The 461373-nt window shown below is 56.9% G+C and carries 420 protein-coding genes, 4 tRNA genes, 9 pseudogenes and 1 riboswitch (2 of these 434 only partly in view); of the genes and pseudogenes, 150 read left to right on the top strand and 283 right to left on the bottom strand.

All coding sequences use genetic code 11. The annotated features are described in order from the left end of the window. The 16 genes from SIC19_RS01920 to SIC19_RS01995 all read right to left on the bottom strand — a co-directional run. Nucleotides 1–236, bottom strand: the 5' portion of a protein-coding gene (locus SIC19_RS01920; RefSeq protein ID WP_127400916.1) for a cobyric acid synthase. It extends 1231 nt beyond the left edge of the window; only the first 236 of its 1467 coding nucleotides appear in the window; it begins with the start codon at nt 234–236; the stop codon falls past the left edge of the window. A gap of 15 nt (nt 237–251) precedes the next feature. Beyond that, the gene (cobO, locus tag SIC19_RS01925; RefSeq protein WP_007154796.1) at nt 252–863 is read right to left on the bottom strand and encodes a cob(I)yrinic acid a,c-diamide adenosyltransferase; all 612 of its coding nucleotides are present in this window, start codon (nt 861–863) and stop codon (nt 252–254) included. After that, complete coding sequence (locus SIC19_RS01930) at nt 856–2184, bottom strand: cobyrinate a,c-diamide synthase (protein WP_127400915.1); 1329 nt, start codon at nt 2182–2184, stop codon at nt 856–858. Before SIC19_RS01930 ends, cobO begins: the two co-directional genes overlap by 8 nt. A 13-nt stretch (nt 2185–2197) precedes the next feature. After that, nucleotides 2198–2968 carry an ABC transporter ATP-binding protein gene (locus SIC19_RS01935; protein WP_127400913.1) on the bottom strand — a complete coding sequence of 257 codons (771 nt, stop codon included), beginning with the start codon at nt 2966–2968 and terminating at the stop codon, nt 2198–2200. After that, entirely contained in the window at nt 2968–3921 is a 954-nt protein-coding gene (locus SIC19_RS01940) for a FecCD family ABC transporter permease (protein ID WP_036206521.1), read from the bottom strand. The genes SIC19_RS01935 and SIC19_RS01940 overlap by 1 nt, the downstream gene beginning before the upstream one ends. Nucleotides 3922–3954: 33 nt before the next feature. Further along, entirely contained in the window at nt 3955–4851 is an 897-nt protein-coding gene (locus SIC19_RS01945; RefSeq protein ID WP_126810327.1) for a cobalamin-binding protein, read from the bottom strand. Then, on the bottom strand, nt 4845–9056 hold the full coding sequence (locus SIC19_RS01950; RefSeq protein WP_127400911.1) for a cobaltochelatase subunit CobN: 4212 nt from the start codon (nt 9054–9056) through the stop codon (nt 4845–4847). The genes SIC19_RS01945 and SIC19_RS01950 overlap by 7 nt, the downstream gene beginning before the upstream one ends. A 22-nt stretch (nt 9057–9078) precedes the next feature. Next, nucleotides 9079–10800 (bottom strand): TonB-dependent receptor plug domain-containing protein, encoded by a 1722-nt coding sequence (locus tag SIC19_RS01955; protein ID WP_226909885.1) that lies wholly within the window; start codon nt 10798–10800, stop codon nt 9079–9081. A gap of 234 nt (nt 10801–11034) precedes the next feature. Then, nucleotides 11035–11242, bottom strand: a riboswitch (cobalamin riboswitch). A gap of 52 nt (nt 11243–11294) precedes the next feature. Then, entirely contained in the window at nt 11295–12314 is a 1020-nt protein-coding gene (gene cobD / locus SIC19_RS01960; protein ID WP_127400907.1) for a threonine-phosphate decarboxylase CobD, read from the bottom strand. Between the two features lie 28 nt (nt 12315–12342). Further along, nucleotides 12343–12900, bottom strand: coding sequence for a cob(I)yrinic acid a,c-diamide adenosyltransferase (locus SIC19_RS01965; protein ID WP_127400905.1), 558 nt, complete (start codon nt 12898–12900; stop codon nt 12343–12345). Nucleotides 12901–12942: 42 nt separating this feature from the next. Then, nucleotides 12943–14640 (bottom strand): methylmalonyl-CoA mutase family protein, encoded by a 1698-nt coding sequence (locus SIC19_RS01970; RefSeq protein WP_127400903.1) that lies wholly within the window; start codon nt 14638–14640, stop codon nt 12943–12945. After that, the gene (gene meaB / locus SIC19_RS01975) at nt 14627–15607 is read right to left on the bottom strand and encodes a methylmalonyl Co-A mutase-associated GTPase MeaB (RefSeq protein ID WP_082040558.1); all 981 of its coding nucleotides are present in this window, start codon (nt 15605–15607) and stop codon (nt 14627–14629) included. Before meaB ends, SIC19_RS01970 begins: the two co-directional genes overlap by 14 nt. After that, complete coding sequence (locus tag SIC19_RS01980; RefSeq protein ID WP_041334660.1) at nt 15608–17029, bottom strand: phenylacetate--CoA ligase family protein; 1422 nt, start codon at nt 17027–17029, stop codon at nt 15608–15610. It lies immediately after the preceding gene. 60 nt (nt 17030–17089) lie between these two features. Next, nucleotides 17090–17515, bottom strand: a complete 426-nt coding sequence (locus SIC19_RS01985) for a cobalamin B12-binding domain-containing protein (RefSeq protein WP_127400901.1) — start codon at nt 17513–17515, stop codon at nt 17090–17092. A gap of 15 nt (nt 17516–17530) precedes the next feature. Then, nucleotides 17531–18223 carry a GntR family transcriptional regulator gene (locus SIC19_RS01990; protein ID WP_036206493.1) on the bottom strand — a complete coding sequence of 231 codons (693 nt, stop codon included), beginning with the start codon at nt 18221–18223 and terminating at the stop codon, nt 17531–17533. Nucleotides 18224–18419: 196 nt separating this feature from the next. Next, entirely contained in the window at nt 18420–19007 is a 588-nt protein-coding gene (locus SIC19_RS01995; protein ID WP_041334654.1) for an NUDIX hydrolase, read from the bottom strand. Between the two features lie 102 nt (nt 19008–19109). On the opposite strand from SIC19_RS01995, the gene SIC19_RS02000 reads away from it, so the two are divergent. Further along, on the top strand, nt 19110–19658 hold the full coding sequence (locus tag SIC19_RS02000) for an NUDIX hydrolase (protein ID WP_036206490.1): 549 nt from the start codon (nt 19110–19112) through the stop codon (nt 19656–19658). 20 nt (nt 19659–19678) lie between these two features. Here SIC19_RS02000 and SIC19_RS02005 read toward each other — a convergent pair whose 3' ends face one another. Together SIC19_RS02005 and purL are read right to left on the bottom strand one after the other, a co-directional pair. Next, complete coding sequence (locus SIC19_RS02005; protein WP_127400899.1) at nt 19679–19990, bottom strand: YqfO family protein; 312 nt, start codon at nt 19988–19990, stop codon at nt 19679–19681. Between the two features lie 466 nt (nt 19991–20456). Next, a complete protein-coding gene (gene purL, locus SIC19_RS02010) occupies nt 20457–24362 on the bottom strand; it encodes a phosphoribosylformylglycinamidine synthase (protein ID WP_127400898.1) in 3906 nt (1301 codons plus the stop codon). A 535-nt stretch (nt 24363–24897) separates the two neighbouring features. On the opposite strand from purL, the gene mltF reads away from it, so the two are divergent. After that, nucleotides 24898–26292, top strand: coding sequence for a membrane-bound lytic murein transglycosylase MltF (gene mltF / locus SIC19_RS02015; RefSeq protein ID WP_319830334.1), 1395 nt, complete (start codon nt 24898–24900; stop codon nt 26290–26292). Here the strand turns inward: mltF and SIC19_RS02020 are convergent. Then, a complete protein-coding gene (locus SIC19_RS02020) occupies nt 26287–26754 on the bottom strand; it encodes a regulatory protein RecX (RefSeq protein ID WP_085681149.1) in 468 nt (155 codons plus the stop codon). The two genes, mltF and SIC19_RS02020, sit on opposite strands and share 6 nt — an antisense overlap. Before the next feature lie 185 nt (nt 26755–26939). Between SIC19_RS02020 and SIC19_RS02025 the strand changes: the two genes are divergently transcribed. Further along, the gene (locus tag SIC19_RS02025; RefSeq protein ID WP_127400896.1) at nt 26940–29405 is read left to right on the top strand and encodes a DUF349 domain-containing protein; all 2466 of its coding nucleotides are present in this window, start codon (nt 26940–26942) and stop codon (nt 29403–29405) included. 39 nt (nt 29406–29444) lie between these two features. Here the strand turns inward: SIC19_RS02025 and SIC19_RS02030 are convergent, their stop codons facing one another. Continuing rightward, on the bottom strand, nt 29445–29708 hold the full coding sequence (locus SIC19_RS02030) for a late competence development ComFB family protein (RefSeq protein ID WP_126810335.1): 264 nt from the start codon (nt 29706–29708) through the stop codon (nt 29445–29447). A 186-nt stretch (nt 29709–29894) separates the two neighbouring features. Here SIC19_RS02030 and SIC19_RS02035 point away from each other — a divergent pair, with 186 nt between their 5' ends. The 3 genes from SIC19_RS02035 (at nt 29895) to SIC19_RS02045 (ending at nt 35772) form a co-directional block, all read left to right on the top strand. Then, nucleotides 29895–31103, top strand: coding sequence for an acetyl-CoA C-acetyltransferase (locus SIC19_RS02035; protein ID WP_075194607.1), 1209 nt, complete (start codon nt 29895–29897; stop codon nt 31101–31103). 32 nt (nt 31104–31135) lie between these two features. Continuing rightward, complete coding sequence (locus SIC19_RS02040; RefSeq protein ID WP_075194584.1) at nt 31136–33286, top strand: 3-hydroxyacyl-CoA dehydrogenase NAD-binding domain-containing protein; 2151 nt, start codon at nt 31136–31138, stop codon at nt 33284–33286. A 293-nt stretch (nt 33287–33579) separates the two neighbouring features. Next, nucleotides 33580–35772 (top strand): carboxy terminal-processing peptidase, encoded by a 2193-nt coding sequence (locus SIC19_RS02045; RefSeq protein WP_075194583.1) that lies wholly within the window; start codon nt 33580–33582, stop codon nt 35770–35772. A 6-nt stretch (nt 35773–35778) separates the two neighbouring features. On the opposite strand, the gene mtnA is transcribed toward SIC19_RS02045, so the two are convergent. Beyond that, the gene (gene mtnA / locus SIC19_RS02050) at nt 35779–36843 is read right to left on the bottom strand and encodes an S-methyl-5-thioribose-1-phosphate isomerase (RefSeq protein ID WP_075194582.1); all 1065 of its coding nucleotides are present in this window, start codon (nt 36841–36843) and stop codon (nt 35779–35781) included. Between the two features lie 159 nt (nt 36844–37002). On the opposite strand from mtnA, the gene SIC19_RS02055 reads away from it, so the two are divergent. The 8 genes from SIC19_RS02055 (at nt 37003) to rdgC (ending at nt 42873) form a co-directional block, all read left to right on the top strand. Next, nucleotides 37003–38343 carry a TRZ/ATZ family hydrolase gene (locus SIC19_RS02055; RefSeq protein ID WP_036206461.1) on the top strand — a complete coding sequence of 447 codons (1341 nt, stop codon included), beginning with the start codon at nt 37003–37005 and terminating at the stop codon, nt 38341–38343. Between the two features lie 34 nt (nt 38344–38377). Beyond that, nucleotides 38378–39106 (top strand): bifunctional 2-polyprenyl-6-hydroxyphenol methylase/3-demethylubiquinol 3-O-methyltransferase UbiG, encoded by a 729-nt coding sequence (gene ubiG, locus SIC19_RS02060; RefSeq protein ID WP_041334640.1) that lies wholly within the window; start codon nt 38378–38380, stop codon nt 39104–39106. A gap of 23 nt (nt 39107–39129) precedes the next feature. Beyond that, the gene (locus tag SIC19_RS02065; RefSeq protein ID WP_127400894.1) at nt 39130–39789 is read left to right on the top strand and encodes an HAD-IA family hydrolase; all 660 of its coding nucleotides are present in this window, start codon (nt 39130–39132) and stop codon (nt 39787–39789) included. A 46-nt stretch (nt 39790–39835) separates the two neighbouring features. Next, nucleotides 39836–40585, top strand: a complete 750-nt coding sequence (locus SIC19_RS02070; RefSeq protein ID WP_036206452.1) for a YciK family oxidoreductase — start codon at nt 39836–39838, stop codon at nt 40583–40585. Continuing rightward, entirely contained in the window at nt 40585–40818 is a 234-nt protein-coding gene (locus SIC19_RS02075; protein ID WP_007151668.1) for a glutaredoxin family protein, read from the top strand. Before SIC19_RS02070 ends, SIC19_RS02075 begins: the two co-directional genes overlap by 1 nt. A gap of 12 nt (nt 40819–40830) precedes the next feature. After that, the gene (gene yaaA, locus SIC19_RS02080) at nt 40831–41601 is read left to right on the top strand and encodes a peroxide stress protein YaaA (RefSeq protein WP_041334634.1); all 771 of its coding nucleotides are present in this window, start codon (nt 40831–40833) and stop codon (nt 41599–41601) included. A gap of 26 nt (nt 41602–41627) precedes the next feature. Further along, the gene (locus SIC19_RS02085; RefSeq protein ID WP_036206443.1) at nt 41628–41828 is read left to right on the top strand and encodes a DUF2788 domain-containing protein; all 201 of its coding nucleotides are present in this window, start codon (nt 41628–41630) and stop codon (nt 41826–41828) included. A 115-nt stretch (nt 41829–41943) separates the two neighbouring features. Next, nucleotides 41944–42873: a recombination-associated protein RdgC gene (rdgC, locus tag SIC19_RS02090; RefSeq protein WP_075194581.1), complete on the top strand. Its 930-nt coding sequence runs from the start codon at nt 41944–41946 to the stop codon at nt 42871–42873. 10 nt (nt 42874–42883) lie between these two features. Here rdgC and SIC19_RS02095 read toward each other — a convergent pair whose 3' ends face one another. After that, nucleotides 42884–45628 (bottom strand): GNAT family N-acetyltransferase, encoded by a 2745-nt coding sequence (locus SIC19_RS02095; protein ID WP_036206438.1) that lies wholly within the window; start codon nt 45626–45628, stop codon nt 42884–42886. Nucleotides 45629–45800: 172 nt separating this feature from the next. On the opposite strand from SIC19_RS02095, the gene SIC19_RS02100 reads away from it, so the two are divergent. Beyond that, on the top strand, nt 45801–46727 hold the full coding sequence (locus SIC19_RS02100) for a histone deacetylase family protein (RefSeq protein ID WP_075194580.1): 927 nt from the start codon (nt 45801–45803) through the stop codon (nt 46725–46727). Between the two features lie 17 nt (nt 46728–46744). On the opposite strand, the gene SIC19_RS02105 is transcribed toward SIC19_RS02100, so the two are convergent. Beyond that, nucleotides 46745–47668 (bottom strand): flagellar protein MotY, encoded by a 924-nt coding sequence (locus tag SIC19_RS02105; protein ID WP_075194579.1) that lies wholly within the window; start codon nt 47666–47668, stop codon nt 46745–46747. A 166-nt stretch (nt 47669–47834) separates the two neighbouring features. Here SIC19_RS02105 and pyrC point away from each other — a divergent pair, with 166 nt between their 5' ends. Both pyrC and rnt read left to right on the top strand, forming a co-directional pair. After that, complete coding sequence (pyrC, locus tag SIC19_RS02110) at nt 47835–48866, top strand: dihydroorotase (protein WP_075194578.1); 1032 nt, start codon at nt 47835–47837, stop codon at nt 48864–48866. A gap of 123 nt (nt 48867–48989) precedes the next feature. Then, a complete protein-coding gene (rnt, locus tag SIC19_RS02115; protein ID WP_036206941.1) occupies nt 48990–49625 on the top strand; it encodes a ribonuclease T in 636 nt (211 codons plus the stop codon). A 58-nt stretch (nt 49626–49683) separates the two neighbouring features. Here rnt and SIC19_RS02120 read toward each other — a convergent pair whose 3' ends face one another. Then, on the bottom strand, nt 49684–51669 hold the full coding sequence (locus SIC19_RS02120) for an SDR family oxidoreductase (protein ID WP_075194576.1): 1986 nt from the start codon (nt 51667–51669) through the stop codon (nt 49684–49686). A 401-nt stretch (nt 51670–52070) separates the two neighbouring features. On the opposite strand from SIC19_RS02120, the gene SIC19_RS02125 reads away from it, so the two are divergent. Both SIC19_RS02125 and SIC19_RS02130 read left to right on the top strand, forming a co-directional pair. Then, nucleotides 52071–52370 carry a hypothetical protein gene (locus SIC19_RS02125; RefSeq protein WP_007151678.1) on the top strand — a complete coding sequence of 100 codons (300 nt, stop codon included), beginning with the start codon at nt 52071–52073 and terminating at the stop codon, nt 52368–52370. A 24-nt stretch (nt 52371–52394) separates the two neighbouring features. Continuing rightward, nucleotides 52395–55247 (top strand): insulinase family protein, encoded by a 2853-nt coding sequence (locus tag SIC19_RS02130; protein ID WP_075194575.1) that lies wholly within the window; start codon nt 52395–52397, stop codon nt 55245–55247. Nucleotides 55248–55254: 7 nt separating this feature from the next. On the opposite strand, the gene SIC19_RS02135 is transcribed toward SIC19_RS02130, so the two are convergent. The 3 genes from SIC19_RS02135 to SIC19_RS02145 are packed head-to-tail and all read right to left on the bottom strand — an operon-like array spanning nt 55255 to nt 57014. After that, a complete protein-coding gene (locus SIC19_RS02135) occupies nt 55255–55893 on the bottom strand; it encodes a TIGR04282 family arsenosugar biosynthesis glycosyltransferase (RefSeq protein ID WP_075194574.1) in 639 nt (212 codons plus the stop codon). Beyond that, nucleotides 55877–56620: a TIGR04283 family arsenosugar biosynthesis glycosyltransferase gene (locus SIC19_RS02140; protein ID WP_228712231.1), complete on the bottom strand. Its 744-nt coding sequence runs from the start codon at nt 56618–56620 to the stop codon at nt 55877–55879. Before SIC19_RS02140 ends, SIC19_RS02135 begins: the two co-directional genes overlap by 17 nt. A gap of 25 nt (nt 56621–56645) precedes the next feature. Then, entirely contained in the window at nt 56646–57014 is a 369-nt protein-coding gene (locus SIC19_RS02145) for a DUF488 domain-containing protein (protein ID WP_127400892.1), read from the bottom strand. A gap of 87 nt (nt 57015–57101) precedes the next feature. Between SIC19_RS02145 and SIC19_RS02150 the strand changes: the two genes are divergently transcribed. Beyond that, nucleotides 57102–57178, top strand: a tRNA-Arg gene (locus SIC19_RS02150). 22 nt (nt 57179–57200) lie between these two features. Here SIC19_RS02150 and merR read toward each other — a convergent pair. The 4 genes from merR to merT form a co-directional block, all read right to left on the bottom strand. Beyond that, the gene (gene merR / locus SIC19_RS02155; RefSeq protein WP_036206363.1) at nt 57201–57635 is read right to left on the bottom strand and encodes an Hg(II)-responsive transcriptional regulator; all 435 of its coding nucleotides are present in this window, start codon (nt 57633–57635) and stop codon (nt 57201–57203) included. A gap of 97 nt (nt 57636–57732) precedes the next feature. Further along, entirely contained in the window at nt 57733–59136 is a 1404-nt protein-coding gene (merA, locus tag SIC19_RS02160; RefSeq protein WP_127400890.1) for a mercury(II) reductase, read from the bottom strand. Between the two features lie 5 nt (nt 59137–59141). Then, a complete protein-coding gene (gene merP / locus SIC19_RS02165; protein WP_127400888.1) occupies nt 59142–59438 on the bottom strand; it encodes a mercury resistance system periplasmic binding protein MerP in 297 nt (98 codons plus the stop codon). Nucleotides 59439–59451: 13 nt separating this feature from the next. Further along, the gene (gene merT, locus SIC19_RS02170; RefSeq protein ID WP_127400886.1) at nt 59452–59814 is read right to left on the bottom strand and encodes a mercuric ion transporter MerT; all 363 of its coding nucleotides are present in this window, start codon (nt 59812–59814) and stop codon (nt 59452–59454) included. Nucleotides 59815–59977: 163 nt separating this feature from the next. On the opposite strand from merT, the gene SIC19_RS02175 reads away from it, so the two are divergent. From SIC19_RS02175 to SIC19_RS02225, 11 genes are all read left to right on the top strand, one after another. Next, nucleotides 59978–60652, top strand: a complete 675-nt coding sequence (locus SIC19_RS02175; protein ID WP_221886044.1) for a MerR family transcriptional regulator — start codon at nt 59978–59980, stop codon at nt 60650–60652. Between the two features lie 227 nt (nt 60653–60879). Continuing rightward, nucleotides 60880–62334: a cytochrome D1 domain-containing protein gene (locus SIC19_RS02180; RefSeq protein WP_185906433.1), complete on the top strand. Its 1455-nt coding sequence runs from the start codon at nt 60880–60882 to the stop codon at nt 62332–62334. Nucleotides 62335–62407: 73 nt separating this feature from the next. Then, entirely contained in the window at nt 62408–62992 is a 585-nt protein-coding gene (locus SIC19_RS02185) for an RNA polymerase sigma factor (protein ID WP_127400882.1), read from the top strand. Then, nucleotides 62985–63800 (top strand): anti-sigma factor family protein, encoded by an 816-nt coding sequence (locus SIC19_RS02190; protein ID WP_127400880.1) that lies wholly within the window; start codon nt 62985–62987, stop codon nt 63798–63800. Before SIC19_RS02185 ends, SIC19_RS02190 begins: the two co-directional genes overlap by 8 nt. 125 nt (nt 63801–63925) lie before the next feature. Then, on the top strand, nt 63926–65155 hold the full coding sequence (locus SIC19_RS02195; RefSeq protein WP_127400878.1) for a sulfite oxidase: 1230 nt from the start codon (nt 63926–63928) through the stop codon (nt 65153–65155). A 66-nt stretch (nt 65156–65221) separates the two neighbouring features. Continuing rightward, nucleotides 65222–65536 (top strand): c-type cytochrome, encoded by a 315-nt coding sequence (locus tag SIC19_RS02200; RefSeq protein WP_127400877.1) that lies wholly within the window; start codon nt 65222–65224, stop codon nt 65534–65536. 133 nt (nt 65537–65669) lie between these two features. Beyond that, nucleotides 65670–66320 carry a cytochrome c biogenesis protein CcdA gene (locus SIC19_RS02205; RefSeq protein ID WP_127400876.1) on the top strand — a complete coding sequence of 217 codons (651 nt, stop codon included), beginning with the start codon at nt 65670–65672 and terminating at the stop codon, nt 66318–66320. Between the two features lie 140 nt (nt 66321–66460). After that, nucleotides 66461–68887 carry a heavy metal translocating P-type ATPase gene (locus SIC19_RS02210; protein ID WP_127400875.1) on the top strand — a complete coding sequence of 809 codons (2427 nt, stop codon included), beginning with the start codon at nt 66461–66463 and terminating at the stop codon, nt 68885–68887. A gap of 41 nt (nt 68888–68928) precedes the next feature. Then, on the top strand, nt 68929–69246 hold the full coding sequence (locus SIC19_RS02215; RefSeq protein ID WP_127400874.1) for a heavy-metal-associated domain-containing protein: 318 nt from the start codon (nt 68929–68931) through the stop codon (nt 69244–69246). After that, entirely contained in the window at nt 69236–70153 is a 918-nt protein-coding gene (locus SIC19_RS02220; RefSeq protein WP_085681265.1) for a hypothetical protein, read from the top strand. Before SIC19_RS02215 ends, SIC19_RS02220 begins: the two co-directional genes overlap by 11 nt. A 14-nt stretch (nt 70154–70167) precedes the next feature. Further along, nucleotides 70168–71139, top strand: a complete 972-nt coding sequence (locus tag SIC19_RS02225) for an NHL repeat-containing protein (RefSeq protein WP_127400873.1) — start codon at nt 70168–70170, stop codon at nt 71137–71139. Here SIC19_RS02225 and SIC19_RS02230 read toward each other — a convergent pair. The 17 genes and pseudogenes from SIC19_RS02230 to SIC19_RS02310 form a co-directional block, all read right to left on the bottom strand. Continuing rightward, entirely contained in the window at nt 71136–71975 is an 840-nt protein-coding gene (locus SIC19_RS02230; protein WP_228712230.1) for an ABC transporter ATP-binding protein, read from the bottom strand. The genes SIC19_RS02225 and SIC19_RS02230 overlap by 4 nt on opposite strands. Nucleotides 71976–71989: 14 nt before the next feature. Then, the gene (locus tag SIC19_RS02235) at nt 71990–73066 is read right to left on the bottom strand and encodes a FecCD family ABC transporter permease (protein WP_127400872.1); all 1077 of its coding nucleotides are present in this window, start codon (nt 73064–73066) and stop codon (nt 71990–71992) included. Nucleotide 73067: 1 nt separating this feature from the next. Then, a complete protein-coding gene (locus tag SIC19_RS02240) occupies nt 73068–74072 on the bottom strand; it encodes a FecCD family ABC transporter permease (protein ID WP_127400871.1) in 1005 nt (334 codons plus the stop codon). Continuing rightward, complete coding sequence (locus SIC19_RS02245) at nt 74069–74992, bottom strand: ABC transporter substrate-binding protein (RefSeq protein WP_228712229.1); 924 nt, start codon at nt 74990–74992, stop codon at nt 74069–74071. Before SIC19_RS02245 ends, SIC19_RS02240 begins: the two co-directional genes overlap by 4 nt. Beyond that, nucleotides 74992–77100, bottom strand: coding sequence for a TonB-dependent receptor family protein (locus SIC19_RS02250; protein WP_127400870.1), 2109 nt, complete (start codon nt 77098–77100; stop codon nt 74992–74994). The genes SIC19_RS02245 and SIC19_RS02250 overlap by 1 nt, the downstream gene beginning before the upstream one ends. A gap of 105 nt (nt 77101–77205) precedes the next feature. Beyond that, complete coding sequence (locus SIC19_RS02255; RefSeq protein WP_041334594.1) at nt 77206–78402, bottom strand: type III PLP-dependent enzyme; 1197 nt, start codon at nt 78400–78402, stop codon at nt 77206–77208. After that, the gene (locus SIC19_RS02260) at nt 78395–80245 is read right to left on the bottom strand and encodes an IucA/IucC family protein (protein WP_127400869.1); all 1851 of its coding nucleotides are present in this window, start codon (nt 80243–80245) and stop codon (nt 78395–78397) included. Before SIC19_RS02260 ends, SIC19_RS02255 begins: the two co-directional genes overlap by 8 nt. A gap of 4 nt (nt 80246–80249) precedes the next feature. Next, nucleotides 80250–81431: an MFS transporter gene (locus SIC19_RS02265; RefSeq protein WP_075194562.1), complete on the bottom strand. Its 1182-nt coding sequence runs from the start codon at nt 81429–81431 to the stop codon at nt 80250–80252. Beyond that, entirely contained in the window at nt 81428–83224 is a 1797-nt protein-coding gene (locus SIC19_RS02270; protein ID WP_075194561.1) for an IucA/IucC family protein, read from the bottom strand. The genes SIC19_RS02265 and SIC19_RS02270 overlap by 4 nt, the downstream gene beginning before the upstream one ends. After that, nucleotides 83224–84435: an ATP-grasp domain-containing protein gene (locus SIC19_RS02275; protein ID WP_091642387.1), complete on the bottom strand. Its 1212-nt coding sequence runs from the start codon at nt 84433–84435 to the stop codon at nt 83224–83226. The genes SIC19_RS02270 and SIC19_RS02275 overlap by 1 nt, the downstream gene beginning before the upstream one ends. 38 nt (nt 84436–84473) lie before the next feature. Continuing rightward, on the bottom strand, nt 84474–85259 hold the full coding sequence (locus SIC19_RS02280; protein ID WP_177190615.1) for an HpcH/HpaI aldolase family protein: 786 nt from the start codon (nt 85257–85259) through the stop codon (nt 84474–84476). A 202-nt stretch (nt 85260–85461) separates the two neighbouring features. Beyond that, nucleotides 85462–85629, bottom strand: a pseudogene (locus tag SIC19_RS02285) (ISNCY family transposase); the annotation flags it as partial. A gap of 73 nt (nt 85630–85702) precedes the next feature. Continuing rightward, nucleotides 85703–86101 (bottom strand): heavy metal-responsive transcriptional regulator, encoded by a 399-nt coding sequence (locus tag SIC19_RS02290; RefSeq protein ID WP_052479502.1) that lies wholly within the window; start codon nt 86099–86101, stop codon nt 85703–85705. 159 nt (nt 86102–86260) lie between these two features. After that, on the bottom strand, nt 86261–87373 hold the full coding sequence (locus SIC19_RS02295; RefSeq protein WP_075194558.1) for a permease: 1113 nt from the start codon (nt 87371–87373) through the stop codon (nt 86261–86263). 203 nt (nt 87374–87576) lie between these two features. Next, nucleotides 87577–88797, bottom strand: a complete 1221-nt coding sequence (locus tag SIC19_RS02300; protein WP_075194557.1) for an MFS transporter — start codon at nt 88795–88797, stop codon at nt 87577–87579. 49 nt (nt 88798–88846) lie between these two features. After that, entirely contained in the window at nt 88847–89533 is a 687-nt protein-coding gene (locus tag SIC19_RS02305; RefSeq protein WP_228301257.1) for a DUF4396 domain-containing protein, read from the bottom strand. A gap of 92 nt (nt 89534–89625) precedes the next feature. Continuing rightward, nucleotides 89626–90204 (bottom strand): hypothetical protein, encoded by a 579-nt coding sequence (locus SIC19_RS02310; protein ID WP_075194555.1) that lies wholly within the window; start codon nt 90202–90204, stop codon nt 89626–89628. Nucleotides 90205–90244: 40 nt separating this feature from the next. Between SIC19_RS02310 and SIC19_RS02315 the strand changes: the two genes are divergently transcribed. Together SIC19_RS02315 and SIC19_RS02320 are read left to right on the top strand one after the other, a co-directional pair. Beyond that, nucleotides 90245–90445, top strand: a complete 201-nt coding sequence (locus SIC19_RS02315; RefSeq protein ID WP_075194554.1) for an MBL fold metallo-hydrolase — start codon at nt 90245–90247, stop codon at nt 90443–90445. Between the two features lie 79 nt (nt 90446–90524). After that, nucleotides 90525–90659 (top strand): hypothetical protein, encoded by a 135-nt coding sequence (locus tag SIC19_RS02320; RefSeq protein ID WP_256713513.1) that lies wholly within the window; start codon nt 90525–90527, stop codon nt 90657–90659. A 180-nt stretch (nt 90660–90839) separates the two neighbouring features. Here SIC19_RS02320 and SIC19_RS02325 read toward each other — a convergent pair whose 3' ends face one another. The 14 genes and pseudogenes from SIC19_RS02325 to SIC19_RS02390 form a co-directional block, all read right to left on the bottom strand. Then, nucleotides 90840–92072: a TolC family protein gene (locus SIC19_RS02325; protein ID WP_075194553.1), complete on the bottom strand. Its 1233-nt coding sequence runs from the start codon at nt 92070–92072 to the stop codon at nt 90840–90842. Further along, nucleotides 92069–95215, bottom strand: coding sequence for an efflux RND transporter permease subunit (locus SIC19_RS02330; RefSeq protein WP_075194552.1), 3147 nt, complete (start codon nt 95213–95215; stop codon nt 92069–92071). Before SIC19_RS02330 ends, SIC19_RS02325 begins: the two co-directional genes overlap by 4 nt. Nucleotides 95216–95275: 60 nt before the next feature. Continuing rightward, nucleotides 95276–95617 carry a copper-binding protein gene (locus SIC19_RS02335; protein WP_052479501.1) on the bottom strand — a complete coding sequence of 114 codons (342 nt, stop codon included), beginning with the start codon at nt 95615–95617 and terminating at the stop codon, nt 95276–95278. A gap of 15 nt (nt 95618–95632) precedes the next feature. Further along, nucleotides 95633–97129 carry an efflux RND transporter periplasmic adaptor subunit gene (locus SIC19_RS02340; protein ID WP_041334556.1) on the bottom strand — a complete coding sequence of 499 codons (1497 nt, stop codon included), beginning with the start codon at nt 97127–97129 and terminating at the stop codon, nt 95633–95635. Between the two features lie 89 nt (nt 97130–97218). Further along, nucleotides 97219–97635 (bottom strand): hypothetical protein, encoded by a 417-nt coding sequence (locus tag SIC19_RS02345; protein WP_127400868.1) that lies wholly within the window; start codon nt 97633–97635, stop codon nt 97219–97221. 64 nt (nt 97636–97699) lie between these two features. Further along, nucleotides 97700–98137, bottom strand: a complete 438-nt coding sequence (locus SIC19_RS02350; protein WP_127400867.1) for a MerR family transcriptional regulator — start codon at nt 98135–98137, stop codon at nt 97700–97702. Between the two features lie 196 nt (nt 98138–98333). Continuing rightward, on the bottom strand, nt 98334–99068 hold the full coding sequence (locus SIC19_RS02355; protein WP_127400866.1) for a class I SAM-dependent methyltransferase: 735 nt from the start codon (nt 99066–99068) through the stop codon (nt 98334–98336). A gap of 48 nt (nt 99069–99116) precedes the next feature. Then, the gene (locus SIC19_RS02360; RefSeq protein ID WP_127400865.1) at nt 99117–99773 is read right to left on the bottom strand and encodes a methyltransferase family protein; all 657 of its coding nucleotides are present in this window, start codon (nt 99771–99773) and stop codon (nt 99117–99119) included. 47 nt (nt 99774–99820) lie between these two features. After that, nucleotides 99821–100624: a prolipoprotein diacylglyceryl transferase gene (gene lgt, locus SIC19_RS02365; protein WP_127400864.1), complete on the bottom strand. Its 804-nt coding sequence runs from the start codon at nt 100622–100624 to the stop codon at nt 99821–99823. Between the two features lie 39 nt (nt 100625–100663). Further along, a complete protein-coding gene (gene ccmI / locus SIC19_RS02370) occupies nt 100664–101548 on the bottom strand; it encodes a c-type cytochrome biogenesis protein CcmI (protein WP_228712227.1) in 885 nt (294 codons plus the stop codon). Nucleotides 101549–101550: 2 nt separating this feature from the next. Further along, a complete protein-coding gene (locus SIC19_RS02375; protein ID WP_041334546.1) occupies nt 101551–102039 on the bottom strand; it encodes a cytochrome c-type biogenesis protein in 489 nt (162 codons plus the stop codon). Next, nucleotides 102030–102551, bottom strand: coding sequence for a DsbE family thiol:disulfide interchange protein (locus SIC19_RS02380; RefSeq protein ID WP_371915651.1), 522 nt, complete (start codon nt 102549–102551; stop codon nt 102030–102032). The genes SIC19_RS02375 and SIC19_RS02380 overlap by 10 nt, the downstream gene beginning before the upstream one ends. After that, nucleotides 102551–104548 carry a heme lyase CcmF/NrfE family subunit gene (locus tag SIC19_RS02385; protein ID WP_127402369.1) on the bottom strand — a complete coding sequence of 666 codons (1998 nt, stop codon included), beginning with the start codon at nt 104546–104548 and terminating at the stop codon, nt 102551–102553. The genes SIC19_RS02380 and SIC19_RS02385 overlap by 1 nt, the downstream gene beginning before the upstream one ends. Before the next feature lie 108 nt (nt 104549–104656). Then, nucleotides 104657–105022 (bottom strand): annotated as a pseudogene (locus SIC19_RS02390) (redoxin domain-containing protein); the annotation flags it as partial. Between the two features lie 100 nt (nt 105023–105122). Between SIC19_RS02390 and SIC19_RS02395 the strand changes: the two are divergent. Beyond that, nucleotides 105123–106328 (top strand): ISL3 family transposase, encoded by a 1206-nt coding sequence (locus tag SIC19_RS02395; RefSeq protein WP_213480225.1) that lies wholly within the window; start codon nt 105123–105125, stop codon nt 106326–106328. Between the two features lie 3 nt (nt 106329–106331). On the opposite strand, the pseudogene SIC19_RS02400 reads toward SIC19_RS02395, so the two are convergent. The 3 genes and pseudogenes from SIC19_RS02400 to SIC19_RS02410 all read right to left on the bottom strand — a co-directional run. After that, nucleotides 106332–106613 (bottom strand): annotated as a pseudogene (locus SIC19_RS02400) (redoxin domain-containing protein); the annotation flags it as partial. Nucleotides 106614–106712: 99 nt separating this feature from the next. Then, nucleotides 106713–107225: a signal peptidase II gene (gene lspA, locus SIC19_RS02405; RefSeq protein WP_036206313.1), complete on the bottom strand. Its 513-nt coding sequence runs from the start codon at nt 107223–107225 to the stop codon at nt 106713–106715. Between the two features lie 3 nt (nt 107226–107228). Beyond that, complete coding sequence (locus tag SIC19_RS02410; RefSeq protein ID WP_036206310.1) at nt 107229–108125, bottom strand: cation transporter; 897 nt, start codon at nt 108123–108125, stop codon at nt 107229–107231. Nucleotides 108126–108222: 97 nt separating this feature from the next. Here SIC19_RS02410 and cadR point away from each other — a divergent pair, with 97 nt between their 5' ends. Beyond that, the gene (gene cadR, locus SIC19_RS02415; RefSeq protein ID WP_075194546.1) at nt 108223–108627 is read left to right on the top strand and encodes a Cd(II)/Pb(II)-responsive transcriptional regulator; all 405 of its coding nucleotides are present in this window, start codon (nt 108223–108225) and stop codon (nt 108625–108627) included. A 225-nt stretch (nt 108628–108852) separates the two neighbouring features. Here cadR and SIC19_RS02420 read toward each other — a convergent pair whose 3' ends face one another. The 10 genes from SIC19_RS02420 to SIC19_RS02465 form a co-directional block, all read right to left on the bottom strand. Next, nucleotides 108853–109806 (bottom strand): bile acid:sodium symporter family protein, encoded by a 954-nt coding sequence (locus SIC19_RS02420; RefSeq protein ID WP_075194545.1) that lies wholly within the window; start codon nt 109804–109806, stop codon nt 108853–108855. Between the two features lie 298 nt (nt 109807–110104). Then, on the bottom strand, nt 110105–110680 hold the full coding sequence (locus SIC19_RS02425) for a TlpA family protein disulfide reductase (RefSeq protein ID WP_127400863.1): 576 nt from the start codon (nt 110678–110680) through the stop codon (nt 110105–110107). 56 nt (nt 110681–110736) lie between these two features. Next, complete coding sequence (locus SIC19_RS02430) at nt 110737–111441, bottom strand: SCO family protein (protein ID WP_127400862.1); 705 nt, start codon at nt 111439–111441, stop codon at nt 110737–110739. 42 nt (nt 111442–111483) lie between these two features. Further along, nucleotides 111484–112074 (bottom strand): protein-disulfide reductase DsbD domain-containing protein, encoded by a 591-nt coding sequence (locus tag SIC19_RS02435; RefSeq protein WP_127400861.1) that lies wholly within the window; start codon nt 112072–112074, stop codon nt 111484–111486. A 16-nt stretch (nt 112075–112090) separates the two neighbouring features. Then, a complete protein-coding gene (locus SIC19_RS02440) occupies nt 112091–113281 on the bottom strand; it encodes a protein-disulfide reductase DsbD family protein (RefSeq protein WP_127400860.1) in 1191 nt (396 codons plus the stop codon). Then, nucleotides 113281–114066, bottom strand: a complete 786-nt coding sequence (dsbG, locus tag SIC19_RS02445) for a thiol:disulfide interchange protein DsbG (protein WP_227716685.1) — start codon at nt 114064–114066, stop codon at nt 113281–113283. The genes SIC19_RS02440 and dsbG overlap by 1 nt, the downstream gene beginning before the upstream one ends. 669 nt (nt 114067–114735) lie before the next feature. Then, on the bottom strand, nt 114736–115485 hold the full coding sequence (locus SIC19_RS02450) for a TVP38/TMEM64 family protein (protein ID WP_083637138.1): 750 nt from the start codon (nt 115483–115485) through the stop codon (nt 114736–114738). Continuing rightward, the gene (locus SIC19_RS02455) at nt 115463–115648 is read right to left on the bottom strand and encodes a hypothetical protein (RefSeq protein ID WP_075194539.1); all 186 of its coding nucleotides are present in this window, start codon (nt 115646–115648) and stop codon (nt 115463–115465) included. Before SIC19_RS02455 ends, SIC19_RS02450 begins: the two co-directional genes overlap by 23 nt. 31 nt (nt 115649–115679) lie before the next feature. Continuing rightward, on the bottom strand, nt 115680–118166 hold the full coding sequence (locus SIC19_RS02460; RefSeq protein ID WP_075194538.1) for a heavy metal translocating P-type ATPase: 2487 nt from the start codon (nt 118164–118166) through the stop codon (nt 115680–115682). 69 nt (nt 118167–118235) lie between these two features. Continuing rightward, a complete protein-coding gene (locus SIC19_RS02465) occupies nt 118236–118637 on the bottom strand; it encodes a MerR family transcriptional regulator (protein ID WP_036206275.1) in 402 nt (133 codons plus the stop codon). 165 nt (nt 118638–118802) lie between these two features. Here SIC19_RS02465 and SIC19_RS02470 point away from each other — a divergent pair, with 165 nt between their 5' ends. Both SIC19_RS02470 and SIC19_RS02475 read left to right on the top strand, forming a co-directional pair. After that, nucleotides 118803–119024, top strand: a complete 222-nt coding sequence (locus tag SIC19_RS02470) for a hypothetical protein (protein WP_036206272.1) — start codon at nt 118803–118805, stop codon at nt 119022–119024. Continuing rightward, nucleotides 119024–120583 carry a multicopper oxidase family protein gene (locus SIC19_RS02475; protein ID WP_075194537.1) on the top strand — a complete coding sequence of 520 codons (1560 nt, stop codon included), beginning with the start codon at nt 119024–119026 and terminating at the stop codon, nt 120581–120583. Before SIC19_RS02470 ends, SIC19_RS02475 begins: the two co-directional genes overlap by 1 nt. Nucleotides 120584–120617: 34 nt before the next feature. Here SIC19_RS02475 and SIC19_RS02480 read toward each other — a convergent pair whose 3' ends face one another. Continuing rightward, nucleotides 120618–121244: a hypothetical protein gene (locus SIC19_RS02480; RefSeq protein ID WP_218618563.1), complete on the bottom strand. Its 627-nt coding sequence runs from the start codon at nt 121242–121244 to the stop codon at nt 120618–120620. A 3-nt stretch (nt 121245–121247) separates the two neighbouring features. On the opposite strand from SIC19_RS02480, the gene SIC19_RS02485 reads away from it, so the two are divergent. The 5 genes from SIC19_RS02485 to SIC19_RS02505 all read left to right on the top strand — a co-directional run bounded on the left by SIC19_RS02485 (nt 121248) and on the right by SIC19_RS02505 (nt 123983). Further along, nucleotides 121248–121625, top strand: a complete 378-nt coding sequence (locus SIC19_RS02485; RefSeq protein ID WP_127400859.1) for a hypothetical protein — start codon at nt 121248–121250, stop codon at nt 121623–121625. Nucleotides 121626–121735: 110 nt separating this feature from the next. Continuing rightward, nucleotides 121736–122101, top strand: coding sequence for a hypothetical protein (locus SIC19_RS02490; RefSeq protein WP_127400858.1), 366 nt, complete (start codon nt 121736–121738; stop codon nt 122099–122101). Nucleotides 122102–122184: 83 nt separating this feature from the next. Further along, nucleotides 122185–122697, top strand: coding sequence for a DUF411 domain-containing protein (locus tag SIC19_RS02495; RefSeq protein WP_083637137.1), 513 nt, complete (start codon nt 122185–122187; stop codon nt 122695–122697). 10 nt (nt 122698–122707) lie between these two features. After that, entirely contained in the window at nt 122708–123562 is an 855-nt protein-coding gene (locus SIC19_RS02500; protein ID WP_075194533.1) for a WD40/YVTN/BNR-like repeat-containing protein, read from the top strand. Next, complete coding sequence (locus SIC19_RS02505; protein WP_075194532.1) at nt 123555–123983, top strand: c-type cytochrome; 429 nt, start codon at nt 123555–123557, stop codon at nt 123981–123983. The genes SIC19_RS02500 and SIC19_RS02505 overlap by 8 nt, the downstream gene beginning before the upstream one ends. A 64-nt stretch (nt 123984–124047) precedes the next feature. On the opposite strand, the gene SIC19_RS02510 is transcribed toward SIC19_RS02505, so the two are convergent. Further along, nucleotides 124048–125760 carry a SulP family inorganic anion transporter gene (locus SIC19_RS02510; protein ID WP_371915650.1) on the bottom strand — a complete coding sequence of 571 codons (1713 nt, stop codon included), beginning with the start codon at nt 125758–125760 and terminating at the stop codon, nt 124048–124050. Between the two features lie 75 nt (nt 125761–125835). Continuing rightward, nucleotides 125836–126702 (bottom strand): MBL fold metallo-hydrolase, encoded by an 867-nt coding sequence (locus SIC19_RS02515; RefSeq protein WP_075194530.1) that lies wholly within the window; start codon nt 126700–126702, stop codon nt 125836–125838. Between the two features lie 294 nt (nt 126703–126996). Here SIC19_RS02515 and SIC19_RS02520 point away from each other — a divergent pair, with 294 nt between their 5' ends. Both SIC19_RS02520 and SIC19_RS02525 read left to right on the top strand, forming a co-directional pair. Beyond that, nucleotides 126997–127353: a YeeE/YedE family protein gene (locus SIC19_RS02520; RefSeq protein ID WP_323808209.1), complete on the top strand. Its 357-nt coding sequence runs from the start codon at nt 126997–126999 to the stop codon at nt 127351–127353. Next, the gene (locus SIC19_RS02525) at nt 127350–127751 is read left to right on the top strand and encodes a DUF6691 family protein (protein ID WP_062372443.1); all 402 of its coding nucleotides are present in this window, start codon (nt 127350–127352) and stop codon (nt 127749–127751) included. Before SIC19_RS02520 ends, SIC19_RS02525 begins: the two co-directional genes overlap by 4 nt. A gap of 104 nt (nt 127752–127855) precedes the next feature. Here SIC19_RS02525 and SIC19_RS02530 read toward each other — a convergent pair whose 3' ends face one another. From SIC19_RS02530 to SIC19_RS02590, 13 genes are all read right to left on the bottom strand, one after another. Further along, the gene (locus SIC19_RS02530; RefSeq protein WP_036206245.1) at nt 127856–129220 is read right to left on the bottom strand and encodes an NADH-quinone oxidoreductase subunit N; all 1365 of its coding nucleotides are present in this window, start codon (nt 129218–129220) and stop codon (nt 127856–127858) included. Further along, nucleotides 129220–130689 carry a complex I subunit 4 family protein gene (locus SIC19_RS02535; RefSeq protein ID WP_127400857.1) on the bottom strand — a complete coding sequence of 490 codons (1470 nt, stop codon included), beginning with the start codon at nt 130687–130689 and terminating at the stop codon, nt 129220–129222. The genes SIC19_RS02530 and SIC19_RS02535 overlap by 1 nt, the downstream gene beginning before the upstream one ends. 15 nt (nt 130690–130704) lie before the next feature. Continuing rightward, on the bottom strand, nt 130705–132603 hold the full coding sequence (locus SIC19_RS02540) for an NADH-quinone oxidoreductase subunit L (RefSeq protein ID WP_062372457.1): 1899 nt from the start codon (nt 132601–132603) through the stop codon (nt 130705–130707). Then, on the bottom strand, nt 132600–132911 hold the full coding sequence (gene nuoK / locus SIC19_RS02545) for an NADH-quinone oxidoreductase subunit NuoK (RefSeq protein ID WP_036206236.1): 312 nt from the start codon (nt 132909–132911) through the stop codon (nt 132600–132602). The genes SIC19_RS02540 and nuoK (SIC19_RS02545) overlap by 4 nt, the downstream gene beginning before the upstream one ends. After that, nucleotides 132908–133444, bottom strand: coding sequence for an NADH-quinone oxidoreductase subunit J (locus SIC19_RS02550; RefSeq protein WP_036206233.1), 537 nt, complete (start codon nt 133442–133444; stop codon nt 132908–132910). The genes nuoK (SIC19_RS02545) and SIC19_RS02550 overlap by 4 nt, the downstream gene beginning before the upstream one ends. Beyond that, the gene (locus SIC19_RS02555; RefSeq protein ID WP_036206231.1) at nt 133444–134340 is read right to left on the bottom strand and encodes a complex I subunit 1/NuoH family protein; all 897 of its coding nucleotides are present in this window, start codon (nt 134338–134340) and stop codon (nt 133444–133446) included. Before SIC19_RS02555 ends, SIC19_RS02550 begins: the two co-directional genes overlap by 1 nt. Continuing rightward, nucleotides 134337–136202 (bottom strand): heavy metal-binding domain-containing protein, encoded by a 1866-nt coding sequence (locus tag SIC19_RS02560; RefSeq protein WP_221886043.1) that lies wholly within the window; start codon nt 136200–136202, stop codon nt 134337–134339. Before SIC19_RS02560 ends, SIC19_RS02555 begins: the two co-directional genes overlap by 4 nt. Further along, complete coding sequence (locus SIC19_RS02565; protein WP_036206228.1) at nt 136199–136561, bottom strand: NADH-quinone oxidoreductase subunit A; 363 nt, start codon at nt 136559–136561, stop codon at nt 136199–136201. The genes SIC19_RS02560 and SIC19_RS02565 overlap by 4 nt, the downstream gene beginning before the upstream one ends. Before the next feature lie 80 nt (nt 136562–136641). Continuing rightward, complete coding sequence (locus tag SIC19_RS02570; protein WP_036206225.1) at nt 136642–137058, bottom strand: hypothetical protein; 417 nt, start codon at nt 137056–137058, stop codon at nt 136642–136644. A gap of 102 nt (nt 137059–137160) precedes the next feature. Beyond that, on the bottom strand, nt 137161–138507 hold the full coding sequence (locus tag SIC19_RS02575) for an APC family permease (protein WP_036206222.1): 1347 nt from the start codon (nt 138505–138507) through the stop codon (nt 137161–137163). 129 nt (nt 138508–138636) lie between these two features. Then, nucleotides 138637–139386: a copper resistance protein B gene (locus SIC19_RS02580; RefSeq protein ID WP_127400856.1), complete on the bottom strand. Its 750-nt coding sequence runs from the start codon at nt 139384–139386 to the stop codon at nt 138637–138639. Then, complete coding sequence (locus tag SIC19_RS02585; protein ID WP_127400855.1) at nt 139383–141206, bottom strand: copper resistance system multicopper oxidase; 1824 nt, start codon at nt 141204–141206, stop codon at nt 139383–139385. The genes SIC19_RS02580 and SIC19_RS02585 overlap by 4 nt, the downstream gene beginning before the upstream one ends. A gap of 87 nt (nt 141207–141293) precedes the next feature. Continuing rightward, nucleotides 141294–141821: a cupredoxin domain-containing protein gene (locus tag SIC19_RS02590; protein WP_041335181.1), complete on the bottom strand. Its 528-nt coding sequence runs from the start codon at nt 141819–141821 to the stop codon at nt 141294–141296. 201 nt (nt 141822–142022) lie between these two features. Here SIC19_RS02590 and SIC19_RS02595 point away from each other — a divergent pair, with 201 nt between their 5' ends. The 5 genes and pseudogenes from SIC19_RS02595 to SIC19_RS02615 all read left to right on the top strand — a co-directional run bounded on the left by SIC19_RS02595 (nt 142023) and on the right by SIC19_RS02615 (nt 146311). Further along, nucleotides 142023–142688 (top strand): response regulator transcription factor, encoded by a 666-nt coding sequence (locus SIC19_RS02595; RefSeq protein WP_036206201.1) that lies wholly within the window; start codon nt 142023–142025, stop codon nt 142686–142688. Next, on the top strand, nt 142675–144027 hold the full coding sequence (locus tag SIC19_RS02600; RefSeq protein ID WP_036206199.1) for a sensor histidine kinase: 1353 nt from the start codon (nt 142675–142677) through the stop codon (nt 144025–144027). Before SIC19_RS02595 ends, SIC19_RS02600 begins: the two co-directional genes overlap by 14 nt. Before the next feature lie 519 nt (nt 144028–144546). Continuing rightward, nucleotides 144547–144627, top strand: a pseudogene (locus SIC19_RS02605) (signal peptidase II); the annotation flags it as partial. Between the two features lie 25 nt (nt 144628–144652). After that, a complete protein-coding gene (locus SIC19_RS02610; RefSeq protein ID WP_036206197.1) occupies nt 144653–145561 on the top strand; it encodes a cation diffusion facilitator family transporter in 909 nt (302 codons plus the stop codon). 219 nt (nt 145562–145780) lie between these two features. Further along, nucleotides 145781–146311 carry a hypothetical protein gene (locus SIC19_RS02615; RefSeq protein ID WP_412535570.1) on the top strand — a complete coding sequence of 177 codons (531 nt, stop codon included), beginning with the start codon at nt 145781–145783 and terminating at the stop codon, nt 146309–146311. A gap of 331 nt (nt 146312–146642) precedes the next feature. Here SIC19_RS02615 and SIC19_RS02620 read toward each other — a convergent pair whose 3' ends face one another. From SIC19_RS02620 to SIC19_RS02640, 5 genes are all read right to left on the bottom strand, one after another. Then, a complete protein-coding gene (locus tag SIC19_RS02620) occupies nt 146643–147947 on the bottom strand; it encodes an MFS transporter (protein ID WP_127400853.1) in 1305 nt (434 codons plus the stop codon). Between the two features lie 61 nt (nt 147948–148008). Continuing rightward, on the bottom strand, nt 148009–148356 hold the full coding sequence (locus tag SIC19_RS02625) for a DUF6488 family protein (RefSeq protein ID WP_036206192.1): 348 nt from the start codon (nt 148354–148356) through the stop codon (nt 148009–148011). A 29-nt stretch (nt 148357–148385) separates the two neighbouring features. Next, on the bottom strand, nt 148386–148985 hold the full coding sequence (locus SIC19_RS02630) for a hypothetical protein (RefSeq protein ID WP_036206189.1): 600 nt from the start codon (nt 148983–148985) through the stop codon (nt 148386–148388). Nucleotides 148986–148996: 11 nt separating this feature from the next. Then, nucleotides 148997–149728, bottom strand: coding sequence for a HupE/UreJ family protein (locus tag SIC19_RS02635; protein ID WP_036206186.1), 732 nt, complete (start codon nt 149726–149728; stop codon nt 148997–148999). A 69-nt stretch (nt 149729–149797) separates the two neighbouring features. Beyond that, the gene (locus SIC19_RS02640) at nt 149798–150178 is read right to left on the bottom strand and encodes a hypothetical protein (protein WP_036206183.1); all 381 of its coding nucleotides are present in this window, start codon (nt 150176–150178) and stop codon (nt 149798–149800) included. 141 nt (nt 150179–150319) lie between these two features. Here SIC19_RS02640 and dmeF point away from each other — a divergent pair, with 141 nt between their 5' ends. Both dmeF and SIC19_RS02650 read left to right on the top strand, forming a co-directional pair. Continuing rightward, nucleotides 150320–151273, top strand: coding sequence for a CDF family Co(II)/Ni(II) efflux transporter DmeF (gene dmeF / locus SIC19_RS02645; RefSeq protein WP_075194525.1), 954 nt, complete (start codon nt 150320–150322; stop codon nt 151271–151273). 155 nt (nt 151274–151428) lie between these two features. Continuing rightward, complete coding sequence (locus SIC19_RS02650; protein ID WP_075194524.1) at nt 151429–152082, top strand: hypothetical protein; 654 nt, start codon at nt 151429–151431, stop codon at nt 152080–152082. A 5-nt stretch (nt 152083–152087) separates the two neighbouring features. Here SIC19_RS02650 and SIC19_RS02655 read toward each other — a convergent pair whose 3' ends face one another. Next, on the bottom strand, nt 152088–152711 hold the full coding sequence (locus tag SIC19_RS02655; RefSeq protein ID WP_007151771.1) for an L-threonylcarbamoyladenylate synthase: 624 nt from the start codon (nt 152709–152711) through the stop codon (nt 152088–152090). Next, a complete protein-coding gene (locus SIC19_RS02660; protein WP_075194523.1) occupies nt 152708–153052 on the bottom strand; it encodes a BolA family protein in 345 nt (114 codons plus the stop codon). Before SIC19_RS02660 ends, SIC19_RS02655 begins: the two co-directional genes overlap by 4 nt. 123 nt (nt 153053–153175) lie before the next feature. Between SIC19_RS02660 and SIC19_RS02665 the strand changes: the two genes are divergently transcribed. The 4 genes from SIC19_RS02665 (at nt 153176) to SIC19_RS02680 (ending at nt 160421) form a co-directional block, all read left to right on the top strand. Further along, nucleotides 153176–155341 carry a DNA topoisomerase 3 gene (locus tag SIC19_RS02665; protein WP_075194522.1) on the top strand — a complete coding sequence of 722 codons (2166 nt, stop codon included), beginning with the start codon at nt 153176–153178 and terminating at the stop codon, nt 155339–155341. Between the two features lie 114 nt (nt 155342–155455). Then, on the top strand, nt 155456–156181 hold the full coding sequence (locus SIC19_RS02670; protein WP_075194521.1) for a response regulator transcription factor: 726 nt from the start codon (nt 155456–155458) through the stop codon (nt 156179–156181). A gap of 1 nt (nt 156182) precedes the next feature. Further along, nucleotides 156183–157820, top strand: coding sequence for a FecR domain-containing protein (locus SIC19_RS02675; RefSeq protein WP_075194520.1), 1638 nt, complete (start codon nt 156183–156185; stop codon nt 157818–157820). Nucleotides 157821–157853: 33 nt separating this feature from the next. After that, a complete protein-coding gene (locus tag SIC19_RS02680) occupies nt 157854–160421 on the top strand; it encodes a CHASE2 domain-containing protein (RefSeq protein WP_075194519.1) in 2568 nt (855 codons plus the stop codon). A 46-nt stretch (nt 160422–160467) separates the two neighbouring features. Here SIC19_RS02680 and SIC19_RS02685 read toward each other — a convergent pair whose 3' ends face one another. Continuing rightward, the gene (locus SIC19_RS02685) at nt 160468–160929 is read right to left on the bottom strand and encodes a fibronectin type III domain-containing protein (protein WP_227517763.1); all 462 of its coding nucleotides are present in this window, start codon (nt 160927–160929) and stop codon (nt 160468–160470) included. Between the two features lie 297 nt (nt 160930–161226). Between SIC19_RS02685 and SIC19_RS02690 the strand changes: the two are divergent. Together SIC19_RS02690 and SIC19_RS02695 are read left to right on the top strand one after the other, a co-directional pair. Beyond that, nucleotides 161227–162081 (top strand): annotated as a pseudogene (locus SIC19_RS02690) (transposase); the annotation flags it as partial. Between the two features lie 233 nt (nt 162082–162314). Beyond that, entirely contained in the window at nt 162315–167801 is a 5487-nt protein-coding gene (locus SIC19_RS02695; RefSeq protein ID WP_219496095.1) for a hypothetical protein, read from the top strand. Here SIC19_RS02695 and SIC19_RS02700 read toward each other — a convergent pair. Further along, entirely contained in the window at nt 167783–168640 is an 858-nt protein-coding gene (locus SIC19_RS02700; RefSeq protein WP_219496097.1) for a hypothetical protein, read from the bottom strand. The two genes, SIC19_RS02695 and SIC19_RS02700, sit on opposite strands and share 19 nt — an antisense overlap. Nucleotides 168641–169001: 361 nt before the next feature. Continuing rightward, nucleotides 169002–169259, bottom strand: a complete 258-nt coding sequence (locus SIC19_RS02705; protein ID WP_273623705.1) for an MbcA/ParS/Xre antitoxin family protein — start codon at nt 169257–169259, stop codon at nt 169002–169004. A 285-nt stretch (nt 169260–169544) separates the two neighbouring features. Between SIC19_RS02705 and SIC19_RS02710 the strand changes: the two genes are divergently transcribed. The 4 genes from SIC19_RS02710 (at nt 169545) to SIC19_RS02725 (ending at nt 170908) form a co-directional block, all read left to right on the top strand. Then, nucleotides 169545–169670 carry a hypothetical protein gene (locus SIC19_RS02710; protein WP_257903138.1) on the top strand — a complete coding sequence of 42 codons (126 nt, stop codon included), beginning with the start codon at nt 169545–169547 and terminating at the stop codon, nt 169668–169670. 22 nt (nt 169671–169692) lie between these two features. Beyond that, complete coding sequence (locus tag SIC19_RS02715) at nt 169693–169938, top strand: hypothetical protein (RefSeq protein ID WP_219496101.1); 246 nt, start codon at nt 169693–169695, stop codon at nt 169936–169938. A 183-nt stretch (nt 169939–170121) separates the two neighbouring features. After that, nucleotides 170122–170748 (top strand): hypothetical protein, encoded by a 627-nt coding sequence (locus SIC19_RS02720; RefSeq protein ID WP_219496104.1) that lies wholly within the window; start codon nt 170122–170124, stop codon nt 170746–170748. Nucleotides 170749–170782: 34 nt separating this feature from the next. Continuing rightward, complete coding sequence (locus tag SIC19_RS02725) at nt 170783–170908, top strand: hypothetical protein (protein WP_257903139.1); 126 nt, start codon at nt 170783–170785, stop codon at nt 170906–170908. Nucleotides 170909–171122: 214 nt separating this feature from the next. On the opposite strand, the pseudogene SIC19_RS02730 reads toward SIC19_RS02725, so the two are convergent. Then, a pseudogene (locus tag SIC19_RS02730) lies at nt 171123–171240 on the bottom strand (IS66 family transposase); the annotation flags it as partial. 89 nt (nt 171241–171329) lie between these two features. Between SIC19_RS02730 and SIC19_RS02735 the strand changes: the two are divergent. After that, nucleotides 171330–172475, top strand: coding sequence for a hypothetical protein (locus SIC19_RS02735; RefSeq protein WP_219496105.1), 1146 nt, complete (start codon nt 171330–171332; stop codon nt 172473–172475). An 84-nt stretch (nt 172476–172559) separates the two neighbouring features. On the opposite strand, the gene SIC19_RS02740 is transcribed toward SIC19_RS02735, so the two are convergent. Both SIC19_RS02740 and SIC19_RS02745 read right to left on the bottom strand, forming a co-directional pair. Next, the gene (locus SIC19_RS02740; RefSeq protein ID WP_373274852.1) at nt 172560–174893 is read right to left on the bottom strand and encodes a TOTE conflict system archaeo-eukaryotic primase domain-containing protein; all 2334 of its coding nucleotides are present in this window, start codon (nt 174891–174893) and stop codon (nt 172560–172562) included. A gap of 85 nt (nt 174894–174978) precedes the next feature. Further along, nucleotides 174979–175413 (bottom strand): antitoxin Xre/MbcA/ParS toxin-binding domain-containing protein, encoded by a 435-nt coding sequence (locus SIC19_RS02745; protein WP_219496107.1) that lies wholly within the window; start codon nt 175411–175413, stop codon nt 174979–174981. 501 nt (nt 175414–175914) lie between these two features. On the opposite strand from SIC19_RS02745, the gene SIC19_RS02750 reads away from it, so the two are divergent. The 3 genes from SIC19_RS02750 to SIC19_RS02760 all read left to right on the top strand — a co-directional run bounded on the left by SIC19_RS02750 (nt 175915) and on the right by SIC19_RS02760 (nt 177326). Next, nucleotides 175915–176538, top strand: coding sequence for a hypothetical protein (locus tag SIC19_RS02750; RefSeq protein WP_219496117.1), 624 nt, complete (start codon nt 175915–175917; stop codon nt 176536–176538). Between the two features lie 208 nt (nt 176539–176746). Further along, nucleotides 176747–176890 carry a hypothetical protein gene (locus tag SIC19_RS02755; RefSeq protein WP_219496119.1) on the top strand — a complete coding sequence of 48 codons (144 nt, stop codon included), beginning with the start codon at nt 176747–176749 and terminating at the stop codon, nt 176888–176890. Next, nucleotides 176883–177326, top strand: a complete 444-nt coding sequence (locus tag SIC19_RS02760; RefSeq protein WP_219496121.1) for a hypothetical protein — start codon at nt 176883–176885, stop codon at nt 177324–177326. Before SIC19_RS02755 ends, SIC19_RS02760 begins: the two co-directional genes overlap by 8 nt. 210 nt (nt 177327–177536) lie before the next feature. Here SIC19_RS02760 and SIC19_RS02765 read toward each other — a convergent pair whose 3' ends face one another. From SIC19_RS02765 to SIC19_RS02785, 5 genes are all read right to left on the bottom strand, one after another. After that, on the bottom strand, nt 177537–177779 hold the full coding sequence (locus SIC19_RS02765) for a hypothetical protein (protein WP_228744613.1): 243 nt from the start codon (nt 177777–177779) through the stop codon (nt 177537–177539). A 184-nt stretch (nt 177780–177963) separates the two neighbouring features. Next, on the bottom strand, nt 177964–178647 hold the full coding sequence (locus tag SIC19_RS02770) for a hypothetical protein (protein WP_219496123.1): 684 nt from the start codon (nt 178645–178647) through the stop codon (nt 177964–177966). A 99-nt stretch (nt 178648–178746) separates the two neighbouring features. Continuing rightward, entirely contained in the window at nt 178747–179013 is a 267-nt protein-coding gene (locus tag SIC19_RS02775) for a hypothetical protein (RefSeq protein WP_092034143.1), read from the bottom strand. Next, complete coding sequence (locus SIC19_RS02780) at nt 179006–180235, bottom strand: site-specific integrase (protein ID WP_219496125.1); 1230 nt, start codon at nt 180233–180235, stop codon at nt 179006–179008. The genes SIC19_RS02775 and SIC19_RS02780 overlap by 8 nt, the downstream gene beginning before the upstream one ends. Further along, nucleotides 180228–180473 carry a hypothetical protein gene (locus tag SIC19_RS02785; RefSeq protein WP_219496126.1) on the bottom strand — a complete coding sequence of 82 codons (246 nt, stop codon included), beginning with the start codon at nt 180471–180473 and terminating at the stop codon, nt 180228–180230. Before SIC19_RS02785 ends, SIC19_RS02780 begins: the two co-directional genes overlap by 8 nt. A 152-nt stretch (nt 180474–180625) precedes the next feature. Here SIC19_RS02785 and SIC19_RS02790 point away from each other — a divergent pair, with 152 nt between their 5' ends. Next, the gene (locus SIC19_RS02790; protein WP_219496133.1) at nt 180626–180832 is read left to right on the top strand and encodes a helix-turn-helix domain-containing protein; all 207 of its coding nucleotides are present in this window, start codon (nt 180626–180628) and stop codon (nt 180830–180832) included. 144 nt (nt 180833–180976) lie between these two features. On the opposite strand, the gene SIC19_RS02795 is transcribed toward SIC19_RS02790, so the two are convergent. From SIC19_RS02795 to SIC19_RS02810, 4 genes are all read right to left on the bottom strand, one after another. Then, the gene (locus tag SIC19_RS02795) at nt 180977–183067 is read right to left on the bottom strand and encodes a 3-hydroxyacyl-CoA dehydrogenase NAD-binding domain-containing protein (RefSeq protein WP_219496142.1); all 2091 of its coding nucleotides are present in this window, start codon (nt 183065–183067) and stop codon (nt 180977–180979) included. 81 nt (nt 183068–183148) lie between these two features. Further along, nucleotides 183149–184372, bottom strand: a complete 1224-nt coding sequence (locus SIC19_RS02800) for a CaiB/BaiF CoA transferase family protein (RefSeq protein ID WP_219496144.1) — start codon at nt 184370–184372, stop codon at nt 183149–183151. Nucleotides 184373–184386: 14 nt separating this feature from the next. Continuing rightward, nucleotides 184387–185547: an acyl-CoA dehydrogenase family protein gene (locus SIC19_RS02805; protein ID WP_219496146.1), complete on the bottom strand. Its 1161-nt coding sequence runs from the start codon at nt 185545–185547 to the stop codon at nt 184387–184389. A gap of 294 nt (nt 185548–185841) precedes the next feature. Next, nucleotides 185842–186924 carry an alcohol dehydrogenase gene (locus tag SIC19_RS02810; protein WP_273623708.1) on the bottom strand — a complete coding sequence of 361 codons (1083 nt, stop codon included), beginning with the start codon at nt 186922–186924 and terminating at the stop codon, nt 185842–185844. 425 nt (nt 186925–187349) lie between these two features. Between SIC19_RS02810 and SIC19_RS02815 the strand changes: the two genes are divergently transcribed. From SIC19_RS02815 to SIC19_RS02825, 3 genes are all read left to right on the top strand, one after another. Continuing rightward, the gene (locus SIC19_RS02815; RefSeq protein ID WP_273623710.1) at nt 187350–188252 is read left to right on the top strand and encodes an alpha/beta hydrolase; all 903 of its coding nucleotides are present in this window, start codon (nt 187350–187352) and stop codon (nt 188250–188252) included. Nucleotides 188253–188368: 116 nt separating this feature from the next. Then, nucleotides 188369–189991, top strand: a complete 1623-nt coding sequence (locus SIC19_RS02820) for a flavin-containing monooxygenase (RefSeq protein ID WP_273623712.1) — start codon at nt 188369–188371, stop codon at nt 189989–189991. A gap of 78 nt (nt 189992–190069) precedes the next feature. Further along, nucleotides 190070–190828: a glucose 1-dehydrogenase gene (locus tag SIC19_RS02825; RefSeq protein ID WP_412535571.1), complete on the top strand. Its 759-nt coding sequence runs from the start codon at nt 190070–190072 to the stop codon at nt 190826–190828. A 1410-nt stretch (nt 190829–192238) separates the two neighbouring features. Here SIC19_RS02825 and SIC19_RS02830 read toward each other — a convergent pair. The 3 genes from SIC19_RS02830 to SIC19_RS02840 form a co-directional block, all read right to left on the bottom strand. Beyond that, the gene (locus SIC19_RS02830; protein WP_219496153.1) at nt 192239–193426 is read right to left on the bottom strand and encodes a DcaP family trimeric outer membrane transporter; all 1188 of its coding nucleotides are present in this window, start codon (nt 193424–193426) and stop codon (nt 192239–192241) included. A 346-nt stretch (nt 193427–193772) separates the two neighbouring features. Continuing rightward, nucleotides 193773–194684, bottom strand: a complete 912-nt coding sequence (locus SIC19_RS02835; RefSeq protein ID WP_219496157.1) for a helix-turn-helix transcriptional regulator — start codon at nt 194682–194684, stop codon at nt 193773–193775. Between the two features lie 102 nt (nt 194685–194786). Further along, nucleotides 194787–196217 carry an NAD-dependent succinate-semialdehyde dehydrogenase gene (locus tag SIC19_RS02840; protein ID WP_219496158.1) on the bottom strand — a complete coding sequence of 477 codons (1431 nt, stop codon included), beginning with the start codon at nt 196215–196217 and terminating at the stop codon, nt 194787–194789. Between the two features lie 496 nt (nt 196218–196713). Between SIC19_RS02840 and SIC19_RS02845 the strand changes: the two genes are divergently transcribed. Together SIC19_RS02845 and pcaF are read left to right on the top strand one after the other, a co-directional pair. Further along, nucleotides 196714–197670 (top strand): LysR family transcriptional regulator, encoded by a 957-nt coding sequence (locus tag SIC19_RS02845; protein ID WP_219496160.1) that lies wholly within the window; start codon nt 196714–196716, stop codon nt 197668–197670. Between the two features lie 161 nt (nt 197671–197831). Beyond that, nucleotides 197832–199031, top strand: a complete 1200-nt coding sequence (pcaF, locus tag SIC19_RS02850; RefSeq protein WP_273623715.1) for a 3-oxoadipyl-CoA thiolase — start codon at nt 197832–197834, stop codon at nt 199029–199031. A 99-nt stretch (nt 199032–199130) separates the two neighbouring features. On the opposite strand, the pseudogene SIC19_RS02855 reads toward pcaF, so the two are convergent. The 8 genes and pseudogenes from SIC19_RS02855 to SIC19_RS02890 all read right to left on the bottom strand — a co-directional run. Further along, a pseudogene (locus SIC19_RS02855) lies at nt 199131–199277 on the bottom strand (acyl-CoA dehydrogenase); the annotation flags it as partial. A gap of 206 nt (nt 199278–199483) precedes the next feature. Next, the gene (locus SIC19_RS02860; protein ID WP_228744612.1) at nt 199484–200011 is read right to left on the bottom strand and encodes a hypothetical protein; all 528 of its coding nucleotides are present in this window, start codon (nt 200009–200011) and stop codon (nt 199484–199486) included. A 93-nt stretch (nt 200012–200104) separates the two neighbouring features. Continuing rightward, nucleotides 200105–200311 carry a DUF1780 domain-containing protein gene (locus SIC19_RS02865; RefSeq protein ID WP_219496164.1) on the bottom strand — a complete coding sequence of 69 codons (207 nt, stop codon included), beginning with the start codon at nt 200309–200311 and terminating at the stop codon, nt 200105–200107. 87 nt (nt 200312–200398) lie between these two features. Further along, nucleotides 200399–200977, bottom strand: coding sequence for a hypothetical protein (locus SIC19_RS02870; RefSeq protein WP_219496166.1), 579 nt, complete (start codon nt 200975–200977; stop codon nt 200399–200401). Nucleotides 200978–201140: 163 nt separating this feature from the next. Next, nucleotides 201141–202967, bottom strand: a complete 1827-nt coding sequence (locus tag SIC19_RS02875) for an AAA family ATPase (RefSeq protein ID WP_219496168.1) — start codon at nt 202965–202967, stop codon at nt 201141–201143. Then, nucleotides 202964–203455 carry an ABC-three component system middle component 2 gene (locus tag SIC19_RS02880; protein ID WP_219496171.1) on the bottom strand — a complete coding sequence of 164 codons (492 nt, stop codon included), beginning with the start codon at nt 203453–203455 and terminating at the stop codon, nt 202964–202966. Before SIC19_RS02880 ends, SIC19_RS02875 begins: the two co-directional genes overlap by 4 nt. Continuing rightward, on the bottom strand, nt 203448–204545 hold the full coding sequence (locus SIC19_RS02885) for an ABC-three component system protein (RefSeq protein WP_219496173.1): 1098 nt from the start codon (nt 204543–204545) through the stop codon (nt 203448–203450). The genes SIC19_RS02880 and SIC19_RS02885 overlap by 8 nt, the downstream gene beginning before the upstream one ends. Before the next feature lie 169 nt (nt 204546–204714). Then, the gene (locus SIC19_RS02890) at nt 204715–205341 is read right to left on the bottom strand and encodes a hypothetical protein (protein WP_219496175.1); all 627 of its coding nucleotides are present in this window, start codon (nt 205339–205341) and stop codon (nt 204715–204717) included. A gap of 579 nt (nt 205342–205920) precedes the next feature. Between SIC19_RS02890 and SIC19_RS02895 the strand changes: the two genes are divergently transcribed. After that, entirely contained in the window at nt 205921–206112 is a 192-nt protein-coding gene (locus SIC19_RS02895) for a hypothetical protein (protein WP_219496177.1), read from the top strand. Between the two features lie 73 nt (nt 206113–206185). Here SIC19_RS02895 and SIC19_RS02900 read toward each other — a convergent pair whose 3' ends face one another. The 17 genes from SIC19_RS02900 to rpsB form a co-directional block, all read right to left on the bottom strand. Continuing rightward, on the bottom strand, nt 206186–207037 hold the full coding sequence (locus SIC19_RS02900) for a hypothetical protein (protein WP_219496179.1): 852 nt from the start codon (nt 207035–207037) through the stop codon (nt 206186–206188). A gap of 644 nt (nt 207038–207681) precedes the next feature. Continuing rightward, a tRNA-Met gene (locus tag SIC19_RS02905) sits at nt 207682–207758 on the bottom strand. Nucleotides 207759–207828: 70 nt separating this feature from the next. Beyond that, nucleotides 207829–208506 (bottom strand): ribonuclease HII, encoded by a 678-nt coding sequence (gene rnhB, locus SIC19_RS02910; RefSeq protein ID WP_041335156.1) that lies wholly within the window; start codon nt 208504–208506, stop codon nt 207829–207831. After that, nucleotides 208503–209687, bottom strand: coding sequence for a lipid-A-disaccharide synthase (lpxB, locus tag SIC19_RS02915; RefSeq protein ID WP_052479682.1), 1185 nt, complete (start codon nt 209685–209687; stop codon nt 208503–208505). The genes rnhB and lpxB overlap by 4 nt, the downstream gene beginning before the upstream one ends. A 19-nt stretch (nt 209688–209706) precedes the next feature. Beyond that, entirely contained in the window at nt 209707–210498 is a 792-nt protein-coding gene (lpxA, locus tag SIC19_RS02920; RefSeq protein ID WP_036206145.1) for an acyl-ACP--UDP-N-acetylglucosamine O-acyltransferase, read from the bottom strand. Further along, nucleotides 210498–210935 (bottom strand): 3-hydroxyacyl-ACP dehydratase FabZ, encoded by a 438-nt coding sequence (gene fabZ / locus SIC19_RS02925; RefSeq protein ID WP_036206143.1) that lies wholly within the window; start codon nt 210933–210935, stop codon nt 210498–210500. The genes lpxA and fabZ overlap by 1 nt, the downstream gene beginning before the upstream one ends. 11 nt (nt 210936–210946) lie before the next feature. Further along, nucleotides 210947–211972 (bottom strand): UDP-3-O-(3-hydroxymyristoyl)glucosamine N-acyltransferase, encoded by a 1026-nt coding sequence (gene lpxD / locus SIC19_RS02930; RefSeq protein WP_036206901.1) that lies wholly within the window; start codon nt 211970–211972, stop codon nt 210947–210949. Between the two features lie 50 nt (nt 211973–212022). Further along, a complete protein-coding gene (locus SIC19_RS02935) occupies nt 212023–212520 on the bottom strand; it encodes an OmpH family outer membrane protein (RefSeq protein ID WP_041335153.1) in 498 nt (165 codons plus the stop codon). A gap of 51 nt (nt 212521–212571) precedes the next feature. After that, on the bottom strand, nt 212572–214890 hold the full coding sequence (gene bamA / locus SIC19_RS02940) for an outer membrane protein assembly factor BamA (RefSeq protein WP_036206138.1): 2319 nt from the start codon (nt 214888–214890) through the stop codon (nt 212572–212574). Between the two features lie 43 nt (nt 214891–214933). Continuing rightward, entirely contained in the window at nt 214934–216283 is a 1350-nt protein-coding gene (gene rseP, locus SIC19_RS02945) for an RIP metalloprotease RseP (RefSeq protein ID WP_075194518.1), read from the bottom strand. 49 nt (nt 216284–216332) lie between these two features. Then, the gene (gene ispC / locus SIC19_RS02950; protein WP_174447637.1) at nt 216333–217526 is read right to left on the bottom strand and encodes a 1-deoxy-D-xylulose-5-phosphate reductoisomerase; all 1194 of its coding nucleotides are present in this window, start codon (nt 217524–217526) and stop codon (nt 216333–216335) included. Then, nucleotides 217520–218359, bottom strand: a complete 840-nt coding sequence (locus SIC19_RS02955; RefSeq protein WP_075194517.1) for a phosphatidate cytidylyltransferase — start codon at nt 218357–218359, stop codon at nt 217520–217522. The genes ispC and SIC19_RS02955 overlap by 7 nt, the downstream gene beginning before the upstream one ends. 22 nt (nt 218360–218381) lie before the next feature. Then, complete coding sequence (uppS, locus tag SIC19_RS02960; protein WP_036206128.1) at nt 218382–219152, bottom strand: polyprenyl diphosphate synthase; 771 nt, start codon at nt 219150–219152, stop codon at nt 218382–218384. Between the two features lie 75 nt (nt 219153–219227). After that, entirely contained in the window at nt 219228–219785 is a 558-nt protein-coding gene (gene frr / locus SIC19_RS02965; protein WP_036206897.1) for a ribosome recycling factor, read from the bottom strand. A gap of 42 nt (nt 219786–219827) precedes the next feature. Further along, entirely contained in the window at nt 219828–220556 is a 729-nt protein-coding gene (pyrH, locus tag SIC19_RS02970; RefSeq protein ID WP_007151790.1) for a UMP kinase, read from the bottom strand. 186 nt (nt 220557–220742) lie between these two features. Continuing rightward, complete coding sequence (gene tsf / locus SIC19_RS02975) at nt 220743–221612, bottom strand: translation elongation factor Ts (RefSeq protein WP_036206125.1); 870 nt, start codon at nt 221610–221612, stop codon at nt 220743–220745. Between the two features lie 90 nt (nt 221613–221702). After that, nucleotides 221703–222455 (bottom strand): 30S ribosomal protein S2, encoded by a 753-nt coding sequence (rpsB, locus tag SIC19_RS02980; protein ID WP_036206122.1) that lies wholly within the window; start codon nt 222453–222455, stop codon nt 221703–221705. 285 nt (nt 222456–222740) lie between these two features. Between rpsB and map the strand changes: the two genes are divergently transcribed. From map to dapE, 6 genes are read left to right on the top strand one after another with little or no spacing between them, the layout of a single operon-like run. Then, nucleotides 222741–223511: a type I methionyl aminopeptidase gene (gene map, locus SIC19_RS02985; protein ID WP_041335145.1), complete on the top strand. Its 771-nt coding sequence runs from the start codon at nt 222741–222743 to the stop codon at nt 223509–223511. After that, nucleotides 223512–226157, top strand: coding sequence for a [protein-PII] uridylyltransferase (locus tag SIC19_RS02990; protein ID WP_075194516.1), 2646 nt, complete (start codon nt 223512–223514; stop codon nt 226155–226157). Next, entirely contained in the window at nt 226154–227356 is a 1203-nt protein-coding gene (dapC, locus tag SIC19_RS02995; RefSeq protein ID WP_036206113.1) for a succinyldiaminopimelate transaminase, read from the top strand. The genes SIC19_RS02990 and dapC overlap by 4 nt, the downstream gene beginning before the upstream one ends. Then, nucleotides 227353–227697 (top strand): ArsC family reductase, encoded by a 345-nt coding sequence (locus SIC19_RS03000; protein ID WP_036206111.1) that lies wholly within the window; start codon nt 227353–227355, stop codon nt 227695–227697. The genes dapC and SIC19_RS03000 overlap by 4 nt, the downstream gene beginning before the upstream one ends. Before the next feature lie 17 nt (nt 227698–227714). Continuing rightward, nucleotides 227715–228743: a 2,3,4,5-tetrahydropyridine-2,6-dicarboxylate N-succinyltransferase gene (dapD, locus tag SIC19_RS03005; protein WP_075194515.1), complete on the top strand. Its 1029-nt coding sequence runs from the start codon at nt 227715–227717 to the stop codon at nt 228741–228743. Beyond that, nucleotides 228730–229878 (top strand): succinyl-diaminopimelate desuccinylase, encoded by a 1149-nt coding sequence (gene dapE, locus SIC19_RS03010; protein ID WP_075194514.1) that lies wholly within the window; start codon nt 228730–228732, stop codon nt 229876–229878. Before dapD ends, dapE begins: the two co-directional genes overlap by 14 nt. On the opposite strand, the gene SIC19_RS03015 is transcribed toward dapE, so the two are convergent. Next, nucleotides 229879–230097 (bottom strand): SlyX family protein, encoded by a 219-nt coding sequence (locus SIC19_RS03015; RefSeq protein ID WP_075194513.1) that lies wholly within the window; start codon nt 230095–230097, stop codon nt 229879–229881. A 244-nt stretch (nt 230098–230341) separates the two neighbouring features. Between SIC19_RS03015 and SIC19_RS03020 the strand changes: the two genes are divergently transcribed. Continuing rightward, complete coding sequence (locus SIC19_RS03020; protein WP_036206100.1) at nt 230342–230923, top strand: cold shock domain-containing protein; 582 nt, start codon at nt 230342–230344, stop codon at nt 230921–230923. Nucleotides 230924–230994: 71 nt separating this feature from the next. Here the strand turns inward: SIC19_RS03020 and SIC19_RS03025 are convergent, their stop codons facing one another. The 4 genes from SIC19_RS03025 to SIC19_RS03040 form a co-directional block, all read right to left on the bottom strand. Then, nucleotides 230995–231372: a hypothetical protein gene (locus SIC19_RS03025; RefSeq protein ID WP_036206097.1), complete on the bottom strand. Its 378-nt coding sequence runs from the start codon at nt 231370–231372 to the stop codon at nt 230995–230997. Further along, nucleotides 231344–232750 (bottom strand): hypothetical protein, encoded by a 1407-nt coding sequence (locus SIC19_RS03030; RefSeq protein ID WP_075194512.1) that lies wholly within the window; start codon nt 232748–232750, stop codon nt 231344–231346. Before SIC19_RS03030 ends, SIC19_RS03025 begins: the two co-directional genes overlap by 29 nt. A 54-nt stretch (nt 232751–232804) precedes the next feature. After that, nucleotides 232805–234211: a mannose-1-phosphate guanylyltransferase/mannose-6-phosphate isomerase gene (locus tag SIC19_RS03035; RefSeq protein WP_075194511.1), complete on the bottom strand. Its 1407-nt coding sequence runs from the start codon at nt 234209–234211 to the stop codon at nt 232805–232807. 120 nt (nt 234212–234331) lie between these two features. Beyond that, nucleotides 234332–234772, bottom strand: a complete 441-nt coding sequence (locus SIC19_RS03040; protein WP_075194510.1) for a VOC family protein — start codon at nt 234770–234772, stop codon at nt 234332–234334. Nucleotides 234773–234951: 179 nt separating this feature from the next. On the opposite strand from SIC19_RS03040, the gene SIC19_RS03045 reads away from it, so the two are divergent. The 3 genes from SIC19_RS03045 to SIC19_RS03055 all read left to right on the top strand — a co-directional run bounded on the left by SIC19_RS03045 (nt 234952) and on the right by SIC19_RS03055 (nt 238817). Continuing rightward, nucleotides 234952–235782 (top strand): DUF1853 family protein, encoded by an 831-nt coding sequence (locus tag SIC19_RS03045; RefSeq protein ID WP_412535572.1) that lies wholly within the window; start codon nt 234952–234954, stop codon nt 235780–235782. Between the two features lie 149 nt (nt 235783–235931). After that, a complete protein-coding gene (locus SIC19_RS03050; protein WP_127400851.1) occupies nt 235932–237809 on the top strand; it encodes an MFS transporter in 1878 nt (625 codons plus the stop codon). A 141-nt stretch (nt 237810–237950) separates the two neighbouring features. Then, a complete protein-coding gene (locus tag SIC19_RS03055; protein WP_127400850.1) occupies nt 237951–238817 on the top strand; it encodes a substrate-binding periplasmic protein in 867 nt (288 codons plus the stop codon). An 836-nt stretch (nt 238818–239653) separates the two neighbouring features. On the opposite strand, the gene SIC19_RS03060 is transcribed toward SIC19_RS03055, so the two are convergent. From SIC19_RS03060 to SIC19_RS03120, 13 genes and pseudogenes are all read right to left on the bottom strand, one after another. After that, nucleotides 239654–240013, bottom strand: coding sequence for a hypothetical protein (locus SIC19_RS03060; RefSeq protein WP_199448325.1), 360 nt, complete (start codon nt 240011–240013; stop codon nt 239654–239656). A 240-nt stretch (nt 240014–240253) separates the two neighbouring features. Beyond that, nucleotides 240254–240559 carry a hypothetical protein gene (locus SIC19_RS03065; protein WP_127400848.1) on the bottom strand — a complete coding sequence of 102 codons (306 nt, stop codon included), beginning with the start codon at nt 240557–240559 and terminating at the stop codon, nt 240254–240256. A gap of 151 nt (nt 240560–240710) precedes the next feature. Continuing rightward, complete coding sequence (locus SIC19_RS03070; protein ID WP_127400847.1) at nt 240711–241037, bottom strand: hypothetical protein; 327 nt, start codon at nt 241035–241037, stop codon at nt 240711–240713. A gap of 14 nt (nt 241038–241051) precedes the next feature. After that, nucleotides 241052–241272 (bottom strand): annotated as a pseudogene (locus tag SIC19_RS03075) (RHS repeat-associated core domain-containing protein); the annotation flags it as partial. Nucleotides 241273–241353: 81 nt separating this feature from the next. Continuing rightward, on the bottom strand, nt 241354–241632 hold the full coding sequence (locus SIC19_RS03080; protein ID WP_127400846.1) for an immunity protein Tsi6 family protein: 279 nt from the start codon (nt 241630–241632) through the stop codon (nt 241354–241356). 50 nt (nt 241633–241682) lie between these two features. Continuing rightward, on the bottom strand, nt 241683–242150 hold the full coding sequence (locus SIC19_RS03085) for a hypothetical protein (RefSeq protein ID WP_127400845.1): 468 nt from the start codon (nt 242148–242150) through the stop codon (nt 241683–241685). After that, nucleotides 242147–242620 carry an RES family NAD+ phosphorylase gene (locus SIC19_RS03090; RefSeq protein WP_228712289.1) on the bottom strand — a complete coding sequence of 158 codons (474 nt, stop codon included), beginning with the start codon at nt 242618–242620 and terminating at the stop codon, nt 242147–242149. Before SIC19_RS03090 ends, SIC19_RS03085 begins: the two co-directional genes overlap by 4 nt. Then, nucleotides 242594–243040: pseudogene (locus tag SIC19_RS03095) on the bottom strand (RHS repeat-associated core domain-containing protein); the annotation flags it as partial. The pseudogene SIC19_RS03095 and the gene SIC19_RS03090, both read right to left, overlap by 27 nt. A 22-nt stretch (nt 243041–243062) precedes the next feature. Then, a complete protein-coding gene (locus tag SIC19_RS03100; protein WP_127400844.1) occupies nt 243063–244187 on the bottom strand; it encodes a hypothetical protein in 1125 nt (374 codons plus the stop codon). 85 nt (nt 244188–244272) lie between these two features. Continuing rightward, a complete protein-coding gene (locus tag SIC19_RS03105) occupies nt 244273–245400 on the bottom strand; it encodes a hypothetical protein (protein WP_127400843.1) in 1128 nt (375 codons plus the stop codon). Beyond that, nucleotides 245400–248870: a toxin VasX gene (locus SIC19_RS03110; RefSeq protein WP_227664018.1), complete on the bottom strand. Its 3471-nt coding sequence runs from the start codon at nt 248868–248870 to the stop codon at nt 245400–245402. Before SIC19_RS03110 ends, SIC19_RS03105 begins: the two co-directional genes overlap by 1 nt. Nucleotides 248871–248873: 3 nt before the next feature. Then, nucleotides 248874–249698: a DUF4123 domain-containing protein gene (locus SIC19_RS03115; protein WP_127400842.1), complete on the bottom strand. Its 825-nt coding sequence runs from the start codon at nt 249696–249698 to the stop codon at nt 248874–248876. After that, nucleotides 249695–251770, bottom strand: a complete 2076-nt coding sequence (locus SIC19_RS03120; RefSeq protein WP_412535573.1) for a type VI secretion system Vgr family protein — start codon at nt 251768–251770, stop codon at nt 249695–249697. Before SIC19_RS03120 ends, SIC19_RS03115 begins: the two co-directional genes overlap by 4 nt. A gap of 181 nt (nt 251771–251951) precedes the next feature. Between SIC19_RS03120 and SIC19_RS03125 the strand changes: the two genes are divergently transcribed. Beyond that, entirely contained in the window at nt 251952–252977 is a 1026-nt protein-coding gene (locus SIC19_RS03125; protein ID WP_127400841.1) for an NADP-dependent oxidoreductase, read from the top strand. A 26-nt stretch (nt 252978–253003) separates the two neighbouring features. Here the strand turns inward: SIC19_RS03125 and SIC19_RS03130 are convergent, their stop codons facing one another. From SIC19_RS03130 to SIC19_RS03155, 6 genes are read right to left on the bottom strand one after another with little or no spacing between them, the layout of a single operon-like run. After that, entirely contained in the window at nt 253004–253969 is a 966-nt protein-coding gene (locus SIC19_RS03130) for an NAD(P)H-quinone oxidoreductase (protein WP_036206891.1), read from the bottom strand. A 32-nt stretch (nt 253970–254001) separates the two neighbouring features. After that, nucleotides 254002–255114, bottom strand: coding sequence for a DUF3524 domain-containing protein (locus tag SIC19_RS03135; RefSeq protein ID WP_127400840.1), 1113 nt, complete (start codon nt 255112–255114; stop codon nt 254002–254004). A 15-nt stretch (nt 255115–255129) separates the two neighbouring features. After that, nucleotides 255130–256860, bottom strand: coding sequence for a sugar phosphorylase (locus SIC19_RS03140; RefSeq protein ID WP_127400839.1), 1731 nt, complete (start codon nt 256858–256860; stop codon nt 255130–255132). A 1-nt stretch (nt 256861) separates the two neighbouring features. Further along, nucleotides 256862–258082, bottom strand: coding sequence for a glycosyl transferase (locus SIC19_RS03145; RefSeq protein WP_127400838.1), 1221 nt, complete (start codon nt 258080–258082; stop codon nt 256862–256864). Nucleotides 258083–258111: 29 nt separating this feature from the next. Continuing rightward, nucleotides 258112–258915, bottom strand: a complete 804-nt coding sequence (locus tag SIC19_RS03150) for an HAD-IIB family hydrolase (RefSeq protein ID WP_127400837.1) — start codon at nt 258913–258915, stop codon at nt 258112–258114. Between the two features lie 11 nt (nt 258916–258926). Beyond that, nucleotides 258927–259874, bottom strand: a complete 948-nt coding sequence (locus SIC19_RS03155) for a hypothetical protein (protein WP_228712224.1) — start codon at nt 259872–259874, stop codon at nt 258927–258929. A gap of 115 nt (nt 259875–259989) precedes the next feature. Here SIC19_RS03155 and SIC19_RS03160 point away from each other — a divergent pair, with 115 nt between their 5' ends. Further along, the gene (locus SIC19_RS03160) at nt 259990–261444 is read left to right on the top strand and encodes a protein adenylyltransferase SelO (RefSeq protein WP_127400836.1); all 1455 of its coding nucleotides are present in this window, start codon (nt 259990–259992) and stop codon (nt 261442–261444) included. Nucleotides 261445–261457: 13 nt separating this feature from the next. On the opposite strand, the gene SIC19_RS03165 is transcribed toward SIC19_RS03160, so the two are convergent. Further along, nucleotides 261458–262972: a fumarate hydratase gene (locus tag SIC19_RS03165; protein WP_036206052.1), complete on the bottom strand. Its 1515-nt coding sequence runs from the start codon at nt 262970–262972 to the stop codon at nt 261458–261460. A gap of 195 nt (nt 262973–263167) precedes the next feature. Here SIC19_RS03165 and SIC19_RS03170 point away from each other — a divergent pair, with 195 nt between their 5' ends. Both SIC19_RS03170 and SIC19_RS03175 read left to right on the top strand, forming a co-directional pair. After that, complete coding sequence (locus tag SIC19_RS03170; RefSeq protein WP_127400835.1) at nt 263168–263941, top strand: enoyl-CoA hydratase; 774 nt, start codon at nt 263168–263170, stop codon at nt 263939–263941. Between the two features lie 295 nt (nt 263942–264236). Further along, on the top strand, nt 264237–267086 hold the full coding sequence (locus SIC19_RS03175) for an MECDP-synthase (RefSeq protein ID WP_127400834.1): 2850 nt from the start codon (nt 264237–264239) through the stop codon (nt 267084–267086). Nucleotides 267087–267228: 142 nt separating this feature from the next. On the opposite strand, the gene SIC19_RS03180 is transcribed toward SIC19_RS03175, so the two are convergent. Both SIC19_RS03180 and SIC19_RS03185 read right to left on the bottom strand, forming a co-directional pair. Further along, on the bottom strand, nt 267229–269907 hold the full coding sequence (locus tag SIC19_RS03180) for a penicillin acylase family protein (protein ID WP_127400833.1): 2679 nt from the start codon (nt 269905–269907) through the stop codon (nt 267229–267231). A gap of 119 nt (nt 269908–270026) precedes the next feature. Further along, a complete protein-coding gene (locus tag SIC19_RS03185; RefSeq protein WP_127400832.1) occupies nt 270027–271145 on the bottom strand; it encodes a CaiB/BaiF CoA transferase family protein in 1119 nt (372 codons plus the stop codon). Between the two features lie 177 nt (nt 271146–271322). Between SIC19_RS03185 and SIC19_RS03190 the strand changes: the two genes are divergently transcribed. After that, nucleotides 271323–272342, top strand: a complete 1020-nt coding sequence (locus tag SIC19_RS03190; protein WP_127400831.1) for an AraC family transcriptional regulator — start codon at nt 271323–271325, stop codon at nt 272340–272342. On the opposite strand, the gene SIC19_RS03195 is transcribed toward SIC19_RS03190, so the two are convergent. Both SIC19_RS03195 and rmuC read right to left on the bottom strand, forming a co-directional pair. After that, complete coding sequence (locus tag SIC19_RS03195) at nt 272333–273193, bottom strand: hypothetical protein (protein WP_127400830.1); 861 nt, start codon at nt 273191–273193, stop codon at nt 272333–272335. The genes SIC19_RS03190 and SIC19_RS03195 overlap by 10 nt on opposite strands. Nucleotides 273194–273198: 5 nt before the next feature. Beyond that, on the bottom strand, nt 273199–274674 hold the full coding sequence (gene rmuC / locus SIC19_RS03200) for a DNA recombination protein RmuC (RefSeq protein WP_228712288.1): 1476 nt from the start codon (nt 274672–274674) through the stop codon (nt 273199–273201). 367 nt (nt 274675–275041) lie between these two features. On the opposite strand from rmuC, the gene SIC19_RS03205 reads away from it, so the two are divergent. The 4 genes from SIC19_RS03205 to SIC19_RS03220 all read left to right on the top strand — a co-directional run bounded on the left by SIC19_RS03205 (nt 275042) and on the right by SIC19_RS03220 (nt 278844). After that, entirely contained in the window at nt 275042–275428 is a 387-nt protein-coding gene (locus SIC19_RS03205) for a hypothetical protein (RefSeq protein WP_036206881.1), read from the top strand. A gap of 154 nt (nt 275429–275582) precedes the next feature. Continuing rightward, nucleotides 275583–276380, top strand: a complete 798-nt coding sequence (locus SIC19_RS03210; RefSeq protein ID WP_126810392.1) for an ATP-dependent zinc protease — start codon at nt 275583–275585, stop codon at nt 276378–276380. Then, nucleotides 276377–277894 carry an inactive transglutaminase family protein gene (locus tag SIC19_RS03215; RefSeq protein WP_091644480.1) on the top strand — a complete coding sequence of 506 codons (1518 nt, stop codon included), beginning with the start codon at nt 276377–276379 and terminating at the stop codon, nt 277892–277894. The genes SIC19_RS03210 and SIC19_RS03215 overlap by 4 nt, the downstream gene beginning before the upstream one ends. Then, nucleotides 277894–278844 carry an alpha-L-glutamate ligase-like protein gene (locus SIC19_RS03220; RefSeq protein WP_036206034.1) on the top strand — a complete coding sequence of 317 codons (951 nt, stop codon included), beginning with the start codon at nt 277894–277896 and terminating at the stop codon, nt 278842–278844. The genes SIC19_RS03215 and SIC19_RS03220 overlap by 1 nt, the downstream gene beginning before the upstream one ends. Nucleotides 278845–278907: 63 nt before the next feature. On the opposite strand, the gene SIC19_RS03225 is transcribed toward SIC19_RS03220, so the two are convergent. Next, entirely contained in the window at nt 278908–280497 is a 1590-nt protein-coding gene (locus SIC19_RS03225) for a BCCT family transporter (protein WP_075195576.1), read from the bottom strand. Nucleotides 280498–280745: 248 nt separating this feature from the next. Between SIC19_RS03225 and SIC19_RS03230 the strand changes: the two genes are divergently transcribed. Both SIC19_RS03230 and SIC19_RS03235 read left to right on the top strand, forming a co-directional pair. Next, nucleotides 280746–282392, top strand: coding sequence for an FMN-binding glutamate synthase family protein (locus tag SIC19_RS03230; protein ID WP_127400829.1), 1647 nt, complete (start codon nt 280746–280748; stop codon nt 282390–282392). Between the two features lie 116 nt (nt 282393–282508). After that, nucleotides 282509–282585, top strand: a tRNA-Pro gene (locus SIC19_RS03235). A gap of 60 nt (nt 282586–282645) precedes the next feature. On the opposite strand, the gene SIC19_RS03240 is transcribed toward SIC19_RS03235, so the two are convergent. The 22 genes from SIC19_RS03240 to SIC19_RS03345 form a co-directional block, all read right to left on the bottom strand. Then, on the bottom strand, nt 282646–283017 hold the full coding sequence (locus SIC19_RS03240; protein ID WP_041334744.1) for a VOC family protein: 372 nt from the start codon (nt 283015–283017) through the stop codon (nt 282646–282648). A 115-nt stretch (nt 283018–283132) separates the two neighbouring features. After that, complete coding sequence (locus SIC19_RS03245) at nt 283133–283498, bottom strand: MerR family transcriptional regulator (RefSeq protein WP_036204624.1); 366 nt, start codon at nt 283496–283498, stop codon at nt 283133–283135. Beyond that, on the bottom strand, nt 283479–283781 hold the full coding sequence (ihfA, locus tag SIC19_RS03250) for an integration host factor subunit alpha (RefSeq protein WP_007151838.1): 303 nt from the start codon (nt 283779–283781) through the stop codon (nt 283479–283481). Before ihfA ends, SIC19_RS03245 begins: the two co-directional genes overlap by 20 nt. Before the next feature lie 3 nt (nt 283782–283784). Beyond that, nucleotides 283785–286157 (bottom strand): phenylalanine--tRNA ligase subunit beta, encoded by a 2373-nt coding sequence (gene pheT / locus SIC19_RS03255; protein ID WP_412535576.1) that lies wholly within the window; start codon nt 286155–286157, stop codon nt 283785–283787. 59 nt (nt 286158–286216) lie between these two features. Continuing rightward, nucleotides 286217–287215 (bottom strand): phenylalanine--tRNA ligase subunit alpha, encoded by a 999-nt coding sequence (gene pheS / locus SIC19_RS03260; RefSeq protein ID WP_036204614.1) that lies wholly within the window; start codon nt 287213–287215, stop codon nt 286217–286219. 139 nt (nt 287216–287354) lie between these two features. Next, nucleotides 287355–287708, bottom strand: coding sequence for a 50S ribosomal protein L20 (gene rplT / locus SIC19_RS03265; RefSeq protein WP_007151841.1), 354 nt, complete (start codon nt 287706–287708; stop codon nt 287355–287357). Nucleotides 287709–287758: 50 nt separating this feature from the next. Next, a complete protein-coding gene (gene rpmI, locus SIC19_RS03270) occupies nt 287759–287950 on the bottom strand; it encodes a 50S ribosomal protein L35 (RefSeq protein ID WP_007151842.1) in 192 nt (63 codons plus the stop codon). Nucleotides 287951–288043: 93 nt separating this feature from the next. Next, nucleotides 288044–288586, bottom strand: a complete 543-nt coding sequence (gene infC / locus SIC19_RS03275; RefSeq protein ID WP_075195579.1) for a translation initiation factor IF-3 — start codon at nt 288584–288586, stop codon at nt 288044–288046. After that, nucleotides 288583–290508 (bottom strand): threonine--tRNA ligase, encoded by a 1926-nt coding sequence (thrS, locus tag SIC19_RS03280; RefSeq protein ID WP_075195580.1) that lies wholly within the window; start codon nt 290506–290508, stop codon nt 288583–288585. Before thrS ends, infC begins: the two co-directional genes overlap by 4 nt. 146 nt (nt 290509–290654) lie before the next feature. Beyond that, nucleotides 290655–293252, bottom strand: a complete 2598-nt coding sequence (locus SIC19_RS03285) for a TRAP transporter permease (protein ID WP_127400828.1) — start codon at nt 293250–293252, stop codon at nt 290655–290657. A gap of 86 nt (nt 293253–293338) precedes the next feature. Then, nucleotides 293339–294322, bottom strand: coding sequence for a TAXI family TRAP transporter solute-binding subunit (locus tag SIC19_RS03290; RefSeq protein WP_036204607.1), 984 nt, complete (start codon nt 294320–294322; stop codon nt 293339–293341). Between the two features lie 188 nt (nt 294323–294510). After that, on the bottom strand, nt 294511–296895 hold the full coding sequence (locus tag SIC19_RS03295; protein WP_036204606.1) for an efflux RND transporter permease subunit: 2385 nt from the start codon (nt 296893–296895) through the stop codon (nt 294511–294513). A 46-nt stretch (nt 296896–296941) separates the two neighbouring features. Continuing rightward, nucleotides 296942–298090: a YCF48-related protein gene (locus SIC19_RS03300; protein WP_228712223.1), complete on the bottom strand. Its 1149-nt coding sequence runs from the start codon at nt 298088–298090 to the stop codon at nt 296942–296944. Nucleotides 298091–298244: 154 nt separating this feature from the next. Further along, nucleotides 298245–299633 (bottom strand): DUF1329 domain-containing protein, encoded by a 1389-nt coding sequence (locus tag SIC19_RS03305; protein WP_036204601.1) that lies wholly within the window; start codon nt 299631–299633, stop codon nt 298245–298247. Between the two features lie 185 nt (nt 299634–299818). Beyond that, a complete protein-coding gene (gene pepN / locus SIC19_RS03310; RefSeq protein ID WP_126810397.1) occupies nt 299819–302464 on the bottom strand; it encodes an aminopeptidase N in 2646 nt (881 codons plus the stop codon). 30 nt (nt 302465–302494) lie between these two features. Further along, nucleotides 302495–303298 carry a DUF2797 domain-containing protein gene (locus SIC19_RS03315; protein WP_412535603.1) on the bottom strand — a complete coding sequence of 268 codons (804 nt, stop codon included), beginning with the start codon at nt 303296–303298 and terminating at the stop codon, nt 302495–302497. A 35-nt stretch (nt 303299–303333) separates the two neighbouring features. After that, on the bottom strand, nt 303334–303633 hold the full coding sequence (locus SIC19_RS03320) for a YeaC family protein (protein WP_036204593.1): 300 nt from the start codon (nt 303631–303633) through the stop codon (nt 303334–303336). A gap of 138 nt (nt 303634–303771) precedes the next feature. Next, nucleotides 303772–304647, bottom strand: a complete 876-nt coding sequence (locus tag SIC19_RS03325; protein WP_075195586.1) for a rhomboid family intramembrane serine protease — start codon at nt 304645–304647, stop codon at nt 303772–303774. A 3-nt stretch (nt 304648–304650) separates the two neighbouring features. After that, the gene (locus SIC19_RS03330; protein ID WP_036204586.1) at nt 304651–305664 is read right to left on the bottom strand and encodes a metallophosphoesterase; all 1014 of its coding nucleotides are present in this window, start codon (nt 305662–305664) and stop codon (nt 304651–304653) included. A gap of 4 nt (nt 305665–305668) precedes the next feature. Continuing rightward, a complete protein-coding gene (locus SIC19_RS03335) occupies nt 305669–306553 on the bottom strand; it encodes an NAD(+) kinase (RefSeq protein ID WP_007151855.1) in 885 nt (294 codons plus the stop codon). A 132-nt stretch (nt 306554–306685) separates the two neighbouring features. Continuing rightward, nucleotides 306686–307936, bottom strand: a complete 1251-nt coding sequence (locus SIC19_RS03340; protein WP_041334726.1) for a DNA repair protein — start codon at nt 307934–307936, stop codon at nt 306686–306688. A 214-nt stretch (nt 307937–308150) separates the two neighbouring features. Beyond that, on the bottom strand, nt 308151–310217 hold the full coding sequence (locus SIC19_RS03345; RefSeq protein ID WP_127400826.1) for an FAD-dependent oxidoreductase: 2067 nt from the start codon (nt 310215–310217) through the stop codon (nt 308151–308153). 131 nt (nt 310218–310348) lie between these two features. Between SIC19_RS03345 and SIC19_RS03350 the strand changes: the two genes are divergently transcribed. Then, nucleotides 310349–311407 (top strand): AraC family transcriptional regulator, encoded by a 1059-nt coding sequence (locus SIC19_RS03350; protein WP_126810399.1) that lies wholly within the window; start codon nt 310349–310351, stop codon nt 311405–311407. Between the two features lie 206 nt (nt 311408–311613). On the opposite strand, the gene SIC19_RS03355 is transcribed toward SIC19_RS03350, so the two are convergent. Together SIC19_RS03355 and SIC19_RS03360 are read right to left on the bottom strand one after the other, a co-directional pair. Beyond that, nucleotides 311614–311690, bottom strand: a tRNA-Asp gene (locus SIC19_RS03355). Between the two features lie 125 nt (nt 311691–311815). Next, entirely contained in the window at nt 311816–312847 is a 1032-nt protein-coding gene (locus SIC19_RS03360) for an AraC family transcriptional regulator (protein WP_127400825.1), read from the bottom strand. A gap of 169 nt (nt 312848–313016) precedes the next feature. Between SIC19_RS03360 and SIC19_RS03365 the strand changes: the two genes are divergently transcribed. Next, entirely contained in the window at nt 313017–313892 is an 876-nt protein-coding gene (locus tag SIC19_RS03365; RefSeq protein WP_127400824.1) for a MaoC family dehydratase, read from the top strand. Nucleotides 313893–313905: 13 nt separating this feature from the next. Here the strand turns inward: SIC19_RS03365 and SIC19_RS03370 are convergent, their stop codons facing one another. The 3 genes from SIC19_RS03370 to SIC19_RS03380 are packed head-to-tail and all read right to left on the bottom strand — an operon-like array spanning nt 313906 to nt 318635. Further along, on the bottom strand, nt 313906–315495 hold the full coding sequence (locus SIC19_RS03370) for a response regulator (protein WP_126810400.1): 1590 nt from the start codon (nt 315493–315495) through the stop codon (nt 313906–313908). A gap of 45 nt (nt 315496–315540) precedes the next feature. After that, nucleotides 315541–316167, bottom strand: a complete 627-nt coding sequence (gene fixJ / locus SIC19_RS03375) for a response regulator FixJ (protein WP_007151863.1) — start codon at nt 316165–316167, stop codon at nt 315541–315543. Between the two features lie 59 nt (nt 316168–316226). After that, nucleotides 316227–318635 carry a Lon protease family protein gene (locus tag SIC19_RS03380; protein WP_126810401.1) on the bottom strand — a complete coding sequence of 803 codons (2409 nt, stop codon included), beginning with the start codon at nt 318633–318635 and terminating at the stop codon, nt 316227–316229. Between the two features lie 167 nt (nt 318636–318802). Here SIC19_RS03380 and SIC19_RS03385 point away from each other — a divergent pair, with 167 nt between their 5' ends. Together SIC19_RS03385 and SIC19_RS03390 are read left to right on the top strand one after the other, a co-directional pair. Continuing rightward, nucleotides 318803–319087, top strand: coding sequence for a hypothetical protein (locus SIC19_RS03385; RefSeq protein WP_036204572.1), 285 nt, complete (start codon nt 318803–318805; stop codon nt 319085–319087). Nucleotides 319088–319264: 177 nt separating this feature from the next. Next, nucleotides 319265–319642, top strand: coding sequence for a PilZ domain-containing protein (locus SIC19_RS03390; protein ID WP_036204571.1), 378 nt, complete (start codon nt 319265–319267; stop codon nt 319640–319642). 6 nt (nt 319643–319648) lie between these two features. Here the strand turns inward: SIC19_RS03390 and SIC19_RS03395 are convergent, their stop codons facing one another. The 3 genes from SIC19_RS03395 to SIC19_RS03405 all read right to left on the bottom strand — a co-directional run bounded on the left by SIC19_RS03395 (nt 319649) and on the right by SIC19_RS03405 (nt 321855). Beyond that, complete coding sequence (locus SIC19_RS03395) at nt 319649–320119, bottom strand: flavodoxin family protein (protein ID WP_126810402.1); 471 nt, start codon at nt 320117–320119, stop codon at nt 319649–319651. A gap of 37 nt (nt 320120–320156) precedes the next feature. Next, the gene (recA, locus tag SIC19_RS03400) at nt 320157–321209 is read right to left on the bottom strand and encodes a recombinase RecA (protein ID WP_036204567.1); all 1053 of its coding nucleotides are present in this window, start codon (nt 321207–321209) and stop codon (nt 320157–320159) included. A 145-nt stretch (nt 321210–321354) separates the two neighbouring features. Then, nucleotides 321355–321855 (bottom strand): CinA family protein, encoded by a 501-nt coding sequence (locus SIC19_RS03405; RefSeq protein ID WP_036204565.1) that lies wholly within the window; start codon nt 321853–321855, stop codon nt 321355–321357. An 82-nt stretch (nt 321856–321937) separates the two neighbouring features. Here SIC19_RS03405 and mutS point away from each other — a divergent pair, with 82 nt between their 5' ends. Together mutS and fdxA are read left to right on the top strand one after the other, a co-directional pair. Further along, nucleotides 321938–324571, top strand: coding sequence for a DNA mismatch repair protein MutS (gene mutS / locus SIC19_RS03410; protein ID WP_075195839.1), 2634 nt, complete (start codon nt 321938–321940; stop codon nt 324569–324571). A gap of 137 nt (nt 324572–324708) precedes the next feature. Next, complete coding sequence (gene fdxA, locus SIC19_RS03415; protein ID WP_007151871.1) at nt 324709–325032, top strand: ferredoxin FdxA; 324 nt, start codon at nt 324709–324711, stop codon at nt 325030–325032. Nucleotides 325033–325099: 67 nt separating this feature from the next. Here fdxA and SIC19_RS03420 read toward each other — a convergent pair whose 3' ends face one another. From SIC19_RS03420 to SIC19_RS03450, 7 genes are all read right to left on the bottom strand, one after another. Beyond that, a complete protein-coding gene (locus tag SIC19_RS03420; protein WP_036204562.1) occupies nt 325100–325765 on the bottom strand; it encodes a LysE family translocator in 666 nt (221 codons plus the stop codon). 31 nt (nt 325766–325796) lie between these two features. Beyond that, a complete protein-coding gene (locus SIC19_RS03425) occupies nt 325797–326831 on the bottom strand; it encodes a hypothetical protein (protein WP_036204560.1) in 1035 nt (344 codons plus the stop codon). A 157-nt stretch (nt 326832–326988) separates the two neighbouring features. Continuing rightward, complete coding sequence (locus SIC19_RS03430) at nt 326989–327939, bottom strand: DegV family protein (RefSeq protein WP_036204559.1); 951 nt, start codon at nt 327937–327939, stop codon at nt 326989–326991. A 106-nt stretch (nt 327940–328045) separates the two neighbouring features. Further along, on the bottom strand, nt 328046–328879 hold the full coding sequence (locus SIC19_RS03435) for a metal-dependent hydrolase (RefSeq protein WP_075195840.1): 834 nt from the start codon (nt 328877–328879) through the stop codon (nt 328046–328048). Nucleotides 328880–329114: 235 nt separating this feature from the next. Then, nucleotides 329115–330506 (bottom strand): group II intron reverse transcriptase/maturase, encoded by a 1392-nt coding sequence (ltrA, locus tag SIC19_RS03440; protein ID WP_412535514.1) that lies wholly within the window; start codon nt 330504–330506, stop codon nt 329115–329117. Nucleotides 330507–331055: 549 nt separating this feature from the next. After that, nucleotides 331056–332432, bottom strand: coding sequence for a solute carrier family 23 protein (locus SIC19_RS03445; RefSeq protein ID WP_041334715.1), 1377 nt, complete (start codon nt 332430–332432; stop codon nt 331056–331058). A gap of 92 nt (nt 332433–332524) precedes the next feature. Continuing rightward, the gene (locus tag SIC19_RS03450) at nt 332525–334153 is read right to left on the bottom strand and encodes an acyl-CoA synthetase (RefSeq protein WP_041334713.1); all 1629 of its coding nucleotides are present in this window, start codon (nt 334151–334153) and stop codon (nt 332525–332527) included. 145 nt (nt 334154–334298) lie between these two features. On the opposite strand from SIC19_RS03450, the gene SIC19_RS03455 reads away from it, so the two are divergent. Then, nucleotides 334299–335804, top strand: a complete 1506-nt coding sequence (locus SIC19_RS03455; RefSeq protein ID WP_036204553.1) for a sensor histidine kinase — start codon at nt 334299–334301, stop codon at nt 335802–335804. Further along, a complete protein-coding gene (locus SIC19_RS03460; protein WP_075195841.1) occupies nt 335797–336435 on the top strand; it encodes a response regulator transcription factor in 639 nt (212 codons plus the stop codon). The genes SIC19_RS03455 and SIC19_RS03460 overlap by 8 nt, the downstream gene beginning before the upstream one ends. Nucleotides 336436–336442: 7 nt before the next feature. On the opposite strand, the gene SIC19_RS03465 is transcribed toward SIC19_RS03460, so the two are convergent. Next, complete coding sequence (locus SIC19_RS03465) at nt 336443–337861, bottom strand: PLP-dependent aminotransferase family protein (RefSeq protein WP_075195842.1); 1419 nt, start codon at nt 337859–337861, stop codon at nt 336443–336445. A 190-nt stretch (nt 337862–338051) separates the two neighbouring features. Between SIC19_RS03465 and SIC19_RS03470 the strand changes: the two genes are divergently transcribed. Both SIC19_RS03470 and SIC19_RS03475 read left to right on the top strand, forming a co-directional pair. After that, entirely contained in the window at nt 338052–338861 is an 810-nt protein-coding gene (locus tag SIC19_RS03470) for a PhzF family phenazine biosynthesis protein (RefSeq protein WP_075195843.1), read from the top strand. Nucleotides 338862–339069: 208 nt separating this feature from the next. Beyond that, a complete protein-coding gene (locus tag SIC19_RS03475; protein ID WP_075195844.1) occupies nt 339070–340254 on the top strand; it encodes an NAD(P)/FAD-dependent oxidoreductase in 1185 nt (394 codons plus the stop codon). 20 nt (nt 340255–340274) lie between these two features. Here SIC19_RS03475 and SIC19_RS03480 read toward each other — a convergent pair whose 3' ends face one another. The 4 genes from SIC19_RS03480 to SIC19_RS03495 all read right to left on the bottom strand — a co-directional run bounded on the left by SIC19_RS03480 (nt 340275) and on the right by SIC19_RS03495 (nt 345146). After that, a complete protein-coding gene (locus SIC19_RS03480; RefSeq protein ID WP_226909901.1) occupies nt 340275–341864 on the bottom strand; it encodes a phospholipase D family protein in 1590 nt (529 codons plus the stop codon). Further along, a complete protein-coding gene (locus SIC19_RS03485) occupies nt 341864–342790 on the bottom strand; it encodes a universal stress protein (RefSeq protein ID WP_075195845.1) in 927 nt (308 codons plus the stop codon). Before SIC19_RS03485 ends, SIC19_RS03480 begins: the two co-directional genes overlap by 1 nt. A gap of 1 nt (nt 342791) precedes the next feature. Continuing rightward, nucleotides 342792–344279, bottom strand: a complete 1488-nt coding sequence (locus SIC19_RS03490; protein WP_036204539.1) for a SulP family inorganic anion transporter — start codon at nt 344277–344279, stop codon at nt 342792–342794. Nucleotides 344280–344525: 246 nt separating this feature from the next. Next, nucleotides 344526–345146 (bottom strand): LysE/ArgO family amino acid transporter, encoded by a 621-nt coding sequence (locus tag SIC19_RS03495; protein WP_007151886.1) that lies wholly within the window; start codon nt 345144–345146, stop codon nt 344526–344528. 83 nt (nt 345147–345229) lie between these two features. On the opposite strand from SIC19_RS03495, the gene SIC19_RS03500 reads away from it, so the two are divergent. Continuing rightward, on the top strand, nt 345230–346129 hold the full coding sequence (locus SIC19_RS03500; protein ID WP_075195846.1) for a LysR family transcriptional regulator ArgP: 900 nt from the start codon (nt 345230–345232) through the stop codon (nt 346127–346129). On the opposite strand, the gene alkB is transcribed toward SIC19_RS03500, so the two are convergent. Then, on the bottom strand, nt 346099–346749 hold the full coding sequence (alkB, locus tag SIC19_RS03505) for a DNA oxidative demethylase AlkB (RefSeq protein ID WP_075195847.1): 651 nt from the start codon (nt 346747–346749) through the stop codon (nt 346099–346101). The genes SIC19_RS03500 and alkB overlap by 31 nt on opposite strands. 106 nt (nt 346750–346855) lie before the next feature. Between alkB and SIC19_RS03510 the strand changes: the two genes are divergently transcribed. The 3 genes from SIC19_RS03510 to SIC19_RS03520 all read left to right on the top strand — a co-directional run bounded on the left by SIC19_RS03510 (nt 346856) and on the right by SIC19_RS03520 (nt 352191). After that, nucleotides 346856–349723: an HD domain-containing phosphohydrolase gene (locus tag SIC19_RS03510; protein ID WP_075195848.1), complete on the top strand. Its 2868-nt coding sequence runs from the start codon at nt 346856–346858 to the stop codon at nt 349721–349723. A 90-nt stretch (nt 349724–349813) separates the two neighbouring features. Continuing rightward, complete coding sequence (djlA, locus tag SIC19_RS03515; protein ID WP_036204533.1) at nt 349814–350584, top strand: co-chaperone DjlA; 771 nt, start codon at nt 349814–349816, stop codon at nt 350582–350584. Between the two features lie 140 nt (nt 350585–350724). Next, the gene (locus SIC19_RS03520; protein WP_227662311.1) at nt 350725–352191 is read left to right on the top strand and encodes an amidase; all 1467 of its coding nucleotides are present in this window, start codon (nt 350725–350727) and stop codon (nt 352189–352191) included. On the opposite strand, the gene SIC19_RS03525 is transcribed toward SIC19_RS03520, so the two are convergent. Continuing rightward, a complete protein-coding gene (locus SIC19_RS03525; RefSeq protein ID WP_226909902.1) occupies nt 352181–354064 on the bottom strand; it encodes a diguanylate cyclase in 1884 nt (627 codons plus the stop codon). The genes SIC19_RS03520 and SIC19_RS03525 overlap by 11 nt on opposite strands. 306 nt (nt 354065–354370) lie before the next feature. Between SIC19_RS03525 and SIC19_RS03530 the strand changes: the two genes are divergently transcribed. After that, complete coding sequence (locus tag SIC19_RS03530; RefSeq protein ID WP_075195850.1) at nt 354371–356206, top strand: putative bifunctional diguanylate cyclase/phosphodiesterase; 1836 nt, start codon at nt 354371–354373, stop codon at nt 356204–356206. Nucleotides 356207–356338: 132 nt separating this feature from the next. Beyond that, nucleotides 356339–357964: a methyl-accepting chemotaxis protein gene (locus SIC19_RS03535; RefSeq protein ID WP_075195851.1), complete on the top strand. Its 1626-nt coding sequence runs from the start codon at nt 356339–356341 to the stop codon at nt 357962–357964. A 49-nt stretch (nt 357965–358013) separates the two neighbouring features. Here the strand turns inward: SIC19_RS03535 and SIC19_RS03540 are convergent, their stop codons facing one another. Both SIC19_RS03540 and SIC19_RS03545 read right to left on the bottom strand, forming a co-directional pair. Next, a complete protein-coding gene (locus SIC19_RS03540) occupies nt 358014–361085 on the bottom strand; it encodes an efflux RND transporter permease subunit (protein ID WP_075195852.1) in 3072 nt (1023 codons plus the stop codon). 5 nt (nt 361086–361090) lie between these two features. Further along, entirely contained in the window at nt 361091–362173 is a 1083-nt protein-coding gene (locus SIC19_RS03545; protein ID WP_075195853.1) for an efflux RND transporter periplasmic adaptor subunit, read from the bottom strand. Nucleotides 362174–362500: 327 nt separating this feature from the next. On the opposite strand from SIC19_RS03545, the gene ilvG reads away from it, so the two are divergent. Both ilvG and SIC19_RS03555 read left to right on the top strand, forming a co-directional pair. Then, on the top strand, nt 362501–364195 hold the full coding sequence (ilvG, locus tag SIC19_RS03550) for an acetolactate synthase 2 catalytic subunit (protein WP_041334682.1): 1695 nt from the start codon (nt 362501–362503) through the stop codon (nt 364193–364195). Next, on the top strand, nt 364192–364470 hold the full coding sequence (locus SIC19_RS03555) for an ACT domain-containing protein (RefSeq protein ID WP_127400822.1): 279 nt from the start codon (nt 364192–364194) through the stop codon (nt 364468–364470). The genes ilvG and SIC19_RS03555 overlap by 4 nt, the downstream gene beginning before the upstream one ends. A gap of 318 nt (nt 364471–364788) precedes the next feature. Here the strand turns inward: SIC19_RS03555 and SIC19_RS03560 are convergent, their stop codons facing one another. The 3 genes from SIC19_RS03560 to SIC19_RS03570 form a co-directional block, all read right to left on the bottom strand. Next, complete coding sequence (locus SIC19_RS03560) at nt 364789–365817, bottom strand: proline racemase family protein (protein ID WP_127400821.1); 1029 nt, start codon at nt 365815–365817, stop codon at nt 364789–364791. Then, complete coding sequence (locus SIC19_RS03565; RefSeq protein ID WP_075195856.1) at nt 365817–366965, bottom strand: zinc-binding dehydrogenase; 1149 nt, start codon at nt 366963–366965, stop codon at nt 365817–365819. Before SIC19_RS03565 ends, SIC19_RS03560 begins: the two co-directional genes overlap by 1 nt. An 80-nt stretch (nt 366966–367045) precedes the next feature. Next, nucleotides 367046–368119 (bottom strand): AI-2E family transporter, encoded by a 1074-nt coding sequence (locus SIC19_RS03570; protein WP_075195857.1) that lies wholly within the window; start codon nt 368117–368119, stop codon nt 367046–367048. Between the two features lie 188 nt (nt 368120–368307). Between SIC19_RS03570 and SIC19_RS03575 the strand changes: the two genes are divergently transcribed. After that, nucleotides 368308–368736, top strand: a complete 429-nt coding sequence (locus SIC19_RS03575; RefSeq protein WP_075195858.1) for an SRPBCC family protein — start codon at nt 368308–368310, stop codon at nt 368734–368736. Between the two features lie 52 nt (nt 368737–368788). On the opposite strand, the gene SIC19_RS03580 is transcribed toward SIC19_RS03575, so the two are convergent. After that, the gene (locus tag SIC19_RS03580) at nt 368789–369211 is read right to left on the bottom strand and encodes a tetratricopeptide repeat protein (protein ID WP_036204511.1); all 423 of its coding nucleotides are present in this window, start codon (nt 369209–369211) and stop codon (nt 368789–368791) included. A 200-nt stretch (nt 369212–369411) separates the two neighbouring features. Here SIC19_RS03580 and SIC19_RS03585 point away from each other — a divergent pair, with 200 nt between their 5' ends. Beyond that, nucleotides 369412–370134 carry a YebC/PmpR family DNA-binding transcriptional regulator gene (locus SIC19_RS03585; RefSeq protein ID WP_036204509.1) on the top strand — a complete coding sequence of 241 codons (723 nt, stop codon included), beginning with the start codon at nt 369412–369414 and terminating at the stop codon, nt 370132–370134. Between the two features lie 13 nt (nt 370135–370147). Next, a complete protein-coding gene (locus tag SIC19_RS03590; RefSeq protein WP_226909880.1) occupies nt 370148–370876 on the top strand; it encodes a glutamine amidotransferase in 729 nt (242 codons plus the stop codon). Here the strand turns inward: SIC19_RS03590 and SIC19_RS03595 are convergent. From SIC19_RS03595 to SIC19_RS03605, 3 genes are read right to left on the bottom strand one after another with little or no spacing between them, the layout of a single operon-like run. Then, the gene (locus tag SIC19_RS03595; protein ID WP_075195860.1) at nt 370873–371223 is read right to left on the bottom strand and encodes an FHA domain-containing protein; all 351 of its coding nucleotides are present in this window, start codon (nt 371221–371223) and stop codon (nt 370873–370875) included. The two genes, SIC19_RS03590 and SIC19_RS03595, sit on opposite strands and share 4 nt — an antisense overlap. Before the next feature lie 14 nt (nt 371224–371237). Beyond that, nucleotides 371238–371981, bottom strand: a complete 744-nt coding sequence (locus SIC19_RS03600; protein WP_075195861.1) for a PP2C family protein-serine/threonine phosphatase — start codon at nt 371979–371981, stop codon at nt 371238–371240. Further along, the gene (locus SIC19_RS03605) at nt 371981–373639 is read right to left on the bottom strand and encodes a serine/threonine-protein kinase (RefSeq protein WP_036204500.1); all 1659 of its coding nucleotides are present in this window, start codon (nt 373637–373639) and stop codon (nt 371981–371983) included. Before SIC19_RS03605 ends, SIC19_RS03600 begins: the two co-directional genes overlap by 1 nt. A 216-nt stretch (nt 373640–373855) precedes the next feature. On the opposite strand from SIC19_RS03605, the gene SIC19_RS03610 reads away from it, so the two are divergent. The 3 genes from SIC19_RS03610 to SIC19_RS03620 all read left to right on the top strand — a co-directional run bounded on the left by SIC19_RS03610 (nt 373856) and on the right by SIC19_RS03620 (nt 376847). Continuing rightward, complete coding sequence (locus tag SIC19_RS03610) at nt 373856–375298, top strand: phospholipase D-like domain-containing protein (RefSeq protein ID WP_075195862.1); 1443 nt, start codon at nt 373856–373858, stop codon at nt 375296–375298. A gap of 142 nt (nt 375299–375440) precedes the next feature. After that, the gene (locus SIC19_RS03615) at nt 375441–375842 is read left to right on the top strand and encodes a PA2779 family protein (RefSeq protein ID WP_075195863.1); all 402 of its coding nucleotides are present in this window, start codon (nt 375441–375443) and stop codon (nt 375840–375842) included. Nucleotides 375843–375854: 12 nt separating this feature from the next. Continuing rightward, nucleotides 375855–376847 carry a PA2778 family cysteine peptidase gene (locus SIC19_RS03620; RefSeq protein ID WP_075195864.1) on the top strand — a complete coding sequence of 331 codons (993 nt, stop codon included), beginning with the start codon at nt 375855–375857 and terminating at the stop codon, nt 376845–376847. Here SIC19_RS03620 and SIC19_RS03625 read toward each other — a convergent pair. Continuing rightward, nucleotides 376841–377518, bottom strand: coding sequence for a class I SAM-dependent methyltransferase (locus tag SIC19_RS03625; protein ID WP_075195865.1), 678 nt, complete (start codon nt 377516–377518; stop codon nt 376841–376843). The genes SIC19_RS03620 and SIC19_RS03625 overlap by 7 nt on opposite strands. A gap of 137 nt (nt 377519–377655) precedes the next feature. Here SIC19_RS03625 and SIC19_RS03630 point away from each other — a divergent pair, with 137 nt between their 5' ends. From SIC19_RS03630 to SIC19_RS03640, 3 genes are all read left to right on the top strand, one after another. Continuing rightward, nucleotides 377656–378690 (top strand): AraC family transcriptional regulator, encoded by a 1035-nt coding sequence (locus SIC19_RS03630; protein ID WP_174447640.1) that lies wholly within the window; start codon nt 377656–377658, stop codon nt 378688–378690. A gap of 289 nt (nt 378691–378979) precedes the next feature. Next, nucleotides 378980–380791: a choice-of-anchor D domain-containing protein gene (locus SIC19_RS03635; protein WP_127400820.1), complete on the top strand. Its 1812-nt coding sequence runs from the start codon at nt 378980–378982 to the stop codon at nt 380789–380791. 99 nt (nt 380792–380890) lie between these two features. Further along, nucleotides 380891–381715 (top strand): DUF6160 family protein, encoded by an 825-nt coding sequence (locus SIC19_RS03640; RefSeq protein WP_007151916.1) that lies wholly within the window; start codon nt 380891–380893, stop codon nt 381713–381715. Nucleotides 381716–381772: 57 nt separating this feature from the next. Here SIC19_RS03640 and SIC19_RS03645 read toward each other — a convergent pair whose 3' ends face one another. Both SIC19_RS03645 and SIC19_RS03650 read right to left on the bottom strand, forming a co-directional pair. Continuing rightward, nucleotides 381773–382090 (bottom strand): DUF2007 domain-containing protein, encoded by a 318-nt coding sequence (locus SIC19_RS03645; protein ID WP_036204490.1) that lies wholly within the window; start codon nt 382088–382090, stop codon nt 381773–381775. Between the two features lie 77 nt (nt 382091–382167). Next, nucleotides 382168–382545 carry a thiol-disulfide oxidoreductase DCC family protein gene (locus tag SIC19_RS03650; RefSeq protein WP_075195868.1) on the bottom strand — a complete coding sequence of 126 codons (378 nt, stop codon included), beginning with the start codon at nt 382543–382545 and terminating at the stop codon, nt 382168–382170. A gap of 107 nt (nt 382546–382652) precedes the next feature. Between SIC19_RS03650 and SIC19_RS03655 the strand changes: the two genes are divergently transcribed. From SIC19_RS03655 to soxR, 4 genes are all read left to right on the top strand, one after another. Continuing rightward, nucleotides 382653–383879 carry an RNA polymerase sigma factor gene (locus tag SIC19_RS03655; protein WP_127400819.1) on the top strand — a complete coding sequence of 409 codons (1227 nt, stop codon included), beginning with the start codon at nt 382653–382655 and terminating at the stop codon, nt 383877–383879. 79 nt (nt 383880–383958) lie between these two features. Beyond that, on the top strand, nt 383959–384318 hold the full coding sequence (locus tag SIC19_RS03660) for a YciI family protein (protein WP_007151921.1): 360 nt from the start codon (nt 383959–383961) through the stop codon (nt 384316–384318). A gap of 16 nt (nt 384319–384334) precedes the next feature. Further along, nucleotides 384335–384688, top strand: coding sequence for a DUF1428 domain-containing protein (locus SIC19_RS03665; protein WP_036204482.1), 354 nt, complete (start codon nt 384335–384337; stop codon nt 384686–384688). A 116-nt stretch (nt 384689–384804) separates the two neighbouring features. Next, nucleotides 384805–385278, top strand: coding sequence for a redox-sensitive transcriptional activator SoxR (gene soxR, locus SIC19_RS03670; protein ID WP_051946623.1), 474 nt, complete (start codon nt 384805–384807; stop codon nt 385276–385278). A 6-nt stretch (nt 385279–385284) separates the two neighbouring features. Here soxR and SIC19_RS03675 read toward each other — a convergent pair whose 3' ends face one another. Then, nucleotides 385285–385611 carry an ArsR/SmtB family transcription factor gene (locus SIC19_RS03675; RefSeq protein ID WP_036204480.1) on the bottom strand — a complete coding sequence of 109 codons (327 nt, stop codon included), beginning with the start codon at nt 385609–385611 and terminating at the stop codon, nt 385285–385287. Between the two features lie 102 nt (nt 385612–385713). Here SIC19_RS03675 and SIC19_RS03680 point away from each other — a divergent pair, with 102 nt between their 5' ends. Beyond that, a complete protein-coding gene (locus SIC19_RS03680) occupies nt 385714–386730 on the top strand; it encodes a permease (RefSeq protein ID WP_126810421.1) in 1017 nt (338 codons plus the stop codon). 13 nt (nt 386731–386743) lie between these two features. On the opposite strand, the gene arfB is transcribed toward SIC19_RS03680, so the two are convergent. Together arfB and SIC19_RS03690 are read right to left on the bottom strand one after the other, a co-directional pair. After that, nucleotides 386744–387157 carry an alternative ribosome rescue aminoacyl-tRNA hydrolase ArfB gene (arfB, locus tag SIC19_RS03685; RefSeq protein ID WP_075195873.1) on the bottom strand — a complete coding sequence of 138 codons (414 nt, stop codon included), beginning with the start codon at nt 387155–387157 and terminating at the stop codon, nt 386744–386746. After that, on the bottom strand, nt 387151–388143 hold the full coding sequence (locus SIC19_RS03690; RefSeq protein WP_127400818.1) for a CobW family GTP-binding protein: 993 nt from the start codon (nt 388141–388143) through the stop codon (nt 387151–387153). Before SIC19_RS03690 ends, arfB begins: the two co-directional genes overlap by 7 nt. A 140-nt stretch (nt 388144–388283) precedes the next feature. On the opposite strand from SIC19_RS03690, the gene SIC19_RS03695 reads away from it, so the two are divergent. The 3 genes from SIC19_RS03695 (at nt 388284) to SIC19_RS03705 (ending at nt 390237) form a co-directional block, all read left to right on the top strand. Continuing rightward, complete coding sequence (locus SIC19_RS03695) at nt 388284–388853, top strand: DJ-1/PfpI family protein (RefSeq protein WP_041335849.1); 570 nt, start codon at nt 388284–388286, stop codon at nt 388851–388853. 47 nt (nt 388854–388900) lie between these two features. Beyond that, the gene (locus tag SIC19_RS03700; protein ID WP_036205757.1) at nt 388901–389269 is read left to right on the top strand and encodes a ribbon-helix-helix domain-containing protein; all 369 of its coding nucleotides are present in this window, start codon (nt 388901–388903) and stop codon (nt 389267–389269) included. Between the two features lie 107 nt (nt 389270–389376). After that, nucleotides 389377–390237: a PA4780 family RIO1-like protein kinase gene (locus SIC19_RS03705; protein WP_036204471.1), complete on the top strand. Its 861-nt coding sequence runs from the start codon at nt 389377–389379 to the stop codon at nt 390235–390237. Here SIC19_RS03705 and SIC19_RS03710 read toward each other — a convergent pair. From SIC19_RS03710 to SIC19_RS03740, 7 genes are all read right to left on the bottom strand, one after another. Next, entirely contained in the window at nt 390234–390629 is a 396-nt protein-coding gene (locus tag SIC19_RS03710; protein ID WP_085681383.1) for a hypothetical protein, read from the bottom strand. The two genes, SIC19_RS03705 and SIC19_RS03710, sit on opposite strands and share 4 nt — an antisense overlap. 23 nt (nt 390630–390652) lie before the next feature. Beyond that, on the bottom strand, nt 390653–391186 hold the full coding sequence (locus tag SIC19_RS03715; RefSeq protein ID WP_041335843.1) for a hypothetical protein: 534 nt from the start codon (nt 391184–391186) through the stop codon (nt 390653–390655). A gap of 136 nt (nt 391187–391322) precedes the next feature. Beyond that, complete coding sequence (locus tag SIC19_RS03720) at nt 391323–391997, bottom strand: hypothetical protein (protein ID WP_075195877.1); 675 nt, start codon at nt 391995–391997, stop codon at nt 391323–391325. Next, nucleotides 391998–392342: a YdbL family protein gene (locus SIC19_RS03725; protein WP_091641902.1), complete on the bottom strand. Its 345-nt coding sequence runs from the start codon at nt 392340–392342 to the stop codon at nt 391998–392000. It lies immediately after the preceding gene. Nucleotides 392343–392371: 29 nt separating this feature from the next. Continuing rightward, on the bottom strand, nt 392372–392590 hold the full coding sequence (locus tag SIC19_RS03730) for a YnbE family lipoprotein (RefSeq protein ID WP_075195878.1): 219 nt from the start codon (nt 392588–392590) through the stop codon (nt 392372–392374). Between the two features lie 5 nt (nt 392591–392595). Continuing rightward, complete coding sequence (locus tag SIC19_RS03735; protein ID WP_185906432.1) at nt 392596–394395, bottom strand: YdbH domain-containing protein; 1800 nt, start codon at nt 394393–394395, stop codon at nt 392596–392598. Between the two features lie 19 nt (nt 394396–394414). Next, entirely contained in the window at nt 394415–395983 is a 1569-nt protein-coding gene (locus SIC19_RS03740; RefSeq protein WP_036204463.1) for a bifunctional GNAT family N-acetyltransferase/carbon-nitrogen hydrolase family protein, read from the bottom strand. A gap of 159 nt (nt 395984–396142) precedes the next feature. On the opposite strand from SIC19_RS03740, the gene SIC19_RS03745 reads away from it, so the two are divergent. Further along, on the top strand, nt 396143–396646 hold the full coding sequence (locus SIC19_RS03745; RefSeq protein ID WP_036204461.1) for a C40 family peptidase: 504 nt from the start codon (nt 396143–396145) through the stop codon (nt 396644–396646). On the opposite strand, the gene SIC19_RS03750 is transcribed toward SIC19_RS03745, so the two are convergent. Both SIC19_RS03750 and SIC19_RS03755 read right to left on the bottom strand, forming a co-directional pair. Then, complete coding sequence (locus SIC19_RS03750) at nt 396643–397680, bottom strand: sodium:calcium antiporter (protein ID WP_036204460.1); 1038 nt, start codon at nt 397678–397680, stop codon at nt 396643–396645. The genes SIC19_RS03745 and SIC19_RS03750 overlap by 4 nt on opposite strands. A 34-nt stretch (nt 397681–397714) precedes the next feature. Continuing rightward, complete coding sequence (locus SIC19_RS03755; RefSeq protein ID WP_036204458.1) at nt 397715–398110, bottom strand: DUF2784 domain-containing protein; 396 nt, start codon at nt 398108–398110, stop codon at nt 397715–397717. A 176-nt stretch (nt 398111–398286) separates the two neighbouring features. Between SIC19_RS03755 and SIC19_RS03760 the strand changes: the two genes are divergently transcribed. After that, nucleotides 398287–399405, top strand: a complete 1119-nt coding sequence (locus tag SIC19_RS03760; protein ID WP_051946617.1) for a sensor domain-containing diguanylate cyclase — start codon at nt 398287–398289, stop codon at nt 399403–399405. Between the two features lie 131 nt (nt 399406–399536). Continuing rightward, the gene (locus tag SIC19_RS03765) at nt 399537–402107 is read left to right on the top strand and encodes a GcvT family protein (protein ID WP_127400816.1); all 2571 of its coding nucleotides are present in this window, start codon (nt 399537–399539) and stop codon (nt 402105–402107) included. 27 nt (nt 402108–402134) lie between these two features. Here the strand turns inward: SIC19_RS03765 and SIC19_RS03770 are convergent, their stop codons facing one another. Continuing rightward, the gene (locus SIC19_RS03770; RefSeq protein ID WP_127400815.1) at nt 402135–403517 is read right to left on the bottom strand and encodes an L-serine ammonia-lyase; all 1383 of its coding nucleotides are present in this window, start codon (nt 403515–403517) and stop codon (nt 402135–402137) included. Between the two features lie 329 nt (nt 403518–403846). On the opposite strand from SIC19_RS03770, the gene SIC19_RS03775 reads away from it, so the two are divergent. Beyond that, nucleotides 403847–404959: a GlxA family transcriptional regulator gene (locus SIC19_RS03775; protein WP_036204452.1), complete on the top strand. Its 1113-nt coding sequence runs from the start codon at nt 403847–403849 to the stop codon at nt 404957–404959. On the opposite strand, the gene SIC19_RS03780 is transcribed toward SIC19_RS03775, so the two are convergent. The 3 genes from SIC19_RS03780 to SIC19_RS03790 all read right to left on the bottom strand — a co-directional run bounded on the left by SIC19_RS03780 (nt 404951) and on the right by SIC19_RS03790 (nt 409031). Continuing rightward, on the bottom strand, nt 404951–406687 hold the full coding sequence (locus tag SIC19_RS03780; protein ID WP_127400814.1) for a formate--tetrahydrofolate ligase: 1737 nt from the start codon (nt 406685–406687) through the stop codon (nt 404951–404953). The two genes, SIC19_RS03775 and SIC19_RS03780, sit on opposite strands and share 9 nt — an antisense overlap. Then, nucleotides 406668–407597 (bottom strand): methylenetetrahydrofolate reductase, encoded by a 930-nt coding sequence (locus tag SIC19_RS03785; protein ID WP_075195883.1) that lies wholly within the window; start codon nt 407595–407597, stop codon nt 406668–406670. Before SIC19_RS03785 ends, SIC19_RS03780 begins: the two co-directional genes overlap by 20 nt. A gap of 72 nt (nt 407598–407669) precedes the next feature. Then, complete coding sequence (locus tag SIC19_RS03790) at nt 407670–409031, bottom strand: glycine cleavage T C-terminal barrel domain-containing protein (RefSeq protein WP_036204446.1); 1362 nt, start codon at nt 409029–409031, stop codon at nt 407670–407672. 217 nt (nt 409032–409248) lie between these two features. Here SIC19_RS03790 and SIC19_RS03795 point away from each other — a divergent pair, with 217 nt between their 5' ends. Then, on the top strand, nt 409249–409650 hold the full coding sequence (locus SIC19_RS03795; protein WP_036205745.1) for a DUF2721 domain-containing protein: 402 nt from the start codon (nt 409249–409251) through the stop codon (nt 409648–409650). Nucleotides 409651–409661: 11 nt separating this feature from the next. Here SIC19_RS03795 and SIC19_RS03800 read toward each other — a convergent pair whose 3' ends face one another. Genes SIC19_RS03800 through SIC19_RS03830 form a run of 7 tightly spaced genes read right to left on the bottom strand, consistent with a single transcriptional unit; the run spans nt 409662 to nt 413658 of the window. Next, entirely contained in the window at nt 409662–411005 is a 1344-nt protein-coding gene (locus SIC19_RS03800; protein WP_036204444.1) for a diguanylate cyclase domain-containing protein, read from the bottom strand. Nucleotides 411006–411008: 3 nt separating this feature from the next. Then, a complete protein-coding gene (locus SIC19_RS03805; RefSeq protein WP_075195884.1) occupies nt 411009–411287 on the bottom strand; it encodes a hypothetical protein in 279 nt (92 codons plus the stop codon). An 11-nt stretch (nt 411288–411298) separates the two neighbouring features. Continuing rightward, nucleotides 411299–411727, bottom strand: a complete 429-nt coding sequence (locus tag SIC19_RS03810) for a PaaI family thioesterase (protein ID WP_041335346.1) — start codon at nt 411725–411727, stop codon at nt 411299–411301. A gap of 35 nt (nt 411728–411762) precedes the next feature. Continuing rightward, nucleotides 411763–412158 (bottom strand): acyl-CoA thioesterase, encoded by a 396-nt coding sequence (locus SIC19_RS03815; protein WP_036204438.1) that lies wholly within the window; start codon nt 412156–412158, stop codon nt 411763–411765. Between the two features lie 20 nt (nt 412159–412178). After that, nucleotides 412179–412697, bottom strand: coding sequence for an RNA 2',3'-cyclic phosphodiesterase (gene thpR, locus SIC19_RS03820; protein WP_305956646.1), 519 nt, complete (start codon nt 412695–412697; stop codon nt 412179–412181). Nucleotides 412698–412743: 46 nt separating this feature from the next. Continuing rightward, complete coding sequence (locus tag SIC19_RS03825) at nt 412744–413328, bottom strand: CPBP family intramembrane glutamic endopeptidase (RefSeq protein WP_177190601.1); 585 nt, start codon at nt 413326–413328, stop codon at nt 412744–412746. A gap of 6 nt (nt 413329–413334) precedes the next feature. Next, nucleotides 413335–413658, bottom strand: coding sequence for an antibiotic biosynthesis monooxygenase family protein (locus SIC19_RS03830; RefSeq protein ID WP_036204434.1), 324 nt, complete (start codon nt 413656–413658; stop codon nt 413335–413337). A 312-nt stretch (nt 413659–413970) separates the two neighbouring features. Between SIC19_RS03830 and SIC19_RS03835 the strand changes: the two genes are divergently transcribed. The 6 genes from SIC19_RS03835 (at nt 413971) to SIC19_RS03860 (ending at nt 418773) form a co-directional block, all read left to right on the top strand. Further along, nucleotides 413971–414177, top strand: a complete 207-nt coding sequence (locus tag SIC19_RS03835; protein WP_007151952.1) for a cold-shock protein — start codon at nt 413971–413973, stop codon at nt 414175–414177. A 171-nt stretch (nt 414178–414348) separates the two neighbouring features. Beyond that, the gene (gene phnC / locus SIC19_RS03840; RefSeq protein ID WP_075195886.1) at nt 414349–415200 is read left to right on the top strand and encodes a phosphonate ABC transporter ATP-binding protein; all 852 of its coding nucleotides are present in this window, start codon (nt 414349–414351) and stop codon (nt 415198–415200) included. Beyond that, on the top strand, nt 415197–416060 hold the full coding sequence (gene phnD / locus SIC19_RS03845; RefSeq protein ID WP_036204430.1) for a phosphate/phosphite/phosphonate ABC transporter substrate-binding protein: 864 nt from the start codon (nt 415197–415199) through the stop codon (nt 416058–416060). Before phnC ends, phnD begins: the two co-directional genes overlap by 4 nt. 8 nt (nt 416061–416068) lie before the next feature. Next, the gene (gene phnE, locus SIC19_RS03850; RefSeq protein WP_075195887.1) at nt 416069–416899 is read left to right on the top strand and encodes a phosphonate ABC transporter, permease protein PhnE; all 831 of its coding nucleotides are present in this window, start codon (nt 416069–416071) and stop codon (nt 416897–416899) included. Between the two features lie 9 nt (nt 416900–416908). Beyond that, nucleotides 416909–417919, top strand: coding sequence for a phosphonate dehydrogenase (locus tag SIC19_RS03855; RefSeq protein WP_075195888.1), 1011 nt, complete (start codon nt 416909–416911; stop codon nt 417917–417919). After that, entirely contained in the window at nt 417913–418773 is an 861-nt protein-coding gene (locus SIC19_RS03860; protein ID WP_075195889.1) for a LysR family transcriptional regulator, read from the top strand. Before SIC19_RS03855 ends, SIC19_RS03860 begins: the two co-directional genes overlap by 7 nt. A 21-nt stretch (nt 418774–418794) precedes the next feature. Here the strand turns inward: SIC19_RS03860 and SIC19_RS03865 are convergent, their stop codons facing one another. Next, on the bottom strand, nt 418795–419466 hold the full coding sequence (locus SIC19_RS03865; RefSeq protein WP_075195890.1) for an SDR family oxidoreductase: 672 nt from the start codon (nt 419464–419466) through the stop codon (nt 418795–418797). Nucleotides 419467–419658: 192 nt separating this feature from the next. Between SIC19_RS03865 and SIC19_RS03870 the strand changes: the two genes are divergently transcribed. The 3 genes from SIC19_RS03870 to SIC19_RS03880 all read left to right on the top strand — a co-directional run bounded on the left by SIC19_RS03870 (nt 419659) and on the right by SIC19_RS03880 (nt 422560). Next, nucleotides 419659–420684 (top strand): 2-dehydropantoate 2-reductase, encoded by a 1026-nt coding sequence (locus SIC19_RS03870; RefSeq protein WP_075195891.1) that lies wholly within the window; start codon nt 419659–419661, stop codon nt 420682–420684. A gap of 178 nt (nt 420685–420862) precedes the next feature. Beyond that, nucleotides 420863–421642, top strand: coding sequence for an SGNH/GDSL hydrolase family protein (locus tag SIC19_RS03875; RefSeq protein ID WP_036204420.1), 780 nt, complete (start codon nt 420863–420865; stop codon nt 421640–421642). A 66-nt stretch (nt 421643–421708) separates the two neighbouring features. After that, nucleotides 421709–422560 carry a lipase secretion chaperone gene (locus SIC19_RS03880; RefSeq protein ID WP_075195892.1) on the top strand — a complete coding sequence of 284 codons (852 nt, stop codon included), beginning with the start codon at nt 421709–421711 and terminating at the stop codon, nt 422558–422560. 9 nt (nt 422561–422569) lie between these two features. On the opposite strand, the gene SIC19_RS03885 is transcribed toward SIC19_RS03880, so the two are convergent. Further along, entirely contained in the window at nt 422570–423649 is a 1080-nt protein-coding gene (locus SIC19_RS03885) for an alpha/beta hydrolase (protein ID WP_036204418.1), read from the bottom strand. A 215-nt stretch (nt 423650–423864) separates the two neighbouring features. On the opposite strand from SIC19_RS03885, the gene SIC19_RS03890 reads away from it, so the two are divergent. The 3 genes from SIC19_RS03890 to SIC19_RS03900 are packed head-to-tail and all read left to right on the top strand — an operon-like array spanning nt 423865 to nt 426347. Beyond that, nucleotides 423865–424692, top strand: a complete 828-nt coding sequence (locus SIC19_RS03890) for a zinc-dependent peptidase (RefSeq protein WP_075195893.1) — start codon at nt 423865–423867, stop codon at nt 424690–424692. Further along, nucleotides 424676–425842: an AI-2E family transporter gene (locus tag SIC19_RS03895; RefSeq protein ID WP_036204413.1), complete on the top strand. Its 1167-nt coding sequence runs from the start codon at nt 424676–424678 to the stop codon at nt 425840–425842. Before SIC19_RS03890 ends, SIC19_RS03895 begins: the two co-directional genes overlap by 17 nt. A gap of 49 nt (nt 425843–425891) precedes the next feature. Then, on the top strand, nt 425892–426347 hold the full coding sequence (locus SIC19_RS03900) for an MgtC/SapB family protein (protein ID WP_075195894.1): 456 nt from the start codon (nt 425892–425894) through the stop codon (nt 426345–426347). Nucleotides 426348–426401: 54 nt separating this feature from the next. Here the strand turns inward: SIC19_RS03900 and nuoN are convergent, their stop codons facing one another. The 14 genes from nuoN to SIC19_RS03970 form a co-directional block, all read right to left on the bottom strand. Continuing rightward, entirely contained in the window at nt 426402–427841 is a 1440-nt protein-coding gene (nuoN, locus tag SIC19_RS03905) for an NADH-quinone oxidoreductase subunit NuoN (protein WP_075195895.1), read from the bottom strand. After that, nucleotides 427841–429376 carry an NADH-quinone oxidoreductase subunit M gene (gene nuoM, locus SIC19_RS03910; protein ID WP_075195896.1) on the bottom strand — a complete coding sequence of 512 codons (1536 nt, stop codon included), beginning with the start codon at nt 429374–429376 and terminating at the stop codon, nt 427841–427843. Before nuoM ends, nuoN begins: the two co-directional genes overlap by 1 nt. After that, nucleotides 429373–431241 carry an NADH-quinone oxidoreductase subunit L gene (nuoL, locus tag SIC19_RS03915; RefSeq protein ID WP_075195897.1) on the bottom strand — a complete coding sequence of 623 codons (1869 nt, stop codon included), beginning with the start codon at nt 431239–431241 and terminating at the stop codon, nt 429373–429375. The genes nuoM and nuoL overlap by 4 nt, the downstream gene beginning before the upstream one ends. Further along, nucleotides 431238–431546, bottom strand: a complete 309-nt coding sequence (gene nuoK, locus SIC19_RS03920) for an NADH-quinone oxidoreductase subunit NuoK (RefSeq protein ID WP_075195898.1) — start codon at nt 431544–431546, stop codon at nt 431238–431240. Before nuoK (SIC19_RS03920) ends, nuoL begins: the two co-directional genes overlap by 4 nt. Then, nucleotides 431543–432085, bottom strand: coding sequence for an NADH-quinone oxidoreductase subunit J (gene nuoJ, locus SIC19_RS03925; protein WP_075195899.1), 543 nt, complete (start codon nt 432083–432085; stop codon nt 431543–431545). The genes nuoK (SIC19_RS03920) and nuoJ overlap by 4 nt, the downstream gene beginning before the upstream one ends. A gap of 42 nt (nt 432086–432127) precedes the next feature. Continuing rightward, on the bottom strand, nt 432128–432676 hold the full coding sequence (gene nuoI, locus SIC19_RS03930) for an NADH-quinone oxidoreductase subunit NuoI (RefSeq protein WP_036205735.1): 549 nt from the start codon (nt 432674–432676) through the stop codon (nt 432128–432130). A gap of 31 nt (nt 432677–432707) precedes the next feature. Beyond that, complete coding sequence (nuoH, locus tag SIC19_RS03935) at nt 432708–433685, bottom strand: NADH-quinone oxidoreductase subunit NuoH (protein ID WP_075195900.1); 978 nt, start codon at nt 433683–433685, stop codon at nt 432708–432710. After that, nucleotides 433682–436423, bottom strand: coding sequence for an NADH-quinone oxidoreductase subunit NuoG (nuoG, locus tag SIC19_RS03940; protein WP_412535578.1), 2742 nt, complete (start codon nt 436421–436423; stop codon nt 433682–433684). Before nuoG ends, nuoH begins: the two co-directional genes overlap by 4 nt. A 30-nt stretch (nt 436424–436453) precedes the next feature. Then, nucleotides 436454–437836 (bottom strand): NADH-quinone oxidoreductase subunit NuoF, encoded by a 1383-nt coding sequence (nuoF, locus tag SIC19_RS03945; RefSeq protein WP_052479554.1) that lies wholly within the window; start codon nt 437834–437836, stop codon nt 436454–436456. Beyond that, nucleotides 437833–438348, bottom strand: coding sequence for an NADH-quinone oxidoreductase subunit NuoE (gene nuoE / locus SIC19_RS03950; protein ID WP_036204399.1), 516 nt, complete (start codon nt 438346–438348; stop codon nt 437833–437835). The genes nuoF and nuoE overlap by 4 nt, the downstream gene beginning before the upstream one ends. Next, nucleotides 438348–440093 carry an NADH-quinone oxidoreductase subunit C/D gene (gene nuoC / locus SIC19_RS03955; protein ID WP_041336806.1) on the bottom strand — a complete coding sequence of 582 codons (1746 nt, stop codon included), beginning with the start codon at nt 440091–440093 and terminating at the stop codon, nt 438348–438350. Before nuoC ends, nuoE begins: the two co-directional genes overlap by 1 nt. Nucleotides 440094–440104: 11 nt before the next feature. Then, complete coding sequence (locus tag SIC19_RS03960) at nt 440105–440782, bottom strand: NuoB/complex I 20 kDa subunit family protein (RefSeq protein ID WP_085681405.1); 678 nt, start codon at nt 440780–440782, stop codon at nt 440105–440107. A gap of 72 nt (nt 440783–440854) precedes the next feature. Beyond that, complete coding sequence (gene ndhC / locus SIC19_RS03965; protein WP_041335332.1) at nt 440855–441271, bottom strand: NADH-quinone oxidoreductase subunit A; 417 nt, start codon at nt 441269–441271, stop codon at nt 440855–440857. Nucleotides 441272–441374: 103 nt separating this feature from the next. Beyond that, on the bottom strand, nt 441375–441602 hold the full coding sequence (locus SIC19_RS03970) for a hypothetical protein (protein WP_051946607.1): 228 nt from the start codon (nt 441600–441602) through the stop codon (nt 441375–441377). 174 nt (nt 441603–441776) lie between these two features. Between SIC19_RS03970 and SIC19_RS03975 the strand changes: the two genes are divergently transcribed. Beyond that, entirely contained in the window at nt 441777–443021 is a 1245-nt protein-coding gene (locus SIC19_RS03975; RefSeq protein WP_278368224.1) for an MFS transporter, read from the top strand. Between the two features lie 62 nt (nt 443022–443083). Here SIC19_RS03975 and SIC19_RS03980 read toward each other — a convergent pair whose 3' ends face one another. The 11 genes from SIC19_RS03980 to SIC19_RS04030 form a co-directional block, all read right to left on the bottom strand. Next, nucleotides 443084–443710, bottom strand: a complete 627-nt coding sequence (locus SIC19_RS03980; protein ID WP_041335330.1) for a PQQ-binding-like beta-propeller repeat protein — start codon at nt 443708–443710, stop codon at nt 443084–443086. A gap of 35 nt (nt 443711–443745) precedes the next feature. Then, nucleotides 443746–444966 (bottom strand): helix-turn-helix domain-containing protein, encoded by a 1221-nt coding sequence (locus tag SIC19_RS03985; RefSeq protein ID WP_269399902.1) that lies wholly within the window; start codon nt 444964–444966, stop codon nt 443746–443748. A gap of 28 nt (nt 444967–444994) precedes the next feature. Next, the gene (locus SIC19_RS03990) at nt 444995–446383 is read right to left on the bottom strand and encodes a C13 family peptidase (protein WP_269399903.1); all 1389 of its coding nucleotides are present in this window, start codon (nt 446381–446383) and stop codon (nt 444995–444997) included. Continuing rightward, nucleotides 446380–446946 (bottom strand): YdeI/OmpD-associated family protein, encoded by a 567-nt coding sequence (locus SIC19_RS03995; RefSeq protein WP_085681410.1) that lies wholly within the window; start codon nt 446944–446946, stop codon nt 446380–446382. The genes SIC19_RS03990 and SIC19_RS03995 overlap by 4 nt, the downstream gene beginning before the upstream one ends. A gap of 153 nt (nt 446947–447099) precedes the next feature. After that, nucleotides 447100–447711, bottom strand: coding sequence for a LysE family translocator (locus tag SIC19_RS04000; protein WP_085681411.1), 612 nt, complete (start codon nt 447709–447711; stop codon nt 447100–447102). Then, nucleotides 447712–448452 carry an ABC transporter permease gene (locus tag SIC19_RS04005; protein ID WP_085681412.1) on the bottom strand — a complete coding sequence of 247 codons (741 nt, stop codon included), beginning with the start codon at nt 448450–448452 and terminating at the stop codon, nt 447712–447714. It lies immediately after the preceding gene. Continuing rightward, a complete protein-coding gene (locus SIC19_RS04010) occupies nt 448452–449399 on the bottom strand; it encodes an ABC transporter ATP-binding protein (protein ID WP_085681413.1) in 948 nt (315 codons plus the stop codon). Before SIC19_RS04010 ends, SIC19_RS04005 begins: the two co-directional genes overlap by 1 nt. A gap of 20 nt (nt 449400–449419) precedes the next feature. Further along, the gene (locus tag SIC19_RS04015) at nt 449420–450595 is read right to left on the bottom strand and encodes an ABC transporter permease (RefSeq protein ID WP_278368229.1); all 1176 of its coding nucleotides are present in this window, start codon (nt 450593–450595) and stop codon (nt 449420–449422) included. A gap of 3 nt (nt 450596–450598) precedes the next feature. Beyond that, nucleotides 450599–451516, bottom strand: a complete 918-nt coding sequence (locus tag SIC19_RS04020; RefSeq protein WP_412535579.1) for an ABC transporter substrate-binding protein — start codon at nt 451514–451516, stop codon at nt 450599–450601. Nucleotides 451517–451700: 184 nt separating this feature from the next. After that, complete coding sequence (locus SIC19_RS04025) at nt 451701–452741, bottom strand: NAD(P)H-dependent flavin oxidoreductase (RefSeq protein ID WP_269399905.1); 1041 nt, start codon at nt 452739–452741, stop codon at nt 451701–451703. 16 nt (nt 452742–452757) lie between these two features. After that, complete coding sequence (locus SIC19_RS04030) at nt 452758–453633, bottom strand: LysR family transcriptional regulator (RefSeq protein WP_278368233.1); 876 nt, start codon at nt 453631–453633, stop codon at nt 452758–452760. A gap of 142 nt (nt 453634–453775) precedes the next feature. Between SIC19_RS04030 and gstA the strand changes: the two genes are divergently transcribed. The 3 genes from gstA to SIC19_RS04045 are packed head-to-tail and all read left to right on the top strand — an operon-like array spanning nt 453776 to nt 455012. Continuing rightward, nucleotides 453776–454378 carry a glutathione transferase GstA gene (gstA, locus tag SIC19_RS04035; protein WP_041335317.1) on the top strand — a complete coding sequence of 201 codons (603 nt, stop codon included), beginning with the start codon at nt 453776–453778 and terminating at the stop codon, nt 454376–454378. Further along, on the top strand, nt 454375–454764 hold the full coding sequence (locus SIC19_RS04040) for a nuclear transport factor 2 family protein (RefSeq protein WP_091641741.1): 390 nt from the start codon (nt 454375–454377) through the stop codon (nt 454762–454764). Before gstA ends, SIC19_RS04040 begins: the two co-directional genes overlap by 4 nt. A 2-nt stretch (nt 454765–454766) precedes the next feature. Further along, nucleotides 454767–455012: a tautomerase family protein gene (locus SIC19_RS04045; RefSeq protein ID WP_036204364.1), complete on the top strand. Its 246-nt coding sequence runs from the start codon at nt 454767–454769 to the stop codon at nt 455010–455012. A 1-nt stretch (nt 455013) separates the two neighbouring features. Here the strand turns inward: SIC19_RS04045 and SIC19_RS04050 are convergent, their stop codons facing one another. Genes SIC19_RS04050 through SIC19_RS04065 form a run of 4 tightly spaced genes read right to left on the bottom strand, consistent with a single transcriptional unit; the run spans nt 455014 to nt 458707 of the window. Next, nucleotides 455014–455805: a DUF4239 domain-containing protein gene (locus SIC19_RS04050; protein ID WP_041335313.1), complete on the bottom strand. Its 792-nt coding sequence runs from the start codon at nt 455803–455805 to the stop codon at nt 455014–455016. A gap of 42 nt (nt 455806–455847) precedes the next feature. Then, nucleotides 455848–457152, bottom strand: a complete 1305-nt coding sequence (locus SIC19_RS04055; protein ID WP_075195919.1) for a TRAP transporter large permease — start codon at nt 457150–457152, stop codon at nt 455848–455850. Continuing rightward, entirely contained in the window at nt 457142–457636 is a 495-nt protein-coding gene (locus SIC19_RS04060) for a TRAP transporter small permease (protein WP_075195920.1), read from the bottom strand. The genes SIC19_RS04055 and SIC19_RS04060 overlap by 11 nt, the downstream gene beginning before the upstream one ends. Before the next feature lie 60 nt (nt 457637–457696). Beyond that, nucleotides 457697–458707, bottom strand: a complete 1011-nt coding sequence (locus SIC19_RS04065) for a DctP family TRAP transporter solute-binding subunit (RefSeq protein WP_075195921.1) — start codon at nt 458705–458707, stop codon at nt 457697–457699. Between the two features lie 231 nt (nt 458708–458938). Here SIC19_RS04065 and SIC19_RS04070 point away from each other — a divergent pair, with 231 nt between their 5' ends. After that, nucleotides 458939–460246, top strand: a complete 1308-nt coding sequence (locus tag SIC19_RS04070) for a short-chain fatty acid transporter (RefSeq protein ID WP_075196020.1) — start codon at nt 458939–458941, stop codon at nt 460244–460246. Nucleotides 460247–460378: 132 nt separating this feature from the next. Here SIC19_RS04070 and SIC19_RS04075 read toward each other — a convergent pair whose 3' ends face one another. After that, nucleotides 460379–460633, bottom strand: a complete 255-nt coding sequence (locus SIC19_RS04075; protein ID WP_075195922.1) for a hypothetical protein — start codon at nt 460631–460633, stop codon at nt 460379–460381. 200 nt (nt 460634–460833) lie between these two features. Further along, nucleotides 460834–461373, bottom strand: the 3' portion of a protein-coding gene (locus tag SIC19_RS04080) for a M14 family metallocarboxypeptidase (RefSeq protein WP_075195923.1). 384 nt of this gene lie beyond the right edge of the window; only the last 540 of its 924 coding nucleotides appear in the window; the start codon falls outside the window, past its right edge; it ends in the stop codon at nt 460834–460836.

Genomic DNA, 461373 nt, shown 5'->3' on the forward strand with positions numbered 1-461373 from the left:
TTGAGCAACACCGGATTCATATCGCTATGCGGGGCGAGCCCGCAGGCCAGTGCCTGAAGTGCCGTGGAACGGCCTATTTCACCGCCGTCTACGGTAACCGCACTGTTCAGGGCCATGTTCTGAGGTTTGAAAGGCGCCACGGAAACACCCTGCCGCGCCAGCCACCGACACAGGGCGGCGACGACCGTCGTTTTGCCGGCATCGGAAGTCGTTCCCTGTATCATCAACGTGGTCATGGGTAGCAGCCTCTGTTACAGCTCGACACCTTTCTGGGCTTTCACACCCTGGTCCTTGAAGGCATGCTTCACCACGCCCATTTCCGTGACAGTGTCCGCCAGGTCCACCAGCTCCTGTGGTGCCGACCGACCGGTCACTACCACATGCTGCATCTCCGGGCGGCCCTGGAGGTCGTCCAGAACACGGTCGAGATCAATATAGTCGTACTTCAGGGCGATGTTGAGTTCGTCCAGCAGGACCAGGTCGTAGCTGTCGTCTTTCAACATGTTGGCGGCCACATCCCAGGCGGCATTGGCTGCCTCCACGTCCTGCTCCCGGTTCTTGGTATCCCAGGTATAGCCCTGGCCCATCACGTGATAACTCACGTTGGGCAATTCGCGGAAGAACGCTTCTTCACCGGTGCTGAATGCGCCTTTGATGAACTGGACAATACCCACTTTCATGCCATGGCCGAGCGCCCGGGCCACCATGCCAAAACCGGAACTGCTCTTGCCTTTACCCGGGCCGGTCAGCACCAGCAGCACACCCTGTTCTTTCTGGGCACGGGCGATGCGCTCCTGCATGATCTTCTGCTTTGCGTCCATGCGGCGGGCATGGCGTTCGGGGTCTTTGGCGCGTTCACGCATAGTCAGGCTCCTTATCGATAAGCGGGCGAATGGCCTGCCCGCGAAAAATTCCGGCCACCAGTTCTGGGGCGGAGGGAAAATAGCCGTGGAAATAGCTGGCCACCAGCCCCTTCCGGCAATACACCGGTTCAGCCTCGGTGCCCGCAACCTTGCGGGTTCGGGCCAGGGGTTGCCAGTCAGTTTCCAGTCGCGAGTGATGATAGGTATGCCCCCGCAACTGCCCCTTCTCGGTATTCAGGCTCTGCAGACCCAGCGCCTGCAGGCGGCCGGCCATACTGGCTCGACCCGGGATAATTCCGAGCAGGTTGTGGATCTCTCCGTCGTGGTCCGCCAGTTCCTCCACACAGGCCATTAACCCGCCACACTCGGCCAGCATGGGTTTACCGGCGCTGTAGTGGTTGCGAATCGCCTCCAACATCGGACGGTTACCGGCCAGAGTGGCACCATGAAGTTCCGGGTACCCGCCTGGTAACCAGAGGGCGTCGGCGTCTGGCAATGCTGAATCTATCAGCGGGGAGAAAAAAGACAGTTCTGCCCCCATCGCCTGCAACAGGTCCAGATTGGCGCGGTAAATAAAACTCAGCGCTGCGTCCCGGGCAATGGCGATGCGAACGCCCTCAAGCAACGGTGGCGGGGACTCCGGGGGTTCAGCTTCCAACGTCACGGGAAGCGGCAGGCCATCCAGCCCTGCTTCCGCAAGAACGTCAGCGGCGGCGTCCAGACGCTGCTCCAGATCGCCCAACTCGCCGGCCTGAACCAGCCCAAGATGCCGGTTTGGAAGACTCATGGCCTCGTTTCGGGGAATGGTCCCTAGCAGACTGATGCCCTCAGGCAGGCTCTCCCGCAGCATAGCCCCATGTCGGGGACTGCCGATGCGGTTGGCAATCACCTGATAAACCGGAAGCGCGGAGTCGAATTTTGATAACCCCAGAGCCACCGCTCCAAAGGTCTGAGCCATGCCGCGGGCATCAATGACCGGCAGAGCGGGAATACCCATCAGCTTGGCGAGGTCCGCACTGGAAGGGTCACCGTCAAACAATCCCATTGATCCTTCCACCAGAATAAGGTCGGCATCCTGCGCGGCTTCCGCCAGACGCCAGCGACACTCGTCCTCGCCCGTCATCCACGGATGCAACTGGTACACCGGCTGTCCGGATGCGACTTCCAGCACCATCGGGTCCAGGTAATCCGGGCCGTGCTTGAACACCCGTACCTTTCGTCCGGCATTCCTATGCAATCTCGCCAGTGCTGCGGTCACCATGGACTTCCCCTGGCCAGAACCTGGTGCGGTAATCATTGCGGCTGGTACGGTTGCTTTCATATAGCTCCTACGTTCAATACTTAACAGGGACAAATAGCGGCGCACCATCCACGTCCACTGTCAGAAGTTCCTGATCATAAAGCCGTTCAAGCGCAGCCGGCACGAGCATTCGTTCTGCAGGCCCCCAGCACGCTTCGCCGTTGGGGTACAGCAACAACAGATGGTCACACCATCGTGCCGCGAGATTCAGATCGTGCAAACACATGAAGACGGAACGCCCACTACGCGCCTGCTCGGTCAGTAACTGGAGTACCGACACCTGATGGTGCAGATCAAGGTGGTTGGTGGGTTCATCCAGAAGCCAGTTATCAGGCGCCTGGGTCAGCACTGTGGCAATGGCTACTCTCTGGCGTTCACCGCCGGAAAGTGTGTTCACCAGCCGATCACTGAGATGGCCCACATCCAGCTGTTCCAGAGCGCCTCTCGCAAGACGTTCATCGGCGCCGGACTCCATCTGCCAGGGTGACAACCAGGGGTGGCGCCCGATCAGCGCCGTTTCCAGTACCGTCGCGGGAAAACCGTCCTGCCGTTCCTGGAAAACCATCCCCAGTTGTTGCGATATTGTCCTGCGCTTCAGGTCTGCCAAAGGATGCTCTCCCAGGCAAACCGATCCGTGACGTGGTGCTCGCAACCCCGCCAGTGTGTGCAAGAGCGTCGTCTTGCCGGCACCATTTGGCCCCAAAACGCCCCAGATCTGCCCGGGTTCCACGGCAAAGTTCAGCGCTTCCCCATCGCCCCGCCCGGGAATGTCGATGACCAACTGTCTAGCCTGCAACGGATTCATCAGCGGCTCCGATACAACAGGTAAAGGAAGGTGGGTACACCCAGCAAGGCCGTAATCACACCTACCGGCAACTGCTCGGGCGCAATCACCACCCGTGCCAGGGTATCCGCCAGCACCAGCAGCGTGCCGCCAGCCAGTGCACAGGCAGGGAGGATCAGGCGCTGGTCGTTACCAAGCACCAGCCGCAACATGTGGGGCACCACCAAGCCGACAAAACCAATACTGCCAGCCATGGTGACCGCGGTGGCCGTGAGCAGGCTGGCAAGGATATAGATCGTCCATTCCAGCGGTCGCACCGCCACTCCAAGGGCTGCCGCCTGCATGGGACCGCGTGCCAGTACGTTAAGACTCCGCCCCAGGGGTACCACCAAAAGACACACCAGCACCAGGAAAGCCAGGGCGGGCCAGGGCGTTCTAGCGTAGGACACATCGCCCATCAACCAGTACAACATTCCCGGTAAGCGCTGGGCCGGGCTGATCGCTAACATCAGGGTAATCACCGCGCCCCAGCCTGCGGCGACCACCACACCGGTGAGCAACAAACGCGACGGCGTCCAGCTTCCGGTGCCATGGGCCAGACCGAACACCATCAGTGTGGCCAACAACGCACCGGCAAAAGCCGATCCCGAAATCATCAAACCACCCAGGCCCGCCAGCATCGCAAACAAGGCCCCGACGGCAGCACCGCCAGACAGCCCCAGAACGTAGGGGTCCGCCAACGGATTGCGTAACAGCACCTGCATCAGAGCCCCGGCCACGGCCAGCAAACCGCCCGTTGCGAAAGCAGACAGTGTCCGTGGCAGGCGCAATTCCAGCACCAGGGTTTGCTGCAGGTTGCTGCCCTCACCCAGAATGACGGCGACAACATCTCCCGGTGCCACGCTGACACTGCCCACACCCACCGACAACATCATGGCGACGAGGCTGGCCAGAGCCAACAACACAAGTGGCATGGTCAGAGGCCTGCTCAAAAGGTCTGTCTCCCACTAACGTTTGGCACGGGCATCATCCAGTTTCTCGCAAAACAGTTGTGAACCTTTCAGAATACGCGGCGTCGGGCGCTGGATCAGCGACGGTGGAACGAAGTACAGGTTCTCCTTCGCGGTGGCATCGATACTCTGGAAAGCCTCCCAGCGGGTCAGCCAGTGCCGGTTCTCTTCACCCATGCCACCGGCCAGAATGGCCTCAGGGTTGGCGCCGATAACCGCCTCGGCACTGATCCTCGGCACCAGGCGATCAAGATCACCGAATACGTTCACGCCTCCGCATAGCGTGATCACCTTACCAATCAGGTGCTCGTCGTTCACGGTCATCAGAGGCTCATCCCACACCTGATAGAACACCGAGACCGGCTCCGCACCCTGATATTGTTTTTCCAGTGAAGCCATTCCCTTGCGGAAACGATCTGCTTCGGCAAAGCCTTCATCTTCGGTACCCGCCAGAATCGACAGCCGTTCGATGGTGCTTGAAACGCCCTCAAAACTCCGGGGCTCAATGGAAAACACCGGCAACCCCAGGTCCTTCAGGGCCGCAATCTGTTCCGGCGGGTTGCCCGTCACCCAACCAATGACCAGGTCAGGTTTCAGTGCCATCAGGCGCTCAAGGTCCATTCGAGTGTGGCTACCCACAGAGGTGACCTGCTTCGCCTGCTCGGGGTAATCACTGTACGAAACCACCGCGATGACCTGATCACCGGCGCCTGCAGCCCAGACAAGTTCGGTTGCTCCGGGAGACAAGGCCGCGATCCGGCTGGCCGGTTGTTCAAGGCAGACTTCCTGGCCGGTATCGTCGGTTGCACATCGCTCAGTACCGGCCACAGCCCCCGGTGACATGGCCAGAGCTAACGACATCAACGCAGCGGTATGCCGGAACGATTTCAACATGAGGCCCTCTGGTTTCCGGGAGTCTGACAATCATCGTTGGCAGCGCCTAACGGGGGAAAGTCGGCCGACCCACCTTTTCGCGCGGACTCGAAGGCTTCCCGCTGCCGGGGGTCCAACTGGTCCGCGACCCAATCCATCAGGGGGTGATCCGGACGGGTGTGGCCACTGCCGGGAAGGCCATGGTCGATGATGTTTCCGGCGAAGTCACGTGCCAGGGCCTGACGGGTGAAGACGTCCGCCTCCCAGAAGCCCCGTTTCGCGGCCAGGAGCGCAATCGCCTGCATGTGGGTTTTGACATACACGTTGTGGCCCTCTGCCAGGAAGTCATCCAGGCCAAGGCCGTGGCGATCCTGAAAGTACACTTCATTGACCTCGTCCCACACACTGGAACGAAGCACTTGTGGGCTTGTGATTTGCCAGCCCCATAGGTTGTCGAGAAAATCACTGCCCATGGTGCGGGCACCGGCATAGCCGTGCTCCATCAGTGGGGCCAACCATTGCGGATTCAGATTACGGGCTCTCAGCTCTACCTGCAGCGCTCGCTGAAGCGAATCCACCCGGGGATTTCGCGGGTCTGCGTACTGGAGCACCCGGTTCTGCGGTGGCTCGCCGCGCAAGTGCTCCACGGCGTTGGACAGCCCGCCCTGGAAATCAAAACCGTCATCGTTGTCCAGCAGGCCATAGAGGTGGCTGGCCCGCCCAAGATAGGTATGGTTCACCGACCGCAATTGTCGGTCGAAAGCATCGTGAGCCGGTTCACCCTGGCTGCCCTTGCCATAGACGTGCCCCATGCGCCGGCGATAAGCGTCACCCAGTTGCTCCCGGTCCTGCCAGGCGCCCGTGCGGGTAGCAAGCCGGTTAACCCCCGCACCGTATGCGCCCGGAGCCGTACCGAAGACCCGGTATGCGGCCTTTGCCCCCGCATCCCGAGCCGACGAACCTGCGGCCAGCAGTACTCGTGTATCAGCAACCCAGTGGGCGGCAACACCGTTGGTGGACAGGGATTCCTCACCCGGCTTACGCATGTCGACCGGCAGAACCGATAGCGCCTGATCCAGTGCCTCTTCTAGCTCGGGGTGCTCGGCCCTGATGGATCCCGCCGCGCCTGCCAAGGCGTAACGCGATGCCATATCCAGCCATTCCAGTTGGCTTTCATAGAGATCCCGGAACAAGCCGGACGTGGTGAAAACCACATTGCGGCGAATGGGTGTATCGGTTCCCGGGCCGGCGGGCAAACGCTCCAGGCCTTTCACGATGCCCCGACTGTTCCACACCGGGCGCACACCCAATAGCTTCATGCCAAACGCAATCATGACCCCTTCGTCTCGCACCGTATCCGAGGCCCAGAGCACCAGTGCATCGCTTTGTTCTGAGGTGCTGTCTTTTGTGGCCCTGGCCTCCTCGGCCAGTTCTTCAGCCAGCGACCAGGCCACACGGGTTGGAATCAGGTCATCCGACAAGGCATGAAAATTGCGCCCCGTTGGCAATACCGCCGGCGTTCGCAATGGATCGTTGCCCTGCCCCGGAGCAACAAACCGGCCATTCAACGCGTTGAGAAAGCTGGTGCGCTCAGAAGCAGGAGACGCTTCAAGATCAATGCGCCAGGCCGGTTCTGGCTTGCCGGCCTTACCCGCCATGGAGTCGAGCATGGTGTCCACCATGTCTGTGCTCCAGTCCCGGCCAAACACGTGCAGGCCCAAGGGCATAAAGTGTTCCTGCATATCAGTGACATAGTGGCCGGCTTCATGAACCAGCAGGTCGGGTGAAAGTTCATCGAGGGAAACCTCTTCCACCGACAAACCCATCTCGCCAGCGATTTCCTGTTCGAGATCGTCGGAGATATCCAGCACCTGGATTTTCTCCCGCAGCATCTTCAGCGCCCGCTCCCTGGTAGGGCTGTCGGGCTCATTGGCGGACTCCCAGGTTTCCACGAGCTGTCGGAGCTCCAGCAGTTCGTCATAAAGCTCCGTTGCGGCCAGCGGCGGCGTCAAGTGACTGATCATGACTCCCAGCGCCCGGCGCTTGGCCTGGATGCCCTCGCCCACACCGTCGACGATGTAAGGGTAGATCAATGGCAGGTCGCCCCCCAGCAGGTCCGGGTAGTCATCCCCCGTCAAACCAGCACGGCGGCGTGGCAGGAACTCCCTGGTTGAGTGTCGCCCAACGTAGACCAGCGCATCAGCCTGGTAGTGATGCCGTAACCAGTGGTAGAAACCCACGTATTGATGGGTCGGGGGGAAGGTGGTGTTGGCGTGCAACAATTCCTCGTCCACTTCCCAGCCCCGGGGCGGTTGCGGACCGATGTAAATATTGCCGAATCGAAGCCCAGGGAAAATCAGCCTGTCATCCACCACCATGGACTGGCCCGGCGCTTCTCCCCACCCCTTGAGTCCGGGAATGCCCGTATCGGCCAGCGCAACCCGGCTGTCATCCAGTTCCCCACTGTGACCACCTTCATCGAGACGTGCTTGCCAGAGCGCTTCGTACTCGTCCAGTCGGCTCAGGGCCGCCTTTCGGTTCGGGTGCTGGAGGTGTTCAATCAGGTGCCGCAAGTCACGAATGCCCCGACTCAACAGACCGGTTGCCAATTCTTTCTCGCCCAACCTATGTGCCTGCTCAAGTCGCTCATGCAAATAACCCAGGGGGCCATGGACCATTTCCTGCTGGACAACCCTGGGCAAGGTTTCGAGATACTGACGATAGGTACTGCCCGCCATTGAGGCAACGTCACCGGCCATTTCCCTCAGCGCGCGAGGATCATCCGGCAGGCTCACGCCTCGTTGCTGGAGGAGGTCGGTGAGGGCTTCCGGACTCTCCGGCAGTGGGCCGGTTTCGTAGCCCTCGGCTTTAAGCCAGTGCAGCATTTCATATAGGGAAGCTGGCACATCGAGATTGTCCGCCCCAATATTCTGCCGGCCCGGTGGATGATTGTAGTAGATGATGGCCACGCGCTTGTCGGCGTTGCCCTTGGCTTGCAGCGTCTGCCAGCGTTTCAGGCGGTCCGCAACGGCGTCCACCCGCTCCGGCACCGGCTGGGTAAGCGTCAGAGCCACACCGGTGTTTTCGTCAATCACTTCCGGCTCCGCCGTAGCCAGCACCATAGGCTGACTGACCCCCTGGAGCTCGGGCATCGCCAATTTGTAGTGCACCTTGTCAGACGGAATACCATCGATCGACAATTGCCATTGGTTGGTGGTGCGGGAGGCCAGGCGCAAGCCCTTGATCACCGGCACATTCAACCGGACCAACGCTTCCGTGACCTGACGCCGACCCTCGCCGCCTCCAATAATAAAGTCCTGAAGACTGACAATACCGGACAGGGTCGCCGGGCCTACCGTTTCATTCAGGGCACGGACAGCCTCCAGGCTGGCACCACCCCATCGGGACAGGATTGCAAAGCATTGCATTCCTCTGGATTCCAGGGCTGCACAGGTTGCGTCCAGCAGCGCCCGATCGCCGGGGCGATCACCGCTATCCAGGTCCAGAAGCGCGACCACAGGGCCAGATTGCAGGTTAAGGTTCGCCGCGCTATCTGTGGATTCACCATTACGGTAATAGCGGATCAGCGACCGGGGCGGCAGATCCGGCACGTCAAGCTCTTCGCCCGCCTGAACAAGCAACCAACGCAATAAGGCATCCAGGTGTTGCGGGGTGCGTCCCTGGTATAGGGCCCGGCCTTCAAGCCAGGGTTCCTGTTCGGGGAAACGGGCCTTAAGCTCTGCCAGATGGGCTTTCAAGTCCGTGCCGGGGTCCGGCGCTTTCATCAGGTTGTTCAGGGTCGTGGCATCCAGCCCTTCCAGGGGCTTGCGCCCCTGTAACCGTGACAGCACAGTCAGCGCCCTGTCGCCATTCACCCCCAGAATCGGAAACTCGCGAACGGCGGCCTGCTCGCCCACAGCACGCTCAATCCGGCCCACCTGCTCTCCGAAAACCGCCGCCATCAACAAGGCATCGGCCTGGCTCACCAGATCGTCGAGAGCGCTGTTGTCCAGGTTTGCCAATTGCTCCGGTGTTCGCAGAATAATGCGGTGATCTGGCTGGGCTGCTAGAAAGCGTTCCGCACCAGCAGCCATCTCCGCAGCGGAACGCTCAGACACTACCCCAAATACCGTGGCGCCGGACACTGGTTGGGACAGCATCAACAGAAGCCCGGAAAGGCAGCCGAACAACGGGCGTCTCAGAGTCCTATACAGGCGCTCAATCATGCCCTTACCTCTCCATGGTTGATCATAGGTCGTAGCGAATCGTCAGCATTGCGGTGCGGCCAGCGGCTATGTAAGCACTTCCATCAAAGCGCTGCGCCGTGGCGTATTCTCTGTCCAGCACGTTGTCGACCGTCAGATTGGTGGTCCAATGGCTGTCGATTTCCCACTTTGCCCGCAGGTCCCAAGTGACAAAGCCGGCAATGCGCTCTTCATTCTCTGCGTCGTCGTAGCGATACCCCTGGCCCTTAACGGTGGTTCCCAACGACACTCGGCCGAAGTCCCGATCCAGATCCACCCGGAACTGTTTCGCGCTACGGCGACGAATTCGATTGTCGGTCTCACGGTCGCGGGGGTCGGTTACCGAGGCCCCAGCCTGCACGGTCCATTCGTCCAATTCCAGGCCAGCACTCAGCTCAACCCCCCTGATGCGTGCTTCGTTAACATTGAATGGTGCGAACCGACCGTCCCTAAAGACAAATACAATCAGATCATCAGCGTCTGTCTGATAGATCGCGGCATCCCAGAACCAACGGGCGTAATTTCCGCCAATACCAAGCTCCACGCTACCTGCGGTTTCCGGTTGAAGATCCGCATTGCCGAAGTTCGGGAAGTAGAGGTCATTGAACGTGGGCGCCCGGAAAGATGTGCTGTAGCTCACCCTTACTCTATGGTTGCGATCCATATCGACACCCATGGCGATCGCACCGGTTTCCTCACGACCAAAAGCCTCGTTATCGTCGGCGCGCAAACTCAACTGAAAGTCCGTCGGACCAAAATTCAAAAGGGCCTGACCAAAAACAGCGGCGTTGGTGCGGCTGGTTTCGTCAAAGTCGGTGGTGCTGTCTACCTCATCCATCAAGAGTTCACCGCCCAAGATGTACTCATGGCGGCCGATGCTGATCTGGTTCTCCCAACGGGCACTGCGGGTTTTGGTGTCGAAGGTGCTGTCACCAAATTCGTCCCGTGTATCCTGCTCATCAATGGATTCGGCTAACAGGATACGGCTCCGCCAATAGTCGCTGATCGGCGCGTCCAGACGAACACCAACGGTTTGGATAGCAAAATCTGTATCACCGCCCTCGAACTCGGTATTGCCCTGGGCACGCATGAGGACAACGCCGGCTTCCCCACCGGAGTCGAACTGGTGAGCAACGGACGCCAGGGCTGAGGTGTTACGAAAGCCCTTGTCTTCGCCCCCTTCAACAATGGCCGTGCCGTCAGTTTCCAGATGGCTTGCGCTCAGGCTGTATGTCATCCGGCCTTCAGTACCGGCCGTCCCGGCCACATACTCCTGGGTATTGAAGTTGCCACCGCCGGCCTGAACCCATCCCTCGCGGCCCTTTTCGGCGCTGTGGGTAAAGGCCTGGATAACGCCGCCCACGGCATCGGCTCCGTACAGGTTACTGCGGGAACCCCGAACAATTTCTACCCTTTCCACCATTTGCGGCGGGAAATACTGCCAGGCAGCACTACCACTGGTGGCCGAGCGCAAACGAATGCCGTCCACCAGGAAAACCGTGGATTCGCTGCCGGTACCCCGGGTGTAGACACTGGTGTTCTTACCGAACGAGCCGTTGCTGGTGATATCAATGCCGGGTTGGCCCATCAGCAGCTCGTCGAACGTTTGAGGTTGCAAGCGTTCAATCGCCTCTTCATCGATCACCGTGACCGATGAGTCACTTTCGCCCCGGGTCTTCGGACCAAGCGTGGCCGTCACGACAATGGGGTCAAGTGCCGAGACCATTACCTCTTCGTCGGCTAGCGCACTGGAAACTGGGAGGAACACAAGGGGGAGGCCGGAAAACAGGACCGGCAAAGACTTCGGACAACTCATAATCAACACTCGCTGGCAAACCACGCGCACCCGCGTGATGGTTATTGTGTTGCGGAGTTTGAGTATGAGATTGGGGAGGCAGGATACGAGTCAAAGTACGGGTGTGAGACCGACGCAACTCTCCCACCGCCGTCGCCCTCCGCAACTTCCGGTGTGCATTCAGGCCGGTCTCCGGGCTTGCGAGTGGATCAGCCTGTTGGACTGGTCCGGGGCAATCACCTTCCCATGCATGATGCACAGTGGCTTTTTCGATTGCCTTTAGCTCGCTTACCGTTGCGGGGGCAGCGTCGGACTTTAACCGACTTCCCGTTTTACGCTTTCCGGCGGGGATACCGCAAAAAAGCGTTACCTGAACACGGTGTTCATCGAATCGGGCGCCAAACTAGCAGCCCTTATGTGCTAAATCAATACAGACGGCTTAAATACAGTGCCTGCTCTAACCGCGTCCATTCCGGTTCTGAGCCGGGCAATCCAAACCGCAGTGCAGCAGGATTCTCGAACCCCCGCACGAGGATTCCCCGCCGTGCGAGTTCGCCTGCAATGTCCGCCGCCCGGCCATGCCGAACGTATCTAAAAAGCGCCGTTCCAGTAGCGCCTTCAAAGCCGTGCCGCGACAAGCAGTCCGCCAACCGCTGGCTTTCACTGTGCAGCCGCTCCATCGTCGCCGCCTGCCACTGGGTGTCCGCCAGCGCCTGGCCCATGATAAATCGCGCAGGGCCACTGATTGACCAGGGCCCGATCACTGCGCTCAATCGGCGAACAATATCCGGGTCTCCCACCGCAGCTCCGGCCCGCAGGCCCGCCAGGCCGAAAAACTTACCCAGGGATCTCATGACGATAAGACCGGGTCTGTCGGTCGCATACCCGACACTGAGTTCCGGAGTGGCATCGACGAACGCCTCGTCTACAATCAGCCACCCACCACGACGTTGAAGCCGCTGATGCCAGTTCAGCAACCGGTCCGGATCAACAACCTGGCCAGTGGGATTATTTGGATTGATCCACACCAGCACGTCCAGCTCGTCCAGCCAGCTTTCATTATCATCCTCTAGCTGATCATTGCCAATCTCGATCACCCGATGACCGGCAGCAGCCCAGTTATGACCATGCTCCTGGTACCCCGGAGAGGGCACACCTACCCGGCACGGCTTTCGTAAACGGGGCAAGTGCATGATTGCCGCCTGGCTACCAGCCAGGGCCATACATGCGGCGCCATCCGGTGCACCTACCCATTGCCTGATGAGTTGCTCCAGGCCATCGTCAGGGTCCGGCAGGCGGCGCCAGACCTCTTCCGGGATCGCCGGAACCGGCCACCCACTCGGATTGATACCGGTGGACAGGTCCAGCCATTGATCCAGAGGGATGCCCCACGTCTTCGCGGCGGCCCGTAGCCGGCCACCATGTTCCAGCGGCGACAAATTCACGCTTCAATACCCTGGTCTCGGGCCAGCATTATTTTCCCGGCACCCAAAGCACATCGTCCTTACCCTGGTTGTTGGCGTGTCTGGCAAGGACGAACAGCAAATCAGACAGCCGATTCATGTATTCCAGAACCAACGGGCTGATGTCCTGCTCTTCCTGTAGCTGAGCAATGATGCGCTCAGCACGCCGCGTTACCGTGCGGGCATGGTGGAGATGCGTAGCCGCAGCATTGCCTGCGGGCAGGATAAAGGAGCGAAGCGACGGAATATCCGCGTTGAACCGGTCGATCTCCTGCTCAAGCTCAACGGTCTTGCCCTCGGCGAGCCTCAGTGGCGGGTACTTCGGGTTCTCCACGATCGGGGTACACAGATCCGCCCCGACATCAAACAGGTCGTTCTGGATGCGTGCCAGTATCACGTCCAGTTCGTCGTCCACATGCAGCCGCGCGAGACCAATCACTGCGTTGGCCTCATCCACCGTACCGTAGGCTTCCACACGCAGGTCATGCTTGGCGACGCGGCTGCCGTCGCCAAGACCGGTATCGCCCTTGTCTCCGGTTTTCGTATAGATCTTGGTGAGCCTGACCATTCATGTCTCCCGTGAACCGGTTCTGTCAGTATTCAAAGCCGGTCAGATTACAGGTTTTTCGCGATAGGTTCCCCATATCCCTTTCAGGGTTTCAACAATATCGCCCATCGAGGCGCCCTCTTTCACCAGTTCGATGGTGATGGGCATGAGATTGGCCGATTCGTCCTCGGCCTGCTCTTTCAGTTGCTTGAGCATGCCTTGAACTTTCTCCTCGTCGCGATTGTCCTTGACCCTATTCAGGCGTTCAATCTGCCGGCGTTCGGTTTCCGGATCGTGGGGATGGGTTTCGATTTCAACATCCTCTTCGTCCTGCACGAACATGTTGACGCCGATAACCGGACGCTCACCGCTGGCCTTGCGCAGCGCGAAATCGTAGGCGGAATCGGAGATGCCCCTCTGGAAGTAGCCGTCGTCGATGCACTGCAGCGTGCCACCGAGCTCTTCCACTTCGTCGAGAATCTTCCAGACTTCCTTCTCGATCTCATCGGTAAGATTCTCGACATAGTAGGAACCGCCCAATGGGTCCACCACCTGGGTGATGTTGGTCTCGTAGGCGATGATCTGCTGGGTTCGCAGGGCAATACGCATCGCCTCTTCCGTTGGAATGGCGAACGCTTCATCCATGCCGTTGGTGTGCAGGGATTGGGCGCCACCCAGTACCGCAGACAGTGCCTGAAGCGCGGTACGGATCGGGTTGATGGTGTATTGCGGCTTGGTCAGGGTGGCCGCGGCAGTCTGGGCGTGAAAACGAAGCCGGCTGGCCTCGGGTTTGGTGGCGTTGAATTTTTCGCGCATGATCTTGGCATAGACCCGCCGGGCTGCGCGGAACTTGGCAATTTCCTCGAAGAAGTCGGCCTGGCTGACGAAGAAAAAGGACAGGCGCGGCCCGAACTCATTCACATCCACACCCGCATCGATGGCGGTCCTGACATACTCCATGGTGGTTGCCATGGTGTACGCCACTTCCTGGACCGCTGTCGAACCGGCTTCAGAAATGTGATACCCGGAGATATTGATAGGGTTGTACCGCCTCATGTTTTCGGAGCCGTACTGGATGCAGTCCCGCACCAGGCGAACCGACGGCCGAACCGGAAATATCCACTCTTTCTGGGCAATGTATTCCTTGAGAATGTCGTTCTGGATGGTGCCCGACAGGTCATTGAGATCGTATCCCCGTTTCTGCGCCAGGGCGATGTACATGGCGTAGAGAATCCAGGCTGACGGATTGATGGTCATGGATACCGAGATCTTGGTCAGATCAATATCGTCGAACAACTCCTCCATGTCGGCAAGGGTGTCGATGGCAACGCCTTCGCGGCCTACCTCACCCTGGCTCATGGCATGGCTGGAGTCGTAACCCATCAGCGTCGGCATATCGAAGTCGATGGACAGACCGGTCTGGCCCTGGGCGATCAGGTACTTGAAGCGACCATTGGTTTCCCTCGCTGTACCAAAGCCGGCAATCTGGCGCATGGTCCAGTTCCTGCCCCGGTACATGGTGGGGTATGGCCCCCGCGTAAACGGATATTGCCCAGGAAAACCAATATCCTCAAAGGGCGTATTCTTCAGGTCCAGTGGCGTGTAGGTACGTTTCGTCGGCATTCCCGAGGCGGTGGTGTATTCCGTCTTGCTCTCCGGCGCCCGCTTGATAAAGGACGACACCTCGTTCTGTTCCCACTGGTCGAACTCTTTTTCCATGTGCTTGAGTGCAGCGGGGTCATACTGGTCAGTGCGCTTCATGAATGGTCTCCTTCATGGCTTTTAACAAGGTTACTGCGGCTCCATGGGGGTCCAGTTCGCGCTGGGTAACCTTCTTGAGCAGCTCTTCGGTCTGCGACCTGCTGTCACGTGCAAAATTATCCCGGACAATCTCTTCAGCAACCTTTACCACCCGGGTTAATGCAATCTGGTGCCGCCGCTGGGTGATTTCGCCGCTTTTTTCCAGGTGCTCAGCGTGACGATCAATGGCGGCCATCAGGTCGTCAAAACCGGTATGCTTTTCGGAACTGGTAGGCACCACGGGCACCCGCCAGATTCCCTCGCCCGGCTCCAGGCTCATCATCAGCATGGCCTTGAGTTCCTGAATGGTTTTGTTGGAGTCCGGCCGGTCCGCCTTGCTCACCACATGGACATCGGCGATCTCCAGAACGCCGGCCTTGATGGCCTGGATGTCGTCGCCCAGGCCGGGCGCGTTGACGACCACGGTCGTGTGGGCGGCACGGACAATATCGACCTCGTCCTGCCCCACCCCGACCGTCTCGATCAGGACCACGTCGAAGCCGCCTGCATCCAGAAGATCAACCGCATCCAGGGCTGGCCTGGCGAGGCCGCCCAGGGTTCCCCGGGTGGCCATGCTGCGGATGAAAACGCCGGGGTCGGACACCAGGTCGCCCATGCGGATACGGTCACCGAGGATCGCACCGCCGGAGTACGGGCTGGAGGGATCAATTGCAACAACGCCGACCTTGCGACCGCTGGCCCGGTACTCATGGACCAGTTGCGTGACAAGGGTGGACTTCCCGGCTCCTGGCACACCGGTAATACCCACCACATGGGCGTTGCCGGTCGCTTTGTAAAGCTCGGCCAGGGCTTCGCGCACCTCAGCATCACCGCCGCTTTCAACGCGGGTAATAAGTCTGGCGATGGCGCGAAGATGCCCTTCCCGCACACGTTCAGCGAGCTTCATCGAGGGTATGCGGTTAATCATTTAACCTCCTCGCTTCTGGTTGAGGCTCTGGTAAAGGTCCCGGTCATCAACGACACGCTGGGCTTTGAAGTCCGTGCGAGGAAAGGTATCCGGGTCAACCATGACAACCCGTGCCCGCACGCCCAGAACCCGGCTCAGTTCAGCCTCTGCCTTCTCACCGAGGGATCTGACCGCATCCGGCCCCTTGCCTGCGACCTCCTGGTTAAACTCCGCTTTTACCGCCAGCTCGTCCATAGAGCCACCGCGCGAAATGATGATCCGGTGCTCGCCGCCATAACCAGCCAGGCCTTCCAGAACTTCCGCAATGGCGCTGGGATACACGTTTTCACCCCGGATCTGGAACATGTCATCAATCCGGCCGTAGATGCCTTTTGGCAGCCTGGGATAGGTGCGACCACAGGGATTGTCTTCCATCACCCAATGGGTCAGATCGCCGGAAACCATCCGGATCATCGGCTGGGACGTTCTCTCGAGGTGCGTGTAGATAGGCGTTCCCTGTTCGCCGTATGGCACCCGGCGATTGGTTTTTGGGTCTGCCACTTCGGTGTAGACAATGTCCTGCCAAAGCAGCATGCCCTCGGTGTCTGCGCTGCCGGAGGCATGCATCCAGGGGGTCAACTCTGCCATCGTTCCGCAGTCAACTACCTTGGCACCGTAGATCTCCTGGATCTTGTCGCGGATGGACGGAATCGAGCCTCCCGGTTCGCCGGAGAAGAACAGCACTTTGATGCCGAATTCTCTCGGGTCTACCCCTTCCTCGCGGGCCACTTCCGCCAGTCTTAACGCGTAAGACGGCGTTGAATAGAGCCCGGCTGGCTTCATCATTCCGAGCCAGGTTACCGCTCGCGCAGTCATCCCGGGCGCACCAGCGCCGAAGGGGAAGGCTTTGCAACCCAGTCTTTCAGCTCCGATCAACGCCCCCCATGACCCCATGTAGAGGCTCAGGATCGCCGCCACAAATACCGTATCACCGGGGCGCAACCCCATACCCCACATGATCCGGGCATGGTTGTTGGCAATGGTTTCCCAGTCACGCCTGGAAATGCCAAATGCGGTCGGCCGGCCGGTGGTACCAGAAGTGCCGTGAATATGATGGATGTCGCTTTCGGGGCAGCAGAGGTAATCCCCGAAAGGTGGATTTTTCGCCTGGGAATCGCGCAGCTCCTGCTTGGTGACGACGGGCACTTCCTCGAAGTCTGCGAGGGTACGGATGTCATTGGCCTTTATACCGGCCTCATCCCATTTGCGCTGGTAAAATGGCGAGTGGTCGTAGGCATAGGCCATCACCTCGCGGATGCGCGCAACAATCAACTCATCGCGTTTTTCCGGGTCCATCGTCTCCCGGTCCCGGAACCAGTAGGGACTGTTCGCGTCCGGAAAATAGTCGTTGCGATAACTGGGGGGAAAATTCCACTCTTCCATCGGAGACTCCTGATATTGTTATTGGTTGTCGTCTGAGGAAATCTGCGGCCAGGGCCCTGACTAACGGGCACCTCGATCTGCGACCATCTGCCGGAACGAATCAATGATTTCTTGTGGCGGAGTGTCCTGAAGAAGAATCTTGTGGACGCCCATCTTGTAGAGTTCTTTGACATCGTCGTCGGGGATAACACCGCCACCGGCAACGATCATGTCTTCGGCTTCCTTGTCTTTCAGGAGCTCCAGTACCTTGGGGAAAATGTGCATGTGCGCGCCGGACAGCAGGCTGATGCCGAGGATGTCCACGTCTTCCTGAATGGCAGCGTCCACGACTTCCTCAGGCGTGCGATGCAGTCCGGTATAGACCACATCCATGCCGGCATCACGCAGTGCACGAGCGACCACTTTAATGCCGCGATCGTGACCGTCCAGACCGATTTTTGCCAACATTACCCGAATCACAGCTGCATTTTTGTCATTGTTTTGCATCGCGTTCTCCTTGGATTAACTAATCGTGCTCCCGCTTCTTTTCAGGGGTTCACGGCAGACTTGAATCTCTTTCTGAAGCCATTTTGATGCGGTTTCCACATGCTCTCTGGCAAGTGTTTCAGCTGTCCGTGCATCACCGGCCAATACCGCGTTCAGTATTGCCTCGTGCTCTTCCCAGATCTGTTTCTGGTTTTTCTCGACAATGAGAATGTCACTCATGACGCGCCTTACGTGGTTCCAGTGCGCCTCCATTGAATCAAGGATAAAGGTGTTACCCGCCAGCTCGTAGATGAAGCCATGAAAGCGCATGTCAGCATCGATCAGAGCGGGGAGATCATGCGCTTTCCCTGCCGCGAAACCTTCGGCAATGATGTCCTCACCTCGTTTTCGCGCCCCGGCATCCACTCGCTGGGCGGCAAGCCCGGCACTCACCAGATCGATCCCACACCGGAATTCGTACAGCTGCGCCACAAAACTCTCATCAAGCACCGACACCATCAGGCCCCGACGCCCTACCGCTGACAGAAACCCGTCATCACGCAGACGCTGCATAGCCTGGCTTACCGGCAACCGCGACACATCAAGCCTCTCGGCCAGCGTCTCCTGTGTGACCCGCTCACCCGGCTTAAGCAAACCTTCAACGATCGCATTGACCACAGAGTCGTAGATCAACTCCGGCAAGTTTTTTTCGGTCTGAATTTTTTTCATTGATCGCACCCCACGACGCAACTCCTTTTTGTCGTTTGCATACAGTATTCAACATGTAATACCTGATCGATTTATAATCATATTAGACCTTTGTCTAATGCTTGATCATTCAGGGGGCACATAAAACGTCAGCGGGCCCAAGAAATGGGCCCGCTGATAAAAGGAGAACTCGAAAGGAGGGATCAGGAGACGCTGTTCAGCGTTTCGGCGGTGGCTCCAGCAAATCAATACCGGCGTCGTAAACCGCATTGAGAAAATCCACCAGAACGACCGCAGACAGGCCCCATATCTGATAGCGTTCCCAGCGATAACAGGGCACATAGAAGGTATTGTTGAGGAAGTTGAGCGGATCTGTGCGCTCTCGATTATCGTCCAGGAAAAACTCAATGGGCACCCGGAAAATACTATCGATTTCCGCCGGATTGGCTTGAAGAGGGTGATCGCCGGGTATCACCCCTACGTAAGGCGTTACGAGAATCTGATGCAGCGACATGACCTGGCTCAGCGGCGCAATCAGTTCCACCTGGTCGGGTGGCAGCCCGATTTCTTCGTGGGTCTCGCGCAGCGCGGTATCGGCCAGGGAATGGTCTTCCGGATCGCGCCGGCCGCCTGGGAAAGACACCTGCCCCCGGTGGGTACTCAGGTTTTCCGACCTCAGGGTAAACACGATTTCAGGGTTTCCATGGTCATTAGTGACCGGGACGAGTACGGCTGCTTCGGGGTAATCCAATGTCAACAAACGGGGTACATAGCCTGACAGGCGTTTGGTGAGAAGGTCGCGCAAAACACGGCTCCGTTAAGACTTCTGACTGTTGAATGAGACACCGGCAGCGCAGATAGTTACACTTGCTACCAACACACATTTGTCCAGTATATGGTGAAACAGATGAAATACTGCAGCACATGCGGCCACCCTGTCGAACAGCGCATCCCCCAAGGCGACAATCGCCACCGCTACGTGTGCATCAGTTGTGAAACCATACACTACCAGAATCCCCGCATCGTCGCCGGTACGGTTCCCGTCTGGAAAGGGCGGGTTCTGCTATGCCGCCGTGCTATCGAGCCCCGCTATGGTTACTGGACACTGCCTGCAGGGTTTATGGAAAACTCGGAAACCACCCTCGAAGCGGCCACCCGGGAAACCCGGGAAGAGGCGCTTGCCGAAGTGACAGTGGACAACCTCTACACCATCATTCATGTGCCACACATTGATCAGGTGCACATGTTCTATCGCGCCACCCTCACCAGCGAAGATTTTGGCGCCGGCGAAGAGTCGCTGGAAACCCAGCTGTTTGCGCTGGAAGACATTCCCTGGGATGAACTGTCGTTCCCCACTGTCCGTCGCACCCTTGAGCTTTATGTGGAAGACGTTCGCAATGAGCACTTCCCAGTGCATGTGGACGACATTCGGTACCGGATGGGGCCTCGTGCCTAAATATCCACGCCCGGCCGCCGCTACAGCGCTTCCATCCGAAACACCTCGTAGGCGGGCTCTTCGTATGGATGCGCCTGTTTCAACGCTCGAACTGCCGCCTCAATAAGGTCGTCCTTGCACACCAACTCAACGCGGAATTCGTCCACCCGCTCAATTTCCCCTGCCTGGCCCAAAAAAGGCTGGCTGCCATCAAGCGGACGAAACTGCCCCTGACCTTTACATTGCCAGGCACAGCAATCGTAATCTCCAATACGCCCGGCACCCACTTCAAAAAGGGCGCTTTTGGTCGTTTCAAGATGACTCTCAGGCACGAAATAACACATCTTGTACATTCGTCAGATCCTCCCTTGAACACCGTTGTGTCAGAACAGAATCGGGCCATTCCGACACCCTTCCAACGGATAATTTTTGTACAGATTAAGCATTTAGCCACTTACCCACAGAATCTGTGGATAACTCTGGGGAAAGTTTTGGGGAACATGCCCCCATCCCCCGGAATTACTGCACTTTTGTTAAATTGGCGACAAATTCACCTACTTAATTAAGTTCTTATATTTCATATAGTTATAGTTGTCGAACAAAAAATGAACCTAAACCCAGTGCTTTGTGCACATTGCACACAGCATGGCACCGGGAATGTGCATAAACCGTTTGAGTCAAGGGGATTTTCGCACTTATAAACAAAAATTTCCCTTGAAAATTCTTGAAACTCCCGTCGCCAGAAACAAAAAAGCCGGCCCTGGAGGAGTCACCTTTATGGTGCGTCCGGGGCCGGCTTTTTTAGCTCAGGCTATGGCTTTAGCTGAACCAACGCCTCGCATTACGGAACATTCGGATCCATGGCGCGTCTTCACCCCAATCGGCAGGGTGCCACGAAAGCTGGGAGGTTCTGAATACCCGTTCGGGATGGGGCATCAAGATGGTGACCCGTCCATCCCTTGTGGTCACACCGGTTATGCCCGCCTCAGATCCGTTAGGGTTCCATGGGTAACGTGTGGTGACCTCGCCGCGGTTATCCACGTAGCGCAGCGCAATCAGCTCGCTATCACTCAATTGGCCTGCAGACGTTCCAGCCGGGAACTCAACCCTGCCCTCACCATGGGCAACCGCTATCGGCATCCTGGAGCCGGCCATGCCTTCCATGAACGCCGACGGAGAAGCGGGCACCTCCGCCATCACCAACCGGGCTTCGAACTGCTCCGACTGGTTACGTACGAAACGCGGCCAGCCTTCACTGCCGGGAATCAGTTCGTGCAGGTTGGACAGCATCTGACAACCGTTACAAACGCCAAGTGCCAAGGTGTCCTGGCGGTTGAAGAATGCGGCAAACTGATCACGAACCCGATCATTGAACAGGATGGACTTGGCCCAGCCCTCACCTGCACCCAGAACATCCCCATAAGAGAAGCCACCACAGGCTACCATGCTGTTAAACCCTTCCAGGGAAACACGGCCGGAGAGCAGGTCACTCATGTGAACATCCACGGACTCGAACCCGGCACGGTCAAAGGCGGCGGCCATTTCAACCTGTCCATTAACACCCTGCTCCCGCAGCACCGCCACCCGAGGCCTGGCCCCTGTGTTGATGTATGGCGCGGAAACATCGTCGCTGAGGTCGAACGTCAGTTCCGCGTGAAGCCCCGGGTCACTGCTGTCCAGCAGGTTGTCGAACTCCTCCTGAGCGCAATCGGCGTTGTCACGGAGCGACTGCACGCGATAGCTGGTTTCCGCCCAAAGACGCTGCAGGTCCGCCCGCGGTCGGGATATGACCGACTGTCCCTCAAAGGTATAGCGGATGTGGTCGTCCTGATTGACGGTACCGATCACTGAGGTGTGGTCACCAAGACCCGCTGCCGAAAACTGCTGTAGTACAAACCCGGTATCCTCCCGACGAACCTGGATCACGGCGCCAAGTTCCTCATTGAAGAGCTCACGAGCGAACTGGGACGCATCCTCCGCAAGACCATCGAGTTTGATGTCGATACCGGTGTGCCCGGCAAAGCTCATCTCAGCCAGGGTGACGAACAGGCCACCATCCGAACGGTCATGATACGCCAGCAGCTTGCTGTCTGCGTTCAGGCCCTGGATAACCGCGAAAAACGCCTTGATGTCTTCCGGGTCGTCCAGATCCGGTGCTACCGCACCCACCTGCCGGTAGACCTGCGCCAGTGCCGAGCCACCGAGGCGGTTCTGTCCCGCCGCAAGATCAACCAGAATCAGATCCGTATCCCCCGCATCTGTCGCCAGCTGAGGGGTCAATGTTCTGTCCACATCCGTCACCGGTGCGAAACCGCTGGTGATCAGCGACAACGGTGCCGTAACACTTTTTTGCTCGCCGCCATCCTCTTCCCAGACCGTTTTCATGGACATGGAATCCTTGCCCACCGGAATGGTGATACCCAGTGCAGGACAAAGCTCCATACCAACCGCACGAACGGTTTCATAGAGGTTTTCATCCTCACCCGGGTGCCCTGCCGCGGCCATCCAGTTGGCGGACAGCCGAATATCTGACAGTTTGGCGACAGGGGCGGCCGCCAGGTTGGTAATCACTTCGCCCACTGCCATGCGCCCGGATGCGGGCGCATCGATAACCGCAACCGGTGTGCGCTCACCCATGGCCATGGCTTCGCCTGTTTTCACATCAAAAGACGACGAGGTAACTGCCACATCACTGACAGGCACCTGCCAGGGGCCCACCATCTGGTCCCGCGCGACAAGCCCGGTGATGGTCCGGTCACCAATGGTGATCAGAAAACTCTTGGAACCCACGGACGGCAGCCTCAGAACACGGCTTACCGCATCCTTCAGATCAATCTTTGTGGAATCAAAAATAGGCTTGGTGAATGAGGAGCGTGACACGCTGCGGTGCATGCGGGGCGGCTTTCCGAACAGCACGTCCATCGGCAAATCAACAGGGCGATCGTCGAAATAGGAATCCCCGAGTTCCAGATGGTGCGCCTCGGTGGCTTCGCCGATCACCGCATAGGGGCAACGCTCACGGCGGCAAAGGGCATCAAACTGTTCAAGGTTCTCCGGCGCCACCGCCATCACGTAACGTTCCTGGGATTCGTTACACCAGATCTCCAGGGGCGACATGCCCGGCTCGTCGCTGGGAATGTCACGCAGTTCGAAACGGCCACCGCGACCACCGTCCTTGACCAGTTCCGGCATGGCGTTGGACAGGCCGCCGGCCCCTACGTCATGAATAAAGCATATGGGATTGTCGTCGCCCATTTGCCAGCAACGATCAATCACTTCCTGGCAGCGACGTTCCATTTCCGGGTTATCCCGCTGGACCGACGCAAAGTCCAGGTTCTCGTTGCTGGATCCGGAATCCATGGACGATGCAGCGCCGCCGCCCAGACCAATCAGCATGGACGGGCCCCCGAGGACGATCAACTTGGCCCCCACAGGAATATTGCCTTTCTCCACATGGTTCGCCCGGATATTACCCAGGCCGCCAGCGATCATGATGGGCTTGTGATAACCGCGTACCTCTTCGCCACCGGCACCGGGCGCCACTTCCTCAAAGGTCCGGAAATACCCGGCGAGATTGGGACGGCCGAACTCGTTGTTGAAGGCAGCACCGCCAATGGGACCTTCAATCATGATATCCAGAGGCGAGGCAATTCGTTCCGGCTTCCCGTAACCAAGTTCCCAGGGCTGCGGGTCATTCGGGATGTTAAGGTTGGATACCGTGAACCCGCTGAGGCCCGCCTTCGGCTTGGAACCACGCCCGGTTGCCCCTTCATCACGGATCTCACCACCAGAACCGGTTGCAGCACCAGCCGCCGGCGCTATCGCGGTCGGATGGTTGTGGGTTTCCACTTTCATCAGGATATGGATATCTTCCTCATGATAGCGATACACACCGGTTTCGGGCTCCGGGAAGAAACGCCCCCCACGGCTGCCGGCGATGACCGACGCGTTGTCCTTATAAGCGGAAAGTACGCCCTCGCTGTTCATCTCAAAGGTATTGCGAATCATCGCAAACAGGGATTTCTCCTGCCCTTCGCCGTCGATATCCCAGGAGGCGTTGAAAATTTTGTGGCGGCAATGTTCCGAGTTGGCCTGCGCGAACATCATCAACTCAACATCGGTGGGATCACGTTCCAGGTCCGAGAAGGCCTTCACCAGGTAATCGATCTCGTCTTCCGCCAGCGCCAGGCCCAGTGAGCGATTGGCATCTACCAGTGCCTGACGCCCGCCAGAAAGCACCGGAACACGGTTAAGGGTGCGCGGCTCGTCGGTATGGAACAACAATTCCGCACCGCCCATCTCGTGGAAGACTTTCTGGGTCATGCGGTCGTGAAGCAACGCCGCAATCTTCTCCCGCTGCTCGAGGCTCAGCTTGCGATTGGCTTTCACGTAATAGGCGATACCCCGCTCAATCCGCCGAATCTGCCGCAGGCCACAGTTGCGGGCGATGTCCGTCGCTTTGCTTGACCAGGGTGAAAGGGTGCCCGGACGCGGAACCACCAGGAAAAGTACGCCATCAGGCTCTTCGGCGGAAACACTGGGACCGTATGTCAGCAGGCGATCAAGTACCGCCTGATCGGATTCGGACAGCGGGAATTCAAGATCCGTGAAGTGCATGAACTCGGCATACACATGTTCCACCGCAGGCACGATGTCCTGGAGGCGAGTATGCAGCTTGCGGGAACGAAAGGGCGAGAGCGCGGGAGCGCCGCGAAGTTCAAGCATGATCAAAACCTGTACGCGCGAGACTGGGAGCCGGTGCAGCATCCTGTGTTCCGTATCGACGGAGTACAAGGCAAACAGGAAAAGGCCGGCCATCTGAAAGGCCGCAATGATACTTGAAACACGCACCGGGATACAGCGTCAAAAGGTTATAAACCGGCCGCTATAATTTACATTGTTTTGCACATTAACTGAGCAGATTCATTGACCACCCCAGTACGACCGGGGATCATTACAGATGAGCCAGGGAGGCTCCGTATTGAGTGAACATCGGTTAAACTCCCCAAAGCTGTGCTGGCATGCCACTTGCTGCTTTTTAGTAACGCAAGAAGTGCGAGCGAGGTAGCAGGGAGTGATCGGACATCAGGGGAAACACCGTAACACTCAGCGTCCTGCATCAAGGGAGTTCAGGAATTTGCCTAAGAACCGTCGTCAGCCGTACACGGCCATCGCGAAATACACCTGCCTACTGTCAATAATCCTGACAGTTGCAGGATGCTCAAGGCCAAGCACTCTTCAGGAGATCCGTTCCGAGGGTGTGCTCCACGTTATCACCCGGAATGCGCCATCGGTTTATTTTGAAGGCCGTGATGGCCCCACTGGTTATGACTACGAACTGGCGCGCCTGTTCGCAGAGGACCTGGGCGTTGAGCTCAAGGTTCGCGTTGCGAAGGACAACACCAGCGTGCTGTCGATACTCGATCAGGACTACGCCCACATCGGTCTGGCAGGACTGTCCTCGCGCCCCGATTTTCAGCAGCGCTACCAGAAGGTTGCCAACGGCATCGAAGCCGAATCCGTGGTGGTCTATAACCGCGAAGTTGACCGCCCGGAATCCCTGGAGGATCTTGAGGGGCAGACTATTCATCTGGTGGCGGACAGCAATCACGAACACCAACTGGAACAGTTCAGCGCCAACAACAGCGGCCTGCAGTGGACCATGCACGCCGGCCTGGACGCGGCTGGCATCCTCTCACGCGTGGAGTCCGGCGAGTTCCCGCTGGCCATCGTATCCTCCAACGAACTCGAGCTGAACCATGTGTTCTTCCCGAAGGTCAAGAGCGCGTTCAGCCTCGGAGAGCCCGAACCATTACTGTGGCTCTTTCCCAGCGAGCAGGACCAGAGTCTGGCCAATGCCGCAGAACAGTTTATTCAGGAGCTGCGGGACGACGGCACACTGGCGCATATTTCCGAGCGATTCTACGGTCATCTCGACCGCCTGGACTATGTTGGCGCGCGGACCTTTGTTCATCACGTGGAAAACCGCCTGCCCAAGTACGAAAGCCTGTTTCGCGATTACGCCAAGACCTACGAACTGGACTGGCGACTGCTGGCCGCCATGGGCTACCAGGAGTCCCACTGGCGCCCTAATGCAGTCTCGCCGACCGGTGTTCGCGGCCTGATGATGTTAACGCGGAACACAGCCAGCCATATCGGCATCAATAATCGTCTCGATGCCGAGGAAAGCATCCAGGGTGGCGCAAAGTATTTCACCATCGTGCATAGCCGGGTCCCCGATCGCATTCCCGAACCGGACCGGACCTGGTTTGCCCTCGCCTCCTATAACGTTGGCTGGGGGCACGTGGAGGATGCCCGCAGACTGACCGAGGGGGCCGGCAGAAACCCTGACCGCTGGATGGACGTCAAGGAATTCCTGCCTCTGCTGGCCCAGAAGGAATGGTATTCCAAAACGCGGTTTGGCTACGCCAGGGGGCATGAACCGGTGATTTACGTTCAGAACATACGCCGCTACTACGATTTCCTGGCCTGGCTGACGGAGCCAACAAAGGTAGCGGAAACTGAGGAAAAGCCCTGGTTCAAAGAGCTGGAGGGTATGGAAAAGATTGTCGGGCCCGTCGATGGCAAGGAAAACAACAGCGACATCAGGGCGTCGCTGCCAGAGGAATTCGGTTTCGTCCCACCAACGCTATAGCCGTTGCTCAAGCGCGTTTTCCACGTGCTCGGAGGAAAACCCCCGACGGGCAAGAAAGCGGGCCTGGCGAGCTTTTTCATCCCAGTCATCGCGGATATCGCTGAGCCCGAACCGCTTCTCCCGAAGCAGCGTCGCCCGGTCGGACCAGTCCGTGTCGTTCATTTCCCGGACGCAGGACGGCGTCTCCTGGATACCCCTTTGCTGGAGTTCAGCCTGGATTCTCAGCGGCCCGTAGCCCAGATCCATCCGCTGCCGGGCATAGACCTCCGCGAATCGCTCATCACTCAACCAACCTTCGGTTTCATAGTCGTCCAGAACCTGCTCAATAACATCCGATTCGATCTTCCTCTGCTTGAGCTTAAGCGCGAGTTCCAAACGGCTGTGCTCCCGTCTGGCGAGCAGTCGCAACGCGGCGGAACGCGCCTTGTGGTCCTGATCTTCCGGATTTGATGCTTTTCCCATTCAGACTCTTCCCGCAAATGCCGACAAAACGCTAGACTAGCCCCCACCTGATACAGCTGACCGTTCAATTCCATGGATCGATCAGCTGACGTACCCGGCACCCGGAACTCCGGACAACGCCGATGGCTGGTGCCTGCTTACTTTGCCGGCACCGGGAACTGGTTTCAATATCAAAGGATAACCCCATGGCCGCATTCATCCAGAAACTGTTTGGAAATCGCAAAGCAACCGCGACTGCCGTTACCCCTCGCAAGGAAGCTACGAAGGAAGAGGCCGACAAGACAAGCAGGCAGGATGACCAACGAGAGCTGCAGGCAGAAGCACTGAAAGCCAACCCGTCCGAAGGCGAACTCGAGGAACTGGCCATTGGCGGCCTGACAGCTGGTATACGCAGCGAGGCGGCGGAAGCACTGACAGAAAAAGCCACCCTGCAGCGCGTCCAGAAGCTTGCCAAAGGCAAGGACAAAGGGGTCTATCAAATCGTTCGCCAGAAGCTGCAACGTATTCGCGACGACGAAGATCGACAACGAAAACTGGCCGAAACCATTCAAACCATCGTGCGTCATGCGGTTGAGCAGGCCCGCAGCGACGACACGAAGTTATTTGAGGCGCGTCTGGACGCACTCCTCCAAAAGTGGGCTGATGTTGAAGCTCAGGCCTCACAGGAACAAACCACGGAGTTCCTGCAGGCTGTTCACCAATGCCGCGAACGGCTGCGCGAGATGCAGGCCGAAAAGGATCAGCTGAGGCATCAGCAAGAGCAAAAGAGCCAACGGGCGGAAACGTTGTCCTTACTGGAAGACACCCTTGACGAACTGAAACATCAGGATCCGGACCTGGAACCCTCCCTGGCCTCCCTGGATGCCTTGCAGAAAACCCAGGAGAACCGCTGGCTGGAAGCCACCCGGGACACCCAGGTGGAGAAACAGGAACAGAAAACCTACGAGAACCTGATGCAGTCGCTGCGGAGTTATATATCCGCAGTCAAGCGCCTCGGCCAGCACCGCGACGAGATCATGGCGTTGCAAGCCACCGACAGCAGTGACACCGATGATAGCAAGCAGACCGATCAAGCCAGGGTGATACTGGAAACCGTCGACTGGCCCCGCGATTTCAGGCGCCCCACCTTGCTGGACGCTCTGAATCGCCTTGCGGGAAAACCCCGCCCTGCAAAAACCAACAAGCCAGACTCGGAAGAACAGAAGGCCTTGGCTGATTCGCTTCGGCAGGTGTTGGATAAGCTGGAGGAAGCTCTCGAAGCCAAGCAGTTGAAGGAGTCCCGCCAGCACTTCAAGGCCGCACAACAACTCGCAAAAGGCCTTGATCATCGCCACGGCAAATCACTGCAACCACGAATGCACCTGCTCGGAGGCCAGCTTCGCGAACTGACAGACTGGCAGGGCTTTGCAACGCGCCCGAAACAGGAGTCGCTCTGCGAACAGATGGAATACCTGGCAAACCAGCCCATGGAACCGGAAGCCAAGGCTGAGCGAATCAAGGAACTGCAGAATGAGTGGCGGGGTTTGGGAGGTTCTTCCGATCGCGACTTGTGGTCACGGTTCAAGCAGGCCTCGGATCAGGCTTATGAGCCCTGCAAGGCCTATTTCTCTGCCAAGTCCGGGCTGAAACAGGCAAACCTGGAAACCCGCAAGACGATTTGCGATCAGCTGGGCACATTCCTCGACAACGCCGACTGGAATAACATTGACTGGAAAGCGGCCGAACGCATACACCAGACCGCACGTGAAGAGTGGAAAGCGGCCTGGCCCGTGGAATTTCGCGACAATCGCCCGGTTCAGAAACGGTTCGACGACCTGCTGAAACAGCTCGAGGCGCCGCTGGATACCGAGCGTAAGAAGAACGAAGCTCTTAAACAGGGCATTGTTGAGCGAGCGGAAGCCCTGATTGAACACGAGCCCCTGGGCGATGCCATGAGCCAGGCGAAAGCCCTGCAAACAGAGTGGATGAGCATTGGCATTACCCGACACCGCGAAGACCGAAAACTGTGGCAAGCGTTCCGCAAAGCCTGCGACCAGATCTTCGCGCGAAGGGATGCCCGCAAGAATGAGCAGGAACAGCTTTCCCGTGAGGCGGATGAAAAAGCGGGGCCGGTGCTTGAAGCCTGCCAATCGGCGGGCTCCGATAGCAGCCTTGATGTGCTCAAAGCGACACTGGCTGAACTTGACTCGCTCAGAAACGAGCCATTGTCTGCGGGCAGCAAAGAGCGAGTCAGCCAGGAACGCAGTCGCCTTTCAGGGCTGGTTTCGACCCGCCAGCTGCAGGATCAGATAGATACCTGGAAAACTTGGATCAACGCCCGGAGTTCAAGCACCCTGGACAGCGAGGCACTGCCACAGCATTGGGCCGGTCTGGCTGCCGATGTGGGCCAGCCAGACCCGGTAGAACTGGTGATTCGGGCGGAGATACTGGCGGAAGTGCCGTCACCGGCGGAAGACCAGGGCCGTCGCATGGAAATTCAGGTACAGCGACTTGCCAAAGGCATGGGCAACGCTTCTTCGGACAGCGACAAATCAAGGCAACTGGAAATGCTGGTTGCCAACTGGTGTGTGGTTCAACCAGTGGATGTTGTCAGTGAGCCCCTGGCTGAACGGCTTGGCAAGGCGTTGGAGGCTGTACTGCGCGAGAGTTAATCGTCCCGCTGATGGCTCTTTATTCGCGCTGATGGCTCTCTATTCACGCTGATGGCTCCTCACAAACTCCCTGGCCTCCCGAACGGCGGTCAGGGCCTGTTTTTTCATGGTCTCGAGTTCGCCGTCGGCGAGGTAGAACATCATATCGATGCTGTGGCGGTAGTATTTGGCTGGTAGCCGATTCAGCGCCACACACATCACGTCGGTCAGGTAGTCCTGGCTGTCACCATCCCCTCTCGTTTCATCAATGGCTTCCGCAACCAGCGGCTCGTAAAAGTTATCGATGGCATCTCTCAGGGACATCGCCTTGCTCCTGCTTGTTGGGTACCTGTCTACACCATAGAACCCTACCCTGAAATTGTCATGACCGGAGTGAGCAGTTTCGCCAATTCGATTGGCAGTGCTCGTCATTACGCTTACCCGTCAGGACCCGCTATGGTTAACCTTCGCGATGCTATTACTGAGTCAACGACCAACAGAGGACAGGAAATGACCACCGAAGCCTATATCTTCGATGCGGTTCGTACGCCCCGGGGGCGCGGCAAGAAAGACGGTGCCCTGCACAGCGTTAAACCCATTACCCTGCTGACCACCGTTCTCAAGGCGCTACAGGAGAGAAACAGCCTGGACACCGCCCAGGTGGACGACATCGTTATGGGCTGCGTGACCGCGGTTGGCGACCAGGGTGCGGATATTGCCAAAACCGCCGCCCTGGCCGCGGACTGGGACGAAGTTGTAGCCGGTGTCACCCTGAACCGATTCTGTGCATCCGGCCTTGAGGCCGTCAACCTGGCGGCGATGAAGGTTCGTTCCGGGTGGGAAGACCTGGTGGTTGCCGGCGGTGTTGAAGGCATGTCTCGCGTTCCCATGGGTTCCGATGGCGGTGCCTGGGCCACGGACCCGGCCACCAACCTGCACACTGGCTTCATGCCACAGGGCATCGGCGCGGACCTGATTGCAACACTGGAAGGCTTTAGCCGGGAGGATGTAGACGGGTTTGCGGTGAAGTCACAACAAAAGGCCGCCAACGCCTGGGAAAAAGGCTATTTTTCAAAGTCCATCGTTCCGGTTACCGACCAGAATGGCGTGATGATCCTGGATCGTGACGAGCATGTACGCGGCAACACCACGGTGGAATCCCTGTCCAGCCTCAAGCCCTCGTTCCAGATGATGGGTGAAATGGGCTTCGACGGCGTCGCCCGGGAAAAATACCACTACGTGGAGAAAATCAATCACGTACATCATGCCGGCAACTCCTCCGGCATTGTGGATGGCGCCACGGCGCTCCTTATTGGCAGCGAAGCCAAGGGCAAGGCCATGGGGCTCAAACCCCGAGCACGTATCCTGGCCACAGCGGTCACCAGCACCGACCCCACTATCATGCTGACCGGCCCTGCCCCGGCGGCTCGCAAGGCGCTGGAAAAAGCTGGCATGACAGTCGACCAGATCGACTTGTTCGAAGTAAACGAAGCGTTTGCCTCCGTGGTGATGCGCTTCCAGAAGGAGTTGTCGGTTCCGGACGAAAAAGTGAACGTGAACGGCGGTGCTATCGCCATGGGCCACCCACTGGGGGCCACTGGCGCTATGATCCTGGGCACCCTGCTCGACGAACTGGAGCGGAGAGAACTGCGCTACGGCCTGGCCACCCTGTGTGTGGGTGGTGGAATGGGTATTGCCACCATCATTGAGCGCGTCTGAGCCGACGACTGATTCTGAGAGGAGAACCAACTATGAGCGCCATTCACTACGACCTGGGTTCAGACCAGATCCTGACCCTGACCATCGACATGCCCGGCCAGTCCGCCAACACCATGAACGCCGATTTTCGAGCGGCACTGACGGAGACAGTGGGCAAGGTTAAAAGCGATCTCGACAATATCCGCGGCATTATTGTCACCTCCGCCAAGAAAACCTTCTTTGCCGGCGGTGACCTGAAAGAGCTGTACAAAGTAACCCGGGAAGACGCCGGTGCCTTTGAAGACATGGTCAACGGCATGAAAGCCGAGATGCGCGTCCTCGAAACCAGCGGCAAACCCATCGTGGCAGCCATCAATGGCTCTGCCCTCGGTGGTGGTCTGGAAATCTGCCTGGCGTGCCATCACCGGGTTGTTCTGGACGAAGACAAGATTCAACTGGGCCTTCCGGAAGTCACCCTTGGACTGTTGCCCGGTGGCGGCGGCACTCAACGCCTGCCCCGTATGATCGGTTTGGAAGCGGCCTTCCCCTTCCTGATGGAAGGCAAAAAGGTAAACCCAAAAGCGGCGCTTAAGGCCGGCATTGTTAATGAACTGGCCTCGTCCACCGACGACATGATGGCCAAGGCACGGGCCTTTATCGACGCCAATCCAAAGAGCCAGCAGCCTTGGGACCAGAAAGGCTTCAAGTTTCCTGGCGGCGCGCCTCACCACCCCGCCATGGCCCAGAAACTGGCTATTGCGCCGGCAATGCTCAAGCAGAAAACCAAAGGCTGCTACCCCGCCCCGGAGCGTATCCTGTCCGCCGCCGTGGAAGGTGCCCAAGTGGACTTCGACAATGGCAGCCTGATCGAAACCCGCTATTTCGCGGAACTGGTTATTGGTCAGGTCGCCAAGAACATGACCGGCACTTTCTGGTTTCAGCTTAACGCGGTCAACGCCGGCGAAAGCCGCCCGCAGGGTGTTGAGAAGGAAACCTTCCGCAAAGTGGGCGTCCTTGGCGCCGGCATGATGGGCGCGGGCATCGCCTACTCCACCGCAACCCGAGGCCTGGATGTGGTCCTCAAGGACGTTTCCACGGAAAACGCGGAAAAAGGCAAGGCCTATTCCGAGAAACTGCTGGCGAAAAAAGTCAGCCGTGGGCGCATGACGGAAGAACAGAAAGCCGAGATATTGAACCGCATTAAGGCCACTGGTTCCGCGGACGACCTGGAAGGATGCGATCTGGTCATCGAGGCCGTTTTTGAAGACAGCAACCTGAAAGCAAAAGTCACCCAGGAAGCGGAAGCGAAACTGGCCGGGAACGGTCTCTTTGCGTCCAACACCTCCACCATTCCCATTACCCAATTGGCCAAGGCCTCGGCTCGGCCCGAAAAATTCATTGGGCTGCACTTCTTTTCGCCGGTGGACAAGATGCAACTGGTGGAAATCATCGTGGGTGAGAAAACATCTGACGACACCCTCGCCCGCGCCTTTGATTACGTCCAGCAGATCGGCAAGATCCCCATTGTGGTCAACGACAGCCGCGGGTTCTTCACCTCACGGGTGTTTGGCACCTTCGTCAATGAAGGCATCGCCATGCTGGGTGAAGGTATCCATCCGTCCAGCATCGAAAACGCAGGCGTATTGGCCGGCATGCCGGTCGGCCCGCTGGCGATTTCTGATGAAGTCAGCATGACCCTTATGCAACATATCCGCGACCAGAGCAAAAAAGACACGGAAGCGGCCGGTCAAACCTGGAACGCGCACCCGGCGGAAGCCGTCATCGACCAGATGGTCGGCAGCCACGACCGCAAGGGCAAGGCCGCCGGTGCCGGCTTCTACGAGTATCCGCAATCCGGGAAAAAGCACCTCTGGCCGGAACTGGACACACTGTTTGTCGATCGGGAAAAAGCCCGGAACACGGACCTCCAGGAGCTGAAAGACCGCATCCTGTTCATCCAGGCCATCGAAACCGTACGCTGCCTGGAAGAAGGCGTACTCCGGACCGTTGAAGACGCCAACATCGGCAGTATATTCGGTATTGGCTTTGCCCCCTGGACCGGCGGTGCCATCCAGTTCATCAACCAATACGGTGTCAGAGCCTTTGCAGAACGGGCAAAAGTCCTGGCCAAGCGCTTTGGTGAGCGATTCAACCCACCCCGTCTGTTGCTGGACAAGGCAGAACGCAACGCGGTCTTCGAGTAATCAACCCCTTCCCTTGCCGGAGCTGCACCTGCGCGCTCCGGCAAGGGGGTCACCAAAGGTTTCTCGCTGGCTTTCCGCCGGCCCCCGCGTTCACAAATCTGACGACTTCATGGACAGATTGTCACGTATCGAAACTTCCCCACTATGGCAACCGGTTCTGTGCTTGCCTACAATAAAACCATGAGCCAATCCAGCGATACCCAAAAAGCGCTTAATCAACTGCCAGCGGCCGCTCATCATGGGTCCCTCTCCGCAGCGCAGGGTATCGTCCACACCGTCAGGTAACAAAGCTTATGAGCATCGCGGAACGATTTGTCACCCGTTACAGCACGACCATGGGTGGAGTCATGCCCGGCAAAAAAACCTTTGCCCTGGCTCTCACGCTCGCACTCGCTGTGCCTGTATCGGCCAATCTGGATACCGACAAGGTCTACCAGCCGGTGTCTCCAACGGTGGAGCAGGCTCGCGCCAACATATTGATTGCCCGCCAATTGCAGTTCACCCACTTCCGCGATTTGAGCATTAACGACTCGCTGTCTGGGGATGTGTTTGACGCTTATCTTGACTACCTGGATGGCCAGCGCGTCTACCTGACACAGAAAGACATCGACAAGCTCAGTGCGATTCGGCTTGGGCTCGGATCGGCGCTCAAAACCGGTCAACTGCAACCGGGTTTTGATATCTACAACCTGGTTCAGCAACGCATCATTGAACGCCTCGAGTTCGCTCTCGACCTGATCGACAACGGCATCGACAAGCTCGACTTCAGTGCCGACGAACGCATCCTGCTGGACCGCTCCGACGCCGATTGGGCCGCCGACAGGGAAGCACTGGACGACCTGTGGGTAAAAAGGATCAAGAACGCCGTCCTGGCACAACGCCTCAACGATTCCGATGACGAATCCATCAAGGAGGCTCTGCAGCGGCGCTATGAAGGCCAGTTGAAGCGCGCCTACCAGGCACGTAGCGAGGACGCGTTCCAGGCTTACATGAACGCCTTCGCGGGCATGTGGGACCCGCATACCTCCTACTTTTCACCGCGCACGTCCGAGAATTTCAATATCAACATGAGCCTGTCCCTCGAGGGCATCGGCGCAGTGCTGCAATCAGACAACGAATACACCAAGGTGGTTCGCCTGGTACCGGGTGGGCCTGCCTCAAAGCAAGGCCAGCTTGAGCCGGCAGACCGTATCGTGTCGGTCAAACAGGACGACGAGGAAAAGCCCGTCAACGTCATCGGCTGGCGCCTCGACGAGGTTGTGGATCTGATTCGCGGCCCCCGCGAATCCACGGTGACCCTGGAAGTCATCCCCGCCGATGCCCCGGATGAAACCGTCACTGAAACCATCGCCATTGAGCGGGACAAAGTGAAGCTGGAGGAACAAAGCGCCAGCAAGGAAGTCATCGAGTTCGAACGCGGCAATACCACTTACAGCATCGGCGTCATTAACATTCCCACCTTCTACGCCGACTTCAAGGCGATGCAGGATGGCGATCCCAACTACAAAAGCACCACCCGGGATGTTCGCAAACTGATCGACGAGTTGAAGGCAGATGGCGTCGATGGCGTGGTGATGGACCTCCGCAATAACGGCGGCGGCGCACTTCATGAAGCCAACGACCTGGTCGGCCTGTTCATCGAGGAAGGCCCAACGGTACAGATTCGCAACTCCAACAACGACGTACAGGTACTCAACGACGAGGACCCATCCGTTGCCTATGACGGGCCGCTGGTGGTGCTGGTCAACCGAATGAGTGCCTCCGCCTCGGAGATTTTTGCCGGTGCCATCCAGGATTACGGCCGGGGCCTTGTGGTTGGCTCCCAGACCTTCGGAAAAGGCACGGTACAGGCTGTTCGGCCGCTGAATCACGGCCAGCTGAAAATCACCCAGAGCAAGTTCTACCGCGTGTCCGGCGGCTCGACCCAGCACAAAGGCGTGATTCCGGACATAGAAATTCCGTCGCGCGTGGACAAGACCCGTATCGGCGAGGATGCGCTGGACCACGCCCTGCCCTGGGACCAGATTGAAGCCGTGCCACATGCGCGCTACTTCGACTTCAGCGGTGTTATCGATGAACTCCGGAAGCGCCACGATACCCGGTTTGAGGAAAACCCGGAGTTCAGCTTGCTGCAGAAGGAAATCGAATTCCTGAAGCAACAACGCGAACAGGAATACGTCAGCCTGAACCTTGAAAAGCGCAAGGAATATCAGTCACAGATTGAGAGCACCCGGTTGACCATCGCCAACGCACGCCGCGCCATACACGGTGAAGAAGCCTTCGAAAGCCTGGACGCGCTGGACGACTGGCAGGACGAGCAGGCGGCGGAACCAGACGGCGCAGACGACGAACTGGATTTCATTATCCGCGAAGGCGGTAACATCATGGCGGATATGCTTGAGCTGGATCAGCGCATGGCGTCCATCCTGGCTCCCAAGCAGATCACCGCCCAGGCGAACACGCTGAGCGGCAAGTCAGGCCAGTAAAGGGTTTCAGCTAAACAATCCCGCCATACCGGTCAGGTTCGGGGTGCTGACCACACCCTTCTCAGTGACGATGACGTCGATCAGACTGGCCGGCGTCACATCGAACACCGGGTTAAACGCCTTCACGCCGGCGGGGGCGATCTGAACGCCCCGAACCTGCCTGAGCTCCTCCCCCTCGCGTTCTTCAATCGGGATGTCCTTCCCCGATGCGAGGGCCATATCCACCGTACTGGACGGTGCCACCACCATAAAACCGACTTTATGATGCCGGGCCAGGACCGCCAGGCTATAGGTGCCAATCTTGTTGGCCACATCACCGTTGGCCGTAATTCGGTCCGCGCCGACAATCACCCAACGCACATGACCCGCCGCTAGTATCGACGCCGCCGCCCCATCTGCGTTGAGCGTCACCGGAATTCCATCCCTTGCCAGTTCCCAGGCGGTCAATCGGCTACCCTGAAGCCAAGGCCGGGTCTCATCGGCAAACACATCCTTCAACAGCTTTTTCTCATGCAGACGCCGGATCACTCCCAGCGCTGTGCCGTAGCCGCCGGTGGCAAGCGCCCCGGTATTGCAGTGGGTCAGAACCGAAAACGGTTTGCTGGCATCCATGTGGGCCAGTGCATAATCCGCCATTGCCAGATTGGCAGACAGGTCGTCCTTATGGATTTGAACCGCCGTTTCGGAGAGGCGCTTTACCGCCTCCTCCAGGGAGTGACATTCTGAGAACACCTGCTCCATTTTCTGCAGCGCCCAGAACAGGTTCACCGCCGTTGGCCGGGAGGCCGCCAGTTCGCGAATGGCCTGCTTGATCTCCGCTTTCCAGTCACCGCCACCAGCGTGCCGGGCTGCAAGAGCAACACCGTACGCGGCGCTGATTCCGATCGCCGGCGCCCCACGCACCACCATATTGCGGATACTCTGAGCCACCCCGGCGGAGCCCTCCAGCGTAATCCAGTGTTCCTGGTCCGGCAGCAGCCGCTGATCCAGCAATTCAAGACTTCCGCCATGCCAGCGAATGGCTACGGTGCCGATAGCACGGTCACCAGATGAAACAGGGGCGCGACTCATTCATTAACTCCTGAGGGTTACAAAACGGCAGTATACCTGTGTTAATACGGTAAACTCAGCCCCCAGGGTAGTTCTCAACCGGGCCGGTCGCTATACTTTCGGGCTACATTTCAAGACAGCGTGGCTCCGTTCCAGGCTGCACGCACAAAGGTAGGGTTAATGACGGCAGACACCATTACCGCAGCGGACATTCGCATCAACGCACGCTGGCTGATTCCCATCGAGCCCGCCGATGTGGTTCTGGAACATCAGGCGGTTCTCGTCCAGGGTGACAGGATTGCCGCCATCGTATCGCAGGACGAAGCGGATGCCCGCTTCCGTGCCAAGGAAGTGATCGACCTTCCCAGCCATGTGGTGCTGCCCGGCCTCATCAATATGCACGGCCACGCCGCCATGTCACTGTTCCGTGGCTTGGCCGATGACCTACCCCTGATGACCTGGCTTAACGACCATATCTGGCCCGCCGAAGGCGCGTTTGTCAGCGAAGCATTCATTGCCGATGGCACCCAGCTTGCCATGGCGGAAATGCTGCGCACCGGCACCACCACGTTTTCCGATATGTACTTCTTCCCGGAAATCGTTGCCCAGCTTGCGCATGACGCCGGCATGCGCGCGCAGATCTGCTTTCCGCTGCTGGACTTCCCCACACCCTGGGGGAGCGGGCCGGATGAATACCTGTCCAAAGGCGAAGCGTTCATAAAACAGTGGCAGGACAACGCCTTCATCATGCCGGCCATTGGCCCCCATGCGCCCTACACCGTATCCGACGAGCCACTGAGAAAAGCCGTAGCGCTATCGGAGGCGACGGGTGCCCCGATCCAGATTCACCTGCATGAAACCGCCTTCGAAGTTGCGGACGCCATGGAAAAGTCCGGCAAGCGCCCTACTGCCCGCCTGGCGGAGCTGAAAGTACTCGGGACCAACACCCAGTGCGTGCACATGACGCAGATTGATGAGTCAGACATAGCGCTGCTCCAGGCGACCGGTGCCCACGTTATCCACTGCCCGGAATCCAACCTGAAACTGGCCAGCGGCCTGAGCCCGGTGCAAACATTCCGCAAGGCCGGCGTCAATGTCGCCATTGGCACGGATGGCGCGGCCAGTAACAATGACCTGGACCTGTTCGGCGAGCTTAACACCGCCGCCATGCTGGCCAAGGTGGTCGCAGACGACGCCTCGGCACTGTCCGCCCACGAGGCACTGGCTATGGCGACCATCCAGGGCGCCAGAGCTCTTGGGCGCGATCATGAGCTGGGATCGTTGGCCGCTGGCAAACTGGCGGACATTATCGCCGTGGATCTCGGCGACCCGTTCCTGCAGCCAGTGTATGATCCCGCCTCCCATCTGGTTTACAGCAACCATGGCCGCCAGGTAAGCCATAGCTGGATCAACGGCGTACCCCAGGTGCAGGAAGGCAAACTCACCCGCATTGACGTCCCGGACCTGATGCTACGCGTCCAGGGCTGGGCCGACCGTATTCGCGAACAGCAAACCAGTTGACGCTCACTCTCTCAGCGACCAGGCAGAACGGCACATGAGTAACCACAACGTAGACCAGAACGAAATCGCCAAGTTCGAGGCACTGGCCAGCCGCTGGTGGGACCCCACCAGCGAATTCCGGCCTCTGCACGACATCAACCCCCTGCGACTCAACTACATCGATGAACGCGCGCCCCTGGCCGGTAAGCGCGCGCTGGATGTCGGTTGCGGTGGTGGCCTGCTCTCCGAGGGCATGGCATTGCGTGGCGCCCATGTCACCGGCATTGATATGGGAGAAGCACCGCTATCCGTCGCCAGACTCCATGGTATGGAAAGCGGCATTGAGGTGGACTACCGTCAGATCACTGTGGAAGAGCTGGCGCAAGACCCGGAACACGCGGGCCAATACGATGTGGTGACTTGCCTGGAGATGCTTGAGCATGTACCCGACCCGGCGTCGGTGATCAGCGCCTGCGCCACCATGCTCAAACCGGGCGGGCATCTGTTCGTGTCTACCATCAACCGCAATCCAAAATCGTTCCTGTTCGCCATCGTCGGCGCGGAATATATGCTCCGCCTGTTGCCCAAGGGCACCCATGAGTGGCGCAAGTTTATCCGGCCGTCCGAGATGTCCGACCATCTCCGCCACGCTGGCCTGGACATCCGCGACCTGACCGGCATGACCTATAATCCGATTACCAAAGCCTACCGCCTGGGGCGGGATGTGGACGTGAACTACATGATGCACGCCATGGACACACGAGAGGACGGTACGCCGTCGTGAACGCCACACCCCCAGAGTCAGCCATGCCAGCAACCCCGTCGACCGTCCTGTTTGACCTGGACGGTACGTTGATCGATACCGCACCGGACTTTATTCGTTGCCTGAATGAGCTGCGACTCTCTCACGGTTTACCAGGCCTGCCCGCACCGCATATCCGGCGCTCTGTCTCCAACGGGGCCCGGGCCATGATCAAGATTGGCTTCGGGCTCGACCCGGACCATCCCGACTACCTGGAAAAACACACCGCGTTTCTCGACCTTTACGAGGCCGGCGTCGCCGTGGAAACCACTCTGTTCGAGGGCATGGACAACGTGCTGAAAAGCCTCGAAGCACGGGGTATCCCCTGGGGCATTGTCACCAACAAGCCGGTTCGCTTCGCCGTTCCGCTGGTGGAAGCCCTGGGACTTGCAAACCGCTGTGCAGCAGTGGTCTGCCCCGACCATGTCACCCACCGCAAGCCGCATCCAGAAGCTCTGTTTCTTGCCTGCAAGGAAGTGGGCGTCGAACCGACAACGGGCGTATACGTGGGCGACCATGAGCGCGATATCGAGGCCGGGCGCAACGCCGGGATGACAACCATTGCGGTTCGGTACGGTTATATCGAGCAGCCGGAAACCGTTGACCTGTGGCAAGCCGACCTTATTGCGGACACCGTCAGCAACCTGGCAAAACTGTTACAATAGCGCCGATGGCAGCACTATTTCAGCATTTCCCAAATGGAGACTCAGAATGCAGGACTATCAAGCACCGGCCGACCTACTGAAAGAACGCATCATCATGGTGACCGGTGCCGGCAGCGGGATAGGAAGGGCTGCAGCAAAGGCCTATGCGGCTCACGGCGCTACCGTCATTCTCGTCGGCCGCACCGTCTCCAAACTGGAATCCGTCTACGATGAGATCGAAGCGGCCGGTCATCCCAAACCAGCCATCGTACCGCTGAATTTTGAAGGCGCCGCGGTGAAGGAGTATGAAGAGCTGGCCATGACCATTGAAGACAACTTCGACCGGATCGACGGGCTTCTCCACAACGCAGCCATTCTGGGCACTCGCAGCCCGATCGAACTGTACGATCCGGAAATCTGGAACAAGGTCATGCATGTCAATGCCACCGCGCCTTTCCTGCTGAGCCGGGCAATGATTCCGTTACTGCGCAAATCCGACGATGCGTCGGTGATTTTCACCGCCTCCGGCGTCGGACGCCGGGCCAAACCCTACTGGGGCGCCTACGCCGTTTCCAAATTCGCCATCGAAGGCCTGAGCCAGATGCTGGCAGAGGAGCTGGATGACGACCGCCACAACGTCCGCGTGAACAGTCTTAACCCCGGCGCCACCCGTACCAATATGAGAGCCACCGCGTACCCGGCTGAGAACCCGGACCAGAATCCAGCACCGGAGGAATTGATGCCGGTGTATCTGTACCTGATGGGTAAGGACAGCCACGACGTGAATGGCCAACAAATAGACGCACAGCCGAAATAATGGAACTGATTTTCTACACCACGTCCCAATGCCACTTGTGCGAACTGGCGGAAGCCCTATTGGTCAGAACGCCCATGCCGGAGCCGGTGCCCGTGGACGCCGTGGACATTGCCCAGTCCGAAAAACTGGTTGAACGCTATGGCACCCGGATTCCGGTGTTGCGCCGTAACGATACCGGTGAAGAACTGGACTGGCCGTTCACCAGTGACCAGTTAATGAATTTTCTTCGATGAGGACAGCCCGACATGTTGATGGTGATATCCCCCGCCAAGACACTGGACTACGAGAGCCCGCTGGCGACCCAAAAGACAACCCAGCCGGACTTTCTCGAGGATGCCTGTGAACTGATAGACCAGCTTAAAGACCTGGAACCCCATGACATCAGTAACCTGATGGGGATCAGCGACAAGCTCGGCCAGCTCAATGCTGAACGCTTTCGCACCTGGCACACCCCCTTCACACCGGATAACGCCCGCCAGGCGGTGCTTGCCTTCAAGGGTGATGTATACACCGGCCTGGATGCGGAACGCTTCAGCGAGAAAGAATTCGAGATTGCCCAGAAGCGGCTGAGAATTCTGTCCGGCCTCTACGGTGTGCTCAAGCCGCTGGACCTGATGCAACCCTATCGTCTGGAGATGGGCACCAAGTTCGAGAACCGCCGGGGCAAGGATCTGTACGCATTCTGGGGCAGCAAGGTCACCGATGAGCTTAACCGCTTGTTGAAGGCTGATGATGGCGTGCTGGTAAACCTGGCCTCTAACGAATACTTCAAGAGCGTTCGCAAAAAGGACCTTGAAGGTCGCCTGGTTACACCGCAGTTCAAGGACTGGAAAAACGGCCAGTACAAGATGATCAGTTTTTACGCCAAAAAGGCCCGGGGCCTGATGTGTCGCTACGCCATCCAGAACAACATCACCCAGGCCAGTGACCTGAAAGGCTTTGACCTGGAAGGTTACCGGTTCAGCGAAGAGCAGTCCGATGCGGACAGCTGGGTATTCCTACGGGATAAGCCGTAAACCGTTCACTGAATCCGGAGACATTAATGAGTGAAGCCGTTTTTTCCCAGCTCGCCATGCTGGTCTTTCTCACAGGCCTGATCGTCTGGATGGGATTCATCGTGTGGGATCTGGCCAAAAAGTCCCAGGCCGGGCGGTTTGGCACCATCATTTTGTTCACCATACTCGGTGCTGGCGTGGTGGGGTTCATCATCAAGACCGTGATGGTGGAGATTATGAATCTCTAACTGCCCAAGATGAGGTTTTCAGCATTGTCACTTTACGGCCACGGACCCGTGGCCGTATCATCCCCACCCTTTTCAGACTCTCACCATCATCGAATAACCAACAAGGATCCGGACCATGTGGTTTCGTAATGCCCGCGTATTCCGTTTTACCAAGCCATTCGAAATAACCGCCGAAGCCCTGGAAGAAAAACTCCAGGAAGACGCCTTCAAACCCTGTGGTCCCCAGGAAACCTCACGCCAGGGCTGGGTATCGCCCATGGGTAAGCACAGCGATCTGCTGGTTCATAGCGCCGGCGGCTATCACCTGATTGCCCTGCGCAAGGAAGAGAAGCTGCTGCCCGCCTCCGTCATCAAGGAACTGGTGGACGAGAAGGCTGAAATGATTGAAGCGGAACAACACCGAAAGGTGCGACGCAAGGAAAAGGACGAACTGAAAGAAGAAGTGACGCTGGAAATGCTGCCCCGGGCATTTTCCAAGAACCGTCGCTGCTACGCCTATCTGGCACCGGCAGACGGTGTACTGGTTGTTGACGCGGGCTCCTCCAAACAGGCGGAAGATCTCGCCTCAACACTTCGCAAAAGCCTGGGTTCCCTGCCCGTTCGCCCGCCAGCCGTGGAGCAGGCACCCGCCTTCACCTTCACCGGCTGGTTGAACGAGTCCATTGATCTACCCGTGAGCATCGAGCTGGGCACCGAGTGCGAACTGAAAGACACATCCGAAGACGGTGGCGTGGTGCGCTGCAAAGGCCTGGATCTTCAGGGTGATGAAATCCGCAGTCATCTGGACGCCGGCATGCAGGTGACCAAGCTGTCTGTCACCTGGGACGACAACCTGTCATTCGTGCTGGACGAGGAACTGGGCATCCGTCGCCTGAAATTCGGCGACACCCTGCAGGAAAAGCTGGACGATGTGGATGCGGATGACGCCGCAGCACGCTTCGACGCCGCATTTTCACTGATGACCCTGGAGTTGGCCAGGCTGATTCCTGGCCTGCTGGAAGCCCTGGGCGGCGAAGACCGTTCCGCGATTGTGGAAGAAAGCTGAACCTGGATATTCAGTGGGACGTCTGTTCCAGGCGTTCCCGCTGCCAATCCTTCTCCGGCTCGTTCAGTACCAGCGTCAGGTCCATTACTTCCTCTTCCGTGTTGTAGTGGATCTCGAAGCCCAGATGCTCAGCCAGTTGCAGCATCGGACGATTGTCCGGTAACACATCACCCACCATCTCCACCGTGCCCTTGGCACGGCAATAGTCGATCATCTTCTGCATCAGGGCCACACCCAGTCCCTCGCCTTTCATCCTGTCGTGCACCATCACCGCGAACTCACAGCGCAGGTTGTCGGCATCGGTCCAGGTTCGCACCGTTCCCAGGGTCTCCTCCCCCTCGCCGTCCTCCCTTGGCGCATTGGCAATAAAGACCATTTCCCGGTCGTAGTCGATTTGCACCATTTGGGCCACGTCTTCACGGGAGAAGTGCTTGCGGTACTGGAAAAAACGGTAACGGATGGACTCCGGGGACTGGAGTTCATGAAACGCACGGTGCGCCGGTTCGTCTTCCGCCAGCACCGGGCGAATGATGACACGGCGCCCGGACTTCGGCAGCACGATCCACTCCTCCAGCTCCCTTGGGTACGGCTGGATAATCGGCCGCCCCGGCTTGTCCGCCAGGTCGATCGCCACGTTCACCGCAACCGTGCCCTGGTCGTTGAACAACAGCGGTGAGATCTCCAGCCCGCGAATCTCCGGAATATCGATCACAATCTGGGACAGAGTCACCAGGGTTTCCGAGACCGCGCGAATGTCCTCCTCGGGCTTCAGGCTGTGTTCTTTCAGCAACTTGTACATGTAGGTACGCCGCAATAGCTCCCTGGCCAGCACCATATTCAACGGCGGCAACGCAATCTGTCGATCCGTCATTACGTTGATATGCGCCCCCGAGGCGCCGCAGACTACCAGCGGCCCAAACAACTTGTCCCGGGTGATCCCCACACTGAACTCGATGCCACCGACGTGCTGGTAGGAACGTTGCACCGCAAAACCCAGAAAACCGCTGTCAGGGTAATGTTTCTGGTATTCGTCCATCAGGAAGCGACAGGAATCCATAATCGCCCCCTCACTGTTCAGTTTCTGAACCGTGCCCTTGTAACGGCGCTGTCCGGGGCTGAGCTCCACAAGCGGATGACAGGCCTGTTCATGGATCAGCGTGATGTCCACCGGACGACGTTCCACGGCGAAGACCTCCAGCACTTCCTCCATATCGTCGCAATACATGGTCTCGACGGCATTAATGCCGTAATTCCGGATCACGTCGCGGGCTTCCTGGTTGGACAGATGCGCCCGACCAGAGCGAATGGCATTCACGACGATACGCCGTGTTTGGGTATGGTCGGCCAGGTGGTCGGTAAAGGACTCCGGCGTTTCGGTCAGCAACCGTTGCACACGTTGGTGTCGCACGTGCTGCATGAACGCCATAACGGCCTTCTCAGGGTTGAAGAACGACGGTAAGCCCGCCCGATAAAACTCATCGCGGGCATCCAGCACCGTACTTTGCCCCAACCAGCAGGTGAAGACGTTCAAGCGCGTGCCCTTGGTAGCCTGCACCACCGCATCGGCAATCCGCAGGCTGTCCTCGGTCAGGCTGGGCGCGTACATCACGAGAACATTGGCCACTTCCGGGTCTTTGGCAAGAATCTTGATTGCTTTGGCGTAGAGCTCCGGTGAGGCGGCGTAACCGAGGTCGATAGGATTCTTTCGGGTCCAGTACGGTGGCAGCAGTTCCGCCAGTGAATCAATCGACTTGCCCGACAGCTTTGCCAGTTCACCACCCAGATACGCCAACCGGTCTACCGCCAGTACGCCAGGGCCAACGCCGTTGGCCATAATGGCCAGTGTTTCCCGCCGCAGGGGACGCATTCGTGTCAGCGTTTCCAGCGCATCAAACATCTGCCCCAACCCATCCACTCGCAGCACACCGGCACGCTGCAACATAGCATCGTATATGGGGTCACTCTGGGTCAGCCCGGCGGGCAGCTCGTGGGGGAACCATTCCGATTCCGGCACACGGCCGCTTTTCACGGCAATCACCGGCTTGGTGCGGGAAGCCACACGTACGGCGGACATGAAGCGGCGTGGATTGGGAATATTCTCAATGTGCAGCAATATTGCTCGGGTCTGGCTGTCCTGGGCCAGATAATCAATCAGGTCGTCGTGATCGATATCCATCCCATCGCCCAGTGTCAGGAAGTATGAGAAACCCACACCCCGGGCGAACGCCCAGTCGATTACCGAACTGGCGATGGTGCCGGACTGGCCCACGAACGCCACCTTGCCGGGAATGGCGCCCATGTGGGCGTAGGTGGCGTTCAGGCTGCGGGCTGGCACCATCAGCCCAATAGTATTGGGGCCAAGCACGCGTATGCCGGTCTCCCGCGCAGCATCGCGAACCGAATACATTAATGGCTGACCGGTTTTACTGTGGCTCCTGGACATGCCGCCGGTCATCACAATAGCCGTGCGGACGCCTGCCTCGCCCAGTCGCTTGATCATCTTCGGCACGGTATCCGGAGGGGTACAGATAATCGCCAGATCGGGGCTGAACCCCATGCGGGATACTTTCTTGACGCAGGGTACGCCGTGGACGTTGTCGTAATCGTTCTGGTTAACCACCATCAACTGGCCGGGATAACCACCACCGAGTAGGTTCCGCAGAACCATGCCACCGAGGTTGTCTGCCCGTTCCGAGGCGCCGATCACCACAATAGAAGACGGGTTGAAAAGGCTTTCCAGATAACGGGTGCTCAAGTTTCACTCCTTGATTCGAGTCGACCGGGCGTGTGTACACCTTATCTTAGGCGCTTGCCTGACGATGTAAAACGGCTATCTCCGCCATAAGACCAAAGAAACGCAGAAAGCCCGGTCTATCCCTGATAATATCGGACAAAATACAAGCACAACCAGAGTGTTCGGGACCAGTATGACAACGGGATTCTTCTCTCACGACGACTGCATGAAACACAATATGGGGGCGGAGCACCCTGAGTGCCCCGAGCGACTGGCAGCCATCACCAGTTACCTGGCCGACACCGGCCTGGGGCAAGATCTCGACTGGGTGCGACCTGACGAAGCCACCCGGGACCAGTTGCAGACCGTGCACCCCGAACGCTATCTGAACCAACTTGATCTGATGCAGCCCACCAGGGGACGGGTGTATACCGACCCCGATACCGCCATGATGCCGGACACCCTGAGAGCCGCCCGACTTGCCGCTGGCGCCAGCATTGAAGCGGTCGATATGGTGCTCAGCAGCCAGCTCACCAACGCGTTTGTGTGCGCCAGGCCACCCGGGCACCATGCCGAACGCAGTAAATCCATGGGCTTCTGCTTCTACAACAACATCGCGCTGGCCGCCATGCGGGCGTTGAACTTTCACCAGTTGGAGCGGGTAGCGATTATTGATTTTGACGTACACCAGGGCAACGGCACGGTGGATATCGTGGGCGGTGATGAACGCATCCTGATGTGTTCCAGTTTCCAGCATCCGTTCTACCCACATTCCCACGTGCATCGCCAGGCGGAAAACATCATCAATACGCCCATCCAGGCAGGCACTCCGGCAGACGAGTACCGGAAGATCGTGGAAGCAGCGTGGCTGAAACGGCTGCAGGACTTCCGCCCGCAACTGGTGCTAGTCTCCGCCGGCTTTGACGGCCACCGACTGGACCCGATGGCGGAGCTGAACCTGGAAGTAGAGGATTACCGCTGGTTGACGGAAATGATCACCAGCGTGGCCAGCGACCATGCCAACGACCGTATTGTCTCAACCCTGGAGGGTGGCTATCATTTGAGGGCGCTGGCCGAGAGTGTCAACGCTCACCTTGAGGTGCTCAACGCCATCCACTGAGATTGCCGCGCGCAATGTCAGGTATTTGGCGTTGCGGCCTCGTAGCCATTGGCTTGCTGCAGGTCCGGCCGTTCGCCTTCCCGCTGAAGGCGAATTGTGGTGCGCCGGTTGTCTGCCGCGCGGCGTGATACCGGGTATTGGTCCGCATGGGCCCTGGTGGTCACGAGATCAGCATCAATGCCCTGCCCGATCAGGTAATCCGCCACCGCATTGGCCCGCTCTTCGGACAACGCGCGATTGTCGATACGGCTACCGCTGCTGTCGGTATGCCCATCCACGAACACCCTTTCCACCGTGGAATCTGCCTGGATGTACATCACAATGTTGTCGAGAAACCGACGGTCAGCTTCAGACAGGCTGGTGCTGCCTGACGCAAAGGAAATGCGGGACCGCTTGATCTGATCGTAGTTGACCGGCAACAGGCCGGCGGTGCAGCTTCGATAACCAGAGAACTGGCCCGCAAAGTTAATGTTGGACACTTTCACCCGAACCAGGCTGCCGTCGTACCAGGACTCACGCGTAACCGTTGGGTCCATCCCCTCCAGCAGGCTCTGGACAAGCACCATGGCGAGGCGTGACTCGAGCATCAGCGGCCGACGACTGTCGTCCACGTTAACCCGACCAAGGGGACGGGGGGCGGTTCCCGGGCGCCATGACGGCGCTTCCATCACCAACTGAGCCTGACCAGGACGCATGAGCGGCGTTTCCGACTCCAGAAAGAAGGACAGCGACTCACCCGCCTTGTGGCGGAATACGGCACGGCCGTAGCCCGGAACCTGATGCACTAAAGTACACTCGAATACGGACTCCGACAGGTACCACTGGCTGTTCTCGATACCCGCGCCAAAGGTGGCGGCCTGCACCGCAACAGAGCCTGCCGTCAGTGCACCAATCGCACTGGAAACCACTGCACCACGCAGGAAGGCGGAAATTCGTGCCATACCATCCATCCGTCAGAAAAGATTCACTACCCTCGTAACGGCCGAAGTCAGTCTTTCTTTAGGACGCCCGCCAAAACAATCGCTGTCGGCTTCTGATATAATTTCGCCAGATTTTTTCTTTCAGGGGTTCACGTTTGACGGGCCCCAGCAGATCCCGGAACCGTAAATGACCGAACAACTGATCATCACCCGTCCTGACGACTGGCACCTCCACGTGCGGGACGGCGACATTCTCAAGGACGTCGTACCCGCCACCGCCCGTTGCTTTGGCCGCGCCATCATCATGCCAAACCTGGCGCCACCGGTGACGGAAGCCGAACAGGCCATGGCTTACCGTAGCAGGATACTGGCCGCAGCCGGCGACACCGGGTTCGACCCGCTGATGACGCTGTACCTCACAGAAACCACTACGCCTGCGCAAATCAGGGATGCCAAGGCTGCGGGCGTGATTGCCGCCAAACTGTACCCGGCTGGCGCCACCACCAACTCCGCATCCGGTGTGACCGACATCCGCAACATTTATCCGGTACTGGAGGCCATGAGTGACTGCGGCATGCTGTTGCTGGTCCACGGCGAAGTCACCGACGCAGAGATCGACATCTTCGACCGGGAAAAGATCTTCCTCAAGCGCGTACTGGCGCCGACCATGGAGGCGTTTCCGGATTTGCGGGTGGTTCTGGAGCACATCACCACCGCCGATTCAGCCGAATTCGTGCGTGACCATGACGGTGACAATCTGGGTGCCACCATCACGCCGCAACATCTGATGTACAACCGCAACCACATGCTGGTCGGCGGCATTCGCCCTCACCTGTATTGTCTGCCCATCCTCAAACGCAACCGGCACCAACAGGCGTTAAGGGATGCAGTGGTCAGCGGAGACCGCCGCTTCTTCCTGGGAACGGATTCTGCGCCGCACTCGAAAGACAAGAAAGAAACCGCCTGTGGCTGCGCCGGCTGCTATTCAGCGTTCAGCGCCATGCCCCTGTATGCGGAGATTTTCGAAGACCTGGGTGTGCTGGACAAACTGGAGGCCTTTGCCAGCTTTAATGGCGCCGATTTCTATGGCCTGCCCAGAAACAGCGATACCATCACGCTAGTGAAAGAATCCTGGGAGATGCCCGACGAACTGCCCCTGGCTGACGGTACCATCGTGCCTTTGAAGGCCGGCGAAAGCCTGAGATGGCGGCTTGTCTGAACATCAGCCGACCAACCGTTCCCTGTTAATCGTTCCTTATCAATCATTTGTGTACCAGGCCGGCAACCCTGGCCAGAGACTCCAGGAGTTTAAGTGACTGAAGAACATAAAGAACCGCATCCCATGTCCCGCCGCTTCCGTGGTTTCCTGCCGGTTGTGGTGGATGTGGAAACCGGCGGCTTCAATCCTGAGAAGGACGCCCTGCTGGAGATCGCTGCGGTCATACTGACAATGGATGAGGACGGCTGGTTGAAGCGGGCTGAAACCCACGTTCAGCAGATCGACCCCTTCGAGGGCGCCAACCTGGAGCAGTCTGCGCTGGACTTCACCGGTATCGACCCGTGGAACCCGGAGCGGGAAGCCGTTCCGGAACGAGAAGGCATGAGCGAGATTTTCGGGCCCATCCGCAAGGCGGTCAAAGCCCACGATTGCAAACGAGCCGTGCTCGTTGGCCACAACGCAACCTTCGACCACAACTTTGTGTTCGCCGCTGCCCTGCGTTCAGACATCCGCCGCAACCCGTTTCATCCGTTTTCCACCTTCGACACGGCAACGCTAGCTGGCCTGGCCTACGGCCATACCGTACTGGCGCAAGCCTGCAAGCTGGCGGGCATTCCGTTCAGCAACAAGGAAGCGCACTCGGCCGCCTATGACGCAGAGAAAACCGCAGATCTGTTCTGTGGCATCGTCAACCGCTGGCGCGAAATCGGTGGCTTCCCACCGCCGCCCATACCGGACGACACAGAAGAGGCACCTTGATAGACAGCCACAAAAAACCCCGCGCGAAGCGGGGTTTTTTTGATCTCCAAGGGCAATACTACCAGTAAATACCCCGCATGATCGCCGCAAAGGCCACCTGCTCGGAGGACACCTTCGGCTTCTCGCCGGAACGGCTGCCGGCAGCGGCCGGAGAGTCCGGGAACATGCGGTAACCCGTGTTCATCACGATCTCGCCCATCTTCGGCGCCAGCGCCTGCATGACCTGGGCAAAAATGCCCAGACGCGTGGCGATGCGCTTGGGACGGTACACGATGGCGTCTGCCACCATTTCCGCCGCTTCGTCCGGTGTCAGCGTGGGCACCGAGTCGTAGATTTTGGTGGGCGCGATCATCGGCGTTTTCACCAACGGCATGTTGATGGTGGTGAAGGTCACGTTGCGATCCGACCACTCCGCCGCCGCACAACGGCTGAAGGTATCCAGCGCTGACTTGGACGCGACATAGGCCGAGAAACGGGGCGCGTTGGTCAACACACCGATGGATGAGATATTGACCACGTGCCCGCGACGACGCTCCAACATAGCCGGAGCAAAACCCATGATCAGGCGAACGGAGCCGAAGTAGTTCAGCTGCATGGTACGCTCGAAATCGTGGAAACGGTCGAACGAGAGCGCCAGTGAGCGACGGATGGAACGGCCTGCGTTATTGACCAATACGTCCACATGGCCGTGATTGTCCAGCACCGTTTTCACGAACCGGTCGCAGTCATCCATGTCGGCAAAGTCACATTGGTAGGCATGAACGTTGCCGCCTCGGGCTTCCAGTTCAGCAGCCACCTCCATCAGGCGTTCTTTCTTGCGCGCGCCAATCACCAGGATAGCGCCGGCATCCGCCAGTTTTTCGGCTGTCGCCAGACCGATACCGGAGGTACCACCGGTGATCACACAGACCTTTCCTTCCACGGTGCCACGTAGGGTGCGGTCCTTGAACAGGTCAGGGTCCAGGTTACGCTCCCAGAAGTCCCACAGAACCGCTGCATAGCTTTCCAGGCGCGGCACGACGATACCGGTGTCCTTGAGGACTCTCTCTGTCTCACGGGCGTCAAACCGTGTGGGATAATTGATAAACGACAACACCGAAGGCGGAATGCCCATGTCGTCCAGCAATGCGGTAGTCAGACGCTTAACGGGCGGCAGATTCTTCAGGCTCTGGCGGATAAACGGCGGCACAAACCCGAACATGCGCGAGTCGATCCGCATCGCCATACGGGGAGCATGACCGGCTTCGGAGAAAATATTGAGAATCTCGCCCACTTTGTACGGATCGGAATCCACCAGATGGAAGCAGTTACCGTCCTCCCCTTTCAGGTGCGCGATGTGGTCCATGGCGTTCACCACGAAATCCACCGGCACGATGTTCAGGCGCCCGCCCTCGATGCCGATCGTCGGCACCCACTGGGGCAGTGCGTGGCGGATTTTCTGGATCATCTTGAAGAAGTAATAGGGCCCGTCGACCTTGTCCATCTCACCGGTCTTTGAGTGACCAACCACCATACCAGGGCGGTAAATCCGGAACGGAACGGTGCAACTCTCGCGAACCACCTTTTCAGATTCGTGCTTGGTCAGCAGGTAGGGATGGTCGAGCTTTTCCGCCTCCTCGAACATATCCTCGCGGAAGGTGCCCTTGAACAGGCCAGCCGCCGCGATGGAGGAAACATGATGGAAGCAACCGGCTTCCATAGCGGCTGCCGCATTGACGGCACTGTGGGTGCCCTCGATGTTCGTGGCCTGCTGGGACTTTTCGTCCGCCCCCATGTCATACACCGCAGCAAGGTGGAAGAAATGATCAACGTTACCCTTGAGCGATTTCATCGTCTTGGCATCGATGCCCAGGTTCGGGCTGGTAAGGTCGCCGATCACTGCTTTCACCCTGGACTCATCCGCGCCCCAGCGCTCCCTCAACGTGTCCAGTTTTTCCTGTGATTGCTCGCGCACCAGAACATGCACTGTGCCACCGCGAGCCAGCAGTTTTTCAACGAGAAAACGGCCGATAAATCCGGTGCCACCCGTCAGAAAGTAATTCATTGATAGTCCACCCTGCTTGTTGCTCAGTTGTTGTCTTTTTCCTTTGTTGTCATCGAGAGTATTAGACCAAAGTCTTATACCGCCGATGCACGCCGGCATTGTACTTAATTGCAACACTCATGTATCGATTTTTTTTAGAGTATTTACTCTGTAAGTTCTTGTTTTAATTAGAGCGTTTACTCTAGTTCATGCATGCAATACACGCCGGAACCTGTTCGGTTAACCGACACGCTGAAATTGAGACTAGCACAAGGTGGGCAGGCTGCCCGCAAATCCTTACCATTACCGGAAGGAAATGAAACCTGACGGTGGCGGTGACATAATCGGAACCTTCAACGGCAGTTTCTGTCTCTATACTCTTTACACACTTTCTACATTTCCCGCACTTCGGAATCCGGAACATGCACAAAGACGATCCCAACGCTGAACGCTACATTGCCATTGCACGTGCCTGTCTGAAGGCCATCAACGACACAGCCGCCGACGCCGGCACCCGGGAACAGAAAATCCAGGCGGTGTATCAGGCCATTGATCACGCCTTTCAGGCCGAATTTGCGGATTATCGCCAGTCCGTTGCGGTGATGGGGACAGTTCTTGAGCGCATCGCCTCTGGCCAACTCGATGCCGATGCAGCCGCCAGCCTGGCGAAGAAAACCCTGGATCAACAACCGGAAAGTACCCGTAACGCCCTGATTCATTAACGTTTCAACGTAAAGAGAGACTGTATGCACCCTGGCATCCATGGATTTGCCCAAGGTTTCCTTGGCCTGAAGCAAGGATTTCTCCTGGCGCTGGTACTGGCCTTCAGTTCGGTTGCCCTGGCGAGCCAGTCGCCCGTAAAAAGCCCGAACGACGACAACCTGTACCGTTATGTGCAGTTGGACAACCAACTGCGGGTGCTTCTGATTTCCGCGCCGGGCTCCGACAAAGCCGCAGCATCCATGAACGTTGCCGTCGGCAGTGGCGATGACCCCGCCAACCGCGAAGGCCTCTCTCACTTCCTTGAACACATGTTGTTCCTGGGCACGGAAAAATACCCTGACCCTGGCGAGTACCAGAAGTTCATCAAAAGCCATGGTGGCAGTCACAACGCATTCACCGCATTCCAGGACACCAACTACTTCTTCGACGTACAGGCCGAGCATCTGAAGGAAGCCCTGGATCGCTTCGCCGAGCAATTTTCAGCGCCACTGTTCACGCCAGAACTGGTGGATCGCGAACGCCGCGCCGTGCACTCGGAGTACAGCTCGAAACAGAAAGACGACAGCCGTCGCTTCTACTCCGTTAAAAAGGCCGTCAGCAATCCCGACCACGCGTTCCATCAGTTTGCCGTCGGTAACCTGACTACCCTGGAAAACACCGAAGAGCGCCCCCTGCGCCCGGACCTGATCGACTTCTGGAAAGCCCATTACTCGTCCAACCTGATGACGCTTGCCGTCTACGGCCCGCAATCGCTGGATCAGCTCGAGGCCATGGTACGAGGCCGCTTCGACCGCATCGAAAACCGCAACCTGAACGCGAAGGTCCACGACGAGCCACTGTTCAGCCCAGGCACCCTACCCGCCCGCGTGCATGCGGATGCGCTGAAGGATATCCGCAACCTGACGCTCACCTTCCCCATCCCGTCTCAGGAAGACCACTACCGCGACAAGCCGGCCAACTACGTTGCCAGCCTGCTTGGCCACGAAGGCCCGGGCAGCCTGTTTGACGTGCTGAAGAAGGCTGGCCTGGTGGAAAGCCTGTCCGCAGGTAGCGGCATGGATACCGGCCAGGAAGCCACCCTGGAACTGAACATGGCGCTGACCCCGGAGGGCCTTGATAATCAGGAAACCATTCTGGAACTGACCTTTGCCTACATCGACAAGGTGCGCGAGGAAGGCATTTCCCGCTCTCGTTTCGAAGAAATGAAACAACTGGCACAGATCGATTTCCGTTTCCGTGAGAAGAGCCAGCCAGTGCAGGAAGTGATGCATCTGTCGCGACAGATGCGGCATGTGGCGCCAGAGGACGTACTCCAGGCGCCATGGATGATGGAAAGCTATGCACCCGATAAATACCGGAACATTCTGAACCGGCTTACTCCGGATAACGTGCTGGTGTCCGTCCTGGAAACAGAACCGAACCTTGAAGACCCCAACCTGACCCAGTGGTACGACGCCGCCTGGAAACTGAAGCCCCTCGCCATCCGGGACATTCGGCAACGGGACGACAACCCCATGGTGTCCAGGCTGGCCCTGCCGCTCGACAACCCTTTTATTCCCGAAGAACTCGACATGATCGACGGCGCAACCATGGAGCAGCCCGTTTCCATGGGGACCGTCAGTGGCATGGAGGTCTGGTACGCCCGGGACACCCGGTTCGAGACGCCGAAGGCCAATGTGTACCTAAGCCTGCGAACCCCGGCGACACGGGCATCCGCTCGCAGCAATGTGCTGTCGTCGCTGTTGGTGGATGCCATCAACACCAACGTGAACGCATGGGCCTATCCCGCCCAGCTGGCGGGACTCGACTACAGCATCTACCCCCACCTTCGGGGCATAACCGTCCGCGTCGGCGGTTACAGTGACAAACTCCACACCCTGATGGCCCGCATCCTGACCCAGGTAGCGGACCCCACACTCACCGAGCAACGCTTCCGCATTGCCCGGCAAAACATGATCGATGGACTGCTAAACAAGGCCAAGGAACGGCCTGTGCAGCAGACCTCTGAACGCATTCAGAGCCTGCTGATCGAGGGCGCCTGGAGTACAGAAGAGAAGCTTAAGGCCGCCCGGGAAGTCACGCTGGATGAACTCAAATCCTTCGCCGAGGCGTTCCTGGCCCAGGTCGACCCGGTGATGCTGGCACACGGCAATATGACACAAGCGTCCGCCCTTAACCTCACCAATCGTATCCATGCCATGGTGCTGGACGACAGTGAGCTGACAACGGTCGAGCGCAGCCGCGTTCGGGCCTTACCGGAAGGTGAAACCCTGTTACCGCTGGAGGTAGACCATCCGGACACCGGCTATACCCTCTATGTACAGGGCGATAACACCGGCTTTGAGGAACGCGCCGTATTCCGCCTGCTGGGGCAGATTATCAGCAGCCCGTTCTATGAAGAGCTCCGCACCAATCGCCAGCTTGGCTATATCGTTTACGCTACCCCGTTCGAAATGCTGGAAACCCCGGCGCTGGGCTTCGTGGTGCAATCCCCGGAAGCCAGTGGCGACCAGATCGACCAAGCGGTGCGGGAATTTTCCAAGGCTTTCAAGGACACGTTATCCAACCTCTCGGAGCAGGACCTGGCGCGAGAGAAACAGGCTGTCATCAGCCAACTGATGGAACAGGATCGGCAACTTGGTGAGATTTCGGAGCGTTACTGGCGTGAAATCGACCGCGGCGCGACCGACTTCAAATCAAGGGAGAAACTGGCCAAGGCGATACAACGCGTGAGCCGGGAAGCCCTGGTTAATACTTTGCAAAAGCAGGTCATTGACCGTAAACAGGCACTGCAGGTGTTCACTACAGCCGAGGCAAAAAACAACGCCAGCGCGGTTGAGCTGTTGCTGCAACGCAGCGCTGTTCCCGACGCCTGATCAGCTCTCAACCTGAGGACTGGCCCGTGAACCGGTGCCAGTCTTCGGGTTCATCCACGTCCCATCGTTGCGGAAGCAACCTGAATGACAAACCCGCTTGCGTAAGGCGGTCACAGGTTTGCGACAACGCCTTTTCCGTTCCCCAGGCCACGTCGGCCAGCATGCCCGGGAGGACCCGGCGAGCACCGATGAGTACATAGCCGCCGTCCTCCGACGGCCCCAGTACCACGTCCACCTCGTCCAGCGCAGCCACGGCTGTTCGCACGTAGTCCGCATCCACGGAGGGGCAATCACTGCCCACAATCATCGCCTTGCCAAAGCCACGCAACCCTGCGTCCAGTGCCTGTGACATGCGTTCCCCAAGGATGTCGCCCTCCTGTACAGCCTGAGCAACGCCGTGAACGTCAAGCCGTTCCAGTACAGGAGCAGCACCCGTGGGCGCATTCTCCAGCGCCCGGTCCCACAGGAACTGGACGGTATAACCACTGGCCACCAGATTATCGAGCACGGCCAGACTGAGCCTGACGTGTGCCGCCATAGCGCCCTCGGCGCCCAGTGCCGGCATCAGACGGGTTTTCACCCTGCCCGCCTCCGGCCACTTGGAAAACTGCATAACCAGCACTGAAGCATCAGGATTGACGGGCATTACGAACATCCGACCGGTAGAGGGTAACAAGGGTTTCCGGCGAGTCGCCGCGCCAATAGCGCCAGCGCAATCGCCACATCAGCAGGATGGTACGCCAGGCACCTTGCTGTTCCCAGCGCCGGCTATCCGTGACCACGGGATCGGTAATACGGAAAGGTCGTGACACCAGTCTCAGACGAGACGATAGTTCCACATCCTCCATCAACGGCATCTCTTCAAAGCCACGCAAGGCCTCGAACACCGGCCGACGCACGAACAGAGCCTGGTCGCCAGTGGCGATACCCGTCAGCCAGGAGCGTTGATTCATGAACCAGGCGATCACCCGGTACAGCACTCTCTTGCCGCTGAGACGCACATCAAACCGCCCCCATGCCTTACGGCTGGCATTAAATTGCTCCAGTGCCGCCAGCGTAGAATCCGGTAAACGGGTATCAGCGTGCAGGAACAGAAGGACATCGCCACGGGCTGCTTGTGCGCCGGCGTTCATTTGCGGCGCCCTTCCACGGCCACACTGGATGACACGGTCACAATGACCCTGCGCCAGCCTGGCTGTTCCATCATCACTGCCACCGTCCACCACAATGACTTCATGGCCCGCCGCTCTGAGCGGCTGCAGATGATCCAGGGTGTCGCGAATGGTGGCGGCTTCCTGCCAAACAGGCACAATAACGCTTAAACGCAACGGCTGGGGCGGTGTCTTGGAAGTGTGCTGTGCTGCTGTCTTCAATGCGCCTGGTATCCCCTGTGCCCGATCAAACCGGTAGCTCGCTCGCCTCAATAAACTGTTTCAACGCTACCGCATTATTATGATCTGTATCTTTGGCTGCAAATACCAGCGTGATTCGTTCGTGCTTATCAACGTAGGATGCCAGAGTGCGCAGGTCCGCACGATCGGACGATGCCAGTTCCTGCAGGTACTTTTCACGAAACCCGTCCCATCGGGCCGGGTCATGGCCAAACCACTTACGCAATTCAGTGGATGGGGCCAAATCCTTCAACCACTCGGCCAGACTGCCCTTTTCCTTGGCAACGCCTCTCGGCCAAACCCGGTCAACCAACAGCCTCGGACCATCAGAACCGGCCGGTTCATCATAGGCACGCTTCAACCGAATTTCTGTCATAGCGATCTCCTTCTATTCCGGAAGTATTCCCGCAAGCCCTTGAGACACATCACTCAGCCCGCTATCATACCCGCCTTCTGACGATCAGCCCCCGTAGCTCATCTGGATAGAGCGTCCCCCTCCTAAGGGGAAGGTAGCAGGTTCGAGTCCTGCCGGGGGTACCATGCCAGCAATAAAATCATATGGTTAGAGATCTGCCTCTGGGACTTTGCTGATTCCGGTGTGCAATGACGCAATGAGAGGGCACGCGATGTCCCCTTTTTGCTCATGACATCGAGCGACCATATCGCTCAGAACACTCTCAATCCTCACCAGCTTTTTGATCTTTCCACGCACAGACTGCAGTTTGTGCTCGGCCAGGACACTGGCCTCCTGGCAGTGTGCACCATCTTCCAGCCGAAGCAGGTCGATAATCTCATCGAGACTGAAGCCCAGGTTCTGCGCCGATTTCACGAACGTCAATCGATCGATATCGGCAGAACCATAGCGTCTGATCCCACCGGGAGGACGCTGGGGTTCCGACAACAGGCCCCGCCGCTGGTAATAGCGAATGGTCTCGACATGGACACCGGCCGCCTTGGCCAGCCCACCGATGGTCAGTGGATTTACTTTATTCACCATGCGGGCTTACTCCGTAGTTGACTACGGCATCAGTTTACGTCATCAAACAAGGTCACTAATAGAGCATTTGCCCATGCTATCCAAGAGTTGCCTTGCCTTATCCCGCGCAGCAGGATAGTTGCTTGACATCCTTGGTAAACGTTTGAGCGCACAGCTTCAAACCTTCTACCATCGTCAGGTACGGGAACAGCTCATCGGCAATCTCGTTGACGGTCATGCGCGCACGAAGCGCCATCACCGCGGTCTGGATCAGTTCGCCGGCCTCACCCGCCACGGACTGCACACCCAGTAACCGCCCGCTTTCACGTTCCGCGACCATTTTGATGAAGCCCCCGGTATCAAAGTTGACCAGTGCCCTTGGCACGTTGTCGAGGGTCAGGGTGCGGTTGTCAGTGACGAAGCCTCTTGCCTCAGCGTCGGCTTCAGACAAACCGACGGTCGCAATCTGCGGATCGGTAAAGACCACTTCGGGCATGGCGCTGAGATCGAGCCGTGCATCACCACCGGTCATATTGACTGCTGCCCGACTGCCGCCCGCGGCCGCCACATAGACAAACTGCGGCTGGTCGGTGCAGTCCCCAGCAGCATAGATGTCGGGCACGGTGGTACGCAGACAGTCATCGACTAAAATCGCCCTGCGGGCAGTCTCGACGCCGATAGCCTCCAGGTTCAGCCTGTCTGTGTTCGGTGTACGTCCCACGGCCACCAGCAGTTGATCGGCCAGCAGTTCCCCAGCATTCGTGTCGAGCACGAACTCCTCGTTGGTATAACGGATCTGGCTCGCCTGTGTGTCATTCAGAACCTTGATACCCTCGGCTTTGAACGCGGTTTCGATGGCCTCGCCCACGGCCGGGTCCTCCCGGGAAAACAGCCGGCTGCGCGCCAGAATGGTCACTTCGCTGCCCAGCCGGGAAAACGCCTGCGCCAATTCCACCGCCACGACGGACGCCCCGATGACTACCAGTCGGTCCGGAATGGTGTTGCTGTCCAGTGCCGTGATGGACGTCCAGTACGGCGTATCGGACAGGCCCGGAACCGGGGGAATGGTAGGCCCCGCACCGGTACCAATGAACGCTCTGTCAAAGCGTACCTCGCGTTCCGTGCCGTCGGTTCCAGTCACTGTCAGCGTATTGGCGTCGGTAAAACGGGCCTCACCCTGCAGGACAGTGATCGCCGGATTGTCTTCGAGAATCCCCTCATATTTCGCGTGACGAAGCTCATCGACCCGGGCCTGTTGCTGGGCCAGTAACCGGGGCCGGTGAATAGAAGGCTCGACCGCGGCAATGCCCTCGTCGAACGGACTGGCGCGACGCATGTGGGCCACGTGAGCGGCGCGGATCATGATCTTCGAGGGCACGCAGCCGACATTGACGCAAGTGCCACCGATGGTGCCACGCTCGATCAGCGTGACCCGGGCTCCGCGTTCCGCCGACTTCAAGGCGGCGGCCATGGCAGCGCCGCCACTGCCAATCACGGCAATGTGCAGATCGTTATCACTCATAAACACTACTCCTGTTTCGCCCCGGACTGTTTCAGTGTGGACGGGTAGCCCGCGTTGGTCGTGGCTTGAGTTATTGCGTCGACAGAGGTTTTGTCATCGTCGAAAGTAACCGTCGCATCACGCTCCTCATAACGGACCTGCACAGAACTCACCCCATCGACCCTCTTGAGAGCGGCTTTGACGGTGATCGGGCAAGCCGAACAAGTCATTCCGGGAACCGACAAGGTCACCGTCTTTTGCGACGCCAAGGCAGGCATGCTGAACAGCGTGAACAGTACGGCAGTGATCAGGGACTTTTTCATGATGTATGGCCTCTCAGTAAAATAGCGGTAAGACGAAAGGGAATGCCAACGCGATCAGTACGAGCAACGCGACGATCCAGAAGGTGATCTTGTAAGCGGAGCGCACTTGCGGTACTGCGCAGACCTCGCCCGGCTCGCAATCCTGTGCAGGCCGGTATATCCGACGCCAGGCAAAGACCATCGCCACCAGAGCAGCACCAATGAACCACGGCCGGTAAGGCTCCAGAGCGGCCAGGTTGCCGATCCAGGCACCGGAAACACCAAGGGCGATCAGGACCAGGGGGCCAAGACAGCAGGCCGATGCGAGCACTGCTGCGACCCCGCCTGCGACTAAAGACCCGCGACCGGTTCTGGACTCTGATTTCAACTCTGACATTACGACGGTTCCTTTCATGACTTTGCTGGCTATCTTCAAAATACTTCCGTAGTCGGCTACGGAGTCAAGCCCTGCACTCCTATGGAATGTTCAGCACTCTTGACCCCGTACCGTGGTACGGGCACTAATGTGAGCTGAGAATTCGCGAGGTGAGGATGCCGTCATGACTGACATGACCATTGGCAAAGTGGCTAACGTGGTGGGTGTCGGTGTCGAGACAGTTCGTTTTTACGAGCGACGCAAGCTCATCAAACAGCCGCCACGCCCCAGAGAGGGTGGTTACCGTATCTACTCGGACACCACGGTAAAGCGATTGCATTTTATTCGTCGAGCGCAAGAGCTGGGCTTCTCACTGCGTGAGATCGCTGAGCTGCTCGCGCTGCGTGATGCCGAAAGCAACCAGGCAGACGCAAGTGATGTACGCCAGCGGGCGATGGCAAAGCTGCACGACGTAGACCAGAAAATTGACCAGTTACGGCGAATCCGCCAGGGGCTGGCGGCACTTGTGGACTGTTGTCCCGGACAGGGGCCGTTGCAGTGTTGTTCCATATTTGACGCCCTGGAGCAGAATGCGGGGCCTACAGGCGGGCCGATCATAAGTGAGGAGACAGACATGCAGACAATCAGGCTTTCAATCGGCGGCATGCACTGCGGTGGGTGCGAGGAAATTGTTCGTCATGTTCTCGAACAGCAAACCGGCGTCAAGGGGTGTTCCGTCTCCCATGAAAGCGGTGAAGCCCGGGTGGCAGTTGACGAATCAAGGATTTCGGACGAACAACTTGCGGAGGCTGTGCGTGGTGCGGGGTACTCCGCAAACATCATGAACACGACAGAATAACCCCTTGGAATTCTCGGCGGCCTTGCCTCTGGCCGCCGGCCTCGGGTTACTGGCCTTCGTTGAGCCTTGGTCTGCGGGTAGGGGCCGGGCCGAAAGTTTCGGGAATAAATCCCGGCCCGGTGACGCCTTTGGCTTCAGAGATCGTTTTCGACCGGTGCTTTGTTGGCAAGAGGTCTTGCCAGCACATGAGTCCGGCCGAACTTCTTTTAGCCTTTGGAGTTTGTAATATGCGTCCACCGATCCCCCATGCCATCACATCATTCGTCGCCGCAACCCTGCTCAGTGTCAGTGTGCCCGTGAGCGCGGCGGAAAACACCCGCTTTGAGCGCGGCAGCGAGGTGTACAACCAGCAGTGCGCTGCCTGCCATCAGGCTCAGGGTCAAGGCATACCGGGGTCGTTTCCCCCGCAAAAAAACCACACCGCTCAAATGTACAATGCCACTGACGGTATCGGTGGCCGCCGCTATCTGGGGCATGTGCTGCAGTACGGCCTGACCGGCCCCATCAAAGTCGACGGCACAAGCTACAACGGCAACATGCCGGCCTGGGGCGGTGCGCTCACTAGCCAGCAAATGGCGGATGTGCTGAATTACGTGCTGACGGCGTTCGGCAATGAAAAGCGGATTGCTGGTGAGTTTCAGCCCTACACTCCTGAAGACATCGAAGCGATTGCGGGTAAGGACCTGTCCGGCAAGGATGTTTACCAGCTGCGGCAGACCCTGCTGGGCCAATCGCCTGAGCAGTCGCGGAACAAAGCCACTCCCGTGCGGTCGGCGCCCGAACTAAGCCTGGAAAAGTCCATTCGCGACCCTCTGTATGTGGCGGTCCAGAACAGCGGCATCGTGAAAGTCCTACCCTCAAAACAGGCCTGGCCCGGCGTCGCGGGCGCTCACTACGATGCCCTGAGTCCTGATGGTTCCCGGCTGATGGTGTCCGGCTTCAAAACCGGCAATGTCTACGTTTTGAATACCGCCAGCGGTGAGGTGATGGCCAGCGTGCCGATCGGTGAGGTGGCCCAGGGCGTAAAAATCTCACCGGATGGCCGTTACGGCCTCGCCGTGGCGCCGACCCAGGGCGACGTTGCGGTGATCGATATGAATACCCTTGAACTGGTCAGGAAAATTCCAGTGGGCAAGGTACCCCACAACCTCGTTTACAGCGCCGACGGCACACTCGCCTACGTCACGCTGCAGGGCGAAGGCGCGCTGGCGGTAGTGGATATGCGGGCTCTGGAAAAACAGCGTCAGATCCCCACTCCGGGTCTCAAGACGCCTCACAACATTGACATCAGCGCCAACGGTCAACGGCTATGGCTGCGCGACTTTACCGGCAACGTGGGGGTACTGGACCTGGCTAGCGAAACCATGCTGAAAACTTTTAAAGTGGGTAGTGGCCATGGCGGCATCGACGTGGTGCCTGGCGAGCAATACGTCGCAACCGGTGCGATTTCTGCGTCCGTGGTCACTATAATCGACTCCGAGAGCCTTAAAATTGTCAAAAATGTCGACGTGGGCGTTGGCCCCCACGGCGTTCGGGCAAGCCGCGATGGCCAGTTCATTTACGCGTCGGTCACGGCGGATAACCACATTGCCGTTATTGATACCCAGTCCCTCGAGGTGGTCCGCCGGGAGCCAGTTGGAGGCCAGTTCCCCTTCTGGCTCGCAGTACCGGGCAATCCATAAAAAAGTCGGGAATAAAAGGCGATCCGGTGACGCCCTCCAGTAAAGTAACCATAAATAGGTAGCGGGCAGCCCCATGCGCAGCACTGGAAGCAGGCAGCAATTCGACACCCTGGTACGGCCCTGGCGCTACCGCCTGTACGGTGTTGCGCAACGCCAGGCCCCCTCACAGGAAATGGCGGAGGACTGGACCCAGGAGACCTTGCTCCGGGCCTGGCGGGACTTTGACCAACTGGACGATCACGTGGCGGCCTACGCCTGGCTGCTAAGGATTCTCAACCGGGTGGTCGCCGATGACTATCGGCGGGATGGGCGCCGGCAGCAACTGGCTCCGGTGCTGACCACCGGTGACGCGGTGTTGAATGGGTATCCCTGCAGTGCCCCAGGCCCCTTCGATCAGGTCCTGAAAAACCAGAGCGATGCGCAGGTCATGGCTGCGGTTCACGCCCTGCCGGACAGCTTTCGGCAGGTCATTCTGTTGCGGGACTTTGAGGAGCTGAGCTATCAGGACATCGCACAAATTTTGGATCTGGCACCGGGGACGGTCATGAGTCGCCTGTCACGCGCGCGGCGCCTGCTCGCTAAGCGACTGATCAAGGCAAACCCGAGCGCCTTGGCTACCAGCCACACAAAATACACATCGGTGAATCCTCATGAGTGATCTCAAAAACACAAACACCCACGAATGGTCCGACCTGCACGCCGAAATCCAGGATTGGCTGGCGGGCTATGCGGATGGTGAGTTGGATGAGCATCACACCGCCCTGGTCGAGGCCCATCTTGCTGGATGCAAGACCTGCCAACACGATGTCGAACGTCAGCGGATTCTTTCCGAACGACTGCAGATGATACCCACTCCGGGACTGTCCGCCGATTTTGACGGGCGGCTCGATATCGCCCTTGCGAACGCCCCCGCTGGTGGCAAGCGCCCATCCGGTCGTCGCCGCATGACGAATCTGAAACGCTGGCTGAGCAGCCTTCGCCCGTCGGTTGTAATTGGCAGTGGCGGTTGGGCCGTTGCCCTGGTACTGGCAGCGGTACTGCTGATGCCCAGCGTGACGCCGGATAATATCAACAGGATTCCCATGGTCAGTGACGTGCTGAACGATTATCAGCGTGTCGCCCTTGAGGAGCTGCCTACCCAGGCCGGCAACTCGGAAGTGTCTCCGCCATTGCCGTGGGCAAACAGCCGGGTGCTGGCAACCTGGATGACCCGAGTGGGGGGCGAGCCTGCCCAGGCGTACGCCATACGCCAGGGCAACAGCCTAGTCATCCAGTATCGTATCTCGGAGCGCGTGTTCTTCCGGAATCCGGATGTGCGACAGGCGGTGGCCCGAGCCGGCGACTTTCGTACCCGGGCCGATCAGTTGGAGGTGCTCGGGCTACCCATGGAGGACTCGGGATTGCTGGTGGTTGCGCCAGCCGGGAATATGCCGGCGGTGAGCGAATCCACGACGGGGGCCTCCTGACACGCTGTCAACGGCGATTATTTGACCATGAAATACACTGAATCAAAATCAGGTTTGTCACGAATTCACGGCACCGATGACCACCGTCGGCAAGTGTTCTGAACAAACATCAACGAGGGAAAACCATGTCTGTTTTCGATGCGTCTTCAACGTCCCGCCGTGCACCCGAAAGTTCTTTACCGATAAGTCGCCGGCGCCTGCTGCTGGGCTCTGCCGGCGCCATGGCCTCCGTCAGTCTGCTGGGGCTAAGCCCCCTTGCCAGGTCGGAGGAACCCAAAACGCTGCCCGATTACGTGCGCTGGAAAAACGCCAATGACGTGATCGTGCACAGCGCCAACACCATCGAAACCGAGCGCGGCGCCATTGGCAGTGGTGTGGTGACGAACAGTGACAAACTGTATGTCCGTAACAACCTGCCAGCCCCCAATGCTGATATTGTGGCGGACCGGAACGCTTGGAAAATCACGTTGGAAGGCGTCAATTCGCCCCAGACCCTGACCCTGGGTGAGCTGAAAAAAATGGGTGTTGAGACGGTAACCACCGTTCTGCAATGCTCGGGCAACGGGCGAGCCTACTTTGAGCACGGCCCGGGCGGTACCCAATGGGGCACCGGCGCGGCAGGCTGCCTGGTGTGGACCGGCGTACCGCTGCGTGACGTTGTGGCCCGGCTCGGCGGAGTAAAGCCGGACATGAACTACATCACCAGCACCGGCGGCGAGACCCTGCCTGCAGGGTTGGACCCGAAAACCATTATGGTGGAGCGCTCCGTTCCGGTGAGGGCGCTGGATCAGGCGCTGCTGGCCTGGCAAATGAATGATGAGCCCGTGCCGCTGGCTCATGGCGGCCCACTGCGCATGGTCTTTCCGGGTTATTTCGGGGTCAATAACGTGAAATACGTGGACCGAGTCGCGTTTACCGAGGGGCAGTCAGACGCCAAGATCCAGGCCTCAGGCTACCGCATTCGTCCCATTGGCGAAAAAGGCGCGCCCGGTCAGCCGTCGATGTGGGAGATGCCGGTCAAATCCTGGGTCACCGCCCCGCTGACAACGGCCAGCAAGGGCAGGAATCTGATTTACGGCGTCGCATTCGGCGGCATCAATGCCGTTAACCAGGTGGAGGTGTCGGCCGACGGTGGCGAGACCTGGAAGAGTGCCCGTTTCCTGGGTCCGGACATGGGGCGCTACGCCTGGCGGCCGTTTGTGGTGGCGATGGATCTGAGCGCCGGCGACCATCGGATCGTTAGCCGCGCGACGGACACCGAGGGCAACACCCAGCCGCCCACCCGCACCGAGAATGAGCGCGGTTACGGCAACGCCAGTTGGAAAGACCATGGCGTGACCGTCACCGTTTCCTGAGTGTATTAACCCTGTGGTGGTCCGTTGGTCGGGCCGCCTGTTCCCTTGACTGAATCAGGATTTTCCATGTTATTACGCACACTGTTGTTGACGATCTTTGCCCTCGCCACTGGCCCTGTATTGGCGGATGAGCAGCTCGAACTGGGTAAGAAAGTGTTCCTGGAGCAGGCACAACCATCCTGCACGGTTTGCCATACGCTGAACGATGCCGGTTCCGCCGGTGAGATCGGCCCCAATCTTGACCAGCTCAAGCCCTCGGCGGAGCAGGTCAGCAACGCGGTGAAGAGTGGTGTTGGCATCATGCCGGCCTTCGGTGACTCACTGTCAGAGCGGCAGATCAGTGCCGTGGCGAAGTACATTGAATCGGTCACCCGAAAATAGTCCTCCCGCATGCCGGATGACTCACCGCTATGGGTCAGGGTTCATTCTGTGCCACTCAGCTGAGAACCCTTGACCCTGTATCGGGGTACGGGTGTTAATCTGTGGCTTAATTCACGGACGACAGAGTAGTTCCTTGGAATTTTCAGTTGCTTTGCCTCTGGCCGCCGGCCTCGGGCTACTGGCCTTTATTGAGCCCTGCTCCGTAGGCAGTCACTTATTGTTCATCCGTTACCTCAAGGGGTTATCACAGCGGATGAAGATTGCCCACACACTGCTTTTTGCCCTGACGCGGGCCTCTTTGATGGCCGTGCTTGGCGTGATTGCCGTCTTCGTTGGAACCGCCTTCACCGGGCTGCAGCAGGGCCTCTGGGCTGTGCTCGGGAGTCTTTATGTGGTGGTTGGGCTGCTTTACCTGAGTGGTGGCACCTCGTGGTTTATTGCGCTGGTGAACCGGTTTCTGCCACGCATTACCCGCATCCCTGGGGGGCCCGCATTAGGCGTGGTGTTTGGCTTGAACGTGCCGGCCTGCGCGGCCCCCTTGCTTGCGGTGCTGCTCGGCGACGCCGCTACCCGGGGTGCAACGGATGGCGCTGTTATCTTCGGCGCTTCGACCCTGATGGTGTTTGGACTGGCGTTTTCAGCCCCACTGCTATTCATTGTTTTTACCGCCCGCGGCCGTCGCTGGCTTGAACACCTCACGCGGCTCGCGGGACGCATGCCACGATGGACCGGTGCCATAATGGTCGTGCTGGGCCTCTGGACCTTTTGGCTGGCGCTGGCTTAGGCCTTAAGACCAAGTACATCCTCCCTGTTTTGACAGCTTTCCCTGTTTGACCTGTTTGATATTCCTCAATCACTTGACTCCGTATCTTGGTACGGGGCCTACCCTTGAAACATGACCTCATTTCATCAAGGGGACGCATCATGAACACGGCAGTGACAACCGCTGACGACGATACCCAGCCCTGGAGTCTGGAATCCACGGCGGACCCCGACATTCAACGGGTCAAGGCCCATATCGGTGGACTGCACTGCTCGCTGTGTACCGGCACGATTGAAAGCGCGCTGGGCAAGAAATCCGGCGTGCGTCGGGTTGCGGTGAGTCTGACTCACGAGCAGGCGCTGGTGGAGTTCGACTCTCGGGAGAACAGCGCCGAGGTTCTGATGGGTACCTTGCAGCAGATCGGCTACACCCTGAGCGACCCGCGCAAGGTGGAACCGTTCGAACGCCAGGAGCAAGCGCTGGCGATTGAACGCAATCGGTTTGTCGTCGCCCTGGCCATGAGCCTGGCAGCGGTCGGACTGATCGTGGATTTTACCTCGGCCTGGACCTTCGGGCTTTCCGCGCTGGTGTACGTCAGCCTGGTTCTGTTCGGCTTCGCGGTGCTGCGCGGCCAGGGTAGGTCAGCCGCGCTCACGGGCACGGCCTTGTTGGCGGCTGGCGGACTGGCCTTCCTTGCGCTACGCACCGCCGGCGTTTTGGGCGGCCATGAGCCATTGGCCGTCGGTGCGCTGGCACTGGGTATGGTGTTTGGCGTGGCACGGCAAATGTTGAACATGGCCTTTCAGGCGTTACGCCGTGGCATCCTCAACCAGCACGTACTGGTGGAAATCGGTGCCTTCGCAGGGCTGACCGGGGGCGCCATCGGCCTGATCGTATCGCCCGAAGGTTATCCCACGGCGGCGTTTTTCGCCGTCTCCGTCATGGTACTGACCTATCATCTGTTCTCCGAATGGCTGTCGCTGATCGTCAAGACCCGCAGCTCGCAATCGGTCAAGCGGTTGCTGGACCTGCAGCCGGAGACGGCGCGCGTCGTCACCGAGGACGGTGAGCGTGACATGCTCGCAGACCAGGTTGAGGTTGGTATGCGGGTACGTATTAGGCCCGGAGAACGCATTCCCCTGGACGGCGAGGTGGTTGAAGGCGGTTCGGCCGTGGACGAGTCCCTGATCACGGGCGAGCCGCTACCGGTGGAGAAAACCACTGGCGATACCGTCGTGGGCGGCGCCATCAACGGCTCCGGCACCCTTCTTCTGCAGGTAACGGCCATCGGCAGCGAAAGCTTTCTCCAGCAAGTGATCAGCAGCATTGAGGATGCGCGTGCACTCAAGCCGGGATTGCTGCACCTGGTGGATCGCGTGCTGCGGATCTATACGCCGGCCGTGCTGATCATATCGGCGCTCGCCTTTGGCTTCTGGTCGGTCGGCCCTGTACTGATTGGCGGCGAGCCGGCCCTCGAACGAGCCGTTTTTGCCGCCCTGACAGTGCTGGTCATGGGTTATCCCTGCGCCGTGGGCATCTCAGCACCCCTATCCATCGTACGTGGCGCAGGAGAAGCTGCGGACAAGGGCGTACTGATGCGCACCGGCGAGGCTTTTCAGGCCCTGCGCAAAGTGAACAAGGTGGTGTTCGACAAGACCGGCACTCTCACCGAGGGCCGTCCCGCTGTACGCTCTCTGTACAGTGTGGATGGCAACGACGATGCGCTGCTGGCGCTGGCTGCAGCCGTGGAGGCGGTCTCGGAGCACCCGCTGGGGCGGGCCGTCGTTGAAGCGGCACTTGAAAGAAATGTGGACTTCCCCGAGATCGCCGATTTTCAGGCCGAATCCGGTCGTGGTGTCACCGCGCAGGTGAATGGCAAGCAGGTACTGGTGGGCAGCCCGCGTTTTGCCGAAGCGGCTGGCGTGGAAATGACATCCGTTGCCGATGCAGTGGAAGCGGACGAGGCCCAGGGCCGTACGGTAATCGTGGTGGCCCGCGATGGCACTTTGTTGGGCACCATCGCACTCGGTGACGCTCTGCGACCCGATGCCGCCGGCACCATAGCCAGCTTGCAGTCGATGGGCATCCGCACCGCCCTGTTGACGGGCGATAACGAACGCACTGCCCGCCACATCGCGCAACAGGCCGGTATTGATGAGGTGCATGCTGGCGTGCTGCCTGAACAGAAAGCGGACCGGCTGCGAACCATGCAGCAAAGCCAGCGGGTCGCCATGGTCGGCGACGGCATCAATGACGCCCCCGCCCTGATGCAGGCGGATGTGGGTATTGCCATGGGTAGCGGCACGGACATCGCCATTGACGCCGCCGACATTATCATCCTCAACAGCCGGGTGGACGCCGTGGTGACGGCAATAGACATCAGCCGTTGGGGCTATCGCAAAATGCTCCAGAACGTCAGCCTGGCCTTTTTGTTCAACGGTATCGGCATTCCGCTGGCCAGTACGGGGCTGATTTACCCGGTCTGGGCGATGGTGGCCATGGCAGCCAGCGTGACAGCCATTTTCATTAATTCATTGTGGCAACGCCCGGCATTGTTTTTCGATACGGTCGCGAGCGTGAATAATTGACCAACTCGTTTGTAAGCTACCCCCTGAAAAGAGGATTCGTCATGTTTAAAAAATGGTTCCTGATGTTAGCGGCGTTGGTGTTCAGCGTTGCCGCGCTGGCCGCCGACAAAAGCTACGTATTGGGCGTGGACGGCCTGGCCTGCCCCTTCTGTGCCTATGGCATCGAGAAACGTCTGAATAAAGTCGATGGCGTCACCGATGTGCAGGTCGATGTGGGTGAGAGCCTGGTGCGTGTCACCCTTGAAGAGGGCAAGACGCTCTCGGAGGAGCGGGCGCGTCAGGCCGTTGATGAGGCCGGTTTCACGCTGCGCTCCTACTCAGAAACCGAAGGTGAAACAGGAGACAGCGATGCGAAATAACAACCAGTCAATAGGCTTGCCCCTGCTGGTCGGTGCCCTGGTACTGACCGGTGTGCCTTCGGCGCAAGCCGCACCCAACACCTTCAACACGGCTCTGCCCGTGCCGCAGGGTGAAACCATCTGGCGGGAGCAACTGGTCTTAAGAGAGCGTTCCGATGGTGGGCCCATGGATCGCGAGGTCTCGGTCCAGGCTCTGGGCAGCGTGTTGGGTTATGGCATTACTCCGAAACTCGCGGTGTTCGGCGTTGTCCCTTACTTTTTCAACAAGGCACTGGACGTCACCACGCCCATGGGCCGGATTGAGCGCGATACCGGCGGCATAGGCGACGTCTCGCTGTTCGGGCGTTACACGGTTTACCAGGACGACTTCACCGGTGGCACCTTCCGAGTCGCGCCGATTTTCGGGCTCACTGCACCAACCGGGGACAGTGACGACCGCGATCGTTTCGGCGAACTGCCACGCCCATTGCAGGTTGGTGACGGAGCCTGGGATGGGTTTGGCGGCGTGGTGGCCACCTATCAGACTTTGCAGTACCAAATGGACGCGCAGTTACTATATCGCGAAAACGGGCGCCACGACGGTTTCGCCCACGGCGACGAGACCCGTCTCGACGCCTCAATGCAATACCGGATCTGGCCGCCTAGCCTTGAAGGCATTTCCGGCACACCAGGCTTTACCTATGCACTACTCGAATCCAGTTTCGTTCACCGCGAACGCAACGAGATTGGCAGTGGTACCGATGCCAATTCCGGCGGTACCCAATGGCTGCTGGCGCCGGGCGTGCAATACATCACCCGGCGTTGGGTCGTCGAGGGCACGGTACAACTGCCGGTGGCCGAAGATCCCAATGGTGATGCCATTCAGGACGATTACATTGTACGCGTTGGCTTTCGCCGCAATTTCTAGGGGTTGAGGGCATCATGAGAAACGTTGGTAAATGGCTCACCTACAGTACGCTCGGGCTGGTGGCAGCACTCACCCTGCTTGGCTGCGCGGGCGGAGCCATCAACTGGAACCAGGAACCGCCCTACTCGCTGACGCTTGCCTGGGGCGAAAAAGGCAGTGCCCCGGGGCAATTTAATGACCCCACTGGGATTGCGGTCACAGACACCGAAGTGTTCATCTCCGATGCCCGTAACGGACGCATCCAGGTTTTCGATCACCAGGGGCACTTCAAGCGTGAATTCGGTGCACCCGGCGACGGGATCGGTGAGCTCGGGCGACCCATGAACCTGACCATTCACAACGACAAACTTTACGTGCCGGAGTACATGAACGACCGGATTCAGGTGTTCAGCCTGACTGGCGAGCCGCTGAGGATCATTGGCAGCCCCGGCAAGGGGCCTGGCCAGTTTAACGCGCCCGCAGGTGTTGCAGTGGCCAATGACGGTGATCTGTTTGTGGCGGACTTTTACAATCACCGTGTGCAACATTTAAACGCGGATGGCTCATTCGTCAAACAGTGGGGAACAACCGGGAAGACTGGCAGGAGTGCCGGCGAGTTTACCTATCCCACCGACGTGGCGCTGGGAAAGGATGGGGCTCTCTACGTGGCCGATGGCTACGGAAATCGTGTCCAGGTTTTTGACGCCGGCGGCGATTTCCTGCACAAGTGGGGAGGGCCGTTTGCCCTGGGCCTTTACGGGCCTTTCAAGGGCTGGTTCACCACCGCGACGTCCATCGCGATTGGCCCCGAAGACAATGCCTTTGTGGCGGATTTCTATAATGATCGTATACAGAAGTTCGCGGCGGATGGGGGTTACCTCACCGCATTTGGCAGCGAGCCGGAGAACCCCGGCCACACGGCGATGGCGGTTGCCGTTGGCAATGATGGAGCGGTGTGGAGCGTGAATTTTACCGACAACCGGGTCGGGAGGTGGCAGCCGGATTAAGTGGTCTGATGCTCAGCCATCCCGTGGATCAGACCGTGATGGTTCGGTGTCCCGCTGTCCCGGAAAGACTCGGCAAATCCGGAACAGAATGGTCGGCCGTCCCGCCCCGTTGTGACGTGTGTATGCACCCGAAAGACCCGGTTGATCAGGGGCTCGGTAATAACCTCTCCGGGGCTGCCGATGGTTTCGAGCCGGCCGTCCGCCAGAACTGCAATCCGGTCGGCAAATTGTGCGGCCTGGTTCAGGTCATGCAATGACATCACCACCGTCAGCCCGTGTTCACGATTCAGCTTGGACAGCAATTCCAGTACTTCCAGCTGGTAGCCCCAGTCCAGAAACGTGGTGGGTTCGTCCAGCAGCAGAATGTCGGTTTCCTGGGCCAGGGCCATGGCGATCCATACCCGCTGCTGTTGCCCTCCGGACAGCGCTTCCACCGGCCGCTCCGCCAAATCCGAAACCCCCGTCATTGCCATGGCATCGAGGGTAGCGTTGTCGTCGGTGGTGAGGTTGCGCTGCCACCATTTGCGGTGTGGGAAACGCCCCAACGCCACCAGATCCTGAACCCGAATGCCATCGGGAACGATCGGTTTCTGGGGCAGCATGGCGAGCCTGAGGGCCAGTTTGCCCCGGTGCCATTGGTCAACCGGCTGGTCGTCCAGGTAGACCTGACCGGTCCGGGCCGGCAGCAGGCCCGCGAAGCTTTTCAGCAAGGTACTTTTACCAGAACCGTTGGGGCCCAGCAGGCAGGTAATCCCACCCTCGGGAATGGCCAGCGAGACGTTGTCCACGACCGGCTTGGAGCCATAGGCAAGAGAGAGCTGCTCGGTTCGTAGCATGGAGAATCCCGGCCTCAGGGTTGACGCGATAACAGATAAAGAAAGAACGGTACACCAATGACGGCGGAAACCACACCCACGGGCACTTCGTAGGGCGTAAACAGCGTCCGGCCGAGTAAATCCGCCAATACCGCCAGCACCGCTCCCAATAGTACACACAACACCAGTTGGACCGGAAGGTTGGCCCCCGCCAGCCGTCGGCTGATGTGTGGAATCAGCAAACCAATGAAGCCAACCGGCCCCACCACTCCCACGGCACTGGCCGCCAGCAAGGTGGCAATCAGCAGCGCAAAGGCGCGCCAGCGGTTCAGGCCCAGGCCCAGAGTGCGAACGTGTTGATCGTCAAGCTGCATGACTTCCAGGGGACGCACTAGCACGCCGACACCGACCAGACCAATAACCGTCCATGGCAGCAACGTGCGGAGGTGCTGCCATTCGGCGCCGTACAGTGAGCCAGCCAGCCACTGGGCCACCAGTTCAGTATGGGCGTGGCCCCAGAACGCCAGCGCACCGGTGGTCAGTGCATGCAACATACCGGCAATGACCGCACCGGTCAGCGTCATTTTGACCGGCGACAGCTGGCCATGCCGCATGCCCAGGAAGTACACCGCAAGCGCCGTTACCAGCCCGCCTGCCATGGCAAACAGGGGCAAATATTGAAGGGCAAACGACGTATTGTTGTAAGGATCGGCACTGGACACCAACCAGTCTCCGATAATAAAAGCGACGACCGCCACCAGGCTGGCGCCGGCGGAGATGCCGAGAATGCCGGCTTCTGCCAACGGATTGCGGCTAAGCAACTGTAACAGCCACCCTGACAGGGCAAAGTGAATACCAATGAGGGCGCCGGTCAGCGTGCGGGGCAACCGTAATTCGAAGACCACTCGCTGCACGTGTTGAGTGCTGTCACCGGTCAGCCCGGCCCACACCTGGGACCACGTCAGGTCCACCGCCCCCAGTTGGACGCCCGCGACGATGACAACAACCAGGCTGAGCCCGCCAGCCAGAAGCAGCCGGGCAACGGGGCCGGCGCCTGGAATCTGCATTCCACGGCGGTCTGCCCGAGGCGTTGTCGTAGCCGGATGGTTCACGTTATGCGCTCCGGGGTGAGGTTCGCGAGTTAAGCAGATAGATCAGCCAAGGGGCCCCAATAAGGGCCGTCAGCATACCGACGGGTAGCTCCTGGGGAAAGGCCAGTTGCCGAGCCAGGATATCCGCTGCCAGCAACAACAACCCTCCAAACAGAGCGCTCAGGGGCAGCCAGTGCTGGATCTGGTTGCCGGCCAGCCGCCTGGCAATGTGCGGCGCTACTAGTCCAATAAACACGATCGGGCCGGTGAAGGCGACCAGCGCGGCGGCAAGCAGCAAAGCCAGCAGCAGAAAAATCAGTCGCCAGCGGCCGACCGACAGTCCCATGGCAAGCGCCAGATCATCATCAAGTTGCAGTAGGCGGAGGGGTCTCTGCATCGCAATCAGGGCACCGAGCGGAAGCAGCAGCCAGGGCAGCACCATCTGGAGCTGAAGCCAGCCCCGCCCCATCAGGCTACCCGCCAGCCAGTAATACAGTTCCGCCGCCTCCGCCCCGGAAACCAGTAAAAGGCCCGTGGTCAGTGCCGTGGCCAGCGACGTGACGGCGATGCCGGCGAGTACCACACGCTCGGGCTGAAGCTGACGGCGGCCAGCAATGGCAAACGTCAGAGCACCACCGAGCAGCCCCCCGGCAAGAGCCATCAGCGGCAGCCACAGTGCGCCCGGCGAACTCAGGGTTCGAAGCGACACCACCGCCAGGGCAGCAGAGGCAATCACGCCGGTGAGGCCGGGGGATGCCAGCGAATTCCGGGTAACGCCCTGCATGACAGCACCCGCAACCCCGAGGGCCGCCCCACCGAGAATACCGAGCAGATTGCGCGGCAGCCGCAGCTCCAGCACGGTGATGCGCGTCAGCAAGTCGCTGCTGCCGTCGATGGCTGACAGCAACAAGGTCGGCGACACCCATCGGGAGCCCGCCATCAGGCCAGCGAAGAACAGCAGCACGAGGAGAAATACCGTTGCCCCGTAGAGGCCCATCGGGCGTATGGCTGAATCGGAACCCGTCATTTGTCGGGTTCCGATGTCAGCAGCAGGCGCTGTATGTCATCCAGGATACGCTCACGGGCAATCGGACCGGCCCCTTCTTTCCAATAGTGCGGTACTTCGTAGACCTGGCCCGTGCGCACGGCCTTGAGATAGGGCCAGATGGGGTTCATCGTGAACGCGCGCTGACGGCTGGTGGGCAACAGCAGAATGGTATCCGGGTTAAGTTCCAGCAAGGCTTCAAGACTGATCCGGTAGCCCAGTGGGATGCCGCTGTCAGGATTCGGCGGCTGGCCCCCGACATTGTCGAAGCCCAGACGCTCCAGCAGCGCCGTCGGCAGAAAATGGTCGTAATAGACGAAGGGAGTTTCACTACCGCTGGTCAGCAGCGCCACTGTCTCGGCAGGCTTTGGTTTGTTGCGGTCCGCGAGTAATTGAACGCGATCAAGAAAGCGGGTGTTGAGTGCACTGGCTTTCGCCGGTGCACCCAGTGCCTGCCCCGCCAACTCAACCCCCCGCAGGCTGTCCTGGACGGTGATCAGGTCCAGGGCCAGCATCGGGGCGATGGCTTCGATCTGGTCACCGTCTTTCTCGGTATAACGGCGAATGGCGATGACAAGATCCGGCCGGACCGACGACAGTACCTCCAGGTTAGGCTGATGTCGGGGGCCGAGCCCCGTAACACCGTCTAACCGTGACGCCAGGTAGTCGGGCACGCCCTGAAGTCCGTAATCGGTGACGGCAACCGGCGGTATTTCCAGTGCCAGTGCGACATCGGCCCCAAAGGTCGAAATCGCAGCGGGCCGGGCCGCCGGTTCGGACAACCGCAGGGTTTCCCCGCGGTCATCCGTCAACCGGATAGTCTCATCCTGCGCCCATCCTGACGCAGGCGACAGCAAAACAACGAGCAGGATCGTTGCGATCCGGTTACGTAAGCAGGCCATCAGAAGTCGAGCTGTGCCTCAAGGATAAAGCTTCGACCCGGCTGGGGCACACGGCCGACCGGGCTGACGTCCACGCCCCGGAAGTAGTAATCTTCATCCAGCAGGTTGTTGACCGCCAGGCCAAGGTTCAGCACACGATCACCGCCAACCGCGAAATCGCGACCGACCCGGGCCGTAACCAGATGGTAATCCGGCAACTCACCGGCACTGCCATTGCTGGTTTCTTCTTCGGTGTTGTCCGCATCGCTGTAGCTTTCGCTGACGTACACCCAGTTCAGGCTGGTGTCCCAGGCCTGGTAGCTGTATGTCGCGTCAGCACTGACCTTATGGGTGGGCGCGTTGGGCAGCTCGTTGCCTTCGTTGTCACCGGACAGCTGTTCGGTGTCGAGGAAGGTATAGCCAAGGCCCAGTTCCCACTGGCTGTTGAGGTTCCAGCGGTTTGCCAGCTCGATACCCTGGTGGCGGGTTTCTCCCAGGTTCTCGAAACGACTGGTCGAACGGTTAAACTGAATCTGATCCTCGTAATCGATGCGGAACAGGGTTGCTGAAGACAGCAGGTCGGGTGTGACTTGCAGGCGGGCGCCCAGCTCGTGGTTCCACGAGGTTTCATTGGCAACCGCACCCTCTCGGGTGGTCTGGGCAATCTGTACCGGCACCAGAGAGCGCTGGCTGTTGGCAAAGACAAACAGATCATCAGACGCCTGGTAGCCTACGGTCAGGCCCGGCAACAACTCCTCAGCGCTGTTTTCCTCGGTGTTGCCACTGAGGTTGTCACGAAAGTCCATGTCGACATCTTCATAGCGCAGGCCCGGTGTCACCGTCAGGCGGTCATCCAGGAATGACACGGTATCACTGATGTAAAATGCCATGGCCCGGGTGTCCAGGTGCCAGTCGCGCGCCACGGAACGGTTACCGGAGGAAAATTCCAGGCGATTAACGTCGAACTCCACATCCTCGCTGACAAATCGTGCACCCAGGGTAATGTCGTGGCGGCCATGGCGAATAGCAAGTCGGGGCTCCGTGCCCAATACCGTGAACAAACGCGGTGAATCCGCAACATGGGTCGAATCCAGCCCCGGGTCCGCCCAGTGGCCAGTGCCGCTGAGGTTCTGGCCGAAGAAGAAGGTGCGGTCGGCATCGTGCACAAAGTTGCGCCACTGGAATTCCATGTTGTCGGCCGGCGTGTACGTCCAGGTGAAGGTGGCGCGGCTCATGTCCGCTTCGTAGCCGTCATGTGGGCGCTGGCTCTGGGTACGGTCCTGCTCATAGGCTTGCGGTGTCAGGGCGCCAGGCAGTTCGGCATCGACGCGGTAGTATTGCAATTGCGTGGCCAGTTCATGCTGGTCGTTCAGGTAATAGCGGGCGTCCAGAATCAGGTTATCCACTTCGGTATCGGAGTGATCGCGAAATCCGTCGCCACGCTGGACGTTGGCCTGGAACTGCAGGTCGAGCTTGTCGGTCGCCCGGCCGCCGACACGGTAATAGGTATCGGTAAAGACATTGCCGGTCTCTTCCGCAATGGTCACCCGCTCACGAAGGGTCTGGGAGGTTTCCGCCGGAATCGGTTTGGTGACGAAATTCACCACGCCGCCCACGTTGTTGGGGCCGTAATGAACGGAGGCGCCGCCCCGGACAATATCCACGACTTCCAGGCTCGGAAGTGTAACCGGGAAAAGCGACACGCCGACGTTGCTGTAGGGGCCGATGGCAATCGGGTAACCGTCCAGCAGAATCTGAAGCCGTTCACTGCGCAGCGGGTTCAGACCACGCACACCGATGTTGGGAAGGATGCCCGTGCCAGTTTCATCAAGCACCGTGAGCCCCGGAACCGGGCGCAAGGCGTCGTTCAGATTCAGCGCTCCGGTCGCCTGGAGCTGATCTTCCTCCACCACCGTTCGGGCCCCGGTATAGGTCTTCTCGGACTCTTCGGTCGGTGGACCAAGCCAGTCAGCGGTAACATTGAGGCCGGGTAGCTGAGTGGGCGCATCAGCCTGCTCCTGTGCCAAAGCGGACGCCGAGCCAGCCGCCAGAAACGACACGGGGAGCGTGGCTATAGCAACAGACAGTCGATGGCGGCGCAGTGGCGTTGAAACTTCGGACTTCGACATTGGATTCTCCAGCACGTATTATTAAATTTGATTGCGCATTTTACTGATAATAATTCGCATTTCAATTAAATTAGAATATTCCTTCCTCAAAATCTGCTTCCCGGACTACTCGATGAAATGTTCTTTTGGGTGGGGATGCATCAGAAACGCCTGATGGGAAATATTCCAGGCGTAGGCACCGGCGTAACGGAATACCACCAGATCGCCAACCCCGAGCGACTCGACATCAACCCGGCGGGCGAACACATCCTTGGGAGTACAAAGCTGGCCGACCAGGGTAACGGAATGATTGGCAACGACTGGGGCTGCAGCCTCCCTGTCGTGGGTGGGCAAAATGTCAAACGGATGATCGTGGGCCTGGGCCGCCGGAGTCCGGAAGTGGTGGGTGCCGCCCCTGCAGATGGCAAACCATTCCTCGCCGCATCGCTTAACGTCCAGAACTTCGCCAACATAAAAACCACAGGGAGCGGTTATGAAACGACCACACTCGAACCGGATTTTCCAGGCACGATCCGAGTAAGCCTGAAGCAATTCATCAAGGCCGGAACAAAACCCCGACCAGTCAAACTGCTGGTCGGGCCGGGTGTAATTTATCCCGATTCCGCCCCCGACATTTATCTCGGTAATGGTCAGGCCGTACCTGGCTTCCCACGCACGGACGGTTTCCAGATAGTGTGTTATTAACCCGAGGTGGCGTTTTTCATCCAGTTGATGCGACATCAGATGAAAGTGAAAGCCGCGCAGCCTGACTCTGTCCTGCCGCCCGAGCAACGCAAGTGCGTCTGGTATACAGGCTTCTTCCATGCCAAATGGAGTAGGCACACCGCCCATGGTAAGACGTGTAGAGGGTGTGTCTGCCAGTTCGAGATTGATCCTCAGAAGAATGTCCTGGTTAGCCTGCCTGCGGCCGGCAATGTCGCACAGACGCTGCAGTTCCAGCAGGCTTTCCACATGGATCAGTTCAACGTTCTGATCGATGGCCTTTTCCAGATCAGATGCCAGTTTGCCGGGACCACCATAAATCACAGGCGTGTCTGGAAAATGTCGGCGCACCCAGTCCAGCTCACCGCCAGACGCCACTTCGAAGCCATGTACAAAGGGCGCCAAAGCGCCGAGCACCGGTAAGGCGGGGTTCGCTTTGGCGGCATAGAACATCTCACAACCGGGCGGCAAACACTCGACGATGCCCTGCGCCCGGTGACGGAGCTCAGGCAGGTCATACACGTAGGCGCACAGCGGGTCACTGTCCTGGCCTTTCAGTTCCTTGATGGCTCGCTGAACGGAAACAGGTACTTCAGGCATTGCACTGCCCTCCCCTGCCGTCTACGGCTCGGGGCAGAGTCATCGCCAGCGGGTTTGGTACCCAGGTGTACTGCGACTCACGATCCGGACGCTTGAAAAGGCGGGTCATCAGGTTGCTTTTGTTCGGAATGGGCTCGCCGGCCAACAGCCTGCCCAGAACATCGGCCGCCCAGGGATCGTCGGTGCCTGCGAGCCAGTTGCGCACTTCACTGGCAAGCGCGTTCCACAACCGGAGTTCGATGTGGTTCTCCCCCCGGGAGAGGCAGGCCACGGCCTGGAACAGGTGGTTCACCAACAGACAGTACGCGATCCGCTTCCAGGCCTTGTCCTGGCTGTAATGAACGGACGCCAGCGTTTGTTCATCAAGGGTATCAGGCAGCCCTCCTGACCAGCGGCCCGGTACCAGTTTTGTTCCCTCCAGGTCACGAACAAAGACCTGAACGGGGTATCCCTCCCGAATACCAACCACCACGTTCTGAAGGTGTGGTTCGAAAACCACACCATGATGGAACAGCGACTCAAAGAGCGGAGGGATGAGTAAGGCGAGATACTGTTCAAACCATCGTATTCTGGCGTCCTGTTCGTTGACGCCGGTGGCGGCAGCCAGTGTTCCGGCGGCCTCCGTGGCCGGGCAGCGACCGAAGCGGTCGTCGCTGAACAGCGCGGCGGCCAGCACGGGTGTTACACCTGCGTCCAGATACTGTTCGAGGTTGTCCCGTAGAATAACGCCAAAACCCTCCGCGATGCTCCGGCGGTCAGGCTCGGGGTGATCGGCAAAATCAAGGGTCTGGTAGGCTGGCTCATACAGTAGACGGAATCCGCGCCACCGCGCCAGTGAAGGCGCAAGGTGAGCCTTGAGGGCTGCAGAGAGGGCAACGGCGCTTTCCAGTTCATAGACGGCATTTTTCCGAATGCAGTTGGTCAGCCGGACATGGGTTGAGAATTTCAGGAAATAGGGGCTGCCCGGTTGGTAAAGCGTTCGAACCGACGCTGTTGGGTAGAACCGTGGGCCGGCCTGCCCCAGTGGTAAGATCCGCCCTGAGCGGATAGCGCTGCAGACGATGGGCAGGCGCATGAGGTAGCGTGCCTGCCAGGGGTGCACAGGAATCGTGACCCATCCGTCGGGCAGGTCAAGCCCTACGCTCGCGTCTGACCCGAAGGCCGGCCCGGCAATGTCACCGCGGGTGCGAAGATCGCCCGGATGAACCGCGAAGTAACAGAGGGCAAACCCCGCGCCCATTTCCGGGGAGTATTGCAGGATATCCTCCGGGTCGAACCCTTCCCTGGATTTTGGTGCCGGGTGGTAACGGTGCCCGAAACTCAGGGATTGCTCAGACCAGCGGAAGGCGTCCAGCCCCTGCCCCCAATCGGCGGGAACGCGGGTGTATTCGAGAATGCTCCGCATGACGTTCCGGCTGAGAAGAATCTGCCGGTAGAGCTCGCTGTTGAAAGGCTCTTCGAAACGCTGCGACATTTTATGAAGCAGTATCCGGCCCAGTTCCTCGAGCCCCAGCACCCGCCATCCCCTGAGCGCAGACTTGTAGTATGGCGCAGACAGGTAGCGGTAGTTGCACGTTCGTGAGCCTCCTGCAACCAGAACCAGCAGGGAATCTTCGGAATCAGGGAAGCCGATGTGCAGCACACTGGCAGGCTCCAGCGCCAGGCGAACCCGAAGCCCCTGTGGCCAGGACCGGCTCCTTTCGCCGCCCTGAACAGACAGCTCCCCGGAGGGCTCGGCAATATCCCGGCAATAACAATTCAGCAGGGCCTCCATGCTGGCCTGATCCGCCTGATAGTCGCAGTGCTGATCCCTGAAATAATGATGTGAAGCTGTCAATGACATGACTCTATTCCTCCTTCAAGCGTTCATGATGGTCGATGGCGGGGGTGTTGGCCCGGTAGGAGCTCAGGGTGATGGTAAGAAGGGTCACCGCGGCGCCCAGCCAGAGTGGCGCGGTCTGGTTGCTCATACCCGCGGCGACACCCGCGAGTACACCGGCCGCGACACCGGCCCATTTACCGGCGCTGTCAAGGGCGCCAAAGCTTTGGCCCGCGTTTTCCGTTCGTGTGAGACGTGCGGTTTCGGCGTTGAGGGCAAAAAGACAGGTCGTCATGCCCAGCCCCATGACCAATCGTCCGGCGAGAATGGCGGCCGTTGTTCCGGCCGTCGCCTGAATAACGTAGGACAGTGCGAACAGTGTCAGGCCCGCGGGCAAGGTCCACGGGTTACCGAAAAACACGCTTCGTCGCAGCGGGCTGACCAGAATAATCAGGTAGATGGCATGAGGGAGGCTGTAGAGAACTCCGGCCATAGCGGCGGTACTACCCGTTCGTTCCTGGGTCCAGGGAATGAAGTAGGGAAAACTGGCCACCAGCGCGAAATTGAAACCGAAGTAAAGCAATCTCAACCGCAGCCAACTGGCGGATGCCGAAACCCTTTCACGGGAATGTTTCTGGTCACGAGGCCCACCCGAAACCGGGTCCGGGGGAGCGAGTTTCCATACCAGTAGTGCCGACAGAAGAGGCAGGATGGCCATATAGAGGTACAGACGCTGGGCTGGGACCCAGGTCATGAAGAAACCGAAAAGGATGGGCGCCAGTATCATGGCCGACCTGGCCGAGCCCTGCATCCAGTTCAGTGACTGGGTCAGGTTTTGACCGCGAGCAACGGTGGAAAGGTATGCGCTCGATGCGGCAAAGGTTCCACCCAGAAAGCCCTGAACCATCAGTGCCATGGCAAAGGTGACCACGCCCGGCGCCAATCCGGCGATTACGAAGGCCACGGCCAGACCAATCTGGGCCCGCAGCAGCGACCAGCGGCGGCCGAAACGGTCCGCTATTCTTCCCCAGAACGGCGCCGCCAACGCCGTGCAAACCGTCGGGATAATATAGAACCAGCCCACCCAAACGGTGTGTTCAACCGCAAATGTGTCGGTCAGGATCAGCCCAAAAAATGGTGGCATCCCCAGCGCCACCAAGGCCGCGGTAAAGTGGCTGAGCAGGATCACCGGCAGAACAGACTGGCTCATGACTCCTGCCCGAGAAAGTTTGGAGCCAGCTTGCCATAGAATTTATTGATGTCAGCGGCGCCGGTGCGGGACTTGCTTTCCAGGCTGCCTGCCCTGAGAAGATACTTGGTATAAAGCTGGCGATCCTCCAGCAGCACCTTGCGCGCTGGCTGAGTATTGACGCCCTCTTCGTCAAGCTGATCGAGGACGCTGATCACCTCCTCACGAAGCACCTTATACCAGTGGCCCCTTGATCCGAGCCCCCGTGCGGCCAGACCCTCAAGGATAACCGCCAGGTTCAGTTGCAGGGTTATGGTGGTAAACATCTGCGCCAGAGGTGTTTCATTATTGACCAGGATGCGTTGATCCCGGAGTTGCGCGACTTTTGACTCCATCGACGGCATCTGGCCGCATAGCCTGTCTGGCCACAGCCTGGGGGCGTCGTTGTCCTTGAAAAGCAGCTGCGGTGGCCGCCCCGGCGTGAGCAGCACCATGGAGTTCTGCTGGTTGGATTCCAGTGCAACGCCGTAGACAAGCCACAGTCGCAGGTGCACCGTCAGCGTTAAGGCAACGTACTGACGCACCCACTCCGTCAGGTTGCCACTATTGAACTCGTCCGCCATCATCTGTGCAACGCAGCGACCGTCCGGGCTGTCGGCTAACAGGGAGGCAACGGGCACAATCTGCTGCTGGTCAGAAAACCCGCAAAACCGGCGTACAATGCAGCCCAGCCAGGGCAGATCGCCAACGTGCAGGCCTGAGGATTCGTCGGTTACAGAAAAGGTCCCTTTAAGGACCGGGTCCTTGCCGGCTATCTCCTGCAGGATTTGCTGAACCGTATGACCATCATAAAGCGTGCTCGGTTTGACCGTTCGAATGTTCCGGTTGCCCAGTGTGCGAATGGTCAAAGGGACTTTCACGTGGACCTCCGGCGCTGCCTCAAGCTGGAGGGTTCGTACCGACAGTGTTGGCTGAACCCAAAGCGCAGGCGTTGGCGCACGGAGGACGCTGGCACCGATTTCTGTGTTCGACAGATAGTCACTCAGCGCGGTGTCCCAGAGATGAGGGTGCACCGGCAACAAGTGGTGGCTGTCAGCAAGCCGGTTATCCAGCCCTACCTCGCTGAAATCCGGCCAGCAACCCGGGAGCTCGCCCACCGCAGTGACTTCCGAGCCGGGGACGGCAAGCCACCGTAACCGGAAACGCGGGGCAAATTCAGGCGCGTACGCCGCCAGTGCCGCCTCATCAAAACCACTCTTGGCGCGGGCACTGGGGTAAAACGGATGATCGAGAAAAGCCGCGAGGCGATCGAAGTGGAGCAAGCGTTCGGATAGCCGGGGAAAATCCTTCCAGCTTTGCCCCTGATGGCGGATTTCGTCAAACCACCTGGACCGCTCCTCGTGGCAGAAGGAGGCGTGAGACTCCGCCGTTCTGCACTCATCGGCATAGACCTCCAACTGCCCCCCGGAGTCATCGTGTTCGTCCGCAGTGAGGCACGCCAAAACCTGTTCGTAGTGATTCACTTCTGACACGCTTCCGGCCTGGTCTGCGGACTGCCAGATGAGCGGGTCGCCACTCCACTGCCAACGCTGCATGAAGGTTGCGGGATTGACCGGCAACCACAGGATGCCCTGCGCCAGCGTCCACCGTAACCAGGTCGCCGGCGCTCCCGGTGAGCCAGGCACGCTGTCCACCCCAACTGCCTGAGAATCACTCTGGCAGCCGGCCACGTCCTCGCGGATCAGCGCATCGACCAGCCTCTGGGTCAGATACTGCCCGGGGTCTGTTGAAGACAGAGCGGTGTTCCTGGTCATCAGCCTATCTCCCACTCTGCTTCAAGGTCGGTGGCCCATTCGGCCAACGTATTCTTCACCCGGGAGGGATCGCTCGAAAACAACCGCAACACACCCAGGTAGTCCTTGTTTGAGTGGGTCAACCGGACGTCATCACCCACTTCCCTCAACGGCTCAAACTCGGCAATGCCGTCACCGCACGGCTCCCTGCGCTCAGGAGCTGAACGGCGAACCCGCCCGCTGGTAGAAGCACTGAGGTAGCGTATCTGCGCCGCCTGCGTGGGCGGGGATAATTCAAGAGGGTTGCCAACATGGGCCTGAAGGATGGCATGGAACAGTCCATGATTCGTCATGCGGTCAAGCAGGAATTCGCGGCCATCCCCCACCGTTCGGTAATTGATCTCGATAAGTCTTGGCCCATTGTCTGTTATCACAAATTCGGAATGGCAGGAGCCAAGGCCCACACCGAAGCGCCGTACCTGCCTGAACATCTCCTGAAGGTGAGGCCTTTCAGGCTGGTAAGGCACCCACGCCGCTTCAAGTTCGACAAAATGGGGAGGCTCGGAAAGCCGCACTTCAAATCCTCCGAGCGCAATCAGGCTGTTTCCGTCCCCAATGGTTTCCAGAGTGTGAACAGGGCCTGACAGAAACTCTTCCAGCAGCAGGGGTTGCCCGGGTTGTTCCTGCCAGAACTGATCACAGAACGATTGCAGTTGCGCAGCATTGTCCAGGCGCCTGACGTTGAGGCTGGCAACCCCCTCCCGGGGCTTGGCAATACACGGGAATGGAACGTCGTCGATCACCTTCCCCAGGGAGGTCTGATCATTCACAGCCCTGAACCAGCATGCGCCATCATCGAGCGCTTTCAGGTACTGGCGCATGGCTGCCTTGTTTTTTGCCCGGTAACAGGTTTGCCAGTCTTTGCCCGGCAGATTCAGGTAGGCTGCGGCCAGGGCAGTCACCGTCTGCAGGTGATCGCTGTTGGAAAACACGCCCACGGGGGCCGGGAGTTCTGAGAGAAGATCGAGAACAGACAGCGGATTAAATACATCACACTGGAGAATCTGTTCCGGATAGGCGGGAAGGCCCGGTTGACTGAAATAGTGGTGGTGAGTCGCCGCCTGGTCTGTCAGCAGGATCACTTTCAGCCCCATCGACCGGGCAGCTGGCAGGAATCCCCGATTCAGGGCTTCCGTTGGAACATGAGCAAGAAAAAGTACGGTATCGCGCATAGGAAAACTCTTGTCAGGCTTGAAGGAGAATGGTTGCCTCAGGGAGACGGCGGGCTCGACTCGGCACGGCAGGTCGCGAGGTGGGACTTGAGGTATTTAAAGAGCAGACTGCGGTCTTCTCCCAGGAGAAAGGCTCTTGCTCCCCACTCCTGCCATTCCGTTAATTGGTCAGGACTTCGGGGCAAAGCGCAAAATTCCACTGGACGCCCGCGGCAACTCGCTGCCAGTTCCGCGATGGCGTGATTGACAGACGAATGGAACGGATCACCCGGGCAGCCCAGTGATTGCGACAGATCGACCGCTCCCGGAAGCACCCAGTCAACACCGGGAACACCCAGGATGGCTTCGCGGTTGTCGATGCCTTCCTGATCCTCAATCATGAGCACAATGAGGACTTCCTGGTTGGCCTGCCTGAGGTAGTCTTTCAGCGGGAGGGTTCCGAAACCTGTTGTCCGGCCGCCGGTAATACCACGTTGCCCTGCCGGCGCGTAACGTGCCATCTGAACAACGTCACGCGCATCTTCGGCATTGCGGATACGGGGAACAACGATCCCCTGTGCACCACTGTCCAGAGCCCGGGCAATCGCAGCACGATCAACCCCCGGCACGCGCACCAGAGGTGTGACGGAGGCACACTCGGCGGCGCGAATCATGTGTTCGAGGGACTCCGGGTTCGTGGACATGTGCTCGGTGTCCAGTACGACAAAGTCATAGCCGGCATGGCCGATCATCTCTACCATCCATGGTGTTGGCACAGCGTTAAGTAGTCCATACGCCGAGCGGCCCTGGGCGACCTTCTGGCGCGTCTGGTTAACTGTCAGCACATAAACTCCGCAATCAATATAATTTAAATGTTAATCATTTTCATTCGTATTTAAAGATATATCGATTCTAAAATCAAGCGCTACGCGGATGACATCGGGGTAATGTGAAGGACTGCCATGTCGCCCAGAACCTGGCCTCAGGGGCCGCTAGCCCAACTCCGGGTAACAGGATCAGTGAATAGCATTGCCAGTAATCGTTTCATGGTGACCCCCTAAAGGTTCTATAGGTCACTGAATCCGACAAGTGAAAGGCCAGTTGTTCATAGCTGAAACCCAATTTCTGCCTTAATACCAGGCAGCACAGAACACTCCCTACGTTCAGACCGGTTCGCCCTGCGACCGATACCGAGGAATCGATCAGATCCGCTGCTGGGAATCGTCACAAGATTAACCGCAAGAGCGTGATCGTGCTGGGTGAGGATGGCAGGAGGAGCGCTTACGTATCAGGAGCCATATGCCCGTTCAAACGATTCGAGTATTGGGCAACCATCAGTACTTGCTCCACAAAGGTTGGTCAGCAAACGCAACTCATCTCGCAATGCTTCCAGCTCGGACAGGTGATGTTCAATCTCGGCCAACTTAAGACGAGCCAGTTTCTGTACATTGGGTCTCGCATTTTTGGAATTGTCCCGAAAGCTGAGAAGGCCAGCGATCTCATCCAGGCTGAAACCCATCTTTTGTGCCCGCTTAATAAATCGCAAACGGGAAAGATCCTTGTCGCTGTATAAGCGCGCACCACCGTTGTTGCGGTGAACCCCGGGCATCAGCCCGATTTTTTCATAGTAACGCAGGGTATCGGCGCTTATGGCCAACGCCTGCACGACCTGGCCAATTTTCATCATCTTTCAAATCCGGACTTAATCTTCGTTGAGTAAACAGAAGCGTACCACTATCAAGGGGTTCCCCCGCAGCGCTTCAATATTGAGGATGCTTGAATGACCATACTGCTTCAAATGCATTCGTGAGTGTCACTCTCACTACGAGGGTAAAAGCCAGCCCAACTAGCGGTTCGACGTTGGATACCTCAGCATCTGTAGAATAAAGGTACCAAGCAGTAAAAGCACTGTCATCACCAAGGTCAGGTCAAATTTAACCTCCAGAAAACTCATGAGCCCTTCGGCGCTGAGGCGTGGTGGAATCCAGCCAAGTTTGCTGAACAAAAGCTCCATGAGTACCGCGCTGCTTACCATCGTTACGAAAAAGACGATAAAGATGTAGATGGCGGCTTTCCAGCCAAAGAACTTCCTCCACAGATTCATGATCGGCACGGTGATCAGATCCGCGTAGATACAGGCGATCACCCCGGCGAACGACACCCCCGAGGCCCACAGGGCGGCGGCGAAGGGCACGTTGCCAATCGAGCCTATGAAGCTTGCCACGCCTGCCAGCACACCCATGACGGCGTTCTCACCGATGCCGACCAACCCGGTTGGTTCCAGGAACAATGTGGTCCAAAACGCCGGCGGTACGAGCGCGACGATGAACCCCGCGATCAGGAAACCGAACAGAGCGCTCTTGTAAATTTTGCCCAGAGTATGGAAATAATTGTGGGCGATGCGTCGCCAGCCATCGGTTGTCGTCAATTGCTTGCGCCAGTCGCCCTTCGCCGTGACATTCCGGGTGAAGGCCACCGGCGCTGGGTCTTCCCGGAATTGTTCACGAAGGCGGGTGCGTGCCTCTTCAAATAGCTGCTCGGGCAAGGTCAGTCGTACCAATACGTACATGATGCTGATCAGTAGAAAGCCACCCAGCAGCTCGGCCACCAAAAACGGCCAGCCCAATATGGCATAGATCAGAATGCCCAACTCGATGACCAGGTTGGTTGAAGCAAAGCTGAAGGCGAACGAGGCCTCTGCGGAGGCGCCCTTTTTGAACAGCGTCTGTGTGATGCTCAGAGCCCCGAAAGTGCAGGCGGAACTGGCCACACCGGCGGCCGTGGCCTTCCCCGTGCTCAACAGGTCGCGACCGCCCAGAATGCCCGCCAGTCGCTCCTGATCAATCAGAGTCTCAATCAGGGCGGTTATCAGTACGCCCAGCAGGATCGGCCACAGCGCCTTATAGAACAGGCCCAGACCAATCAATAAACCTTGCGTTAGTGAATCCAGTATAGACATTGCTCCTCCCTGGTCGCTGTCGGAACAGTTGAAGTGCGTTGAATTTCAAATCAGTAGCTGAATTTCACAAAAAATAGCTATCGGTGCGCTGCCACATGAGGTGTATAACAAGCCAGAATAGCCGCATGGAACATGGCGCTAAAATCCTGGAGCCTGGAGTCCGCTCAAGGTCAATGCCCGATCTATGCCAGCGAGCTATTTAGTCAGCGCCGTATTTTTGCTTCGCCCGGCATTTCGGAACGAAACAACCGGATCGAACCCAGGGCGAGTATCAATTCAATCGCCGCAAACAGCGCCAATGCGGTCCCGAAGCCAAAGCGCAGAACTTCGCCGAAAATCAGGCTGCCCAGGCCAAAACCCACGAACAGGGTAAACACGTTCAAACCCATCGCCTGGCCGGGCCGTTTGCCGCCGAGCGAGGTGACGATGCCGGCAAACAACGGCTGTGTCGCGTCATAGCCCAGCGATAGCAGCATCGCGATGATCGGCGCGAGAATCACCGGAAAATCGAACAGCAGGCCCGCTGCGGCCAACGCACTCAAGCCGAGCCCGATTGGCAACAATCGCGCGCGACCCCATCGGTCTGCAGCGCGGCCAATCAGCGGGCCAAACAACAAACCGGGCACCCCGTAGCCAAGCAATGCCAGACCGATGCCGACCGGCCCGAGACTGTAGCGTTGTTCAAGGTAAACACCCAGCCAGGTGAACACGCCGGAATGAAACATCGAGTTCACAAAAACATAGCCATAGGTGCGCTGGCCGCGTGCGGTGCTCAAAAGGCCCAAATAGCCGCGCATCAGGTCACCGAGTGTGCCGCCTACCGGCTGCATTGCGCCGGCGATCAGGCGCCGATAGGGTAAAAGCAGGAGCAGAACTATCCCCCCGGTTGCGCCGACAGCCAGGAAAAGCCCTCGCCAGCCGATAATGGGCACCAATATCGAGCCAAGCGGTGAGCCAAACGCCATACCGCCGGCCATAGCCGCAAATAACCAGCCTAGTGGCCGCCCGCGCTGCTCGTAAGGAAACAGCTGTCCGACAAGCACGAGCGCAAGCGGTACCACGCCGCTGGCCCCCAGTCCGGTCAGCACGCGCCATAGCGCCATCTGTTCGACGGATACGGCAGTGGCCGTGAGCGCTGTGAGGAGCGAGAACATCGCCAGGGACGCGAACATGACGCGCTGAACACCGAGCCGATCGGCCAGCAGGCCGAACACCAGGGTGGCGATGCCATAAGGAATCAAATACGCCGGCACTACAAAGCCCACGGTGTGTGCCGAAGTTGCGAATGCATCCGCGAGCGCCGGTATGATCGGCGCCACCATGTATGCCTGGAAAAAAATGAAGAATGTGGCGAGCGCGAGCATCCGCAGCAAACGCTCCCGTTCGTGATGAATGGTTACGCTCGCGAGGGAGTCATGTGACATGTAATTTCCTTTGAGAGTTCGATTGACGCTAGCGGACCAGGCCGGAAACCTATACCGACTCCGCCGGCGTCGTGACACCTCGCCCGAGCAGCCAGCGCACCATCGGGTAGGCGGTCATGAAACCCAGAAGCAACCCACCCCACATGACGAACCAGAACGCGATGGTGGTGGGCGGATAGCCCAGCACAAAGGCCACAATCAGCATCGTGACACCCATGCCGATATCGAACGCAATGATCGCTAGCGCGGATATTTTCAGCGCCACCCGCAGCCGCAGGCCAGCCGAACGGATCTGGCCCATCCGCGTCAGCGACCGGTATTCGAAGGCAATCAGCAACGGCAGTGCGAACGCGGCGATAAGCAGAATCATCGGCCAAACGCCTTTGCCAGCGATCGTGATTCCGGTACCCACCACGATCGGCACGGCGATCAGATGGCCGATGAACGATGCCGCGCCTCCGGGGATGGTTTCCAGGGCGGCCATCACGGCCAAGCCCTGGTCGGGCGCGGCGCCATGACGGTTTTGCCATCGCGCCGTGGCCGGGCGGCCCCAACGGTAATAGGCGACAAGCGCCAGCGGACCGGCGTAGATCGCAGTAATGGGCCACACCGCTTCCCAGCTGGTCATCGGCTGCCGGTAGCCGCCAAGATAAATGTCGGCGAGAATTATCAGCGCGCATAGCAACCCGATGCCGGTAACCGACCAGGCGAGTATCGTCAACCATAGGGGTATCATCACTGGAATCTCCTTTGTAACCGGTTCATTTGCCCAATTTGAGATGGTTCGCAGCCGCGACTGTCCATGCCGCGCTAGCGTTCATATCAAGGTCATTGGCCCGATGGCTGGGGGATTGCGCCCATCGACAGCCCACCAACCGGTATGATCAGATGTGCGTACGGGGTATTCGCCTTCATGACCCAGGGCGCTCCACTTTGCGGCGCAGTGGGAAATTGCTTTAGATCGGTCGGGTCGGGAACGATCACCATGACGTGCGGGGGCATCTGCATGCCGGTGTCTGTCGTCATGCCATGCAGCATGTAGGTGAGGCCGATACGATCAACCTGTGGTGTTTTACCCTGGAAGCGGGCTTTGAAATAGGCTCGGGACTGCGAATCCAGACAGGTTGGTGTGTCACCGGCCAGGCCTGCGAAGCGGCACACCCACTCGCCGCTGCCCTGTTGTAGAACCTTGCCCGCCCGGGAAAGCACGGTGGCATGTTTGGTAACCGATTCGGGGCCGGCGCTTAAAAGCGTCTGGATGACGGCTTCATCCGAATCTGCCTTGGGCTTTTTTTTGGGCTGGTCAGCCTCGTTCTGATTGGCAAGCGCGGGGGCTACAAGGCCCAGTCCTGAAAAGATGGCCACGGCAGCCACCAATAAACTTTGGTTTACAATATTGCGTTTCATAGCGCCTCTCCTGACCTGATCCGGACGGATCCTTTGCTGGTTGGATATCAACAATGTCACAGAAGCGTATTACTTGGAGCCAGCTCCAGGTCAAGCCTTTGTTTATTCGCGGGAACAGCAGGCCGTATTCACCGGCGATGTGTTGTTGATCCGCGGCAGCGGCCGGACTGACTTTCAGGGCGGCGACCCGCACAAAAGTTACGATTCGATCGTCAACAAACTGTTCCGTTTGCCTGACTAGACGCTGGTATATCCGGCCCATGAAAAACAACCGTGACACGGGCCCGCCCCAAGGCGGGCTGCATTAGAGGAGAATTTAAATGGATATCAAACAGCTTGATCAGAACTACAGCGTGACGGCGCAACCTGCCATTGCTGACATCGAAGAACTGGCAAGCGCGCCGTTCACTTATGGGCCCTTGCCAATGCAACTTTCTACCCTATCCCGGACCTGATCGGTAAAGCCGGGGCTGCAGGTTTTGATCTGGAACCCATGCGAAACAGTCTCGAAACCCTCAGGAATCGCAGTGATCGGCAATGACGACAAATACGCCGGGGATACGGGCACATGGCAGTTGATCTACTTTTTCTGTGCGGATAGCAACGCCCACAATACTTTCATGGTGAATCCCCTTCTAGTTTGAAAGGCCGGTGGCTTGCGTTGTTTGCAAGGCTTCGTATCGCGCCCTGGCACTGAACAGGTCGCGGATGACCGTTTCCCGGGTGAGTTTTACGCCAGTAAGCTTCCGTGCACTGTCTATGGCATCTTCCAGTGCACCGGTACCGCTGGCCAATTCATTCAGGCTGGCTTCCCAGTGAGCGCGTTGATTCGGAAGATGGCGTTCGTCAAGGATTTCAAGGCGGCTGTAGCCTGCCTGAATGGCTGCCTTTACGTCGCCGATTGACGCTCGCAGATCGCGATGGGCCTGAGTGGTCTGCCACTGTCGTTGGGATACTTCCGCAGTCGCCCTGCGAACGGCACTGTTCTGTCGCTGTCCCGTAAACGGAATCTGAATCCCAACGCCTACCGTCCAGCGCTTTTTTTCGTCAGCCAACAAGCTATTGTAGCCCGCATTGGCCGTAAACACGGGCCTTCGGTTGGCTTCCGCGACGTCCAGTCGGGCCCGGGCCTCCGCGGTCCGCGCCTCTGCGGCCTGAACCAACGGGTGCTCGGTTCCGGTCAGGGTGTCCGCTGCCATTGGCATACGAGGAGGCAGGGATAGCATCAATTCGGAGGGTTGCGGACGGCGCCCCAATAATGGGATCAGGTTGGCGGAGAGCTTGGCCTGGTCCGCCCGCAGCTCAACCAGTTGCGCGTCCAGCGTATCCAGTTCCGTCTCTACCCTGAACAATTCACTCTGTGTGGCCTCGCCGTATTCCAGTCGTTGCCGGGTAATCTCGGCTAGCTGTTCCACCAGCGCACGAGTCTCGTAGTGCAACTCGATGGCCCGGTGCGAATACCACAAACGGGCATAGGCCTCCTTGACCGAGGCCGTCAGTTTTCTGGTCTGCCAGAGGGTGTCCTGGGTTGCGGCACGCACACCCGCCTCCTCGGCTCCGCGGGACGCGGATAACTGGTCCGGCCAGGGCAGCTTCTGACTGACCTCAAACCGGTGCCCGACCACATTAGGGCCCTCCAGAGTTTCGGGTGCAATACCGTACTTTACGACAGGATCCGCCCAGGCATCCGAGCCTTCCACTTCGGCCCTTGCTGCCTCGATGGCGGCTCGCTGCGCACTCAGGGTGGCGTTGCTATCCAGGGCCTCCGCAATCCACTGGTCCACCGTTTCCAGCGATTCAGCCATTGCGGGGGCAGAAAGGGAAACGAATACCGCCAGAACGGCGTAAATTCCACTGCGTCGAATCATTGGTTCGCTCCTTTTTGGGCGAGCTTCTTCAACCGCGCACGCTGCCAGAGGTAGAAAATCACCGGAATCAGCAGCAGCGTCAGCACTAGAGTAGTAACCATGCCGCCAATCATCGGCCCGGCGATCCGCTGCATCACTTCCGAACCAGTGCCGCCGCCCAGCATGATGGGTACAAGGCCAGCCACGATGGCGGCAAAGGTCATCATGATCGGGCGCACCCGCTGCGCAGCCCCGTGGCTGATCGCCTGGCGCAGGGCATCCGCCGACAGTTTCCCGGGCTGATGATCGACGGCCTCCAGGGCGTTGTGCAGGGACTGGTTGAGGTACACCAGCATCAGCACACCGATTTCCACGGCGACTCCGGCCAGGGCGATAAAACCAACGGCAACAGCCACGGACAGATTGTAGCCCAGCAGGTACATCAGCCAGATGCCGCCAATCATACCGAACGGCAGGGTGCCCATTATAATACCCACCTCGGTCATGTTGCGGAAATTCAGGTACAGCAGGATCACGATAATCGCCAGCGTCAGCGGTACCACCAGTGTCAGGCGCTCCTTGGCACGCTGCATGTACTCATACTGGCCGGACCAGGTCAGGGAGTAGCCGGCAGGCAGGTCCACCTGCTCCCGCACCACCGACTGAGCCTCTTTGACCCAACTACCAAGATCCCGGCCTGCAATGTCCACCAGGGTCCAGCCATTGAGGCGGGCATTTTCCGATTTGATCATGGGCGGCCCCCTGTCGACCCGGATATCCGCCACGTCGGCCAGCGCGATACGCTGTCCACCGGGCGTCACTATGGGCAGTAAGCGCATCTGCTCCACCGAATCCCGGTAGCCCTGGGGATAACGCAGATTGATGGGATAGCGCTCCAGGCCCTCCACCGTACTGGCCACGTTCATGCCGCCAATCGCAGTGCGTACCACGGATTGAATATCTGCGATATTCAATCCGAAACGGGCGGCAGCCTCCCGCTGGATATCCACCTTGATGTAACGTCCGCCGGCCACCCTCTCGGAAAACGCAGAGGCTGTGCCCGGTATGTCAGTCAACACCCGCTCTAGCTTTTCCCCTATGCCCTGGATCACTTTCAGGTCCGGGCCGGCCACCTTGATGCCCACCGGGGTCTTAATGCCCGTTGAGAGCATGTCAATACGGGTTTTGATCGGCATGACCCAGGCGTTAGTGAGACCGGGAAGCCTGACGGTCCTGTCCAGCTCGCGGCGCAGGGATTCCGGCGTTACGCCGGGGCGCCACTGGTCCCGGGGTTTAAACTGGATAAAGGTTTCAATCATGGTCAGCGGGGCCGGATCGGTGGCCGTGTCAGCGCGGCCGATTTTGCCGAACACAGTTTTAACCTCTGGAATACTGGCAATCAGCTTATCGGTCTGTTGCAGGATCTGCCGGGCCTTGCCAATGGAGATGCCGGGATAGGTGGTGGGCATGTACATCAGGTCCCCCTCATCCAGGGGGGGCATGAACTCACTGCCCAGCTTGTTGGCGGGCCAGAAGCCGATGATCAGCACAATCAGGCCACCGGCAAGCATCAGGGCGGGCCGCCGCAAAGCCCAGTCAATGGCTGGGCTGTACAGGAAGATCAGCAGCCGGTTAATGGGATTGCGGTGCTCCGGCAATACCTTGCCACGAATGAAGTAGCCCATCAGCACCGGTACCAGTGTAATGGCAAGCCCGGCAGCCGCAGCCATGGCATAGGTTTTGGTGAACGCCAGGGGTGCGAAGAGCTTGCCCTCCTGAGCCTCCAGCGTGAACACCGGCAGAAAGCTCACGGTGATGATCATCAACGAGAAAAACAGCGCGGGCCCCACTTCACCGGCGGCCCTATACATCACGGCCCATCGGTTTTCCGGTGTCAACGGGGTCCGCTCCATGTGTTTATGGACATTTTCAATCATCACAATGGCACCGTCGACCATCGCACCGATGGCGATGGCAATGCCGCCGAGGGACATAATGTTGGCGTTGATACCCTGAGCGTGCATCACCACGAACGCAGCAAGAATGCCCACCGGCAGGCTCACGATCACCACCAGGGAAGAGCGCAGGTGAAACAGGAATACCGCGCAGATCAGGATCACCACCAGAAACTCTTTCAGCAGCTTGCTGTAGAGATTGTCCACCGCATTGTTGATCAGTGTGGAACGATCATAGGTGGGCACCATTTCAACGCCATCCGGCAGGCTGCCCTTGATCTCCTCCAGGCGTTGTTTAACACCCTCGATGGTAGCCAGAGCGTTTTCGCCAAAACGCATCACCACGATACCGCCGGCCACTTCGCCTTCTCCATTCAGTTCAGCGATACCCCGGCGCATTTGTGGCCCCAGCCGGATATCCGCCACATCCTTGAGCAACAAGGGCTTGCCATTATCGTTGACACCCAGCGGCACCTGGCGCAGGTCGTCCTCGTTCTGCAGGTAACCGGTGACCCGCACCATGTATTCCGCCTCGGCCATTTCCACGACGGATGCCCCGGTTTCCTGGTTGGCGCTGTTGATGGCGGCATGAATACGCTGCAGCGTGATGTTATGGGCGCGCAGCCGGTCCGGGTCCACCACCACCTGATACTGCTTGACCATGCCGCCAACACTGGCGACCTCGGATACCCCGGACACGGTTTGCAGTTCAAACTTCAGGAACCAGTCCTGAATGGCCCGAAGCTCCGAAAGGTCATGCTGGCCGGTGCGGTCCACCAGGGCGTAGGAGTATACCCAGCCAACGCCGGTGGCATCCGGCCCCAGCTCTGGTTTGGCGGCATCGGGCAATTGCCCGGCTACCTGGCTCAGGTATTCCAGTACCCGGGAACGAGCCCAGTACAGGTCGGTGTCGTCATCGAAGATCACATACACATAGGAGTCGCCAAAGAAGGAATACCCCCGAACCGTTTTGGCGCCCGGCACCGACAGCATGGCGGTGGTGAGCGGGTAGGTCACCTGGTCTTCCACCACCTGGGGCGCCTGGCCAGGATACGGGGTCTTGACGATCACCTGTACATCCGACAGGTCCGGTATGGCGTCAATGGGCGTTTCCCTGACGGAATAGAATCCCCACCCAATCAGTATGAGGGTGGCGAGCAATACAAAAAATCGGTTATGAAGCGACCACTGGATAATGCGGTTAATCATGAGCTGAGTCCGGTCTGGTGATGGCCGGGGGCAGCCCGATGGCGCACCCCCGGGCTATCACTACTGTTTCCTGATAGAGGTCACCTGCTGGCCCTTGCCAGCGGGTGCCAGAGTGAAGACAACCTTGTCACCCTTATCCAGGGCATCCAGGTCCACCTCCGGGGCTACGGGAAATCCCATGGTCATGCCCGGCCAGTTCAGCGCCGGAATAGGCTCATGCTTCAGCGTTACTTTGCGATTTTCGGTGTTGATCATGGTGATTACGCCCCGGCTCTGGACCGGGCCAGCGGACTCTTTGGTGTCCATGCCGGACATCGAGCCCATGTTGTTATCGGCCGCTGCCAGAACAGGTCCCAGGGATAATCCGAACACAACAGCCGTCATCAGGTTTTTCAGTTTCATGGTTTTCTCCAGTGGTTACTGCGCGTCTTGCGCGGGCTCAATACGTTCAACAAGATAGCCGTCCGGCGTCTCCCGGAACCCGAAATTGACGGTCTCACCCGGGGCCAGTTCCACCAGATCGACGGATTCGGCAATACCAAAGGTCATGGTCATGGCCGGCCAGCCAAGACCGGGTACCGGGCCATGGTCGAGCGTGACTGAAGAACTCTCAGCATCAAGCTCCGTAATCCGGCCAGCGGCTTCAAACAGTTCGGGCGCAGAGCTGTCTGCACCGGCCATGCCGGCGCTGTTCTGCTCCTCGGGCTCCAGGCGCAGCATGGCGGCCTCGAGGCTGGTTTCTGAATCAATCAGGAACTGGGCGGACACCACCACCTGCTGCCCTTCTTTCAGACCTTCGTGAATGACCACCCTGTCGCCGGCTTCCCGGCCCGTCTTGACGGGCACCGGACGAAAATAGCCGTCATCCTCAGCCAGCAGCACATGCTGGCTGTCGCTTCGCCGGATCAGCGCCGGGCGCGGGATAGTGAGCAGGTCCTCACCGATGGGGGCATCCATGGTGAGATTGACGAACATTCCGGGGCGCAACCGGCCATCCGGGTTCGGAACGCGTACCCGGGCCCGAAGAGTCCGCATTTTGGGATCCAGTTCCGGGTAAACGTAGTCAATGTCACCATTCCAGTTTGTATCCGGCATGGACGGCGTGGTGAATTCAACGGCCTGACCCGCTTCAACCAGCCCGGCCTGACGTTCAAAAAACTCGGCGATCACCCACACCGAATCGCGACTGCCAATGGCCATGATTTCAGTATCCGGGCGCACGTACATGCCGGCACGAACAGGCAATGCGGCCACATAGCCGGAGCCAGGGGCAAATACGGTGATGCGTTCTCGGATTTTTCCTGTTTTTTTCAGGTTGGCAATCTGTCTATCCGTCATGCCCAGCGCGCGCAGCTTTCCGCCGGTCGCTGTTGCCTCTGAGCCCCGCCCAAGGCGCTCGGACATCAGAAACTCCTGCTGGGCATTCACCAACTCCGGTGAATAGATCTCATACAGTGGTTCACCACGGTCAACGATTTCTCCTTCTGACCGAACATGCAACACCTCGACCCATCCGGCAATGCGGCTGTGCACCTGAATCAGTTGATCTTCATTGTCAGTGACATAACCCACGGTTCGGACCGGAACAGACACTGCCCCACGGGAAACTGCCCGGGTTTTAACCCCCAGATTGTTTCTGACTGCAGGATTGATCTGAACCCCGCCGTCGTCCCGGCCGCTACTGCTTTCTTCGTACACCGGCACCAGGTCCATTCCCATGGGGGACTTGCCAGGCTTGTCACGGCGGTAGTTGGCATCCATGGGAGCAACCCAGTACAAGGGCTTTTCATCCGCCGATTCACCGGCAGGATTACCAGAACCGGCGGATTCTGACATCGGCATGATTTGCAGGCTGGCCAGCCAGCCCAGACCAAAAGCGACAGCGATCACCATCGCCATCAGGGAAATGCGCATTGATGTTTCCTTATTTGAAGCTTATAGACGCTCGCCCGAGTGGCCTATCGGCCCAGGTGTAAACGTGCGAACTTAGATAAAGACTAAGATCAGACTACTGAGAAATCAGGGGGAGGTGTAAGGGTATCAAGGATAACGCTGAGATAGACTTCTCGGGGACGAAGAGAGGTAGGGTCGGAAGAACATTGCACTGGCAAAACCGCCTTCTCAGAAACCAGTGCGGATAGCATCGCACCGCAACTGCCCTGGTTGGCGGCGATAGCACAATCGGTAGACGCCATATCACCACAGGCCATATCCTGTTCCGAATGCCCGTCAGTGCTGGCACTCCAACAGTCCACCATGGCCATGTGGCCGAAACGGGCAGGAGGTTCTGCTGTGTCTGCCGTGAATTGCCCGAACGCCAGCACCGGCTGTATTGCCATGATCAGCAACAGCAGGTTAAGAAGGGCTTTAGGCGTTATCAAGCGTGGCAAATGGAGCGACCCAGGTAATTGAGTTTTCACGAATTCTCGTAATATTACGGCTTGCACGCCACAGGCGTCAAGCGATTAATTATCCCGGCTGGCATCAGCTCCACTGCCGTATTAGCTGCTGGACAGAATACCCATCAGGAGCGGCTTCAGGCAGGCGTTTCCACACGTCAACGCTTGTTCTCATATCGTCACGAAGCCGCTCCAGCTCACTTAAGTGCTGTTCGAGCCGGAAAAGACGATCTGTAAACAGTTTCTTCAGTTCGTTGCTGGACAAACCATCTTCCGTCGTTTGGGTGAGTATGGTTTTGACTTCCTCCAGCCCCAGGCCCAGTTTATGGGCTTCGCGAATAAAACGTAGTCGTCTCAGGTCTTCCGAACCATACACGTAGTAGCCATTTCGCGGGTTTTGCCGTGGACGGAGCAAACCTTCGCGACTATAAAAACGAACAGTATCAGCGGAGACGTTCGCACATCTCGCAATTTCTTTAACTCGCATAGTAACCGCCTTCCCAACAAATCGGCGCTTGGCCATTTATGCTCTGAGCCACATCTTGGGGAAAAGTTCCTTCCCATCAAATCCGAGCCTGCGATCAGATTGTTGTCGCCTTTAGCGCCTGGCAACCATGGTTCGCAAATGCCACAAGTGCCAGACGGCAAACGCGATAATTAACAGCGTTGCCACGGTGCGTGGCCGGATTCTCAGTTCAGGCAAGCACTCCCCAGTATGATTATGCCAACTCGTGCCCAACCACCACGAAGAATAAACGATCAATAAATCGAATCTGATTCCCGTCCAACTGATCATCGATTTCCAGAATACCTTTCTCAATTTCATCAGAAGTAAAACCTGCCAGATTTGACATAAAACGCGCCCGCAGCATCGCATACCAGCGATCCTTCGGGATTTCGACGCGGTACTCTTCCCTGCTTGTCACCGCACCAAGGCCGGAGGCGGCAATTTCACCGAGAAGAATGTCAAGCTCCGGTTGACTCTCTGAAAAGGCAGTCATCGCCCGGCTGAAAAGGGGAAACTCGGGCAAACTGGGCCGGGTGACCACCAGAACACGACCATTCGGTCGCAAACATGAGCGCATTTTCTTCCAGAATCTCTCACGATTGCGGATGTGATGAATGGACTCCTTGATGAGCACCCGGTCCAGTTGCACCCCGCTGTCAATGAACGCTTCAGCGGATGCACAACGGGTCTGGATGCCGCTGTATTGTTCAGCATTCAGGAGCATGGCGCCTGAGGGGTCCACGCATATCGCTTCAGATTCCAGCGGCACAGCCTGGCTGAGCAGATGTGTGAAGATACCGGTCCCACCACCAAGGTCTGCAAACCGGCTGTCAGCCTGCATATTTAAATGATTAAGAAGCTTTTTCAGCATCCAGCCCCGGTAATCCCTGGTCAAAAGCCACAGATCATCATAGTCCCGGGAGACTTCGGTAAAAGCCGTCGTCATTGCGTGTGCCCCATAAAACGCTGGTAACGCTCTGCGTTACCCTGTGTGTCAACCCAACCCCGAGCGGGACTTGCCAACGAGTTTTGCAAGCCGGCCCATTCGTGGAACAAACCTTGGCACTTCCTGCTGATAGGTCCGGTACTCCTCACCGAACCGCTCAATGACCTGTCGCTCTTCATGCCGTGCGAGCAAGCTGTAGGCAAGGACAATGATGGGGAACAGACTAACGGAGAACAGCGTCGGCCAGTGCACAATCCCCTCCCCGAACAGGATGAGAAAAAGGCCCGTATACTGCGGGTGCCTCACCAAACCGTAGAGCCCATCCGTTGCAAGACGCCCTTGTTGGTGTGCACGATGAAGTTCGCGCCATCCCTGCAGAAAAATACCGATGCCAGTCACAGCCAGAGTATAACCAAGCAACATTGAGATAAGCATGCCCACCTCGCCGACACCAAGCAGCGAGGACCAGAGATTCGCGCTGAGGTCGCTACCGTCCAGATCAAAGAACCGCACGAGCAAATAGACAGTGAGAGGGAAGCCGTACATCTCCGCATACAATGCGATTATAAACGCCTGCACCACCCCGGCACTGCCCCACTCCCGCCATGTTCTGGGAGCGAGCCAACGATACATGACCCAGGAGATCAGCACGATCATGATCGCCGCTATACCCCAGGCTCCCGAATGACCAATAGTTTCTGTCATGTTAAGTTTTCCTCGTAAGTCAACGAACAAACAAGCTAAGACAGCTTTTATCTGGCTGTCGCCGCCTCCGTTTTATTGATCGGTTGACGTCTTGACCAGGCAATTAATGCAAGGCCGCCAAGGATCATCGGCAGGGTCAGCAGTTGCCCCATGGTCACCCAGCCGAGGGCGATGAACCCCAGTTGCGGGTCGGGGAGGCGAACAAACTCGACCGCAAAACGGAAAATTCCGTAGAGCAACAGGAACAGGCCGGACGTTGCGCCCATCCGACGTGGGTTGCGTGAGAACCACCACAGCACCACAAACAGCACAACACCTTCCAGGGCAAACTCATACAGTGACGACGGGTGACGTGGCGCCGACCCCATATTCGGGAACACCATGGCCCAGGGCACGTCGCTGACCCGCCCCGGGAGCTCGTAGTTAATAAAGTTGCCAAGGCGCCCAGCCCCCAGGCCAATTGGCACCAATGGCGCTATAAAATCCGTGAGTTGGAAAAACCGCAGGTTCTGCTTGCGGGCGAAGACCAAGGCTGCAATCAGGACGCCGGTCAAGCCGCCGTGAAAACTCATACCCCCTTCCCAGATCTTGAGCAGCCAGAGCGGGTTGTCTGCCAGCTTGTCAAAACCGTAGAAGAGCGCGTAACCGACGCGGCCACCCAGAATGACGCCCATCGCACAGTAGAAAATCAATGTTTCAACAGCGTCTGCATTCAACCCGAGTCGATGAGCCCGACGACGCCCCAGCCACCAGGCCGCAAGAAAACCGACAAGGTACATCAGGCCGTACCAATGAATTTTTAGCGGGCCCAGTGCAATGACTACCGGGTCTATTTGAGGATACTGGAGCATAAGCTTTCCTGATTTCGTGATTGAAAGTGCGTTAGGGTTTTAATCAGTAACACGTTCCGCTCCATTGGCTGTCTCCTCCAATCTTTGCCTGGCAACAGCGATACCGTTGCGAATGGCCTGTGCGGAGTCGTTATCGCCGAAGCCCGCCAATGCCCGGCGCCAGTAATTGATCGCCTGTTCATAGCGGCCGTCGTCAAAGGCCTCGACCCCCAGTATGCCCAGCACCGTTGGCTCACGTGGATCCTTGTCAAGTATTTCGTCGATCAGCGCCTGCACTTCAGTGGTCAGGCTGCGCCCGGCCACAAAGAATTTGATCTGGGCCAGTTGGGCCAGTAGGTCAACTCTGCGGCCTTCCAGTTCGATCAGTCGTTCCAGGGCGCCAATCGCTTGCCCCGGTTGGCCGATCTTCTGGTAAAGCGGAAACAGCAACGACCAGACCTTGGGATTATCCGGCTGAGTCCCGGCCTCCTCTTCGAGCCGGCCAACCAGGGTTTTCATTGAGGCGCCGGGCGTATTGAGCGCATTCTGTTGGGCGGCATACAGGGCCAGATCGCCATCGGCACCCTGCCATCGATAGCCGATGATGCTGGCACCTATTACTGCCGTTATCACCAACGGAATCATCAAACGTCCTGACACGGGGCGCCTGAGAGGCATTCGGCGGCGGGCCTCGGTGTCCTCCAGCAGATTGCGGTCCAGCTCGTGACGGCTTTCTTCAAAACGGGCGACGTCAATCTCGCCGCGATCGCGGGCTCTTTCCAGTGCTGAAAGCCGGCGCTCATAGACGGCCAGGTTTTGCGCCTCTGCATGATCATCGGCCTCAAACCGCTGCTGCCAGTCATGGATCGCCCTTGCTCTCCGCAACGGTAGACTCAGGAACCACAGCGCAAGAAGCAGCAGTGTACCAATACTTAACCAGAGCATAGTCATTCCGATCCCTCACGGTGACGATGAATCAGGGAGGACAGGCGGGTACGTTCCTCCTCGGAGAGCGGCCGCACTCGCCGGTGTCTGCGTGCCCGGACAAACGCAATCACAATCATGGCGCCCCCTGCCACCAGCGCTGCCGGCAACGCCCAAAGCAACCACGTGCGCCCGTCAAGGCGCGGGTTGTAAAGAACGAACTCGCCAAAACGATTAGCCATGAAATCAAGAATTTCCTTATCCGCACGCCCATCACGAAGCATCATTGCTACCCGCTCCCGCATGTCCGCCGCCACCGGCGAATCGGAACTGTCGATGGCTTGAGCATCACATTTAGGGCACCGCAACGACGCCGTAAGGTCGCGATAACGCTCCGCCATCACCGGATCCTCGAAATGACGCGCATCGATTGCCGTGTCCGCCACCGACTGGAACGAAGCCAGCAAAAACACGATGACCACACAGCAACGGCTCTTTCGGTTTAGCGCCATTTCTCTACCTCCGCCATGACTTCATCCACCTGAGCTGGCGTTATGTACCCGACGTGCTTATATCGAACGATACCGTTTGCGTCGACCAGGAAGGTTTCGGGCACGCCATACACGCCGAGCTCGAAACCCAGGTCACCGGCAGGATCAAAGATGTTGACCTCGAAAGGTTTTCCAAACTCTTCAAGAAACTGTCGCCCCAGGTCACGTGTGTCTTTGTAGTTGATGCCCACCATCTGAATGCCGCGTTCGGAGAGCGCCAGTAGCTGGGGCATTTCCTCCTTGCAGGTCGGGCACCAGGACGCCCAGACATTGACCAGAGACATCTGCCCGCGAAGCAGGGATTCATCCACCTCGGTGTCAGGGTCCTCTAGCGTCGGAAGCGTGAACGCGGGAAACGCCTGGCCTATCAGGGCCGACTCGCGAGCACTGGGGTCCAGCGAAAGCCCCCGGTACAAAAAGAAGGCCAGGCCAAGGAACACCACAAAAGGAAGCATCAGCAACAGGCGGCGCATCATGCGCGAACCTCGCGCGCCGGCCTCATCGATTCCCGGTCAGCTGCAGCGGCACGGCGGCGACGATAGCGACGATCCGCCACAGCCAGCACGCCCCCGGAGGCCATCAGCAGCGCACCCAGCCAAAGCCAGCGTACAAATGGCTTGACCTGTAGGCGCATTGCCCAGCTGCCGTCGTCCAGTTCCTCCCCCATGGCCACGTAAAGGTCCCGCAACAGGCCGGGGTCGAGTGCGACATCGGTCATCGGCTGCCCACGGGCAATGTACAGGCGCTTCTCCGGGTACAGGGTGGTGACAATCCGGCCTTCACGGGCAACCTCGATGGTCGCCGTATCGGCGAGGAAGTTGGGCCCCCGACGCTCGCCCAGTTCGGTCAGCGTAAAATCGTACCCGCCCAGATCCACCTGCTCACCGATATCAAGCCGCACATTACGCTCCATGGCGTAGTTCGACACCATCACCACGCCCACGATGGTGACGGCCAGGCCCACGTGGCCGACCACCATGCCCCAGTATGAAGGGGTCAACTTACGCAATCCGGCCAGCGCAGAGGACGCATTGCGGACTTTATCAAACAGGTCGCGCACCAACGCCAGTACTACCCACAGGGCCGCCACCATCCCCAGCGCCACGGCGACATTCCACTGGCCGTTGTAAAGAAACGGTATCGATACCGCAATCGCCAGTGCGGCCAGACCCGCCCCCAGTAGTCGCCGGAACAGCTCGCGACCGGGCATCTGCTTCCAGCGTGCGACCGGCCCCAGCCCCATAAAGGCACAAAGCATGACGGTCAGTGGCACGAACAGGCTATTAAAGTAAGGCGCGCCGATACTGATTTTGCCCAGCCCGAGTGCATCCAGGATCAAGGGGTACAGGGTGCCCATCAGGACCGTGATCGTCATGATGACCAGCAAAATATTGTTGATCAGTAACAGTGCATCCCTGGAAAGCCAGCTAAAGCCCGCATTGGCGCTCATTCGCGGCGCCCGTAGCGCAAAGATCAACAGCGAGACGCCGACCGTTATTCCCAGCAACGCCAGAATGAAGAGCCCCCGTGACGGATCATTGGCAAAGGCATGAACCGAGGTCAGTACCCCTGAGCGCACCAGGAAGGTGCCCAGCAACGAGAGTGAGAACGTGAAAATCGCCAGCAGCGCCGTCCAACTCTTGAACGTGCCACGCTTTTCCGTGACCGCCAGTGAATGTATCAGCGCTGTCCCGCTCAGCCAGGGCAGGAGCGATGCATTTTCCACCGGATCCCAGAACCACCAGCCTCCCCAGCCCAGCTCATAGTAGGCCCACCAGCTACCCAGAGCGATGCCGAGGGTCAGAAAGGCCCAGGCAATGTTGGTCCACGGCCGAACCCAGCGCGTCCAGGCCGCATCCAGACGCCCTTCGATCAGCGCAGCGATGGCAAAAGCAAAGACCACTGAAAAACCCACATAGCCCATGTAAAGCATCGGCGGATGGATGATCAGGCCAACATCCTGCAACAACGGATTCAGATCGGCACCGTCGGCTGGCATGCCCGGCAACAGGCGATCAAAGGGACTGGACGTAACGACGATGAAAAGCAGGAACCCTGCGCTGACGACACCCAGAACTCCCAGAACCCGTGCCAGCATATCCTGTGGCAACTGGCGGGAAAACAGACTGACGGCAAAGCCCCAGCCACTGAGAATCAGACTCCATAACAGCACCGAGCCTTCATGAGAGCCCCAGACGGCGGTGAACTTGTAGTACCAGGGCAGCATCGAGTTCGAATTACGGGCCACATAGTCCACGCTGAAATCATCCAGAAGAAAACTGGCGGTCAGGCTGGCATAAGAAACCAGTAGAAAGGCAAATTGCCCCCATGCCATGGGCTCAGCAAATGCCATCCACAACGGGCGCCGGGTGGCGGCTCCCAGCAAGGGCACGGTCGCCTGAAGCAGCGACAGGCAAAGTGCAATCAATAACGCGAAGAGACCAACTTCGGGAACTGTCAGCGTAAGCATTTCGAGGCCGTGTTCGGTTAAGGGTTCGGCGATGACCGAACCTATCGGTAAGGGGTTCTCAGGTATTGCTTCGTCAGCCAGCCGCATGGCCGGCTGACGAATTCCCTATTACTTCCGACCAGGTTGGCGGGTAACGCGCAGATACGGTGTCTGCTCATCCCATCCGTCGGGGAAACGCTCTTTGGCCTCTTCGTTGGAGAGCGACGGAACGATGATCACATCCTCGCCATTCTTCCAGTCCACCGGCGTGGCCACTTTGTGGTTGTCGGTCAGCTGGAGCGAATCAATGACGCGCAGGATCTCGTCCAGATTGCGCCCGGTGCTGGGGGGATACGTCAGCATCAGACGGATTTTCTTCGCGGAATCGATAATGAATACCGTTCGAACAGTCACCTTGGGGTCGGCTTTTGGATGGATCATTCCGTACAGGTCGGCAACCACCTGATCCTTGTCTGCCAGCAGGGGAAAATTGAGGTTCATCGCGGGTTAGCGTGAAAAAGTAGGAGACGGCGGTAAAACCGGTTAGTTTTGAGTTCGCCAAAACAACAAAATTAGCCAATCCACCGCCGCCTCTATGAATGCTAATCTTCTTGATCTGTTCTGGGAAGGATTCACGATGGAATCCTACGTCCAGATTGACGCCCACTCCGTGCTCATCCGACTGCAACCTGCCGCTGATCATCTACCCTGCTGCAGTGGTTGTAACCAGCACACGCTTGCCATCCACGACACTAGTACCCGACGAGTTCGAGAGCGCGACCTGTTTCATTATCGAGTTTGGCTGGATGTGCCTGTCCGTCGAGTTCGCTGTGTATCCTGTGGTCCCAGACTTGAACAGATTCGCTGGTTACCAGGGCGACAGCGCCTGACAGCGGGCATGATCAATTGGATTGAGTCCTTGGTGCGCCTGATGCCAGTTCAGCATGTAGCAACCCTGTTGGGGTTGCACTGGCATACGGTCAAAGCCGTCGACCATCAACGTCTCAAGCGGGAAGTGACTGAGCCTGACAGGCATCGAATTCGCCGATTGATCATGGATGAGTTCGCCTTGTTCAAGGGGCACCGGTACGCCACCGTGGCGATTGATGCAGACACGCAGCAAGTGCTCTGGGTTGGAGAGGGGCGTAGCCGAGCCGCTGTGCGTCCCTTCTTTGAATGGTTAGGAGCTGAGGCGTGCACGCGGATCGAAGCTGTGGCGATGGACATGAATACCGCCATGGATCTGGAAGTTCAGCATCATTGCCCTAACGCTCGCGTGGTTTACGACCTGTTCCATGTTGTCGCCAAGTTCGGACGGGAAGTGATTGATCGGGTTCGGGTCGACCAGGCCAATCAGCTTCGACACGACAAGCCCGCTCGAAAGGTAGTGAAGCGAAGTCGCTGGCTATTGCTCAGAAATCGGACCAACCTCAAAGATGATCAAGCTCTGAAGCTCGAAGAGTTGCTGCAGGCTAACCAGCCTCTGATGACAGTGTATGTGCTGAAAGACCAGCTCAAAGAGCTCTGGTACGCCCCTTCAGAGGACGAAGCCAAGCAACGCTGGCAGGACTGGTTGAATCTGGCAATGAGCAGTGGGCTGGCACCAGTTCAGCAATTTGCCAGACGCCTCAAAGGCTATGTCGAAGGTATTATCGCCAGTGCTGTCTACCGGATGAATACCAGCGTCCTGGAAGGGATGAACAACAAGATTAAGGTCATCAAACGGATGGCCTATGGCTACCGGGACAACGACTACTTCTTCCTTAAGATAAAAGCAGCGTTTCCCGGTAAAGTGCGATGAACCAAAATTGAGCCCCGTGCCCTGGGTTTTCTCGATATCCTTCGCCCAGTCGTTATGGGAGTCGAGCGGGTCGACGGAGACCCCGATCAGCTTCACACCGCGACTGGCGAACTCGTCCTTACGCTTCGCGAAGGCACCGAGCTCTGTGGTACAGACGGGGGTGTAGTCGGCGGGGTGTGAAAACAGCACGGCCCAGTCGTCTCCCAGCCACTCATGAAACTGAATGTTTCCCTCGGTGGATGCGACGGTGAAATCGGGAGCGGTTTCTCCAAGTTGCAATGTCATCGTTTCATTCTCCTTTGCTTTGGCTGTCGTTCTTGGTTCGTCAGAATAGACGGTATCCTTAAAGTCAACTTTAAGGTCAAGACGTTTGTCAGATGTTTTTTAGCCTGATCCATCGAGCTCGACGTTCGTGCCCGATTTTTCGGGTATGAAACTGACATAGAGGAAAAGCACAGTGCCCAGCACAATGGCGATATCGGCAAGGTTAAAGGCCGGCCAGTGCCAGGATTGCCAATAGACATCAAAGGAATCCACAACATAGCCACGAAATATCCGGTCAATCAGGTTGCCCACGGCACCGCCAAGAATAAGGCTGTACGCGATGGCTTCTCCCCTGCGGCGGCACTGAAGAATCAGCCCGATCAGTACAATCGAGACAACTACCGCGACTGTGATAAGAAAGTATCGCTGCCAACCTCCGCCATCGGCAAACAGGCTGAATGCGGCGCCGGTGTTCCAGACATGCACCCAGTTAAAGAACGGGGTCACCGGAATCGACTCGCCATACGCCATTGACTGCTGGACCGACCATTTTACAACCTGATCAGACGCCGCAATCAGGCCCGAAATCGCCAGCAGGCCATACGGCAAGTGTTTTTTGGCAACGATGGACATTATTTAACCCTTAAGCGCAAGGATGCGCCTGGCCCCGTTGAGTACGATAATCCCCGCAATGCTGCCGATGATCAGGTCCGGGTAATTGGAGCCAGTCCATGCCACCAGGGCGCCAGCGGTAATGACCCCCAGATTGATGACCACATCGTTGGCTGAGAAAATCCAGCTCGCCTTCATGTGGGCACCGCCCTCCCGATGTTTGGATATCAGCAGCAGACACGTGGTGTTAGCGATCAATGCGATGAACGCAATCCCCATCATTACCAGCGACTCCGGCTCACTGCCGAAGACAAAGCGCCTCACCACCTCTGCAAGTACGCCCACAGCCAGTATCAGTTGGAGTACGCCCGCGAGATGCGCAGCACGCACCTGCATTTTTACGCTGTGCCCAACCGCATACAGGGCGAGCCCGTACACGGCCGCGTCGGCGAAATTGTCCAGGGATTCTGCAATCAAACCGGTGGAGTGCGCGATCAGGCCGGCCGTCATTTCCACCACAAACAGGACAGCATTGATACCGAGCAACCAACGCAGGGTGCCGGACTCCTGCTCGGCAGAGATAGCCGTATCCCCGACCGCCTTGATTGACTCAGGGTCGGCAGCGGCCGTTTCCTGAAGCGAAGCGCCCAGCCCGAGGGTCGCCAGCTTCGCGGTGATAGGCTCAGCCTCGCCATCGTGCACAACCTTCAACCGCCGATCAGACAGGTCGAAGGACAGCCCGCGAATGTCTTCAAAACCGTTCAGGGCCAGTCGAATCATCCGTTCCTCCGAAGGACAATCCATCTTCGGTACGGTATACACACTGATCCAGTTGCCGGACGCTTCAGAGGCCTCCGACCCGGTATTACCCTCGGCGGGTGTTGCGTCGCAGCCACAGGCGTCTTCACAGGATTTACTCATGATACGGCTCCACTTGAGTATTGTCGGATTATGATTTAAAACCATATAGTCACTATAAGGTCAATAGAACAGATACCATCTGTTGAGGAGAAACCCGATGCGCATTGGTCAGTTGGCACGGTCCGTAGGAGTCGATACTCAAACTGTCCGCTTCTATGAACGGGAGGGCTTGTTACCACCGCCGGATCGGCAGGACAACGGTTACCGTGTTTACACCGAACGGCATGTTGAGCGGCTGGCCTTTATCAGGCGCTGCAGAATACTCGAGCTGTCACTCGCTGAAATCCACGAGTTACAGAGGTATCAGACCGCCCCCCATCAGCCTTGCAGGGCCATCAACACCTTGCTTGATGATCACATCACTCATGTGCGGTCTCGGATAACCGATCTGCAGGTACTGGAGCAACAACTCACGTCGTTAAGAGCGAGTTGCAACGATGATCGGGAAATTAAGGCCTGTGGGGTTCTCGAAGGGCTCAGTGAAGAAAGCATGCGGCAGTAGCCTGAAGCATTTATGCCAAGTATTGGGGTAACCATTGTGGGCGAATCAATATACTTGCGCAGATGTTGAAAATCCGCTTCCTGGCAGATCTTTTCGACAACACGGAGCCTGAGTAGCCGGCAGATGGAGCAAGCACCTCATCATCTCCTGTTTCGTTAAAAAGGCTGCATCAACTTTTGCCAGTAGTTCGTTGGGTAATTCGGCTCTGAAGCAATACCGAGATCCTTAGTGCCGATCGTTCGCTCGGAATCGAAGTAAGCCGTGCCGTGCAAGGATCTTAGCGGCAATGGGTGAAGTGATCATTTGTATCACTGCAAAGAATGCGGCAGGAATCGCAATTTCTGAAGGTAAGCCAGATGCGGCGACAAAAGCAGCAGCAATGCTAAATTCTTTTTTGCTCACGGTGAAGAGATAGGTAATCACTTCTTTCCGGTCAGAGGTTAGCAACCGTGAGGACATTCCTATCAGGTAGCCAATCAGATTAAGACTCAGGGCTGCTCCAGCAATCAAAAAAGCGTACCAGCCATAACCAATGATAGTTTCTGCGTTTGGGCCTACTACAGCCAGTAGTATCAGAAGATATATGATTGATCCAATTCCCGCGTACGTTGAATCATGGCGTGCAAAAAAATCTGGAAATCCTGTGCGTAAGCTCACTCCAACAACAGTGGGAACGAGAACGATCAAGGCTAATTCAAAGATGATTGCCCCGAGAGGAACTTCCAGTTGTATTCCAGTCAGCCATAAAAAAAGGAATGGAACAATGAATGGCGATAGTGCTGTATTGACCGCATTAAAAACGGCTGCTAAGGCAACATTCCCCCGCGCCATTAATACCAGCAGCGGAGACGAAACATCTGTCGGCAATGTGCCAAGCAACGTTTGACCTGCTGCAAGAGGTCCGTTCCCGAAAAATAAACGGCCAGTCAGAAAACCGGCAATCGACATCGGACCATAGACCAGACCTAGTGCTAAAAGTTGCCTTGAAGGTTTGCGAAAGACCACTCCAACGGCATGTGCGTCGAAGGTAAGACTGATGACAAGCATCAGCAGCGCGAGCAGTGGACCGATAAAGGGCTCTAGGTGCGTTCCTAACCCTGGGAATACTAAGACCAAACCAGCTAAAGTGATAACAAACCAAACAAGATTAGACTCCACAAAATAGATGAATCTGATCATATCTTGGAGTCCACCGTGCCCGGTGAGGTTGGGCGACCTTCACACTGCGCGAACAACTCGATGGCTTTGTTGCAATAAGCACAGTGCCCATCGCAGCAGTCGTGCATCAGAAACGCTACGAGATCAGCAAGTACAGGAAAAATAGCACTGTAAACTATTGAACGACCCTGGCGTCGTGTTTCTTGAGACATCGCCCCAAACGCCCTAACAGCTTCTGCTTCTTTCATTTCAATATCTCAATACCTATTGCTATATTGAAAAATTAGGTGACCCCTGGTCCAGTCGGCGTGGCCCGCGGTCAGTCCGGAACCTCGGAGATCGCACGGGTCATCAAATCCGCCATGGCCGGGCTGTCCCATTCCGCGGCACCGACCAGGCGGCCAATTTCGCGACCGTCATGATCAATCAGCAGCGTTGTAGGAACACCTTCTATGCCTAGCGTTGAGGTCGCCAGTGTGGACGGATCAATATACTGGCGAAGATGCTGAATGCTTGTTTCCTGATAGAATTTTTCAACAACGCTGATGCCTGCGTGGTCAACGGACAGCGCGACCACTTCAAATTGCTCGCCGCCCAGTTGAGCCTGGAGTGAGTCAAGCGTCGGCATTTCCTCACGGCAAGGCAGGCACCAGGTGGCCCAGATATTGAGCAAAATCGCCTTACCCTTAAAGTCAGCCAGTGTCAGCGGCCTGCCGTCTTCGTCTTCAAAAGCCAGCTCGGGCAGAGTGCGAGGGGACTCCCAGATCAGGAAACCCTGGGGCCCCACCGACTTCGGAACCTTCCCTGCAGCCATAACTGGGGCGGTCATGGAAATAGCAAGCGCGAAAAGGACTACGGCGATTCCCCGGGCGGCGGATATGCGCTGTTGACTCATTGGACATTTCTCCTGATTAAAGTGGTCGGCTTTCTGCCCGCATGGCGCCCCACGCGTTACTCGCTCTGTAGCAACGCTTCAATGCGCCCATGCAGCCGGCCCCAGAACCCATCATCAGCTGCCGCGTTGGGGCCTTTGGCAATGGCCGTCAGGTAGGTCACCAGATGTTCAGGCTTGAATTTCAATCCATGGAACCGGGCCCGCATCTGCCCTTCCGGGTCAATCACGTGGGTTACCACACCATGGACCTGTACACCCTCACCTGTATCCCTGAACTGAACGCCGTACGCTTTGGCAAGTTCGGGCGTCAGTTCAGGTGGTTCCGTCCTGGCTCGGTAGAGGAAGTGCCAGTTGCGGGGATTCAGATCGAAATTCTCGCCGTAGGCACGCATGTTTCTCCGGGTGCCTGCAACATCTTCCCGGTCCGTGGCAATGGTGATGAACACCACCTCTTCACTCAGTCCTTCTTCTTCAACCCCGGTTTGCAACTGCCGGATCAGGTTCATATGCAAAGGGCAGGCCTCGGTACAGCGCGTGTAGAGAAAGTTAAGCACAACGGTTTTGCCGTTTAAGTCGGCAAGGGAAAGGGTATTGCCATCAACGCCTGTAAGATCAAATTCAGGGGCCGGCTGATCCACAAACTGGGCATACCGCTCTTTCTCGTTCAACGAGGCCTCCACATCCTCCATGGAATGGGCCATGGCATTGGTGCTGACCTGGGCAACCATGGCAATCAGCAATACTCTGAATACACTGTTCACAGTCATTCTCCATTTGAGTTGTTTTCCGAAGGGCGTCCCGGTTTATTGTGGCTTGGTATCGTCCAGATTCAGCGCAACGGGCAGGTCAGCTGGTGCCAGGCAAACGCCCTCGTCACTGCAGGCCTGTACCCGTACCGTCATGTCTAGCTTGCCTGCCTCTTTCAGCGCGGCGGTCTGTTTTTCATCTGGCAGCAGCCGGATACTCGCACCGTCGTCATACACCTCCAGGGCGGTGTCACCCAGTGTGATGTCACTGACCCTGCCGCGGGGGTACTGGGTCGGGATGTCAAGCGACTGGCCGCCAGCCGAAGACTTGGCGACGGTGGGGATCAGAAACTCCATGGAGGCTGGATTCGCATTCACGTGCCAGCCCGGTTCAATGTCCAGTGTCAGAACGATTTCACCGGTCTCCCCTATCAGGGCTTTGCCGCCTTCCGCAAGATTGAGGCGGACCTTATCGGAAGAATCTGCCAACCCCGTGCGGGCAACTGGTGCCTGAGGGTCAGAACTGGCTTGTTCAGTCTGGGCTGAGCCAGGAGCCTTTCCGGAATTGGTGCCGATCAACATGAACGCCGCGATCGCGATCAGAAAAACCGCTACGCCGGTCAGCAATACCTTGGTTCGGGTTGTCATGGTTCATCTCCAGTATCTAGCGTTGTGAATTCTCGGTACGGTTGATCGCCTCGACCAGGCTGTCGGTATCAAAGAGCCCCGTGAAACGGGCGACAGCGGTGCCGTCAGCGTCAAAAATCGCCGCAAAAGGTAAAGCCTGCCCTCCCGTTGCGGTTAACAATGCGTCTTTTTCGGGATCGCTTGCTGTCACATCAACCTGAATCGGCACCATGCCGGCCCGCGCTACGGCTTCAGCCACAGCGGGCTCTTTATACACGGTGCGCTCCAGGACCTTGCAGTTGATGCACCAATCGGCAGTGAACTCCAGCAAATACGGTGTGTCCCGGGCTTTTGTGTCCGCCAGGAGTTCTGCGGAGTAGGGCTGCCAGACAAGTTCGTCTTCGCCGCTGCCCAACGGAGATGCGAATACCACTGTCACCGCAAGGGCAAGGCCTGTCGCCGTTGCAGTGATCACGCGAACGGCACCGCTCCCCTGAACGAAACGACGGAGACCCCAGACCAGCACCAGCGCCAGCCAGGCCCACCACAGCAAGGGGTATACCGCTTTGGGCACCAGGCTCGCGCTGAAAAACACGGCGGCGGCCAGCAATATCAGCGCGAGCACTTCACGAATGGCTACGCTCCAGGGGCCCGCCTTGGGCAAACGGCTCAGCCACTCGGGCCTGAGCATCAGTACCGCGTAGGGTAGTGACAGCCCCAGCCCGATACTGCCGAATATCCCCATGATGACCGGCGCCGGCTGGGTAACGGCAAAGGCCAGTACGCCCCCCAGGAAAGGGCCTGCGCAGGGCGCGGCCAGGATCGCACTCAACAGCCCGGATACATAGGCTTCAAAGTAACGCCGGCCATGCGCCGAGGCGGCGAATGTCGGGACGGGGATGGGCAGATCGAGCCAGGTAATCACCGCAAACCCGACCATTAACGCAACCAGGACGGCCACGAATAGCGTTGACTGGAACAACGTGCCCCAGTTCCACTGCAGCAGTGCGGTCAGGCCGCCCAGCGTCAGGAAAAAGGTGAGTGTTCCGGCCGTGAATGCCAGCGCGGCCAGCACCCGATGGGACCTCTGGCCGCCCGCCTCCCGAAGGATGGTCCGGACCTTGATGGGGATGGCGGGCAGCACGCAGGGCGTCAGGTTCAGCAGTAGACCTGCCATAACCGCCATCATGATCTGGCCGGCAATGAGCAAAGAAGGCAACTGATCCATCACTCAGCTATCCCCAGCGCCCTTCCCAGCGCTTCCTGCCCAGGCACGCCGGTCTGGCCTTGCCATTGACCACTCGTGTCTTTGAACAGCAGCCCTGGCGTTCCACTGAAACCCAGTTCGGCCATCCACTTGCTGTGCTGCTCAAGCGCCGCCTTGAGGTTCGCCGGTACGGGCGTGAGCTCGGAAATGCCCTCCCCGCTACCATTGTTACCAAAGTTCTCCTCGAACGCCTGGAGCGCTCCGGCCCGATCCTCTGCATTCATGATTGCGGCGGAGAAGCCCAGGCTGGAGGGCTTGAGAAAACCAACCATGACCCAGTGCAACCTGACTTTCCCCTGCGCTACCCAATCTCGGGTTTGCTGCCAGAATTTGTGACAAAAGATGCAATTGGGATCCGCGAACACATAGATTTCCGGGGCATTCTTTCCGCCCTCGCTGACTAAGTGAGTATCCCGGGAAAGCTTCTCGGCAACGGAGGCATACATTGGCTCTGATATATAGCGTGTCGTGTACTGACGAGTCAGATCGGTGCCGTCGCTCTCCAGAAGCGCACCGGAAAAAGTGTAGTCACCGACACCATAGATGATTCCGGCTTTTCCATCCCCGGTCTTTACAACATAACCGGTCACGCCCCCAACTGGTGTGGAGAAGCGTTCAATTACCGTAAAACCGACTTTTTTCTGAAGCGCCTCGATTCCCGGGTCCATCGTTGGTGACGCATACGCGAGAGCCGCAAACAAACTCAAAAAAAGTGCTATCGAAAGCTTACGGAATAGCACGGTCATACCCCGCGCCGGGTGTTCCATACAGAGTGACATCACAGGGACGCTCCCATCTTTATGTATTCATCATTCAACAAGAAGCCACCAGGTGTAGCTGACTACGTGGTGGCATACCGCTAGATCGAACGGCAGGCGCTCGAAGCGAGCCCCCCATGCGATCAAAGGTTCAGGAAATTGCTGAATATTTGGGAGGAAAGGGGTCTGGCCCTGAAAGTACACGGCCAGAATGTGAAGAATGGTCCCAGGGAAAAAGAGAGGACGATAATATCGGCAAATCCAGAATTGCAGATTTGCCGACATGGGAAGAGATACACGTGCTGCTACAGCTACCCTGAGCCAGGAGCCTCGAGCAGTCAGGCATTTCCTGAGCATCCGGCAAAAGGACACAAGCTTCACCCATGGGCTCCACTCCATGAGAAGTCGCAGCACCCACCTGTGAAACAAGGAAATAAGCTGCGAGCAGCATGGCTGTCAGTCCCAAAAGCCGCTTGGTCATTGCATCGAAATCCCGATTACAGAACAGTTACTGCCTTTCACGTGTGGAAAAGCAAGATCCACTGTAACCCACATTGATGGAGGCGCCAAGCACACAGAAACTACTCATCCTCGCGCCTCCATTCTCTTCCATTGACAAAATATGACTAAGCCTACACTCACAAGCTCCTCCGGATTTTACTGCTGGAACACGCTCTTTCGCCCCCGACGTCGGGCCAAAAGCAGCTTGGCAACAATCGGTAACAGGGTAATGCCACTGACCAGGATCAGAAGCCCGGTCACCACCCCGGACTCAGATGCCATGAGCAAGCCACCAAACGCTGTGATCAAATACGCTGTCGGAATAACACCGGCCAGAGTTGCGACCACGAATCGCCAGAACGCGATCGGTGTCAGGCCGGCTGCATAGCTGACGGCATCGAAGGAGATAAAGGGCACCAATCGCGACGCAAAAATGACAAGCATCAACCCGCCCTGGGAGCGGTCCTTGCCCAGCCAATTCAATACCGGACGTACCCGCCTCCAGCGATGGATAACGTCGTACCCCAAGGATCGAGCAATGGCGAAAGCGATCAGTGCGCCGGCCTCAGCACCGATAACCACGATCACTGTTCCCCATAGCGATCCATACACCGCACCGGCAACCATGGCGATCGGGGCGCTGGGGATCGGGCTCAGGACAATGGCCGTGATCATCAGGCCAATGATACCCACCGGCCCCCAATACCCCAGTTGGTCAATCCATTCCGACAAGGCCGCCTTGTTGGTCACGGCGGTCAATGCTCCGGTCTCCAGCATGACCCAATAGATCGCAGCCAGTGCAGCCAGCAAGAGCAGAACCCCGGCTACTTTTGCTTTTGCGTTCGGTCTAACTCCCATGCCTGCCATGGGTACCCGATGAAATTCATGCTTCAGGGTGGTAGTCATAATCTCCTCTGGCGTTCTTACTCGCGCGTCCAGAATCGTCCCTGTTTGTCGAAAACAGGTACTTGCCGAGGGCTGCGACGCCAAGTACCAGGGCGACGATGAGCAAAAGGGATATCAACCCCATTCCCGCCATTCCAAACATGCATGCCTCATTTGTCATCATGTCAATCTCCTGATTCTGTGTGCCAGGCCTCTTAGGAGACGCTGGCCTGTGCGGCTCCGCTTTCGCTGATATTGCTCGCCGCGGAGCCTCCGCTATTGGATTTGAACCGGCCCAGCCGGAGGGAATTGGTCACCACAAATACACTGGAAAGGCTCATAGCACCCGCAGCCAGCATGGGGTTGAGCAGGTAACCGGTAAACGGGAACAGAACACCTGCGGCTACGGGGATCAGTGCCAGATTGTATCCGTAGGCCCAGACAAAATTGCCGAGGATCGTTTTGCGGGTGCGCCGGGAGAGCGCTGCAGCATCCACGATGCCCCGGAGGTCGCCGCGCATCAGAACCACGTCGCCGGCCTCGATGGCAATGTCGGTACCGGTGCCGATGGCGATACCCACATCGGCTTGCGCCAGGGCCGGTGCGTCATTGATACCGTCACCCACAAAAGCAACCCGGGCACCTTCCTCTTGCAGGCGCTTCACTTCGGCCGCTTTCTGGTCCGGCAATACCTCCGCAAGTACCCGTTCGATGCCGGCTTGCCGCGCAATCGCCTCGGCGGTGGCGCGATTGTCACCGGTGAGCATGGCCACGCTGAGCCCTGATGACTTGAGCGCAGCAATCGCTTCCACCGAGCCGTTCTTGAGCGGATCGGCCACGGCAATCAGCGCGGCGAGGCGTCCGTCGACGGCAACATACAGCGGGGATTTGGCTTTTTCAGCAAGTGACACCGCATCGTCGGCGACGCTGGCCAGGTCGATACCGAGGCGGCGCATATAACGGTCCGCGCCCACATTGATCCGGCGTCCGGCCACCTGTGCCTGGATGCCGTAGCCCGGCTCCGCCTGGAATTCACTGATCGCGGGTAACGTGAGGCCCCGATCCCTTGCGCCCTTGACGATGGCTTCCCCGATGGGATGTTCACTTTCGGTCTCTACAGCCGCAACCCAGGCCAGGACCTCATCCTCGCGGCCTTCCACCAGTATGAAATCTGTCAGCTCAGGCTGGCCCCGAGTCAGGGTGCCGGTTTTATCGAGGACGATGGTGTCCATCCGAGACAGTGTCTCCAGGGCCGCGCCTTTGCGGAACAGCACGCCCATTTCGGCGCCCTTACCGGTTCCGACCATAATAGCTGTTGGCGTGGCCAGGCCCATCGCGCAGGGACAAGCAATCAGCAGCACACTGACCGTTGTCACGAAGGCAAAAGACAGTGCCGGGGCAGGCCCGAAGCTGAACCAGGTGATGAACGTCAGAATCGCGAGCACAATCACAATGGGAACGAAAATTCCCGCTATCTTGTCGGCCAGCGCCTGAATCGGGGGTTTATCAGCCTGAGCCGATTCCACCATTCTGATGATCTGTGCCAGAACGGTGTCCGCACCCACCCGGGTCGCCCGGAACGTCAGGGAACCGTTCTTGTTAATGGTTCCACCCACCAGCTCGGCGTCTTTCTGCTTGGCCACGGGAACGGGCTCGCCGCTGATCATGGACTCGTCCACGTAGGATTGGCCTTCTTCCACCACGCCATCAACAGGAACCCGTTCTCCCGGGCGCACCTGGATACGGTCACCAGGTACTACGGCTTCGATGGGCACTTCGACGACGTCCCCGTCCCGAATGACACGGGCGGTCTTCGCCTGCAGTTGCAGAAGTTTTTTGATTGCCTCCGACGTCCGGCCTTTGGCGACGTGCTCGAAGTAGCGTCCCAGCAGAATGAGCGTCACGATCACCGCCGCCGCCTCAAAATAGCTCTGAGCCGTGCCTGCAGGAAAGAAACCCGGAACGAATAATGCCGCCACCGAGTAGAAATACGCGGCACTGGTTCCGATCATGACCAGGCTGTTCATGCCGGGGCTGGCATGACGCAGTTCAACGTAACCGGAGCGGAAAAATCTAGCCCCAGCGTAAAACATTACGGGCGTGGTCAGCAGCCATTCCACGGCCATCCAACCGCGATGGGGCAGGAGGCTTGCATATAGAGCCTCCAGAGCAGGAATTATCTTGCCCATGGCAATCAGAACTACCGGGATAGTCAGAGCTGCAGCGAAGAGCACTTTCCGGCGGAGGTCGATGCCCTCCCTGTCCTGCTCTTCCGTTTCGCTACTGGCGTCCGGCTCCTGAGGCTCATATCCCGCATCGCGGATCGCCTGATGAATTTGCGGCACTGACAGGGTGTCAGACAGGAACTCCACAAACGCTTTCCGGGTAGTCAGATTGACACTGGCCTTAACCATGCCGGGTTGCTTGTTCAATGACTGCTCAATCCGGGATACGCAGGAGCCGCAGCTCATGCCGACGACCGGAATCTCAGCCGACTGTAGCCGTGGCTGGTAACCCGCCTCCTTAATCGAGTCGATTAGCATGGCCGGCGTGGTAGGCTGGTCAAATTCCACGGTGGCTTTTCCGGTCGCCAGATTCACCTGGGCTTCCGCAACGCCGGGCTCACCCATGAGCGCCTTTTCAATCCGCCCGACGCACGAAGCGCAAGACATTCCATCAACACGAATCTCTATTCGTTGCATACCCGTTTGGCTCCTCGGCACAGCTAACTCCGTGCCTTTAATCAGTTCATTCGCAGGCAACTGGCAGCGTCACCCTCGCTGGGCTATGGCTTCGACAATCGGGCAGCCGTCCATGGGTCCTTCACCGGAGCATTCCTCCAGGGTTTCCGACAGGACGGCCTCAATGCGGGACAGGCTCTGAATCTGATGCCGGATTTTTTCCAGTTGCTTCTTTGCAATTCGCTTGGCCTCGGCGCGGTCGCCATTGGCGTCCTGAAGCATCAGGAGTTCGCGAATCTCATCAAGGGTGAAACCCCATTGCTTGGCGTGGATGATGAATTGCAGCCTGGCGATCGCATCCTCGGGGTAACGACGATAATTCGATTGGGTTCGGGCAGGCTCTGGCATGAGATTTTCCCGCTCGTAAAAGCGAATGGCATGGCTGGCCACGCCGCTTTTTTCAGAGAGTTCGCCGATATTGAACGTTTTCATTCCTGCACCTCAAAACGAGTGGTCAATGACTTATCCTAACCATAACCTTAAAGTAAACTTTAAGGTCAAGGTATTTTTCATGCATTGTCAGATCGGGGGCGATGCACCAAACTGGGCCAAGGCCCCGCTTTAAATCAAGTGGGGCAAAAAGACGGAGACACTGTAATGAAGGTTTTTGAAAGGCTGGTTACGCTGATGATAGGACTTTTCCTGCCCCTTTTCGCATTCGCTGATGGGCCCGGGCGCATGGGAGAAGGCATGATGGGTGGCAACATGATGCAGGGCATGGGCGGTATGGGGCTATTCATGATGATGATAATGATTCTTCTGGTTGTGCTATTGATACTGGCGATTCTGGCACTGATCAAATACCTGAGGAACAAGTGATGAGCAGGGAAAAAAGTGTCCATAGGCGCACGGTCCTTCGGGCTGCGGCGGGCACCGGCGTCCTTCTCACGTTGTCGCCGGGACTTCTGCTTACCGGGTGTGATGGAGGGGTAAAAGCGGTTGAATCGGAAACGCTCGGCCTTGATTCCGATGAATACGATGTTGAACTGAATCTTCACGCCATGCCCGATTCGGTGCCCATTCTTCCGGGCGCCCCCAGTGAAGTGTGGCGCTATAGGGCGGAATTGCTGAAAGGCCCGCAAAACACAGTCACCGAAAACCCGGACAGTTACCTCGGCCCAACGATCCGGCTGCGCCACGGCCAGACCGTCAAAATCCATATTCACAATGAGCTGCCAGAGGACACCACCGTCCACTGGCACGGGCTTCATGTGCCTTCCGACGTAGACGGACAACCAAGACTTCCGATCCGCCCAGGCGAGACAATGACTGTAGGCTTTGAGGTACTGGACCGGGCCGGACTGTTCTGGTACCACTCCCATGCCCATGGCAAGCAGGGCGGTCGCGTGGGATTTCAGAGTTACGCGGGCCTGGCCGGGCTCCTGATCGTTGAAGATGAAGAGGAAGCGGGCCTCAAATTGCCGTCGGGCGATAACGAGCTGTTACTGGTGCTTCAGGACCGCACCTTTGCTGGTAACAATGAACTGGTTTACATGGGCGGTGGCATGGGGTCCATGATGGATCGTATGCACGGTTTTATCGGGGATAGAGTGCTGGCTAACGGGGCACCTCCAACCACCCGTAAGGTTGCCACCCGCCCATACAGAATTCGGGTTCTCAATGGGTCCAACGCCCGCATCTACAAACTGGCCTGGAGCGACGGGCGACCTGTCACCGTTATCGGTGCAGACGGCGGCCTTCTTCAGGAACCGGAAGACAGGCCTTACGCCGTGCTGGCTCCGGCTCAGCGGCTTGATATCTGGGTCGACCTTTCCGAGTTCCAGCCGGGTGATGCGCTGGAGCTTATCAGTGACCGTTTCCGGGCAGGCATGATGGGCGGAATGGGAATGATGGGCAGCAACGCCCTGCCCCTCGGCAGCCGATTCCCCCTGGCCAGGCTGGAGGTGGCCGAGTCAGTAGAGGCCAGCGAACCTTTACCGGCACAGCTAGGTGTGCAGCGGCAAAAAATACCGGTAAACCGCAATACGCGAATCCGGTCGTTCGAGTTAAGCCCGGTGATGATGCGGGGATTTGCCATAAATGGCCGGCGGTTTGACGGAACGAATGTCGCGGATGACGAAAAAGTCCGCCTTGGTGACACGGAAATCTGGGAATTCCACAACAGCACACCGATGCCTCACCCGATGCATATTCATGGCTTGCAGTTCAACGTTGTAGGGCGACGAGGCGGCAACTCGGACAGTCTACAGCAGGGCCTGGTAGACAGTGGCTGGCACGACACGGTTCTGGTCATGCCCCGTGAAACGGTTCAGGTGGCGATGAAATTCGAGCGCTTTGACGGCCTTTACATCTACCACTGTCATAACATGGAACATGAAGATGCAGGAATGATGCGCTATTTTCAGGTGCAAGGCTAAACGCCACGACATCCCTCTTAGCGCACACTCATTGTCAGAATGCTTTCGTCGAGCGTGAAGCATCCGAGACCCTGGACTGAGAAGCCACCGACTGGACATCACCAGCCTCGCCCGCCTGTTCAACTGCGGTCACCGAGCCTTTCTTGTCCTTGGATTTGTTCATGCACAACCCCAGGCCACACATGATCAGACATGGCAGGAGGAAGATCAATATAGGCGCGACCCCGAGCAGCACAAGCGTATCCCAGCCAAAAACCAGTCCGGCGGTGACACCAATGGCACCTAACACCCACCAGCGCCGTGGCCCTGTCAGCAATCCCATAAGCCCTCGTGAGCCGGTATCCTGGTTCGTCTTGCCCTTTTCGTCACAGTTCGATTTGTTACAGCAACTCATTGTAATTCCTCCCATTTTCCAGAACCGATCTCTGTCACTTAGGTTCACCGCTGTAGCGGCGAACAGCCTTGCAACCAGCGATTTCAAAAATAACGTTGAAGTAAAGTTTAAGGTCAAGCGTTTTGTAAAAAAACGGATAGGCCTTACTACGCGACTTTGAATTTCCAGAAAGTAATGGCATTGGCATAAAAAACTGCTAGGATCTGGTGAACGATGTGGCGAAGATTGTGTCACAGCGTTCAAGATCGATAACTTGGTGCCCGACATTAAATGACCATAACGACACGCCAGATTTTCTCGTTGTTGCTATCACTCATAATGGTGACAAGCACTCCGGCGTTGGCTGTTTCTGAAATGGCCGACGGTCAGATGGATGCGTCCATGATGAACTGCGGTTCCATGATGGCCGATGTGACCGGAACCAACGGATCTGCTTCTGATGACGTGGCCAGTTGTTTCACAGGTTCAGATATGGCCTGTGCGGCCGCCAGCGGGCTGAACAGCTGTGGCGTCAGTATCGGTCTTTTGCCAACAGGCCTTAGCGGCCTGATCGATACCGGCTCCCAGCCGGTATTCAGTGCCCGTGAGGGCAGCTACCAATCCCCTTACCTGGCCTTTATCACCCCCCCTCCAGAACCCCGCTCCTGAGTCTTAACCCGAATTTTTGCCCATTGCGGCAATGTCATTAATGTTAATTCTTACAAGTAAGCCTCGTGTTCACCGCTATTCGTCACGAGTCTTTAACTGGAGCAAATCAAATGCGCAATTCAAATATCAAGCTTTCGATTACAGCCGCCATTTTCGCCGGCAGTGTCGCGTTCTTCTCTGTTTTCGCCCACGCCGAAGGTAAAGTTGACAGCATAATGAACTCTGATTCCGGCGACAGCGGAATGATGTCCTCGAAAGATATGAAGGGAATGGATGGCATGAAGGGAATGAAGGGAATGAAGGGCATGGAAGGCATGGAAGGCATGGAAGGCATGGAAGGCATGGAAGGCATGATGTCCAACATGTCTGAAGAAGAACGCAAAGCCATGAAAAACATGAAAAAGGCCTGTATGAAGATGATGCAGAGCCATGGCAGCGATCACATGGACCGTGGCGAGAAGGATAAGGACGCTTAAGCCAACCAACACCCATTGCCCGGGGCAGCCAAGGCGACCCCGGGCCTTGCGCTGCCTGCTACCGAATCAAACCGAGGATTACCATGAAGATGAAAAAATCCGCCCTGTATACGGGTGTCGCCGCCATCGTTCTCGTTGCCGGCGCAACCACGCTGGCAATGCTGGCCGATGAGTCTGCCGAGCCGTCAGCCGCAGTCGCGTCCACTGCAGAGGCTGGCACAGACATCACCGTCTACAAGAGCCCCAATTGCAGTTGCTGTCAGTCCTGGGCTGAGCATCTTGCGGCCAATGGCTTTGACACCAACATTGTTGAAACCGACAACCTTAGTGAGGTCAAACAAAAGTATGGGGTGCCCCGTGAAATGGCGTCCTGCCACACCGCGTTGATCGGTGATGTGGTGATCGAGGGGCATGTACCGGCGGATGATATTGTCGCCTACCTTGAAAAACCACAGTTCAATACCGTAGGACTTTCTGTGCCCGGGATGGTCCAGGGCAGTCCCGGTATGGAAACTGGCCGCAAGCAGGACTACAAGGTCATAGCCTTCAGTGCCAACGGACAGCAGAGTGTGTTCCGCGAATATACGGATTACTGAGGTTAGCGCCATGAATGCGTTCATTTATCGCCTGAAGTCCGCGCTCTCGTGTTTTGTCCTGGTCGCTCTGGCTGCTGTCATACCGGCACTGGCTCAAGCCCAGCCTGAGCTTGGTGGCCAGCCAGTGAAGGCATTGACGAGCAACTCATCAGGCGCCCTTCTCGTACTGCGGGATAGCGGCCTGTTCGCCATTGATGGCCACGCTGCCACCGAGATTCCCCTGCCGCCATCTGATTCGGGTGCTCAGCCCACGTCTCTGGCAAAGGGAGCGGACGGCACCACCTACCTCGCCGGTCCGGGCCTGGGCGTATGGCGTTACAACAGCGCCAATGAAAGCTGGCAATCCCTCAACAACACATTGCCAGATCTCGAAGTTACTGCCATTGCGGCTCACGCCACCCAGCCGGAAACCGTTTACGCCTACCTTGGCGAGAAGGGTATGTTCCGGTCCAGGGACGGCGGCGCCGAATGGGCCAAAGTCGATGCGGGTCCGCAAGAGCCGGTGCAGGCATTCCTGCACTCGGACATGCCCGGCAGCATGGAGAGTGGCTGGCTTTTCGCCGGCACGACGCGCGGCGTTGCCCGCTCCATGGACTGTTTCTGCTTCTGGGGCGATGCGGGAGATCTGCGAGGTACCGTGTCTGCCATCAGCTATGATCCCGCCGCTCCGGAAAACGTCTATGCAGTCGTCGAGGGACAACTCCATCACAGTACTGATGGCGGCGAAACCTGGGCAAGCGTCAAGACACCCGGAACCGTGACGGCGCTGACTTTCTCACCAGCTCATGGTTTCTTAACAGCCGTTGGGGGCGGCAACCTGTTTGCCTATGACGACGGCGGCGAATGGACGCCGGTGTATGAATAAGTGGATCGGCTTGCTGATTCTGCTCGTTGTGCCGACCGTTGCGATTGCTTCCGGCCAACCGGCGAGTACCGACCCTGCGCCCGCGAATGTGGCGCAGGGTCAACAAATTTATCAACAATACTGCGCCGCCTGCCATGGGCAGCAGGCTGAGGGCGCTGCCAACTGGAAAAAGCCGGATGAGAAGGGCGAAATGCCGGCACCGCCTCACGATGAAACCGGCCATACCTGGCGCCACAGCGACGCCATGCTGTTCAAGATGATCGCGAAGGGCTGGCGGCACCCCTTCAACAAAACCGATCGGCTGACCATGCCAGCGTTCGAAGACGCTCTCACTGAACAGGAAATTCAGTCAGTCATTGAGTACCTGAAAACGCTCTGGACCGATGAACAAAGAACGTACCAGGCGACAGAGAGCCAATAGCAGGAAAACTGGCCTCCATGCGTTAACAAGAGGCTCCTTCGTTCTGCACCATTTTGAACTTGCTTCAGGATAGACAGAGTGTTTTCCAGGCGTCATACGTGCTCAGGAAAACCTGCCCCGTGAGTTCCTCACAGAAATGAGTCCGCCGCAGACCGTCCATCACAGGGCCTTTCACCTCACACATGTGCAGGCGTATATCCATAGCCTTGAGCCGGCCATTTATTGCCTCCAGGCTCTCAAGTGCTGAAGCGTCAATGGCATTTACCGCCTGACAAGCCAGAACCAGATTCTTCATCTTCGGTTGTTGAGACGTCAGCGCCATGACGGTCTCTTCCAGATAGCGTGCGTTGGCGAAATAAAGACTTTCATCAACTCGCAGGACGACGGATTTCTCATCCGTTTCAACCGTGTGGCGCTCTACGTTTCTGAAATGCTCGGTACCCGGCACCCGGCCAACAATTGCACTGTGTGGACGACTGGTGCGATACAGATAAATCCCTATCGATAGACCCACACCGACCAGGATTCCGGCTTCGACGCCCTGAATCAGCGTAAGCACAATGGTTGCCAGCATCGCGGCGAAGTCCGCTTTTGAGTAATGAAAGGTGCGGCCAATGGCTTTTACGTCAATCAGAGTGCTCACTGCGATCATGATTGTGGCGGCCAGTGTCGCCTTTGGAAGAAAGGCGAGTATGCCGGTGAGTGAGAGCGTGGCAAGTGCAATCCCGACTGCGGTAAACATACCCGCAAGTGGCGTCCGGGCTCCGGCTTCAAAATTCACAACAGAGCGCGAAAAACCACCTGAGACCGGAGAGCCCCCGCTTACGCCTGAACCTATGTTCGCCAACCCCATCGCTATTAATTCAGAATTGGGGTCAATCCTCTGGCGCCTTTTAGCTGCAAGGGTCTGGGCAACGGACACTGATTCTACAAATCCAACCAAGCTGATCAGAACGGCTGCGGGGACCAGAGCTGCCCATATGCCGGGGTCCATGGAAGGTAAACGGATCTCCGGAAGCCCGCCTGGAACTTGCCCCACCAGATTGACTCCGGCACTCCCCAAGTTAAAGTGCCAGGCCGCTGCTGTTGTCACAATAACCGCTGACACGGGGGCGGCTTTCGCAACGATATCTGCCCCCCGGGGCGCCAGACCGAGCCCGACCAGTGCATTTTTCAGATATTGGCGACACAGAAACAGGTACAGGAGAGTGCCGGCTCCAATAGCAAACGTGATCAGGTTGAAAGAGCCAAACTGGCTGATCAGGTTTGCGCCCATTTCGATCAAATTGTGACCACCACCCTGTATACCGAGAATATGGCCAAGCTGACTGCCCGCAATAAGAATTCCGGAAGCGGTGACAAACCCAGAGATCACGGGGTGGCTCAGAAAATTTGCGATAAAACCAAGCCGCAAGACGCCCATGGCGAACAGAATCAGCCCCGACAGCGTAGCCAGTACAAGAGCGGCACCAACGTATTCGGGCGATCCTGTAACAGCAACGCCTCCTAACGCAGAGGCTGTCATCAGTGACGCCACTGCGACAGGACCAACAGCCAGCGTCGCACTGGTGCCGAATAAAGCGTAGACCACCAGCGGGATCATACTTGCATACAACCCAACTTCAGGCGGAAGCCCTGCCAACAGGGCGTAGGCCAGGGCCTGAGGAACAAGCATGAGTGTGACGATAACCGCCGCAAGGCCATCGCTTAGCAATGTATCTCCACGATAACCTTTCAGCCAATCAACAATTGGCAAATACGCCGCGATTCGCTTCACCGTCAACCTTCCACGGTCGTCAGAGTCTTCGCTCTAGTGGTTTCTCCAAACATTTGCGCCCTTCCAGACCTTTGTTTAAAACCGGTTTAGCGGAATTTTCAGGTACACCTGTCCGTTATCCTCGGAGGGGGGAAGGTGCCCCGCCCTCATGTTGACCTGAACGGCCGGTAGTATCAGTCGGGGCATTCCGAGCTTGGCGTCACGCTCTGAGCGAAAAACAACAAACTCGTCTTCACTGATATCGTTGCCCACATGGATGTTGCTGGAACGTTGCTCGGCGACGGTCGTCTCATGAATAAACTCATCGCGCCCCGCCGCTTTGTAGTCATGGCATAGGAAAACGCGGGTTTCTCCGGGAAGCGCCAGGACTTTCTGAATGGAGTGGTAAAGGGTATGGGCGTCGCCCCCTGGAAAATCGCAACGGGCGGTCCCGGCATCCGGCGCAAAGAGTGTGTCGCCGACGAAGGCTGCATCTCCGATGACGTACGTCAGGCAAGCCGGAGTATGTCCCGGCGTGTGAAGAACGCTCGCCTCAAGATTTCCGATCATGAACGTGTCGCCCTCCTTGAACAGACGGTCGAACTGGCTGCCATCCCGAGCGAAATCTGTTCCGGCATTGAAAGCTTTGCCAAACACCTCCTGAACGACAGCGATCTTTTCACCAATGCCTGTTTTTCCGCCGAGACGCTCATGGAGGTAGGGTGCAGCAGAGAGGTGGTCAGCGTGCACGTGGGTTTCCAAAACCCATTCCACACTCAGGTCATTGCTTTGAACGTACTCAATAATCTTGTCAGCGGAACGGACATCGGTCCGGCCCGCGGCATAGTCGAAATCCAGCACAGAATCGATGATCGCGCAGACCGAGCTATCAGGATCCTGAACGATGTAGCTGAATGTGTTTGTAGGCTCGTCAAAGAAATGCGTGACCAGCGGATGTTGCATGGCGTCACCCTCGTCGCAAAGAGAATTGATCAGATTTCAACGTATCAGGTTTTATGTTATAACGATAGCGTTAACAGCTATATTAAATAACTGAGATTATAGGTTGCAACAATCTCGTGGTATGTCTCCGTTAGGTGGAGACGACACACTGTCCACCGGGCAAATCGTGGCATTTGAAGAGGTATAGAAATGGACTGGAGCTCTTTTACTCAAGGTGCCTTCGGAGGTCTTTTAATAGGCTTGTCCGCAGTGATGCTTATGGTCACGTTGGGACGTATTGCAGGCATCAGTGGGATGGTATCAGGTCTGATCTTTGATCGGTTTACTGCGGAGTCTGCCTGGCGACTGGCGTTTGTGCTGGGCCTTGTCAGCGGGCCTCTGTTGTTGGTTGTCCTGAATGGCTCGCTTGGAAACGTGGCGGGCAATCCTGAGGCCGTGGTCGGCAACCCCATCGGTGGCGTGCCGCTGATGGTCTTGGCTGGCTTACTGGTGGGCGTGGGGTCTGGTATCGGCAACGGTTGCACCAGCGGACATGGTGTTTGTGGTATCGCCAGGCTATCCCCGAGATCCATACTGGCAACGTTGGTTTTCCTTTTAACGGGTGTTGTAACCGTTTACGTCGTCAGACTCATGACAGGACACTCTTTATGAAACTGATTTTTGGTTACCTGGCTGGTTTGTTGTTTGGCCTGGGTCTGGCTATTGGCGGTATGACTGACCCCCATCGTGTTCAGGGCTTTCTCGACGTCTTCGGTAACTGGGACCCAACGCTCATATTTGTGATGGGCGGAGCCGTGGTAACAACGTTTGTCGGCTACCAATTGGTGTTCCGTCGCCAGGGCCCTCTGTTCGCGGAAACGTTTATCGTGCCCACACGTCGTGATATTGATACCCGTTTATTGATTGGTGCGGCTGTGTTTGGGATAGGCTGGGGTCTATCAGGTTATTGTCCGGGCCCGGCCTTTGCGTCAATAAGTGGTATAACCTGGCCTCTCGTGGCGTTGTTGCTGTCGATGGTCGCTGGTTGGTGGCTGGCTCGCCGGGTCTGAGGTAGCGCAGCATAGTTTGTCTGCTGGGGTAAGATGGCGATTTCTTGACCACGTCAGCGTTCGGCGGCTTTCTCGCATGGATGCCGAACACAACACTAGGCACATCATACGATGTCGCGAACAATCATAAACTGGGCACCCAGTCCGATGATGAATGTGGCTGCAACCGTCGCAAACACCACGAATCCCAGCCATGCATCAAGCTCAACGGATGCAGAATCCCCTCCCCTGTACATCGGCACAACAATGCGCAGATACACTGCCAGCGACAGTGCACTATTGATGATCGCCACCACCGCCAGCCATGTGAACTGGACGTCAATGGCTGCCGCAAACAGAAGGAACTTGCCGACGAAACCTGCCAGTGGCGGAATGCCCACCAATGACAGCAGGAAGACTACCATTGCGATGGCAATCAAAGGCCGCGACCGGCCCAGCCCGCTAAAATCGTTCAGAGTGCGCCCGGCTATGGCGGCAACCGCGAAAGCGCCCAGGTTCATAGCCGCATAGGCGGCGGCGAACAGAATGATCGATGGTAAGGCCAGCTCACTGGAGCCCACCGCGAGGATGCCCAGCAGGAAATAGCCGGACTGGGCAATCGACGAATAGGCCAGCAGCCGGATGACGTTATCCTGCACCAGTGCCGCAAGATAGCCATAGGTCATGCTCAGCACGGCCAGCCCCGCCATGACCGCAGCCCAGCCGGTTTCCGGTGGCAGGTGACGAACCACCTGAGTGAGCGCAAACAGGGCGCCAATCTTGGGCACGACGGATAGGTAGGCGGCAATCGACAGTGGCGCGCCCTCGTAGGCGTCGGGTGCCCAGAAGTGGAACGGAACCAGTGATGCCTTGTAGCCCAGGCCCACTACCACAGCCACGAACCCGAGAATAACGGCCAGCGGCATGGTATCCATGGACGGCAGATCGGCGATCAGCGTAGAGCCGGAGGCACCGAACCAGTAGCTCAAACCGAAAATCATGATGGCAGTGGTGACGGAAGCGAACACAAAGAATTTCATCGCCGCTTCGGTCGCCGGGTCCGTATCCGGGTAGGCAACCAGGGCGAAGGTGGCCAGGCCAGTCAGCAACGCACCCAGCACCAGAAACATGGTGTCCCCTGCCCCCGCCAGTACCAGGGCACCCAGCGTTGAAAAAATCAGCAGACTGTAAACCGTACCCTCGCGGGCGCTGCCCCGGACATCCACCCGCGCCAACAGCATCGAGAGCACCGTAGCTGGTAGCAGGATAAGCTTGGCCCAGATGCTTAACGTATCGATGCGGAAACTGCCGCCAAATACCGTTGTGTCTGTGCCGAGCAGGCGCAGGGTCAGCCCGGTGCCAACGACCAGGCCGATGACGGCAATGATCAGCGAAATCCGGGGCTGTCGCAGCATTTCCGCAATCAGGGCACCAACAGCCGTCAGCAGAACGGCAATTTCTGGAATGATTAATGCGAGATCTCGACCCATTACAGCACCAGTGCCGAAGTAGTCCGGTGAATGACGTCCAACACCCAGGACGGCGCCACGCCGGTAGCGACGGTCAGCGCCAGCAAGGGCGCAACCGCGAGAATTTCCCTTGGGCTCAAGTCCGGCATTCTATTCCAGCGATCCCGGGGTTCACCCAGAAAGATTTCGCGCAGGGCCTTGAGAAAGGTCCCGGCGATAATGGCAATCCCCAGAATCACCACAACCGCGACAGGAGTGGTGCCCAGAGTCGCGAGGAATATCTGGAACTCCGCCGGGAAGTGCGCGAGGCCTGGAAGCCCCAGAGACGCAAAAGCCGCCAGCACAAAGAACCAGCCAAGCAGTGGAACCGTTTTGAGCAGGCCGCCAAACTCGTTCATTTCCCGGGTATGGGCGCGCTCCTGAATCATGCCTACCAGCAGGAACAGGGCCCCCGTGACCAGGCCGTGGCTGAACATCTGCAGCACGGCTCCATCCAGCGCGACGGCACGCACCGACGGGTCCAGAGTCAGTGCGGCAACGGCGACGCCGACAATGACGTAGCCCATGTGGTTGATTGAGGTATAGGCCACCAGGCGCTTGAGATCAGTTTGTGCCAGGGCGGCAAAGGCACCGTAGATTGCGCTGACGACACCGAAAAACAAAACAACGATGCCGGCATCGCGGAGGGCGTCAGGGGTCATTTGCAGGGCGAACCGCACCAGCCCGTATGTGCCGAACTTCAGCATGATACCCGCCAGGATGACGCTACCAACGGTCGGTGCCTGAACGTGGGCCGCAGGCAACCAGGTATGCAACGGTATCGCAGGAATCTTGACCGCGAAGGTAATCAGCATGGCGATCAACGCCCACATGGCCGCCGCCCCCTCCAGAGGAGGATTGGCAATCCACGCCCGCATATCGAAGGTGGGGTCGGGACTGCCGAGGTAAAGCCCCAGAATTGCGAGCAACAGTGGCAGGCTGCCCAGCAGGGTGTAGATAAAGAACATCAGGGCGGCCCGCTGCCGGTCTTCATGTCCCCATCCGGCAATCATGAAATACATCGACACCAGGGAAACTTCGAAGAAGACGTAGAACAGAATGCCGTCCAGGGCGGTAAAGGTACCGATTGCCGCGGTTTCCAGAAGCAGGATCAGAGCTACGTAGGCACGCGGACGGTCGCGAAGCGACGACGCATAGATCAGAGAAACCAGGAAAAGCACGGCACTCAGCAGCACCAGCGGCAGGCTGATGCCATCAACCCCGACCCGGTAGGCGGCGCCAATGGCCGGCATCCATACCAGCTCTTCGACCTGGGAAAAGCCGTCACCACTCACGCCCTGAAGCCACATGGCCAGAGCGCCGACCAGGGTCAGGGCGGCACTGGCGATCGCTATGCTGTGCACCGTCCGTGCCGTCGGCTTCGGCAAACACAGAATCAGCACAGCGCCGACGAGTGGCAAAAACAGGGTCAGGGATACAAGTGGTAACATGAGTACAGGGTTCCTTTAGACACTCAGTGAAGCTGAAAACAGGATGGCCAGGAGCACAGCGGTGGCTACGGCGCTGATCGCCAGGCTGTGATGGATCAGGCCGCTTTGCAGGGTTCTCGCCCGCGCGCCGAGGTCCCGCACACCGGCCACGAGGGCAAAGATCAGGCCGTCGATACCACGCTCATCCCCGCTGCGAACCCAGCGACCCACCGCCAGATTGGCGCGGCCGACGCCAAGTACGGCCAGATACAAACGTTGTTCCAGTCGCTCGCCCCCACGGGCAATGCTGAGAGCTGTATGACCAATGGCAAGCGCGGCCGCGTACAGATGATCCTCCAGACGGTCACAGCCCCGGGCAACAGCCATTGCGGGCCGGCCTATCCAGGCGGTAAGCCCGCCCGCGACCTCCAAACCCGATTCTGCCCATTGATGGGCAGGTCCAAGCAGGCGCTGGACCGGCACCAGCCAGCCCAAGGCCAGCCCGACCAATGCGGCGACGAGCCCCAGCACTATGGCGACGGTACCTGCGGTTTCCGGAGCGGGCAGATCAAGTATTGTTTCCAGGGGACCAAAGGCCAGACCCAGGCCAGCGGCGGGGATCGCCAGACCCCAGATGCCAGCGCGCATCCAGCCAGTACCTTCTACCGGCCGGCTGTCGCCCGAGCCCTGCCAGAGCACCCGTAAAGCCCGGCCCATATAGGCGCCGGTAAGCAGAGTGCCCGCCAGAGCCAGGGGGCCGAGCCAGGCGGCGCCTTGCCCCGACAGCGCGGCAGCAATTACCGCATCCTTGGAAAAGAACCCGCTCAGCGGTGGAATGCCCGCCAGTGCCAGCGCTGCCAGCGCAAAGCCGGCAAAGGCCCAGGGCCTGGCGCGGCCAACGCCTTTCAACTGATCAAAAGCGGTACCCTCGCGGGCATGTTGAAAGTCACCGGCAGCAAGAAACAGGGTGCTTTTAATGGCAGCATGGGCGAGAAGGTGCAACAGCGCGGCTGTCGGAACCCCGGCGCCCACTGCAATCAGCATCAGGCCGTACTGACTGGCCGTGGAAGCCGCCAGCAGGCGTTTGAGATCACGTTCGGCAAGCGCAATCACCCCGGCCGCCACCGTGGTGATACCACCCACAAGCCCTATAGCGAAAAGCGCTTCAGGACTCAGCAGCGTCGCAGACCGGATCAGCAGAATGGCGCCCGCCGCCACCAGCGTGGCCGAGTGCAGCAGCGCCGAGACCGGTGTCGGGCCGGCCATGGCGCGCATCAGCCAGTCCTGCAGGGGAACCTGGGCCGACTTACCCATGGCCGCCAGCAATAACAGCAGGCCGGCGGCGGTCGAGGCACTACCGCCAACTTCCAGAGAGGCGGCGATCTCACTGGTACCTGACGACCCGATGAGTATGAATATCGCCACATAAAGCCCGAGATCGGCGCTGCGGGTATAGAGAAAAGCACGGCTGGCTGCGTTTGCGGCTTCCGGCCGCTGGAACCAGAAGCCGATCAGCAGGTAACTGCAGAGGCCGATGAGTTCCCAGGCCGCCAACAACAGAACCCAGTCGCCAGCCAGCACCAACGCCTGCATCGCCGCCAGGAACAGCGACATTACGGCATAAAAGCGCGCCTGGCCGGACTCCCGCTTCATATAGCCGATGGCATAAACCAGAACGAAGGTTCCGACCGTGGCCACTGCCACACTCAGCAGTGCCGTCATCGGACCCGAAACCAGGCGCAAGGGCATGTCCGGCAGCCCGGGTAGAAGCAGGGTTTCGGCCTGGCCGTCAAGGGCTCCGGCCAGCAGCCGGACACCGCCTGCCAGGCTGAGCGTCGCGCCAGCCAGGGCCAGCGCAGCGCTGCCACGGCGCAGTATCAACACCGCCAGGGCGGCTATCAGCGGTGGCAATATCGGCAGAAGCACTGCACTCATCCTTTCAGGTCCTCCGCTTCTTCCATCTCGACTGAGCCCTTGGCCCGGAAGCGCGCAATAGCAACGCCAAAGCCGACCGCCATCTCCAGTGCCATAACCGTCATCACCACCAGCACAAACATCTGGCCGGAATAGGCTTCCGGATGCAGAAAGCGCCAGAAAGCCACCAGATTCACCATGGCGCCTGCCAGCATCAGCTCCACGCCCATCATGATCATCACCAGATTGGTCTGTGACAGAGCTCCATAGACTCCGATACCGAACAGGATGGCGCCGGTCACAAGCGCCAATATCAGAATCATGGTCATTCCGATGCCTCCTTGCCGTCTTTACTCGCCAGCTTTTTCACCGGTATTGACACCGCAGTGGCCGCGATCATTGCGGTCAGGATGGTGATGCCGGCGGTTTCGAAGATCATCATTGAGCGTCCCAGCAGTTCCATGCCCAACGCCCGTGTCTGCGCTTGCGCGTCCACCACCTGCTCCGCTGCGGGGCCCCAGTCGGACAGCAGCGCAACGGCGATGGCGACAACGGCGGCACTCACCCCGGCACCTATCGAGAAGCGCTTCTGGTGGCTCATATCCATACCGCCAAGCCCGCCGGGATCCATCATGAACATCACCATGAAGATGGCCATGATGCTCATCTCGGTGGCCATCATCATGATCTGCAGCACGCCCAGGAATTCGGTTTGCATCGCCAGGAACAGGCAGCCGACGGCGGTCATCGAAAACAGCAGTGCCAGTGCGGAACGCATCATGGACGAGGTGCGAAACACCACCACGCCGAAGCCAATGGCAGCCAGCCCGAAAACGGCAACGAAAAAAGCCTGTGCATACATCAGGGAACCACCAGAATCAGTAAGCCGACAATAATGATATTGAGCAGTGCGAGGGGAATACCCAGGACCCAGCACCACCGCATCAGATTCGCCTCGCGGATGCGTGGCAGATAGTGGCCGACGAGCAGCATCGACACGGCCACGGCCAGGGTCTTGATCAGGCTCCAGGCCGAGGGCGGCAGCAGCGGCCCATGCCAGCCGCCGAGATAGAACACCGTGGTCGCGGAGGCCAGCGTAACCACCAGCGTCAGCCGGGCAAGGCGAAGCACCGCCAGGCGTACCCCGGTATACTCAGCGTCGACACCGCCGCCAAGCTCCCCCTCTGCAGAAGGCAGGTCGAAAGGGGCGCGGAATGCCAGTGCCATGGCCGCAATATAAAACAGCACGAAGCCCAGGGGCTGGTAGACGATGTTCCATAGACCCGCTTGGGAGCCAACGATCGCAGTGTTTACCAGGGATTCGGCACGCATGGCCACGGCCGTGATCGGCATGACAATCAGCATGGAATAGGCAATAAGCTGGCCCAGAAAGCGCCAGCCACCGATCATCGCGTAGGCTCCATCCGGCCCCCAACCCGCCATGATCACCGCGACGAGCACGTAGGCCAGGGCCGCGTTCACAAACAGTGCGCCAGTGCCAAGGTCCGCAATGATCAGGTCCGGCGCCAGCGGCAGGACTGCCATACCGAGCACGGCGACAACCAAAAGAAGCACGGGCGCGGCCTCGAAGAAGACCCGGTCTGGTGAGCGCGGTACTATGGACTCACGGCCGAGGTGAGCCAGGCCGCGAAACAGAGGCGCGGCCGGGCTCAGGCGACCAGTCGCCATCCAGCCCTCAACCACAGCCAGCAGCCAGGCGCTGCCAAGCAGCGCGAGCAAAACAATAGCGACGGTCACGAAGTCACCTCCCAGGGCGAAAGGTCCAGTGACCCGACTGCCAGCAGCGCATCGCCCAGTTCCTGGCCCTCGACAAGCTTAGGGACCAGGCCGATATGCTGACTACAGGCGGTGTCCAGCTTGTATGACTTAACATGGCCGCGCTCCAGTTTCAGACTTAGCCGGGCCTCGCCGCGCGGAGTGTCAACGGTGGCCTCACCGGTTCCTGACACATCGCCAACGTCGCGCAGAACCGGCAGCGCCGGTTCCCCGCCCGACTTTATAAGGCCAAGGCTGGCGGAAATTTCGGCCAGGCGTTGCCTCAGGCGCGCCCAGGCATCTCCACCTTCATCCGCAGCACGCGCTACGGGCCCGCGCAGGTCAGAAGATTCCGTTGGCAGCAGGCCGATACCCTTAAGCCGTGATTTGAGTAAAGGCGTTCGCTCAAGGCGGGTTCCCAATGTGCGCAGCGCTGGCTCCAGGGCAGCAAGACTGTCCCTGTTAGCCTCTCTGACTTGCAGTTGCAGAGTTGCGGCCCGTTGCGTCAGCCAGGCAAAGCCGAGCTGGCGCCCTAACTGAGCCAGCCAGCCAAGGTGACTGGCGATGCGCTCACGCTCAAGGGCGCCGGTGCGAGCACCGGCGTTTGCCGAATCGCCCTCCAGCCCTGCCGCTTGCTCTATTGCCAGACAGACTAAAAGACGGTAGCTCACCGGTGCCAGTGGAATTGCGGCTGACAGATACCCAATGAAGGTCTCAGCATCCATCTCTTCACTTTCTTCAATATTCTCACCTTCGTTGGTCACCCCCACCAGGGAGGTCGCCTGCCCTTCGGTCACACCGTCGCCGTCGAGCGTGAGCGTCAACTTCAGTCCGCCGGGCAAGCCGGGGAAGACCGGACCGAACGGCACCTCAAGCCAGTCCATCTGCAGGCCATCGGCACTGCGTGGCAGATCCTTGGTGACTTCAATCATCGACATGAATCCCGAGGCGCCATGATCGTGGCCACCGTGATCGTGGCCACCGTGATCGTGCCCTCCATGCTCATGCCCACTGTGATCATGCTCACCGTGATCATGGCTGGAATGTTCATGTTCTGAGTGTGCCTCATCTTCCCCGTCCTCGCGGACTACCAGGTCCATACCGCACTTGGGGCAACTGCCAGGCTCGTCCCGAACAATTTCGGGGTGCATGGGGCAGGTATATTCGGTCGCGGCATTTTCGTGAGCGTGTTCCTGTTGGTGTTCGTTACTGTCGTCGTGGTCGTGGTCTTGGCACTGCTGTTCGTGATCATGGCGATGTTCATGATCGTGGCCGCCTTCAGGAGTCTGCTCCCCCGCTTCGCGTGCTACCAGATCCATGCCACATTTGGGGCAACTGCCCGGCTCGTCTTCGACAACTTCCGGGTGCATAGGGCAGACGTACTCGATTTTGACGTGCAGGACGGAGGCATCAAAATCCTCCGCTGAAGTAGCGAAGGCACCTTCCGCCAGTGCCCGCTTCAGCCGCCCAACCGCGTCGGCCAGTGCCTTTTGCGACAGACCCGCTGATACATCAGCATCCGGAAAAGACGATGGCGTCTTGCCGCCAAGCATGAGAATAGTGCGGGGCCGGGGCATCTGCGCATAAAGCACCGTTGCAACCTCGCCCATTTTTTCTGAAAGCCCGCCGACGATCAGAAGCACATTCGCATCACGGGGTGAGGCGCTGACACGCATGCCGGTGGCACTCACATTCAAGCCATGCGCCAGAGCGACATCCTGTCCCGGGACGATGAGACAACTCAGGTCACGCGCAAATGCACGGGAAACCCACTTCTGAAGAGCGGCAAACCGTGTCTGCCTCTGACGCGAACCTGTGGTGTTAATGGGATGATCAGAAGTCATTGACGCCTCAATGCCCCCTGACTCCAGCCATAAAGCAGGCCCAGAAAGAGGATGGCAAGAAATACGCCCATATCATACAAAGCAACCAGCCCTACTTCTTTGTACACGACGGCCCATGGGTACATGAACGCCATTTCCATATCGAAGGCCAGGAACAACAATGCGTAACCGTAGTAACGCGCGTGATAGCGCCCCCACACCGGATCCCGCGACAGCACACCGGAGCTTGCCGGCACATCCTTGCCCGGCTCCCCGCGCGCAGAGCCCATCACGCGCACAAACCCGTAAAGGCCCAGGATGGTAGCCACGATGCCGACCACCAGGGCAAGTAAAAGACTATACAGTTCCAAAAAACTCATTATCCAATCCTCGGATCGAGCAACCAAATAGCCCCTCACTCTCTTGCCAGGATGCCCGATGAAAATAATTCCCGGGTACCCTACTCCAGTCCGTGATGCTTCCCTTCGTATAATTTAACATTCCTGATCTCGCCTCCCTCATTGACCAATTCGAAATTATTGCCAGACAAAGGCTTTATCTTGTTACAGGAATAGTTGCGACCGTAGACAGATGTGCAAAATTTACCGTCTTTCACCTCCCATCTTCCAATATAATGGGTAAGGTTTCCCTGTTGTTCACGATACTTGGTCATTCCATAGATCGACCCATCGGGATCATAGTACTCATGAAAGGTTCGAGTGCGAAAATTGTCTTGGGCATCCCGAAATACCATTTGCACCGTGTTTCCGACGACGACATTGGCAACATCTTCGCCCGAGAGAATCTCATCAGCCTGTAAATATGGCGCTTGTAAAAACAACAAAAACACGAATAGTCTAAAGCTATTTGCTTTCATCCTGATCCCTCCCGCTTTCGTTCAACAATTGGTGTCACATCAACGCTGGCGTCTAGTCCTATCACAGGGTTACAAAAAGCTCAACGATCCAGTTATCGCCGATTAGTGGTGATCACGGACATGCGATTCTTCATGTTCCGAGCGCAGAAACTTCTTCAGAAAAATATGCTCTGCTGCGACGATAACAATCATCGTAATTACCGCCACGCCAATAACAAACGGATCACTATTCAGTTTGACCCAGACGAAACCCACGAGTACGAGCAAATCCAGGACGATAGCAATCGCTGGCACCCACGCCTTTGCCTTCACATCGTCGCGCAAATGACAAAGAACTCCCCAGTGAATGGCAATATCCATTACCAAATAGAACACAATGCCCAGAGCGGCAATCCGTGAGAGGTCAAAAAACGCCGTCAGAACGAGCCCGAGAACCACCGTGTAAACCAACGTGTGCTTCTGGATACTGCCAGGCATACCGAAATGACGGTGAGGAACCAGCTTCATTTCAGTCAGCATGGCCAACATACGCGAGACGGCGAAAATGCTGGCCAGAATGCCACCGGCGGTGGCCGTCATAGCAATCGCCACCGTGAACCAGACCGCATACTCGCCCAACGCCGGACGCGCTGCGGCCGCAAGCGAATAGTTCTGCGTTTCAATGATTTCACCCAGCGACAGATTGCTGGCAACCGCAAAACCCACCAGGGTATAAATCACTACGCAGGCCGCGATGGAAATAATGATCGCCCGCCCCACATTCCGTTTGGGGTCGATTACCTCGGAGCCACTGTTGGTAATCGTGGTAAAACCCTTGAAGGCCAGTATTCCCAGCGCCGTCGCACCCAGAAAATTACCCGTTGCTCCGGCTTCGCCCGTGCCTGAAAAGTCTACTGCGAGGTTATCAGTAATCCAGATACCCACAATTCCGAAAATCAGTATGCCTCCAATCTTTAACACGCCTATGAAAGACGCTACGCTCTGAATCATCCGGTTGCCGAGTAGATTGATCAGAAACGCTGCCATAATGAGGGCTACGCCAAGAATCGGCACCATTCGGCCGCTTTCATCGCCACCGAACAGTTGCATGGTGTAAGATCCAAAGGTTCGGGCCAGGAAGCTCTGGGCAATTACCATCGAGAAGTACATCAGCAACGCGTTGAAAGCCGTCGGCAACCGATCACCGTATGCTTTGTGCAAGTACATACCGATACCGCCGGCGGAGGGGTATGCATTTGAAATCTTGATGTAGGAATAGGAGCTGAAACTGACGATTATCGCCGCGGCCAGAAACGCCAATGGAAACAGAGTGCCCGTCATCTGTGCCATCTGCCCGGTCAAAGCGAAGATACCGGCACCAATCATCACCCCGGTACCCAGCATAACGGTTCCCGTGAGTGTGAGACTCCCCTCCTGATAGCGAGTGGTTCGGTCCTGCTCCCTGCTCATTCGCTCTCCTGATACTCTTATTCAAAAACCTGACATGCCACCGAAATCTGACGGGGCATTTCGAACATTTGACCTACATCAAATCCTGAAAAAAAAGCCAGGGGAAGACCCTGGCCCAAGACACCACGGTCAGAACACGATACGAGCACCAATCACGGCAAACCAGTCTTCTCTACCACCGCCGTCTGCCTGCGCAAAGTCCGCCGTATCACCATACTTACGCTCATGCACCACGCCCAAGTATGGCGAGAATGCCCGGTCAACCAGATCATAACGCACCCTGAGGCCGGTTTCCGTGGAAACCAGCCCTTTACCAACGCCAATTTCACGATCCTCACTGAATGCGACCGTCGCATCCAGTGTCGCCCCGAGGATCCAATAATTGGTGAGTAATAATTCATACTCCGCATCCAGCTCAGCGGACGTCTCACCTTCATTGCTCACATACAGATTTGCATCGATCTCAAACCATTGGGGTGCCAGCCCGGCGACACCGAGAACGGCATACGTACGGTCCGGCCCTTCGGGCGTATCGAAACGCACACCCGCTTTGGCGTCGAAAAACCTGGAGATGGGGATCTGGCCGACCAACTGGTTTTCCAGTGTTTCGTAGGCCTGCTCCTCGATCTCGTACTCCCCGGTTGTGAGCAAGCGGACTTTAAACTCGTCGGTGCCATAAAAAGCATCCGCGTTCCAGACGCCCAGTTCCTCGTTATCGTCGCTGTAGCGGTATTCAAACTCCTCGAATTGAACACCCCAGGTTGTGAGCGGCTGTTTACGAGCGGTGGTGTCGGAGATCATTTCCTGAGCTGTCACCGCCGTTGAGAATCCGATAGAGGCAAAGAAACTGACCGCAACAAGTGATCGAATACAACTCATGCCTCACCTCCTTCTTCAGCAGCCGCGTCTGTTTTGGCCTGCGTCGACTCTGGCCCACCTTCAACAATCACCTTACGGAACATACCAGCGGCCGCGTGGTAAGAGAGGTGGCAGTGGAACGCCCATTGGCCTGGCTCGTCGACTTCGGTTTCCATGTAAACGGTGGTGCCGGGCTGCACACTGACCGTGTGCTTGATCGGATTCCACTGGCCTGCGCCAACATCAAGGATGGACCACATACCGTGCAGGTGCATGGGGTGAGTCATCATGGTTTCGTTGACAAATTTGAAGCGGACCCGCTCACCGTATTTGAGACGAATCGGATCGGCGTCTTCATACTTGACGCCATTAATGCTCCAGGTGTAACGCTCCATATTGCCGGTCAGGCGAAGCTCGATCTCCCGGGTCGGTTCGCGGTCTTCATACAAAGGATCCTGAGCCTTGAGGTCAGCGTAAGACAGGAATTTACCGCCATTAGCAGCTTTGGGCATGAGGCCACTGCCCTTGGCGTAGAAAGGATCGTTTGCTTCTTCTTTCCCCATCGCCATGGAACCATGGTCCATGCCAGACATGCCGGACATGCCAGACATGCCCGAATGATCCATATCTTTCATGCTGGAATGATCCATACCTTCCATATTGGAATGATCCATGCTGTCCATGTTGGAGTGGTCCATCCCCTCCATCGAGGAATGATCCATCCCGGACATGTCACCCGAGTCACCCATATCCATGTTTCCGTGATCCATGCCTGCCATGCTGCCATGGTCCATGCCAGGCATGCCCCCCATATCAGCCATGGTCAGGCGCGCTGGTTCACGCATTGGTGGCACGGACCCTTCCATACCCATTTCGGGGGCCAGCGTAGCCCTTGCATAGCCTGACCGTCCCATGGATTCAGCAAAAATGGTATAAGCCTGCTCATCTTTCGGGCGCACGATCACATCGTAGGTTTCCGCTACACCGATCCGGAACTCGTCCACACTGACCGGCTGAACATTGTTGCCGTCAGCCTGGACAACCGTCATGTCCAGACCGGGAATCCGGATGTCGAAGTAGGTCATCGCAGAGGAGTTGATGAATCGCAGCCGGATCCGCTCACCCGGCTCAAAGAGTCCGGTCCAGTTCTGGTCCGGCCCTTTGCCATTGATCAGGCCCGTAAAGCCATGCACGTCTTCGACGTCTGCTTTCATCATGCGCATGCCACCCCAGGCCATGCGATCCCGAACTGTGTTCATAAAACCGTTCTCGGACACATCCGAGAAAAACTCGCCCACGGTCTGCTGATCGCGGTTGTAATAATCAGTCATCATTTTCAGGTTGCGCATGATGCGATCACCGGAATGCGGGTGTTTGTCGGTCAATTGGACGACGTATTCGCGGTCGTAACGGAACGGTTCACGCCCCTCGGGTTCGATAACGATGGAACCGTAGGCGCCATCCGGCTCCTGAAAACCAGAGTGGCTGTGGAACCAGTAGGTGCCCGCTTGCTGGATGGGAAATTCGTAAGTAAAGGTTTCACCCGGCTTGATGCCCGGGAAACTGATACCTGGTACTCCGTCCTGATCGAAAGGAAGGATCAGACCGTGCCAGTGAATGGACGTCATCTCATCCAGATTGTTGGTCACGTTGATCCTGACGTTTTCGCCTTCCTTGAAGCGCATCACCGGTCCCGGAGATGCGCCGTTGTATCCAATACCTTCCTTCACGAAATCGCCGGTATCAATTTTTACCCGGTCGACCGTAAGGTCGTACTCACCGGCCAAAACCATGGCTGGCATCAGCAGGCTCAAAAATCCTGTCAAAAAGCGTGTTTTCATCTGTTTTGCTCCAAACTGCATTTCGTTGGAGCTGGGCTGGGAAGCCATCACCAGCCCCTGCATTCGTTCGGTACTCAGCGCACTGTATTATTCGAAATTTACGTCACCGTACATTCCTGACTCGTAATGGCCTGGCACGTTACAGGCAAACTCAATGTCACCTTTTTCCGTAAACTTCCACACAACTTCCTTGCTCTGCCCGGGCTCAAGCAACACGCTGTTGGGGTCATCATGCTTCATGGTCTTACCATTGCCCATGTCCATGCTCATCATGTCCTGGTTGAGCTTGCCGCCCTGAATCACACCATGCTCGACCATCATCATCATTTCTTTCTGATGGCCTTCGTGCATGGAGGGGGTGCCAATATTGAACTCGTGAACGAGACTACCTTCGTTCTTCACCACAAAGCGCACGGTTTCGCCGGGCTCAACAGTGATTTCTTCCGGCTCGTAGTAATTATCGTACATTTCCACCGTGATAGTGCGACTGGCTTCGGAGGCTTTACCCAGTTCGCCGCTGCTGGCGCCATGGCCACCGCCATGAGCACCACCGGCGAGGGTCACTGCCGACATCGACATGGCGGCGGCTGCAACAATCAACTTGGATGCGTTCATCTTGTCTTCTCCTTTGTCATACTGACCGGCAAAGCCGGCGCTGGTTAGCCCTGAACATAGAGCAATGCCAAAATAGGAAGAACACCATCGCGCACTAACCTGAATTCTTACTGAAAATATCCAACTATTTTGTCGTTCAGGATGAATTCAGGTTGATCGGCGACACTCGATACACTCTTGACTCAGAGAAAGGGCACCGCGATGCGATTACTACTCGTTGAAGACGACCGATTGCTGGCAGACGGTTTAGGTCGTCAGCTTGAAAAGGCGGGATTCAGCGTTGATACAACCCATACGGCCAGAGAAGCCGCGATTCTGGGCGAGCAGGAAGATTATCGCGCGGTTGTTCTTGATCTTGGTCTGCCAGACGGCAATGGGTTGAACGTTTTAAGGACGTGGAGAAAACACCAGATCGGCTTTCCGGTGCTAATCCTTACGGCAAGGGGCGACTGGCACGACAAAGTAGAAGGACTGAAAGCGGGAGCAGACGATTACCTGGCAAAACCTTTCCAGACTGAGGAGTTGATCGCCCGGCTTAACGCCATTGTGCGTCGAAGCGAAGGGCGCATTCATTCCGTGGTAAAAGCCGGACGCTACGAACTGGATGAGAATCGCCAGAGCCTGAAATCCGACGATGGCAAAGAATACAGCCTCACGGGTACGGAATTCCGCCTGCTGCGCTGTCTGATGAGCCGTCCCGGTCATGTATTTTCAAAAGAGCAGTTAATGGACCAGCTATACAACCTGAACGACACCCCGAATGAGAACGTAATCGAAGCCTACATCCGCAGATTGCGAAAACTGGTAGGCAACGACACCATTTCTACCCGTCGCGGCCAGGGGTATCTGTTCAATGACACTGTTTAGCAAGCCCAAATCCGTCAAAGGAACTTTGCTTTTATTACTACTGCCTGCCGGCATTGCGTTAATGGGGCTTGCATGGCTGGTTCACGGCTTGTTACTGGACCGGATGTCCCGGGAATTCGTTGCGACACGACTTAAGGATGAGGTCGCCTTTCTGGAACACCAGATTCGCGACTCTGGCGGTCAATTGGATGATCTCCAGACCGGCGACTACTTTCAGGAGGTGTTTCACCACGCCTTTGCCATACATTCTCCTTCTTCAACCGTTATTTCCCCGGATTCCTGGGCGCCGGTGTTAACGTCCTTAATTGAATCAGCAGAAGATGGAACCCGTCGTGTGCAGGATGCGGATACCGTCGATGGGCCAAAGGACATTCTCGCGTATCGAAAGTCGTTCCTGGTGGGCGACACCCCTATTATAGTAATCGTGTCCGAGGATCTAGGCGCCCTGAAACGCAGCCAGGCAGAATTGCACGCGTGGACAGCCATCGTCTCTATTCTGCTGATTCTGCTTTTGGTCGTTGTAATCTGGTTCGGTATCAATCTGTCCATGCGCCCCGTTGTCGAGCTAAGAGCCACGCTTAAGCGACTTCAGGATGGCAAGGTCTCGCGGATTCATGTTCAGGCGCCTGAGGAGTTTCGACCGCTGGTCCAGCAGCTCAACCAGTTGCTCGACTCGCTGGATCAACGCCTGGAACGCTCAAGGGATGCGCTGGCAAACCTCTCTCACAGCGTGAAAACACCCATTGCGGCCGTCCGGCAGATTCTTGAGGACACCAGTCGTCCGCTCTCCAACGATCTCCGCCTTCAAATGACCGCGAGACTCAATGACATCGACAAACAGCTTGAAGCCGAGATGCGCCGAAGTCGCTTTGCAGGGCCGCAAGTTGGAAAAAGCGCTTACCCGCTGAAACAGGCGCGGGACCTACTCTGGATGCTGGGGCGGCTATACCCGGAAAAGTCTTTTGAACTGTCGAGCTCCCTGCCGGAGGACGCTCGCTGGCCGATTGAGGAACACGACCTGAATGAAATCATGGGCAATCTCCTGGACAACGCAGGCAAATGGTCAGAACGATGCGTGGAACTGTCACTCGTTCAACACTCCGGAAATCTGCAGATCGGCGTTTCAGACGATGGGCCAGGCGTCATTGAGACTGAAATCGGCAAGCTGGGTCAACGGGGATTGCGGCTGGATGAGCAAACGCCCGGCCATGGCCTTGGGCTGGCGATTGTTCGGGAAATTGTGGAACGTTATGGTGGAAGCCTCCATTTCTCACGCGCCAAAGAACACGGACTTTGCGTGACAGTCGACGTCCCCAGGGCTTCGAGTACGATCAGCTAAAACCGAATATCTGCACCGGAGCCCCCGTTCCGCCAGGCCCGTACAGTACTTCTGATCCCAGAATCCGTCCTCGCGGAGCTTACTGAGGAATCTCTGATCCTGGCTGGCCCACTCACCCAGATATCCAAAGCCCGGAGGTGTGCCAGAATCTTTCACAAGAGACTCACAAGTAATCGCCGCAGGAATTGCCGTTGCCCGATAAAGATCCCGGCGGCCAATTGATACCGAAAGCTTCGGCCCAGCAGCTAATACAGGGTCAAGTGGTGACACTTGAACGTGCGCTGGTTAAGGGGCCCATATCCAAGCATAGGCTAAACATTGACTCTATAGTTACTACAGAGTTTTAAATAGCGTTATTCGAACGAGCACCAGAAACGTGAATATGAGTATCGACCGGAATGAATAGTGTGGCAAATCACCCTATTTTTTAACAGGGTGCATCTTTGAAATAGGGCCGCGGCCTTCAGTCTCTTTGCCGATGGCGGGGGCTGGCACTGGCCGGCGTTCAATCTTGCCGACGTCTTCATAGTCCTGGGTGTGACCATGATTTTTGTCACGGGCTTCAGGGCCGAAAAAAGTGCCGGAAACAACACGAAATGAACAACTACCGAACAAGGAGAAAATAATGGGCCACGAGCATGCTCACATGTCACCGGATACCAAGGACAAGCGAGTTGCAGTAGCCATCTGGGCGAATGGCATCCTGACTGTCGCCCAGATCGCGGGCGGGATCTTCGCCGGTAGCCTGGCGTTGATCGCCGACGCTATACATAACTTTTCAGACATGGCATCGCTGGTTATCGCTTTTGCTGCCCGGAAAATTGCACGCCGCCCGGCCGACTCAAAGATGACCTTTGGCTATGGGAGAATTGAGATCGTTGCGGCACTCATAAACTACACCACCCTGATCATGATAGGCCTCTACCTGATCTACGAAGGTACCATGCGATTCATTGAGCCGACGGAAATCAAGGGATGGTGGGTAATCTGGCTTGGCATTGTCGCACTGGTGGTGGACGCGCTGACCGCGCTGCTGACCTACTCTATGCAGAAGGGCAGCGTTAATATTCGTGCGTTGTTTTTACACAACTTGTCTGATGCGTTTGCATCAATCGCAGTCGTTGTAGGCGGTGCCCTGATTCTCCTGTACGACATGCGCTGGGTTGATCCCGCAATCACAATTGGTATCGCCAGCTACATTCTCTACCTGGGCCTGACGGAAATCGGCGGAACCATCCGAACACTCATGCTGGGAAGTCCTGTGGATATTGACACAGATTCGGTCATTGAGGCTGTATCAAACGTAGAAGGCGTTATCGACCTTCACCACGTACATTTCTGGCAGATGGGTGAGCATGATGCCTCCCTCGACGCCCATGTGGTGGTCGAGATAAGTGCCTGGAATGAACTTGAGAAAGTCAAGGACGGGATAAAACGAACTTTGGAAAACGAATTCAGCATCACTCATTCAACATTGGAGTTTGAGCACCCTGATCACAGTCACAAAGATGCCCATACTTATGGCCATGGCTAGCAGGGCTGCTGAAAAGGGTGCCGTGTGGCAGATCGGCTGCGAATGGCCGACATGCCACACGGTTACGAACACCTTATGCGAGACGTAATTGAACGCCATCAGGTCTGGGCCTACCTCATCGCTGTTTTTTCCGGCCTCATTGCCGGATAGACCTCTTCCCTCGGCGACAGGGTGGAGGAGTGCCAGAGCACCCGAGCCATTGCGGCAACGCCGGTTCTGTTGATTGCTCAACTGTCTCTTCTGCCACTCTACCTCTGGCTTTTTGTGGGCAGTCAATTCGATTTAAATCTGGAGCTTGGGCGACACCTCCTGCCGGCCTTTGTCGGGCTGATTGTTGTCCCGATTATCTTGGCATTTCTGACTGAAAAATGGGCCGAAAACTCCAGAAAAGCCACCGGGTTCATTCGCTTCATGGGCCTGATGCCGGTCCCTCTGCTTACAGTCGTACTTTTTATCATCACGATGACACAGGTCAGCCAGATCGACAGTACCGGCCCTCTCATATGGCCCTTGATGATACTGTTCCCGGCTTATCTGCTAGCGGCGGCTCTGGTCGGAAAAGCTCTGCGCCGGGTCTTCCGATTACCGGCAGCAACCGGCCGTACCGTCATCTTCAGCCTTGGAACACGCAACTCCTTCGTGGTTTTACCTTTGGCACTTTCAATACCAGAAGCCTGGGCTGCGGCCGTCGTGGTGATTGTCGTCCAGTCTTTGGTGGAACTGTTTGGAATGATGCTTTATCTGCGGTAGGTGCCTGGTCGGCTGCTACCGGACACCTGAAAAATCTGACACCCATTGAGCTCATCTAAAAATAGATCTTATGTGCGTACCCGAACAAAGTGCGCCTGATCCTGCGCTAACTATTGTTTCACGAAAGCTCGGAAGGGACCGTCAAGAACTGGCAACGCTATGTCACTGCTTGACCACCTTCTACCCTACGATTTCTCGCCGCTGACCGTGCTGAGCGCTGAAGAGATTCGACGTAACCTCGTTACTCTTATCCAGGAGGATTCCTGAATCGAGTTGGAGTTGATCTTAGGGCACATTTCATCAGCTTGACGTCGAAAGGCGACGAAGTCATTTAACCCGGCCACCGCGGATGCAGCTCATCAATCACATACCGGTGGGAATGCTCCGCTCCCGATTCCGTTCTGTGCGGGTGGTCGCGTGGCAGGTCATGATGGCTATGGGCAATCACCAATGGATCATCGGCGGGCCACAGTCGGCTGGCAACAACCAGGAAGACTAGCCCAAGAACCGCCAACACAATCAGCGTTGGCTGAATGCCGACAGATGAACCAAGCCATCCCGCCAGCGGATAGGCTATCAGCCAGCCGGCGTGAGACAGCGAAAACTGGGCTGCAAACAGTGCTGAGCGGTCTTCGCCATGAGAAGACTGTGTGAGCAAACGACCTATGGGTGTCTGAACCGTTGAGAATCCGACACCAAGCAGCGCCCAGACTGGCATCAGCATGTAGATGCTGTCGGCAAACCAAGCCGCGCCCAAACCGCCGAGCAACACCCAAGCCCCTGCCAGCATCACCGGACGGTCCTTCCAGCTTCTGAGCAGCGCGGGCAGCGCCAGTGCCGCCAGTATGGAACCCGCGCCGAATGCCACAAAGGCCATGGCCGTGTGCTGATCGGTCAGGCCAAAACTACCCTGCACGATCACTACGGTGTTCACGATCACCATGGAGCCGGCCATGCTGACCACCACATTCAGCGCGATCAGCCCCCGAAGGCGCGGTGTGGCCATAAAAATACGAAACCCACGGCGGGCACGCTCGTAGATACCCCGATGCTTCTGCGGTGCAGAGCCAGAAGGCAGAGCCACCGATACGACGAGCAACGCGGATGCGATGAAGCCAACCACCGTGCCCGAAAACAGCCCCTGCCAACTGGTAACCAACAACAGCATGCCGGCCAGAGCCGGGCTGATCAGGTTTTCAAGATCGTAAGCCAGACGGGAAAGGGACAGTGCCCGCGTATAGTCGTCCTCGTTGGGTAAGGTGTCCGGGATGGTGGACTGGAACGTCGGCGTAAAGGCCGCAGATGCCGATTGCAGCACGGCGATCAGTACATACACCTCCCAGACCTCAGTCACAAAAGGCAAGGCAAGTGCAACGGCAGCTCGCACCAGATCCAGAGAAACCAGCATCACACGACGAGGTATGTTCTCCGCCAGTGCTGCAGCAATGGGGGCAATGAAGACATAGGCGACCATTTTGATTGCCATGGCTGTGCCAACCACCTGCCCCGCCTTATCACCAGCAAGATCAAAGGCCAGAAGGCTCAGGGCAACCGTTGCCAACCCCGTTCCCAGCAGGGCAACGACCTGGGCTAAAAACAGATGCCGGTAGGTGCGATTTTTCAGAATCTCAAGCATGGTTCTCCTGACTAAAGACCCGCAACCGGGCGGTTAGCGGGCCTTTGCTCCATCTCCAGCTTTACATTTTGCCGGAGTGGTTAGCTCCAACGGGGTTGCCGTACTCATCCACAAAGACATACAGGTTCGCTTTGTCTTCGCTGGCAGAGTCAGGATTAGCAAACTGGACGACCCATAGTTTACCCGCCGAGGTAGACCGCTGCTCGGCCTTGCCTCTGGAGGCTTCCGCCCAGCTAGAAGCAATCTGTTCTGAATTGACGAGTTGCTGCTTGACGGCGGCTGCTCGCTCGGTCACCTGTTCTTTCGAAACAGGCTCCGAAGCACCATGGCTATGGCCAGCCCCGGCAAATGCGTAGCCGGAAACCGACAAAACAATGACCGCTGCAAATACGTGAATCATTTTTTTCATGAGATAACTCCTAAGGATCAATAATTGAATTACTTCTTGCTAATGCCGCTGTAAAACCCGCTGGTGTCAAGAACCACAGTGACAGCTGTTTCTCCGCGATTTTCCCAGTACCATCCATGCGTACCGTCAAACGGTGCCTCAAATGCTCCGCTCGCAGACGGCTGGTCGCGCCCCTGCCAGTAGCTGGTGAAATTGTCGCCGTCATTGAACCGTTCACCGTGCATATCGAAGTTCACCGAACCTCCCTCCGTGGTCCAGTTAAAGACCATTCGATCACCCTCGGCCATTGTGGCTTTGACTTCCAGACCCTCGTTTGGTCCCAAAGTGACGGTTGTGGAATCAGAACTCAACCCTTCTGGCGTTTTCCAGACCGGGCCAGCCGACAATGCCAGCAGGTTACCTGACGAGGCCGGTGCTGACTCAGGCTGCGCGGACTCAGCGGCGTTAGCCTGACTGAGTACAGTCAACCCCATGGTCTGGCCGAGTCCCGTGGGATCGATGCCATATTCGGCCGGGAGGATGGTTGTGACCAGAACCACTCCGCCGATAACAGCAGCCACTCCGGTCGCCTTGAACAAGCTTTTTGAGGAAGGAAGTCCCTCACGATTCATATTGGAAATGTCTTGCATGGTCTAGCTCCTCAGGAAACGGTGTACAGGCCAGTCAACTGATAACCCATCAGCATAAAACCGGCACTCATCAACAGAACGTTGGCTGCAAGTGCTTGCCGGGGGAAAACATCCGTCCGGCGCCAGAAGTTCATCGCAATCAGAATGATGCCCAGAGCCATCAACTGGCCAATCTCAACTCCAACATTAAACGCCAGAATGTTCGCCACCAGGCCATCCTCTGCAAGCGTGAAATCCTGGAGCTTTGTGGCCAGGCCGAACCCATGGAAAAACCCGAAAATCAGGACAGCGGCCTTGGTATTGGGCTGAAATCCAAACCAACGGCGAAACGCGCCAAGGTTATCCAGAGCCTTGTAAACCACGGAAAAGCCAATAATGGCATCCACCATATAGGCGTTGACGTTGGTCTCGCTGAGCACGCCGTAAAGAAGCGTGACGCTGTGTCCAACTGCAAAAAGCGTGACGTAGATACCCACGTCTTTCATGCGGTAAAGAAAGAAGATGACACCTGCCAGGAACAGGAGGTGGTCATAGCCGGTGACCATGTGTTTGGCCCCCAGATAGATAAAGGGCAGCAATTGTGCCCCGCTGGCCTGCTCAATGAACGTGGCATCGCCTGCTTCAACACCATGGGCAAATAGCAGAGGAGAAAACATCAGGCCTACGAGCGCTGCCCCTAAAAGGTACAGCCAACGCACGCCAACGCCCACGCCTGTTCGGCGCGGAAACGGCATATGATTCATTCGGTGATCTCCGAAATATCGACAGAAATTTAGATAAAGACGCTGACGCGTCAGTTCTTAATGACGTTTTCAGGCTTTCGGAGGCCGATAAAGTGCGGATGTCTGCTCCGGCAGAGGAGACGGCGTTCTTTGAAGCACAGGCTTGTCCTGCCTGTGGAAAAGCGGCACTGCATCCAGCTTCAGGGGCACGTGCTTTTCGACTGCGCCAATCGCATGGAGTAGCAGGTGGTCCTGGTCCGTCATTTCAACTGTCGAAACATGGAGATGATCGAGAGAGGACGGATGGATATGCCCATGGTTCTGGACAAATTCTGCAAGAGATAGACTCTGTGATGCATCGTGAACGTTCTGATCTGAAGCCCAGGCAAGACGAAAAAGCATCATGAGTGACAGCATGGTCACCACAAAAATACGTCTGCCGGTGGAAAATTGGGCCTGGTTAATGAACACTTCGTATCTCGTTAGCGTCGATCTTTGGACAGGAAGACTATCCAAGTACGATCTGCTTTGCAAAGGTGCGCATTTAAAGCGCCTGGTTCCAGGCAGGGGGCAACCTCTAACCATCCACTACTCAATTTCAGGAGCGCGTCTATGCATCACGAACGACTGGACCAATGGCAACACGATCACGTCTTCGGGCAGAACCACAAGCGCTCCGGCGAAACTCGCACGCTCATCGTTGTGGCCTTGACCCTGGCGATGATGGGTTGGGAAATTTTCGCAGGGATCATTTATGGCTCAATGGCGTTGCTTGCCGACGGCCTGCATATGGGATCACACGCCGTAGCTCTTGGCATTGCCGCTTTTGCCTATACGTACGCACGCAAAAACGCAGGTAGCGCACGGTTTTCTTTTGGCACAGGGAAAGTCAACGCCTTGGGAGGCTTTACCGGGGCGATTCTATTGGCTGTCTTTGCCCTCTACATGGTCATCGAAAGTGTTGGGCGCTTTATCCAGCCGGTCGGAATTTCATTTGATGGCGCAATATTTGTGGCCTTTATCGGCCTGGTGGTCAATGGGATTTCCGCCTGGATACTGGGTGAGAAAGGACATGACCATGGCCATGATCACAGCCACGGGCACGACCATCACAGCCATCACAGCCATCACAGCCATCACAGCCACGATGATCATAACCGCAGGGCGGCATATCTTCATGTGCTCGCCGATGCCCTGACGTCGGTATTGGCAATCGTCGCCCTTCTGGCCGGGAAATACGCAGGATGGAACTGGATGGACCCGATGATGGGCATTATCGGTGCCACGCTGGTGACGCGCTGGTCCTGGCTTCTGGTCAAAGACACCTCAAGGGTCCTCCTCGACGAGCAGCATCAGGACATGGAGGAAGCGGTAAAACAGGCAATAGAGGACGGCGATGCCAAAGTCAGTGATCTGCATGTTTGGGCGATTGGGCCAAACATTCATGCGGCCATTGTCTCGGTTGTTTCCCACCAGCCTGAGTCAGCCACCGCTTACAAAAACCGCATTCAGAACCAGTGCCGGTCACTGGTACATGTAACAGTTGAACCGCTAAGGTGTGACTGAATCCGGGGGCTGACTACTGACAGGCGGCGCAGTCATCCTGGCCACTCAAGGTGCCCCTCAACAATAAGTCGCGATGGCCCGCTTTGTGCATCCACCTCCCCTAGACACCAAAACCGTCAACATTTCCCCAGTGACCATAGGAGGGGACCAATGCCATGTCGCTGCTCACATCGCTGATCAAAGCCAGCACCCAGTTCCAGCAAGCCATGGAAAAGAAACAGCCGGCGGGGTCGGGCAATGCGTTGCCAAAGCCCGCTGCACCAGAGGCACCGGTCTCCGCAACCGATGACCGGTTTACCCTGTCGGAACGAGCGGGCTTCGATACCGGCCACCCCAAATCCACCCGCTTGCAGATGGCGGAGTACAAGCAAACCGTCGGGCAGGACCTTGCCTATATGCGGGAAACGCTGCGGCATAAACTTGCCGAATACAAACTGAGCCCCGCAACCAGCGTGGAAGTGTCAAAGAGCGACGAAGGCAAGATCAGCATTGGCGGTGGTATACCGGAGGAAACCCGCAGCCGCATCGAACACGACCTGAACAATAGCAAACCCTTCCGGGAGGCATTCAGCCGGCTCAGCGCCAGCGAACCCACCCTGCATTTTGTGGACAACGCGCTCAAGTTGAACAAGGCATACGGCGTGAACAATTCACTGCTGGACACCCTGGTCAGCGACAACCAGCAATTCAACGGCCTGCAGGACCTTGCGCACCGCTACGACAGCCTGCGCAGGACTATCAGTACCGATCAGGCCACCAACTACGCAGACCGCAAAAATTTCGCCCTGAGCCTGAACACCCGGGCCTGACTCCGTTAAATCCGGAAGGGCTCTGGGTCCCCTTTGCCGACGCGAGTCACCTCCGGCGCATCCCCGGTCATATTCACCACGGTGGTCGCCTCCAGGCCGCAAAAACCGCCATCGATGATCAGGTCCAGCTCGTGTTCCAGAGTTTCCCGGATGTCATATGGGTCGGTCATCGGGTCCTCGTCGCCCGGCAATATCAACGTACTGCTCATGATAGGTTCGCCCAGTTCCGCCAACAGCGCCTGCACAATTGCATTGTCCGGCACCCGCATGCCAATGGTTTTACGCTTGGGGTGTAACAGACGGCGTGGTACTTCACTGGTGGCGTCCAGAATGAATGTGTAAGCCCCCGGCGTGAAGTTCTTGAGCAGCCGATACTGGGTGTTGTCGACCTTCGCGAACACACCGATGTCCGAAAGGTCCCGGCACATCAGGGTGAAGTTGTGCTTGTCATCCAGGCGGCGAATGCGCTTTATCCGGTCCGCTGCCTGCTTGTCACCGAGGTGGCAGCCAATGGCGTAGGCGGAATCCGTCGGATACACAATAACGCCTCCCTTGCGGAGAATATCCACGGCCTGGTTGATCAGCCGCTTCTGGGGCGTTTCCGGGTGAATCTGGAAGAACTGGCTCACTGGCCACCTCCGGATGCAAAGGCCGGATCATTCTTGGAGCCGCCCATGCAATTAGGAGAATCAGGCGCAGCCTGGCCGGAACTCTCCCACTCCTGTGGTGAATACACATGCAGCGCCAGGGCGTGGACGCCACCGGCCATTTCGTCCGCCAGTATTTTGTAGATGGCTTGGTGCCGCTTGACCTTACCCTGCCCCTCGAACTCTGAAGACACCAGAGTCACCTTGAAATGGGTTTCAGAGTTCGGCGGTACGTTATGTTTGTGGCTCTCGTTTTCAACCATGAGGTGTTGGCTGTCGAAAGCGCTTGTCAGCTTTTGCTCAATGGCTTGTTGTGTGGACATAAACAGGCCTGCTCCTGATTGAATGTGTTACGGAACAGTCTACTACACCAAACGCTATGTTACCTTGACAGGATACAGACAAAGCGCCATCTTCCATCCCCACCCGAAAACTGCTTCCGACTTATGCGCCTGTACATTGCTGAAAAACCAAGCCTGGGCCGGGCAATTGCTGCTGCCCTCCCCGCTCCCCATCAGAAGGGGAACGGATGGATTCGTTGCGGCGAAGGAAGCAACGCCAGCACCGTTAGCTGGTGTATCGGCCATCTATTGGAACCGGCGGAACCCGGCCAGTACGACCCGCGCTGGAAAAAATGGCGACAGGAAGATCTGCCTCTATTTCCCGGGCGCTGGGAGGTGATGCCTAAAGACAGCGTACGCCAGCAGCTCAAGGTATTGGAGTCTCTGGTCCGCAGGGCGGAGACCATTGTCCATGCCGGCGATCCGGACCGGGAAGGCCAACTGCTGGTGGACGAAGTCATCCGCTACACCGGTGCCACCTGTCCGGTGCAGAGAATCCTGATCAACGACCTGACTCCGGCGGCCGTGGCAAAGGCCATCCAGGCTCCCAAGGACAATCGTGAGTTTCGCCGCCTGTCGCATTCCGCCCTCGCCCGCCAGCGGGCGGACTGGCTCTACGGCATTAATCTTACCCGTTTTTATACCCTGTCCTACCAGCAGCAGGGCCAGCAGGGCGTGTATTCCGTCGGCCGTGTACAAACCCCGGTGCTGGGGTTGGTGGTGGAGCGGGACAACACCATTGAGAACTTCCAGCCGAAACCTTTTTTCCGCGTTCAGGCGACGTGCCACGCGGTGGATGAGGAATCGGACCAGCAATCGTTTACGGCACGCTGGCAGCCCTCGGAAGCCTACCGGGAATACCTGGATGAAGAAGACCGTTTGTTGGACAGCGATGTCGCCAGGCAGATTGCCGAGGCCGTAGAAGGACGGCCCGGCAAAGTTACGGAATCCCGTTTCCGCGACAGGAACGAAACGCCGCCCCTGCCATTCTCACTTTCTGCCCTGCAGATCGAGGCGGGGCGACTGTTCCGCATGGGCGCGAAAGACGTATTGGACACCGCCCAAAACCTGTACGAACGCCACCAGTTGATTACCTATCCCCGTTCGGACTGCCGTTATCTGCCGGAAGGTCATTTTGACCAGCGTCAGAGTGTGGTGCAGGCCATTGGCAATGTCGCCGGCGAACTGGCGACAGCCTGCGAGGCAACGGACCTCAACCGCCGCACCGAAGCCTGGAACGACAAGAAGGTAGATGCCCACCACGCTATCATCCCTACGGCCAGAAAGGCGCCCAATGGACGTCTGAGCGAAGCTGAGAGGAACATTTACGAACTGATCAGCCGGTATTACCTGATGCAGTTCAGCGCCGACGCCATTCACCGGGAAGGCAAGTTAACTGTCGGGATTGGCGAACACGCGTTCAGGGCGACAGAAACCGCTGTTCTTCAGCCGGGTTGGAAAACCCTGGAAATTCGCCAGCGGGAAAGCCGACAGGAGGCCGCCAAAGCGCCCCTCCCCCGCCTGGAGAACGGTGACCCCATACTCTGTGACTCAGTGGACATCGCCGAGCGTAAAACCCAGCCACCCCAATATTTCACCGACGCCACGCTGCTGTCAGCGATGACCAACATCGCTCGCTTTGTCAGCGATCCAGAACTTCGCAAAACTCTGCGTGAGACCGATGGGCTGGGTACTGAGGCCACACGAGCGGCGATTATTGATACCCTGTTCCGGCGCGACTATCTATACCGGGACAAGCGCCACATCCGGTCAACGCCGAAGGGAAAGGCGTTGATCGATTCATTGCCGGAATCCGTCAGCAAGCCGGATATGACGGCCATTTGGGAAGCCACCCTGGAAAGTATTCGCCGCGGCGAAGGCAATCCCAAGCAGTTTATTGCAGACCTGAAAGAACAGATACGCGGGTTCATCAACACCCCCGAGCAGGAAGCCACGACTTCTCCACCAGGCGAGGGACAGCCGCACTGCCCCAAGTGCCGCGCTCCCATGCGCCAGCGCGAGGGCAAGTTTGGTGCCTTCCACGCCTGCACCCGCTTTCCGGACTGCAAAGGCACGCGGCCCATTGAGGACCAGTCGCCGGCGGATGGCACGGGAGAAAAACCCATTCCCTGCCCGCACTGCTTTTCGCCCCTGGTGCGCAGAAAAGGTAAAAAAGGCTGGTTCTGGGGTTGCAGTAGTTTCCCCGGCTGCCGACAAACACTGGATGACGACAACGGAAAGCCTGCGATCCGTTTACGCAACACTACATAACGACACTGAAGCGGAATTGCGGATTTGTAATAATGTGAAGCGGAATTCAATACCCATTCCCCGCCGTCGGCCGGGAAGCCTGAATATGACAAATTTGATGTCGGGAGACGTTTGATGCGAATTGCCCTGCTTGAGGACGAACATGAACAGGCTCAGCACATTCAGTCTGTGTTGTCCGAGCGCGGGCACCACTGCGACAGTTTTCCGTCAGGCCAGGCATTTCTGAGCGCGGTCCTTCACCGCAGCTATGATCTGCTGGTGATGGATTGGCAAATACCCGACATGACCGGGATTGAGGTTCTGGAAAGCGTACGTGCGCAGTTGAACTGGCAGATTCCGGTGGTGTTTCTCACCCAGCGCGACAGCGAGACGGACATCGTACGTGCGCTGGATGCTGGTGCTGACGACTACCTCGCCAAACCCGCTCGCGAGGCAGAACTGGTGGCGCGCATCAATGCATTGGCACGTCGCACCAGCCCCGATACCGAAAAAGAATCGTTGCAGTACGGCCCTTTCGAGATCAATACCCAGCTTCGGACCATTGCGCTTCACGGCAACGTGCTGACGCTGACCGACAAGGATTTTGACCTGACCCTGTTCCTGTTCCAGAACCAGGGCCGGCTACTGACCCGCGAGATGCTGCTTGAGCGGGTATGGGGACTGGCGAAAGACATCAATACCCGTACCGTGGACACGCACATGAGCCGGCTTCGCCGCAGACTGGGCCTTAATCCCGAAAACGGCTTCCGCATCAAGACCATTTACCAGCGCGGCTATCGTCTTGAGGCCATGAAAGCCTCTGGCCCGGATGAGAACGTACCGGTCATGGAACAAGCCTGACATGAGTCAATGCGTCACCCTGCGAACGTTCACCGGTTTGCTGCTCCTAATCAGCTCCCTGGCGGCGTTGCCAGTACAGGCGGAACTTTCGGTCACCCGGGGCTCCCAGGCGGCCACTGCTACCCCTGAATCCAATGCGACGCCGGAGTGGATCTATACGGTACGACCCGGTGAACATTTTGCGGAGATCGCTGACGCATTGTTGTCCAAGGATATTCCCGCCATTCGCCTGCTACAGCATAACGGCATCGATAACCCCGCCAAGGTGGGCAGTGGAGACAACCTGAGAATTCCCCTTGCCTGGCTTCAGCGCCAACCCAACCCTGCGCGGGTCAACTCGGTGACCGGGTCGGTGCAACTGATTTCCGGTAGTGACGGCACCAAACGCCCCCTGACCAGCGATTCCCTGATTCGGGTGGGTGATGAAATCCGGTCACAGGCTGGCACGGCAACCATCGAACTTGCTGACGGCTCTGTAGTGCGGATATCACCGCATTCCCGCCTCGCCTTCAATCGCCTGACGCAGTATGGGAAGTCCGGCATGGTGGACACCCGCCTGCGCCTCAATCAGGGCGAAATTGAAACCCAGGTGAAACCCGTGATCGAGGGCGGTTCACGTTTTGAGATCGAAACGCCCTCCGCGGTGGCGGCAGTCAGGGGCACCATGTTTACCCTCAGGACTGCGCCCGGCATGACCGATCTACGGGTTACCGAGGGCGAGGTATCGTTTGGCCCGCCGGGGCAAACACGCCGGATTCCAGCTGGTTATAGCGCCAGCGTTTCAACCGCAGGTGTGGGCAGAATGAGCATCCGTCGCCTGCCCCCAGCCCCGGAGATTAACCCCCTGCCGCAGCAGTTGAAGCAACTTCCTGCACAGTTGAGCTGGACGCCCAACGGAGCCAACAGCCATCGCGTGGATATCTTTGATGCCGAGTCCGGCCGCTGGATTAACAGCAGCGAAGTCAGCGACAATGATTTCGATATTAACCTGCTGGACAATGGCCGCTACGAGATTCACCTTGCCGCCATCGACAATCGTGGCATGGCAGGCATGCCCGGCGTCATGTCTTTCGAAGTCGACCTACAGGCCCGGACTGCCGCACTGGAACAACCGGAACCAGGCGCGACCGTTAACGACGACATGCCCGAGTTCCGATGGCAATTGCGCGGCGAAAACGAAGTCGCCCGGGTGGAAATTGCGGAGGACAAAGACTTTGGAAACACGATTGCCACCAGCGAGTGGGCGCCTGATGAAAGCGCACTGCCTTCTCGACCACTGACACCGGGACAATACTACTGGCGGGTGGTCACCGAGGCCGGCGGCAATTCTGTGGCCACGAGTGAGGCACGCTCGCTGGTCGTGAACGGGACCCTGCCACCGGTTCGCATCATCAGTGTCAACTACGTCGATAGCCAGGTAAGGGTATTCTGGCAGAGGGTGGATACTGCAACCGATTATCGCCTGCAGCTGTCTGAAGAACCGGGATTTAACAACATCATCAAAGAGGCTACGCTGTCGGATACCACTGCGGCCTTGCGCCTCATTCCCGGAAGACGGTATTTTGTTCGCCTGAAAGCCCTCTCTGACGGTCCGCTCGAAAGCCGGTGGGGACCAGGGAGGGAATTGTTTCTGGAATAACCCACAATTTCCTGATACCCGACAGCAGGCCCCATGACCCGGAACTGGTTTCCCATTAAAACAACACCTTGGACGCTGGGCCTGCCACTACTGACATTTTTGCTACTGTTCCAGACGACCTCTGCTCCGGAGCGCCTGGACTTCTGGCTTTACGACACCCTTATCACCGCAACACCCGCAGAACCGGCCGATGACGTCGTTGTTATCGCCATTGACGAACTGAGCATGGATCGCCTGGGGCGCTGGCCCTGGCCACGGACAACCCATGCACAGCTCATTGAGAAACTCCATCAGGCCGGCGCCAAAACGATTGTCTTCGACATCCTGTTCCCCGAACCATCGCCGGCAGACCAAGCAATGGCCAACGCCATGCAGAAACACGGCAACGTCATCCTGCCGCTTCATCTGTCACCGCCCTCCCGGCACTACCTGATCAGCGAACAACTTCCCGCCCCTGCGTTGGCGTCCGCAGCTGCAACGCTTGGGCACGCCCACGTGGAGCTTGACGAAGACGGCTTGGCGCGAGGACTTTATCTGTTCAATGGCCTGGGCGATCAGCTATGGCCCAGCCTGGCACTGGCGGCCTCTGATACACCGTCACCGGGCCCGGAAATATCCAGTGTGCCGCCCTACACAAACGTCAGACAGCACTACCGCGCCATTCCAATGGCTGGTGGTGCCGGGACGCTGCCTTCCCACTCCTATACCAAGGTGCTTGATGGGCAATTCCCAAAGGATGCTTTCAAAGGGCAAACCGTGTTTGTGGGTGCAACCGCACCGGGTTTTGGCGACATCCTGCCCACCCCGTTTTCGGGCCTCAATCAGCCCATGTCCGGCGTTGAGTTCCACGCCAACAGTTATTCCGCATTGGTGAAAGACGAACTGATATCACGGGTATCGAAGCCTATTGCGATTGGTCTCGCCGTTTTTATCATCGCTCTATTGTCGTTCACCCTACCCCGCATGCGACCGGCACGTAGCATTTTGCTCTGTTTGACGAGCCTCGGCTTATTGGCTCTCCTGCATGCGCTACTGTTGGTCGGAGCCAAGCTCTGGCTACCGATCTCCCACGCCATCGTAATTCCCCTGCTGGCGCTGCCCGTATCCAGCGCACTACGGCTGGCCATGACCAACAGCTTCCTCAACCGGCAGCTTGACGAGCTTGCCCGCGGGCCCACCATGACCCTCGAAGAGCCGTCACTGAGGCACCCACCGCAACTGCTCAGCCATTTCCAGGCCCTGCTTCAACCAGAGGGCTGGCTGTTAGCTGAAGGTGATGACGTGATGACGTCTTCTGGTCTGGCCGCCGATGATATCCCGCCACTGGACACCCCGGGCCAATGGCATCACATTGATGGCCAAAGCTGGGTCAGCCTGATACGCAATGGCGTTACCTACAAAATCGGGCTCAAGCTGCCCAACGACCTGAGCCGGGAGGCCATCCAGCGCTACCTCCGCCGTTTGCCGCTGTCCAGCACCCAGGAGCCGGTGCGTAAAACGGGGCCAAGGGAAAACATCTCCGCTCGAATCGAGCGAGTACGCGTGGCGACCGAGCGCATGAGTCAGATGCAGAGGTTTATCAGGCGCAGCTTCGAACGCATGCCGGACGGCATTATCGTAACCGACGAGTTAGGCGTTATCCGCTTTGCCAACGGCCACATTGAAGAATGGTTTCGTGAACCCATGCCAAGCCTTAGCGGCCTGCCCCTGGCCAGACTTCTGGAGGGACATGACCCACGGGACAATCCGCCCTGGCATGAAACCGTCTCGGAAACCCTCACGCTGGCTCAGAGCCGCACAGTGGACCTACGGATTCGCGATATGGATTTCCTGATTCACTTCGCGCCGTTTTCACTGCCTGACAGCGATCAGAACGGCATTATCGCCAACATATCGGATATCTCGGAACTCAGGGAACAACAGCGCCAGCACCGGGAGGCCATCGACTTCATTTCTCACGATGTTCGCTCGCCCCTGGTTTCACAACTTGCACTGATCGAACAGCTCAAGCGGAATCGTGGCCATATCGAGCCGGAACAGCTCGACCAATTGGGTCGGCTAGCGAAGCGCAGTTATCATCTTGCTGAAGAATTCGTGCAGCTTGCCAGGGCCGAACAGTTAACCGAAACCCGCTTTTACGAGTGCGAGTTTTTAGCCATTGTTGAGAACGCCCGCGACAGCGTCAGCGAGCAGGCTGCCGAGAAAGGCATTCAGCTGTTACTTCAGGGAACAGAGGATTTATGGCTGAAAGGAAATGCGGAACTGCTTGAACGTGCCGTGATCAACCTTCTGACCAACGCCGTGCAGTACAGCCCATCCGGATCGATCGTCAACATTCAGGTTTTTCAGGCCGGCCATCAGGCGTGCCTGACTGTAAGCGACGAGGGGGAAGGCATTGCTCCGGAAGAAATCCCCTACCTGTTTGATCGCTATCAGCGCCAGAAAAGCAGCGAGCTGTCTGGCAATCATGGCACCGGGCTCGGGCTGTCGTTCGTGAACGTTGTGGTCGAAAAGCATCGCGGTGAAATAACCCTTCGCTCCCGACCCGGGGAAGGGTCGGCCTTTACCCTCAAACTGCCGATTGCGCATCCATTGGGGTAACAGCAAGGCCGAGCATACACTTCATGTCAGAGATCCGTTGTCTGAACTAGATGGTTTTGCTGACCGGCGCCGATGGCGCGCTCATCAAGCCATCAACATCTTCCACCTGAATCGTGAAGTACCAGGTGCCCGCCGACAAGTTCTCAACGTCATAGCTCATCGTTTCCAAGCCTCCGACATTGTCGACTTGAACTTGTTTGTCGAGGTTATTCCTATCCGTTCCGTACCTGATAACGTAGCGCTCCAAATCGTACGGACTTAGATCATCGCCGTTTTCACGATCGGTGGGCGCATTCCAGCTGAGCGACGCCGAGCGGTCAACCACTCCCTCGCCACCACCGCTCGGTGGTGGATTGCCCTCGGAACCACCTGAGCCAACCCCCGTGCTATCGCCTGTACCTGCAGTGCTCTCTGAGCTACCAGAAGAACCGCCCCCACAGCCTGTGAGGACCAATCCTAAAAACAACGCGGCAATCCATGCCTGTGACACTTTGATGACGCGTTTCATATGTATTTCACACCAATAAATTGCCGAATTTGTTAAATTGTATAAAACGTGGGCAAGTATCGATGTGAATGGTGTCATTTCCCAAGTTACGATTTTGTCAATTTTTCGACAGATAACCGTAATGAAGCAACTGAGGATACTGATTAACCGGGCAATTTTTTGCCCGAAAGGCGATAAATGGCGGTTATTTTTGGTACGAAAGTATTAGATTTAAGGAAAGCCGACTGGATAGGAGTTGCAAAAGGGTCGAAAAATATGCAGGGCGGAACTAAATCCTGAAGTAGACCGAACAGGCACAAAAAAGATCCGGACAGTGGCTATATGGTTCGGGAAGGTAAGCCCAAGGGGTTCTTCTACCTGGACCACCGAACCGTTGATGGTCGCAACGCCATCATCACGGACAGTTACGCCACGCCAGCCAACCTGCATGACAGCCGCCCTTATCTGGACAGACTGGATCGCCAATGTGAGCGCTTTGGCTTCGATGTCTGGGGCGTGGGGTTGGATGCGGGCTACTACACCGCCGGCATCTGTAAGGGGCTGGAAGACCGGGGCCTTTACGGGGTGATGGGCTACCGGCGGCCGAACAAGCCCAAGGGCTACCTTCCAAAACGGGCCTTCACTTACGACCCCGAGACCAACAGCTATCGCTGTCCGCAAGGCCAGCAACTGATCTACGCCACCACCAATCGCCTTGGCTACCGGGAGTACAAATCCAACCCCACGAACTGCAAAGACTGCCCGCTGCTGAGTCAATGCACGCGCAGCGCCAACCACGTCAAAGTACTGACCCGGCATGTCTGGCAGGACAGCAAGGACCGAACGGACAGCTACCGGTTAACCCCGTGGGGCAAGGCACTCTACAAACGACGACAGGAAACCGTGGAGCGGTCGTTCGCCGATGCCAAGCAGTTGCATGGTCACCGTTACGCTCGCTTGCGAGGGCTCTCGAAGGTGCGTGAGCAATGCCTGTTGGCCGCTGCTGCCCAGAATATGAAGAAGATCGCGCAGATCCTGGCGCGTCTTTTATGGCTCAAATCCTTTGGGATGCCGGACTTGCAGGGCCAAATTCGGAAATGGGCCCGGAAAATGGCTTGTCTGGCGTATTGGCAATCCGATCGGGAATATTGGGCTCAATCCATCGCCAATTGAATTTAAAACACCCAAATGCAACGAACCCCGGAAAACCGGGGTTCGTCAGCAATCTGAGCCGGTCAAAGACCGGCTTTTTATAAGTGGTAGCGGGGGCAGGATTCGAACCTACGACGGTTATGAGACTGAAAATTATCACCCACTTTTTTTGTGCCAAATTGTATTAAAATGTCTTAAATTGATGTATGAATTAAAGTTTCAGGAGCAAGAGGCTTTGGAGACTAGGTACATTAATGGGGAAAGACGACCATCAGAATTGGCACAGGATTGAGGAATCAAACGACAGCAATTCGACCGTAAGGCTCGCTGGACGTCATTTTAAAACGCTCAAAACCTGGGCGGAGCAACACGACGTATCCGAGATTTTTGAGGCCATTGCTCTCACCTTTGGCTTTACCGAGAACTTCACGATTATCGGTAACCTTTCGCGCGCACTGTCCGATTCAGATTCCCAGGCCATACTTACACAGTGGGCTGATAACCCATACATCTATCAGCTGAACAAGCTGATCACGGCCTACAACCAAGACATAAAAGTCTCTTCAGACTTCGCAGGCATTCCTCAAGGCGTATCTCGAGCCAATACCAAAAGTACTCTCCGCGCTGCCGGGGCCGATATCAAGCACCAGCACTTCCTGCTCGAAATGATCGTGCAACCGTTGGCACTATCCGGTTCTGAATCATTGGGCCGCCTCCGCAAAACCCTGAGAATCTGGCTCGTCGTGCAGGCCCTTGAACGGTCGGTCGAGCATTCCTGTTACCACGACAACGAAATACGACAGGTCGCCAGCGCACTCTGTTTATCCGGCCAGGACGATAAATGGGGAGCTATTGACTCAGTCCTTGCGATGTCTTTGCAGACTTGCCCGTCGGATCGTTATTTCTACGGGCAGTTCACCCTTGCGATCCGACACTCTGCCATACAATTGCTACCTCTTCATTCAGAGCCAACCCAACGCAAACAACGTCTGTTACTAAATTCCCTTCAAAGGGTAGCCGAAGGTCAACGAAATCCAATCGTAACTCACCGAACAGAACGCTTGTCCGCATCGTCTTTCAGCGGACCATTCAAGAGTAAAGCCCCATCCCTCATCCTCGATAAGCAAACTGGAGCACCCCAAGTTCTGGCTCTTTCAGACAGAGAGAGCAGCTCTGGCGATGAAGAAGGGCTTGAACAGCTGATCCTGTTCGACGTCAACCCGCAAGAGACTCCAGAACAGCAACAACTGTCCGGCCGAAGCATTCTGCTGCAAACGTCAGAGCTATCGCATTACCTGCCATGGTCATGGGACAAGCCGCTTCCCCCGGAAACGCACCTTCTTGAGCAGTGGCTAACAAGCACCCTTGCTAACGATGAACTTCCGGAACAACTCGGCGCAGCCCTGGTATGGCTGGCGCTTCACTTTGGGCGATCTTTGGAGTTTGTATTGGAATTCCAGATTACCGATGGCGCTCAGGCGGAGTGGAGCCTCTCCAGTGACTTTGAGTCAGCACATCGCCAAACACCCAGGCGCCATAGTTCCTGGACTCCCGGCAAGGCAGATGAGTCACTCATTGAGTCATTTGAGAAATCTTTATGCACTGCTCTGCCCGAACGGATCCAGGAAGTACTTCGGAAAGCGAGTCAGTCATATCAAGAGAGCTCGTCACTGCGACAACTATGGGGGCAGGCTTGCCCGGATACCCTGCAAACCTGGTTCAGACAACATGCGCGCCAGCACTTTCCCAGGCTCTCCAGCGCCAAACTCGCCAATGCCCAACCTCAACGGGTTTTTAACGAACAAGGCGACCACTCTCTCGCAAGACTGATCTCAGCCCACCCCCGCAGTGCCCTTCCAGCAGCCTGCGGCTACGCCAATTGGAATATTCGGCAAGTGCAGAATGGGTTTGCGCTGCCGCTTAAGCACTCATCTGTTAGCGATGAACGGGTTAACCTGCTCGGCAGCCTCCTAGCGCCGCTCGAATCGTTACTGGTTGAGGGAGTTCGAAAAGGCACCAGAAGACTATTAGACAGCGCCAAGGGAGATCCAGTCTCATTCCACAACACTCTGGTGCAATACACGGTCACCGCGCTCTATGCCGCTACGGGATGCCGTCACCTTTCCGAGCCCTTTGAATCTCTCGACCATTTTTGTGATGAGCCTCCTGCGGTCTTCATTAATGACAAAACCGAAGACGGTCTTCACAACGGCCGAATGGTGCCTCTGGCCGATGGTGCCAGAGCACTTGTTAGCGCGTATTGCGAACATCTTCGTCGTCTCCAGAAGGGTCTGGCAAATCAAGACGCGGAGCTTTCTGGTCGTATCGACCACGTACTGCAAGGCACATCCAGTTCGCTACCATTGTTTTTCTTACTGGACTCTTCTGGCTCATGGCATCCACTGAATGACGGAACCGTGCAGGGCGCCGGGCTATTCCAATGGTCTCTTCCCCAAAACCTGTTCCGGCACCGATTTGCCCAGCAGTTAGCACGATGTGGTGTCAATCCTGAAGTCATTGACGGCTGGATGGGACACGGTGAACGAGGGGCAACCACCTACAGCGATCATTCAGCACGGTGCTGGAAGGAGGATGCTGAGCGATATCACCAGACATTGAATGACTGCTTTGACCGATTAGGTTTCTTGATTCAACTACCCGAGACAACATACGACGAGATCCAGGTTCAACCCCGGAGCCAAACAGACGACTACCGTGAGCCGACGCATTTCGGTCAAGCGAAACGTCACATGGAGCGGTTGCAGGCCCGGGATCAGGCTCGCGCATTGGCCCGCAAGGATCTCGATTTGATTCTTAAAGCTAATCCACCCAACGGGGATGAGCAGCTCACCCAAACGTATGTTGATGGTGTGGTGAAAGGCATGATCTTACGCGAGAACGGGCTACCCCATCCCCGCGCTGCCATCCGTATGGAAGTGCTGATTCAATGGTTGGAGAGTTCGGGGCCACAGGCACGGCAATTTGTCCGCCACCGGCTGGCCCGTCTGGGGACGGAGCGTTCACTGTTCCGCAGCTCCTGTCCCCGGGCACTGCAAGTAATGCCTGAACTCCAGCGCTGGGCGAGCCAAACCAGACAAGCCCTCCGCCAGAGGCGACTGTCAAAATCCGATGGGCTGGCGCTGGCTGTCGCCTTCCTCGCCATCGAAAAAAGAATATCCTACCCGCAGCTACTGTCAGACCTGGTTCAGGGACTGAATTACCGGGTGATCCAGCACAAACGGCGTGTGTACCTCGAGTACAGTGAGGCACTGGAGCCTGACGACTTCGATCAGCCCGTTCAACGCCATGAGATCGACCATACCACTGCCCGACTGTTGGCAAGAGGATCGGGCATAAAGGACACAAAGGATCTCACTCGAACGCCCTCCCCCAAGCCACTGCGATCACTTCAACCTATCCTGAAAACGTCTGGACCTGAACACTGGAAGAGACAAGCAGACCTGACGCTTGCCGAGGTACTCAAGTCGTTACACCGACTTGTGGAGCAGGCTAACCTGGTCGATTTTCCCGGCATAGTCGCCGGCGCCCTGAGCGAACGAAACCCTCCGACAAGCGTCTGTTTGTACGATTACCTGAGGCTTACCGAAGGCCTCCGTTATCAAATACCGGGAATTGATACACGCGCCCCAATTTCGGCGCCGGAAGCTTTTCCAAACATCCCGGCAATGGCCTCCGCCAGCTACCCCAACGCCTTCTACGATTCATCAAAGGCATTTTTCCGGGCATTGCATGACATCCTGAATCGCTACACAAAAAGCTCCTCACAGGAAATTGCCAAGGAAATCGAGCGGCACTGTAAGTCCAATGCCCACGGGGTCAGCAGTGCCGTTTTAATGCTCGGCTACTGGATCGCCCATCTGGTCCGCAGAGGCAAAGGAAGGCCCAATCGTGCCCACAACCCCTATGCCGCCAACTCAATAAAACGTTACCTGAGTGCGCTGTCCCCGTCTTTCGGTGGCCTGGCCTATAACGCCGATCTAATGATTATGACAGAGGAGGATGTCACCGAACTGGGCGCGAGAATGCTCTCCCGGCATGCGGAAAGACAGAAGGACCTGAACTACTTCTCGGCCCGTCTCATCGAGTTTTTTGACTGGGCTGGGGAGCGTGGTGTTTCAACTCCGGACTGGGATGAGCTCGATCTGGGCGGATCACGCCGATCCGTTCGCCCCCGGCTTTTTTCAGAAGATGAATATCTGGACGCGCTTCGGATACTGCTCCGCGCTAACTCGGAAGATCCGGACCGTGGCAGGCAAGCTGCCTTTGTGCTTTTTCTTGCCTTCCGATTCGGCCTTCGGGCCCAGGAGGCCCTGGGCTTGCTGCGCTCCGATTGGTGCCAATCCGGAGAACTGACCTGGGTACTGATTCAGAGCAATGCCATTCGGTCCTTAAAGAACACCACAAACAGCCGGCGTGCGATACCCTTGCTTTTCCAGTTGGACGCCATCGAACAGACACTGATTGAAACGACACTGACTCGTTTTACAACCCGGTTTGCAGATGCCACCAATAAGCCAATATTAGGAGCTAACGACGGGACGCTCACACCCTTTGCTCGCACAATTCCCACCGACATTGCGAAGGCGCTCAAACTGGCCACTGGCAATCCGAGAACGAGCCTGCATCAGGCAAGGCATGCATTCTGTAACGTATTGACCACCGCGTTGTTTGGGATTCATACACCACTGGCTGCCAATTTGTGCAAATCCATTGATCGAGAAGCCATCATTCATATCATGCTGGGGCAACATGAGCAGCCATCTCGTCGCGGTGCAATGGCAATCGGCCGGGCACTGGGACATCAGAGCCCACGCACGCAGTTCCGCTCCTACAATCACCTCCTCACAGAGTGGGCCGATACGCTCACCCCGGTCAGATCCCACTATGCCAGCTCCATTGCAAAGGCAATTGATACCAACGAGTGGGCTGTTGAATCTCTGCCGGATCACGATGCTTTGCCAACGATCTTCTCCCAAAAGGCAGAACTGACGCCTTCGATCGTGATCGAGGCTTTACGACTTATGGCACTTGGATATCCTACAAACCGGATTGAGCACCTGTTGCGTCTTGAGCCCGGGGAATTGACAGATGTTGAAACCCTGGTCGACCGAATCAATGCGGGCATTCGATTCAAGGTATTCGATCCTGAAAAGGGGAAGAAGGCGTATGTCTATGGTCAGTCTCTACCGCGTTTTCTTCTTAAATCCCGACCCTCTGGCGTCTGGCCACGACTGCTGGAACTGGCTGAAAAACTGCCGCCCAGAAACCAACTGGCCAACTGTCGGCCTCTACCCTCATTGGATCAGGCCTCAAACCTGGTGGGCAGAAATGGCCATTTGCTCATGAACCTTCCGGAGGAGTCATACCTCCTGCGCCTTGTTGTCGACAGCTTCGAGCTACCGGAAACCTCTTTCATGGTGATGATAAAAAGTCCGCCCAGCGCTGTGCCACGCGCTCAGAATTTACTGCTCGAAGCGCAATTTGCGCCGGCAGTTGGTGTTACGACTCAATTGGATACGTTCAATGAAGACCACAGCAAAACCTTCGGACGGGCGCGATCCTACGCTGGTCTGGTTCTGGCAAAACCGGCTAGTGGCCCTCTTCACGACAGTCTTGAATTGGTGCTGGCTTACATCGCTATCGCCGCCGCCTACTGCCCGCGGACGGGCCCAATGCAGCCTTTAGCCGACTCCCAGCCAATTTACTCAAGCTTAAACTGATCCTGATCATTTGCCGCGACCTCCCTTAACTCCAGCAGCGTGATAACCGGTTTCTTTTTTTTCGGCTCGGGCTGGCTGAGCGCCTTAAACTCGAGCAGGTTTCGATTCGCAAACGCTCGCGCGACCGTGCGCAGGAAATCCAGGTTATGACAGACAATCTCGAGGCGCCCTTCATAGGGCACTTTACCGCCATCATTTGCCGCCTTTGAAAACCAAAATATTGCCGTACTTTTTTGTTCATCAAACCCCAGCGGTCTGCCCACGCCCTCAATAGTGCCGTGCGCACTTTGCTCCAACGCCAATGGCGGCATTACGCCCTGCACGGTTATCCCATGAAGATCGGTGGCACCGAACCTCACCACAAAACCCTGGGTAATCGATTTACTCGCAAACTTCGCGGCAACGTCGCCTCCGAGCTCGTTCAAAAACAGTTTTTCCTCTTCCGTGAGAACATGGTCGGTCTCCTGCTCACCAAATGATCGCTGTGAAATCAATGCCGTGAGAATGACCTGTGCAGCCGCTCGAAAGACCATGACCTCGGCTGGAGTCGTTCCAGACCCAACGAGCCGGATGACATGGGTCGCGGGATATTCAGTTCCATCCTGAGGTTCAACCCGCAACCGGGACTCGACTGCGATTGCAGGTGTTTTTCGGAAGCTCACAAAATCATTGAGAACCCGAACCATGGTGTCTTTCAATTGTTTCTGCGACGGCAAAACCAGCGCACCCTCCTCTTCAAACTCTAATGCACCGCCTGAATGAACCACGTTGGGCGCGCTTAATGGGTGTAGCACCAAGATGGCAGCATTGAGAGTCTCGCAGGATTTCTGGTTGGTCATAACTGTTAGCCCTTTACAATTTTCTGATCCCAGCCCGACCGCCACCTGTCTGTGCACAGTTGGCGTTAAGCTAACGCCTGAATTTCCATCAGAGCTTTTTACACAGCTCAGACCGGAATTTTGGCGAGAAGCCTAAAACAGTTGAAAAGTCAGGCCATTTCGGCGACACCTGTGATCTACCGAGGTAAACCAAGGGCACCCTCAGACATATTGTTTCAGAGTTGAATGGGGCAGATTTGCAGTAAAGCGGGGTTTTTTGCGCACTTTTCGGTAACTATGACGAGATTTGCCAGGAATTAGTTGACTTACACACATTTCAGAAGAGCGATCGGCTGTGGACGTACGAGTCACATATGTCAGCTCAGCTGAAATCACCCTGCTCAATTTTGTAAAGCACTTCCGTGAGCCACCGCCTACCCTCAAAGGTATCCAGCAGGCTCATGGGAATCTGATCTGCTAACGCATGGACCGGATGACTCAGCCATTCCACGGCCTGGTCATGGGATTCCCACACGGATACGCAGTACGATAGTAACCTTGCCAGATCGAGCACGTTTTCTGACGTTCTGGCATCCAGAGCATCCGCCTGACAGGCTGCTCGCAGTTGGGATGAAGTCATGCCAAGTGCTATCGCAATCTCATGTTCCAGGCCAGTCTCACCCACTAAAGAGGCCAGCCAGTCACCGGGTATACCCCTGCGAACCCACTGAACAAAAGTCACAGGGTTCGAGAGCACATCTTCAAGCATGCCGCGAGAAAAGAGAGTTTCTTGCGGGCGCTCAGGTACGAGGGCAAAGTAAGGCGTGTGACTGATGTACTTGGGCCTGACTTCACCGTGTGGACGGGATGACTCACACAACCCTTAGCCTACAATATTCAGTACCACTTCTCATGAGGATAAATCATGGACCTCGAGACCGGTATACTCACCGCGATGACTATCGGCGTTGCTGGTGCCGGGCTGCTGACCGCTTGGTGCCTCTGGTCACGCCGCAAGGAACTCAAGGATCACGAAATGAACAAAAAGTGACAGTGCTTCCGAAGGAGGGGATATGGCCAAAAAACCCACGACTGAAAACCAACTCCTACAAGACCTCAATGCCCACACGGCCCACACCGACGAGCTAGCGCAACCGCTTCCTCAGGAGCTGACACCACTTGAGCGTTTGAAAGGCTCCGTCAAACGCTACGAGCGGCCCCTGGATCCGGTCTGGGAGGAATGGTTTGAGTCCGAGGAACGTGTGACCGAGGATTTCATGGACGACCGGGATCAGCCACCGAAAGATCGGAAGGAGTGACCGCGCCCGACAGCGATTAGATGGTGAGTTTACTTAGCCAATACTCGGCACAACAACGCCTGGACTGGGGGTCAGGCTTAACTGGCCAAGCCGCTCCAGGAGTCCGGGCACAGCATCCTATAATATGTTGACAGCTGGACTTGGGGCTGACTCAAAGATCGCACCGGAAGGAGGGGGGGAAACGTGGTATCAGACGAAGATATGCGGAGCCAACTAGCAGCGAGCGTGGGCAGGGATTATCTGAAATACATGCTGTCCGGTGACACTATTAGAAACGCCCCGACAATCCCGGAAACAAATACTGCGCCGCGCGCCGCGCGCCAGCCACTGACACCTGAAGAGAGGGACATCCTTGAGAGCGGTGGCGCCCGGTTCGGCGACACTCTCGGGCACACTCGTGACGAACTCATCCACCATCAAGTTCAACGAATTCAGGACGAACTTCGTGCCATGATTCAGCAGGCGCTCACCCTCAACGAGGTCGCGCAACGGCTTTCCGTGTCAAAAGAGGCTGCCCTCCAGCTTCTCACGAAGAAGCACCCAGGCCTACACGCATTTAAAGCACCCAATGGCGTTCTGCTATTTCCAGGCTGGCAATTCACAGAACAAGGTCTCATGCCGGTTCTTCAGAGTATCCTGAAGCACATTGATCCAAAAGTAAGCGCACTCACCATCAACCGTTTTATGACCAGCAAACACTGCGATCTACCACTCGGCAATCGCTGCCTAAGCCCTCAGGAATGGCTTGCCTCAGGGCATGATCCAGTAGAAGTGGAGAGGCTCGCCAGGGATATCTCGGGACAGATATAATTCTCTTAAAGTTCATAAAAATTCCGGAGGCGATATGAACATGATGGCAGCCCTTATCGGCTATGGAGGCTTTGCTTTATCCCTCTTTACAATTGGCATCATTGGTTACTGGAAAGCCGATGCGCTGGAGGCTTGGGCAAAAAGGAAACTGAAATCCTGACGTTATCAGGCTCAGCCACCACTTCAATAACGCCCAGGCGGCTCCAAAGGCTTCAACCACCGCTGAGGTAAGACGCGGGTTCCGAGTAGATCGCACAAGCAAGAATACCCGGGGCCACACTGGCGGCTGTGCGCCTTTAGCTGCTTTAACAGCCATACGACTTTAACCGCCGCATGATCATTGCGATAGCTCCTTAAGGGGCTGCAATTGGAAGCCCCACCCATTCAGCCAGCGTAGCGAGAGATCGTGAGCCCGGCACGGCCGAAAATGCGTTCCTGATGGTACAGCGAGAGATGGTCGGCGTACTTGGCCACCAGCACCTGAGCCAGCAGGCAGGGCGCCTTTAGTAGCATTTAGTAATTTACTATACTAAAATAGTTTTTTATTTACTAATCTCGACTACTGGCCGCCGAGGCGCTTTATGAACGCACATGTGGACTGGCACTTTCCTCGCCGCGAGCTGACGGATCAGTTTCTGTCGACTTTCGCCAGTGGTGTCTCCAACACCCTGACGCTCTTTGCACCTCGGCGCATGGGCAAGACGGAATTCATCCTCTTTGACCTTATCCCGGAAGCACATGAGCAGGGCTATCGGCCCATCTATGTAAGTTTCTGGGACAACCCCCGGAACCCGGTTACCTGCCTCAAAAAAGGCCTTGAAAGGAGCATCGGGGAAATGACCTGGCTAGAACGCCGGCGCTGGGCTAACTCCCACCTCGGAGCTCTGAAGCTGGGTGGCGAGGTCGGCATAGACGGGACGGTGAAGGCCTCGGCCGAGGTCTCTGGACGAAACATCCCGCCACAGGAGGATGACCTGAGCCAGCTTCGCAGCCGATTCGAGACGTTGCTGAGCGGAAAGAGGAAGATATTGCTGTGCCTAGATGAAGTCCAGCATCTGGCCACCGACCGGGCTTTCGAGCCCCTGGTGTTTTTCCTCCGGACCCTGCTCGATGAAAACAGGGACAAGCTCTATGTTGTCTATACTGGTTCGTCCAGAGACGGTCTGTACCGCCTGTTCAATCGCCGAAAGGCACCGCTGTTTCGCTCATCGTCCCAGATCGACCTGCCAGAGCTAGGGTCAGGCTTCGTCAAACACATGCTTGATGCTTTTGATCAGGCCACGGCCAGGACTCTATGCTACACCCGCGCTTTGAACGCATTCCATACCCTGAACCGGGTTCCGCGGGATTTTCGAGCCGTCATCGAAGGTATGGTGCTCTCCGGCGAGACGGACATAACCTCCGCGACGGAGCGCTACCGGCAGTTCACCAATGATGCCAATGAGTACGAGAAAATCTGGTCCCAGCTCAAGCCCATCGAGCAGGCCATCCTCGCTGTCATCGCCCAGAACATTGCCGGCCCCTACCACGAGGATGCTCGCCGATTCATTGCCACCTGGCTGGGTGTGACAGAGCCCGATGTGGCAACGCATACGATCCAAAATGCGCTGAATCGGCTTCGGGGAGAGTTCCTGGCGCCGGTTGAGAAAGGCGTCTGGGTATTTGAGGACTTAGATTTTAAAATCTGGGTTGCTGAGGCTTTTGCAAAGGATCCGACTGAGCGCTAGGTTTACGGTCGTCGATATTCGACGCCTCAACGTTGCGCCGGGCCAAGAAGGCTACCAGGCAAGGCGCAACGATGACGTAAAAAGCTACAGCAACCTTTCTTGCCCAGACGAGGTAAACTGATAACCCATCGCCTTGTAGCCTTTCTCCCGTTTTCGGAACATGCGCTCAAGCATGGGTAGGCCAGCGTCCAGATAATCATAGACAGTGACTTCCTGTTTGCCATGGGCATCCCTGTGGATCCTGCCAGCGTACTGCGAGAGCGTTCCTTTCCAGGCGATCGGCAAGGCTAGAAACAATGTGTCCAGTCGAGGCAAATCAAAACCTTCCCCGATGTATTTCCCGGTTGCAACGATAACCTGAGCTTCTTGTAACTGTGCTTCCGCCGCCCGGCGTTCTCTGATGCGCATCCCTCCCCGCAACACCACCGATGATATGGATTCTGCGTCCAGCAGCGTTGCCAGCCTCTCAGCATGCTCTCGTCGTTCCGTAAGCAGAAGACAATTTGCTTGGTTTTGTACACACCGTACGACATCCTGAACAATATCCTGATTCCGGGCGCTACTCTCAGCAAGCCAGCGGTAAACTGAAGCTATGTGAGGCCGTTCACCACCCTGAGAGAGGTCAGTGGGTGGCGTTTCGTGACGCTCCCGAACGATCACGCGTTGGACAAACCTGGAACTATGATCAGCCCGAACTTTATGACGAACAGGTCCCGCAACCATAAACATGATTCTCTGGTGACCATCTTGGCGGTCAGGCGTTGCAGTAAGGCCTACGACGTATCGGGCGCTGACTTCGTTAAGCAGCATCTCGTAGCGGGGCGCTGAGACATGGTGACACTCATCGATGATGATCTGGCCATACTCCCGGACCAGGCTTGAGACCGTATTATCTTTCTTGTTGATCAGGCTTTGATAAGTCGCGACGTCGATCTGACCGGTAGGTTTCTTCTTGCCACCGCCAATCACACCCACCGATGCACCCTCCATGAAGGTTTCCAGACGCTCCTTCCATTGATCGAGTAACTGGCGACTGTGAGTGAGGATCAGCGTGTTAACCTGCCGCTTGGCCACAATGCCAATGGCGGTTACGGTTTTGCCGAAAGCGGTTGGAGCATGGAGTATTCCGGTATCGTGGTTGGCAAGCGCCTTCACAGCCTTCTTCTGATCACTACGCAACGTTGCTTTCAGGCTGATAGCGTCCAGAAGTTCGCCCCGGGTTCTGCGGTCATCGATTTCTACCGCTATTCCCTGTTCCAGCAACAATGCCTGGAGCTCATCAAAGCAGCCCCTCGGAACCGATAGATAACCTTGCTCAATCCTCGCACAAGAAATGTAACGAGGGATGCCATGAGTTGAGAAGCGAAGTGCCTGGGATTTGAAAAACAACGGGTTGGCAAAACTCGCCATACGCTTTATGCGTGCAGCCAGTGGTCCCGGTATGTCTGACAACTTCATATAAATGTGATTGACCAGAGTGAGCGTTATGCGCTCGGGACATCCTTCAATCATCCCAGTCTCGACTGGCGAGGATTGCTCCCACGGTAACGCAACTGGCGCTGCAGCATCGGAATCAGGCTCCTTACCAACCATCTCTCGAAGCGCGTCCGGCGAAACGGTCTCTTGCCGACTGAGCAGCCCCCACTGATCGGGATGCGGATTCAGCTCATCATCGACAAACACCGTACACCCACGACTTCGTGCCTGGTGCTGAAGCGGCAGAGCAATCAAATTGCCAAACCCACCATCGGGCATCGTATCCTGATTGGGGAATAAACGGTCATAGGAATCAAAAGACAAGCCAGGGTGGCGCTCCATAGCTTTATCCAGCAGATTGAACCCCAAAGCTCTCGCGGACCATGCCGGAACTGCGTCGGAAAAGAAAACCCATAGATGAGCACCAGCTCCTGATTGGGAGATCTCTACAAGATAAGGAATGCCTTCATCACGACAAGCCTGGGCCAGCGCTCGAATGTCTGCCCGCCAGTCCTCCTTATCAAAATCGACGGCCAGAAGATAACAGGAGTTGTCCGGCAACAAAGGATATAACCCAGCCACATGCTTGCCAGACAGGTGGTCATACACCGCATTGAAATCCAGGGGCTTAAATTTTTTGTGCGGACACTCCCCGCATTTGATTCGAGGTTTCTGACAGATCCCCGGAACCCACTCATTCTCACAGGCGACCGCATAGCCGGAACGGCCGCCGGATCCCTGCCAGCGGACCGCATAAACATCCTGTCTGCCGCCAAAGAGGTTCCGGAACAGTTCTGCCTTTTGGTCGGGAGTCAGTTGCGTTGCTGCGGGTCGTTTCGCGGAGGCATGAAGCTCGTTCTTCCTAGAAAGAAGGGCAGCCTTTTCCCTCTCAAGCTCGGATAACTTTCGTGCAATGGCCGCGAGCTCGTCTTCTATTCGGATACCTGCCTCCTAGCCAGTGACATCAGTTAATTCGCTGATAGTACCCTGGCGATCTTTACTCCACCGAACCTTTCAGCGTGCGGCACTAGCTGAACTGGCCACCCTCGATTTTTCGGAGGACCTCAATGATCCAACGCCGGCCTTCATGGGTGTCCAATAGGCTGACGGGACTCTCACCGCCAAGAGCCGGCACCCCACTCTTCAACCATTGATTTGCTAATACCGGAGACTCCCAGGTGGCTGCGCATGAATAAAGCACTCTCGCGATTTCCAAAACTGCTTCCGAGGTTCTGGTATCCAGGACATCCATATCGCACAAAACCTCAAGCTGCTTTTGCGGCGCGCCAAGCGCCTTAGCAATACTCTCATCTAACCCGGACGACCGGATGATCGAAGACAGCCAATGTCCTGGAATACCTTCCCGAACTGCACGAATGAAGGCCGGAGGGTCAGCGAACAAGTTCTCGGGCACACACCCAACAACCATCTCAGGACATTGTTGTGAATTATTCTGCTTCATAAAGTTGCCCAGCATCGTTGATAGGGTCGAAGTTGATTCGTATTCGCCAAAATTTCACTGACTAAATTATAATCGTATAGTAAACACGCCACTCACGCATGAGGCAGCAATGGATTTTGAAACGGGTATTCTGATGGCTATGGCGATCGGAATTGCGGGGTCAGCTGTACTGACTGCCTGGTGCCTTTGGTCTAGATATCGAGAAGTCAAAGATCTCGACAATAGGTAGCTACCTTAATTCCCCCCCCCCTCAAAGGCCGGCCCGGAAAATCAATGCGGATAGTGATGCGCCGGATATCAAGCATGCCAGTGCACTATGGCAGTTGGCCGAAAGACTCACGGTGGCGAATCGCCCCATTTTTCAAACCTATTGCGCGAGGTCATCGGGCTCGCCGATTCAACTCAAAACTATGCTGACATTGAAATCATTGTCCAAAGAAACTCAGGATTTGTGCAGTTTGCAGAGTAGGGTCGAAGAACCGCAACGGAGAAAACAGTGACATGGCTCATTCAAACGCCCCCAACAATGACGTTTCCGAGGTAATGATTCGCCTAGGTATTTCTGAGACAGATCTTTCGAAATTGCTGAAAGTCGCAGACATTGATTATCCTGTTCACGCTTCGCCAGAACGATCTACGGACACTCATCCATTGTCCGAGAAAGAGGTTGAGGTTTTAAGGTCCGGAGGAGCCAAAGGGTTAGATGCAGGCCCAAACCTCCATATAGCCCGAGTTAATTCGTTACGACGATTGATTGAAGAGTGCCAAACGCTCATTGAACACGCACTCTATTCAGAATCAGTCGCAAAACTACTACAGATCTCAGTGGCTGAAGTCGAACGGAATGCGCAGCGCTCACCTCCCTATCTGCATGGATTCGAGCTGGAACCGGGAGTATGGCGTTTTCCAGCCTGGCAGTTCACCGATGCAGGGGAGATTCCGCACCTGGCCACTATTCTCCCTATCTTAGCGCATCGAGAACCAATGTTTTTAGATCGATTCATGCGTCTTCCACATTGCGATCTAGAAATTGATCACAAACCTGTGAGCCCCAGAGACTGGCTCATCGCCAAACACGATCCAGATCAGATCTTTCAGTTGGTTCGACTTCTGGAGTCAGATTAATTGCCTCTTCTCTTCAATCAAAATCCCTCACTCATCTTCAGGATTAACCCAAAGCCCGTTCTTGATCTGGCGAGGTTCATGACGTCGTATTGACGGCTGCATTTTCCGACTTCCGATGAAAAACAGTCCGAAGGCTCGGCGAGCAAGATTTGGAGGACTTCAGAAATCCGATATTCTGGTCATCAGATTTCTTTACTCGGAGGGAACGATGGATATGCTCGCAGGATTGATTGGCTTTGGCGGATTTTTTCTAACACTGGCACTGCTGGGTCTGGTTGGCTACTGGCGGGCCGATCAATTAGAAGCGTGGGCGAAAAAGCGCTACTCGAAAGGAAATGATTGCCATGGCTAGCAGCTTTCCCGATCATAGAGGCACTGAGGACCTGCGCGTATATCTCGATTGCGCAGCAATTGCGATGCTTATGCTGAGTACTCTCACTCTAGTTGGAGCATACGGGCCATACGCCTGGATAAGTCCCGAGGACATTGAGGGCGTAAGCGGCAAATCGGGATTGATGTTTGTCGCCCCCTTATCGGGAGCATTAATAATCAGCGGCTTTCAGATCACGTCGAATCGCGCTGGCCGAAACCTGCCAACTGCCGCGGAGATGGCGCTGTTTTGTACTCTCCATTTGGTAGCGTTTTTGGCCAGCTATCTGGCAATCGCATTTTTCCAGATCTTAATGACTTCCATGGTCATTTTATTGATCGGCACTGCATTTACCTTTTTTCTTCCTGCAGCTGGCTTCATTCATATCAGAAGAAAGCGTCATCGATCATCTCACTAAAGGAGATGAATGCAAGAAGGCCAATCCGAATATCGACTGGTCCAGCATTGTTTGAGAGAGCTTCTACTTCTCGAATGGCTAAAGAAAAGCCATTTAGCCGCCGGCGAAAGCTACCCCGTCTTGTCGTCTGGCAGGCCCCAGTTCTTTTTTCGCACAACGCCAGGCTTTGCCCTGACTCTACTTCCGGTCAATTGGGTTCGCGTGTGGCTATCAGTCCTCACGCGACGGCTGATCCCGGTCTTCCATGAAATCCTCGGAACCCCCCTCGCTGGAGTCAAAGTACTCATCCCAAACGGGATCGGTAGGTCGCTCATAGCGTTTGACAGAACCTTTTAGCCGCTCAAGTGGCGAAAGCTCCTGCGGGAGAGGCACGGCTAACGCGTCAGCATGGGCCGAATCCACATCCAGATCTTCCAACGGTTCCTGTTCAGTAAAGCGTTTCTTTTTCACCATGGCCATCCTCCGAGTGAGCATCAATGCCACACAGGGCAGTTTAACAGGGCGTCAGCCGCGGCAGCGAGGAGCCGTTCCGAAGAGCCTCTCCGATTCAGTTCATAGATAAGGGGCCAAAGGCGCACCTCACGTTAGAACTCCAGCAATTTGAAGCTCTGGCCCAATAACTTGCAGGGGTCTTTGACTACTCGAAGACAGGTATCACTTGCAGAGTTATTTCCCCATCATTCTCTCGTATCTGATTAATAGACGCCTCGGAACTGAGGAACTCACTCGCGTTGATTATTATCTCAGCATCAGAAGAATGGCAGGTAATACAGATCTCCTTGCTCTCACCGAAGTCCACATCGAGATCCTCGTAAGGGTAACCTGGCGCAAGAGCCAACTTCATGGATGTCCCGTCCGGGCTATCGGTCATCTCCAATAGGGTTTTAGGGACTACTCTCACGCGGATGCTTTCTGAATCCTCATCCACATCCGCCTGGGTGATTAGATCTATACCATGGGATTTCCTCTTCCCCATGTTCTCAATCTGGCCCATGAAGTGATCGTTGATTCGGGCCGCCTGATTCCCCAAATTGCTTGAAATAAGTATCTCATCAGCGACTGCAATCACAGAAACTTCCGCATCCCATCCTTCCTCCTCGATCTCAAAATCTGAGCGCTCAACCATGGTCTTCTCGAAGCGCCTTTTGGCCTCCTCCAGCGGGATATTCAGATAGATAGCGTGGTTCTGATTGTCCGCATAGGTGATGACAACAGCCTGCATTAACGACTTGTCGGTGCGCGGATCGATTCCTTCAGCATCGCTCGACACAGCGACAGACTTAGTCCTAAAAAGAACTTGTGGGGTGGTATTTTCGGTCATGAATTCTCCTTTTCTGACCTGAGTATACAAGACAGGCCTCCGATTCCAGAACAAGCCGCGTGCGATTCTCAGCCAGCCAAAGCAAGTTACTGCTCACAGCTATTCCAAATCCATCAACGCTTTGGTCAGATACGTCTGAAGAGCGTTGGACAAGGTGCTAATATCAACATCTTCACGGTTCCTCTGCCGCTTCCATACCTCATTCCGAAGCCATAGTGCGACGGCATCGAAATTGTCTCGCGCCCTTTGCTGTTTTAGCAGCCAGACCAGGTCTCGCCCTTGCGAAATATTGTTCAAACGAATTAAAACTTCCGCCACTTCGGCGATATCTCTCTGAGTCTCGAAGCTAAGAGATGATTTAGGCATTTTCAGATTCCTCCAAGTCTTCTGAACGCGAGTCAATCAGGCGCTCGAAGGCGCTGCCGTCCATACGGGTCACATTCGGAATAAAACGCGAGTAAACCTTGAACAACATTTCAGTAGAGGAATGGCCCAACACTCGAGCCACCCATTCAGGGTTCTCTCCGGATGCCAACAACAACGTGGCTGCGGTATGCCGTGTCTGATAAGGCCGCCGCTTTTTCAAGTTCAGAGCTTGAAGTAAGGGGTACCAGACGCGCTTGGTCACGTTGTTGTGATCAAGCGGCTCACCGAGACGATTGCAAAATACGAACTTGCTCAGTTTGCCGGTTGCCGCGTGCTGTGCCTTGAGTGCGTCATAAACCGGGCCAAACATAGGGATTTCCCGCTGGGAGCCATCGGTTTTGGTGTATTCGGTCTTACCATTGATCAGCGTCTCGCGAACAAGAATCTCGCGCTTCTCAAAATCCACGTGCTCCCACTTCAAGCCATCGATTTCGCCGGTGCGCATGCCCGTGAAGAAGCGGACTTGATAGTAGTTGCGGTAGTCCTCCCGCACGTACTTGGTGATCTTATCTACCTCATCCATCGAGAAGGGTTCGATCTGGACCTTTTTCAGCTTCAGCGGCTTGATGTTGCGATAGGGATTGGCAAAGTCGTAGCGCTCGGCCCCCTCTGTCAGAATCATCCGTAGGATCGCCATGTGGCTATTAATGCTTTTGGGGGCCATTTGGGCATTGCCTCCCCTGCCCTTACGGGCCCCCAGCTTGTTGCGCGCGGCCAAGATGTGCGATTTGGTGATCTCGGTCAGGCGCTTGTTTTTGAACGCCGGCTTAAGGGAGCTTTCAAGAATGGACTCAACATTGCGCAGATGAGAAGCGCGCCATTGGATCTTGTTCTCTTGGAGCCACAGATCGGCGAAATCAGGGAACAGCGGCGACTGATCGGTTTCCTGATCCGGATCAGCCATTACATTTGAAGCCCGGCTGCTTCCAGAAAGCGCCCCTGCCTTGGCCAGTTTTTTCAGGTTCTTGCTGCCCGGGAAGAATTCAGCGTAATCGAATTCACCCAGGAGAATTTTGGCCTCAACTTTCTGAAGAAGTGCTTCGCACTTTTTACGGTTGGCCGGCGTATCCGGCAGCGCGGTCTGTTCCCTGCACCGCAGCCCCTCGAACATAAAATCCAGATAAAGCTTGCCGGTCTCCTTACGCTCTCTCACCTTACCCATGACATACCGCTCCGCTTGCCATGGGAATTGACAGGTGTTCGTGCTCACGAGCACTGACCAGCATTTCCTTTTCAACTTCTTCCCAGAGAAAGAGAATTTTCCGTCGGCCAAAAGGCTTGATGTAATGCTTGCCCTCCAGCAGTACCGTGTCTTTAAGACATTGACGGATTGTCCGGCAGTCATATTTGATGCGATCAGCCAGCTCTTCAGTGGTCAGATAGGTGTAGGAATTTTCCATCGAAATGTTCCTTCTGTTGCGTTACCCTAGATCAACAAAAGACATTCTCCGTATCAGAATGTCATCCTAAATGACATATTAAGCAACAAAAGTACATTTGCAAGCACTTTTTGCTATTCAGGATGGCATTTTTTAATTAAGGATGGTTGCGAATGATTCGATGTCACCTGGCGCGCCTAATGGGCGAGCGCAAAATGAAGATCGTGGATGTGGCGAGAGAGACGGGGCTGAACCGGAACACCATCACCCTGCTGTATAAAGAAACGGCCCAGAGAATTGATCTCGATGCGTTGGACAAACTGTGCAAGCTGTTCGATTGCGAGGTGGGTGAGCTTCTGGAATTTCAGAGAGATAAATGAAAATCAATCAAAGTTTTCGGGTGCCTACGTCGAAAACTGAGTGAGTCAAAGCAGTGACCCAGTGGACTTTCAGGCACATCGGAAACAATTAAGCTGGCGCTATTCTCAATGGGTGACGCCAGCTATTCCCATTTTCCCCTTTTTCTAAGAGCTCCACTCATCCAGCGTTCGATTACTGGAAACCAGCTTCTTAAGCAAAGGAGCGGGCGCCCAATGAGATTCTCCTGTGTCAGCATAAAGAGTCTCAATACACTCTAATATATGTTCAAGCCCGCGCTGACTGGCATAGAACATGGGACCACCACGGTATGCTGGGAAGCCGTATCCATTTACATAGACCACATCGATATCGCCTGGCCGCAGTGCAATCCCCTCTTCGAGTAGTCGGAACCCCTCATTAATCAAGGCCATCAGGTGTCGGTTTAGAATTTTCTCATCGGACAAGCTGCAGCGCCTGACGCCGTGCTTTTCGGCTTGCGCCCTGATAACTTCTAGGACGACCGGATCGGCTGAACGAGCACGAGTTTCCGGATCATACGCGTAATACCCTGCCCCGGTTTTTTGGCCGAGTCGTCCCAGTTCGACCAGAGCATCGGCGATACAGTAACTTTTGGGATCCCCTTTCTGCTCGTCTGTAAGGGCCTGACGCGCCTTGTACCCGATATCCAGGCCAGCGAGATCACCAACCGCCAGCGGCCCCATGGCCATACCAAAACCTGTCAGCACACCATCTATCTGGGCCGGCTCTGCACCTTCAATCAGGCATAGCTGGGCTTCCCTGGCATATTGTCTGAGCATTCTGTTACCAATGAAGCCGAAACAGACACCGGCCAACACCGGAACCTTGCCTATACGCTTACCCAATGCCATTGCAGTGGCAATTACATCATCTGCCGTATTCTCTGCCCTTACGACCTCTAATAAGCGCATCAGATTGGCGGGGCTGAAGAAGTGCAAGCCAACGACGTCCCGCGGGCGCGAAGTTGACGCCGCAATCTCGTTCACATCCAAGTAGGAGGTGTTGGTTGCCAGAATCGTTCCTCTCCTGCATACCTCGTCCAAGCGACCGAACACTTGCTTTTTCACAGCCATGCTCTCAAAGACCGCCTCAATGACGAGATCAACATTGGCAAGCTCTTGGTAACTGGTGGTGCCGCTGATGAGCGCCTCTCTTTCTGTCGCCTCGGCTTCCGACAGCTTTCCCTTGCTTACACTCATACCGTAATTCTTGCCAATGAGCGCAAGTCCCCTGTCCAACCCATCCTCACTAATTTCGAGCAAGGTCACAGGGATGCCAGCGCTGGCAAATGACATGGCAATACCACCACCCATAGTCCCAGCGCCAATAATGCCGACCCTCTGGACGGCACGGGGAGTAGCAGACTTGTCAATTCCGGGGACCTTTGGTGCCTGCCGTTCCGCAAAGAAAATATGCCTTAACGCAGCCGACTGCTCAGATTTGACACATGCCATGAAGCGGGAACGCTCAAAAGCCAGCCCTTCTTTAAACGGCATTTCCATGGCCGCCTCAACGCAACTCACTATTTTCTGTGGTGCTTCCTGGCCTCTCTTACGCTTATTCAGTTGGCCTCGATAACTCTCAAAGGAGTCTTTGTCGAAGCTGCCTTTCGGGATGGAGAGATCGCGGATCTGTCTCGGGCGCGCCCCGTCAGTGATGAGTTCGCGGGCATATTCCATGGCGCAACGAGCAAGATCGCCGTCAAAAACCCGATCAACAACACCAAGATCCCGAGCTTCCGTCGCACTGATTTTTTTACCGGTTGTCATGATATCCAGAGCAGCTTTTACCCCTGCCAGGCGAGGTAAACGCTGGGTTCCACCCGCGCCGGGCAGTAGCCCCAAGGTAACTTCCGGGAGACCGACGGAAGCTGATGTTAATGCACACCGGTAGTGACAGCTCAAAGCCAGCTCAAACCCGCCCCCCAACGCGGATCCATGTATAGCGGCGATAACAGGCTTGGCTGAAGATTCAAGAGCCGCATTCACCTGAGGCAGCGTCGGCTCCTGCATTGGTTTGCCAAACTCATTGATATCCGCACCGGCGCTAAATGTTCGCCCCTCGCACAAGACAACAATTGCTTTGGTGCCGTCGTCCTGCGCCAACTTTACCGCGTCGCAAATGCCCTCGCGCACACCCCGGGACAATGCATTTACAGGGGGGTTGTCGATGCTGATAATACCGAGATCATCAAGTTGTTGATAAGAGACCAACATATGTGAATCGTTCCTCTATTGAAAGATGGAGTCGAAATCTGAACACGTAACTTAAGTGGGATTGAGGTCAACGGACGGAAGTCAGACGACTCCCCGGGCCTGAAGATTCCGGATTTCTTCAGCTGATTTGCCGAGATCTCTCTCAAGAATTGCGACCGTATCCTCCCCAAGTGAGGGAGGTGCCTTTTCGTATCGCTGCGGGGTTTTGGAAAACTTGATTGGATTCGCAACTCCCGGAACCTTACCAAGAACAGGATGTTCCAATTCCAGCTTCATGTTCCGGGCCTTGACCTGCGGATCTTCAAAAACCTCTGCAATATTCTGAATGGGGCCGCACGGCACTTGTACTTTACCGAGGCAATCCATCCACTCCCGACTAGTCCTCAAGCGGGTGTACTCGCACAGCTTTCCGACAAGCTCCTGTCGATGAACAACTCGCTCCGGATTTGTTGCAAACCGCGGATCCCTCGGCAGTTCTTCGCATCCCATGACGCCACAAAGACGATGGAACTGGGCATCATTACCAACGGCAATGATTACCTGGCCGTCTTTAGTGGGAAACGGCTGGTAGGGTGCAAGATTGGGATGATATTCACCTGTTCGGCCGGGGACCCTGCCGCTACAAAAGTAATTCAGAGCCTGGTTCGCCAGCCAACTGACCTGCACGTCCAGTAGGGCCATATCAATATGCTGCCCCTCGCCTGTTTTCGTGCGGTGATGAATAGCGGCAAGAACGGCGATCGCCGCATTCATCCCGGTGGTCAAATCAGCCACCGCCATACCCACGCGTTGCGGCCCCGCCCCGGGTTTTCCATCCGCCACACCGGTGATACTCATCAATCCCGACTGAGCCTGAATCAGGTAATCGTAGCCTGCGTTATGGGCCATGGGGCCGGTGTGTCCAAACCCTGTGATCGAACAGTAAACAATACCGGGATTCAGCGCTGAGAGGTCTCCATAACCTAGCCCCTTTTTCTCCAACCCACCGGTTTTGAAGTTCTCTACCAGAACATCGCAACCTGCGGCTAATTCACGGATCAGCGCCTGGCCCTCTGGTTTACCAATATCGATGGTCACAGAGTACTTGCCACGATTGGCAGAGAGGTAATAAGCCGACTGCTTGGTAGGATTACCTGCCTTATCCCTAAGCCAAGGAGGGCCCCAATGACGGGTATCATCTCCCTGTTCGGGGCGCTCGACCTTGATGACCTCAGCCCCCAAATCAGCCATGATCTGGGTACACCAGGGGCCAGCCATAACGCGGGACAAATCAAGTACTCGAATTCCTGATAATGGACCAGACATACCAGACTCCTGGGTCAGAGTGAGCTTTCAGCGTTGCGAATCATTTGCTTGGCAATAACCAACTGTTGGATTTGAGAAGTGCCTTCGTAAAGCCGAAACAGACGCACATCCCGATAGAATCGCTCGACACAATATTCACTGATATAACCGGCGCCACCATGGATCTGCACTGCGCGATCCGCGACACGGCCTACCATTTCGGTGCAGTAGAGCTTGCAGCTGGAAGCATTCATGGACACCGCGGCACCGGAATCATAGGCTCGCGCGGTTTCCTCCACCATGCATTTGCCGGCGTAGTACTCGGTCTGACTGTCAGCCAACATTGCCTGGACCAACTGAAAGTTGGCGACTTCAGTGCCGAATTGTTTTCTCTGGGTCGAGTAGGCGAGGCTCTCGTCTATTAGCCTTTTGGCTGTACCAACGCTCAGTGCACTTATGTGCAACCGCCCCCTGTCCAGAACTTTCATCGCTGTCTTAAAACCCTGCCCTTCCTTTCCTCCGATCATGGCAGATACCGGCACTCGAACATCTTCGAAAATCACGTCGCAGGTATGAGAGCCTTTCTGGCCCATTTTCTTATCGGGCTGCCCCAACGAGATGCCCGGTAAATCCGCGTCCACCAGAAAAGCGGATACACCCCGACTGCCTTCCTCCCGACTTCCAGTTCTGGCCATCACCGTGAAAACACCCGCCCGAGGCGCGTTGGTTATATAACGTTTGCTGCCATTGATGACGTATTCGTCGCCGTCTCGCTTTGCCGTCGTCACGACCGAACCCGCATCGGAACCGGCGTCCGCTTCCGTCAGTGCAAATGAACCAATCAGTTCGCCGGAGGCGAGTTTCGGAAGGTACTTTGCTTTCTGTTCGGGAGTGCCGTCGATGATAATGCCTTGGGAACCAATGCCTACGTTGGTACCAAACATCGACCTAAACACCGGTGACGTGTACCCCATCTCCTGAATGATGGCTACTTCCTCACTCATGGTGAGCCCAAGACCACCGAACTCTTCCGGGATTGATAGCCCGAAGAGTCCCATTTCTTTCATTTCCTCGATGACCCCTTCGGGTATGTGATCCTCTTCCGCGACCTGCATTTCCAGCGGAACCAGGCGATCCCGGACATATCGCCGGATGCTGTCAATAAATTGGTTCAAAGTCTCTTTATCAAGTGCCATTCCGTTCTCCAGAACTTATTAAGTTGTGAACTAAATTACTAACTTCTAAACGAAGTAGCTATTATATGATCAACATATCTCCTATAACTTCTACTTATACATTTAACTGTTACCAAAAAATTAATTACCAACCGGTATAACGGCTATTTATCTTTTTGATTATTTTAAAGTTTCATAAAAAAGCCTCGGTAAAACCCAACCGAGGCAAAGGTAGAAATATACTGAAGATTCACGCCTTAATTAAAAGCTTGGTCAACGGTTAGCATTGACCTCAAGTAGCAAGTCTATGCTCAATTAGTTCTTGAGAATTATTCGTCCGGAAACCTTTCCATCGGACAGGTCTTCCACGGCAGATTCAGCCCTCTCAAGGGCCCGAATTTCTACAGGAATGTCTAGAAGATCATGTTGATTGGCAAACGTTACCAGCTCTTTCATTTCGGCCAGTGTTCCTGTGTAGGAGCCGATAATTGTAACTGCCTTCGTGACCAGGAAAGGAATCGGATAGCGCAGTTCGCCGCCATGTAAACCGACAACGACCAGCTTTCCTCCCTTCCTCAGAACCTTAAGGCCAAACTCAACAGTTTGTTCGTTGCCGACGAAGTCCAGAACAGCCATGCAATTCCCGTCTGCCTCCCGAGCCAACGCATCAGTCGCATCTACGCTACGGGGATCGAGTACGACTTTTGCGCCGGCCTTCTTGGCAATCTCTCGTTTATCCTCGGAAACATCCACGGCAACAATGTTACTGATTCCGGCGGATCTCAGCGTTCTGATTGCCAATTGGCCAAGCCCACCGCAGCCAATAACAATCACATACTCTTCTTCGTGCAACGGCTGAATTTTCTTGATCGCTGAAAAGGTTGTCAGGCCGGAACAGGCCAACAGAGATGCATTTGCAGGGTTGAGATTGCCAAGATCTAACAGGTAACGCGGATGGGGAACCGTAATGTATTCCGAGTAACCACCGGGTTTAAAAATGCCGAGTGAAGCAGGCTTACCGCACAGATTTTCTTCGCCCCGCTGACACACAGAACATTCGCCACAACCAATCCATGGATAGATTAACCTACGCTCGCCGATCGATGCATCGCTGGCATCCTCGCCCACGGCCACAATGGTTCCCACAACTTCGTGGCCAAGTGTTACCGGCAGCTTTATTCCACGGTCTCCGAGATTCAGCTTTTTACCGTTGCCAAGGCCGTAATAGCCGTCATGCACATGAACATCACTATGGCAAACACCGCAGTAATCGACTTTCAGCAAAACCTCATTTCCTTGCGGAACGGGTATCTCGTACTTTACCGGTTCCAATTTGCCCGCGAACTCCGAAAACTCATAACGGATGTATGCTCCGTCAGTCTCAGCCTGATTCGACATTATTATTACTCCCATGGTTCAGATAGATACCGGATCGAATAGCACTGTTTATTAAACTTGCCCGTACCCGGTACGAATATCTGGATTATCGGTTTTCGAATGATTCAACTAATAGAACTTCCTAATTATCATCCCGTTATTTTGCCTTTCTGGATTGAATAGAGTTATTTTTCTTTTGTACAAACCTTTGAAACGAAACCTCCTCATTAACATCAAGCCATCCTCGAAATAAAAACAACAACCGGGTTATTCAGAAAAAGCAGGATACTCCAATATCTGAACAGGAATCTTCAATACTCAGACTTGGCCGGGATTTAATCTGCAGTTGAAAGTCTTCAGCACCAGCGTAATCCGCAAGTCGCAATCTTTTATGTAAGGGGCTGAAAGACGTTGTATTCATCAGCAAAAAACCAAGAGGAAAAACAATGACAATTAGCAACGAATCCAATGTCTTGCGCGACCTTTATCAGGATTGGACCAATCGAATGACTGCCAATCCTGATCTTTCCATTGAAAACCTGCGCAGCATGTTTGATGAATGGGGCCAGCCTGCTCTGGAACCGGAAAACGTTCGCTATAAGAGCGACCATATTGGCGGCGTGGAAGCCATCTGGGCATTGCCAGACGGTGCGGATAGCTCACGCGCCATCATTTACACACATGGTGGCGGCTTCGCTGTGGGGTCCGCAGACAGCCATCGTAAAATGGCCGGCCACCTTGCCAAGGCCCTTAAAGTTCAGGCCGTAATTCTCCACTACCGCCGAGCACCGGAACATCCGTTTCCTGCCCAGATTGAGGACGCTGTATCCGCTTACAAAGCGTTGCTGGACCAAGGCTACAAAGCAGACAACCTGATCAACGCAGGCGATAGCGCCGGAGGCAATCTGGCCATTGCCAGCGTGCTCAAGTTCCGTGATCTGGGGCTTTCCCTACCAGGGGCGGTGATCGCCTATTCTCCGTGGCTCGACATGGCGCTGCGCGGCGCCACTCTGGAATCCAATGCTTCAACCGATGCACTCGTTGGAAAGCCAATCCTGGAGGGCATGGCGGGCATGTTTCTCGGCGACAAAACCGATCCACTCGATCCATTAGCCAATCCGTTGGAAAACGATTTCGCCGGTTTCCCGCCGCTTTATATCACCGCTGGAGGCGCCGAAACGCTGCTTAGCGATTCAGAAACCCTTTACGCCAAGGCCAAAGACCAGGGTGTAAAAGCTGTGCTTTCTGTGGTGCCTGGCATGCAGCACGTGTTTCCCGCTCTCTCGGGCCGTGCACCGGAAGCAAACGAGGAGCTGGATCGTATCGCCGATTGGTATCGGAACCTCTGATACCTCTTAACCCGCGCCGGTAATTGCCGGCGCGGGCATACCCTGAATTAACAACAAACGAAGCAACGGGGCGCTTCTTGCTCCGTGGATGAATTGTGTTCGAAGAGGAAACTCACATGAACGAGAAAACCACAAACACAAGAACCGAGACCCCTGATTTTGACGCCGTTGTAGTCGGCGCAGGATTCGGAGGGCTCTATGCCGTTCACAAACTGCGGGATGAACAAGGGCTGAAAGTTCAGGCCTACGACAACGCCAGCGACGTTGGTGGCACCTGGTACTGGAATCGCTATCCTGGTGCGTTATCAGATACCGAGAGCTTCTGCTATCGATTCTCCTTCGACAAGGAGGGATTGAAAAACGCCCGGTGGAAGAACCGCTATCTGACGCAGCCCGAAGTTCTGGACTATCTGAACGATGTGGCTGACCGTTACGACCTTCGGCGCAGCTACCAGTTCCACACCAAGGTAACCGCTGCCCATTTCGACGAATCTACCCAACTCTGGCGAGTCTGGACAGACAAAGATCAGGTGGTTACCGCAAAATATCTGGTAACCGGCCTGGGCCTTCTGTCAGCAACCAACAAACCGCTTTTCGATGGAATGGACACGTTCAAAGGCGAAATCATTCACACCGGTGCATGGCCTGAAGGAACGGATCTCTCCGGACAGCGAGTGGGCGTTGTCGGCACAGGTTCTACCGGGGTCCAGGTTATCATTGCGATGGCCGAAACTGCAGAACACCTGACCGTATTTCAACGGTCTCCACAGTACGTGGTACCGATTGGAAACTGGCCCGAAAGTGAGGAGAAAATTCAGGAATACAAAGCAAACTATGACGCTATCTGGGATCAGGTGAAGTCGTCTGCTGTTGCCTTCGGCTTTGAAGAGAGCACTGTGCCTGCCACCTCAGTCTCGGAAGAAGAACGTGAACGCGTCTTCGAGGAAATCTGGAACAAAGGCGGTGGCTTCCGGTTCATGTTCGAAACATTTTCGGATATTGCAACAGACCAGGAGGCTAACGACGCTGCAGCAAACTTTATAAAGCGGAAAATTGCTCAGATCGTAAAGGATCCCGATACCGCCAAAAAACTGATGCCCAGTGATCTCTACGCCAAGCGTCCCCTGTGTGGCAATCACTACTACGAGGTGTATAACCGCGATAACGTATCCCTGGAAGATGTTAAAGCCGATCCAATTTCAAAGTTCACGGAAAACGGCATTCTCCTTGAAAGCGGCAAGGAGATTGAGCTGGACGCAGTGATCTTTGCCACAGGCTTCGATGCCGTAGAGGGAAACTACACTCGAATCGATCTTAAGGGCCGCAATGACGTCACCATTCAGGATAAATGGAAAGACGGCCCCTTGGGCTATTTGGGGGTAATGGAAGCAGATTTCCCCAACTTCTTCATGATTCTGGGGCCGAACGGTCCCTTCACCAACCTTGTCCCAAGCATTGAGACCCAGGTTGAGTGGATTTCCGATACGATTGCACTGACTGAACGGAACGGCCATAAGACCATCGAACCGAAACCCGAGGCACAGGAAGCCTGGGTACACACCTGCCAATCGATTGCCAATATGACACTTTTTCCCAAAGCCCAATCATGGATCTTCGGGGCGAATATCCCGGGCAAGAAAAATACCGTCCGTTTCTACATGGCCGGGCTTGGCGCCTACCGGCAAGAGCTTCAGGCCGTCGTTGAAGACAACTATTCGACGCTCGAATTCGACAGCTGAGCAACGCATATCAACTACGGAAGGGGGTGGTTAACAAAACTACCGCCCTTCTGTCACCTGAGCAGACTCAAGGAAAAAATGATGAAACGAGTAACTGGAAAGGTTGCCTTGGTTACCGGTGGTGCCATGGGGATGGGGAAATCACACTCGGAACTACTGGCTGCTGAGGGAGCAAAAGTATTCGTCTGTGACATTGACGTGGAAAACGGCAATCAGGTCGTGGAAGCAATTCGCGGCCAAGGAGGAGATGCTGAGTTTTTGCGACTGGACGTGTCCAGTGAAGCTGACTGGAAGGCTGCGATCAAATCAATCAAAGAAAAGGCCGACAGGCTGGACATCCTTGTCAACAACGCAGGAACACTCATTCTCAAACCAGTCCATGAGACCAGTAACGAAGAATGGGATCGCACGTTCGATATAAACGTACGTGGAACCTTTCTCGGCATTCGGGAAGCCGTGCCTCTCATGCAGGAAAGTACCGGCGGCTCAATTATCAATATTTCATCCATTTATGGCATCGTCGGCGCGCCAAGCGCTGGCGCGTACATCGCATCAAAGGGCGCTGTACGCCTGATGACCAAGTCCTGCGCCGTGGACCTCGCAGACTTTAATATCCGCGTCAATTCCGTGCACCCCGGGGTGATCGATACGCCCATGACCAAGGATTTGCTACACGCGGATGAAGAAACCCGTAAAGCACTTCTTGGCCCCACGCTCATGAACCGACCCAGCACACCTGACGAGGTATCAAAAGCGGTGCTGTTTCTCGCATCCGACGAATCATCCTTCGTACATGGCGCAGAAATCGTTGTGGATGGAGGATATACCGCGAATTGATTGAACTTCCATCAGAGCCTGCTTCTACCCGAAGCAGGCCCCTTCCGGCCGTATATCAATCTTCAAATAGGGGCCGGTCATAGAAATGAGTACAATAGTAAGTAGGGCAAGAAGTGGCAACAAGTTGCGGGAGAACTTCGAAGTACTAATATTAAAGATCAATAAGATAGTTACTTTTCTGAGCGGGCTCGCCATGGCCCTAATGATGATACATCTCAGCCTGGATATTCTAGTCCGATTTCTGTTCAACACCCCCTGCCCGAAACTATCACCATAGTTGCTTACTACTGCATGCTCATCGCCAGCTTCCCGCCACTGGCGTACGCCGAGCAGATCAACTCGTCGATCGCCGTGGAAATACTGGCCACGAAGTTCTCTCGGAAAACTCAAAACCGCGTGAACGAATGGATCTACATGTTGATCAGTACAACCGTATTTATGATGACCATCTGAGCCCTCAAAGGAGCCTTGAGTAACCACCGGTCCAACACGTCGTGCTACAAAGTAAAGTATCCGGTAAAAAGAGCTACGCTTATTCCCGGGCCATTCTTGAGCATGTAATGCTCAACCGCCCGGAATGTCAGAAAGAATTCGCGTCAAACAACCAGGTTTTTACCTCGGCTGTATCTAAAACCGCTTATGTAATGTTCTGTAATGGTCCAGTAAATACGGTTGAAGAATTAAACGGCAAGGGCTTGCGAATATCTGGCGCTTCCTAGCGCTCGCTGGGCGAACAACTTCGGGGGATCACCGATGGCAATCCTGGTAAATGAAGTTTATGCAACACTCGAGCAAGGTGTTGTGGATTAAGGATTGCACCTTCCGATCACCCATAGAACTGAACAATTTCAATCTCCATGATGTTGTCGAAAATATTACTATCGACGCGCCAGGCGGTCTATATGCCGCAGGGAGGGGGAGGGGGCAGCAACTTTTCGTGACACGTGGAATCGTTTCAACACCAAAGAAAAGGAAGGTCTGCTGAAAGACGGATCGATTATGGCTGTCTATGTTACCTTCCTCTATCAACAACAAGCCGATAGCGACATTATTAAAGCAAAATAAAAGGCATTAACATGCTGAGGCCAGAAGGTGATCTCCTCTAAAAATCAATATTTTATGAAATTAAATCTGAAGTTCACTCCGGAATTCTACGAAGATGAGTAGAACATTGATGGGGCGAGAACTAAGAAGCTTGCAGGCAAGATGTCCGAACTGGTAGAAAAATAGAACGGACTTGTTGGGAATATCGAGACAGCAAATTAATTGGCTGAGCTTTATTATGATGAAGCTAATTCGAGATTTTATCCTGCTACTTATGGGAAAAGAAAGATGCCACTGATCCATACAGAAAAAAGCCCCGACATAGAGTCGGGGCAACTAGGGGCACAACAACGCTTAAATCAATGTTCAGAAAGTGTATTTAGCCATCGCCTGAAGACGTGTCGCCTTCCCTTCACGCCCCCCCACCAACTCTCGGGTATGGTGGCTAACTTCAATACCGTAATCGACATTCTCAACGGGCGACCACAGGTAGTTCAAATAAAGGCTCGTGTTTTGTTCGCCCTCATTGCTAACGTCAACATTTTTTATGTCGTCCAGATCAGCTTCGGACACACCATAGGCCAGGTTTGCTAAACCAGGACCAACAGCCACGGATATTCCAAGAGTACCGCCAACGGCTTCGATAGCTTCGAGTTTGGCAGTAACAGGGTCGTAGTAGGCCGGCGCAGCCGGGTTTAACCACAGGTAACCACCAACACCTTCACCGTAGACTACTGCACCTTGCAGGCTCACCCTTGATGAAACAGGCATTTTTCCCGAGAAGGTGACACCATAACCGAATTCGTCTTCTTCCCGATCAGCAGCGGCATCATAAGCAGTTAACTTCCGCAACACGGCTCCTAAGGAATAGTTCATACTGCCCAGAGCATCGTCATATCTGAGAGTCAGATCTGGAAGGCTACTCTTGATTTCGACGGTCTCTTCCATTTCATAGGCTCGGCCTCCTTGCTTGTCAGCCTCCTCTAAAGCTATCGAGAGCCCCCCTGTTGAGTAACGAATCTGCGCCTGACGGTCCAGGTTTGTTTGTCCTACCTGACCGGTGAAATCAATGCTCGGCGTGTAACCAAGAAACGTCGAAAAGTTCGTTTCGGTTTGACCTGCAAGAATGCCATTCCATGTACCGTACCCCTGCCGGAGTCGAAAGGTCCCGCCAGGCCCATAAAAATCACCTTCAACCCGGGTCTCGATATTTCCGAGCTCGCTAGGAGTAATGGTTGAAATGCCGATCCTGGACTCTAAGGCGTGTGCGTCAAAATGACCATCGGGGCCATTTGTATCGTCAAGCCTGATATTCTGGTGGATAATCGAAATACCCAGAGGCGAATCGAAATCATAGATGAGGTCAAGCTTTGCGTAACCATACAGCGTAAGGTTTGTGTCGCCCACTGTGATACTTTCAGAAAATGCCGGGAGGGATACTGTCGCCAATAAAATTACACCCGGCAGTTTCAATTTCGCCATCTTAAAATAGCTACGATTCGTTTTGTTACTGAATTTATCAGCAGTACTATTGTTTATATTTTCCTGGATCATCTGGCTTTTCCTTTGTTGATTTTTTATAAAACCAACTCAAATGATCCTGATATATACCTTTGAAATATTGAATGTATTTATTGTTTTTTTGAACCATAAGATAAATAAACCAATTAAATTAAATGGCATTTAAAAAATTTTTAAATTTTTGACAATGATTACAACCAAAATATAAACCGAAATTACTGCATAGCAATTCCACATGAAAATACATGCAACCACGGGATCGGGGAAGTTCATATGGGAGTGAGGTGGTTCCGGAAAATCAGCCAGGCATAAAAACGATGCGCGACTCACTCTTCAAGCAGAGAGTCGGGCATCTAAGGTAAATATATTGATCGGCAATTCAACAAAATTCAGTTAGTTTCGTCTTATTCCTGTATCTGTTAGGCGTTGTAGAAAATTTGTTCTTGAACAGACGCGTCAGATGGCTCTGATCGGAAAAACCACACTCCATTGCAATTACCTTGATCGGTATATCCATCGGCGACTCTAGCATCGCCTTCGCCATTTCCAGCCTCCGCTGAAGAATATAGGCGTGTGGAGGCATACCAAACGCATTTCTGAACAGGCGAATAAAGTACGAATTACTAAATCCCGAGATTTCCGCCAAATCATCGATACTTATACATTGGTCAAGGTTTTCAACAATATATTCTTCAATCGTTTTTTGCTTTGAAACAGGCATACTTCGATCAACCTGAATTTCACGAAGCTTGCATTGAGAATATTCCCTGATCAGATGGATACATATCTGAGTCTCAATGGTTTCCGCATATAGTTGACCACCGAGACTTTCACCCAGGCACTCCCGTTCGTATGACTTCATCAACTCAGCCAGTGTGGCATCCTGAGAAACCGCTCTATGATCGATATTCAAGCTGTCAATATCTTTCTCAAAGAGATCATTAGCGACTTTTTTAATAGCAAACTCGGAGACATAAACGTGTGAGACCTGAATATCATTTGTCCAGAACCATCGAGATGGCTCTCCACGCGCCAGAATTGTCACGCTATCGGTACGAGCGTCCTGATTTGCCCACTTACCCGAATGGAAGAAACCAAGATTCTCAGGCGGAGACTCCCACCTGACCAGCATGTAATCTCGCATTTCAGGAATATAAACTTCAGTTTTATCGAACCGATAGTTTCTCATCGAAAGCCGATTTTTCAGCGAACTTTCTACAGTACCGTCACAGATTACCTGCCCAGGTATAACATTAAGAATGTCATTTGGTGCTAACAAGTTGCTGGTCATTAACGGTCTCCTTTTTGTTTTTGATCGAAAGACCCGAAGATAAAATTAAGTTTATAACCATTTAACTCAAAGAAAACTCATACTCTTGGCTCTCAACCGAAATCAGCTCATCTGAGTCACAAACTTGGTAGCCAGATAACTATCAAAGGTCTCACTGCCACCTTCCCTACCATAGCCGCTTTCCTTGACGCCTCCAAAGGGAGTTTCCGCCAACGCCAGCCCTATGTGGTTCACAGAGACCATACCGACTTCCAGGCCATTGGTAATACGATGGGCATTGCTAACAGATGAGGTGTACGCATAGGCAGCCAACCCGAAGGACAACCGGTTAGCTCGTTCCAGCACTTCGGTGATGCTGTCGAACGGCACAAAACCTGCAATTGGGCCAAAGGGTTCATCATTCATGAACATCGCATCATCAGGAACATCTTTGAGAACCGTTGGTGGATAAAAGTTCCCCGCGCCAGACGGCGTCTCACCGCCCGTCACCAACACGCCGCCCTTCTGGCAAGCGTCGTCAACTAACTTTTGCATCTCCCCTACCCTACGGGATTGGGCCAGAGGCCCCATCGTTGTGGAGTCATCGGACCCACATCCCACTTTGATTTTCTTTGCCTCTTCGGAAAACCTGGAGACAAAATCGTTGTAGATATTCCGCTGAACGAAGAACCGGGTCGGACAGATACAAATCTGCCCCGCGTTCCGAAACTTGAATCCGGCCAAGTCTTTAACGGCTTTGTCGATATCTGCGTCGTCACAAACAATGACCGGCGCGTGACCGCCAAGCTCCATGGTGCAACGTTTCATGTTGGCTCCGGCAAGTGACGCCAGCTTCCGACCGACCGGCGTAGAGCCAGTAAAGCTGATCTTCTGGACGATCGGCGACCTGATCAAGTACTCGGAAATCATGCCAGAGTCACCAGATACGACGTTAAAAACGCCCTTTGGCAAACCTGCATCATGGAATATTTGTGCCATCAGCATCACGGAGGCAGGGGTGTCGCTTGACCCTTTAAGAATAACCGTACAGCCCGCGCCAATGGCAGCGACAACTTTGCGGAAAGCCTGACTGAAAGGAAAATTCCACGGCGAGAAAGCAACGCACACTCCTATCGGTTCCTTAAGTGCGGTTTGTTGTACATTCGATTTTCGTGAAGGAATGATACGACCATATATTCTGCGGCATTCCTCCGCGTGCCATTCAGCATGCTCAGCACAGGACAAGACCTCGCCAATGGCTTCGCGAACCGGCTTCCCTTGTTCCAACGTGAGTACCCGACCCGTGTTCTCTGCTCTTTCTCGAATAAGTTCTGCCACCTTCCGTAAAATCCGGGAACGCCCCACGGCGGGTTCCTTCTTCCACAAACGAAAGGCTTGTTCCGACGATTCCAGCGCCCGGTCCAGGTCACTTTCACTTGCATAAGGTAGCGTGGCCAAAACCTCATTATTGGAGGGATTCATGACCGACTGGCTGGATTCACCATTCCCGTCCACAAACTGACCACCGATGTACATCTTGAGATTGGGATACATATTGCTTCTCCGTCTTTTTTTGGCTCTTCTCCCGCCCCACAAGCGCTTGTCTCGCGCCAGCAACAACGTGCTTCAGCAGACCAAAGCACTCACATTCGTGATTTGCTTTCTTCACGTCGATGGGGAGTACGTTTGAAAAGGGGTAGCGCAACCCTCAAAGAAATCCGCGCGGGCTGATTCGAACGATTTCTACGGCCCTAACCTTTCTTCCTCACAATACTGCACATGATGCAAGGGTTACCTGATAGCGTCTTGAAGCAATTTGTCCGCTAATTGAATAAAAATGACAAAGATCAAAAAAGCCAAACGCCGCGACTAAGACCAAAGCAAAACAGAGAACGCATAAACCAATGTTTCTATTATCGTTTTTAATGACCTTGTTTGAAACGCGATCAGTATCGTTTTTTTCTATATTTCCTAGTGATCGTTGGTATAGCTTAAAGAACGGCTCGCAATCAGCGAGATACGGGATCTAACAATAAGTGATCAACACTGTATGGCTTCCAACCTCAAGATTGATCTTCGCCAACTGAACAGCTTTCTTACCATTGCCGAGAGAGGTAGTTTCAGTCGCGCCTCGGAGGCGCTATTCATTGCACAACCGGCTTTAAGCCGCCAAATTAGATTGCTTGAAGAAGCCCTGGATGCTGAGCTGTTTGTTCGCCATGGGCGGGGTGTTCTGCTAACGACCGCAGGAGAAGTTCTTTATGAACGCGCCAAAGGCCTGCTTCAGGATACAGAACAGCTTCAAGCAGATGTGGCGGCAGTCTCTGGAACCGTAACCGGTCAGGTGAAGCTCGGATTGCTACCAACTATCTCCAACGAATTGGCAACGATGATCGTCAAACAGTTCCGCACACTTTATCCACGTGTAAATCTCGCGGTGAGATCAGCCATGAGCGGCACGCTGCAGCAAATGGTTTCTCAGCAAAAGCTGGATCTGGTGATCACCTATGATCAAAGCAAGCATAAGAACTCGCGCCATACCCCACTTATTGACGAGCGTTTTTTCCTGATTGCTCCACCGAACACTGAAATCTCGAAACGGGACACTGTGAATCTTGACGAAGTTCTCAATCTACCGCTGATCCTACCCGAAGAAAAACATGGCTTGAGAGCGCGAATGGAAAAGGAAGCGATGCAAAGGGGCAAAAAGATCAACCTGGCCTTTGAGGTCAGTGCGTGGCCGCTTCTAAGCGAGATGATCAAGCAGCAGCTTGGTTATACCATTTTGTCCTCTGCCACTGTCAATGAAATGGTGGAACGTGGAGAGGTTGTTGCCGTCCCTATCGTTAAACCTGAACTATACCGTTCTCTGGCGATAGCTACTCCAGGCAACCGGCCCACTTCAATCGCTGTCAGAAAGTTGATTGAGGTGATTTTCTATCAAGTCACACAACACGTCGAATCCGGGCGATGGAGCGGCAAGCTGCTATTTGAAAAACGCCGTTGATTACCAATCCTCTCTCAACCAATGACATATACATTTTTTAGATGCCTTTTATGCCAATCATATAATTGTGACACCCACTTGCAACCTGTAAGTTGGGCGGCCAGAAATGATTACATAGGTCCCCACTTGATCTGCTTCCGGCGGAATGAGGTTTCCAACTGATGAATGTTTTTATTTGCCATCCCCGCCGCTCGGCTATCGGCCGCTTCGGCGGCACCCTGGCCAGCGTTCGCCCTGATGACCTGGCGGCCCACATCTTCAAAGCCGTGCTTGAGCAGGCTCCGGAACTGGACCCGGTCGCCATTGACGAAGTGATGATGGGCTCCGCCAACCAGGCAGGTGAAGACAACCGCAACGTGGCAAGGATGTCTGCCCTGCTGGCCGGCTTGCCTACGTCGGTTCCCGGCACCACTCTCAATCGTCTGTGCGGCTCCGGCATGGATGCCGTGGGCTCGGCTTTTCGCGCCATCCGCGCCGGTGAAATGGATTTGGTACTGGCCGGCGGCGTGGAATCCATGTCTCGCGCGCCCTACGTGATGGGCAAGGCCGACAGCGCCTTTTCCCGTAGCCAGAAGATTGAGGACACCACCATTGGCTGGCGATTTGTGAACCCGCTGATGAAAAAGCAATACGGCATCGACTCCATGCCGGAAACGGCAGAGAACGTGGCCGAGCAATACAAAGTGTCACGTGAAGATCAGGACCTGTTCGCCTTCCGTTCCCAGGAGAAGACGGCCCGAGCCCAGAAGGAAGGACGCTTCGCCGAAGAAATCGTGCCGGTGTCCATTCCGCGCCGGAAACAGGACCCACTGGTATTCGACACCGACGAGCATCCCCGCGAAAGCACGCTCGAGAAACTTGCTGCCCTGCCCACGCCCTTCCGTGAGAATGGCAGCGTGACCGCTGGTAATGCCTCCGGCGTCAACGACGGCGCCGCCGCCATGCTGGTTGCCAGCGAAACCGCGGTAAAACAGCAGGGCCTCAAGCCCATGGCAAAAATCCTCGGTATGGCCACTGCCGGCGTGGAACCGCGCATCATGGGCATCGGCCCGGTACCCGCCGTCCGCAAATTGCTGGAAAAGCAGAACATCAGTATCGACGACATCGACGTAATCGAACTTAACGAGGCCTTTGCCGCCCAGGGCCTCGCGGTCCTGCGTGAGCTCGGCATTGCTGATGACGATACCCGGGTGAACCCAAACGGCGGCGCCATTGCCCTTGGCCACCCGCTGGGCATGTCTGGCGCCCGCCTGCTGATGACCGCCGCCCACCAACTGCAGCGCACCGGTGGCCGTTACGCCCTGTGCACCATGTGTGTGGGTGTGGGCCAGGGTATTGCTACACTGATTGAACGGGTTTGAAATTTAGCTAATGGGCCTGCCGTTGAGGACTGGCCCATTTCCACCCTGACCCATTCAACGACTTGCCTTTCCATCAGCCATTATTAGATGGAGGCATCATCAGAAAAACGCCTGAATCCCGGTCTGGGCTGGACCCAGAATCAAGGCGTGAACATCGTGGGTGCCTTCATAGGTATTCACCACTTCCAGATTCACCAGGTGTCGCGCCACCCCAAATTCATTAATGATGCCGTTACCCCCGAGCACCACTGAAAATGATTGCCGACTTCCTAGAGAAGCAGCGCAATCGACCAAAGTCGGAATAAAACTGACCGAAAAGTGGGGGCGCGAATTTTCGCTTTTGTTTAGCTGAGTCCGGAGTGTGCCCTGGTCGCAACGCGAACATTCAGATTGGACAGGTAACGCGGAGCGAAGCGACGGCCCAATAGGGATCTCCCGTCTTGCGCTCCTTGTTACGTTTTCTCTCCCTCAGGAAAGAGCTGATTAATAAAGTCCGCACAAACTGCAATGTGATGAATACAGTCCCCGATCAACATCGATGAGCCGTGAGCTTGAGAGTTTCGCAGATGAGGAATGCCTTTCAGCATCGCTGTGCACCACTCGTTGGCCGGCGACGGATTTTCAATGTGGCGGAATCCCGCGTCAGAGATCCAACCATTCTGAAGCGCGATACGGAGAAGTTTGCCCAACATCATATGCTTTTCAGGTTTCGCTTTAAGTTTCAGAGCATGCTCGATCACGGTATAGGTTTTCAAATGCACTTCTGGAGCCAGTGCATAAAAATAGTAGCTATAAAGTGCCATGTTTCTTGCGACATTAAATTGACCCTTAATCTCATCCGGGACTTCGTGGTTCAGATGCTCTTGCGACAACAAATCGTGCATTTTTTCCAGGCTAGGAACACCACCACAGACAGCACCCATTAAACGATGCTTTTCGTCCATTTCGGTTAGCTCGTCGAGGCTTTTGAGTTGCTCCATAACCCATTATTCCTTACAAATAACATCGCCTATAAAAAATGTTCTTGGCGCCAGAGTATAACGGACGACGTGATTCACTTGTTGAACACTGTTTCAGTCCCAAACCTTGTGACGGATATTCCCGACAACTTCGCGCAACCATTGGGGCGCTTCCTCGCTTGCGTATAAGCAGCACGCGATCTGACCTTTCACAAACGGTACAGACCTACACCCAAAATCTTGGATCTCGGAAACATCCGTGTAGGGCTCTTCATAAACTCCAAAGACATGTTTCAAGTTCACATAAAACAGGAGATCCATCGACTTACGATCTCTGTGCGCGTATTTGGAATTAGCTTTTGGCTTCTGCCCAGCAGCGTTTGATTATACGGACGCCCCTGTAGCCACCTAGATCTTCGCCGGTTTGAGTTGCTGGAAGAAAACCAAAAGTCTCTCCAAAGAGTTCACCAAGTTTTGCTCCTCAGCCTCAACATCTTCCCAGGTTCGACCAAAACTAGCATACAAGTGGATATCATTTCGCTTTCCGTGAATACGCTTTAAATCAGGCAAGATCGCAGTAATTTCTGGACCGTGGACTCCATGATTCTCCCAAGCATAAATAACCGAGCCAAAGGTTCGGTGCTTCGGGTCTTTTTTCATCAATTTCTTCAAATTGCGGTTTTCTGCGTGGGCCCTCATTGCGCATTCGACGATGGATGCCCCAACGACAATGCTACTCGACACAGCGCCAGCTCTAGTCGAAAGGCTTAAAGGGGTGGGCGTATGCCAATGTGGACGTTCTGCTGGTACCTCCGACCAGCTTTGGAGGCGCCCAATTATCATGTCTTTCAAAAAACTGTAGTACTGATGCGCTTCCGCTATGGCATTAACAGCTTCTTGATCCGGCACGTCACGCCAGAGCATTCGTAGACGACCCAATTCCTGAAGCTGATATTCCGGTTGTGAAAAATCAAACCATCGAGACATAGATAAAGCTCACAACATTCTGGTCAAATAAAACGTTAGCTGGTCGTATAACGCATCGGCTCTTCGGAGTGCCGGAGCGCCAGCACAGGCGCGTCCGGCAATAGGCACTTGTTATGCCTCCCGAGGTCACAACTTAAAGTTCCGCAAGTAGCATCAATTAACCCTAGAGGAAACCTTTCCGACCATCATTTGGGTTGCCGGTGAACACTGTCATGCTTAGTCGGTCCAATACAGAATCGGGCGGATGCTGGTTTTCAACGATCACGATCTGGCTATCGCTACTGTGGTGGTCGACAAGATAAGCATAAAAGCTCTCTTTCAAATTTGTGCCCTGTAGTTGCCGATCTTCATCGCCTTCCGGCTTGAAATACGCAAGAAGCGGCGAGTCCAGCACAACAAAGCCAGGATGCGGCAGGTCGTTTTCGAGGCAATACTCCAGTAATGCGATACTTACCGCTGCGTGCGTAATAGCACGAAGCCCTTTGCCCCGACTACCTCGCGGCTTTCCATCGATGACAAAATCGGTCGTTTCCTTGTCGAAATGAACGAAGCAGTCACCTGGGAAATCCCATGCTTTCAGCAACTTGGCAATCCTGAGTGAAAAGTCATGCGCAACAGAGTCAGGTAGGCCGGAGACGACGGCGCCAGAGGAACCTGCTTCGCCTTCATCTTGCTCTAAAGCTATCCTACGCTCTTCGAGCTTCGCCGCTCTGGCGTATAGGTCGATCCCCCTCTGGACCTCTGCCCGCTTTTCAATAAGCTCCGAGAAAGATGCCCTTTCTTCACTCACAGTCGGCGCTACGGTTTCTTGAATCTGGGCGCTAACATTCTCGTACTCTCGATTTTTATCTAACAACTCTTGTTCTTGAGAGACTGCCTCGGACTTTAATTTAGCGACAGTCGCTTGGAGTTCGCCCTTTAGTCGCACTATCTTTGCAATTTCTGCGGTAGCTGCCTGAACGATCGCCTCAACGTCCCCATCGCAGGCAGCATCATGTTGCTGTGCTTGCGGTGATGCTCCGCAGAGTGGACAAGGAACCGATTCCACATGAGCGAACATCGCTCCGCTTTCCTGTATTGCCGTCAAACGTTCAATATCGACAGCATAGTGCTCAAGGAGAAGATCAAATCTAGCCAACAGATCGACAATTTCGTCTAATCGGTCCCGAATCGCCGTTCGAACATCCACCAATTCTCGTCGTTGCTCCAAAAGGGAATCAAGCTGGGATTGAATAGCCTTCAGATTTTCCCGGCGATGCTCGATAGTCTCGTCGAGGCGACCAATCTGTTCCTTAAGGTCGGCATCTTCTTCACCAAGGTCTGCAATTTCCTGTCTAATTTCGGCCAGCAGTTCATCAATCAGCTCGATTTGTTTTGCACTATCTGTTCCCCTCTGCGTTGTCTCAACAACATCGGAATCATCTACACCCGATAGAAGAAGCTTTATTGTCGCCAACTCGGCAGTTTTCAAAGTGTATTGACCACCCCAGAAGGGCGAGCCGATTTGCTGAATCTCGCCTTCTTGGACGATCACAAGTCTTGCCAGATTCCTGAAACTTAAACTCTGCGTTGTACCCTTCTTCTTGCTGCGCAATATGCGTTTTCCAAGAAGCCCGATTTTATCGAGAAGGAATCCCGAAACGTTGTCGGTTTTTCCGTGACTATGATCTTTTTTGAGGACTTCAACTGCGGCATCCTCATCGAGAAGGTTCCGAGCCTTGAAGTTTCCCCCAGAACTCGCGCGATAGAAGCGCCATTGCTCCCCTGAGGTCATATCAAGGTCGAATTGGATTTCACCGAATGGAGTTCGCTCTGGAATGCCTCTTAATTCGGATCCTCCAAGCATGAAATCAATCGATTCCGCGAGGAACGACTTCCCCGTATCCGATGCGCCGCAAATCACATTCACACCGTTCGAGAACGTCAACTCGGCCATTTTGTTGGGGCCGGAAAATGCGATCCGACGCAGTTGGAGGTACCTGTTGCTCATTGGTTACCTCGCGGTCTATCTATGATTTGGAACTGGGTGGACCAATTCTCAAACAACCGATGCATCGTTTGTCGAATCTCCGATGTTTCCACACCCGCGAACTGCTCGACCGCCCAATGCGCGCGCTCTTTTAGCCTCTGAGAATAGCTGGATGTTAGCGAGGCGAGAAAAGGCGCAGCGGCGTCTCCAGCGATGTAGTCGAAACCTTCCTCTGCGGGTATTTGCTGTATGAGGTTTCGGCTCATCATCAATAAAATGCCCTTTTCAATTAGCCCACGTCGGACTAGCAATTCTCCTGCTCTCATAGGCAGAGCTGCGTGAAGACTTTCAGGCCCATCGGCATCTTCGGAATGGACGACGAGATAATCCATTTCGACCAGTCTTTCGAGGTCGAAAGCTTCCGGATAGGCAGCGACCAGAATCTCTAGAGAGCGGATACCAGTTTCCAGTGGGCTGTTGAATGGTGCCGGGTGAGAGTGGTTAGTCATCGTCCATCATCCATTTGAGACGATCCTCATTCGCTAGCTGGTGGCAGATGCCCTGCCGATCCTGCGACTTGGTTGCTGACGCAAGTGGATTTGCCGTCAAAGCGACAGATGATGCCTGTGCCACTGTTGCTTTCATCCTTTCGTACCCGTTGGGATGGGTTGAGTCGGCAACATCTACGACGCCGTGAAAAATCTCGTCCTGAAGATTGTCGAATGTCCCTTCTGGCACAGTGTCTCTGGCAAAGTTTCTTAATGCTTCAGCATGATAGAAGCGCTCACGTTGCCTCCAGAAATTCTGTTCCAACGTGCTGTGTGCGGCGAGCGCGTTTATATCCTGGAGTGGGCTTCCCAAATGATCTCCATAAGCGTCAAGGAGCTGGCGGATATACCGGCTCTCGGATGTCGCAGGGACAGCGGGCGGCTCTTCGGGATCTGGCCTTGAAGGCAAACCACCGCCAAATCGGACTGCGTGAAACCCGGTATGACTATGCGCTTCAATCAGCTCAACATGTGATTTCGATGAAAATATCCTGAAATCAAAAGCGTCCACATATGACAGTAGTCTTCCGCTGAGCTCGATTTCCTTGGTTGAGGTGATTCCGCTTTTACAGTGCCCCTCCCAATTTTCTTTGAATTTTTCACGAAGCTCGGTCGGTTTATTTAGAAGTTTTTCTAATGTTGTTCCAACACCGAGGGATGCCACGAAATAATGCTTTCGTGGTGGTGTATATTCGCCGATATACGAGTAATAAATGATCTTCCCCAGTTCGACCCAAACATCGCTTGGTCGCAGTGGATTCGCGTAACGTTTACACTGATAATTGTCCCACATATCTTCAAATCCCTTATCAGTGCAAAAACCTGCGATATCGACGCCACAGTCGCCCGAGCCACCGAAGCGACGAACCTTGACATACGAGCCTTCAAGACTCGTTGCCCATTCCTCGATAAAGTCTTCCCAATCATCAGGACTAAAATTTTTGACGCGGATCGCCTTGGGAACGGGAATACCTGATTGCACATGAGCAGACGAAGGTGCAGCTGTTGGCAGCTTAGGCCTTATCTCCTTTAAATCGGTCTCGGCAATCATCCTATATGGCCCTTTTCCTCATAAGGTTCATGAACTTTCTGAGAACACAACAAACGATTAGCCCGGCGCTTCATTCTCCTTCGTGCATAACGTTTGCAGCATGCGCGCCCACGTAGTGAAGCCGAAAGCGCAATATAGTGGGCATCGCCGTACCTGCACTTTTTAGGGCTTAGCCTATGACGCTCTCCATTGTGGTAATTCCCCTAGCATCACGGTAGAAAGGTTTGCCAGCGTCATCGCACTTATCGATAAACTCTTGTACACAAGCGTTGTTCGAAAACAGCAAAATCACGTCGGATGTCTTGAAATTCAGCGCGTTCGGAATCCGCCACTCCCTCTCATGGGACCAATCTCGAATATTCTCTCTATCACTTAAATCAAAGTTGACAATGCGCCACCATTGGTCCCCGGGCAGATAAATTTTCGCTTCTGAAGTCCTGTCATAGACAACCGGTCTTCCGCCCTTTTCAAAAACGTACGTCTTTGAAAACATGACTCCGGTAGGATCATACCGTTTTTTTGCCCAAGTATTCTCTTCCCGAAAAGTTTGCTCGAACCAGCAATTCTGTCCAACCGCGCTGAGCGGCGCATCTTGAAAACAAACTGCGGGCGTGTCGCCAACGATAAAGCCTGAAAAGGTTGTACTGCCAATCAACTTCCCTGACTCAAGTATTTCAAATAGGGAATCGAGGGCCACCTGATCATCGCCCTTAGAGCGTGTTAGGTGAACTAATTCCGTGGTGAGATCACTTCTCTCAACGTGGCGCTTTCTCCATAACTCGAAATCGTATGCCATAGATTCCCTTTATTTACCACTTACAATAATTAGGCTGCGGGCTTGATCATTGCAGAAAGTTGACTGCGTCATGATTACTGACTTTGAACTATCAATGGCGCTGCGCATAAATTTATAAAACAACAGCTTAGCCGAGCATGACCGTCTCTGCCATGTAATCATTCAGCGTCTGCAACTTGCTCCCATCGTACTGGATGAAATGGCTGTGATCGGCTTTAAGGCTCTGGAGGAAAGACCTGAATCGAATGTTCGCTTTTGTTTAGGTGTCGCGTGGGATGCGTGACGGTCGCAAAGCGAGCCTTTCGCAGGGCCGCGCGAGCCCGTTACCTCCCACTCCGATTCACTGGAAGACCTGACGCCATGGGAATATTTGGGCAAACACCAAAGGGTGGAAAACTCTGATCAGCGGTGCAACTGAAATAGGGATGGTTACACAGCCATAGCCAGTCCCAGCACCGCCCACTGAACTGCAAATTCTGTTGTTTACAAAAAAGAACGCGAGTTGTCGCGACTCGTTTCGACAGTCAATTCACGTCTCTGTCATAGTTAGAGATTAAAGACTCGGGGTTGGAGATTTAGATGGGATTCTTTGGAGCGATCATAGTGGTCATGGTGCTTATTATGATCTACAACATATTCACAAAAAATGATTCAGAGACAGAAGAAACCAAGAGGCCTGGTAGCTTCTACTTAAACGAGCATCAGGCTGCCAGAGACGGGAAGATTCACCAGATCGATGACGATGACGGTGGTCCTGGCCACTACATGTGATCCTTCGGCCTGATGAAGAAAAGCCGGGGCGCTCTATGCTCCCGGCTCTGGCTCTAAGGGGACTAAGGCTGTCTTAGTTCTCGGCAGTGAGGAATAACAGCGCCTGGCCGTGATCATACACAACGGGCGGGATCGTTTGGTCTGCAAGCTCCAGCTGGCGCGTGTAAAAGTACACCGTATCGGGGAGATGCTTGCTGATAGCACTCACAAATTCCACGTACTGATCCAAAGAGGTATCACTCAGGCAGTAAGCAGAAAAACGGGGATACTCCATTTCATCGCCGGCGAAGACCTGGTAACCCTTTTTGTTTGGAGCAATGAAATCAGGAATTGTTTTAAGCTCCGACACTTGCTCGGGATACACCTTGAAATACGCGCCACATTCAGTGCCATCGGCCTTCACACCTGAAATCTTCGTTTCAGTGAAGGTTCCGTTGAAAAAGTTATCCGTCAGCTCGTTGTGAAACTCAGGCTCTCCTTCAATCCCCAATTCGTTCATCGCCGTCATCGTGGCGTCTTTAATCTCGTTACCAAGCCAAATGTTGACAGTTTCGGGACCTTCTACCTGGTCTTGCGGTACCCATGCGATGACACTGCTTCGCTCAGCGTGACTCTTATTCGTCGTAGTCAGCGCCCCAAGCAATCCCAGACCGAATGCGTCGCCGAATGACATTGCAAGGGTAGAACTATTCATGAAGTAAGCCACATCGATGGCCAGACCTGTCGCCGTACCCAGACCGCTCGGGATTTGGTCCTTGGGCACCTCTGCATCTTCGAGATCGGTCATTCCAACACTGTGGGTCAGGTTCCATGCCCGACTGTGATCAGGCTCGGCTTCCGTGATTCCGGTAGACGCGCAACCACTGATCAATCCAATGGCCAGCGTGGAGACTATGAGAGGGAACATCTTGGTCTGAAAAGGCATGCATTCTCCTGCGTTAGTGATACGTCGAAGGGCAGGATACAACGACACATGTAGAGGTAAGCTACAAACATTATGTTACTTTATGTTTTAGGAGGCGATGCAAAGTGGACTTATCCCAGTTGCTAAATCGAGCCACGTACTCTTTGGACGACTACCCAGAATCCTTCAGTAGGCAATCTCGTCGTGGCAGAAAAAGGTCTGCTTTCCCAATGGAAGCGTGGATCTTTAAAAAGCGATTACTAATGTCCGCTTTTGTTTAAAAGCTTGGACTTATGCTGGTGCCCTTGTCACTCCTAACCCATGAGTGAACCTACCCCGGTTCAGCCTCTCTTCACTAGCTCATCTCGTCGCGGTAAAAGGTCCGCTTTCCAATGAGAAAGCGTGGCCAGAACCCCGGCCTATGTCGCCATAATGTGGCAGCTTGGGCTAGACTGGAACGTCAAGAACACACTCAGACTTGCAGCGTAGACGACTACTGTCACAGGAAGAACAAAAACTGACTGACGGTCATTTTCCACCTGGCCGCAGATCGAACCGTCACAAGCCATGGCACATATTTGTCACATATACGTCACATGGAATTTCTGCTAGCCCAAACGCAAAAAAGGCAGACCAGTAACTAACTGATCTGCCTTTCTTTAATATGGTAGCGGGGGCTGGATTCGAACCAACGACCTTCGGGTTATGAGCCCGACGAGCTACCAGACTGCTCCACCCCGCATCAAACTGGTTGTTTACCGGGGCTTCCCCCGATCAACGTGCGCGTATACTAAGGATTCGACCGGAACCTGTCAATCGATATTTTCAAACAAGTCGCCAGGATATTGCAGTTCCTGATCCGCGGCGCGGCTGTACAAACCCACGGCATCAATCGCTTCCTGAACCGGGCGGAATGAGCGACGATGGTGAGCGGTTGCACCCAATCTACCAAGCGCTTCGAGGTGTACGGGCGTCGGATAACCCTTGTGGCCTGCAAAGCCGTACTCAGGGAATTCCTCATGGAGCACAGCCATCTCCCTGTCACGAGTCACCTTGGCGACAATGGACGCCGCACTGATGGCCTCCACCCGGCTGTCGCCCTTCACCACTGGCTCAGAGGTCCAACGCCATTTGGGGCAGCGGTTACCGTCCACCAGTACATATTCCGGCTCGACATGCAGGCCCGCCACGGCACGCTCCATAGCCACCATGGTTGCCTGGAAGATGTTCAGCCTGTCAATCTCATCGGCCTCACAGCGCCCCAGGCTCCAGGATACTGCACGCTCAATGATCTGTTCGTAAAGAGCCTCACGGCGCTTGTCCGTCAGCTTTTTCGAATCCGCCAGGCCCGGTATTGGCTTTTCCGGGTTCAGGATAACCGCGGCCGTCACCACAGCCCCAACCAGCGGCCCGCGTCCCACTTCGTCCACACCGGCCAATAGTCGCCCCTGATATTGGCACTCAAACGGCGGTAAGGGGCGCTTACTCATACTGCTCCGCCTTCTATCAATGCGGAGATGGCTGCAGCAGACTGCTCGTCAGCCCCCTGTCGCAACTGTTCATGCAATTGTGAAAAAGCGGCTGTCAACCGGGCGCGTTCGGATTCATTTTCAAGGCGCTCAAGCACGGCTTCTCCGAGAGACTCGGGCGAAGCATCATCCTGCAATAGTTCCGGAACCAGTTGTTCCTTGGCCAGCAGGTTTGGCAAGGCCACATAAGGCACCTTGACCAGCCTTGAGACCAATGCATAGCTGACACGACTCAACCGGTAACCCACCACCATGGGCTTCTTCAGCAACATGGCTTCCAGAGTGGCGGTTCCGGACGCAAGCAATACCACGTCGGACGATGCCATCACCTCTCTCGAACGACCTCGCACAATGGTCACCGCCAGTTTCACGTCCAGGGCTTCCACCAGTGCCCGAACCTGCTTTTCCCGATCCCGGTTTACGCAAGGAATCACCAGTTGCAAATCCGGACGCCTGCCCTGGATCCAACGGGCGGCCTCCAGAAAAAGAGTACCCAGACGCTCCACTTCCCCGCCCCGGCTCCCCGGAAGAATGGCCAGCACCGGCGCATCTTCCAGAAGCCCCAGGGACTGACGGGCACCAGCTGTATCAGGCATCATTGGAATGCGGTCCGCCAGGGGGTGCCCTACAAAGGCCACGGGCACGCCGTGCTCTTCGTAGAAACGGGCCTCAAACGGGAACAGGGTAAGCATAAGGTTGACAGATTTGGCGATCGTGAAGATCCGCTTTTGCCGCCAGGCCCAGACGGACGGGCTAACATAATGGGCGGTCGGAATACCGGCATCACGACACCTGCGCTCAATACCCAGGGTAAAGTCCGGGGAGTCGATACCAATGACGACGTCCGGCGGTGTCGCCAGCAGGTAGTTCATCAGCCGTGCGCGAATATCGAACAGCTCCCGTATTCGCCCGAGCACTTCGACGAGCCCCATCACTGACAGCCGTTCCATAGGAACGAGAGAGTGGAAGCCTTCCGCGATCATTTCATCGCCACCAATGCCGACAAACCGCGCGTTCGGATACCTGAGCCGCAGGGAACGGATCAGCCCGGCGCCGAGGATATCTCCTGACGCCTCTCCGGCCACGATGGCGAAAGTCACTTTGCGGGTGCTGGCTACAGAGTTTTCGTGATGGTCCGTCACCGGGGCATTCACTCCCTGGTTAGCGGATGATGCCGCGGTGTGCACCACGAAGGGAATCGATCAGGGGCGTAACTTCGGGAATATCGGAGTAGGCTTTTTCGAGCTCTTCAACGGCTTGTTCCGTAGTCAGGCCCTGACGATAGATAACCTTGTAAGCACGACGGAGTGCCAACAACACCTCCTTGCTGAAACCACGGCGGCGCAAGCCTTCCACGTTCATACCAAACGGCTGTGCAGATTGCCCGCTTGCCATGATGTACGCAGGGATGTCTTTCAGCACAATACTTCCACCAGCACTCATGCTGTGGGTTCCAATATGACAGAACTGATGAACCATGGTGCCGCCACCCAGTATCGCGAAGTCACCAACGGACACATGGCCGGCCAATGTCGCACAATTGGCCAGGATGGTGTTATTGCCAATAATGCAGTCATGCGCCACATGCACGTAGGCCATGAGCAGATTGCCATTGCCGATACAGGTTTCACCACGATCCTGAACCGTGCCCCGATGAATGGTGCAGTTCTCACGGATGATATTGTCATCACCGATAACCAGCGTGGTTGGCTCACCCGCGTATTTTTTGTCCTGGCATTCTTCCCCGACACTGGAAAACTGAAATATGCGGTTATTGCGGCCGATTCTCGTTGGGCCCTTGATGACCACGTGGGACATCACTTCAGTCCCCTCTCCGATCTCAACGTTCGGGCCGATGTAGCTCCATGGGCCAACCGTTACGTTGTCGGCAAGCTTGGCAGAGGGGTCCACAATCGCCTGAGGATGGACTCCCGACCATTCTTTTGTCGCCATCAAACTTCTCTCTCAGCGGTCAATATTTCTGCCACACAGACGACTTCATCATCAACCAGTGCGCGGCACTCGAATTTATAGATTCCACGCTTTCCGGAAATAACCTGTGACTCCATGCACAGCCTGTCCCCCGGCACCACGGGGCGCTTGAAACGCGCTTTACTGGAACCAGCCAGGTATTGTACCACGCCGTCTGAGGGTTTCCGGCCAACCGTCACAAAGCCGAGAATACCTGAAAGCTGCGCCATGGCTTCGATGATCAGCACGCCCGGCATAATGGGGTTATTGGGAAAGTGGCCGGTAAAAAAAGGCTCATTAAGGGAGATATTCTTATAGCCCTTGATGAATTGTCCTTTTTCCAGCTCTGTTACCCGATCAACCAGCAAAAACGGGTAGCGATGGGGCAGGTATTCCATGATCTCGTCGATATACATCATCAGTAGCGGCCTCAGCCTTCCATTTTCTTTTCCAGTTCTTTAAGCCGACGCGCCAAGGCATCAAGCTGACGGAAACGCACAGCATTTTTACGCCATTGCCGGTTGCTGTCGGCGCTGGTTCCAGACGAATACACGCCGGGCTCCCGAATGTCACCAGAAACCAGCGTCATGCCGGTCAGGTGGACCTGATCCGCAATCGTAAGGTGCCCTGCCACACCCGATTGGCCGCCAAAAACACAGTGGCTGCCAATACGTGTGCTACCCGCGATACCCACCATCGCCGCCATGGCACTGTGATCACCAATACTGACGTTGTGCGCAATCTGAATCAGGTTATCGAGCTTCACGCCATCGCCAATGATCGTGTCGTCCAAGGCTCCCCGATCAATTGTGGTGTTCGCACCCACTTCAACATCGTCCCCCAGAATGACCCGGCCAAGCTGGGCTATTCGATGCCAGGCTCCTTTCTCATTAGCAAACCCGAAACCGTCGGAACCGATGACCGCACCACTGAGGATATGGCAACGTTTACCCATAACGATATCGTGGGCCAGGGTTACCCGTGGACGCAGTATAGTCTGCTCGCCAATCTGACACCGGGCTCCAATAACACAGCCGGCGCCCACGACAACGTTTTCGCCCACGACAGCCTCAGCCTCAATAACAGCCTGAGGGCCGATGCAGGCCGTATCCGAGACCCTCGCGGAAGACGCCACAACGGCCGACGGGTGAATACCAGGCTCTGGAACTGGCGCCGGGTCAAACCAATGGCTCAGGCGAGCATAGCCGAGGTAGGGGTTATCCAGTAACAGGACGTTGGTAGGACACTGGTCCGCAGTCGATTGCGAGAGTATAACCGCTGAAGCGCTGGTCTCCGTCAGGTAGCGACCGTACGACGGGTTGGCCAGGAAGGCTATCTGGCCCGGAGAAGCCGCCTGAAGCGTCGCAAGCCCGTTGATTTCCGTATCGGGATTGCCCTTGAGCTCCGCGCCAAGCTCAGAAGCAATGTCGCCCAGCCGGTACGAACGCTTTGTCATTGTCAGCTCCACAAGGTTTATCCGGGCGGGCCATTATCCGGCCCTCCGTATCAGCGGTCCAGTTTCTCTAGCAACTCTTCTGTCAGATTCATTTCAGGCTTGACATACACCACCGCCTCGCTGGGCAGGATCATGTCCAGATTGTTCTCTTCCAGGAGCTCCTTAACCGCTGCGTCTACCTCCGGGCGGGCTTCTTCGAGGAACTGTTGCTTGCGATTGGCCACAGTGGAGTCCAGGCGCTGCTTGAGGAAATTGAATTCCTTAACTTTCTCCTGGAACTCAGCAGCCATCTGTTGGCGCTCGGACTCATTCATCATGGCACCGTCTTTCTCAAGCCGTTCCTTGAGCTTGCGGGCGGCCTCCTGGGCTTCACGAACCTTGGCTTCCTCTCCAGCGAAATCTTTCTGCAGTGTCTCGCTGAACGCGCGCGCATCGCTGGACGAGAACAAGGCCTGGCGAAGGTCAACCACACCTATTCTGGTTTCGGCAGCAGCCGGGAATGCGATCAGCAGCATTGACAGAATCGCTGCAACGGAATATCGGAACATGTTGTTTCTCCTGTTTATCATTGTCTTTCGCACCCCCTCCGGCCCTGACGATCAGAAGGTCTGGCCGAGGGAGAACTGGAACACCTGAGTGTCATCACCGCTCTTGTCGTTCAAAGGTTTGGCAAGACTGAACGCCAGCGGTCCTACTGCCGTGATCCACTGGAATCCTACACCGGCCGACAGGCGAATTTCATCCAGGGCCGGATCAAAATTCCTATCGGCATCAAAAACCTGACCCGCATCCACGAAGAACGCGGTTCTCATGGAACGGGTATCCCCAGCAAACGGTGTGGGGAAAATCAGTTCCAGGCTGCCTTCCGTCAACAAGCTACCACCGAAGGGGTCCGGATCGGAGAAGTCGTTCGGCGCATTGGTAGCAAGCGGGCCGAGAGAGTTTGCCTCATATCCGCGCACCGAACCATATCCACCGGCGTAGAAGTGCTCGTAGAACGGCATCACGCTTCGGCCGTTGTAACCGTCCCCGTAACCAATCTCCGAACGCGCCCTGAATACCCAGGTCTGATTATCATTCAGTGGCTGGTAGAACTCGGTTTTCTGATTCAGCTTATAGAATGTCAGGTCGCTGCCGGGCACCGCTACATCAGCGGATAACGACAGGCTATAGCCGTCCGTTGGAAGCACACCCCTATTTAGTGTGCTGCGCCGCCACGAACCGAACAGGAAATAATTGTTGAAATCGTTGCCTTCTTCATCAATGAAGGTTTTGACCTCTTCTGAGGTGAATGCACCCTCCTTCACCTTGGACAACGTATAACCAAGCCCGAAATTAAGGCGGGTAATGTTGTCCGTAGGATAACCGAAGGTGAGGCGGCCGCCGTACTCATCCAGCAGGTAAGAGGAAATATCCTGTTCTTCAAAGTCGGTTTCACGGGCAAACACGCTGAAACCACGGCTGACGCCATCCACGGTGTAGTATGGGTCCTGGTAGGAAAAATTGGCACTCTTGATGGAGTCACTGACGTTGACGCCAAAGGAGACACGCTTGCCGCTGCCAAAGAAGTTGTTCTCGGACACGTTAGCGCCCAGGATTACCCCGGAGGCCTGCGAGAAGCCGACAGACGCCGACAGACTGCCGGTTGCCTGTTCCGCCACGGAATAGTTAACGTCCACCAAATCATCCGTACCGGGCACAGGAACCGTCTCCACATCGACGGTTTCGAAGAAGCCAAGTCGCTCCAGCTTTGTTTTCGAGAATTCGATCCGGTCGGTGGAGGCGACGCCACCTTCCATCTGGGTCATTTCCTGGCGCAACACATCGTCCCGGGTGGAGACGTTGCCATCAAAATTGATGCGCCGGACATACGCCCGCTTACCAGGCTCCACGAAGAAGGTTACTGACGCTGTATTGTCATCGGCAGGCTCCGGCACCGCATTCACGTTTGCAAACGCATAACCTTCGCGGCCAAGACGACGGGAAAGCGCTTCCGAAATCGCCGTCATCCGGGAACGAGAGAACACGTCGCCCTCTTCAATGGGAATAAGCTCCCGCAGCTCTTCCTCAGGTACGATCAGCTCACCGCGCAGGTTGACGTCTGACACCGTGTATTGAGGCCCCTCGTTCAACGAGATGGCAATAAAAACCTGTTTCTTGTCGGGAGAAATCGAGACCTGGCTGGACTCAACCGTAAAGTCGATGTAGCCGCGGTCAAGGTAGAAGGACCGCAGTGACTCCAGGTCGCCGCTCAGGCGCTCCCGGGCATACTTGTCAGCACTGGTGATGGAATTCCACCAACTGGTGGTCTGGAGCTCAAACAGATCCAGCAGCCGCTCGTCGTCAAACGCGTCGTTACCCACAATATTGATGTGCTGGATAGCCGCAACCGTACCTTCGTTAATGTCCAGCTTGATGGCAACGCGATTGCGGGGAAGGTCCTCGGCGGTGGCTTTCACCCGCGCATTGTAACGACCCTGACTGATGTAGGACCGGAGAATCTCAAGCTCCAGTCGCTCAAGGGTCGCCCTGCGAAATACCTGCCCCTCCTGGAGACCCGCTCCGGATAGCGCATCCATCAGCATGGGGGTTTCGATGTTCTTGTTGCCTTCAATGTCTATGGACGTGATTGAAGGTCGCTCCTGAACCGTAAGGATCAGCACACCACCATCACGGCTGGCTTTGATATCGGTAAACAGGCCGGTGCGAAACAGGTCTTTGATCGCATCGGACAGCTCCACCTCATCGACCGGCTCCCCGATCGAAACGGGAAATGCGGAAAATACCGTCCCTGCGGATACCCGCTGAAGGCCTTCTACCTCGATATCGGATACGGTGAATTCATCAGCCAGTGCCGGTTTTATGGTTGAGGTGGCGACTACCAAGCCTACAGCTATACCCAGAAGAGAACGTCTCATTCAATAATTTCGCCTGTTGATGCGCGTAAGGAGTTCGCAATTCTCACAACCGCATCAGGTCGTTGTAAAGTGCGAACACCATTAATGTAAGGATCATTGCCATTCCAATACGCAGTCCGAACGCCTGGGCCTGCTCTGATAGAGGCTTCCGGCGGATGGCTTCAATGGTGTAATAGACAATATGCCCACCATCAAGAACCGGTATTGGCAGAAGGTTCAGCACCCCAAGACTGACACTGAGGTAGGCAAGAAAACGAATAAAGTCTTCGAAACCGGAACTTACACTGGCTTCCGCTATCCTGGCAATGGTAATCGGGCCACTAAGGTTAGTGGGAGAAAGCAATCCGGTCACCATTTTTTTGATCGCGACCAGGGTCAATCGAGTGTCACCCCAGGTTTCGGAAACCGCGTTGGGAATCGCTGCCAGGGGACCATAACTGACATCCCTGAGTACGTGATCAGGCCAGGTCACCTCGCTGACACCCGCACCCACAAAACCGGTAACACTGCCATCGTCTGCCGTTCTTTCCGCGGGCGTCACACGGATTTGTTCCATGCGGCCATCGCGTTCGACCGTTAGCTCCAGGGGCTTTTCGGGCGCCTCGCGTATGAACGCCACCAGTTCGAACCAATCCGCTACTGGCTTGCCGTCCACCTCAACCACTCGGTCGCCGGATTTCAACCCGCCGGCCTCAGCCCGGCCACCCGGTGATATCTCCCCCAGCACTGCCGGTACGTCGGGCCGCCAGGGCGTCACACCAAACTCATTCAACGGGTTCGGCGTGTCCTTACTTAGACTCCAGCCATCCAGAGCTCCCCGCAGAGTCCCGCGGTTACCGTTCTGCGAGACATCGATGGTTACCTCACCAAACTCACCCGTGCGCTCAAGCAAGCGCATGTTCACGTCGCGCCAGGATGTCACACGACGGCCGTCGACCTGGTGGATTTCCATGCCGCTGGTGAGCCCGACCCGTTCCGCGACACTGCCCTGACTGACGTCGCCTACAATGGGCGCAACCGTGGTGAAACCAACCACGCTGAGCAGCCAGTAGGCAGCAATGGCAAACAGGAAATTCGCTATGGGCCCAGCGGCAGCAATAGCGATACGTTTCGATGGGGGCTTGGCATTGAACGCCTGATCCTTGAGCTCTTCGGGCACCGGCCCTTCCCGCTCATCCAGCATTTTCACGTAGCCACCGAGAGGGATCGCCGCAACCGCAAACTCGGTGCCCTGCCGGTCGTACCACGAAAACAGAGGCTTCCCGAAACCAACAGAAAACCGCAAAACCTTGACACCGCAGCGGCGAGCCACCCAAAAGTGACCAGCTTCATGGAGCGTCACCAGAATGCCCAGCGTGAGTATCAACGCCAATACGGTTTCAACGATCTGCATAATGCTCTCTGTTGGTGATGATAGAACCGCCTCTCAGGACTCGCATGGTTCAGACAGCCAGCGCCTGTATCTGTTCCCGTGCGACAGCCCTGCCCTCGGCATCCTTCGCGAAGATGGTATCGAAACTGTCTGCCGGTACAACCTCGGTGGCTGCCAACGTACGCTCTATGATAAGGGGGATATCCGCAAAACACAGGTTACCGGAAAGAAAGGCCGACACAGCCTCTTCGTTCGCAGCATTCATTACCGCTGGTGCCGTTCCACCCTCGTGGAACGCCTCCGCTGCTAACCTCAGGCACGGAAAGCGCTCCAGGTCCGGGCGCTCAAAGTGAAACTGCCCGATGCGAAACAGATCCAGCGGAGCAACACCGGCTTCAATTCTTTCGGGCCACGCGAGACCGTTAGCAATGGGTGTGCGCATGTCGGGACTACCAAGCTGCGCCAGAACGGACCCATCGGCGTACTCAACCATCGAATGAATGATGCTCTCCGGGTGGACATGCACTTCAATCATTTCCGGCGTGGTATTGAACAGCCAGCATGCTTCTATCAGCTCCAGCCCCTTGTTCATCAAGGTCGCGGAATCGACTGAGATCTTCTGCCCCATCGACCAGTTGGGGTGATTGCAGGCCTCGGCAGGCAGCACATTGCGCAGGGATTCGGCCGAGTGAGTTCGAAACGGCCCACCGGAGGCAGTAAGCAGAATGCGAGTAATACCCGCACCACGGGTATCCCGGATCTTGTCCGGCGGCATACATTGGAAGATGGCGTTATGTTCACTGTCGATCGGCAGAACGTCTGCACCCGACGCCAGAACGGCATCCATAAACAGCTTGCCCGACATAACCAGTGCTTCCTTGTTGGCAAGCAAAACGCGCTTACCCGCCCTCACTGCAGCAAGCGTAGGCGGTAATCCCACGGCTCCAACGATCGCCGCCATAACCGTATCGGAATCATCATCGCCCGCAACCTGGCATAACGCTTCCGAGCCGCCGAGAACCAGGACGGCAGGCAAATCACTTAACGCACGGGACAACGCTTCAGCCGCATTTTCATCGGCCATGACGGCATACCTCGGACGAAACTCATGGCAGAGTTCCACCATGCTGTCGACACTGGTACTGGCGGTTAGCGCTGAAACCGAAAACCGGTCCGGGTGGCGACGAATCACATCGAGTGTACTCAGGCCAATGGAGCCCGTCGCACCAAGTATCGAAACACGACGTTTCACAATAGTCACCATTGCCCCGTCGTCAACCAACCCATCAGCGTGATGATCAGGGCGAACACCGGGATGGCAGCCGTCAGGCTGTCGATTCTGTCCATGATACCGCCATGGCCCGGCAATAGCTGACTGCTATCCTTAATACCCCTGAAACGTTTCAGCATGCTTTCCAGCAGATCGCCAAGCACGGAAACGGCACCGGTAATCAGGCTGGCAACAACCAGAAGCAGCAACTGCATGGTGGTGGCTGAGGCCAGCACACTGATCACAATTGCGAAGATCGCGACCGCCACCAGACCACCCCAGACACCCGCCCAGGATTTTCCCGGACTGACCCTGGGTGCAAGCTTCGCTTTGCCAAACGCACGGCCGGCAAAATAGGCGCCGATATCCGCGACCCAGACCACGCAGAAAACATAAAGAATCAGTAGGAGGTTATTGGCACTGTCGCCGAACTGAAAGCCGCCAGTGCGAAGATGGTTAAGCCCTACCCACGCGGGAACCAGCACCAACAGGCCCATCAGGGCACGGGCAGGCACGCCGCCCCAGCGCTCTGAACCGCCGGGGTAGTTTCTTACCAGCAGGAAACTCAGTACCCACCAGAACAATGCCAGCCAAAGCACCGCAACTGCCGGAACGTTCAGCAGTCCGTACAGCACCGCCGCGACCACAAGGGCATATACAACACGGGCCGCGGGCGCAGTCAGGCCGGACATGTTGGCCCACTCCCAGGCACCAACGGTAATAATGGCCCCGGTAAACAGGGCGAACCCCAGGGGCGGCAGGAAGAAAATTCCGCCAATCGCGATGGGGGCCAGGATAAGCGCGGTAATAATACGGGTTTTAAGCACGATATCGTTCGCTATCTTGTCGTTATTGTTCTGACGAAACGCTGGCTATCTGGTCGTCTGTCTGACCAAAACGGCGTTTCCGACCCGCATATGCCTGCAACGCCTGCCCCATTTCCTGCGCCTGGAAATCGGGCCAGTAAACGGGAGAAAAATACAGTTCGGTATAGGCCAGGTGCCAGAGCATGAAGTTGCTGATGCGTTGCTCGCCAGCCGTACGAATCATCAGGTCCGGCATGGGCAAGTCACCAATAGACAGATGTTGCTGAATAAGGTCATCGGTGATGTCGGAGGGCGCCAGCTCTCCAGAACGGACCTTCTCAGCCACTTTACGACTGGCTTGGGTGATATCCCAATGCCCGCCATAATTAGCGGCGATAACCAGCGTCATCCGGGTATTGTCGCGAGTAAGCGCCTCGGCGCGCTCCATATGTTCCTGCAGGTTTGTACTAAACGCGGAGCGATCGCCGATAATGCGCAGGCAGATGTCGTTGCGGTGCAACTTTTTGACTTCCCGCTCCAACGCAAACAGGAACAGGCGCATCAGGGCCGACACTTCATCCTCGGGACGGCGCCAGTTCTCGCTGGAAAACGCAAACAGGGTAAGTACCTCCACCCCTTCCCGGGCACAGGTTTCAACCACTGATCTCACTGCTTTTACGCCGGCCTTGTGGCCGGCGACACCTTTCAGTCGCCGGGCTTTTGCCCAGCGATTGTTACCATCCATGATAATGGCCACATGCCGGGGCCGGCTACCAGCCGAAACCGGAATCTCTGCGGATACACTTTCCGTCATGCAATCCCCTGTTCAGCCGATACCGGACAACTGCAATGGCACCGGCTGATCATTGTGCTGAATTGGACCGGCTGATCAGACAGCCATCAGGTCCTCTTCCTTGGCCTTGAGCTGCTTCTCGATCTCAGCGATATAACGGTCGGTCAACTTCTGGATCTCTTCCTCACCGAAGCGCTCTTCGTCTTCATTGATGTCTTTTTCCTTCAGCAGCTCCTTCAGCGTGCTGTTGGCATCACGACGCGCGTTGCGGACGGAAACCTTGCCGTGCTCCGCATCAGCCCTGGCCTGCTTGACCATTTCCTTACGGGTTTCCTCGGTCAGCATCGGCATGGGAATTCGAATAACCTCACCGTTGTTGGAAGGGTTCAGACCCAGATCCGACATCATGATCGCTTTTTCGATCTTCGGTAACAGCGGCTTTTCCCAGGGCGACACAGCCAACGTACGGTTATCCTCAACGTTCACGCTCGCCACCTGCTTGAGCGGTGTCTCCTGGCCGTAGTAATCCACGGTTACGCTGTCCAGGATGGACGGATGTGCTCTCCCGGTACGGATCTTGTTGAAAGCCCAGCTCAGGGATTCAAGGCTTTTCTTCATCTTCTTTTCAGCATCAGCTTTAATATCGTCAATCACTGCAGCGTCCTCGGATTCGTTGTACAAAATGTCTCAATCAGATTATTCAATCAGTGTGCCTTCCGACTCTCCGGTCACGATACGGGTCAGCGCGCCAGAGCGGTTCATGTCGAAGACCCGGAGAGGCATGCCATGATCTCGCGCAAGGCATATAGCGGTCAGATCCATCACGCCCAGCTTTTTGTCCAGCACTTCGTCATAGGTGAGACGATCGTATTTTTCCGCAGTCGGATCCTTGTAGGGATCGGCGGAATAAACGCCATCAACCTTGGTTGCCTTCAGCACGGCATCCGCTTCAATTTCGATTCCCCGCAAGCAAGCGGCTGAGTCGGTCGTAAAGAACGGGTTACCGGTGCCTGCACAGAAAATCACCACATCGCCGTCTTTCAGGTCGCGTACCGCCCGGCGGCGATCATAATGCTCAACAATACCACTCATAGGGATGGCGGACATAACCCGGGTACGGATATTGGATCGCTCCAGGGCGTCACGCATAGCCAGTCCATTCATGACCGTTGCCAGCATGCCCATATGGTCGCCGGTCACCCTGTCCATGCCAGCGGCGTTCAACGCCGCACCGCGAAACAGATTGCCGCCGCCAACGACCAGGCCTACCTGAACACCAATGCCAATGAGCGAACCAATATCCAATGCCATCCGATCAAGCACTTTTGGATCAATGCCAAAATCGTGCTCGCCCATCAAGGCTTCACCACTGAGTTTGAGCAGGACGCGTTTGTATCTGGGCTGGGTATTGGACGACTTCGGCATGAGGATCCCCTTCTATGTGTCTGGCTTGGTGCCTGGCAGGACAAGCTTCTCAGGCTTGTATCTGACATACTCCTCAATAAAAAGGGGTATCTCAGATACAAGCCCGCCACGAGAACCGGAAAATTCCGGCTAACGTGGCAGACTTGGAAGGTGCCCCGGACATCGCCCTGGCACCTGTCAGAAGGATCAGGACTTGCCGGTACCTGCCGCAGCAGCGACCTCTGCCGCAAAATCCACTTCTTCCTTCTCGATACCTTCACCGACTTCCAGGCGAACAAAGCTAACCAGCTCACCGCCGTTGTCCTTAATCAGCTGACCCACGCTTTGGTCAGGATTCTTGACGAACGGCTGCTCGACCAGGCTGTTCTCCGCCAGGAATTTCTTGATCCGGCCACCCATCATCTTTTCGACGATTTCAGCAGGCTTGCCTTCCATATCAGGCTGGGCCTTGATGACCGCTTTTTCTTTCTCAAGCTCGTCGGCCGGCATGTCTTCCGGCTTGCCAACCCGCGGGTTAACAGCGGCAACGTGCATGGCAACGTCCCGAGCAACTTCAGCGCTGCCTGCGGTGAGGGCCACAACAGACGCAATCTTGTTGGTGCTGTGAACGTAAGCACCCACAACCGGGCCTTCCACCCGTACGATACGACGAACGGTGATGTTCTCGCCGATCTTCTGAACCAGCGCTTCACGCTTGGCTTCCAGATCGCCTTCCATCAGTTCGGCAACGTCTGTTCTGCTGTTCTCAAACGCAACATTCAGAACGTCGTTGGCGAAATTCATGAAGTTGTCATCACGAGCAACAAAATCAGTCTCGGAGTTCACTTCCAGGATGTAAGCGACAGTGTTGTCGTCAGACACCTTGATCAGGGAAACACCTTCAGCAGCGGTACGACCCGCCTTCTTGGCAGCCTTCAGGCCGGAAGACTTACGCAGCTCTTCAATTGCGGCATCAACGCTTCCGCCAGCTTCCACCAATGCCTTTTTGCATTCCATCATGCCAAGGCCGGTGCGCTCACGAAGCTCTTTGACCATTGCAGCAGTAATTGCAGCCATGTTCATTCCTCTTAACTGTTCCGAATTCTGGACCGGTGTGCCCGGAGGTAAACTACGGGCACACCCTACAACCTGTTCGCGAAGGAACTATTACTCCGCAGCGGGAGCAGCACCTTCCGCGTCTTCGCTGACTTCTACAAACTCGTCAGCGCCGGCACCGGCAGACTGGGCCGCTTCGATGCAGGTTTCAGCAACGGCCTGCACGTAAATCTGGATCGCGCGGATGGCATCGTCGTTGCCCGGAATCACGTAATCAACGCCGTCAGGGTCGCTGTTGGTATCAACAACGCCGATCACAGGAATGCCCAGCTTGTTGGCTTCCTTGATGGCGATACGCTCGTGGTCAACATCGATCACGAACATGGCGTCCGGCAGGCCACCCATGTCCTTGATACCGCCGATTGAACGCTCAAGACGGTCCATTTCGCGGGTACGATCCAGAGCTTCTTTCTTGGTCAGCTTGTCGAACGTACCGTCCTGGCTCTGTGCTTCCAGGTCGCGATAGCGACGGATTGACTGGCGAATGGTCTTGTAGTTGGTCAGCATGCCGCCCAACCAGCGATGGTTCACGTATGGCTGACTGGAGCGCAGTGCTTCTTCCTTGATGATCTTGGCCGCCGCACGCTTGGTGCCAACGAACAGGATCTTGTTCTTGTTGCCCGCGAGGTTATGAACGAAGTTCAACGCATCGTTCATGGCAGGAACAGTCTGCTCAAGGTTGATGATATGAATCTTGTTGCGAGCGCCGAAGATGAACTTCGACATTTTCGGGTTCCAGTAACGAGTCTGGTGACCGAAGTGGGCGCCTGCTTTCAGCAGGTCACGCATATTTACCTGAGCCATGATATTTACCTTTTTAGCTTCGGGTTAGTCCTCCACACGTCCGATTGCCCCAACCTGGCTCCGTCGCCTTTATATAGAGACAACATGAGCAGGCACCCTGGGACAACGTGCCGACGTGTGTGCGAATTTGCCGGATTTGTTTCCAGCGGGCGCGTTTATACCATAAATCGCCCGCCGGATTCCATTAATTTGTGTCCCGTAAAGCACGGCAAAACCGCCTCTTCCTTGTACCGGGCAACACTCCCCCTTAAAATGCGTGTTTGATCCAAATCAACGGGAACCCCAATGCAGGTATCGATCAAGACTCCGGAAGAAATCGAGAAGATGCGTGTCGCTGGCCGCCTGGCGGCCGAAGTTCTTGAGATGATTGGCGAACACGTCAAACCGGGCGTAACAACCGAGAAGCTCGACAGTATTTGCCACGCTTATATGGTGGACGAGCAAAAGACCATTCCGGCGCCGCTGAACTACAAGGGTTTCCCGAAATCGGTATGCACCTCAGTGAATCATGTGGTCTGCCACGGCATCCCGAACGAGAAAAAGGTGCTGAAGGACGGTGACATCGTCAATATCGACGTCACGGTAATCAAAGACGGATGGCACGGTGATACCAGCAAGATGTTCATCGTCGGCAAGCCCAAGCCCGGCAGCGAACGCCTGATCCAGATCACCCAGGAGTGTCTGTATAAAGGTATTGAACTGGTGAAGCCTGGCGCCCGGCTGGGCGACATTGGTCACGTGATCCAGCAGCATGCTGAGAAGCATCGCTATTCTGTGGTCCGGGACTATTGCGGCCACGGCATTGGAAAGGTGTTTCACGAAGACCCTCAGGTGATGCACTACGGCAAGCCCGGCACCGGGATGGAGCTGCAGGAAGGCATGACCTTTACCATCGAACCGATGATTAACCAGGGAAAGTACCACACCAAGCTGCTGCCGGATGGCTGGACCGTGGTGACCAAGGATCATAAGCTCTCCGCGCAATGGGAGCACACTATCCTGGTGACGTCGGACGGCTACGAAGTACTGACCAAGCGCACGGAAGAGTCATTCTAGGTGGACCTCAGCGAACTGGAATCCAGGATAAGCAACGACATCTCACCTGTTGTAGCAGCCCGGGAGCTGTTGAAGGAACGCTACAACGCAGACGCAGAAGCGTTCCGGCAGGGAGCTGATGTTCGCGCACTGGTCCATTCCCGGTCCGGAACCCTGGATACCGTTCTTGTCCTGATCTGGAACCGCTACGCCTTTGCCGCCTCTGCCGATATCTCTCTCGTTGCAGTCGGCGGCTATGGCCGGGGAGAGCTTCACCCTCACTCCGATATTGATCTGTTGATCCTCACCCGGAGCGGTATAGAAGAGAACTGGCAGGAAGACCTTGGCGCCTTCATAACACTCCTGTGGGACCTGAAGCTGGATATCGGCCACAGCGTCCGCAGCATTCAGGAAAGCATGGATGCCGCCAGAGAAGACGTCACGATTCTCACCAACCTGTTGGAAACCCGCACCATCGCCGGCCCGGATGACTTACGCGACGAACTCAGTCATCAGGTTTATTCAGACGCCATCAGCTCTGACCGCGATTACTTCATCGCCAAACGGGAAGAGCAAAAGCAGCGCCACGCGAAATACGGGGACACGGAGTACAACCTTGAGCCCAATGTAAAAGGCTCTCCAGGCGCGCTGCGGGATATACAGACCATCGGCTGGATTACCAAGCGACACTTCGGCCTGCAGAATATCGCGGATCTGACACGCTTCAGCATCCTGACCGAAGAAGAGCACCGGATACTATTGCAGGGCGAAACCTTCCTGTGGCGACTTCGCTTCGGCCTGCAGCTGATTGCCGACCGCAACGAGAATCGCCTCCTGTTTGACCATCAACGGGCACTCGCCCAGATGTTGGGTTACAAGGATGAGGGCAAGCGGCTGGGCGTCGAGTTGATGATGCAGTCCTACTACCGCACCGTGCTGGCCCTGGCGGAGCTGACCGACGTTATTCTTCAGTACTACGACGAGGCCATCCTCGGCGCCGGAAGTGACGACGACATCCTGCCCCTGAACAAGCGCTTCCAGATTCGCAACTACTACATTGAAGCCGTCAACAATCAGGTCTTCGCCTACGCGCCCTATGCCATCATGGAAATATTCGTTCTGATGGCGCAGCATCCGGAGATCAAGGGCATCCGCGCCACCACCATCCGCTCACTGCGGGCGCACCGCCACCTGATTGATGACGCTTTCCGCTCGGATCTGGCCGTTACATCCCTGTTCATGGAACTGCTGCGGACGCCCCACGCCCTCGACCAGACCCTGTCGGCTATGAAGAAATACAACGTGCTGGGCCGCTACCTCCCCGAATTTGGCCAGATCATCGGCCAGATGCAGCACGACCTGTTCCACATCTACACCGTGGACGCCCACACCATGCGGGTGATCCGCAACATGGTGCGGCTGGACAGCGCCGACGCCCGCAATGAATACCCGTTGGCATCCCGACTGATTCACAGGCTACCAAAACTCGAAACCCTGTATATTGCGGGCCTCTATCATGATGTGGCCAAAGGCCGGGGTGGCGATCACTCAGAGCTGGGCGCAATTGATGTCGAGAGCTTCTGCGAACGCCATCACCTCAGCGAGCGGGACACCCAACTGGCCTCCTGGCTGGTGGAAAATCATTTGCTGATGTCGATGACCGCCCAGCGCAAGGACATCTCCGACCCGGACATCATTCACGGCTTTGCCCGCGCCGTGCCCAGCCAGGTGCACCTGGACTACCTTTACGTGCTGACGGTGTGCGATATCAGCGCCACCAACCCAAAGCTTTGGAACACCTGGCGCGCCTCGCTGTTGCGTCAGCTTTACATCGAGACCAAGCGGGCACTCAGACGCGGCTCGGAAACGCCGGTAGACCGTCAGGAATGGGTGCGCGCCACTCAGTCCGAGGCACGGGAGATTCTCCACGCCCAGAATATGACGGACGAACAGATCGACGGAATCTGGGAAACTCTGGACGAAGACTACTTCCTGCAGGATTCCACGGTAGACATTGCCTGGCAGACCGCTGCCATCATCCGCCATGGCGATGATCCCGACCCGCTGGTGCTGATTCGTGACACCCGGGGCGGCCCTACTGACGGCTACTCCCAGATCATCATTTATATGAGTGACCGTATTGACCTGTTCGCGGCCACCACGGCGGTGCTGGAACAACTTAACCTCAACATCGTCGATGCTCGCATCAGCTCAAGCGAAGGCCCCTTCTCCATCAGTTCCTACATTGTTCTGGACGAGAAAGGCAAACCCCTGGGCATTGACCCGGCCCGCAAGGATCGGGTTCGCATGCGCCTGATTGAGGAACTGGATGACCCGGAAGATTACCCTGACATCATCCACCGCCGCACTCCCAGACAGCTGAAGCACTTTGCCTTCCCCACGGAAGTGACCTTCTCCAATGACACCATCAACCAGCGCACGGTGATGGAAGTGATCACACCGGACCGCCCGGGGTTGCTGGCCCGCGTTGGACAGGTATTGTTGGAGCATCGCGTGCGGCTAACCAACGCCAAGATTGCGACGCTGGGTGAACGGGTGGAAGACGTATTCTTTGTAACCGACGAGCACGGCGAGCAGATCAGCGACCCCGCAGTCTGCCAGGCCCTGCAGCAGGATCTTTGCCAAATGCTGGATGACACCCAATGAACCCCGACCTGGACAGGCTACACCCCTACCCGTTCGAGAAATTGACCAAACTCAAGTCCGGCATCAGCGTTCCCAAGGACCTGACGTCGATTTCCCTGGGCATTGGTGAGCCCAAGCATCCGTCTCCGGAATTCGTCAAACAGGTGATCTCGGATAATCTGGACAAACTCGCCAATTACCCTACAACGAAAGGCACCGACGAACTGCGTCAGGCCATCGCGCGCTGGGCCACCCGCCGCTTTGAACTGACACCCGGATCACTGACGCCTGAGCACCATATCGTTCCGGTGAATGGCACTCGCGAAGGCATCTTCTCGCTGGTGCAATCGGTGGTGGAATCCAGCCAGAGCGCCACCGTGGTCAGCCCCAACCCGTTTTACCAGGTCTACGAAGGCGCTGCGTTCCTCGCCGGCGCAACGCCCCATTACCTTGCCTGCGACGCAGACAGCCATTTTATACCGGACTTTGACAAGGTTCCGAAATCCGTATGGAAAGACTGCCAGGTGCTGTTCCTGTGCTCACCGGGCAACCCCAGCGGTTCGGTGATTCCCCGGGAGACATTGGCGCGGGTCATCGAACTGGCGGACGAGCATGACTTCATCGTCGCGTCCGATGAATGCTATTCCGAGCTCTACCCGGACGAACGTCAGCCGCCGGAAGGATTACTGCAAACCTGTGCCGCTATTGGCCGCAACGATTTCGCCCGCTGCGTCGTGTTCCACAGCCTGTCGAAGCGGAGCAACTTGCCGGGCCTGCGGTCCGGTTTCGTGGCCGGCGATGCCGATATCCTCAAAGGCTATCTCAAATACCGCACCTACCATGGCTGCGCCATGCCCATACACAACCAGCTGGCGAGCATTGCCGCCTGGAGCGATGAAGACCACGTGCGGGAGAACCGGGCGGCCTACCGCGCCAAGTTTGAGGCGGTGGTACCCATCCTGCGGGAAGTGATGAACGTGGACTTTCCCGATGCCGGGTTCTACCTCTGGCCGGAAACCCCGATGGACGACGAAACGTTCGCGCGGGAACTGTCGGCCCAGCAGAATGTGCACGTGCTCCCCGGGCGCTACCTCTCTCGCACTGTCGATGGCCATAATCCTGGCAAAAACCGGGTAAGAATGGCCCTGGTGGCGCCGGTTGAAGAATGCGTGGAAGCGGCCAAACGCATTGTGACTTTTGTAAAGGCAAACAGGACATGAAACTCTACGGCATCCGAAATTGCGACACCGTCAAGAAAGCCCGAAAATGGCTGGACGACGCCGGCATCGACTACGAATTCCACGACTTCAAGAAGGACGGGCTGGACACTGACCGGCTCAGCCAATGGGAGCAGGCGGCCGGCTGGGAGGTGTTACTGAACCGTCGCGGCACCACGTGGCGCAAACTTCCGGACGAGGTTCGTGATAATATTAGCGCCCAATCCGCCCACGACCTGATGCTCGACAATCCGTCCATCATCAAGCGGCCCGTGGTTGAGCACGGCAACACGGTCAGCGTCGGCTTTAGTGCCGATGAGTGGGCCGAACGATTCAAACACTGAGAACCAGGAGCACATCAATGAGTTTTGCATTCGGAATTGGTATCGGCACCCAGAACAATCAGGGCGAGTGGCTGGAAGTGTTTTACCAGCAGCCGGTCATCACCCCCGATAACGGCCTCATCGAAGTGGCTCAAAACGTTCTGGATTACCAGGGAGGCAATCAGGCGGTATCGGTGACGCCCGATCAGCTCAAGGCGCTCTCGGACGGATTACGACAGCTGGGCCAGATGGAACAATCCGCCCTGGCGGGCAAAGCTGCCGAGAGCCGGCGCCCGGTCGTGGTGACCCTACTGGACACCGACGACACTGCCTCCAGCACGCCAGAGGTCTACCTCAAGCTACACCTGATCTCCAGCCGCCAGGCCAGACCCCATGAGCTGAAACTGGACGGCATTTTCGGCCTGCTACCAAACCTGGCCTGGACCAGCGAAGGCGCCATCGACCTGAACGAACTGCCAGAGCGCCAGCTCAAGGCGCGCCTCGAAGGCCGCACCCTGGAAGTGAAGTCCGTCGACAAGTTCCCACAGATGACGGATTACGTGGTACCAAAAGGCGTGCGCATCGCCGACACTGCCCGTGTTCGCCTGGGCGCCTATGTGGGTGAAGGCACCACCGTGATGCATGAAGGCTTTATCAACTTCAATGCCGGCACCGAAGGCACCAGCATGATCGAAGGCCGCATCTCCGCCGGCGTGATGATCGGCCAGGGCTCGGACCTCGGCGGCGGCTGCTCCACCATGGGCACCCTGTCTGGCGGTGGCAACATCATCATTTCCGTTGGTGAGAACTGCCTGATCGGCGCCAATGCCGGAATCGGCATTCCCCTGGGTGACCGCTGCAAAGTCGAAGCGGGCCTGTACCTTACCGCCGGCACCAAGGTAGCCCTGCTGGACGACAACAACGAACTGGTTGAAGTCATCAAGGCACGGGATTTGGCCAACAAGCCGGATCTTCTGTTCCGCCGTAACAGCCAGACTGGCGCGGTTGAATGCAAGACCAACAAGTCCGCCATCGAGCTGAACGAAGAACTGCATGCAAACAACTAATTCCGCAGAGCTTTCCCCGACCCTCAAGCTCGCCGTTGACCTGATCCGCCGGCCATCCGTTACCCCGGACGACGCCGGCTGTCAGGAACTGATGATGTCGCGGCTCTCTGCCCTTGGCTTCAAGGGCGAGGCCCTGCGCTTTGGCGAAACCGACAACCTTTGGGCCCGCAAGGGTTCGGAAGGCCCCCTGCTGGCGTTTGCAGGCCATACAGATGTTGTGCCCACCGGTCCGGAGAAAAACTGGCGTCATCCGCCGTTCGAGGCGGTGATTGACGATGGCTTTCTTCATGGCCGGGGCGCAGCTGACATGAAAGGCAGCCTGGCGGCCTTTGTCACAGCCTGCGAGCGGTTTGTGACAAACCATCCCGATCATCGGGGCTCTATTGCCTTGCTGATCACCAGTGACGAGGAAGGTCCGGCCCAGGACGGCACCGTGAAAGTGGTGGAAACCCTGGAAGCCCGGAATGAAAAAATCGACTGGTGCCTGATTGGTGAACCGTCCAGCACCCGTGAGGTGGGCGATGTCATCAAGAACGGCCGCCGGGGCTCGCTCCATGGCTATCTCACAGTACAGGGCACACAGGGGCACGTGGCCTACCCGCACCTGGCGGAAAACCCGGTTCATACCGTTGCCCCGGCTCTGGACGCCCTCGCGAAGGAATTCTGGGACAGTGGCAATGATTTCTTCCCGCCAACCACCTTCCAGATCACCAGGATCGAAGCTGGCACCGGGAGCAACATCATCCCCGGCGAGTGCCTGGTTCACTTCAATTTCCGCTACTGCACGGAAAACACAGCGGAAAGCCTGGAAGAAAGAGTGGTTGCCATTCTCGACCGCCACGAGTTGAAGTATGACCTGCAATGGCATCTGAGCGGCCGGCCATTCCTGACCGATAGTGGATCGTTGGTTTCGGCGGCACAAAGTGCCATCCGCTCCGTTACCGGCAGGGAAACCGAGCTGTCTACCTCGGGCGGTACGTCGGATGGACGCTTTATCGCTCCGACCGGCGCCCAGGTTCTGGAACTTGGCCCCATCAACGCCACCATCCACAAAGTCAATGAGTGCGTGAAAGCCGCAGACCTGGACACCCTGTCAGAGATTTACGAGCAGGTACTTGTGGAACTGCTGGCCTGATCAGTAGTGGGGAGGAGGCGTTTCGTCCTCCTCCTTTCTGATGTTCGATGACGACACTTCCTTGAGCTGAGTGTTCAGCTGCTTCTTCGCCTCCCAGAGTTCCCGGATATCCAGCTCCTGACGGGCCACCTGCTCGCTCAGGATATGAATGATGTCGTCCTGGAATGCCAGACGCGTTTCCAGTTCGTCCAGCCGGGCTTGCAGATCTTTGTCGCTCATAAGGTTTTTGGTTCTCCGGGAAGGATTCCCATCAAGGTATTGTGTGATCAATTTGGTGTCGGCGGACACGCCGCTTGGTCAGCGCTCCCCGTTATCTGGTATCATCCCGCTTTTGCCCGCCGGGGAACCTGCAAGACCCGTTTATGTCCTGCTGGCCCCAGCGGTTTTCACCGCCGGAGACCCGATTTTACCCGATATCCGGCTCTTTATCGTTAGCGTTAGATGAATGGAGAAACTTCAGTCCATGCAAAACCCAGCAAAAGCGATCGTCCTTGCTCTCCTGGTCGCGATTCCGTCACCTTTTATCCTCGGTTTTCTGTTGGTGACTTTCACCCCGGAACTCTTCCAGATTCTGTCTCAGGCCGGCACTAGCGAGGAAGCAACCAGTACCACGTTTGTATTGGGCAGCGCCCAGGGCATCGCAGCCTATATTATTGCGGTTGTCCTTTTCGGCCTGGCAGGCTTCGTTACCGTCGCTCTGGCAGCCAAGAAACCCTCAGCCGTGAAGCAGCAAGCGCCTCGCGCCAGCACGGCACCTCGCCAGCCGGCCCCGCGCAAGCAGCAATCCCAACCGGATTACGAGGATGACGATGACTACGACGACAGCACCCCTGAAGGCAATGAGGAAGGCACCGTCAAGTGGTTCAACGTCAAGAAAGGCTTCGGGTTTATCGTTCGCGATAGCGGCGATGAAGTCTTTGTACACTTCCGCGCCATTCGTGGCCGTGGCCGCCGGGTATTGCGCCAGGGCCAACTGGTCCGGTTCAGCGTTGTCGAAGCGGACAAGGGCCTTCAGGCGGACAACGTGTCCATTCTGAGCGACTGATCCACGAGAACGTGCATCACAAAAAAGGGGGCAGCCAACCGGCTGCCCCCTTTTTTATTGCTGTGAAAAACTCAGTTCCAGACCGCCAGTTGCTCTCCGCGCTGATCCAGCCGCCACCATTTCTCATCCTCCACGGGCTCCCCTTCTTTCCAGTCACCGGGGCTGCAGCGAATCTCGGTATCCATGGCGCGCCAGGCACTCCGGGCGCAATCGAGGTCGGACACCCAGGGCAGATCCTCACCCTCCAGGATCACAGAGGTGTATCGCTTGCCACCTGCACCGGGGTACAGATTAATGCGGACTCTATGCGCCCGATAATGAGCTGATCCTTTCACCGCCCTGTCACCCAGCGCGTCATCCCTGAGCTCAATGTCGTCCAGATGACTGGCAAGCCAGCTCGATACCGCTGACGACTCCAAGTCACGAATGTAGATTTCGAGATCCCGCACCTTCTGTTTCTCCTGCCGGTTGATCACAATGGACCACATAGTGAACCGGCCCGGGGCGGGCTGCAACCCAGCGTTCGAGTTCATGGCGAAGGTCATCCATTTTCAGGGTCCTGAGCGTACCCTCTGCTTTTCGCTCATGCCACGCCACCTCCGCCGCCGCACGCTCAACGGCCAGGCTTTCAAGGGATCGCTCCAGTGCCTCTGTCGGTTGTTGCCTGGCCATTGCCACCAGTGACTGTCGCCGCAGCGTATCGGTCCTGCCAGCGAGCGCCATACCCTCAATAGGGCCTCGTTCGGCAAACAGGTTCAATCGGGCGGCTGCGCGCTCCACCCACTGGATCATACCGCCAGGAGACCCGACCAGCCGACTCCGGCTTGAGGCGGCATAGCGGATAAGCGCCTGGGACAACTCTATGTTCCAGCGCTTTTCAATCGCTGGTTGATGAGCCGTCAGGATGGCAACCTTCTGGCCAGTACTCGTGCCGGGCATGTCAAAGATATCGAAATCCCGCCCCAGGCAACGCTCCAATTGCCCAACGGCAGCCTCTGCTTCCGGTGAGTCTGGCCCCAGCATGACCACGGGGCCCGGATATCCGGTAACCAGACTGCGGGCCACGCTGAGCTCGGGCGCCATCATTGCAGCCAGGTCCACCGGAGAAACGTTATCCAGAACCAGCGCGGGATAATCCTTGCAGTGGATGCCTTTGGACGGAATGGCGGGATTCTCGCTGGCCATGATTTCCGCCTCATTGCGAAGGTCCAACCTTATAAAACCACAATACAGGAACGGCAATAGTGCCTGTAGCCAACTGGTTTTACCGGTACCCCTTGCCCCTCTCACCCACACCAGCGCTCTTGGAACCGAGACCAGGGTAATCGATACATCTTCCGCCAGCTCCAGCCAGTCCAGGTCGGTAATCACAACGGGCGTATCGCCTTTGTCGGAGGTTTCGGCGACTTGCTGCTGTTCGTCCGCAGCGGGCCACCGGTCGACCAGTTCCAACACCGCAACGTAGGCTTTCTCCTGCAGGCGTTCGGCGTTACGAGTCAGCACCGACAACAGGATGGGCCAGTCCAGCCAGGGGGCATTGCTCAGTTCGCGGGCAGAAGAAAACCAGTACATGAGCTGTGAGGACAACTGGCCCTCTCCGCCCACTTCGGTCACGATGGGTTGCTCACATTGGATAGTGCGGGTCAGTTCGTCAAGATCAACACTGCGGCTGCGCAGGAATCCGCAGATGGCAGGTTCACCATCCAGCAGCGCCAACAGGAAATCCTCAACGGTGATGGCATAACCACCTCGCTGGGCAACGCTGTCACGTGCCCGTTGCAGTGCGGTTTGACAGAGGGGGCTCAGGCATCCTTGCCAGTCTTCCATTCACTTCTCCTTGTGTTGTCGGGCATCATCCTGATGCCGTTTCATGTAGATCAATCAGACCCGGTTGTAGGTGTCCTCGAAACGCACAATGTCGTCTTCACCCAGGTAGCTACCCGTCTGCACTTCAATCAGTTCCAGGGGAATAACGCCAGGGTTGGTCAGCCGGTGGGTCACACCCAACGGAATGTAGGTGGACTGGTCCTCGGTCAGCAACAACACATCGTCGCCGCGGTTGACCGTGGCCGTTCCCTTCACCACCACCCAGTGCTCGGCACGATGATGATGTTTCTGCAGCGACAGCGACGCGCCCGGCTTAACCGTAATGCGCTTGACCTGGAAACGTTCCCCCATGGCGATACCTTCATAGGTACCCCAGGGGCGGTGGACCTTCTTATGGAAGCGGTGTTCATGGCGGCCCTGAGCCTTGACCTGGGCAACCAGCTTCTTCACATCCTGAACCCGACCACGATCGGCCACCAATACCACATCATCCGTTTCAACGATAACGTGATCCGTAATACCCAGCGCCGCAATCAGACGGCCCTCTGAGTGAATGTAGGAGCCGGAAACGTCTTCGGTAATCACATCTCCCCGGCACACGTTGTTGTTCTCATCGTGGGGCTGGATATCCCAAAGCGCGGACCAGGAGCCTACATCCGACCACCCGGCATCCAGGGGCACCACCACCGCATCGTGAGTCTTTTCCATCACCGCATAGTCGATGGAATCATCCGGGCAAGCCCTGAAGTTCTCGGCACCCACGCGAGTGAAATCCATGTCAGCGTTGCGCTCCTTCCAGGCAGCTCGGCAGGCTTTCATCATCTCGGGCTGCTGGCTTTCCAGTTCTTCAAGGTAGCGATCAGCGCGAAACAGGAACATGCCGCTGTTCCAGAAATAATCACCCTCTTTCAGATACTGGCGGGCGGTGTCTTCGTCCGGTTTTTCCACAAAGGCCGCTACATCGTTGTACCCTTCGTGGGCCGCGCCGGCCTTGATGTAGCCGTAGCCTGTGTGAGGCGCGCTGGGCACAATACCGAAGGTAACCAGTTTGCCGGAACGGGCGGCTTCAGCGCCCTGACTCACCGCCTGGCGGAAAACATCCTGATTCTTCAATACGTGGTCCGAAGGCATCACCAGAAGCAGCTCTTCCGGGTTTTCTTCAGCAGCCGCGAGGGCCGCGAGGGCAATGGCCGGGGCCGTATTGCGACCGACCGGCTCGAGGATGATCCCGGCGGTACGCTCCGGTGCCTGAGCCTGCAAATGGGCCGCGACCACAAACCGGTGCTCTTCATTGGTGATGGCCAACACCCGGGCTTTGTCATCCAGTGCCAGGCCACGATCGATCGTTTCCGCCAGCAGGGAATCGTCAGACACCACCGGCAGAAACTGCTTGGGATAGGCTTCACGGGACAACGGCCAGAGACGGGTGCCGGAACCACCAGAAAGAATCACTGCGAGCATGGGTCGTCCTTGTCTTGAATTTTCGCGAATTTTACCCCAAAAACCGCCAACCTGTCCTGCCAGTGACGATTAAACCGGTTCTAACGTGCAAACCTTCACACCTTCTTACCAGGCGCCGGCTTACCAGGTGCCGGTGTTTTCCATACTGGCCCAGGGCTCCTTCGCCGGTAGTGACTCGCCCTTCTGGAGCAGTTCAATGGAGATGCCGTCCGGCGACCGGATAAACGCCATGCGGCCGTCGCGCGGGGGTCGATTGATGGTAACGCCGTTGGCCTGAAGGTGACTACATAATGCATAGATGTCGTCCACCCGATACGCCAGATGCCCGAAATTGCGACCACCAGTGTATTCTTCCGGGTCCCAGTTATAGGTGAGTTCTATCATCGGAGCCCGCTCTTCCCTGGCCCGCGCCTCATCCTCGGCAGCCGCAAGGAAAACCAACGTAAAGCGCCCCTTTTCACTGCTCTTGCGACTGATTTCCACCATGCCCAGTAGCTCGCAGAAAAAGTGCAGGGTTTTTTCCAGGTTGCTGACCCGGATCATTGTGTGAAGGTACTGCATATCGCCTCTCCTGATACGTTGCCCCGAGGCCTATGACGGGGACTGATCAAATCAATGGTTTAGGGTATCCTGCCAGAATGAACCGACGCCCTGAAACCACAGCCCATCTCCAATACCGAGTTCCAGCCGTGCGCCACTTGGCGTGGATGTGTCATGCTCCCCAGCTTATCAGTTCTCCCATGGGTTTTGCCCCGGAAACTTACCTGCCGGATGATGCTGAAGAGCGCCTGAAGGTATGGGACAGTGCGCCCGAACTTGGCCCGGAGGTACTCACGGAACCACCGGCGCGACGGCTTGGGCACTATTTCGAGCGCCTGTACGAATGCCTGATGCAGGACCTCCTGGGCTGGGAGGTTATGCTCAAGAACCAGCCGGTCCGCAGCAACGGCATTACACTGGGCGAACTCGATTTCCTGGTCCGCAACCCTGCCGATAACGTGGTCGAACACCACGAAATTGCCGTGAAGTTTTACCTCGGCCATCAGGATGACGGTCAGGCGAGGCCACTCTGGTACGGGCCTAATACTCGGGACCGTCTGGATCTCAAAACCCAACGTCTGACCGACCACCAGAGCCAACTCACAGCAAGACCCGAGACCCGCAACCTTCTGGCGTCTCTGGACATCCAAACACCCGTTCGTCCACGAATTTTCATGCCGGGGTATCTGTTCTATCCCCTGGATACGCCCCTATCGCCACCGGAGTGCATCCCGGTGGGACACCTGCGTGGTGACTGGCTCTATATCAGCGATCTGGACGAAATGAATGCGACGGGAAACCTAACGGCCGCCGACGGGAAACGATGGATTCCGCTGGTTAAACCTCACTGGCTCGGCCCCTGGCGCCAACAAGAGACCCCCGATCCACAGAGCACCGAAGACGCATTGGCCGTCGTTCGATCGGCCGGTGTCCCCCGCCTGTTTGCAGTGCTGGAGCGGTCGCCAGAGGACGGTTACTGGAGTGAGACCTCCCGGGTGTTTGTGGTTCCGAGTACCTGGCCTGACTCATAAACAGCAACGTCCAAAGCAGTTGCCATCATGTTATTCCGAAAATGACAAACCTGCTCACCACGTGAAGCTTCCTGCAACCAGACCCCTGTTTCAGTAACCGGTTTGTGGCAGAATATTCCCCATCAACAACGAGATGATGGATCACTATCATGGACGACCACAGCCAGTTCCGGCTGCTTTCAGAGCGACGCTTCCTGCCGTTCTTCCTGACCCAGTTCTCAGGCGCCTTTAACGACAACCTGTTCCGCAACATCCTGCTGTTGCTGATTACTTACACGGCTGGTGGCCTGCTGGGCCTGCCCATTGATATGGTGGTCAACATCGCAGCGTTGCTGTTCATCCTGCCCTTTTTCCTGTTTTCGGGTATCGCTGGCCAACTGGCGGACAAGTATGAAAAGTCCCGTGTGATTCGCTGGGTAAAACTCGCGGAGATCGCCATTATGGCGCTGGCCGCCGCCGGGCTCTGGGTCGGCTGGTACGAATCACTGCTGCTGTTGTTGTTCCTGATGGGCGTGCAATCCACCTTCTTCGGCCCGGTGAAGTACGCCATCCTGCCCCAGGTGCTTCGGGACGATGAGCTGGTGGGCGGAAACGCGCTGGTGGAAATGGGCACCTTCGTGGCGATTCTTGTGGGCACACTTGCCGCTGGCCTGCTTATGGGCAGCGACCAACCGGAGAAACTCGCAGCAATCGGGGTCCTCGCCCTGGCCGTCATCGGCTACCTGGCAGCGCGGCAAGTCCCGGTGACCGGCACCACCAATCCCGACATGACCATACGCCTGAACCCACTGCGGGAAACCTGGCATCTGATGCGCCTGGCCGCAGACAACCACTCGGTGTTGCTGTGCATCATGGCCATTTCCTGGTTCTGGTTCCTCGGCGCCGCCTACCTCACCCAGTTCCCCAGCTTTGCCCAGACCGACCTTATGGGTGATGAAACCGTGGTCACCCTGCTGCTGGCCATCTTCACCATCGGCATTGCGTTAGGCTCTGTCGCCTGCGAACGGCTTTCCGGCCATCGGATAGAACTGGGTATTGTGCCCATTGGCTCCCTGGGCATCAGCCTGTTCGGGCTCGACCTCTACTTCAACATGCCCGCCAACCCGGTACCAACCGACTGGTGGATGATGATCAGCGACAGCCAGCACCGGCAAGTGGCCATCGACCTGCTGGGGATCGGCTTTTTTGGTGGCCTGTTTATCGTGCCCCTTTACGCATTTGTGCAACGGGAAACCCCGGAGGAACGGCGCGCCCGTGTTATTGCGGCACTGAACGTGTTCAACGCCCTGTTCATGGTGGTCAGCGCCATCATGGGCGTAATGATGCTGGGCGTGATCGGCCTCAGCATCCCCGAGTTCTTCCTGGTACTGGCCATCATGAACCTGATTGTGGCGGGCTTTGTGTACCAGCAGGTGCCCGAATTCGCCCTTCGGTTTATTGTCTGGGTGCTTTCCCACACTATTTATCGGGTACACCACGAAGGCCTGAATCGCATTCCCGAGGAAGGACCGGCACTGCTGGTCTGCAACCACGTCACCTACATGGACGCCCTCGTGATTGCCGGCGCGATCAGGCGGCCTGTCCGATTCGTGATGGACTACCAGATCTTTAAAACGCCGGTACTCGGCGCGATTTTCAGGCTTGCCAAAACCATTCCCATTGGCTCCCGCAATCGGGTACCGGAGATCTACGACGCCGCCTTCGAGCGCATTGACGAAGAACTGGACGCCGGCCATGTCGTCTGCATCTTTCCCGAGGGCCGCCTGACCTCCGACGGTGAGGTAGCCACCTTCCGCGGCGGCGTGGATATCATCCTGGAGCGACGCCCGGTACCGGTCGTTCCCATGGCACTGCGAGGCCTGTGGGGCAGCTTCTTCAGCCACTGCGGCGGGCCTGCGTTGAAACATCTTCCCAAGCGCTTCTGGTCGCGGATTGAACTCATTGCCGGTGAGCCAGTAACCGCGCAGGAGGCCAATGCGGAAATGCTGGAAAAAAAGGTCAAAGCGCTGAGGGGCAATCACCGCTAGGCATCCCCAAAACCGACTGGTTGTAATGATCTGAGCGACTGCTACTCTTTGACTATCATCAACTTTTAGTGCGACCGATCGATGGCGGTGTTGTGAACCACCCCCGCCATCCGGCCAGCACCTGCCTTGGTGGATGGACAGATGTTTAAGCAGGGATCGCCCAAAGACGATCGACGACTCATTCGGTTGATCAGGCAGCTATTGAGTCACCTCTACACTACCCTTACCAGTGCGCTGATTGCCTGTGCCCTCGCCTTGCCGCTTCAAGCCAACGAAGCGGCTCCGACCATCAGGCTCACCAATGGGCACTGGCCTCCCTACATGGAAAACACACCACCTCATTACGGGGTCATTTCCCAAATCGTCACCCTGGCCTTCGCCAAGAAAGACATTCCCGTATCCTATGGCTTTTTCCCTTGGTCCCGCGCTCGCCTTCTGGCGGAAAAAGGCCGGTGGGACGGATCAGTCGCCTGGACCTGCCGAAGGAAATTACTCAAGCATTTCCACTTCAGCGACCCTATCGTCGCCCATAACTACGCCCTGTTTCATCGCACCAGCATGGATTTCGACTGGGAAGACGTAAAAGACCTGGAGAGCTATCGCATAGGCCTGACCCAGGACTACAACTACGGCGAGGAATTCGAGGAAGCCGTCGCCGCCGGCACCATCAGTGCCGATGTCACCACCTCCGACGATTCCAACTTCCGCAAACTTGCGGCTGGCCGAATCGACCTGTTTCCAATGGAGCCCGCCGTGGGCATGGGCATGCTGAAAGAGCTCGGCCTCAGCGACAAGATCACCTTCCACACCACACCGCTGCAATCGGATTACTTGTACCTGATCCTGTCCAAACTGGTGCCAGAAAGTGAACGGTATCTGGAGAAATTCAACGAAGGGCTCAGTGAGTTGCGGGCGTCTGGCAGGCTGGAGGAGTTGATTACAACCTCACTGCCGGATTTGCCGGCTCGGTATCTGGTGGTGGAGGATGAGGTGCAGTGTGTGGAGTGAGGTCGACTACAATGCCTTTCCAGTTTGGTCGAACACGAACGATCGTTCACAAGCCGGTACAGAATTTTCTGATATCGCTACTTAGCCGCAGATGCAATTTGCCAGCCCGACGCCACTTTGACAATGTCACCCGATGCAATGAGAGCATCAACACAAACCAGAATTTCGTCATCCGTTGGGCTCTCAAATTCAGCCCACTGAATAAACTCCGCAATGGTTCTGAGGTTTATCCAACTTGGCGCGTGGTATCTAAACGCATCTAAAACCAACTGTTTTGCTTCCTGTATACTCATCATGAAGAGCCGCCAATTGATCATAGATTAAAGTATTCACATCTCTAACAGAAACCTTGGATTCATCTAAGATAGATACCTCCTTCCTTGTCCAAAACACAAACGGAAAATTTTCACTCCCGTTATTTTCTGATAAATATGCCCACTCTTTCTCACAGCACGCTAGCTTTATTAAAAATATTCTAAAAAGGCATTTGATCAGCCTTTGCACTTCCGGCAAACGGGGCCTGCCTCCGTTGAGCAGCCCAATCTATCTTGGCCAAACTGCTGGTCGAATTTCTCTACAAGTATAATTCTGTGGATTTTTATTAATTTTATTAACGAGCCGATCGATATAGTCTGGTTCAGTTTTTAACTTATTCACCTCTGCCTCCAGTAGCTTAACACTCATGTCATTTTCTGCTGCCCCATACCTGATCATTACCGTCAGTATCCAAGCGTCTCTATCCTCAATAAGTACATAGACCCAAGGCTTTTCAGCAATTACGTTCACTATTTCCCTATAATAGAATCTTAAATTTACACTTGTTATACACACAAAACCTAATTATTAATATTCACCAGATCATTTATAAAAATCTTTTTTATAATCTTCCCGTTATTGCTATCTATTTCACACTCAAAAGATGAAAAAGAACAAGCCTTAAGAGGATTTTTCTGGGAAATTTTCCAGTAAACATCGGATTTTTTGTTTGTAGGCAACTCCGCTTCCCACAACATGTGCCCATTCATTTTTAGTCCTATGAGGTTTCGAAACTGGGCCACTGTACCCATATCAGAATCTGGATCAAGGAGAACAACTATGACTCCGTACAACTCATACGCTTCCACAATGTCATGAGATAACTGAACAGACTTTCCATCAATATTTATGATAGACCCTGAAAAACTTATCGAAGTCATTGTAGTGGCTCCCCTGGCCGGAAATTCACTATCGGAATCCGGTCTAACAGTTCAAATTACTCGGCTCCACCCCGCCTATCGGGAAAGGTGTCATCTGCTTGTATTGGTGCGGCTCTTGATCTCCGCAACCTTGTCCCTGCCGGAACCAATACTTCCTGAATCATATCCGCATTATTCATTCGGAGTATCGCTTTCCGCTCATCATCAACACCTGTAGATTCAGCGTTTATTGTAACGCCATCAGGCGTCTACTGTATCGGGGGCTTGCCACACTACTGCTCCGCCAATTTCAGGGTGATTAGACAAATAGTAGAACTGGAAACCGTCAGGAGGGGACAGCTCACGTAACATCCGGCCTTCATCATCTAGAATCATCAGACTGTTTGGAGGCTCACCTGAGCCAGTAAGAACAAGTATGTTCCATTTTTTAGGCTCAATAATAGCTTGGTCTAGCCCGGGTATAGTTATATTCTTAGTCTGGCCAAAACGAAACCAACTAATAGATTCATTCTTCTTATCTACTACTAACCTCTCAATGGTTTCCATAAAGTTGCAACGTTCGTTATAACTCGACGCGGGCAGATGTATTTTTAGAAGTAAATTTAGGACACTACCCTCTGAGACTTGGTTCTGCTTTTCAATTTCCTAGTTAGAGATCTTACATCTTCACTAATTACACCCCCTTAAAAACTATAACCTAATAATCTTCAATTAAATATTCAGATGGACTCTTCCATGCAATAGTTTTATATGAGCCTTTCACTAATCCAACTTCATGATAGTACTCTATAAGTTCAGAAGGGCTCCAATCACCTCCCTTTGAAAAAAGTGCTCCCCTCTCAGTGAGATCTTCAATTAATTTCACTCTATCCTTATCGTCAGATATGGGTCTACGAAAACAATAGCCGTCCTTTTTAAAACCGAGTCTCACCAACCCTTTCCCGATAGACTCATCTTCAACGTGAAGAACCGCTGTATTTCCCGCAATATCCTTAACAATAATTTTGTCACTTGGAACGAGCATTTAATCTCCTGCTCCAACGGATCAACCCACCCCGTCGGATTGGGCACATACTGGTAGTTGTTCAACCCGCCCGCAAGCCCAATCGGGCCAGGGGTCAGGAAGCCCACGATGTTGGGATTGTAGTACCGGTGGCGGTTGCTGTGCAGGCCGGTTTCTGGTTCGTGGTATTGGCCCTCGAAACGGATCGGGTTGTCGATTTCCCGAACAGGGCGCGGACGACGTTGCCGTAGGCGCGGCTACCGGCTTGCGGACTTCAACTCTGATACCTATACGGTTCTCAATTGCATCGACGAATTTGTGGCCGCCAATCAAAAACCTAAATCTTTCGACCTTTCCGCATTTCATCTACGATAAATTGGAGCTCTTTCAGAATACGCGATAACTCAGGATCTGACTCTTCAAACTCGCGCACTCCATATAGCCCTAGATTGATTTCTTTTAGCCGGTTTTTATCTTTCTCCTTTCCCTCTCGCAATCCTTTTATATAATCCAACTGAGCCTCTATTGACTGAAATATAGTATGGTCGGGAGCTGATAGAATTCGATTTCTTACTATTTTTTCAGCCTCACTGATGGTTTTTTTGGGATCTATCATAAAACCTTACCTCCAGTACCATGCCTACCTTCACGTAAACCTGATACACGTCAAAAACCTAGAAATCCAAGCTCTTTATCTAGCTTCTTCTCCTTTTCGTCCTCCCCCATTGAATTCCAGGCAACGTGCGTCACTTTCGGAATATCTTCGATATGAGGCTCCAGAGGATCCGTTGCTTCCCAAGAAGCCATTCTCTGACTACCACATTTAGGACATATCGGAGATAACCCAATTCCGAATGCATTCCCATATTGATCCGGATCACACACCACTGGCCCATATACTTTTCTAAAAACATTAGCTTGCTGTATTGGTTTATGATTTGTCATTCTTGGATTCAACTTCAGGAGATTGTTCAACTCGCTATACGTCGAGTCCTCAAATGCATTAAGGTAGCGTTCAATACCCTGTTTTTTACTCCTGAGTAGAAATTCACCATATGAAAAAGAAGGAACCTCAGGTGCCTTGAAATGACAACTACAATTTTCGCAGTGGTATATATACAGATGGAGTTTCATTGGTCTACCGGTGTCACCATGACTGGTTTCAAGATCACATTGAAGTCGTCCAATATAGCATTGTTGACTCCTTCCTCATGGCGCTCCGAGTAGAAACGAACAACGTTAAAACCAGAACCCTGCGCCCTTTCTCCAATCGATTGCGTTCCTGAGCTAATGGGGCCACCATTGTACCCCCATTTTTTTGCAACTTTAGGATCTGTAAGATCCAACACTTTCATCGCTTCTCGATTAACTTCGAATCGTATTCCATGTGATGCAACTACACCATGATGTGAAAGCTCAGCAAGAGTCGTTGAAGGATTTTCTGCCACATAGAAGGCTGGCCCAAATCGACTATTGGGATTCAGGAACGCAGGGTCGATGCCTCCTAATACTCCCTCTGTCGCCCTGCTGTTTGTAGTTGCATGCCAAACTGAACTTGACTGTTCTCCAACATCATTTTCTGGCGTATTTTTTTGAGCTGACACCAACCCCAACGGATCCACCCACCCCGTCGGATTAGGCACATACTGGTAGTTATTCAAACCGCCCGCAAGCCCAATCGGGTCCGGGGTCAGGAAGCGCCCGGTGCTGGGGTTGTAGTACCGGTGGCGGTTGTAATGCAGGCCGGTTTCCGGGTCGTGGTATTGGCCCTGGAAGCGGATCGGGTTGTCGATTTCGTTGACCAGGGCGCGGACGACGTTGCCGTAGGCGCGGTAAGTCACCGACCAGACGAGGTCACCCTCGGCGTTGGTGAGTTCCTGGGGTGTGCCCAGGTGGTAGTAGTAAATGCTGGCCTGTTCGGGGCCGCAGCCTTCTACCAGTGCCAGGGGCTTGAAGGTATCTGGCTCGTAGACGTAAGTGCGGTACTGGTCGCCGGTTTCCTCGGCGATCAGGCGGTCGCCCTGTTCTGCCCCACTTCCCTCTTGATTATGCAGTCATTGAGGACTTGCCTGAAAACTCTTCACTAACCTGAGCAAAGATTTCAGTAACCGGCTGTCGCGGATCCGCTTTCTGCAGTTCCAGTACGCGCTGACTTTGGCGCTTCAGCTCTTCACTGGGTTTTGTCCATTGGTCTTCCGGCAACGATTCAGACCACTCCACCATGGCCTTGGGCAATGCCTTTCGGTTCATGCGTTTGATCTTCCTGACTTCCCACTCCACCAACCGGTTCGGCAAAGTCCAAAAAGTCATCAGGTGATAGAGGTACCAGCCGAGGGTATGGAACCAGCCCACCTCGCCAGCCCGGCGGCGTTGATGCAGGCGAGCCTTGGCGTTGCGGAACACGTGTACACCCTCCCAGGGAGGGTCGTCCGGGCCCTGCAGGTCCAGCGGGTCCTGGATTTCCTTCAGGGTATGCACCTCGTACTCCATATAGGCCCGGATGGCCTCCCAGTTACTGATAGCCTGGGGCAAACCGTAAGTCTGGAATTCCAGCGTGTATTTCTCGCCAGTTTGCGGGTGGAGGAAGCCCACCCCGAAGCCGTACTGGCGCTGTACACCGTATTCGGTCACCCCCTGGGCCTCAGTCACCCAGGCCACCAATTCTTCCCAGGGCACGAAGATGGGCTCACTGTGGCCCTTGGGTACGAAGCACACCTCGCGGCGCTGGCGGTTAAAGCGGGTGGGCATAACGGTTTTGTACTTGAGGTGTTGGTGGTACCAAATACCCAGGCTGAGCAGGAGGAAAAATGCCCACGCCCATAAGCCAATCCAGAACCCGGCATCAAAAATTTGCCAGAACACACGGAAGGCATCGTACTTGGTGCCAAAATGAAAACCGGCGGCCAAAGCAATCAATGGACCTACAACTGCAGACAACAAAAACAACCCAAAAGGGCCGCCAAGAGTGATCTGCCAGCCAAACACCGGTGGTAGCCCCACCCCGAAGTCCAGGTAACGATCATTTATAGTCCCCACCGCACGGCCGTGGTCTGTCGACGGCAGGCCGGTGGGCAGGGGTTTGGGGGATAAAAAGGTCAGCCGGCCACTCGGGAAGGGCTCGGAACGCCCCGCGCGGGGTGGCTGTTCTGACAGGGCATTCTTGGGGTCCATTAAAGTCCATCCGTCACTATGAGTGGCTAGCGGGAGAACATCCCCCCTTCGCCCCGGCTGGATAAGCCATGCGACCGACACCCAATCAAGCAGTCATCGAGGCCTTACCTGCAAACTCTTCACTAACCTGAGCAAAGATTTCAGTAACCGGCCTTTGCGGGTTCGCTTTTTGCAGCTCCAGTACCCGCTTGCTTTGGCGCTTTAATTCCTCGCTGGGTTTGGCCCACTGGTCTTCCGGTAACGCTTCAGACCACTCCGCCATGGTCTTGGGCAGTGTTTTCCGGCTCATGCGTTTGATCTTTTTGACCTCCCACTCCACCAGCCGGTTCGGCAGGGTCCAGAAGGTCATCAGGTGGTACAGGTACCAGCCAGTCAGGTAGAGCACTCCCCGCTTGCCCTCCCGGTATTCCTCATGAAGGCGTTTGCGAGCATTGCGGAAAACATGGACGCCCTCCCAGGGCGGGTCGTCCGGGCCCTGAAGTTCCAATGGATCCTGGATCTCTTTCAAGGTATGGACTTCGTATTCCATGTACGCCCGGATGGCCTCCCAGGTGCTGATGGCCTGGGGTTGGCCGTAGGTTTCAAACTCCAGGGTGTATTTCTCGCCCGTGTCCGGGTGATAGAAGCCAATGCCAAAGCCATATTGGCGTTGCACGCCATATTCGGTAACGCCCTGTGCTTCCGTGACCCAGGCGACCAGTTCTTCCCAGGGGACAAAGATCGGCCCTTTCTGCCCCTCCGGCACGAAACACACTTCTCGGCGTTGGCGGTTGAAGCGAGTGGGGATTACGTTTTTTAATTTGGCATAAGCCTGCCAGCGAGGAAGGGAGAGTATGAAGAAGGCAAAGAGCCCTCCCCACCCAGCTATCGAGAACCCATAATCAAACATCTCCTGGAATACTTCGACTGCATTCTCCAGTTCTCTACCGTGAGCGATAGCAAGACCCGATAAAATAAGTGGGAAACCAAAAGCGCCAAGCAAGAACAAGCCAAAAGGGCCACCTAGTGTCATTTGCCAACCGAACACTGATGTCGCCCCCGCTCCAAAATCCAGGTAGCTATTATTCACTTCCCCCACCGCATGGCCATGATCCACCGGCGGCAGGCCGGTTGGCAGGGGTTTGGGGGATAGAAAGGACAGCCGGCCACTCGGGAAAGGCTCGGAACGACCCGCGCGGGGTGGCTGTTCTGACTGGGCATTCTTGGGGTCCATTAAAGTCCATCCGTCACAATGAGTGGCTGGCGGAGTCGCCACCAGGTAATCTCTGCTTTCGGAGTCTCCTGCACGGGTGTCAGGGGATACTGACTATCCGGAGTGACCTTCAGCATATAAACGGCACCGGTATAGGCTCCATCTTCCTGCAATGTTTCCAGCTTGACCATCAAGCCCAGATCCCGGGTGCGGATGCCATGCTGGGTCTTCTCATGGGCCGGTGGCCTGAAGGCCAGTTGCAGGTGACCGGTATCGGCCGACTGCTCCAGGCTACCCAGGATGGCACCGGTACAGGGTACCCAGGTTTCCGGTTTGAGGGAGAACATCCCCCGCCGCCCCGGCTGGATGCGCCATGCGGCGACTGATAGCCGATGGGGTGCTTTGCCTTCCAGGGGCTCTATCAGGCCGTCCGCCGGCAAACCGTGGCAGTTTAACCGTAACCTGGAAGGCTCTTCGTCCTCGCCGGGCACTTCGTCCAGGGAGACACTGTTGCCAAGCCGGGCAAAGGCCTCTACATAGTCGTCAAGCGTGCCATTGTGGACCTGCTCGGGCTCCTGTGACCAGGGCGTGGTTTGCAGCCATTTATCCCGCTCGCTCAGGTTGTAACGGTTATACAGCCAGGTACCGCCCAACTCAAAAACCGTAAACACCAGCCCCGCCACGTTCAGGCGGGCAAACAGACCGGACAAGGTACGGCCTGTAGTAGCCCACGCCACGGCTTTTTTTTCAGCCCCTCGTGCGGCAACTGCCTGAATAAACGATTGACCAGTCCGGTACAGCCCGTAGGTATTAGTAGCCGCCAGACCACCACTACCAATCATACCCAGCACGGCACCAGTCTGAGCTTCGGCATTGCCGGTCTGAACCGCTCTCAGCCAGTTTTCCCGATGTTTGTACGCGCCAAGGACAGAGCTGAAAGCTCCCGCTCCATAAGCAAAAATACCCAGCCCCACATGCAGTTTACCCATCCGTACATAAACATTTCCAAGAGCGCTACGCTGCCACGCCCCAGCCAATGCCCGAGCCCTGGCACCATAGGCCGTATCCATGATTCCTTGAGAGGCCAAAAAACCCGCCGCTGCGGTCGCCCACGCGCTCTCATAAATGCGCTGGTTAGCATCCGGGTTCTCTGAATTCGAACCAATCTCGTTAGAAACATTCCATAGGATGGCTAACTGAACCCCAAACACCAAGTAACCAAGCCCATCCCCCATAAGGTTCACCCGGGGAGCCGAGGAGAGGCCCTGCCGGAAATGCCCAACCAGTCGCCCAACTTCCTGCTGGGCCAATGGCGGCGGAACCAACGTTATGCCGGCACGGCCGGTGGTGGCCGGTTCCAGTTTCAGGCCGGTGTCGGTTTCCTCAACCGGGCTGAGGGCGGCGGCCACGCGTTTACCGATCTTACGGTGCTCTTCGCGGGTGGCCTTGAATTCAGTCACCAATCCCTGGGCTTTTTCGGAAAGATGGCCATGGGTGGATTTGGCAACATCGTGCTGGTTCTGAAGCTGTTTCATCCGTTGATCCAGCTGCAGCATCTGCCTGAGGTTGTCCCGGAAGGTCGCCAACTCGCTTGCCGAGGCAAAGCGGAATTCCGCCTTGCCCTGGTCTATGGCGTCCAGCATGCGCCGCTTGAAAAAATACGGCAGGTCCCGGAACAGATCATCCAGTTCCGGCAGGGCCTGGCTGTCGATGGCCTTGTAGAGCTCACCAACAGCACGCCCCTTGGCCCGGGCAATAGCCGGGGCGAGGGTGTCCCCCACCCCCTCTGCTTTTTGTTGGATTTGCTGCGAGTAGTGGGAATAATCCGGAAGCTTGCCCTGCTCTGCCGCTTTTACCCGCTGGATCCACTCCGCCGCCTTGGTAACCACGGCGTAGCCAGCGGAGCCAACCGCCACGTAGGTCTTGGCCAGCTCACCGTCTTCGGAGCGGTCGTTCTTTGGCAGGGTCTGGAACAGTGGGAGACTGTATTGGGGGTTCTGTTCCAGCCACTCCAGCACGCGATCACTCGCTTCGTCGGAACGGCAGATGTCTTTCCGGCAGGCGTATTCCAGGTCCAGGGCCGCTTCAATCTGCGCTTCGTCTTCCGGATCAAAATACCACGCGGCCTGGTGATAGCGGTTGTCTGTCAGCAGTTGAATACGATCACCGGTTATATCCGTCAGCAGTGACTGCCAGCGGGCCAGCTTCGCACGCTGCCCAGCCATGTACTGGTCCATGGCCTCACGGTCGATCAGGTCGTTGACTCCGCGGTGGCCGAAACCACGCCCCTCCAGAATCGCCTTCAGGTTATCGCGATGCGCCTTCTCCAGGGCGACAATGCCTTCTATGTGTGAGTCCACAAAGTCCGGCCTGGCCCCTTCCATGGCTTGTCGCAGGTACCACTCGTCCACCGCTCTCTGCATTTTAGGAAGGATGCCGTAGGCGTTGGTCCGGTTAGCTGTACTCCGGATCTCTTCAACCCTTGATTTAACGTCAGGAGGAAGCGACGCATCATTGGGGCCGGGTCTCGTTTCATCCTCGAGTTGTCTCAATGCTGCCAGTAATGCCGACTGGGTGTTTGAACGGTCGCTTTCCGGCATGGCTTCCAGGTCCTGCCGCATGGAGACAATGGCAGGGTGGTCCGAATTGGCCACCATGGCATCCAGGCCCTGTTCGTCCAGCAGGGTCATGGACTCAATTAGTGTGCCAAGAAAATAGTCTCGCTCGTCGTCTCCCTCATTTGTCCAGCTTTCGATCCAGCCCACCACATCATCCTGGTGCTGGGCCAGGTCCAGCATCACACCCACGTCGTCCCTCAGGACAAGGCAGAGGCAATTGGAAACATCGTCGATGGACTGCTGCTTGATCAACTTGCCGAACCGGCTCTTGTGGTAATAGGGCTGGTTCTCCCAGTGGTAGGGTTCACCTTCCTGCGGGTGGGCGCCTTCGGGAGCATCCGGCGTATAGTCCTCGGCAAATTCAGCCACCCATTGTTTGGCCTGGTCCGGGGTAAGCAGGTATTCACCACCACTCAGGGGCGAGGCATTGGACAGGCCGACTTTCTGCAGCAGCGCATCACGCTCTTGTGAGTCGCCCAGTACCTGTGCTTTCTTGCGGGCCGTCCATGCCAGTTCTGAGAAGGCGACGTACAGGGTGTGGGAGACCGGGTATTCCAGCTTGCCGCCGTTGTGGCCCGTCAGTTCACCGTTTTCATGCAGGTACTCGTGGAGCTCCCCGGTATCCGCGTCCAGTACATAGAGGTAGCCATGCCTCAGGAGGCGATAGCCAAGGGGGCGGGAAGTCAGTGAGTAAGGGTACCCGGGATCTGTATCAGCGGGTGCAACTTCCACCCGGCCATACCGAATGGGCAGCAGGTGCACCGTTTGCAGTAGTGGGCATGAAGCGGGTTCGTCAATGGGGGTGCCTGGCTGTTCCCAGCACAAAAGATCGTTGCTTGTCCGGTCGTCAGTGGGGCGTTTTATCCGTGTCATGGTTCATCCTTGATCCAATGGGGGTTCCGCTTCCATCACGGCGTTTCTGTCGGCTTGTGGTGGCAATGTTGCGAACAGAAATTGCATCACCTCACGCAAATTATTGCACCCGCTGCCAAGTGCTTCTTCCAGTATTCTTCCGAGTGCCGGGTAGGCATCCCTCAAATCAGGGCCACCTAACTGGTTGCGCGCCGACTCATCCAGGTTGTCCCATATCTGCAGTGCGCCCTTGCGCCGATTGAAGGCTTCAAAAGCCCCCTGCAAATCCGGCGAGACTATCATTTTTGCGGGCTGGTCACCTGCGCTGCCCGCCTGAACAGCCGGAGGCTCGACAAGGTGCCACTGTTCGCTGATGCGGTCCGGAACAATCAGCCGATCCACAGCCCTGGTGGGAAAGCGGGGCAGGTTCCCCCCGATTACCGTCCTGGCCAGCGCCGGATGGGCAATGCGCACCAGTTCATCACAGCCCGGCACCATTTCCACCTGCAGGTGGGACCGCATCCAGCGGGTGCAGGTAGCACGGTCTGTGGCGGAAACCAGCAGATACCCCAGCTCTTGCACGGCTCCCCGCTCCAGGAACCCTTGCAGCACCGGGTCTTCCGGGCCACTGAGCCATACCAGCCAGGGGGAGAGCTCCGAAACGGCCTCCCAGCGGGTTGCAGCGTACAGGCACTCCGCATTAAAGGGCTGCCCACCGGACCACTGGTATATCCGTTCGCCGAGCCCTGGGATAGAGACACCGTCCAGGACAAGCCCAACAGGGTGACGTTCAGGCCAGCGAACACGGGTAAACGGCGACTCCGACACGGGCCAGCAATCCTGATTCATGAGTTGTGATTCTCACAAACCGGGCAGGTTGCATTCCCCTTCCTGAGTGCAGCGATCTGGGACTCTACGTTGATGGCCGGGGCGTTTTCCCGTTGTTCAACCTCCGCCAGTGCCTCCCGCTCTGGCTCGTGGGGCTGGTCACCCTCAAGAACCTGAGGCATTTCCGCCATCACCACACCCTGCCCGGAACCACTGCCCGGTGACCCACCAGAGTTGATCTTGATACCGGGCCCTGCCAGGGTCACGCCGCTCGGGTCCAGTTTCAGCAGGCTGCCACCGGCGGAGATGGTGAGTTCTGCACCCGCGTCCAGCACCACTTTGGCGCCCGCCTTGTGGTGAACTTCGGTGCCCGCTTCACTTAGCGTGCCCTGGGCGGATTTCTGGTGGAAAGTGCCACCGATGTTCTGACTGCAGTCGCCGCCGACAGTCAGTCGCTTCTCACCATCCACAGTGCAGTGGTCGCTGCCCTTGATATTGCTGAACTCGTTGTTGTCCACCGTTCGGTGGCTTTCGTTCTTAACCACCTCGGTGCGGTTGTTCTCCGTCAGCAGGTCCAGGTCTTTCTGAGCGTGGACGTAGATCTGTTCCTTGTCCGCTTCGTCTTCGAATCGCAGTTCGTTGCTGCCCTCACCCTTGTGGGTCTGGGTTTTGAGGGTGGTGCGGGTTTTGTGCTCCGGCAGCGCGTACGGCGGCGTGTTGGTGGCGTGGTAGGTTCTTCCGGTAATGATCGGCTGGTCCGGGTCGCCGTCCAGGAAGCTGACGATGACTTCGTTGCCAATTCGCGGTAAGGCCATGAAACCATACTGGCCCCCGGCCCAGCCCTGGCTGACCCTGAGCCAGGCGCTGCTGTGTTCGTCGTTCTTTGAGTATCGGTCCCACGGGAATCGCACTTTGACGCGTCCGTGTTCGTCGCAGTGGATCTCTTCGCCTTTGGGGCCGGTGACAAGGGCAATCTGGGGGCCGTCCATCAACGGGCGATGCTCGACCTGGGGCCGCCAGGTGCGGTCCGCGGGGATGGCGTTGAAGGCGTTGTGGTAGGTGGTGGCGCCGTTGTTGCCATCCTCTTCCAGGGCCTGGGGTTGTTCTCCGGTGTGGGTGATGCTGGTGAACAGCCATTCCCGGTTCAGGCGTGGGTTGTCGTGGTCGGTGAGTTCGACTTTGGCACCTACGGTGAAGTCGGGGCGGTTGCTCTGGCCATCGGCGATGGCGGCGTCGTTCCTGAGGGCATCGAGACGGCTTTCGGTAAAGGGCTGGCCGCTGGCATCCTGCTTGAAACGGCCGGGGTAGTCGTAATGCTGGTAGTCTTCCCGCTGGGCATCGAGTTTGTCGGCCTGGTGTTCGTGCATCAGGGCGTAGGCGGGGTTCTTGAAGGTGTAGTCCTTCATGGCCACAGAGGCGGCTTTGACCCGTTCCCGGTAGCGGAACTGGAAGACGGTACTCTGGCGGGTGCTGCCGCCAGCCTTGGCGTTGTATTCCACCGGCTCGAGCCGGGGGGCGTCGCCGTGATGGTCGGCGATGATCAGGGCCGGTTGGTCGTTGCCTTCCACATCGCCGTGGTAATAGCGGTAATGCCAGCCTTCTTCGGCGGCCAGCCGTTCGACAAAGGCCAGGTCGCTTTCCCGGTGCTGGACGCAGTATTCCCGTTCTTCGGGGGTGCGTTTGAGATCGAAGACGGTGTCGATAAGGCCCCGCTCTTCCAGCAGGGTACGCACGATGGCGTCGGTGGCCTGGGTCTGGAAGATGCGGCTGTTGTGCATCAGGTCGAGGCGCCACAGGGGTGGCTGAACGATGACGTCGTAACGGGTGCGGCGATGGCCGGAATCACCCCGGACAAATTCGTTGATCACGCCGGTAAAGCGCCGCAGCGGAACGCCATCCTGCCACATCACCAGTTCCACGGGCTGTTCCAGCACGTCTTCGGGGGCGATGTCGGGGGAGGTACTGGCCAGTTCCAGCTTGCAATGGCAGAGCCTGGAAAGGTACTCGGTCAGCTCGAAACGGGCGACCACGAACAGGTCTTTGGGGAGTTGGCCAAGGGTGGCCGTGAACTGCAGTCCGGTTGCCTGGGGCATGTCTTCGGTCCCTGAAGATGTCTGAAATTGGCGTCGTTCAACAAACAGCTCGTCCTGAGCTTGGGTGATTATAACGATCAGGCAGGAGAATGTAACCCCGGTTTCGCAAAGCCGGGATGTTGACCTCAAAACGAATCTGCTGCACCCTAATCTGGTTTCATTATGCAACCGGAGATGATTTGTGACCAACCATACCAATCGAGCGGTGATTCTCAAGCAGCGCCCGCAGGGCGAAATTCAGGAGGGTGACCTGGCCCTTGAAGAGCGGCCAGTCCGCGAACTGAAAGAAGGTGAGGTCCTGGCCAAAGTGCTATGGCTGTCGCTGGACCCTTACATGCGCCCCCGCATGAACGATGCCAAGGGCTACATGGATCCTATTGGCCTTGACGAGGTCATCGTTGGCGAAAGCGTCGCACGGATCGTCGAGTCCCGGTCAGACGAGCTCAAAGTGGGTGACCTGGTGACCTGCTACTCGGGCTGGCAGGAGTATGTAGTGTTCCCTGCCAATGCGGAGATGGTCTACAAGATTGAACCGAAGGACAACGTGCCCCTGCAGGCCTACCTTGGCGTTGCCGGGATGCCCGGACGCACCGGCTATTGCGGCCTGATGTACGTGGGCAAGCCGACATCCGGCGAGACCGTTGTGGTGTCCGCCGCGTCTGGCCCGGTGGGCACGGTGGTTGGGCAAACCGCCAAGAAAGAAGGTTGCCGTACTGTCGGCGTGGCCGGAGGCCCGGAGAAATGCCGGTATGTGGTGGAAGAGTTGGGTTTTGATGCCTGCGTGGATTATAAGGCCGGCAACCTCGAAGCCGACCTCAAGGCCGCCTGCCCCGACGGCATCGACATCTACTTCGAAAACGTGGGCGGTGCCGTGACCCGTGCCGTGGCGCCGTTACTCAACCCTGGCGCTCGGGTACCTATCTGCGGCTTCGTGTCCGCTTACAATGCCGAGGATATGGGGGCAGTGGAAACACCTTTCCACGTACTCAAGGCGCTGGACCCGGTGCCGGAGCACCGCTTCTTCCTGGTCACAGAGTGGCAGGACAAACATCAGGAAATCACCAATATCCTGGCGGACCGTGTTGCTTCTGGCGAACTCAAATACCGTGAGACCATCGCGGAAGGCCTGGAAAACGCACCGGAAGCCTTCAAGGGTATGCTGAAAGGGAAAAACTTCGGCAAGCAGTTGGTACACATCGCCGATTGATCCGGAAAACCTCCAGGGAAGGAGGTTTACCCGGCAACCTGCAACAAGACTTTCCCGATGTTTCGATTCTCCGCCACATAGGCCATGGCTTCCCCGGCCTTCTCGATAGGCCAGGCACTATCAATCACCGGATCAATCTGCCGGGCACTGAGCAGTGGCCAGACATGCTTATACAGGGCACTCATGACATCACCCTTGTCCGCCACGGGCCGGGACCGAAGGGTTGAACCGATCAGGCGATGGCGTTTCATCAACATCAACCCCAGATCGACTTCCGCCATACGACCGCCCATCAGGCCAATGAGTATGATTCGGCCATCCATATTCAATACTTTCTGGTCTTCGGCGATGTAGTTTCCGCCAACGGGGTCCAGCACCATGTCCACCCCGCCCCAGGATTTGATGGCATCGACGAACGAACCGTCCTTGCGATTCCAGACACCGCTGGCGCCCAGCCTTCTGCAGATCTCGAGTTTGTCGTTGTCGCCGGCCGTGGCAAACACCGGATTGCCGAGAGCCGTTGCCAATTGAATCACGGCCGTACCAAGGCCACTGGCCGCTGCGTGGACCAGCACTTTCTCCCCAGGCTTGAGTGCAGCTTCGTGATAGAGATTCAGCCAGGCGGTCGCAAACACTTCAGGAATGGCCGCTGCCTCTTTCAGGCTGTAACCCTTTGGAACGGGCAACACCTGAACCGCAGGCACCACCACATGGGTCGCATAACCACCGCCCGTAAGCAGTGCGCAGACTTCATCACCGGGTTTGAGGTTATGAACACCCTCTCCCACCCTGGAAATAGTCCCGCTGACTTCGAGGCCCAGGATGTCCGACGCCCCGGGCGGTGGCGGATACACACCGGCTTTCTGCATCAGATCCGCACGGTTGATGGCGGTCCACGCAATATCAATAGCCACATGATTTTCGGGCACCTCGGAAGGCGCTTCATACGCTTCCCAGCTCAGTGTGTCGCCACTGACTTTGATGGCTCTCATCATCTGCGCTTACTCCGTGTTTTGGGTCAGGCTCAGGATACCGTCTGCTGGCCCAGGGTTGCACTGATCACTTTGTAATATTTCATTTGCAGTTCACTGAGCCGCCAATCTCCGGGTCTACAAATCTCCGGTGGTTGATGTATTAAGCGGCTTAGTAGACCGGCTGCGGCGTCAGCCTCCGCCGCTGGATTATCCGCGTGACTGGCATAGCGTTGCGCCGCTGGTACATATTCCGGGTAGGCCAGCCGGTCCGGCGCCAATGCCAGGCAGCCAGATGCCATCGCCTCCAATACCGACAGCCCCTGGAAATCATGAAGAGCGGTGGAGATAGCCACATCGACTTCGCCCAGCAACCGGTCGTAATCCGCCCTGCTCTGCAGGTATCCCCAGTTCACTATGCGCTCCCGGTGTCGCTCACGTATACCACCGAATGCCTCGGGCTCCTTGCGAAACTGCTCCCCTACCACACTCAACCGGAAGTCCTGGCCGGCGCCGGCAAGCGAATCCAGCAACAGAGACAGCCGGTCTGGCGCCTTGTCGTATTCCCAGCGGTGATTCCATAGGAGGTGGGGGCACTGTGCGTTGATCGGCTTCTCTCTTTCAACAAACAGGCGGTCTTCGATCGGCACGGGAACGACCTGGGATTTCCTGCCGATACCCTCCAGCAGGCCATCGGGGAGCCCGTCCGGCATCATTTCCAGGAAACGTCGGGCGCCATCCAGAAAGCTGTCCCGGTTCCACGCGCTGTTGAACAGCACTTTATCCGCGGCAACGGCGCTGTAGAGATTAACGATTTTGGGCTCGGCACTGGAATGCTGCCGGCCGGAATCCGGGTAGGCAAACTGGTTCTCATGCATGTAGAGAATCGTAGGCGTACGCGCCAGATGAGGATGGAATCCCTTCAGGGACGCCAGATCCACCATGGAGGTCACCACCAGGAGATCATAGTGGGCCTTTAGCGCCGGCTCCTGTAGCCAGGTCAGTGCATTGCCGCGAATCCGCCAGCGAAAAAAGCGGGGCGGGAGCGCCAGCACCTCCCAATCGAAATCGGGCTGGCTGGCCACCAGTTGTTCACGCCAGCGTTGATGGCTGCCGGCGTCGTAGGCGGACAATAATAGAATGCGGGGCTGGGCTGTCGATGGCATCCGCGCATTCTGCCATCATTCCCGGTTCGACAACCACACACTTTGATAGGGCTTGAGAGTCAGGCTGCCAGACAGGTCGTCAATCTTCAGGCCAGAGATCAGGTCCTGCCATTGGTCGGTTCCTATCAGGTTAATGTCGCCAAGGGACACCTGCTGGACCTCATCGGTGATGTTGTGAATGCAGAAGATCGACTGGTCACGGCGCATGCTCTGGCGCCAGAAGCCGAACAGCTGCAAACCGAGATGGAGGGTGAACTGGGTAGCATTGGGGTGGAAGGCGGGCTGCTTGCGGCGAATGGCAATCAGGCGCTTGAGCTCGGTGAACACGTTGTGATGATGGCTCAGCGGGTCCGCCAGCTCAGCTTCCAAAGTGTCCAGGTTCCACTGCCCGCGGTTGATGGAACGCAGGCGACCGGTGTTCTTAACCCGCTCATGGTCGTTCTCAGTGCCCAGCAGGCTGTGGATGTAGAACGCAGGAATCCCTTCCAGGGCCAGCATAACGGTATGAGCGCAGATAAAGCGGTGCAACTGCCAATGGTCAGAGCCTCTCTCCGCTGTTCCCTTTAAGGCATCAAACAACGCCACGTTCATTTCATAGGGCTGATCCTTGCCATCTGGCGTACGCCGATAGGAGACTTTACCGCCGAAGGATTCCATGGTGTTGATCAGTCGCAGCTTCTCTTCTTCCGTCAACAGGCCGTCTGTTGGGCGCAGGCCCACGCCATCATGGGAGGCAATGAAGTTGAGATAGGTGGTGCCCATCTGCGCCGGCGGCATGCTCATCAGCCAGGTTTTCAGGTGGCGGCAGTTGCCAGTGACCAGAGTGTTGATCAGCAGCGGCGGCAACGAAAAGTTGTAGATCACATGGGCTTCGTTGGCGTTGCCGAAGTAGGTCAGATTCTCGCGGTTGGGAACGTTGGTTTCCGTAATGACAACGCTCTCGGGGGTGTGGTGTTCGATCAACAGGCGCAGAATCTTGATCAGTTCGTGGGTTTGCTGCAGGTGGATGGACGGCGTACCAACCTCTTTCCATAGAAAAGCCACCGCGTCGAGCCGGAAAATGGTCACGCCCCGCTCGAGATAGTAGCGGATGATGCCCACAAATTCGTTCAGCACCTGGGGGTTTGCAAAATTCAGGTCCACCTGGTCTTCACTGAAGGTGCACCAGACGTAACGCTCGCCATCCTCTGTCTGTACGGCGTTAAGCAACGGGGATGTGCGGGGCCGGACCACAGCGCTCAGGTCGTCTGTTGGCCTGGCCTCGAAGAAGTAATCCTTGCCAGGATCGACCCGTTTCCGGAAATTCTCGAACCAGCGGCTGCGGGCCGACATGTGGTTGATCACCAGGTCCGCCATCAGTTTGTAGTCGTCAGCTATTCGCTCGATGTCTGTCCAGTCGCCATGGGATTCATTGACCGCCAGATAATCCATAACGGAAAAACCGTCGTCCGAGCTGTAGGGGAAAAACGGCAGGATATGCACGGCGGACATGGTGTCATTCAGGCAGTCGTCGAGAAACCGGTTCAGGGTCTGAAGTGGCTTCTCACCCTTGCGCTGGACGGTGTCCGCGTAGGTAATCAACATGACATCAGATTCGTCCCAGTTATTCTGGTGGGCCGGGGGCGCCGACGTATCCCACGCCAGCCCCATGGTTTCGAGCAGTTGATCCGCGAGGACGCCCGTATCCGCTTCCGGGTATACCACATCCAGCATCGTGGCGAGCTTGTGATGCAGGGTATTGCTCATGCTACCGATACTCCTCGTTGTCCAGCTCTACGGCCTCGAGAAGCTGTTGCTTGATATCCGGAATGGCACTGGTGACGCGATTCCAGCTCGGAATAAACGGTGTGTCCATGGGGTTGTCCAGAAAGTAGGCCCCTGCCCGCATGACATTCTGGGCAAACAACTCCACCGCTTTCTCTTCCTTATGTCGGTCAAAGCTCAATCCGTTGATCACCGCATCGCTCTGGTAGGTTTCGACAAAGTCCAGGGCAATGCGGAAGTAGGCCGCCTTGATGGTGCGAAACTTTTCGTTGGAGAAGATTTCGCCATTGGTGGCCAGCTTGCGGAACAGGGCCTTGCTGATGTCGGTGCTCATTTTGGACAGGCCGCGGCTGGCGTCCTCCGGCGATAATTCCTGATGCTTATGATCGTAGGTATCCGCGATGTCCACCTGGCAAAGGCGGTTGGTGGCATAGTTGCGCTTCATCTCCGAGAGCACGCCCACTTCCAGCCCCCAGTCGCTGGGTATGCGCAAGTCGTTAATGACGTCGGTCCGGAACGAGAATTCCCCCGCCAGCGGATACCGGTAGCTGTCGAGATAGTCCAGGAAGTCGCTGGGGCCGCAGACCTTCTTCAGCGCGCGGATCAGCGGTGTGACCAGCAGCCGGCTAACACGGCCATTCATTGTTCCATCCGCTACCCGGGCGTAATAGCCCTTGCAGAACATGTAATTGAAACCGGGATTGGCCACCGGGTAGATCAGCCTTGCCACCAGGTCACGGGAATAGGTCAGGATGTCACAGTCGTGAAGAGCAACGGACTTACTGTTCCCTGCGGCAAGAACATAACCAAAGCAGTACCAGACGTTCCGCCCCTTGCCCATTTCCGTAGGCGCCAGGTTTTGTTCCCGCAGTTGCATATCCAGCGCCTTAAGTCGGGGCCCATCATTCCAGAGCACGCGCACATGCTGGGGCAGTTCGGAGAAATACGCCAGAGCGTGCCGATATTCCTCCTCGTTGGCGCGATCAAGGCCGATGACGATCTGCTCGAGGTACGGCACTTTGGCGAGCTCTTTCACAATGTTCTTAAGGGCCGGGCCTTCAAGCTCTGAGTACAGGGATGGCAGCACCAGCGACATCGGTCGCTCTTTGCGGAACCCCATAAGTTCCCGCTCCAGCTCTTCCACCGGCCGTCGGCACAGGTTATGAAGGGTTGTGATGATGCCGTTCTGGTAAAAGTCGCCCATGGCGGCTCTCCTGTGGTTAGTACCCGGTTTCAGTAACCGTACTCAATCAGAAGATTCAGCACGCATTCGTTCCACCCCGCCGGACCGGCCCTAATGGACCGTATTGCCCGGCTCTGGGATGGCAGGGATACGCTCTCTGAGTGGACGCCCCGAACGATAACCGCGATATCGGCTTCCTCCAGCATGTGTTGGTCGTTGGGACTGTCGCCCAGTGCAATGGCAATCAGCCGGTCCTGCTCAAAGTGTTCCCTGTATTTACCCAGCAAAAAACGGACCCCATCGGCTTTATCAAAGGTGCCCATGGCATGGAGAAAGCGCCCGCCCTGCACCAGACGGCAGTCGTGTTCATCCAATTTCTCGCGAAATCTGGCCAGCGAATCCTCGTCTCCTTCCCACAGCAATGGCTCTGTGCCGGCGCGGTCTTTCGCCAGTTTTGCTTCCGGTTCAGAGAGTTTGGCGTGCCCGGCCAGCTCCGCCGGGCTCATATCCGCAAAACTGCGGAACTGAAAACCCTCAGCCCGACATTCCTTCAGCAGGGTTAACACCTCATCCCGGGATGCCCCAAAACTCTGCACTTGCTCAGGGCCCGGTCCAAAACAGTTCGCGGGGACAATAACGGCAGCGCCATTTTCAACAATGAAAGGCGCCGTGTTTCCCAGTTGCTCCCGCACGGCGTGTATCTCTCCTGCGGTTTTACTGGAATTGAGCACCACCGGGATGTCCGCCGCCGCCAGCCGCTCAAGCGCTGGCTTCGCGGGCGACCAGTCGTAACTGTCGTGGTCCAGAAGTGTGCCGTCCAGGTCGGAAAACAGGAGCAGTCTGGGTTTGGCCATGGCAATGTCCTCTATTGGCGCTGACGGATCAGCGGTTCACCGAAACTGTGGTCTTCACCGACATTGATCACGCAATCGGCGCGGGCGGGCATTTCTTGCAGGCTGGCGCGGGTGATCCGTTCGTAGTGCATGATGAATCGGGCAATTTCCTCATTGCTCATGATGCGTAACTCATTCCCGGTCTTTTGATCAGACGCGCTCTCTTTTGGTGCAGCCCGAGAACGATCCCTTAACTTCTGCTCCTGTAGGGTGCGCCATGTCAGCACGCACTCCATGGAGGGAGCACGCAGCATGATCAGGCTGTCGAGCTGGCTGAAAAACCGGCCATACTCCCCTTTCAGGCAGCTATTGACGTTTCGACGCCACAGGCCCTCAGGGTCCTCGGACCGCTCCAGTTCGTTGACTGGCTCCATCAATTCCTCTTCGCTACCCGCTGGAACGGCTCCCACGCACCAGCCCTCCACCAGGATGATGTCGGCCCTGCCCTGGAAAACAGGCCACTGTGCTTTCGGGTAACGGTCATCCCGGGACTTATCAAACGCTGGAATGTCGGTTTCCGTGTCTTGGTGGGCGGCTTTCAGTTGGTCAATAACGTGCTGCCCCAATGCCAGGTCATGGGTGCCGGGAACGCCCCGGGTAATGAACAGCGGGTGGATTTCTTTTGCTCGCTGCTCCCGCTCTGCACGGGTGAGATAGAGGTCGTCGAGGGAAAAACTGGCCGTGGGGATTCGATAATGATTAGTCAGCAGTTCCCGGAGGAACAGGGTCAGCGTGGATTTTCCAGTACCCTGGGCGCCGTGGATGCCAATGACGATGGGCTCGTTTCGGGCCTGTTTGAGGCTGTGCAGGTGCTGGGCCAGGGGTAGGATGGTCTTTTTGACGGTGTCGGCGTAGGAATCGGGAAGGGATTCCTGCTTGATCAATGTACGGATGGTATTGGTCAATTCGGGTGAGGACACGGTTGACGGCTTCCCTGTTGGTTTGTTTTGAGTTTTGCAGGTTTTGTACCAATTGGAGTATAGGCGGTGGTTATTTGGTTTGTGGGAGATTGGAGTTATCTGGGACACTGACGCTATGAGCAGCAACCCGTTTAAAGTCGAACATCGTTATCTTGAGCTTCCGGACAGTTTTTACACCCGGGTGCCGCCCACGCCGTTGAAGGATGCCCGGATGGTGTGTTTTAACCACGACCTGGCCGGGGAGATGGGTTTTCACACGCAGAACCCCGAGGACTGGACCGGCATTGGCGCCGGGACGGAATTGCTGGAAGGAATGGACCCGGTGGCGATGAAATACACCGGGCACCAGTTCGGAATGTATAACCCGGACCTGGGCGACGGCCGTGGGCTACTGTTATGGGAGACAGTGGGCCCTGACGGCCGACGTTGGGACTGGCACCTGAAAGGAGCAGGAATGACGCCCTATTCCCGGTTCGGCGACGGCAAGGCGGTGCTGCGCTCCACGATCCGCGAGTACCTGTGCAGCGAGGCGATGGCAGCGCTGGGAATTCCCACCACGCGGGCGTTGTTCATGGTGAGCGCGAAAGACCCGGTGCGTCGTGAATCGATTGAGACGGCGGCAGCGTTGGTGCGGGTGGCGCAGACGCACATCCGATTCGGGCATTTTGAGTTTGCGGCGCATCATGAGGGCGAACAGGCCCTGAAAACGCTGATTGAGCATGTGATTGCCCTGCACTTCCCTCATCTGATCAACCTCCCGGAGGACGAACGCTATCAACGCTGGTATGTCGAGGTAGTTGAGCGCACGGCGCGGATGATTGCCGACTGGCAGGCCGTGGGGTTCTGCCATGGGGTGATGAATAGCGACAACATGTCGATTATCGGGGATACCTTTGACTACGGCCCCTATGCCTTCCTGGACGATTTCGACGCCGGTTACATCTGCAATCATACCGACCAGGGCGGACGCTACGCCTACAATCGCCAACCCAATACCGGGTTTGTGAACTGTCAGTACCTTGCGAACGCGCTGCTTCCGATCATGAACGAGGACGACGTAAGGCGGGGACTACGGCGTTACGAGCTCGCCTACAACGAACGCTTCCTGCAGAACATGCGGGATAAGTTGGGGCTGGCCCAGGAAGACGAATCCGACCTGGGCCTGATTATGGATACCTTCAGCATGCTGCACGAGCACCATGTGGACTACACACTGTTTTTCCGAGGGCTATCCAACCTCACATCGAAAGGCTCTTCGCCGATCCGCGACCTGTTTGTAGACCGCAGTGTGGCGGATGGATGGCTCGAGCGGTATGAACAGCGCCTGCAGTCCGAAACCCGCGCCCACGACGAGCGGGAATACCGGATGCGGAAGGTGAACCCGAAGTACATTCTGAGGAACTATCTGGCCCAGCAGGTGATCCTGGAAGCCCAGAACGGCGACTACGAGCCGATGAAGGAATTACTGGAGGTCTTGAAGAAGCCGTTCGACGAACAGCCGGGGTTCGAACAATACTCAGCGCCTCCCCCGGACTGGGGGAAGCACCTGAGTATCAGTTGTTCTTCCTGAGTTCGAGTGAGGATCACACCGCCTTGGCGGTGATGATCTTCTCGTGCCATTCGGCGGGGCCGGTCTGGTGAACAGAGGAGCCCTTGGAATCCACCGCGACCGTAACGGGCATGTCTTCCACCTCAAACTCGTAGATGGCTTCCATGCCCAGCTCTTCGAAGGCAACCACTTCCGCGTGTTTGATGGCCTTGGACACCAGATAGGCAGAACCACCAACCGCCATCAGGTAGACAGCACCGAACTCGCGGATGGCATCAATGGCCACCTGGCCGCGCTCGGCCTTGCCGATCATGCCGGTAAGGCCGGTCTTCTCCAGCATGGTACGGGTGAACTTGTCCATGCGGGTGGCGGTAGTGGGGCCCGCGGGACCAACCACTTCCTCGCGCACCGGGTCGACCGGGCCGACGTAATAGATGAAGCGACCTTTCAGGTCCACCGGCAGCTCCTCACCGCGCTCGATCATGTCCACCATCTTCTTGTGGGCAGCATCGCGGCCAGTCAGCATCTTGCCGGAGAGCAGCACGGTTTCGCCCGGCTTCCAGTCTTTCACGTCTTCCGGTGTGACCGTATCCAGGTTGACACGCCGCACGCTGTCACCCACTTCCCAGGTAATTTCCGGCCAGTCGTCCAGGCTCGGCGGGGTTTGCAGTGAAGGGCCCGAGCCATCCAGTACAAAATGTGCATGGCGGGTGGCCGCGCAGTTGGGAATGATCGCCACCGGCTTGTTGGCGGCATGGGTCGGGTAGTCCTTCACTTTCACATCCAGAACCGTGGTCAGGCCGCCGAGGCCCTGGGCGCCAATACCCAGCTCATTCACCTTGTCGAACAGTTCCAGGCGCAGCTCCTCGGAACGGTTGGAGGCACCACGGGCTTGCAGGTCATGGATATCGATCGGGTCCAGCAGCGACTCCTTGGCCAACTCCATTGCTTTTTCAGCGGTGCCGCCAACGCCAATGCCTAACATGCCCGGCGGACACCAGCCAGCGCCCATCTGCGGCACCATTTTCAGCACCCAATCCACCACGGAATCCGATGGATTCAGCATGGCGAATTTTGACTTGGCCTCGGAACCGCCGCCTTTCGCAGCCACATGCACATCCACGGTATTACCCGGCACAATCTTGTAGTGGATGATGGCAGGTGTGTTGTCCTTGGTATTGGTGCGCTTGCCGTCCGGATCGGCCAGGATAGAGGCACGCAGCACGTTGTCCGGGTGCATGTAAGCCCGGCGAACGCCCTCATTGATAATATCGTCCAGCGCCATGTCGGCATCCCATTGCACATCCATACCGACCGTCACAAACACCGTAACGATGCCAGTGTCCTGGCACAGTGGCCGCTTGCCCTGAGCGCACATGCGGGAGTTAATCAGAATCTGCGCCATGGCATCCTTGGCCGCCTGGGACTCTTCCTTCTTGTAGGCCTCGTGCACAGCCTGAATAAAGTCTTTCGGATGGTAATAGGAGATGAACTGCAGCGCGTCCGCTACGCTCTCGATCAGGTCGTCCTGGCGGATTACGGTGGTCATAGGCGTCTCATCAGGTCTGGTTTGTCTAGTAGGGGTTATAAACTTGTCTAATAAAGGAAGGGCGAAGTTTACCAGAAAATCCAAAACCGAGGGACCAAACCCGGCGCGAAGGTTTTCAACGACAAACTTGCCTAAACGGGCACGAAAAAATGTAACATTGCTGATATCTTCGACATAAAAACAGCAGGAGACACCGTGACCGACCTCGTCCTAACTGAAAAAAAGAACCATATCCTAACCGTCCGGATTAACCGCCTGGATCGCAAAAACGCCCTCACCCATGATATGTACACCGCCCTCGGTGATGCGATTGAACAGGCCCGCGACGACAGCGACATTCGCTGTATTCTGTACACCGGAAGTGATGAGTGCTTCACAGCCGGGAACGACTTGAGCGATTTTTCTGCGGGCATGCCCGGCGAGTTTGAAGACACCCCTGTAGGCCGGTTCCTGTTCCTGATGGCCTCCACTAGCAAACCGATCATAGCCTCCGTGAATGGCCCCGCCGTGGGCATCGGCACCACCATGCTGCTGCATTGCGATTTGGTGTTTGCCGGCAACAACACCCGCTTCCAGATGCCTTTTGCCAACCTAGGCCTGTGCCCGGAAGGCGGCTCCAGCCTATTGCTGCCCTCCTGGCTCGGCCGGGTACGCGCTGCGGAGTTGTTGATGCTGGGCGGCGCATTCACAGCCGAAGACGCTCTGCGCCTGGGGCTGATCAACCAGGTGTGCGAACCGTCACAAACTGAAACTAAGGCTCTGGAAGCCTGCGCACGGCTTGCAGCCCAGCCCCCGGCGGCCGTCCGTGCCACCCGTGAATTGCTGAACCGGGCCAGCGGAGATGCGCTGAAAACCACCATGCTGGCCGAAGGCAAACTCTTCTCAGAACGCCTGAAGTCACCGGAAAATGCCGAAGCCATCAAGGCCTTCACTGAAAAGCGGAAACCGGATTTCTCAAGCTTCAGCTAGGCTGGCTACCCCTGCCCCGAAAGACTCGACAAAAGTCTCGGGGCCAACTATTTTTCAATGAAGCCGAACTCCGACCGTGCGGGTAGGCTCCCAATGATCAGAATCACACTTTAGAGCGATCAACTGTTGCTTTACTGCCGCTATAGTCAGAGTTACAGAAATCAGGCACAGAGCGCTGGCCAGAATTTCAGACAACAGCTAAGCAAACCAGGCCACTGACAACGGGTTTACCGGGCCAGACCGGCCCCGTCAGCTGCCGAACATAACGACACAACAACAGGAAAAGGTTCCACCCATGTTCAAGAAAACTCTAATAAGTCTTGCCGTGGCTTCTTCCGTTGGACTGACAGGCTGCTTTGACAGCGCTGGTTCCGGGTCCAGTAACGCGAATCCCGATTATAAGATCGAAGACACCACCATCGACAGAAGTCTGGTTCGTCCTATTTACGACCCAAACCCACTATCGGCAGACCCACAGTTCCCGATTAACTCGGACCTGATCCTGCTGCTTGGCGCTACTCAAAGCGCAAACTATGACTTCACTGGACTTTCAACCGGCGACACGCCCGCTGATGATGCCGTAAACCGGCTTTCCGGCTTCTCCACTTCCGGTGCTTTCAGCCTCAAGTTTGATGGTGAGCTGAACCCCGCATCGGTCATGGCGAACGCGACCGTTTTCCTGGTACCTCTTAAAGTTCCGCCAGCGGTTGCGTCTGCTCCGGAAGCATTGCCGAACACAAACCCAAGCGGCATTAATCCTGCGGATCCATTTGTGCTCGACCCCAGTTTGCAGCCCAGTTTCCGGGCCGACGTTGTAAGCCTGGATGGTGGTGCCAACAACGCTATCCGCATCGTACCGCTTGAACCCCTTGTGGAAGGTCAAAAATACCTTGTCGTTGTCAGCGATGATGTCAGGGGTGCTAACGGCAAACCTATCGCTCGGGCAGTACAGGACGTTGCGTTGGCCGACGGCACGCTAGGCAACCCGGCACTGGGCAACGTGAAATCACTGCTCCAAAGCCTTGATGCCCTTGGCAACGGTTTCCTGACAGCAATGAGCACAGGATCCGAGTCCGCGCTGTCATACTCGTTCACCACAAATTCGGATACCGATGTATTGCGGGCCATGATGGCGCCTGCGGCGTTCGGGACGGCGCTGGGGCAAAAAGTCGGGTTTACAGCTCTGCTGAAGGCCGTCCGTGACAACTATCCGACCCTGAACTTTTCCCAGTTGACCTCCAAGCTTCTTGAGCTTCAGGAACTGGCCGCTGGTTTGCAGGGCGGAACGGTTGATCCGAGTGATCTTACCGCTCAGGAGTTAGCCGCCATTACTGCCCTTGGCAACGCTCAGCAGGAAACAACGCCAACCGACATCGGCAATGCGATTGCTGGTGAAATCGGCGACACCTTGCATTTGCCGGTTCCCCGCCCCTCTTTCTTTTATCAGAAAACAGAGGCCGCTGACCTTGCCACTATTCAGGGTTTAGACGCCAGCAACCAGATAGCCCAGGCTGCCGCTCAGGTTCAGGTTCATCAGGGTGCTATTACTCTGCCTTACTTCCAGAGCCTGCCGGGTGAAACCGGTGCGGGCATCGTTACAGGTAGTTGGACAGGCAGCACCAGCCTGGAGGCCGACCTGAACGAGAGCCTCACGCCAGGCGACACAATTTTCAGTTTCCTGAGGGATATTGATGGTACCCTGAACGTCAACGGATACTTCCCATTTCCCCAAAAGAACGCCGACACAACAGTGCCGGTGGTTATCTTCAACCCGTCAACCGACTCTCGTCCGGCAGCATGTGCTGACCCGGCCAAGCCCAACGGCGTGACCATCTTCCAGCATGGCATTACCGTGGATCGCAGCGTTGCGATGCTACCGGCCATCCTGTTGGCGCAAAGCGCCTGTCAGACAGTGGTTGCTATCGACCAGCCGTTGCACGGTCTCGCGGGCGCTACGGCCGGAACCGTTCCTGGACTGAGCAAACTGGACCCTCAGACGCTCACCGGGACCGTACAGGCAACAATCCAGGCCCTTGAAGCTCAGAACAATCCAGCATTGGCTCCGCTGATCGCGCAATTGAACGCTCTGATTTCAGCGGACTACCTCGGTGAAAGGCACTTTGGTTATACGGCCAATGCGCAACTTCAGCCAGTGGAAGCCGAACTGGCTAACATTTCCTCCGGCAGCCTGTTCATCAATCCGCTGAACATGATGAATAGCGGAGATAACCTGCGCCAGGGTGTGGTGGATCTGCTTAACGTAGCGGCCTCCATCCAGACCTTCGACATTGACGGGGATTACAGTACTCAGGGAGACCTGGCCGGCGTACCGGTGAACTTCATCGGTCACTCGCTTGGCGGCATCTCCGGAACCGTGTTTGCGTCACTTGCAAACGATCCAACACTGAACGCCACGCTGAACGGTACTTATGCTCAAGCAGGGCCTCCGCTTAGCAACTTCAGCTTCCCGACTTTGAATTCCGTGGTGTTGCACAACACTGGTGGACAGGTCACCCGCCTGATCGAGAACTCTCCGAGCATCTCCGGTCGCATTCTGCCAGGGCTGGCCGCTGCGGGTGTTACACAAGGGTCGGCTGACTTTGAAAGCTTCTTCTACGTGTTCCAGTCAGTCTCCGATGCGGGCGATCCTGTCAACTTCGCAAAAGGCCTGGGTGCGTCAACAAGCAACCTGCTGGTCTCCGAAGTAGTTGGAGACACCACCGTGCCGAACGAAGCCAACGTCAATCCGCTCGGCAACGCTCTTTCGTCTCCGCTAGCGGGCACAGAGCCCCTGATGGCGCTGATCGATCTCGGTGCCGGTGGAACTCTGCTGTCTGATGGAACTGAGGGTCTTGGCATTATTGACACCGACACCCCGACAGGCAGCGCAATGCCAGTTGCAAGCTTCTTTGACGGCACGAACCCCTGCTCTGATGCAAACCACGGCACCTTTGTGGCTCCAATCGCACCTCAGCAGGGCTGCCCGAATGGAGCTGCAGACACCAGCGTAGCATTCAGTGCCATGGTCACCCAGACAGCCCAAGCAGTCAGCGCGCAGCCAGTTCCAGGCTCGTCTGTTCCCGCCATTGGCGCCTCACTGGGAAGCAGCACTACCCTTGAGAGTGCATTGGATCAAGACCAGTAACTTGATCTGAAACCTGAAAGCCCCGGACCTTCCGGGGCTTTTTTTTGGCAGCTGGTACAGTAGATACAAAAAGGCCGGCGAGTCAGTCTCGCCGGCCTTTGCTTTACTGATAGTGAATAGGTTGTCTATCTAATCTTAACGACTACTGAGATATCACCGTCTCCCCCTGAGGAAGCAGGTTTGCTTCAATCTCATCCTCCGTGAACAAGAGCTTGCGAGACTCCTTATTGGAATACTGCACACTCTGATCACTGAAGTAGTCGGACATGGCATCCGTGGACTGGGAATAACTAACCAGGCCATACGCCTCCGGGCCGTTATCCGTGAACTCCAGGCCAAAGTGCCAGCTCGTACCCCTTGCCATTAACCAACCGTCTATACCGTTGCTTCCGTCGGAAAGGCCGGCTGTATTGGGAATAGTGGGCGGAGCAATTCGGGGGAAGCGGGTATCCTCCGCAAATGGCTCACTCACAACACCAATTGCGTTAAATGCACCGTCAATACTGCCGTCGCCCCCATGCCAGGGAATTTCAACGGTCTGGAACACCGGCATATTGCCGGAGCCCGGTACGACACCCCCTGATGCACGGTAGTACTGCAGGTCACCCAGGGCAGTTGTGGGAGCAATACCCTGAGACACAAGCGCGTCAACACCTGCCGAGAGTGCCAGAAGCATAGTATCGTCTGGTGTGCCCGCATTGGCTTCTGACGGACTAGAGGGAGTACCGACCGGATCGGAAGGGCTGAACGGCTGGGTTAGATCCGTGTCCACGTCTTCAAGGTAATTCGCCATGAAAACCCTGAAGATATGGGCGCCAACGCTATCGCGGTTGTAGAGGCCATCCCAGCTTTCCAGCGACTGACACCAGGATGACAGGTCCTGCCCACCCACCGCTGTGGCGCCTATCGCATCACAACGTTCCAGAAGCTCAGGCAGGAACTGCTCCGCGTACCAGGAACGGTTGTTCCAGATCACACCCAAAAGCTCTTCAGCATTGAACTTACCGTCCTGCCCCGCAGGGAGCGGAGCTGATGGAACGCCCGGCTCAAGGGGGTTTTGAAGCATCTTGATACCCAAACGGGTACGGGCATTGATCTCTGCTTTTTCCTGACCAAACAGTGGGGAGTAACCTGTCAGGAACTCATCAGGGTTTGTCGCCCAATAGCTGCTGTTCGAGTTCTGAACCCAGTCGGAGCGAACCAGCTTGGGTTTATCGCTGTACGGGACCAATGGGCCGCACGAGGTTTCAACCCAATCCTCAATGGACTTGCTGCCATCAAGAAGCGTGACACCCTGATCAAACAACCCGGCGTAAGAAGCACTGCCAAACCGCCTGAAATTGACAAGGGCAATTGCCTTGTCAGAAAGGTTGGGCACAGAGCTGCTATCGATGTAGAACGCGTTGCCCTGGTCATCGGCATAGGTGGTGTTCGTCCAGAGTGTAGACCCACAGTTCCTGAATACATCCTGAAATTCAGAAAGGTTGCTCGCCCGGCTCATTTGCAGCCAGGTATCCAACAAACCGCCGGTGTTTGCGTTGGCATCGCGGTACGTCATCGCTACCGATCCGGTCGAATTCAACGCGCCATTGCCACCCCAGGCCGGCAACTGGTTGTTGACAGCATTGGCGGCGATCATGGGTCCGTACTCAGAGAAATAGAAATCCCGCTCAATAACCATTGGCTCCGGCAGGCCGGGCATTTTTACTTCGATCTGGTAAGTCTCAACGTCAATGGGTTTTTCCACACCATCTTTTACATAGGTAAGGTTATCCCCCGTTTTCAGGGTGAGCTCATACCAGGTGAATCGCCGGCTCGTGGTAACGGTGTGCGACCACGCCAGGTTTTCATTGAAGTTGATAAGCGGTATTGCGGTACCGAGCAACCCCGCTCCATGAACATTCAGGTACCCCGGAACGGTCATCTGCACTTCGTAGAGGCGCCGGTGCCCGGTGTAGGGGAAGTGAGGATTGGCGAGGAGCGCACCGCGGCCCTGCTCGGTCATTGTGCTCCCAATACCCCAGGCGTTGCTGGCGAGCCCCATGTCGGTGAAATCCTGCACGGCCCCGGCATTGGCTTTTGCCGTTGCAACGACGTCCTTGCGCAATTGCTCAACCTGTTCAGCGTTGGCAACCGCTGAAACCGCCACCGGGGCAGCACTTTCCCCAGGGGGAACAGCCAGGAAAACCGCGCCCGTTGCGAATTGGGCACCACTGGCATACTGCCCAACCACTCGATAATGGGCCAGGAGATCAACCGGGGTAATCGCCTGCACCCACTCCTGATCCCTGCATTCCTCAGGCAGGTCGCCCGGATCAGTTTCGGCGACGTAGCGATTATAACCCTCAGTGAAGCCTTCAATCAGTGCGCGGCTCTCATCCGTTAGCGTCGGGAGCTCTCGTTCAGCGCCACTGTATATTTTTTGGGCTTTGTAGCTGAAATCATTAACTATATTGAGCCCTACACCGAAAGCCGTATTGGGTCCCGGGCCAAAATACTTGGCCCTCTCACTTCTGGCTTTAACAATAGCCTCGGCCAACACACATACGTTGTCCTGGGCCTGGGCATAACCATGACCAAACGCCGCAGAGGCCAAGTCATCCGCCTTCACATGCGGAACCCCGCCGGCTGTCCTCCTTATAGTTGCCTCAAATGTACCGTCCGCCGGGAAAAGCTGTTCGTTCACCGAGCTATCGGAGTCGGAAGAAGAACTGCTTCCGTCGAAACATCCTGCAATCAGAAAGCTGCTGGCCAGCGCTACCCCGGCCGCTTTCAACGCGCTTTTGTCTGCGCTCCTGAAAGGTTTGCGAAGCGATTTCATAGTGATTCGTCCATTGTGATTGTTATGGGTAAGCCAAAGATGACTCACTCTCACAAATTAGCAGACACCCCGTTATTTAGCTAAGGACTGACGAACGATTCAGTTTTTGTCTGGGTGCCTCAGAAATCGCCGTTGTCGGCCCCCAGTGTCCGGCCGATATAACGGCTCTCACAGGGCGTTGCACTGAATTTTATCGGGTGGCCAATCTGCTTTTGGACCCCCCCGTTACCTTTTGCCACATCAATAACCATGCCGCGCGCTTTCAGCTGAGGATGTTCGGCTGCCTCGGTAATGGTCAGCACCGGCTCCACGCACGCATCAACGTTCGCAAATACGTCCTGCCAATGTGCCAACGTTTTTTGTGCAATGTTGGACTTCAACGCCTCCCGGATGGCCTGCTGGTGCTCAGGGTTCTGGCTCAAGGCAAAGCTCTTCATGTCGGGGATACCCAGGGCATCACAAAGCCGGTCGGAAAACTGGGGCTCCAGGCTACCCACAGACAACCATCGGCCGTCGCTGGTCTGGTAGTAGTCGTAGAAGGTGCCGCCGTTGAGCATGGAGCTTTCCGGCTTCTGTTCCTGCCCTCCCGCCAAGGCTGCAGCACCGGCCATCGTATTGAGGGCAAAGGCGGCGTCGGTCATGCTGATATCGATAAACTGCCCCTCTCCTGTTTGCTGGCGATGAATCACAGCCGCCAGTATCCCCATAACGGCATGGTGTGAGCCGCCTGCCACATCGGCAACCTGGATACCCATCGGTGGTGGCCCAGTTTCCCGGCGACCGCAATGGCTGGAAACTCCGGCCAGTGAAAGGTAGTTGATATCATGCCCTGCCCGATCCTTGTAGGGGCCAGTCTGACCGTAACCGGTAATCGCGCAGTAAATAAGATTGGGGTTGATGGCCTTGAGGGTTTCATAACCAATCCCAAGCCGGTCCATAACGCCGGGTCGAAACTGTTCAACCACCACGTCGTACTCTGTCACCAGCTGCTTGACCAGGTCGGCACTGCCCTCTTGCTTCAAATCCAGCCCAAGGGATCGCTTACCCCGATTGAGGAAGGTGTGGGATGTACTGACGCCATCTTCCAGCGGCGGCATCACTCGGGTCAGGTCCAGGCGGCCAGGGGCCTCCACCCGCAATACATCCGCGCCCATATCCGCCAGCAGCATGGTAGCGTAGGGGCCTGGCAGCAATGTACTGAAATCCAGAACCTTCAGGTTGCTCAGTGGGCCGGGCATGCAAACCTCCTTCTCTATTTTTGGACAACCCTGATGCTGCCCTGTTTTCCCCGCGGGGCCAACTGCCGGTTCCATCATTCCAATTGACCATTTCTTCCAGTGCGGCGCGAGAGTGATGGTTGCATTGTACCCAAGGGGTTTTATGATGGGCTTCGTTCAATAAGGATAAAGGATGATATGTCGGAACTCACCGTTTCCAGGCACTTCGTGGAAGCCGCATTGGTTGGGGCCGAAAGAGCGGGGATTGATACCCATACAATGCTGCGCGAGGCCGGAATTTCACCGGACCTGCTGAAGATCGAAATGGCCCGGGTGAGCAGCACCCAGTACAGCCGGCTGATGCAGGCTGCCTGGAACGCAATGGACGATGAGTTCATGGGGTTGGGGCCACGCCGCTGCCGCACCGGCACGTTCGCCACCATGTGCGCGCTGGTTAGCGACTGCCCCAATCTTGAGGCGGTCTATCGCCAGGCGTTTGATTTTTGCCGCCTGTTCGAGCCCATGGTCACCATGAAACTGGAAGTGGACGACAGGACTGCCCGGCTGGTAACGGTGATCGAAGGGGATATCCACGACCCGATGCATTTTTTCCGGGAAAGCATACTGGTCATCTGGCATCGTCTTGGCAGTTGGTTGATCGGGCAACCGGTGGAGCTGCTTAAGGCGGAATTCAGTTACCCCAGGCCGCCCCATGGCGACGAATACCGGCATATCTTCCATTGCCCACTGTCGTTCGAAGCCAGTGAAACCGCCCTGACGTTCGACAAGCGTTTTCTGCAGGCTCCGGTGATACGCGACAAGCCGGAAATGCGGCAGTTCCTGAAAACCTCACCGGCCGACCTGCTGTCGCGCCCGGACGAGAGCAACACCTTCACCGGACGTATCCGCGCACTGATTGGCCGGGATTTTGCGAGATCCCTGCCCGACTTCGAATGGATTGCCACAGAGCTTCACACCAGCCCCCAGACTCTTCGCCGACGGCTGAAGCAGGAAAACACCTCCTTCCAGGAGATCAAGGACCTACTACGCCGGGACATGGCCATCTATTACCTGTCCCGGCCAGACCTGCCGATCAATGACATTGCGTTTCGGGTCGGATTCACCGAACCCTCAACGTTTCACCGCGCCTTCAAGAAGTGGACAGGAGTCACTCCCGGTGCTTACCGCGAAGGCGAACGGGGTCAGCTTCAGGATTGACTGGGGCTCTGCATGGTGCGAATCAGCCGGCCAAGGGTGCGGGCAATTTCCTCGGCCCGTTCGCGATCCGGGCTGAGTTTAATCAACCGCGAGCCATCTCGTGGGTCGTAAATCCAGCAACTGGCGGTTGAACTCTCGCAATTCCATTCAATCTGAGGATTGACTCCGAAAACGCCCATGGACTCGGTCGTTTTGACAACACGACCACCGGACTCACGTCGGGACTCCTGGATACTGATAGTGTCGTTCAGCCTCTCAATCCTGTACGACACATCGGCAGGACGGTCCAGCCTTACGATCCTCTGATCTTCACGCCAACCAGCAACGTCCAGGAGCGTATTGGCATGAATCACCAGCGCGTCGGCGTTCGAATCCGCCAGATAGAGTTCCCGGAGTTTCCCCAGCGACTGCTCGCTTGCAGGCTCGATAATGGCCACTGGCTCCGGATCAATAGAGCCATTGTTCTTGGCACTTGCGCCCTCTTGCTGGCGGGCTTTTTCGACATTGGTTATCAGTTTGAGCGCATCGGTGTAGTGCTCGCCTTCACTGCCCGCCAGACTGACGTACTTTTCCAACGCTGCTTGTGCCTCATTGTAGTGATCAGATTCCAGCATCACGCGGCCGCGAAAATAGAAATAGTTCGCCGGTTTCTCCCCCTCCAGTTGCTGGAGACGGTTCAGGTACTCACCCGCTTCACCCCAGCTCTCTGAGGAAACGGCCTCTTCAGTGGCAAGCATTAATCGACGGGTCTCGTGTTCAGGCTCAAGGGCACTAACCTGACCGGCCATCAGTAGGGATGCCAACATAAAACCACTGACTGAACGACGCCCGACTCGGGTTATCTTCACCATCTTGTTTACTCCTGCTGATTATCCCGGGCGGCGTCTTCGTCCACCGTGGGCCCGACCGGATCGCTGGTGTCATCCACACCATCGGCGTCCACTTCGGCTTGATCCAAAATCGCTTTCGGGAGTTCTTTTTTAACACGAACGCCCAACTCCACAAAGCGATTGGCTTGCGAGATAAGGTTGCCGCGACCACGGGTGAGCGTATTCATCGCCGAATCATAGGTTCCCTGCGCGGTGTGCAACTGGCTGCCCAGCTTTTCCATCGCTTCTACAAAAACCCGAAGCTTGTCGTACACTGCACTGGCACGATCGGCAATCCTACGCGCATTCTGGCTTTGGCGCTCGTATCGCCAGATATTTTCGATGGTTCGCAAGGTCGCAAGCAATGTCGTCGGTGTAACCACAATAATCTTTCGCTCGAATGCTTCTGCGAATAAGTTCTCGTCCTGCTGAAATGCAGCCACAAAGGCCGGCTCAATGGGCATGAAAAGGAACACAAAGTCCGGTGAGTGCAGTCCGTGAAGCTGGCTGTAATCTTTCTCGCTCAGGGCGCGAATATGATTACGCACCGCCTCAACGTGCTGGCGAAGGGCTTCTTCCCTGGCAGTCTCATCCTCTTCCGTTGCCCACTGCTGGTAGGCCAGCAGGGACACCTTCGAATCCACCACCAGGTTTCGGCTGTCCGGCAAATGAACGATGACATCGGGGCGCAGCAACTGGTTGTCATCATCTCGGTAGCTGCCCTGGGTTTCATACTCAATACCCTTGCGCAAACCGGAGCGCTCGAGGACGCGCTCCAGAATCAGCTCGCCCCAGTTGCCCTGGATTTTCTTGTCTCCTTTAAGCGCCTTCGTGAGGTTGGAAGCTTCTTCGGTGATCTGGCGGTTCAGTTCCTGCAGGGATTTGATCTCACTCCTTAATGCCTGTCGATCCCGAGTTTCGGTGGTATAGACATCCTCTACCCGTTTACGGAAATCCTGGAGTTGATCCCGGAATGGGTTCAGCAGGGTGTCGATGCTGGTGCGGGTCTGCTGGCTGAAGCGCTCGCTCTTCTGCTCGAAAATACGATTCGCAAGATTCTCGAACTCCTGTTTCAACGCATCACGATTTCGTTCCAGTAACTCCAGTTTCTCCGTGGTTGTACGGCGCTCCTTGTCCAGCGTTACTTCCTGCTCGCGCTGGGCAACCCTGGCGTCGCCAAGCTCGCGGGAGAGCTCATCGGCTCGCTGCTGCTGGGACTTCCTCTCGGTTTCGAGTTGTTCTATGCGATCCAGCCGCGCCTTACTTTCGGATTCCAGCCCGGCCACCCGATTTTCCAGCGTTGCCGCACGCTGTCGCCAATGTTCGGTGTCCCGGCTCGCCTGCTCTGCCTCGGTTTTGCCGCTTTCGAGAGCCGCTTCAAGCTGATGGAGGCGCTGTTCGTCCATCGCCCGCGTGTACTCAAGCTCCCGAAGTGCGGATCTGGCACGGCCCCCCTTAACCATTGAAAACACCAGACAGCACAGCGCTAGCACCAACAAAATCAGCAAAGTGACGGTTTCCGGCCTACGCCCCACTATATCGATGATTGCCTCGGGCACCCCGATCTCCTCTAAATGACTGACTCAAACATTACGATAGAACAACAGTTTACCGTATTCGTGGAACCTTTTTGTTCGGACTCACGTCAAAGGTTTGCCATTCACTGGTTCTAGTGGACCAATTGGCAAATTTCCCGACCCAAGGCATCCGGCTCTGGACTCGGAACGTAATATCATCTAAAACGGTGAATGTGGCCTGTTTGCCGACAGAATGGCTGGTTTGCTGCCGGGTGCCAAGGTCCAGGAGCAGTATAAGGGACAGGAATTCAACATGCTCAAAGAGCTATGGAGAAAATTGGGATCTGAATTCTCCCATTCCGGGTGTTCGGACGTGGAAGGCCGTGAATACCGCAGGCCTGGCGCTCAAGCCAGCCACGGTGGTTTTCGCATTCTTCCCCATATGACCCACACCGGGGAATTCCACCTGGAAAGACTGACTGGCATCCTGAAGGGGCGCTACGGCAGAACCTTTCAGAACAATGGGGACGAATCCATCCGCGATCTGATTCACTTCGCTTCCCGCATTCAGGATCAGGATGTCCAGAGAGAACTGCTGCTGTTTTACCTGAACTGCTCCCCTGTGGTGCAGGAATACCTTCGTTCCGAAGAAGTTCTTGCACAAAACCACTTCCTTTCCCGGACATCCGGGAAAAAATAATACCCGCCGTTAATGATCTGTAAACCGACTCAACAGTTATGTTGTTGTATACTGCCGGCCTGTGATTACAAGTGGCTGTTCTAGCACACCCGAATTATCCTTGCAGCACTCTGTAATTAAAGTATCAAAGTCGTGGATTCAGGGGTTTCGGATCTTGTCTATACGTTCAGAGTTTGGAAAGTTGGCCGCGGCCGGCCTTGTGGTATCACTCATCACCGGCTGCACTGCGGATCGTTACTTTATGGTGCCGAAGCAGGATCTTGACGCGCTGAATACCTCCGTTATTAATCAGGGTGAACAGGTCGTTCGCCTTGAGAACCGGACGGATGAGAATTTCCAGGCGCTGACCCGGCTGAATGAGGAATCCACGAAAACCATCCTCGACGCCATCACCGAACAGGTCGAAAAACCCGCCTGCCCTCCCACCCCCAAACAGCAGGCCTGCACAGCGGGGCAGTCTGGTTCCAAAAGCGATGGAAGGGCCGACCGACTCAAGGGCAAGGTTGTTGTTGGAGAGTTGGAGAAATTCTACCTTGCTGGCCCCGGCCTGATTTACGATGCTCGCATTGACAGCGGGGCCGAAACCTCTTCATTGGATGCCCGAAACATCACGCGGTTTGAACGGGATGGGAACAACTGGGTAAGGTTTGACGTGCCGGTACCTGACTCCGAAGACATGGTAACGCTGGAACGGGAAATCTCACGCCGGGTCAGGATTATCCAGTCCAGCACCGATGAATCGGAACGCCGTGTGGTGGTGGAGTTGCAGTTCATGATTGGCAACCACCGGCAACAGGCTGAGTTTACACTGACCAACCGAGAGCACCTCTCACACACGGTGCTGGTTGGCCGCAACATTTTGAGGGACGTCATGTTGATTGATGTGGGCAAGGAGTTCGCCACCGAACTGCCCGACAAACTGCCAGCCGAAGAAAATGGGGACCAACCTTGAGTAGCCGCTCACGCATTCCGTTTTTTTTCGCCATCCTCCTTCTTATTGCGGCTGGAATTTCGATAGCCACTTGGCGGCACGTCGAGCTCGGCATTCCCTGGTTTACGGGGGAGCAAAAGCCGGTCTGGATGGTTGAGGCCCGAGTGGACTTCGATGGCACCGGAGAACCCGTACTCGCCAGCCTGAACATCCCCGATCAGCCACCCCAATTCCGCATTATTTCGGAGCAGGCTGCATCTCCCGGTTACGGTTTTTCCATCGTGGATGACTCCGGTGAACGCCGGGCTGAGTGGTCAAAGCGCAACGTTAGCGGCCCCCAGACGCTCTACTTCAAGGTTCAACTGATACCTGATGACAGAGCCCTGGGCAGCCAGCCCAAACGACCGCCCAAACCTGAACCGGTCTTCTGGGAAGAACCTCAGGCAACAGCCGTGGAAGAGTTGTTGCAACAGGCCGCTGAACGCTCCAGCACGCCTGAGAGCATGACCCGGGAACTGATTAAACTGCTCCAACCGGACCAGGGCGCCCAGAACACCACCCTGCTCGTGTCCGAAGCAAACTACATTGATCTGCTGACCCGGATGCTCAATCATGCAGGCATTCCCGCTCGAACGGCAGACGGCCTGGCCCTGGAAGATGCCAGGCGACGCCAGCAACTTCGTCCATTCCTGCAGATCTATGACGGTTCCCGATGGCTGACCTTCAACCCCCGCACAGCGGAACAGGGGCTTCCGGAACATGTCTTGCTGTGGCGACAGGCTGCAGCTTCCCTGCTGGATATTGTCGGCGGTGACAATTCAGACGTTAGCTTTTCCATGCTTCGGCAAACCATCCCGGCACTGCAATTGGCGCAGGCTCAGTCCAGCGAGAATGGCCTCGGCTTCCTGAGTCTTTACCAGCTCCCCATTGAAGAGCAAAGCATGTTCAGAATGCTTCTGCTGCTTCCCCTTGGGGCGCTCGTGGTGGCCTTTATGCGAATTGTCGTCGGCATACGAACGTCCGGCACGTTCATGCCGATACTGATCGCCGTGGCCTTTGTGCAGACGACACTGATTCCGGGGCTGATAGCCTTTATTTCCGTGGTGGCCATTGGCCTGCTCATGCGTGGCTACCTGTCGAGCCTTAACCTGCTGCTGGTCTCGCGAATATCCGCGCTGATCATTCTCGTGATCTTTATCACGGCCGGGCTGAGCATTGCGGGTTATCAAATGGGCTTCAACACGGGGATGACGGTTACCTTCTTCCCCATGGTGATTATCGCCTGGACGATAGAGCGCATGTCCATACTCTGGGAAGAGGAAGGCGCCCGGGAGGTGTTTGTTCAGGGAGCCGGTAGTTTGTTTGTGGCAGTCTGCGCATTTCTGATTATGAGCGCGCCCCTGGCGAGCCACCTGACGTTTAATTTCCCGGAACTTCATTTCGTGGTTTTGGGGCTGATCCTGCTGATGGGACAGTACACGGGCTACAAGCTCACAGAGCTCCGTCGTTTTTATCCGATGAAGGCGTATAACTGATGGGCTGGATTTCGCCCTTCAAGCTGAACCAACTGGGCATGCTGAACATGAACCGGCGCAATGTGGACTACATTGCGCGGTACAATAGCCGTTCTTCATACCCCTTGGTGGACAACAAACTCAAAACCAAGCTGGTGGTTGCCGAATACGATGTTCGCACCCCCAGGCTGCTGCAGGTGGTGCGTCAGCAACACGAAATCTCCCATTTCCGGGAAATGGCAGAGGACCTGGACGGCTTTGCCATCAAACCGGCCAAGGGTTCCGGAGGTAAAGGGATTACCGTGATTACCGGCCGGGACGATAACGATTACGTCAAGGCCTCGGGCTCGCGGGTATCCTCGAGCCACCTTGAGCGCCACCTGTCCAACATTCTTGCCGGGCTCTACTCGCTGGCCGGCACGCCCGACGTCGCCATTGTCGAGAACCTGGTGGAATCGATTCCATCACTCGCCAAGTATTCCTTCCAGGGTGTACCGGATATCCGCATCGTCGTTTTTCAGGGCTACCCCGTGATGGCAATGCTTCGGCTGGCTACAACCGCTTCAGATGGCAAGGCTAATCTACACCAGGGTGCCGTAGGTGTTGGACTCAATATCGCCAATGGCCACAGCCTGAATGCGGTACAGTTCAATCGACCGATCACCCTGCATCCCGATACAGGCCTCGCCCTGGAGAACCTGGTGATTGATGACTGGCAGGAAATGCTGGTAATGGCATCACGATGCTACGAGGCAACCGGGCTGGGATATATGGGTGTCGATCTGGTCGTGGACGCAAACGAAGGGCCTTTGCTGCTTGAGCTGAACGCCCGCCCCGGCCTGGCCATCCAGATGGCTAATGGTCGCGGTCTGTTGCCGCGCCTGAGGCAGATCGAAGCCCTCCGAAGGACGCACTTCACCCCGGAAGAAAGAGCCGCATTCGCCATGGATACCTTCACGTCCAAAACCTGACCTTCAAATAGCAGGCACAAAAAAACCGGGGCGAACCCCGGTTTTTTTACTTTCTCACACTTCTCAGAGCTTACCTTCGGCAATCAGCAGCTTGCGCTCATGGGTGAGGCCTTTCAGCAGCCCCCAGGTCATGACCAGCAATACTGCTGTAAACGGCAGTCCTGCCGTAATGGCAGCCGCCTGGATAGCGCCCAGTGCGTCTTCACCGCCACCGAAAATCAGTGCTGCGGCAATGGCACCTTCCATTACCACCCAGAACACACGCTGAGCTGTCGGCGCGTCGGTTTTACCACCCGCGGTAATGCTGTCGACGACCAACGAACCGGAATCAGAAGATGTCACGAAGAACACCAGCACCAGCACGATACCCACGAAGGATGAGATGGCAACGAACGGTAGGTTAGCGAACATCTGGAACATTGCCAGGGACACATCCGTCAAGCCATTCTCAGCCAGAGCACCAACACCGTCCTGGATCTGCTCCAGTGCGGAACCACCAAATGCGCTCATCCAGACCACGGTAATAACGGTTGGTACGATCAGCACCGCTGTCACGAACTCACGAACCGTACGACCCTTGGACACGCGGGCGATAAACATACCAACGAACGGTGACCAGGAAATCCACCAGGCCCAGTAGAAGACTGTCCAGCCGTGGAACCAGGCCTGGTCTTCGCGACCAAACGGATTGCTCAGTGTCAGGGCGTTACCAACGTAACTCGATGAGGTTACCCAGATGGTTTCAAAGATGGTCATGGTCGGACCGGCGAAGATGATGAAAAACAACAAAATACCGGCCAGCGACATGTTGAGGTTACTCAGAATCTTTACACCACCGTCGAGACCACGCAGCACCGAAATCAGGGCTACGGCCGTCACGCCGGTAATGATCGCCATCTGCACATTGATACCTGACGAAATCCCGAACAGGTAATCCAGGCCGGAAGCAGCCTGTTGCGCACCAAAACCAAGAGACGTGGCGAGACCAAAAATGGTTGCCACCACCGCCAGGATATCAATGATATGACCGGGCCAGCCCCAAACCCTATCACGGAGCAGTGGGAAGAACGCAGAGCGAATGGTCAGCGGCATGTTCTTGTTGTAGGCGAAAAACGCCAGAGACAGAGCCACAATCGCGTAGATTGCCCAGGGATGCAGACCCCAGTGATACATGGTCGCACCCATGGCCAACCGCGCGCCCTCGGCCGTATTGGCCTCAACGCCGAGCGGCGTTTCATACCAGCCTGTGTAGTAGGCGACTGGCTCGGCGACGGCCCAGAACATGAGACCGATACCCATACCTGCTGCAAAGAGCATGGCAAACCACGACATCGTCGAAAATTCTGGCTTGGCGTCCATCCCGCCGATGCGGATTTTGCCAACGGGCATGAATATAAGAGCAAGGGAGACAACGACAAAAATGTTGGCACTGATCAGGAAAAACCAGTCAAATTGTGCGATGGTCCACCATTTGGCGCCGTCGAGGAGCTCCTTCGCCTCTCCCGGGAAAATCAGCGTCCCGATTACAAACGCAACAACGATTATTGCCGTAATCGGAAAAACTGGCGCGTGTAGGTCCAGGCCAAACGGATTAATATTATCCTGGCCTGCGACGTAATCCGTTTGGTACTCGTCTTTTACAACGTCGCCCACGTTTTGAGCCTCCTGTTGGTGAAAATCTTTTCAATATTCGGATGCAAACGTTACAAGCTCGCCATCTTATTGCTTTGAGTTCAAAACATCAAAGAACGGACAACTTACGCCCTGAAAACAATCTTAGACCAATATTTCAGTGTTCGTACAAATTACTCCTTGATCCGTCTTGCCATACGGGAACGTATCTCCCGCACTTATACTGTTAATATTCTGCAAACATACTACACATCCACTCAGAGGAGTTTATGGCTAAAACCGAAACCTTCCCCTTCCGATATACGCTTTATGCGCTGAGCCTGACCGGCTTTATCGTTTCTCTACTGGCCAGTACCATCTGGGGGGGCTGGTTTTATGTCGTCCCCGTCCTGCTCGGGGGATTGGCGGCAACCGGCACATGGGATCTGCTTCAGCGTAAACGCACTGTTAGCCGAAATTACCCCATCCTCGCCCATTTTCGATATTTTCTTGAATCGATTGGCCCGGAAATACGCCAGTACTTCATCCAGTCCGACACCGACGAACGCCCCTTTTCACGTGAACAGCGCACCATCGTTTACCAGCGAGCCAAGAACGTACTCGACAAGCGCCCTTTCGGCTCACAGTTAGGTATGTATGACGAGGGTTTTGAGTGGATCAACCATTCCCTCCAGCCTTCTGCACTGAAAGACGCTGACTTCCGGATCGTGATTGGCAAACAGTGCGCCAAGCCCTATAACGCCAGCGTCTTCAACATCTCGGCGATGAGTTTTGGCTCGTTGTCGGCCAATGCCATCCTGAGCCTCAATGCTGGCGCAAAAATGGGGAACTTCTATCACGATACCGGCGAAGGCTCCATATCCCGCTATCACCGGGAACCGGGCGGAGATCTGGTCTGGGAAATTGGTTCCGGATACTTCGGATGTCGCAACGAAGACGGCACTTTCAACGAAGAGAGGTTCGCCCGCAATGCCACTCTCGACCAGGTAAAAATGATAGAGGTCAAACTATCCCAGGGTGCCAAACCTGGACATGGGGGCATTCTTCCCGGCGAGAAAGTGACACCGGAAATTGCCGAGGCCCGCGGCGTCGAAGCTGGCAAGGATGTCGTTTCCCCGGCAAGCCATTCAGCGTTCTCTACACCCAGGGAATTTCTCGAGTTTCTGGAGAAACTCCGTGAGCTATCGGGCGGCAAACCGGTGGGCTTCAAACTGGCTATAGGCCATCCCTGGGAGTGGTTCGCCATCGTCAAGGCCATGCTGGAGACAGGAAAAACACCCGATTTCATCGTTGTGGATGGCGGTGAAGGCGGCACCGGCGCGGCTCCTCTGGAGTTCATCAACCGTATTGGAACACCCATGACGGAGGCCCTGTTGCTGGTACACAACACACTCGTGGGCACCAACCTGCGCGAACACATTGCCATTGGCGCTGCGGGCAAGATCACCTCAGCATTCAACATAGCCCGGACCCTGGCCCTGGGGGCAGACTGGTGTAACGCGGCAAGGGGCTACATGTTCTCTCTCGGCTGCATACAGGCGCTCAGTTGCCATACAGGAAAATGCCCCAGCGGTGTTGCAACCCAAGACCCAAGGCGAAGCCAAAAGCTTGATGTTCAGGATAAGAGCCAGCGTGTTTACAACTATCACAAGAACACCCTGGAAGCCTTGATGAACCTGCTTGAGGCGTCAGGACTCAAGCACCCCTCCGAACTTGGGCCGGAACACATCATCCGCCGCACCTCCAAGACGGAAACCCATTCCTATATGGACCTGTTTCCTTTTCTGGAGCCGGGTGCCCTTCTGGAAGGAGAGACCGGTGAAAGAGTGTTTGATACCTACTGGCCGAACGCTACCCCGGACAGCTTCGATCCGCCGGAGTTTATTCGTCAGCTTCGAGAAACCAAACTGCGATAGAAATGCCCGAAGAATTCGGCGATTGGATGTTTATTTTTATCCGAGGCTGGTGTAGACTTCGCTCCCGCTAAGCCACTGAGATATCTCTCAAGTTTCTCTCTGGCCACTGGCAATTTCGGGGCGTAGCGCAGCTTGGTAGCGCACTTGCATGGGGTGCAAGGGGTCGTAGGTTCAAATCCTACCGTCCCGACCAAATTCCCTACACAAAGCCCGGGCCGAAAGGCCCGGGCTTTGTTGTTTTCACAGACGACTGCTAGCCAAAGTGGAAGAAGGCCAGCTTGTTACCGTCCAGGTCTCTCACGTAGGCGCCATAGAACTGATCAGGGATCCGCTGGCCAGGCTCGCCGTCACAGCTCGCACCCAAATCCAACGCTCGCTTGTAGTGGGCATCTACCGCCTCCTTGGACCCTGGGTGAATGGCGACCATATTGCCATTGCCCGGTTGATTGGGTTCGCCATCGTAGGGAGTGCACACGGCCAGCATCGGCGCCTTCATACTCTCCCCAATAAACGCAATGCGGCCCATATCCAGAAGGACCCTAGCGCCGATATCCCCTAACAGTTCCGAATAGAAAGCCTTGGCTCGGGACATATCACTGACGCCAATCGTTACGTATCCAATCATGCTGTTGTTCTCCGGTGTGAGTGTCGGTCAACTATACGACCTATTTGTTCATTTCGGCGACTGCCACCAACAAAAAAGCCGAAGGCGAACCTTCGGCTTTCAGCTTCAAAACGTCTCACTTCACCGGCGTATTGAGCACGTCGAGAACATCTTCCAGTTCGGTAATCATCTGCCGGATCAGCTGCTTGTACTGGGAGGTATCGTCTTTCACCTCGTGGCTGCTGAGTTTCTGCTTGGCCCCGCCAATGGTGTAGCCCTGATCATACAACAGGCTGCGGATCTGGCGGATGGTAATGACATCGGCACGCTGATAGTAGCGGCGGTTGCCACGGCGCTTGACCGGAGAAAGCTGAGGGAACTCTTGCTCCCAGTATCTGAGCACGTGCGCTTTTACAGCACAAAGTTCGGCAACTTCACCAATGGTGAAATAACGCTTCCCCGGTATCGTGGGTAATTCGTTGTTATGACTGGGTTCCAGCATACGCTTCTACTTTCTGTTTTAGTTTTTGTCCCGGGCGGAACGTAACAACACGCCGTGCACTGATCGGAATTTCCTCACCGGTCTTCGGGTTCCGTCCCGGCCGCTGTTTCTTGTCACGCAGATCAAAGTTACCAAATCCCGACAACTTCACCTGTTCGTTGTGGCTGAGAGCGCCTCTGATCTCGTCGAAAAAAGCTTCCACCATTTCCTTGGCTTCACGTTTGTTGAGACCCAACTCCTCGTACAACCGCTCTGCCATCTCCGCTTTCGTCAAAGCCGCCATCTGCTAACTCCTCAGTGTTGCCCCCAACTCTTCGCGCAGTGCGTCAATCACACCGTTGAAGAGCGAATGCACCTCTTCTTCATTTAGTGTGCGCTCGGGATGCTGCCAGAACAGGCTGAGAGCGAGGCTTCGGTTGCCTTCACCCAGGCTTTCACCTTCATAAACATCAAACGCACGCAAAGCCGTGAGGTGCTCCCCGGCGTGCTTTTTCGCTACACGCTCGACGTCTGCAAACCCCACGTCGCTTCCGATAATAATAGCCAAATCCCGCCGAACTTCTGGGAATTTTGAAATATCTTTGAAATTAGGCACATATCCAGAAACGACCGAATTCAAGAATAGCTCAAACATCAGAATCGTGCCATTAAGTTCCAGTTTTTTCTGCACTTGTGGGTGTAATGTGCCCAGCCAGCCTACATGTTCTCCGTCCCGCATCAACTCCGCCGTCTGGCCCGGGTGCAATGCGGGATGCTGACTGGCAAGGAACTGAACCTCGATGCCAAGGAGCTGGAACAGACTCTCCAGCTCTCCTTTTACGTCAAAGAAATCGGCGTTTCTGCGACCGTTTGCCCAATTCTCTGGCAATTGCCCACCTGCGATCACCCCCGCGAGCATGGGCTGCTGATCAATCCGGTCGCCGTCTTTCACGAAGCGGAGCCCGGTTTCGAACAGGCGAATTCGAGGTTGCTGACGGTTCTGATTGTAAGCCACGGTTTTCAGCAGTCCGCTCCAGAGACTCGTGCGCATGACAGACAGATCCGACGAAATCGGGTTTGCCAGCGCAATGCCTTCCCGCTCTGGATCAATCAGGCCCTGAACCTTCGGGTCTACAAAGCTGTAGGTAATCGCTTCCTGGTATCCACACGCCACGAAATAGCTCTGGATAGCCGATACCGGGCGGACGGCCTCTTCCTGGGGGCGAAGGCCGAGTGATCCCGTGGGTTCCGTGACCGGCAGGTTGTTGTAACCGTATATCCGTCCAATTTCTTCGATCAGGTCCTCTTCGATACTGATATCCGGGCGGAAACTCGGCACGTGTACCCGCCAGCCATCCTTCAGCAGCTTATCGATATGAAGGCCCAGACGGGTCAGAATTTCTTCCACCGTAGTGCGGTCGATCTCCAGCCCCAACACGTCGGCAACACGTGTCTCCCGAAGGTCCACCGTGCGGTCTTCAGGCAAGTCCTGCTTGCTGACAACCTCGACAATATCCCCAGGCTCGCCACCCACGATGGACATCAACAATGCCGTTGCACGCTCCATGGCATCGCGGGCAAGCTCGTAGTCCACGCCACGCTCGAACCTATGTGAAGCGTCCGTGTGAAGGCCATAGTGGCGCGCCTTACCCGCCAGAGTAATCGGATCAAAATAGGCAGCCTCAAGGATCAGGTCGCGGGTTCGCTCACTCACTCCGGAATGCTCGCCACCCATCACACCGGCAATCGCTATCGGCTTGGCGTGATCCGCGATAACCAGGGTATCCGGGGTCAGTTCCACTTCCTGTCCATCCAGCAATACCAACTTTTCACCCTGCATTGCCCGGCGCACAACAATGCCACCCTCTATTTCCTCACGGTCAAAGGCGTGTAGGGGCTGACCCAGTTCAAGCATCACATAGTTGGTAACATCCACCGCAGCGTCGATAGAGCGGATCCCGGAGCGGCGAAGCTTTTCCTGCATCCACAGTGGGGATTCAATGCTAAGGTCCACGTTGCGCAGGATTCTCCCCAGATACCGGGGGCAGCCTTCGGGGTCTTTCACGGCGATGTCAGGCACCTCTGAGTGCACTGCTTCCACGGGGAGAATTTCCGGCCCCTCAACCACAAGGCTGTTCAGTACCCCGACTTCCCGGGCGATCCCTTTGATCGACAGGCAATCACTGCGATTCGGCGTCAGATCCACATCGATGGTGACGTCGTTCAACTTGAGAAACTCACTCAGCTCCTGGCCTACCGGCGCATCGTCCGGCAACTCCATCAGGCCGTCATGGCTGTCCGAAAGGCCAAGCTCTGACTCTGAGCACAGCATTCCTTCCGAAGGTTGCCCACGCAGCTTGGCCTTCTTGATCTTGAAGTCGCCCGGCAACACCGCTCCGACGACGGCAAACGGCACCTTCAGGCCGTCGCGCACGTTGGGCGCACCGCAAACCACCTGTACCGTTTGAGCACCATCACTGACCTGACAAACCCGAAGCTTATCCGCATCGGGATGAGGCGATACCGACACAACCTCACCCACAACAATGCCACTGAACTTGCCGGCTACCGGCTCAAATCCGTCAACTTCCAGACCCGCCATGGTGATCTGATCCATCAATGCCTGGGTATCATTCGCCGGATTGACCCATTCGCGTAGCCACTGTTCACTGAATTTCATGGTATCTGCCTTGTCCTGATGCGGTGTTGCCTGTTAGTTCGTTTACCTTGATGGCGTGTTCAACGGAACTGCCGCAGAAAGCGGAGGTCGTTCTCAAAGAACATGCGCAGGTCATTCACGCCATAGCGAAGCATGGCAAGGCGCTCTACGCCCAGACCAAACGCAAAGCCACGATATTCCTCGGCATCGATACCGCAATGCTCGAATACTTTGGGGTGAACCATGCCGCAGCCCATCACTTCCAGCCATTTGATGCTGCCATCCTCTTCGCGCCCCCATTCGATATCCACCTCGGCGGACGGCTCCGTGAACGGGAAATAGGACGGGCGGAATCGCACTTCCAGGTCGCGCTCGAAGAATACCCGCAGGAATTCCTCAACGGTGCTCTTCAAGTCCGCAAAGCTCACGTCTTTCTCGACCAACAACCCTTCCACCTGGTGAAACATGGGAGTGTGGGTCATATCCGAGTCGCAGCGGTAGACGCGGCCGGGGCAAATCATCCGAAAAGGTGGCTTGCCATCTTCCATGGTGCGAATCTGAACCGGTGAGGTGTGGGTTCGCAGCAATGTGCCGGGATTGAAGTAAAACGTGTCATGCATGGCACGGGCCGGATGGTGGCCGGGAATGTTGAGAGCTTCGAAGTTGTGATAGTCGTCTTCGATTTCCGGCCCCTGCTCCACGGTATAGCCCGCGCGGGAGAAAAATTGCTCAATACGCTGAAGGGTGCGGGTAACCGGATGCAAACCACCCAGATCCTGGCCTCGCCCGGGAAGCGTCACATCAATGGATTCACTGGCGAGTTTTTGCTCGATGGCGGCGCGCTCAAGGTCTGTACGGCGGGCGTTGATAGCCTGCTCCACCTGCCCCTTGGCGTCGTTGATCTTCTGGCCGGCGGCGGGACGTTCTTCCGCAGACAGCTTACCCAGTGTCTTCGCCTGCTGGGTGATCACACCCTTCTTGCCAAGGTATTCAACACGAATCTGATCCAGTGCCTGCAAACTGTCGGCACTTTCAACCGCCGCCAGGCCGTCCTGAACGAGTTGATCCAGGTTTTCCATTGACCCTGCTCCAATCCAGAAATGGAATCACTCTAAACAAAAATAGGGGAAGAGCGCGCCCTTCCCCTATCAGAAGGCGTCTTCATGAACCCATGGAGACGCCTGAATCGATCGGTTAACCGATGAAAGAGCTAAGCGATCACAGAGACGCTTTGGCCTTCTCAACAACAGCGGTAAACGCCTGCTGCTCGTTCATGGCCAGGTCGGCCAGAACTTTACGGTCGATCTCAACATTGGCCTTCTTCAGGCCAGCAATCAGACGGCTGTAAGACAGGCCGTTGGCACGGGCGCCAGCATTGATACGGGCAATCCACAGTGCGCGGAACGAGCGCTTACGGTTACGACGGTCACGGTAAGCGTACTGACCGGCCTTGATAACCGCCTGTTTGGCTACGCGGAAGACGCGGCTACGCGCTCCGTAATAACCCTTGGCCTGACTGAGAATCTTTTTATGACGACGGCGTGCAACCACACCACGTTTTACGCGAGGCATACGTTAATCCTTCTACCTTTAAACCTAAAAAGAAATGGCTAGCGGCTGAATCAGCACGCCGTCATACGTTTGATTGAAGCCACATCGGACTTGGCAATCAACTTGGTACCACGGAGCTGACGCTTACGCTTCGGGCTCTTCTTGGTCAAGATATGACTGGTGAAGGACTGCTTATGCTTAAAGCCAGTAGCGGTCTTCTTGAACCGCTTGGTGGCCCCGCTTTTGGTTTTCATCTTGGGCATTTTTAAAACTCCGCATTCTGTTTTTAAGTGATATCAATGTGCCCCTGAACGACAAATCCCCCGCGACCGCGGGGGATCAGCACCGGATCAGGTTCACTTCTTTTTACGGGGGGCCACTACCATGGTCATCTGGCGGCCTTCCATTTTCGGCCGCTGTTCTACCTGGGCAAGCTCTTCAATATCCACTTCGATCCTGTTCATGAGCTTCATACCAATTTCCTGGTGTGCCATCTCACGCCCACGGAAGCGGATAGTGATTTTGCCGCGGTCCCCGTTTTCAAGGAAACGTACCAGGTTGCGTAGTTTGACCTGATAATCCCCTTCTTCAGTTCCTGGCCGGAACTTAAGCTCTTTGACCTGCGTCTGCTTCTGCTTTTTCTTGGCAGCCGCTTTGGCCTTCTTCTCATCGAAGATTTTCTTGCCGTAGTCCATTATCTTACAGACGATCGGATCGGAATCCGTAACCTGAACCAGGTCAAGAGACGCTTCTTCAGCCTGCTTGAGTGCATCTTCAATCGGTACGACACCGACCTGATTGCCTTCGGCATCGATCAGACGGACTTCAGTTGCGTCAATGTTCTCGTTGATCGGCGCTTTTGGAGTGCGCCCCCGATTCGCTCGCTGTTTAATAATCAGATCTCCGTTTTGGTTCTGCCTTTGCGATTGATTTCGTCAGCCATCAGCTGCTCAAACGCTTCCAGCGATAAAGTTCCCAGATCCTCACCCTTGCGGGTTCTCACCGCAACGGCGTTGTTTTCAACTTCTTTGTCGCCGATAACAACAAGGAAGGGAACTTTGTTAATAGTATGCTCGCGGATTTTAAAGCCGATCTTCTCGTTTCTCAAGTCAGCATTAACCCTATAGCCAAGGGAATCCCACTTTTTCGCAAGATTCTGGCAATAATCCCGCTGATTGTCGGTAATATTCAGCACCGCGATCTGCGTTGGCGCAAGCCATGTCGGGAAAGCACCCTCGTATTCCTCGATGAGGATACCAATAAAGCGCTCGAACGAACCAAGAACCGCCCTGTGCAACATCACCGGCGTCTTGCGCTCGGAGTTATCTGCCACATATTGGGCACCCAGCCGTCCCGGCATGGAAAAATCGACCTGAATGGTACCACATTGCCACACCCGTCCGATGCAGTCTTTCAGCGAAAACTCGATTTTCGGGCCATAAAAGGCGCCCTCACCCGGCAAAAGCTCCCAATCAACGCCTTCCCGGTTCAATGCTTCTTCCAGCGCGGCTTCCGCTTTGTCCCAGACTTCGTCCGAGCCAACCCGCTTTTCCGGACGGGTTGAGAGCTTGTAAAGAATCTCCGTAAACCCGAAATCCGCATAAATCTCGTGGAGCATGCCGATAAAGTCAGACACTTCCTGCTGAATGGCATCCTCTTCGCAGAATATGTGGGCATCGTCCTGAGTAAATCCGCGAACCCGCATCAAACCATGCAAGGCACCAGACGCTTCGTTACGGTGACAGGAACCGAACTCGGCCAGACGCAGAGGCAGGTCCTTGTAGCTTTTCAGGCCCTGGTTGAAAACCTGCACATGGCAAGGACAGTTCATCGGTTTGATGGCGTAATCGTGCTTCTCGGACTCCGTGGTAAACATGTCGTCCTTGAACTTGTCCCAGTGCCCTGACTTTTCCCAAAGCGCCCTGGAAACCACCTGCGGCGTCTTGATCTCCTGGTAACCATGCTCATGCTGCTTGCGGCGCATGTACTGCTCGATCTCCTGATACAGGGACCAGCCGTCCGGATGCCAGAACACCATACCCGGGGCCTCTTCCTGCATGTGGAACAGGCTCAGTTTCTTGCCGATCTTGCGGTGGTCGCGCTTCTCGGCCTCTTCCAGGCGATGCAGATAGGCCTTCAGGTCTTTCTTGTTGCCCCAGGCAGTGCCATACACCCTCTGTAACTGCTCGTTGCTGGTATCGCCGCGCCAGTAGGCGCCGGCAACCTTGGTCAGCTTGAAGGCCTTGAGCTTGCCGGTGTTGGGCACATGAGGGCCCCGACACAGATCGATAAAGTCACCCTGGCGGTAGAAGGACAGATCTTCCTCACCGGGAATATCCTCAATGATTCGAACCTTGTATTCCTCGCCCATCTCATCAAACAGACGGACAGCTTCGTCACGGGACATGACCGATCGGGACACTGGAATATCCTGCTTGGCCAGCTCTTCCATGCGCTTTTCGATCCGGCTCAGATCTTCATTGGTGAACGGCCGATCGAATTTGAAATCGTAATAGAACCCGTTGTCCACAACCGGACCAATAGTCACCTGAGCGGAAGGAAACAGTTCCTTGACCGCCATGGCCAGGAGATGTGCGGTGGAGTGGCGGATAATGTCGACGCCGTCTTCATCACGCTCGGTGACAATGGCAAGCTCAGCGTCTTCTTCAATCGGGAAGCTGGTATCGACCAGCTGGCCATTTACACGGCCGGCAATGGCGGCCTTGGCAAGCCCGGCACCGATGTCTGCGGCGACATCGTGAACGGTAACAGATTCGGCAAAACTACGGTGACTGCCATCCGGCAGGGTAACAACAGGCATAGTAGGCTCCTAGGGACTCAGAGGTGATCCGTACCAAAGACCACATGTTGACGGTTGGCCGCGATACAAACCGCGGACCGTTGCGCGCAGGAGTTTAACAGAAAAAAGCCCGGCAGGTTAATGCCGGGCTTTTAAGGGGAAAAGGGTCAGCCGTAGGCGCTGGCCTCTTCGGGTGTGCGTCGCCGCAATTGGCCGAACGCGACAAGACCAAGCAGTATAAGCGCGGGAATGAACATAAGCTCCTTCGGCGGGCGCTCATTCTCAACCTGCACGGCATCAATGGTCCAGCCGAAGCTGACGCCGGCGTTCTCTGCCTGGCTACCATAGCCAACGAAATCCACCACCATCGTGTCGTCCTGACGCGACAGCTCAAGGCCAGCGCTCGCCAGTCTCGCCTCCGGGGATTCCGCTGCGGGTAGCTCCAGACTGAGATAGGTGGAAACCTCGTCACCACTCAGGGACATGCCCGATGCCTGCACTACCAGGGACTCGCCTGCGGGCACATTTTCAATATGCTCCATCACCTCGGTACCCGGCCTGTCCTGCGTTGCCGGGTAGACCATGTCCCACCAATAACCTGGACGGAACAGGGTAAACGTGATCAGCAGCAGCAGAGCCGACTCCCACTTGTAGCTCTTGGTAAACCAGTAACCCTGAGTGGCCGCCGAGAAGACCAGCATGGCCGTCACCGCACTGGCAACCGTCACCAGCAAATCCACCCAACCCGTCAAGCCAATCAACAACAACTGGGTGTTGAAGATGAACATGAAGGGCAGAATCGCTGTCCGAATATCGTACGTGAAGCCCTGCACACCCGTTCGTATCGGGTCCGCCCCTGATATAGCCGCCGCCGCGTAGGCGGCCAGCCCCACGGGCGGCGTATCATCCGCCAGTATGCCGAAATAGAACACGAACAGGTGGACAGCAATCAAAGGCACCAACAAGCCGTTCTGGGCACCCAGTGTCACGATAACCGGGGCCATCAGGGTGGAAACCACGATGTAGTTGGCGGTCGTAGGAAGCCCCATACCCAGAATCAGACTGATAATCGCTGTGAAAACCAGCATCAGCAACAGGTTGCCGCCGGAGATGAACTCCACAAACTGGGTCATCACCAGGCCAATGCCTGTCAGCGTCACCGTGCCCACCACAATGCCGGCGGTGGCTGTCGCCACACCGATACCAACCATATTCCTCGCGCCAGTTACCAGCGAGAGGGTGAGGTCAACGAGGCCGGTTTTTGTTTCCGCAAGGAAGTGACCTTTTTTGCGGAAAAACGCTTTCAGTGGCTGCTGAGTGATCACGATGAAAATCATAAACACCGTGGCCCAGAATGCTGATAGCTGGGGCGAAAACCGCTCAACAGTCAGGCACCAGACCAGGACCACCACTGGCAACAGGAAGTACAGGCCGGTCTTAACCGTTGGCCCCACGTCAGGCAGTGTATCCATTGAGGATTCAGGATCGTCCTGAGCCAGTTCCGGAAAGCGGGTGGAGTACCAGACCAGCCCGATGTAAATGAACAGCAGAAGCGGCCCGAGAACCCACACAGCGGCTTCGCCCAGAACCACCTTCAACCATCCAATGCCGTAATACACGATGAACGTGAGAGCACTCAGGCCAATCAGAATCACAACCCAGTTCAGCATACGCTGCGCGAGAGTCGGGCGATTCGGACGTTCAATACCCTTCATCTTGAGCTTACAGGCCTCAAGGTGAACGATGTAGATCAACGCCACGTAGGAGATCAGCGCTGGCAGGATGGCGTGTTTGATCACTTCCAGGTAGGAAATGCCCACGTACTCAACCATCAGGAAGGCTGCCGCGCCCATAATGGGAGGCGTCAACTGACCGTTAGTGGATGCAGCTACCTCAACAGCACCCGCCTTGGTAGCGGGGAAACCAACCCGCTTCATCAGGGGGATGGTAAAGGTGCCGGTTGTCACCACGTTAGCGATGGACGAACCTGAAATCACACCGCTCAGACCACTGGATACCACCGCAGCCTTGGCGGGACCGCCGCGCATGTGCCCGAGCATGGCGTAGGCAACCTGGATAAAGTAGTTGCCCGCCCCTGCCCGTTCCAGCAGCGCACCGAATAACACGAACAGGAAAACAAAACTGGTGGAAACGCCGAGAGCGACGCCAAACACACCTTCCGTACCCAGCCACATATGGGAAGACAGCTTGCTCAGACTGGCCCCTTTGTGGGAAATCACATCCGGCATATAGGGGCCGGCCAGCGCGTAGATAAGGAACACACCAGCAACGATGGTCAGCGGCAGCCCCAGTGCGCGGCGAGTTGCTTCCAGAAGCAGTACCAGACCACCAAGTGCAATGATCAGGTCCTGGGTAATCGGCGAGCCCGGACGCGTCGCAAGCTGGTCATAAAACAGATACAGATAAGAGGCTGCAAAAGCGGCAGCCAGGGCAAGAATCCAGTCGTAAACCGGTACGTGGTCAACATTCCTGCCACGAATCATGGGATAAGCCGCAAACGCGAGGAACGCAGCAAAGGCGAGATGAATGGATCTTGCTTCCGTCGAGTTAAAAACACCGAACTCAACAATGTAGGGGAGCGGTGACGCTATCCATAGCTGAAAGAGGGACCAGAGCAGAGGGACGACAAAAAGAATCTTTGCAGCCGTACCGGTCGCAGCCCTGCCACCGGTCTCGGTTTGGAGAACCTCTGCAACCTTCTTGCTGTCGATGGTATCCCCGGCTCTCGGTTCGCTATTGGTCATAGCTGGGTCCTGTAAGAATATAGCGGGTCGGAGATCAGAACACCGCGGGCAGGCCTGCCCGCGGTGTCGTTGTACCGGTTACAGGATCAGTCGATCAGGCCGGCTTCTTTGTAGTACTTCGCCGCGCCCGGGTGCAGAGGTGCACTCAACGCGTCGGATACCATTTCTTCTTTCTTCAGGTTGGCAAACGCAGGGTGCAGGCGCTTGAAGCTGTCAAAGTTCTCGAATACAGCCTTGACCACTTCGTACACTACGTCCTCAGATACCTCGGTAGATGAGACAAACGTTGCCGCCACACCAAACGTGGTCACGTCATCGTCAGAACCACGATACATACCACCCGGGATCACCGCTTCACGGTAGTATGGGTTATCTGCAACCAGCTTCTTGGTCGCTTCGTTATTGACGCTGACGATCACACTGTCACAGGACGTGGTCGCTTCCTTGATCGCACCGGAGGGGTGCCCAACGGTGTAGAAGAATGCATCAATATTGCCATCACACAGAGCCTGGGATTGCTCCGCAGCCTTCAGTTCCGCCGGAAGCGAGAACTTGTCCATGGTCCAGCCCATTTCGTCCATCAGCACTTCTGCTGTGGCGCGCTGGCCGGAACCGGGGTTACCGACGGACACGCGCTTGCCTGCAAGATCTTCAAACGTCTTGATACCAGACCCCTTGCTGGCAACCACCGTGAATGGCTCGGGGTGCAGCGAGAATACAGCACGCAGCTTCTCGTTCTTTCCGTCTTCCTCGAACTGACTGGTGCCGTTGTAGGCGTGGTACTGCCAGTCAGACTGGGCTACCGCCAGGTCCAGCTCACCCTGGCGAATCGCGTTCAGGTTATAGACCGAACCACCGGTGCTCTCTACAGAGCAGCGAATACCATGTTCCTTACGATCCATGTTAACCAGGCGACAAATCGCACCACCAGCCGGATAGTACACACCGGTTACGCCCCCGGTACCGATGGTGACAAATTTCTGCTCCTGCGCGGTAACCGCTGTCGAAGCGGTCCCAAGGCTGACCGCTGCTGCAACTGCAAGTGCGGAAAATTTCTGTTTCAGTGCCATGACTTTTCCCTTATCTGTTCATTATTGCTTTTTTGGGCCCGCGTAACGAAACGGACACTCCTCACTTTCGCCTTAAAACATAGACCACTTTGCGATATAAATAAAGCAAGGGTTAGCTCGCTAACCACTTGAGCAAAAAAACAAAAAAGCCCGCAGAGCGGGCTTTTTTGATCAAGCGGTCGCGAATCTTATTTGTTCGCGCGGGCCTTGGCAACCATTCGATCCGGGCGCAGGAGGAAACGCGCCAGGGCCGGCAGCAGCCAGATAGAGCCCACCATGTTCCAGATGAACATGAAGAACAGCAACAGCCCCATATCCGCCTGGAACTTGATCGGTGAGAAGATCCAGGTAACCACACCGATACCCAGCGTGACACCGGTAAAGATAACCGCCTTACCAGTAGACCTCAGGGTCTCGAAGTATGCTTCCTGGAGTGTCTTGCCCTCCAACAGGAACTTCTCGAGCTTGCTGTAGATATAGATACCGTAGTCGACACCAATACCCACGCCCAGCGCAATAACCGGCAACGTCGCTACCTTGATACCAATGCCTGATACCGCCATGATCGCCTCGGCCAGGATCGACGTCAGGCCCAGTGGGATCAGAATACACAGAACCGCACGGATAGAACGGAACGTCAGCAGGCACAATGACGCGACCACACCGTAGACGAAGATCAACATCATGTTCTTCGCACTTGAGATGACATCGTTCGTGGCAGCTTCGACGCCCGCATTACCGGCGGCCAGCATGAACGTGTATTCGTCGTTGTTATTGTTGCTGGCGAACTCCTCAACGCGTTCGGTGACTGTTTCCAGCGTTTCTGCCTTGTGATCCTCAAGGAAAACAAGCACCGGTGTCAGATCACAATTGGTATTGATCAGGCCTGCCGGCGCCTCACGGATCGAGGCATTGATAATGGTCTGGTTGCGGGAAATCTCATACCACTTCCAGTTACCCTCGTTCAGTGCCTTGGTAACAATCTTGGACACATCGGCCAAAGACGCCGAGGACTGCACGCCAGGCGTGTTCTGAAGCTCCCACTGAAGGTTGTCCATGGCGCGGAGAACGTTGTACTGGGTACACTGCTCTTCCTCGGTTTTCACCATCACGACCAACACATCGGCACTCGTTGAGTAGTTGTCGATGATGTAGGCATTGTCCTTGTTGTAGCGGGAATCGGCCCGCAGCTCCGGCGCACCCTGATCAAGGTCACCGACTTTCAGGCCTTGCTTGTAATAAAGGCCAAGACCCAGGCCAATAACCGCTATCAACAGAGAAATCGGTGCCACACCGGGATGTGCGAAGTAAGACATGACGCGCCACTTGCGGTCCTGCTTTTCACCATGATTCTGCACATGACGAACACCGCCCTTGGAGATACCAAGGTACGACATGATCAATACGTGTAATACCAGGTTGGTCAGAATGACGAACGCCACACCGATGCCGGCGGCAACGGCCAGATCCCGGATAACATCGATCTCGATGAAGAACAGAGTCAGGAAGCCGAAGGCATCTGAAATCAGAGCCAGCATGCCCGGGATATAGAGCGCCCGGAACGCAAGGCGGGCCGCGGTAACGGAATCAAACCCTTTCGCCGCTTCCACCGCCATGGCATTCACAATCTGAACGCCGTGACTGATGCCGATGGCAAATACGAGGAACGGGACCAGGACCGAGTATGGGTCCAGGCCGTACCCCAACAGTCTCAATGTGCCCAGTTGCAGGAACACCGCGATGATGGAGGTGAACACCGGAACCAGTGTTCCGGTAATGCAACGTGAGTACCCGAACAGCAACAGGGTCGTCAGGATAATGGTGATGCCCGCAAACCAGGCGATGGAACCAATACCCTCAATGAGGTCGCCCACTTTCTTGGCGAAACCGACAATGTGAATTTCAATGTTCGGGTTTTGCGCCTCGTACTTGTCCCGGATCTTTTCTTCCAACTGGCGCGAGAACTCACCGTAGTCCAGCGGTTCGCCAGTTTCAGGGTTGTTCTCATAAAGCGGCGCGTACACGATGGTAGAGCGGAAGTTGTCGGAAATCAGGCGCCCTACTTCGTTCGAACGGAGTACGTTCTGACGCAGCTGTTCAAGGGTGGCCCGGGAGCCATCGTAACCGTCCGGGATCACGGTGCCGCCCTGGAACCCTTGCTCAGTCACCTCAACCCAGCGAACGTTGGAGGTCCAGAGTGATTTCAATCCGGAACGGTCCACCCCGTTGAGATAGAACACCTCATCGGTGATCTGCTTCAGGGTTTCCATATACTCGGCTGTGAAGATATCGCCCTCTTCCACTTCCACGGCGATACGCACAAAGTTACCCAGGTTCTCCAGATCGTCCCGGTGCTCAAGCATATTGACGATGTAGGGATGCTCCAACGGAATCATCCGCTCGAAACTGGCATCCGGCTCAATCTTGACCGCGTTGTAGCCAAGGAACAGCGTCAGGAAGAAAAAGGCAATCAGGATGATGGCCCGATTGTTGAAGATCAGCCGTTCCAGGAACGGTTCTGCCTTCGGTGTAGTCAGGTAATGCTCGCCCTTGTCGTGCTTCGGGTTCGACATTCAAAAGCCCCTCTAATTTTCTATCTGTTGGTGCCGCATCAGGGCGTTATTGAAGATTCTTGCCGCGGGCGTCGGTGTGCTTCACGCCACCCTCGCCCACAATCAGCAGATTGGTTCCCGATACGGGGACAACATCCATCACCCCTTCCCGATCATCCCGGAAGTAGGGACGGAAGGTATCTCCACCGTTGGTGCTCATTAGCACTGCGCCACCATTGCCAACCAACGTGATACGGCCGTCTTCGGACACCGTGCCATCATTGAGGGTTGCGTCCGACTCACTGGGCACCACTTTCCAGCTTCTGCCCAGGTCGGATGAAAAGAAGATGTTCCCACGCAAACCGAATGCGAGTATCTCATTCACATTACCGGTTCCGATTGCTCCGAACAGGGAGCCTTCATAGGGGCTCTCACGTCTCTCCCAGCTGTCACCGCCATCGACGGACACGAAAATGTGCCCAGCCTCACCGACGATCACCAGGCCACCGCCAGTGATCTGGCCAATACTGTTCAGGTGAAAACTGCTGGGGTTTTCAAGCTTCGGCGCCCAGTCTTTCCAGGTCTTTCCGCCGTCCGTCGTGCGCAAAAACATGCCATAGGCACCAACAACGAAACCGTGGTTCTCATTTTCGAACCAAACATCCAGAAACGGGTTCACCGGGCCGATTTCAAGATCCGCCTGCAGGTTTTCCAGCGAGAAATACAGATCACCCAACGCCCAATCGAGGTCGTCTTTCTCGTCCTCCGGGGCTTCTTCCAGTTTCTGCTCCATTTCGTCGATCTGCTCCTGGCGACTTTCAATCGCCAATTCAGCAGCCCGGACACCGGTGAGCTGGAGCTCCCAGTTTTCGCCCGCATCGTCTGAATGGAGAACAACACCACTGTGCCCAACGGCCCAGCCATGCTGTTCAGTGCCAAAATCCACGCCGGTCAATGTGACGGATACCGGAACTTCACCCTGCACCCAACTTTCACCATCATCATCGGAAAAAATGATATGACCACGCACACCGGCTGCCACGATTCGTTCGCCCGCCGTGTCGACATCATTGAGCAGATGCTCTGGCGCAAGCGCAGTTGGCCGGGATGGGGTTTCGATGATATCTGCAAGCGCAAACACCGTGGGCGCGGACAATGCCATGGATAGTCCAAGACAGGCCGCTCCCAGAGTCTTGCACATCAACCTTGTAGCCATTCAGATTGCCTATATGTTGTGTTGAACTGTGTCACTCTGATTTTGCCGGTCGCACCGGCCAATACTATGAATATACCGGTGACCTTCCGACCACCGGTATATCCGTCGCCATCCGTCTCTGGCGAAAATCGTGTTCCAACAGCGAGTCAAGACGTTAACGCACACTCCTGCGACGCAGGGAAGCCGGCGAGAAATACCGTCGGTTGGGCACGTCGTTGGTAAACTTACGGGTGGAACCCTCTTCGGTATCCAGGCCCAGCACGTGATAACGACGGGCCTGAAGGTCATGGTACACATCCAGCACTGTCCATACGCCAGGCAATTCATAATAGTTTTTCGCCAGGCCCATGGTTACGCGCCAGAGCTCACCGCGGCCATCGTACTGGTCCAGCAGCAAGGTGTTCCAGCTATCGGCATCCACATAGAAGCGACGCTTGCCGTAAATATGGCGCTCCCCTTCCTTCAGGGTCGCTTCCACAACATGCACCCGATGGAGCTCCCAACGGGTGAGGTCCGGATTCAGGTGGGAAATACCCAGGATTTCGGAGTAAGGCGTGCCCTGCTCACCGATGCGGTAATTGTTGTAGGGAACGTAGATCTCCCGCATGCCCTCATATTCCCAATTGTAGCGGTCCAGGGCACCGTTAAAGATATCGGTGTCATCGGCTGTTCGCAGATTGTCTGCGGCTGCAATCGGAGAGTCATAGCCCAGGTTGGGTGCACGGCGAACACGGCGCTGGCCGGCGTTGTAACCCCAACCATTACGCGGGTTGATAATCTGGTTCAGAGTTTCATGAATCAGGATCGCACCACCGGCGAGACGAGGTGGCGACTGGGTAAACGACAAATAATAGAAAATAACGTTATCGAGTTCTTCTTCACTACCCTCAGGGTTGTAGTAATTGAAGAAGGCTTCCTGCTGAGAGGTCACAAGGGAGTAATCGCCATCCGGCTGCACTGCCACTTCGCTTGAACGGCGGGTTACGGAAACGCCACGCCAGCGAGTCAGGTGATTCCAGATTACCTGCCAGGCTTTTTGCTCATTATTACCGTGCAGGATGGGGAAAGGATAACCGGCAAAGGCGCCATCGATACCCTCGCCTTTACCCACTACCTCAGCATCTACGGCATTTTCCCTGGTGTTTTCAGCAACCCAATCCGGCACCGCGTGTGTGCGACGGCTTTTGTAGACCGGAATACGGAAGGTCGTCGGATAGGTGTCGAGCATGGCGCGGAGGCCGTCGGTCAGGTACTCGTCATACTGATCCATGTTGGACGCGCTGATGGTGAATAACACCTCATCGTCCGGGAAAGGGTTGATATGGTGCTGGCCACTACCCTCATATCCGGTAGGGGCTTCGGTGAGGCCACCCGTCCACGCGGGAATGGTGCCTGCCTCGTTGCCGGCTTTCACGGAGCCAAACGGGGTAAGATCCTGACCCAGTCGAGCGGCTTCACTACTGGAAACGGCGGAACTGGCTGGCATGGCAAAAACCGAAAGAGCAAACAGACTGCCCAAAATCACATTGTTCTTGTATGTCATTTTTTAACCTTAAACCTGTCTGAAAGCCCTGTAGAAGGCTTTTCTTATTGTGTTGTCATGGAATATCGGCTCCTGACAGAGTAGCCGATTGGCCGATATTGTCTATCGACCGAAAGTGCGATTTTGTATCCGCCTGTGACAGGCCCCGCGTTGCGGCAGACGGATACCCCAGCGATCTCGCTTCCCTATTGGCCGGCAAGGCTCTTGTGAACCACCTCGTAGACATCCCGCGACAATCCAGACTTGTCACGAACGGTCTCCAGCGCCGATTTCATCTGCTCGCCGTGAACCGGCGCGAATTTGCGCCAGCGGGTCAGCGGAGACACCAGCCTGGCCGCAATCTGTGGGTTGCTGTCATCCAGTTTTCGCACCTGCTCCGCCAGGAACTGATAACCGGCTCCATCCTCCGCGTGGAAGGCAGGGAGATTCTGGCCGGCGAACACCCCGATCACCGAGCGGATCTTGTTGGGATTCTTCCAGTCGAACGCCGGGTGCTCCATCAGTTCATGGACTTTGCGCAAGCCTCCGGTGCGGGTACTGCCCGACTGCACCGCGAACCATTGCTCAACCACCTGGGGGTCGTCCTTCCACTGCTGGTAGAAGTCTGCGAGTGCCTGCTCCTGCTCTTTTTCGTAACCGGAGTTCACCAGGGCACGAAGGGCTCCCATACGATCCGTCATGTTATCGGCCTCGTTAAACTGGCTTGTCGCCAGCGTCCGGCCCTCTTCATCATCGATGTGCAGGAGCCAGGCCAGGGCGGTATTCCGCAAGCTTCGACGCGCTACGGCCTCCGGCGTCACCTCGTAGTGACCGCTCAGGGTGTTGCGGTGATAGCAGGCCAGAAGCTCGTCCCTTAGCGATCTCGCCAGATGCGCAAGCACGCGTTCACGGGCTCTGTGGATGGCAGGTACGTTGGGCTGATCAGCCAGTTCGATCAGATAGGCTTCGGATGGCAGTTGCAGCATTTTGGCAACCAGCGCCTGATCCAGAGACGAGTCCGCCAACAGGCTGCGATACGCCTCAACCAGGCCGGCGTCCACGTTCCCATCGGTGGACGACACCAGTGAGTTGATGACGTCCACCGCCAGGCGCTGTCCCGCGTCCCAGCGATTGAAACCGTCCGAGTCATGGCTCATCAGGAAGGTGAGCTGCTCCCGTGTCCACGGGTAGAACACCCGCACCGGCGCCGAGAACCCCCGCAACAATGAAGGCACTGGCCGCTCCGACAAGCCGTGGAACTCGAAGGTATGACTGGCGTCGGTCAACTCCAGGACCCGGTCCGTTGGCGCATCGGCATCATCTGCAGCCAGCTTCAGTGGCAACGACTCACCCTCGGCACCCAGAAGGCCGATGGCAAATGGGATGTGCTGCGGCTTCTTATCGGTCTGTCCCGGTGTATCCGGAATCGACTGTTTGATGGTCAGGCGATAGATGCCAGCAGCGTCATCAAACTCATCCCGCACTGTCAGCTCTGGCGTGCCAGACTGCTCGTACCAGAGACGGAACTGCGACAGGTCACGACCACTGGCATCCTCCATGGCGCGGACAAAGTCGTCTGTTGTCACCGCCTGACCGTCATGCCGCTCAAAGTACAGGTCACTGCCCTTGCGGAACAGATCGGGCCCCAGCAGCGTATGGATCATGCCCACCACTTCCGAACCTTTCTCGTAGATGGTCAGCGTGTAGAAGTTCGTGATCTCCATATAGGATTCCGGACGAACCGGGTGCGCCATTGGCCCCGCATCCTCGGCGAACTGAGCGGTACGAAGCATGGTCGCATCCTCAATCCGCTTCACAGTGGGCGAACCCACATCGGCAGAAAAACAGGAATCCCGAAACACCGTGAAGCCTTCTTTCAGGCTAAGCTGGAACCAGTCGCGACAGGTCACGCGATTACCGGACCAGTTGTGGAAATACTCGTGGGCCACGATCGACTCGATGCGCTGGAACGCCATGTCCGTCGCGGTTTCCTGGCTGGCCAGTACGCACGAGGAGTTGAAAATGTTCAGCCCCTTGTTCTCCATGGCGCCCATGTTGAAGTCGTCCACTGCGACGATCATGAAAATATCCAGATCATACTCGCGGCCATACACCTCCTCGTCCCAGCGCATGGCGCGTTTCAGGGAGTCCATGGCGTGGTCGCACTTCTCGGCGTTGCGGGGTTCAACGTACATGCGCAGGTCAATGTCACGACCTGACATTGTCTTAAAGGTGTCCCGCTTCTCCAGGAGGTCACCGGCCACCAGAGCAAACAGGTAGCAAGGCTTCGGGAATGGGTCTTCCCAGGTGACAAAATGCCTGCCGTCGGCCAGATCGCCCTTTTCAACATCGTTGCCGTTGGACAGCAGGATGGGATAACGGGTTTTACCCGCCTCAACACGGGTGCGGAAACGGGCCATCACATCGGGCCGGTCAGGAAAGTATGTAATGCAGCGGAAGCCTTCGGCTTCACACTGAGTACAGAACATACCCGACGATTTGTACAGGCCTTCCAGGCGCGTGTTGTTCTGGGGTTCGATCCAGGTCACGACCCCCAGATTAAACTGATCCGGCACTTCATGAAGGGTGAGTTTGTCGTCACGGTCCTCGTAGGCGCTGCCCTCCAGGGGGTTGCCATCCAGGCTCACCGATTCAAGTGTGGTCAGGCTGTCGCCGTCAAGTTCAAGGCTCTTGTCCGAGGAATCGCTGTCGGGATTCCGGCGCATGGCCAGGGTACAGTGAACCCTGGCCCCATCTTCAAACAGTTCAAAACGCAGATCCACATGGTCCACCAGAAAGGCGGGCACGCGGTAATCCTTGAGGAAAATGGTCTGTGGCTGACTGGTACGCATTCACTTTCTCCAGAATTCGTTGGGCCGGGCTCAGTGGTTTGGGAAGACCCGGAAGCGGACTTCATAACCGGTGTATTTACGGATATTGATAACACCGGTATCCAGGATCAGGTATTGGCCCTTGATCCCCTGGAGCACGCCGTCCGCCGAGGGCGACTTGTCCAGATTATGAGTTTTTACCGTCCGGGGCCATACCTCGACCGGATATCTCAGAGCCACCCCGTCTTCATCGACAGCCCGGATACTGTTCTCACCGTGGGCGGCGCGCAATTCCGACAAATCGTCGGCGACCAGCTCCAGCATGCGGCGACGCTCTTCAACCAGATCCAGCTCCGGCACGTCGCCTTTAAGCATGGCCCGCCAGTTGGTTCGGTCCGCAACGTATTTCTTGCAAGCGACTTCCACAAAGCCCGCTAACTGGCGGGTAGCCACCCTGACCATCGGGATGGCATCGACGGCACCCTGGTCTATCCAGCGAGTTGGCACCTGAGAACCACGGGTTATGCCCACCTTGAGACCGGACGAATTAGCCAGATACACCACATGCTCAATCATGCAGTGAGTCTCTCCCCACTCCGGCTCACGGCAGGTGCCCTCATGGTAATGGCATTTTTCCGGGCTCATGATGCAGCTGTCACAGGCGGCCAACTTGCGAAAACAGGGATAGCAGTAACCCTGGCTGAAACTCTTGTTGGTCTTACGATCACAGTTGATGCAGCGTATCACGCCATCGAAATCAAACTGCAACGTGTACCCGACCATCTCATTAAGGGGGATGAGGGTATCGCCCACCCGGATGGTATAGCTGACCGGATCACCGGCCTCTGCAGGCATCTTGCGCAGGCGACCGGTCACATCAACCAATGCGGTCAAGACTTCACCTCAAAGTACTGATCTGAGCCAGCGGTACCGTTTGACGATTTCCCTGCTGTGCGCGACACGCTGGGATCGCACGCAGTCCCCGCCTTTTCGCCGCGGTCAAGGTAACCAACCCGCTCTTCCATCGGTGTGTTGTGGTGGTCTTCGTAATAAATAACGGCCTCCATGCAGATCGACCGCTGCTCGTCACTCAGTTTACGACCATCCGGCCACTTGCCCAGCTCAAGGGCGCGCTTGAGGCTCTGATAAACAGCGGGGTCCAGCCGTTTGATCAGCTCTTCGTAGGTCATTTCGTTCTCCAATCATTTGCTAGCAAAAAATGTGAGGAAACCCGTTGACAACAATAAACGATAATGATTATCATTAACTCACCAAATGACGAAGGTCGTATTCATTTGGTCTCTCTCATCAGGAGCTATACGCTCTTTTCATGCCCCGCGGTTTCGCGGGGCTTTTTTTGGTACCGGCAAAATGGCCGCCAGGGCAAGGCCAGCCACAAAGCCTCCCAGGTGGGCTTCATTTGCCATCTGCCCCAACCCCACCATTTCGGTAAATGGCGTAAAGCCAATCACCATCCAGGCCACGGCAAACGTCACCAGTGCAGGCGGGAACTGGAAACGGGGCACGCGTCGCTGGCTCAACCAGCAATAACCCAGAATGCCGTACACAACGCCAGACAGACCGCCAAACAGAGGCCCACTCACGATGTACTGCAATCCGTTGGACAGCAGGCTGGTCACTACGAACAGGGCAAGTAACCGCGCACGGCCATCGAACCACTCAACCTGACTGCCCAGGAACCACAACATGACGGAATTAAAGATGATATGGGTCCAGCTGAAATGCAGGAAATCCGGCGTGATCAGGCGCCAGACCTGCCCACCAGCCAAGGTAGAAGACAGCGCCTGGATTCGATCCGCCATGGTACCAACATCATAGAAACGCGGATCGACGAACATCAACAGGGTGGATAGCTGATTCTGTCCCATGGCCGTCACCCAAGCCATCAATACGGCCAGGGCAATCATGGCGAGCACCATGGGTGCGTGGCGTGGCGACGGCTGCCAACGCCCCCCGACAAACACCGGCGATTGCGCTGTCGTATTGACAGCGTCCTGCACCTCGGGTTCCTTCAGGAAGCGCTCAAGGGCCTGTAACACCGGCTCCGTATGCTCAGGGTTCTCCAGCCACAGCACCTGTGACCCACCCTCCTCGGTGATCCGGTGCTCCACCCCCTGCTCTTTCAGCCAACGACTGAAACCAGCCAGGTTTGTGTCGGTATCAATTTGTTTCACGCGATACACAGGTTACCTCGCCACGCTGTCTTCGCTGGTGGGATAGTCCGGCTGCTCCGGCCTCTCCACATCCACCCAAACGAACTTGTCACGGGACAGGGTACGTTCGCCATCCAGGCGATAGGCCACTAGCTTGCCGTATTTGACCGCACTGAAGTCGATGCAGGCCACATTGTGTTTCAGTGGTGCCGGCTCGCCTTCCATCCAGTAATGGCCCACGAACACCGGTGGCGCTGAAGCGGGATAGCTGATCAGCTGGCCTCGCTCAGCGTCCGTCAGCTCACGGCAGGCGACGTCCTCCGGCAAGGGGTCGGGCTGGAACACCACGTCGGCGTAGGTTTTCGGGTTATCAGCCCAGAACTTGGTGCGGAAAAACTCCCTGACGTAGCCGTCTTTACCGGTAATCTTCACGCCCGGCGGCAAGCGAAGATCCGTGCCGCGCAGCAAGGTATCCATGACCTGGCCGGCGAAGGACTCAATCGCCGCCGACGCATGGAGGAACTCGTCATCGATACAGGCACCTCCCTGATTTTCCTTGAATTTGGTGATCAGGTCGCTGTCCCAACACGCATGTACTGCCCGGAAATCCGGCTCATCGATAAACAGGGGAATGGTGTAGAACCACTCCAGAAACTCGTTCCATTCGTGGGGGTAATGCTCGAACTGTTCGAGGGTTTCTCGGATCAACCGGTCGTGCCGGGCATTGTGCTCCCGCAGGAACGTCTTGCCACTGCCGGGGCGGGCACGGGTGCAGTAGCCCAGGGCGTTGTACTCGTGATTTCCCATTACGATGCGGGCGGAACCGTGCTCGACCATGTCCCTGACCAGATGCAGTGCCTCACGGATACGAGGTCCGCGGTCAATGATGTCACCAATGAATATGGCCTGGCGCCGGGGGTGTTCATAGACACCGTTAACCTTGCGATAGCCCATCTGGTCCAGTAGCCGCACCAGGGTATGAGCGCATCCGTGAATATCGCCGATAATGTCGTAACCGCGGCTCGCGGATCTTTCCTGTCCTGGCATGTTGTTAGCTCGCTGCAATCTCACTGGCCCAGCCCAGCTTGTCCCGGCATGTGGCGTAAAAATTATGATCCGCGGGGTGAATCAGGCGAATCTTGAAGGGTTTCTTGGTGATTCGGATGATGTCGCCGGGGGCACAGGCAATGTTCATCTGCCCGTCGAAACTGATCTGCGGATAGGTTTCGTTTGTTTCACCGATCACCAGCTTGATCTCGCTCTTGCCGTCCACCACGATCGGGCGACTGCTCAACGTGTGCGGGAACATGGGCACCAGCACGACGGCATCGAGTTTCGGATGCATGATCGGCCCGCCCGCCGATAACGAATAGGCGGTCGACCCGGTCGGCGTAGCCACGATAAGCCCATCCGAGCGTTGGCTGTATACGAAATGTCCGTCGATGTAGAGGTCGAACCCGATCATCCGGGTCGATTTGCCGGGATGCAGCACCACGTCATTCAGGGCGGTTCCAAAGCCCAGCGGCTGGCCATTGCGCTCCACGTGCCCATCCAGCAGGAAACGGGTCTCTTCGATGTATTTCCCCTGCAGGACCTTGCCCAGCCGTTCCTCCAGGTCAGACGGAGAAATATCGGTCAGGAAACCAAGACGACCACGGTTCACACCCAGCAGCGGAATCTTGGATTTGGCCAGTTCCCGGGCAGCGCCCAGCAGACTGCCATCACCACCCACCACAATAACCAGGTCACAAATTTCACCCAGCAGCTTCTTGCTGGCCACCTGAAGACCATGACCAGGCAGCATGCTGGCGGTGTCTTCCTCAATGATCACGTGATAGTTATTGCTCACCAGATACTGTTTGAGCTGACGCAGCGATTCGACCACCTTTACGCTGCCCATGCGGCCAATCACGCCAATGTTTCTGAATTGATCCATGTAGCTTCCTGTGGGTGTCTGGGTTGGGCCGGGGCGGAGCTGATTCATCACCCGGGGGCGTATCAGCACCCATAGTAACGAAATACGGCCCGATTCTGAAAAAAGATCCCGCAGGAAATCGCTAGAGGCAGGTTAGTTGGAGTCCTTCGGCCGGTGCTGTTCGCAGCGATCATCCACCTCTGCCCGAAACTCAGCCGGCTGACTGATGCGCATGACGGGCTCACCACAGGGTTTACCGTTGGTAAGCTTATGATGGCAGACCGGGTGTTCATAGTGATCAAGCCATTGCCGATAGGCCGGCTCATTGAGCCCGCAACGCTCAGCAGCGTAGGCCACAGGGTTGCGGAAATAGCTCTCGATATCATCGTAAGGCAGGGTAATATGACCTACCCCGGCGTGGTAGGCCACCAGGAAGACCGAATGGTTTTGCAGATGATCCATGACTGAATTTTCGGTTGGCGGCTGGTGTCGCAAGTCATAGTTTTCCTGCTCCAGCACCACGATCTTTTCGTCCCTCAATTCCAGTTCGCGCTGACGGCGCTCCAGTTGCTCTCGCAGCAACACCACCTCGGCATCCGCCGTAGCACCCTCGCGCTCATTACGGGCCTCACCACTGGCGATCTGCTCCTGCATCATCAGGTACTGCTCATTGCGCTCAGCAAGGCGTTTTTTCAGCTGTTCATTGCTGAGTTTCTGGCGCTCATACTTCTGCTGGAGTTCGGCGGTTTCATTACGCAGGGCCTGCATCTCATGGCGGTTTTCACGCTGCAGATCAGACAGCGCATCGCGATGAACACTTTGCAGGGTTTTGATGCGAAGCCGCTGTTCCCGGATAACACGGGCAAGCCGCACCCGGTCTGCGGAAACCTCAGGTTCTTCCTGGGAACGGGACTCGGCACCCAACACAGGAATATCCTCTTCCGGCGTGGGCTCCACCTTGCGGAACCTCAGTGTGTTCGCATCCACGGCGCGCCGAATGGCCTGGAAGTGGTTGCTTCCCGGGGTCATATCAGGATCCCAGAAATCCTCGGCACTGGCAGACTTCGGGCATTGACTGCGACACACCAATCGAATCGGACCAGCACCCATATCCGGGCCCTTGGCACCTTTGCGGGCCAGTTTTTCTACGGGCAAGTTCCAATGGCTGTCAGCCCTGCCTTCCTCATCAAAATAGATTCGGAAGAAAACCAGCGAACGCACCAGAAGGTCGCTGCCAAGCAATACGTAAACGGCCTTTACATCGGTATCTGCCAGGTCGGACAGGCCAACGTAGCCATCAAGAAAGGCTCCGAACTCAGACGCACGCATCTGGCGCGACACGTCGCTGCCGTCCATGAAAAACACCGCCGAATAACCATCGCTTGCCTGGTCGGCAGACCCCATTGCTAACTCCCCACTCTCCAAAAACCCGACCGCTACACGACAAACACACCAAAAGTGTTCCGTTTTTTCGTCAGACACCAGAAACCGGCCCTGCACAGTGCGCGGGGCCGGCTTCAAACTGACAGACTTCCGGATAATAGTCTAGCGGGTCAAACCTCTGAAGGTAGAGTAAAACTGCAACGTTTTGTGATCAGGGCCCGCACGCCCGTGGCACTCAGAGCTCCGCTGCCAGGCGGCTGCCCTGATTGATCGCGCGCTTGGCATCCAGTTCCGCGGCCACGTCGGCGCCACCGATCAAGTGCACCTTCATTCCAGCGGCTTCAAGCCCACTCTGTAACTCACGCAAAGGCTCCTGGCCGGCACACACAACAATGGTATCCACCGGTAATACCCTATCCTCTCCCTGCTCGGCACCTTTCGGGGTCACCGTTATGTGCAGCCCGTCATCATCAATCTTGCGGTAGCTCACGCCCGGAACCATCTGCACCTGGCGATTCTTCAGTGAAGTGCGGTGAATCCAGCCTGTGGTCTTGCCCAGGTTTTTACCGACTTTCGATGCCTTGCGCTGCAACAGGTACACCTCGCGGGCCGGCTCCGGCACCTCCGGCTCCATGCCCTGAATACCGCCACGATGACCAACGCTCAGGTCCACTCCCCATTCACGCATGAAGTGCTCGGGGTCCAGTGCCGCCGAGGTGCCCTTGTGGACGATGAATTCCGAGACGTCGAAACCGATGCCACCGGCACCAATCACCGCCACTTTCTGCCCTACGGGCTTGCGACCCAACAGCGCATCCAGGTAACCAATGACACTGGGGTGATCCACTCCCTCAATCTCTGGCGTGCGCGGGCTGACGCCGCTGGCCAGCACCACATGGTCGTATCCACCAGCCTTGAGGGCATCGACATCCACACGGGTGTTCAGGCGTACGTCCACCCCGTGTTTGTCCAGCATGACCCGGAAATAACGCAGGGTTTCGTAGAACTCCTCCTTACCCGGTATCCGCTTGGCCACGTTGAACTGACCACCCACTTCGCTACCGGCGTCAAACAGCGTTACTTTATGACCACGCTCCGCCGCTACCGTCGCAAACGCCAGGCCTGCGGGGCCGGCCCCAACCACCGCGATCGTTTTGGGCTCGGCGGTTTTGACGTAGGTCAGCTCAGTTTCGTGACAGGCACGGGGGTTGACCAGACAAGAGGTCAGCTTGCCGCTGAAGGTATGATCCAGGCAGGCCTGGTTGCAACCGATGCAGGTGTTGATTTCATCCGCGCGGTCTTCGGCAGCCTTCAGAACAAGGTCCGCATCCGCCAGGAACGGACGGGCCATGGACACCATATCAGCATCGCCTTCCGCGAGGATCTTCTCGGCAACATCCGGCATGTTGATGCGGTTGGTGGTCACCAGGGGAATGCTGACCTCGTCTTTCAGGCGCGCCGTTACCTTGGTAAACGCGCCTCGAGGCACAGAGGTAGCAATGGTCGGTACACGGGCTTCATGCCAGCCGATGCCGGTGTTGATAATGGTTGCGCCGGCTTTCTCGATTTCTTTCGCCAATTGCACCACTTCATCCCAGGTACTGCCATCTTCGATAAGATCCAGCATCGACAAACGGTAAATAAGGATGAAATCGCTGCCCACGCGCTCGCGAACCCGGCGAACAATCTCGATCGGCAGTCGAATGCGGTTCTCGTAGCCGCCACCCCACTGATCAGTACGATGGTTTGTATGTGCCACGATGAACTGGTTGATGAAGTAACCTTCCGAACCCATGATCTCCACGCCGTCGTACCCGGCTTCCCGCGCGAGCGCCGCGCAGTTGACGTAATCCTCAATCTGCTTTTCGATACCCGCTTCGTCCAGCTCTCTAGGCTTCATCGGGTTGATGGGCGCCTGAATCGCGGACGGGGCCACCAGCTCCGGATGATAAGCGTAGCGACCGGCATGGAGAATCTGCATACAGATCTTGCCGTCGGCCTCATGCACCGCGCGGGTGATCACCTGATGCTTGTCCGCTTCTTCCTGGGTGTTCATCTTGGCCGCGTGCTGGAACACCGCACCTTCCACATTCGGGGAAATACCACCAGTCACAATCAAACCCGCACCGCCACGGGCACGTTCGGCGTAGAAAGCGGCAAGCCGATCAAAACCATTCTTCGCCTCTTCCAGGCCAGTATGCATGGACCCCATCAGTGTACGATTGCGAAGACGCGTGAACCCGAGATCCAACGGCTCCAGCAAATTGGGGTAACGTTTAACGCCCGGTGTCGATTCGGTCATGATCTCTCTCCTGTTATTGGATCGGCAATGCAGTGATATGGGCTCTAAATTAGCCATCCGACCCTTCCCAAACAATATCCCGAAACAACAGTTTGATATCCTGTAACGACTTGTCGGACAATACCTGCATCATGAAAGCGAGCACCAGACACAAAAACCCCCTCGGCGATATCAGCGTGCTGTACGTCGCCGTCATGGCCCGCGCACTTCTGGCCGAAGGCCGGGACCCCACAGACCTGCTGAGCCGGTTTGGGCTGGACGAACAGGCACTGGGAGCGCCTGCGGCCCGGATCAGCATCCCCCGGTTCATGAGAATGGGTCAGGCGGCTATCGCCCTCACCGGCAACCCCGCGCTCGGCCTGACGATGGGCCAGCTGTCTCGCCCCGTGGACGCGGGTATCGCAGGGCTTGCCGCCCAATCTGCCGCCACAGCTGGCGAAGCCATCAGCACGCTGATTCATTATTCCCTACTCAACAGCCGCAACAGCAGGGGTGTTCCCTGGACAGCCGGCAAGGGCCGTGAAGCGCATTTTTACTCCATCAAACCCTACAACGTGTTTAATTACTTCGTGGTGGATTCGGTCCTTGCAGCCTGGGCCCAATTCCTGAGGCTCATTACCGGCCACGACCGGGTCGTTGAACGGGTCTGCATTGAGTACCCTTCCCAGGGTTACGACGATGTGTTTGAACAGTGGTTCGGGTGCCCGGTGAAGTTCGGTGCCGAAGGCAACAGCCTCAGACTGGCCCCGGGAATAGCGGAAGCCGCTTCGCTACAGGCGCAGGCCGCCATGTTCGAGTCACTGTCAGGGCAGTGCGCACTGGAACTGTCACGTATCCGCGCCGGGTGGAGCACGGCTGACCGGGTGAAAGACCAGCTCCCACCCCTGCTACAGGGCGGCACTCCGACCCTGATGACCGTCGCCCATAAGCTCGGCGTCGCGCCCTGGACACTTCAAAGACAATTGGCAGAGGAGAACACCGGATTTCGGGAACTGGTGGACGACACCCGCAAGGAGCTGGCTATCGAGTACATACGGGAAACACGGGTATCGCTGTCAGAAATTGCGTGGCTATTGGGCTTTGCCAATCCGGCAGCATTTCATAAGGCGTGGCGTCGCTGGTTCAACACCAGCCCGGGGGAACATCGAAAACAGTACCTGGCGGAGCAGGCTGCCAAAGGTATTCTCTAAAAACCTGAAAGCACCACTACAACTCAGTGGCATCGTCCAGAGTATCGTCATCATCATAGTCTTCAAACTGACAATCCATCAGCTCTTCTTCGTAATCGGACATTGTTCGTCTCCCAAGTTTCAAACAGGAGAACGATAGCATGGACAATATTACAGAGAGATGAATCGGGAATGACAACAAAAAGAGGTAATCAAAGAAGGGAAAATGGCGGAGCGGACGGGACTCGAACCCGCGACCCCCGGCGTGACAGGCCGGTATTCTAACCAGCTGAACTACCGCTCCGCGTGAGCCGCCACCTCGGGCGCAATCAAGGGTGTGACTGCTCGGTGACAACGAGGGCGCATTATAAAGAGGCCGCCCTGCATGTCAACGTTTTTCATGAAAAAAGTTCGGTTTTCAGAAGGCTCTTACATGGCATCAACCATGGCATCCTTTCCCTGTGCGGTCTTTCGGTATTCGATAGGCGTCATGCTCGACCAACGCTTGAACGCCCGGTAGAAAGTACTGGGTTCCGAGAAGCCGGTGAGATAAACGATTTCGTCAATGGATTCGTCGGTGGTTGCCAGCAACTGCCGCGCCAGGCGATAACGGAAATCCGCCAGCACCTGGTTGAAGCTGGTTTCTGCTTCAGTCAGGCGGGTACGCAGGGTTCGGGGCTTAATGCCAAGACGCTCGGCCACGGCATCCAGAGTAACCTCGCCGCTGTCCAGCAGTTCCGCAACAATCCGCTCGACCTGTCCGACGATGTCTTTCTTCTCAAGACGGGCCACCTGCTCACTGGCAAACCGCTCATGGAGGTCCAGCAACTCCGGTTCCGCATGGGGTGAAGCATGGGACAGCAGGGTGGCAGGGAAATACAGCCGGTTTTCCTTGGCGCCAAATATGACATCGCAGCCAAGCACGTCGATCACATGCTCCTGGCCATGCTCACGCTGATGCTCAAACTCGATGCGCGACGGGTAGAAGCGGTCATCGGTGATCGATTTGAAAAAGGTAATCAGGCCCTGCACGAAGCATTCGTTGAAGTGCCGCAGACGGCTGACTTCGCTGGAAGCGGCATCCAGAACCATGCAAGCCTCGTCGCCCTCGATGAAGAAGTCGGTATTGGCAGCATCGCTCAACAGGCGCTGATAGTTCTGAGCCCGCCGCAGACCCTCCCCAAACGTCGGGCTACTCAGAAACAGATATTCCAGTACCTGCCCCTTGTAGGCCGGTAACAACTGACCCAGGTGGAGGCCGGCGTCGGAGTCACCCGACACATCCTCAACCACCTGCCAGAAATACAACTGGGCACTGTGAGGTGTTCTTAGCTGCTCGGTGTAGACATAGTCTTCATCCACTCCCAGCCGGGCAAAAATGGCATCTGTATCAATCCCTTTGCGTTTCATGGCCTGATAAATCAGGCGCAACATCACACCCGCATCGCGAAGTTCCTGCATAAAATCCCGCTTTATAGTTGTTTATTAATCGGCTTGGCCGGCCGGACAACCTTGCTGGCAAGCCAGGTCAATGCTCATACTGGCCGGGTTTGCCAGACTCTGAGACCTTAGTCTTATATTAGAGCATATCAGGCCACAGACGCACAGGTGTACCAGGAGAGATAGCAATATGACAGATACTTCAATCTACCACCGTCACCCGCCCGGCCTATGGTCGCTTTACAGCAAGGCCCTACTCCCGAAAACCAAGCCATCCGGCGACGAACTCAGAATCCCCGGCCTGTCCACCCGATTAATCGGTGTCAGTACGGCCAACGATAACCTGAAACGCTACCGGAAGGTATGTGGCTTCGATACACAGGCTAACGTGCCCATCACCTGGCCCCACATCCTGGCGTTTCCGTTGCATCTGAAATTGCTGACCGAGAAAGACTTCCCACTGCCCCTGCTTGGGCTCGTTCACCTTCGCAACAACATCACGCAGCACCGAGCCATCGGCACCGGGGAAACACTGGACATCACCGCACGGCTGCACGGTCAGAACAATACGTCGAGGGGCCTGGAGTTCGATCTGGTCACCGAAGCCTGGTCCGCAGGGAGGCTGGTGTGGGAAGAGACGAGCACCAACCTGTTCCGGCAGCCGGATAAAAGCAAAAAGGCCTCGGGCGATAAACCTCCCGAACTGCCCCACTACCCTGAGACCACCGACATCAGTGCCGCGGAATCCATTGGCCGGCAATACGCGGGGGTATCCGGTGACAGAAACCCGATACACCTTCACGCGCTGACCGCAAAGGCCTTCGGTTTCCCCCGGGCGATTGCCCACGGCATGTGGAGCAAGGCCCGAGTGCTGGCACTACTGGAACAGCAAAGCGGCTGGCGCCCGGACGCGATATCCGTCTCCTGCCAGTTCAAGAAGCCGCTGTTCCTTCCCGGAACCGCACAACTCAACTGGCAGGTGGGGCAAGACGGCTGGGTTTATCAGCTACTGAATGCGTCCGGAAACGCACCCCACCTGAGCGGCCAGATACATTGGGAAAGTTAAGTGGGGAGAGAGGTTACTCTGTCGGCTCTCCGGAGCCGTCAGTGGACGCACAGGGCGAACCCACGGCACCGGCGACCGGCAGGGTAAAGAAGAAACACGCACCACCGTGCTCGGGCCGCTCAAACCCGATATCACCGCCCTGGGCCTGGATCAGGGATCGACACATGGGCAAGCCAATCCCCATGCCTTCTTCCTTGGTGGTATAAAACGGCAGGAACAGCTTTTCTTCCGCATCGTCCTGCAGGCCAACACCATGATCGGTGACCGCCACACGGACACAGCCAGTGCCTGACATCGCCACGGTTACCTCCACAGGCTTTTCCGATTGGGCGCTGCGAGTGGACTCCAAGGCATTACGAATCAGGTTCAACGCAACCTGCTGTACCTGAATCGGGTCCGCAAGGACATCCGGCACGTCATTGGCCACCGAAATCTCGACGCCGCCCTCGTTGTTGCGGATATCCACTTCTGCGAACTGGCGGGTATCTTCCAACAGCGCCGCAATCGACAACACATCCTTTCCGGCAGCCGGCTTCTTCATAAACCGCCGGATGCGTCGGATCACCTCACTGGCGCGGTGTGACTGGGCTTCGATCTTCTCCAGCGTTTCCTCAAGCAACTCGTGGTCCGGCGCTTCCTTGGCTAACACGCGCTTGGCAACGCGGGCATAGTTGGTGATAGCCGTCAGTGGCTGGTTAACCTCATGTGCCACACCGGCCGCCATCTCCCCCATGGTGGTCAGGCGGGAGAAGTGGGCCAACTGCTCACGCTGCTCCTGAACCATGTGCCGGGCGTCGTCCAGCGCCCGCTCACTTTCAAGCTCAGCAGTGATGTCACGGAAGACCACAACCGCGCCATGCAGTTCATCACCATCCAGTTTCGGTGTCGCACGATACTCCACCGGAAACGGTGAACCATCTGCGCGTAACATCTCAATATCGCGCTGGTTCTCCGCAACACCCTTGGTACAGGTGGCATAGATAGGGAGTGACTCACATCCGTGGCCGGCGGTGCGGAAATGGAGATCGAAAAAACCCTCACCAATCAACTCTTCAACAGGCCTGCGCATGATCAGCGCCGCCGCCGGATTGGCGAACACGATGGTACCCCTGGCGTCGAGACCGTAAATACCTTCGCTGATGGAATTGAGTATGCGGGCCTGATCGTTTTCAAGCTGGCGATTACGGGCCTGAAGCGCCCGCTCAAGGCGGATTACCCTGGCATGGGTTTTCACCCGGGCAATCACCTCCTGGGCCTGGAACGGCTTGGAGATGTAGTCAGCGCCTCCCAGGGAAAATCCCCGGACTTTCGCCTGCAGATCATCCAGAGCGGAGAGAAACACCACGGCGCTGTCTGACGTAACCGGGTCTGCCTTGAGGCGTTCACACACCTGATAGCCGTCAAGTTCCGGCATCATGATGTCGAGAAGGATCACTTCCGGCTGATGGCGATGAGCAAGGTCCAGCGCCTTTTCACCATCGTTGGCAATGAGCAGGCGATAACCCTTGTCTTTCAGGGTCTCATAGAGAACCTTGAGGTTCTGCGGGTTGTCGTCAACGAGCAGAACCGTTACGTCTGTTGTCTCAAGGACAGCATCTGTCATAGAAGTACGGCCGGTTACGATGATGAATGCATGATGCCGGCCAAATCAGCGCGCGTCGATAAGGTCCTTTACGGACAGAACCATACGGACCAGGTGTGCCAGTGAATGCGTGCCCATCTTATGCATCACCCGTGAGCGATGAATTTCCACGGTACGCTGGCTGATCTCCAGTTCGATGGCAATGACCTTGTTCGCCTGCCCGGCAATCATCCGGTCCATGATTTCATGTTCCCGGGGCGTCAGGCTTTTCACGCGGCGCAGGATTTCCTGCTTCTCACCGAGAGTTTTGCGCTGCTCCTTGTCCTGTTCCAGGGCGGCTTCGATTTTCTGGAGCAGGGCCTCTTCACGATAGGGTTTCTGAATGAAATCGACCGCGCCCTCTTTCATGGCATCCACGGCCATGGGGACATCACCGTGCCCGGTGACGAAGATAATTGGCAGGATGGAGTGCTTTTCATTCAGTTTCTTCTGGAGTTCCATACCATCCATGCCCGGCATGCGGATATCCAGTACGATACAGCCGGCCATTTTTTCGGAGTAATCCTTGAGGAATGCGTTGGCATTGTCATAAGTCTTGACCGGCTTGCCATCGGATTTCAGCAGCAGTTCAAGAGAATCACGAACCGCCTCATCGTCCTCAACTACGTAGACCGTTTGCTGGGTATCAGTCATGTGCCTTGTCTCTCCTTTCAATGACCGCCGATCACACTTGTGAAACCGGCTGATGGCTCTCAGTGAATCGACGGATCTTTGTGGTCGTCCCGGGCATGCTCCTGACGCTCATGCTCGCGCATTTTTTCCAGACGTTGCTGGATAATGCCAAAAACGCTCTGCTTAGGGTACCTGCCTTTGTCATCAGCCTTGCCTGCCGGTTTACCGAGCAACAGCGTAATTGCTTCCTCGGCACGGCTGACCGCATGCACGGCAAACTGTCCATTGCGAACAGCCTGGACAACCTCCTGCTCAAGCATCAGGTTCTGGACGTTGGTGGAGGGTACGATCACCCCCTGGGTGCCAGTGAGTTCCCCGGTCAGCCTGCAAGTGCTGAAAAAGCCTTCAACCTTCTCGTTCACGCCACCAATGGGCTGAACCTCTCCGAACTGGTTCACCGACCCGGTGATCGCCAGGTCCTGCCTGACAGGCAGGCCGGACAACGCAGACACCAGGGCACAGAGTTCCGCCAGCGAAGCACTGTCACCGTCCACTTCGCCGTAGTTCTGTTCGAAGGTCAGGCTGGCCGACAGATGCATGGGATCCGTAACGGCAAAATGGGCAGACAGCCAGGAACTGAGGATCATCACCCCTTTCGAGTGAATATTACCTCCCAGCTTGACGTCCCGTTCGATATCCATCACACCGCCATCTCCATAATAGCAGGTAGCGGTGATACGGTTGGACAAACCAAACTCGAATCCGCCGGTAGAGAGCACTGACAACGCGTTCACCTGCCCAACACAGGTGCCCGTTGTGGACACCAGCGTGGTGCCATCGCGGATGGAGTCGTAAAACTGATCACGGATACGGCTGCTGCGATATTGGGCGCTCTCCAATGCCTGATCCACATGGGAGTTCTGGATCAGCTTTGCCCCCGCCTGTCTCGCCCAGTAATCAGACTCCCTCAGCAGATTGGCGATATCCGCTGCGTGCAGCGACAGCCGATCCTGATGTTCTGCCATGCGCGAACTGTGCTCAATCACACGTGCCACGGCTTTGTTGCTGCAATGCAGCAGCTTCTTTTCGTTCACCAGGCTGGCGATGAACTTGGCGTACAGGAGCTGGCTCTCGTCGGTACGCATCATCTCGTTTTCAAAGTCTGCGGTGACCCGAAACAGCTCAGCGAACTCGGGGTCGTATTCCTGCAACAGCATCCAGGTTTCCCGATCGCCAAACAGTACGATCTTTACGTCCAGCGGAATGGCTTCGGGTTCCAATGAAATCGTGCCTGACAGGGTCAGCTCCCGTTCCAGCGAGTTGATCTGGATGGACTTGGATCGCAAGGCACGCTTCAGCCCGTCCCAGACAAATGGCTGCTCAAGCACCTTGATCGCATCCATCAGCAGATACCCCCCGTTGGCACGGTGAATACTGCCAGGGCGTATGAGCGAGAAGTCGGTAAACACCGAACCCTTGAAGGTTACGCTTTCCACGTAGCCAAACAGGTTGTGGTAGGTGGGATTGTCCTCGACCACAACCGGCACTTCGTCGGTTTTCTGGTGAACCAGCACATTGACCAGATAGCGCCGGGGCATTTTTTTATCCAGCGACGCATAGGCGATGGCCGCCTGCTCTTCATTGTCTTCCAGAAAAATTTCCAGGCTCTCGGACAGATCCTTACGCACTTCCTCGAAGTACGAAACCACCTCCGGCATATCCCTGTATTTCTCGATCAACTCGTCGATCTGGTGGCCGGAGATGCTTTCCAGTGTTTCCTCGTTGAGCGCCTGCTGGCTTTCGGCGTATTCCTGCTCCCAATCCGCCAGTTTGCGTAGGGCCTGACGCAGCTTTTTCTCGAGCTTGTTGATGTCATTCTCGAACTTGTCCCGCTGAGCTTCTGTCAACGCCTGGAAGGATTCAGCGGTATGGGGTTCCTCGCCATTCATCGCCACCAGCCGATAGCCGCCGGGTGTCGTAATATTCAGGCTGACCTTCTTTCGCTTGGCCTGGGCTGCCACCTTCTCCAGTTCATCTTCCTGCTTCTTGGCATACCCGTTTTTCAGCTGCTCAGCACGCTCAAGGAAACTGTCGCTGTCGAACGTCTGGGGGATCATCTTCATCAGACGCCCCATCAACTTTTCCATATCCTGTTTGAGCTCGGTGCCCTTACCGGCGGGCAACTGAAGAACACGGGGAATTCGTGGTTCCTCGAAGTTGGCGACATAACACCAGTCGTGGCTCTGATTCTCAGTGTCCACGTGATGCTCCAGATAACGGAGCATCATCGTGCGCTTGCCTAAGCCGTTACGGCCCACGGCATAGACGTTGTAACCGCCATGAGGCATGGCAAGCGCAAAACGCACCGCTGCCTGGGCCCGATTCTGGCCAACAATTTCCGCCAGGGGCTCGAGCTGTCGCGTGGTCTTGAACGGTAGATCTTTTAAAACACAGGCTTTGTAGAGCTGGTTCAGGGACAGTGACTTCAAGGTTCGGTCCTGTAACGGTATGAAAGCATTTTGGTTATGGCCGCTCATTGTAGAATCTGGGGCCGGCCCTGTCGCGCTCTCGCTAAAGATTTAGCCCAACTTGTCGATAAATTGATCAATCGGGCATAATGACAGAGGCCTCAACCTAAGGGCAGGACACTCATTCAATGGATATTTATCGGAATCAGTCACAACCGTTGACGGTGCTGGAGTCACTGCGAAAACGCAAACCCTTTACCGCACCGCAGCCGCAACAGGCGTCACCGTCGCCGGAAAAACCGCAGGGCGACCGACGTGTACAGCCCGACCGACGCCGGGCACAGGTGGCTTTTGAGGGGCCAGACCGCCGCAAGAAGCGGTCCAGGCGCAGCCCGCGATTACTGAACCCGAAAACCGGCAAGGCCGCTCCCACCGAAGACCGCAGGGGGCGACTGGTCAGCACCCAGGCCTGAACACCATGTCATTAGGGGCATGATTTTGCTGTCGGCACACTGCAGCCCCATTTTGATAACCCGGTCACAGTTCTTCGCTTGGTCATTTTTCAGTCACCATCGTGGGCACTAGACTTCAACGTCCCGGTGGAAGAACGGGCCAATAATAATCACAAGATACGCAACGGATGCCAACGTATGATGAGTGATTCCGCAGACCGCAGAATCAAGGACCGCTACCCTGCCATGTGCCTGAAGGTACAGCTGCAGGAGCGTGGCTTCTTTGGTCGAGGGAAGAATTCAACCGCTGTCACCTGCCTGGACCTGAATCGCTATGGCATGGCGGTGCTTTGCCCAAGGCCAGTAGAGTCTGGCGCCCGTCTCTATATGGACTTTCATGGCAAGTACATCTGCGAATCCCGTGTCGCCGCCCGGGTGATCAGTTGCCAGCCCTATCAGACCGGCTACCGGGTAAGCATCCAGTTCAGCTACTGTTTCGACAAAAAGGGGTATTCACGAACCGTGGACAATGCCCTTTCCCGCATTGAAGGCCTGTACAACCGCTACGCCAGCTAAAGCTTCCTAGAACAGCCCGGCATCCAGGCTGGCGGCCATGTAGAGCCCCAGTTCCCGGCACTGATCCTCGAATTCGTCCCGATAGTCGCCATGACAGAGCAATGGCTCCTGCACCAGCCGCCAACGCAGGCCCGTGGTGATGGAATCGATAGCGCGATGGGTGCCGGTACCGTCGAGACCGGCGCGGATGTAGAAGGTGAAGGGCAAACCCTGGGTTTTCTCAAGGCAGGGGTAGTAACTGCGGTCAAAAAAATCCTTTAACGCACCACTCATGTAACCAAGGTTTTCAGTGGTACCGAGGATGATGGCATCACAGGCCAGAATATCTTCCGGGCCTGCTTCCAGCGGAGGGAGCACCGTGACCTCGACATTTTCGATGTCTTCGTGTTTTGCGCCCTGCTCTACGGCTTGCCTTAGTTTAAGGGTATTCGGGGAGGGTGCATGGGCGACAACCAGTAGTTTTTTCTTCGCATCCATACTATCTCCCCGATAACGCAGGAACTAATAACAGAGCTTAGAGAAGCTCACCGTTCGCGTCTGCTGTTGCCTCTTCCTTTGCCGCTTCTTCTTTCTTGGCCGGCTTGGGCATCAGCTTGTCACGCACCGCCGCTTCGATCTCATTGGCGATCTCAAGGTTCTCTTCCAAAAACTTGCAGGCATTGGCCTTGCCCTGGCCGATCTTGTCGCCCTTGTAGGCGTACCAGGCGCCGGACTTGTCCACGAAGCCTTCCTTCACACCCATATCGAGCACTTCGGCCATGTGGTAGATGCCCTTGCCGTACATGATCTGGAACTCGGCCTGCTTGAACGGCGGAGATACCTTGTTCTTGACCACTTTCACTCGGGTTTCGTTGCCCACCACTTCATCGCCATCTTTAACAGCACCGATGCGGCGAATGTCCAGGCGAACGGATGAGTAGAATTTCAGGGCGTTGCCGCCGGTGGTGGTTTCGGGGCTGCCGAACATCACACCAATTTTCATGCGGATCTGGTTGATAAAGATCAGCAGGCAGTTGGCATGCTTGACGTTACCCGTCAGCTTACGCAGCGCCTGGGACATCAGGCGGGCCTGGAGACCAACATGGCTGTCCCCCATCTCACCTTCAATTTCGGCCTTGGGCGTCAGCGCTGCCACGGAGTCCACGATGATGACGTCAACAGCGTTGGAGCGTACCAGCATGTCAGAGATTTCCAGCGCCTGCTCACCGGTGTCCGGCTGGGATACCAGGAGTTCATCCACGTTCACGCCCAGTTTTTCGGCATAGACCGGGTCCAGGGCATGCTCCGCATCCACAAACGCACAGGTTTTTCCAGCCTTCTGGGCCTCGGCAATCACCTGCAGGGTCAGCGTGGTTTTACCAGAGCTTTCCGGGCCGTAGATCTCACAGATACGACCATAAGGCAGACCGCCTATTCCCAGCGCCACATCCAGGCCCAGGGAACCGGTGGATACCGCAGGGATCGCTTCCCTGGGCTGGTCGCCCATCTTCATGACAGCGCCCTTGCCGAACTGGCGTTCGATCTGGCTCAGTGCTGCGCCCAGTGCTTTCTTGCGGTTGTCTTCCATCGTTGCAAACCCTCTGTCGCCAATGCCGTTATCGGGACGGGAGCCCGGCGGCCAAAATCATGGACTGCGGAACCCGGAAAACCAGACTCCTGTATATTTGAACAGTATTAAAACACAACACGAAGGCAAGACCAACCCCTCCGTTTCAGGCCTTTTCCAGAAAGCCCCTAACTCCCTGTAACACATAAAGAACCGCCTGGCGCCGAACCTGATCACGGTCGCCCTGGAACTGCTCAACCACCGCTTCGGTGTCAGCCGGAGAGCGCCCCCAGGCAAACCACACCGTGCCTACCGGCTTGTCGTCACTGCCGCCACCAGGGCCCGCCACGCCACTGATCGCAACAGCCACATCCGCACCCGTGGCCGCCAGGGCACCAGCAACCATTTCCCGTACCACCGGTTCGCTAACTGCGCCGTGCTCCCCCAGCGACGGTTCAGTCACACCCAGCAAGCCCCTTTTTGCATCGTTGCTGTAGGTCACCAGTCCCGCCAGAACGTAGGAAGAAGAGCCCGCGCGGTCGGTCAGCACCTTGGCAACCCAGCCGCCAGTGCAACTTTCGGCAGTGGCTATCGTAAGCTCGCGTTGCATTAATACGTCAGCCAATTGCGTGCCGGCTTCCGCCAATGCCTCGTCAGTCAGTGGCATAATGATCTCCTTCGTTTCATCATGGCGGTTATTTTCTTACAATCCCTGCCTTCACATAAAGCCAATGGATCCGGAACCGTTCATGTCAGCAGCCCAGACCGATCTGTCCCACCACACCCCGATGATGAGGCAATACCTCAAGATCAAGGGTGAACACCCCAATGAACTGGTGTTCTACCGCATGGGGGACTTTTACGAGCTGTTCTACGAGGATGCCAAGAAAGCTGCCGAGCTGATGGATATCACCCTGACAGCCCGGGGGCAGTCGGGGGGCAGCCCGATTCCCATGGCGGGCATTCCTTACCATTCCGCTGAAGGCTACATTGCACGTCTGGTTCGTGCTGGTCAATCCATCGCCATTTGCGAGCAGATTGGCGACCCGGCGACCAGCAAGGGGCCGGTAGAGCGCAAGGTGGTTCGCATTGTGACGCCGGGCACGCTGAGCGACGATGCGTTCCTTGAGGACCGCCGGGATAACCTTCTGGTCGCCATCTACAGCCACCGGGAGCAGTTTGGTTTTGCCTCCCTCGACATCTCCAGCGGACGGTTTACCGTGTCTGAACTGGACGATCTCGAGGGCCTGCAAGGGGAGCTCCAGCGCCTGCGCCCAGCGGAGATCCTGATCAGTGAGGACTTTCCTTATCAGGACGTACTGGACGGCTATACCGGTATCCGTCGCCAGGGCCCATGGCTGTTTGAGTCCGACACCGCCCGCCGCGTGATTACCCAGCAACTGCAGGTCCGCGACCTGACCGGTTTTGGCTGCGAAGACCTCACGCTGGCCATCTGTGCCGCCGGATGCCTGCTGCAGTACGCCAAAGAAACCCAGCGCACCGCCCTGCCCCACATTCGCAAACTCAGCCGTGAACGGCGCGAGGAAGCGGTAATCCTGGACGCCACCAGCCGCCGTAACCTGGAAATCGACACTAACCTCATGGGCGGCACCCAGCACACCCTGGCCTGGGTGATGGACCGGACGGCGACCGCCATGGGTGGGCGCCAGCTAAGACGATGGCTTAACCGGCCCTTACGGGACATTACCGTGGTGGAACAACGCCAGCAGGCGGTTTCAGCACTTCTGGACGGCTTTCACTATGAGCCGGTTCATGACCTGTTGAAAAGCATCGGTGATATCGAGCGGATTTTGGCCCGCGTGGCGCTGCGTTCAGCGCGCCCAAGGGATCTGGCACGGCTGCGGGATGCTTTTCTAAGCCTGCCGGATTTACAGAACGCACTGACACCGGTCAATTCCCACCACGTCGTCAGACTCGCCACAACGATCAGCGAGTACCCCGAACTATCGGACCTGCTGGAACGAGCCATCATCGACAACCCGCCGGTGGTCATCCGGGATGGTGGTGTTATCCGCGAAGGCTTTGACGAAGAGCTCGACGAGCTGCGTAACATCAGCGAGAACGCAGGCCAGTTCCTCCTGGACGTTGAGACTCGTGAGCGCGAGCGTACCGGGATCAGCACGCTGAAAGTGGGTTATAACCGGGTACACGGCTACTACATCGAAATTACCCGCGCCCAGTCCGGGCAGGCGCCAGTGGATTACATCCGCCGCCAGACCCTGAAAAACGCCGAACGCTTTATCACCCCGGAACTGAAAGAATTCGAAGACAAGGCCCTTAGCGCCAAGAGCCGCTCGCTGGCACGGGAGAAAGCCCTGTACGACGAGGTGCTGGAAACTGTCGCCGCCGAACTCGCGCCCCTGCAGGACGCGGCTCAGGCCCTGGCGGAGCTGGATGTGCTCAGCAACTTTGCCGAGCGGGCCACCAGCCTTCGCTTCAATGCCCCGGAATTCAGTGACACGCCCGGCTTCGATATCGAAGAAGGCCGCCACCCGGTGGTGGAACAACTGCTGAGCGATCCCTACGTGCCCAATGATCTGCTGATGGACCAGCAACGGCGCATGCTGGTGATCACCGGCCCCAACATGGGCGGTAAGTCCACCTACATGCGCCAGGCAGCACTGATTGCCCTGCTGGCTTACACCGGCAGCTATGTGCCCGCCAACCGCGTGGTCATCGGGCCACTGGATCGTATTTTCACCCGCATGGGGTCGTCAGACGACATCGCCGGCGGCCGCTCAACCTTTATGGTGGAAATGACTGAGACCGCCAATATCCTTCACAACGCCACGGAATACAGCCTGGTGCTGATGGACGAGGTTGGGCGCGGCACCAGCACCTTCGACGGCCTGTCCCTGGCGTGGGCGACAGCGGAACACCTGGCCAAACACATTCGCTGCTACACCCTGTTTGCCACTCACTATTTCGAGCTCACGCAACTGGCCGACGATCTTGAGCACGCCGTTAATGTTCACCTGACAGCCACCGAGCACGACGACACCATCGTGTTCCTGCACAACGTTCATGACGGCCCGGCGAGCCAGAGCTATGGTTTGCAGGTGGCGAAGCTGGCTGGCGTGCCCCAGGACGTGATTCGCAATGCCAAGGAGCAGTTGTCCCACCTTGAAGGCGGTGCGGCACCAGCCAGGCCGGCAGCCGATCATACCGCCGTGGCGCCGGCTGAACCTGAAAAACAGCCACGCACCGCCCGCGTTAGCGAGCCGGTTATGCAGGCAGACATGTTCGCCAGCCTGGAGCCCAGCAAAGTGGAAGAATGCCTGGCCGACCTGGACGTGGACGGACTGACTCCGCGGGATGCCCTTAACCGACTGTACGAATTGAAAGAACTGCTGGGGAAATAGCGGAACTCAGCGGCAGAATTGATCTGTGTAATAACGATAGTGCGCCTCAGCGCTTGCGACAGGGCAGGCCGCTCAATACAATATCGCGCAATTATTATTACACTGATGAGATTGACTACTGGACCAGGAAACTGACTATGACGTTTGTCGTTACTGATAACTGCATCAAGTGCAAATACACGGACTGCGTGGAAGTATGCCCGGTTGACTGCTTCTACGAAGGCCCGAACTTTCTGGTAATCGATCCGGACGAATGCATCGATTGCGCCCTGTGTGAGCCGGAGTGCCCCGCTGAGGCCATTTTCTCGGAAGACGAGCTGCCGGCGGATCAGGTCCAGTTTGTGGAGCTCAACGCCGACCTGGCAGGCAAGTGGCCCAACATCACCGAAAAGAAAGACCCGCTGCCAGAAGCCGAAGAGTGGGACGGCAAGCCGGACAAGCTGCAGTACCTCGAAAAGTAATAGCTGCGTTCAGCGTATTACCATCAAAAAGGGGAGCCTCGGCTCCCCTTTTTCATACATCACCACTTCACTGCGTCGCCAGTTTTGCCCCGATAGCGACGAAGAAGCCACCAGTCAGCGCGTTCAGCATGCGCTTTACGCCCTGCCCCACGCCAAGCCTTCTTGATTTGACCACCACCAACGCCAGCCCACATTGCCAGGCCATCGCCAGCACAAAGTGAACCGCCGCAAGGAACAGCGATTGCTGGAATGCATTCCCGGCGGGATCGATAAACTGAGGAAGCAACGCCATATAGAACAGCGCCGTTTTCGGATTCAGCACGTTGGACAGCAGGCCTTCTCGAAACGCCACCCAGATTGATACCGGTTTCATCAATGGCGGTTCGGCGCTCGATATCGAGGATTCATCGGCGTTTGCGGGGCCCCGGGCCATGGCCTGACGCAACGAACTCAGCCCCAGCCAGATCAGGTAGCAGGCACCTGCCCATTTGACCGCGGTAAACGCCCAGGCCGTCTCTACCAGCAGCACCGAAATACCCAGAGCGGACAGGGTGGCGTGAATAAACAACCCACAGCAGATGCCCACGCTGGTGACACAGCCATCCCGCAAACCATGTTTCAATCCACCGCGCCCGGCGTTCCGCATCACCAGCAGGGTGTCCACCCCTGGCGTGACAGTCAGTAGCGAGATGGCCACCAGATAGGCCCAGAACAGCTCCGTTGGTACCAGCATTGCCAAACATCCCACGCGAACGCAGGAGTGCTCAGCTCTCCTGCTGCAGAAGTTTTTTCGCCGCGGCCGACTTATAGAATGGCGCAAGACGACGACGGGTCAGGGCCTCAAGATACCCCTCCTCCCGCAGCACGTCTATCACAGGAAGTGCGTAGGCATCCACCTCCGCCATGACTACATCGCGATCGACCCCAACGGCAGCCAACAGCTCAATTACCGGCTTGTCGCCATACAGGGTAAACAGGTGCTCCACCACGGCCCTGGCACACCCCTCAAAATAGGCCGTCTGTCGGAACTGCAGCCAGAACTCATACCCCAGAACCACAAACTCCTGGAGCTGTATGTCTCCAAGCCCCTCGTGCAACTCTTCGATGGTGCGGTCTTCCAGTGACACCCATACGGCCATCACGCTGTCGCGCAGCTCCTCGTCGCTCAGCGCCTTGTTCAGGAACTGTTCACTCCGGCTGATCAACCCCGGCAGGCTGTCGGACAACCAGGCCTTGAAACGGCGCTCAAAGGTCTCGTCCAGGCCCGGAACCGCCCTGTTGGCCATGCGCTTGCCAAACTTCATCATCGAACCGACACCAGGAACACTCTTGGTAATCAGGTTGTCCTCATAGAGGTAGTTCACCACGCCCTGATACACCACGTTTGAAACCAGCTCCTGATAGACCGGGTGAGCCATGATCTCGCTGATCACCCGCTCACGCTGCTGACGTAGTTCAAGGGCCTCTTCGAGGAACCCGGTGGCCTGCTCTCGGGTGATAATATCCCGTAACCGGGACGTGCGCTGGACCGGCGCGTTCAATACCTCCGTAGCCATTTCGGCCGCCAGTTCCGGGATACCGGCATCCAGTTCCATGTTGATCACAATGCGCTGGATCACGCCCATAACCTGTTCCGCCGAGGTCAGCCGGTTCAGGGTGATGGCCCCGGCGTAGTCAAACAGTTCATCCACTTCGGTTTCGAGAAAGCGCCGCAACTTGGCCCCTTTCAGGGAAGCCAGTTCGTGTTTTACGTGTTGCTCGAGCAACGCATTGGCGAGATCCGTTTTACCTTTGGTCATAATCGGGGTCCGGTGCTGTCTGGAAGTGGGCTTCTGAATTGAGAACGATATGAGGCTAACACGAAGCCCGACCGGCTGCGTTTGCCGAAGATACAGCCTTTGGTGTGCGAGTGAGCCAAGAAACGGGAGGTGGTGCCTGGGCGCCCGATAGTCCCGGCTACTGGAAATCGCTGAATTCGTGGGGTTCTGCGGCAAGCGCCAGGCACAGGCTGCCGGGGCCGATGTAGATGCTGCTGGTAATGCCCATCTGGGAGAGCAACAGCTCAACACCGTTTTTCTCACAGGCGTCACGCAGGCGATTCAATCCTGGAAGGTCCTCGATTTCAGTCCAGGTCAGGCCGCAGGAAAGGCTGACATAGGGCGTCAACAGTCCTGCCTCGACCCTCGCGGTGGCATAGTTCATCACTTTTTCCACTGCCACGTCGAAACTCCGGGTTTTGGCAACCGGTTGTCCTTCAGCGCCCTGACCAAAAATGACCGGGGTGATGTTCAGTGCCTTGCCGAGAAACGCCACCAGTGCCGACACGCTCTTGTCTCCACGCCGACGGGCCCGTTCGCGGATATAGTGCAAATCCCGGGGAATCACGCAGGTGTAGATTCTGTCGGTGAACGTGTCGACTTCATTGCGTAAGGCGTTTTTCGAAAGCTTCTGCTCAATCAGGCGAAGGGTGTGAGCCGCCAGCAGCCCCTGGCCGGCAAAGATCTGTTTGCTGTCGATCACCCGCATGGAGAATTTGCCCTCCCGCCCGGCGGCGTGGCGGGCCTCATGATAGTGCCCCATCACACTGTTCATGGCTTCCGTGGCATTCTGGAAAATCAGGCTGCGAGACCGGGTGACCGTTTCGCAGATGGCAACGTCAAATTCCGTGACAATTTTTTCCATGAACAGGTCGTGGATCTGTTCGGCGGAGAAGGCGTGCGTTTCGGCGTGGTGGCCCTTCTGTAATAGGCCGCTCTGGTAGAATTCCTGGGTCCTGACCGGGTCGTGCTCGTCGATGTAGGTCTGGCCATCAATAACGGCCGTGACCGGCAGAACAAACAGATCGTGCTTGCGACTGAACTCATAGGGCAGATCGCAGGCGGAATCAACGATAAGACCAACGCGCATGGGGCCTCCAGCTATGGGAAGCTATTCCAGCCGGTTGCTTCCCTTTATTGTCATTGTTTTTGGCAGGCCCAGTCTTACACAAAGCGGTCAATATTTCAGCACCCTGCTAGCGAGCGGATGGCTTCAGTTCAAGTTCATTGAGGTTTTTCTCGATCAGTTCACGGTTATCCTGTTGCCACGGATGAAACCCCTTGCGGAAATAGGCCAGGAAGTCCGGCATGCACTTGCGCAACACCCCCGGTTTACCCCATAGAAAGTTAATACCACCGATCCACGTGCCGAGGCTCCACAACTTGCCGTCGGTTTTCAACAGACTGCAGGTGTTCAGGAAGGTGTACTTGAAGAAATTCCAGGTCACAAACAGGAATACAATCCGGCGAAGACGCTCATTGCCAACGCAGTGTCGATAGACGTCGAAAGCCACCGATTTGTGCTCAGTTTCCTCGATGGCGTGCCAGCGCCACAGCTTTTCCATGTCCGGTGTGGCCCCTTCCATCCATTCCGGGTGACGGAGAATGGCATTCGCCAGCACCGCGGTATAATGCTCGGCGCCGCAGGTTCCGGCCAGTTGGCGACTGGGCGGCAGGTTGCCTACCCACGCCATATGCCTGCGGAATCGCTCATCAATGGCATCGATGTTGTACCCACGAGCCTTCAACGCTTCGTTGTAGTGCTTGTGCTCCCGGCTATGCAGCGCCTCCTGGCCAATAAACCCGCGAATCTCTTCCTTAAGCTTGGGATCGTCCACCTTGTCCCGGTAGAGCCGAACCGCATTGATAAACTGCTGCTCGCCATCGGGGAACTGGAGCGAAAGCGCATTGAAGAACGCCGTGCGGAAGGTGTCATTGCCGTGCCACAGGGTTTTGAGGTCGTCGGCAATATCGAAGTGCATGTGTCGGGGTGCAACCGAAACGCCTTCGGGCGTGGAGCTGATGGTCATGACTGCCTCCGGGTTATTGTGATTATGAAGCGGCATTCACCGTACAGCGGCAACGTCGCGTACGAAAATTGATCAGAAACTTCAGTTTAAACCCGAATTCAACACGGAAGGAAGGCGACAACTACAAAAAAGCGACAAGTTGTCACTATATGACAACTTGTCAATCGAGTAGGAGGGGGAGTTATCTCCCCCGTCCTCTCACACCACCGGGCATACGGTTCCGTACCACGGCGGTTCATGGTCGGCTCTGAAGCCGAGTCATCGTATCCAGCAAGCTTACCAGAGACAGACGGTCGAATACCCTCTTAGGCAGGGCCGCGTTCATATGAGACGCACCGCTGTTCCACCAGGGTCCACGACCATTGGTCGCGCTCCTCCAAGCCCTTATCTCAGTCAAGCCTAGCCGTACCAGGTTGCGGGCCCGCGTGCGGGTCCGCTTCCACTGCTGCCACAGGATCAGGCGAAGCCGCCGTCTTATCCAGCCATCCAGGGCTTCGACCGAACGCTTCGAGGCGGTCAGGCGATAGTAATTTGCCCAGCCTCTCAGCACCGGGTTCAGGTTCCGGATGGTGGTCGTCAACGACTGTCCCCGTGACCGTTTCAGCAGGGGGCGAAGCTTGGCCATGAAGGCCTTCAGGCTTTTGGGCGCGACTCTCAACCGGACCTGACGTTTATGCCAGCTCACGCTGTAACCCAGAAAGCTCCGGCGCCAGGGGCGATCCACGGCACTCTTCGCCGTATTCACCGTCAGGCGCAGGTGCGTTTCCAGGTAGTGGGTAATGCTGGTCATGGTCCGTTCACCGGCTCGTCGGCTGCGAACGTAGAGGTTGCAATCATCCGCATAACGACAGAACCGGTGCCCCCGGCGTTCCAACTCCCGATCCAGTTCGGTCAGAAGCACATTGGACAGCAGAGGAGATAAGGGACCGCCTTGTGGCGTCCCTTCCCCCCTCGGGCTGACCAGCCCGCCTGACAGCATGCCTGCTCGCAGGTAACGCCGGATCAGGGTGAGTATCCGCCGGTCAGTGATGTGACGAGCCAGCAGGCTCATCAGCACATCGTGATTGACCCGGTCGAAGAACTGGGCCAGATCCAGATCGACCACCCAGCGGTGGCCGTCGTTGATATGCCGTTGCATCGCCTTGACCGCCTGATGGGCACTTCGACCAGGACGGAACCCGTAGCTGTGATCCGAGAAGGTCGGCTCCAGCATCGGGCTCAGTGTTTGGTGAAGTGCTTGCTGGATCAGGCGATCCTGCACCGTCGGAATACCCAGTATCCGTTCCCCGCCTTGCGGCTTGGGGATGCTGACCCGGCGTACCGGTTGAGGATGGTAGTCTCCGGCCAACAGCCGCTCGCGCAGTGTTGGCCAATGCTGTTGCAGGTGGCCCTTCAGGGCTGTTACCGGCATCTGATCGACGCCAGCCGCCCCTTTGTTGGACACCACCCGCTGATACGCACGCATCAGGTTCGGGCGCTCAAGCACCTGCTCCATCAGCGCGTTCGGCTCCGCGTTCGTCCACGGGTGAGCCCCCGCGCCTGCCTCGACACGGGCCTCAGTACCTGCCGGGTTCCGCCCAACCCCTTCCTGAATGCCCTGACCCATCCGGGTCGCTTCTGTCTTCATAAGCACATCACGAGAACTCACCGTCTACTAACGGCCAACCATGTTCGGTCCTTCAGTACGCGGTAACGCACCTACTATGACCTCGGCTGAGTTCTGGCTCCCCATCCCCACCTCTCGCGAAGTGAGTAGCACAGCGGCAGAGAACCAGACTTCCCAGGGTAAGACGCGTGACCTTCACACTTATGCCCGCCGCATTTACGTCCACACCTTCCGTGCAAGTACAGGGCTTTGACGATAGTTGACGCCTTACCCGGTGTGACCGCCTCATATGCGATTTCTGTTCGTCAGGCCAGTGCTTTGCCTGCGGCTTCCTTCAGATTCCATCTCACGATGGACACCCTTGCCGTCCGGCTAGTGGTTCCCCTTGCCGGGTCCACAGGGGACTTGCACCCCCAAGTCATCCGGCCAGCACCACCTGAACCGGAACAGCGCCCGTCAAGGCGCTACGCGCCATGCCTGGCGCACAACAAAAAAGGAGGCATGGCCAAGCCGATGCCTCCAAGGACACATAAGGGTAAAGTGCGTTCAAGCAGATCAGACGCTGCTGGCTTAATGTTCTTCAGTTGCCTTAACACCCGGCGCTTCCGGGTCGGCGGTAAATCCAAGCAGCTTGGTGCGCTCGATAAGAAAATACAGCACGGCACCGGTGGCCAGTCCCCAACCCGCTCCATAGACTGCCAGAACCACCCCCATGGTACCGGCGATACCACGTTCAGTGTTGTTCTCCAATTGCTCAAGCCCCACCATTAGGCAGATGTAGCCAGTCAGAAGCAGAGTCAACGACAAGGCAATCGGCAATACTGGCTGGAAGAAGCTCACCAACGGCAACACAAACAAGGCAATGAAACCAGTAACCCAGAACGTACCACCACCGCTGTAGATGGAATCCATGGCGTTACGGCCATATTTATAACGCTCAGCCATGGTAGCGGTAACCGCCGTCCAGATAGGGCCGGCAAGACCGGGGTATGGCGCAAAGAAAGCGTGCCCACCGTTGCGGATAGCCGTCACGAGATGTACACGATCAATGCTGTTATCAATCTCCTCATCCTTTCGCAGGTGATCCACCCGGTTCATCAACGACTGCCCAACTACGATGTCACCAAAGGCAATGACATAGGCGATCACCGCTGTCGGAATGGCGTACATGAACACTTCGGCATCGGGAAACCCGACAGCAAACGGCAGATAGTTCCACAGCTCGTCAAACGCCGGCTTGGTAATGCCCCACTCCACGTCTGGAACGGCATACTCACCAGTGGCAAAACCCACCAGGATGGCGACGACCATTCCCGGGACCATTCCGTAGTTCGCAATCTTGCGGGCAATGTTGCTGGTGTCGACGAACCCTTTGAAAGATACCGAAAACATCAGATACAGACAGACCAGACCGCCCACAATCAGGGAAATGGGGGTTTCAGCCAGTCGTCCACCTGCTTCGATTTCGCCCATCAATGCGGCAATACCGGCACCAATAATAATGCCGCCCTTCATGGAACGGGGAATCAGCTCCACCAGCTTGCTCCCCAAGCGGGTAACCCCCAGCACCAGGAAAATAATGAACACCAGGAACTGTAGCGCAAACAACGCTTTAATTGCCTCCGGACCCGGCTCGTAGTCACCCAGGAAGAGAAGCACCACAGGGATGCCCGGCGTGATCCAGCCCGGTATCAGTGGAACACCGAGTAACGCTGGCAACATGAAACCGATGCCGCAAATCACCACGTAGGCAAGCGCAACGTCGTAGGGCACACCGAGGTACTTCTCCAGAAGCGGAATCATCGCAAGGCTGACCACGAACATGATCAGCGCCTGCACCATTTCGGCAAACTCCCAACGGTAGTGAACAAACGGCAGTCGAATCTTGAATGGACCAGCCGGCCAATATGGCTGCTCTTCCCCATTTTTACGGTGGTAAACTTGCATAAAAAGTCTCCTGGTGCGGAATCATCCGCACCTCATGTTGTTTTTGTGTTAACGGTTTCCAAACCCGGTCGCCGGGCTATAACACCACCAGATCAATCCAGTTCTTTTGCCTGGTCTCGCAGCACGAATTTCTGGATCTTGCCGGTTGAGGTTTTTGGCAGGTCACTAAATACGATCGTCTTGGGCACCTTGAAGCGAGCCAATCGTTCACGGCAGAAGTCGATCAGATCCTCCTCGCTCACTTCGCTGGCTTCCGGCTTCAAGGTGATAAACGCACAAGGGGTCTCGCCCCATTTGGCGTCTGGACGCGCAACCACCGCTGCCTCCAATACCGACGGATGGCGATACAGAGCGTCTTCCACCTCAATGGTAGAAATATTTTCGCCCCCCGAAATGATGATGTCCTTCAGACGATCCTTGATCTCCATATAACCGTCCTCGTGCCACACAGCCAGATCGCCGGTGTGGAACCAACCGCCGCGAAAGGCTTCCTCAGTGGCCTTGGGGTTTTTCAGATAGCCCTTCATTACGGTGTTACCGCGCAGGAATATCTCGCCAATGGTTTTACCGTCTTTAGGTACTGGCTCCATGGTGCTTGGCTCGCCCACCATCGTGCCTGCCAGCGTCTGATAACGAACGCCCTGACGTGCTTTGATCGTGGCCCGTTCATCCAGCGTTTTCTCATCCCACTCGGATTTCCACGCACACACTGTCACTGGGCCGTATACCTCGGTGAGACCATATACATGGGTAATCGCAATCCCCATTTCCTCAATGGCACCGATAACCTGTGCAGGAGGGGCTGCACCGGCTGTCATCGCCTTCACCTCGTGATCAATTCCGGCTTTTGCAGACTCTGGCACATTCAACAGAGCGTTGAGCACAATTGGCGCACCGCACATGTGAGTCACCTGATGATCGCGAATCAGCTGGAGGATTTTCTCCGGGTCCACCCGCCGTAGACACACATGGGTGCCTGCCATCGCCGTGACGGTCCAGGGGAAACACCAGCCGTTGCAGTGGAACATGGGAAGCGTCCACAGGTAGACGGGGTGCTGGCCCATTGACCACACGGCCTGATTGCCAAGACTGTTCAGATAAGCGCCACGATGGTGGTAAACCACACCTTTCGGGTTCCCGGTGGTACCTGATGTATAGTTCAGTGAAATTGCATCCCATTCGTTTTCAGGCAGGTTCCACTGGAACTCCGGGTCGCCTTCCTGAAGGAACGCTTCGTAATCCAGATCGCTCACCTGGATACCCTCACCGTATTCGGGATCGTCAATGTCAATGACCAATGGCTTTGAGTCCAGACGACTGATTGCATCGCGAACCACACTACCGAACTCCCGATCGGCCACCACCACTTTGGCTTCAGCGTGCTCAAGCATAAAAGCAATGGCCTCAGCATCCAGTCGCACGTTAAGAGTGTTGAGCACAGCCCCAATCATCGGAACGCCAAAGTGACATTCCACCATCGCCGGAATATTGGGCAGTATCGCCGCCACCGTGTCGCCACGACCGATGCCCCTGCTGGAAAGCGCAGAGGCCAGTCGGCGACACCGTTCATAGGTCTGTCCCCAGGTATAGCGAATGGCTCCGTGTATGACTGCCGGATAGTCCGGGTAGACACTGGCGGTACGCTCAATAAAGTCGATGGGGGAAAGGACAGAGTGATTGGCGCTGACTGGCTCGAGGCCCTGATCAAAAATTGATGTCATTGTATGGTCCTGTAAGCGTCATTATTCTTATGGTGCATTAAAGAAGTCTACCAAAAGGGCTACAATATCTGGTATAGAGATACTATTTTATAGCAACACTACTAGAAATTACACCAATGTATTATAGTGTATTTACTATATTAAAATGAAAAATAACCAAGGAAGCACTATCACAACCTTCCAGCTGCCAAGTTCCGACCCTGAAGCAGGGCTTATACTCGATTCCGACGGCCAGCTGCTAGGCTTGAATCAGGCAGCGAAAGATCTGTGTGCGGAGACCGGAACCGACAACCCGATCAGACTGCTACCAGTCAATTTCTCAGCTCTGATCAATGCCTGCCTTACCCAGGGGCGCGCTATTGAAGGCGTGGAGAGTCGTCTGCATTCGGCCACCCTGTCGTGGACGTTCATTCCCGACCAGGACTCTCGCCAGATTCTGGCACGGGGACGGGATGTCACAGACAACATTCGGAAACTGGACGAGGCAACCCGATCCAGCCGGCTTTACCGATTGATTACCGAAAACACTACAGACCTTATTTCCCGGCATGCACCGGATGGCAGGTTCATTGATGCCACGCCGGCATCCTGGAGGCTGCTGGGGTACTGGCCTGAGGAACTTAGGGGCAAACCTCTTGAAGAGGTATTCCGAAGCAATGCCTTCAGCGCCGAAATGGAGGAAGCCCGTAACCGGCTTCGGGACGAAGGCTACGCCACCATGACCATAGAGATCACCCACCGGGACGGCAGCAAGCGATGGTTTGAAATCGCCAGCCGGGCGATCAGGGAAACCTACACCGGAGCAGTGATCGAGGCCGTCAGCGTCTCACGAGACATTACCGCAAGGGTAAAGTCGGAAGAAAACAACCGCCGACTGGCCGAAGAACTCGCCCACACTGCCCGCTTGGCGACACTGGGCGAACTGGCATCCAGTATCGCCCACGAGATGAACCAGCCACTGGCGTCGATCGTTAACTTTGCCAGTGCAAGCCAGCGTTATCTGAAACTGGCCCTGGAGTACCCGGAGAACCTCGAGCGGGTGGACGATGGTCTGCAGCGAATCACTCATCACGCCAACCGCGCCTCGGAAGTCATCAAGCGACTGCGGGCCTTTCTACGTAAGGGGCAGCAACGCACAGCGCCGGTTAACATCAATGACGCGGTAACCAACGTCAAGCGACTATGCCAATGGGATGCAGACAAACATAATGTTGTCATCCAGGAGAACCTAACGCCGCTCAACCCCGTACTCACTGCCGACCCGGTCTTACTCGAGCAGGTGTTGATCAACCTGATTCGCAACGGTATCGACGCCAATACCGAAGCCCGGCAGGATAACAACGCCCCATCTCACATTAAGATTGAAACCTGCATAACACCGGCGCAGGAGACCCTGATCAAGGTGACTGACCACGGAACGGGCCTTGACGAGGAAGGCCTGCGACACATGTTCACGCCCTTCTATACCAGCAAACCTCAAGGACTTGGCCTTGGACTTTCCATGAGCCGCTCCATTATTGAGGGATATGGCGGCTTTCTGGACGCACAACCAGCCGACGGTGGCGGCCTGACACTGATATGCCGCTTCCCTCCTCCCCACTGCAAAAAGAATGAATCCGGCAACCCTAGGGAGACAGACCAGGATGAGTGATTCAGCCCATACCGTTTATGTTGTAGACGATGATGCCGGCATGCTGGAGTCCACCCAGTGGCTGCTGGAGTCCGTTGGCCTACACGTGCAGCCTTATGCAGATGGCCGGCAATTTCTGAACGCCGTTAATCCGGAGCATACCGGCTGCGTGGTCCTCGACATACGGATGCCTGGCCTCGGCGGCCTGAACGTTCAGGAAGAGCTTCAAAAACGGGGCTCGCAACTTCCCATCATCTTTCTCTCTGGACACGCGGATGTGCCCATCGTGGTCCGCGCCTTCAAATCCGGGGCTTTTGATTTCATCGAGAAGCCATTCAACGAACAACTTCTTCTGGATAGCGTCCAGCAGGCCCTTCAGGAACATCAGAAAACCAATAGTCAACAACGTGGAGACCAGCACACTGACACGCTTGTCGCTTCTCTCACACGGCGGGAACGGGATGTATTCATGCCATTGGCACAAGGATACACCAGCAGGGAAATAGCGGAGCAACTGGGCATCGGCGTGAAGACAATTGACTTGTACAGGGCGCGCGTAATGAAACGGCTAGGTGTGGAGCGCGTGCCGGATGTTACGGGCATTGCGGTTGCCATCGGCCTGCTGGATCCGATGAGCCTGCGGAAAAAATAGGCCCGAGTCAGGCCCGGGACTCAGCCGCCACAGCCGTTACGATGGCACCGAGGCGCGCAATGGCCTGCTCAACCCGCTCACTCCAGGGATTGGCACCATTCAATCGCAGGCAGTTTTCGTACTTGTCGGTGGTGGAGAACATCAGGCCCGGAGCCACGTTGATATTCTCCTCCCGCGCCCGGCGAAACACCTCTGTACCGGACACTGTGCCCGGAAGCTGAACCCACAGCACGAAACCGCCCTGGGGACGGCTGACAGCCGTACCTTCCGGGAAGGAGCGTCCTACTGCCGCACGCATACGGTCCGTTGCCTCGCGGTAACGCTGCCGGGCTGAACGCAGGTATCGGTCGTAACCGCCCTGCTCCAGGAAATGCGCTACGGCAATCTGGGGCACACTCGCCGTACCCAGATTACTGAAATACTTCTGCTGCCGTGCTTCGGCGAGGTATTTTCCCGGCATCATCCATCCCAGCCGTAAACCCGGAGAAATGGTCTTGGAGAAGGAGTTGCAATAGATAACATTGCCGGTGCGATCAAAGACCTTTGCCGGTCTGGGTCGATTCATGCCGTAATAGAGATCGCCGTAGATGTCGTCCTCAATCAAAGGAACGCCCACCGCTTCCAGCATCCTTACCATCTGCTGCTTGCGAAGATCAGACATCGTCGCGCCCATGGGATTGCTGTGATTGGGGACCACCACGCATGCCTTCACCGGCCACTGTTCCAGCGCCAGCTCCAATCCCTCCAGGCTCAGCCCTTCCGAAGGATGCGTCGGCACTTCAATGACCCGGAGCCCAACCACGTCCAGCGCCTGGAGGATGCCCGGGAACGATGGTGACTCGACAACCACGATATCCCCAGGCGAAGTGACCGCCTGCAGGGCAAGAATAATGGCTTCCTGGGCGCCGTTGGTGGCAAGAATGTCGTCGGGCGTGGTAATAATCCCCAACGCGGCCATTCGCTGGGCCACCTGACGGCGATACTCGATCTTGCCGGGAAAGGCATAGTCTAATGTTTCCAGCCCACGCCGCGCAGCCCAGAGGGTGGCATGCTGGATCTGCCGCACGGGCAAAAAATCGGGATGTGGCACAGCAGCGGCCAGAGGCACCATGCGCTTCTCTTCGTCAGCACAAAGATCAAGCGCCATGTCACGGGCACTCACCGGCACCGGCTTGGCTTTGTGCTTCTGCATCACCGGTTCTGGTGTATCCCGCCTGGGCAGATGCACAAAATAGCCGCTGCGCTCTCGCGCTTCGAGGTAGCCTCGGGCCTCCAGCGTCTGGTGTGCTTGAAGCACCGTTGACACGCTCACGCCAAACTGGCGACTGAGCGCCCGAACACCAGGCAACCGCTCACCTTCGCGATAAACCCCATCACGAATCAATGCGTGTAACTGGTCTGCTACCTGATTATAGAGAATGCCCATCGCTTCATCCTGCCAGATCAATCCAGAATGGCTGCAGTACAGATCGAACAGATTCTCACCAGTACAGATGTCACATAGAAAGGCCTGTACCGGTCCAAAATCACAATATCTGAATCTGTTATGGTTGTCTGCATAAACGGAGAATGGTGACTCTGGCTATCATCCATCGAATCTCGCGAAAGGAAAGGGAATGAAAACACTACCGATATATCAGGTCGACGCCTTCGCCAGTCAGGTTTTTAGCGGCAATCCCGCGGCCGTCATGCCGCTTGAAGAGTGGCTGCCGGACGACGCCATGCAGAAACTGGCACTGGAAAATAACCTCTCGGAAACAGCCTTTCTGGTGCCCTTACCCAAGGAAGCGGACGAAGACTTCCACATACGCTGGTTCACCCCAGGCATTGAAGTGCCGCTATGCGGTCACGCCACCCTCGCCAGCGCCTGGGTCCTATTCAACAAGCTCGACTGGAAAAAGGGGCAAATCCGATTCCAGTCCAAAAGCGGGCCCCTGGGAGTGAAACAGACCGACGACGGCTGGCTGGAGCTGGATTTCCCCAATCTGGGCTTTGAGGAACGCCCGACACCCAGCCTGATTCTGGAAGCCCTGGAAGGCTGCCCGAACACTTCGTTCTTTGTCCCCAAAGACACCAATTACCTCATCGTCCTCGGAGACGAAGCGGCAGTAAAAACTGCGCAGCCGGACATCCGCAAGCTCAAGGAACTTGGTAATCTGGGCGTCATCATCACTGCGCCTGGCAATGACTGCGACTTCGTCAGCCGTTACTTCGCCCCCGGCGGCGGCATTGATGAAGACCCGGTCACCGGCTCAATCCACAGTATTCTGGTGCCCTATTGGGCCGAAAAACTCGGCAAGAATCATCTGTTGGCACACCAGGTGTCTGCAAGGGGCGGCGTTCTGCGATGTGAACTGAAGGGCGACCGCGTCGCCATTGCGGGCCAGGCGGCGTTTTATATGGAAGGTTCCGTGCAACTGCCCTAACGTCTCCGCAAAAATGTATACTGCGCCCAACTAATACATGCGGGGCGGTACAAGCACAGATGTTTGGCAAGGCGCGGGTTGAGAGCTGTCAGGGATCGTCAAAAACAGGGATGTTTTTGTCGAGCGTACAGGGACGCATTCACCGCGTATCCCTGACCGCCCTCAACCCGTGCCGGAACTCCGTAGGCCTGCAGCGGGACAACATCAGATGAACACGGCGAGCTACGACGTCATCATCATAGGCGCCGGCGCCGCAGGCCTGATGTGCGCTCTAACTGCAGGCTACCGCGGCCGTAGCGTGCTGGTGATCGACCACGCCAACAAACCCGGCAAGAAGATCCTTATGTCCGGCGGTGGCCGTTGCAACTTCACCAACCTCAACAGCACGCCGGCGAACTTCCTCTCGGACAATCCCCACTACTGCATCTCCGCCCTGAAACGCTACACCCCCCAGCATTTCCTGGATCTGGTGGAACGCCACGGCATCGAGCACGAGGAGAAGGCCGCCGGGCAGCTATTCTGCAAGGACAGCAGCAAGGAAATACTCAATATGCTGCTCACCGAATGCGAATGGGCTGGCGCGGAAGTGCGGCTCAAGACAAGCGTTAAAACAATCAGCGGTGTCGATCACGGCTATCAGCTACAAACCAGCAGCGGTACCCTGACCTGCGAATCCCTGGTCATCGCCTGCGGTGGGCTGTCCATCCCCACCATGGGCGCAACCGGCTTTGGCTACGATATTGCGAAACAGTTCGGGCTTGCCGTACTGCCCACCCGGGCAGGGTTGGTGCCCTTCACCCTGCACCCGGAGCTGAAGGAACAGTTGGCGCCCCTATCCGGCGTCAGTTGCCCTGTGGATGTGCATTGCAACAACGAACATTTCCGCGAACCGATGCTGGTCACCCACCGCGGGCTCAGTGGCCCTTCGATGCTGCAGATTTCCAGCTTCTGGCACCCCGGCGACAGCCTGAGCGTCAACATGCTGCCCGCCACCAACGTAGAACAGGACCTGCACGACCTACGGAAATCAAAACCGCAATCCACGGTGGCCCAGTACCTTGCGCAACACCTGCCCAAACGCTTCGCCCAGGCCCTGAACGACGTTCACGGCTGGGCCGGCCCACTGCAGGGCTATAAGAACAGCGACATAGAACAGGTGGCCCGCGCCCTGGATCAATGGACCATCAAACCTGCCGGCACCGAAGGCTATCGAACGGCCGAAGTAACCCTGGGTGGCGTGGATACCCGCCAGCTGTCATCAAAAACCATGGCGGTAATGGACAGACCAGACCTGTATTTTATTGGCGAAGTGGTGGATGTGACGGGCCATCTTGGTGGGCATAATTTTCAATGGGCCTGGGCGTCGGGCGTGGCAGCAGGGAGCGCTGCCTGACACCCCGGGCAAAGCCCAGACTAAAGGTACTTCTCGATAGGCAACCACGACAAGAACCCGGACTTCGCCCGGCGCCACCAATGGACGGTCGGCTCACTGCCATATACCGCCTCACCGCTGCGCCACTGGAGATCTCCGTCCTCGTCCAGAGCCACCTCCCAGCTATTGCCGGGCGCCATGGTCAGCCGTACATCCTCCGCCACACGCTCTGCCAGGTCGGCACTGTGGATAATCAATACGGTTTCACCGTTGAGGTAGATGGAGCGGAGGTTAACGTTGAAGGACCCCACCACCAGGGTGCTGCGATCAAAAACCACTGATTTGGAGTGCAGGCTGACCTCGCCCGTGGCGCAGAAGGCGTCGTCACTCAGCCATTGCCGGCAGGCCTCGGCATCGGGCTTGAGTTCGTAGATGTCTATGCCCTGCTCCAGCATGTAGGGACGCCAGCGGGCATAACCGGCATGGTTGGTGACCAGATCATTGGAAGCCAGTGAGTTGGTCAGCGCGGCAACCTCCAGTTGCGGGCGCTCGCTGGCCCCCAGGGCCTGCAACTGTTCCCTGGCAAGAATGAGGTAGGCGGACTCGATCAGGATTTCCCGGGTGGCTGTCTGCGCCAGGCGTTGCAACGCCAGTGCGCTGCGTTTGGGTGTCTCGGATGGCGCGTCCATATGTTCAGGGGGAGGGTCAAACACCAGTTCCCCCTGAGCAATCGTCATTCGGCTGAACACGCTGGTCAGTTCAGACCTGCCCTGTTCCGCCCCGGTGGGGGCAGAGATGGGAAGTCGGGGTTGTGCGATGGCCTGCTGCCGAAGCCCCTCCAGCGTCTCGGCCAACTCCGCGCCAGTAGGCATGGATGTGTATAGATCGGATGCGGGGTAAGCCCAGGGGCTGCTCCAGTACGCCTGGAAATTATCCGCCATACCCTCAACCACCGGCCCCAGGGCAAGGACATCGCGATCCCTGAAATAGCGGCTCTCATCGAAGCCGAAATATTCATCACCAATGTTGCGACCACCGACAATGCCCGCAGTCCCGTCCACCACAAATGTCTTGTTGTGCATTCGGCGGTTTATTCGCTGGAAATCCATCAGGAACGATACCCATCGGCCCCAGCCACTGCGGTTTCTGGCTGGGTTGAAGATGCGAATATGAATATTCGGGTGGGTATCCAGGGAAGCAAACAATTCGCCGATCCCCTCGGCGTTAAAGTCATCCAGCAGCAGCCGGACCTGAACACCACGGTCCGCTGCGAGTAACAGCCGGCCGGCCAGGTGCAGTCCGGAGTCATCACGATTCCAGATGTAGTACTGGGCATCAATACGGTGTTCAGCCGCCTCAATCATAGCGGCTCGGTACAGGAAGGCGTCCTGACCAGAATCCAGCAGGTAATAACCGGATTGACCGTTCGCATCAGCCAGCCGTTGCCGGGACTGGCTGGAAAGGAAACTGTCGTCAGTCAGCACGGCGGTTTCGGCTCCGGAATGAGTGGCCGGCGGTAAACTGCCGGCACAGCCTGTCAGCAACACTAGCAGCACTAGCAGCACTAGCAGCCCTGACAGAGAGTAGCGTGCCGACATCAGCCCGGCAACAGAGCGCCGCTGGTTCAGCATTAGCGCAGGATCACCAGCGGCTTTTTCGCGGTTTTCAGCATGGTGGTTGTGGTGCTTCCCACCAGGAACTGCCGAATTCGTGAATGACCATAGGCACCCATTACCAGGATGTCGATGTCGTGTTCTTCCTGGTAGGCGTGAAGGGTTGGCTCTACATCCCCGCCACGGATCGCGATGGTGATGTCGGAGCCAAGGTCACCCAGCATCTTCTCTGCTTTCTTGAGCTGTTCCCAGCGGTCATTGGTGTCCGCTCCAATCATCACCAGATGAATCGGCATGCTTTTCAGTACCGGGCTACCCGCCAGAAGTTCCACGCCCTTGAACGCCGTGGCGCTGCCGTCAAAAGCCAGCATGGCGCTCTTTGGCTGCTCGTACTCGTCCGGAACCAGAAGAATCGGGCGGTGGACACTACGAATCACCGTTTCCAGTTGGCTGCCCACATGTACGTCACGGTCTGAACTGCTCTCACCGTGCAGCCCCATGACCAGCAGACGGGTCTGGTTTTCCAGGGCCAGCAGGGATTCCGTCAGATCCCCATGGCGCTGGCGCTTGATCACGTCGTCAATGCCCTGTTCCTTCACCCGGTGTTCAGCCTCATCGAGCATGTGATGGCCGTGTTCCAGGGCCAGCTTGGAACGCTTGCGGTCAAGCTCGGCAAGCTCATCCATCAGCTGTTCACGGCTTCCCAAGCCGATGCTGCCAGCCAGGTCCGGCTCTGTTGGATAGCGTTCCTCATCGAGGACGTGCAGCAGAGTCATCGGGGTTTCCATGTGCTTGCTGGCCCAGGCAGCGTAATCACACACCGCCGGTGCAGCCCGGGAGCCGTCGATACAGGCAACTACTCGTAGCATTTCAACCTCGCCTTGGTGATCCTTGTGGTTGTTATTCTGACCGGTTACGTCGTTGAATTCCTTGGCTTGTGTCATATCAGTGCGCCATCAACTGGTCAACGGCGTCGGGTTTATCGTGCACTCCAAAGCGGTCAACAATGGTGGCACTGGCTTCATTCAGGCCGATGATCTCCACCTCCGCACCTTCGCGACGGAACTTGATAACGGCCTTGTCCAGAGCGCCCACTGCCGTAATGTCCCAGAAGTGCGCCCGGGTCAGGTCAATCACCACATTATCCACTGCTTCCTTGAAATCAAAGGATTCCGTGAATTTTTCCGAGGAACTGAAGAACACCTGTCCGACAACGTTGTAGGTGCGGGTGTCAGTCGCTTCGTCAAAGTCGGACGTCACCAGCATGTAATGGCCCACCTTGTTGGCGAAGAACAGGGCCGCCAGAAGCACGCCTGCCAGCACGCCGAAGGCCAGGTTGTGCGTGGCGACGACGACAATAACGGTCACCACCATCACAATGTTGGTGGACAGGGGATGCTCTTTCAGGTTCTTGATCGACGCCCAACTGAAGGTACCGATGGACACCATGATCATCACGGCTACGAGGGCCGCCATTGGAATCTGTACCAGCCACTGGTCCAGCACCAGCACGAGAACCAGCAGGAATACACCCGCTGTCAGCGTGGAAAGCCGGGTTCGGCCGCCGGATTTGATGTTGATAATGGACTGGCCAATCATCGCGCAACCAGCCATGCCACCCAGCAGGCCAGAGCCAATATTGGCAACGCCCTGCCCTTTGCACTCCCGGTTACGGTCACTGGTTGTGTCCGTGAGGTCGTCCACAATGGTGGCGGTCATCATGGATTCCAGAAGGCCAACAATGGCCAGACCGACGGAGTAAGGCAGGATGATCATCAGGGTTTCAAGGTTCAGCGGCACGTCTGGCCACAGGAAAATCGGAAGCGTATCCGGCAGTTGCCCCATATCACCGACCGTGCGGATATCGATGTTGTAGACCATCGCGACGATGGTCAGCGAGACAATACAGATCAACGGCGATGGCAGTATGCGGCCGACGACCGGCACCAGTGGAAACAGGTAAATGATACCCAGTCCGGCAGCGGTCATCGCATAAACGTGCCAGGTGACATTAGTCAGTTCTGGCAACTGCGCCATAAAGATCAGGATAGCCAGCGCGTTCACAAACCCGGTCACCACGGAACGGGACACAAAGCGCATCAGGCCGCCGAGTTTCAGATAGCCAGCGCCGATCTGCAGCAACCCGGTCAGCAGCGTAGCTGCAAGCAGATACTCCAGGCCGTGCTCCTTTACAAGAGTCACCATCAACAGCGCCATAGCGCCTGTCGCGGCGGAGATCATACCGGGGCGGCCACCGACGAAGGCAATCACCACAGCAATACAGAACGAGGCATACAGACCCACTTTCGGGTCCACACCGGCGATAATGGAAAAAGCGATGGCTTCGGGAATCAACGCCAGCGCCACCACAATGCCGGCAAGCAAATCGCCGCGTATATTGGAAAGCCAGTCGGCCTTAAGCTTGTTCACCATATCGTTGGTATCCAGTCAGAGAGGACAAATTCGGGACGTAAAAACCGGTTGTAGTCCTCATGATGTGACTACCGGAGTTCAATCAGGACGTAAACCTGGGAGCACAGGACGCTAGGGCGGAGTGATCGTCGTAACTGTCGTGGGGACGTTCATTAAGGTACGTTCATAAGCTGCGAATTAAAGGCGGCGAAGCATACCAGAACGGTGCTGGAAAAGTAACCGGCGGGCCCGGAGACCGGGCCCTGTTTACGCCACCGGTCCGGACAGGCCGTTGCTGGCGAGGTGAAAGGCAATGATCGCCATCATGGAACCAATGGCGCCATCAATGAACCGCCAGGACATAGGGCTCGACAACCAGGGGGAAAGCGCCGCCCCGCCGAACGCCAGCAGGCAGAACCACATGACAGACGCACTGCTGGCGCCGGCCACAAACACCAGCGGGCTGGCCTGTTGCGCGCCGATGGCAGGGATCAGCAACAAGGTATCCAGATACACCTGGGGATTCAGCAGCGTTACCGCCAGGGTGGTCAACACCACGGTCCGCAGGCTCGAAACATCCGCTTTCCTGGCATCCAGGGCATCACGTCCTTTCGCAGCACGAGCGAAGGCCAGCAACGCCAGCCAGCTGAGGAACGCCACACCCAACCAGCGCATCACGTCCAGCGCTTCAGGCACGGCCATCAACGCGGCGTTAACGCCGAACATGCCTGCCGTGAACAGCAAGATATCCGCCGTCATGCAAATGCCGGCGCAATACCAGTGATGTTCCCGGCGAATCGCCTGCCCCAGGATGTAGGCGTTTTGAGCGCCAATCGCAATGATGATGCCGCCGCACACCAGCAGCCCTGTCAGATAACTTGTCAGCATATTTCCCTCCGAATTTGCTGGAAGCTTAAGGGGTAAGGGCTATACTTAAAAATCATAAACCTTATATCCCATGAATATTTCTTATGTTGGATTACAAGCTTCTGCAGGCACTTGCCGCGGTGATCGAGAACGGTGGGTTTGAGCGTGCCGGGGAGAACCTCGGGCTTACGCAATCCGCCGTATCACAACGCATCAAGTCACTTGAAGTACGCCTGGGCCAGCCGGTTCTGGTCCGGCACCCGGAACTGCAGGCAACGCCGGCCGGAAACAAGCTGCTGAACCACTTCCAGCAGGTACAGCTTCTGGAAAGGGACCTGCGCAAAACCATCCCCGCCCTTGCCGAGGACACCACCCGCCTGCGTATCGCTATCAACGCCGACAGCCTGGCCACCTGGTGGGCCGCTGTGGTTGGGGAGTTCTGCAGCCGGGAGGGTTTATTGCTCGATCTGGTGATTGAGGACCAGGACGTAGGCCTGAAGCGAATGCGCGATGGCGATGTAGCCGCCTGTCTGTGCAGCAGCAGCCAGCCCATTGCTGGCGGGCGTTGCGTGGCACTGGGGGAAATGACCTACATGCCGCTGGCGACCCCACAGTATGTTCGCCAGTTTTTTCCGGATGGCATCACACCAGAAGCTTTCGCCACCTCTCCGGCTATTGTATTTGGCCCCAACGACCAGCTACAGCACCGATTCATGGCCGGCTGTGGCTACCACGGCCGTTTCCCCTACCATTTGTGCCCCTCCTCCGAAGGTTTCGTCCAGCTTGCCAGGGCCGGCATGGGCTACGGCATGATTCCGCAAATCCAGGCCAGTCATTGGCTGGACAATGGGGGCCTGGTCAACCTTGCACCGGGTCATGAGCTGAAAGTGCCACTCTACTGGCACTTCTGGCGACACAGCGGGGAGTTGCTACAGCGTTTAACCACCACGCTTGAGGGTGCCATCACCCACCATTACCGCGCACGGCGAAACGTCAGGTTGTAACGGCAGGCGCCCGTCAGCGAATGCTGTGCCTGCTTGAGCGTTAGCACACCATGGTAGCGGAGCCTCGCCGGGCCGCCCCAGACCACAACATCACCATGCTCAAGGGGCACTCGCTGTGGCCGGTCACTGCGCCGGGCGCCTCCGAACTGAAACATCGCCGGCGTGCCCAGGGACACAGAAACGATCGGCTGACCGAAGTCGTCCTCGTCTTTGTCCTGGTGGAGCCCCATTTTGGCGCCAGGTGCATAGCGGTTCACCAGGCAGGCGTCCGGTTCGAACCCCGAGTAGCCCCCCGCGCTTGCTGCCTTCACCGCCAGGGACCGAAACACGGCCGGCATCAACGGCCAGGGTTCCCCCGAAAGCGGATCGGTTCGCTGATACCGGTAGCCCTGCGCATCCGTCACCCAGCCCCAGTCTCCGCAACAAGTCATCGCCACCGACATGGTGTGGCCACCGGGTGTCTGCATTTGCCGAAACTGAGCCTGTTCCGCCACGCCTGAAATCGCTTCCAGCAATCCGCTGGCCTCGGCCCGGGCAAAACGGCGAAGGACAACTGCCCCGTCGCAGAGCGGCTCAACCCAAGGCTCTGATGAAGATGACTCGAACAAATCCATGGTCATTACGCATTCACCGTATGATCAGGAAAACCGGGAGTTTAACGTCTACCCTTAGGGCAGTGCAGTCCCATGCTCTTCGCTACGCCAGACCACCGTTTAAGGATGAACCATGCGTCGGAACCGCCAGACAGCACAGGTATCGCTTGCCTTTCTGATTGCCTCTACAATCACCCTCGGCATGCTGGCACTCACCATTGTACTGGTCGGGCAAAGCTTTCGCGGCATGGAAAGTGCCAAGATAACCGCCGCCAGTGCCACGGCCCGCCAGCTTGCCGTCAGTGTGGATGACCGTATCCGCACCATCACTGGCCCGCCGTCAACCGCCCTCGCGGTCCTCAGCCATGACCCTTTGGCCGTCGCCGATACATTGCAACAACGCCTGGTCAGGCTGCCGGTTATCGCCGACATTCTAGATAGCAGCGACATCGTCAGTGCCGTTTACGCTGGCTATGACAACGGCGATTTTTTCCTGCTACGCAAGATACGCAGCTCCGGTGCCATGCAGTTTCCTGACGCACCCACCAATGCGCAATACCTGCTCCAGTCCATCACCAGGGCCGAGGATGGAAGGCCGCAACCCATGTGGCACTTCTACGATGCCAACCGCACCCTTCTTGAGCGCCGCACACCATCCGACTACCGCTTTGATCCCAGAGATCGTGGCTGGTACGAGCTCGCTAATGCCTCCGGTACGACGGAACTGACCGCGCCCTATGTTTTCTTTACCACGGGTGAAACCGGTTTGACCCTTTCCCGGCGGCAAGCCATTGCGAAGGGCATGGACAGCAACACCGTGTTTGGCATCGACGTAACTGTCACCGACCTGAGCACGCAGCTAGCCGAACTGCGGCAGACGCCCGGCACCCGCATTGCCATCGTCAATGCCGAGGGTTCCCCCCTGGCCTACACAGGGCCTGATACCACCAACAGCGGGACAACATCCACCACAGCAAAGCCACAGGGGCTGAGTGACGGAGCCATCAACGCCGTCCTGGAACGCGATGGCATGCAAGCCACGAGTGAATTGGTAAACCGCTTTACCACCGAAAACCGCGACTGGTACGGCATGACCGAGCCCCTTGATTCCCTGAATCAGGAGAATCTGAAAATTGCCGTGGCCATTCCCGCCGACGAACTATTGGCCGATGTCTGGGCGGCCCTGACCCGTCAGACTATCCTTGCAAGTGCCATTGCACTTTTATTGCTGATCATCGGCTGGTTCCTGGGCCGTCGTGTGGGCAGGCCGCTGGAATTACTGACACGCCGGGTGGGGGCACTCTCCCGTTTTCGTTTCGATACGCCCATTTCCGTTGATTCCCATATTCGCGAAGCGCGTCAACTCAGCGTCGCCCTGGACGATATGGCCAGTACGATCCGCAGCTTCCAAAGTATTGCCACCGCACTCAATCGGGGCCAGGACCTGGATAGTCTTTTGCAGGATATCCTCCAACAGATCGTGCACATTCTCGGACAGACCCGGGGCGCCATCTACCTGATGAGCCGCCAAAACAGCGAGCTCTCGCTAGCCGTGGACTGTGGCATACACCCGCCGGAGACCATCACCGGCGTCAACGCCAAGGACGACGACAACGACGTGATAAGGGCGCTCCGTAACGCCCTTTCCGGCCATCCGGTATTCGCCATTCTCAGAAACCGGCGCAAACAGTTGATTGGGGCCCTCGTTATCGAAATGGAGCATGGTGAGCACACCCACCTTAGCGACGACCTGATCGTATTCGTCGATGAGATCGCCGGCTCCGCCGCCGTTGCGATCGAAACCCGTGAACTGATTGAAAGCCAGCAGGCGTTGCTTGAGGGCATCATTCGCCTGGTTGCCAACGCCATTGATGCCAAGTCACCGTATACGGGTGGCCACTGCGACCGCGTACCAAAACTCGCCCAGATGATGGTCGATGAAGCTATCCAGAGCCCCGCAGAACCCTTTGCCAACTTCACCATGAACGACGACGAGCGCTACGAGTTCCACCTGGCAGCGTGGCTTCACGACTGTGGAAAGATCACCAGCCCCGAGCATGTGGTGGACAAGGCCGTCAAACTGGAAACGATCTACAACCGCATCCATGAGATTCGCACCCGCTTTGAAGTTCTGCATCGGGATGCGGAGATTCGGTGCCTGAAAAGGCAACTGGCTGGCGAGAGTTCTCAGCAGGCGGAAACCGACCGGGATCGGGAACAGGAAGAGCTGCAGGAAGCCTTTCGCGCAGTCGCCAACGCCAACACTGGTGGCGAATTCATGTCGGAGGACGACATAGAGCACATCCGACAGATCGGCCAACGCACCTGGGTGCGTCATTTCAGTGACAGGCTGGGATTGTCCGGCGACGAAAAGCAGGTTTTGACTGGCACACCGGAGCAGACGCCACCTGCTACAGAACCTCTGCTGGCAGACAAACCCGGCCACCTTCGTCCCTGGGGTGCGCACAAACCGCCCGTCACCAAAGACGACCCACGGAACCGGTGGGGATTCGACATGACACTTCCAGAACATGCCGTTAATCAGGGTGAGCTCCACAACCTGACCGTGGCAAAAGGAACCCTGACCCCCGAGGAACGCTTCCGGATCAACGACCACATCGTACAGACCATCTGCATGCTGGACGCCCTGCCCCTACCTGACAGACTTGCGAACGTGCCCCACCTGGCAGGCACCCACCATGAACGCATGGATGGACAAGGTTACCCCTGCCGGCTGAACGCAGACGACATGGGCATTCCCGAGCGGATCATGGCGGTGGCGGATATTTTCGAGGCGCTGACCGCCGTGGACCGCCCCTACAAGGAGGGCAAGACACTGACCGAATCCCTGACCATCATGCAGAGAATGGTGAATGACGGACACATCGACCGGGCGGTGTTCCAGTTGTTCGTCCAGACAGGTATCTACCGCCGATACGCAGAGCAACACCTGCGTCCGGAACAAATCGACGCCGTGAATGAAGAACGCTTTCTGACATGAACATTCCTCCATCGCGACGGGTTATTTTCGAATTCTTCGCCGAAACCCGTATACTTTGCGCAGTTTTAAACACTTGAAAAGGACACTGACATGTTCGGCCTGTTTATCGGCGGTTTGATCGGCTACCTGTTTGGCCGCTTTCCCGGCCTTCTGATTGGCGCTGTGGCAGGCGTACTGTTGACCCGATACATCAAGAGCCGTCTGTGGCAAAAACTGCGCAATGTGCAGACGGACTTCCTGGAATCCGTGTTTGCGGTGATGGGCGCCCTGTGTAAAGCCGATGGCGTTGTCACTCGCGATGAGATCCAGGTGGCGGAACGCCTGTTCGATCGGTTTCGTCTCTCCGGCGAACACCGGGAGCGCGCCAAGGCTGCCTTCAACCGTGGCAAGGCCAATGACTTCGACCTGGATGCGGAACTGCAACACTTCCTGCGGGTGAGTGGCCGCCAGCCCGCATTACTGCAGATGTTCCTTCAGGTACAGGTGTCTGCCGTTGCCGCCGATGGTGTGGTCCACCCGGCCGAACATGAGATGCTGGTGCGTATTGCCCGGGGGCTGGGACTGCCCGAGGCCCAGGTAGACCAGTTGGAAGCCATGTTGAGGGGCGCTCACGCCGGCCAGGCAGGTGCGTCTGGCCAACCATCGTCCGCCAGCCAGATCGACGATGCCTATAAGGTTCTCGGGGTGTCGCCCTCCGCCAGCGACGCCGAGATCAAGAAAGCCTACCGCAAACTGATGAGCGAGAATCATCCGGACAAACTGGCTGGGCGCGGCCTGCCGGAAAGCATGCGGGAAATGGCAGAAGAGCGCACCCGTGAGATCAGCCACGCCTACGACGTAATAAAGGACGCCCGCAACTAACGAAAGGCCCGGCGAGGGCCTTTACTTACATCCCCTCTACTTGTCGTGCGCCGCGATGCAATTTCCTGATATGACATATCGTCACGTTTAGGTTTTATATACAGTGGATACAGTCCCGAAAACAACACGGAGTATCTGCTTTGACCGCCCAACATCCGTTGCAACCCCACCCGCAATCAATGCACACGTTCAGTGACGATCTGCTGGGCCGGCACGACGCCACCGGGCTGGCCGAACTGATTCACAACGGCGACGTATCAGCCGGCGAAGTCCTCCAGGCTACCCTGGCCCGGGCGCGAATAGCCGAACCCTTTATCCATGGCCTGGTTACCCCCATTCCGGACGACGGTGCCGGCATGATCGCAAATAAAACTCCGGCTGCAAAAACGGTGCCTGGCATCTTTGCGGGCGTTCCCACGGTGATCAAAGACAACACCGAGGTGAAGGGATTCCCCACCTCCCATGGCACTGCGGCCATCCATTCCCACCCGGCCGACGAAACCAGCCCTTTCGCCCGTCAGTTGCTGGCCCAGGGCCTGGTGTGTTTTGGCAAAAGCACCCTGCCTGAGTTCGGCTTCAATGCAACCACCGAACCCGCCCATGACACCCCAAGCCGCAACCCCTGGCACCTTCAATATTCCACCGGTGCTTCATCAGGAGGTTCCGCGGCGCTGGTTGCCGCAGGTGTCATCCCCATCGCACACGCCAACGATGGCGGTGGCTCCATCCGCATTCCAGCCGCCTGTTGTGGGCTGGTGGGGTTGAAACCTACCCGGGGACGGCTGATCGACAACGATGCGGCTAAAACACTCCCCATCAATATCGTCAGTGATGGTGTGGTAACGCGCACGGTCAGGGATACCGCCAACTTCTATCACGGAGCGGAACGCTTTTTCCGAAACCCGAAACTCCCGGCCATAGGAAAGGTAGAGCGCCCCGCCACACGCTCACTCCGTATTGGCCTGGTGACCGACTCCATCAACGGTCACGCCACCGACAGTCAGACCCGCGCAGCCGTTGAAAATACAGCACAACTACTCGAAAAGCTTGGCCACAAGGTGGAACCGGTAGGAGTTCCCGTTGCCTCATCTTTCCCTGATGATTTTGCGCTCTATTGGGGAATGCTGGCCTTTGGTGTGCGCGCAAATGGCAAGCGGTTGATTCACCCTAGTTTTGACAAGTCACAGCTGGACGGGCTAACCCTTGGGCTGGACAAAGCCTTCCGGAGGCAGTTCTACAAATTACCGGCGGCACTCTGGCGCCTGCACCGGTCGTATCAGGACTACGCTCGCACCATGGCCAGTTACGATGCCATTCTCACTCCGGTACTGGGTCACACCACGCCCGAAATCGGCTACCTGAGCCCCACGGTCGACTTTGATACCCTGTTCGACCGCCTGACCCAATACGTCAGCTTTACGCCACTGGCCAACGCCACCGGCGCACCCGCCATTTCGCTGCCAGCCAGCCTCACTGAGCAGGGTCTGCCGGTTTCTATTCAGCTGATGGGTAAGCACGGGGGTGAGCAGACACTGCTGGAACTGGCGTTTTTGCTGGAGGAGACGATGAACTGGCCCAGGATAGACAGCCAGCCCATCAGGTCATGACAGGTTCCGCTCCCTGAACGGAGGGGGGCTCGCAGACGACGACCTGATTCCGCCCACGCCCCTTGGCCTCGTAGAGGGCCCCATCGGCCCAACTGAAGATGTCTTTGGTGGCATCCGCCTGGCTGGGACAGACGGCACACAAACCAATACTCACCGTCAGGTGCAAGACTTCATCCGACACCCGGAACCCGGTTTCCTCAATCCGGCTCCGGATTTTCTCGGCCACTCTCAGCGCCCCCTCTTTCGGGGTATCCGGCAACAGAACCACAAACTCTTCGCCGCCGTAGCGGGCAGCCAAATCCTGTGGGCGCGTGACATAGTCGCGGATACAGTTGGCCACCATCTGCAGGCAATCGTCGCCGACCAGATGACCATGTGTGTCGTTGAACTTCTTGAAATGATCGATATCCAGAAGCAGCAGTGACAATGGCTGACTAAATCGATACGCCTTCACCACCGCCGAGCTGAAGGTACGGTCAAAGTGACCACGGTTCTTGAGCCCGGTGAGCGCGTCGGTGGCACTGAGTTCGCGCAACTGATCGTTGAGCGACTCGAGGTCCCGGGTGCGCTCCTGTACTCTCTGTTCAAGTAACGTATTGGCTTCCTGTTGAATACGAAGGGACTTTTCCTGAGCCATCCTGGCTTTGCGTTCTTCAAGCAACAGGCGCTGCTGGGCCTCGAAAGCACGCTTCTTTTCCCTGTTGAGCCGGTCTGACAGCGCCATCGATAACAGAATGACGCCCATGGCGGAGCCCACCTGGGTTGCGTTCTCCGTCAGCAGGTTGCGTGGCAACACGGTGAACTTGCTCAGCGCCAGGACAATCCCTCCGAAAAGCATAAACACCCAGGCCAACGCGTAGTACCTCGCTGCGGGGTCCTTTTTCAGCCAGCGCACAATGCTGAGCACCAGCATGGTCGTGCAGCCCAGGAAAGCAAGCAGAATGGTCGGCAGGATCAAGAGTCGATACGGAACCAGCAATCCCGCCGTTGCCATCACACCAGCCATAACGACAATCCCCACCGTCAGTCTGTTGAGAAACGGGTGGTTGGCTGACGTCACATTGAGAAAGTGAAGGCTAAAGGTGCCGCCAAACAGCACGACCAGATTGAGGAACACGGTGATCGCCTGGTCATTCCACCAGGTAGCCTCCGGCCAGAGATACTGGAAAGCAACGCCATGCAGGCTCGCCAGGAACAGGGGCATGGCCGAAATGTACCCCACATAATGCAGGAAGCTCCGCTCGCCAACCGCCATATACACAAACAAGTTGTAGAGGATCATCACCAGCACAATGCCGTAGTAAATGCCCTCGAACAGGCTGCGGGCCTGCTCGGCCACGTAGAAAGCATCCTGATCCCAAAGGGTCAGGGGCACCTGCATGGAACTGGTGGTGTCCACTCGAAGATAGATGGAGAGCTCGTCGTCACGTGAAAGGGAGAGCGGGACAAGAAAATTGCGGTGGTAGATTGGGCGCTGGTAGAACGGCTGCTTATCACCCAATAACTGTCGTTTTACAAGCTCGCCATCTTCGAGCAGATAGACCTCGATATGGTCCAACACCGGATACCCGATTTCCAGGAACAGGGGAGCCGTGGCGGCCCCTGGGTTGCGAACATTTACCCGGAACCAGTAAACCTTATCACCGTATCCCAGGCTAACGCTGTCTTTTCCGTTTGACTGCCACTCCCTTTCGGGAAGCTGTCTCACGGAATCCAGGGGAACGGCGCCGGCGGGTTCCTGCCAATACTCCACATACCTGAGAAGCTCCAACCGCTTGGCATAACTGTCCCAAACCGCCGGCTCCGCTGAAACCAGAGCAGGCAGCGCAAACAGCATAATGGCGAACAGAATCTGCGTCAGACCCTTTTGCAAAGATATTCCCAGTTCAAGAGAGACAATAAATTTGTTGTTTTTTCGCTACCAGCATAAACCAGAAACCGGCATTTCGCCGCAGGCGCCTTTAAAATGACTCAATCAGACAATAAAGCCTAACTAACTGCGGTACTTCCGAACGCTGGTGACGACCCATGTCCTACTCTTATGACTTCAAAGTGGACAGTATCGGGGCCGGGTGCCAGTATGAGAAAGTCGAAAAATGAAAAATGCTGGCGCAAAGCGACCAAACGCCGCTCCTTGTCGTACACCTACTATCGTCCTCGAAACTGACAGCCAGAGACTATGCACGATACGGACACCTTCGTGACCTTTCACAAGGCACTGACGGAACTCAGCCACAGTCCGGCGTTTATCGACAAGAAGCGCCCGCAAAAACTCGCAGACCTGACGGCGCTCTGCGCGAGGCTGCTCAACGTTGACCGGGTCAGTGTCTGGCAGTTTCCGGAGGAACGTGACCGCATTGAGTCCGAGTGGCTTCATACTACGGACGCTGCCACCGGTGACAAATCCAGCCTGTACCAGTCCGGCAACCCGGAGTACTTCTCGGCCTTGGAAACCGAACGCGTGCTGTCTGTCCGGGACGCCCAGAACGATCCCCGCACCCGGGCATTCGCGCCGGGCTACCTTATACCCTTGAAGATCCTATCGATGCTTGATGCACCGGTATTTGATGGTGCCCGGCTCAGTGGCGTCATTTGCCTGGAATCAACCCATCAACGGGACTGGACCCTGCCGGAAATATCCTTCGTTATCGCTATTGCCGATACCATCAGCCTGATCAATACCCACGAAGCCTGGCTCCACTCACAACGCGCACTTGAATACGTTACCCGTTACGACTCACTGACCGGGCTATCAAACATCGAATCCCTGCGAGACCGTATCGGCCATCTCGCCGACAAAATAGAACGACGAGGGCTTGGTAGCCTGGCGCTGATATGGATTGACGTGGACCGCCTGAAATCCATCAACGATGGGCTTGGGCCTCAGGTGGGTGACAACGTTATTGCCGAAGTCGGCCGCCGCCTGAAAAAGCTCTCTGTTCCAGGCAAGGATCTACTGGCCAGGATTGGAGGCGATGAGTACGCCCTCATGGTGCGCAACCACACCATGCGGGACTCTCTGGAACTGACCGCCTCGCGTATAAGGCAGGAAATCAACAGGCCCATCCGCCTCACTGGCCACTCCATCACCGTTGGCGCAAGCCTGGGCATCTGCCACTTGCCCGGAGACTGTCAAACCACCGAAGAGCTGTTGCGTGGCGCCGAAGCCGCCATGTACAACGCCAAGCAGCGGGGCCGGGACCAGGCGTGCTTCTTTGATTCGAGCATCCAGGTAACGGCCCGTTCGCGATTCGTTCTGGAAAACGAGTTGCGGGCAGCCATCAGCAACCACACCCTGGAGGTGTTCTATCAACCCATCATGAGCGCCGCCGGGATGAAACTGGAGTCGCTGGAAGCCCTGGTACGCTGGCAACACCCGCAACGGGGTTGGCTGTCACCCATTGAATTTCTGGGGATAGCCAGAAGCGGTGGCCTGATGTATGCGTTGGGGGAGTGCGTGCTTCGCCGCGTATGCGAACACTGGCAACAGGCCCACAACCAGGGCATTACGCTGCCAGAGATTTCCGTCAACCTGGCGGCAGAGCAGGTATCGATACCGGAACTGCCCAGCCTGATCAGGGAAACCTGCCATGAATATGGCGTGCCGGTCAGCGCGTTGCATTTCGAGGTAACCGAGGATTCCATTCAAGGGGATTTCAACTCACTGAACAGTATTCTGGAAGAGCTGGTCGCCGACGGTGCAAGCCTGTCCATAGACGACTTCGGAACCGGCTATTCTTCACTGTCCCGCCTCAAGAGTCTGCCCTTCTCGCGGATCAAGATTGACCGTTCCTTCATCAGCCAACTGCCAGACGACGAGGACGACTGCGCCATTACCCTCTCGATCATTGGCCTGGCGCGAGGGCTTGGGCTCTCAGTCGTCGCTGAGGGCGTCGAAACCGAAGCCCATGAACAATGGCTTTTCCAGCGGGGCTGTGATTACCTGCAGGGTTATCGATACAGCAGGCCTCTGCCCTTTGAAGCTCTGTTGGAACAGTATTTCACTCCCTTCTAAATCACCAGTTGCTGTTCCTGATCGATAATATGAAACTTTTGTGACACCCGCCGTATCCTAGTGCATATAACAAAGAATCACGCTTTACTACGCCTGAACGAAAGCTCTAGCTAGAAACAGGCCCCCTACGTTATGAATTGGTATTCCCGAAGCATTCTCAATCGTGTGCTGAGCGTTGTCATTGCCGCAAACTTGGTCGTCATACTGGTTGCCGGCTACTACTTCAACTACTCCCTCCAGGCTAAGAACGACTATCACCGGCTGGCCAGCCAACAAATGGTCAGGGCACTGGAGGCGCAGGACATCCTCAGTGATTTCAAGACCCAGGTCCAGGAATGGAAAAACGTATTGATTCGCGGCTCGGATGCCGGTCAGCGTAAAAAGTACTGGACCCAGTTCCAGGAACAGGAAGCCCTCATCCAGAAAAAGCTGGATAGTCTTATCCCAAGGCTGGAAGATGATCAGGCCCGCGCACTGATGAGTCAGTTCCAGCGCTCCCACCAGAAGATGGGTGAAGCTTACCGGACCGGGTTCGCCGACTTTGTGGCATCAGGCTACCAGCACGGCGAAGGCGATCGGGCCGTCAGCGGCATCGATCGGGAACCATCAAGGCTGATTGAAGAAGCTTCCGCACTCATTCGTAAACAGGGTGTGGCCGAGGCCGCGGCCCTGAACGACTCCGTCACCACGAGCACCTGGCGCGTCGGTGGCCTGATGCTACTCGCAGTGTTTCTGGGAACGATCGCTTGCGTCATTGTCCTGGTTCGTTCCGTCGTCCGACCGACGCAAACACTGATTGGCCAAATGCACAAACTGGGGGAAGGTGACCTGTCTGATCCCGCGACTCTAATCCGTCAGGATGAATTGGGTCGACTGGCTGATAGCGCCCGCAAGCTACACGGCTTTCTCTCAGAAACCGGCGAATTGATGGAAGAAAATGCTCGCGAACTCGAACTCACGGGCTCAATGATCCGGGACAATGCCGGCAAAGTCTCATCCCAATCCGAACTTGCCCATCAACGGATTGACCAGATCGCAACGGCCATGAACGAGATGTCGGCAACCGCTCAGGATGTCGCACAACACGCCGCGGCAGTTGCGAACCAAGTGCAGGAAACATCCGGCCAGACGGGCGAAGCTGACAAGCAGATCCACGCCGCAGTGGACAGCATGAATCGACTCGCTGACCAGATTCAGACCTCGTCGCGAACCGTCAATCAGCTCACTTCCGACGGCAAGAAGGTTGGCGACGTAATGAAAGTCATCCGCGAAATCGCGGACCAGACCAACCTGCTGGCACTAAACGCCGCCATAGAGGCAGCCCGCGCTGGAGAGGCGGGCCGAGGGTTCGCCGTAGTCGCGGACGAAGTCAGGAATCTGGCAGCCAAGACCCAGGAAGCCACCGTGGAGATCGACCGAATCATCGACACCATAGCCACCGGGTCCAGAGACGCCTCTGAATATATGCAGGCAAGCGAGATTGTCACTCAGGAGAGCGGGCAGTCGGTGGAGGCGGTCAGGCAGACATTGGGCGAGATCAATCGCCGCATGGGCAGCGTGAATGACGCAACCACTCAAGTGGCAACGGCAGCCGAAGAGCAAACCAGCGTCAGCGAGGAAATTAATCGTAACGTGACCGAAGTTGCAGAGATATCCGAAACGATGAACCGCGCTGCGGAGGAAAACCTCACCATGGTTCCAAAGCTTGAAAGCATGGCGAAGGCGGCACGGGACTTATCAAGCCGCATTCGACGCTAATCTCCCTCCACCCGGCCCACCCGGCCAACGCGGTTTGTAAACCACACCGCTATCGGTTTACAAACCCACGTACCCGTTGGCCGGTCTTGTCACCCAAAACCAGCAGCGCCGGGGTCAGCAACAGCGTGAGCACCGTTGCAAACGCCAACCCGCCGGCAATAGCACTGGATAGCTGGGTCCACCACTGCGTGGACGGAGCACCGATGCCCAAAGACGGGGTCAGGAGATCCACATTTACCCCGAGCACCATTGGCATCAGCCCGAGTATGGTGGTGATGGCCGTCAGCAATACCGGTCGCAGGCGCAGGCATCCGGTCTCCAATGCGGCCTCGAATGCCGCCATACCGCTTTTTCGCATCTGGTTGTAGGTGTCGATCAGAATGATGTTGTTGTTCACCACGATGCCCGCCAGGGCAATGATGCCCATGCCCACCATTACGATTCCGAACGACTGCCCGTTAAGCAGCAGGCCAAGCAATACGCCCGCTGTGGAAAGCACAATGGCCGATAGAATGAGCATGGTCTGGTAGAGCGAATTGAACTGGGTCACCAGGATCAACAGCATCAGGGCAATCGCGACCAGAAACGCCGATGCCAGGAAATTCGAGGCTTGTTCCTGGTCCTCATTCTCGCCGGCAAATCGGACGGAAACACCCTCGGGCGTTTCAGGCATTTGCTGCTGCAACTCCATCAGCAGTTCGTCCGCACGGCGACCCGGCTCTATCTCGGACTTGATCGTAATGGTGCGCTGTCCGTCAACACGGGTAATGCTGCCAGTCTTGTCTCCGGGAGCCAGCTCAACAAACTCTGAGAGCGGCACCTGCCCGCGGCTGGTGTTAATCGTCTGGCGCTGGAACTGGTCCAGCTCCCGCCAATTATTAGGCACTCTCACGGCGATATCGACTTCGTCCCGCACGTCCTCAGGCCGATAGGTAGCAAGCACCAGGCCGTTGGTAATCAGTCGCACCGCACTGCCCACACTGAGCACGTCTGAGCCAAATCGGGCAGCGGCTGAGCGGTCGACGTTCAGGCGCCATTCGATGCCCGGAAGGCTGCGGTCGTCTTCGACATCCACAAAGCCATCGATGCCAGACATCCGTTCCCGGATAAGAGCCACGTGCCGCTCCAGTTGGTCGCTATTCATACTGCTGACCATAAGTTCAATGGGCTTGCCGTCCGCTGGACCGCCTTCCTGCTTACGAAACTCCAGTTCAATGCCGGGAATGTCCGCAGTGAGTGAACGGAAATCTTCCAGTATCTGTGTCGCTGGCCGGCGCTCAAACCAGTCCGTGAACTGAAACTGCAGCACACCGATGACGTCCGGCGCCATCTGGTTTCCGGGACTGACCATTGAGCGAGCATAGAGGGCTTTCACCTCCGGCATTCCCTGTAAACGTTGCTCGACCTGTCGAACGATGGCATCGCGCTCCTGCACAGACAGATCGCCTCTGGCCCTGACATGTACCTGCGCTGAATCCGGCTCCACGCTTGGGAAAAATTCAACACCATGGTTGAACTTGCCATAAGCCGCATAGATGACCACAACGACGCCAAGCACTCCAAGAAGTGTAAAACCGGGCTTTGCCAACAATCGCCCGAGAACGCCACGATAGACGTCCGTCATGCGGCCACTGATTGCTGACTGGGGAAGGCGTTTTCCGCCACTGATGCTGCCAAGGACCGGCAAAAATACGAGAGCCATGGCCAACGAGGCGGTCAGACAGATGATAACGGTGGTGGGCAAAAAGCTCATGAACTCGCCGACCACGCCCGGCCAGAACAACAGGGGGATGAATACCGCCAGCGTGGTGGCGGTTGACGCGATGATGGGCCAGGCCATGCGGCTGGCCGCCTCGCCCCATGCAGACTTTACGTTCTGGCCCTCGGAGAGGTTCCTGTCGGCAAGCTCCGATACCACGATGGCCCCATCCACCAGCATGCCAGCCACCAGTATGAGGCTAAACAGAACCACAATATTAAGGGTAAAACCCATTCCCCAGATCACCAGGATACCGGTCAGGAACGCACCGGGAATGGTAAGCCCCACCAAAAGCGCAGAACGGGGACCCATGGCGGCAATGATCAGGACGATCACCAGCACGATGGCCGTCAGCACATTGTTGAGCAGATCACTAAGGATGTCCCGGACTTCACCAGACTGGTCCATGATGTAGCGAACCTCGAGCTCGTCTGGCAGTTGCGGCCCGGCACGTTCAATCAGCGCCTTCACCTTTTCCACGGTTTCGATGATGTTGGCACCGGTCCTCTTGGAGATTTCCAGCACCAGCGCCGGCTCACCGTTGATCCTGGCGAACCCTCGCGGGTCTTTGAAGGTTCGCTGAAGCATAGCCACGTCGCCAAAGGTCACTACGGTGTCGCCGCCTACCTTGACCGGCATGGCCATAACATCCTCCACGGATTCAATAACGCCCGGAACCTTCATGGTCATGCGACCGGCACCGGTATCCAGGCTTCCGGCAGCAACCAATTGATTGTTGCGAGTGACCAACGTCGCCAACTGATCAAAGTCGACGCCATAGCTTTCAAGCACCTGGGGATCGACAACGATCTCCAGGAGGTCTTCCCTGTCACCACCAATGTCCACTTCCAGCACTTCCGGAATGCCTTCGATGGCATCCTGCAAACGCCGGGCAATAGTGACCAGCTCGCGTTCGGAAAGAGGCCCGGAGAGGCCAACCGACATGACCGGAAACAGCGCCACGTTAATTTCATTGACCCTTGGTTCGTCAGCTTCCTGAGGCAGCCTGCTGCGGGCGGTATCAACCTTTTCCCTCACATCCTGAAGCGCGATGTCCGGATCAAACCCGGCGTCGAATTCCAGCATCACCGAGGCGTGACCCTCGGAAGCCGTACCACGCATTTCCTTGACGCCCTCGAGGGAACGCAATTCCTGCTCCATGGGCCGGATAAGCAAGCGCTCACCGTCTTCCGGGCTGATTCCCTCCAGTGTCATTGACACATAGATCATGGGAATGGTGATGTCCGGGTTCGCTTCTTTGGGGATGGTCTGAAAAGCCGCAACACCACCCAGGATCAGGAAAGCCAGTGTCAGCAGTGTGGTCCGGCTGCGGTCGAGAGCGGCGAAAATCAAGGTTCGCATATCGGTTAGCCCCGGTCCGAATCACGATCAACCGGGCGTACCTGCTGCCCGATGGATACAAAACCCGCGCCCCGGGTAATCAACCGAATTTCATCCGGCAGGCCAGTGACCCAGGCGCCATCCGTGGTGACGTTCAGGAGTTTGACCGTGGTAAACACCACTTCGTTATTGTCGCCCACATAGCGAACACCGGGCCGGCCATCATCCCCAAGACTGAGATAGGCCGGCGAAATGAACATCGCCTCCACTTCCGGCAGCGCAATGCGCAGCGTGGCACTACCGCCGGCAACCCGCTTACGTTCCGGGTTGTCTATGGACACCTCCACCGGGAAGCTACGGGTGTCCGGGTCTGCGGCACTGGCCACGAAATTCACCACGCCTTCCAGGCTGTCGCCATCCAACGTGCGAATGGTTACGGCCTGCCCTTCTTCGACGGCGCTCACTGACTGCTGCGGGATTTGCCCCGTCGCTTTCAGCCGATCAACGCGCACCAGCTCCAACAGTGGTGACCCGACCTGGACCAGATCACCAAGGTCGACATCCCGTCGATTCACCGTTCCATCAAAAGGCGCTCGTGGCTCCAGGTTGTCAACAGCAAGACGTGCCTGAGTGAGCTCAGCTCCCGCCGCAGACAGATCACTTTGCAGGGTCAACACTTCGGATTCGGAGGTGAGATTCCGGGATCGGAGCTTCTGGGCAGCCGATAAATCGGCTTCCAATTTGCGAATGCGCGACTGCCATTGTTCTACCGAGGTACGTCGCCCATCCTCGGAGAGTCGAAGCAGGACATCCCCCGCCTCAACCTGGTCACCCTGCTCCACCATCAGCTCTTCTACCGTGCCGGCTACCCGAGCGCCAACTGACACGGTTCGCCAGGGCTCCAACTGCCCCTGCAGCATTAACCCGGGCTCGTAAAGCCTTGTACGCAACACATCCACCTGGACGGAGGGCGCGCTGACCGACTCCTCAGGTGTGTCCTCTGGCGCCTCGTCCCGCGCTTCCTTGACGTCACCGGTTGCCATCCATACCACCAATAAAGCCAGTACCAGAAAGGACAATCCGATAGATCCCAGTTTTGCTTTGGTCATTGATCGCTCGCAGTTAAATTCGGGTGATGTCGGTTTACAGTCCAGGCAGTCGTTTTAGAAACTGTCAGAAAACGGTTGCATCCGGTTGTTTTCGTGGGGTAGATTCTACACATAAACTTCTCTCAGATTCAGAGCAGATACTGATTTTATGAATCTCAACGCAGTGGTTGTCCTTGTGAAGCTAGTCCTGGTGGTCGTGGTACCGTCCGGGGGCTTCTGCGTGGACAAGCGGGTGAGATAGAAACAGACTCGACAAACACACGAAAGCCCCCGGCACCGAAAGGTCCCGGGGGCTTTTTTTTGCATCAGGAAAAAGGAATAACAACCATGAACGGCGCACAGCACATTCTTGACGCGTTCCACCGCCACAGCATCAGCACGGTTTTCGGGTATCCGGGCGGCTGCATCATGCCGCTATACGATGCGCTGGTGGACGATGTCGGTGTGGAACACGTGCTGTGCCGCCACGAACAGGCCTGCGCCCTGGCCGCCGACGGTTACGCCCGCGCAAGCGGTAAGCTCGGTGTATGTATTGCCACCTCAGGCCCCGGCGCCACCAACCTGATCACCGGCGTTGCCAACGCTCACCGGGACTCCATCCCCATGCTGGTCATCACCGGCCAGGTGCCCTCGGGATTGATCGGTACCGACGCCTTCCAGGAAACCGACGTATTGGGCATGACGCTGGGCATCGTTAAACACAGCTATCTGGTTGACGACGCAGACAGCCTGCCCGCGATCATGGAAGAGGCGATGGAACTGGCTCAAAGTGGGCGGCCGGGGCCGGTGTGGATTGATATACCCAAGGACCTGCTGCTGGCTGATGTCAGCGATGCTCCCTTCCCCCGGTCCGAGCCACGGGAGATCAGCTTCCCAGACCTGGCCGAAGCGCTCACGATGCTGCGGGCGGCCCGCAAACCCATACTCTACAGCGGTGGTGGCATCAGCCTGGCACACGCTGAAGATCGCTTTCGCACGTTTGCTGAATCCGCCGCTCTGCCAGCGGTGGTAACGCTCAAAGGTATCGGCAACCCGGGAAAACACAACCCTTACAACCTGGGCATGCTGGGCATGCACGGCTCCCGGGCGGCCAATAAAGCCGTGGATGAATGCGACCTGTTGCTGGTTATCGGTGCCCGCCTGGATGACCGCGCCACCGGCAGCCTGGATGGCTTCGCCCCCAATGCAAAGATGATTCACATTGACGCCGACGCCGCCGAGATCAACAAACTGCGCCCGACCGAGCTGGCTATTCGGGGGGACCTGAATGACATTCTCGAAACACTGACCAACGCCTTACAGGACAAGCCGCTGGACATTGGCGACTGGCAGAAACAGTGCCGAACCTGGTACACCACCGGCGGCTTCCATGCCGCCGACAACGAAGAACCTTTGGCGCCGATCACCGGCCCGGCCTTTGTTCGCCAGCTCTCCCGAATTGCCCCGGATGATACCGTTATCGCCTGTGACGTCGGCCAGCACCAGATGTGGGTAGCCCAGCACTACGACTTTGACCACCCTCGCCACCACCTCACCAGTGGCGGCCTGGGCACCATGGGCTTTGGCCTGCCCGCTGCCATCGGTGCCCAGTTTTCCGACCGCAATAGTACGGTGATCAACGTGACGGGCGATGGCTCGTTCATGATGAACGCCCAGGAACTGGCCACTATCCGCCGCTATAACCTGCCGGTAAAACTGATCGTCATGGACAACCAGTGCCTGGGCATGGTGCGCCAGCAACAGGAACTGTTCTACGGCAATCGTGAAAGCCAGATCAACCTGGACGACAACCCGGACTTCGTCGCCATGGCCCGCGCCTTCGACATCCCGGCGTTGCACATCAGCCGCACTGACCAGATCCGCCGTGGCATCGAAACCATCCTGGCCTACAACGGCCCGATGCTGCTGCATGTGGCCATCAGCCGTGAGGAGAACGTCTGGCCCATCGTCAAACCCGGCGCCAGCAACCGCGAAATGATCGACGAAACCCGACGCACCAACAAAAAGGAACACGTTGCATGAAACCGCAAAGCCAGTCCTCAACACCGAGCTATAAGATCAACTGCCGCATGTCGCAGGAAGCGGCCGCCCTGGAGCGCCTTTGCCAGGTGGTCCGTATTCGCGGTTTCCGGATTGCAACAATGGCGGTGGAATCCGCCGGGGAGCATTTCGATATCACCCTGACCCTGGAGGGAACCCGGCCGATTGCCATGCTCCAGTCGCAATTGGAGAAGTTGCATACAGTGGCGGAGGTTGCCCTTGGTCAGGTTTCGGGGGTTCGGGTTCAGACTGCCTGACGCTTTGGGAGTTGCTTTTTCTTTCGTAGCCTGATGGTTTTGGGGGCGGGCTTGCGGGGTGGCATCTGTATTTTTCTTGAAAAAGAACTCGCTTCGCTCGGACATCTTTTTCTGGCGAAAAATCCAGATACCACCCCGCGCCGAGCTGACCACGGAGGGTTCGCGAAGGCCTTCTCGACCTGGATATTCCTGAGCTGCACGTCGATAGGGGGTTGGGGGTATTTTTTCTGGCAAGGAAAAAGATGTCTGAGCAAAGCGAGTTCTTTTTCCAGAAGAAAAAATACCCCCATCCCCCGTATCCGCCCGCCCCCCCTCAGGCTACAAAAGAATGTGAGTAAGCCCCCCACAGTCCACCATCGGATCATCGCAGTTCACGATGATATCCGCCCGGTTAAGAACGTAGCTCTTGCCGGTGATGGTATTCTCAACCACCTGATGTTCCCCTTCCTGGCGCACGCCTGTGAACTCACCGATAAACCCGGTTTCACGCAGGGAGACGGTTTCCAGGCGGTCGCCCGGGCTGATTTTGCCCTCGTAGTTCATTAACGCAAGCCGTGCTGAAGTACCCGTGCCGGTGGTGCTGCGGCAGATAACGCCGGGATGCACATAGGTGGCCGACCGGGAGCGATACGAATGATCCGACAATTGTTCAACCGGCCCCATGAAATGGAGGAAGGGCAAGGGCCCGACATCACCCAGCGTGTAGTGGGAGAAACCGCGCTCAGCCTGGATAGCCTCTACTATATGATAGGCGCATTCGCTGAGTTTGCGTTCTTCATCCAGGGTCAGGGAAAACCCAAGGCTCGTCGCGTCCACCAGGGCGTAGAAACCACCACTGTAGGCCACGCTGTAGGATACGTCACCGATCGAGGGCACGTGGATGCTGGCCTGGTAGGTGTCGATGTAACTGGGCAGCCCGCCGCAGGTAATGGCTTCTACAACACCGTCCCGAACAAGGGCGTCAATGTGGACCAGGCCCGCTGGCGCTTCCAGAGCGAAACTCTGCCACCCTTCCCGCTTGGCGACAATGCCACTCTCCAGAACGGCCGTGGCGGTACAGATGGTGTTGGAACCGGAGTAAATCGGATATCCCATCACTTCCATGATGATATAACCGGCGACTGCCTCGGGGTCTGTGGGCGGCACCAGCAGGTCCACGGACATTTCCGGGATGCCGTAGGGCTCTTCCAGTAGTAGAGTGCGAAGGCCATCTGCCTTGTCCCGCAGGTATTCCATCTGGGCGCGCACGGTGTCCCCCGGAAGCGGGCAGATCCCGCCAGTTACTATCCGGCTCACATCCCCGCCGGCGTGGGTGTCCATCAGTTGCAGTTTGAGTTCGGGACGCATTAGGACTTCTCCAGGGCAAACGGGGCGCCATGCTCGGCCCATTGGGCATCCGGGACGATTACGATTTTGCCCAGGTAGTTGCTGTTGCGGTTGACGAAGTAGCGTTCGGCTTCGTGCAACTCTGACAGTCTGAAAGCGGCGTGCAGCACCGGCTTCAGTTGGCCGCTGCGAATCCAGGCCACCAGTTGTTCGGCTTCCTCCCGGGTGCCGTGTGACACGCCGAACACCTGCACCTGATACAGGTAAATCCGTGTCCACATGATTTCACTGACGTTTCCGGCGCTGGCGCCAGCGATGCTGAGCCTTGGGTAATCATTGCGGCTGTTCATGTCGAAGATCATGGTGTCGATAAACTGATCGGTCATCTCGCCACCGGCCAGGTCCATCACGGCGTCTATCGGCCGCCCCCCAGTGACGGACCGCACCTGATCCGTGAAGTTGTCCATGTCGGAACGGTCCAGCACGGCTTCGGCGCCCAGCTTGAGCAGAGGGTCGGCCTTATCACGCTGGCTCAGCGCATAGGGAATCGCCCCCATGATGCGGCAAAGCTGGATAAGGGCGGTGCCAACACCACCACTGGCACCGGTCACAAGGATGTGCTCGCCCGCTTTTACCCGTGCGGATGTGAGCATGTGCAAGGCGGTCTGATAGGAGCACATGCCCATAGCGGCAAGTTCGGCATCGGCCAGGCCGGCATTCTCGACATGGTGAAACTGGTCGGAAGGCACAGCAATATATTCCGCGAACCCACCATCGGCGCCGTGGCCGTAGTAGTCCGGGGTCAGGTTGATATCCCGGCGCTCGTCCGCGTAGAGGTTAAAGTCCAGCAGGCCTCGTTGGCCGATCCGCGTATCCTCAACACCCTGCCCCACGGCGACGATACGCCCAACAACGTCCGCGCCTTGAACTCTTGGGAACGTCAGCGTGGCTGAGCCTCCCATCTGGAAGGAGGTTACGTCGCCTTTATCCTTGGTGGGGTAAAGACCCTCCCGGGCTTTGCGGTCGGTGTTGTTCTTGGCGGTGGCGGTGACCTGGACGAGCACCTCTCCCGCACCAGGGGTGGGGATGGGCACGTCTTCGGTGTATTCCAGTTTCTCGACGCCACCGTGGCCGGTGAGCAGCATGGCTTTCATGGTCTTCTGGATCATGGGCGTTCTGCTCCTGCTTTGCTGGATATCAGGTCAGGATAGGCCAGATTCCCAGCAGTGTCAGGGCCCCCTGGCCGCTTTTACCGGGCAATAACCTTGTAAATCGGCCGCAGTTTCGGGATTTGTTTGAGGACCACCTGAATGATGGTCATCAGGGGGACCGCCAGCAACACGCCAACCGGGCCCCACAACCAGCCCCAGAAGAAGATGGACACGAAGATGACGACGGGATTGATCGCCATGCGGAAACCGTGGATCCAGGGCTCTATGAAAAACCCGACGGTAGAGGTAAGAGCCAAATAGCCGAGCGGGGCAATGGCCATCATCCAGAGCGTGTCGAGGCTGGTGGCGGACACGACTGCCAGCAGGATGATGGTCAGAATGACACCAAGGTACGGGATGAATCTGGCCAAGCCGGCAACGAGCCCCCAGACGGCTGGGTCCGGAAGACCCACTGCCCAGCAGATGAGCCCGGTGGTGATGCCAACCAGCAGGTTACTGAGACTGAGTACCGCCAGATACTGGGCGATCTGTTGCTGGGAATCGCGGGCAATCTGGAGCACGTTGCGGCGCTGTCGCTTCGGGAGTTGTCGCACAAAGTTGAGGATGATGCGGTCACCACCCACGAGCAGGAAATAGGTCAGGGCCAGCGCAAGTGCGAGGCCGGCTGCACCGTTGCGCGCCTTGGTTAATAGCTGGTTGCGCCACGAGTCGGTTTTAAGCACGACAGTGTTGGTTGTGGTCTTCTCGTCTTTGGATAGTTCGTCCATCGACTCTTCCACTTTCTTTGCCGATTCGTTGACCTTATCAATCTGGCTTTTTATGCCGCTCTCACCCATGAGCAGTCGAGAGATACCCTGTGGTGCCTGCTGTGCCCACTCCAGCGCAGGCGTTGCAACGGCTGCCCCAACACCCGCCAGACCAGCGATCACCACGATCATCAATACCAGAGAGCTCAACACCCTTGGAATCCCGGCTTTGTCATAGGCTTTTTTGACAAGGGGAAACAGCAAAAGGCTGGTCAGGACCGCCAGGACAATTGGCAGGACAATCTGGTGGGCGACGTAGAGGGTATAGAGTATCCCGAGCGCAAAGATGCCATTCAGTGGTGTCGCGAGATCTGAGCGTGCGGGTTGTTCGTTATCGTTGTTCATGCGGGTCCATGCACCTTGTCGGGCTGTATTGGGGGTATGATAACTGATGCACCACGAGGCTCAGTGTACCTGTCGCTCGGCTGTCATTCAGCCCTTTTGGGCCAACGCTCGGTCATTGCCACCACGTCACTTTTGTTGTAACACATAACCGGATACCCTGATGAAAACCGTCTCTGAAGAGTTCATACATGGCGAACTACAAGATTGAAATTGACGAAACCTTTGATGTGCCGCGCAACCGTGTGTTTGCACTGTTTGCGGATCATGAGCGCTTCGGGAAGCTGTTGGGAGCACCAGTGAAGCGCATTCGCGACAGCGACCAGGCCGACCCCAACGGCCTTGGGTCCATCCGCAAGATCGGCATCGGCCCCATCGGCCTTGAAGAGACCGTCATTACCTTCGAGCCGGGGTTGCTTATTGAGTACACCATTTCCAGCATGAGCCCCATCCGCAACCATATCGGTCGCATCCGCTTCGACGATGCCGCCAATGGCAGGACTCGCGTCCAGTACACCATTTCCTTTGACGACATCGTGCCGTTCACCGGCAAACTGGTCAGCTCCGCTCTTGATCAGGGGATCCGTAAGGGCATCCGCAGGGTGCCCAAGTTGGCGTAAGCAACTGAAGAACTCGTTGCTGGGCGGGGGTATTGTGGCAGGTTGATAATGATCAATCTTCGGTTGCGGCACGCTCCCGCCAGTGGCGGGCCAGTTGCGGATCTGCCCTGGTACCAATGCCCGCTTCATAGGCCTTTGCCACTTCGGACATGCTCAGCTTGTCGCCAGCCTCCGCTGCCCTCAGATACCACTCGAAAGCCTTCGAATCGCTCTGTGCCGTGCCTTGCCCGGCTGCGTGCATATTGCCCAGGTTATACATACCCTGCCGACTCCCCGCTTCGGCAAGCGCCTGGTAACGTTCGAACGCCAGATCGTACTGGCCCATCTTGTAGACGGCATAGGCCTCCAGGACCTGGATCATCTCCCGAGCCACGCCCATCTGCTGATCCGGCTCGGCACTGTTTGCCACTGTCGGAGCTCCGGTGAACAGCAGCAAACTCACGGCTGCAATGAGCGATGTTCGAACGGACCTCATGGCAATCTCCGCGTTCGGTGATAATGGCGATGTTCCGACCGTAACACGAACACATTCTGCGGTACCTGACCGGAAAGTTCTGAAACCCTGGCACTTTGGTACCATGGAAGAGCCGTCGACAACCTCGATAAATAAGGCTGTCACCGGCCTGTGTAGTCGAGTAAAATCCGCACTTTTGAAAATGAAATTGAGGCAGCGTAATGGGCAGAGCCTATCAAAACCGCAAAGACTCCATGGCCAAAACGGCCGCCGCCAAAACCAAGGTCTACAGTAAGTACGGCCGCGAAATCTATGTGTGCGCCAAGTCCGGCGGCCCGGACCCGGATGCAAACCTCAGCCTGCGTGGCCTGATCGACCGTGCCAAGAAAGATCAGGTGCCCGCGCACGTCATTGAGAAGGCCATCGAGAAAGCCCGGGGTGGCGCTGGTGAGGATTTCTCCCCTGCTCGCTATGAAGGATTCGGCCCCGGCAACTGCATGGCCATCGTGGATTGCCTGACCGACAACCCCAACCGTACCTTCGGCGACGTACGCCTGGCGTTTACCAAGACCAAATGCAAGATCGGCACCCAGGGCAGCGTCAGCCATATGTTCGATCACTGCGCCATTCTCGGCTTCAAGGGCGACGACGAGGAAGCGGCTCTGGAAGCACTGATGATGGCGGATGTGGATGTCACTGACATTGAGCACGAAGAGGGTATGATTACTGTGTTCGCGCCCCACACCGAATACGCCAAGGCGCGACAGGCACTGCAGGAAGCGTTTGAAGGCCTGGAGTTTGACGTAGACGAGATCCAGTTCCTGCCCCAGACCACCACCACTGTCGAAGGCGACGACATTGAGCTGTTCGAGAAGTTTATGGACATGCTGAACGACCTCGATGACGTCCAGAATGTTTACCACAACGCAGTCATCGCAGACTGACGGGAGCAACACCTTGGCCAGGGTCGTCATACTCAAAACAGGTAATACCTACCCGTCCCTTCTGGAGTCGTTCGGGGATTTCGATAACTGGTTTTTGGCCGGGCTGGATCCGGAGCTCGACCTTCACGTAGTCGATGTTACGGTTGACGACCTACCGGGCAAACCCGGGAATTGGGACGGGATCGTGGTGACGGGATCACCGGCCATGGTCAGCGACCGGGCGCCCTGGAGTGAGTGCACTGCCGCGTGGCTGGCTGAGGCAGTGACGGAAGAGGTGCCAGTTCTGGGGGTCTGCTATGGCCATCAGCTGCTGGCCCACGCTCTGGGTGGTGAAGCGGGTTATCATCCACGTGGCCGGGAAACCGGCACCCATCAGGTAGAGTTGCTGGACGCTGCGATGGATGACCCTCTGTTTAAGGGGTTGCCCCAAACATTTCCGGCGCAATTGACGCATCGGCAATCCGTACTCAGGTTGCCGGAGAATGCCGTTCTCCTGGGCCGAAACGAGTTCGAACCGCACCAGGCCTTTCGTGTGGGCCGCTGCGCCTGGGGTATCCAGTTCCACCCGGAATTCTCAGCAGAGGTGATGCGGGCCTACCTCAAGGTGCAGGCACCCGATCTGGAAAAGGAAGGGCTCGATGCCAAGGCTCTGATTGAGAATGTGATCGACGCGCCCAACGCCACGTCCCTGCTCGGTCGGTTCTCCCGACTCGTGCTCAACGGCCTGCCAGTGGACCACTAATCCAGTATGTAGGCGGTTTTCTCCAGCGCATTTTCCTCTTCGTCAATGAAGCGGAATTCGTTCCAGCCAATGCGAACCAGGTCGTTACTGTTCAGGCGCTGGCGTCGGTCAATCCGCAGTTCGTTCACAAACGTTCCGTTGGTGCTGTTCTGGTCGGTGATGTAATAGTCCACCGTACCCTCCAGATAGGCATTGGGCACCGCCTCGATCAGCGCATGATGGCCACTGACCGAAATCTCGTCGATGCGAATATCGTTATCGCCACGCCTGCCGACATGAATCTCCGGCTGCTCCAGCTCAAAAGTGGTCACCACAACGTTGTCCACCAGTTGGGAAAGTGACGCCATACAGGCCTCCTCCATTAATTAAGAATCAACAGTACAACGGACACATTGTCGGCCGCCTCGTTATCCAGGCTCGCATCCACCAGCGCCCGGACCTTATCGTCGGGTGTTTCGCACGTAGACATCAGCGACAGCCATTGGTCCTCCGGCAAAGCCCCCGTAAGGCCATCGGAACAGAGCAGTAAGGAATCTCCAGCTGCCATCCGCACGCGGCGGAAGCTGGCAATGGCCGTTGAGGCGCCAAGCGCCCGTGTCAGCACATTACGAAAAGGCACATGGGGCACGTCATCAGGGCGGATGCTGCCGTCATCCAGCATGTTCTGTACCACGGTGTCATCCCGGGTCTGGCATGCCAGCTCTCGCCCTTGAACGAGATAGCAGCGGGAATCCCCCAGGTGGGCAAGGTGAGCCTCACCGTCAATCACCCACGCCATCACCAGCGTGGTCCCCATTTTTGCCAGGTCTGCATCGGCAGCCCTTTGATCGGCAATTCGCTCACTGGCCAGGTTGATCGCAAACTGTATGGCGTCGTCCGGCTCCTCCGGCACACCTTCATCCGGCGACAACCAGGGCACCAGCACTTCCATCACCGTGTCTACGGCTATACGGCTGGCCACTTCCCCGCCGTGGTAACCGCCCATGCCATCGGCAACCACAAGCAGCACCTGCCGGTTATCCTCGCTGACCCGCCAGTCAATAGCGTCCTGGTTGGCTGTACGCAACGCCCCTACATCCGTTATGCCAGCCACCTGGGGATTCATCACGATGCTTCCTCCCTTGCCTCACGGCTCGCCTGTCTTCGCAACGCTTCCGCCATGGTGGCGGCACTCAGGAAGCGCTTGTCAGGCTCCCGTTGTATGGCTTTATTAATCAGACGGACAACACCGTTGGGGAGTTCCGGGTTGAACTCGCGGACACTCCGTGGGCGCTTGTTCAGAATCTGGTAGGTCAGGTTGGCCAGGGTATCACCCTGATAGGGTGTTTCCCCGCACACCAGTTTGTACAGCGTGATTCCCAGGCTGTAGGTATCGGTGGCGCCAGTCACTTTCTGGCCCTTGAGCTGCTCAGGGGACATATACAGTGGGCTGCCCATGACACTGCCGGTGCGAGTCCGGGAGTCGTCGGAGATCTTGGCTATGCCAAAATCGGTAATCTTGATCTCACCGTTGTCCGGGTTGAAGATGATGTTACCCGGTTTGATATCGCGATGAATGATCTTCTGGCGATGCGCGTAATCGAGGGCATCCGCCACCCGGGCGACGATATCCAGCACCTTCGCCAACGGCAGTAACCGCCCCGGCTTGCCAAATTCACTAAGCGGCCTGCCCTTGGCATAATCCATGGCGATAAACGCAAGGTCGGCCTCTTCCCCGACATCATACACGGTGACAATTGCCGGATGGCTGAGGCGGCCCGCCGCCTCGGCTTCCCGAAAGAAGCGTGATTTCAGGTCCCGCAGCTCGTTGTCCTCAAACGCCTGGTAACTGAGCGTCTTGATAGCCACGGTACGGGCAATCTTGGGGTCCTTGCCGAGATAGACCACGCCCATGGCGCCCCGCCCTATCTCGCGCTCGATCTCGTAGCGGCCCAGGGTGGGCCGGCTGACACTTTGCTCGGGCATGACCAGGGTTCGGGTACTGTCAAAGCCACCGGGAGAAACAACGGTTGCCTCGGTGGTCAGGCTCCCGAGTGCCGCCAGGCGTTTTTCCACGTCCCGATACTTTCGCTTCTGCTGAAGAATCTGCTGGTAGGTGGCTGACGCGCGGTCATACTGCCGCTTGCGCTCCTGCTGAATGGCGATGTCGTATTGCAATGCCAAGGTATCTTCGGTGGGCGGGCATTCAGCCAGCACCTCCAGCGCCTCTTCGGGCTGTCCCTGTTGCAGCAGCAGACGACCAAGCCGCGTGCGGGCTACGCGGACATTCTCCGACAAGGCGACGATATCCCGCCTCGGTTGCAGCCAGAACAGCATGATGACATAGCCGACCATCAGCAGGGTCACCACTTCACCCAATGGCAGCCAGGCGCTCTGATAGAACATGAACGCTGCTTGCAGAACCACCAGTGCCCCGGCAATCAGTAACAGCACCGGCAGCGCGACCGCTCCACCCATTCTGGGAACTGCAAGTACCAGGATGAGTGTCGACACCATCAACCCGGCACGAATCGCCAGCGCCGACCACTCTGGCTCGACGAGCCCCCGGGCCTGCAGCGCTATTGCGAAGGCGTCCGGTGTCATATCCACAACCCGAACAGCATCCCCAATACCCTCAGGGTTGCCAAGAGCGCTGAACAGCACCCGATCCAACCAGCCCAGCAGTGGCAGCGCGTCACCCACAAACACACAAGCCAACGCCAGCACAACAATGAGCAGGCGCAGACTGAACAGACGGGAACCAATAAAAGCCAGTGAATTCACAGGAATCGTTATCGTAAATGATTGATCCAGCAAGTTTAGAAAGTGAACGCCGGCAGCGATAGTTCCAGAAGAACGTTTTTTGTAAGTGTTTGTTTACCTGGGACCACGATCACGTCGCGACCATTATTAACCCAGGATGACAAGGGTGTAAGGACGGCACAGGTTCCGGTGCAGTATAGTTTCGTCTTTGGACCTTTTCCGTCAGGAAGTACGACGATGACAGTGAAGTTACTGATCGGCCTGGTTATTCTGACCATCACAACAACCGGTTTTTACCACACATTGAAGCCCCTGCCGCCGGGGATAGGTTACGAGGGCACAGTCCATCCTCTGACGAATGCCAGGCTTCTCACCGACAGGACCCTGCATTTCGGCAACGAGGAACCGCGGCTGGACCAGGAAATTTTCGACGAGGCCCTCAACATGATTTCGGCGGCTCGCCGTTTTGTTCTGGTGGATATGTTCCTCTTCAACGGCACCCGCGAGGAAGGCAGCCGTCAGCGGCCATTGGCAAGGGAGTTGACTGACGCCCTGCTCAAGCAACGCAAGGCGAATCCGGATGTGCGTATTGTCGTTATTTCCGATCCCATAAACACCGTATACGGTGGTACGGTCTCGCCCTACTTCCAGCAACTAAGGCAAGCAGGCATTCCGGTAATAGAAACCAGGTTGGAGCGCCTTCGTGACAGCAACCCCACCTGGTCCGGCCTGTGGCGCTTCTGTTGTCAGTGGATGGGCAACTCCGCGACCGGGGGCTGGCTGCCGAACGCACTCGGTGAGCAGCCGGTCACCCTGCGCAGTTACCTGGCCCTCCCCAACTTCAAGGCCAACCACCGCAAGGTTCTGATCACCGACAACGCAGAGGGCTTTAACGCCCTGGTGACCTCTGCCAACCCCCACGATGGCAGTAGCCGGCACAGCAACATCGGCCTGCGATTCGGAGGGCCAGCCGTGGCCGATTTGCTGCTCAGTGAGCGTGCCGTTCTGGCGATGTCCGGTGCAGACACCGAGGTGGTGGACGAAATGATCAGCAGCCTGCCTCAAGCCGCAGCCGGCATCGCTTCGCTCGATACCATCCAGGTCGTCACAGAATCGGCCATAAGGACAACCGCGAGAGACATCATTGGCACCGCAAAGGCAGGCGACAGGCTGGATCTGGCCATGTTCTATCTGTCGCACCGAACGTTACTGGAAGAACTGAAAGAAGCCCACGAACGCGGTGTCGAAGTGCGGATACTGTTAGACGCCAACAACGATGCTTTTGGCATGGAAAAAAGCGGCATACCCAACCGGCAGTCGGCCATGGAGCTTAATGGCGCCGGCATTACCGTACGTTGGTGCAACACCGAAGGTGAGCAGTGCCACAGTAAATTACTGATCAGGCGCGACAGCCACGGCAACGCTCAACTGCTGCTCGGCTCGGCCAACTTCACCCGCCGCAACCTTGACGACCTGAACCTTGAAACCAGCGTACTCGTGCGCTCCAACGTGCACTCAGAGATCGTGCGCAAAGCGGCCGGCTTCTTCGATGAGCAATGGAACCACGGCCCGGGCGAAACACCGGTAATGAGCCTGCCTTACAATGCCTGGGCCGATGAATCCCGGATACGGTATTGGCAATACAGGCTGATGGAGGCAACGGGACTGTCCACATTTTAAGTTTCCGTCACCATTAGGAACCTGGGACGCCGAAAACGCGTGCTACTATTAGGTCAGCTTGAATGTCGGATGTAGCCGTCGGCTACATCGCAGGCAGCAACCGGAAAGACCGCTTCTTGAACGAAAATAACAGGAGAGTGTAATGCAAACCCTGAGAAACCATCTGCGGTACGTATCGTTTGTCATGGCCATCATGATGGCTTTCGGCTCCGTTTGGGCATCGTCCGCCTCGGCGGGCATGGTTGGAACCGGTGAACTGCTGACCGAGCAACGCACGGATCTGGACCGCCAGTCACTGCTCAACATGCTTGAGCGGGATGAGGTAAAGGAGAAACTGGCGGAAATGGGCGTTAGTCAGGAGCAGGTTGAACAGCGCATACAGAACCTGACGCCGGAGGAGTTGTCGTCGTTTGAGCAACAGTTGGCGGAGGCTCCCGTTGGCGAGGGCGTTGTCGGGATCATCGTTCTGTTCCTGCTGGTGTTCATCATCACCGACATGCTGTGCGCCACCAATATCTTCCCGTTCATCAACTGCATCCGGTAGCGCAATAGCTCCGTGATCCGTCCTACCCAGTTGCACCTGCTGCGAGTCGTTGTCAGTCTCTTACTGGCAACGATTCTGGCGGGCTGCGCCAGCCGCCCCCAATGGCCCGATACCCCTGCCCTGAACACGGCCGGTGTTGACCAGCGGAAAGTGCTGGACCATGTTCCCTTCCACGCTCAGGAACTGTACCAGTGCGGCCCGGCGTCCCTGGCCATGATGCTCAACAGCCAGGGCCTGAACACCAACCCCGCCGTACTGAAGGAGTTGGTATACCTGCCTGCCCGCCAGGGCAGCCTGAAAGTTGAAATGGTGTCCGCCGCCCGATCCCATGGCTTACTGGTCTACCCGCTGGACGGTTCGCTCAAGAGCCTGTTGGAGGAGATAGCCTCTGGCCACCCGGTGCTGGTGATGCAGAATCTGCGATTCGATTGGTGGCCACAATGGCATTTTGCCGTGGCGATTGGTTACGACGCCAGCGACCGCTCCATCATCCTTCACACCGGCACCCAGGAGCGGCACGAGCAGGCACTGGAAGTGTTCATGGCCACATGGGACCGCGCAGACAATTGGGCCGCGGTCATCCTGCCGCCCGACCGACTACCTGCAACGGCGCAGCCCCTGCGCTATCTGACATCCGCCAACGACCTGGAAACCACCGGCAGGACCATCGCTGCCACTGAAGCCTATCGAACGGCCGAACAGGCCTGGCCAGACCAGCCGGCTGCCATCATGGGGCAGGGAAACATTGCCTGGCAACAGGGCCAGGTGGACCTGGCCGCGCAACATTTCCTGAGACTGACCGCCAAATTCCCGAACCTGGCCGCAGGCTGGAACAACCTGGCCCACGCACTGGCCACCCAAGGCTGTGCCACGGCATCAAGGACCGCAGCGAGCTGTGCCAGCGCCATCGATCCAGAGCGTTTCGACGGCAATGTCCAGAACGACAGCGACAGACCCCGTCCCGTCGAGTGCCCTGCACTGGACTGCCCTACCCCGATTCACTGAATCTTCTGGAACAGCGCGACGTCCTTGGCCGGAACCTCCAGGCGCCACCCATACCTCCGGGCCAACCAGGCCATAGTGAACTCCCGATAAAACACAACGTGGGTTGGGTCCCGCCGGTAATGCCAGTTGGCAAATAACTGGTCGTCTGTCTGGAAGCAGGTCATCACACCCAACCAGCCACCCGGTTTCAGCAGCCTGTCCAGCCGACGGAACGTATCCGCCGGGCGATGAAGGTGTTCCACCACCTCCGTGCAGGATACGAAATCATACTGGCGGTCCAGAACAGACGTTTCCGGATGAAAGAAGGGATCATAGAGCGACATGTCCATGCCCGCTTCCCGCAGTATCCCGGCCAGCGCCGGGCCGGGGCCACAGCCAAAGTCCAGGCCGCGTGCACCCGCTTCCAGCCTTTCGAGTAACGGCCTGGTCATCTTCGAAAGAAAGCGGCGATAGCCCTCATCTTCCGGATGATTGTCGTGAAGGTTGTAGATATCCCTTTCCCGGCGCTCGTCCAGCCAGCAAGACGAGTCCATGACTGTGGCCTCACAGGTTTCACAACGATAATACGGTATGCCTTTGATGGTCTGGAACGGCACCAGTGAGCGTGTTTCACACACCGGACAGGGCACTTTCAATGGGCGATCTCCTGCAAAATCTAACGAATGTTTCATTGTCATTTCCGGCCATCACACCAGAACCGTGACCGGTGAGCAAAATCGACCCGAGCAACCCTGCCTATACTGGGCCAAGACAGAGTAAACAACTGTGCGCTGAACGCGACAGTTCCAGTTCAATAAGGCTACCTCTCATGGAACGAACGGTGGAAACGTCCAGCCCGATGGCGCTCGAAGTGCCGCTGATCTCGGCACGCTACGCCCGACAGTTTATTCGGTTTATGGAGCGCAAGGGCGTTCGGCGCCACGCCATCCTTGGAGATACCGACATTTCCAGCGATATGCTGGACGATCCCGATGCGAGTCTTTCCATGGGGCAGGTCCGGCAACTGCTGGGCAAGGCGGAGTGGCTGATGGGCGACGAGAGGGCGGCCTTCCAGTTCGGCCAGCAACTGGACCTCCCGGCCCACGGATTACTTGGCTTCGCCGTGCTCGGCCAGGAAAACCCCCGGCGACTGATCAGCATGATTGTACAGTACTTGCGCGTGGGCCTGCCGCTGATGGACATGGACCTCAGTTCAACTGGATCCACTTTCAGGATACAACTGATCGACAATTGGGGCCTTGGCGACTTACGCCCCTGCCTCACCAAAATATATATGGGCAGCATCCATCGAATTTCATCCCAGGTGTGCAATCACTTCTGTTTTGAGTTCGATTTCGACTCGTCCCTGGAACCCGAGCAGTGGCGCAGCATTGCTGCCGACTGCGAATTTCGCTTCAACGCTCCGGCGAGCCAGGTCACCATGCCTTTGTCCGGCCGACCTGTTCGCAACGACGATACCGGCCTGGAATTCATCCTGGCCAACGCCCGCTCACGAGAGCGGGAACCGTCAGAACAGGCCGATGAAACCGTCATGCAGGTGCGGGAGATGATCATGAGCCAACCGGGCCGCCCCTGCACCATGGACAATCTTGCACGTCGGCTCGACATGAGTCCCCGCACCCTGCGACAGCACCTGTCGACCGCAGGCACCTCATTCAGAGTGCTCAGAAACGAGATACGTCAGAACTTTGCCACTCTGTACCTCACCGATACAGTCATCCCACTCGATTCCATTGCTGAGAAGCTGGGGTTCAGCGACCAGGCCGGTTTTACCAAAGCCTACCGCTCCTGGACGGGCCAGACGCCCGGTGATGTCCGCCGGCAGGCCCGCGACCGTAAATAGCTCTCATCCTCAAAGTGCTCTCGCTCCTGATAGCCCGCACTGAATGATTTTCGGGATTTGAAGGGCGTCACGAAATTGGAATTTCCCCGGCTCTCTCTCCGCTTTGAACAAAAACCTTGCCGGCCTTAGCAATGACCCGAACCGCTCGGCGACGGCCTAATGGCACTGCGTGGAGATAGTAACCTCCGCGCAGTCATAAAGGGACACATTGCAAGACCGATACAGCAGTCCTCATCGGTGATTTCTGCATACCCACACAACAAAGATTGAAACCCTAGAGGACGAACTCATGAAACTCAGGAATCCCAACAAAAGCGTCCGCACGCTCGGTACTGCGATAGCAGCCGCGGCGCTTATGACCGGTGGTGGCAATGCCTTTGCCGAACCGGTGTCACTGGAACTGGAATTCACCTGCCCGTTCCCGTTGATTGGCGAACAGCCCATTCGAGCGCAAATCAGTGCCGATGTACCCACCCAGGCAACCGTGGGGCAACCCACACCAGAGTTCACGGTGGATGCCCTGACAACGGTGAATGAAGATTCCAGGCTGGGCCTCAAGCTGGTGGGTTCCGCCACCATTGAAGGCACCGCCACCAATGAAACCATTGTTGTCACGCCGAGCCGTGAGATTGACCTGACGGTACCGCTGACCATTCCCCAGTCGCCCATTCCCGATGAAACCGGCGAATTTACCGTTCCGGCTCAGGGCACTTCCCCGGCCATCACCTTCACCGAGGATGATGTTGGCGAGGCGGTCATTAGCATCGGTGGCCTTACACTCGACATGATCGCCCGTGTTGAGAACGGCGATATTGCGCCTGCGCCCATCGGCGAATTTACCTCCGAGTGTGTTCAGAACGCCGGCCAGGACAACATTCTGCAGACCGTGCAGGTGGTTCCCGACGAGCAGTTTGAACCCCGTATCGCGGTCAGCCCGGAAAACATCGACTTCGGCAACGTGCAGGCCGGCACCACCGCGGAAGAGGTGGTTACCATTTCCAACACCGGCCAGGCAGAACTTGGCATTAACAACATCAGCCTTGGTGGTGCGGACGCAGCAGCGTTCACCCAGACCAACAGCTGTACCACTGTTGCTGCCGGCGAAAGCTGCGACGTCAACGTCACCTATATCCCCGATGGCGAAGGTGACCAGAGCGCTACTCTGAGCATTGAATCCGGCGACGCCGAGAACCCTGTGGTGGACGTACCGCTGACAGGTACCAGCGTGCTCGCGCCCGTTCCGGAAATCAGCGTTACGCCTGCTGACGTCAGCTTTGGCTCGGTGATGCTCGGTGAAACTGCCACCGCACAGGTCACCATTGCCAACGAAGGCAACGCATCGCTGATGATCAACGCCATTGAGATCGCCGGTACCAACAGCAGCGATTTCACCCAAACCAACGACTGCACAACCGTGGCACAGGATGGAAGCTGTACCGTTGAAATCAGCTTCATGCCGTCTGCCGCCGGTGGACGCAGTGCGACGCTCAACATTGCCTCTGACGACCCTGAAACCCCGGACGTCTCCGTGGCCCTGAGTGGTCAGGGTAACGATGGCAGCGACGACGTGCTCGAGGTGCTTCTGGATCTGGAAGGACAGACCGACATCAACGCTTCCGGAAGCTCTCTGCCTCTCTCAGGCAGCATTGCAACGCAACTGGAGCTGGCAACCGGTATGTTCGAAGCAGATCTTGCGCTTGACCCCACCCAAGGACAATTCAAGATCCCGCTGCTGTTCAAGAGCTTGACGGCCAACGCGAAAGTGACGTTCGAACAGGCTGACATGACAACGGGCACGCTGATAGACGGCAACCTGACGGCCAACTCCTCGCTGTATGTGGAAGTACCGAAGGTAACCGTACGCCTGTTCGGCCTGGAAATTCCGGTAGGTGGTGGCAAGGATTGCCGCACGGCGGATCCGGTCAACATCGAGCTGGCTTCGGTAGAAGGCACCAACTTCTCGCTGTCCGAGGGCGGCGATGTGACTGGCAACTACACACTGCCTCCCCTGCAGAACTGCGGTCCGCTGACCGACGTTCTCAACCAGTTCCTCGCCGGTCCGGACAATGGCATTGATCTGACATTGACCCCGAACCTCTGAGGGAAGTAAGGGAGGCCCCCAGAGGCCTCCCGGTTTGCCGGTAGCCGCACTTTCGGGTGCCGGCAAACCACCATAACAACACCAGGAAGGATGATAACAATGAAAAGCCTGAAGCAATCAGCGTTAGTGTTAGCCATCGCGGGCCTACCCCTGAGCGGGTATGCCGAACTCAAACCACTGCACGACGCCGACATGGGCCAGATTACCGGCCAGGCCGGCGTTACCATTGAACTCGAAACCCAGGTCACCATGGACGAGTTCACCTACACCGATGAAGGCACGCTGGGCATCAGCGACATCTTCATTGGCGGTGCGGATCGCATCGACATGTTCGAGGAATTCACCTCCGGGCGCGATGCCATTTTCGGCACCAGCAGTACGGATCTGATCGACAACATCAAAATTGAACTGGATGTCGCCGACGATGGCGATGCCATTATCAACGTATTCCCCATCACCGCACGGCCCGTGGACTTCGCCGTACGTACCGGCGCCTGGGAACTGCGGGGCAACGGCGGCGAGAGCACGTTGTTGGCGGACAACTTCTCTGCGGAGGGTCTTATACTCCAGGCCCAGGCAACCGTGGATACCGACACGGACACCCTCAACCTGACCACCCGGTTCGCCATCGATGAGCTGGAACTGGATGTGCCCTTCATGGCAGTGGGGATTCGTGACATGCGGATTACCGGCGCTGGTTACGATCCGGACAACCCTTCACTTCTGCCACTGTTCACACTGGTGGACATGGACATCTACAAGGATGCAAATGCGGCGGGTACCGACAGCCTGGCGATCGACATCAACACCTTTGAAGCCGATATGTCCATCGGCCAGGTGCTGGTGGGAGGCACCTCCATTGGTTCGGTGGGATTGGATGATCTTGCTATCCGCAACACCTCCATGCGGGTGTACGGGCACTGACACCCGGCATCGCTCTCCGGGCGCAAGCCCGGGGAGCCCCCAATCTCCGACCGGTCGCTACAACGCGCCAAAGAGCACCACCATCACGACCGCCAGGAACAGCAGAAACCAGGTGGCGTAACGGTTGGCCCGATCCTCTCCATGGGCAGACGCACTCTCCGGGGCATTTGCCGATTCGTATTCAGCGACCAGGGTACGAGCCAGGACGTAATCTTCATCCTCGACATGGACATTGGTAAATCCCGCGGCACCTATCTCGCCCATGGCCCCTTGCAGGTAATGACCGCCAACATGACACTCGATGCCTCTGGACTGCAGGAGGCCGGCGACGATATGGGCTTCGGCCAGATCTCGGGCGCGATACGCTATTTGCATTGGCAGGCTCCGGTCACTTCCAGGAATGTCTTAATTGAACCCTAGCCTGCTTCACGACATTCGTCGATTCTCGCGGGTTATTTTGGCAGTCGACCGGTCCTCTCCAGCCGTTCACCCACCCAGCGGTGATAAAGCTTTGCGAGTGCCGGGCGAATCACCGGTAAGCCAATCAGCCATGCCAGTGGCTTCAGCAACCACACCCGCAACATCAGCAAAATGTAGGCATCCAGTTCCCGATGAATGTTGCCCCGGCCATCTTCAACATGCAGTTCCTGAAGTGCTGCAACCGGGTCAATACCCAGCTGTTTCAACTCTTCGTCACGACCGGTGATATCAACCCACTCGACAGCGTCACCGGTTCGGCCCGCCAGCCGTTCATAAAATTTGCGATCCCTCACACAGCTTGGACAGGCGCCATCATAAAATACCCGAAGCCGATCTTCTGATGCGGTCATAGCCCTCTCCATTTGTTGCATCGCATTCACTTGATTACACGATAAAACAATGATTACTGTTATCAAAACAAACAGAAAATCGCCGCAAGGGACCAGGTGTAGCGACTATGACCATAGCCAGCCGTATCAACGCGCTTTACCAAACCGAGTCACGCCGGGTGCAGGCCACGCTCATTCGCCTGCTTGGCGACTTTGACTTGGCCGAGGAGTCCATGCAGGAGGCCTTCGCCGCTGCGGTGAAACAGTGGCCTGAACAGGGCATTCCTGACAATCCTGCGGCTTGGCTGATCAAAACCGGCCATCGACGCGGCATTGACCACATTCGCCGGCGACAGACCGCCCGGGATAACCTTTCCCGCGTCGCCGAGGACGAGCCCTACGCCCCAGAGCCGGACACCGACCACATTGATGACGACCTGCTGCGGCTGATTTTCACCTGTTGCCACCCAAGCCTTGCCATCGAGGCCCAACTGGCACTGACGTTGCGCGAGATATGCAGCCTTACCACCGAACAGGTCGCCAGCGCCCTGCTGCAGAAACCCACCACCACAGCGCAACGAATTGTCCGCGCCAAGCGCAAGATACGTGAAGCGAATATTCCCTACGAAGTTCCGGAACGAAAGGAGCTCCCTCAGCGCCTGCAGAGCGTCCTGAAGGTCGTCTACCTGATCTTCAACGAGGGTTATTCCTCCAGCGAAGGCAACACCGTCGTCAACATCAGCCTCGCTGGCGAGGCCATTCGCCTGGCCAAACTACTGGCCGAACTGTTGCCGGATGGGGAAGTCTTCGGCCTGTTGGCGCTGTTGCTCCTGCACGATTCACGGCAGCATGCGCGCCAGGACGCGAATGGCGAACTGATAACCCTGGAGGACCAGAACCGTACCCTCTGGGACCAGGAGCAGATTCGCTCCGGACTGGCCTGGCTCGCCCGAGCCCTGGAACTGACACCAGCGGCACCCTATACCCTTCAGGCTTCCATCGCCGCCGCCCACGCCAAGGCCGCCACCGCTTCGGATACCGACTGGGCCCGTATCGCCAGGCTATATCAGGCTCTCTATCAACGTCAGCCATCCCCGGTCATTGCCCTGAACCACGCCGTGGCGGTGGCCATGCGAGACACACCGGAGGAAGGCCTGAAGCTGCTCGACCAGTTGGCCGGCCACAAAGCCATCCAGAGTTACTACCTCTATCACGCCGCACGCGCCGATCTCTTTCGCCGTTCAGGCGACCTCGCAGGCGCCCGCACTGCTTATCAGAGAGCATTGACCCTCACGCAACAGGGGCCGGAACAACGCTACCTGAGCCGACGGCTGACGGCTCTCGACAGCGCGTGATAAAAAATTTTCCCGGGCTGTCGATTCAGCCACCTTCCGTACGACATACAGATAACCACACGCAAAAAGGGAGATTCACATGAAGTACGTGGCTCTGGTGTACTACCAGGAAAGCATCATCAACAACATGACGGAACAGGAGTGGCACGACCTCAACCAGGAGTGTATTGCCGGCGTGGAGAAGCTCACCAGTCAGGGCAAGTTTGTAACCGGCCAACCTCTGCAGCCCATCGACACGGCTACAACGGTGAGAGTCAGGGACGACGAGGTGCTGATCTCAGACGGCCCGTTTGCCGAAACCAAGGAACAACTGGCGGGCTTCTACCTGCTGGATGCCAACGACCTGAACGAGGCTCTGCAACTCGCGAGCCGTATCCCCCCTGCGCGCTTTGGCAGCATTGAAGTCAGGCCCGCGCGCGAACTTCCTCCCAAGGACTGATACCAGGAGATTCAACATGACGTATGTCGACGGATTTGTAGCGGCGGTCCCCACCGCCAACAAAGAGCAATACATCAAACACGCCAGCGATGCGGCCGTGGTGTTCAAGGATCACGGCGCCCTCAAACTGGTGGAATGCTGGGGTGACGATGTGCCCGACGGCGAGGTCACATCGTTCCCCATGGCGGTGAAGTGCAAGCCCGATGAGACGGTGGTGTTTTCCTGGATACTCTGGCCCTCACGCGAGGCCCGGAACAGGGGCATGCCAAAAGTGATGGAAGACCCCCGTATCCAGGCGGATGTAAATCCCATGCCCTTCGATGGGAAACGCCTCATTTATGGCGGATTTGAAACGGTTGTGGACGAGTAGTCTACCCCAGCCGTTTCAACGCGTTCTCGATGGGCGACACCACCAAGCCAGGTTCGACAGCAGCTTAAAACCTGAAGTAAACTTGAGGTCAACAAGTCCAGCGATTGGAGTTGGCTATGGTGAGCATAGAAAACGGAGAAATTAAAACCGCTCTGAGCGTCGGCGAGGTTGCTGAGCGCAGTGGAGTCGCAGTCTCAGCCATACACTTCTATGAGAAGAAAGGACTGATCGACAGCTGGCGCAATGCCGGAAACCAGCGACGTTTCCATCGGGGCGTGTTGCGTCGGATCGCCGTTATCAAAGTAGCGCAACGGCTTGGCATTCCGTTGTCGGAGATCGGCGAAACCCTGGCAACCCTGCCAACCGACCGCACCGTGACATCCCAAGACTGGCAGCGGCTCTCCGAGCAATGGAAGTCCGATCTGAATCACCGCATAGAGTTACTGGTCGGACTTCGGGATCAACTCACAAGCTGCATCGGCTGCGGCTGCCTGTCCATCGACGCCTGCCGGCTACGCAATCCCTGGGACGAGCTTGGCGATGAAGGCCCCGGCGCGAGATTGCTCGATAGCGACGCTCCCGAGAAATAGACGTTATCAAGGCTGCTTTCCGCTCTCTGTAGCAGGTTTTTCCGATTCATGTCCCACACAGCACTCCTCCTTGAGAAACCCGGTCAGTGCTTCCAGTAGTTCGAAATTTGGCAAGCAGGTAATAACACGGCTGTGCTTCACCTGCTTGATAAGACCCGCGTTGGCCATGCGCGACAGATGGTGAGAAAGAGTTGACCCGGGAATTCCAAGCTGGCGCTGCACATCGCCGACGGACGCGCCGTCGTGGCCCGCCTTCACCAGATACCTGAAAATCGACAGCCTGTGAGTATTTCCAAGCTCTGCGAGACACATAGCCGCTTCTTCATTTGTCATAGCCATCACTCTTAATTCGATAATTCTAGAAACTTACTTGACAGCAAAGCCAAGCGCAATTTAGATTTATATTTCCATATATCTAGAAATATAGAGGTTACCATGTCACAGGAAATGCAAGACACCCTGGGGATGTTCGCTTTTCTCGCCCTGGAATTATCAGCCCTGTTCCTATTGATCAGCTATCTCGTTGGAGTGCTGCAACGTTATGTGCCGCAAGAGAAGATCGCAGCCGCGCTCAGCGCCCGGCGCGGCAAAAGCTATTTGTATGCCGCTCTGCTGGGAGCGATCACCCCCTTCTGCAGCTGTTCCACAATTCCCTTACTGAAAGGGCTTATCCGTGCCCGTGCCGGGTTTGGGCCGATGATGGTTTTCCTCTTCGCGTCCCCCTTATTGAATCCGGTCATCGTGGTGCTGCTGTCCGTCACGTTTGGCCTGAAGCTAACCGGTATTTTCGTTACCTTCGGCCTGCTGGTCTCCGTTATTGCCGGATGGGTACTGCAACGCCTGGGATTCGAGCGATATCTGCTCAACGTCGATACCGTTAAGGGTGGTTGCTCAGCGGCATCCGGCAACGCCGGGTCCACGAATACGGAACCCTCCTGTTCCGGCGGCAGCTCCGGGGCAAGCAGTTCCATTACATACAGCAGCCAGGGGTACGCTATTCCCGTCGTGTCCTACTACGAATCACTTCTCGGGGATATCCGTGCCGGGAAATTCAACGGTTTATGGAACGAAACCTGGTCGGATTTCAGAAAGGTGCTGCCATACCTGATAGTGGGTATCGCGGTCGGAAGTGTTATCTACGGTTTTGTTCCAGCAGACCTGCTCGCTGCGTATACAGGCGACGACAACCCCTTTGCCATACCGATTGCAGCGGTTATTGGCGCGCCCCTCTACATCCGTGCCGAGGCGGTCATCCCATTGGCAGCGGCCCTATTGGGTAAAGGTGTCAGCGCTGGCGCGGTGATGGCTTTGATCATTGGCAGTGCAGGCGCCAGCCTGACAGAACTGATCCTGTTGAAGTCTCTGTTCCGCTGGCCGCTCGTGGCTGTCTTCCTGGCGGTGGTAATAGGCATGGCAATCAGTGCCGGCTATGCAACCTTTTTGCTGTACTGAACACGCCCGATACTTACAACGGGACCTTCCCCCGCAAGGCCTTGGTTTTCCCCTTGCGGGTCTTTTTGTCCACGCGCCGTCGCTGTGATCCCTTGGTGGGGCGCGTGGGTCGGCGGGCTTTCTGCTGCTTTACCGCGTCCTGAATCAAGGCTTTCAGGCGTTCAAGGGCGTCTTCCTTGTTCAGCTCCAGGGTGCGAAATTTCTGCGCCTTGATGACAATCACACCTTCCTTGCTAATGCGCTGATCGGACAGTCGCATCAACCGCTCTTTATAGAACGGTGGCAAACTGGAGTTGAGGACGTCGAAGCGCAGGTGAACGGCGGAGGCTACCTTGTTGACGTTTTGGCCACCGGCGCCCTGGGCCCGGATCTGGGTAAGCTCGATCTCCCAGTCCCCCAGTTCCACCGCATTGGAAATTTTCAGCATGACAGGCCCGTTTTCTCGATAGATTCACGCAGGCTGGCATCCAGCTCATCAACGTCCAGGCTTTGCTCGCTAATGACTTCGAGACGGGACAGTTCTCGTGGTTCGCACTCAGATACCGACAGCGCGCCGTCCGCCATATTGATCGTCCGCCAGCCATCACTGGTTTGAGCCACAGCCTTGAACCGGACAAAACGGCTATCGAGCGATAATGCCAGCAGAGCGGTTTCTGAAAAGACCGTGTCTGGATGGACACGCCAGCCCACGCTGAAATGCCCCTGCCCACGGTTGCTGACCCGCTGCCACGGTTCGTCCTGGATATCGGGAACCGGCGAGGCTTCCGAAGAGGCATGGTGATGATGCGCGTGGGGCGTACTGACCTCGGAGAGCGCGGTCTCCCCGTCGAGCCAGGCGGATTCCAACCGGCCTTTCCGGGTGTGGAAAACAGCCGTCTTTTCCGGCTGCAGCTCGGCCACCCAATGATCAAACCGGTCAACCTGCTCCGGTGTGCAAAGGTCAGTTTTATTGGCGATCACAATATCAGCTGCCGCAACCTGATCCTGAAACTGTACGTTTTCCAGAACCTTTTGCTCCTCAAGCCTTCTCGGGTCGACCAGGCAAAGCACGGGGCCCAGTTGAAGCACATCCTGATAATGCTCTCCCGTCAGGGTTTCAATAATCTGGGAGGGATGCCCAAGGCCCGTGGGTTCAATCAGCAACCGGTCTGGGCGGGCTTTATGAATCAACTGGTTGAGTCCGATTTGCATCGGTAACCCGGCCACGCAACACATGCAGCCTCCTGGCACTTCCCGCACGAAAGCACCTTCGGTTTCCAGCAAGGCGCCATCAATGCCCACTTCGCCAAACTCATTCACCAGAACCGCCCACACCTCCCCTTCCGGCTTTTTTTTCAGCAGGTCCAGTATGGCGGTGGTCTTTCCCACGCCCAGAAAGCCGAGCACCAGATTGGTGGGTATTGGTGAAGTCATAGATCGCCCGTGTCGTTCATTGAAAAGGTCGGCAGAACATAGTGTTATAACATAACACTGTAGTATTCCCCTAATACCCGCTGCGATTCGCCCGCTGATACTGTATTCAGGCTACCACCAACAAGCACAAGGAGACGGGTATGAACGGTAAAAAAATACTGATGATCACAGGTGATTTCACCGAGGACTACGAAACCATGGTGCCCTTTCAGGCACTTCAGGCCGTTGGCCACACGGTGCATGCGGTCTGCCCTGACAAAAAGTCAGGAGACACCGTGGCCACGGCCATCCACGACTTCGAAGGCGACCAGACCTACACCGAAAAGCCGGGCCATCGTTTCGCCCTGAACGCCGATTTCGCCGGACTCAACCCCGCGGATTATGACGCGCTTGTCGTACCCGGTGGTCGCGCCCCGGAATACCTACGCCTGAACGACGACGTCAAGAAACTGGTCCGCCACTTCTTTGAAACCGAAAAACCGGTGGCGGCCATTTGTCACGGCGCACAACTGCTGGCCGCGGCCGGTGTGCTCGAAGGCCGCGAATGCTCTGCCTACCCGGCGTGCCAACCGGAAGTGGAGCTGGCGGGAGGCCGCTTCGCCGCCATCGACGTTGACGCCGCGGTCACCGATGGTAATCTGGTGACAGCACCGGCATGGCCAGCGCATCCGCAGTGGCTGGCACAGTTTTTCAAACTGCTGGACAAGTGACGGAAACGGGGCTGCCAATGCAGCCCCGGATTCACGAGGACCACACCATGTGTAAACTCTTCGTCCACGCGGATTCCGAACTCTGGATCAGCCGCACCCATTCCCTGCGCATCGACGGCATGGTCACCAGTATTCGCATGGAGAACGCGTTCTGGAACGCACTCACAGAAATCGCCGCCCGGGACGGCATGAACCTGCCCCAGATGATCACCAGGCTTTATCACGAATCCATCGATGCCGGGCATGACCTGGGCAACTTCACCTCCTTTCTGCGGGTCTGTGCCATGCGATACGTCGCCCTGCAACTCAGCGGCGATATTCCCCGCGACACCCAGATACCCATCGCCTCCCTGGATGCCGACAAGATCCTCGCCAGGAACATGGACCAGAAGCCCCCCAGCGAAGCCACGCACTAAATCCGCGAATATGAGGGGTCTTTTACCAATTTCAGGTAAGATGCCCCCATACACGCCGGTCGACATCCGATGACCCGCCAGGCCCAACCAGCCGACCGAAAGGATCTATGAAGATACCCAAACGATTGCAGCCCCTTGTCGATGACGGCATGGTGGACGAAGTGCTCTACCAGTTGATGAGCGGCAAGGAGGCCCAGGTGTTCGTAGTGCGCTGCGGTGACAGTGTTCGCTGCGCCAAGGTGTACAAGGAGGCTCAGAAACGTAGCTTCAAACAGGCCGTTCAATACCAGGAAGGCCGTAAGGTTCGTAACAGCCGTCGCGCCCGCGCCATGGGCAAGAAAACCCGCTACGGGCAAAAGGAACAGGAAGACGCTTGGCTGAACGCCGAGGTGGACGCCCTTTATCGTTTGGCAGGCGCTGGCGTGCGAGTACCGGAACCGTTTGGGTTCGTGGATGGCGTGCTGCTGATGGAGATGATTGCCGACGAAGACGGCAAAGCAGCGCCACGGCTGGACGATGTCACACTCACGCCGGAGCAGGCCCGGGATTATCACAGCAAAGTCATTGCTGACGTGGTGCGCATGCTCAGCGCCGGCCTGATCCATGGCGACCTGTCAGAGTTCAATGTACTGGTCGATGCCACTGGCCCGGTCATCATCGACCTGCCGCAGGCGGTTAATGCTTCTGGCAACAACAGCGCGGAAAGAATGCTGGAACGGGACGTGGACAACATGCGCCGTTATTTTGGCCGCTTCGCCCCTGAACTGTTGAACACGGATTATGGCAAGGAAATCTGGGCGCTCTATGAGTCCGGCGACCTGCACCCCGACAGCCGGCTGACCGGGTGTTTCGAGCACGACACGGAAAGCGCGGATGTGGACGAGCTGATGGCGGTTATTGATGCCGCGAAAGAGGAAGAGCGCGAACGCCTGGAACGCCTGAGGGATGCCGAGGCCGGCGACGACTAACCGGCCTTCCCCACGAACCGGGCTGCCATACGGTCTGACAACATCAGGTGGGCTAGCGCCGGGTACGGCAGGTAGTGACTAAGCAGGAACAGTACTCCCGAGGAATCCAGCCCGGCAGACAGGCCCACATAGGCACCCCAGGCCACGAACAGTGCGCCGAGAAAGCCGCCATAGGCCCACAGCACGCGCCCGCGCTCTTCACTGGTCGGCACCCGTTTCAATACCCGGGCCACCGACCAGCCGATGTAGGCCGCAATCAATGCTGCGATCACCACGGAAACCACCACCCCTGTCAACCCGAACAGGAAGCGCGCCAGATAGTTGGTGAGAAAAAACAGAACAACGGCGCTGACGGCGACAATAGTTACCCGCGAACGCTTCAGATCTTCCATACACAGAATCCCGGTCGGTTACATCACAAGGTCTGCACTGTTTTAACATTCCGGGCGCGCAGAAGCGACTTTGCTTCCTGAATCTGTTGTGTGCTTTCTGCATGAATGGCCAATACGTAATGGCCCTTGCGCAATGCTGACTGTGCCTTCATCAGATAAGGTGTATGGTCCGGGCGGATTGTTATGCCCCCTGCGAGCAATAGCCCGAGCATCAAACCAAGCGCGGTGAGCGCAGACGCTGAAACCACCGTATTCTGCGAAATAAAGCCAATGCCAAGGGCATTCAGTATCACATAGACGACAAAACCCGACACGGCACCGCCGACACTTAGGCCCACATGGGAACGCACAAGCGTCTGCCAGATACCCTGGTCTTCAGGTTCAAGTTCTTTTCCCTGGCGCCGGTCCGCGGGGCTCAACACGGATACCTGATCATTGGTCAGGCTGGTCTCGTTGCACAATGCTTTTGCCGTTCCATTGGCATCTGACTCTGTCTCGAAAACGGCAGCCACTTTGTGGCTTTCGTGCTCACCGGTCAAACTCATTGAGGGTTTCATGACAATACCTCCTGAGTCTTTCAGCGAATGGATGGGGCGTTTGCTGTGGAGCATCGCCCCTCTATCCACAAACATACAACACACATACCTGTATTTCGAATGACCATCCAGCAATAAGGCCCTCGGAGGGCCCGCTCTACCAGGCCAGCCAGATCACGTGGCGTGCGCCCTTGCCCGGTCGCAAAGCCCTGACCGTAACCGGCTCTACGGAGAAGCCCGCGCGGCGCAGCCTTTCGGTGAATGCATGCTCCGGGCCGGCGGACCAATAGGCCAGTACGCCGTCGGGGCTAAGGGACTTCTGGGCAGCTGCAATACCGTCCGGGGAGTAAATCCAGTTATTCTCCTTGCGGGTGAGCCCTTCCGGGCCGTTGTCCACATCCAGCAGGATGGCATCCCAGTTGCCATCGCCTTCTCTCAGCAACTCCGCCACATCGCCCACATGAACACTGGCACGAGCATCGTTCAGTGGATACCCGGCGGCAGCGCCCAGCGGTCCCCGGTTCCAGTCCTCGACCTCGGGTACGAGCTCCGCCACGGTTACCCTGGCATCCTCTGCCAGAGCCGACAACGCCGCAGCCAACGTGAACCCCATGCCCAGCCCACCAATCAATACCCGGGGCCCAGCCACGCCGCCGATACGCTCGCAGGCGAGCGTGGCCAGCGCGTCCTCCGAGCCATGCAGGCGGCTGTTCATCAGCTCACCGGTGGTACCGGCAATCTTGATAGAGAACTCATCATTGCGTTGCAGCAGTCGCAACCGGGTCCCGTTACCGGGAATCGTCGCTGTACCGATTTCCTGGAATCGGCCCATCTATTTTTTAACCCACTGGCCATCCTTCAGGATGTACTGCCCCGATGGTGTTCTTTCCAGTGCTTTCTGGCCAGCCACCGTTTCCACCTGGGTGACAGGAATATCGTGTTTCTCCGCAATGCGGGCGTATTCATCCCGACGTGCCTGGTTGATGGCGTCGACAATTCCCTGGGCGTTTCCGCTTGCCTTGACCACGTCCAGATAACCCGTTGGGGTTTCTCCTACCAGCCCTTGCTGTTTGGCGGTATCCAGCTGGTTTTTGGCCTCTTGCAGCCCCATGGCCGCGGCAGGTAGTGCCAGGCAAAGCACGAGGAAAAACGCACCGAGTTTGGAAAACCGTTTCATGAGTGACTCCCTGGATTCAGAATTGACCATCAGAACAACCCCTTCTCGCCGAAGAGTTCATCCACCTCTTCATCCACCTTCACGTAGATTTCATGCTGGATCTTGACGTTCAGGTTCACGGTGATGGGCTCCTTGGGCGCCTCCATTCTGACCGTAGGCGTGCAGGCTGCCATACCCAGGGTCAGTGCCAGCAGCACCAGCGTGTAACCACCTTTTCCGGACAAACCGCCCGGCCCAAATGCGACCATATTCCTTACTCCTGATTGTTTCCCGCCCCGGTGGATTGACGTTGCGCGTCCCGCTCCCGTATCAGGTTGCGCACTTTTTCTGTCACGGCTTCATTGACCCGGCCACTCAGTTGCAGGCTGGTCAGCAACGCTGGAATGTCCTCTTCCAGATTGATATTCAGGACAATGGGATGACCATCTCGTACTTCAGGGCTGCTGCCTTCCAACCGCAATCCCAGCATAAGGGTACCATCCTGAGCGTAGTCTATCGTGCTGTTGAGAACCGAGTAGTGAAAGTTTTCCATGGCCTGAACCACCAGTGCCATCGCCTGGTTACCCTGGGCCATCCCCTTCAATCGATCGGCTGGCAGTTTTAGCGTGCCGCCAGGGGCCACCGCCTGGACCTGCCCGGCATCAATGCTCACACCCTCCGGACCAACCCGGACCGGAATGGCGCCCTGAAGCAAACCACTGCCCGCCAACCCCTCGGCGGGGTATACCTGCATCAGTTTCGCCAGCTCAATGCCGCTGAGTTCAAGGGAAATCCGCAGCGGCATGTCAGCGAGTTGCCATTCTCCGGGTGTGACCCGAACCTCACCACCCAGAAGTTCGGAAGAGGCCTGGTCCAGAACCAGGGTACCGTTGGCAATCTGATCCCGCGGCGAGCGATAGAGGCCGGCGACCCGGGCATCGCGCAAGGCGATGCCAGGATTGAGGGCATCCAATACCAGGTCGGAGGTCCGAACATTTACGTGGTCATTGTCCAGGTTCAGATTCACCCTGCCGTCGAGACCGGTCCAGGCCGTCCGGTCGTACAATCCATCAAGATTATCGAAAACAAGATCTCCCTGAACGCGGAAGCCCTGGGATGGGAAGCGCGCACTCAGGGCCGTCTCGACGCGGCCGTCACTCACCTCGAGCGCCGCTGGCCACGCGGTGAACGTATCCGCCAGCGCGCGACCGCCACTTGCTCCGGCAGCGTTCATGCTCACCTCAAGCGCCGGTATCCCTTCGAACGGATAGTTCATGTCCATGTCAGCATCGACGCCGGCGTCCGACGAAAGCCTGCCGTCGATCTTCAATTCGCTGAGGGTGCCGTCCAGCTGCCCATCGAATCGCCAGGGCTGGGGAAGCAACTGGGGGTGGTGAATGGTGGCGACGGTCGCCTCAAACGGCCCCTCGACCGCAAGACGCTCCAATGCCATGAGGGCAAGCTGATACTCCCCGACCAGAGTCACACCGGCCAGGTTGACCCACAGGCCATCCAACCGGGAATCCTTGCCCGGCGCGGCAATATCGTCGAACTCGACGCGGCTTTGTTCACCGAGGGTCAGTGTTGCAGACCGCTCGCTGGCTGTACCGCTGACCGTCAGGTTTATCCGGCCCTCACCTATGGTCCAGCCAGCAAGGCCCCGTTCAGCCAGACGCCCTTCGATCTTCATGGCGTTGGTGGTGAGTAGCCGTTCACCGGGTTCCAGGGGCCTTGAGATTGTCAGATCGCCCTCGGCATGGACACCTTGCGGCAGAGTCAGTGCCAGTTGTTCGATCACAATGGCCTCGGGCATGGGGCCATACCAGTGCCAGCGCCAGGCCAGCGACAGTTGCTTCCCCACCAGGTGATAGCGCTGCCCTTCCCGGCTCTGGGTCGCAGACAATCGGTCCAGCCGCAGGCCCGCCAGCGAGACGTCACCCCATCGCCATTCAAGGTTGCTGATGCCGTTGGCCTTCCGCCAGGTCTCCCACGCCACAAGGGCGTACAGGCCTCCCGCCATCGACAACATGACAATCAGGCTCAGAAGCAGTAGCAGGCATCGGCGTAATGTCATGAAAGCAGCCATCAATGGGTCAGTGTCCGCGCCAGTTCACCGTGTACAGGTCGTGGCGGCGATCCTTGAGGTTCTTCACGGTGCCGCTGTTGCGGGCGGTAAGCAGTGTTTCCGGCCGTAGATCGGCAAAGGCGACGGTCTCCACATTCGGCGTGGTATCCGCGGCGATGCCATCACGGGCAAAGGGAAAATCACAGGGTGTCAGGATGCAACTCTGGCCGTACTGCAACTCCATGTTGGGCACTTTGGGCAGGTTGCCGACATTGCCGGACATGACCACGAACAGCTGGTTTTCCACCGCACGGGCCTGACAACAGTACCGTACCCTCAGATAACTCTGGCGCTCATCGGTACAGAATGGCACGAACAGGATCTGGATGCCCTGGTCCACCAGATGACGCGTCAGCTCGGGAAACTCCGCATCGTAGCAAACCAGGACACCAATGGGGCCGCAATCGGTTTCAATGGCAGTGACACGGCTGCCACCGGTGATATTCCACCAATAGGCTTCGTTCGGCGTGGGGTGAATCTTGGGCTGCGAGAACACCTGTCCGTCTCTCAGGAAGACATAGGCAACATTGCGAACCCGGCCGTCCTCTTCCTTGACCGGCGTGGAGCCACCGATAATGTTGATGTTGTGCCTCAGGGCCAGATCCCGCATCAGGTTGCGGAAAGGTTCGGCATATTCCGTCACCGCTTCGATGGCTTCCGCCGGGGTCCCTTCACGGCTTTCAATGGACAGCAATTGCAGCGTGAACAACTCCGGGAACACTACGAAATCACCTTTGTAGGTGGACACCACATCCACAAAGTACCGGACGATGTCGCTGAATTCTTCAAACGATGCCACCCGGCGCTGCTGGTACTGGACCGTGCCGATCCGAACGGTGTCGGGCATTCGCCGGCCGTATCGCTTGCGCTTGCCGTTGTCGCCGTTGCGGGCCACCTTGGGATTCCGCCAGGTCAGGTGGATACCGTAACCCAGGGAAGCGTGGTCAGCATCCAGGTAGTGCGGAATAATGCCGTGGATTTCAAAACCGTTGTGTAATTGGAACGACAGTACCGGGTCCCGCTGCTTTTTCGATTTCACCGCCTCCACGTACTCTTCCACCGATTCAAACTTCTTCAGGCGTTTGGCCAGTGTCGGTAACCTGCCCGCGAACACAACGCCCTGCAATTCCAGCGCCTGGCAGAGCGTTTTACGTTCGTTGTACAGGCGCTCACCAATCCGGTAGCCACGGCAGTCGGGGTCTACACACACCTCCATGCCGTACAGCCACTCCCCTTCCGGGTCGTGGCGCGATGCATAACCATTACCGGTAATTTCTGTCCAGTCATGGGGCGCCAATGCAACGTCTTCACCAATACGAAACGTGGCGCAATACCCCACCACGCGGTCACCCAGCATGGCGACAAACTGGCCCTCAGGAAAGGTGTTGATCTGCCCTGTCAGGGGGCCAGCGGTGTAGCCATACATCCCTGTGCCCGCGTACACCCGGCGGCTCAGGGCGATGATTCCCGGTATATCGCCAAGGGTGGCGTTTCTTACGTACAGGCGCTGTGTCTTGTCTGAAAAGGGAGGACTCATGGAAACCTCGGAAGCTGGAAGCCTAAAGGCATAGTTCGCGAAATGTCCTCGAGCCGTCAAGTGGCCTCTGCAGAAAACAAATCGAAGCAAACTTTAACCTGACAAACCGGCGCCAGGCCTTTTAGAGTAGGCCCATGTAAAACGATTAGAGGCTTTCCCATGAATCGGCGCCCAGTGCTTCCGATGCTCGCAATCCTGATGGCCGTCGGCCTCGCAGGCTGCGCCAGTAACCAGAACCTGCCTCCAACGAATGGCACCACCTGGCAGCCCCCTCACAACGCCACACCCGAGGATGCGGCGACAGCAGATCGGTTATGGCAGGTATTCGAGCGTTACGAAGGCACGCCCTATCGCTACGGTGGCACCTCAGCCAATGGCTTCGATTGCTCTGGCTTCATCGCCACTGCCTTCGATGAAGCCCTCGGCCGTCAGTTACCCCGTACAACCTCACAGATGCTGGCATCCGGTGACGTGGTCGGGCGTGACCAGCTGCGTGCTGGCGACCTGGTGTTTTTCCGTATCAAAGGCAAGGACCAGCATGCTGGCATCTACATGGGTGGTGACAGCTTCATTCATTCCTCGACCTCCATCGGCGTTACCCGCTCGTCCCTCAACGGATACTACTGGCGGGATCGTTTCAGCCAGGCTAGACGGTTTGACTAGCCAGCCAGTAACAACACCACGCCCAGCAGATAGAGAACCATGATAACCACGCTTTCTGTACCAATCTGACCGATACCGTGGCGCTCACGGCGGATTAATCCCATCATCAGCACGCCGGACATCAAGAGGGTGAGCGCCGCCCAGAATACGGAATCCTCCGGCATGGCATGGTAGATCGACCCGTCCCGGTAGGCGATATCGGAGGCTGCAGTAAACAGCGTGTCGAACGCGTTGCCGCCAATGATACCGCTTACAGCCAAGGTCAGAGCACCTCGGCGAACTGCGGCTATGGACGTCACCAACTCGGGTATTGACGTACTGATCGCCGTCAACATCACGCCAACAATGGTCTGGCTCAGGTTAGCCCTGTCTGCAATCACCGTTGCCGCCGGCTCCAGCATCCAGCCTGCAATTCCGAGCACCAGCATCAGCGCCAGAAATTCGATCCAAAGCCGCAGCAGCGGCGGCATGGCTGTAACGTCGTCAGGCTCGTCTTGCCGCGTGTCCCTGGTTATTGAGGGCCGCCACATGGGCGATTCCGATGCGTCCCGCACCAGGTAAATTCCGTAGATGTAGGCGCCCAGAAGAACCGGTGTGACCGGATGAACACCGAAGAACGTCACGTCCGGCAGGTGGGGCGCGAACAGGATCAACGCCAGAAGGCAAATCAGCAAGCCGTTCTGCATCATGTTCGGCACAGACGCAGCCGCATGCTCAAGATTGGCGCGACGATAAACCATATCCGCCACCGCAAGGAAAAACGTCTGGACAGCAATGCCACCCAAAGCGTTGCTCACGGCCAGTTCCGCGTTGCCGTGCCACGCTGCAGTCACCGACAGCACCGACCCACCCAGGGATGTCGATGCCCCCAGAAGCACCGCGCCCGCAGCGGCCTCTCCTATTCCAGTGCGGTCAGCGAGTTGGTCCACAACCCGTGTGATACGCGTGCCGGCCAGCGCGATAATGGCGGCACACACGAAAAACACGAGACTACCCTGAAGAAGGGTCCAGCTTCCGGGAGACGATAGCTCCACGTTAAAAATCTCCTTGGAAAAGAGAGAATGGCACCTATCTGCGCGAGCGAGGCGGAAACCACCACCAGGTAGCGACGACCACAAGCCCGAATACCGTATAGGCGGCAATGAATACCCAGGCAGGCGCATCGTAATAGAGAATCTGCTGCAGCCAATGCTCGATAAAGCTGCCGGTATAGCCATCAATACCGGCCTTTGACCGCAGCCATATTTCCAGTGTGGTCAACGGGCAGACAATGCCAAGCCAGGCCTCTGCAACCACGATGGCAATCGCACCCAGGTGAGCCAGCCGGAACCACAAATTGTTCACCCAGCGCCAACCCAGGCCGTTGCCCGCCAGCACCAGAACCAACCCGAACAGAACGAAGGCCACCACCAGCAGATGAATGGTCAGGACGGTATCGGCGAGAATCTGATAAACGTTGCCCATGACGACTGTCTACTCTATCAAATTGCCAGGTCCCCATGATCCCGCCAGACAACATCGGTTGGCAAACGTGGACTCGCGCACGGAATGCACGATAATATCTGTAGCAAATATCTACAATCTTCTGTGGTTATGTCGGCGCCCCAAGCGCGCCCGCGATAAACGGAATTACAAACGCTATGGACCCAGCACCCGGAAATCATCTCCAAGCCGTCAAAATAGAACTTAACCGCCTTGAGACCTACCGGCGGCGCACCTATCTTGGCGTTTTGGCCCTGACCGTGGCTATCATGATGCTCAGTTGGGCCTTCCGGGAACAGGGCGACCCGTTCATTACCATCGCCTACCCTGTTTTTTCTGTCATTCTCACCATTCTTGGCTTCGCATTCTGGCGCCGATCCTTGCAGCTCAGAACCATGGAAATCACCCTCGTTGCCGTGGTCGGTACGATGATACTCAGCCGCCTCGCATGGCATTTTGCGGTTGGCGACCCGCTCGGCGAACACCTTCTTTTGCTCACGGGCGGGCACTACTGGGCAGTGGGTATCATGATCGTTGGCGGTTTTATTGCGCTTGGTTTTCGGGGCGGCATGGTGACAGGTGTCGCGACCTTGCTGTTTTCGGGCGCGCTGACCACTCAGGAAGTCTCTCAATGCTTCCTGGCAGCAGGCGATCACTGTCAAAACTGGGTATACCTGCTGCGCATCCATCTGTTCCTCACCGTTCTGTTGGTGCTTACCAGCGCCGGAACGCTGCTGCGTGAACGCTCCTGGAGTGCCTTTGCGCGAGCCGAGACCCTGCACCATTGGGCGAACACAGATCCGCTATGCGGCCTGGCAAACCGCCGGGGTGCTGACCGTTTCCTGTCTGCCGAAGCCGCCCAGGCAGACCGATACCAGCGCCCTCTGACCATCATTCTGATTGATATTGACGAATTCAAGAGCATCAACGATGACTACGGCCACGAAGTTGGTGATGCGGTGATTCGCGAATTTGCCGCTATCCTTTCCAAAACCGTTCGTGAAGTGGACCTCGCCGCTCGCTGGGGCGGAGACGAATTCCTCGTCGCCACACCGGGCGTGGACCTTCGCAGCGCCCGCCACGCCGCACAACGCTGCCGCCGCGCCATTGAAAGGGCACCCATCGCGGGTGTCTCCGTGACTGCCACCGTCGGTATTGCCGAGTACCTGCCTGGACAGGGCATCGAGGATGCCATCAGCCGGGCCGACGCCATGCTATACCGCGCCAAGGCCGCTGGCCGAAACCGGGTGATTACGGAGGCCTGCGAACTGGCCTGAACGCTACGCGAGCATCCCTGCCGTTTTTGGACGACTTGATGTCGTATTGGATTTACCACCCGTGACCGATCCGGGCCACATTGAATCAAGGCCGCGCACGCGGCTGCCATTGTGGGTAAAGGGGGATCGAGATGGCACAACTACCGAAACGTGCAAAAGTCGTCATCATTGGCCAGGGCGGTATCGTTGGCTCATCGGTCGCCCACCACCTGATCGAACAGGGCTGGGATGACATCGTCGGGCTGGAAAAATCCGCCATTCCCTCGGACATCGGCTCTACCTCCCATGCCTCGGACTTCTGTTTCACTACCTCCCACGACAAGCTGAACATCTATACCACCAAGTACAGCCAGGCGTTCTATGAGAAACGCGGCAACTATGTGAAATGCGGTGGCATGGAAGTGGCCCGCGTTGATGACGACGAGCGCATGGACGAACTGCGCCGCAAGGTCGGTTCCGGCAAGGCGTTCGGCACCAACGTCAGCATGATTTCACCGCAACAGGCGAAAGAACTGTTTCCCCTGCTGAACGAAGACTGTATCCAGGGTGCCATGTGGGACCCGGACGCCGGATTGGTGGTGCCCCGCTCCCAGAGTGTCGCGGGCGATCTGGTTGAAGAGGCGATCGCTACCGGAAAATTGCAGGCCTTTGCCTACACACCGGCCATCCGCATCGACGTACAGGATGGCCAGGTACGGGGCGTTGAAACCCACAAGGGCTATATCGAAACCGAGTACGTGGTGCTGTCCATGGGCATTTGGGGGCCCCTGATGGCCAATACCGCGAACTCGCCCCTGCCACTGATGCCACTGGAACACCCGCTGCTGTTCTTCGGCCCCTATGAGGAATTGGCCGGCACCGGTAAGCAGATTGTCTATCCCTTGTTCCGCGACCAGGGCAACTCCGCCTACGTGCGGGATACTGGCGACCCTACCACCACTGAGGGTGGCCGCATTGAGTGGGGCTATTACGAAGCGGAAGATCCTCGACTGGTCTACCCCGGGGCCATTTCCGAGCCCGGCGAGGCACGGATGTCGCCATCCATGAGAGACCTGACGCTGGATCAGGTCATGGATGCCTATGAGAAAGCCATCGAAATGACGCCGATCCTCGGCGAACTGGGCTGGGAGGAAAAGCACTCCTTCAACGGCCTGCTGTCGGTCACACCCGACGGCGGATCACTGATGGGGGAATCCCCGGAAGTGCGCAACCTCTGGTTCTGTGAAGCGGTCTGGGTCAAGGACGGCCCCGGTGCAGGCAAAATCCTGGCGGACTGGATGACCCATGGCTCTCCGGAAATGGACCCCCACAGCATCGACATCGCCCGCCACTATCCGCTACAGAAAACCCCGGACTACGTGTACAACCGCTGCTACGAAACCGCCAAGAAAATCTACACCCCGGCGGTGCATCCCCGCGAGCCCTACATGACCGGTCGCAGGATGCGAACCAGCCCCTTCTATCTGCGGGAAGTCGAGCTGGGTGCCTACTTCATGGAAGCCGCCGGCTGGGAGCGGGCTCACGGCTACGCCGCCAACGAGTCCACTTTGCTGGCGAAATACCGCGACCGCATTCCAGTACGGGAACATGAATGGGACGCCCGGCATTTCTGGGAAGTGTCCAACGCCGAGCAACTGGAAATGAGCGAATCGGTGGGCATGATCAACCTTTCCCACTTCGCTATTTTCGACATCTCCGGTGACGACGCCGAAACTCTGCTGGAGTACCTGTCCGTCGCCAAGGTGGGCGGCACCATCTCTCATGGCAAGGGTGTTTATACTCACTTTCTGGATGCCCGTGGCGGCATCCGCTCAGACCTGACCATCATCCGGCGGGGCGACAACGATTATCGGGTGGTCTGCGGCGGCGACACTGGCCATCGGGACCATTGCTGGATCAAACGCATCGCACGGGAAAAAGGCCTGAACAATATCCGCCTGCAGGACCGCACCGATGAGCTGGCCACCCTGGGGCTTTGGGGGCCGAAGGCGCGGGAAACGCTGGCACAGTTCGTCACCAACCCTGACGAGCTGTCGGCAGAGAATTTCCCATTTGCCACCGCCCGGGAACTGAATGTCCAGGGCGTGCCGGTGTGGGCGTTCCGGATATCCTATGTGGGCGAACAGGGCTGGGAGCTCTACTTCCCGTTCAGCTATGGCCTGCGAATCTGGGATCTGCTGTACGACGCTGGCGTTACGCCGGTTGGCATCGAAACCTACGCCAACACGCGCCGTCTGGAGAAGAGCCTGCGGCTGCAGAACGTAGACCTCGAAACGGAGTACAACCTTTACGAAGCCGGACTCCAGCGACCCAAGGTCAAGGAGGCAGACTTCCACGGCAAGGCCGCCTACCTGGAACAACGTAGCTGGTCGCAACAGGCCGCGTACCTGTGCACCATGACCATGACGGAACATCGGGATGCCAACGGGGTATTGCGCTACCCGGTTGGCCAGTGGCCGATCCTCGACCCGCAAACCGGAGAAGTGCTGGTGGACAGTCACGGCCGCCGCTCCTGCAACACCAGCGTGGTGTGGGGGCCGTCAGTGGGCAAGATCATCCTGCTGGGGTACATTCCCGTGGAGTATGCTCAGGAGGGCCGGGAACTGACCCTGGAATACTTCCAGGAGCACTACCCCATCCGTATCGAAGCCGTCGGCTACCGGGCGCTGTTTGATCCGGACAACGAGCGGGTCAAGTCCTGAACGCTGTCGTTCAGCCAACACTGGCGGTCAGCACTCGATGATGTTGACCGCCAGCCCGCCTCTTGAAGTTTCCTTGTACTTGTCCAGCATATCGCGACCGGTTTCCCGCATGGTGTGCAGCACCTTGTCGAGGGACACAAAATGCTTGCCGTCTCCTCGCAAAGCCATAATGGCTGCGTCGATGGCTTTCACCGATGCCATGGCATTACGCTCGATACAGGGAATTTGCACCAACCCACCAATGGGGTCACAGGTCATCCCCAAATGGTGCTCCATACCAATCTCGGCCGCGTTCTCAACCTGTTCTGGTGAGCCGCCTGTCGCTGCAGCCAGGCCGGCAGCAGCCATCGCACAGGCCGATCCCACTTCGCCCTGACAACCCACTTCCGCCCCTGAAATGGACGCGTTTTCTTTGAACAGAACGCCAATTGCCGCCGCTGTCAGCATAAAGCGGACAACGCCGTCTTCATCCGCCTGGGGGCAGAACTCCCAGTAGTAGTGCAGCACCGCAGGAATAATGCCGGCGGCGCCGTTGGTCGGTGCAGTCACAATCCGACCGCCGGCCGCGTTCTCTTCATTGACGGCGAGGGCATAGAGATTCACCCAGTCGAGCGCGCTCAACGACGGCGATATCAGGTCCACTCGCGTTTTATCCATCAGCGAGCGATACAGCGACGCAGCCCTGCGCCGAACCTTGAGGCCTCCGGGCAACTCCCCTTCATGGCGGATACCGTTTTGCACACACTCACGCATCACCCGCCAGAGCTCGAGAATGCCCGCTCGAATGTCATCGGCTGTACGCCAGGCCTGCTCATTGGCCAACATTATGTCGGCGATGGTGAGCTCGTGTTCCTGGCAAAGGGCCAACAGGGTTTTCCCGCTGTTGAAGGGATAAGGCAAGGGCGTGTCGTCTGCGCGGATTTCCAGGCTGCCATCGGCGTTCGCCGCCACCACAAAACCACCGCCGACCGAGTAATAGGTATGCTCACACAGGCACTGCCCGTGCTCGTCAAATGCCTGACAGACCATGCCGTTGGGGTGTTCTGGCAGGGCTTTCCGTCGGTAATACACGATATCGGTACTCTCGCGGAAACGAATCTGATGTTGACCAGCGAGGCTGAGTGTTCCTGTGCTTCGAATACGCTCAAGCCGCCCCGGCATTTGCTCCGGATCAATCCGGGCCGGTTGCTCGCCTTCCAGCCCCATCATCACAGCCGGTCCAGTACCATGCCCCTTGCCGGTAGCACCTAAAGAGCCATACAGGGATACCTTCAGTCGATGCACGGAAGCCAGCAGACATTCATCGTCCAGGCCACCTGCAAACCGGCGCGCGGCCTCCATGGGCCCGACGGTATGGGAACTGGACGGGCCAATGCCTGCCTTGAACAGCTCAAACAGACTGACAGCCACTTTTCAGCCTCCTACCTTGGGGTGTGTTTCAAGGATAGCGCCTTCAACGATCCGCCGCCTGCTTGCTGACGACATTCGAACGATGGTTTACGACAGCTCTGATCAACCAGAATAGTGGCATAAACGTCGCTTCTGGATCATTCCGCAAACTCCCGTGTCGGTTGTGGACCATTCGCTACCGGGCCGCCAGCATAGAATGAGATCACATTGGAACTGATCACTTATTGCACTATCAGAAGGCAACAACTAGTGTTCAGGTTGAGGTAATACAATTGGTGTGACAGCCAGACATTGCCGCGACAGGCCCAGGCGGGGCAAGGGGGTTTACCATGACCGCTGACACAGGCTCACACACAGACAGGCCCGCCCAAGAGCCCTATCGGGTCGGCTTCCTGCTGATCGATAATTTCACCCTGATTGCCCTCGCCACGGCCGTTGAGCCACTGCGCATGGCCAACCAATTGGCCGGTACTGAACTCTATTCCTGGAAGCTGCTTACCGCCGAAGGCGAACCTGCCCGTGCCAGCGATGGCATTACCATGCTGCCCGACGGGTCGATCCAGGAAGAGCACCGGTTTGACCTGGTGATCGTGGTGGCCGGTATTGATGTTACCCGGAGTTTTTCCCGCAAAGAGGTCGTCTGGTTGAAGCAGATGGCGCGTCGCCACGTCCTCCTTGGGGCGGTCTGCACTGGCCCCTATGTCCTGGCCAGCGCAGGCCTTCTCGACGGTCATGCCTGTAGCGCCCATTGGGAATGCCTGGAGGCCATGCAGGAGGGTTTCCCACGGGTACAGACCAACAACCGCCTGTTCACCGTCGAGCGGGAACGCATGACCTGTACCGGTGGTACCGTCCCCATGCACATGATGCTCAGCTTTCTAGCAAGGCGTCACGGCCAGGAGCTCAGTAATGCAATATCCCACATGTTTGTGTGCGACCGGGTGCGCGAGGAAAGTGAACAGCAACCGATGCCCATGCACCCGCGACTGGCGTGCGCCCAACCCAAACTGGCGGAGGCGGCCCAGTTGATGGAGGCCAATATCGAAGAGCCCATCGAACTGAAGGAGCTGGCAACACTGGCCGGCATTTCGCGGCGGCAACTGGAACGGTTGTTCCTCAAGCACACGGGCTGCACGCCTTCGCGCTATTACCTGCGGGTGCGCCTTAACCGGGCACGCCGATTGCTCAAGCAGACATCCTGCTCGATTGTGGAAATCGCCTCCATGTGTGGGTTCGTGTCCGCCACCCACTTCAGCCGATGCTATCGCAAGACCATGGGGCGAGCGCCCAAACACGAGCGAATGGAAATTTATTCCCAGGGCTCTTCCAGCGCGGTTTTTACCGATTCCATGGCCAGCCTGCCGTCTTCCTCTCTGCAGGCATTGAGGCGCGCCCGGTCTGAGCCGACCTATGGCATTTTCGAGAACACCGGGTCAGGTTAACCCCACCACCAGGCCGTTTTCATCCAGAGCAATGTCCAGTGCCGCGGGATGGCGTGGCAAACCGGGCATGGTCATGATGTCACCACACACCGCCACCACAAAGCCGGCGCCAGCTGCCAGGCGCACTTCCCTTACCGGAAGCATATGGCCGGACGGCGCTCCCTTCACCGACGAGTCCGCCGAAAAGCTGTACTGAGTCTTGGCAATACATACTGGCAGGTGGCCAAACCCCAGGCTTTCGTATTCCTCCAGCTGCCGCTTCGCCACCGTGGTGAATTCCACGCTACCGGCGTGGTAGATACGCGTGGCGATGGTGCGGATTTTATCCGCCAGCGGCAGGCTGTCTTCATAGAGAAAGTTCACCTCAGGTGTGCCTTCGTCCATCTGATCAAGCACCGCCTGGGCCAGTTCGGTGGCACCCTCACCACCCATGGCCCAGTGGTCGGCAGGCACAGCTCGCACACCCAGCGACTCACTGATGGACTGCACCAGCGACATTTCCTCCTCGGTATCGTCTGGGAAACGGTTGATGCACACCACTGGCGTCAGTCCGAACTGCTGCAGATTACGAACGTGTCGCTCCAGGTTGGCGGCACCGGCCCTCAAAGCAGCAAGGTCGGGAACGGAGAGCTGGCTGCGAGGGACCCCACCCTGCATCTTGAGTGCTCTAATGGTACAGACAACCACGGCGGCGTCTGGCCGCAAGCCTGTTTGCCGGCACTTGATATCTATGAACTTTTCCGCCCCCAGGTCGGCGCCAAATCCCGCCTCGGTGACGACCACATCGTTCAGTGCCAGAGCCGCACGGGTGGCGGTCACGGAGTTGCAGCCATGGGCGATATTGGCAAACGGCCCACCGTGGATAAACACCGGGTTGTGCTCCAAACTCTGGACCAGATTAGGCTGCAGCGCTTCTTTCAGAAGCACGGTTAACGACCCTTCCACACCCAGGTCACGAACGGTCACCGGAGTCATATCAGAGCGCCTGCCGATAATGATATTGCCCAGCCGCTGCTTGAGGTCCGCCCGACCGTCCGCCAGGCACAGGATCGCCATGATCTCGGAGGACACCGTAATATCGAACCCGGTTTCCCGGGGCACGCCATGGGCCGCACCACCAAGTCCGCACACCATGTTGCGCAGGGATCGGTCGGTAAGATCCATCACCCTCCGCCAGCTCACATAACGAGGGTCCAGGCCAGTTTCATTACCCCAGTGAATGTGGTTGTCGATCAACGACGCCAGCAGATTATGGGCCGTGGTGATGGCGTGGAAGTCACCGTTGAAATGCAGATTGATGTCTTCCATCGGAATCACCTGCGCGCGGCCACCGCCGGCTGCGCCCCCTTTCATGCCGAAACAGGGGCCCAGGGAGGGCTCCCGCAGGCACACGGACGAACGCACGCCCAGGCGATTGAAACCGTCGTTCAATCCCACACTGGTGGTGGTCTTGCCCTCCCCCGCTGGCGTGGGCGTTATGGCGGTCACCAGTACCAGCTTGCCCCGGGGCGCACTATCTGAGGTATCCACATAGGCCATATCCAGTTTGGCCTTGTAGTGGCCGAACGGCACCAGACTCTCCCCTGGCAGACCGAAACGCTGCTGGGCCAGCAGCAGAATAGACTGAGGCTGGACCGAGCGAGCGATCTCAATGTCAGGAGTGCCCGGCGGCGGAAAGTCAGCTTCCGGTGGTGTTGCGGGTGTCAGCTTACTGTACTGAAGACTCATGGAACTGACCTCTCTGGTCCTCAATGGACCCACTGTGTTCTTGAATCCATTGCGCCGATTGGCGCAGGCCACCGAATGGGAAAAGATGAATGCCCCGTAGCAAAGTATCCGGGTTGTCCAGGCAATACTGGACAAGCGCGCGCACCATTCCGTCCGGCGACCACGCACGCAACAGTTTGGCGCTGCCAGGGCGTCGCAGCATCAGGCGGGCCGATGCTCCCACTCCGCATTGAGCCGCATAGGCAATGAGCGTTTTCACCCGTGTCGGGCCGGCCATGCCAATGTATACCGGCACCTCTTCCAGGATGCTGCCGAGGCTTTGCAGCCAGTCGATGACCACGTTGGCGTCAAAGGTGAACTGGGTGACCACCCAGAGCCGCGTGGACGTCGTGCGCGCGTATTCGCGTTTGATACCAAGGGCCTGGATGAGTGTTGCCCGGTCCGCCATGGGATGCCCGTCCGGATGGGCTGCCACACCGATACCATGGAATTGGAACTGGGCCAGCAAGCCAGATTCCAGAACGGCCAGGGTATCTGGAAAAGGGCCGGCGATCGCATCGCTGTCGCCGGCAATCAGCAGTAAACGGTCAACGCCGCTTTCATTCAGTTGCGAGAGCCAGTCCCGAAGTTGCCCGCGGCTCTCGGCCATACGTGCGGGTACGTGAGGAATCGGCTGCATGCCAACGCTCAGCAGATGTCGGCATGCCCGCAGGGTATCGCTGAACTGGCCTTTTGGCAGAAAAGGCACGTAGACACAGGTGCCCCGCGGCAGCAAATCCGGCAAATGCTCCTGTGCCAGTATCTGGCGGGGTGTTGCCTCAATGGACGCCCAACGTACCAGGGCCTGCATCCGTGCGGTGGCTTCCGCGTCATGGGCACTGAACGGCTGTTTATCACTCACCAGTTTCATGAATCACGCACCCCATTGATACCTGCTTGCATCGGGCAGGCGACGGCCACCGCCGTCTGCCCCACTGCATTGCTAGTCCGCGAAGTCGATTCCCTTCGCCCGTGCCCTCTCGCGGGCGTTGGGGTTCACCGAAGGCCGGAACGGAACTTCCACCACTTCCGCCTCGACAGCCGTTGAGCCATCCGTAGCGGCGTATTCCACCGGCAGGTGGACCGTCAGGCGGGTGCCAACAGCACGCAGGTCAAACGGCACATAGGCCAAGCCAATATTGGTTTCCAGCTCGGGCGAATACCAGGGCGAGGTAACATAGCCCTCTGGCTCGCCGCCTTCTGGTCCGCTGACCAGCCAGAAGTCGTTGGCATAGTCGGTTACCTGGCCACCGCCAAAACGGATACCCACCATGATGTGACTGAAAGGCGGTCGGCCAGCGTCCAGTTGCTCGCGGACTTTCTCGAGCTTCTGCTTACCGATGTAATCCGCGTCCTTGTTGCGAGGCACCTGATACGCCAGGTTGCACTGGAATGGCAGGGTTTCCTGATCCACATCCTGGCCCCAGGAAAGGATACCGGCAGCAATTCGGCGGTGATGCGCCGGCGCAATCACTCTCAGATTGTGGGCCTCACCGGCGGCAAGCACGGTGTACCAGAGGTCTTCGGCGTATTTGGTGGCTTCCTTGAGGTAAATCTCGTAACCCTTCTCACCGGTAAAACCGGTTTGGGAGATAATCACGTCATGACCGGCCACCTGGCCCTCCATCAAGCCATAGTACGGAATCTCCTTCACGCGCTCACCGAACAGGTCAGCCATGAGCGCCTCAGATTTGGGACCCTGGATCTGCACCGGTGCTACATCGATTTCCGCGATGGTGACGTTGAAGCCCATCCCGATGTTGACGCCCCGCAACCAGAATTCCAGGTCGCTATCGGAAAGGGAGAACCAGAACTCGTCCTCGGCAACACGAAGCAGAACCGGGTCATTGAGAATGCCGCCCTCTTCATTGCACAAGATGACGTACTTGCCACGCATAGGTTTTATCTTGGTGGCATCTCGAGTAATCACATAGTTCACGAAGCGTTCCGCGTCCGGCCCCTTTACCTGAATCTGGCGCTCTACGGCGACATTCCACATGGTGACGTCATGTATCAGCGACTCGTATTCCACCATGGCGCCGCCATCTTCCGGACGGACATAGCCCCGGGGGTGATACATACGGTTGTAAACGGTCGCCCGCCAGCATCCAGCTTCGTACGCCAGGTGCCAGTATGGCGACTTGCGTACACGGGTGGAGATCAACATCTCCACCGGCGTGGGGCCGGACTGGCGCAGGTTAATGGGAACCCGACGGTCGGACTGGTCAACACTGTCAGGCTGGCGGGCGGCGCCCGCCCGTTGCTGCGGATAATCCAGAAGTGCTTGCTCAAATTTAACGGCCATTGCTATCTCCCCCTACCGGGTTGTCGATAGCTCTAATGTGACCCTGTTTTCAGTTATCAGGTTGAACCAATACGACACTGGCACAACCAAAAACGTCAACACCACCGTGATGAATCCTGGAAGCCGCGCCAAAGTGCCAAGCATGAGATGGGGCTACAGCAACCGACAAAGCCTGCTATATTGGTCAAACCTGTCCGTGCAGATCAAGGAGTCGACGTTGACACTGACCACCCCCGCCCTTCTGTTTCCCGCCATTTCACTGTTGCTGCTGGCCTACACCAATCGCTTTCTTGTTCTAGCGCAATTGATACGCCAGCTTAAGCAAATGGATACGGAAGAAGACCATGCCCTTATCGCCCGCCAGATCAGCATGCTGCGCAAACGCATTTTGCTGACTAAACGGATGCAGGCTTACGGTGTACTCAGCTTTTTTGTCTGCACCATGTCCATGTTTGTTCTGTTTGTGGGAGCTCAGCTTGCAGGGGCCATCGCGTTCGGCATCAGCCTGATATTACTGTCGGTCTCATTGTTGTATTCGCTGTACGAAATCGTGATTTCGACCAACGCCATCAACGTTGAGCTTGAAAACTTCGAAGCCAGGAAACGAGCCGGGGAGTAACACGCAAACGTTCAGGAAACCGGATCCGGTCTTCCTTTTTTCATCCGGTACATGGCGCTGTCTGCGTAGCGAATCAGTGCTTCATGGTTGTCCCCGTGTTCGGGATAGACAGCCACACCAATACTTGGAATCAATGTCAGGGATGCCATCGGCAACTCGTAGGGTTCACTGAGAGTTGCCCGCAATTTTTCAGCAACACTGTCCGCGTCACTTGGCTGTTCAATTCCATCAAGCAGCACGATGAACTCATCGCCACCCAGCCGACCAACCGTATCTGCGGCCCGAACCCCCTGCACCAATCGGCGAGCCATTTCCTGCAAGACCTGATCTCCGACGGCGTGTCCGTAGGTATCGTTGACCTGCTTGAAGTCATCCAGATCGAGGTACAGTATCGCCAGAAAGCCGACTTCCCTGGCTGCACGCGCAAGCGCTGTCTGAATCCGGTCCAGGACCAGGCTACGGTTCGGCAATTCCGTCAGCTGGTCGTACCTGGCCATATGCTCCAATTGCGCTTGCATTTGCTTACGCTCCACCGCGGCGGCAACCTGTATGCCGACAAACTCCAACAGCTCTCTGTCTTCGTCCGTGTAACACGCACTCTTTGATTGCCTTTGTACGGCAATCGCGCCGAACACACCCTGGGATGATTTCAGAGGCACACCCAGCCAGTGGTGACGTACCTCAACGTGCGAGGTATCGATCGCCTGAGGCGAAAAAGCCACGCTGCTTCCGGGCGTCAGCAACAGAGCCCTGGCGGAACGGATGACCTGTTCACAGAGAGAACCGATATCCTGAGAGAAACCGGGGGTTCCCGTCTCATGACGGTCGGCATTATAGGGAAAGTACAACTCACCGCCCTGCGTATCCACGAGCGCCACCATAAAAGCAGGCGCTGACATCAGGCCTTCCACAACCTGGTGAATTCGCCGGAACATGGCAGGCAGGCTATCCGAACTGTTCGCTGCGTCCGATATGGCATACATGGCGGCCTGCATAGCCTCGGCCCGCTTGCGCTGGGTCACGTCACGGGCGACCGCCACGCGGATCTGTTCCTTTTCAGACCAACGGGCAGACCACATGATATGGGCTGTTGAGCCATCCTTGCGGATGTAACGGTTCTCAAAGTACGGCTTCAGCTCTCCCCGCAGGATTTCTTTGACAGCCTGGCGCGTTTTCTCAAGGTCCTCCGGATGAACAAAATCCAGGATTCGCCGTCCAATCATTTCCTCCGGCAGATAACCAAATACCCGCTCACTGGCTGCGCTGACGTAGCGAACGTAGCCATCGCGATCTACAACGCAGAGTGCGTCCAGCAGCAGGTCGATAAAGCTTTCCGGCGGAATGGTGGGGCCCATGGCCTATCGGGTGCCCCAGATCCGGGCTACAGCACTATCGCTGCCCAGCAGTCCTACCACGAAACAGACGAGACTGATCACGAAAAACAGCACAATAGGTAACAAAGCGCTGAAGGTTTCCGCGAAGATTGAAAAGAAAAGCGACACCCCGGACAGAACCAGGAACAGGAAACCGACCACCAGCAGTATTTTACGATGCGACTGACGATAACCCTCGACGCTTCCACCTTTCTCGAAAAAACAGAGAATGGGCCAGAACAGCTTTCGAAAAATGTCTTTCACTGCACGCCACCTCACCTGTTTTTGGGGCTGACAATGGCCAGTGTCACCGTTGCCTTGGAGACAAGCCTCATGTCGCCGGCCTTGCCACAGTACACCTCAGACTCTACCACGGTTAACGTGGAGCCTGCCTTGAGCACAGTGGCGACACACTCGATATGTGTCCCGCTGGCTGACCGCAGCAGCTTCAGCGAGAAATCCGATGTCAGGACCATCTGCCCGGATTTAACAGCGGAGGCACCGGCAGCACCGGCCGTATGATCCGCCACCGTAGCCTGCACCCCGAAGTGCACGAAACCGTCCTGCTGCAGATGCCGTTCCGCCAGTACCAGACGGGAGCGACATTCACCGGTTTTGATAGACACCAGTTCCAGACCAATATCTGCAACAAACGGTGCCGATGAAAAAATCCGTTCCACTTCGTTATTGTTAAGCGTGTCCACGTTGTCTCCGGAACTGTGGTTGGCAATCCAGCGGTTTATGCCTCAAAAGTATGCACTGCAAGCTCGCTACGAACCGCTTCAGGGATGGGGACCGACTTTTGAGTCTCGTAGTCGAAATGAATCAGCACGGTAACGCCACGCGCAACCAAAACACCATTTTGCCAAGCTTCCTGGATTACCTCGAAGGAAGAGTTGCCGACTTTGCCAATTCCGGACCGCACCTTAACAGGCGTGGCCCAGTAACACTGGGCTTTGAGATCAATTTCCATGCGGGCGAGAATCAGTGGCCAGCCTTTCGGCTCCAGGGAAGGATGGAATATACGGAACACCGGTGTTCTCGCCTGCTCAAACCAGACCGGGTAAACCGTGTTATTGATATGGCCAAGTGCGTCGGTGTCGCTGAATCTTGGTTCGGTTTCGTAGTGGAACATTTGACTCCCCTTACATCGTGTTAGCGGCAAAGTCTCTCGGGATTTCCGGCGAGGGGAAACCGTTCAATGATCTGATAGACAGACCCATGAGCCCCCTGTGTGCTTTCAAACAACGCGATCCCGCCCACCGAAAAGGTCCCTATAGGTTGTCGTTCCTGAGACTCAAGCAATTCGGCGACTGACCCACGCTGCCTCTTGAAACGAGCCAACGTGATATGTGGGCAGAACGGGCGTTTTTCCTGCTCAAACCCAGGCATGCACAGACTCTGGTTAAGCACCTCGTGAAGCTCAGCCAGTTTATCCGCTGGCTGAACTCCGGCCCACAGATTTTTTGGAAAGTCCGGTCGGCCGAAGCAGCCCAGGCCGCAAACGGTGAGATCAAATTGTCCAACTGGCAGGTTTCGGGCAGCATCACATACATCTGGCAACCGCTGCCTGGCCACACTACCGAGAAATACCAGCGTAAGATGCAACTGATCCGGTCGCTGCCAGCGCGCCCCTGCAACCGGTTGCTGAATTGACACCAGACGCTGCTTCACCGAATCGGGGATTTCCAACCCGAAGAACAGACGATGTGTTTCTGGTTTATCCAACCCGCACCCCAAACCATTCCGGAAACCGACGCAGACAGTACAGCGCAATCATGTCGTAAACACCATGCCAGACCATTACCAGCAGCAGGCTGTCCGTCAGTGCATACGCTACTCCCAACACCACTCCCAACCCGGTCGCCAATAGAAAGTAGGTGAACGAAAGATAATGCACCATGCCAAACAGCACCGACGCAGCGACTATCGCAACCGCATCGTGGGTGTGTTGGGCCAGCCAACCCTGGATCGCCCCGCGGAACAGCAATTCTTCACCGACTCCTGCGAAGACTGCCAAGGCTACCAGCACCGACCAGGAATACTCGCAGGCGAAACGATGCAACTGCTCCAGTTGGGATTCCAGAGAGTCACGAAGCCGGCCCGGAAGCCAGGTCAGCATCATGATCACGACGTACGTTGCCACACTGCCGGCCACTCCCCATAGAACGACCGAGCCAAAGCTCAAACCATCGTACTGAACCGGTATACCGAACAGAAAAATCGCCAGCAGCCCCACCACACCAATGCCGGCCTGGAATCCCAATGCGGCCGTGGATGGGATCTGCGGGCGTTTTCGAGCCATGGCCACTCATCTACCTCGCTTGCCAGGCGGCATAACTACCCACTCAGGGTCCTCGAATTCGCCAAGCGGCGTAATTTCGCAAAATGGCGCGGCGCTGCGGATGATTCGGGCCACTTCCGGGTTATGCTGCCCTTCCATGGCATCCCGCTGCTCTTTGCTGTCCCAACTGGCGATGGCAATCAGCACATTCGGGTCACCAATTTTCCGGTGCAGCTCTGTTCCGCGCGCGCCCGGCGCCTGCTGGATGATCTCGCTGGCACGAACCCAGGCATCGGCGTATTCCTCTGCCGTGTGCCCTTCTCGTATGCGAACCTCGAAGATGTATTTCATGAGTTCACCCTCGTTCCAAACGGCAATTTCCCAAATAACGGGCCTCTGACTCTCAGAGTAATTGTTTTGATTTTGGATCGCATCGGTAAATGCCTACAAATAAACTTGGCAATTCCGGGGACATAGGAGTAAAGTTCGTTTCGTAGGAAAGATTTAGCACAGCATTTCACGAATAAGACGCATCTCTGTTGTTTTGGTAGTTGTCCGTCCTGTTTTTGATTCCGCGCGTTTTTTGTTTCCGCACAACGCTGATCAGTCATCGTTCAAGATGGTCTGGCGGCACATTAAATTATCGATTTCAGGATTATGATTATGTCGACTACTACCGGTACTGTTAAGTTTTTCAACGAAGCAAAAGGCTTTGGTTTCATCACTCGTGAAAGCGGCCCTGACGTATTCGTTCACTACAGCGCTATTCAAGGCGGCGGATTCAAGACCCTGGCAGAAGGCCAGCAGGTTGAGTTCACCGTAACTGACGGCCAGAAAGGCCCTCAGGCAGAGAACGTTGTTGCTGTTTAAATAACAGTCAGCACGTTTGAAAAAGGCAGCTTCGGCTGCCTTTTTTTATTGCCCCTTCATAATTTCGTCATTGACCTGTCACCTACCTGACACTGTTTTGTCACCCTCAAGGATTACCGTTGCATTGTAACTCGCAATAAAGCGAGCTTATGTATTGCAAAAGGTGATTCCATGCCGTCTGTGCATTCCCCCGATATGATGCTCCGCATCGAGGACATGGGAGTAACATACCCCGGCAACGTCCTGGCGCTGCGACCTACCACCGTCGAGTTCCACAAAGGTGAGTTTACGGTACTACTCGGCCTTTCGGGCGCGGGCAAATCGACCCTTCTGCGTTCACTCAATCATCTGGTGCAACCCACCACCGGCACGGTGATCTCGGCTGAGTTCGGCACCCTGAAGACCAGCAGGACGGTCCGCCGGCACCGATGTAGAACTGCCATGGTCTTTCAGCACCACCAACTCATCGAACGACATACCGCGCTCCAGAATGTACTCACAGGCCGGCTTGCCTACCACAGTACGTGGCGCAGCCTGTTTCCCCTACCGAGGGCGGAACTGGAGTACGCCTTGCGTTGCCTGGAGCGTGTTGGTCTTGGTGAAAAGGCCCTTGCGCGGGTGGATCAACTGTCTGGCGGCCAACAACAACGGGTGGGTATCGCCCGCGCCCTGGCGCAACAGCCGTCCATGATCCTCGCGGATGAGCCTGTCGCCAGTCTGGACCCCGCAACGTCCGAACGGGTACTCACACTCTTGCGCGATATCTGCCGGGAGGACGGTATCACCGCCGTAATGTCACTGCACCAGCTGGAGTACGCCCGGCGGTTTGCCGATCGCATCATCGGCCTGGCAAACGCCCGGATCGTATTCGATGCGGAACCGGCAAAGCTGGAGCAACACCATCTTGATGAGATCTACCACAGCGCGAGCGTTGCAGTTTCCGACCCCGGCAAGACCGCCGCGCAGCCCTCCCACCCTCAACCATCGAACCATCCCACCAAGCAACTGGAGATCGCCCAATGAAACCGTTATTCAACCTCGTGTTAGTGCTCTGCCTGATGATGGGAATGAACATGCAGGCCTCCGCAGCAGACCCCAACCCGGATCTGCTGAAGGTCGCCCTGCTCCCCGATGAAAATGCCTCTGAACTGATCAAGCGCAACCAGCCTCTGAAAGACTACCTGGAAAGCACCCTCGGGAAAGAAGTGGAACTGATCGTCACAACGGACTATTCGTCCATGATCGAAGCCATGCGCTTCGGCCGTATCGACCTTGGCTATTTCGGCCCACTGTCCTACGTGATGGCGAAGAGTAAAAGCGACATCGAGCCTTTCGCCGCCATGATTGTAGACGGCAAACCCACGTACCGTTCCATCCTCATCGCCAATGCGGACTCGGGCGTGAAGTCCTATGACGATATCAAGGGCAAGAAAATGGCCTATGGCGATCGCGCCTCCACCTCAAGCCACCTCATCCCCAAAACGGTGCTGCTTGAATCTGCCGGACTGGAAGCAGACAGGGACTATGAAGCCCACTTCGTCGGCAGCCACGATTCCGTTGCGGTGAACGTGGCCAACGGCAACGCTGAGGCCGGCGGCCTGTCGGAAGTCATCTTCCAGCATGTCATGGACCGCGGCCTGATTGATCGCGATAACGTCCGGATTCTTGGCTACAGCGGCGAGTTCCCACAGTATCCGTGGGCCATGCGGTCAAACCTGAACCCGGACCTCAAGGCAAAGATACGCGACGCCTTCATCAGCATTAATGACAAAGAAATCCTGAACAACCTTAAGGCCGAGGGGTTTGCCGCTATCGAGGATTCCGACTACGACGTGATCCGCAAGATGGGCGGCCTGCTCAACCTTGATTTCGCGAAGATGTAAGAGGCTTTATGACTCACACGACGACGGAACCGGCGGCCCTGTCGCCGGCTCCGTCGGCTTCCGTGCTGGACGAACACGCACGGGGCTGGCGGAGCAAGCTTTGGCAGGCAGGCCTGGTACTGGCGGTGGTCTTTTTCGCCAGCTGGTACGTGAACCTGCTCGACTTCCGCACCCTTGCTAACGGCGTCCCCGCGATCGCCACCCTGTTGCGAGAGTCACTACCACCTGATTTCACCAATGTGATGGACTGGATGTCGCCCCTGCTGGACACACTGGCGATGAGCATCGCCGGCACCGCGATTGCGGTTTCGGCCTCTGTGCCCCTGGCTTTTCTGGCGGCCCGAAACACCACGCCCCACCCTGCTGTGTTTCACCTGACCCGCACCCTGCTGAACGGCCTGCGTTCCGTACCGGAACTCATCATGGGCATTATTTTCGTCGCGGCCGTGGGTTTTGGCGCACTGCCAGGGGTACTGGCCCTTGGCCTGCATTCAATCGGTATGGTCGGCAAGTTCTTCGCAGAAGCCATAGAGCATGTGGATGAAGCCCCCGTTGAGGCCGCTGATGCCTCCGGAGCTACGCGTTTGCAAGTACTCTGGCACGCGGTTCTGCCGCAGGTGCTACCACAGTTTGCCGATGTGTCTATCTATCGCTGGGAATACAACTTTCGCGCCTCCACCGTCATGGGCATGGTCGGTGCCGGCGGTATCGGCTTCGAGCTCATGGGGTCGTTGCGCATCATGCAGTATCAGGAAGTCAGTGCCATCCTCATTGTCATACTGCTGATGGTAACGATGGTGGACAGCCTGAGCGGCCACCTCCGTAAGACATTCAAATAAGGACAGCGAATGAAACCAAGAGTTGTCATCACTCACCGGGTCCACGACAGTATACTTGCCAGCCTGGAGCCCCACTGCGAGCTGATCACTAACCAGTCTGCCGTCACCCTGCCACCGGATTCGGTGAGAGCTCGCGCGGCTACGGCCGATGCCATGATGGCGTTTATGCCAGATCGCGTTAGCGAGGAATTTCTGGTGGCCTGCCCCGACCTGAAAGTGATCGGCGCTGCCCTGAAGGGATTCGATAACTTTGACGTGGACGCCTGCACCCGTCACGGAGTCTGGCTGACCTTCGTGCCCGATTTGCTGACCGTGCCCACCGCCGAACTCACCGTTGGATTAACCATAGGCCTGATTCGCCAGATCCGGCCAGCAGACCAGTTCGTCCGTTCCGGAGAATTCCAGGGCTGGCAGCCTCAATTCTATGGCCTCGGCATTGAAGGCTCGACCATTGGTATTGTGGGCATGGGAGCCATCGGCAAAGCCGTGGCTACACGGCTCCAGGGCTGGGGCGCACGAATACTGTACTCACAACCGGAAAGCCTACCGGCTGCCGAAGAAGACGCCCTGGGCCTTTCCAGATCAGAGCTTGATGACCTGCTGGCCGAATCCGACATCGTCATACTGGCCCTGGCGCTTAATGAACATACCCTGCACACGCTCAACGCTGACCGCCTGCGCCAGATGAAACGCGGTAGTTTTCTAATCAATCCCTGCCGGGGTTCCGTCGTGGACGAGGCAGCCGTTCTGCAATCGCTGACGTACGGACATCTGGGTGGCTACGCGGCGGACGTGTTTGAAATGGAAGACTGGGCCAGACCGGACCGCCCGCAGCGGATTGATCCGGCACTGCTGGCCCACCCGAACACCCTGTTCACCGCACACACGGGCTCGGCCGTCAGGGACGTGAGATTTGCCATCGAACAGCGGGCAGCCGACAACATCCTTCAGGCGCTCAGAGGCCATCAGCCCCAGGACGCGGTCAACTCACCGCTCGAACCCAAGGGAACAGTATGCTGAACCTGGTCTGGCTCAAGAGTTTTATCACCCTCGTTCAGCACCGCAGTTTCCAGGCCGCCGCCAATCACCTCGGCATCGCCCAGCCCACCCTATCCCAGCACATTCAGAAACTGGAGGAGCAGCTGGACGTATTATTGATCCAACGCGGCAAGTCCGGTTGCGAACCCACCAGGGCGGCCCAGGCGCTGATGCCGTTCGCCCTAAGCATGTTACGCCTGGACCAACGCGCGCGGGAGGCGGTCACGGGAACAAGTCTGCGGGTAGGTGCCAGCTCCAACATCGGTATCTACATGCTGCAGCCTCACGTTCGCTCCTTCATGGACCGGAAGACCTCTCCGCACGTGGATCTGGTGATCGACAATAACCCCGCCATCGCACGACAGCTCACCAGCGGCGAATTGGATATCGCAGTCATGGAGTGGTGGCACCCCAAGCCCGGCTTCCAGGCCCGTGACTGGAAACAGGAGCCAGTGGTGTTGATTGTGCCGCCTGGCCACCCCTGTGCCGATATGACGCAGATCAACCGGGAAGCCCTGGCAGGAATGACGCTGCTGGGCGGCGAGCCAGGGACCGGCACTGGCCGTTTATTGGCTAATTTCTTTGGCGACGACGGGCCTTTTCCGGAGGTATCGATGCAACTGGGCAGTACCGAAGCTGTAAAGCAGGCGGTCAAGGCGGGGGTGGGTATTTCGCTGGTGTTGGCGGCTTCGGTCACTGACGAAGTGCGAGCAGGCACCCTGCGAGCCATCCCCGTCAGCGATCCCGGGCTTGCCAAGGAACTGGTGGTTATCTGCCCCGAGACGATTGCCCGGCATCCACCGGTCTCCAGCTTTGTCAGCCACCTATGCCACTGAGCGAGGCCCCCTGGCAAGTTATTACCAGGGCAGTTCCTCACCATTGCTGTGCCAGAAGGAGCCCGTGTTTTCCAGGTTAAGGCCCTCGATTCTCGCCGCCAAGCCCTTTGCTGACTCCTCGGGCGTAATCAGTCCGCCGAAATTCACCATACGGGTTTGCACATAACCGGGATGGAGCTGGGCCACCGCAATGCCCTTTGGCTTAAGGTCCATCGCCAGGGACTTGCCAAAGGCGTTCAGCGCCGCCTTGGACGCACGATAGCCATAGCGGCCGCCAGAGTCGTTGTCCGCGATGGAGCCCATCCGGCTGGTGATGTTGGCAATCTTACCGCCGTAAGGTATCTGGGACACCAGCGCTTCCGCCACCCTCAATGGCGCGTAAGCGTTGATTTCCATCTGGGTACGAATGGAATCGAAATCAATGCTGCCCAGTTTTTCATCCTGCAGCAGGCCGGCATTATTGATCAGCAGGTCGATCGACTGGCCCTTCACGCCGTCAATCAATGACTGAAGTCCACTTGCCGTGGTGACGTCAACAGATTCAATGACTCGAGTCGCCACCTCCTTGAGCTCGGGAGACGCTTCCCGACATACGCCAATCACGTCACAGCCTTCACCTGCATAGTGACGGGCCAACTCAAGCCCGATGCCGCGATTGGCCCCGGTAATCACAACGGTTCTTTGTTCAGGCATGACAGCCTCCTGTTATTGGGATAAAGGTCCGTTATACGGACTCACCACTGCAGTGTTCAACCCTCAAGTTGAGAGAAAAATCGCCGGGCACTGTCGTTAGCGGGAAAGATCATCTCGACCCGTAGCTCCGCCTGATAGTTGACTCTCGCGGGCAGCCCTTCCACTATTTGGGAAAACAATAAGGCAAAGCCCGTGACGCAGAGTTCTTTCAAGGTCGTTATATTTGGCGCTGGCAGTATCGGCTGTTACCTCGGAGGCAGGCTGCTTTCTTCCGGTGTGAACGTGGTCATGGTGGGCCGAAAGACCATGCAGGAGCGCCTTCGAACCTCCCCACTGACGGTCACTGACTATGAAGGGTTTCGCTTCCACAGCCAGTTGGCCGAGCATCAGTATGTGACCTCTGCCGAGGCGGCAGGCAACGCCGATCTTGTGCTGGTAACGGTCAAATCCGCCGCCACCTCCGAAGCCGGCAAACAGCTCGCGCCCTGGGTGAGCAAGGGCATACCGGTGGTCAGCCTGCAAAACGGAATCTCCAACGCAGAGCACCTCCAGGCCGCTATGCCCAACGCCAACGTATTGGCCGGGATGGTTCCATTCAACGTGCTGCAACAGGAGCCGGGGCATTTCCATCAAGGCACTCAGGGCCACCTGATGGCCGACCGGCACCCGTCACTGCAACCGGCCCTGCCCTGGTTTGAGCATGCCGGGCTCCCCCTGGAACTGCGGCGCGATATCGAATCGGTGATGTGGTCCAAGCTGTTACTCAATCTGAATAACCCGGTCAACGCCCTTTCTGGCGTTCCGCTGCTGGAAGAGCTCTCGCAAAGGGACTATCGCCGCTGCCTGGCAATGGCTCAGAGAGAGACGCTAGAGCTCCTTAAATCGGCAGGCATACCCACGGTAAAACTCACAGGCCTGCCTACCAAACTGATTCCTTCCGTGATGTCACTACCAGATTGGCTGTTTACCCGACTAGCCAAACGGATGCTCACCATCGATCCTGTTGCACGTTCCTCCATGTGGGAAGACCTCCAGGCCGGGCGCCCAACCGAAATTGACTGGATCAATGGCGAAGTGGTGAAACTGGCGGAAAAGCTGGGTACGGACGCACCGGTCAACCGCAAACTCGTGCGACTGATGCATCAACGGGAGGAAACGGAAAAAACCTGGGGTGCTTCTGAATTGCTGAATGAGCTCACCGATCACTCCAGACCATAACCTGCCGGTCAAAAGCGAACACATCGTTTCGAGAGGCCAGTCACACTCCAGCTCATCCCGCCGAAAAAGACAAAAAAACAGCCACTTCCGACCTGTTGCGCTGATCACAATTTGTGCAAGTTGCGAATGAATGGTGCCTCGCCAGGCACCATTCATCCCCAACAACGGAGACACAATAATGAACAAGATCCGACACTGTGACGAAAGAGACACCTCCTCCAAAGGCCATTCCCTGTTTCGACTCCTGGCGGTCACTGCGATGGCCATGGCTATGACAGGCTGCGGCCAGCTGGGACAACTGCTCAGCAATCCCCAGGTCTCTGATGCGGACAACGACCAGGTGATATTCCTGGGCGACTCAATCTTCGCCCTGTCCGGCAAGATCCAGGACGAACTGGAAGCCAAAGCCGGGGAAACCTTCCGCCGCTACACGGTCTCCGGCGCCGAACTCACCGGTGGGTTCCTCGCGCCCTCTGTTGTCGAGCAGTTCGCCACCGCACAGGAGGACAATCCCGACATCCGCACCATGGTTGGTAATGGCGGCGGTAACGACATCCTTATTCCGGCGATTGCCCTTGACCCATACAACTGCAAAACCCAGTGGTATCAGTTCGGCCGCCTCAGCAGCAAGTGCAAGGATCTGATCGATGATCTGTATGTGGACGGCGTGAACTATCTGAACGAATTGTCCGATGCGGGCGTGGAGAACGGCGTGCTGGTGGGTTACTACTACACCAAGAACGGCCTTTTCCGTCTTAAAAGCATGAAACAGGCGGTCGACTACGGCAACAAAATCCTCGCCAGGGCCTGCGAATATTCCACTCTCGACTGTACCTTCGTGGACCCAAGACAGGTGGTGACGGAGAGCGACATCATCTTCGATGGCATACACCCGGCCGATAGTGGCTCCCAAAAGATCGCAGAGTTGATCTGGCCGAAACTCCAGCCTTTGCTGTAACTCAACCAGGGGGCCGTCAACGACGTTGAAAGGCTCCCTGACAACCGGTGAACAGGAAAATACTTTGTGAAAACATCCCTTTGGCTTGCAGGGCTGGCCGTGGTGATTCTGGGCACGGCCGGCTTTATCCTTAGCCTGTCGACGACGCCCGTACAGCCTTTGACGTCCGAGACCTCGTCCACTCCGGTGCTGCCCGGCCAACCAGCTACATCACCGCCGGCCCAATCCCAGGGGCCATCAGCCCTGAGCAATGAAGACCTTGCAAAGCTCTCCGCGTACGAGCAATGGCTGGAAGACAACCGGCTGCTGTTGCAGGGCATGCCCATGCTCGAACGCCAGACAGCGCTCTGGGAAAAACGGGAGGCACTGTTCGGTGACGAGGCCAGCCGTATATGGGGCGAGCGGGAGTCTCCCATGCATGCGAATCAGGACGCCTTTCAGGCGGAACTGCAGCGACTGGACCAAGCCCACGAAATCACCCCGGAAGAAACCGCGCACCAGCTTAAAACCTCCGTAGAACAACTTTACAACAACGATATGGCCCGACGGCTTATTGGCCCGGACGTGATGGCTCGCACCCTGTTCAGCCTCGACGCTGTTCAGAGCCACCTCCACACCTTATCGGCAGACGCTCGCCAGGAACGCATCAACAGCCTGCGCCGCCAGATGGGCTATCCGGAAGAAGCCATCAGCCGCCTTTCAAAGCAGGACCAGCAACGCAACGAACGCTGGCAAAATGGCAAAGCCTACATGGCCGAACGAAACCAACTTGCCCGGCGCTATTCCGGAGATCAACTGGATAAAGCGCTGGACGATTTGCGTGCAGAACACTTCGGGCGCTCTGCCAAAACCATTGCCCTTGAGGAACGGGACGGATTCTTCCGGTTTGAGCGAGAGCGGCGATTTGGGGTTAACTGAAATCCGCAATCACAATCGGTGAACGTTTCGTGACGGATCATAACGAGTCGGCTTCTCAGCCACTTTTCCATTCAACGATGCTTTGAAGAAATCCAGAACTTTCGCGTTCTTTAACGGCGACTCCTCAAAGTAGGCGTGGGAATCCCCGACATGAGGCTGGCTGGTAACGTCGATATAGGTCGCCACCCTGGAATCCAGCCGGCGCAGGTAATGGCCAAGCCGGGCTTTCTGCTGTTCGCCCATTTTCAGGCGTGAGGCCTTTAGTGCTCCGTCGTTTTCGTTGATGGTGATATAGAGACGATTGCGGTAGGGAATTCGGTCCACCCACTCGGCGTGGTTCTCATTATTGGTGTCCGCGGCCACCATCACAACGTTATCGAACAACAGCCGATCTCCGCTGTACACCGAACTCCCGAGCAAATGCTTGTAGAGATAGTTCCCCATGCTGTGCAACATCAGATTCACAGTGAACGGGCAGTGCTTCTCGACTTCCTTCGCAAAGTAGCGGTCCCACGCGGCGGCGTTGTCTGCAAACCGGGCTTCCGCACGCGCCTCCAGATCCATCACGTACTGCGCATGAAAGTCGCTCACCAGGGCTTCCAGCTTCTCCAGCACGCGATTGAATGCCCCTACCGAGGCGAGGGCGTCCCGCTTGTCGCTCTTGTAGCTGAGCACGCCGTGCAACCCTCCACCATTGGCGGGCCAACTGAACACAATGACTTCAACGCCGAAGTTCTGCTCCAGCCTTTCGGCACGATCAAGCACATCAGTCATATCGTTGTTGTAACCATGAACAAACAACAGCAGGTTTCTTCCGTTCGGGCGCGCACCAGCGCCGTGGCCGGATCTCTCGATCAGTTTGCGGGCCACGTAGGCGCTCGCCGGGTAGGTATTGTCGGGATTAAGATCGACACTCTTCGCCATTTGCGGTGTGATCTGGTCAGGCAGGATATCAATATGCCAGCGGTTTCGCCGGCGGGATGCCTCCGCCAGCCGCAACTCGTTGGGGCCTTCAATGGGTTTACTGCCAAAGGCCTCACTCTCTGTGTGTTTGCTTTCATCGACGGTTCTATTGGTTACGATATACATGGAGCAGATTCCTTTATGCTTCCATGCCACGGAACGACTTGGTGGCCACTACTGATAGGAAGTAACGAAAAGTTCCCTGACGGCCGCCCTACAACCCCCTATGATGAACGGCATCAGAATTCAATCGCACGGTGGGAATGTTGCTACCCAACACCTAATTAATTAGCAAACTGAACTAAAATGTCAAATCACCACACGGCCCCGGAATCTTGCCCATGCTGATCTACACTCTCTGCGCGATTTCCGTGATTGCCGCCTCGGTTTTCTATCTGTTTTTCTACCGCAACTGGCGTCGCGAGAGACAGCTTCAAACTCCCTTTCCGGAGAACTGGCGCGCGACGCTCGAGTCCCAGGTGCCCCTATTCCCCGGGTTGCCGGCCAAGCTGAAACGACAACTGGAACAGCATGTACAGTTGTTCCTGGCGGAGAAATCCTTTTACGGCTGCGATGGGTTCGAGGCGGACGACACCGTACGCCTGACCATCGCGGGACATGCCTGCCTGCTCATCATGAACCGCAGCTATTCCGACTTCGACGACATCCGCAGTATCCTGGTCTATCCGGATGCCTATCGTGTCAGGGATATTGAGCATGATGGCCTGGTGGTGAGCGAGAGTAACGAGATTCGCGCCGGCGAAGCCTCAAGTTATGGACAGGTGGTTCTGGCCTGGACACAGTGCGAGGAAGGTGCCGTCAATCCTGCTGGGCACCACAACGTCATTCTTCACGAATTCGCCCACCAGCTGGACTATCTGGACGGCACTGCGGACGGCGCTCCGCCACTTAGCGGCGAACAGGCAAGACATTGGCAGGAAACGATGACTCAGGCCTATGAACACTTGAGACAGTCGCTTCAACATCACCAGAAGCCCTGGCTGGACCCATACGGCGCCACCGAACCCGCCGAGTTTTTTGCAGTGCTGACGGAAGCCTTTTACCAACAACCGGAGCACCTGAAAGCGGAACAGCCGGAAGTCTACGAAGCGCTGCAACGGTTTTACCGATTAGACACGGAGGCAATATCCCATGGAGAACGGCGATAAGACAAAGCGTGAGGAGTCGGGAGCAGACAACAACTCCCAGAACAGTCAGGCGCTGATTGACGCCATCAACATGCGCAGCATGTCGCTTATCACACTCACAAGTATCGCAACCCTTTATTTTATTGACTGGGCCCAGGCGGTTCTTTTGCCACTGGTGGTGGCGGTGTTAATCAGCTACGCCCTCGAACCCCTTGTCGCCACAATCAATCGGTTGAGAGTACCCCGCCCCCTGGCGGCGGCTGTGGTGTTGATTCTGCTTATCGGTATCATTGCCGGAGCCAGTATTCCCCTGAAGCAGGAAGCCATGGCTATGCTGGACAAGATACCGGTGGCCATCGAACAGTTTCAGCAGAATGAAGCCAGCCGCCCCAAGGACGGGGAAAGCATGATGGAAAAAGCGCAATCCGCCGCAAAGAAAATTGAAGCCACCGCCAGCCCCGATCAGGGCAACGAAGACGCCTCCCGATCGGGTGCAACGCCCGTGCGCGTGGTGGACGAACCCCTCGAGATCAAAGATTACGTACTTCAGGGTTCCCCGGCAGCGCTGGTGCTGATTTCCCAGTGCTTCTCGGCGTTGTTGCTGGTGTATTTCGTGCTCGCCATTGGCTCGCTGTACAGACGCAAGATCGTCAAAATATCCGGGCCATCCTTCGCACGAATGCGTAAAGCCGCCCGAATCATGAACGAGTTCCATCGCAGCGTACGACAGTTCCTGTTTGTGATGTTTGTAGGTGCCGTATTTGTGGGCGTGCTGACCTGGCTGGCGTTTTTGGCACTGGGCGTTGAACAGGCCGGCTTTTGGGGTGTTTTGGCAGGCGTCGCCAGTGCCGTGCCGTACCTGGGTCCGTTCCTGGTGCTTATGGGTACAGGTGTGGCCGCCTTTATCCAGTTTGGCGAATTGGAGATGTCGATCATTGTTGCCGGCACGTCGCTGGCCATCACCAGCGTTCAGGGCTATCTGCTGACGCCCTGGCTCACCAGCCATATCTCCAGCCTCAACGCGGTTGCCATCTTTATCGGCCTGCTGTTCTGGGGCTGGCTCTGGGGACCCGTAGGCCTCGTGGTTGCCACTCCAATCCTGATGATCGTCAAGTCATTGTGCGACCATGTCGTTAATTTACGCCCGGTCGGTGAACTGCTAGGAAAATAGACGCCCCATTCACTCATTCATCGCTTAATAACAACAAAGGAGACACACGATGTTCGACAGTGAAATCCCCCTGATGGATATGTTGTTCCGACTTTTGGCCGCGGCTGGGCTGGCCCTGTTACTGGGGCTGGAAAGGGAATTGAGAGGCAAAGCCGCAGGCCTGCGCTCCCACATGCTAGTGTCATTGGGGGCCTCGGCCTTCATTATGATGGGGATTCATATCCTGTTCGCCACTGCCGAAGGCGACCCCTCGGCACGAATCGATCCCACGCGGATCGTTGAGGGCGTCATCGGCGGCATCGGTTTTCTGGGTGCTGGCAGCATTATTCAGAGCCGTGGCAGTATTCAGGGTATTACCACTGGTGCATCCATCTGGACAGCGGGCGCAGTTGGCGTTGCGTGCGGCATCGGCAACCTCGCCCTGGCCGGCATGGTCACGGCGCTGGCGCTGATCATCATGGTGGTTCTTGGCCGGTTCGAGCACGAAGTCATTAACGATAATTAGGTCATTAACGATAATTAGGCCATTGACGATCACTGATCCGGCCAAAACCGGAGGTCAGAACGCAGCTGTCGACAGCCCGGCCACCCACTGGATCATTGGCGAGGGATAAACACCCAGCACCAGGATCAACACGGCCACGACCAGCAGCGTCAGCCCACCAATGCGGTTACCCCAGTCGTTGGTGGCGTCCATCCGGCGCATGCCGGGTTCCGGCAGGTACAGGGTCACCATCACTCTCAGGTAGTAGAACAGGCCAATGGCACTGCCTGCGACGATACCGCCCACCAGCCACCAGCGGTTTTCAGCAACCCCCAGTGCCAATACATAGAACTTGCCGATAAACCCCGCCGTGAGCGGGATGCCAGCCAGGGACAGGAAGCTCACGGTCATCACGGCTGCCAGCCATGGACGGCGCCAGAACAGCCCACGGTAATAGTGCAGTCCGGCGGCATCTTCACCACTGAATGGGCTGGACAGCTGGGTAACCACGCCGAAGGCTGCCAGTGTGGTGACAAGGTAGGTCACCAGATAAACCCCCACGGTTTCTACTGCCAGTGCCCCACCTGCAACGATAGCCACCATCAGGTAGCCAAAATGGGCAATGGAGGAATAGCCAAGCAGTCGCTTCAGGTTGGATTGGAACAACGCCAACAGGTTGCCCCACAACATGGTGATCAGGGCCAGCAGTGTTATCAGCGTGTTCAACCAGTCGCTGTTAAACACCGGCGCAACGGTCACCAGACGCAGTAACAGCACGAACACCGCCAACTTGCTGACCGTGGCGAGGAAAATGGTGGCCGGCGCAGGCCCACCCTGGTATACGTCCGGCGTCCAGAGATGAAAGGGAACAATGGAGAGCTTGAAACCAAGCCCCACCAGCATCAACACAGCCCCAGCCAGCGTCCACGCATCGGAGGTGTTTGCCAGCCCCGTCGCCAGGCCCGCCAGGTCGAGATGCCCGGTACGGGCATAGATCAACGCCATGCCAAACAACAGGAACGCCGTCGCGGCCGCAGACAGAACCAGGTACTTGATGCCGGCTTCCAGAGACCGTTCTGCCCGAAAGCTATAGGCCAACATGCCGTAGAGGGGCATCGACAGCAGCTCCAGGCTGATGAACAGGGTCGCCAGATGGTCGCTGGCCACCAGCCCCAGTGCCCCGGTCACCGCACACAAGAGCAACAGGTAAAACTCTTCCTTGGGGCCGATGTAACCGGTGAGGTAATGATGACTCAGGGCGACCGTGACCAGCGCACACAGGAGCACCAGCACGCTGCCCATTAACGCCAGCCCATCCATAGTCATCAGTGGCGGCGATGACAATGCTGTGGAGGCCACAGGCACGCAGGCCAGAGCCAATACCAGCCCAACGGCCGAAACCAACGCCGTGGCACCATGGTGCCGCTGCCAGGCTACGCCAAGCATGACGATCACCGCGGTGGCACCAACGACGATCAGTGGTATGAGTGCAACCAGATTTGCCAGGGTCAGCATCAGTTCACCTCCCCTGCGCGGCTGGCCAGTTCTGCCCCGGCTTGCTCAAACAGCTCGGCAGCCGGGCCCGCTATCGGGGCGGTAATGTCGAGTATTGGCTGAGGATAGAGCCCCACCATCACCGTCAGCACAAGCAGCACCAACATCATGCCGTATTCTCTCGCGTCCGGCCCTCTCAGGGCGCCCTGGCGGTATTCCGGGCCATAATGCACCCGCTGCATCAGCAGCAGGGAGTATATCGCCGCCAGCACCAGCCCCAAGCTGGCAATCACCACCACGACCGGCGCGCTGGGGAAGGTGCCAAACAGCACCATGAATTCACCCACGAAATTGGCGGTGGCAGGCATACCCAGGGAGGCGGCAACGAAACACAGGGTAAAACCGGGCAGCACCGGGATTCGACCCCATAAGCCGCCCATGATCCGCATGTCACGGGTGTGAATGCGCTCATACAGTTGGCCGCTGAGAATAAACAGCCCGGCACTGGAGAAGGCATGGGCCACCATGAGGATGATCGCACCCTGAATCGCCAGTTCCGAGCCTGAATACAAGGCAATCAGCACGAAGCCCATGTGGGAGATACTGGTATAGGCGATCAGGCGCTTGATGTCCTGCTGTCCACACGCCAGTACAGCACCATAGATAATGCCCACCAGCCCGAGTGTCATGGCGACAGGCGCAAACGCCTGGGACTCTTCCGGGAACAGCGGCAGCGCAAACCGCAGGATGCCGTAGGCGGCGGTTTTCAACAGGATACCGGCCAGATCGACACTGCCGGCGGTCGGCGCCTGGGCATGGGCATCCGGAAGCCAGCCATGGAATGGGACCACCGGCAGCTTCACGGCAAAGGCCACAAAGAAGCCCAGCATCAGCCACGGCGCCAGCGCCTCCGGGACCTCGGTATCCAGCAAGGTGTCGTAGCTGAAGGACAGTTCGCCGGTGTTGGCGTAATGCACGAACACCAGTGAGAGTATCGCCACCAGCATGAGCAGGCCACTGGCCTGGGTGTAGATGAAGAATCGGGTAGCGGCTCGAATCCGGGTCTGCCCCGCCGAGCCGCTGTGCCCCCAGAGCGCAATCAGGAAGTACATCGGCACCAGCATCATTTCCCAGAACAGGAAGAACAGGAACAGGTCCAGCGCCAGGAATACGCCCACAACACCACCGAGGATGAACAGCAGGTTCAGGTGGAAAAAGCCCACACGGTGGTCAATCTCGTGCCAGGAACAGAGCACGGCCAATGCACCGAGGAACCCGGTCAACGCCACCAGGATCAGCGACAGGCCGTCCATCGCCAGATGAATCTCAATACCAAAACGCGGGATCCAGGACGTTCTCCATTCCAGCAGCCAATGCCTGGTGACCTCACCCGGCAACGCAAAATCACCGGTTACCCAGAGCACCAGGCTGATAACCAGTACAAACAACATGGTGGCCAGCGCTATCCAGCGAGGCGCCCTGTCGCCCCAACGGTCCGCCTGCCAGCACAGCAGCCCACCCACAAACGGGATCAGGATCAACCACACCAGGATCATGCTAGCCCTCCCGGCAACACCGCCAGAGCCAGCAGAATGATTGTGGCGCCCAACACCATGACCAGGGCGTAGCTGCGCACGCGACCGTTCTGGCTTTTCACCAGCCCGGCGTTAAGCGCACGCGCCAATAGCGCTGGCAGATTCATCACCAGGTTCACCAGATCCACCCTCAGAACCTTCACCATCCACTGCCAAGGCTGCACCAGCACCCGGTCAAACAGGGCGTCAAAACCCCACGCATGGTGCCAGAGTGTCCACAGGCGGGCGCCTATGCCCTGCCCGACCTGTTTTGCAAGCCAGTCACGCCGCCAAAGGAACAGCCATGCTGCCAACAGCAAACCCGCAATAGCGGCACCCATGGCAAGTACCTGCAGCAGGGTATGGCCGGTTTCCGCTGCTTCTCCGGGTGCGTCCGGGAAGAGTCCGCCAAGGCCCGGATAGAGCCAGGCGCCGATAAAGGTGGACAGCACCGCCAGCACCATCAACGGCAGGTGATGAGTCAGTGGGTTGGTGCCGGGTTCCGGATGGCGGGCGTGGTCGCTTCCGGGCTCGCCATGGAAGGTGCCGAGGATCAGCCGAACCGTATAGATGCCGGTCAACACCGCACCCAGCAATCCAACAATCAGCAGTCCGGTCTGGTCAGCCGCCATTGCCTGCCACAGGATTTCGTCCTTGCTGAAAAAGCCAGCCGACACCAGTGGCAATGCCACCAGCGCCGCACCGCCCACGAGGAAGCCACCATAAGCCACGGGCAGCTTGCGCCAAAGCCCGCCAAGCCGCCGCATGTCCTGTTCGTGGTGGCAACTGATGATCACTGCCCCGGCTGACAGGAACAGCAGTGCCTTGAAGAAGGCGTGGGTCACCAGATGGAAGATCGCGGCATCGAACGCGCCTACCCCCAACGCCACGAACATGTAGCCAATCTGGCTCATGGTGGAGTAGGCCAGCACGCGCTTGATATCGGTCTGGGCCAGAGCCGCAAAAGCCGCCAGCAGCAGAGACACTGCCCCGATCACGCCGACCAGCAGGAGCACATCCGGGGCCAGCAGGAACAGGCCATTGAGCCGGGCAATCAGGTACACGCCCGCCGTAACCATGGTCGCCGCGTGGATCAGCGCAGACACCGGCGTGGGGCCAGCCATGGCGTCGGGCAACCAGGTATGCAGTGGCACCTGAGCCGACTTGCCGAGGGCACCAACAAGTACCAGTAACGTCGCCAGGTTGGCGGTGGTACTGCCTTCCTGCCACTGCTGCGGAGCCAGGGCCAGCAATTGTTGGATATCGAGTGTGCCCAGTTCCATGAAGATCAGGAACAGCCCCAGCGCCAGAAACACGTCGCCAATGCGTGTCACCACGAACGCCTTGAAAGCCGCCCAGCCATTGGCGCTGCCCCGGTAGTAATAGCCGATCAGGCCATAGCTGCAGAAACCGACACCCTCCCAGCCGAGGAACAACAACAGCAGGTTGTCTCCCAGCACCAGCAGCATCATGCTGAACACAAACAGGTTCATCCAGGCGTAGAAGCGGGTAATGCCTTCCTCACCGGTCATGTACCAGGCGGCGAACAGATGAATCAGGAAACCCACACCGGTAATCACTGACATCATCACCAGCGCCAGGCCATCCACTGCCAGGCCGATGGTGGGCTGGAAATCCCCGACGGCAATCCAGGTCCAAAGGGTTATCCCTTCACTGCCGCCTGAGTGAGCCATTGTCGCCCAGGCCGTGGCCAGCGCCGCCAGCCCCACACTACCGACGCCCACGACGGAACTGGCCAACGCGCCCATGCGTCCGCCGCTGAACGCCAGGATCAGTGTGCCCGCCAGAGGCAACAGAAACGAAAGAATCACTGCCATCGCCATCATCCACGCATCCTGCTAACGGCATCCAGATTCAGGGAGCGGAACCGCTGGTAAAGCTGGATCATCAGCGCCAGCCCAACACTGGCTTCCGCCGCCGCCAGTGTAATGACCAGCAGGAACATGGCCTGGCCGTCCGGCTGGTTCCAGGCCGTGGCCCCCACCACGAACGCCAGCGCCGCCGAGTTGAGCATGACTTCCAGGCTCATCAGCACAAACAACATGCTGCGACGCAGCATCAGCCCCAGCAACCCCAGGCTGAACAGAATGGCGGCCAGGATCAGCCCATGCTCCATGGGAACTCCCGTCATGAGTTGCCTCCCTGGTTGCGGTTGTCCAATGTCGTCTGCTTTCGCAAAGGATTTGATCGCCGGCCCACATGGGACGCTGTCACCAGGGCCGCCAGCAGGAGAATGGCGGCCAGCTCCACCACCATCAACCAGGGCCCGAACAGGGTCAGGGCCACGGCTCGTGCGGTCAGCAGCTCACCATCGATCATCTGCTCCATGCCACCCTGACCGATCAGGGCCGCCAGGGCACCCAGAAGCAGCAACGTTAGCAACGACGGCCCTGCCCAATGGCGAGGATTCCGCCAGGACGGTTCCCGCTCTGCATCCGACCGCAGGTTCAGCATCATCACCACGAACACAAACAACACCATGATCGCCCCGGCATACACGATGATTTCCAGGGCACCGGCAAACGGTGCTCCCAGAGCGAAGAACACCAGTGCCACGGCGATCAGCGACACGATCAGATACACCACCGCATGAACCGGGCTGGTGCCGGTGATCACGCCAATGGTCGCCAGCACCGCCACCAGTCCGCTGACATAGAAGGCCAGCTCCATCAGATTGCCTCCTCCGGCTTACGGTCGCTATTGCGGTGACTATCAGGGTAACAACGTGCGCACATCCTCCGGCGCCTCCTCGTTCTGGGCCTGCCCCTTGTCCTTACCACCGATGGCCATGCCCGCTACCTTGTAGAAGTGGTAGTCATGGTCTTTACCGGGACCATTGATCAGCAGATCCTCTTTCTCGTACACCAGTTGCTGGCGATCATACTCGCCCATCTCGAAGTCCGGCGTCAGCTGGATGGCCGACGTCGGGCAGGCTTCCTCGCACATGCCACAAAAGATGCAGCGGGAGAAGTTGATGCGGAAGAACTCCGGGTACCAGCGGCCGTCTTCCTGCTCCCCCTTCTGCAGCGAGATGCAATCCACCGGGCAGGCCACCGCACACAGGTTACAAGCCACGCAACGCTCTTCGCCGTCCGGATCGCGGGTCAGCACAATGCGGCCGCGGTAGCGCGGTGGCAGATAGACCTGTTGTTCCGGGTAGTTCACTGTCTCCCGCTTGCGAAAACTGTGCATGAACACCATGCCCAGGGTGCGCAATTGCGACCAGGTGGCCGGCAACAGCCAGAGCATGTGTTTGATGATCGGGACCTTTTCTCTTTCCATAAGTCCTCCCTTATTCAGCCACCAGGAGCATCACCGCCCCCGTCGCCAGTAAGTTGATTAGTGTTAGCGGTAAGCACACCTTCCAGCCAAAACTCATCACCCGGTCATAGCGGGGCCGGGGCAACGATGCCCGCAGCAGGATAAACAGCATCAGGAAGAAGCCGGTCTTGAGCGCGAACCACAGGATTGGTGGCAGCCACGGGCCGTGCCAGCCGCCAAAGAACAGCGTGACGATCAGCGCCGACACCAGCACCATGCCGACGTATTCGCCGATGAAAAACAGGCCGAATTTCATGCCGGAGTATTCAATGTGGTACCCGTCGGCCAGTTCCTGTTCCGCTTCCGGCTGGTCGAACGGGTGGCGGTGCGTGACGGCTATACCGGCGATCAGGAAGGTGGCAAAACCGAAGAACTGGGGAATGATGAACCAGAAACCTTCCTGGGCGTTGACAATGTCCCGCAGTTTGAACGACCCGGCCAGGGCCACTACCCCCATCAGCGACAGCCCCATGAACACTTCGTAGGACAGCGTCTGGGCCGTGGCGCGCATGGCGCCCAGCAGCGCGTATTTGTTGCCGCTGGACCAGCCCCCGAGCAACACCGCGTATACGTTGACCCCAGCCATGGCCAGGAAAAACAGCAGGCCAATGTGCATGTCCGCCACGCCCCAACCGGGGGTGATCGGGATAATGACAAACGACAGCAGCAATGAGGCAAAGGCAATCACCGGCGCCAGGACGAACAGCGGCCGGTCGGCGAATGGCGGTATCCAGTCCTCCTTGAAGAAGATCTTGATCATGTCCGCCACCAATTGCAGCGTGCCAAACGGCCCGACCCGATTGGGCCCGTAACGGTCCTGCCAGAGCCCCAGCAGGCGACGCTCCACTACCGTGAGCACTGCACCCAGCAGCACAGCACCCAGCAGGATCACCAGGGCCTGGAACATCCCCCAAGCAATGGCAGCCAGTTGCGGAGTCCACCAGGTCATGGTTCACCTCCGACGGAGTTATCCAGTGCGACTGGCTCTCCCGGAAGCAGTCCGGCAAACAGCCCGGCCGGAAGACCGATCCAGCCTTTGGGCCAGCCATCCTTCTGAACCACCAATAGCGTTTCCCCAAAGAGGGTCACCGTGTCACCGCCCCGGATCGACAAGTGTTCAGCGTCATCCATGCTCAGGGTGACACTGGGCGTTTGCGTACGCTCCTGAATGGGCACGGCCAATGAGGACGTCTCTTCGCCACCAAACAGCCGCGGCAGAATCAGGGCCCGTAAAGCTGGCGAGCGTTCTCCACTTTCGACGCTTTCGACGCCCTCGGCACGTTGAGGCGGTCGGCTGTAATGGCCCTGCCCCGGGACCGGACACATCAAACGCACGCCGGGGTCACCGCCGCGCAAATGCCCGCCTACTTCGTCGGTAAACTTGTTCCAGGCCTGAGGCGAGTTCCAGCCGGGCGCCCAGGCAAAGGGCACCTGCTGCCGGGGTTCGTGATAACCGCTGTAGCCCTCCATGGAATAGGCAAACGCGGAATCCGGGTCCTGCGGCACCCGTGGTTCGCTGACGCTCTGGTTCGCCCGCATGGAGGTACGGCCACTGTACCGGTGGGGCTCCCGCGCCAGCTGCAGGCCATCAATGCGGTAGTGTGAGGCGGGAGCGGCTTCCTCCATACCGCCCAGCTCTGGATGAGCCTCGACACACGCCGCAATGACGGTATCCAGGGTGATATCACCGGCCTTCTCGCCTTGCAGGTTCACCGCCAGTGCGTGCAACCAGCGCCAGCTTTCATGAATACGGCTTTCCGGCCGCATGTAACTTGGGTCATATACCTGGAAGAAGCGTTGTGCCCGGCCCTCCAGGTTAACCAGCGTACCGTCCGCCTCCGCGAAACTGGCCGCGGACAGCAGGAAGTTGGCGCGCTCGGCCGTTGCCGTGCGTTGATGATCAAGCACCACGCAGATCTCTGCCGGCGCCAGCGCTGCATCCACCGTTTTCCGGGGCACTCGTTGGTACAGGTCGTTTTCCAGCACCACCACGGCATCCGCGTGGCCATTGGTCAGTTCCTCCAGCGCCCAGTCCAGTGGTTGGCCGCCCATCAGGGACAAGCCCGTGCTGTTGGCCTCGCGCCGTATCAGTGCCAGCCCGCCCCGTTTGGCACGCCGGGACAATGCTCGGGCCACATTACCGGCCGCTTCCAGTACCGGTTCGGAGGCCAGCGATCCACCACTCACCACCAAAGGGCGCTCCGCCGCCATTAAAGCAGTGGCAATGGTTTCAGCAGCCTCAGCCATGGCCTCAGAAAGCCCTTCCACTGGCGGGGCTGCCGGGTCGATCCGATGGGCCACCGCAAAGCCAAGGTTGGCAATCTCATCGGGACTCATGGCATAGCGAGCCGCAGCCACATCGTCCAGCTCCGTTGTCGTAGGCCAGGCGATAAACAGCGGGTGGTAACGATCCTGCGCCAGGGTTTTGAGGGCTTCGGCATTCCAGGCGGGCACACCAATGGTCTCGCCCAGTGCCTCACGACGCGACAGCGCGGCCTGACGAAGGCTCAAACTCAGACGACCGGCGCTCTGGACCGGGTCTTCGCCCAGAACCAGCACGGCGTCGTGATCTTCCATCTCGCGGGGCGTGGGCGTTGGCAGGCCGGTATGGCGTTGCAGATGATTCATCAGGTCAAGGCAGGCCTGTTCCCGCGCCTCAATGCCGGTGGAGAAATTTTCCACGCCGACCAATGCCTGCAACTGGTGATTACTCTCCAGGCTGGCCCGTGGCGAGCCGATGCCGATCACCCGGCGGGAATGGCGCAGAGCGTCGCTGATACGGGCCAGAGCGGTGTCCACTTCGAGGCTGACCGGCTCACTGTCTGACGATTCCCGACATTCCGGCAGTCGCGGCCGATCTGCCCGGTTGACGTAACCATAGCCGAACCGGCCCCGGTCACAGAGGAAATACCCGTTCAACTCACCGTGGTAGCGATTTTCAATACGGCGCAACTCTCCGTACCGCTCCCCCGGGCTGATGTTGCAGCCCATTGAACACTGGTGGCAGATGCCGGGCGCAAACTGCAAATCCCACTTGCGGGTGTAACGTTCGGAATGGCTCTGATCCGTGAACACGCCGGTGGGGCATACTTCCGTAAGATTGCCGGCGAAGGGGCTTTCCAGAATGCCTTCTTCGTAGCGACCGAAATAGACATTATCCTTGGCACCAAAGGCCCCCAGGTCGGTACCACCAGCGTAGTCGTTGTAAAAACGCACACAGCGGTAACAGGTAATGCACCGGTTCATCTCATGGGCAATGAACGGCCCCAGATACTGGTTCCGGCGCGTGCGCTTGCGGAACCGGTAACGGCGGCGATCATGGCCGGTCATCACCGTCATGTCCTGCAGGTGACAATGCCCGCCCTCCTCGCACACCGGGCAGTCATGGGGATGGTTGATCATCAGCCACTCCACCACACTGGCGCGGAAGGCTTTGGCTTCCTCATCGTCGATATCAATGCGGGTCTGGTCCGCGGCGGGCGTCATGCAGGACATCACCACCATGCCCTTGTCGTCGTCCTTGTCCTTATACTGTTTGACCGCGCACTGGCGACAGGCACCCACACTGCCCATGGCCGGGTGCCAGCAGAAATAGGGAATATCCAGGCCGAGGGACAGACACGCCTGGAGCAGGTTGTGGGCTCCATTGACCGTATAGCGTTGTCCATCCACGTGAATCGTCGCCATGTTGCCTGCCTATCCTTCGATGACTTTTGCTCAGACTTCTCCCACCGGAATCGGGTCCTGATGGGCCTTACCCCTGGGTTTGCTGACGCCCTGCTCAAACTCCTGCCGGAAGTGTTTGAGGGCCGTCTGTAACGGCATGGCGGCGCCGGGCGCATGGGCGCAGAAGGTCAGCCCTGGGCCGCAGTCCGCCGCCAGCTTGTCCAGTAGTTCGATATCGCCAGTTTCACCCTGCCCCAGTTCCAGTGCCCACAGCAGTTTGACCGTCCACGGCAGCCCGTCCCGACAGGGGGTGCACCAGCCACAGGATTCCCGCGCAAAAAACTCCTCCAGGTTGCGCATCAGCGCCACCATGCTCTGTTCCTGAGGCACCACCGTCAGCAATCCCGTCCCCAGACGACTGCCTTCTTTGCCCACGGTGTCGAAATCCAGCGGCAGCTCGAGATGCTCCGGCAACAGAAACCCGGTGCTGGCGCCGCCTGGCAGCCAGGCCTTGAGTGATCGGTTGCCACGCATACCCCCAGCCCGCTCAAGGATTTCTGCGCCGGTTGTCCCCATGGGCAATTCCCACAGGCCGGGCTTCTCCACCGGGCCGGACACGCCATAGAGTTTGCTGCCACCGTCGTCAGTGCGATCACCGGATAGTGCCTGATACCAGTCCGCACCCTTGAGGATCACCGCCGGCACGTTGCACAGGGTTTCCACATTGTTCACCACAGAGGGTTTGCCCCAGGCCCCGGACTGGCCCGGGAACGGCGGCTTGGCACGGGGGTTGGCCCGTTTGCCTTCCAGCGAATTGATCAGTGCGGTTTCCTCGCCACAGATGTACCGCCCTGCGCCGGTATGCACGGCAATGTCGAAATCAAAGCCGCTGCCATTAATGCTGGCGCCCAGCCAACCGGCCTCCCTGGCTTCGTCCAGAGCTCGGTTCAGAACTCGAGCTGCCTCCACGTATTCACCGCGTAGGAAGATGTAGCCGTAAAAGGAATTGTTGGCCAAAGCCCCCAGAATCATGCCTTCGATCAGCAGGTGAGGCTGTTGCTCCATCAGCAGGCGGTCCTTGAAGGTGCCTGGTTCCATTTCGTCCGCATTGCAGATCAGGTAGCCCCGGGGCATGTCGCCGCCCTGCAGGGTCAGGCTCCACTTGAGCCCGGCGGAAAAGCCTGCACCGCCGCGACCTCGTACATTGGCGTCTTTCATGGTGGCGATGATGGCCTGAGGGTCGCCATTGTCCAGCGCATTGCGAATCGACTGGTAGCCTTCCTTGCGCAGGTATTCGTCAAGCCAGATCACTTCGCCGTCGTCCCGCAGCCGCCAGGTCAGCGGATGGGTATCCGGATGACGGTCCGCCTCCGGTTGCAACAGCCGGCTGCGATAACGCACGGATGTTCGCTGGCTGGAAATGGACTCGCTCATGGGTAACCCTCCAGCAGGCCCGGCAGGTCGTCCGGCGACACCGGGCCATAGGTATCATCGTCAATCATCAGCGCCGGAGCGCCATCGCAGGCACCCAGGCAGCAGACCGGCAGCAGGGTGAACCGGCCGTCTTCTGTGGTCTGGCCATAGTCGATTCCAAGATGGCTCGCCAACGCCTGTTTCAATTCGTCGAAACCGCTCAGAAAACAGGAACTGCTGTCACAGACCAGCACCACATGCCGGCCCACCGGCTGACGGAAGATCAGGCTGTAGAAGGTCGCCACGCCCTCTACCGACGCGGGGCCGATACCAAGCACCTTTGCAATAGCGCCAATGGCACCGTCCGGCACCCAACCATAACGGCGCTGGACAATTTTCAGAGCCTCAATGCACGCGGCCTGGGGCTGCTCGTAGTGCCCTACTTCTTCCAGCATCGCGGCCTCATCCGCGGGATCAAGTTCGAATCCGTCGGTGCCGATAACCCGAGGTGTCTGCGGTGTTGTTGCCATCATCAACGGTCCACGTCTGCCATCACGAAGTCGATACTGCCCAGGTGGGCGATCAGGTCCGGTACGAAGCCTCCGCGCATCACCGCCGGTATCTGCTGCAGGTGCGGAAAACTCGGGGTGCGGATGCGGGTACGGTAGCTCATGGTGTTGCCGTCACTCGTCAGGTAATAACTGTTGATGCCCTTGGTGGCCTCAATCATCTGCAGGGATTCATTGGGTTCCAGCACCGGCCCCCAGGACACCTGCAGGAAGTGGGTAATGAGGGTTTCAATGTGCTGGAGCATGCGTTCCCGGGGTGGTGGCGTCGTCAGCGGATGATCTGCCTTGTAGTCACCCGCGGGCATGTTGTTGACGCACTGCTGGATGATTCGAAGGCTCTGGCGCATTTCATCGATACGCAACTGACCCCGGTCGAACACATCCCCGTTGTCGCCCAGCGGCACCTCAAAATCGAACTGTTCATAACCGGAGTAAGGCCGCTGCTTACGCAAATCAAAATCGCAGCCGGTGGCCCGCAGGTTAGGCCCGGTCACTCCCCACTCCAGTGCCTCGGCTGTATTGAAGGCTGCCACATGGCGAGTCCGCTCGCGCACGATGGCGTTTTCCATCATCGCCCGTTCGTATTCCTTCAGGCGTGCGGGCATCCAGTCCAGAAAGCCCTGCACCAGTTTTTCCCAACCCTGTGGCAGGTCCTGCATCACACCGCCAATGCGGTACCAGGCCGGGTGCATGCGAAACCCGGTAATGCCTTCAATCACCTCGTAGCCCCGCTGCCGGTCGCTGAACGTGTAGAACACCGGCGTCATGGCCCCCAGATCCTGCAGGTACGTCCCGAGGAACAACAGATGGCTGGTGATGCGGAACATCTCGGCCATCATCACCCGAATCACCTTCACCCTGTCCGGCACCTCAATACCGGCCAGTTTTTCTGCGGCCAGCACATAAGGCAGGTTGTTCATCACGCCACCGGTGTAGTCAATGCGATCGGTGTAGGGAATAAAACTGTGCCAGGACTGGCGCTCTGCCATTTTCTCGGCGCCCCGGTGGTGGTAGCCAATGTCTGGCACGCAATCGACGATTTCCTCACCGTCCAGTTGCAGCACGATGCGGAAAGCCCCATGGGCGGATGGGTGGTTGGGCCCCAGGTTGAGGAACATGAACTCCGCCCCGTCGCGTTCACGCTGCATGCCCCAGGCTTCCGGGTCGAACCGCATGGCTTCCTGTTCGGCATCTTGGCCTTCCACGGTCAAGGTGTAGGGATCAAACTCGGTGGCCCGGGCGGGGTAATCCTTCCGCAGCGGGTGGCCTGTCCAGGTCGGCGGCATCAGTATCCGCTCCGGATGCGGGTGTCCGGCGACGGCGATGCCAAACATGTCCAGAATTTCCCGCTCGTACCAGTTGGCATTGGCGAAGACGTTGCTAACGGTGGGCACCCGCAAATCGCTCTCTGGCAGCCCAACCTTCAGGATCAGGTCTTCATTACGCTCCACCGACAGCAAGTGGTAGAACACGGTGAAGTCAGCCTCTGGCAGACCGCTCCTGTGACCACGCAAGCGCTCATCCACGGCCGACAGGTCATAGAGCATGGAAAATGGCGCTGGTTGCCGCTTCAAGTGGGTCAGGATATCCACGATGCTCTCACGAGATACCCAGAATACGGGCATGCCCGTCAGCGTGGGCTGTACATGCAGTACATCCTCTCTAAAATCGCCCAGCAGGCTCTCGAAGTCAGCGGTGCCTGTCGTCATCGTTGCGTTTGTCACAGTTTGTCCGGCGTTCTCAGTTCGGTGGCCTGGATGCGCTGGTCCCGCCATTTTTCACGCTGGGACGGCATCTCCGCCCGATAGACCCCCTGATCGCCCACCACCCAGGACAGCGGGCGGCGTTCTTCCTGGATGGAGTCCTGCAGCAACTGCAACCCCTGCAGAAAGGCCTCTGGCCGGGGCGGGCAACCGGGCACATACACATCCACTGGCAGGAACTTGTCGACGCCCTGCACCACCGAGTAGATGTCGTACATACCGCCGGAGTTTGCGCAGGAGCCCATGGAGATTACCCACTTGGGTTCCAGCATCTGGTCGTACAGTTGCTGGATCACCGGTGCCATCTTGATAAAGCAGGTGCCGGCAATCACCATGAAATCCGCCTGTCGGGGCGATGCGCGGATAACTTCGGAGCCGAAACGGGCAATGTCGTGGGGCGCGGTGAAGGCCGTGGTCATTTCCACGTAGCAGCAGGACAGCCCGAAGTTGTAGGGCCAAAGGGAATTCTTGCGGCCCCAGTTGACCGCGGAATTGAGAACGTCGCTCAGCTTGCCGGTGAACACATTGCGTTCAAGCTGGCGTTTCACCGGATCTTCCGACGGTTCCTGTTGCCTTACCGGGTATCGCGTGTCACCTTCCGGCGAAGGTTCCGCTCTGGTCAGTGTGTAGGACATGCTGCGCCTCCATGGGCGCTGGTCCCAACAGCGAAATCACCGTTGGCCCGCGCCGTAATCGGGTGCGTTGAATCAGCCTGCCGGACTACGAGGTCTACCGCTGGATGATTCCGGGGCCCAGTCCAGGGCACCGGTACGACTGTCATAGAGCAGACCGGCCAGCAGAATCAGGATAAAAACCGCCGCGCCCCAGAATCCTGTCCAGCCCACGTCGGGAATGACAATGGCCCAGGCAAACAGGAACACGGCTTCGATATCGAAGATCACGAACAGCATCGCGACCAGATAAAACTTGACGGAAAAGCGTTGTCTGGCATCACCGGTGCCGACGATGCCGGACTCGAAAGGGAGGGATTTGCTGACACCCCGGCTACGCCCTCCAAGCAAGCTGGAGGCACCCACCATAAAGGCACAAAGGCCCAATGTGGCAACGATGAAGAAGCCGGTGGCCCAGTAGCGGACCAGCAAGTCAGTGACGGTGTCTGCCATGCGCTCTCCCTATGAATTCAGGATGAAGCCCTGACTAGAAACCTAACAGTGGATTAGCGTTTGCGCAAATAATGAACGGCGAAAATCAATGACCTGGGGCAACTCAGCCGCCCCTCACACCCAACCTGTCCAGATAGACATGGAGCTCCGCTTCGCTGATGTTGACGTATTCCACCACCCGGCCATAGAGCATAACCGTTGGCACGTTACGACCTTTTAACTCACGCTGGGTTTCGTGTAACACATAGAGAATGATCCGCTCCGTGCGGGTGAGACCGTCACGGGCGTCGGGGATGGTTTCCAGCAGGGTATCGATTTGTTCCGGCGTCAATGAACTTTCTACCTCACCTCTGAAGCGCTGTTCTCAACAGCGCACGAATTCACACCACAGACGGATCGGATGGGCCCCTTTAATTCAAGCGAGACCATCACTACAGTATTTCCGCACAACCCCACAAACTTATACGGACATCCAGACTAGCGGACAAGCGGGGACGGACGATTGATGCGGCAAACCATCATCAGCCTGACGTCAATGATCCTGAGCATCATTCTGCTCATCGCGGGTAACGCTTTCCTCATGACCCTGCTGGGGCTCAGGCTCAGCATCGAAGACTTCAGCGCCAGTGTGATCGGTTGGATCCTGGCGTTCTACTCCATCGGCTTTGTGGCCGGCACGCTCTATGCCGGGCGAATCATTGAAAAGGTGGGACACATCCGCGCGTTCGCGGTTTTCGCTGCGGTGCTTTCTGCCTCAATACTGATTTATCCAATGGCCGTCCAGGCCGGACTCTGGGGTGGCCTACGGGCCGTTGGCGGCTTCGTAATGGCCGGCCTGATGATCGTGATGGAAAGCTGGTTCAGCAGCAAGGCCGACAACCGTAACCGGGCCAGCCTGTTTGCCATTTACCAGGTCATCTTCTTCCTATCCACCGCCGGAGGTCAGGTGCTGATACGCGTTGCCGACCCGGCGGGCTTTATTCCCTTCTCCCTGGCAACCATCCTGGTGGTTCTCGCCCTCACGCCCCTGACAATGACCCGCCGGGAGTCACCGTCGGTTTCGCAGGGTGAACGCCTGTCATTACGTAAACTCTATAACAAGTCACCAACGGGCACGCTCGGCGCACTGATCGCCGGGCTGCTCATCAGTGCCTTCTATGCCATGGGGCCAGTGTACGCCAATCAGATTGGCCTGAACCTCGGGCAGCTCTCCAACTTCATGGCTTCGGCCATCGTGGCTGCCATGCTGATGGCCTGGCCCATCGGGCAACTGTGCGACCGCTTCGACCGATACCGGGTCATGCTGGTGGCCGCCATCGTCGCTGCCGTGTGCAGCCTGGCTGCCGCTGCTATTGGCAACATCAGCATGGTGGCCCTGGTGCTGTTTGTCGGGTTGTACATGGGTATCAGCGCTGCCATCTACCCCATCGCTGTGGCCATCACCAATGACCTGATGGAAACCCACCAGATCACCGCAGCAAGCACAGCGCTGTTACTGAGTTATGGCATTGGCAGCATCATCGGCCCGCTGATCAGTTCCCTGTTCATGGACTTTCTGGGGCCGCGGGGCCTTTTCGTCAGCAATGCCCTGATGCTGGGAGGGCTGATCCTGTTCATGGTGGCGGGGCCGAAGCGCCAACACCCGACTGTGGAGCAGCAGGAGCAGTACTACACCGTCACTCCGGAAGCAGGATTGGGGGTTGAGGAACTTGATCCGCGCAATACGGAGTTTGAATCACGAGACATCTAGGATGCGTAGGATGCGCCTGCAACAACCCCACTGCGCCACCTGTCCATGGATGGTTTTGGCAGTTAATCCGGACAACGAACAACCCTCAATTTTCCACTCTTCCCGCCTCCGCAGAAGAAGCGACTACGGCCATCTGCCTCAAGCCCCGATATGCCAACGCCGGACGGCATTGCAATGCTTTTCAGAACGTCCCCGGTCTGAGGGTCGATCTGCCTGATCTCATTGTCGTCACCGTCCCAGGTGGCGTGCCAAAGTTCGCTGTCGATCCAGGTAACACCGGTCACATGTCGGTTGGATTCGATGCTACGAAGAACCTTCCCTGTTTGCGGGTCCAGCTGATGAATCTTGCACGCCTGATACTGCCCCACCCAGAGAGACCCTTCCGCCCATGCCAGCCCCGAGCAGCCGTCTGGCGCAGGGATGGTTCCAAGTACCTCGCCGGTTTTTGGATCAACCTTTTGAATCTGGCTGTCCGCAATCTGAAAGATATGGTGCCCGTCGAAAGCGGTCCCAGCTTGTGCTGGCACACTAAGGGAATCGACCGGCTTGCCGCTATCCGGATCGATTGCATTCAGTTTGTCACCGGATGCAAACCAGACGCGCTCCCCATCGAATGTAACCCCATGGATCTGCTCAGCTCCGTGGAAGGGGCCGTACTCGTTGAGAATCTCTGCACTAAACTGTTTCATGGTCGTCTCCTGGTTGACTGAATCACGTCCCCATATTAGCCAAGGGCCAGTGAACCAGGGAGTAACAAGATTGTCGCGAATCCGGCAATGGGTGGCGTTGTCCAGCGGCGGTTGCGGCCCCGGCCAAACGAGTAAACCTTGCCTTCTGTCGCTAACGTATCGAGTGCCCGCTGCACGCTGCGCTGGCCGATATTCAACGCCAGAGCCAAGGCGGAACTCGACCAGGACTCACCATCGGAAAGCAGTGCCAGTATAGGCGCGTACTTTTCCTCCACTGGCTGTGCCAGGACGGCCACCTCGCACGCCTCGTGGGGTACCAGTGCAAAACCCCGTGACGTGGCATCCACGGTTGCCAACGGCTTCAATAACTCACGAAGGCGCCCGATCTCCACCCGCAGGCGTGCACGATGGGAATCATCAGCCTGTTTCATGCGAAATGCCCGTGCAATCAGCTCGTCTCTGGATGCTTCTTTGGGCCAGGCTTCAGCCATGATGCGAAGCAACACGAACAGCACTGGGCGCGTCGCGAGTAACACAACGGCTTCCTTGTGCTTCACGGTATAACGGCACCCGTCGACCACAAACGCCTGGGACGCCATTAACGCTTCTACTTCATTCAGAAGCAGCAACCGCTCACTACCCATCCTGGTCAGGCGAGCGGCGGGCAAGCCCAGGAGTTCAACTTTAATGGCGACTTCAGCCACAAGAGCCGGAATACCGGCGTGCTGTGAGGCGCGTTCGGCCTGCAGGAGCGCATCGCGTGCCACCTGGGTTTCCAGGCGCCGCATAGCGATCCCGGCAACAATGAGTTCGTGGATGGTTCTCAACGCCGGCGGCAACGAGGCAACGTCCGTACCCCCTAGTTCGAACTCAGCTTCATTGAGTCGACCAATCAGCAGCCGGCGCCGGATATCGATATAGCGCGCATGCGTTGCGTTCACCCGGTCGCCATGCTGTTCCAGCACCTCGCGCGCTGCGTCAAGCTTGCGGGATGGCCAGCCGAGATCACGGGAAGCAAGCGCAATTTCCGCCTCGGCCACAATGCACTTTGCGCGTGCCAACGGTTCCTGCGAACCAAAAGCACGGGTAGCGTTGCCTATCAACACCCTGGCCCGGTCCAGTTCTCCGAGCTGGGCCATGGCGATGCCACGCAGCGCAAGCGACGGCGCGTCGTCGCGCAAGGCAACGCAGTTCAGCGCGGCCAACGGGTCGCCCATCGCAAGCGCTCGGCCAGCGGCTGTGATCATCGGGTCCATCGCGAGCTCGTCACGGTGTTTTAGCTTTCTAAGGTGCAGACTGAGGCATCTGGCTCAACCACTCTCGCAGGTTCTCACCCACGTGCGACTGGGGATAGGACCAATTCGATTCCTCCATACCAATCTCTTCTTCCCAGGTTCGGATCTGCTGGTTGATGTCCTCGAACATGACATAAGGGGCGGCCAATGACAGCCCCACACTCTGATAAACCGCCTTGGTGAACCAAGTCATTTCCGAGTCATCACCGCAGCCGAAAGAGGTACGATCTGCCCGGGCGGAGGTCATGATCAGTGTGTCTGCGTCCTTGAGTGGCTCTATCCACTGGCCGGAGTAGCATGCGGAAATCACCAGCAGTTTTCGGCGTATGTTCAGTGGTTCCAGCATTTCCGCAAAATCCTGCGGCGAGAGGTTCGGCAACTCGATACCGGGTTGCTGCAACAGCAGTTGTCCGTTTTGCATACCGTGGCTGACCAGGTGAACCACAAGCAGGTCTTCCTCAGGATTCATCTGCGCATCCAATGCCTCCAGAGCTGAGGCAATGGATGGCCGGGTAGCCAGAGGAAACGTTTCATAGTCCCGGTGATTGAGCAGCATGATGGCGCGGTTTTCCACATCGAACTGCGCCTGAAGGCCAGTCTTAGCAACCTGGATATCGCGCATGAACACCGACTCGGTGCCGTCGCCACCCACGGCCAGGAAGTAGGCATCTGCCACCCCCGCCTGTTCCGGGGCGAGACTCTCGATCTGGTTGCTCAGGCGCTGACGGTCTTCGACGAGAATAGTCTCAGTCAAAAGCGCTGGTTCTTCCGGGACAGATGCTTCCGCGACGTACTCTTCCTGATCGACGAACTCACCAAACTCCCAGGTTCCTGTGAGGCTGCCCAGATCCTCCGATTCGCCGGTAAAGGCGTAGCTGCCTTCCCCGTGGTAATACCAGTCACGGAACTCCCCTTCGTAGGTGCCGTAATCCGTAACGTGTTTTCCCTCCACGGGCTCGCCATCTTCAAACTCAGCGATATAGACACTGCCACCGGCTTCGTAACGCCCCTCACCGTGAAACTCACCGTTCCGGAATTCCCCCTCGTAGCGACTGCCGTCGTCTTCGATTACGCCCTGTCCCGACATCGTCCCTTTCTGGAACTCGCCCTCGTAATGCCAACCCGCCGGAGATTCGAGCTCACCATGGCCGTGCCAGTAGCCTTCCTGAAACTGGCCGGTGTAGACCATGCCACTGGCAAATTCCTGAACGCCTTCACCGTGAAAGTAACCATCCTGAATATCACCGGAATAGGTACTGCCGTCCGGAAGGCGGGCGTCAGGCGGAAGAAGTTGTGGCGCATCGCAGGCGGTGAGCAAAAGGATTGCGACAAGCGGGAAAGCTCGCCGCAGGGGGCTTGAAACAACGGGCTTGCTCATCCAATCTCCTGTGTGTCCGCCGCCTTGGGCGCACTGAGTGCTTTGCTGTAATACCCTGAAGGATCAAAGCAGCAAACGCGCCGCTTTCCCGAGGCCAGCATGTCGCACGCATCGCTAATCCGCTTCGTCCGGGTTTTTGCCTGCTTGGCTGAGACAATCCAATGAATCCAGTCCAGACGCGCGATGGTGGTTGTCTCATTCCAAACCACCCGAGCCTCAGGAGCCGCTTCCAACGCCTCTTGCAGGTCCGAGGGAACTTCTGGTTCAGGTTCCTGGTCCACCGGCCTGATGCCCAAATCAACAACATCACCGACGCTCACACCTGCAGCTTCGAGATGTTCCTTGCTCACCTTTAGCCAATGGCTCAATTGACCATCGGGCTCGAGCGTTACCTGAAAATGATGACCGTTGAGGCTGGCCTCTACCGTTGTTCTTCCCCGCCTGGGAAGCTTTTCGCTTGCCTCCCGGGGCAGAACGATAAAGGCCCAGGGAGCGCCTTCGCCGGGCTTCGCCGGACAAAGTAATTCCGCGTTGAACTGAGAGTTTGTTTCACTTTGCTCCATGCTTTTCCTCCCCTCGACATGCACTAGGCATTACCACTTTCTTTGACTTTATCGCCGACATGTTTGGGAAATCTAACCGATGGCTACACCACAGACAATGGAGCAGTTTCCAACGACTGAAGCACCCATACAAGCGCTGGAAGTGATTCGCCGCTACCTGCTCGCCGTTGCCAGCCCCACCCCAAAACCAACAAACGTCGCCCCACCCAGTTTATTGACTAACTGCCCACCTTTCTCGGAAGAAAGCCAGCCACGGGCTGATCTGGCGAGGCGCGCATACAGCAAGTGGATGGCGACAACCAAAGCGCTGTAAGTGACGACCAAAAGGGCAAACTGGCCGACAAATTCAGTCGAGTAATCAATAAATTGAGGAAAAACAGACAGGAAGAAGAATACGGCTTTCGGGTTTGTGAGTTGCAATGTCAGCCCCTCAAGAAACTGGAGTTTCCTGCTCCGAGCTGCCGCCGCCGCTTCCTCCATTTCCGCAACAGGAGACCGCCACAGTTTTACCCCCAGATAAATCAGGTAGGCGGCACCAATAAACTTCATGATGCTAAACGCCGTCGCCGACGTCGCCAGTACAATGCCCAGGCTTGTGGCTGAAATACCCGCAACAATGAACGTACCAAAGGCAATCCCCAGAATTCCGCCGAAGGCACCGGACACACCGAACCGAATGGCGTTGGTCAGTGTCAACATAACGCCTGGCCCCGGGCTGAGGACAGTCGCTATAGCGATAACTACGAACAGCAGATAACTACCCATCTAGACTCCTACGGATTGCAATCGACGATCCCAGAATCGTTCAAGTGCTTCAAACAGGCTATCCGTTGTCAGCGCAAGCAACCCGATCAGAATCGCCCCTTGCAGCACATACGCGGTATTGCCGTTCACCAGCCCGGCAATCACCGGATCGCCCAGGGTGCGGGCTCCAATGGTTGAGCCGATAGCGGCGGTCGCGATATTGATAGTAACAGAGGTTCGAATACCCGCGAGAATGACCCTTCCGGCCAGGGGCAGTTCTACTCGCACAAGGACCTGCACTGGCGACATGCCCATACCCAGTGCGGCCTCCCGCACAGCCGGATTGATACCTTCCAGACCCGCCAGGGTATTACGCAGAATGGGAAGCAAGCCATAAAGGACCAACGCGAGAAGAATCGGTGCCTCGCCGAAACCAAGCACCGGTACCGCCAACGCAAGTACAGCCACTGGAGGAAAGGTCTGGCCAATAGAAGCCACCTGGCCGACCAGAGGCAGGAAATCGCGGCCAAAAGGACGGGTAACAAAGATGCCGCCAGCCACCGCAACGAACGTACCCACGGCCGCCGATACGACGACCAGCATCAGGTGATTCTGAAGCAGGAATAAAAAGCTCTCCCGGTCATAGATCACCTGCTGCTTGCCCGGCTGCACCCAGTTAAACAATGGCTCCAGCACCGGCATGCCGGCACTCAGCGCGAGCAGCAGCGAGGCCAAAAGAGTGGCAGGTAACCAGACACGCATTACACGCCTTCCTGGATAATGCGTTCACGGGTAATCACACCCGTCTCCTGCCCTTGCGCATTGAACACCGCAACCTGTCGCAGGTCCTGCCAGAGCATCACGGACAGGGCCAGGCGAATACTGTCCTCCTCCCTGAGCACATGCTCCCCAGGTTCGGACTGCCGCGGCTCGGTGTGATTGGCCATCAGGTCTCGCACAGGCCGCAGGCTCATCAGTTTCAGACCGCGGTCCTGCTTGCCAATCAGGTTTTCAACAAAGTCAGATGCTGGATGTCGGAGGATATTCTCCGGCGTGTCATGCTGGATGATGCGCCCCTGATCCATCACGGCAATGCGGGTGGCCAGCTTCAGTGCTTCATCAATATCGTGGGTCACGAAAACAGTGGTTTTACGGACCTGCTTCTGGATCCGCAGCATTTCCAGTTGGAGGTTTTCCCGCGTTATCGCATCCAATGCACCGAAAGGTTCGTCCATCAACAAAATGTTGGGGTCCGCCGCCAGTGCCCGCGCAACACCGACCCGTTGCGCCTGGCCGCCAGACAATTGCTGGGGGTATTTGTTGGCGTGGGCGCTGGGGTCGAGATCCAGCAAGGTCATCAACTCGTCGACGCGTGCGTCGATCCGCTCCCTCGGCCAGTTCAATAGCCTGGGCACCATGGCGATGTTGCGCGCCACCGTCCAGTGAGGAAACAGCCCCGTACCCTGGATCACATACCCCATGTTCAGCCGCAGCTGTTCCGGATTCATGGTGGTGATGTCCTCACCATCCACCAATATCTCGCCAACGCTGTGGGGCAAAAGACGGTTGATCATGCGCAGCGTGGTCGATTTACCGCAGCCGGAACTGCCCACCAGCACGCAGACTTCACCGGTTTCGATGGTCAGGTTAACCCCATCCACTGCGATAGTATCGCCGAAACGCCGGGAGACATTTTTCAGTTCAATCATCCGACCAGTTCCTTCCCCTATCAGGCCGTTGCCGGTGTCGGCTTGAGACTGGCCGCCAGCATCGTGAGTAACGCGTCGGCAAGCAGCGCCAACGCAATCGTAGGCAAGGCGCCGAGCAACACCAGGTCCATAGCCGCCTGCCCCAGCCCCTGAAAGATAAAACCACCGAAACCACCCGCTCCGATGAGGGCGGCTACCGCGGTAAGGCCGATTGCCTGAATGGTTGTGATACGTACACCCTCAATCATCACCGGCAGCGCCAACGGCAGCTTGAGCTGATAAAACACCTGGTGTTCATTCATACCCATACCCCGCGCCGCATCGGCCAGGCTTTCGGGAACTTCGGTAATGGCCACAAAGGTGTTGCGCACCATCGGCAGCAAACTATAAGCGATCAACGCCAGTAGCGCTGGCGCCCAACCAATCCCGCGGATGCCAAGATCCCGCAGAAACGGGAGCGCTGACGAGAGAGCACTGAGTGGCGCAATCAGCAAACCAAATACCGCAAGGCTTGGAATGGTTTGCAGAAAACTCACGGCGCCCAGAAGAGGGCGCTGCCAGGCGGGGCTGCGGATCATTTTAAGCGCCAGGGCGAACGCCAAGCCGGCACTGATGGTAACCGCGCCCAAAGCCAAGGCCAGATGCGTCCAGAGCGCCTGCTGAAACTTGTCCGGGCGAGCGTTGAACTCCCGCACCAGCGACAGACTCTCAAGGCCCTCGCCACGCAGAAAGACAAGCCAGCTTCCACCGACAAACACCAGCAGCATCAACTGCAACCAACGCCGGGCTTCGAGCCGGCCAAGGGTCTCAATCAACATCAGCGAAAGCAGAAACAGAAGAGACCAGAACCCTGCCCCGACCGACGAGCGGGCGTAGGGCGAACTCTCGGGAAGATGGAGGGCGGCAAACACCTCCAGCAACAGCGGCATCGTTGCCAGTGAAAGTCCGATCAGACCGAGCAGGAACTCATAGCGACGACGCAACGGCAATGTGGACAGCACAATGGTCGCCAGCAGAATCCCCGTAACCAGCCCTGCCCCTGTCCATCCCACGGCCGAAAGCAGGCCATGGCCGGTGCCCGGAACAATACGGTTGGGCTGGATAGTACCAAGGTCCAGCAACCAGACCAGTGCCAGGGCCAACACCCCAAGCACCGGAATGACTCGGTTTGGGCGCAAAGTCTCAGTGATCGCCAAATCTTAGTCCTGAGCCAGGGAATCCAGATAGTCCCGGGCAACGGCTTCTGCAGGCACACCATTCACCGCAACCTGGCCATTCAGGCGCTGAAGAGTCTCCAGGTCCAGTGACTCAAAGACCGGCTCAAGAACCTCGCGAATGTTCGGATACGTTTCCAACACATCGGCGCGCACGAGAGGCGCTGGTTGATAGACCGGTTGGACGCCCAGGGTGTCTTCCATCACCTTCAGGTCAAGCGCGTTTAGCCCACCATCAGTGCCGTAGGTCATGGCGCCATTCACATCGTTGTCGGTCAGGGCCGCAGCCCGGAGCGTCGCAGCAGTGTTGCCGCCGGACAGGATCAGCAACTGGTCAGACCCCAGTTTGAAACCGTACGCTTCCTGGAACGCCGGCAAGGCACTGGCGGATTCAACAAACTCGGCACTGGCCGCAAACTTGAAGGCGCCGCCGCCATTGATATAGGAAGCCAGATCTTCAAGCGTGTTCAAGCCGTTCTCACGCGCCAGATCGCCCCGCACACTCATGGCCCAGGTATTGTTGGCTTTCGCCGGCTTTAGCCAGACAATGTTATGGGCCTTCTTATCAAGGCTGGCAGCCTGTTCGTAAGCCTTGGCGGCATCTTTCCAGATGTCCCGGTCTGCCTGATCATGGAAGAAAGCGGCATTGCCGGTGTACTCCGGGTACAGATCTATCTCGCCGGCCTTGATAGCATTGCGAACGATGCTGGTCGCGCCGAGCTGCAGGCGGTTCTCAACCGGAATGTCGGCTTCTTCAAGGGTTTGCAGGATCATCTGGCCCAACACAGCACCTTCCGTATCGATCTTGGACGACACCACCACCGGATCAGCCGCCAGAGCCGGCCCGGAGATCAGAACAAGGGTAAAAGCCGCTGCGCGGTAAAAAGGAAAGATAGAGGGCACGATTATTCCTCTCATTGGTTGGCCTTTCTTTGATTATCAGATTATCAAGCCGCCACAACACCCTGAGACGGGCTTCCGGCTGCTGTTATCAGTCTATTGCAGGCAACTACGAAGACAAGGTTAATTTGGTCTTTCGCCGCATAATAGCGGCGGCTAGCCCTCTAATATCGCCGGCTCCGGCTTCTTATTTCGAAGAAGTCCCGATCTCCCGTGTAAGACTTGAAGCAGAAACTTCCTTGCAGCCACCAACATTCTGCCCCGCCCACAAAGGGGAAAAGTCACCGCTCCCATCAGCTTCGGCTTTTGCACGCAATGGCGCAATGGCGGATGACGCCAGGGGGAAAGCTGGAGCGCTGGAACTCATCGGCCCCAGTTCACGCATTATTCGGTTCACAATACCCCGGGCGGCGCCACCGCTGAACAGGTTTGTCAGTGCAGTAACACGGCTGGTCTCTGATTTCAGGGCGGCGCGATGCACTGCTTTGGTTTGAGCTTCGGGGCACAACAAATACGCGGTGCCAATCTGCGCTCCGGCCGCCCCAAGCGCCATTGCAGCCTGTACGCCTTTGGAGTCTGCAATGCCGCCAGCGGCGATAACGGGGATTTCCACCGCGTCTACCATTTGTGGAATCAGGGCAAAGGTGCCGACCTGAGTGCTGATATCCCGCGATAGAAAAAACCCGCGATGGCCACCTGCTTCAAGCCCTTGCGCGATAATGGCATCGACGCCCTGCGCCTCCAGCCAGAGCGCTTCGTCCACGGTTGTAGCGGTCGACAGTATCTTCCCGCCCCACCCTCTTATACGCGCCATCAACTCTTGTGCTGGCAAGCCAAAATGAAAACTCACCACCGGCGGCTTGAAGTCCGCCAGCACATCCGCTGCCTCTGAGCTGAAAGGGGCCCTTCCTGCTTGTGCGGATACATCATTGGAATCAATACCCAGCTCGTCAAAATATGGCGAGAGGGCCTTGCGCCAATGACGCTCTGCTTCGGCGTCGGGCTCTGGCGGGGTGTGACAGAAGAAGTTGACGTTGTAGGGCTTGCTGGTCTGGCTTGTCAGCGCCTCCAACTCTTTTCGCAGTGCTTCAGAGCTGAGCATGGCGCAGGGCAACGAGCCCAGCCCTCCCGCATTGGACACTGCCACAGCCAGTTCATGCCCCTGCACACCGGCCATCGGCGCCTGGATGACGGGTAAATCAATTCCCAGCAGATTCTGGATGATCATTTTTACCTCTAGGTTCTTAATTGGTGGAGAGTCGCTCCCAAAGCTCATGGGCAACCACCCCCAGAGCGCCTTCCCGACGACGCACCAGGTGAAGCTGTGAACGGCGGATCGGGTAACCTTTCAGGTCAAGCGTTACCAGTTCGCCGGCCTCCAATTCACGGGCAATCAAGTGCTCCGGCAGACCGCCCCATCCCATCCTGGCCAGCACAATCTCTTTTTTAGCGGCAAAATCCGACACCGTCCACCGTAGGCTCTCCGGAACCACGTCCCGGCTCTGGTCATATCGCCCCTGCCCGGTACCCGCCACCACAACCTGAACGTACGGGCGCATTTCAGCATTGCTCAGCCGCTTGCGACTGCTTGCCGGACCATAGCCGGGATGGGCTACCGGGATGATATTCACGGCGGTGTAGGGCGAAGCATGAACTGCCTCTGTGGAAAGACCATCCATTGTGGCGATGATAAAATCAACCTCGCCCGCCATGAGTCGTTCTGCACTGCCACCCATGGCATCCGACATCAGCCGGATATCCGTGGCTGGGTATGCCTCCTTGAGCTCACCAATCACTGACAGGAGATTACCCAACGGACAAGTGACGGATACCGACAGCCGCACCTCCGCTTCCTGGCTGGCCGACAACTTGCCGGCCAACTCCTTCAGGGCCTGTACCTGGTCCAGTACACCCCGTGCCTGGCGGTAATAGGCCTTACCGGCTGGGGTAAGCACCGGGCGGTAACTCTCCCGGGACAGCAGGGTTAGCCCGGTTTCCTCTTCCAGGCTTTTAATAGCCTGGCTCAAAGCGGGCTGGGATTTGTAGAGCACCTCAGACGCTTTGCGAAAGCTGCCTTGCGTCACGATGGCATCCAGTACACGCAATTGCTCCAGCTTCATCGACGCCTCTTGTTTCTTCACCCAAAGATGATTCTATTAAATTATCATTATCATAATAACTCAATATTATTCTATTCTTATTGCAGGCAGTAATCTCCTCTGTGTCCAAGCCTAGTGCTTATCACACAGAGGAGATCTACCGATGAAACTGTATTTCAAACCCGGCGCCTGCTCACTGGCGACACACATTGTACTTAGAGAACTGGGTATTGATTTCACCCTTGAGCCCGTTGATACCCAAACCCAGCGCACCGAGTCCGGTATCGACTATAAAACCGTCAACCCCAAAGGTTATGTGCCGGCGCTGGATACCGGCAGAGCGGTACTGACCGAAGGCGCTGCGATCCTCCAATACCTGGCGGAATCAACTACATTGATACCCGACGTAGGCACCCTTGAGCGAGCCCGTTTGCAGGAGCACCTGAACTACATCGCATCAGAGCTGCACAAGGCCTTTGGTCCCTTCTTCAAAGCCAGCGCAACGGACGAACAGCGTGCCCAGGCACTGGAGACCATCCCCCGCCATTTCGACTACCTGGAGTCTCTGCTCGACGATGGTCGAGCCTATCTGGTGGGCGACACCTTCACCGTTGCTGACGCCTACCTTTTTGTAGTGTGCAGTTGGGCCGCCGTGCCCGGGATCAATCTCAAGGATTGGCCGTTCCTGAACACCCTCTGGAATCGCATTGCGGCCCGGCCGAGCGTTAAAGCCGCAATGTCGTCGGAAGGACTGGTCGCACAATGAACTCGCCCAAGCCTTACGAAACCATCCCGGTCCTGCTCGAAACCTATTTTGAAGGACTGCACAAGGCCGACAGCGCCATGCTCTCTGGCGTGTTCCATCCGCACGCCCAGTATGTGAGTGCGACACCAGAGGATTACCGGGTACTGTCGTTCGACGAATACCGGAAGGTGCTGGATCAACGGGTGCCGCCAGCAAGCAATGGAGAAACCCGCAACGAGCGCATCATTTCGATCGAAACGGGAGGCCCGACTCTCGCGTTCGCGCGAGTGGAAATGACCATGATGGGGCGCGACTACACCGATTTCCTGACCCTGATCTACGATCAAGGCCGCTGGGCCATCATGGCCAAAATCTTTCACTATGAAATCACAAGCCAGGGAGACTGACCATGCCGTACGTCAATATCAAAATTACCCGCGAAGGCGGCCCGGAGGGCAAGGGACCCTCTGCGCAACAGAAAGCGGAACTGATCGCGGGCGTTACCGACTTGCTCGTCCGAATTCTGGACAAGAAACCGGCCTCAACCATGGTCGTGATTGATGAAGTGGCGCTTGAGGACTGGGGAATCGGGGGATTGCCGGTGCCAGAATATCGGGCGCAAGTGACAAAGCACAAGACAGCGGCAAGGGAATGAATCACTCCTTGCGATCATTCAGCAGTTGAGTCATGACACTCTGGTTGACCTGTATAAGACCGCGTTTTGGTCGATCCAGATCAATTATTATAAAGACGATCAAGGTAATCAGTATGGAAACCAACACTATCGGCGCGAACATACGTTTTCCACTCAACCCTGCGGAATACCCCATTATTCCCCCGGAGGAGACGAACACTATAAACAGTAAAACCAGTACAACTTCTGGAACTTGCATTTGAAGCAATGCATTTCTTTTACCTTGACTATCAATAACGTCATTGAGTGATTTTACAAATGCGCCAGTTGTTACCGGGCGAGGGTCCACCTCGGTAGCTGATATTGCCAATGCCCATAACCGATTCTGCAAGTCGGCGATTTTATCATTGTAGGAAGTACGCTCTTCCGTTTTGGTAAGGTCCAACTGGCCAATTTCTACACGCAAACCAACATATTGCCGGAATAGATTGCCAGCTTCGTCTCTGTATTCCTCTGGCAGCAATTGAACCCTCAGTATTGCGGTTCCTATGGCATTCGCCTCATCTATTAAGGCCATACTTCGATTATCATATCGTTGCATGGACATGCTGAATGTAAACCCGAGCAACAATGCCAATAAACCCAGTACGCTGGCCTGAATGGAACTCGTAAGCGCTTTAACTTCATCGTCCGTATGGGACTGTACGAAGCGCCCTACTCTAAATCCCACTTCATTAAGCGCAACTATCGCCATGAAGAGAATTACAACGATAACGACACTGCTGAATCCGTAAAGCAGATCAAGTTGGTTCATAGGTAATCCTTGGGGAGGCCGCGAAGCGTAGCGGTGCTCTATTTACCATGGACCCACGACATAACCAAGCTTTTCCGGTAACCACAACGCAATCCCCGGCACCAACATCACCAGCACCAGGCTGACAGCCATCGCAGCCACAAACACCATGGCCCAACCGATGGTGTGTTCCAGGCGGATGTTGGCGATGCGGGTGGTGACCATCAGGTTCACGGCGACCGGTGGTGTGAACTGGCCAATGGCGATGTTCATGGCCAGCAATATGCCAAACCAGATCGGGTTCCAGCCAAAGTGATTCATCAGCGGCAGAACAATCGGAATCAGGATCAGGTAGATCGAGATGGCATCCAGCAGCATCCCGGCAATCAGCACCAGGACCATCACCAGACCCAACAGCACCCAGCCGTTTTCCGAGAGCGACAACAAGGCATCCGCAAGGTGCTGGAAAGTACCCAGCGTCGTCCCCGCCCAGGCGAAGATGCCCGCCAGCGCAATGATAAACATCACCACGCCGGAGGTAACGGCGGCGTCTGTCATCAGGCCCCAGAGGTTCCGCAGGCTGAGATTGCGATACAACACGCAACCGACCAGCACGCCGTATGCCACCGCCACCACGGCCGCCTCAGTGGGCGTAAACAGGCCTGAGCGCAGGCCCCCAAGGATGATCACCGGTGCAAACAGCGCGGGCAAGGCCGCCTTGAGGCTGGGCCAGAAAGGCGGGCGTTCGACCGCTTCGGGGTCTTCCCAACGGTACTTCTTCGCAAAATACAACGCTGGCGCCAGCAAGGACGCGCCCGCCAGAATGCCCGGAAAAATACCAGCGGCGAACAGCGCCCGCAGATCAACACCAGGCACCACGATGGAATAAAGAATCAATGCAATGGACGGCGGAATCAGGATTGCTGTGGACGACGAAGCCGCAATCAATGACGCCGAAAACGGCTTCGGATAACCGGCCTTCTGCATGCTTGGCAGCATCACCATGGCAACAGCGGCCGCATCAGCTGGACCAGAACCGCTCATGCCACCCATGATCAGGCACACCAGCACCGCGACAACGGTCAGCCCACCATGGCGGGGGCCGATGATCGACTGGGCAAACCGCACCAGCGCGGCGGCAACGCCCGCACGCTCGAAGATCAGGCCGGTCAGGATAAACAGGGGAATCGCAATCAGCGGGTATTTGGCCACGCTGTTATACGTGTTGGTACCAAACGTGCCCAGCATCGCGGGCGGCAGTCCCGCGACGATACCCACCAGCCCGCCCAGGCCCAGGGCAATTGCGACCGGCATGCCCAACAGCAACGCCAGCAGGAAACTGCCAATCATCAGCAGATCAGGACTCATGGATCACCTCTGGGGCTTCCCGGCCGCGAAGGCGATCAACAAGGTTCTGGGTCAGGCGGATAATGATGGCTGCAGATAGTAGCGGCAGCCAGATCACGTAAATCCAGTTAGGTAATCCCAGGCCTGGTGACAATGACTCCCACTGGTATTCCTGCATGGCGAAGGTACTGCCATACCACGTCATGATCCCCAGGACTGTCACCCCGCCCAGCCATTGCAGGACAAACACCACCTTTCGTGCCCAGGGCGGCAGATAGTGCTCGATCAACTCAATGCGAATGTGCTGGTTGTGTCGCGCAGCCACCGCAGCGCCTGCGAAGGTAAGCACCACCAAAAGGAACACCGAGAATTCCTCGGTAAAGGCAAAGGAGGCATCTGTCGCGTAGCGCACGATCACATTGCCGAGGCTGATCAAGCAGATCGCAACCAGGGCAATGGTGGCCAGCCAGGCATCGAGCCGGAATTTGGGAGGACGGGACGGCATGGTAACTCCGGTTCGGAAAGAGCGCCCACCGGCAACGGTGGGCGCCTGAACAGATCGCGCTTACTGGTTACGGTTGGCGACCGCTTCCTGCGCTTGCTTGACCAGATCCTCGCCAATGCGCGGAGTCCAAGTTTCATAAACCGACTGGGTGGCCTTCATGAAGGCATCACGCTGCTCATCAGTCAGTTCGGTGACCTCTACGCCACGTTCCTTGATGGCGGCCAGGGTCGCGTCGATTTCGCTACGGGATTTCTCGATTTCCCACTGGCCGGCATCAATCGCCGCCTGCTTCAGCAGCGCCTGATCTTCCTCGCTGAATTGGTCCCAGATGCTGTTGCTGACTGCAAACACCAGCGGGTCCGCCATGTAGTGCCAGCGGGTCAGGTACTTCTGGCCAACCTGATCGATACGCGCCACGTCAAAGACCGATAGCGGGTTCTCCTGGCCGTCGACGGCACCGGTGGTCAGCGCCGGCTTGGCATCGGCCCAGCTCATCTGGGTGGGGTTAGCGCCCAGGGCCGTAAAGGTATCCTGGAACAGCGGCGAACCGACTACGCGTATTTTCAGGCCATCCAGGTCGGCCGGCTCATCGATGGTCAGCTTGGAGTTGGAGAGCTCGCGGAAGCCATTCTCGCCCCAGGCCAGCGGTGTAACACCACGCTTCTTGATCGCGGCAAAGACAGCTTCGCCAGCCTCGCCTTGGGTGATCGCATCGATGGCGGCATAATCCGGCATCAGGAAAGGCAGGGAAAACAGGTTCAGCTCAGGCACCTGAGGCGACCAGTTGATGGTGGACCCCACCGACATATCGATCAGCCCGGAGCGCATCGCCGAGAACTCTTTGGTCTGGTCACCGGAAACCAGTTGGGAGTTGCTGTAGATTTTCATGTTGATACGCCCATCGGAGCGCTCTTTCACCAGCTCCACCCATTTGTCGGCAGCCTGGCCCCAGGGAAACGCAGACGGCAGTACGGTGGAAACGGTGTATTCATCCTTGTAATCGGCTTGAGCAACGGCACTGAACAGCAGGGTAGCCGCCGCGGCAGCAAGAAGAGAGCGACGTTTCAACATGTGGTTTTCCTTTTTATTGGGATTGTGAAGATCGCTGTGCCGCTATCAGGCAGCGGACCAACGATTGATTATAGAAATCGGGCTATCTGGGAGCAATAGACGATGGTGGGAGTACCCCCTCCCCCAATGAATGAGTAATGCAATACGGCGAAAGGATAGTTGGTGCTACCCCAGGCTTTTAGTTTAGCTTGCCAGCAACAAAACAAGCTGAAAAAAATATTGGGGGACAATGTGTTAGACAGAGCAGCCAAACCTATGGTCAGTCTGGTAGACAAATACCTACCGGACCCCTACCTATTCGTCATCATACTGACACTGCTGTCATTCGTTGCCGCTATGGTGTTCCAGGGGCATAGCCCCATGGCGGTAGTAGAGATGTGGGGGGACGGTTTCTGGAACCTGCTGACCTTCTCAATGCAAATGCTGCTGGTACTGGTCACCGGCTTCATGATGGCGAGCACCCCACTGGTGCGTGGCATCCTGAACCGGATTGCAGGCCTTGCCAGAACACCGGGCCAGGCAATTGTACTGGTTACCTTCATCGCGCTGATCGCCAGTTGGATCAACTGGGGCTTTGGCCTGGTGGTCGGCGCGCTGTTTGCCAAAGCCCTCGCCCGGCAAATCCGCGTACACTATCCGTTGCTGATCGCCAGTGCCTATTCCGGGTTCATTGTCTGGCACGGCGGGCTTGCAGGCTCCATCCCACTGACGATTGCCACAGAGAACCACTTCACTGCAGATGTGATCGGCGTTATCGGCACCAGTGAAACCATCTTCGCCTTCTTCAACCTGGCCATCGTCGCCGCACTTTTTATTATTGTGCCCCTGGTTAACCGACTCATGCTGCCAGACGAAAGAGACAGCGTGTACGCGGACCCTAAAATCCTGGACGATGAGCCCGACACCTCGGTTGTTATCAATCGCCCGGCCGACTACCTGGAGAACAGCAGAATACTTGCCTGGTTGATCGGATTCAGTGGTATCGCATTCATCTTCCAATACTTTATCGAGGGTGGCGGGCTGAACCTGAACATCGTGAACTTCATGTTCCTGTTCGTTGCCATCATCCTGCACCAGACCCCAAAGCGCCTGCTTGCCAGCCTGAATGAAGCCGTGAAAGGCGGCGCCGGCATCGTTATCCAGTTTCCGTTCTACGCCGGCATCATGAGCGTAATGACAGCTTCCGGACTGGCAGCAAGCATCTCAACAGGGTTTGTGTCCATTGCGAGCGCCGAGAGCTTGCCATTCTGGAGCTTTATCAGCGCCGGGGTGGTCAACATATTCGTGCCATCCGGCGGCGGCCAGTGGGCCGTTCAGGCGCCGGTTATGCTGCCTGCTGCACAGGAGCTTGGCGCTGACATATCCAGAGTGGCCATGGGGGTTGCGTGGGGCGACGCCTGGACCAATCTCTTACAACCTTTCTGGGCTCTGCCTGTGCTTGCCATCGCTGGGCTGAAAGCCAAGGACATCATGGGCTACTGCCTGATGCTGCTGATCGTCACCGGCATCATTATCAGCGCGGGCCTGACCTGGCTTTAACTGCCATCCAAATATAAAGGCCGGAGAGTAGCGCTACTCTCCGGCCTTTGACACGGATAAAAGCTATCTAGACACGCGTTCAGGACACGCCTCTAGCGCTTCCTCAGAATGGCGCGGTCGTGCTCAACAAAATCACATGCTTTTACCTTGGGCCATATGCCGCTCATGGAGCTCATTGTTATACTCACCAAGGCGCTCACGAGCGTTCTCAAGCTCTTTCCAGGCTTCCTGTAGCTCCGATAGATCTTCCTCGGCGGGCGCCTGGTCCTTGGTGCCACTATCGAGGCTTTCGTATTTGGCATCTATCCGCTCAGCCACGTTCTGGTACTTGGCCCAGGCCGCCTGATACTGTTCCCGCTCGCGTTTCCAGTTTTGTGCGTTTGCCATTGCTTACCTCCCACTGGTGCAATTGAGTGATGGGGGATCTTTCGCCTCACTCATCATGACGTTACGGCGGGAAGGGGCTTTTTCAACCAGAGACAAATTACGGAATAGACAGTTGGAAGCCGCCTGGGTTGAGCAGCCCCTCAAACATTTGTGCTGCTCATAACGACCCACGTTAGTTGCAGAATCATGACTGTCCTTCCCTACGGGTTCACCAGCACGTAGTCGATCGCCGCACACACGGCAGTAGCCTGCGCTGCATTGCATTGCTCGGGGGTCACTCGTGCGCTGTCGGGATAGACTTCAGTGGTGGTCCTGTATGGAGCACTGGTGATACTGGCGCACAGGCCCAGCTGTTTGAGCGGGTACTGAATGACGCCTCGAGCGGCGACCGGTGAGCCAAAGATCTCACCGTTACCATCAGCCGGTGCGATGTGTGTGACCTGCTCCACCGCCTCAATCAACGCCTGTTGAAACTCGGGCTCTGGGCTTTCGCTGTCATCGACCAGATAGAAGCCGTCAGGAATTTCCCCCGGCTCGAACGGCTTGCCGTCTCGGGCCGCGAGCGCGGGACGAAACTCGGTTTCATCCGTATCAGTGGTCTCGTGCAGATCGATATGCATCAATGCATGATCGCGAACGGGGGCCACCAGTCGCATAAGCGCCGCCGCCTCATCCGCCAAACCGTCATCTCGGAACGAACGGTTCGGGTCGACCGCGTTCGGGTTCCAGCGATGGATGCG

The sequence above is a fragment of the Marinobacter sp. MIT930201 genome (assembly GCF_047122665.1).
In the GTDB taxonomy this organism is placed as follows: domain Bacteria; phylum Pseudomonadota; class Gammaproteobacteria; order Pseudomonadales; family Oleiphilaceae; genus Marinobacter; species Marinobacter salarius.

Coding starts and splice junctions, on each gene's coding strand:
- SIC19_RS03385 (WP_036204572.1), top strand. CDS start 318,803: ATGGATATTTATCGGAATCAGTCACAACCGTTGACGGTGCTGGAGTCA.
- SIC19_RS03495 (WP_007151886.1), bottom strand. CDS start 345,146: ATGCTGACAAGTTATCTGACAGGGCTGCTGGTGTGCGGCGGCATCATC.
- SIC19_RS02815 (WP_273623710.1), top strand. CDS start 187,350: ATGACAATTAGCAACGAATCCAATGTCTTGCGCGACCTTTATCAGGAT.
- SIC19_RS01970 (WP_127400903.1), bottom strand. CDS start 14,640: ATGAAGCGCACTGACCAGTATGACCCCGCTGCACTCAAGCACATGGAA.
- SIC19_RS03040 (WP_075194510.1), bottom strand. CDS start 234,772: ATGCAGTACCTTCACACAATGATCCGGGTCAGCAACCTGGAAAAAACC.
- SIC19_RS03975 (WP_278368224.1), top strand. CDS start 441,777: ATGCGGCAAACCATCATCAGCCTGACGTCAATGATCCTGAGCATCATT.
- SIC19_RS03635 (WP_127400820.1), top strand. CDS start 378,980: ATGAAACTCAGGAATCCCAACAAAAGCGTCCGCACGCTCGGTACTGCG.
- SIC19_RS03715 (WP_041335843.1), bottom strand. CDS start 391,186: ATGAAACCCTCAATGAGTTTGACCGGTGAGCACGAAAGCCACAAAGTG.
- SIC19_RS02860 (WP_228744612.1), bottom strand. CDS start 200,011: ATGGAGCAACTCAAAAGCCTCGACGAGCTAACCGAAATGGACGAAAAG.
- ihfA (WP_007151838.1), bottom strand. CDS start 283,781: ATGGCGGCTTTGACGAAAGCGGAGATGGCAGAGCGGTTGTACGAGGAG.
- SIC19_RS03665 (WP_036204482.1), top strand. CDS start 384,335: ATGACGTATGTCGACGGATTTGTAGCGGCGGTCCCCACCGCCAACAAA.
- SIC19_RS02620 (WP_127400853.1), bottom strand. CDS start 147,947: ATGCTTGAGATTCTGAAAAATCGCACCTACCGGCATCTGTTTTTAGCC.
- SIC19_RS02675 (WP_075194520.1), top strand. CDS start 156,183: ATGAGTCAATGCGTCACCCTGCGAACGTTCACCGGTTTGCTGCTCCTA.
- SIC19_RS02000 (WP_036206490.1), top strand. CDS start 19,110: ATGAAATACTGCAGCACATGCGGCCACCCTGTCGAACAGCGCATCCCC.
- ispC (WP_174447637.1), bottom strand. CDS start 217,526: ATGGTGACTATTGTGAAACGTCGTGTTTCGATACTTGGTGCGACGGGC.
- SIC19_RS03365 (WP_127400824.1), top strand. CDS start 313,017: ATGACAGATACTTCAATCTACCACCGTCACCCGCCCGGCCTATGGTCG.
- SIC19_RS03080 (WP_127400846.1), bottom strand. CDS start 241,632: ATGATAGATCCCAAAAAAACCATCAGTGAGGCTGAAAAAATAGTAAGA.
- rdgC (WP_075194581.1), top strand. CDS start 41,944: ATGTGGTTTCGTAATGCCCGCGTATTCCGTTTTACCAAGCCATTCGAA.
- thrS (WP_075195580.1), bottom strand. CDS start 290,508: ATGCCTGTTGTTACCCTGCCGGATGGCAGTCACCGTAGTTTTGCCGAA.
- tsf (WP_036206125.1), bottom strand. CDS start 221,612: ATGGCTGCAATTACTGCTGCAATGGTCAAAGAGCTTCGTGAGCGCACC.
- mutS (WP_075195839.1), top strand. CDS start 321,938: ATGTCAGCAGCCCAGACCGATCTGTCCCACCACACCCCGATGATGAGG.
- SIC19_RS03760 (WP_051946617.1), top strand. CDS start 398,287: ATGGACCCAGCACCCGGAAATCATCTCCAAGCCGTCAAAATAGAACTT.
- nuoK (WP_075195898.1), bottom strand. CDS start 431,546: ATGACGGGAGTTCCCATGGAGCATGGGCTGATCCTGGCCGCCATTCTG.
- SIC19_RS02270 (WP_075194561.1), bottom strand. CDS start 83,224: ATGACCAGGAACACCGCTCTGTCTTCAACAGACCCCGGGCAGTATCTG.
- merR (WP_036206363.1), bottom strand. CDS start 57,635: ATGGTGAATAAAGTAAATCCACTGACCATCGGTGGGCTGGCCAAGGCG.
- SIC19_RS03460 (WP_075195841.1), top strand. CDS start 335,797: ATGAGTGATTCAGCCCATACCGTTTATGTTGTAGACGATGATGCCGGC.
- SIC19_RS02525 (WP_062372443.1), top strand. CDS start 127,350: ATGAAACTGATTTTTGGTTACCTGGCTGGTTTGTTGTTTGGCCTGGGT.
- SIC19_RS02385 (WP_127402369.1), bottom strand. CDS start 104,548: ATGCTTACGCTGACAGTTCCCGAAGTTGGTCTCTTCGCGTTATTGATT.
- SIC19_RS03475 (WP_075195844.1), top strand. CDS start 339,070: ATGAACACGGCGAGCTACGACGTCATCATCATAGGCGCCGGCGCCGCA.
- SIC19_RS03230 (WP_127400829.1), top strand. CDS start 280,746: ATGGCTAAAACCGAAACCTTCCCCTTCCGATATACGCTTTATGCGCTG.
- SIC19_RS02190 (WP_127400880.1), top strand. CDS start 62,985: ATGAGTGATCTCAAAAACACAAACACCCACGAATGGTCCGACCTGCAC.
- SIC19_RS02130 (WP_075194575.1), top strand. CDS start 52,395: ATGCACCCTGGCATCCATGGATTTGCCCAAGGTTTCCTTGGCCTGAAG.
- SIC19_RS02085 (WP_036206443.1), top strand. CDS start 41,628: ATGAGTGAAGCCGTTTTTTCCCAGCTCGCCATGCTGGTCTTTCTCACA.
- SIC19_RS04030 (WP_278368233.1), bottom strand. CDS start 453,633: ATGAAGCTGGAGCAATTGCGTGTACTGGATGCCATCGTGACGCAAGGC.
- SIC19_RS03425 (WP_036204560.1), bottom strand. CDS start 326,831: ATGACCAAAGGTAAAACGGATCTCGCCAATGCGTTGCTCGAGCAACAC.
- SIC19_RS02475 (WP_075194537.1), top strand. CDS start 119,024: ATGAGCAGGGAAAAAAGTGTCCATAGGCGCACGGTCCTTCGGGCTGCG.
- SIC19_RS02495 (WP_083637137.1), top strand. CDS start 122,185: ATGAAGATGAAAAAATCCGCCCTGTATACGGGTGTCGCCGCCATCGTT.
- SIC19_RS03695 (WP_041335849.1), top strand. CDS start 388,284: ATGAACGGTAAAAAAATACTGATGATCACAGGTGATTTCACCGAGGAC.
- SIC19_RS02420 (WP_075194545.1), bottom strand. CDS start 109,806: ATGATCAGATTCATCTATTTTGTGGAGTCTAATCTTGTTTGGTTTGTT.
- SIC19_RS02250 (WP_127400870.1), bottom strand. CDS start 77,100: ATGTCGAAGTCCGAAGTTTCAACGCCACTGCGCCGCCATCGACTGTCT.
- SIC19_RS03390 (WP_036204571.1), top strand. CDS start 319,265: ATGATGAGTGATTCCGCAGACCGCAGAATCAAGGACCGCTACCCTGCC.
- SIC19_RS02580 (WP_127400856.1), bottom strand. CDS start 139,386: ATGAGTTGTATTCGATCACTTGTTGCGGTCAGTTTCTTTGCCTCTATC.
- SIC19_RS03290 (WP_036204607.1), bottom strand. CDS start 294,322: ATGGCACTGAAACAGAAATTTTCCGCACTTGCAGTTGCAGCAGCGGTC.
- SIC19_RS03045 (WP_412535572.1), top strand. CDS start 234,952: ATGGGTTTTGCCCCGGAAACTTACCTGCCGGATGATGCTGAAGAGCGC.
- SIC19_RS02765 (WP_228744613.1), bottom strand. CDS start 177,779: ATGGTGAAAAAGAAACGCTTTACTGAACAGGAACCGTTGGAAGATCTG.
- phnD (WP_036204430.1), top strand. CDS start 415,197: ATGAAACCGTTATTCAACCTCGTGTTAGTGCTCTGCCTGATGATGGGA.
- SIC19_RS03190 (WP_127400831.1), top strand. CDS start 271,323: ATGTCGGAACTCACCGTTTCCAGGCACTTCGTGGAAGCCGCATTGGTT.
- SIC19_RS02590 (WP_041335181.1), bottom strand. CDS start 141,821: ATGAACGCATCCAAGTTGATTGTTGCAGCCGCCGCCATGTCGATGTCG.
- SIC19_RS03150 (WP_127400837.1), bottom strand. CDS start 258,915: ATGGCCAAACCCAGACTGCTCCTGTTTTCCGACCTGGACGGCACACTT.
- SIC19_RS03680 (WP_126810421.1), top strand. CDS start 385,714: ATGTCACAGGAAATGCAAGACACCCTGGGGATGTTCGCTTTTCTCGCC.
- SIC19_RS03195 (WP_127400830.1), bottom strand. CDS start 273,193: ATGGTGAAGATAACCCGAGTCGGGCGTCGTTCAGTCAGTGGTTTTATG.
- SIC19_RS02425 (WP_127400863.1), bottom strand. CDS start 110,680: ATGAGTCAACAGCGCATATCCGCCGCCCGGGGAATCGCCGTAGTCCTT.
- SIC19_RS02340 (WP_041334556.1), bottom strand. CDS start 97,129: ATGCGCATTTCCCTGATGGCGATGGTGATCGCTGTCGCTTTTGGTCTG.
- nuoJ (WP_075195899.1), bottom strand. CDS start 432,085: ATGGAGCTGGCCTTCTATGTCAGCGGACTGGTGGCGGTGCTGGCGACC.
- nuoF (WP_052479554.1), bottom strand. CDS start 437,836: ATGAGCGAGTCCATTTCCAGCCAGCGAACATCCGTGCGTTATCGCAGC.
- SIC19_RS02575 (WP_036206222.1), bottom strand. CDS start 138,507: ATGAGCAGGGAGCAGGACCGAACCACTCGCTATCAGGAGGGGAGTCTC.
- SIC19_RS02320 (WP_256713513.1), top strand. CDS start 90,525: ATGGATATCAAACAGCTTGATCAGAACTACAGCGTGACGGCGCAACCT.
- SIC19_RS02785 (WP_219496126.1), bottom strand. CDS start 180,473: ATGGAAAATTCCTACACCTATCTGACCACTGAAGAGCTGGCTGATCGC.
- SIC19_RS02240 (WP_127400871.1), bottom strand. CDS start 74,072: ATGACGGGTTCCGATTCAGCCATACGCCCGATGGGCCTCTACGGGGCA.
- SIC19_RS02780 (WP_219496125.1), bottom strand. CDS start 180,235: ATGGGTAAGGTGAGAGAGCGTAAGGAGACCGGCAAGCTTTATCTGGAT.
- SIC19_RS02750 (WP_219496117.1), top strand. CDS start 175,915: ATGGCTCATTCAAACGCCCCCAACAATGACGTTTCCGAGGTAATGATT.
- SIC19_RS03575 (WP_075195858.1), top strand. CDS start 368,308: ATGGCGAACTACAAGATTGAAATTGACGAAACCTTTGATGTGCCGCGC.
- pyrH (WP_007151790.1), bottom strand. CDS start 220,556: ATGCCGAAGTCGTCCAATACCCAGCCCAGATACAAACGCGTCCTGCTC.
- cadR (WP_075194546.1), top strand. CDS start 108,223: ATGCGCATTGGTCAGTTGGCACGGTCCGTAGGAGTCGATACTCAAACT.
- SIC19_RS03640 (WP_007151916.1), top strand. CDS start 380,891: ATGAAAAGCCTGAAGCAATCAGCGTTAGTGTTAGCCATCGCGGGCCTA.
- SIC19_RS02180 (WP_185906433.1), top strand. CDS start 60,880: ATGCGTCCACCGATCCCCCATGCCATCACATCATTCGTCGCCGCAACC.
- SIC19_RS02035 (WP_075194607.1), top strand. CDS start 29,895: ATGACCACCGAAGCCTATATCTTCGATGCGGTTCGTACGCCCCGGGGG.
- SIC19_RS03035 (WP_075194511.1), bottom strand. CDS start 234,211: ATGCTCGCAGTGATTCTTTCTGGTGGTTCCGGCACCCGTCTCTGGCCG.
- SIC19_RS03630 (WP_174447640.1), top strand. CDS start 377,656: ATGGAACGAACGGTGGAAACGTCCAGCCCGATGGCGCTCGAAGTGCCG.
- SIC19_RS03830 (WP_036204434.1), bottom strand. CDS start 413,658: ATGAAATACATCTTCGAGGTTCGCATACGAGAAGGGCACACGGCAGAG.
- SIC19_RS04025 (WP_269399905.1), bottom strand. CDS start 452,741: ATGATCATCCAGAATCTGCTGGGAATTGATTTACCCGTCATCCAGGCG.
- SIC19_RS03510 (WP_075195848.1), top strand. CDS start 346,856: ATGCGTCGGAACCGCCAGACAGCACAGGTATCGCTTGCCTTTCTGATT.
- SIC19_RS03960 (WP_085681405.1), bottom strand. CDS start 440,782: ATGTCCTACACACTGACCAGAGCGGAACCTTCGCCGGAAGGTGACACG.
- SIC19_RS02215 (WP_127400874.1), top strand. CDS start 68,929: ATGTTTAAAAAATGGTTCCTGATGTTAGCGGCGTTGGTGTTCAGCGTT.
- nuoC (WP_041336806.1), bottom strand. CDS start 440,093: ATGACGACAGGCACCGCTGACTTCGAGAGCCTGCTGGGCGATTTTAGA.
- SIC19_RS03140 (WP_127400839.1), bottom strand. CDS start 256,860: ATGAGCAATACCCTGCATCACAAGCTCGCCACGATGCTGGATGTGGTA.
- nuoG (WP_412535578.1), bottom strand. CDS start 436,423: ATGGCGACGATTCACGTGGATGGACAACGCTATACGGTCAATGGAGCC.
- dsbG (WP_227716685.1), bottom strand. CDS start 114,066: ATGACCGTGCTATTCCGTAAGCTTTCGATAGCACTTTTTTTGAGTTTG.
- SIC19_RS03240 (WP_041334744.1), bottom strand. CDS start 283,017: ATGATTGGATACGTAACGATTGGCGTCAGTGATATGTCCCGAGCCAAG.
- SIC19_RS03890 (WP_075195893.1), top strand. CDS start 423,865: ATGCTGATCTACACTCTCTGCGCGATTTCCGTGATTGCCGCCTCGGTT.
- SIC19_RS03600 (WP_075195861.1), bottom strand. CDS start 371,981: ATGAATCCCCAGGTGGCTGGCATAACGGATGTAGGGGCGTTGCGTACA.
- SIC19_RS03530 (WP_075195850.1), top strand. CDS start 354,371: ATGCACGATACGGACACCTTCGTGACCTTTCACAAGGCACTGACGGAA.
- SIC19_RS03580 (WP_036204511.1), bottom strand. CDS start 369,211: ATGAGGTCCGTTCGAACATCGCTCATTGCAGCCGTGAGTTTGCTGCTG.
- SIC19_RS02870 (WP_219496166.1), bottom strand. CDS start 200,977: ATGTCTCGATGGTTTGATTTTTCACAACCGGAATATCAGCTTCAGGAA.
- SIC19_RS03980 (WP_041335330.1), bottom strand. CDS start 443,710: ATGAAACAGTTTAGTGCAGAGATTCTCAACGAGTACGGCCCCTTCCAC.
- SIC19_RS03305 (WP_036204601.1), bottom strand. CDS start 299,633: ATGACATACAAGAACAATGTGATTTTGGGCAGTCTGTTTGCTCTTTCG.
- SIC19_RS02890 (WP_219496175.1), bottom strand. CDS start 205,341: ATGGCATACGATTTCGAGTTATGGAGAAAGCGCCACGTTGAGAGAAGT.
- SIC19_RS02565 (WP_036206228.1), bottom strand. CDS start 136,561: ATGAGTTTTTTGGAACTGTATAGTCTTTTACTTGCCCTGGTGGTCGGC.
- SIC19_RS03705 (WP_036204471.1), top strand. CDS start 389,377: ATGAAGATACCCAAACGATTGCAGCCCCTTGTCGATGACGGCATGGTG.
- SIC19_RS03350 (WP_126810399.1), top strand. CDS start 310,349: ATGAAAGCGAGCACCAGACACAAAAACCCCCTCGGCGATATCAGCGTG.
- merA (WP_127400890.1), bottom strand. CDS start 59,136: ATGAGTGATAACGATCTGCACATTGCCGTGATTGGCAGTGGCGGCGCT.
- SIC19_RS03535 (WP_075195851.1), top strand. CDS start 356,339: ATGAATTGGTATTCCCGAAGCATTCTCAATCGTGTGCTGAGCGTTGTC.
- SIC19_RS02120 (WP_075194576.1), bottom strand. CDS start 51,669: ATGAATTACTTTCTGACGGGTGGCACCGGATTTATCGGCCGTTTTCTC.
- SIC19_RS02195 (WP_127400878.1), top strand. CDS start 63,926: ATGTCTGTTTTCGATGCGTCTTCAACGTCCCGCCGTGCACCCGAAAGT.
- meaB (WP_082040558.1), bottom strand. CDS start 15,607: ATGATTAACCGCATACCCTCGATGAAGCTCGCTGAACGTGTGCGGGAA.
- SIC19_RS02375 (WP_041334546.1), bottom strand. CDS start 102,039: ATGGCGCTAAACCGAAAGAGCCGTTGCTGTGTGGTCATCGTGTTTTTG.
- SIC19_RS03895 (WP_036204413.1), top strand. CDS start 424,676: ATGGAGAACGGCGATAAGACAAAGCGTGAGGAGTCGGGAGCAGACAAC.
- SIC19_RS03800 (WP_036204444.1), bottom strand. CDS start 411,005: ATGGGCCCCACCATTCCGCCGGAAAGCTTTATCGACCTGCTGCTGGAC.
- SIC19_RS03815 (WP_036204438.1), bottom strand. CDS start 412,158: ATGTTCCACTACGAAACCGAACCAAGATTCAGCGACACCGACGCACTT.
- dapE (WP_075194514.1), top strand. CDS start 228,730: ATGCAAACAACTAATTCCGCAGAGCTTTCCCCGACCCTCAAGCTCGCC.
- SIC19_RS03745 (WP_036204461.1), top strand. CDS start 396,143: ATGAATCGGCGCCCAGTGCTTCCGATGCTCGCAATCCTGATGGCCGTC.
- SIC19_RS02795 (WP_219496142.1), bottom strand. CDS start 183,067: ATGTTGGTCTCTTATCAACAACTTGATGATCTCGGTATTATCAGCATC.
- SIC19_RS03050 (WP_127400851.1), top strand. CDS start 235,932: ATGGACGACCACAGCCAGTTCCGGCTGCTTTCAGAGCGACGCTTCCTG.
- SIC19_RS02325 (WP_075194553.1), bottom strand. CDS start 92,072: ATGATTCGACGCAGTGGAATTTACGCCGTTCTGGCGGTATTCGTTTCC.
- SIC19_RS03000 (WP_036206111.1), top strand. CDS start 227,353: ATGAAACTCTACGGCATCCGAAATTGCGACACCGTCAAGAAAGCCCGA.
- SIC19_RS02840 (WP_219496158.1), bottom strand. CDS start 196,217: ATGTATCCCAATCTCAAGATGTACATCGGTGGTCAGTTTGTGGACGGG.
- SIC19_RS02775 (WP_092034143.1), bottom strand. CDS start 179,013: ATGCCTAAATCATCTCTTAGCTTCGAGACTCAGAGAGATATCGCCGAA.
- SIC19_RS02135 (WP_075194574.1), bottom strand. CDS start 55,893: ATGCCCGTCAATCCTGATGCTTCAGTGCTGGTTATGCAGTTTTCCAAG.
- SIC19_RS03205 (WP_036206881.1), top strand. CDS start 275,042: ATGCTCAAAGAGCTATGGAGAAAATTGGGATCTGAATTCTCCCATTCC.
- SIC19_RS02595 (WP_036206201.1), top strand. CDS start 142,023: ATGCGATTACTACTCGTTGAAGACGACCGATTGCTGGCAGACGGTTTA.
- SIC19_RS02790 (WP_219496133.1), top strand. CDS start 180,626: ATGATTCGATGTCACCTGGCGCGCCTAATGGGCGAGCGCAAAATGAAG.
- SIC19_RS02685 (WP_227517763.1), bottom strand. CDS start 160,929: ATGAAACGCGTCATCAAAGTGTCACAGGCATGGATTGCCGCGTTGTTT.
- SIC19_RS02505 (WP_075194532.1), top strand. CDS start 123,555: ATGAATAAGTGGATCGGCTTGCTGATTCTGCTCGTTGTGCCGACCGTT.
- pepN (WP_126810397.1), bottom strand. CDS start 302,464: ATGCGTACCAGTCAGCCACAGACCATTTTCCTCAAGGATTACCGCGTG.
- mtnA (WP_075194582.1), bottom strand. CDS start 36,843: ATGAGTCGCGCCCCTGTTTCATCTGGTGACCGTGCTATCGGCACCGTA.
- rnhB (WP_041335156.1), bottom strand. CDS start 208,506: ATGAGTAAGCGCCCCTTACCGCCGTTTGAGTGCCAATATCAGGGGCGA.
- SIC19_RS02680 (WP_075194519.1), top strand. CDS start 157,854: ATGACCCGGAACTGGTTTCCCATTAAAACAACACCTTGGACGCTGGGC.
- SIC19_RS02300 (WP_075194557.1), bottom strand. CDS start 88,797: ATGTCACATGACTCCCTCGCGAGCGTAACCATTCATCACGAACGGGAG.
- SIC19_RS02760 (WP_219496121.1), top strand. CDS start 176,883: ATGGCTAGCAGCTTTCCCGATCATAGAGGCACTGAGGACCTGCGCGTA.
- lspA (WP_036206313.1), bottom strand. CDS start 107,225: ATGTCCATCGTTGCCAAAAAACACTTGCCGTATGGCCTGCTGGCGATT.
- SIC19_RS02635 (WP_036206186.1), bottom strand. CDS start 149,728: ATGAATCATATGCCGTTTCCGCGCCGAACAGGCGTGGGCGTTGGCGTG.
- SIC19_RS02435 (WP_127400861.1), bottom strand. CDS start 112,074: ATGACAACCCGAACCAAGGTATTGCTGACCGGCGTAGCGGTTTTTCTG.
- SIC19_RS03335 (WP_007151855.1), bottom strand. CDS start 306,553: ATGGATCAATTCAGAAACATTGGCGTGATTGGCCGCATGGGCAGCGTA.
- SIC19_RS02630 (WP_036206189.1), bottom strand. CDS start 148,985: ATGCAAGACATTTCCAATATGAATCGTGAGGGACTTCCTTCCTCAAAA.
- rpmI (WP_007151842.1), bottom strand. CDS start 287,950: ATGCCCAAGATGAAAACCAAAAGCGGGGCCACCAAGCGGTTCAAGAAG.
- nuoE (WP_036204399.1), bottom strand. CDS start 438,348: ATGATGGCAACAACACCGCAGACACCTCGGGTTATCGGCACCGACGGA.
- SIC19_RS02025 (WP_127400896.1), top strand. CDS start 26,940: ATGGCCGCATTCATCCAGAAACTGTTTGGAAATCGCAAAGCAACCGCG.
- SIC19_RS04000 (WP_085681411.1), bottom strand. CDS start 447,711: ATGGGTAGTTATCTGCTGTTCGTAGTTATCGCTATAGCGACTGTCCTC.
- SIC19_RS02185 (WP_127400882.1), top strand. CDS start 62,408: ATGCGCAGCACTGGAAGCAGGCAGCAATTCGACACCCTGGTACGGCCC.
- SIC19_RS02265 (WP_075194562.1), bottom strand. CDS start 81,431: ATGAGCCAGTCTGTTCTGCCGGTGATCCTGCTCAGCCACTTTACCGCG.
- ccmI (WP_228712227.1), bottom strand. CDS start 101,548: ATGCTCTGGTTAAGTATTGGTACACTGCTGCTTCTTGCGCTGTGGTTC.
- SIC19_RS03595 (WP_075195860.1), bottom strand. CDS start 371,223: ATGGCGTCACTTTCCCAACTGGTGGACAACGTTGTGGTGACCACTTTT.
- SIC19_RS02540 (WP_062372457.1), bottom strand. CDS start 132,603: ATGAGTGCAGTGCTTCTGCCGATATTGCCACCGCTGATAGCCGCCCTG.
- SIC19_RS02770 (WP_219496123.1), bottom strand. CDS start 178,647: ATGACCGAAAATACCACCCCACAAGTTCTTTTTAGGACTAAGTCTGTC.
- rplT (WP_007151841.1), bottom strand. CDS start 287,708: ATGCCTCGCGTAAAACGTGGTGTGGTTGCACGCCGTCGTCATAAAAAG.
- SIC19_RS03720 (WP_075195877.1), bottom strand. CDS start 391,997: ATGGGCCGATTCCAGGAAATCGGTACAGCGACGATTCCCGGTAACGGG.
- SIC19_RS03130 (WP_036206891.1), bottom strand. CDS start 253,969: ATGAGAGCCATCAAAGTCAGTGGCGACACACTGAGCTGGGAAGCGTAT.
- SIC19_RS03780 (WP_127400814.1), bottom strand. CDS start 406,687: ATGAGTCTTCAGTACAGTAAGCTGACACCCGCAACACCACCGGAAGCT.
- SIC19_RS03790 (WP_036204446.1), bottom strand. CDS start 409,031: ATGGCCGTTAAATTTGAGCAAGCACTTCTGGATTATCCGCAGCAACGG.
- SIC19_RS02100 (WP_075194580.1), top strand. CDS start 45,801: ATGACAACGGGATTCTTCTCTCACGACGACTGCATGAAACACAATATG.
- purL (WP_127400898.1), bottom strand. CDS start 24,362: ATGCTTGAACTTCGCGGCGCTCCCGCGCTCTCGCCCTTTCGTTCCCGC.
- SIC19_RS02175 (WP_221886044.1), top strand. CDS start 59,978: ATGACTGACATGACCATTGGCAAAGTGGCTAACGTGGTGGGTGTCGGT.
- dapC (WP_036206113.1), top strand. CDS start 226,154: ATGAACCCCGACCTGGACAGGCTACACCCCTACCCGTTCGAGAAATTG.
- SIC19_RS02900 (WP_219496179.1), bottom strand. CDS start 207,037: ATGCCTTTTCAGACCAAGATGTTCCCTCTCATAGTCTCCACGCTGGCC.
- SIC19_RS03285 (WP_127400828.1), bottom strand. CDS start 293,252: ATGACCAATAGCGAACCGAGAGCCGGGGATACCATCGACAGCAAGAAG.
- SIC19_RS03320 (WP_036204593.1), bottom strand. CDS start 303,633: ATGACCTACGAAGAGCTGATCAAACGGCTGGACCCCGCTGTTTATCAG.
- SIC19_RS02800 (WP_219496144.1), bottom strand. CDS start 184,372: ATGTCTGGTCCATTATCAGGAATTCGAGTACTTGATTTGTCCCGCGTT.
- SIC19_RS02005 (WP_127400899.1), bottom strand. CDS start 19,990: ATGTACAAGATGTGTTATTTCGTGCCTGAGAGTCATCTTGAAACGACC.
- SIC19_RS02410 (WP_036206310.1), bottom strand. CDS start 108,125: ATGAGTAAATCCTGTGAAGACGCCTGTGGCTGCGACGCAACACCCGCC.
- SIC19_RS03490 (WP_036204539.1), bottom strand. CDS start 344,279: ATGGTGAACAAGCTTAAGGCCGACTGGCTTTCCAATATACGCGGCGAT.
- SIC19_RS02460 (WP_075194538.1), bottom strand. CDS start 118,166: ATGCAACGAATAGAGATTCGTGTTGATGGAATGTCTTGCGCTTCGTGC.
- SIC19_RS02395 (WP_213480225.1), top strand. CDS start 105,123: ATGAATGCTAATCTTCTTGATCTGTTCTGGGAAGGATTCACGATGGAA.
- SIC19_RS03065 (WP_127400848.1), bottom strand. CDS start 240,559: ATGGAAACCATTGAGAGGTTAGTAGTAGATAAGAAGAATGAATCTATT.
- SIC19_RS02220 (WP_085681265.1), top strand. CDS start 69,236: ATGCGAAATAACAACCAGTCAATAGGCTTGCCCCTGCTGGTCGGTGCC.
- SIC19_RS02515 (WP_075194530.1), bottom strand. CDS start 126,702: ATGCAACATCCGCTGGTCACGCATTTCTTTGACGAGCCTACAAACACA.
- SIC19_RS02820 (WP_273623712.1), top strand. CDS start 188,369: ATGAACGAGAAAACCACAAACACAAGAACCGAGACCCCTGATTTTGAC.
- SIC19_RS03445 (WP_041334715.1), bottom strand. CDS start 332,432: ATGCAAGTTTACCACCGTAAAAATGGGGAAGAGCAGCCATATTGGCCG.
- SIC19_RS03370 (WP_126810400.1), bottom strand. CDS start 315,495: ATGACAGATGCTGTCCTTGAGACAACAGACGTAACGGTTCTGCTCGTT.
- lpxD (WP_036206901.1), bottom strand. CDS start 211,972: ATGACAAAGCGTTCGTACCGGCTGGGCGACATTGCTTCTGAGCTTGGC.
- SIC19_RS03735 (WP_185906432.1), bottom strand. CDS start 394,395: ATGACATTACGCCGATGCCTGCTACTGCTTCTGAGCCTGATTGTCATG.
- SIC19_RS02560 (WP_221886043.1), bottom strand. CDS start 136,202: ATGACTTCTGATCATCCCATTAACACCACAGGTTCGCGTCAGAGGCAG.
- SIC19_RS02360 (WP_127400865.1), bottom strand. CDS start 99,773: ATGACAGAAACTATTGGTCATTCGGGAGCCTGGGGTATAGCGGCGATC.
- SIC19_RS02695 (WP_219496095.1), top strand. CDS start 162,315: ATGGGGAAAGACGACCATCAGAATTGGCACAGGATTGAGGAATCAAAC.
- SIC19_RS02335 (WP_052479501.1), bottom strand. CDS start 95,617: ATGAAACTGAAAAACCTGATGACGGCTGTTGTGTTCGGATTATCCCTG.
- SIC19_RS02745 (WP_219496107.1), bottom strand. CDS start 175,413: ATGAAGCAGAATAATTCACAACAATGTCCTGAGATGGTTGTTGGGTGT.
- SIC19_RS02470 (WP_036206272.1), top strand. CDS start 118,803: ATGAAGGTTTTTGAAAGGCTGGTTACGCTGATGATAGGACTTTTCCTG.
- SIC19_RS03570 (WP_075195857.1), bottom strand. CDS start 368,119: ATGAACAACGATAACGAACAACCCGCACGCTCAGATCTCGCGACACCA.
- arfB (WP_075195873.1), bottom strand. CDS start 387,157: ATGCTGAAAATTTCCAATGCGGTGGAACTGGGGGACTGGGAGATCGAG.
- SIC19_RS03060 (WP_199448325.1), bottom strand. CDS start 240,013: ATGACTTCGATAAGTTTTTCAGGGTCTATCATAAATATTGATGGAAAG.
- ubiG (WP_041334640.1), top strand. CDS start 38,378: ATGAGTAACCACAACGTAGACCAGAACGAAATCGCCAAGTTCGAGGCA.
- dapD (WP_075194515.1), top strand. CDS start 227,715: ATGAGTTTTGCATTCGGAATTGGTATCGGCACCCAGAACAATCAGGGC.
- SIC19_RS03245 (WP_036204624.1), bottom strand. CDS start 283,498: ATGCTGGAACCCAGTCATAACAACGAATTACCCACGATACCGGGGAAG.
- lpxA (WP_036206145.1), bottom strand. CDS start 210,498: ATGGCGACAAAAGAATGGTCGGGAGTCCATCCTCAGGCGATTGTGGAC.
- SIC19_RS03500 (WP_075195846.1), top strand. CDS start 345,230: ATGTTGGATTACAAGCTTCTGCAGGCACTTGCCGCGGTGATCGAGAAC.
- lgt (WP_127400864.1), bottom strand. CDS start 100,624: ATGCTCCAGTATCCTCAAATAGACCCGGTAGTCATTGCACTGGGCCCG.
- SIC19_RS03700 (WP_036205757.1), top strand. CDS start 388,901: ATGTGTAAACTCTTCGTCCACGCGGATTCCGAACTCTGGATCAGCCGC.
- SIC19_RS03435 (WP_075195840.1), bottom strand. CDS start 328,879: ATGACCATCAGCTCCACGCCCGAAGGCGTTTCGGTTGCACCCCGACAC.
- SIC19_RS03625 (WP_075195865.1), bottom strand. CDS start 377,518: ATGAAACATTCGTTAGATTTTGCAGGAGATCGCCCATTGAAAGTGCCC.
- pcaF (WP_273623715.1), top strand. CDS start 197,832: ATGAATGTTTTTATTTGCCATCCCCGCCGCTCGGCTATCGGCCGCTTC.
- SIC19_RS01930 (WP_127400915.1), bottom strand. CDS start 2,184: ATGAAAGCAACCGTACCAGCCGCAATGATTACCGCACCAGGTTCTGGC.
- SIC19_RS03360 (WP_127400825.1), bottom strand. CDS start 312,847: ATGCAGGAACTTCGCGATGCGGGTGTGATGTTGCGCCTGATTTATCAG.
- SIC19_RS02070 (WP_036206452.1), top strand. CDS start 39,836: ATGCAGGACTATCAAGCACCGGCCGACCTACTGAAAGAACGCATCATC.
- soxR (WP_051946623.1), top strand. CDS start 384,805: ATGGTGAGCATAGAAAACGGAGAAATTAAAACCGCTCTGAGCGTCGGC.
- SIC19_RS02520 (WP_323808209.1), top strand. CDS start 126,997: ATGGTATCAGGTCTGATCTTTGATCGGTTTACTGCGGAGTCTGCCTGG.
- SIC19_RS03650 (WP_075195868.1), bottom strand. CDS start 382,545: ATGACCGCATCAGAAGATCGGCTTCGGGTATTTTATGATGGCGCCTGT.
- SIC19_RS02125 (WP_007151678.1), top strand. CDS start 52,071: ATGCACAAAGACGATCCCAACGCTGAACGCTACATTGCCATTGCACGT.
- fabZ (WP_036206143.1), bottom strand. CDS start 210,935: ATGATGTATATCGACGAGATCATGGAATACCTGCCCCATCGCTACCCG.
- ltrA (WP_412535514.1), bottom strand. CDS start 330,506: ATGAAGACAGAAGCGACCCGGATGGGTCAGGGCATTCAGGAAGGGGTT.
- SIC19_RS03995 (WP_085681410.1), bottom strand. CDS start 446,946: ATGGAGCAAAGTGAAACAAACTCTCAGTTCAACGCGGAATTACTTTGT.
- SIC19_RS04055 (WP_075195919.1), bottom strand. CDS start 457,152: ATGAGTCCTGATCTGCTGATGATTGGCAGTTTCCTGCTGGCGTTGCTG.
- merP (WP_127400888.1), bottom strand. CDS start 59,438: ATGAAAAAGTCCCTGATCACTGCCGTACTGTTCACGCTGTTCAGCATG.
- fdxA (WP_007151871.1), top strand. CDS start 324,709: ATGACGTTTGTCGTTACTGATAACTGCATCAAGTGCAAATACACGGAC.
- SIC19_RS02715 (WP_219496101.1), top strand. CDS start 169,693: ATGGCCAAAAAACCCACGACTGAAAACCAACTCCTACAAGACCTCAAT.
- SIC19_RS02465 (WP_036206275.1), bottom strand. CDS start 118,637: ATGAAAACGTTCAATATCGGCGAACTCTCTGAAAAAAGCGGCGTGGCC.
- uppS (WP_036206128.1), bottom strand. CDS start 219,152: ATGACGGAAAGTGTATCCGCAGAGATTCCGGTTTCGGCTGGTAGCCGG.
- SIC19_RS02810 (WP_273623708.1), bottom strand. CDS start 186,924: ATGTCGAATCAGGCTGAGACTGACGGAGCATACATCCGTTATGAGTTT.
- SIC19_RS03455 (WP_036204553.1), top strand. CDS start 334,299: ATGAAAAATAACCAAGGAAGCACTATCACAACCTTCCAGCTGCCAAGT.
- SIC19_RS02450 (WP_083637138.1), bottom strand. CDS start 115,485: ATGACTACCACCCTGAAGCATGAATTTCATCGGGTACCCATGGCAGGC.
- SIC19_RS03100 (WP_127400844.1), bottom strand. CDS start 244,187: ATGGACCCCAAGAATGCCCTGTCAGAACAGCCACCCCGCGCGGGGCGT.
- SIC19_RS02805 (WP_219496146.1), bottom strand. CDS start 185,547: ATGGCACTTGATAAAGAGACTTTGAACCAATTTATTGACAGCATCCGG.
- SIC19_RS02105 (WP_075194579.1), bottom strand. CDS start 47,668: ATGGCACGAATTTCCGCCTTCCTGCGTGGTGCAGTGGTTTCCAGTGCG.
- SIC19_RS03395 (WP_126810402.1), bottom strand. CDS start 320,119: ATGGATGCGAAGAAAAAACTACTGGTTGTCGCCCATGCACCCTCCCCG.
- rmuC (WP_228712288.1), bottom strand. CDS start 274,674: ATGGTTAAGGGGGGCCGTGCCAGATCCGCACTTCGGGAGCTTGAGTAC.
- SIC19_RS02735 (WP_219496105.1), top strand. CDS start 171,330: ATGAACGCACATGTGGACTGGCACTTTCCTCGCCGCGAGCTGACGGAT.
- SIC19_RS02260 (WP_127400869.1), bottom strand. CDS start 80,245: ATGTCATTGACAGCTTCACATCATTATTTCAGGGATCAGCACTGCGAC.
- SIC19_RS03430 (WP_036204559.1), bottom strand. CDS start 327,939: ATGCGCGTTGGTCTTATCGTTGATTCCGCCTGCGATCTGCCCTATGAG.
- SIC19_RS03015 (WP_075194513.1), bottom strand. CDS start 230,097: ATGAGCGACAAAGATCTGCAAGCCCGGCTGGACGAACTGGAAACGCGT.
- SIC19_RS04065 (WP_075195921.1), bottom strand. CDS start 458,707: ATGTTGAAACGTCGCTCTCTTCTTGCTGCCGCGGCGGCTACCCTGCTG.
- recA (WP_036204567.1), bottom strand. CDS start 321,209: ATGGAAGACAACCGCAAGAAAGCACTGGGCGCAGCACTGAGCCAGATC.
- SIC19_RS02705 (WP_273623705.1), bottom strand. CDS start 169,259: ATGACTTCATCCCAACTGCGAGCAGCCTGTCAGGCGGATGCTCTGGAT.
- SIC19_RS02585 (WP_127400855.1), bottom strand. CDS start 141,206: ATGAAAACACGCTTTTTGACAGGATTTTTGAGCCTGCTGATGCCAGCC.
- SIC19_RS03165 (WP_036206052.1), bottom strand. CDS start 262,972: ATGACCACCGTAATCCGCCAGGACGACCTGATCGAGAGCGTAGCGGAC.
- SIC19_RS02230 (WP_228712230.1), bottom strand. CDS start 71,975: ATGCTACGAACCGAGCAGCTCTCTCTTGCCTATGGCTCCAAGCCGGTC.
- SIC19_RS03465 (WP_075195842.1), bottom strand. CDS start 337,861: ATGGGCATTCTCTATAATCAGGTAGCAGACCAGTTACACGCATTGATT.
- SIC19_RS03070 (WP_127400847.1), bottom strand. CDS start 241,037: ATGCTCGTTCCAAGTGACAAAATTATTGTTAAGGATATTGCGGGAAAT.
- SIC19_RS03560 (WP_127400821.1), bottom strand. CDS start 365,817: ATGCGTCCCGAACTCAAACTGCAACTGATGGACACCCACGCCGGCGGG.
- SIC19_RS03875 (WP_036204420.1), top strand. CDS start 420,863: ATGAACAAGATCCGACACTGTGACGAAAGAGACACCTCCTCCAAAGGC.
- SIC19_RS03775 (WP_036204452.1), top strand. CDS start 403,847: ATGACCGCTGACACAGGCTCACACACAGACAGGCCCGCCCAAGAGCCC.
- SIC19_RS02045 (WP_075194583.1), top strand. CDS start 33,580: ATGAGCATCGCGGAACGATTTGTCACCCGTTACAGCACGACCATGGGT.
- merT (WP_127400886.1), bottom strand. CDS start 59,814: ATGTCAGAGTTGAAATCAGAGTCCAGAACCGGTCGCGGGTCTTTAGTC.
- SIC19_RS02055 (WP_036206461.1), top strand. CDS start 37,003: ATGACGGCAGACACCATTACCGCAGCGGACATTCGCATCAACGCACGC.
- SIC19_RS03185 (WP_127400832.1), bottom strand. CDS start 271,145: ATGCCCGGCCCACTGAGCAACCTGAAGGTTCTGGATTTCAGTACATTG.
- SIC19_RS03480 (WP_226909901.1), bottom strand. CDS start 341,864: ATGCTGAACCAGCGGCGCTCTGTTGCCGGGCTGATGTCGGCACGCTAC.
- djlA (WP_036204533.1), top strand. CDS start 349,814: ATGTTCGGCCTGTTTATCGGCGGTTTGATCGGCTACCTGTTTGGCCGC.
- SIC19_RS02455 (WP_075194539.1), bottom strand. CDS start 115,648: ATGATGACAAATGAGGCATGCATGTTTGGAATGGCGGGAATGGGGTTG.
- SIC19_RS02330 (WP_075194552.1), bottom strand. CDS start 95,215: ATGATTAACCGCATTATCCAGTGGTCGCTTCATAACCGATTTTTTGTA.
- SIC19_RS02710 (WP_257903138.1), top strand. CDS start 169,545: ATGGACCTCGAGACCGGTATACTCACCGCGATGACTATCGGCGTTGCT.
- SIC19_RS02665 (WP_075194522.1), top strand. CDS start 153,176: ATGCGCCTGTACATTGCTGAAAAACCAAGCCTGGGCCGGGCAATTGCT.
- SIC19_RS02875 (WP_219496168.1), bottom strand. CDS start 202,967: ATGAGCAACAGGTACCTCCAACTGCGTCGGATCGCATTTTCCGGCCCC.
- gstA (WP_041335317.1), top strand. CDS start 453,776: ATGAAACTGTATTTCAAACCCGGCGCCTGCTCACTGGCGACACACATT.
- SIC19_RS03540 (WP_075195852.1), bottom strand. CDS start 361,085: ATGCGAACCTTGATTTTCGCCGCTCTCGACCGCAGCCGGACCACACTG.
- SIC19_RS03755 (WP_036204458.1), bottom strand. CDS start 398,110: ATGGGCAACGTTTATCAGATTCTCGCCGATACCGTCCTGACCATTCAT.
- SIC19_RS02065 (WP_127400894.1), top strand. CDS start 39,130: ATGCCAGCAACCCCGTCGACCGTCCTGTTTGACCTGGACGGTACGTTG.
- SIC19_RS03055 (WP_127400850.1), top strand. CDS start 237,951: ATGTTTAAGCAGGGATCGCCCAAAGACGATCGACGACTCATTCGGTTG.
- SIC19_RS02355 (WP_127400866.1), bottom strand. CDS start 99,068: ATGACGACGGCTTTTACCGAAGTCTCCCGGGACTATGATGATCTGTGG.
- SIC19_RS02200 (WP_127400877.1), top strand. CDS start 65,222: ATGTTATTACGCACACTGTTGTTGACGATCTTTGCCCTCGCCACTGGC.
- SIC19_RS02610 (WP_036206197.1), top strand. CDS start 144,653: ATGGGCCACGAGCATGCTCACATGTCACCGGATACCAAGGACAAGCGA.
- SIC19_RS03565 (WP_075195856.1), bottom strand. CDS start 366,965: ATGATCCAGAAGACCATGAAAGCCATGCTGCTCACCGGCCACGGTGGC.
- SIC19_RS03105 (WP_127400843.1), bottom strand. CDS start 245,400: ATGGACCCCAAGAATGCCCAGTCAGAACAGCCACCCCGCGCGGGTCGT.
- SIC19_RS02145 (WP_127400892.1), bottom strand. CDS start 57,014: ATGACAGAAATTCGGTTGAAGCGTGCCTATGATGAACCGGCCGGTTCT.
- SIC19_RS02290 (WP_052479502.1), bottom strand. CDS start 86,101: ATGATGAAAATTGGCCAGGTCGTGCAGGCGTTGGCCATAAGCGCCGAT.
- nuoN (WP_075195895.1), bottom strand. CDS start 427,841: ATGCTGACCCTGGCAAATCTGGTTGCACTCATACCACTGATCGTCGTT.
- SIC19_RS03135 (WP_127400840.1), bottom strand. CDS start 255,114: ATGCCATCGACAGCCCAGCCCCGCATTCTATTATTGTCCGCCTACGAC.
- SIC19_RS03450 (WP_041334713.1), bottom strand. CDS start 334,153: ATGACATCAATTTTTGATCAGGGCCTCGAGCCAGTCAGCGCCAATCAC.
- SIC19_RS03860 (WP_075195889.1), top strand. CDS start 417,913: ATGCTGAACCTGGTCTGGCTCAAGAGTTTTATCACCCTCGTTCAGCAC.
- yaaA (WP_041334634.1), top strand. CDS start 40,831: ATGTTGATGGTGATATCCCCCGCCAAGACACTGGACTACGAGAGCCCG.
- SIC19_RS04075 (WP_075195922.1), bottom strand. CDS start 460,633: ATGGCAAACGCACAAAACTGGAAACGCGAGCGGGAACAGTATCAGGCG.
- SIC19_RS03030 (WP_075194512.1), bottom strand. CDS start 232,750: ATGGAAGACTGGCAAGGATGCCTGAGCCCCCTCTGTCAAACCGCACTG.
- SIC19_RS03085 (WP_127400845.1), bottom strand. CDS start 242,150: ATGAAACTCCATCTGTATATATACCACTGCGAAAATTGTAGTTGTCAT.
- phnE (WP_075195887.1), top strand. CDS start 416,069: ATGACTCACACGACGACGGAACCGGCGGCCCTGTCGCCGGCTCCGTCG.
- SIC19_RS03785 (WP_075195883.1), bottom strand. CDS start 407,597: ATGAAACTGGTGAGTGATAAACAGCCGTTCAGTGCCCATGACGCGGAA.
- SIC19_RS01955 (WP_226909885.1), bottom strand. CDS start 10,800: ATGGTCTCGGCACTTGACCCCATTGTCGTGACGGCCACGCTTGGTCCG.
- SIC19_RS03615 (WP_075195863.1), top strand. CDS start 375,441: ATGCAAACCCTGAGAAACCATCTGCGGTACGTATCGTTTGTCATGGCC.
- SIC19_RS02650 (WP_075194524.1), top strand. CDS start 151,429: ATGTCGCTGCTCACATCGCTGATCAAAGCCAGCACCCAGTTCCAGCAA.
- SIC19_RS03985 (WP_269399902.1), bottom strand. CDS start 444,966: ATGGACCCGATGATCACAGCCGCTGGCCGAGCGCTTGCGATGGGCGAC.
- SIC19_RS03420 (WP_036204562.1), bottom strand. CDS start 325,765: ATGCTGGTACCAACGGAGCTGTTCTGGGCCTATCTGGTGGCCATCTCG.
- SIC19_RS02625 (WP_036206192.1), bottom strand. CDS start 148,356: ATGAAAAAAATGATTCACGTATTTGCAGCGGTCATTGTTTTGTCGGTT.
- SIC19_RS04050 (WP_041335313.1), bottom strand. CDS start 455,805: ATGAACCAACTTGATCTGCTTTACGGATTCAGCAGTGTCGTTATCGTT.
- rseP (WP_075194518.1), bottom strand. CDS start 216,283: ATGCAGATCGTTGAAACCGTATTGGCGTTGATACTCACGCTGGGCATT.
- SIC19_RS03710 (WP_085681383.1), bottom strand. CDS start 390,629: ATGGAAGATCTGAAGCGTTCGCGGGTAACTATTGTCGCCGTCAGCGCC.
- SIC19_RS03340 (WP_041334726.1), bottom strand. CDS start 307,936: ATGGGGTCTGCCGACCAGGCAAGCGATGGTTATTCGGCGGTGTTTTTC.
- SIC19_RS02725 (WP_257903139.1), top strand. CDS start 170,783: ATGAACATGATGGCAGCCCTTATCGGCTATGGAGGCTTTGCTTTATCC.
- SIC19_RS02210 (WP_127400875.1), top strand. CDS start 66,461: ATGAACACGGCAGTGACAACCGCTGACGACGATACCCAGCCCTGGAGT.
- SIC19_RS02380 (WP_371915651.1), bottom strand. CDS start 102,551: ATGCGCCGCCTGTTGCTGATGCTTCCTTTTGTGGTGTTCCTTGGCCTG.
- SIC19_RS03300 (WP_228712223.1), bottom strand. CDS start 298,090: ATGGCTACAAGGTTGATGTGCAAGACTCTGGGAGCGGCCTGTCTTGGA.
- alkB (WP_075195847.1), bottom strand. CDS start 346,749: ATGACCATGGATTTGTTCGAGTCATCTTCATCAGAGCCTTGGGTTGAG.
- SIC19_RS03675 (WP_036204480.1), bottom strand. CDS start 385,611: ATGACAAATGAAGAAGCGGCTATGTGTCTCGCAGAGCTTGGAAATACT.
- SIC19_RS04060 (WP_075195920.1), bottom strand. CDS start 457,636: ATGCCGTCCCGTCCTCCCAAATTCCGGCTCGATGCCTGGCTGGCCACC.
- SIC19_RS03315 (WP_412535603.1), bottom strand. CDS start 303,298: ATGCCTGCAGAGGCCGGTGATCCGGTCAGCTATACCATCCGGGTGGGC.
- SIC19_RS03470 (WP_075195843.1), top strand. CDS start 338,052: ATGAAAACACTACCGATATATCAGGTCGACGCCTTCGCCAGTCAGGTT.
- SIC19_RS03725 (WP_091641902.1), bottom strand. CDS start 392,342: ATGAAACGGTTTTCCAAACTCGGTGCGTTTTTCCTCGTGCTTTGCCTG.
- SIC19_RS03175 (WP_127400834.1), top strand. CDS start 264,237: ATGTTCAAGAAAACTCTAATAAGTCTTGCCGTGGCTTCTTCCGTTGGA.
- SIC19_RS02535 (WP_127400857.1), bottom strand. CDS start 130,689: ATGTTACCACTTGTATCCCTGACCCTGTTTTTGCCACTCGTCGGCGCT.
- SIC19_RS02295 (WP_075194558.1), bottom strand. CDS start 87,373: ATGTCTATACTGGATTCACTAACGCAAGGTTTATTGATTGGTCTGGGC.
- SIC19_RS02835 (WP_219496157.1), bottom strand. CDS start 194,684: ATGACCAGCAACTTGTTAGCACCAAATGACATTCTTAATGTTATACCT.
- SIC19_RS03835 (WP_007151952.1), top strand. CDS start 413,971: ATGTCGACTACTACCGGTACTGTTAAGTTTTTCAACGAAGCAAAAGGC.
- fixJ (WP_007151863.1), bottom strand. CDS start 316,167: ATGACTGATACCCAGCAAACGGTCTACGTAGTTGAGGACGATGAGGCG.
- SIC19_RS02245 (WP_228712229.1), bottom strand. CDS start 74,992: ATGGCCTGCTTACGTAACCGGATCGCAACGATCCTGCTCGTTGTTTTG.
- nuoH (WP_075195900.1), bottom strand. CDS start 433,685: ATGACCTGGTGGACTCCGCAACTGGCTGCCATTGCTTGGGGGATGTTC.
- rnt (WP_036206941.1), top strand. CDS start 48,990: ATGTCCCGCCGCTTCCGTGGTTTCCTGCCGGTTGTGGTGGATGTGGAA.
- SIC19_RS02440 (WP_127400860.1), bottom strand. CDS start 113,281: ATGGATCAGTTGCCTTCTTTGCTCATTGCCGGCCAGATCATGATGGCG.
- SIC19_RS02600 (WP_036206199.1), top strand. CDS start 142,675: ATGACACTGTTTAGCAAGCCCAAATCCGTCAAAGGAACTTTGCTTTTA.
- map (WP_041335145.1), top strand. CDS start 222,741: ATGCAGGTATCGATCAAGACTCCGGAAGAAATCGAGAAGATGCGTGTC.
- SIC19_RS01940 (WP_036206521.1), bottom strand. CDS start 3,921: ATGCCACTTGTGTTGTTGGCTCTGGCCAGCCTCGTCGCCATGATGTTG.
- pheT (WP_412535576.1), bottom strand. CDS start 286,157: ATGAAATTCAGTGAACAGTGGCTACGCGAATGGGTCAATCCGGCGAAT.
- SIC19_RS03485 (WP_075195845.1), bottom strand. CDS start 342,790: ATGACACAAGCCAAGGAATTCAACGACGTAACCGGTCAGAATAACAAC.
- rpsB (WP_036206122.1), bottom strand. CDS start 222,455: ATGGCTCAGGTAAATATGCGTGACCTGCTGAAAGCAGGCGCCCACTTC.
- SIC19_RS01980 (WP_041334660.1), bottom strand. CDS start 17,029: ATGGAAGAGTGGAATTTTCCCCCCAGTTATCGCAACGACTATTTTCCG.
- SIC19_RS02500 (WP_075194533.1), top strand. CDS start 122,708: ATGAATGCGTTCATTTATCGCCTGAAGTCCGCGCTCTCGTGTTTTGTC.
- SIC19_RS01990 (WP_036206493.1), bottom strand. CDS start 18,223: ATGAAAAAAATTCAGACCGAAAAAAACTTGCCGGAGTTGATCTACGAC.
- SIC19_RS02310 (WP_075194555.1), bottom strand. CDS start 90,204: ATGAAACGCAATATTGTAAACCAAAGTTTATTGGTGGCTGCCGTGGCC.
- SIC19_RS04010 (WP_085681413.1), bottom strand. CDS start 449,399: ATGATTGAACTGAAAAATGTCTCCCGGCGTTTCGGCGATACTATCGCA.
- SIC19_RS03295 (WP_036204606.1), bottom strand. CDS start 296,895: ATGTCGAACCCGAAGCACGACAAGGGCGAGCATTACCTGACTACACCG.
- cobO (WP_007154796.1), bottom strand. CDS start 863: ATGCGTGAACGCGCCAAAGACCCCGAACGCCATGCCCGCCGCATGGAC.
- SIC19_RS02275 (WP_091642387.1), bottom strand. CDS start 84,435: ATGCGCGATACCGTACTTTTTCTTGCTCATGTTCCAACGGAAGCCCTG.
- SIC19_RS02305 (WP_228301257.1), bottom strand. CDS start 89,533: ATGATACCCCTATGGTTGACGATACTCGCCTGGTCGGTTACCGGCATC.
- SIC19_RS02885 (WP_219496173.1), bottom strand. CDS start 204,545: ATGATTGCCGAGACCGATTTAAAGGAGATAAGGCCTAAGCTGCCAACA.
- SIC19_RS01950 (WP_127400911.1), bottom strand. CDS start 9,056: ATGATTGAGCGCCTGTATAGGACTCTGAGACGCCCGTTGTTCGGCTGC.
- SIC19_RS03900 (WP_075195894.1), top strand. CDS start 425,892: ATGTTCGACAGTGAAATCCCCCTGATGGATATGTTGTTCCGACTTTTG.
- nuoM (WP_075195896.1), bottom strand. CDS start 429,376: ATGATCCTGGTGTGGTTGATCCTGATCCCGTTTGTGGGTGGGCTGCTG.
- SIC19_RS02020 (WP_085681149.1), bottom strand. CDS start 26,754: ATGGGAAAAGCATCAAATCCGGAAGATCAGGACCACAAGGCGCGTTCC.
- SIC19_RS03660 (WP_007151921.1), top strand. CDS start 383,959: ATGAAGTACGTGGCTCTGGTGTACTACCAGGAAAGCATCATCAACAAC.
- SIC19_RS03885 (WP_036204418.1), bottom strand. CDS start 423,649: ATGTATATCGTAACCAATAGAACCGTCGATGAAAGCAAACACACAGAG.
- SIC19_RS01965 (WP_127400905.1), bottom strand. CDS start 12,900: ATGGTCAGGCTCACCAAGATCTATACGAAAACCGGAGACAAGGGCGAT.
- SIC19_RS02570 (WP_036206225.1), bottom strand. CDS start 137,058: ATGAAAGCAAATAGCTTTAGACTATTCGTGTTTTTGTTGTTTTTACAA.
- SIC19_RS02480 (WP_218618563.1), bottom strand. CDS start 121,244: ATGTCGGGCACCAAGTTATCGATCTTGAACGCTGTGACACAATCTTCG.
- dmeF (WP_075194525.1), top strand. CDS start 150,320: ATGCATCACGAACGACTGGACCAATGGCAACACGATCACGTCTTCGGG.
- SIC19_RS02670 (WP_075194521.1), top strand. CDS start 155,456: ATGCGAATTGCCCTGCTTGAGGACGAACATGAACAGGCTCAGCACATT.
- SIC19_RS03545 (WP_075195853.1), bottom strand. CDS start 362,173: ATGACCAAAGCAAAACTGGGATCTATCGGATTGTCCTTTCTGGTACTG.
- SIC19_RS03855 (WP_075195888.1), top strand. CDS start 416,909: ATGAAACCAAGAGTTGTCATCACTCACCGGGTCCACGACAGTATACTT.
- SIC19_RS03115 (WP_127400842.1), bottom strand. CDS start 249,698: ATGAATCAGGATTGCTGGCCCGTGTCGGAGTCGCCGTTTACCCGTGTT.
- SIC19_RS03345 (WP_127400826.1), bottom strand. CDS start 310,217: ATGACCGAATCGACACCGGGCGTTAAACGTTACCCCAATTTGCTGGAG.
- phnC (WP_075195886.1), top strand. CDS start 414,349: ATGCCGTCTGTGCATTCCCCCGATATGATGCTCCGCATCGAGGACATG.
- SIC19_RS03865 (WP_075195890.1), bottom strand. CDS start 419,466: ATGCCTGAACAAAGAACCGTTGTGATTACCGGGGCCAATCGCGGCATC.
- SIC19_RS03585 (WP_036204509.1), top strand. CDS start 369,412: ATGGGCAGAGCCTATCAAAACCGCAAAGACTCCATGGCCAAAACGGCC.
- SIC19_RS03765 (WP_127400816.1), top strand. CDS start 399,537: ATGGCACAACTACCGAAACGTGCAAAAGTCGTCATCATTGGCCAGGGC.
- SIC19_RS02880 (WP_219496171.1), bottom strand. CDS start 203,455: ATGACTAACCACTCTCACCCGGCACCATTCAACAGCCCACTGGAAACT.
- SIC19_RS03180 (WP_127400833.1), bottom strand. CDS start 269,907: ATGAAATCGCTTCGCAAACCTTTCAGGAGCGCAGACAAAAGCGCGTTG.
- bamA (WP_036206138.1), bottom strand. CDS start 214,890: ATGAGACGTTCTCTTCTGGGTATAGCTGTAGGCTTGGTAGTCGCCACC.
- SIC19_RS04005 (WP_085681412.1), bottom strand. CDS start 448,452: ATGCGTGTCTGGTTACCTGCCACTCTTTTGGCCTCGCTGCTGCTCGCG.
- SIC19_RS02075 (WP_007151668.1), top strand. CDS start 40,585: ATGGAACTGATTTTCTACACCACGTCCCAATGCCACTTGTGCGAACTG.
- SIC19_RS02530 (WP_036206245.1), bottom strand. CDS start 129,220: ATGGGTCGAGATCTCGCATTAATCATTCCAGAAATTGCCGTTCTGCTG.
- SIC19_RS02040 (WP_075194584.1), top strand. CDS start 31,136: ATGAGCGCCATTCACTACGACCTGGGTTCAGACCAGATCCTGACCCTG.
- SIC19_RS02700 (WP_219496097.1), bottom strand. CDS start 168,640: ATGACCAACCAGAAATCCTGCGAGACTCTCAATGCTGCCATCTTGGTG.
- SIC19_RS02845 (WP_219496160.1), top strand. CDS start 196,714: ATGGCTTCCAACCTCAAGATTGATCTTCGCCAACTGAACAGCTTTCTT.
- SIC19_RS03555 (WP_127400822.1), top strand. CDS start 364,192: ATGAAACCGCAAAGCCAGTCCTCAACACCGAGCTATAAGATCAACTGC.
- SIC19_RS02550 (WP_036206233.1), bottom strand. CDS start 133,444: ATGTATGCACAGGCTTTTTTCGTTGCCGTTTTCGGGCTGGCTGCCATT.
- SIC19_RS03330 (WP_036204586.1), bottom strand. CDS start 305,664: ATGCCAGGACAGGAAAGATCCGCGAGCCGCGGTTACGACATTATCGGC.
- SIC19_RS02030 (WP_126810335.1), bottom strand. CDS start 29,708: ATGTCCCTGAGAGATGCCATCGATAACTTTTACGAGCCGCTGGTTGCG.
- SIC19_RS03120 (WP_412535573.1), bottom strand. CDS start 251,770: ATGCCCCAGGCAACCGGACTGCAGTTCACGGCCACCCTTGGCCAACTC.
- SIC19_RS02350 (WP_127400867.1), bottom strand. CDS start 98,137: ATGGCCAAGCGCCGATTTGTTGGGAAGGCGGTTACTATGCGAGTTAAA.
- SIC19_RS03160 (WP_127400836.1), top strand. CDS start 259,990: ATGAGCAGCAACCCGTTTAAAGTCGAACATCGTTATCTTGAGCTTCCG.
- SIC19_RS03990 (WP_269399903.1), bottom strand. CDS start 446,383: ATGAGCAAGCCCGTTGTTTCAAGCCCCCTGCGGCGAGCTTTCCCGCTT.
- nuoK (WP_036206236.1), bottom strand. CDS start 132,911: ATGACCATGATTCTGATATTGGCGCTTGTGACCGGCGCCATCCTGTTC.
- SIC19_RS03645 (WP_036204490.1), bottom strand. CDS start 382,090: ATGCAAATAGCGTATCGCGCCCGAGATCTGGCCGAAGCCCATATCGTC.
- ilvG (WP_041334682.1), top strand. CDS start 362,501: ATGAACGGCGCACAGCACATTCTTGACGCGTTCCACCGCCACAGCATC.
- ndhC (WP_041335332.1), bottom strand. CDS start 441,271: ATGGCAGACACCGTCACTGACTTGCTGGTCCGCTACTGGGCCACCGGC.
- pyrC (WP_075194578.1), top strand. CDS start 47,835: ATGACCGAACAACTGATCATCACCCGTCCTGACGACTGGCACCTCCAC.
- SIC19_RS03740 (WP_036204463.1), bottom strand. CDS start 395,983: ATGAGTCCTCCCTTTTCAGACAAGACACAGCGCCTGTACGTAAGAAAC.
- SIC19_RS02865 (WP_219496164.1), bottom strand. CDS start 200,311: ATGGATCTCCTGTTTTATGTGAACTTGAAACATGTCTTTGGAGTTTAT.
- SIC19_RS01945 (WP_126810327.1), bottom strand. CDS start 4,851: ATGTTGAAATCGTTCCGGCATACCGCTGCGTTGATGTCGTTAGCTCTG.
- SIC19_RS03145 (WP_127400838.1), bottom strand. CDS start 258,082: ATGGGCGACTTTTACCAGAACGGCATCATCACAACCCTTCATAACCTG.
- nuoL (WP_075195897.1), bottom strand. CDS start 431,241: ATGATGGCGATGGCAGTGATTCTTTCGTTTCTGTTGCCTCTGGCGGGC.
- SIC19_RS03825 (WP_177190601.1), bottom strand. CDS start 413,328: ATGGCTCGAAAACGCCCGCAGATCCCATCCACGGCCGCATTGGGATTC.
- SIC19_RS01985 (WP_127400901.1), bottom strand. CDS start 17,515: ATGCAAAACAATGACAAAAATGCAGCTGTGATTCGGGTAATGTTGGCA.
- SIC19_RS03610 (WP_075195862.1), top strand. CDS start 373,856: ATGACAGTGAAGTTACTGATCGGCCTGGTTATTCTGACCATCACAACA.
- SIC19_RS02485 (WP_127400859.1), top strand. CDS start 121,248: ATGACCATAACGACACGCCAGATTTTCTCGTTGTTGCTATCACTCATA.
- SIC19_RS03730 (WP_075195878.1), bottom strand. CDS start 392,590: ATGGTCGCATTTGGGCCGGGCGGTTTGTCCGGAAAAGGTGGTTACACG.
- SIC19_RS02255 (WP_041334594.1), bottom strand. CDS start 78,402: ATGCCTGAAGTACCTGTTTCCGTTCAGCGAGCCATCAAGGAACTGAAA.
- pheS (WP_036204614.1), bottom strand. CDS start 287,215: ATGGAAAACCTGGATCAACTCGTTCAGGACGGCCTGGCGGCGGTTGAA.
- SIC19_RS02825 (WP_412535571.1), top strand. CDS start 190,070: ATGATGAAACGAGTAACTGGAAAGGTTGCCTTGGTTACCGGTGGTGCC.
- SIC19_RS04045 (WP_036204364.1), top strand. CDS start 454,767: ATGCCGTACGTCAATATCAAAATTACCCGCGAAGGCGGCCCGGAGGGC.
- SIC19_RS02225 (WP_127400873.1), top strand. CDS start 70,168: ATGAGAAACGTTGGTAAATGGCTCACCTACAGTACGCTCGGGCTGGTG.
- SIC19_RS02490 (WP_127400858.1), top strand. CDS start 121,736: ATGCGCAATTCAAATATCAAGCTTTCGATTACAGCCGCCATTTTCGCC.
- SIC19_RS02660 (WP_075194523.1), bottom strand. CDS start 153,052: ATGTCCACACAACAAGCCATTGAGCAAAAGCTGACAAGCGCTTTCGAC.
- SIC19_RS03020 (WP_036206100.1), top strand. CDS start 230,342: ATGCAAAACCCAGCAAAAGCGATCGTCCTTGCTCTCCTGGTCGCGATT.
- SIC19_RS02755 (WP_219496119.1), top strand. CDS start 176,747: ATGGATATGCTCGCAGGATTGATTGGCTTTGGCGGATTTTTTCTAACA.
- SIC19_RS03690 (WP_127400818.1), bottom strand. CDS start 388,143: ATGACTTCACCAATACCCACCAATCTGGTGCTCGGCTTTCTGGGCGTG.
- SIC19_RS03655 (WP_127400819.1), top strand. CDS start 382,653: ATGACCATAGCCAGCCGTATCAACGCGCTTTACCAAACCGAGTCACGC.
- SIC19_RS03110 (WP_227664018.1), bottom strand. CDS start 248,870: ATGACACGGATAAAACGCCCCACTGACGACCGGACAAGCAACGATCTT.
- SIC19_RS01935 (WP_127400913.1), bottom strand. CDS start 2,968: ATGAATCCGTTGCAGGCTAGACAGTTGGTCATCGACATTCCCGGGCGG.
- SIC19_RS02830 (WP_219496153.1), bottom strand. CDS start 193,426: ATGATCCAGGAAAATATAAACAATAGTACTGCTGATAAATTCAGTAAC.
- SIC19_RS03405 (WP_036204565.1), bottom strand. CDS start 321,855: ATGCCACTGACTGACGAGGCATTGGCGGAAGCCGGCACGCAATTGGCT.
- SIC19_RS03220 (WP_036206034.1), top strand. CDS start 277,894: ATGGGCTGGATTTCGCCCTTCAAGCTGAACCAACTGGGCATGCTGAAC.
- SIC19_RS02895 (WP_219496177.1), top strand. CDS start 205,921: ATGGGATTCTTTGGAGCGATCATAGTGGTCATGGTGCTTATTATGATC.
- SIC19_RS04040 (WP_091641741.1), top strand. CDS start 454,375: ATGAACTCGCCCAAGCCTTACGAAACCATCCCGGTCCTGCTCGAAACC.
- SIC19_RS02935 (WP_041335153.1), bottom strand. CDS start 212,520: ATGTTCCGATATTCCGTTGCAGCGATTCTGTCAATGCTGCTGATCGCA.